General features: G+C 60.4%; 453 protein-coding genes, 5 tRNA genes, 4 pseudogenes and 2 riboswitches (2 of these 464 running past the window's edge). Of the genes and pseudogenes, 226 read left to right on the forward strand and 236 right to left on the reverse strand.

Going from position 1 to position 453,574, the window contains the following annotated elements:
- The 4 genes in view from C8N42_RS00600 to C8N42_RS00615 are tightly spaced (at most 31 nt apart) and all read left to right on the forward strand, a layout consistent with a single transcriptional unit that may run on beyond the window.
- Window positions 1-11, forward strand: the 3' end of a protein-coding gene (locus C8N42_RS00600) for a fumarylacetoacetate hydrolase family protein (protein ID WP_107814603.1). 688 nt of this gene lie to the left of the window's left edge; only the last 11 of its 699 coding nucleotides appear in the window; its start codon lies off the left edge, out of view; the stop codon is at window positions 9-11.
- A gap of 3 nt (window positions 12-14) precedes the next feature.
- A complete protein-coding gene (gene maiA / locus C8N42_RS00605) occupies window positions 15-662 on the forward strand; it encodes a maleylacetoacetate isomerase (RefSeq protein WP_107814604.1) in 648 nt (215 codons plus the stop codon).
- A 31-nt stretch (window positions 663-693) separates the two neighbouring features.
- Complete coding sequence (locus C8N42_RS00610) at window positions 694-1,800, forward strand: cupin domain-containing protein (protein ID WP_107814605.1); 1,107 nt, start codon at window positions 694-696, stop codon at window positions 1,798-1,800.
- Window positions 1,800-2,351: a maleylpyruvate isomerase N-terminal domain-containing protein gene (locus C8N42_RS00615; protein ID WP_107814606.1), complete on the forward strand. Its 552-nt coding sequence runs from the start codon at window positions 1,800-1,802 to the stop codon at window positions 2,349-2,351. The genes C8N42_RS00610 and C8N42_RS00615 overlap by 1 nt, the downstream gene beginning before the upstream one ends.
- Window positions 2,352-2,381: 30 nt before the next feature.
- Here C8N42_RS00615 and C8N42_RS00620 read toward each other — a convergent pair whose 3' ends face one another.
- Complete coding sequence (locus tag C8N42_RS00620) at window positions 2,382-3,518, reverse strand: cytochrome-c peroxidase (protein WP_107814607.1); 1,137 nt, start codon at window positions 3,516-3,518, stop codon at window positions 2,382-2,384.
- Window positions 3,519-3,709: 191 nt separating this feature from the next.
- Between C8N42_RS00620 and C8N42_RS00625 the strand changes: the two genes are divergently transcribed.
- Window positions 3,710-3,783 (forward strand) — tRNA-Gly (locus tag C8N42_RS00625).
- Between the two features lie 118 nt (window positions 3,784-3,901).
- Here C8N42_RS00625 and C8N42_RS00630 read toward each other — a convergent pair.
- From C8N42_RS00630 to C8N42_RS00660, 7 genes are all read right to left on the reverse strand, one after another.
- Window positions 3,902-4,108, reverse strand: coding sequence for a YgaP family membrane protein (locus C8N42_RS00630; protein ID WP_107814608.1), 207 nt, complete (start codon window positions 4,106-4,108; stop codon window positions 3,902-3,904).
- A gap of 79 nt (window positions 4,109-4,187) precedes the next feature.
- Entirely contained in the window at window positions 4,188-4,589 is a 402-nt protein-coding gene (locus C8N42_RS00635) for a PaaI family thioesterase (RefSeq protein ID WP_107814609.1), read from the reverse strand.
- Entirely contained in the window at window positions 4,586-5,251 is a 666-nt protein-coding gene (locus C8N42_RS00640; protein ID WP_107814610.1) for an SOS response-associated peptidase, read from the reverse strand. The genes C8N42_RS00635 and C8N42_RS00640 overlap by 4 nt, the downstream gene beginning before the upstream one ends.
- A gap of 108 nt (window positions 5,252-5,359) precedes the next feature.
- A complete protein-coding gene (locus tag C8N42_RS00645; protein ID WP_107814611.1) occupies window positions 5,360-5,665 on the reverse strand; it encodes a DnaJ family domain-containing protein in 306 nt (101 codons plus the stop codon).
- Window positions 5,666-6,127, reverse strand: coding sequence for a GFA family protein (locus C8N42_RS00650; RefSeq protein WP_107814612.1), 462 nt, complete (start codon window positions 6,125-6,127; stop codon window positions 5,666-5,668).
- Between the two features lie 75 nt (window positions 6,128-6,202).
- On the reverse strand, window positions 6,203-7,765 hold the full coding sequence (locus tag C8N42_RS00655; protein WP_107814613.1) for a bifunctional metallophosphatase/5'-nucleotidase: 1,563 nt from the start codon (window positions 7,763-7,765) through the stop codon (window positions 6,203-6,205).
- Between the two features lie 127 nt (window positions 7,766-7,892).
- Window positions 7,893-8,495 carry a TetR/AcrR family transcriptional regulator gene (locus C8N42_RS00660; protein WP_107814614.1) on the reverse strand — a complete coding sequence of 201 codons (603 nt, stop codon included), beginning with the start codon at window positions 8,493-8,495 and terminating at the stop codon, window positions 7,893-7,895.
- Between the two features lie 78 nt (window positions 8,496-8,573).
- Between C8N42_RS00660 and C8N42_RS00665 the strand changes: the two genes are divergently transcribed.
- The 3 genes from C8N42_RS00665 (at window position 8,574) to C8N42_RS00675 (ending at window position 10,306) form a co-directional block, all read left to right on the forward strand.
- Window positions 8,574-8,810: a putative antibiotic biosynthesis monooxygenase gene (locus C8N42_RS00665; RefSeq protein ID WP_245889927.1), complete on the forward strand. Its 237-nt coding sequence runs from the start codon at window positions 8,574-8,576 to the stop codon at window positions 8,808-8,810.
- A gap of 74 nt (window positions 8,811-8,884) precedes the next feature.
- On the forward strand, window positions 8,885-9,232 hold the full coding sequence (locus tag C8N42_RS00670; protein ID WP_107814615.1) for a DUF952 domain-containing protein: 348 nt from the start codon (window positions 8,885-8,887) through the stop codon (window positions 9,230-9,232).
- Entirely contained in the window at window positions 9,233-10,306 is a 1,074-nt protein-coding gene (locus tag C8N42_RS00675) for a quinone-dependent dihydroorotate dehydrogenase (protein ID WP_107814616.1), read from the forward strand.
- A 1-nt stretch (window position 10,307) separates the two neighbouring features.
- Here the strand turns inward: C8N42_RS00675 and C8N42_RS00680 are convergent, their stop codons facing one another.
- From C8N42_RS00680 to C8N42_RS00690, 3 genes are read right to left on the reverse strand one after another with little or no spacing between them, the layout of a single operon-like run.
- Window positions 10,308-11,624, reverse strand: coding sequence for an MATE family efflux transporter (locus C8N42_RS00680; protein ID WP_107814617.1), 1,317 nt, complete (start codon window positions 11,622-11,624; stop codon window positions 10,308-10,310).
- Window positions 11,621-12,112, reverse strand: coding sequence for a PaaI family thioesterase (locus tag C8N42_RS00685; protein WP_107814618.1), 492 nt, complete (start codon window positions 12,110-12,112; stop codon window positions 11,621-11,623). The genes C8N42_RS00680 and C8N42_RS00685 overlap by 4 nt, the downstream gene beginning before the upstream one ends.
- On the reverse strand, window positions 12,109-12,537 hold the full coding sequence (locus C8N42_RS00690; protein WP_107814619.1) for a PaaI family thioesterase: 429 nt from the start codon (window positions 12,535-12,537) through the stop codon (window positions 12,109-12,111). Before C8N42_RS00690 ends, C8N42_RS00685 begins: the two co-directional genes overlap by 4 nt.
- Window positions 12,538-12,816: 279 nt before the next feature.
- On the opposite strand from C8N42_RS00690, the gene C8N42_RS00695 reads away from it, so the two are divergent.
- From C8N42_RS00695 to C8N42_RS00725, 7 genes are all read left to right on the forward strand, one after another.
- Entirely contained in the window at window positions 12,817-13,200 is a 384-nt protein-coding gene (locus C8N42_RS00695; RefSeq protein WP_107814620.1) for a MerR family transcriptional regulator, read from the forward strand.
- Between the two features lie 420 nt (window positions 13,201-13,620).
- Window positions 13,621-13,995 (forward strand): MerR family transcriptional regulator, encoded by a 375-nt coding sequence (locus C8N42_RS00700; RefSeq protein WP_107815040.1) that lies wholly within the window; start codon window positions 13,621-13,623, stop codon window positions 13,993-13,995.
- Between the two features lie 36 nt (window positions 13,996-14,031).
- A complete protein-coding gene (locus tag C8N42_RS00705) occupies window positions 14,032-15,804 on the forward strand; it encodes an acyl-CoA dehydrogenase C-terminal domain-containing protein (protein WP_107814621.1) in 1,773 nt (590 codons plus the stop codon).
- Between the two features lie 95 nt (window positions 15,805-15,899).
- Window positions 15,900-16,112: a hypothetical protein gene (locus C8N42_RS00710; protein WP_107814622.1), complete on the forward strand. Its 213-nt coding sequence runs from the start codon at window positions 15,900-15,902 to the stop codon at window positions 16,110-16,112.
- A 47-nt stretch (window positions 16,113-16,159) separates the two neighbouring features.
- A complete protein-coding gene (locus tag C8N42_RS00715) occupies window positions 16,160-17,371 on the forward strand; it encodes an acetyl-CoA C-acetyltransferase (protein WP_107814623.1) in 1,212 nt (403 codons plus the stop codon).
- A gap of 14 nt (window positions 17,372-17,385) precedes the next feature.
- A complete protein-coding gene (locus C8N42_RS00720; protein ID WP_107814624.1) occupies window positions 17,386-19,593 on the forward strand; it encodes a 3-hydroxyacyl-CoA dehydrogenase NAD-binding domain-containing protein in 2,208 nt (735 codons plus the stop codon).
- 64 nt (window positions 19,594-19,657) lie between these two features.
- The gene (locus C8N42_RS00725; protein ID WP_107814625.1) at window positions 19,658-20,116 is read left to right on the forward strand and encodes a GNAT family N-acetyltransferase; all 459 of its coding nucleotides are present in this window, start codon (window positions 19,658-19,660) and stop codon (window positions 20,114-20,116) included.
- A 3-nt stretch (window positions 20,117-20,119) separates the two neighbouring features.
- Here C8N42_RS00725 and C8N42_RS00730 read toward each other — a convergent pair whose 3' ends face one another.
- Together C8N42_RS00730 and C8N42_RS00735 are read right to left on the reverse strand one after the other, a co-directional pair.
- On the reverse strand, window positions 20,120-20,308 hold the full coding sequence (locus tag C8N42_RS00730) for a hypothetical protein (protein ID WP_107814626.1): 189 nt from the start codon (window positions 20,306-20,308) through the stop codon (window positions 20,120-20,122).
- 208 nt (window positions 20,309-20,516) lie between these two features.
- On the reverse strand, window positions 20,517-21,164 hold the full coding sequence (locus tag C8N42_RS00735; RefSeq protein ID WP_107814627.1) for a sulfotransferase family 2 domain-containing protein: 648 nt from the start codon (window positions 21,162-21,164) through the stop codon (window positions 20,517-20,519).
- Between the two features lie 114 nt (window positions 21,165-21,278).
- Between C8N42_RS00735 and C8N42_RS00740 the strand changes: the two genes are divergently transcribed.
- Complete coding sequence (locus C8N42_RS00740; RefSeq protein WP_107814628.1) at window positions 21,279-22,304, forward strand: hypothetical protein; 1,026 nt, start codon at window positions 21,279-21,281, stop codon at window positions 22,302-22,304.
- Between the two features lie 105 nt (window positions 22,305-22,409).
- On the opposite strand, the gene C8N42_RS00745 is transcribed toward C8N42_RS00740, so the two are convergent.
- The 6 genes from C8N42_RS00745 to C8N42_RS00770 all read right to left on the reverse strand — a co-directional run bounded on the left by C8N42_RS00745 (window position 22,410) and on the right by C8N42_RS00770 (window position 28,556).
- Window positions 22,410-23,951 carry an SPOR domain-containing protein gene (locus C8N42_RS00745; protein WP_107814629.1) on the reverse strand — a complete coding sequence of 514 codons (1,542 nt, stop codon included), beginning with the start codon at window positions 23,949-23,951 and terminating at the stop codon, window positions 22,410-22,412.
- 71 nt (window positions 23,952-24,022) lie between these two features.
- On the reverse strand, window positions 24,023-24,655 hold the full coding sequence (gene upp, locus C8N42_RS00750; protein WP_107814630.1) for a uracil phosphoribosyltransferase: 633 nt from the start codon (window positions 24,653-24,655) through the stop codon (window positions 24,023-24,025).
- On the reverse strand, window positions 24,648-25,625 hold the full coding sequence (locus tag C8N42_RS00755; RefSeq protein WP_170109170.1) for an adenosine deaminase: 978 nt from the start codon (window positions 25,623-25,625) through the stop codon (window positions 24,648-24,650). The genes upp and C8N42_RS00755 overlap by 8 nt, the downstream gene beginning before the upstream one ends.
- A gap of 11 nt (window positions 25,626-25,636) precedes the next feature.
- Window positions 25,637-26,848 (reverse strand): phosphopentomutase, encoded by a 1,212-nt coding sequence (locus C8N42_RS00760; protein ID WP_107814632.1) that lies wholly within the window; start codon window positions 26,846-26,848, stop codon window positions 25,637-25,639.
- A 7-nt stretch (window positions 26,849-26,855) separates the two neighbouring features.
- Window positions 26,856-28,166 carry a thymidine phosphorylase gene (locus C8N42_RS00765; protein WP_107814633.1) on the reverse strand — a complete coding sequence of 437 codons (1,311 nt, stop codon included), beginning with the start codon at window positions 28,164-28,166 and terminating at the stop codon, window positions 26,856-26,858.
- A gap of 3 nt (window positions 28,167-28,169) precedes the next feature.
- Window positions 28,170-28,556 (reverse strand): cytidine deaminase, encoded by a 387-nt coding sequence (locus tag C8N42_RS00770; RefSeq protein ID WP_107814634.1) that lies wholly within the window; start codon window positions 28,554-28,556, stop codon window positions 28,170-28,172.
- Between the two features lie 306 nt (window positions 28,557-28,862).
- On the opposite strand from C8N42_RS00770, the gene C8N42_RS00775 reads away from it, so the two are divergent.
- The 4 genes from C8N42_RS00775 to C8N42_RS00790 all read left to right on the forward strand — a co-directional run bounded on the left by C8N42_RS00775 (window position 28,863) and on the right by C8N42_RS00790 (window position 36,436).
- Entirely contained in the window at window positions 28,863-31,145 is a 2,283-nt protein-coding gene (locus C8N42_RS00775) for an NADP-dependent malic enzyme (RefSeq protein ID WP_107814635.1), read from the forward strand.
- A gap of 275 nt (window positions 31,146-31,420) precedes the next feature.
- Window positions 31,421-33,313, forward strand: a complete 1,893-nt coding sequence (locus C8N42_RS00780) for a propionyl-CoA synthetase (protein WP_107814636.1) — start codon at window positions 31,421-31,423, stop codon at window positions 33,311-33,313.
- Between the two features lie 137 nt (window positions 33,314-33,450).
- Window positions 33,451-35,064, forward strand: a complete 1,614-nt coding sequence (locus C8N42_RS00785) for a hybrid sensor histidine kinase/response regulator (protein WP_170109150.1) — start codon at window positions 33,451-33,453, stop codon at window positions 35,062-35,064.
- The gene (locus C8N42_RS00790) at window positions 35,036-36,436 is read left to right on the forward strand and encodes a sigma-54-dependent transcriptional regulator (protein ID WP_107814638.1); all 1,401 of its coding nucleotides are present in this window, start codon (window positions 35,036-35,038) and stop codon (window positions 36,434-36,436) included. Before C8N42_RS00785 ends, C8N42_RS00790 begins: the two co-directional genes overlap by 29 nt.
- 17 nt (window positions 36,437-36,453) lie before the next feature.
- On the opposite strand, the gene C8N42_RS00795 is transcribed toward C8N42_RS00790, so the two are convergent.
- On the reverse strand, window positions 36,454-37,212 hold the full coding sequence (locus C8N42_RS00795) for an NAD kinase (protein WP_107814639.1): 759 nt from the start codon (window positions 37,210-37,212) through the stop codon (window positions 36,454-36,456).
- Window positions 37,213-37,514: 302 nt separating this feature from the next.
- On the opposite strand from C8N42_RS00795, the gene glyA reads away from it, so the two are divergent.
- Together glyA and C8N42_RS00805 are read left to right on the forward strand one after the other, a co-directional pair.
- Window positions 37,515-38,810 carry a serine hydroxymethyltransferase gene (gene glyA / locus C8N42_RS00800; RefSeq protein ID WP_107814640.1) on the forward strand — a complete coding sequence of 432 codons (1,296 nt, stop codon included), beginning with the start codon at window positions 37,515-37,517 and terminating at the stop codon, window positions 38,808-38,810.
- Between the two features lie 75 nt (window positions 38,811-38,885).
- Entirely contained in the window at window positions 38,886-39,734 is an 849-nt protein-coding gene (locus C8N42_RS00805) for a DUF817 domain-containing protein (protein WP_107814641.1), read from the forward strand.
- Here the strand turns inward: C8N42_RS00805 and C8N42_RS00810 are convergent.
- Window positions 39,709-40,068, reverse strand: a complete 360-nt coding sequence (locus C8N42_RS00810) for a hypothetical protein (protein ID WP_211309130.1) — start codon at window positions 40,066-40,068, stop codon at window positions 39,709-39,711. The two genes, C8N42_RS00805 and C8N42_RS00810, sit on opposite strands and share 26 nt — an antisense overlap.
- Window positions 40,069-40,132: 64 nt before the next feature.
- On the opposite strand from C8N42_RS00810, the gene C8N42_RS00815 reads away from it, so the two are divergent.
- Window positions 40,133-40,915: an alpha/beta fold hydrolase gene (locus C8N42_RS00815; RefSeq protein ID WP_107814643.1), complete on the forward strand. Its 783-nt coding sequence runs from the start codon at window positions 40,133-40,135 to the stop codon at window positions 40,913-40,915.
- Between the two features lie 18 nt (window positions 40,916-40,933).
- On the opposite strand, the gene C8N42_RS00820 is transcribed toward C8N42_RS00815, so the two are convergent.
- A complete protein-coding gene (locus tag C8N42_RS00820) occupies window positions 40,934-41,122 on the reverse strand; it encodes a CTP synthetase (RefSeq protein ID WP_107814644.1) in 189 nt (62 codons plus the stop codon).
- A gap of 205 nt (window positions 41,123-41,327) precedes the next feature.
- Between C8N42_RS00820 and C8N42_RS00825 the strand changes: the two genes are divergently transcribed.
- From C8N42_RS00825 to C8N42_RS00840, 4 genes are all read left to right on the forward strand, one after another.
- The gene (locus C8N42_RS00825; protein ID WP_107814645.1) at window positions 41,328-41,465 is read left to right on the forward strand and encodes an entericidin A/B family lipoprotein; all 138 of its coding nucleotides are present in this window, start codon (window positions 41,328-41,330) and stop codon (window positions 41,463-41,465) included.
- Between the two features lie 60 nt (window positions 41,466-41,525).
- Window positions 41,526-41,663 (forward strand): entericidin A/B family lipoprotein, encoded by a 138-nt coding sequence (locus C8N42_RS00830; protein ID WP_107814646.1) that lies wholly within the window; start codon window positions 41,526-41,528, stop codon window positions 41,661-41,663.
- Between the two features lie 151 nt (window positions 41,664-41,814).
- Entirely contained in the window at window positions 41,815-42,471 is a 657-nt protein-coding gene (locus C8N42_RS00835; RefSeq protein ID WP_107814647.1) for a hypothetical protein, read from the forward strand.
- Complete coding sequence (locus tag C8N42_RS00840; protein ID WP_107814648.1) at window positions 42,468-43,049, forward strand: hypothetical protein; 582 nt, start codon at window positions 42,468-42,470, stop codon at window positions 43,047-43,049. Before C8N42_RS00835 ends, C8N42_RS00840 begins: the two co-directional genes overlap by 4 nt.
- 30 nt (window positions 43,050-43,079) lie before the next feature.
- Here the strand turns inward: C8N42_RS00840 and lepA are convergent, their stop codons facing one another.
- A complete protein-coding gene (lepA, locus tag C8N42_RS00845; RefSeq protein WP_107814649.1) occupies window positions 43,080-44,879 on the reverse strand; it encodes a translation elongation factor 4 in 1,800 nt (599 codons plus the stop codon).
- A gap of 90 nt (window positions 44,880-44,969) precedes the next feature.
- Window positions 44,970-45,803: a DUF3800 domain-containing protein gene (locus C8N42_RS00850; RefSeq protein WP_107814650.1), complete on the reverse strand. Its 834-nt coding sequence runs from the start codon at window positions 45,801-45,803 to the stop codon at window positions 44,970-44,972.
- Window positions 45,804-46,018: 215 nt separating this feature from the next.
- Between C8N42_RS00850 and C8N42_RS00855 the strand changes: the two genes are divergently transcribed.
- Together C8N42_RS00855 and C8N42_RS00860 are read left to right on the forward strand one after the other, a co-directional pair.
- Window positions 46,019-46,336 carry a hypothetical protein gene (locus C8N42_RS00855; RefSeq protein WP_107814651.1) on the forward strand — a complete coding sequence of 106 codons (318 nt, stop codon included), beginning with the start codon at window positions 46,019-46,021 and terminating at the stop codon, window positions 46,334-46,336.
- The gene (locus C8N42_RS00860; protein ID WP_107814652.1) at window positions 46,333-47,064 is read left to right on the forward strand and encodes a DUF4336 domain-containing protein; all 732 of its coding nucleotides are present in this window, start codon (window positions 46,333-46,335) and stop codon (window positions 47,062-47,064) included. Before C8N42_RS00855 ends, C8N42_RS00860 begins: the two co-directional genes overlap by 4 nt.
- On the opposite strand, the gene C8N42_RS00865 is transcribed toward C8N42_RS00860, so the two are convergent.
- Window positions 47,054-47,506, reverse strand: a complete 453-nt coding sequence (locus C8N42_RS00865) for a low molecular weight protein-tyrosine-phosphatase (RefSeq protein ID WP_107814653.1) — start codon at window positions 47,504-47,506, stop codon at window positions 47,054-47,056. The two genes, C8N42_RS00860 and C8N42_RS00865, sit on opposite strands and share 11 nt — an antisense overlap.
- Window positions 47,507-47,583: 77 nt before the next feature.
- Here C8N42_RS00865 and C8N42_RS00870 point away from each other — a divergent pair, with 77 nt between their 5' ends.
- Window positions 47,584-48,273, forward strand: coding sequence for an NAD-dependent deacylase (locus tag C8N42_RS00870; RefSeq protein ID WP_107814654.1), 690 nt, complete (start codon window positions 47,584-47,586; stop codon window positions 48,271-48,273).
- 219 nt (window positions 48,274-48,492) lie between these two features.
- Here C8N42_RS00870 and C8N42_RS00875 read toward each other — a convergent pair whose 3' ends face one another.
- The 5 genes from C8N42_RS00875 to meaB all read right to left on the reverse strand — a co-directional run bounded on the left by C8N42_RS00875 (window position 48,493) and on the right by meaB (window position 51,706).
- Window positions 48,493-49,044: a prolyl hydroxylase family protein gene (locus C8N42_RS00875; protein WP_107814655.1), complete on the reverse strand. Its 552-nt coding sequence runs from the start codon at window positions 49,042-49,044 to the stop codon at window positions 48,493-48,495.
- 146 nt (window positions 49,045-49,190) lie between these two features.
- Window positions 49,191-49,679, reverse strand: coding sequence for a copper chaperone PCu(A)C (locus tag C8N42_RS00880; protein WP_107814656.1), 489 nt, complete (start codon window positions 49,677-49,679; stop codon window positions 49,191-49,193).
- Between the two features lie 41 nt (window positions 49,680-49,720).
- Entirely contained in the window at window positions 49,721-50,068 is a 348-nt protein-coding gene (locus C8N42_RS00885; RefSeq protein ID WP_107814657.1) for a hypothetical protein, read from the reverse strand.
- A gap of 122 nt (window positions 50,069-50,190) precedes the next feature.
- Window positions 50,191-50,478: a 50S ribosomal protein L28 gene (gene rpmB, locus C8N42_RS00890; protein WP_090062109.1), complete on the reverse strand. Its 288-nt coding sequence runs from the start codon at window positions 50,476-50,478 to the stop codon at window positions 50,191-50,193.
- A 250-nt stretch (window positions 50,479-50,728) separates the two neighbouring features.
- On the reverse strand, window positions 50,729-51,706 hold the full coding sequence (gene meaB, locus C8N42_RS00895; protein ID WP_107814658.1) for a methylmalonyl Co-A mutase-associated GTPase MeaB: 978 nt from the start codon (window positions 51,704-51,706) through the stop codon (window positions 50,729-50,731).
- Window positions 51,707-51,834: 128 nt separating this feature from the next.
- On the opposite strand from meaB, the gene hrpB reads away from it, so the two are divergent.
- The gene (hrpB, locus tag C8N42_RS00900) at window positions 51,835-54,249 is read left to right on the forward strand and encodes an ATP-dependent helicase HrpB (protein WP_107814659.1); all 2,415 of its coding nucleotides are present in this window, start codon (window positions 51,835-51,837) and stop codon (window positions 54,247-54,249) included.
- Window positions 54,250-54,454: 205 nt separating this feature from the next.
- Here hrpB and C8N42_RS00905 read toward each other — a convergent pair whose 3' ends face one another.
- Together C8N42_RS00905 and gndA are read right to left on the reverse strand one after the other, a co-directional pair.
- Window positions 54,455-55,882, reverse strand: a complete 1,428-nt coding sequence (locus tag C8N42_RS00905; RefSeq protein ID WP_107814660.1) for a TrkH family potassium uptake protein — start codon at window positions 55,880-55,882, stop codon at window positions 54,455-54,457.
- Window positions 55,883-55,969: 87 nt separating this feature from the next.
- Window positions 55,970-57,391 (reverse strand): NADP-dependent phosphogluconate dehydrogenase, encoded by a 1,422-nt coding sequence (gndA, locus tag C8N42_RS00910; protein WP_107814661.1) that lies wholly within the window; start codon window positions 57,389-57,391, stop codon window positions 55,970-55,972.
- A gap of 189 nt (window positions 57,392-57,580) precedes the next feature.
- On the opposite strand from gndA, the gene C8N42_RS00915 reads away from it, so the two are divergent.
- Both C8N42_RS00915 and C8N42_RS00920 read left to right on the forward strand, forming a co-directional pair.
- Window positions 57,581-58,039 carry an NUDIX hydrolase gene (locus tag C8N42_RS00915; protein ID WP_107814662.1) on the forward strand — a complete coding sequence of 153 codons (459 nt, stop codon included), beginning with the start codon at window positions 57,581-57,583 and terminating at the stop codon, window positions 58,037-58,039.
- 104 nt (window positions 58,040-58,143) lie between these two features.
- Entirely contained in the window at window positions 58,144-59,625 is a 1,482-nt protein-coding gene (locus tag C8N42_RS00920) for an inorganic phosphate transporter (RefSeq protein ID WP_107814663.1), read from the forward strand.
- Window positions 59,626-59,705: 80 nt separating this feature from the next.
- On the opposite strand, the gene argF is transcribed toward C8N42_RS00920, so the two are convergent.
- The 5 genes from argF to C8N42_RS00945 form a co-directional block, all read right to left on the reverse strand.
- On the reverse strand, window positions 59,706-60,629 hold the full coding sequence (gene argF, locus C8N42_RS00925; RefSeq protein WP_107814664.1) for an ornithine carbamoyltransferase: 924 nt from the start codon (window positions 60,627-60,629) through the stop codon (window positions 59,706-59,708).
- A 20-nt stretch (window positions 60,630-60,649) separates the two neighbouring features.
- Window positions 60,650-61,816 carry an aspartate aminotransferase family protein gene (locus C8N42_RS00930; RefSeq protein WP_107814665.1) on the reverse strand — a complete coding sequence of 389 codons (1,167 nt, stop codon included), beginning with the start codon at window positions 61,814-61,816 and terminating at the stop codon, window positions 60,650-60,652.
- Window positions 61,817-62,054: 238 nt separating this feature from the next.
- On the reverse strand, window positions 62,055-63,410 hold the full coding sequence (locus C8N42_RS00935) for a mechanosensitive ion channel family protein (protein ID WP_107814666.1): 1,356 nt from the start codon (window positions 63,408-63,410) through the stop codon (window positions 62,055-62,057).
- A 103-nt stretch (window positions 63,411-63,513) separates the two neighbouring features.
- Window positions 63,514-64,338, reverse strand: a complete 825-nt coding sequence (locus C8N42_RS00940) for a trypsin-like serine peptidase (protein WP_107814667.1) — start codon at window positions 64,336-64,338, stop codon at window positions 63,514-63,516.
- Window positions 64,339-64,420: 82 nt separating this feature from the next.
- Window positions 64,421-65,233, reverse strand: a complete 813-nt coding sequence (locus C8N42_RS00945; protein ID WP_107814668.1) for an ABC transporter permease — start codon at window positions 65,231-65,233, stop codon at window positions 64,421-64,423.
- Window positions 65,234-65,433: 200 nt separating this feature from the next.
- Here C8N42_RS00945 and C8N42_RS00950 point away from each other — a divergent pair, with 200 nt between their 5' ends.
- From C8N42_RS00950 to C8N42_RS00965, 4 genes are all read left to right on the forward strand, one after another.
- The gene (locus C8N42_RS00950) at window positions 65,434-66,018 is read left to right on the forward strand and encodes a GcrA family cell cycle regulator (protein WP_107814669.1); all 585 of its coding nucleotides are present in this window, start codon (window positions 65,434-65,436) and stop codon (window positions 66,016-66,018) included.
- Window positions 66,019-66,042: 24 nt separating this feature from the next.
- Window positions 66,043-66,450: a hypothetical protein gene (locus tag C8N42_RS00955; RefSeq protein ID WP_107814670.1), complete on the forward strand. Its 408-nt coding sequence runs from the start codon at window positions 66,043-66,045 to the stop codon at window positions 66,448-66,450.
- Window positions 66,451-66,573: 123 nt separating this feature from the next.
- Window positions 66,574-66,765, forward strand: coding sequence for a hypothetical protein (locus C8N42_RS00960; protein ID WP_107814671.1), 192 nt, complete (start codon window positions 66,574-66,576; stop codon window positions 66,763-66,765).
- Between the two features lie 362 nt (window positions 66,766-67,127).
- The gene (locus tag C8N42_RS00965; RefSeq protein ID WP_107814672.1) at window positions 67,128-67,700 is read left to right on the forward strand and encodes a YceI family protein; all 573 of its coding nucleotides are present in this window, start codon (window positions 67,128-67,130) and stop codon (window positions 67,698-67,700) included.
- A 75-nt stretch (window positions 67,701-67,775) separates the two neighbouring features.
- Here the strand turns inward: C8N42_RS00965 and C8N42_RS00970 are convergent, their stop codons facing one another.
- Window positions 67,776-68,966, reverse strand: coding sequence for a cytochrome b/b6 domain-containing protein (locus C8N42_RS00970; RefSeq protein ID WP_107815041.1), 1,191 nt, complete (start codon window positions 68,964-68,966; stop codon window positions 67,776-67,778).
- A gap of 128 nt (window positions 68,967-69,094) precedes the next feature.
- On the reverse strand, window positions 69,095-70,354 hold the full coding sequence (locus tag C8N42_RS00975; RefSeq protein ID WP_245889928.1) for an OmpP1/FadL family transporter: 1,260 nt from the start codon (window positions 70,352-70,354) through the stop codon (window positions 69,095-69,097).
- 255 nt (window positions 70,355-70,609) lie between these two features.
- Between C8N42_RS00975 and rimO the strand changes: the two genes are divergently transcribed.
- The 3 genes from rimO to C8N42_RS00990 all read left to right on the forward strand — a co-directional run bounded on the left by rimO (window position 70,610) and on the right by C8N42_RS00990 (window position 73,522).
- Window positions 70,610-72,013: a 30S ribosomal protein S12 methylthiotransferase RimO gene (gene rimO, locus C8N42_RS00980; protein ID WP_107814674.1), complete on the forward strand. Its 1,404-nt coding sequence runs from the start codon at window positions 70,610-70,612 to the stop codon at window positions 72,011-72,013.
- Window positions 72,014-72,106: 93 nt separating this feature from the next.
- Entirely contained in the window at window positions 72,107-72,976 is an 870-nt protein-coding gene (locus C8N42_RS00985) for a hypothetical protein (protein ID WP_107814675.1), read from the forward strand.
- Window positions 72,977-73,129: 153 nt separating this feature from the next.
- Window positions 73,130-73,522, forward strand: coding sequence for a rhodanese-like domain-containing protein (locus tag C8N42_RS00990; protein ID WP_107814676.1), 393 nt, complete (start codon window positions 73,130-73,132; stop codon window positions 73,520-73,522).
- On the opposite strand, the gene C8N42_RS00995 is transcribed toward C8N42_RS00990, so the two are convergent.
- A complete protein-coding gene (locus tag C8N42_RS00995; RefSeq protein ID WP_107814677.1) occupies window positions 73,519-73,869 on the reverse strand; it encodes a YigZ family protein in 351 nt (116 codons plus the stop codon). The genes C8N42_RS00990 and C8N42_RS00995 overlap by 4 nt on opposite strands.
- A 14-nt stretch (window positions 73,870-73,883) precedes the next feature.
- Window positions 73,884-74,246 (reverse strand): diacylglycerol kinase, encoded by a 363-nt coding sequence (locus tag C8N42_RS01000; protein ID WP_107814678.1) that lies wholly within the window; start codon window positions 74,244-74,246, stop codon window positions 73,884-73,886.
- Between the two features lie 113 nt (window positions 74,247-74,359).
- Between C8N42_RS01000 and C8N42_RS01005 the strand changes: the two genes are divergently transcribed.
- Window positions 74,360-74,896 (forward strand): DUF4405 domain-containing protein, encoded by a 537-nt coding sequence (locus tag C8N42_RS01005; RefSeq protein WP_170109151.1) that lies wholly within the window; start codon window positions 74,360-74,362, stop codon window positions 74,894-74,896.
- Window positions 74,897-74,956: 60 nt separating this feature from the next.
- On the opposite strand, the gene C8N42_RS01010 is transcribed toward C8N42_RS01005, so the two are convergent.
- From C8N42_RS01010 to C8N42_RS01025, 4 genes are all read right to left on the reverse strand, one after another.
- The gene (locus tag C8N42_RS01010) at window positions 74,957-75,241 is read right to left on the reverse strand and encodes a DUF6455 family protein (protein ID WP_146168229.1); all 285 of its coding nucleotides are present in this window, start codon (window positions 75,239-75,241) and stop codon (window positions 74,957-74,959) included.
- Between the two features lie 28 nt (window positions 75,242-75,269).
- Window positions 75,270-75,527: a DUF6455 family protein gene (locus tag C8N42_RS01015; RefSeq protein WP_107814681.1), complete on the reverse strand. Its 258-nt coding sequence runs from the start codon at window positions 75,525-75,527 to the stop codon at window positions 75,270-75,272.
- A gap of 300 nt (window positions 75,528-75,827) precedes the next feature.
- Window positions 75,828-76,538 (reverse strand): M48 family metallopeptidase, encoded by a 711-nt coding sequence (locus tag C8N42_RS01020; protein WP_107815042.1) that lies wholly within the window; start codon window positions 76,536-76,538, stop codon window positions 75,828-75,830.
- A 156-nt stretch (window positions 76,539-76,694) separates the two neighbouring features.
- Window positions 76,695-78,737 (reverse strand): TonB-dependent receptor domain-containing protein, encoded by a 2,043-nt coding sequence (locus C8N42_RS01025; RefSeq protein ID WP_107814682.1) that lies wholly within the window; start codon window positions 78,735-78,737, stop codon window positions 76,695-76,697.
- A gap of 366 nt (window positions 78,738-79,103) precedes the next feature.
- Between C8N42_RS01025 and C8N42_RS01030 the strand changes: the two genes are divergently transcribed.
- Window positions 79,104-79,343, forward strand: a complete 240-nt coding sequence (locus tag C8N42_RS01030; RefSeq protein ID WP_107815043.1) for a hypothetical protein — start codon at window positions 79,104-79,106, stop codon at window positions 79,341-79,343.
- 9 nt (window positions 79,344-79,352) lie between these two features.
- Here C8N42_RS01030 and C8N42_RS01035 read toward each other — a convergent pair whose 3' ends face one another.
- A complete protein-coding gene (locus C8N42_RS01035; RefSeq protein WP_107814683.1) occupies window positions 79,353-79,616 on the reverse strand; it encodes a DUF167 domain-containing protein in 264 nt (87 codons plus the stop codon).
- A gap of 147 nt (window positions 79,617-79,763) precedes the next feature.
- Here C8N42_RS01035 and C8N42_RS01040 point away from each other — a divergent pair, with 147 nt between their 5' ends.
- Both C8N42_RS01040 and C8N42_RS01045 read left to right on the forward strand, forming a co-directional pair.
- Complete coding sequence (locus C8N42_RS01040) at window positions 79,764-80,342, forward strand: nitroreductase family protein (RefSeq protein ID WP_107814684.1); 579 nt, start codon at window positions 79,764-79,766, stop codon at window positions 80,340-80,342.
- The gene (locus tag C8N42_RS01045) at window positions 80,342-81,055 is read left to right on the forward strand and encodes an EI24 domain-containing protein (protein WP_107814685.1); all 714 of its coding nucleotides are present in this window, start codon (window positions 80,342-80,344) and stop codon (window positions 81,053-81,055) included. The genes C8N42_RS01040 and C8N42_RS01045 overlap by 1 nt, the downstream gene beginning before the upstream one ends.
- Here C8N42_RS01045 and C8N42_RS01050 read toward each other — a convergent pair.
- Together C8N42_RS01050 and mce are read right to left on the reverse strand one after the other, a co-directional pair.
- Window positions 81,038-81,319 carry a DUF1467 family protein gene (locus tag C8N42_RS01050; RefSeq protein ID WP_107814686.1) on the reverse strand — a complete coding sequence of 94 codons (282 nt, stop codon included), beginning with the start codon at window positions 81,317-81,319 and terminating at the stop codon, window positions 81,038-81,040. The genes C8N42_RS01045 and C8N42_RS01050 overlap by 18 nt on opposite strands.
- Window positions 81,319-81,723 (reverse strand): methylmalonyl-CoA epimerase, encoded by a 405-nt coding sequence (gene mce, locus C8N42_RS01055; protein ID WP_107814687.1) that lies wholly within the window; start codon window positions 81,721-81,723, stop codon window positions 81,319-81,321. Before mce ends, C8N42_RS01050 begins: the two co-directional genes overlap by 1 nt.
- A 168-nt stretch (window positions 81,724-81,891) precedes the next feature.
- Between mce and C8N42_RS01060 the strand changes: the two genes are divergently transcribed.
- Window positions 81,892-82,611 carry a response regulator gene (locus C8N42_RS01060; protein WP_107814688.1) on the forward strand — a complete coding sequence of 240 codons (720 nt, stop codon included), beginning with the start codon at window positions 81,892-81,894 and terminating at the stop codon, window positions 82,609-82,611.
- A gap of 81 nt (window positions 82,612-82,692) precedes the next feature.
- On the opposite strand, the gene aspS is transcribed toward C8N42_RS01060, so the two are convergent.
- Window positions 82,693-84,486, reverse strand: a complete 1,794-nt coding sequence (gene aspS, locus C8N42_RS01065) for an aspartate--tRNA ligase (protein WP_107814689.1) — start codon at window positions 84,484-84,486, stop codon at window positions 82,693-82,695.
- Window positions 84,487-84,713: 227 nt separating this feature from the next.
- Here aspS and C8N42_RS01070 point away from each other — a divergent pair, with 227 nt between their 5' ends.
- The 3 genes from C8N42_RS01070 to C8N42_RS01080 all read left to right on the forward strand — a co-directional run bounded on the left by C8N42_RS01070 (window position 84,714) and on the right by C8N42_RS01080 (window position 91,152).
- On the forward strand, window positions 84,714-85,988 hold the full coding sequence (locus C8N42_RS01070; RefSeq protein ID WP_107814690.1) for a glycosyltransferase family 87 protein: 1,275 nt from the start codon (window positions 84,714-84,716) through the stop codon (window positions 85,986-85,988).
- Between the two features lie 151 nt (window positions 85,989-86,139).
- Window positions 86,140-89,499, forward strand: coding sequence for a carbamoyl-phosphate synthase large subunit (carB, locus tag C8N42_RS01075; protein ID WP_107814691.1), 3,360 nt, complete (start codon window positions 86,140-86,142; stop codon window positions 89,497-89,499).
- A gap of 345 nt (window positions 89,500-89,844) precedes the next feature.
- Window positions 89,845-91,152: a DEAD/DEAH box helicase gene (locus C8N42_RS01080; protein WP_107814692.1), complete on the forward strand. Its 1,308-nt coding sequence runs from the start codon at window positions 89,845-89,847 to the stop codon at window positions 91,150-91,152.
- Between the two features lie 68 nt (window positions 91,153-91,220).
- On the opposite strand, the gene C8N42_RS01085 is transcribed toward C8N42_RS01080, so the two are convergent.
- Window positions 91,221-91,679, reverse strand: coding sequence for a hypothetical protein (locus tag C8N42_RS01085; RefSeq protein WP_107814693.1), 459 nt, complete (start codon window positions 91,677-91,679; stop codon window positions 91,221-91,223).
- Window positions 91,680-92,065: 386 nt separating this feature from the next.
- Between C8N42_RS01085 and C8N42_RS01090 the strand changes: the two genes are divergently transcribed.
- Entirely contained in the window at window positions 92,066-92,647 is a 582-nt protein-coding gene (locus C8N42_RS01090) for a thymidine kinase (protein ID WP_107815044.1), read from the forward strand.
- Window positions 92,648-92,850: 203 nt separating this feature from the next.
- Here the strand turns inward: C8N42_RS01090 and C8N42_RS01095 are convergent, their stop codons facing one another.
- The 4 genes from C8N42_RS01095 to C8N42_RS01110 form a co-directional block, all read right to left on the reverse strand.
- Window positions 92,851-93,192, reverse strand: coding sequence for a tRNA-binding protein (locus C8N42_RS01095; RefSeq protein WP_107814694.1), 342 nt, complete (start codon window positions 93,190-93,192; stop codon window positions 92,851-92,853).
- Window positions 93,189-93,992, reverse strand: coding sequence for a pyrroline-5-carboxylate reductase (gene proC, locus C8N42_RS01100; RefSeq protein WP_107814695.1), 804 nt, complete (start codon window positions 93,990-93,992; stop codon window positions 93,189-93,191). The genes C8N42_RS01095 and proC overlap by 4 nt, the downstream gene beginning before the upstream one ends.
- Before the next feature lie 113 nt (window positions 93,993-94,105).
- Window positions 94,106-94,606, reverse strand: coding sequence for a type III secretion system chaperone family protein (locus tag C8N42_RS01105; protein WP_066710373.1), 501 nt, complete (start codon window positions 94,604-94,606; stop codon window positions 94,106-94,108).
- Between the two features lie 311 nt (window positions 94,607-94,917).
- Window positions 94,918-95,166 carry an accessory factor UbiK family protein gene (locus C8N42_RS01110; RefSeq protein ID WP_107814696.1) on the reverse strand — a complete coding sequence of 83 codons (249 nt, stop codon included), beginning with the start codon at window positions 95,164-95,166 and terminating at the stop codon, window positions 94,918-94,920.
- 105 nt (window positions 95,167-95,271) lie between these two features.
- Between C8N42_RS01110 and lgt the strand changes: the two genes are divergently transcribed.
- The 5 genes from lgt (at window position 95,272) to C8N42_RS01130 (ending at window position 99,483) form a co-directional block, all read left to right on the forward strand.
- Window positions 95,272-96,153, forward strand: coding sequence for a prolipoprotein diacylglyceryl transferase (gene lgt / locus C8N42_RS01115; protein WP_107815045.1), 882 nt, complete (start codon window positions 95,272-95,274; stop codon window positions 96,151-96,153).
- A complete protein-coding gene (locus C8N42_RS01120; RefSeq protein WP_107814697.1) occupies window positions 96,150-97,217 on the forward strand; it encodes a class I SAM-dependent methyltransferase in 1,068 nt (355 codons plus the stop codon). Before lgt ends, C8N42_RS01120 begins: the two co-directional genes overlap by 4 nt.
- Entirely contained in the window at window positions 97,214-97,972 is a 759-nt protein-coding gene (gene pgeF / locus C8N42_RS01125) for a peptidoglycan editing factor PgeF (RefSeq protein ID WP_107814698.1), read from the forward strand. The genes C8N42_RS01120 and pgeF overlap by 4 nt, the downstream gene beginning before the upstream one ends.
- A 286-nt stretch (window positions 97,973-98,258) precedes the next feature.
- Window positions 98,259-98,399, forward strand: coding sequence for a hypothetical protein (locus C8N42_RS21460; RefSeq protein ID WP_170109152.1), 141 nt, complete (start codon window positions 98,259-98,261; stop codon window positions 98,397-98,399).
- Window positions 98,400-98,610: 211 nt separating this feature from the next.
- Window positions 98,611-99,483, forward strand: coding sequence for a Hint domain-containing protein (locus tag C8N42_RS01130; RefSeq protein WP_107814699.1), 873 nt, complete (start codon window positions 98,611-98,613; stop codon window positions 99,481-99,483).
- A 93-nt stretch (window positions 99,484-99,576) separates the two neighbouring features.
- Here the strand turns inward: C8N42_RS01130 and C8N42_RS01135 are convergent, their stop codons facing one another.
- Window positions 99,577-100,077: an Lrp/AsnC family transcriptional regulator gene (locus tag C8N42_RS01135; RefSeq protein WP_066710359.1), complete on the reverse strand. Its 501-nt coding sequence runs from the start codon at window positions 100,075-100,077 to the stop codon at window positions 99,577-99,579.
- A 247-nt stretch (window positions 100,078-100,324) separates the two neighbouring features.
- On the opposite strand from C8N42_RS01135, the gene trxB reads away from it, so the two are divergent.
- Window positions 100,325-101,269, forward strand: a complete 945-nt coding sequence (gene trxB / locus C8N42_RS01145; protein ID WP_107814701.1) for a thioredoxin-disulfide reductase — start codon at window positions 100,325-100,327, stop codon at window positions 101,267-101,269.
- Between the two features lie 226 nt (window positions 101,270-101,495).
- Window positions 101,496-103,208, forward strand: coding sequence for a bifunctional sulfate adenylyltransferase/adenylylsulfate kinase (locus tag C8N42_RS01150; protein ID WP_107814702.1), 1,713 nt, complete (start codon window positions 101,496-101,498; stop codon window positions 103,206-103,208).
- 80 nt (window positions 103,209-103,288) lie between these two features.
- On the opposite strand, the gene C8N42_RS01155 is transcribed toward C8N42_RS01150, so the two are convergent.
- The 4 genes from C8N42_RS01155 to C8N42_RS01170 form a co-directional block, all read right to left on the reverse strand.
- A complete protein-coding gene (locus C8N42_RS01155) occupies window positions 103,289-103,771 on the reverse strand; it encodes a cytochrome b (protein WP_170109153.1) in 483 nt (160 codons plus the stop codon).
- A gap of 155 nt (window positions 103,772-103,926) precedes the next feature.
- The gene (locus C8N42_RS01160; protein WP_107814704.1) at window positions 103,927-104,799 is read right to left on the reverse strand and encodes a hypothetical protein; all 873 of its coding nucleotides are present in this window, start codon (window positions 104,797-104,799) and stop codon (window positions 103,927-103,929) included.
- Between the two features lie 89 nt (window positions 104,800-104,888).
- Complete coding sequence (locus C8N42_RS01165) at window positions 104,889-105,122, reverse strand: DUF1150 family protein (protein WP_107814705.1); 234 nt, start codon at window positions 105,120-105,122, stop codon at window positions 104,889-104,891.
- A gap of 3 nt (window positions 105,123-105,125) precedes the next feature.
- A complete protein-coding gene (locus C8N42_RS01170) occupies window positions 105,126-105,539 on the reverse strand; it encodes an Hsp20 family protein (protein WP_107814706.1) in 414 nt (137 codons plus the stop codon).
- Window positions 105,540-105,724: 185 nt separating this feature from the next.
- On the opposite strand from C8N42_RS01170, the gene C8N42_RS01175 reads away from it, so the two are divergent.
- From C8N42_RS01175 to C8N42_RS01195, 5 genes are all read left to right on the forward strand, one after another.
- Window positions 105,725-105,943, forward strand: a complete 219-nt coding sequence (locus tag C8N42_RS01175) for a YdcH family protein (protein WP_107814707.1) — start codon at window positions 105,725-105,727, stop codon at window positions 105,941-105,943.
- Between the two features lie 55 nt (window positions 105,944-105,998).
- Window positions 105,999-106,484 (forward strand): 5-(carboxyamino)imidazole ribonucleotide mutase, encoded by a 486-nt coding sequence (gene purE, locus C8N42_RS01180; RefSeq protein ID WP_107814708.1) that lies wholly within the window; start codon window positions 105,999-106,001, stop codon window positions 106,482-106,484.
- Window positions 106,477-107,556 carry a 5-(carboxyamino)imidazole ribonucleotide synthase gene (locus tag C8N42_RS01185; protein ID WP_107814709.1) on the forward strand — a complete coding sequence of 360 codons (1,080 nt, stop codon included), beginning with the start codon at window positions 106,477-106,479 and terminating at the stop codon, window positions 107,554-107,556. Before purE ends, C8N42_RS01185 begins: the two co-directional genes overlap by 8 nt.
- Window positions 107,557-107,663: 107 nt before the next feature.
- Window positions 107,664-108,908 carry a peptidase T gene (gene pepT / locus C8N42_RS01190; protein ID WP_107814710.1) on the forward strand — a complete coding sequence of 415 codons (1,245 nt, stop codon included), beginning with the start codon at window positions 107,664-107,666 and terminating at the stop codon, window positions 108,906-108,908.
- 178 nt (window positions 108,909-109,086) lie between these two features.
- Window positions 109,087-109,899 (forward strand): phosphodiesterase, encoded by an 813-nt coding sequence (locus tag C8N42_RS01195; protein ID WP_107814711.1) that lies wholly within the window; start codon window positions 109,087-109,089, stop codon window positions 109,897-109,899.
- On the opposite strand, the gene C8N42_RS01200 is transcribed toward C8N42_RS01195, so the two are convergent.
- Both C8N42_RS01200 and C8N42_RS01205 read right to left on the reverse strand, forming a co-directional pair.
- Window positions 109,890-110,897, reverse strand: coding sequence for a phosphate acyltransferase (locus C8N42_RS01200; protein ID WP_170109154.1), 1,008 nt, complete (start codon window positions 110,895-110,897; stop codon window positions 109,890-109,892). The genes C8N42_RS01195 and C8N42_RS01200 overlap by 10 nt on opposite strands.
- 138 nt (window positions 110,898-111,035) lie before the next feature.
- Window positions 111,036-111,110 (reverse strand) — tRNA-Thr (locus tag C8N42_RS01205).
- A 225-nt stretch (window positions 111,111-111,335) separates the two neighbouring features.
- Here C8N42_RS01205 and C8N42_RS21465 point away from each other — a divergent pair.
- From C8N42_RS21465 to C8N42_RS22145, 16 genes are all read left to right on the forward strand, one after another.
- Complete coding sequence (locus C8N42_RS21465) at window positions 111,336-111,494, forward strand: hypothetical protein (RefSeq protein ID WP_170109155.1); 159 nt, start codon at window positions 111,336-111,338, stop codon at window positions 111,492-111,494.
- Window positions 111,495-111,503: 9 nt separating this feature from the next.
- On the forward strand, window positions 111,504-112,769 hold the full coding sequence (murA, locus tag C8N42_RS01210; protein WP_107814713.1) for a UDP-N-acetylglucosamine 1-carboxyvinyltransferase: 1,266 nt from the start codon (window positions 111,504-111,506) through the stop codon (window positions 112,767-112,769).
- The gene (locus tag C8N42_RS01215) at window positions 112,769-113,248 is read left to right on the forward strand and encodes a DUF2948 family protein (protein WP_107814714.1); all 480 of its coding nucleotides are present in this window, start codon (window positions 112,769-112,771) and stop codon (window positions 113,246-113,248) included. Before murA ends, C8N42_RS01215 begins: the two co-directional genes overlap by 1 nt.
- A 63-nt stretch (window positions 113,249-113,311) precedes the next feature.
- Window positions 113,312-114,619, forward strand: coding sequence for a histidinol dehydrogenase (gene hisD / locus C8N42_RS01220; protein WP_107814715.1), 1,308 nt, complete (start codon window positions 113,312-113,314; stop codon window positions 114,617-114,619).
- A gap of 1 nt (window position 114,620) precedes the next feature.
- Window positions 114,621-115,295, forward strand: coding sequence for a DUF4272 domain-containing protein (locus C8N42_RS01225; protein WP_170109156.1), 675 nt, complete (start codon window positions 114,621-114,623; stop codon window positions 115,293-115,295).
- 71 nt (window positions 115,296-115,366) lie between these two features.
- Window positions 115,367-115,843, forward strand: coding sequence for a UPF0262 family protein (locus C8N42_RS01230; protein WP_107814717.1), 477 nt, complete (start codon window positions 115,367-115,369; stop codon window positions 115,841-115,843).
- A 4-nt stretch (window positions 115,844-115,847) separates the two neighbouring features.
- Window positions 115,848-116,303: an arsenate-mycothiol transferase ArsC gene (locus C8N42_RS01235; protein ID WP_107814718.1), complete on the forward strand. Its 456-nt coding sequence runs from the start codon at window positions 115,848-115,850 to the stop codon at window positions 116,301-116,303.
- A 33-nt stretch (window positions 116,304-116,336) separates the two neighbouring features.
- On the forward strand, window positions 116,337-116,750 hold the full coding sequence (locus tag C8N42_RS01240) for a ketosteroid isomerase-related protein (protein WP_107814719.1): 414 nt from the start codon (window positions 116,337-116,339) through the stop codon (window positions 116,748-116,750).
- Complete coding sequence (locus C8N42_RS01245) at window positions 116,747-117,334, forward strand: GNAT family N-acetyltransferase (protein WP_107814720.1); 588 nt, start codon at window positions 116,747-116,749, stop codon at window positions 117,332-117,334. Before C8N42_RS01240 ends, C8N42_RS01245 begins: the two co-directional genes overlap by 4 nt.
- Window positions 117,331-118,200 (forward strand): nitrilase-related carbon-nitrogen hydrolase, encoded by an 870-nt coding sequence (locus C8N42_RS01250; RefSeq protein ID WP_170109157.1) that lies wholly within the window; start codon window positions 117,331-117,333, stop codon window positions 118,198-118,200. Before C8N42_RS01245 ends, C8N42_RS01250 begins: the two co-directional genes overlap by 4 nt.
- Window positions 118,201-118,282: 82 nt before the next feature.
- Complete coding sequence (infA, locus tag C8N42_RS01255; RefSeq protein ID WP_009573923.1) at window positions 118,283-118,501, forward strand: translation initiation factor IF-1; 219 nt, start codon at window positions 118,283-118,285, stop codon at window positions 118,499-118,501.
- Window positions 118,502-118,518: 17 nt separating this feature from the next.
- Entirely contained in the window at window positions 118,519-119,097 is a 579-nt protein-coding gene (locus tag C8N42_RS01260) for a Maf family protein (RefSeq protein ID WP_107814722.1), read from the forward strand.
- Entirely contained in the window at window positions 119,094-120,134 is a 1,041-nt protein-coding gene (locus C8N42_RS01265) for a ribonuclease E/G (RefSeq protein WP_107814723.1), read from the forward strand. Before C8N42_RS01260 ends, C8N42_RS01265 begins: the two co-directional genes overlap by 4 nt.
- The gene (locus C8N42_RS01270; protein WP_107814724.1) at window positions 120,131-120,337 is read left to right on the forward strand and encodes a DNA gyrase inhibitor YacG; all 207 of its coding nucleotides are present in this window, start codon (window positions 120,131-120,133) and stop codon (window positions 120,335-120,337) included. The genes C8N42_RS01265 and C8N42_RS01270 overlap by 4 nt, the downstream gene beginning before the upstream one ends.
- 78 nt (window positions 120,338-120,415) lie before the next feature.
- A tRNA-Phe gene (locus tag C8N42_RS01275) sits at window positions 120,416-120,490 on the forward strand.
- A gap of 88 nt (window positions 120,491-120,578) precedes the next feature.
- Window positions 120,579-120,836, forward strand: a complete 258-nt coding sequence (locus C8N42_RS22145; protein ID WP_425430504.1) for a DUF6538 domain-containing protein — start codon at window positions 120,579-120,581, stop codon at window positions 120,834-120,836.
- A 276-nt stretch (window positions 120,837-121,112) separates the two neighbouring features.
- Here the strand turns inward: C8N42_RS22145 and C8N42_RS01280 are convergent, their stop codons facing one another.
- Window positions 121,113-121,940, reverse strand: coding sequence for a helix-turn-helix domain-containing protein (locus tag C8N42_RS01280; RefSeq protein ID WP_146168231.1), 828 nt, complete (start codon window positions 121,938-121,940; stop codon window positions 121,113-121,115).
- A 70-nt stretch (window positions 121,941-122,010) separates the two neighbouring features.
- A complete protein-coding gene (locus tag C8N42_RS01285; protein ID WP_107814726.1) occupies window positions 122,011-123,402 on the reverse strand; it encodes a M20/M25/M40 family metallo-hydrolase in 1,392 nt (463 codons plus the stop codon).
- A gap of 371 nt (window positions 123,403-123,773) precedes the next feature.
- Between C8N42_RS01285 and C8N42_RS01290 the strand changes: the two genes are divergently transcribed.
- The 8 genes from C8N42_RS01290 to C8N42_RS01325 all read left to right on the forward strand — a co-directional run bounded on the left by C8N42_RS01290 (window position 123,774) and on the right by C8N42_RS01325 (window position 135,277).
- Complete coding sequence (locus C8N42_RS01290) at window positions 123,774-125,402, forward strand: peptide ABC transporter substrate-binding protein (protein WP_245889929.1); 1,629 nt, start codon at window positions 123,774-123,776, stop codon at window positions 125,400-125,402.
- 74 nt (window positions 125,403-125,476) lie between these two features.
- Complete coding sequence (oppB, locus tag C8N42_RS01295; RefSeq protein WP_107815047.1) at window positions 125,477-126,400, forward strand: oligopeptide ABC transporter permease OppB; 924 nt, start codon at window positions 125,477-125,479, stop codon at window positions 126,398-126,400.
- A 64-nt stretch (window positions 126,401-126,464) separates the two neighbouring features.
- A complete protein-coding gene (locus C8N42_RS01300) occupies window positions 126,465-127,337 on the forward strand; it encodes an ABC transporter permease subunit (protein ID WP_107815048.1) in 873 nt (290 codons plus the stop codon).
- Between the two features lie 9 nt (window positions 127,338-127,346).
- Complete coding sequence (locus C8N42_RS01305) at window positions 127,347-128,315, forward strand: oligopeptide/dipeptide ABC transporter ATP-binding protein (RefSeq protein ID WP_107814727.1); 969 nt, start codon at window positions 127,347-127,349, stop codon at window positions 128,313-128,315.
- A 65-nt stretch (window positions 128,316-128,380) separates the two neighbouring features.
- Complete coding sequence (locus tag C8N42_RS01310) at window positions 128,381-129,331, forward strand: ABC transporter ATP-binding protein (RefSeq protein ID WP_245889930.1); 951 nt, start codon at window positions 128,381-128,383, stop codon at window positions 129,329-129,331.
- Between the two features lie 4 nt (window positions 129,332-129,335).
- Entirely contained in the window at window positions 129,336-131,156 is a 1,821-nt protein-coding gene (locus C8N42_RS01315; protein WP_170109158.1) for a S9 family peptidase, read from the forward strand.
- 367 nt (window positions 131,157-131,523) lie between these two features.
- Window positions 131,524-134,145 carry a TonB-dependent receptor gene (locus tag C8N42_RS01320; protein ID WP_107814730.1) on the forward strand — a complete coding sequence of 874 codons (2,622 nt, stop codon included), beginning with the start codon at window positions 131,524-131,526 and terminating at the stop codon, window positions 134,143-134,145.
- Between the two features lie 4 nt (window positions 134,146-134,149).
- On the forward strand, window positions 134,150-135,277 hold the full coding sequence (locus tag C8N42_RS01325; RefSeq protein ID WP_211309131.1) for a cytochrome-c peroxidase: 1,128 nt from the start codon (window positions 134,150-134,152) through the stop codon (window positions 135,275-135,277).
- Window positions 135,278-135,352: 75 nt separating this feature from the next.
- Here C8N42_RS01325 and katG read toward each other — a convergent pair whose 3' ends face one another.
- Window positions 135,353-137,530, reverse strand: a complete 2,178-nt coding sequence (gene katG, locus C8N42_RS01330) for a catalase/peroxidase HPI (protein ID WP_107814731.1) — start codon at window positions 137,528-137,530, stop codon at window positions 135,353-135,355.
- 173 nt (window positions 137,531-137,703) lie between these two features.
- On the reverse strand, window positions 137,704-139,509 hold the full coding sequence (locus C8N42_RS01335; RefSeq protein ID WP_107814732.1) for a tetratricopeptide repeat protein: 1,806 nt from the start codon (window positions 139,507-139,509) through the stop codon (window positions 137,704-137,706).
- Between the two features lie 425 nt (window positions 139,510-139,934).
- Here C8N42_RS01335 and C8N42_RS01340 point away from each other — a divergent pair, with 425 nt between their 5' ends.
- Window positions 139,935-140,282 carry a hypothetical protein gene (locus C8N42_RS01340; RefSeq protein WP_107814733.1) on the forward strand — a complete coding sequence of 116 codons (348 nt, stop codon included), beginning with the start codon at window positions 139,935-139,937 and terminating at the stop codon, window positions 140,280-140,282.
- Window positions 140,283-140,393: 111 nt separating this feature from the next.
- Here the strand turns inward: C8N42_RS01340 and C8N42_RS01345 are convergent, their stop codons facing one another.
- The gene (locus C8N42_RS01345) at window positions 140,394-141,446 is read right to left on the reverse strand and encodes a cytochrome-c peroxidase (RefSeq protein ID WP_107814734.1); all 1,053 of its coding nucleotides are present in this window, start codon (window positions 141,444-141,446) and stop codon (window positions 140,394-140,396) included.
- 214 nt (window positions 141,447-141,660) lie between these two features.
- Between C8N42_RS01345 and C8N42_RS01350 the strand changes: the two genes are divergently transcribed.
- The 7 genes from C8N42_RS01350 (at window position 141,661) to ptsP (ending at window position 150,168) form a co-directional block, all read left to right on the forward strand.
- Window positions 141,661-142,959 (forward strand): 3-deoxy-D-manno-octulosonic acid transferase, encoded by a 1,299-nt coding sequence (locus C8N42_RS01350; protein ID WP_107814735.1) that lies wholly within the window; start codon window positions 141,661-141,663, stop codon window positions 142,957-142,959.
- A gap of 136 nt (window positions 142,960-143,095) precedes the next feature.
- On the forward strand, window positions 143,096-143,575 hold the full coding sequence (locus tag C8N42_RS01355; RefSeq protein ID WP_107814736.1) for an NUDIX hydrolase: 480 nt from the start codon (window positions 143,096-143,098) through the stop codon (window positions 143,573-143,575).
- Between the two features lie 67 nt (window positions 143,576-143,642).
- Window positions 143,643-144,110, forward strand: coding sequence for a DUF1178 family protein (locus tag C8N42_RS01360; RefSeq protein WP_107814737.1), 468 nt, complete (start codon window positions 143,643-143,645; stop codon window positions 144,108-144,110).
- A gap of 71 nt (window positions 144,111-144,181) precedes the next feature.
- Window positions 144,182-144,829, forward strand: coding sequence for an SDR family NAD(P)-dependent oxidoreductase (locus C8N42_RS01365; RefSeq protein ID WP_107814738.1), 648 nt, complete (start codon window positions 144,182-144,184; stop codon window positions 144,827-144,829).
- Window positions 144,830-144,938: 109 nt separating this feature from the next.
- Window positions 144,939-146,174, forward strand: a complete 1,236-nt coding sequence (locus C8N42_RS01370; RefSeq protein WP_107814739.1) for an aspartate kinase — start codon at window positions 144,939-144,941, stop codon at window positions 146,172-146,174.
- 113 nt (window positions 146,175-146,287) lie between these two features.
- On the forward strand, window positions 146,288-147,622 hold the full coding sequence (locus C8N42_RS01375) for a hypothetical protein (RefSeq protein ID WP_107814740.1): 1,335 nt from the start codon (window positions 146,288-146,290) through the stop codon (window positions 147,620-147,622).
- 293 nt (window positions 147,623-147,915) lie between these two features.
- The gene (gene ptsP, locus C8N42_RS01380; RefSeq protein ID WP_107814741.1) at window positions 147,916-150,168 is read left to right on the forward strand and encodes a phosphoenolpyruvate--protein phosphotransferase; all 2,253 of its coding nucleotides are present in this window, start codon (window positions 147,916-147,918) and stop codon (window positions 150,166-150,168) included.
- 66 nt (window positions 150,169-150,234) lie between these two features.
- Here ptsP and C8N42_RS01385 read toward each other — a convergent pair whose 3' ends face one another.
- Window positions 150,235-151,005, reverse strand: coding sequence for an EcsC family protein (locus tag C8N42_RS01385; protein WP_107814742.1), 771 nt, complete (start codon window positions 151,003-151,005; stop codon window positions 150,235-150,237).
- Window positions 151,006-151,020: 15 nt separating this feature from the next.
- Window positions 151,021-151,512: a GNAT family N-acetyltransferase gene (locus C8N42_RS01390; RefSeq protein WP_107814743.1), complete on the reverse strand. Its 492-nt coding sequence runs from the start codon at window positions 151,510-151,512 to the stop codon at window positions 151,021-151,023.
- Window positions 151,513-151,619: 107 nt separating this feature from the next.
- On the opposite strand from C8N42_RS01390, the gene C8N42_RS01395 reads away from it, so the two are divergent.
- Window positions 151,620-152,204, forward strand: coding sequence for a flavin reductase family protein (locus tag C8N42_RS01395; protein ID WP_107814744.1), 585 nt, complete (start codon window positions 151,620-151,622; stop codon window positions 152,202-152,204).
- Window positions 152,205-152,278: 74 nt separating this feature from the next.
- On the opposite strand, the gene C8N42_RS01400 is transcribed toward C8N42_RS01395, so the two are convergent.
- Window positions 152,279-153,889 (reverse strand): SulP family inorganic anion transporter, encoded by a 1,611-nt coding sequence (locus C8N42_RS01400; protein ID WP_107814745.1) that lies wholly within the window; start codon window positions 153,887-153,889, stop codon window positions 152,279-152,281.
- A 174-nt stretch (window positions 153,890-154,063) separates the two neighbouring features.
- On the opposite strand from C8N42_RS01400, the gene C8N42_RS01405 reads away from it, so the two are divergent.
- The 3 genes from C8N42_RS01405 to C8N42_RS01415 are packed head-to-tail and all read left to right on the forward strand — an operon-like array spanning window position 154,064 to window position 156,125.
- Window positions 154,064-154,945, forward strand: coding sequence for an S-methyl-5'-thioadenosine phosphorylase (locus tag C8N42_RS01405; RefSeq protein WP_107814746.1), 882 nt, complete (start codon window positions 154,064-154,066; stop codon window positions 154,943-154,945).
- Window positions 154,946-154,948: 3 nt separating this feature from the next.
- Window positions 154,949-155,578, forward strand: a complete 630-nt coding sequence (locus tag C8N42_RS01410) for a LysE family translocator (RefSeq protein ID WP_107814747.1) — start codon at window positions 154,949-154,951, stop codon at window positions 155,576-155,578.
- Window positions 155,579-155,594: 16 nt separating this feature from the next.
- The gene (locus C8N42_RS01415; RefSeq protein WP_107814748.1) at window positions 155,595-156,125 is read left to right on the forward strand and encodes an adenine phosphoribosyltransferase; all 531 of its coding nucleotides are present in this window, start codon (window positions 155,595-155,597) and stop codon (window positions 156,123-156,125) included.
- A 98-nt stretch (window positions 156,126-156,223) separates the two neighbouring features.
- Here C8N42_RS01415 and C8N42_RS01420 read toward each other — a convergent pair whose 3' ends face one another.
- From C8N42_RS01420 to coxB, 11 genes are all read right to left on the reverse strand, one after another.
- Window positions 156,224-157,645 carry an FAD-binding oxidoreductase gene (locus C8N42_RS01420; protein ID WP_107814749.1) on the reverse strand — a complete coding sequence of 474 codons (1,422 nt, stop codon included), beginning with the start codon at window positions 157,643-157,645 and terminating at the stop codon, window positions 156,224-156,226.
- A gap of 45 nt (window positions 157,646-157,690) precedes the next feature.
- Window positions 157,691-158,524, reverse strand: a complete 834-nt coding sequence (locus C8N42_RS01425; protein WP_245889931.1) for an MBL fold metallo-hydrolase — start codon at window positions 158,522-158,524, stop codon at window positions 157,691-157,693.
- A 69-nt stretch (window positions 158,525-158,593) separates the two neighbouring features.
- Window positions 158,594-159,184 carry a GNAT family N-acetyltransferase gene (locus tag C8N42_RS01430; RefSeq protein WP_107814750.1) on the reverse strand — a complete coding sequence of 197 codons (591 nt, stop codon included), beginning with the start codon at window positions 159,182-159,184 and terminating at the stop codon, window positions 158,594-158,596.
- Window positions 159,184-160,443 carry a M16 family metallopeptidase gene (locus C8N42_RS01435; RefSeq protein WP_107814751.1) on the reverse strand — a complete coding sequence of 420 codons (1,260 nt, stop codon included), beginning with the start codon at window positions 160,441-160,443 and terminating at the stop codon, window positions 159,184-159,186. Before C8N42_RS01435 ends, C8N42_RS01430 begins: the two co-directional genes overlap by 1 nt.
- The gene (gene thrC, locus C8N42_RS01440) at window positions 160,440-161,822 is read right to left on the reverse strand and encodes a threonine synthase (protein ID WP_107814752.1); all 1,383 of its coding nucleotides are present in this window, start codon (window positions 161,820-161,822) and stop codon (window positions 160,440-160,442) included. The genes C8N42_RS01435 and thrC overlap by 4 nt, the downstream gene beginning before the upstream one ends.
- A gap of 12 nt (window positions 161,823-161,834) precedes the next feature.
- On the reverse strand, window positions 161,835-162,503 hold the full coding sequence (locus C8N42_RS01445; protein ID WP_107814753.1) for an SURF1 family protein: 669 nt from the start codon (window positions 162,501-162,503) through the stop codon (window positions 161,835-161,837).
- Between the two features lie 70 nt (window positions 162,504-162,573).
- Complete coding sequence (locus tag C8N42_RS01450; RefSeq protein WP_107814754.1) at window positions 162,574-163,377, reverse strand: cytochrome c oxidase subunit 3; 804 nt, start codon at window positions 163,375-163,377, stop codon at window positions 162,574-162,576.
- Window positions 163,378-163,434: 57 nt separating this feature from the next.
- Window positions 163,435-164,016 (reverse strand): cytochrome c oxidase assembly protein, encoded by a 582-nt coding sequence (locus tag C8N42_RS01455; RefSeq protein WP_107814755.1) that lies wholly within the window; start codon window positions 164,014-164,016, stop codon window positions 163,435-163,437.
- Window positions 164,016-164,177 (reverse strand): hypothetical protein, encoded by a 162-nt coding sequence (locus C8N42_RS21470; RefSeq protein ID WP_170109159.1) that lies wholly within the window; start codon window positions 164,175-164,177, stop codon window positions 164,016-164,018. Before C8N42_RS21470 ends, C8N42_RS01455 begins: the two co-directional genes overlap by 1 nt.
- Window position 164,178: 1 nt before the next feature.
- Entirely contained in the window at window positions 164,179-165,129 is a 951-nt protein-coding gene (gene cyoE, locus C8N42_RS01460; protein ID WP_107814756.1) for a heme o synthase, read from the reverse strand.
- Between the two features lie 100 nt (window positions 165,130-165,229).
- Entirely contained in the window at window positions 165,230-166,090 is an 861-nt protein-coding gene (gene coxB / locus C8N42_RS01465; protein WP_107814757.1) for a cytochrome c oxidase subunit II, read from the reverse strand.
- Window positions 166,091-166,262: 172 nt separating this feature from the next.
- On the opposite strand from coxB, the gene tldD reads away from it, so the two are divergent.
- Window positions 166,263-167,684 carry a metalloprotease TldD gene (tldD, locus tag C8N42_RS01470; RefSeq protein ID WP_107814758.1) on the forward strand — a complete coding sequence of 474 codons (1,422 nt, stop codon included), beginning with the start codon at window positions 166,263-166,265 and terminating at the stop codon, window positions 167,682-167,684.
- A gap of 219 nt (window positions 167,685-167,903) precedes the next feature.
- Window positions 167,904-169,052 (forward strand): DNA-processing protein DprA, encoded by a 1,149-nt coding sequence (gene dprA, locus C8N42_RS01475; RefSeq protein ID WP_107814759.1) that lies wholly within the window; start codon window positions 167,904-167,906, stop codon window positions 169,050-169,052.
- 30 nt (window positions 169,053-169,082) lie between these two features.
- Here dprA and C8N42_RS01480 read toward each other — a convergent pair whose 3' ends face one another.
- Window positions 169,083-169,544, reverse strand: a complete 462-nt coding sequence (locus tag C8N42_RS01480; RefSeq protein ID WP_107814760.1) for a hypothetical protein — start codon at window positions 169,542-169,544, stop codon at window positions 169,083-169,085.
- Between the two features lie 153 nt (window positions 169,545-169,697).
- On the opposite strand from C8N42_RS01480, the gene topA reads away from it, so the two are divergent.
- On the forward strand, window positions 169,698-172,334 hold the full coding sequence (gene topA / locus C8N42_RS01485; RefSeq protein WP_107814761.1) for a type I DNA topoisomerase: 2,637 nt from the start codon (window positions 169,698-169,700) through the stop codon (window positions 172,332-172,334).
- A gap of 112 nt (window positions 172,335-172,446) precedes the next feature.
- Here topA and C8N42_RS01490 read toward each other — a convergent pair whose 3' ends face one another.
- Both C8N42_RS01490 and C8N42_RS01495 read right to left on the reverse strand, forming a co-directional pair.
- Window positions 172,447-172,674 (reverse strand): hypothetical protein, encoded by a 228-nt coding sequence (locus tag C8N42_RS01490; protein WP_107814762.1) that lies wholly within the window; start codon window positions 172,672-172,674, stop codon window positions 172,447-172,449.
- Window positions 172,675-172,772: 98 nt separating this feature from the next.
- Window positions 172,773-173,672 (reverse strand): MBL fold metallo-hydrolase, encoded by a 900-nt coding sequence (locus C8N42_RS01495; protein ID WP_107814763.1) that lies wholly within the window; start codon window positions 173,670-173,672, stop codon window positions 172,773-172,775.
- Between the two features lie 221 nt (window positions 173,673-173,893).
- Between C8N42_RS01495 and C8N42_RS01500 the strand changes: the two genes are divergently transcribed.
- The 6 genes from C8N42_RS01500 to C8N42_RS01525 all read left to right on the forward strand — a co-directional run bounded on the left by C8N42_RS01500 (window position 173,894) and on the right by C8N42_RS01525 (window position 179,380).
- Window positions 173,894-174,598, forward strand: a complete 705-nt coding sequence (locus tag C8N42_RS01500; protein ID WP_107814764.1) for a CoA transferase subunit A — start codon at window positions 173,894-173,896, stop codon at window positions 174,596-174,598.
- A gap of 9 nt (window positions 174,599-174,607) precedes the next feature.
- A complete protein-coding gene (locus C8N42_RS01505; protein ID WP_107814765.1) occupies window positions 174,608-175,663 on the forward strand; it encodes a GSCFA domain-containing protein in 1,056 nt (351 codons plus the stop codon).
- Window positions 175,660-176,457, forward strand: a complete 798-nt coding sequence (locus C8N42_RS01510) for a hypothetical protein (protein ID WP_107814766.1) — start codon at window positions 175,660-175,662, stop codon at window positions 176,455-176,457. Before C8N42_RS01505 ends, C8N42_RS01510 begins: the two co-directional genes overlap by 4 nt.
- A gap of 20 nt (window positions 176,458-176,477) precedes the next feature.
- A complete protein-coding gene (locus C8N42_RS01515) occupies window positions 176,478-177,107 on the forward strand; it encodes a 3-oxoacid CoA-transferase subunit B (RefSeq protein WP_107814767.1) in 630 nt (209 codons plus the stop codon).
- 220 nt (window positions 177,108-177,327) lie between these two features.
- Window positions 177,328-178,641 carry an FAD-binding oxidoreductase gene (locus C8N42_RS01520; RefSeq protein WP_107814768.1) on the forward strand — a complete coding sequence of 438 codons (1,314 nt, stop codon included), beginning with the start codon at window positions 177,328-177,330 and terminating at the stop codon, window positions 178,639-178,641.
- 1 nt (window position 178,642) lies between these two features.
- Window positions 178,643-179,380 (forward strand): SDR family oxidoreductase, encoded by a 738-nt coding sequence (locus C8N42_RS01525; RefSeq protein WP_107814769.1) that lies wholly within the window; start codon window positions 178,643-178,645, stop codon window positions 179,378-179,380.
- Window positions 179,381-179,410: 30 nt separating this feature from the next.
- On the opposite strand, the gene C8N42_RS01530 is transcribed toward C8N42_RS01525, so the two are convergent.
- Window positions 179,411-180,253, reverse strand: a complete 843-nt coding sequence (locus C8N42_RS01530; protein ID WP_245889932.1) for a lytic transglycosylase domain-containing protein — start codon at window positions 180,251-180,253, stop codon at window positions 179,411-179,413.
- A 384-nt stretch (window positions 180,254-180,637) separates the two neighbouring features.
- Between C8N42_RS01530 and C8N42_RS01535 the strand changes: the two genes are divergently transcribed.
- From C8N42_RS01535 to C8N42_RS01590, 12 genes are all read left to right on the forward strand, one after another.
- Window positions 180,638-180,829, forward strand: coding sequence for a Flp family type IVb pilin (locus tag C8N42_RS01535; protein WP_107814771.1), 192 nt, complete (start codon window positions 180,638-180,640; stop codon window positions 180,827-180,829).
- A gap of 30 nt (window positions 180,830-180,859) precedes the next feature.
- Complete coding sequence (locus C8N42_RS01540) at window positions 180,860-181,051, forward strand: Flp family type IVb pilin (RefSeq protein WP_107814771.1); 192 nt, start codon at window positions 180,860-180,862, stop codon at window positions 181,049-181,051.
- A gap of 270 nt (window positions 181,052-181,321) precedes the next feature.
- Window positions 181,322-182,164 carry a Flp pilus assembly protein CpaB gene (gene cpaB, locus C8N42_RS01545; protein ID WP_107814772.1) on the forward strand — a complete coding sequence of 281 codons (843 nt, stop codon included), beginning with the start codon at window positions 181,322-181,324 and terminating at the stop codon, window positions 182,162-182,164.
- A 253-nt stretch (window positions 182,165-182,417) separates the two neighbouring features.
- Entirely contained in the window at window positions 182,418-183,827 is a 1,410-nt protein-coding gene (locus C8N42_RS01550; protein WP_107814773.1) for a type II and III secretion system protein family protein, read from the forward strand.
- A gap of 4 nt (window positions 183,828-183,831) precedes the next feature.
- Window positions 183,832-184,497, forward strand: a complete 666-nt coding sequence (locus tag C8N42_RS01555) for an OmpA family protein (protein WP_107814774.1) — start codon at window positions 183,832-183,834, stop codon at window positions 184,495-184,497.
- Between the two features lie 210 nt (window positions 184,498-184,707).
- Window positions 184,708-185,964, forward strand: a complete 1,257-nt coding sequence (locus C8N42_RS01560; protein WP_107814775.1) for a CpaE/TadZ family protein — start codon at window positions 184,708-184,710, stop codon at window positions 185,962-185,964.
- Window positions 185,965-186,010: 46 nt separating this feature from the next.
- Entirely contained in the window at window positions 186,011-187,477 is a 1,467-nt protein-coding gene (locus tag C8N42_RS01565; RefSeq protein WP_107814776.1) for a TadA family conjugal transfer-associated ATPase, read from the forward strand.
- Window positions 187,478-187,489: 12 nt separating this feature from the next.
- Window positions 187,490-188,461 carry a type II secretion system F family protein gene (locus tag C8N42_RS01570; protein ID WP_211309132.1) on the forward strand — a complete coding sequence of 324 codons (972 nt, stop codon included), beginning with the start codon at window positions 187,490-187,492 and terminating at the stop codon, window positions 188,459-188,461.
- A 12-nt stretch (window positions 188,462-188,473) separates the two neighbouring features.
- On the forward strand, window positions 188,474-189,451 hold the full coding sequence (locus C8N42_RS01575) for a type II secretion system F family protein (RefSeq protein ID WP_107814777.1): 978 nt from the start codon (window positions 188,474-188,476) through the stop codon (window positions 189,449-189,451).
- 43 nt (window positions 189,452-189,494) lie between these two features.
- Window positions 189,495-190,073: a tetratricopeptide repeat protein gene (locus C8N42_RS01580; RefSeq protein WP_107814778.1), complete on the forward strand. Its 579-nt coding sequence runs from the start codon at window positions 189,495-189,497 to the stop codon at window positions 190,071-190,073.
- Window positions 190,074-190,202: 129 nt separating this feature from the next.
- A complete protein-coding gene (locus C8N42_RS01585) occupies window positions 190,203-191,063 on the forward strand; it encodes a tetratricopeptide repeat protein (protein ID WP_107815052.1) in 861 nt (286 codons plus the stop codon).
- 8 nt (window positions 191,064-191,071) lie between these two features.
- A complete protein-coding gene (locus C8N42_RS01590) occupies window positions 191,072-191,563 on the forward strand; it encodes an A24 family peptidase (protein WP_107814779.1) in 492 nt (163 codons plus the stop codon).
- Between the two features lie 15 nt (window positions 191,564-191,578).
- Here C8N42_RS01590 and C8N42_RS01595 read toward each other — a convergent pair whose 3' ends face one another.
- Window positions 191,579-193,213 (reverse strand): hypothetical protein, encoded by a 1,635-nt coding sequence (locus tag C8N42_RS01595; protein ID WP_107814780.1) that lies wholly within the window; start codon window positions 193,211-193,213, stop codon window positions 191,579-191,581.
- Window positions 193,214-193,383: 170 nt separating this feature from the next.
- On the opposite strand from C8N42_RS01595, the gene C8N42_RS01600 reads away from it, so the two are divergent.
- Complete coding sequence (locus C8N42_RS01600; RefSeq protein ID WP_425430505.1) at window positions 193,384-194,694, forward strand: P-loop NTPase family protein; 1,311 nt, start codon at window positions 193,384-193,386, stop codon at window positions 194,692-194,694.
- A 92-nt stretch (window positions 194,695-194,786) separates the two neighbouring features.
- On the opposite strand, the gene folD (C8N42_RS01605) is transcribed toward C8N42_RS01600, so the two are convergent.
- The 12 genes from folD (C8N42_RS01605) to ybgC all read right to left on the reverse strand — a co-directional run bounded on the left by folD (C8N42_RS01605) (window position 194,787) and on the right by ybgC (window position 205,864).
- Complete coding sequence (gene folD / locus C8N42_RS01605) at window positions 194,787-195,689, reverse strand: bifunctional methylenetetrahydrofolate dehydrogenase/methenyltetrahydrofolate cyclohydrolase FolD (protein ID WP_107814782.1); 903 nt, start codon at window positions 195,687-195,689, stop codon at window positions 194,787-194,789.
- 10 nt (window positions 195,690-195,699) lie between these two features.
- Complete coding sequence (locus tag C8N42_RS01610) at window positions 195,700-196,005, reverse strand: chorismate mutase (RefSeq protein ID WP_107815053.1); 306 nt, start codon at window positions 196,003-196,005, stop codon at window positions 195,700-195,702.
- A 62-nt stretch (window positions 196,006-196,067) separates the two neighbouring features.
- On the reverse strand, window positions 196,068-196,841 hold the full coding sequence (locus C8N42_RS01615; RefSeq protein ID WP_107814783.1) for a methyltransferase domain-containing protein: 774 nt from the start codon (window positions 196,839-196,841) through the stop codon (window positions 196,068-196,070).
- 69 nt (window positions 196,842-196,910) lie between these two features.
- Window positions 196,911-198,821: an ATP-dependent zinc metalloprotease FtsH gene (ftsH, locus tag C8N42_RS01620; protein ID WP_107814784.1), complete on the reverse strand. Its 1,911-nt coding sequence runs from the start codon at window positions 198,819-198,821 to the stop codon at window positions 196,911-196,913.
- Between the two features lie 85 nt (window positions 198,822-198,906).
- Complete coding sequence (gene tilS / locus C8N42_RS01625; RefSeq protein ID WP_170109160.1) at window positions 198,907-200,166, reverse strand: tRNA lysidine(34) synthetase TilS; 1,260 nt, start codon at window positions 200,164-200,166, stop codon at window positions 198,907-198,909.
- 4 nt (window positions 200,167-200,170) lie between these two features.
- A complete protein-coding gene (gene ybgF, locus C8N42_RS01630) occupies window positions 200,171-201,013 on the reverse strand; it encodes a tol-pal system protein YbgF (RefSeq protein ID WP_107814786.1) in 843 nt (280 codons plus the stop codon).
- A gap of 19 nt (window positions 201,014-201,032) precedes the next feature.
- Entirely contained in the window at window positions 201,033-201,560 is a 528-nt protein-coding gene (gene pal / locus C8N42_RS01635; RefSeq protein ID WP_107814787.1) for a peptidoglycan-associated lipoprotein Pal, read from the reverse strand.
- Between the two features lie 87 nt (window positions 201,561-201,647).
- Window positions 201,648-202,997, reverse strand: coding sequence for a Tol-Pal system beta propeller repeat protein TolB (gene tolB / locus C8N42_RS01640; protein ID WP_107814788.1), 1,350 nt, complete (start codon window positions 202,995-202,997; stop codon window positions 201,648-201,650).
- Entirely contained in the window at window positions 202,994-204,160 is a 1,167-nt protein-coding gene (locus C8N42_RS01645) for an energy transducer TonB (protein WP_107814789.1), read from the reverse strand. The genes tolB and C8N42_RS01645 overlap by 4 nt, the downstream gene beginning before the upstream one ends.
- Before the next feature lie 12 nt (window positions 204,161-204,172).
- Window positions 204,173-204,640, reverse strand: a complete 468-nt coding sequence (gene tolR, locus C8N42_RS01650; RefSeq protein WP_107814790.1) for a protein TolR — start codon at window positions 204,638-204,640, stop codon at window positions 204,173-204,175.
- A gap of 1 nt (window position 204,641) precedes the next feature.
- Complete coding sequence (gene tolQ, locus C8N42_RS01655; protein WP_107814791.1) at window positions 204,642-205,337, reverse strand: protein TolQ; 696 nt, start codon at window positions 205,335-205,337, stop codon at window positions 204,642-204,644.
- 137 nt (window positions 205,338-205,474) lie between these two features.
- Window positions 205,475-205,864, reverse strand: a complete 390-nt coding sequence (ybgC, locus tag C8N42_RS01660; protein WP_107814792.1) for a tol-pal system-associated acyl-CoA thioesterase — start codon at window positions 205,862-205,864, stop codon at window positions 205,475-205,477.
- A gap of 67 nt (window positions 205,865-205,931) precedes the next feature.
- Between ybgC and C8N42_RS01665 the strand changes: the two genes are divergently transcribed.
- The gene (locus tag C8N42_RS01665; protein ID WP_146168232.1) at window positions 205,932-206,348 is read left to right on the forward strand and encodes a hypothetical protein; all 417 of its coding nucleotides are present in this window, start codon (window positions 205,932-205,934) and stop codon (window positions 206,346-206,348) included.
- Here the strand turns inward: C8N42_RS01665 and C8N42_RS01670 are convergent.
- Window positions 206,317-206,946 (reverse strand): hypothetical protein, encoded by a 630-nt coding sequence (locus C8N42_RS01670; protein WP_107814794.1) that lies wholly within the window; start codon window positions 206,944-206,946, stop codon window positions 206,317-206,319. The genes C8N42_RS01665 and C8N42_RS01670 overlap by 32 nt on opposite strands.
- Window positions 206,947-207,045: 99 nt before the next feature.
- Here C8N42_RS01670 and aroQ point away from each other — a divergent pair, with 99 nt between their 5' ends.
- Window positions 207,046-207,483: a type II 3-dehydroquinate dehydratase gene (aroQ, locus tag C8N42_RS01675; protein ID WP_107814795.1), complete on the forward strand. Its 438-nt coding sequence runs from the start codon at window positions 207,046-207,048 to the stop codon at window positions 207,481-207,483.
- Between the two features lie 27 nt (window positions 207,484-207,510).
- Here the strand turns inward: aroQ and ruvB are convergent, their stop codons facing one another.
- From ruvB to C8N42_RS01710, 7 genes are all read right to left on the reverse strand, one after another.
- Entirely contained in the window at window positions 207,511-208,539 is a 1,029-nt protein-coding gene (ruvB, locus tag C8N42_RS01680; RefSeq protein WP_107814796.1) for a Holliday junction branch migration DNA helicase RuvB, read from the reverse strand.
- 3 nt (window positions 208,540-208,542) lie between these two features.
- Entirely contained in the window at window positions 208,543-209,217 is a 675-nt protein-coding gene (gene ruvA / locus C8N42_RS01685; RefSeq protein WP_107814797.1) for a Holliday junction branch migration protein RuvA, read from the reverse strand.
- Window positions 209,214-209,723 carry a crossover junction endodeoxyribonuclease RuvC gene (gene ruvC, locus C8N42_RS01690; protein WP_107814798.1) on the reverse strand — a complete coding sequence of 170 codons (510 nt, stop codon included), beginning with the start codon at window positions 209,721-209,723 and terminating at the stop codon, window positions 209,214-209,216. Before ruvC ends, ruvA begins: the two co-directional genes overlap by 4 nt.
- Window positions 209,724-210,018: 295 nt before the next feature.
- The gene (locus C8N42_RS01695) at window positions 210,019-210,366 is read right to left on the reverse strand and encodes a hypothetical protein (protein WP_107814799.1); all 348 of its coding nucleotides are present in this window, start codon (window positions 210,364-210,366) and stop codon (window positions 210,019-210,021) included.
- A gap of 105 nt (window positions 210,367-210,471) precedes the next feature.
- Entirely contained in the window at window positions 210,472-211,344 is an 873-nt protein-coding gene (locus C8N42_RS01700; protein WP_107814800.1) for a 50S ribosomal protein L11 methyltransferase, read from the reverse strand.
- A gap of 103 nt (window positions 211,345-211,447) precedes the next feature.
- The gene (gene msrA, locus C8N42_RS01705; RefSeq protein ID WP_107814801.1) at window positions 211,448-212,149 is read right to left on the reverse strand and encodes a peptide-methionine (S)-S-oxide reductase MsrA; all 702 of its coding nucleotides are present in this window, start codon (window positions 212,147-212,149) and stop codon (window positions 211,448-211,450) included.
- A 70-nt stretch (window positions 212,150-212,219) separates the two neighbouring features.
- Complete coding sequence (locus C8N42_RS01710; protein ID WP_107814802.1) at window positions 212,220-213,461, reverse strand: MFS transporter; 1,242 nt, start codon at window positions 213,459-213,461, stop codon at window positions 212,220-212,222.
- Between the two features lie 207 nt (window positions 213,462-213,668).
- On the opposite strand from C8N42_RS01710, the gene C8N42_RS01715 reads away from it, so the two are divergent.
- Window positions 213,669-214,730 carry a YeeE/YedE family protein gene (locus C8N42_RS01715; protein WP_107814803.1) on the forward strand — a complete coding sequence of 354 codons (1,062 nt, stop codon included), beginning with the start codon at window positions 213,669-213,671 and terminating at the stop codon, window positions 214,728-214,730.
- An 82-nt stretch (window positions 214,731-214,812) separates the two neighbouring features.
- On the opposite strand, the gene C8N42_RS01720 is transcribed toward C8N42_RS01715, so the two are convergent.
- Window positions 214,813-217,005: a primosomal protein N' gene (locus tag C8N42_RS01720; protein ID WP_107814804.1), complete on the reverse strand. Its 2,193-nt coding sequence runs from the start codon at window positions 217,003-217,005 to the stop codon at window positions 214,813-214,815.
- A gap of 118 nt (window positions 217,006-217,123) precedes the next feature.
- On the opposite strand from C8N42_RS01720, the gene fsa reads away from it, so the two are divergent.
- The 4 genes from fsa to C8N42_RS01740 all read left to right on the forward strand — a co-directional run bounded on the left by fsa (window position 217,124) and on the right by C8N42_RS01740 (window position 219,867).
- A complete protein-coding gene (gene fsa / locus C8N42_RS01725) occupies window positions 217,124-217,777 on the forward strand; it encodes a fructose-6-phosphate aldolase (RefSeq protein WP_107814805.1) in 654 nt (217 codons plus the stop codon).
- Between the two features lie 179 nt (window positions 217,778-217,956).
- On the forward strand, window positions 217,957-218,673 hold the full coding sequence (locus C8N42_RS01730) for a DUF484 family protein (protein WP_107814806.1): 717 nt from the start codon (window positions 217,957-217,959) through the stop codon (window positions 218,671-218,673).
- The gene (locus C8N42_RS01735; RefSeq protein WP_107814807.1) at window positions 218,670-219,602 is read left to right on the forward strand and encodes a tyrosine recombinase XerC; all 933 of its coding nucleotides are present in this window, start codon (window positions 218,670-218,672) and stop codon (window positions 219,600-219,602) included. The genes C8N42_RS01730 and C8N42_RS01735 overlap by 4 nt, the downstream gene beginning before the upstream one ends.
- 70 nt (window positions 219,603-219,672) lie before the next feature.
- On the forward strand, window positions 219,673-219,867 hold the full coding sequence (locus C8N42_RS01740; RefSeq protein ID WP_107814808.1) for a hypothetical protein: 195 nt from the start codon (window positions 219,673-219,675) through the stop codon (window positions 219,865-219,867).
- A 73-nt stretch (window positions 219,868-219,940) separates the two neighbouring features.
- On the opposite strand, the gene ileS is transcribed toward C8N42_RS01740, so the two are convergent.
- Both ileS and C8N42_RS01750 read right to left on the reverse strand, forming a co-directional pair.
- Complete coding sequence (gene ileS / locus C8N42_RS01745) at window positions 219,941-222,913, reverse strand: isoleucine--tRNA ligase (RefSeq protein ID WP_107814809.1); 2,973 nt, start codon at window positions 222,911-222,913, stop codon at window positions 219,941-219,943.
- A gap of 329 nt (window positions 222,914-223,242) precedes the next feature.
- Window positions 223,243-223,422 (reverse strand): hypothetical protein, encoded by a 180-nt coding sequence (locus tag C8N42_RS01750; RefSeq protein ID WP_107814810.1) that lies wholly within the window; start codon window positions 223,420-223,422, stop codon window positions 223,243-223,245.
- A 292-nt stretch (window positions 223,423-223,714) separates the two neighbouring features.
- On the opposite strand from C8N42_RS01750, the gene C8N42_RS01755 reads away from it, so the two are divergent.
- The gene (locus C8N42_RS01755; RefSeq protein WP_107814811.1) at window positions 223,715-224,134 is read left to right on the forward strand and encodes a group III truncated hemoglobin; all 420 of its coding nucleotides are present in this window, start codon (window positions 223,715-223,717) and stop codon (window positions 224,132-224,134) included.
- A gap of 1 nt (window position 224,135) precedes the next feature.
- Here the strand turns inward: C8N42_RS01755 and C8N42_RS01760 are convergent, their stop codons facing one another.
- Window positions 224,136-225,152: a YcjF family protein gene (locus C8N42_RS01760; RefSeq protein ID WP_107814812.1), complete on the reverse strand. Its 1,017-nt coding sequence runs from the start codon at window positions 225,150-225,152 to the stop codon at window positions 224,136-224,138.
- Window positions 225,149-226,552: a YcjX family GTP-binding protein gene (locus C8N42_RS01765; protein ID WP_107814813.1), complete on the reverse strand. Its 1,404-nt coding sequence runs from the start codon at window positions 226,550-226,552 to the stop codon at window positions 225,149-225,151. Before C8N42_RS01765 ends, C8N42_RS01760 begins: the two co-directional genes overlap by 4 nt.
- A 108-nt stretch (window positions 226,553-226,660) precedes the next feature.
- Here C8N42_RS01765 and truA point away from each other — a divergent pair, with 108 nt between their 5' ends.
- The 4 genes from truA (at window position 226,661) to C8N42_RS01780 (ending at window position 230,403) form a co-directional block, all read left to right on the forward strand.
- Window positions 226,661-227,431, forward strand: coding sequence for a tRNA pseudouridine(38-40) synthase TruA (gene truA / locus C8N42_RS01770; RefSeq protein ID WP_107814814.1), 771 nt, complete (start codon window positions 226,661-226,663; stop codon window positions 227,429-227,431).
- Window positions 227,432-227,533: 102 nt separating this feature from the next.
- Entirely contained in the window at window positions 227,534-227,683 is a 150-nt protein-coding gene (locus C8N42_RS21475; protein WP_170109161.1) for a hypothetical protein, read from the forward strand.
- 209 nt (window positions 227,684-227,892) lie between these two features.
- Window positions 227,893-229,641, forward strand: a complete 1,749-nt coding sequence (locus C8N42_RS01775) for a sugar phosphorylase (protein WP_107814815.1) — start codon at window positions 227,893-227,895, stop codon at window positions 229,639-229,641.
- A 102-nt stretch (window positions 229,642-229,743) separates the two neighbouring features.
- Window positions 229,744-230,403: a TetR/AcrR family transcriptional regulator gene (locus C8N42_RS01780; protein WP_107814816.1), complete on the forward strand. Its 660-nt coding sequence runs from the start codon at window positions 229,744-229,746 to the stop codon at window positions 230,401-230,403.
- On the opposite strand, the gene C8N42_RS01785 is transcribed toward C8N42_RS01780, so the two are convergent.
- From C8N42_RS01785 to C8N42_RS01845, 14 genes are all read right to left on the reverse strand, one after another.
- Complete coding sequence (locus C8N42_RS01785; RefSeq protein ID WP_107814817.1) at window positions 230,400-230,714, reverse strand: DMT family transporter; 315 nt, start codon at window positions 230,712-230,714, stop codon at window positions 230,400-230,402. The genes C8N42_RS01780 and C8N42_RS01785 overlap by 4 nt on opposite strands.
- 15 nt (window positions 230,715-230,729) lie before the next feature.
- Window positions 230,730-231,770 (reverse strand): heme-dependent oxidative N-demethylase family protein, encoded by a 1,041-nt coding sequence (locus C8N42_RS01790; protein WP_107814818.1) that lies wholly within the window; start codon window positions 231,768-231,770, stop codon window positions 230,730-230,732.
- Between the two features lie 12 nt (window positions 231,771-231,782).
- Window positions 231,783-232,742 (reverse strand): PDR/VanB family oxidoreductase, encoded by a 960-nt coding sequence (locus C8N42_RS01795; protein ID WP_107814819.1) that lies wholly within the window; start codon window positions 232,740-232,742, stop codon window positions 231,783-231,785.
- A complete protein-coding gene (locus C8N42_RS01800) occupies window positions 232,739-233,341 on the reverse strand; it encodes a dimethylamine monooxygenase subunit DmmA family protein (RefSeq protein WP_107814820.1) in 603 nt (200 codons plus the stop codon). The genes C8N42_RS01795 and C8N42_RS01800 overlap by 4 nt, the downstream gene beginning before the upstream one ends.
- Before the next feature lie 86 nt (window positions 233,342-233,427).
- On the reverse strand, window positions 233,428-234,561 hold the full coding sequence (locus tag C8N42_RS01805; protein ID WP_107814821.1) for an aminomethyl transferase family protein: 1,134 nt from the start codon (window positions 234,559-234,561) through the stop codon (window positions 233,428-233,430).
- Between the two features lie 113 nt (window positions 234,562-234,674).
- Window positions 234,675-234,851, reverse strand: a complete 177-nt coding sequence (locus C8N42_RS21480) for a hypothetical protein (protein ID WP_170109162.1) — start codon at window positions 234,849-234,851, stop codon at window positions 234,675-234,677.
- Window positions 234,852-234,878: 27 nt separating this feature from the next.
- A complete protein-coding gene (locus tag C8N42_RS01810) occupies window positions 234,879-236,258 on the reverse strand; it encodes an ammonium transporter (RefSeq protein ID WP_107814822.1) in 1,380 nt (459 codons plus the stop codon).
- A gap of 435 nt (window positions 236,259-236,693) precedes the next feature.
- On the reverse strand, window positions 236,694-237,407 hold the full coding sequence (locus tag C8N42_RS01815; protein WP_107814823.1) for a FadR/GntR family transcriptional regulator: 714 nt from the start codon (window positions 237,405-237,407) through the stop codon (window positions 236,694-236,696).
- A 322-nt stretch (window positions 237,408-237,729) separates the two neighbouring features.
- Complete coding sequence (gene purU / locus C8N42_RS01820; protein WP_107815054.1) at window positions 237,730-238,614, reverse strand: formyltetrahydrofolate deformylase; 885 nt, start codon at window positions 238,612-238,614, stop codon at window positions 237,730-237,732.
- 77 nt (window positions 238,615-238,691) lie between these two features.
- Window positions 238,692-239,609, reverse strand: a complete 918-nt coding sequence (gene folD / locus C8N42_RS01825; RefSeq protein WP_107814824.1) for a bifunctional methylenetetrahydrofolate dehydrogenase/methenyltetrahydrofolate cyclohydrolase FolD — start codon at window positions 239,607-239,609, stop codon at window positions 238,692-238,694.
- Between the two features lie 54 nt (window positions 239,610-239,663).
- A complete protein-coding gene (locus tag C8N42_RS01830) occupies window positions 239,664-240,233 on the reverse strand; it encodes a sarcosine oxidase subunit gamma (RefSeq protein WP_245889933.1) in 570 nt (189 codons plus the stop codon).
- The gene (locus C8N42_RS01835) at window positions 240,226-243,171 is read right to left on the reverse strand and encodes a sarcosine oxidase subunit alpha family protein (protein ID WP_107814826.1); all 2,946 of its coding nucleotides are present in this window, start codon (window positions 243,169-243,171) and stop codon (window positions 240,226-240,228) included. The genes C8N42_RS01830 and C8N42_RS01835 overlap by 8 nt, the downstream gene beginning before the upstream one ends.
- Window positions 243,168-243,449 carry a sarcosine oxidase subunit delta gene (locus tag C8N42_RS01840; RefSeq protein ID WP_107814827.1) on the reverse strand — a complete coding sequence of 94 codons (282 nt, stop codon included), beginning with the start codon at window positions 243,447-243,449 and terminating at the stop codon, window positions 243,168-243,170. The genes C8N42_RS01835 and C8N42_RS01840 overlap by 4 nt, the downstream gene beginning before the upstream one ends.
- A gap of 9 nt (window positions 243,450-243,458) precedes the next feature.
- Window positions 243,459-244,709, reverse strand: a complete 1,251-nt coding sequence (locus tag C8N42_RS01845) for a sarcosine oxidase subunit beta family protein (protein ID WP_107814828.1) — start codon at window positions 244,707-244,709, stop codon at window positions 243,459-243,461.
- Window positions 244,710-244,829: 120 nt separating this feature from the next.
- Between C8N42_RS01845 and C8N42_RS01850 the strand changes: the two genes are divergently transcribed.
- Window positions 244,830-245,777, forward strand: a complete 948-nt coding sequence (locus C8N42_RS01850; RefSeq protein WP_107814829.1) for a GlxA family transcriptional regulator — start codon at window positions 244,830-244,832, stop codon at window positions 245,775-245,777.
- 71 nt (window positions 245,778-245,848) lie between these two features.
- Here the strand turns inward: C8N42_RS01850 and glnT are convergent, their stop codons facing one another.
- From glnT to C8N42_RS01880, 6 genes are all read right to left on the reverse strand, one after another.
- Window positions 245,849-247,165 (reverse strand): type III glutamate--ammonia ligase, encoded by a 1,317-nt coding sequence (glnT, locus tag C8N42_RS01855; RefSeq protein ID WP_107814830.1) that lies wholly within the window; start codon window positions 247,163-247,165, stop codon window positions 245,849-245,851.
- A gap of 59 nt (window positions 247,166-247,224) precedes the next feature.
- Window positions 247,225-248,550: an FMN-binding glutamate synthase family protein gene (locus C8N42_RS01860; protein WP_107814831.1), complete on the reverse strand. Its 1,326-nt coding sequence runs from the start codon at window positions 248,548-248,550 to the stop codon at window positions 247,225-247,227.
- A 10-nt stretch (window positions 248,551-248,560) separates the two neighbouring features.
- Entirely contained in the window at window positions 248,561-249,262 is a 702-nt protein-coding gene (locus C8N42_RS01865; RefSeq protein WP_107814832.1) for a GltB/FmdC/FwdC-like GXGXG domain-containing protein, read from the reverse strand.
- A gap of 4 nt (window positions 249,263-249,266) precedes the next feature.
- Window positions 249,267-250,157, reverse strand: coding sequence for a class II glutamine amidotransferase (locus C8N42_RS01870; protein ID WP_107814833.1), 891 nt, complete (start codon window positions 250,155-250,157; stop codon window positions 249,267-249,269).
- 204 nt (window positions 250,158-250,361) lie between these two features.
- On the reverse strand, window positions 250,362-250,997 hold the full coding sequence (locus tag C8N42_RS01875; RefSeq protein WP_107814834.1) for a helix-turn-helix domain-containing protein: 636 nt from the start codon (window positions 250,995-250,997) through the stop codon (window positions 250,362-250,364).
- A gap of 43 nt (window positions 250,998-251,040) precedes the next feature.
- Window positions 251,041-252,327, reverse strand: coding sequence for an ABC transporter substrate-binding protein (locus C8N42_RS01880; RefSeq protein ID WP_107814835.1), 1,287 nt, complete (start codon window positions 252,325-252,327; stop codon window positions 251,041-251,043).
- A gap of 180 nt (window positions 252,328-252,507) precedes the next feature.
- On the opposite strand from C8N42_RS01880, the gene C8N42_RS01885 reads away from it, so the two are divergent.
- Both C8N42_RS01885 and C8N42_RS01890 read left to right on the forward strand, forming a co-directional pair.
- Window positions 252,508-253,851 carry an NAD(P)-binding domain-containing protein gene (locus tag C8N42_RS01885; protein WP_107814836.1) on the forward strand — a complete coding sequence of 448 codons (1,344 nt, stop codon included), beginning with the start codon at window positions 252,508-252,510 and terminating at the stop codon, window positions 253,849-253,851.
- Window positions 253,852-253,955: 104 nt separating this feature from the next.
- Window positions 253,956-256,325, forward strand: a complete 2,370-nt coding sequence (locus C8N42_RS01890) for a trimethylamine N-oxide demethylase (RefSeq protein WP_425430509.1) — start codon at window positions 253,956-253,958, stop codon at window positions 256,323-256,325.
- A 60-nt stretch (window positions 256,326-256,385) separates the two neighbouring features.
- Here the strand turns inward: C8N42_RS01890 and C8N42_RS01895 are convergent, their stop codons facing one another.
- From C8N42_RS01895 to C8N42_RS01920, 6 genes are all read right to left on the reverse strand, one after another.
- Window positions 256,386-256,586: a formate dehydrogenase subunit delta gene (locus tag C8N42_RS01895; RefSeq protein ID WP_107814838.1), complete on the reverse strand. Its 201-nt coding sequence runs from the start codon at window positions 256,584-256,586 to the stop codon at window positions 256,386-256,388.
- A complete protein-coding gene (gene fdhD / locus C8N42_RS01900) occupies window positions 256,583-257,314 on the reverse strand; it encodes a formate dehydrogenase accessory sulfurtransferase FdhD (protein ID WP_245889934.1) in 732 nt (243 codons plus the stop codon). The genes C8N42_RS01895 and fdhD overlap by 4 nt, the downstream gene beginning before the upstream one ends.
- On the reverse strand, window positions 257,311-260,235 hold the full coding sequence (gene fdhF, locus C8N42_RS01905; protein WP_107814840.1) for a formate dehydrogenase subunit alpha: 2,925 nt from the start codon (window positions 260,233-260,235) through the stop codon (window positions 257,311-257,313). The genes fdhD and fdhF overlap by 4 nt, the downstream gene beginning before the upstream one ends.
- The gene (locus tag C8N42_RS01910; RefSeq protein WP_107814841.1) at window positions 260,232-261,758 is read right to left on the reverse strand and encodes a formate dehydrogenase beta subunit; all 1,527 of its coding nucleotides are present in this window, start codon (window positions 261,756-261,758) and stop codon (window positions 260,232-260,234) included. The genes fdhF and C8N42_RS01910 overlap by 4 nt, the downstream gene beginning before the upstream one ends.
- On the reverse strand, window positions 261,755-262,240 hold the full coding sequence (locus C8N42_RS01915) for a formate dehydrogenase subunit gamma (protein ID WP_107814842.1): 486 nt from the start codon (window positions 262,238-262,240) through the stop codon (window positions 261,755-261,757). Before C8N42_RS01915 ends, C8N42_RS01910 begins: the two co-directional genes overlap by 4 nt.
- Window positions 262,241-262,342: 102 nt before the next feature.
- Window positions 262,343-263,230, reverse strand: a complete 888-nt coding sequence (locus C8N42_RS01920; protein ID WP_107814843.1) for a LysR family transcriptional regulator — start codon at window positions 263,228-263,230, stop codon at window positions 262,343-262,345.
- 126 nt (window positions 263,231-263,356) lie between these two features.
- Here C8N42_RS01920 and C8N42_RS01925 point away from each other — a divergent pair, with 126 nt between their 5' ends.
- From C8N42_RS01925 to C8N42_RS01950, 6 genes are all read left to right on the forward strand, one after another.
- Window positions 263,357-265,699, forward strand: a complete 2,343-nt coding sequence (locus C8N42_RS01925) for a Tex family protein (protein WP_107814844.1) — start codon at window positions 263,357-263,359, stop codon at window positions 265,697-265,699.
- Between the two features lie 79 nt (window positions 265,700-265,778).
- A riboswitch (cobalamin riboswitch) is annotated at window positions 265,779-265,990 on the forward strand.
- A gap of 129 nt (window positions 265,991-266,119) precedes the next feature.
- Window positions 266,120-267,976, forward strand: a complete 1,857-nt coding sequence (locus C8N42_RS01930; RefSeq protein WP_107814845.1) for a TonB-dependent receptor plug domain-containing protein — start codon at window positions 266,120-266,122, stop codon at window positions 267,974-267,976.
- Window positions 267,977-268,816: an ABC transporter substrate-binding protein gene (locus C8N42_RS01935; protein ID WP_245889935.1), complete on the forward strand. Its 840-nt coding sequence runs from the start codon at window positions 267,977-267,979 to the stop codon at window positions 268,814-268,816.
- Window positions 268,813-269,799: a FecCD family ABC transporter permease gene (locus tag C8N42_RS01940; RefSeq protein ID WP_107814846.1), complete on the forward strand. Its 987-nt coding sequence runs from the start codon at window positions 268,813-268,815 to the stop codon at window positions 269,797-269,799. The genes C8N42_RS01935 and C8N42_RS01940 overlap by 4 nt, the downstream gene beginning before the upstream one ends.
- On the forward strand, window positions 269,796-270,545 hold the full coding sequence (locus C8N42_RS01945; RefSeq protein ID WP_107814847.1) for an ABC transporter ATP-binding protein: 750 nt from the start codon (window positions 269,796-269,798) through the stop codon (window positions 270,543-270,545). Before C8N42_RS01940 ends, C8N42_RS01945 begins: the two co-directional genes overlap by 4 nt.
- A complete protein-coding gene (locus C8N42_RS01950; RefSeq protein WP_107814848.1) occupies window positions 270,538-271,227 on the forward strand; it encodes an adenosylcobinamide amidohydrolase in 690 nt (229 codons plus the stop codon). The genes C8N42_RS01945 and C8N42_RS01950 overlap by 8 nt, the downstream gene beginning before the upstream one ends.
- A gap of 171 nt (window positions 271,228-271,398) precedes the next feature.
- Here the strand turns inward: C8N42_RS01950 and C8N42_RS01955 are convergent, their stop codons facing one another.
- From C8N42_RS01955 to C8N42_RS01965, 3 genes are read right to left on the reverse strand one after another with little or no spacing between them, the layout of a single operon-like run.
- Window positions 271,399-272,565, reverse strand: a complete 1,167-nt coding sequence (locus tag C8N42_RS01955; protein ID WP_107814849.1) for an SAM-dependent methyltransferase — start codon at window positions 272,563-272,565, stop codon at window positions 271,399-271,401.
- Complete coding sequence (locus C8N42_RS01960) at window positions 272,562-273,341, reverse strand: DUF1365 domain-containing protein (protein ID WP_170109163.1); 780 nt, start codon at window positions 273,339-273,341, stop codon at window positions 272,562-272,564. The genes C8N42_RS01955 and C8N42_RS01960 overlap by 4 nt, the downstream gene beginning before the upstream one ends.
- Window positions 273,338-274,618, reverse strand: a complete 1,281-nt coding sequence (locus C8N42_RS01965) for an NAD(P)/FAD-dependent oxidoreductase (RefSeq protein ID WP_107814850.1) — start codon at window positions 274,616-274,618, stop codon at window positions 273,338-273,340. The genes C8N42_RS01960 and C8N42_RS01965 overlap by 4 nt, the downstream gene beginning before the upstream one ends.
- Window positions 274,619-274,847: 229 nt before the next feature.
- On the opposite strand from C8N42_RS01965, the gene C8N42_RS01970 reads away from it, so the two are divergent.
- From C8N42_RS01970 to C8N42_RS01980, 3 genes are read left to right on the forward strand one after another with little or no spacing between them, the layout of a single operon-like run.
- Complete coding sequence (locus C8N42_RS01970) at window positions 274,848-275,408, forward strand: sigma-70 family RNA polymerase sigma factor (protein ID WP_245889936.1); 561 nt, start codon at window positions 274,848-274,850, stop codon at window positions 275,406-275,408.
- Complete coding sequence (locus C8N42_RS01975; RefSeq protein ID WP_107814851.1) at window positions 275,405-276,034, forward strand: ChrR family anti-sigma-E factor; 630 nt, start codon at window positions 275,405-275,407, stop codon at window positions 276,032-276,034. The genes C8N42_RS01970 and C8N42_RS01975 overlap by 4 nt, the downstream gene beginning before the upstream one ends.
- Before the next feature lie 3 nt (window positions 276,035-276,037).
- Complete coding sequence (locus C8N42_RS01980; protein WP_107814852.1) at window positions 276,038-276,772, forward strand: SDR family NAD(P)-dependent oxidoreductase; 735 nt, start codon at window positions 276,038-276,040, stop codon at window positions 276,770-276,772.
- A gap of 6 nt (window positions 276,773-276,778) precedes the next feature.
- Here C8N42_RS01980 and C8N42_RS01985 read toward each other — a convergent pair whose 3' ends face one another.
- Window positions 276,779-277,183 (reverse strand): DUF2177 family protein, encoded by a 405-nt coding sequence (locus C8N42_RS01985; protein ID WP_425430506.1) that lies wholly within the window; start codon window positions 277,181-277,183, stop codon window positions 276,779-276,781.
- 249 nt (window positions 277,184-277,432) lie between these two features.
- A pseudogene (locus C8N42_RS01990) lies at window positions 277,433-277,544 on the reverse strand (DDE-type integrase/transposase/recombinase); the annotation flags it as partial.
- Window positions 277,545-277,895: 351 nt separating this feature from the next.
- On the opposite strand from C8N42_RS01990, the gene C8N42_RS01995 reads away from it, so the two are divergent.
- On the forward strand, window positions 277,896-278,630 hold the full coding sequence (locus C8N42_RS01995; protein ID WP_107814853.1) for a histidine utilization transcriptional repressor HutC: 735 nt from the start codon (window positions 277,896-277,898) through the stop codon (window positions 278,628-278,630).
- 2 nt (window positions 278,631-278,632) lie between these two features.
- Here the strand turns inward: C8N42_RS01995 and C8N42_RS02000 are convergent, their stop codons facing one another.
- From C8N42_RS02000 to hutI, 5 genes are read right to left on the reverse strand one after another with little or no spacing between them, the layout of a single operon-like run.
- On the reverse strand, window positions 278,633-279,166 hold the full coding sequence (locus C8N42_RS02000) for a HutD/Ves family protein (protein WP_170109164.1): 534 nt from the start codon (window positions 279,164-279,166) through the stop codon (window positions 278,633-278,635).
- Window positions 279,163-280,860, reverse strand: coding sequence for a urocanate hydratase (gene hutU, locus C8N42_RS02005; protein WP_107814855.1), 1,698 nt, complete (start codon window positions 280,858-280,860; stop codon window positions 279,163-279,165). The genes C8N42_RS02000 and hutU overlap by 4 nt, the downstream gene beginning before the upstream one ends.
- A 13-nt stretch (window positions 280,861-280,873) precedes the next feature.
- Entirely contained in the window at window positions 280,874-281,683 is an 810-nt protein-coding gene (gene hutG, locus C8N42_RS02010; protein ID WP_107814856.1) for an N-formylglutamate deformylase, read from the reverse strand.
- The gene (gene hutH / locus C8N42_RS02015; protein ID WP_107814857.1) at window positions 281,683-283,212 is read right to left on the reverse strand and encodes a histidine ammonia-lyase; all 1,530 of its coding nucleotides are present in this window, start codon (window positions 283,210-283,212) and stop codon (window positions 281,683-281,685) included. The genes hutG and hutH overlap by 1 nt, the downstream gene beginning before the upstream one ends.
- Complete coding sequence (gene hutI, locus C8N42_RS02020; protein ID WP_107814858.1) at window positions 283,205-284,389, reverse strand: imidazolonepropionase; 1,185 nt, start codon at window positions 284,387-284,389, stop codon at window positions 283,205-283,207. Before hutI ends, hutH begins: the two co-directional genes overlap by 8 nt.
- A 150-nt stretch (window positions 284,390-284,539) precedes the next feature.
- Here hutI and C8N42_RS02025 point away from each other — a divergent pair, with 150 nt between their 5' ends.
- Entirely contained in the window at window positions 284,540-285,874 is a 1,335-nt protein-coding gene (locus C8N42_RS02025) for a formimidoylglutamate deiminase (protein ID WP_107814859.1), read from the forward strand.
- A 38-nt stretch (window positions 285,875-285,912) separates the two neighbouring features.
- Here the strand turns inward: C8N42_RS02025 and hisC are convergent, their stop codons facing one another.
- On the reverse strand, window positions 285,913-287,016 hold the full coding sequence (gene hisC, locus C8N42_RS02030) for a histidinol-phosphate transaminase (RefSeq protein WP_107814860.1): 1,104 nt from the start codon (window positions 287,014-287,016) through the stop codon (window positions 285,913-285,915).
- 75 nt (window positions 287,017-287,091) lie between these two features.
- On the opposite strand from hisC, the gene C8N42_RS02035 reads away from it, so the two are divergent.
- The 9 genes from C8N42_RS02035 to C8N42_RS02075 all read left to right on the forward strand — a co-directional run bounded on the left by C8N42_RS02035 (window position 287,092) and on the right by C8N42_RS02075 (window position 297,006).
- On the forward strand, window positions 287,092-287,868 hold the full coding sequence (locus C8N42_RS02035) for an SDR family NAD(P)-dependent oxidoreductase (RefSeq protein WP_107814861.1): 777 nt from the start codon (window positions 287,092-287,094) through the stop codon (window positions 287,866-287,868).
- A 107-nt stretch (window positions 287,869-287,975) separates the two neighbouring features.
- Window positions 287,976-289,103 (forward strand): ABC transporter ATP-binding protein, encoded by a 1,128-nt coding sequence (locus C8N42_RS02040; RefSeq protein WP_107814862.1) that lies wholly within the window; start codon window positions 287,976-287,978, stop codon window positions 289,101-289,103.
- Between the two features lie 41 nt (window positions 289,104-289,144).
- The gene (locus C8N42_RS02045; protein WP_107814863.1) at window positions 289,145-290,242 is read left to right on the forward strand and encodes an ABC transporter substrate-binding protein; all 1,098 of its coding nucleotides are present in this window, start codon (window positions 289,145-289,147) and stop codon (window positions 290,240-290,242) included.
- A 117-nt stretch (window positions 290,243-290,359) separates the two neighbouring features.
- Entirely contained in the window at window positions 290,360-291,325 is a 966-nt protein-coding gene (locus C8N42_RS02050; RefSeq protein ID WP_107814864.1) for an ABC transporter permease, read from the forward strand.
- Window positions 291,322-292,119, forward strand: a complete 798-nt coding sequence (locus C8N42_RS02055; RefSeq protein ID WP_107814865.1) for an ABC transporter permease — start codon at window positions 291,322-291,324, stop codon at window positions 292,117-292,119. The genes C8N42_RS02050 and C8N42_RS02055 overlap by 4 nt, the downstream gene beginning before the upstream one ends.
- Before the next feature lie 58 nt (window positions 292,120-292,177).
- Entirely contained in the window at window positions 292,178-293,506 is a 1,329-nt protein-coding gene (gene hisD, locus C8N42_RS02060) for a histidinol dehydrogenase (protein WP_107814866.1), read from the forward strand.
- Window positions 293,506-294,510 (forward strand): zinc-dependent alcohol dehydrogenase, encoded by a 1,005-nt coding sequence (locus C8N42_RS02065; protein WP_107814867.1) that lies wholly within the window; start codon window positions 293,506-293,508, stop codon window positions 294,508-294,510. The genes hisD (C8N42_RS02060) and C8N42_RS02065 overlap by 1 nt, the downstream gene beginning before the upstream one ends.
- Entirely contained in the window at window positions 294,503-295,804 is a 1,302-nt protein-coding gene (locus tag C8N42_RS02070) for a hypothetical protein (protein ID WP_107814868.1), read from the forward strand. The genes C8N42_RS02065 and C8N42_RS02070 overlap by 8 nt, the downstream gene beginning before the upstream one ends.
- On the forward strand, window positions 295,804-297,006 hold the full coding sequence (locus C8N42_RS02075) for an alpha-hydroxy acid oxidase (protein WP_107814869.1): 1,203 nt from the start codon (window positions 295,804-295,806) through the stop codon (window positions 297,004-297,006). Before C8N42_RS02070 ends, C8N42_RS02075 begins: the two co-directional genes overlap by 1 nt.
- Window positions 297,007-297,211: 205 nt before the next feature.
- Here the strand turns inward: C8N42_RS02075 and C8N42_RS02080 are convergent.
- Window positions 297,212-297,429 (reverse strand): annotated as a pseudogene (locus C8N42_RS02080) (ATP-binding protein); the annotation flags it as partial.
- A 359-nt stretch (window positions 297,430-297,788) separates the two neighbouring features.
- Here C8N42_RS02080 and C8N42_RS02085 point away from each other — a divergent pair.
- Window positions 297,789-297,878, forward strand: a tRNA-Ser gene (locus C8N42_RS02085).
- Between the two features lie 132 nt (window positions 297,879-298,010).
- On the opposite strand, the gene C8N42_RS21815 is transcribed toward C8N42_RS02085, so the two are convergent.
- The 8 genes from C8N42_RS21815 to C8N42_RS02130 all read right to left on the reverse strand — a co-directional run bounded on the left by C8N42_RS21815 (window position 298,011) and on the right by C8N42_RS02130 (window position 309,087).
- Window positions 298,011-298,379: a hypothetical protein gene (locus tag C8N42_RS21815; RefSeq protein ID WP_245889937.1), complete on the reverse strand. Its 369-nt coding sequence runs from the start codon at window positions 298,377-298,379 to the stop codon at window positions 298,011-298,013.
- A gap of 531 nt (window positions 298,380-298,910) precedes the next feature.
- Window positions 298,911-300,029, reverse strand: coding sequence for an ABC transporter permease (locus tag C8N42_RS02100; RefSeq protein ID WP_107814872.1), 1,119 nt, complete (start codon window positions 300,027-300,029; stop codon window positions 298,911-298,913).
- 1 nt (window position 300,030) lies between these two features.
- A complete protein-coding gene (gene rbbA / locus C8N42_RS02105; RefSeq protein WP_107814873.1) occupies window positions 300,031-302,748 on the reverse strand; it encodes a ribosome-associated ATPase/putative transporter RbbA in 2,718 nt (905 codons plus the stop codon).
- Window positions 302,749-302,754: 6 nt separating this feature from the next.
- Complete coding sequence (locus C8N42_RS02110; RefSeq protein ID WP_107814874.1) at window positions 302,755-303,771, reverse strand: HlyD family secretion protein; 1,017 nt, start codon at window positions 303,769-303,771, stop codon at window positions 302,755-302,757.
- A 190-nt stretch (window positions 303,772-303,961) separates the two neighbouring features.
- Entirely contained in the window at window positions 303,962-304,807 is an 846-nt protein-coding gene (locus tag C8N42_RS02115; protein WP_107814875.1) for a formate/nitrite transporter family protein, read from the reverse strand.
- A 50-nt stretch (window positions 304,808-304,857) separates the two neighbouring features.
- The gene (gene nirD / locus C8N42_RS02120) at window positions 304,858-305,178 is read right to left on the reverse strand and encodes a nitrite reductase small subunit NirD (protein WP_107814876.1); all 321 of its coding nucleotides are present in this window, start codon (window positions 305,176-305,178) and stop codon (window positions 304,858-304,860) included.
- Window positions 305,175-307,622 carry a nitrite reductase large subunit NirB gene (gene nirB / locus C8N42_RS02125; protein ID WP_107814877.1) on the reverse strand — a complete coding sequence of 816 codons (2,448 nt, stop codon included), beginning with the start codon at window positions 307,620-307,622 and terminating at the stop codon, window positions 305,175-305,177. The genes nirD and nirB overlap by 4 nt, the downstream gene beginning before the upstream one ends.
- A 322-nt stretch (window positions 307,623-307,944) precedes the next feature.
- The gene (locus tag C8N42_RS02130) at window positions 307,945-309,087 is read right to left on the reverse strand and encodes an alpha-D-ribose 1-methylphosphonate 5-triphosphate diphosphatase (protein WP_107814878.1); all 1,143 of its coding nucleotides are present in this window, start codon (window positions 309,085-309,087) and stop codon (window positions 307,945-307,947) included.
- Between the two features lie 79 nt (window positions 309,088-309,166).
- Between C8N42_RS02130 and C8N42_RS02135 the strand changes: the two genes are divergently transcribed.
- Window positions 309,167-309,850 carry a DUF1045 domain-containing protein gene (locus C8N42_RS02135; RefSeq protein WP_107814879.1) on the forward strand — a complete coding sequence of 228 codons (684 nt, stop codon included), beginning with the start codon at window positions 309,167-309,169 and terminating at the stop codon, window positions 309,848-309,850.
- Here the strand turns inward: C8N42_RS02135 and phnN are convergent.
- The 9 genes from phnN to phnG are packed head-to-tail and all read right to left on the reverse strand — an operon-like array spanning window position 309,832 to window position 316,153.
- Window positions 309,832-310,374 carry a phosphonate metabolism protein/1,5-bisphosphokinase (PRPP-forming) PhnN gene (phnN, locus tag C8N42_RS02140; RefSeq protein ID WP_107814880.1) on the reverse strand — a complete coding sequence of 181 codons (543 nt, stop codon included), beginning with the start codon at window positions 310,372-310,374 and terminating at the stop codon, window positions 309,832-309,834. The genes C8N42_RS02135 and phnN overlap by 19 nt on opposite strands.
- 3 nt (window positions 310,375-310,377) lie before the next feature.
- Window positions 310,378-311,082 (reverse strand): phosphonate C-P lyase system protein PhnL, encoded by a 705-nt coding sequence (phnL, locus tag C8N42_RS02145; protein ID WP_425430507.1) that lies wholly within the window; start codon window positions 311,080-311,082, stop codon window positions 310,378-310,380.
- 4 nt (window positions 311,083-311,086) lie between these two features.
- Window positions 311,087-312,046, reverse strand: a complete 960-nt coding sequence (locus tag C8N42_RS02150) for a CorA family divalent cation transporter (protein ID WP_107814881.1) — start codon at window positions 312,044-312,046, stop codon at window positions 311,087-311,089.
- Between the two features lie 3 nt (window positions 312,047-312,049).
- On the reverse strand, window positions 312,050-312,826 hold the full coding sequence (gene phnK, locus C8N42_RS02155; RefSeq protein ID WP_107814882.1) for a phosphonate C-P lyase system protein PhnK: 777 nt from the start codon (window positions 312,824-312,826) through the stop codon (window positions 312,050-312,052).
- Window positions 312,823-313,683, reverse strand: coding sequence for an alpha-D-ribose 1-methylphosphonate 5-phosphate C-P-lyase PhnJ (locus tag C8N42_RS02160; protein WP_107814883.1), 861 nt, complete (start codon window positions 313,681-313,683; stop codon window positions 312,823-312,825). The genes phnK and C8N42_RS02160 overlap by 4 nt, the downstream gene beginning before the upstream one ends.
- A complete protein-coding gene (locus C8N42_RS02165) occupies window positions 313,676-313,993 on the reverse strand; it encodes a hypothetical protein (RefSeq protein ID WP_107814884.1) in 318 nt (105 codons plus the stop codon). Before C8N42_RS02165 ends, C8N42_RS02160 begins: the two co-directional genes overlap by 8 nt.
- Complete coding sequence (locus tag C8N42_RS02170) at window positions 313,990-315,078, reverse strand: carbon-phosphorus lyase complex subunit (protein WP_107814885.1); 1,089 nt, start codon at window positions 315,076-315,078, stop codon at window positions 313,990-313,992. The genes C8N42_RS02165 and C8N42_RS02170 overlap by 4 nt, the downstream gene beginning before the upstream one ends.
- A complete protein-coding gene (gene phnH / locus C8N42_RS02175; RefSeq protein ID WP_107815060.1) occupies window positions 315,078-315,671 on the reverse strand; it encodes a phosphonate C-P lyase system protein PhnH in 594 nt (197 codons plus the stop codon). The genes C8N42_RS02170 and phnH overlap by 1 nt, the downstream gene beginning before the upstream one ends.
- A gap of 14 nt (window positions 315,672-315,685) precedes the next feature.
- On the reverse strand, window positions 315,686-316,153 hold the full coding sequence (gene phnG, locus C8N42_RS02180; RefSeq protein WP_107814886.1) for a phosphonate C-P lyase system protein PhnG: 468 nt from the start codon (window positions 316,151-316,153) through the stop codon (window positions 315,686-315,688).
- A 128-nt stretch (window positions 316,154-316,281) separates the two neighbouring features.
- Between phnG and phnF the strand changes: the two genes are divergently transcribed.
- Window positions 316,282-316,992 carry a phosphonate metabolism transcriptional regulator PhnF gene (gene phnF / locus C8N42_RS02185; protein WP_107814887.1) on the forward strand — a complete coding sequence of 237 codons (711 nt, stop codon included), beginning with the start codon at window positions 316,282-316,284 and terminating at the stop codon, window positions 316,990-316,992.
- Between the two features lie 102 nt (window positions 316,993-317,094).
- Window positions 317,095-318,273 (forward strand): alpha-D-ribose 1-methylphosphonate 5-triphosphate diphosphatase, encoded by a 1,179-nt coding sequence (locus C8N42_RS02190; protein WP_107814888.1) that lies wholly within the window; start codon window positions 317,095-317,097, stop codon window positions 318,271-318,273.
- Between the two features lies 1 nt (window position 318,274).
- Here the strand turns inward: C8N42_RS02190 and C8N42_RS02195 are convergent, their stop codons facing one another.
- The 5 genes from C8N42_RS02195 to phnC all read right to left on the reverse strand — a co-directional run bounded on the left by C8N42_RS02195 (window position 318,275) and on the right by phnC (window position 323,059).
- A complete protein-coding gene (locus C8N42_RS02195; RefSeq protein ID WP_107814889.1) occupies window positions 318,275-318,889 on the reverse strand; it encodes an LbetaH domain-containing protein in 615 nt (204 codons plus the stop codon).
- Between the two features lie 98 nt (window positions 318,890-318,987).
- Window positions 318,988-320,310 (reverse strand): phosphonate ABC transporter, permease protein PhnE, encoded by a 1,323-nt coding sequence (gene phnE, locus C8N42_RS02200; protein WP_107814890.1) that lies wholly within the window; start codon window positions 320,308-320,310, stop codon window positions 318,988-318,990.
- Window positions 320,307-321,209, reverse strand: coding sequence for a phosphonate ABC transporter, permease protein PhnE (phnE, locus tag C8N42_RS02205; RefSeq protein ID WP_107814891.1), 903 nt, complete (start codon window positions 321,207-321,209; stop codon window positions 320,307-320,309). Before phnE (C8N42_RS02205) ends, phnE (C8N42_RS02200) begins: the two co-directional genes overlap by 4 nt.
- Before the next feature lie 68 nt (window positions 321,210-321,277).
- Complete coding sequence (phnD, locus tag C8N42_RS02210; protein WP_107814892.1) at window positions 321,278-322,177, reverse strand: phosphonate ABC transporter substrate-binding protein; 900 nt, start codon at window positions 322,175-322,177, stop codon at window positions 321,278-321,280.
- Window positions 322,178-322,234: 57 nt separating this feature from the next.
- Complete coding sequence (phnC, locus tag C8N42_RS02215; protein ID WP_107814893.1) at window positions 322,235-323,059, reverse strand: phosphonate ABC transporter ATP-binding protein; 825 nt, start codon at window positions 323,057-323,059, stop codon at window positions 322,235-322,237.
- A gap of 247 nt (window positions 323,060-323,306) precedes the next feature.
- Here phnC and C8N42_RS02220 point away from each other — a divergent pair, with 247 nt between their 5' ends.
- The 3 genes from C8N42_RS02220 to C8N42_RS02230 all read left to right on the forward strand — a co-directional run bounded on the left by C8N42_RS02220 (window position 323,307) and on the right by C8N42_RS02230 (window position 326,414).
- Complete coding sequence (locus C8N42_RS02220; RefSeq protein ID WP_245889938.1) at window positions 323,307-324,365, forward strand: AbrB family transcriptional regulator; 1,059 nt, start codon at window positions 323,307-323,309, stop codon at window positions 324,363-324,365.
- A gap of 120 nt (window positions 324,366-324,485) precedes the next feature.
- Window positions 324,486-325,499, forward strand: a complete 1,014-nt coding sequence (locus C8N42_RS02225; protein ID WP_245889939.1) for a glycosyltransferase family 2 protein — start codon at window positions 324,486-324,488, stop codon at window positions 325,497-325,499.
- Window positions 325,500-325,508: 9 nt separating this feature from the next.
- Window positions 325,509-326,414 (forward strand): hypothetical protein, encoded by a 906-nt coding sequence (locus C8N42_RS02230; RefSeq protein ID WP_107814894.1) that lies wholly within the window; start codon window positions 325,509-325,511, stop codon window positions 326,412-326,414.
- 22 nt (window positions 326,415-326,436) lie between these two features.
- Here the strand turns inward: C8N42_RS02230 and rpe are convergent, their stop codons facing one another.
- Window positions 326,437-327,135 carry a ribulose-phosphate 3-epimerase gene (gene rpe / locus C8N42_RS02235; RefSeq protein WP_107814895.1) on the reverse strand — a complete coding sequence of 233 codons (699 nt, stop codon included), beginning with the start codon at window positions 327,133-327,135 and terminating at the stop codon, window positions 326,437-326,439.
- Window positions 327,136-327,310: 175 nt separating this feature from the next.
- On the opposite strand from rpe, the gene C8N42_RS02240 reads away from it, so the two are divergent.
- The 3 genes from C8N42_RS02240 to C8N42_RS02250 all read left to right on the forward strand — a co-directional run bounded on the left by C8N42_RS02240 (window position 327,311) and on the right by C8N42_RS02250 (window position 331,632).
- Window positions 327,311-328,153 (forward strand): helix-turn-helix domain-containing protein, encoded by an 843-nt coding sequence (locus C8N42_RS02240; protein WP_107814896.1) that lies wholly within the window; start codon window positions 327,311-327,313, stop codon window positions 328,151-328,153.
- A gap of 72 nt (window positions 328,154-328,225) precedes the next feature.
- Window positions 328,226-329,239, forward strand: coding sequence for a deoxyribose-phosphate aldolase (deoC, locus tag C8N42_RS02245; protein WP_107814897.1), 1,014 nt, complete (start codon window positions 328,226-328,228; stop codon window positions 329,237-329,239).
- A gap of 62 nt (window positions 329,240-329,301) precedes the next feature.
- Window positions 329,302-331,632 carry an aldehyde dehydrogenase family protein gene (locus C8N42_RS02250; protein WP_107814898.1) on the forward strand — a complete coding sequence of 777 codons (2,331 nt, stop codon included), beginning with the start codon at window positions 329,302-329,304 and terminating at the stop codon, window positions 331,630-331,632.
- Between the two features lie 39 nt (window positions 331,633-331,671).
- Here the strand turns inward: C8N42_RS02250 and C8N42_RS02255 are convergent, their stop codons facing one another.
- Window positions 331,672-332,304: a DUF1523 family protein gene (locus C8N42_RS02255; RefSeq protein WP_107814899.1), complete on the reverse strand. Its 633-nt coding sequence runs from the start codon at window positions 332,302-332,304 to the stop codon at window positions 331,672-331,674.
- Window positions 332,305-332,313: 9 nt separating this feature from the next.
- Complete coding sequence (locus C8N42_RS02260) at window positions 332,314-332,580, reverse strand: hypothetical protein (RefSeq protein WP_107814900.1); 267 nt, start codon at window positions 332,578-332,580, stop codon at window positions 332,314-332,316.
- Between the two features lie 176 nt (window positions 332,581-332,756).
- Here C8N42_RS02260 and C8N42_RS02265 point away from each other — a divergent pair, with 176 nt between their 5' ends.
- On the forward strand, window positions 332,757-333,323 hold the full coding sequence (locus tag C8N42_RS02265) for a valine--tRNA ligase (protein WP_107814901.1): 567 nt from the start codon (window positions 332,757-332,759) through the stop codon (window positions 333,321-333,323).
- A gap of 77 nt (window positions 333,324-333,400) precedes the next feature.
- Here the strand turns inward: C8N42_RS02265 and C8N42_RS02270 are convergent, their stop codons facing one another.
- On the reverse strand, window positions 333,401-334,645 hold the full coding sequence (locus C8N42_RS02270) for an aminotransferase-like domain-containing protein (protein WP_245889940.1): 1,245 nt from the start codon (window positions 334,643-334,645) through the stop codon (window positions 333,401-333,403).
- A gap of 156 nt (window positions 334,646-334,801) precedes the next feature.
- Here C8N42_RS02270 and C8N42_RS02275 point away from each other — a divergent pair, with 156 nt between their 5' ends.
- Window positions 334,802-336,967: an esterase-like activity of phytase family protein gene (locus C8N42_RS02275; protein ID WP_107814902.1), complete on the forward strand. Its 2,166-nt coding sequence runs from the start codon at window positions 334,802-334,804 to the stop codon at window positions 336,965-336,967.
- 77 nt (window positions 336,968-337,044) lie between these two features.
- Here C8N42_RS02275 and C8N42_RS02280 read toward each other — a convergent pair.
- Window positions 337,045-337,311: pseudogene (locus tag C8N42_RS02280) on the reverse strand (Hsp20 family protein); the annotation flags it as partial.
- A gap of 329 nt (window positions 337,312-337,640) precedes the next feature.
- Here C8N42_RS02280 and C8N42_RS02285 point away from each other — a divergent pair.
- Window positions 337,641-339,620, forward strand: coding sequence for a TonB-dependent receptor domain-containing protein (locus C8N42_RS02285; protein WP_107814903.1), 1,980 nt, complete (start codon window positions 337,641-337,643; stop codon window positions 339,618-339,620).
- Window positions 339,621-339,781: 161 nt separating this feature from the next.
- Here C8N42_RS02285 and C8N42_RS02290 read toward each other — a convergent pair whose 3' ends face one another.
- The 5 genes from C8N42_RS02290 to C8N42_RS02310 all read right to left on the reverse strand — a co-directional run bounded on the left by C8N42_RS02290 (window position 339,782) and on the right by C8N42_RS02310 (window position 345,081).
- The gene (locus C8N42_RS02290) at window positions 339,782-340,261 is read right to left on the reverse strand and encodes an Hsp20 family protein (RefSeq protein WP_107814904.1); all 480 of its coding nucleotides are present in this window, start codon (window positions 340,259-340,261) and stop codon (window positions 339,782-339,784) included.
- A 126-nt stretch (window positions 340,262-340,387) separates the two neighbouring features.
- A complete protein-coding gene (locus tag C8N42_RS02295; protein WP_107814905.1) occupies window positions 340,388-341,188 on the reverse strand; it encodes a trypsin-like serine peptidase in 801 nt (266 codons plus the stop codon).
- Window positions 341,189-341,243: 55 nt separating this feature from the next.
- Window positions 341,244-342,536: a glycolate oxidase subunit GlcF gene (gene glcF / locus C8N42_RS02300; RefSeq protein WP_107814906.1), complete on the reverse strand. Its 1,293-nt coding sequence runs from the start codon at window positions 342,534-342,536 to the stop codon at window positions 341,244-341,246.
- A complete protein-coding gene (locus C8N42_RS02305; RefSeq protein WP_107814907.1) occupies window positions 342,536-343,648 on the reverse strand; it encodes an FAD-binding protein in 1,113 nt (370 codons plus the stop codon). Before C8N42_RS02305 ends, glcF begins: the two co-directional genes overlap by 1 nt.
- Window positions 343,645-345,081, reverse strand: coding sequence for an FAD-linked oxidase C-terminal domain-containing protein (locus C8N42_RS02310; protein ID WP_107814908.1), 1,437 nt, complete (start codon window positions 345,079-345,081; stop codon window positions 343,645-343,647). Before C8N42_RS02310 ends, C8N42_RS02305 begins: the two co-directional genes overlap by 4 nt.
- An 83-nt stretch (window positions 345,082-345,164) precedes the next feature.
- Here C8N42_RS02310 and C8N42_RS02315 point away from each other — a divergent pair, with 83 nt between their 5' ends.
- Complete coding sequence (locus C8N42_RS02315) at window positions 345,165-345,860, forward strand: DUF599 domain-containing protein (RefSeq protein ID WP_170109165.1); 696 nt, start codon at window positions 345,165-345,167, stop codon at window positions 345,858-345,860.
- A 4-nt stretch (window positions 345,861-345,864) separates the two neighbouring features.
- Here C8N42_RS02315 and C8N42_RS02320 read toward each other — a convergent pair whose 3' ends face one another.
- Window positions 345,865-346,467, reverse strand: a complete 603-nt coding sequence (locus C8N42_RS02320; RefSeq protein WP_107814909.1) for a TetR/AcrR family transcriptional regulator — start codon at window positions 346,465-346,467, stop codon at window positions 345,865-345,867.
- A gap of 116 nt (window positions 346,468-346,583) precedes the next feature.
- On the opposite strand from C8N42_RS02320, the gene C8N42_RS02325 reads away from it, so the two are divergent.
- The gene (locus C8N42_RS02325; protein WP_107814910.1) at window positions 346,584-347,153 is read left to right on the forward strand and encodes a carboxymuconolactone decarboxylase family protein; all 570 of its coding nucleotides are present in this window, start codon (window positions 346,584-346,586) and stop codon (window positions 347,151-347,153) included.
- A 51-nt stretch (window positions 347,154-347,204) separates the two neighbouring features.
- Here C8N42_RS02325 and C8N42_RS02330 read toward each other — a convergent pair whose 3' ends face one another.
- From C8N42_RS02330 to C8N42_RS02345, 4 genes are read right to left on the reverse strand one after another with little or no spacing between them, the layout of a single operon-like run.
- Window positions 347,205-349,271: a hypothetical protein gene (locus C8N42_RS02330; protein WP_107814911.1), complete on the reverse strand. Its 2,067-nt coding sequence runs from the start codon at window positions 349,269-349,271 to the stop codon at window positions 347,205-347,207.
- Window positions 349,268-352,012, reverse strand: a complete 2,745-nt coding sequence (locus tag C8N42_RS02335; protein WP_107814912.1) for a DUF4159 domain-containing protein — start codon at window positions 352,010-352,012, stop codon at window positions 349,268-349,270. The genes C8N42_RS02330 and C8N42_RS02335 overlap by 4 nt, the downstream gene beginning before the upstream one ends.
- Entirely contained in the window at window positions 352,012-352,893 is an 882-nt protein-coding gene (locus C8N42_RS02340) for a DUF58 domain-containing protein (RefSeq protein ID WP_107814913.1), read from the reverse strand. The genes C8N42_RS02335 and C8N42_RS02340 overlap by 1 nt, the downstream gene beginning before the upstream one ends.
- Entirely contained in the window at window positions 352,890-353,894 is a 1,005-nt protein-coding gene (locus C8N42_RS02345) for an AAA family ATPase (RefSeq protein WP_107814914.1), read from the reverse strand. Before C8N42_RS02345 ends, C8N42_RS02340 begins: the two co-directional genes overlap by 4 nt.
- Before the next feature lie 106 nt (window positions 353,895-354,000).
- Here C8N42_RS02345 and C8N42_RS02350 point away from each other — a divergent pair, with 106 nt between their 5' ends.
- A complete protein-coding gene (locus C8N42_RS02350; RefSeq protein WP_107814915.1) occupies window positions 354,001-354,564 on the forward strand; it encodes a DUF1285 domain-containing protein in 564 nt (187 codons plus the stop codon).
- Entirely contained in the window at window positions 354,564-355,337 is a 774-nt protein-coding gene (locus C8N42_RS02355) for a hydroxypyruvate isomerase family protein (RefSeq protein ID WP_107814916.1), read from the forward strand. The genes C8N42_RS02350 and C8N42_RS02355 overlap by 1 nt, the downstream gene beginning before the upstream one ends.
- Here the strand turns inward: C8N42_RS02355 and C8N42_RS02360 are convergent.
- Window positions 355,322-356,248 (reverse strand): cation diffusion facilitator family transporter, encoded by a 927-nt coding sequence (locus tag C8N42_RS02360; RefSeq protein ID WP_107814917.1) that lies wholly within the window; start codon window positions 356,246-356,248, stop codon window positions 355,322-355,324. The genes C8N42_RS02355 and C8N42_RS02360 overlap by 16 nt on opposite strands.
- A gap of 359 nt (window positions 356,249-356,607) precedes the next feature.
- Here C8N42_RS02360 and C8N42_RS02365 point away from each other — a divergent pair, with 359 nt between their 5' ends.
- Entirely contained in the window at window positions 356,608-356,949 is a 342-nt protein-coding gene (locus C8N42_RS02365; protein ID WP_107814918.1) for a hypothetical protein, read from the forward strand.
- Window positions 356,950-357,070: 121 nt separating this feature from the next.
- On the opposite strand, the gene C8N42_RS02370 is transcribed toward C8N42_RS02365, so the two are convergent.
- Window positions 357,071-357,889 (reverse strand): sulfotransferase family protein, encoded by an 819-nt coding sequence (locus C8N42_RS02370; RefSeq protein ID WP_107814919.1) that lies wholly within the window; start codon window positions 357,887-357,889, stop codon window positions 357,071-357,073.
- A 134-nt stretch (window positions 357,890-358,023) separates the two neighbouring features.
- On the opposite strand from C8N42_RS02370, the gene C8N42_RS02375 reads away from it, so the two are divergent.
- Together C8N42_RS02375 and C8N42_RS02380 are read left to right on the forward strand one after the other, a co-directional pair.
- Window positions 358,024-359,601, forward strand: a complete 1,578-nt coding sequence (locus C8N42_RS02375) for a DUF5928 domain-containing protein (RefSeq protein WP_107815065.1) — start codon at window positions 358,024-358,026, stop codon at window positions 359,599-359,601.
- Between the two features lie 11 nt (window positions 359,602-359,612).
- Entirely contained in the window at window positions 359,613-359,990 is a 378-nt protein-coding gene (locus C8N42_RS02380) for an HIT domain-containing protein (RefSeq protein WP_107814920.1), read from the forward strand.
- Between the two features lie 78 nt (window positions 359,991-360,068).
- On the opposite strand, the gene C8N42_RS02385 is transcribed toward C8N42_RS02380, so the two are convergent.
- Window positions 360,069-361,001, reverse strand: a complete 933-nt coding sequence (locus C8N42_RS02385; protein WP_107814921.1) for an ABC transporter ATP-binding protein — start codon at window positions 360,999-361,001, stop codon at window positions 360,069-360,071.
- A 210-nt stretch (window positions 361,002-361,211) separates the two neighbouring features.
- On the opposite strand from C8N42_RS02385, the gene C8N42_RS02390 reads away from it, so the two are divergent.
- Both C8N42_RS02390 and polA read left to right on the forward strand, forming a co-directional pair.
- A complete protein-coding gene (locus C8N42_RS02390; protein WP_107814922.1) occupies window positions 361,212-361,394 on the forward strand; it encodes a zinc-finger domain-containing protein in 183 nt (60 codons plus the stop codon).
- Window positions 361,395-361,482: 88 nt separating this feature from the next.
- On the forward strand, window positions 361,483-364,293 hold the full coding sequence (polA, locus tag C8N42_RS02395; RefSeq protein ID WP_107814923.1) for a DNA polymerase I: 2,811 nt from the start codon (window positions 361,483-361,485) through the stop codon (window positions 364,291-364,293).
- 88 nt (window positions 364,294-364,381) lie between these two features.
- Here the strand turns inward: polA and C8N42_RS02400 are convergent, their stop codons facing one another.
- Together C8N42_RS02400 and nth are read right to left on the reverse strand one after the other, a co-directional pair.
- Window positions 364,382-365,368, reverse strand: a complete 987-nt coding sequence (locus C8N42_RS02400; RefSeq protein WP_107814924.1) for an adenosine kinase — start codon at window positions 365,366-365,368, stop codon at window positions 364,382-364,384.
- Window positions 365,361-366,008 carry an endonuclease III gene (nth, locus tag C8N42_RS02405; RefSeq protein ID WP_107814925.1) on the reverse strand — a complete coding sequence of 216 codons (648 nt, stop codon included), beginning with the start codon at window positions 366,006-366,008 and terminating at the stop codon, window positions 365,361-365,363. Before nth ends, C8N42_RS02400 begins: the two co-directional genes overlap by 8 nt.
- A 257-nt stretch (window positions 366,009-366,265) precedes the next feature.
- Here nth and C8N42_RS02410 point away from each other — a divergent pair, with 257 nt between their 5' ends.
- The 5 genes from C8N42_RS02410 to C8N42_RS02430 all read left to right on the forward strand — a co-directional run bounded on the left by C8N42_RS02410 (window position 366,266) and on the right by C8N42_RS02430 (window position 369,418).
- Window positions 366,266-367,150 (forward strand): methylated-DNA--[protein]-cysteine S-methyltransferase, encoded by an 885-nt coding sequence (locus C8N42_RS02410; protein ID WP_245889941.1) that lies wholly within the window; start codon window positions 366,266-366,268, stop codon window positions 367,148-367,150.
- A gap of 78 nt (window positions 367,151-367,228) precedes the next feature.
- Window positions 367,229-367,876 carry a YiaD family glycine zipper/OmpA-like lipoprotein gene (locus C8N42_RS02415; protein WP_107814926.1) on the forward strand — a complete coding sequence of 216 codons (648 nt, stop codon included), beginning with the start codon at window positions 367,229-367,231 and terminating at the stop codon, window positions 367,874-367,876.
- A 100-nt stretch (window positions 367,877-367,976) separates the two neighbouring features.
- Window positions 367,977-368,747 (forward strand): FadR/GntR family transcriptional regulator, encoded by a 771-nt coding sequence (locus tag C8N42_RS02420; RefSeq protein ID WP_107814927.1) that lies wholly within the window; start codon window positions 367,977-367,979, stop codon window positions 368,745-368,747.
- Between the two features lie 180 nt (window positions 368,748-368,927).
- Window positions 368,928-369,182: a response regulator transcription factor gene (locus C8N42_RS02425; RefSeq protein ID WP_107814928.1), complete on the forward strand. Its 255-nt coding sequence runs from the start codon at window positions 368,928-368,930 to the stop codon at window positions 369,180-369,182.
- 44 nt (window positions 369,183-369,226) lie between these two features.
- A complete protein-coding gene (locus C8N42_RS02430; protein ID WP_107814929.1) occupies window positions 369,227-369,418 on the forward strand; it encodes a hypothetical protein in 192 nt (63 codons plus the stop codon).
- A gap of 60 nt (window positions 369,419-369,478) precedes the next feature.
- Here the strand turns inward: C8N42_RS02430 and C8N42_RS02435 are convergent, their stop codons facing one another.
- The 5 genes from C8N42_RS02435 to C8N42_RS02455 form a co-directional block, all read right to left on the reverse strand.
- Window positions 369,479-370,051, reverse strand: coding sequence for a F0F1 ATP synthase subunit B (locus C8N42_RS02435; protein WP_107814930.1), 573 nt, complete (start codon window positions 370,049-370,051; stop codon window positions 369,479-369,481).
- 4 nt (window positions 370,052-370,055) lie between these two features.
- A complete protein-coding gene (locus tag C8N42_RS02440) occupies window positions 370,056-370,601 on the reverse strand; it encodes a F0F1 ATP synthase subunit B' (RefSeq protein WP_107814931.1) in 546 nt (181 codons plus the stop codon).
- Window positions 370,602-370,766: 165 nt separating this feature from the next.
- Window positions 370,767-371,003, reverse strand: a complete 237-nt coding sequence (locus tag C8N42_RS02445; protein WP_066608699.1) for a F0F1 ATP synthase subunit C — start codon at window positions 371,001-371,003, stop codon at window positions 370,767-370,769.
- A 57-nt stretch (window positions 371,004-371,060) separates the two neighbouring features.
- Window positions 371,061-371,816: a F0F1 ATP synthase subunit A gene (locus tag C8N42_RS02450; protein ID WP_170109166.1), complete on the reverse strand. Its 756-nt coding sequence runs from the start codon at window positions 371,814-371,816 to the stop codon at window positions 371,061-371,063.
- Window positions 371,817-371,818: 2 nt separating this feature from the next.
- A complete protein-coding gene (locus tag C8N42_RS02455; protein ID WP_107814932.1) occupies window positions 371,819-372,184 on the reverse strand; it encodes an AtpZ/AtpI family protein in 366 nt (121 codons plus the stop codon).
- A gap of 230 nt (window positions 372,185-372,414) precedes the next feature.
- Between C8N42_RS02455 and C8N42_RS02460 the strand changes: the two genes are divergently transcribed.
- Window positions 372,415-372,762 carry an ArsR/SmtB family transcription factor gene (locus tag C8N42_RS02460; RefSeq protein WP_107815068.1) on the forward strand — a complete coding sequence of 116 codons (348 nt, stop codon included), beginning with the start codon at window positions 372,415-372,417 and terminating at the stop codon, window positions 372,760-372,762.
- On the opposite strand, the gene C8N42_RS02465 is transcribed toward C8N42_RS02460, so the two are convergent.
- The 4 genes from C8N42_RS02465 to C8N42_RS02480 form a co-directional block, all read right to left on the reverse strand.
- Entirely contained in the window at window positions 372,759-373,844 is a 1,086-nt protein-coding gene (locus C8N42_RS02465) for a GNAT family N-acetyltransferase (protein ID WP_211309133.1), read from the reverse strand. The genes C8N42_RS02460 and C8N42_RS02465 overlap by 4 nt on opposite strands.
- A gap of 26 nt (window positions 373,845-373,870) precedes the next feature.
- Complete coding sequence (locus tag C8N42_RS02470) at window positions 373,871-374,722, reverse strand: DMT family transporter (RefSeq protein ID WP_107815070.1); 852 nt, start codon at window positions 374,720-374,722, stop codon at window positions 373,871-373,873.
- Between the two features lie 150 nt (window positions 374,723-374,872).
- On the reverse strand, window positions 374,873-375,775 hold the full coding sequence (locus tag C8N42_RS02475) for a LysR family transcriptional regulator (protein WP_107815071.1): 903 nt from the start codon (window positions 375,773-375,775) through the stop codon (window positions 374,873-374,875).
- Between the two features lie 67 nt (window positions 375,776-375,842).
- Window positions 375,843-376,661 (reverse strand): glycosyltransferase family protein, encoded by an 819-nt coding sequence (locus C8N42_RS02480; protein WP_107814933.1) that lies wholly within the window; start codon window positions 376,659-376,661, stop codon window positions 375,843-375,845.
- A gap of 330 nt (window positions 376,662-376,991) precedes the next feature.
- On the opposite strand from C8N42_RS02480, the gene ffh reads away from it, so the two are divergent.
- The 10 genes from ffh to rpmE all read left to right on the forward strand — a co-directional run bounded on the left by ffh (window position 376,992) and on the right by rpmE (window position 383,793).
- Entirely contained in the window at window positions 376,992-378,503 is a 1,512-nt protein-coding gene (gene ffh, locus C8N42_RS02485; protein WP_107814934.1) for a signal recognition particle protein, read from the forward strand.
- A 2-nt stretch (window positions 378,504-378,505) separates the two neighbouring features.
- Window positions 378,506-379,048: a GNAT family N-acetyltransferase gene (locus C8N42_RS02490; protein ID WP_107814935.1), complete on the forward strand. Its 543-nt coding sequence runs from the start codon at window positions 378,506-378,508 to the stop codon at window positions 379,046-379,048.
- Complete coding sequence (locus tag C8N42_RS02495) at window positions 379,045-379,341, forward strand: chorismate mutase (protein WP_066702063.1); 297 nt, start codon at window positions 379,045-379,047, stop codon at window positions 379,339-379,341. Before C8N42_RS02490 ends, C8N42_RS02495 begins: the two co-directional genes overlap by 4 nt.
- A gap of 46 nt (window positions 379,342-379,387) precedes the next feature.
- Window positions 379,388-379,792: a 30S ribosomal protein S16 gene (gene rpsP, locus C8N42_RS02500; RefSeq protein ID WP_107814936.1), complete on the forward strand. Its 405-nt coding sequence runs from the start codon at window positions 379,388-379,390 to the stop codon at window positions 379,790-379,792.
- A 196-nt stretch (window positions 379,793-379,988) separates the two neighbouring features.
- Window positions 379,989-380,636: a 5,6-dimethylbenzimidazole synthase gene (gene bluB, locus C8N42_RS02505; protein ID WP_107814937.1), complete on the forward strand. Its 648-nt coding sequence runs from the start codon at window positions 379,989-379,991 to the stop codon at window positions 380,634-380,636.
- A gap of 27 nt (window positions 380,637-380,663) precedes the next feature.
- Complete coding sequence (gene rimM, locus C8N42_RS02510; RefSeq protein ID WP_107814938.1) at window positions 380,664-381,170, forward strand: ribosome maturation factor RimM; 507 nt, start codon at window positions 380,664-380,666, stop codon at window positions 381,168-381,170.
- Window positions 381,167-381,961 carry a hypothetical protein gene (locus tag C8N42_RS02515; RefSeq protein ID WP_146168233.1) on the forward strand — a complete coding sequence of 265 codons (795 nt, stop codon included), beginning with the start codon at window positions 381,167-381,169 and terminating at the stop codon, window positions 381,959-381,961. The genes rimM and C8N42_RS02515 overlap by 4 nt, the downstream gene beginning before the upstream one ends.
- An 89-nt stretch (window positions 381,962-382,050) precedes the next feature.
- Window positions 382,051-382,920, forward strand: coding sequence for a tRNA (guanosine(37)-N1)-methyltransferase TrmD (gene trmD / locus C8N42_RS02520; protein ID WP_107814940.1), 870 nt, complete (start codon window positions 382,051-382,053; stop codon window positions 382,918-382,920).
- Between the two features lie 265 nt (window positions 382,921-383,185).
- Window positions 383,186-383,560 carry a 50S ribosomal protein L19 gene (rplS, locus tag C8N42_RS02525; protein WP_107814941.1) on the forward strand — a complete coding sequence of 125 codons (375 nt, stop codon included), beginning with the start codon at window positions 383,186-383,188 and terminating at the stop codon, window positions 383,558-383,560.
- A gap of 11 nt (window positions 383,561-383,571) precedes the next feature.
- A complete protein-coding gene (gene rpmE, locus C8N42_RS02530) occupies window positions 383,572-383,793 on the forward strand; it encodes a 50S ribosomal protein L31 (RefSeq protein WP_107814942.1) in 222 nt (73 codons plus the stop codon).
- A 77-nt stretch (window positions 383,794-383,870) separates the two neighbouring features.
- Here the strand turns inward: rpmE and C8N42_RS02535 are convergent, their stop codons facing one another.
- Window positions 383,871-385,763, reverse strand: a complete 1,893-nt coding sequence (locus C8N42_RS02535; RefSeq protein ID WP_245889942.1) for an OmpA family protein — start codon at window positions 385,761-385,763, stop codon at window positions 383,871-383,873.
- A 224-nt stretch (window positions 385,764-385,987) separates the two neighbouring features.
- Here C8N42_RS02535 and C8N42_RS02540 point away from each other — a divergent pair, with 224 nt between their 5' ends.
- Complete coding sequence (locus tag C8N42_RS02540) at window positions 385,988-386,800, forward strand: division plane positioning ATPase MipZ (RefSeq protein ID WP_107814943.1); 813 nt, start codon at window positions 385,988-385,990, stop codon at window positions 386,798-386,800.
- A gap of 79 nt (window positions 386,801-386,879) precedes the next feature.
- On the opposite strand, the gene C8N42_RS02545 is transcribed toward C8N42_RS02540, so the two are convergent.
- The 9 genes and pseudogenes from C8N42_RS02545 to C8N42_RS02585 form a co-directional block, all read right to left on the reverse strand.
- Complete coding sequence (locus tag C8N42_RS02545) at window positions 386,880-387,833, reverse strand: glycosyl transferase family protein (protein WP_107814944.1); 954 nt, start codon at window positions 387,831-387,833, stop codon at window positions 386,880-386,882.
- Window positions 387,834-387,852: 19 nt separating this feature from the next.
- On the reverse strand, window positions 387,853-390,486 hold the full coding sequence (locus C8N42_RS02550) for a nitrate reductase (RefSeq protein ID WP_107814945.1): 2,634 nt from the start codon (window positions 390,484-390,486) through the stop codon (window positions 387,853-387,855).
- Window positions 390,486-391,724, reverse strand: a pseudogene (locus C8N42_RS02555) (NAD(P)/FAD-dependent oxidoreductase); the annotation flags it as partial. The gene C8N42_RS02550 and the pseudogene C8N42_RS02555, both read right to left, overlap by 1 nt.
- 4 nt (window positions 391,725-391,728) lie before the next feature.
- Window positions 391,729-393,414 carry an ABC transporter ATP-binding protein gene (locus tag C8N42_RS02560; RefSeq protein WP_107815073.1) on the reverse strand — a complete coding sequence of 562 codons (1,686 nt, stop codon included), beginning with the start codon at window positions 393,412-393,414 and terminating at the stop codon, window positions 391,729-391,731.
- A gap of 5 nt (window positions 393,415-393,419) precedes the next feature.
- A complete protein-coding gene (locus C8N42_RS02565; protein ID WP_107814947.1) occupies window positions 393,420-394,514 on the reverse strand; it encodes an ABC transporter permease in 1,095 nt (364 codons plus the stop codon).
- A gap of 147 nt (window positions 394,515-394,661) precedes the next feature.
- On the reverse strand, window positions 394,662-396,029 hold the full coding sequence (locus tag C8N42_RS02570; RefSeq protein ID WP_107814948.1) for a CmpA/NrtA family ABC transporter substrate-binding protein: 1,368 nt from the start codon (window positions 396,027-396,029) through the stop codon (window positions 394,662-394,664).
- Between the two features lie 249 nt (window positions 396,030-396,278).
- Entirely contained in the window at window positions 396,279-397,454 is a 1,176-nt protein-coding gene (locus C8N42_RS02575; protein WP_107814949.1) for an ABC transporter substrate-binding protein, read from the reverse strand.
- On the reverse strand, window positions 397,451-398,035 hold the full coding sequence (locus C8N42_RS02580) for an ANTAR domain-containing response regulator (RefSeq protein WP_107814950.1): 585 nt from the start codon (window positions 398,033-398,035) through the stop codon (window positions 397,451-397,453). The genes C8N42_RS02575 and C8N42_RS02580 overlap by 4 nt, the downstream gene beginning before the upstream one ends.
- 124 nt (window positions 398,036-398,159) lie before the next feature.
- Complete coding sequence (locus C8N42_RS02585; RefSeq protein ID WP_107814951.1) at window positions 398,160-398,657, reverse strand: DUF2478 domain-containing protein; 498 nt, start codon at window positions 398,655-398,657, stop codon at window positions 398,160-398,162.
- 76 nt (window positions 398,658-398,733) lie between these two features.
- Here C8N42_RS02585 and mobA point away from each other — a divergent pair, with 76 nt between their 5' ends.
- Window positions 398,734-399,345, forward strand: a complete 612-nt coding sequence (gene mobA / locus C8N42_RS02590) for a molybdenum cofactor guanylyltransferase MobA (protein WP_107814952.1) — start codon at window positions 398,734-398,736, stop codon at window positions 399,343-399,345.
- Window positions 399,346-399,459: 114 nt separating this feature from the next.
- On the opposite strand, the gene C8N42_RS02595 is transcribed toward mobA, so the two are convergent.
- Together C8N42_RS02595 and C8N42_RS02600 are read right to left on the reverse strand one after the other, a co-directional pair.
- Window positions 399,460-399,705: a sulfurtransferase TusA family protein gene (locus tag C8N42_RS02595; protein WP_107814953.1), complete on the reverse strand. Its 246-nt coding sequence runs from the start codon at window positions 399,703-399,705 to the stop codon at window positions 399,460-399,462.
- A gap of 48 nt (window positions 399,706-399,753) precedes the next feature.
- A complete protein-coding gene (locus C8N42_RS02600) occupies window positions 399,754-400,707 on the reverse strand; it encodes an isopenicillin N synthase family dioxygenase (protein WP_107814954.1) in 954 nt (317 codons plus the stop codon).
- A gap of 473 nt (window positions 400,708-401,180) precedes the next feature.
- Between C8N42_RS02600 and C8N42_RS02605 the strand changes: the two genes are divergently transcribed.
- The 5 genes from C8N42_RS02605 to C8N42_RS02625 all read left to right on the forward strand — a co-directional run bounded on the left by C8N42_RS02605 (window position 401,181) and on the right by C8N42_RS02625 (window position 406,465).
- Complete coding sequence (locus C8N42_RS02605; protein WP_107815074.1) at window positions 401,181-402,488, forward strand: extracellular solute-binding protein; 1,308 nt, start codon at window positions 401,181-401,183, stop codon at window positions 402,486-402,488.
- 85 nt (window positions 402,489-402,573) lie between these two features.
- Complete coding sequence (locus C8N42_RS02610) at window positions 402,574-403,455, forward strand: ABC transporter permease subunit (RefSeq protein WP_107814955.1); 882 nt, start codon at window positions 402,574-402,576, stop codon at window positions 403,453-403,455.
- Window positions 403,456-403,464: 9 nt separating this feature from the next.
- Window positions 403,465-404,361: an ABC transporter permease subunit gene (locus C8N42_RS02615; RefSeq protein ID WP_107814956.1), complete on the forward strand. Its 897-nt coding sequence runs from the start codon at window positions 403,465-403,467 to the stop codon at window positions 404,359-404,361.
- 11 nt (window positions 404,362-404,372) lie between these two features.
- On the forward strand, window positions 404,373-405,473 hold the full coding sequence (locus tag C8N42_RS02620) for an ABC transporter ATP-binding protein (protein WP_107814957.1): 1,101 nt from the start codon (window positions 404,373-404,375) through the stop codon (window positions 405,471-405,473).
- Window positions 405,470-406,465, forward strand: a complete 996-nt coding sequence (locus C8N42_RS02625; protein WP_107814958.1) for an endonuclease/exonuclease/phosphatase family protein — start codon at window positions 405,470-405,472, stop codon at window positions 406,463-406,465. The genes C8N42_RS02620 and C8N42_RS02625 overlap by 4 nt, the downstream gene beginning before the upstream one ends.
- A gap of 3 nt (window positions 406,466-406,468) precedes the next feature.
- Here C8N42_RS02625 and C8N42_RS02630 read toward each other — a convergent pair whose 3' ends face one another.
- Window positions 406,469-407,071 carry a TetR/AcrR family transcriptional regulator gene (locus C8N42_RS02630; protein ID WP_146168234.1) on the reverse strand — a complete coding sequence of 201 codons (603 nt, stop codon included), beginning with the start codon at window positions 407,069-407,071 and terminating at the stop codon, window positions 406,469-406,471.
- A gap of 302 nt (window positions 407,072-407,373) precedes the next feature.
- Here C8N42_RS02630 and C8N42_RS02635 point away from each other — a divergent pair, with 302 nt between their 5' ends.
- From C8N42_RS02635 to C8N42_RS02650, 4 genes are all read left to right on the forward strand, one after another.
- Window positions 407,374-408,357: a TauD/TfdA family dioxygenase gene (locus tag C8N42_RS02635; RefSeq protein WP_107814960.1), complete on the forward strand. Its 984-nt coding sequence runs from the start codon at window positions 407,374-407,376 to the stop codon at window positions 408,355-408,357.
- Between the two features lie 444 nt (window positions 408,358-408,801).
- Window positions 408,802-409,812, forward strand: a complete 1,011-nt coding sequence (locus C8N42_RS02640; protein WP_107814961.1) for a TRAP transporter substrate-binding protein — start codon at window positions 408,802-408,804, stop codon at window positions 409,810-409,812.
- Between the two features lie 123 nt (window positions 409,813-409,935).
- Window positions 409,936-410,964: a ketopantoate reductase family protein gene (locus C8N42_RS02645; protein ID WP_170109167.1), complete on the forward strand. Its 1,029-nt coding sequence runs from the start codon at window positions 409,936-409,938 to the stop codon at window positions 410,962-410,964.
- A 3-nt stretch (window positions 410,965-410,967) separates the two neighbouring features.
- A complete protein-coding gene (locus C8N42_RS02650) occupies window positions 410,968-411,741 on the forward strand; it encodes a class II aldolase/adducin family protein (RefSeq protein WP_107814963.1) in 774 nt (257 codons plus the stop codon).
- A 24-nt stretch (window positions 411,742-411,765) separates the two neighbouring features.
- Here C8N42_RS02650 and ggpS read toward each other — a convergent pair whose 3' ends face one another.
- Genes ggpS through C8N42_RS02665 form a run of 3 tightly spaced genes read right to left on the reverse strand, consistent with a single transcriptional unit; the run spans window position 411,766 to window position 415,140 of the window.
- Window positions 411,766-413,268, reverse strand: a complete 1,503-nt coding sequence (gene ggpS, locus C8N42_RS02655; protein ID WP_107814964.1) for a glucosylglycerol-phosphate synthase — start codon at window positions 413,266-413,268, stop codon at window positions 411,766-411,768.
- 3 nt (window positions 413,269-413,271) lie between these two features.
- On the reverse strand, window positions 413,272-414,054 hold the full coding sequence (locus tag C8N42_RS02660; protein ID WP_107814965.1) for an HAD-IIB family hydrolase: 783 nt from the start codon (window positions 414,052-414,054) through the stop codon (window positions 413,272-413,274).
- Window positions 414,055-414,057: 3 nt separating this feature from the next.
- Entirely contained in the window at window positions 414,058-415,140 is a 1,083-nt protein-coding gene (locus tag C8N42_RS02665; RefSeq protein ID WP_281261409.1) for an NAD(P)H-dependent glycerol-3-phosphate dehydrogenase, read from the reverse strand.
- Window positions 415,141-415,565: 425 nt separating this feature from the next.
- Window positions 415,566-415,682, forward strand: a riboswitch (cobalamin riboswitch).
- Window positions 415,683-415,877: 195 nt separating this feature from the next.
- On the opposite strand from C8N42_RS02665, the gene C8N42_RS02670 reads away from it, so the two are divergent.
- The 14 genes from C8N42_RS02670 (at window position 415,878) to C8N42_RS02735 (ending at window position 427,514) form a co-directional block, all read left to right on the forward strand.
- Window positions 415,878-416,891, forward strand: a complete 1,014-nt coding sequence (locus C8N42_RS02670) for an ABC transporter substrate-binding protein (protein WP_107814967.1) — start codon at window positions 415,878-415,880, stop codon at window positions 416,889-416,891.
- A 5-nt stretch (window positions 416,892-416,896) separates the two neighbouring features.
- A complete protein-coding gene (locus C8N42_RS02675) occupies window positions 416,897-417,931 on the forward strand; it encodes a FecCD family ABC transporter permease (RefSeq protein WP_107814968.1) in 1,035 nt (344 codons plus the stop codon).
- Window positions 417,928-418,701 carry an ABC transporter ATP-binding protein gene (locus C8N42_RS02680; protein ID WP_107814969.1) on the forward strand — a complete coding sequence of 258 codons (774 nt, stop codon included), beginning with the start codon at window positions 417,928-417,930 and terminating at the stop codon, window positions 418,699-418,701. The genes C8N42_RS02675 and C8N42_RS02680 overlap by 4 nt, the downstream gene beginning before the upstream one ends.
- Window positions 418,698-419,120 carry a pseudoazurin gene (locus tag C8N42_RS02685; RefSeq protein ID WP_107814970.1) on the forward strand — a complete coding sequence of 141 codons (423 nt, stop codon included), beginning with the start codon at window positions 418,698-418,700 and terminating at the stop codon, window positions 419,118-419,120. Before C8N42_RS02680 ends, C8N42_RS02685 begins: the two co-directional genes overlap by 4 nt.
- Window positions 419,117-419,887 carry a class I SAM-dependent methyltransferase gene (locus C8N42_RS02690; protein WP_107814971.1) on the forward strand — a complete coding sequence of 257 codons (771 nt, stop codon included), beginning with the start codon at window positions 419,117-419,119 and terminating at the stop codon, window positions 419,885-419,887. Before C8N42_RS02685 ends, C8N42_RS02690 begins: the two co-directional genes overlap by 4 nt.
- 350 nt (window positions 419,888-420,237) lie before the next feature.
- The gene (locus C8N42_RS02695) at window positions 420,238-420,705 is read left to right on the forward strand and encodes an RrF2 family transcriptional regulator (RefSeq protein ID WP_107814972.1); all 468 of its coding nucleotides are present in this window, start codon (window positions 420,238-420,240) and stop codon (window positions 420,703-420,705) included.
- A 178-nt stretch (window positions 420,706-420,883) separates the two neighbouring features.
- Entirely contained in the window at window positions 420,884-422,080 is a 1,197-nt protein-coding gene (locus C8N42_RS02700) for a sulfate ABC transporter substrate-binding protein (protein ID WP_107814973.1), read from the forward strand.
- A gap of 3 nt (window positions 422,081-422,083) precedes the next feature.
- On the forward strand, window positions 422,084-422,923 hold the full coding sequence (cysT, locus tag C8N42_RS02705) for a sulfate ABC transporter permease subunit CysT (protein ID WP_107814974.1): 840 nt from the start codon (window positions 422,084-422,086) through the stop codon (window positions 422,921-422,923).
- Window positions 422,916-423,782, forward strand: coding sequence for a sulfate ABC transporter permease subunit CysW (gene cysW, locus C8N42_RS02710; RefSeq protein ID WP_107814975.1), 867 nt, complete (start codon window positions 422,916-422,918; stop codon window positions 423,780-423,782). The genes cysT and cysW overlap by 8 nt, the downstream gene beginning before the upstream one ends.
- Window positions 423,783-423,793: 11 nt before the next feature.
- The gene (locus tag C8N42_RS02715; RefSeq protein ID WP_107814976.1) at window positions 423,794-424,513 is read left to right on the forward strand and encodes a sulfate/molybdate ABC transporter ATP-binding protein; all 720 of its coding nucleotides are present in this window, start codon (window positions 423,794-423,796) and stop codon (window positions 424,511-424,513) included.
- A 153-nt stretch (window positions 424,514-424,666) separates the two neighbouring features.
- Window positions 424,667-425,146: an Lrp/AsnC family transcriptional regulator gene (locus C8N42_RS02720; RefSeq protein ID WP_107814977.1), complete on the forward strand. Its 480-nt coding sequence runs from the start codon at window positions 424,667-424,669 to the stop codon at window positions 425,144-425,146.
- 124 nt (window positions 425,147-425,270) lie between these two features.
- Window positions 425,271-425,636 (forward strand): hypothetical protein, encoded by a 366-nt coding sequence (locus C8N42_RS02725; protein WP_107814978.1) that lies wholly within the window; start codon window positions 425,271-425,273, stop codon window positions 425,634-425,636.
- A 50-nt stretch (window positions 425,637-425,686) separates the two neighbouring features.
- Window positions 425,687-426,127, forward strand: coding sequence for a c-type cytochrome (locus C8N42_RS02730; RefSeq protein ID WP_107814979.1), 441 nt, complete (start codon window positions 425,687-425,689; stop codon window positions 426,125-426,127).
- A 1-nt stretch (window position 426,128) separates the two neighbouring features.
- Entirely contained in the window at window positions 426,129-427,514 is a 1,386-nt protein-coding gene (locus C8N42_RS02735; protein ID WP_107814980.1) for a multicopper oxidase family protein, read from the forward strand.
- Between the two features lie 296 nt (window positions 427,515-427,810).
- Here C8N42_RS02735 and C8N42_RS02740 read toward each other — a convergent pair.
- From C8N42_RS02740 to C8N42_RS02755, 4 genes are all read right to left on the reverse strand, one after another.
- Window positions 427,811-427,887, reverse strand: a tRNA-Arg gene (locus tag C8N42_RS02740).
- Between the two features lie 90 nt (window positions 427,888-427,977).
- Complete coding sequence (locus C8N42_RS02745) at window positions 427,978-429,423, reverse strand: sensor histidine kinase (RefSeq protein WP_107814981.1); 1,446 nt, start codon at window positions 429,421-429,423, stop codon at window positions 427,978-427,980.
- 8 nt (window positions 429,424-429,431) lie between these two features.
- On the reverse strand, window positions 429,432-430,805 hold the full coding sequence (locus C8N42_RS02750) for a dihydrolipoyl dehydrogenase family protein (RefSeq protein WP_107814982.1): 1,374 nt from the start codon (window positions 430,803-430,805) through the stop codon (window positions 429,432-429,434).
- The gene (locus tag C8N42_RS02755; RefSeq protein WP_211309134.1) at window positions 430,802-431,536 is read right to left on the reverse strand and encodes a TVP38/TMEM64 family protein; all 735 of its coding nucleotides are present in this window, start codon (window positions 431,534-431,536) and stop codon (window positions 430,802-430,804) included. The genes C8N42_RS02750 and C8N42_RS02755 overlap by 4 nt, the downstream gene beginning before the upstream one ends.
- Window positions 431,537-431,832: 296 nt before the next feature.
- Between C8N42_RS02755 and rpmH the strand changes: the two genes are divergently transcribed.
- The 9 genes from rpmH (at window position 431,833) to C8N42_RS02800 (ending at window position 439,249) form a co-directional block, all read left to right on the forward strand.
- Window positions 431,833-431,967: a 50S ribosomal protein L34 gene (gene rpmH / locus C8N42_RS02760; protein ID WP_043868490.1), complete on the forward strand. Its 135-nt coding sequence runs from the start codon at window positions 431,833-431,835 to the stop codon at window positions 431,965-431,967.
- Window positions 431,968-432,003: 36 nt separating this feature from the next.
- The gene (rnpA, locus tag C8N42_RS02765; RefSeq protein ID WP_107814983.1) at window positions 432,004-432,444 is read left to right on the forward strand and encodes a ribonuclease P protein component; all 441 of its coding nucleotides are present in this window, start codon (window positions 432,004-432,006) and stop codon (window positions 432,442-432,444) included.
- Complete coding sequence (yidD, locus tag C8N42_RS02770) at window positions 432,441-432,704, forward strand: membrane protein insertion efficiency factor YidD (RefSeq protein WP_107814984.1); 264 nt, start codon at window positions 432,441-432,443, stop codon at window positions 432,702-432,704. The genes rnpA and yidD overlap by 4 nt, the downstream gene beginning before the upstream one ends.
- Complete coding sequence (gene ttcA / locus C8N42_RS02775) at window positions 432,697-433,578, forward strand: tRNA 2-thiocytidine(32) synthetase TtcA (protein WP_107814985.1); 882 nt, start codon at window positions 432,697-432,699, stop codon at window positions 433,576-433,578. Before yidD ends, ttcA begins: the two co-directional genes overlap by 8 nt.
- 100 nt (window positions 433,579-433,678) lie before the next feature.
- The gene (locus C8N42_RS02780; RefSeq protein WP_107814986.1) at window positions 433,679-435,214 is read left to right on the forward strand and encodes a putative bifunctional diguanylate cyclase/phosphodiesterase; all 1,536 of its coding nucleotides are present in this window, start codon (window positions 433,679-433,681) and stop codon (window positions 435,212-435,214) included.
- Window positions 435,215-435,318: 104 nt separating this feature from the next.
- Window positions 435,319-437,130, forward strand: coding sequence for a membrane protein insertase YidC (gene yidC / locus C8N42_RS02785; protein WP_107814987.1), 1,812 nt, complete (start codon window positions 435,319-435,321; stop codon window positions 437,128-437,130).
- Between the two features lie 14 nt (window positions 437,131-437,144).
- Complete coding sequence (gene yihA / locus C8N42_RS02790) at window positions 437,145-437,792, forward strand: ribosome biogenesis GTP-binding protein YihA/YsxC (protein WP_107814988.1); 648 nt, start codon at window positions 437,145-437,147, stop codon at window positions 437,790-437,792.
- A 63-nt stretch (window positions 437,793-437,855) separates the two neighbouring features.
- Window positions 437,856-438,746 (forward strand): acetylglutamate kinase, encoded by an 891-nt coding sequence (argB, locus tag C8N42_RS02795; RefSeq protein ID WP_211309135.1) that lies wholly within the window; start codon window positions 437,856-437,858, stop codon window positions 438,744-438,746.
- Window positions 438,743-439,249 (forward strand): SixA phosphatase family protein, encoded by a 507-nt coding sequence (locus C8N42_RS02800; protein ID WP_107814990.1) that lies wholly within the window; start codon window positions 438,743-438,745, stop codon window positions 439,247-439,249. Before argB ends, C8N42_RS02800 begins: the two co-directional genes overlap by 4 nt.
- Before the next feature lie 45 nt (window positions 439,250-439,294).
- On the opposite strand, the gene C8N42_RS02805 is transcribed toward C8N42_RS02800, so the two are convergent.
- The 17 genes from C8N42_RS02805 to secY all read right to left on the reverse strand — a co-directional run.
- Window positions 439,295-440,083: an amino acid ABC transporter ATP-binding protein gene (locus C8N42_RS02805; protein ID WP_107814991.1), complete on the reverse strand. Its 789-nt coding sequence runs from the start codon at window positions 440,081-440,083 to the stop codon at window positions 439,295-439,297.
- Between the two features lie 15 nt (window positions 440,084-440,098).
- Complete coding sequence (locus C8N42_RS02810) at window positions 440,099-441,412, reverse strand: amino acid ABC transporter permease (protein WP_107814992.1); 1,314 nt, start codon at window positions 441,410-441,412, stop codon at window positions 440,099-440,101.
- A gap of 1 nt (window position 441,413) precedes the next feature.
- The gene (locus C8N42_RS02815; RefSeq protein WP_107814993.1) at window positions 441,414-442,634 is read right to left on the reverse strand and encodes an amino acid ABC transporter permease; all 1,221 of its coding nucleotides are present in this window, start codon (window positions 442,632-442,634) and stop codon (window positions 441,414-441,416) included.
- A 252-nt stretch (window positions 442,635-442,886) separates the two neighbouring features.
- Window positions 442,887-443,912, reverse strand: a complete 1,026-nt coding sequence (locus C8N42_RS02820) for an amino acid ABC transporter substrate-binding protein (RefSeq protein ID WP_107814994.1) — start codon at window positions 443,910-443,912, stop codon at window positions 442,887-442,889.
- A gap of 228 nt (window positions 443,913-444,140) precedes the next feature.
- Complete coding sequence (locus C8N42_RS02825) at window positions 444,141-444,848, reverse strand: ATP12 family chaperone protein (protein WP_107814995.1); 708 nt, start codon at window positions 444,846-444,848, stop codon at window positions 444,141-444,143.
- Window positions 444,849-444,850: 2 nt separating this feature from the next.
- Entirely contained in the window at window positions 444,851-445,519 is a 669-nt protein-coding gene (locus tag C8N42_RS02830; RefSeq protein ID WP_107814996.1) for an HAD-IA family hydrolase, read from the reverse strand.
- Window positions 445,516-446,565, reverse strand: a complete 1,050-nt coding sequence (locus C8N42_RS02835; RefSeq protein ID WP_107814997.1) for an RluA family pseudouridine synthase — start codon at window positions 446,563-446,565, stop codon at window positions 445,516-445,518. The genes C8N42_RS02830 and C8N42_RS02835 overlap by 4 nt, the downstream gene beginning before the upstream one ends.
- On the reverse strand, window positions 446,562-446,936 hold the full coding sequence (crcB, locus tag C8N42_RS02840; protein ID WP_107814998.1) for a fluoride efflux transporter CrcB: 375 nt from the start codon (window positions 446,934-446,936) through the stop codon (window positions 446,562-446,564). Before crcB ends, C8N42_RS02835 begins: the two co-directional genes overlap by 4 nt.
- Window positions 446,937-446,984: 48 nt before the next feature.
- Window positions 446,985-448,310, reverse strand: a complete 1,326-nt coding sequence (locus tag C8N42_RS02845; RefSeq protein WP_107814999.1) for a replication-associated recombination protein A — start codon at window positions 448,308-448,310, stop codon at window positions 446,985-446,987.
- Window positions 448,311-448,399: 89 nt separating this feature from the next.
- Complete coding sequence (locus C8N42_RS02850; protein ID WP_107815000.1) at window positions 448,400-448,987, reverse strand: acyl-homoserine-lactone synthase; 588 nt, start codon at window positions 448,985-448,987, stop codon at window positions 448,400-448,402.
- A 54-nt stretch (window positions 448,988-449,041) separates the two neighbouring features.
- The gene (locus C8N42_RS02855) at window positions 449,042-449,653 is read right to left on the reverse strand and encodes an autoinducer binding domain-containing protein (protein ID WP_107815001.1); all 612 of its coding nucleotides are present in this window, start codon (window positions 449,651-449,653) and stop codon (window positions 449,042-449,044) included.
- A 213-nt stretch (window positions 449,654-449,866) separates the two neighbouring features.
- A complete protein-coding gene (rplQ, locus tag C8N42_RS02860; protein ID WP_107815002.1) occupies window positions 449,867-450,295 on the reverse strand; it encodes a 50S ribosomal protein L17 in 429 nt (142 codons plus the stop codon).
- Window positions 450,296-450,429: 134 nt separating this feature from the next.
- The gene (locus C8N42_RS02865) at window positions 450,430-451,446 is read right to left on the reverse strand and encodes a DNA-directed RNA polymerase subunit alpha (RefSeq protein WP_066707119.1); all 1,017 of its coding nucleotides are present in this window, start codon (window positions 451,444-451,446) and stop codon (window positions 450,430-450,432) included.
- Between the two features lie 122 nt (window positions 451,447-451,568).
- The gene (gene rpsK / locus C8N42_RS02870) at window positions 451,569-451,958 is read right to left on the reverse strand and encodes a 30S ribosomal protein S11 (RefSeq protein ID WP_066707113.1); all 390 of its coding nucleotides are present in this window, start codon (window positions 451,956-451,958) and stop codon (window positions 451,569-451,571) included.
- 15 nt (window positions 451,959-451,973) lie between these two features.
- Window positions 451,974-452,342 (reverse strand): 30S ribosomal protein S13, encoded by a 369-nt coding sequence (gene rpsM / locus C8N42_RS02875; RefSeq protein WP_107815003.1) that lies wholly within the window; start codon window positions 452,340-452,342, stop codon window positions 451,974-451,976.
- A gap of 225 nt (window positions 452,343-452,567) precedes the next feature.
- Window positions 452,568-453,143, reverse strand: coding sequence for an adenylate kinase (locus C8N42_RS02880; RefSeq protein WP_107815004.1), 576 nt, complete (start codon window positions 453,141-453,143; stop codon window positions 452,568-452,570).
- Window positions 453,140-453,574 carry the 3' portion of a preprotein translocase subunit SecY gene (secY, locus tag C8N42_RS02885; RefSeq protein ID WP_107815005.1) on the reverse strand. The gene runs 924 nt beyond the window's last position, so the window shows 435 of its 1,359 coding nt (coding positions 925-1,359); its start codon lies off the right edge, out of view; its stop codon occupies window positions 453,140-453,142. The genes C8N42_RS02880 and secY overlap by 4 nt, the downstream gene beginning before the upstream one ends.

The following is a 453,574-nucleotide window of genomic DNA, read 5'->3' on the forward strand; positions in this document are numbered from 1 at the left end:
GCGAGGCGTAAGCCATGACGTTGAAGTTGCACAACTTCTTCCGGTCCTCGACGTCAACGCGGCTGCGTGCCGCGTTGAACCTCAAGGGGCTGAACTATGACTATATTCCCTATGTGCTGCGCACCGGGGAAACGCGGACGCCGGAGTATCTGGCGAAGAACCCGCAGGGTCTGGTCCCCACCCTTGAGCGCGAGGACGGCACTTACCTGACGCAATCTCTCGCCATCATGGAATGGCTGGAGGAGACCCACCCGGAGCCCGCGCTTTTGCCCGCCGATGCCGACGGTCGCGCCCGTGTCCGCGCGCTGTCCTACATGATCGCGCTGGAGATCCACCCGCTGAACAATCTGCGTGTTCTGTTCCGGCTGCGCGATCAGTTCGGAGCCGACGAAGAGGCGCAAAAAGAGTGGTTCACCCATTGGGTCACGATCACCTTCGATGCGCTGGAAGCCGAGCTTTCGGCGTCGAAAGACACCGGCACCTATTGCCACGGCGATACGCCGACCATGGCCGATTGCTGTCTCTATGCACAGGTCTGGAACAACAAACGCTTTGGCGTTCCGTTGGAGTCCTGGCCGGTGATTTCGCGGATTTACACGGAACTCGACAAGCTCCCGGCGTTCACCAAAGCCGCGCCGCCCAATCAACCCGACGCGGCCTGACGCGTCATTCTTAACCCGGAGGAATTTCACGATGCTGACCGAAGATCGCAGCCACGATACTATCGAGCATGGCATGCAGCCGGAGGACACCCCGGAACTGCGCGCCCTGTACAAGAGCTTCGAGGAAGAGAGCCTGATCCCGCTCTGGACCCAGCTTGGCGACCTGATGCCAATGACCCCGAAATCCAAGGCCGTGCCGCATGTCTGGCGTTGGGCCGATCTTCTGCCGCTGGCGGAAAAATCCGGTGAGCTGGTGCCCGTGGGCCGTGGCGGCGAACGCCGCGCCATCGGCCTCGCCAATCCGGGTCTGGGCGGTCACGCCTATGTCACGCCGACGCTCTGGGCCGCGATCCAGTATCTCTGCCCCGGCGAGAATGCGCCCGAGCACCGGCACAGCCAGAACGCCTTCCGCTTCGTCGTTGAAGGCGAAGGCGTCTGGACCGTCGTCAACGGCGATCCGGTGCGCATGTCGCGGGGCGATTTGCTCCTGACGCCAGGCTGGAACTTCCACGGCCACCACAATATCGCGAATGAGCCGATGGCATGGATCGACGGGCTCGACATTCCGTTCAGCCAACAGATGGATGTGGGTTTCTTCGAGTTCGGTGCGGATCGTGTGACCGACAATGCAACGCCGGACTTCTCCCGTGGCGAGCGCCTCTGGTGCCATCCGGGCCTTCGTCCGCTGTCGCAATTGCAAAACACCGTCTCTTCGCCGATCGGCGCCTATCGCTGGGAATTCACCGACCGGGCGCTGACCGAACAGCTTTTGCTGGAAGACGAAGGCCAGCCCGCCACCGTCGAACAGGGCCACGCCGCGATCCGCTATGTCAACCCAACCACCGGCGGCGATGTGATGCCGACGATCCGCTGCGAATTCCACCGCCTGCGGGCCGGTACGGAAACCGCGACGCGCAACGAAGTCGGGTCCACCGTGTTCCAGGTCTTTGAGGGCAAAGGCGCCGTAGTGATGAACGGCGTGGAGCACAAGCTTGAGAAAGGCGACATGTTCGTCGTGCCATCCTGGGTGCCGTGGTCCTTGCAGGCCGAAACACAGTTCGATCTGTTCCGCTTCTCGGACGCGCCGATCATGGAACGCCTCGGCTTCATGCGTACCATGGTCGAAGGGCAGAAGTGATGTCTCTCACAGAGACGGACCTTGCCGCCCGCGAGGCTTTGAGGGCGCGTCTGGGCAAGGGGGCGCGGTTCGACGCCCCCAACGCACCGGCGGAAGACCTTCTGCTGGCTCGACGCGGTACGGCCTATTTTGCCCGCAAACTGATGGAATTGTCGGACGAGGCGCTTTTTGAGCCCTCTGCTGTCGAGGGATTGAGCCGCGCCCATGTGATCGTGCGCGTGAGCTATGAGGCCCGTTATCAAGCGCTGGCGCTCGAAGCATTGGACAAGGGCGAAGTGCTTGAAATCCCCGAGGACCTGCCCTCTCTCGATCTCGCCGCCACGCTTCCGGCCCGCGCGCTCCGCCACCTGTTCCAGCATTCCGAGGTGCATCTCAACGTCTGTTGGCGCGATCTCTCAGAGGCGCAGTGGGACATGGATCTCGTGCTGGCAGACGGCACGAAAATCACACCCCGCGCCCTGCCCATGATGCGCGCCAAAGGCGTCTGGCAAGGGGCGCTCGATCTCGGAAGCGGCGCACGGCTCAAGGACATCCCTGCAAGCCTGCGCTAAAGCCCTCCCCTGCCCCATCAGGGGCCGGGGTCATTCTGCAAGCAGATGCTCGTACCGCGCATCCGTAAGTGTCTTCATAAAGGCCACCAGCGCGTCGATTTCCCGATCCTCAAGCGCCGGACCGGTCTCCAACTCTTCCATCGAGATATTTTCCGCCACTTCGGGCGGGCCGAAACGCTCGCCGGTCTCCGGGTTGATCATCCGCGCCTCGGATTTGGTGTTGTAGGTGTTGTAGAACAGCACGACCGTGCGCAGGTCCTGAAACACCCCGTTGTGCATATAAGGCGCTGTCACGGCGATGTTTCGAAGCGTCGGCACCTTGATCTTGCCTTCGAGCCCTGCCGTCTCCGACAGCATGTCGTTTTGCGCCAGCCCGAGATCGGGATGCCCGCGCCCCACCCCGTTCATATCACGCAGCTCGCCATTCTCCGGCACGCCGATGTTGTGATATTCATAATTGGTGAAGGTCTCGCCTTCCGCCCCCGCCTGCGGCTTGAGCTGATGACAAAGATTGCAATTGGTGAACTGCTGCGAGAAAAACAGCGTCTCGCCCAGCAGTTCTTCCCGCGTCAGCTCCACTTCGCCGCGCAGATAGCGGTCGTATTTGCTGTCGAACGGCGAGAAGAGATCGGTCTCCTCAAAGGCGGCAATCGCCTTGGTCATCGCGGCATAAGCCGCGTCCTTGTCGGCAAAAATCTCATCACCGAAGAGATCCTTGAAAGCCACGACATAGGCCGGATTTTCCTCCAGCCGCGCCACCACGGACCCCGCGTCCGGCATCCCCATCTCGATCGGGTTCAAAGGCGGTCCGCCCGCCTGATCGGCAAGCGTTGCGGCGCGACCGTCATGAAACTGCCCACCCATGTAGACGCCTTCGTCGAGCTTCTGGAACATCGGCGCGAAATGCGCGTAGGAGGCGGTCGGCGCATTGCGGTCGCCCAGAGACACACCGTCGTCGCCGGGAGAGGCCATGCCGCGCGGATCGGCGAAACCATATTCGGGATCGTGACAAGTCGAACAGGATTGTGTTCGGTTCTTGGACAGATTTTCATCGAAGAATAGCGCTTCGCCGAGGGTTTCAAGCGTGTCGAAGTTCTCGGCCTGCAATGCCGCAGACGAAAGGAGCGTGGTGCAAAACAGGGTCAGTGCGAGGGGTCTGGCGATCATGAGCGCAGTGCTTTCCGAATGGCTTTGGGCGGATGGAACCGCCTTACCCGAGTTTTTCACTCGGAAATTTGACCGAAGTCAAGACTTGGCGAGAAAACGTGATTGCCCTGCGTCGGTATAGCCCGACGAAACCGGGTGCGGAAGGCCACTTGACGCCCCCAGCCCCATCGCCTAAACACGGGCGGCACTGCGCGGGCGTTGTGTAGTGGTAAGACCTTAGCCTTCCAAGCTAATGACGCGGGTTCGATTCCCGCCGCCCGCTCCAAACCTTCCCCACATCATTGAGTTCATCTGATCGCCGGTCCGTGGCTTTCTGATGGCTCAAATACTCAAAAGAAAACGGGGCCCCGAAGGACCCCGCTCTGACGTTTTTGCGCACGAGATCACTTCTCGAAGGCGCAACCGACCGGCAGGCCGAGTTTGGCAAAGATTTTTGCCGCCGGGCACCAGCCGGAGAAGGCCGACTGCAACATATTGGCCCCGATGAACACGGTAAACCAGACGAACAGCGGGTGGACGAATTGGGTCAGCAGCACGCTGACGAGAATCATGATGCCGGCAAAGGCGAAAACGGCGCGGTCGATGGACATGGGAGTCTCCGTAACAAGATGTCAGATTTGTGAAACGCTTTAGCAAATCCTGAAGTTAAATTCAATATTTCGCATATACTCATGCACCCGAGCGCACCCGGAAAGTACCCTGTCCCATCGCGATCAACTCGCCGGTCTCGTCCACGATGGTGCCTTCGGTGAAAAACGTCTTTGTACCGCCACCCATCCGCCGCCCCTCGGCAATCAGCCGCGTGCCTTTTGGGCGTGACAGGTAGTTGATGTTCAGCGACAGCGTCAGCGTCATACGCCGATCATCCGGATCGCCGGTATAGGCGCCGGCATAGCCCATGGCCGTGTCGAGCATGGTGGCATAGATCCCGCCATGGGGAATGCCAGAGCGATTCAGGTGAAACGGCGCGACCGTGGTTTCGAACCGCGCGACATCCTCGCCCCAGCCGGTCATTTCAATGCCCAGATGCGCCAACGCCGCCGACGGCCCCTCCAGAAGCGATACCTTCATGTGTCGATCTCCTCAATCAGCTCAGGCCCCGTGGCCCGGTTGGAATTTACCGCCTTGCCGACGCGATGAAACTGCAGGCTTTCGTCGGGCACGGGCCGCATCAGAAGCGCCGCACCATGGCCCTCTTCGCCCAGCCATTTACCCCAGTGCTCCGCTTGCAAAATCACGGGAATACGGTGATGAAGCGCGGCCATACGGCCCGTGGCTCCGGTCGTGACGATGGCGCAGGAGGACAGACGCTCGCCCCCCTGTTCCCAGTCCTGCCAGATACCGGCAAAAACCATCGGCCCCTCCTCTGCGGGCCGGATATACCACGGCAGTTTCTCGCCCCCTTCGGGTCGGAACCATTCGTAAAACCCGTCCGCCGGGATGAGACAGCGGCGTTGACGGCAGGCTTCACGGAACGCGGGTTTTTCCGCAATGGTCTCGGCCCGCGCATTGATCAGCAGCGGCCCGTCGGTGGGCGTCTTGTACCAGCGCGGAATAAAGCCCCATCGCATCGGCACGAGGTGGCGTTGATCGTTTTCGCGATAGATCACATGGATTTGGGTGGTCGGACAAATGTTGTAATTGGGGCTATCCGGTAAATCATTGGCAGGCACAGCTTCGAAAAGCTGCGCCAGAGCGTCACTGGTCTTGGAAAGAGCAAAACGTCCACACATGGGGGCAATTTAACGGTTTGGAAGGCGAGGGCCAGAACCGATTGTGCAGAAGGTGTTTTGAGTATTTGGGCCATCAGAAAGCCACATCGCAGCGGAAAGCTCCGCCCCTCAGCGATACGCCTTGCGCGCTACCTCGATTCTGGCGTCCATCATCGACATCTCTTTCATGATCTCGGTCCGACGGGTGCGGTCGGCGGTTTCACGGAGTTCGGCGCGTAGTTTCTCCAACTCGCGCGAGAGCGACACGAATTCCGGCATGCCACCGTTCTCCTTGATCAGCCGGTTGAGAAGTGCGTTCTCCGGATCGTCCTCGCGCGGCAAGGGCTTGCCCACCCCCGACAGGTTGTCGAAATCGCCCTTCGCCTCGGCCTCGGCGATTTTTTGATTGATCAGGTCGATCAGCGGGTGGTCCATCTAGGCCTCCCGTGCTGCCTTGAACCGGGCAAGGCTGGCCTCTGACCAGACCTCTTTCGGCTTGTAGAACGCATCGAACACCTGTGCGCCTTCCGGCAGTACGACCCAAGGAAGCTTTGTCGAAGTGAAGATATGCACATCCGGCACGATCTCCGCACGTTCCTCCAGCGTGCCGCAGCGCACGAAGGCAAAGGCATCGCTGGAGCCCGCGTAATGTGACCAGAGCGCCACCTTGCACAAGGGGCAGCGCGCGACGGTCTGGCCATGGCCCGAGTTGGAGGGAGTGACAACCATCTCGGGCATGCCCTTGGTAAGTTTCACTTCGGAGGTCTCGACATAGGCGTTGAGCGCGAAGGCCGAACCGGTTTCCCGCTGGCACCATGTGCAGTGACAGCAATGCACAATCATCGGCGCGGCTGTGACCTCGAATTCCACCTCTCCGCATGTGCAACGTCCGTGCATGCCATCCCTCCCGGCCCAAATGAAAATGCCCCCGCATGATCGCGAGGGCTTTCCCTTTTGTCCAGTTCGAACCGTTTATTTGACGGTGATGCGGCCATCCGTATAGGGCTCGTAGGGCGCATGTTCGATCATGTACTCGGCCAGAACATCGGCGAGATCGGGACCGAAGTCATAGGCGTTCTCGGCGCTCAGAAACATCTTGTAACCGTCGCCGCCGTTGCGCACGTAGTTGTTGGAGACCACGCCGTAGAGCTTGTCCATCTCGATCGGCGCGCCGCCGACCATCACGTCGGAAATGCGGGAGCCAACCTCGGCGGAGGGATCGACGGTAAAGGACATACCCGCCACCTGCGGGAAGCGACCAGCGCCATCGGCCATTTCGGAAACACCGTTTTCAAGCGCCTCAACCATGGTTGCGCCGGTCACCTGGAACGTCGACAGCGTGTTCTGGAACGGCAGAACCGTGAGAACGTCACCCATGGTCACCTGACCACCCGGAATGGAGGCGCGCAGACCACCGCCGTTCTGGATCGCAATCTCGATGCCCTGGTCCTTCACGCGCTCCAGCATGGCGTCGGCCACCAGATTGCCCATCGGGCATTCGACCGCCCGGCAGGTCTCGCGCGAGCCGTCGATATCGGCGGCGGCTTCGGCAACGACCTTGGCTTTCAACTCGTTGATCGGACCAGCCAGCTCGGCGATGCGGGATTTGATCGCTTCGTCCTCAGCCACGGAAGCGTCGAGCAGGATCGGCTCACCGGAAGCGGAGATCAGCTTGCCCTCGTCATCGAAGGTCAGGACAAGGTGGCCGAGATATTTCGAATAGGCATAGGCGGAAACCACCGGAACCTCGCCCACCATGATGGGGTAAGCCATCGCGCCTTCGATCTCGTTGGAGAAGAGCGTATGCGAGTGGCCGCCGACCACGGCGTCGACACCGGCGACCTCTTCGGCCAGCGACAGATCCTTGTTCACACCGACATGGGTGAGAGCGATGATCTTGTTCACACCTTCGGCCTCAAGTTCGGCCACATCGGCGGCCAGACTGTCGGCCTCGTCCTGGAAGATCACGTTCGGGCCGGGGCTGGAGGTTTCCGGCGTGTCCACGGCCAGCGCAGAGATGATACCGATCTTTTCTCCGCCCACTTCGAGCACGACATGGTTTTTCACCTTGTCGGCGAGCAGGTTGGACTGGCTCACATCGAGATTGCCGGAGATCACCGGGAAGCTCGCATGCTCGATCAGTTTGAGCGTGCCTTCCGGGCCGTCGTCGAATTCGTGGTTGCCCAGAGCCATCACATCATAGCCGATCTTGTCCATCATCTCGGCTTCGACATCGCCCTTGTAGGTCGTGTACATCAACGAGCCCTGATACTGGTCGCCCGCGTCGAGCAACAGAACATTCTCACCGTCAAGCTCCGCGCGCATCTCGGCGACCTTCGTGGCCAGACGGGCATAACCGCCAAAGCATTCACCCGCAGCATTGTCCTCTTCGGGACAGGTGTTGTCGTATTTCGTGATCGGTTCGATCCGGCTGTGCAGATCGTTGGTGTGCAGGATGTGCAGCGTGTAATCGGCATGCGCCGCACCTGCCATCAGTGCCATTGCGGCAGTGGTGGTGAGAACTTTTTTGAGCATATCTTGCCCCCTGTTGACCATAATGAATTCCAACCTGACCGGTCTTGACCATCGAGTCAAAGCCCGAAATCAGAAATTGGCTACATCCGCAACGTAACGGAATTGTAACGATGAAATGACGGGCAGATCATCGTTTTCCAACAATCCAGCCATCCAGCACCTCATGAGCGAGCCGCTCCGCATCGCTGTCGAGCCGCCCGGTCATAAGTCGCATCCAGGCTACCGCCATGATGGCTTCCGCCAGAGCCTCCGCCTGTACCCCCTCAATGAGTTCTCCACGCGCCAGAGACCAGCCCACCACCTCGGCCAGTGTCGCCAAACGCTCCTCCCGGTAGCGTTCCAGCGCCTCGGCCACATCCGCATCCGATTGCGCCTCGGCAATGATCAGCGCAAACACCTGCCCTTCCGGGGTTTTCCAGAAGTCGAATACATGATGGTAAAAGGCCGCGATCGTGTCGATCAGCGCCCCCTTGTCCTCATGCGCATAATCGCCTTTCGAGCGCTCATAGACCGCCACCAAAAGCGCGCCGCGCGTTGGCCACCATTTGTATAGTGTCGCCTTTCCGGCGCGGGCACGGCGCGCCACCGCCTCCATCGTCAGGCCTTTCACGCCCTTTTCACGCAGAAGCTCCTGCGCCGCAGTCAGAATCGCCTCTGCCGTCGCCGGGTTGCGTTTCGCCCCGATCGAGCGCCTTTGCGGTTCTGCACATTCAGCTGTGCGATCAGACACAAGTCCCCTCCTTTACATATCGGAACGCATCGTTCATATAAACATAACGAAACGCACCGTTCCCTTTGGAGATAGCACATGTCCATGTCCACCGCCATGCCCTCCGCCCCGAAACGACCGAATCGCATCCGGTTCAGCTTTTTCGTCTTTCTTGGCGTCTATCCTCTGGTCACTGCGCTGATCTATGCCCTCGCGCCACTCACCGCCGACTGGCAGGTCTGGCAACGCAACCTCGTGATGGTGCCAATGATCGTGCTTTCGATGGTTTTCGTGATCATTCCGCGCATTCACCGGCATTGTCATCGCTGGCTCTGAGCCGGCTTTGTGCAAACCCGCCAAAGACACAAAGTCTCATTGACCGGGACGCGCGGCGCTGGCATCTGAGAGCCATGCTGATTTACAAAATCTTCCGCGCCCCCGAATGGGCCATTCTGCAAACCAACGGCGAAACCTTCGGCGCGCCCGTCGATCTGGCCGATGGCTATGTCCATTTCTCCACCGGCGCGCAGGTCAGGGAGACCGCCGCCAAATGGTTCGCGGGCGAGGATAATCTTCGTCTGCTTGCCATTGAGAGCGATACGCTCGGCCCCCACCTGAAATGGGAACCTTCCCGGGGCGGGGCGCTTTTCCCGCACCTTTATCGCGCTCTGACGCTTGAGGATCTCCTCTGGGTCAAAGCTCTGCCCCTTGCGCCCGAGGGCGCAGGCGAGAGTCATCTCTTTCCGGAGGACCTCTGAATGTCGCTATTCGAACAGATCGGCATGGTCATGCTGCGCAGTCTGAATCCGGAGACATCCCATCGCTTCGCGCTTTCGGCCTTACGTGCGGGGCTTGCTCCCCTGCCCGGCCCGGTCACCTCGCCGCGCCTCAAAACCAAATTCGCCGGTATGGAGATGCCCAACCCGGTGGGCCTCGCCGCAGGGTTCGACAAGAATGCCGAGGCGATCCCGCAACTGTCGCGTGCGGGCTTCGGCTTTATTGAATTGGGTGCGGTGACACCCCGCCCACAGCCGGGCAACGCGAAACCGCGTCTCTTTCGCCTGACCGAGGATCAGGCGGTGATCAACCGCTTCGGGTTCAACAACGACGGGATGGAGGAAATCACCAACCGCCTTGCCCGCTGCCGTCATTCCAGTCACCGCACTGACATTCCCGTCGGTCTGAACCTCGGCGCCAACAAGGACAGCGAGGATCGCGCCGCCGATTTCGCCAGGGTGCTGGCGCATTGCGGCAATTTCATCGACTTCGCGACGGTAAACGTGTCGAGTCCGAACACCGAACGGCTGCGCGATCTGCAAGGGCCAGAGGCATTGGAGGCGCTGCTCGCCGGTGTCATGGATGCGCGCAAGGGACTGGATCACAATGTGCCGGTGCTGTTGAAAATCGCCCCCGATCTCGACAGCACGGAACTGATGGAAATCGCCGAAGTGGCGCGCAAGGCGGATCTTGACGGGGTCATCGCCACCAACACCACACTTTCGCGCGAAGGTTTGAAATCTGCACATAAAAGCGAGGCGGGCGGGCTTTCCGGGCGCCCATTGTTCGAAAAGTCCACGCGTGCTCTGGCGCAGCTCTCGCGCCATCTGGGCACGAATGTGCCGCTCATCGGCGTCGGAGGCATCGGCTCGGCGCTCGACGCTTATACGAAAATCCGTGCGGGCGCCTCTTTGGTGCAGGTCTATTCCGCAATGGTCTATCACGGTCTGTCGCTTGCCCCGCGCATCGCCCGTGGCCTTGATGAATTGCTGCAAAAAGACGGTTACGATTCGGTCACGGAAGCCGTTGGAACGGGACGCGGCGACTGGCTCTGATCTAAAGCACCACACGCTCCAGCGCCGGATATTTCCAGAACAGCGTTGCTCCACGCGCCACGTAGCTGATCATCAGCGCGGCCCAAAGCCCGTGATTGCCGAAAAGCGGGATCAGCGCGGCCACGGCCAAGAGGTAGATCACAAGCGACAACGCTGCCATGTTGCGCATATCCCGCGTGCGGGTCGCTCCGATGAAAATCCCGTCGAGCATCCACGATCCGAGCCCTACAACCGGCACGGCCACCATCCACGGCAGGTAGACACGTCCCTCCATGCGCACATCCGGCGCGGTGGTCATCACGTCGATGATCGTCCCACCGAAAATCGCGAACAGCGCACTGAGCAACACGGCGGCCAGCAAGCCCCAGAAAGACGCGAGCAATGCTCCGCGCCGCAGGGCATAGGCCGAACGCGCGCCAAGCGCCTGCCCGACGATGGCCTCGGCGGCAAAGGCGAACCCGTCGAGCGCATAGGCGGTGATTGAGACAAATTGCATGAGGATGTTGTTGGTCGCCAGCGTCACCGTATCAAAACCCGCCGAGAGGAACGTGAAGCTGACCATGATGGTCAGAAGCAGCACGGAACGGATCAGGATGTCGGTATTGACCCGCGCCATATGCGTGAGCCGCGCCCGGTCGAGCACCCGAGGCCAGTCGCGCCAGGCGGGCACCGCGAAAGCGTCGCGGCAGAGCCAGAGCCCCATCAGCGCGCCGCTGATCTCGGCGGCGAAGGTGGCATAGGCCACGCCCCGCACGCCCCAGCCGAGACCGAGTACGAACCAGAGGTCGAGGGCGATGTTCACCCCGTTCATCCAGAGTTGCAGCGCCAGAACGCCCCGCGTGCGCTCCTGCGCGATGAGCCAGCCGGTCAGCCCGTAGACCGCGATGGCGAAGGGGGCGGACCAGATGCGGATGGAGATATAGCTGCGGGCAAGCGCCTCGACTTCGGGTGTGGCGGGCGAAAGCTGAAAGGCGAACCAGAGGATCGGTACTTGCAGGAGGATGAGCACCAGCCCACCCGCGAAAGCGATCATCAGCGCGCGGGTCAGGAGCGCGGCGACTTCGCCCGTCTGCCCGGCCCCGCGCGCCTGGGACACAAGCCCCGTCGTTCCCATGCGCAGAAAGCCGAAAATCCAGTAGACCGAGGCGAGGATGATCGCGCCGATGCCCACCGCACCGATGGGCGCAGCCTCCCCCATCTGGCCTACGACACCGGTGTCGACCGCACCGAGGATCGGCACGGTGGCGTTCGAGAGCACGATGGGAATGGCGATCCTGAGGACGCGGCGGTGGCTCAACTCAGGATCGGAAGCGATCATGCCACCGGCTCGGGCATCAGGAAATGCCCCATCGCCTGTACGGTGGGGCGGGCGCGGTTGTCCTGCCATGCCTCGACACGGACGGAAGCATAACGACGCCCCGCACGCGTGATCTCGGCCCGTGCATAGGAATCGCGCGGCAGGCCGGAACGCAGGTAATCCACGGTCAGGTCGATGGTCTTCGGGAATTTCGGCAGGATATCTCCGGTATCGCCCGCCTCGATTCTGGGCCAGGCCATGGACCAGCTTAATGAAATCAGCGCAGTGACTTCGAGAAAGGCCGCCAGCGCGCCCCCGTGCAGCGCGGGCAGCATCGGATTGCCGATCAGATCGGGGCGATAAGGCATCACCCCGGTCAGTTCATCGCCACGGCGTTCGAATTCGAACCCCATGAAAGAGATATAAGGAACACGCGCCACGAGGTCCGCCAAAGCGGCATCGCGGCGTTCCTTGACGACCTGAACGGGTTCGGGTTTGGGTCTGCTCATGATTTGCCCCTTTCCACGGTGAACGCGCCGGTGGCCGCCGCGACGGGCACGTCGGAGGCTCCGTCGGTGGCGGAAACCCGGACAAAGGCCACGGCGCGGGTGACATGGTAACAGATGGCATGGGCGGTGATCGTCGCCCCCGGCTTCGCCGCGCGCATATAGTCAATGCGCAGGTCGAGCGTCGCGGTGGCGAATCCCGCTTTCGGATGGCTCATCACGGAAGCCCCCGCACAGGTATCCATCAGCGCAGAGATGGCCCCCCCATGGATCACACCGGTTTCAGGATCGCCGATCAGTTTTTCCGAGTAAGGCATGAGAATCTCTGCCTCTCCATCACCGATCTGTTCCAAAGTCATACCGAGCGCTGCGCAATGCGGCAGGCTCTCGATGAACTGGCGGGCCATTTGAGTGCGTGCGTCATCCATGACGAATTCGTGACCTTTTGGACAAGTTGGCCCCATAATGTGAGATGATCGGAGGGCTGCAAGGGCAAATTGAAACCCTTTTCGGCAATTTGACCGATGACGTGGCGACAGGCTTGCGCGTTTTGCCGCCTGCTGTCCGGCACAAGCGGTGGCTCCGCGAGCAACTCACCGTCGGGCCTTGATCCCGTGCCATGCGGTTTACTATGCTGAGGCGAGGTCGTGAATTGAGTTGCGAAACTAAACCCATCAGTTTAGATGCGGCGTGAGGAGAGAGAAGCCATGTCTGACCGACGTCTCACGTTCAAGGAAATGTGCGCGCAGTTCGATGTGACACCGCGCACATTACGCTATTACGAATATATCGAATTGCTGGCCCCCGAGAAGGAGGGCCGCTCCCGCTATTACACGCCCCGCGAAGTGGCGCGGATGACGCTTATTCTGCGTGGACGCAAATACGGGTTTTCGCTTGAAGAAATCCGTCAGTGGCTTTTGATTTACGAAGAAAAGGGCACACAGGCCCAGGCGCAGGCCTTTGTCGAACTGGCGGATCGTCAGCTTGTTGCCCTCGAAGAGCAAAAGCGTGAACTGGAAAAGGCCATCGGCGAGTTGAAGGAGCTGCGTGCCGAAACCGCGAAAGGTGCGGAAGCGGTCCGCCTGTCCTGAGGCGACCGCGACATAAATGCGACGTGGCGTTCTTTCGCTACGCTCCTGGCGCCCTCTCGGAAACAAGGGGGCTTTGCCTTCATCCAACCGGATGAAAAATACATATTTTCAGGAAAAATCCAAAGCGCTTTAGTTGCTATTTTTAAGGGAAATTCATAGAAATTTCGCAAAGCATACCAAACCGTTTGCATTGCGGAAATCGAATGCGTAATTTTACCGTAACGCAGGAAGGGCAGCGGCATGAGATGCGCCCGAAATGACGCCACGTTTCGAATGAAGCGATGTCGCAAATGCGATTAGGTTGGGGCCGAAGGCTGACCTTCGCGCCTCTGACGAGGAGCCGATCCGCTGGAATTTTCCCACGGAACGCGCCCCAAACGACGAGAACCGGAGTGGGCCGACGTGACGACCAAAGAGGTGATGACCATTCGCGAAATGTGCGATGCGTATGATGTGACGCCCCGCACGCTGCGCTTTTACGAAGCCAAGGAACTGCTGTTCCCGATCCGGGAGGGTCAGAAACGGCTGTTCACCAAACGGGACCGGGCGCGATTGACGCTGATCCTGCGCGGCAAGAAATTCGGCTTTTCCCTGGAGGAGATCCGGCAACTGCTCGATCTCTATACGGAGGAGGATAAAGGCAAGGCGCAGATGTGTGAGACGCTGACCGCGTATCACGAAAAGCTCGCGGGGATGGAAGCGCAGAAACAGGCGCTAACCACGGTGATGACCGATCTGGAGAATGAAATCGCGTTTGTCGAAGGGCAAATCGCAGGATTGACGCGCGGAGGGTGAGCGATCGCTCCCGCGCATATGCAAGGGAGAGACGCCATGCCGAGCTACACGGCTCCGACGAAAGACATTCAATACGTTCTGCACGATGTGCTGAACATTTCCGGCTCCGACATTCCGGGCTATTCCGATCTTGAGCCCGAGTTCACCGAGGCCATTCTGGACGCCGCGGGTCAGCTCGCCTCCGAGGTGATCGCACCGCTGAACGTGGTGGGCGACAAGGAGGGCTGCACATTTGAGAACGGCGTGATCACCACACCGACCGGTTTCAAGGAAGCGTTCGAGCAGGTGAAAGAAGGCGGCTGGCCGGGGCTCGATCTGCCCGAAGAGTTTGGCGGTCAGGGTCTTCCCTATCTGATGAGCACCGCCGTGGGCGAGATGTTCTCCGGCGCCAACCAGGCATTTACCATGTATCAGGGCCTGACCCATGGCGCGACCTCCGCGATCCTTGTGCATGGCACGGATCAGCAAAAGGCCACCTACCTGCCGAAGATGACCTCCTGCGAATGGACCGGCACGATGAACCTGACGGAACCGCATTGCGGCACCGATCTGGGCCTCATGCGCACCAAAGCCGAACCGCAGGCGGATGGCAGCTACAAAATCTCCGGCCAGAAGATTTTCATCTCGGCGGGCGATCACGACATGTCGTCGAACGTCATCCACCTCGTGCTCGCCAAGATTGTCGGCGGTCCTGAGGGGATCAAAGGCGTGTCTCTCTTCATCGTGCCGAAATTCGTCGTCGATGAGGACGGCAATCCGGGTGCGAAGAATGGCGTCTCCGTCGGTTCCATCGAAGAGAAAATGGGCATCCACGGCAACTCGACCTGTGTGATGAACTACGACGAGGCCACGGGCTACCTCTTGGGTGACATGCACAAAGGCATGCGCGCCATGTTCACCATGATGAACGAAGCGCGTCTCGGCGTCGGCATGCAAGGTCTGGCACAGGCCGAAGCCGCCTATCAGAACGCGGTGATCTACGCCAAGGATCGTCTTCAGGGCCGTGCCGTCACCGGCGTCGCGAACCCCGACGGTCCCGCCGATCCGCTGATCGTGCACCCGGACATTCGCCGCAACCTCATGGATCAGAAGAGCTTCATCGAGGGCGCACGGGCCTTCATGCTCTGGGGCGCGCAACTGATCGACCAGGCACATCGCTCCGAGGACAAAGACGCCGATGGGCTGATCTCGCTGATGACTCCGGTGCTCAAAGGCTTCCTGACCGACAAAGGCTATGAGGCGACCGTGAACGCGCAGCAGGTCTATGGCGGCCATGGCTATATCGAGGAATGGGGCATGTCCCAGTTCACCCGCGACGCCCGGATCGCCATGATCTACGAAGGGGCGAACGGGGTGCAGGCGCTCGATCTCGTGGGCCGCAAGCTTGCACAGGACGGCGGCAAGCACGTCATGGCCTTCTTCGAGATGGTGAAATCTTTCTGCAAGGAAAACGGTGCAGGCGATATGGCCGAGTTCGTGAACCCGCTGAAAGCGGCCTCCAAGGACCTTCAGGGCGCGGGCATGTTCTTCATGCAGAACGGCATGAAGAACCCGAACGCGGCGCTCTCCGGCTCCTACGACTTCATGCATCTCTTCGGCTATGTCTGCCTTGGCCTGATGTGGGCGCGGATGGCAAAGGTCTCTCTGACCGCGCTTGAAAATGGCACGGACGATCCGGAGTTCCACCAGAACAAGCTGACCACCGCGCGCTATTACATGGCCCGCCAGCTTCCGATGACCGGCACGCTGTTGAAACGCATCGAATCCGGTGCCGATCCGGTGATGACTCTCCCGGCGGACGCGTTCTAAACTGCGCCCGACCCGAAATTGAGGCCCCCGCCCCATCACGGGCGGGGGTCTTTTCTTTTGACACGCCAGAGGCGGCGAAATGACGGAGCGTAACCATGCCCAAACGGTTCAGAATGACGCGGCGTTTTCCTGTTTCGATGACCGAAGACGGGTATCGTCGGCTCAGACAGTTCGCGAGGGAGGCGGGCTTGGACGAGGGAGAGGTACTGTCTTTCCTGTTCGAGAACTTCAACTCCGTCATGGACGAGGAAAAGCTGACGCACCGCCTGCGCCTGTTCAATTCCGAACTGGCCGAGCGCAAACGCTGACGGACAAGATCGAGACTGACCAGCCGGTCAGACCTGAGGAGGATTGAATGACTGAAGCCTATATTTACGACGCCCTGCGCAGCCCGCGCGGCAAGGGGCGCAAGGACGGAAGCCTGCACGAGGTGACCTCGGCGGCGCTTTCCGCACAGATGCTGAACGCCGTGAAGGAACGCAACGGCCTTGAGGGTCATGCCGTCGAGGACGTGATCTGGGGCAACGTGACCCAGGTCGGCGAACAGGGCGGCTGTCTTGCGCGCACCGCCGTTCTGGCCTCCGATCTCGACCAGTCTATTCCGGGCCTCGCGATCAATCGCTTCTGCGCCTCGGGCATGGAGGCCGTCAACCTCGCCGCCAACCAGGTCAAGGGCGGCGCGGGCATGGCCTATATTGCCGGTGGCATCGAAATGATGGGCCGGGTCGCCATGGGCTCCGACGGGGCGGCGATTGCCGTGGACCCTGCGATTGCGATGAAGACCTATTTCGTACCGCAGGGCATTTCGGCGGACATCATCGCTACCGAATACGGGTTCACCCGCGAAGAGGCCGACGCGCTGGCGGTCGAGTCTCAGAACCGCGCCGAAGCCGCTTGGAAGGACAACCGCTTCGCGAAATCCATCGTGCCGGTGAAGGATATCAACGGTCTGACCATTCTCGATCACGACGAATACATGCGTCCGGGCACCACGGTCGAGGCGCTCGGCAATCTCAAGGCGTCGTTCAAGGACATGGGCGAGGTCATGCCCGGTTTCGACAAGATCGCGCTGATGAAATACCCGCATCTGGAGAGGATCAATCACATCCACCATGCCGGGAACTCTTCGGGCATCGTGGATGGCTCCGCCGCTGTTCTGATCGGCAACAAGGAATTCGGTGAGAAATACGGGCTGAAACCGCGCGCGCGCATCCGTGCGACGGCCAAGATCGGCACCGATCCGACCATCATGCTCACCGGCCCGGTTCCGGTGACGGAGAAAATCCTGAAAGACAGTGGCATGTCGATTTCCGACATCGACCTCTTCGAGGTGAACGAGGCCTTTGCCGCCGTGGTCATGCGCTTCATGCAGGCCTTCGACGTCGACAGCTCCAAGGTCAACGTCAACGGCGGTGCCATCGCCATGGGCCACCCGCTGGGCGCAACCGGGGCGATCATCATCGGCACACTTCTGGACGAATTGGAACGCACAGGCAAAGGCACCGGCCTTGCCACGCTCTGCATCGCATCCGGCATGGGTGCGGCCACGATCATCGAGCGCGTGTAAGGGAGGGAACGCACATGACCGATTTTCATTATTCCGTCGACGCGGACGGCGTCGCGATCATCACCTGGGACATCCCGAACAAGTCCATGAACGTGCTTTCGATGGAGGGCATTTCCGAGCTGGACGCCTGCATCGACAAGGCGCTTGCCGATGAGGCCGTCAAAGGCATCGTCGTGACCTCCGGCAAGGACACGTTCGCGGGCGGCATGGATCTCAATATCATCGCCAAGATGAAGGACGCCGCCGGAGACGATCCGGCCAAGGGCCTCTTTGAGGGGCTGATGAACATGCACGGCATCCTGCGCAAACTGGAGCGCGCCGGGATGGACCCGAAGACCAACAAAGGCGGCAAACCCGTTGCCGCCGCTCTGCCCGGCACGGCGCTTGGCATCGGCTTGGAGCTTCCGCTTTCCTGCCACCGCATTTTCGCCACCGACAACCCGAAGGCCAAGATCGGCCTGCCGGAGATCAAGGTCGGCATCTTCCCCGGCATGGGCGGCACCACCCGCGTCTCGCGCATGATCGGCGCGATGGCGGCGGCTCCGATCCTGCTCGAAGGCAAGATGCTCGACCCGATGAAAGCCAAGGGCGCAGGAATCATTCACGAGATCGTGGAGCCGAGTGAATTGCTGGCGAAAGCCAAAGAATGGGTGCTCTCCGCGAAGGACGCAGACATTGTAAAACCTTGGGACGCGAAGGGTTGGAAAATGCCCGGCGGCGCGCCTTATCACCCGGCGGGTTTCATGACCTTCGTCGGCGCCTCCGCCATGGTCAACGGCAACACGCAGGGCGTCTATCCGGCGGCGAAAGCTCTGCTCTCCGCCGTCTACGAAGGCGCGATGGTGCCGTTCGACACCGCGCTCAAGATCGAAGCGCGCTGGTTCACCCATGTGCTGATGAACCCATCGTCGTCGGCGATGATCCGGTCCTTGTTCATCAACAAGGAAGCGCTTGAGAAAGGCGCGAACCGTCCCGCCGTGGCCGATCAGACCGTGAAAAAAGTCGGCGTCCTGGGCGCGGGCATGATGGGCGCGGGTATTGCCTATGTGTCGGCCAATGCGGGCATCGAGGTCGTGCTGATCGACATGAAACAGGAGGCCGCGGACAAGGGCAAAGCCTATTCCAAGAGCATCCTCGACAAGGGCATTTCGCGCAAAAAAGTGACGCCGGAGAAGAAAGAGCAAGTGCTGTCGCGCATCACCGCGACCACCGATCTGGAGGCTTTGAAAGGCTGTGATCTGATCGTTGAGGCCGTATTCGAAGACATCGGCGTCAAGGCGGAGATGACGAAAAAGGTCGAGGCCATCGTCGGCGAAGACTGCATCTTTGCGTCGAACACCTCGACGCTCCCGATCACCGAACTGGCCAAGGCGTCCGTGCGCCCGGAACAGTTCATCGGCATTCACTTCTTCTCCCCCGTGGACAAGATGCTGCTTGTCGAGATCATCAAGGGCAAGGAAACCGGCGATGTGGCCGTGGCGAAAGCGCTCGATTATGTGCGTCAGATCCGCAAGACGCCGATCGTGGTCAATGACGCGCGGTTCTTCTACGCCAACCGCTGCATCATTCCCTACATCAACGAAGGCGTGCGCATGGCCGCCGAGGGGGTGGACCTGCCGCTCATCGAAAATGCCGCGAAGCTTCTGGGTTTCCCGCTCGGGCCGCTTCAGCTCATTGACGAGACCTCGATTGATCTGGGCGTGAAAATTGCCAAGGCGACGAAGGCCGCGATGGGCGATGCCTATCCGGACGAAGCCGTCGATGAGGTGGTGTTCTGGATGTACGATCAGGGGCGTCTTGGCAAAAAGGCCAACGCGGGCTTTTACGACTATGACGACAAGGGCAAGCGCGGCTTCCTCTGGGAAGGTTTCAACGCCGAGTTCCCGGTGGCCGACGCCCAGCCCGATCTCGACGAAGTGCAACACCGCCTGATGATGGCGCAGGTCTTGGAGGCCGTCCGCGCGCTCGAAGAAGGTGTGTTGGAAGACATCCGTGAGGGCGACGTCGGTGCGATCCTCGGTTGGGGCTTTGCGCCCTGGTCCGGCGGGCCGTTCTCCTGGCTCGACATCATCGGCGCGGGCAAAGCGGTCGAGATTTGCGACAATCTCACCGCCACCCATGGGCCGCGGTTCGAGACGCCGAAACTCCTGCGCGAGATGGCTTCGAGTGGCGAGACCTTCTATGGCCGCTTCGGCACCGGGGTGGACAGCAAGGCCGCCTGAGCCCAGAATAAACAAGAGCAAACCGCGCGCCATCCGGTGCGCGGTTTTTCTTTGGGAGTGAAGAATGCAGATCAGACAGGCGACACTTGAGGACGCCGAGGGCGTGGCCGGGGTTCTGATGGAACTGGTTGCCGCCGGGAAACGCCGCAAACCCGCAACAGCGGACTTTGCACTGGGGCATTATCTCACGCCTGACACCCGCCTTTCCGTCGCGGTGGCCGTTGAAGGCGACACGATCCTCGGGTTTCAGTCCCTCAAGCTGGCCGCCGAGGGCAATGTCTATGACGTCACCCCCGGCTGGGGCATCATCGGCACGCATATCCGTCCCTCGGCGGCCCGTCGTGGCATTGGGCGGCAACTCTTTGAAGCCACACAACAGGCGGCGAAAGCGGCAGGGATCACCGACATCGACGCCACAATCGGAGCCACGAATGACGAAGGGCTCGGCTATTATGAGGCGATGGGGTTTCGAACTTACGAACGGCTCGACGGAGCGGTGCGCAAACGCTTTCGGCTGCCCTGAAGCTCAGTTTTCCAGCGCCGCAAACATCTCCCGCCCCTGAAGTTGCGGTGCCATGGTGCACCAGCGATCTTCGAGCTGCACCCAATGGGCGTCAATTTCCTCGGCATGGACGATGATCCGCCCCGGCTCCGAGGTGATCGGTGCGACGATGAGATTGAGGAACAGCGCGAGCGCTTCGGCAGAGATACACATGATCGGGCTCCGTCTGGCAGATGTATCAACAGGCCTCGAGTCCTCCCGCACGAGGTCTAATTTCAGCCTAACCGCTTTCCCATGAGACGCCTTGAAGAAATGCTGCGATGCAGCATTTCAAGCACCCCTTGCCTATTCTTTGAGCAAACTTCCACGGCACCCGCTGATTTCTGACCAGCCGTCCCTCTCACCTCGCCACTCAGCCGGATCACTCGAAACGGTAGTCAAACCGGGCAATATCTGCGGCTGCAATCCGGGCGACGGTTTCCGCATCCGCACCGGAATAGAAAGACCGCACATCACGGCTGCGCGCAGAGGCATTCACCCGTTCAATCGGCGAGAGATCGAAACCCAGATGCGCCCAGAGCGGAGCAAGATCTTCCTCCAGCGCCTCAAGCCGCACGTAATGCGTCGCCCGCTCCACACCTGCTCCGTCGCACATATAGCTGCTGTAGGGGGCCGACAGGCTGCGCAGGGTTTCGGGCGCGTTCAGAAAGTCGGAGAACGTGCAGGCCTTGGCCAGACGCACCGCCGGATGATCCCATCCTTGCGCCCGCAGCCAGTGATAATAGGACACGATCCGGTCCCAGGGATTGCGCACCAGAGTGAAGATGAAATAGTCGCCAAAGGTCTCGCGCAGCACCAGCCCCTCGATGTCCGAGAGCCGGGAATGCTTCCAGAGCCGTCCCGCCGCCTCCAACTGCTTGACCCGCACGCGGCGTTTCACCGCTTTCGGCGTGTCCCCGATCAGGATGTCATCCGCCATGGCCCGCGTCTCCAGCGCCTGTGCCAGAGCGGTGCCGCCGGTCTTGGGGATATGCACGAAAATATAGTGACGTCCGGGAGAAATGATCATGTCCTGACCCTATATCAACACGCGGTCCGCGCCCAGATCAATTGTCCTGAGCGATTGTCGCCCCCGACGTTCCCGGCTAGAGTATCGGCAAACAGAGGAAAGAGCAGCCCGCGCATGATCGCGCTCACCGAATTCGAACGTCTTGAGGCCCCCGGTCTCTGGCTTCCCGACGGGGAAAGCCAACGCCGTCCCGTGATCGTTTCCGTGGGCGAGGCGACGTTGACACTCTCGGAGTCGCGCACCGACGGGCAGGCACTGACCCATTGGTCTCTGCCCGCCATCGAACGCATCACACCGGAGGGCGAAAGCCCCGTGCGCTATCGCCCCGCTCCCGACAGTTCCGAGGAGTTGGAGATCGAGGACGAGCTGATGAACGAGGCGATCGCCCGCATCCGTCACGCCATCGACCGGGCCCGCCCGCATCCCGGACGGCTGCGCGGGGTGTTGATCGGGCTCGGTGTCGCGGCGCTGATCGGGCTCGGGGTGTTCTGGCTGCCCGGTGCCCTCATCCGTCAGGCTGTCACCATCGTACCGACCGTCACTCGCGCCGAGATCGGTCAGGAATTGCTCGACCGCATCCGCCGCCTCTCCGGCGCACCCTGTGACACCGTGCATGGGGCACGCGCGCTCAACACATTGAAAAAGCGTCTCATGTCCGGCGGAAGTGGACAGATCGTCGTGCTGACCAGCGGCGTCGCCGTGTCACAGCACCTGCCCGGTGGGATCATCCTTCTGAACCGCGCCGTGGTCGAGGATCACGAGGACCCGGACGTGGTCGCGGGGTACGTGCTGGCCGAGATGGAGCGTGCGCGCGAAGAGGACCCGCTGGAGCGGCTGTTGCGCGAAACCGGGCTGATGACCTCCCTAAGGCTTCTAACCACCGGTCATATTCCGCCCGAGGCCCTCGACGCCCATGCCGAAAGCCTCCTGACCGCGCCCCTGAACGGTCCCGACAGGGACAAACTGATCGCCGCCTTCGCTGCGGCCCAGGTGCATAGCGCCCCTTATGCCTATGCGCTCGACATCACCGGCGAAACCGTCCTGCCCCTGATCGAGGCCGACGGGGTGCAGATCGAGACCACCCGCTCCGTCCTGTCCGACAGCGACTGGGTGGCGCTTCAAGGGGTCTGCGGCGGCTGATGTCACACGGTCTGATTTCACGGACCACAAATGGGCCCCCACAAAAGAAATCCCCCGCCAGATGCGGGGGTTTCTTTTTGTTGTTCTGCCTCTTTAACTCAACGCTTATTTGCGTGCGAATGCGTCCCCGTAGCCGGCTCCCCGAACCGACGCCAAAGCGGACAGGGTTTGTTCGGGCCGGGCGAAGGGGCCGGCCAGAACAATCTTCAGGGGCTGCCCGCCGCGATGCAGGGTCTGCGAGGAGACGGGATAGCCCATGGCCGAGAGACGCGCGATGGAACGCTCGGCGTTTTCAGGCACCCCGAAGGTGCCCACCTGAACATAGCGCAGAGCCTGCGCCGTCGGGGTGTACTGCGGTCGGGCCGCAGCGGTCGAAACCGTGGTCGGCACGCGCGCGGGCATCGCCGATTTGGTCGAAATCTGTAGCGGAGCAGACCCGGTCCCGGAGGCAGCCACGACCGTGTAACGCTTTTTCACCGGGGTGCCGAACAGCCACTCCCAGAAGGTTTTCTTGCGCGGCGCATAGAGATCGTAGGCGGGCGTCGTGTGGCTCCAGACCTGCGCCATCTGCAAATCGCCGCGCGAGGTCAGCGGGCCACGGTTCGGATTGAGCCGCCCGTCGGTCCAGGCGTGGACGTAGCCTCCGGGAAGGCTGCTCGCCACCGGAACCGGCAGCGCATAACTCGCCCCCCCCGCCGCACGTGCAACTTCGGTGCGGTTGGAATTATAGGTTGACAGACGGTTTTGTGTCCGGGCCTGCATATAGGCGGAAGGATGCTCCGCCTGGGGGCCGCAACGCACGGTATAGCGCCCATTCGTTGGCATGTATTGCGCATCGGCACCGAGAACGTCGGCACAGGCATTGACGGTCTGGGAAACGGCGGCTGGCGCGACCGAGGCCAGCATGACCGGCGGCTGCGACGGTGCAATGGGGGTTACCGGAGCACGTTTCACCGGCACACGGACCAGCGTCGGCTCCGTTGTGGTCATCCGCCCACCATCGGCGGTGCGCACGGTCACGCCCGCAGGCAGGCGTTTCAGGATGTAATCCACCTCACCTGTGGAACAGCCCATCTGCCCGCCCTGCTCCGTGGCAATACAGCCCCGCTCGCCCACCACCTTGCCCGCCAGCGCTTCGAGCGGAGGCAGGGCGGGTTGTTGGCGGATGGGTTGCTGAACCCGAACGGCAGGCGCGATCAGAGCCGAAGCCACGGTCGGCATCGGCGCTTCTGTCGACTTTGTCATCGCTGGCGCAGTCGATGTGGCGGCCCCGACCTGTACCATCGGCGCAGTCGCGGTTTTGGTGGGGGGCGCCTGAACTGGCGCGCTGGCCATTTGCGTCGGCGCGGGATCGGGGATCACCGGCAGATGATCTTCGACATTGGCGAAGGTGGGCTTGAAACCGCAAAGCACCTCACGGCTTCGGGTTACACGCGGCACCCAATGCACCGCAGCGCCATCGCCCGCGCGCACATAGACACAGCCGCGGCTGTCGACATATTGCGTGCCCTTGTAGGAAAGCGGCGGGTATTCCGCCGGTTGCTCAGAATTGGAAAGCGAGCGGGCATCGGATTGATGAACCCCGATGACCGCCATCCCCGTCGTTGCGAGCAAAACCGCAACGGAAACCGTTCTCAAAGCCTGCATTATGTGGCCCCACACATCTTATTGTGTACGAGCCTAACCCAGAACCGATTCGCTGTTAAGGGGGAAATCGCTTATTTTGTACCAAACATGCGGTCGCCCGCATCCCCTAGCCCTGGCACAATATATCCATGTTCATTGAGCTTTTCGTCTACAGCTGCTGTTACGATCGGCACGTCCGGATGAGCCTCTTCCATCCGCTTAATGCCTTCGGGTGCCGCCAGAAGGCAGAGAAAGCGGATGTTTTTCGCGCCCGCCTCTTTGAGCTTGTCAATGGCCGCGACAGACGAATTCCCGGTCGCGAGCATCGGGTCGACAGCAATCACCAGACGGTCCGACAGATCCTCGGGCACCTTGAAATAATATTCGACCGGCTCAAGCGTTTCCTCGTCACGATACAGCCCGACAAAGCCGACCCGCGCCGAGGGAATGAGTTCGAGAATGCCGTCGAGCAACCCGTTGCCCGCCCGCAGGATCGAGATCAGAGCAAGTTTCTTGCCGTCAAGCGTCGGGGCCTGCATGGTCCGCATCGGCGTCTCGATGGTCTTTTCGGTCATATCAAGCTCGCGCGTAACCTCATAGGCCAAGAGCAGGGAAATCTCACGCAAGAGTTGCCGGAACCCGGCCGTCGAGGTTTCCTTGTCGCGCATGATGGTGAGCTTGTGTTGCACAAGCGGGTGTTTCACAACGGTCAGGTGATCAAGCATCGGCAGGCTCCAGTTTCTTGGCGACCGCCGCACGGGTCGCCTCATCGCAAAAGGCCGCGTCGAGCGCGGTCTTGTTCAACTCCATGAAATCGTCTTCTTCCCAGCCGAAAGTCTCGGCAAGGCGGTCAAACTCGTAGCGCATGGTGGAATGGAAAAACGGCGGATCATCCGTGGAGACGGTGACTTTCACACCGCGTTTGCGCAGTTCGGCTATCGGGTGATCGGACCATTTGGGATAGACGCCAAGGGCGATATTCGAGCCCGGACAGACCTCAAGCACGATCCCCGCCTCGGCGATCTCATCGACCAGCGCAAGATCTTCGATGGCGCGCACGCCATGGCCGATGCGCTCGACTTTCAGGTCGCGGATGGCGTCTCGGACGCTCGAAGGCCCACCCCATTCGCCCGCATGGGTCGTCAGGCGCAGCCCCGCCTCCCGCGCCATATCGAAGGCATATTTGAAATCGCCCTGTTTGCCCATGGCCTCGTCGCCGCCCATGCCAAACCCGGTAACGAAATCGCCCACAGTTTCCTGCGCACAAAGCGCCGTTTTCTTTGCCTGATCCGGCCCGAAATGGCGCACGCAGGTCGGGATCGCGCGCATCACGATGCCCGCCTCCTGCTCCATCTCGTCGGCGGCCTGTTTGATCGCGGCAAGGTAATCCCTCCACGCCTTAACATCGCCGCCACCGCAGAAATCGGGGGCAAGGAAACTTTCGGTGTAGATCACATTCGACGCCACGCTTTCTTCCAACACGGCGCGGGTCAGGCGATAGTAATCCTGCGGCGTCTTGAGGACCGAAGTGGCGGCCTCATAGACCTTGAGAAAATCCCAGAAATCCCTGTATTTATACGCGCCTTTTTCGTCAAAAATCCCCGAGAGATCGACTTTTTTCTCCGCTGCCAGACCGCGGATGAACGCGGGCGGGGCGGCCCCTTCGAGATGCATGTGCAGCTCGATTTTCGGCATGTCGCTGATGCTCAAAGGAAGCTCCTTCCGGGCCCCTGCGCCTCGATCCCGAGATGTTCGGCAATTGAGGCCGCCACATCGGAAAAGGCCACGGGGCCAATGGGTTTGAGGCCAAGACCATAGCCCAGAACCGGCACCTGTTCGCGGGTGTGGTCCGTGCCCGTCCATGTCGGGTCATTGCCATGATCGGCAGTGAAAATCAAAAGATCGCCCTCTCGCGCGCGCTCAAAGAGGCGCGGCATCTGGGCATCGAACCATTCGAGATGGCGGGCATAGCCGGAGACATCACGCCTATGTCCGTAAAGACTGTCGAACTCGACGAAATTGGCGAAGGTGAACGAGCCCTCCGGCGCTTCCTCCATCACATCACACAGGTGATCGAAGAGCACATGATCATTGCCCTTGCGCACCTCATCCAAGCCCTGCATGGAGAAAATATCGCCAATCTTGCCAATGGCATAGGTCGCACGTCCTGCCGATTTCGACCAGTCGCAAATCGTTGGAGAGGGCGGCGCGATGGCGTAGTCGTGACGGTTGCCGGTGCGGGTAAAGCCCTCTTCGACCGTACCAACGAAAGGCCGGGCGATGACACGACCGATCCTCATCGCGTGCAGCGTGGGCGCGATGTCTTCGCAAAGCTTCAACAGCCGGTCGAGGCCAAAATGGTCCTCATGCGCGGCGATCTGAAACACGCTATCCGCAGAGGTGTAGCAAATCGGCCAGCCGGTCTCGATGTGCTCCGCGCCGAATTCTTTGATCACTTCGGTGCCGGAGGCATGGCAATTGGCAAGCGTCCCCCCTGCCCCACACAGCTCCGCCACCTTATCCATCAAATCCTGCGGAAAAGACGGCTGTTCGTCCGGGAAATAATGCCAATCCCAAGGCACAGGCACACCGGCCAATTCCCAATGCCCAGAAGGTGTGTCCTTGCCCGGAGAGATTTCGGCGGCGACGCCATAAAGCCCCTGCGGTTCGGCAGACAGCCCCGGCCCGGAATCGGAGGTCGCATGCGCCATGGCCGCCCCCAGCCCCAGAGCATCGAGGTTCGGCAGATACAAAGTCCCGGAGCGTCCCTCTTCGGCACGCCCCTCGGCACAGGCCTGCGCGATATGGGCGATGGTGTTCGCCCCGGTATCGGGCCGCGCGCCATTGAAAAACCGATCCGCGTCGGGCGCACCGCCCAAACCCACGGAATCCATCACGATCAGAAACGCGCGCGTCATGCCAAATTCATCCTGTCACCTTCTCATACACCAGCGGCGGCTCCACGGGAGCCTCATCCGTCAGACGGATCGCCGCCCGGATCGTCGCCTCCACACGATCCGCATCTTCGACAGAGCGGGCGTGGATCGTCGCAATCAGACTGTCTTCATCGAGATATTCCCCGATCATGCAGACATTGGAAAGCCCCACCGCCGGATCGAGCTTTTCGCCGCCCCTGAGCCGCCCGCCGCCCAGATGCACCACGGCCATGCCAAGCCCATGCCCGTCCATCTCGCCAGCATAACCCGGCGCTTCGGCCACGACATCGCGGACCACGGGGGCCGAGGGCAGGCGATCACGCCAGTGATCGACGAAATCCGCTGGCCCGCCCAGTTCGGTGATCATCCGCCCGAAGCGTTCGGCGGCGGAACCATCGGTCAGCGTGTCACGCACCGCCCAGGCCGCCTGATCCACATCATCAGCCAGCCCGCAAAGCACCATCAGCTCACCGCCCAGCGCACAGGTCGCATCGCAGAGGATATTGTCCACCTCGCCGGTGGTCAGCGCCTCCATCACCGTCATGACTTCAAGCGCATTGCCGAGAGACGGGCAAAGCGGCTGGTTCATATCGGTGATCAGCGCCGAGGTCTTGCAGCCCGCCCCGTTCGCCGTGGTCACAAGGCTCTGCGCCAGAGCACGGGCGTCCTCCAGTGTGGTCATGAAGGCCCCCGAGCCGCATTTGACGTCGAGCACCAGGGCCTCAAGCCCTGCCGCGAGTTTTTTGGACAGGATGGAGGCCGTAATCAGGTCGATGCTCTCCACCGTCCCCGTCACATCGCGGATCGCATAGAGCCGCTTGTCGGCAGGCGCGATGGACCCCGTGGCCGAAACGATGGCGCAGCCGACTTGCTCGATGATCTGGTGAAAACGCTCTTCTGTCACTTCGGTCTTCAGGCCGGGGATGGATTCGAGCTTGTCGAGCGTGCCTCCGGTATGACCAAGCCCACGCCCCGACACCATCGGGACATAAGCGCCAAGCGCGGCCAGAGCGGGCGCCAGCAGGAGAGAGACGCAATCCCCCACGCCGCCGGTCGAATGTTTGTCGATGGCGGGCGCGGGCAGATCCCACTGCATCACCTCGCCGCTGTCGCGCATGGCGAGCGTCCAGGCGACGCGCTCCGCATCGGACATACCATTCAGCAGCGCCGCCATGGCGAAGGCTCCGGCCTGCGCGTCCGTCACGGCGCCCGTGGCCAGCCCTTGCGCGAACAGCGTCAGCTCCGCCTCGTTCAGCGGCTGATGATCGCGCAGTTTCTCGATGATCTGACGGGCATCCATGAGTCAATCCATGTGATCCGGTGTAAACGCACCGGGCAGCAGTTCACCCACCGTCATGGTGAGGGTCTTGCCTGTGCGCGACATCATGGTGACCTTCACATCAGGCCCCGCGAATTCGCGAATTTTCTGACGACACCCTCCGCAGGGCGGCACCGGTTCGTCACTATCACCGATCACGGCCACTTCGGCGATTTCCGTCTCACCGCCAAGCACCATGGCCGCGATGGCCCCGGCTTCGGCACAGGTGCCCTCCGGATAGGCGGCATTCTCGACATTCACGCCGGTGTAGACCGCCCCCGAGGTGGTGCGGATCGCGGCACCCACCCGGAAATTCGAATAGGGAGCATATGCGTTCGGCTGCGCCTTTGCGGCCTCATCGAGAAGAGACATTGGGTCACCTCATTTTTGACGGTTTGGTCAAGACTGCGCCGGGGCGGGAGCGGATGCAAGCAAGATGCGCGAAGCGCCTCGACAATCCGCACTCACATCCCGGCTCCGTAGCGCGTTTGCGCACAGAACCGGCAAAGTTTTGCCCGCATATCCACAACCCTTGCGACATTCACCCCATTCTCCCCTTGCGTGATGCCCCTCCGGGGGCGTAGAGGCATGACAAACCGGGATGTGACGTCGGGTCGCAAATTTAGTTCAACACTAAACAACCTGCCGGATGCGCCCGCAAGCAACAGGGAGAGCCCCATGCCGACGGAAAGCCGCACGACCAACCTGAAGCAGGCCGCACTGGATTATCACGAATTCCCGAAGCCCGGGAAACTGGAGATCCGCGCCACGAAACCGATGGCCAACGGCCGCGACCTTGCCCGCGCCTACAGCCCCGGCGTGGCCGAGGCCTGCCTTGAAATCAAGGCCGATCCGACCACAGCCACACGCTATACCTCGCGTGGCAATCTCGTCGCGGTCGTCACCAACGGCACCGCCGTTCTCGGGCTCGGCAACATCGGCGCGGAAGCGGCCAAACCGGTGATGGAGGGCAAGGCCGTACTCTTCAAGAAATTCGCCAATATCGACTGTTTCGACATCGAGGTGAACGAAAACGACCCGGTGAAACTCGCCGAAATCGTCTGTGCGATGGAGCCGACCTTCGGGGCGATCAACCTTGAGGACATCAAGGCACCGGATTGCTTTATCGTTGAACAATTGTGCCGCGAGAAGATGAACATCCCAGTGTTCCACGACGACCAGCATGGCACGGCCATTGTCGCGGCGGCGGCAGCGACCAACGCCCTGCAAGTGACCGGCAAGACATTCGAGGACATCAAACTGGTGTCCACTGGCGGCGGCGCTGCGGGGATTGCCTGCCTCAACATGCTGCTGAAACTGGGTGTGAAACGTGAAAATGTCTGGCTCTGCGACATTCACGGGCTGGTCTACGAGGGCCGGGAAGAGGACATGACCCCGCAGAAAGCCGCCTTTGCTCAAAAAACCGATCTTCGGACACTCGACGAGGTGATCGAGGGGGCGGACATGTTCCTTGGCCTGTCCGGGCCCGGTGTGTTGAAACCCGAGATGGTCAAAAAGATGACGAAACAGCCGATCATCTTCGCGCTTGCCAATCCGACACCCGAAATCATGCCGGACCAGGTGAAAAAGGTCGCCCCCGATGCGATCATCGCCACGGGTCGTTCGGATTATCCGAACCAAGTCAACAACGTGCTCTGTTTCCCCTTCATCTTCCGCGGCGCGCTGGACGTGGGCGCAACCGAGATCAACGATGCGATGCAGCTCGGTTGTATCGAAGGGATCGCGGCACTGGCGCGCGCCACGACCAGCGCCGAAGCCGCCGCCGCCTATCAGGACGAGCGCATGGAATTCGGCGCGGAGTATCTGATTCCGAAACCTTTCGACCCGCGCCTGATGGGTGTCGTCGCCTCCGCTGTCGCCAAGGCCGCGATGGAAAGCGGGGTCGCAACCAAGCCCGTCGCTGATATGAAGGCCTACAAGGATGCGCTCGACGGGTCGGTGTTCAAATCCGCGCTGATCATGCGCCCGGTCTTTGCCGCCGCCTCCCATGCCGAACGCCGCATCGCCTTTGCCGAGGGAGAGGACGAGCGTGTGTTGCGCGCCGCCCAAGGCATGATCGAGGAAACCACCGACAAACCGATCCTTATCGGCCGCCCGGAGGTGATCGCTATGCGGGCCGAGCGCGCGGGCGTCAAAATCCGCCCCGGCATCGACTTCGAAGTTGTGAACCCGGAAAACGACAGCCGCTACAAGCAATACTGGCAGGCCTATTACAACATCATGGCGCGCCGTGGCGTCACCCCGGACCTCGCCAAGGCCATCATGCGCACCAACACCACGGCCATCGGTGCCATCATGGTGCATCAGGACCACGCCGACAGCATGATCTGCGGCACTTTCGGTCAGTACCTGTGGCATCTGAACTATGTGACCCAGATCCTCGGCACGAAAGAGCATCAACCCATCGGTGCGCTTTCACTGATGATCCTTGAGGACGGACCGCTTTTCATCGCCGACACTCATGTGCATACGGAACCGACCCCGCAACAGATCGCCGAGACGGTGATCGCCACAGCCCGCCATGTGCGCCGCTTCGGGATCGAACCGAACATCGCGCTCTGCTCGCATTCGGAATTCGGGAACCTGAACTGCATGACCGGGCGGCACATGCGCGAGGCGCTGGAGCTCCTCGACGCCGAACCACGCGATTTCGCCTATGAGGGCGAGATGCATATCGACAGCGCCCTGACGCCTGACCTGCGCAACCGCAACTTCCCGCACTCCCGCCTCGAAGGTCCGGCCAATGCGCTGGTCTTTGCCATCGCGGATGCGGCCTCGGGCGTGCGTAACATCCTCAAGACCAAGGGGGGCGGGCTCGAAGTCGGTCCACTTCTGATGGGCATGGCCAACCGCGCGCATATCGTCACCCCCTCGATCACCTCGCGCGGTTTGCTGAACATGTCCGCCATCGCTGGCACGCCTGTGGCGCATTACGGCTAAAGTCGCGCAACTGCCTGAATTCACTGCCCTCGCAGGTCACTGCGGGGGCAGTTTTTATTTGCAACACGACCTTTCGAGATTAAAGTTTGCAAACTACATTTTTGAAGTTGTTTGCGAAATTTATATAAACATTCGCAACCGTGTCTGATAACAACACTACCGAGCGGGCCAGCCCCCGCGCGTTTGACCCGGTGTCATTCCAAGGCAACTTAGCAAATTTGCAGGGAATCACGGGCCGAGCCATTTACGCCAGACCAGCGAGGAGGACGCAGCGAGTGGCATACAAAGACGTTTACGACGCCTGGAAAGCGGATCCGGAAAAATTCTGGATGGAGGCCGCCGAAGAGGTTCACTGGTACAAGAAGCCGTCGAAGGCGCTTTTCGACGAGAATGCCCCGATCTACGAGTGGTTCTCGGACGGTCTGACCAACACCTGCTACAATGCGGTCGACCGTCATGTGGAAGCCGGACGTGGTGACGAACTGGCAATCATGCATGAGAGCCCTATCACCCACTCGACCAAGGGCATCACCTACAAGGAATTGCAGACCCGCGTGTCCTCGCTCGCCGGCGCACTCAAGATGCGCGGCGTGGAAAAAGGTGACCGCGTCATCATCTACATGCCGATGATCCCCGAGGCGCTTGAGGCCATGCTGGCCTGTGCCCGGATCGGCGCGATCCATTCCGTCGTCTTCGGCGGCTTTGCCGCGCATGAGTTGGCTGTGCGGATCGACGACTGCACACCGAAAGCGATCATCGCCGCCTCCAGCGGCCTGGAGCCGAACCGTGTGGTGCATTACAAACCGCTTCTCGATCAGGCCATCGACATGGCCGAGCACAAGCCCGAGTTCTGCGTGATCTTCCAGCGCGAACAGGAGGTTGCCAGGCTGATCGAAGGGCGTGACTTCAACTGGCACGGCTTCCAGTACGGCGTGAAACCGGCAGAATGTGTGCCGGTCGAGGGCAACCATCCGGCCTATATCCTCTACACCTCCGGCACCACGGGCGCCCCGAAAGGCGTCGTGCGCGCCACCGGCGGGCATCTCGTCGCGCTGAACTGGACGATGAAGAACATCTACAACATCGAGGCAGGCGACCGCTTCTGGGCCGCCTCCGATGTGGGCTGGGTCGTGGGACACAGCTACATTTGCTACGCGCCCCTGATCAAGGGCGCGCAGACCATCGTGTTCGAGGGCAAACCCGTCGGGACGCCGCATGCTGGTGTGTTCTGGCGCATCATCCAGAACCAGCGGGTGAAGAGCTTCTTTACCGCGCCGACCGCTCTGCGCGCGATCAAGCGCGAGGATCCGACCGGCGAATGGATCAAGCGTTACAAGCTGCACGATCTTCAGGCGATCTTCCTCGCGGGCGAACGCGCCGATCCGGACACGATCAAATGGGCGCAGGAGAAATTCGGTGTTCCGGTGATCGACCATTGGTGGCAGACCGAAACCGGCTGGGCCATCGCCGCGAACCCGATAGGGATCGAAGAACTTCCGGTCAAGATCGGTTCGCCTTCCGTCGCCATGCCTGGCTACGAGATCGACATTCTCGACGAGGCGGGTCATCCGGTTGCGCCGGGCGAGCTGGGCGCCATCGCGATCAAGCTGCCGCTGCCGCCGGGCACGCTGCAAACGCTGTGGAATGCCGAGGATCGCTACAGAAAGAGCTACCTGACCACCTTCCCGGGCTACTACGAGACCGGGGACGCGGGGATTAAGGACGAAGACGGCTATGTCTACATCATGGCCCGCACCGATGATGTCATCAACGTCGCCGGTCACCGGCTCTCGACCGGCGCAATGGAGGAGGTGCTCTCCGCCCACCCCGATGTCGCCGAATGCGCCGTGATCGGTGTCTCCGACGAGTTGAAGGGGCAGATGCCGCTCGGCTTCCTCTGTCTGAACGCGGGTTGCACCCGTGATCATGCCGAGATCGTCAAGGAAGTCGTGCGCGATGTGCGCAATGAAATCGGCCCGGTTGCCGCCTTCAAGCTCGCCTGCGTCGTCGACCGTCTGCCCAAAACCCGCTCGGGCAAGATTCTGCGCGGCACAATGGTGAAAATCGCCGACGGCCAGCCGTTCAAAATGCCCGCAACAATCGACGATCCGGCCATTCTGGACGAGATCAAAGTGGCACTTCAGGGGCTCGGCTATGCAAAAGAGTAAATTTTAGACAAAAAGCTCTGTTCCCCGGCGTCAGGTTGGTTAAGAATTTGTAAACAACCGATCCACCGGGCATGAAACGCGGCCTGATCGGCCGCGTTTTTGTTACTTGTGCGTTGGTAGATGGTAAGGGCTTGAAATTGGAACAAGGTGATCCGCAAAGCTATTCTCTTCTCATAGAAGACGCAGGACGTCTTTCGCTGCTGGCCCATGATATTCGCGCAACCTATACCGAGTTACAGATCACCCTGAGCACGCTGCGCGACAGTTTTCCGGTCTCCCCCGCCCTTGGTCGGGAACTCAGCCGACTGTCTCATACAGGAGCTCACCTCGGACGGCTGCTCAATGAGATGTCCGGCGCGCTGTTTCAAAACCATCAAAACGGTCCTTATCCCGCGCTTTTCAGCACACCGCGCCGCACTCTCGCCGGTCTCGTGCAACGCTGGCGCGGCATCACCGAGCAACTCGGCTCGTATCTTCTGCTTCAAGGCGAAGAGAATATGCCGGAAACTGCGGCCTTCGACATGCTGGCTTTCGAACGTGTGCTCTCCAATCTTGTCTCCAACGCGTTGCACCATGCCGGTCCCGGACCGATTTCCATCGACATCTCCCGCTCAGATCAGAGCACGGGCGAAACGTTGCTAGTACGCATTCGAGACGCCGGACCGGGCTTTCCCTCAGAGGTGCTTACCCGCGCCGCCCCCGCACCTCTGCCAATCGGCTCGGGTGAGCCCGGCTCCGGTTTCGGCCTCAGGATCGCCTGTGAGGCCACACGTCAGCTCAATGGCCATCTTACGCTGCATAACCCGCCCGATGGCGGGGCCGAAGCCTGTCTCAGCGTGCCGCTCCCGGAACTGTCGCCGCCTTCCGATCCCGTGGCGGAGATGGTGCCCGCGTTGCCCACCGGTCTCACCGCGCTACTGGTCGAGGACAGCGCAGCACTTCGCCTGCAAATGCGGCAACATCTTGAGGCGCTGGGAATCAGGATTGTCGAAGCCTCGGACGGAGCAGCCGCACTCCACTTGCTGACGGCGTGCAGCCGCCAGTTCGACGTCGTTTTCCTCGACATCGAACTGCCGCTTCTGTCGGGCAATCAGGTGCTTTCCATCCTGCGCAGCCGCAACGTGCCGTTGCCGCCTGTAATTGCCATCACCTCGCATGTGTTCGAAAGCAACATCCGCGCCATTCAACTCAGCGGCGCCGATGCCGTGATCTGCAAACCGGTCATCGGGGGCAAGGACATTCTGGACAGCCTCGTCCGCGCCCTGCACATGCACCCCAACAGTCCCACACCTCTTTCGTCGGCAACCCACCCGCCGGTCGTCTCCTCATTCAGCCCTCAATCTAGGCAACCTGATGCAACCGCGAACCACACCGGAACCTGCCTGCGCCACATGGTACGTCATTTGCCCAAGGAAATGCGCCAGACACTTCTTCGGCAAGTGGCTATAGATCTGAATCACCATCTCGAAGCCGCCTTTTCCGCCGCCCGAGCGGTCCCCTCACCGCTGGCCCTCGCAGAGTTGACGCGCAGTGCCCATACCCTGTCCGGGCTTTTCGCCTCGGCCTGTCACGAGGAGGCGCGACAACTCGCCCTGTCGGTTTCGGAAAGGGTAATGAGGGACGAGCCGACGGAAATTATTGCGATCCTCGATCAACTCCGCCAAACTGCCGAAAATATTCAGTCCGAAATTCATTCCATTATAGATAGAGAAACGAACGGCCATGTCTCGAAACCCCATACTGATCGTTGACGATGTCGAGACCCACCTGACCCTGTTTTCCGCCACGCTCGAAGAGGCCGGTTACGACATCGTCGTCGCGCGCAATTGCGCCGAGGCCCGGGATGGCGCGCTTGCTCATCAGCCGGAGTTGGCACTGATCGACATCGTTCTGCCCGATGGCAACGGCATCGACCTGATCACAGAGCTGAAAACTCGGTTGCCCGCGCTCAAATCGATTGCCGTCACCGCCTTTGCCACCGTTGACCGCGCGGTCACCGCGATGCGCAGCGGCGCCATTGATTTTCTCGTGAAACCGCTGGACCCCGACCAGTTGCTCGCCGCCATCGCCAATGCCGAAAGCGGACGCAGCATCGGTCAGCAGGATCGGGGTAGCCGCGTCGACGGTGTCGGCTTCGATTGCCCTCTCGGGTCATCGGAGATCATGCGCGACGTATTCGACACGATCAACGCCGTCGCCGGCTCCGCAGCCCCCGTCTTCATCACCGGTGAAAGCGGCACAGGCAAGGTCCGGGCCGCCGAGACCATTCATGCCCGCTCCGGCTTTCGCGATGGAGGCCTCATCAAGCTCGACTGTTCCACCGCCGCACCTGAGCGGATCGAGGCGGAACTCATCGGCGAAAGTGCACACTGGGACGCAAGGACCGAAGGCAAGGGCATACCCGGTGCGGTCGAAAAGGCGCAGAACGGAACCTTACTGCTCGACGAGATCTGCGCCCTGTCCTTGCCGATGCAGGCGCGGCTTTTGGGCATCCTGCAAAGCGGCTCGGTCACGCCTCTGGGCGGTTTGTCACCCCGGCCGGTGAATTTTCGCCTGATCTGCACCTCCACCATTGATCCCCGCGCCGAAGTGAACGCCGGTCGTTTGCGTGCCGATCTGTTCTACCGGCTCAACGTGGTGCCTCTGCATCTGCCACCGCTGCGTGGGCGTGGCATGGATGTGGTGGAAATCGCCGAGACCGAACTGGACAAACTCTGTGCCCGCGAGGGGCGATCTTTCCGCACCCTCTCGACCGAGGTCAAGGCAATTTTTCTCGATCACAACTGGCCGGGAAATCTCCGCGAATTGATGAATGTCCTGTGGAATATCGCTATTCTGCATGACGGGCCGGTGGTCGAGGTCGCTGACCTGCCAGCCTATCTGCGCAATCCGCAGGCCTCGGAGGACGGCGTGCAAAACGCCGGCGCCTTCTCCCTCGTGTCATCCAATCCGTTCGACGGGCAGACCCTCGCCGAGATCGAGCGCCGCGCCATTGAGCATGCGATTCAGAAGGAGGGCGGTTCGATCCCGGCGGCGGCGCGCAGCCTCGGGGTCTCGCCCTCGACACTCTATCGCAAGCTCGACAGCTGGGGCAAACCGGTGCGCGGCAAACGGGACTTGTAACCGTCCCAGGCGATCTGTCAGACGAATTGTTCGCGCAAAAGCCGCTCTTCGAGCCCATGACCGGGATCGAACAGGATGCGGTGCCTGACCTTCGGCTCGGAGGCGATCTCGACCCAAAGCACATTGCCCGCATGGCGGCTGTCGGCATCGGCCATCACCGGGCGCTTGCTGGCCTCCAGCACATCGAAACGGACCTTTGCCGTACTCGGCAAAAGCGCGCCGCGCCAGCGCCGGGGCCGGAAGGCGGCCATGGCGGTGAGCGCCAAAACATCGGACCCAATGGGCAGGATCGGACCACGCGCAGAATAGTTGTAGGCGGTCGACCCGGCAGGCGTAGACACGAGCACCCCGTCACAGACCAGTTCCTCCATGCGGATCTTGCCATCTATGGAAACGCGCAGTTTGGCCGCCTGTGGCCCCGCGCGCAGAAGCGAGACCTCGTTGATCGCCAACGCCCGCCGTTCGCTCCCATCCTCGCTGCAAGCCACCATGGAAAGCGGATTGATCACCTCTTCCTCGGCCTCCGCGAGACGTTCGACCAGATCGTCCTCGCGAAACTCGTTCATCAGAAACCCGATGGTGCCGCAATTCATGCCGTAAACCGGCGTGTCGAGATGCATCGTGCCGTGCAGGGTCTGCAACATGAAGCCGTCGCCGCCGAGCGCCACGATCACATCCGCCTCTTCCATCGGCACCGACGGGTAGCGCGCCAGCAAGCGCGCCAGTGCGGATTGGGCGATTTGGGCATCGCTGGCGGCAAAGGCGATCTTGACCATCACAGGCCCTCTTGAAACGACATGTTTGCGCCCTCAGTAGCAAAGCCCGCCGGGGATTTCACCTGAATTCCTGAGGTGTTGCGTGCAAACCCCTGCACTTCTGGCCGCACATCCGACACGACTTACCGTCACGATGTCTCGCCACTCAGAGACGCCAAAGGAAGAGGATCGGAAACATTCGCCCCATTCTGGGACGCAAGCGCGCACCGATTCATGATGATTATGCACCGACAAAGGGTTTTCGAACTGTCACAGAATGGATAAGAAGCGCGCGACACTCCCATCCTGCCAAGGAGCATAGCATGACGGCCAATGTCCGCGATTCCGGTTTCTTCACCGAGGCACTCGCCTCCCGCGACCCAGAGCTGTTCGACAGCATCACCAAAGAACTTGGCCGTCAGCGCCACGAGATCGAACTGATTGCGTCCGAGAACATCGTGTCTGCCGCCGTGATGGAAGCCCAGGGCTCCGTCCTCACCAACAAATACGCCGAAGGCTATCCGGGCCGCCGTTACTATGGTGGCTGCGAATTTGTCGACATCACCGAGAACCTCGCCCGCGACCGCGCCAAGGAACTCTTCGACGTCAAATACGTCAATGTCCAGCCGAACTCCGGCTCTCAGGCGAACCAGGGCGTCTACAACGCGCTTCTGCAACCGGGCGACACCATCCTCGGCATGAACCTCGCCTCCGGTGGCCACCTGACCCACGGCGCCTCCGTCAACCAGTCCGGCAAATGGTTCAACGCCATTCAATACGGTGTGCGTCAACAGGACCAGCGCCTCGATTACGATCAGGTCCGCGAGTTGGCGCTTGAGCACAAGCCCAAGCTGATCGTCGCCGGTGGCTCCGCCATTCCGCGCCAGATCGACTTTGCGAAATTCCGTGAGATCGCCGATGAAGTCGGGGCGCTTCTCATGGTCGACATGGCCCATTTCGCCGGTCTCGTCGCCGGTGGCGCGCACCCGTCGCCCTTCCCCTATGCCGATGTGGCGACCACCACGACCCACAAGACGCTCCGTGGTCCGCGCGGCGGCATGATCCTGACGAACGACGTCGAGATCGCCAAGAAGGTGAACTCCGCCATCTTCCCCGGCATTCAGGGCGGGCCGCTGATGCATGTCATCGCCGCGAAAGCCGTGGCCTTTGGCGAGGCGCTGCGTCCCGAGTTCAAAACCTATGCCGAACAGGTGGTGAAGAACGCGCAGGCGCTCTCCGACCAGTTGATGAAAGGCGGACTCGACATCGTCACCGGCGGCACAGATACGCACGTTCTGCTCGTCGATCTGCGCCCCAAAGGCGTGAAGGGGAACGCGACCGAGAAGGCGCTTGAGCGCGCCCACATCACCTGCAACAAGAACGGCATCCCGTTCGATCCGGAACCGCCGATGGTCACCTCCGGTGTCCGTCTCGGCACTCCTGCGGGCACCACGCGCGGCTTTGGCGAGGCTGAATTCCGCCAGATCGCCGACTGGATTGTCGAGGTGGTAGACGGTCTTGCCGCCAATGGCGAAGAGCACAACGCGGAGGTTGAAGCCAAGGTGAAAGCCGAGGTCGAAGCCCTCTGCGAGAAATTCCCGCTTTACCCGAACCTGTAATTATCCGACATTCGAACCAATCAAAGGGGCCTCCGGGCCCCTTTTTCTTGCACGTTAACGATCATCACAGGCTCCATGTCCCAGCCCACCTCTCTCGAACGCCGTCTGGGCGACTGGCTCCGCGCCCGTCTACCCCATGCCATCACCGAACTGGTCATGTTCACCGTCAAGATGGGCTGGGCCGCGCTCTTTGGCGGGCTGCTGCTCATCGCCATGCTGGCGACTCACACCCTTTGGCAAGACAACTGGCCCATCGCGCGCTATGATGCGCTTCTGGCCTATGCATTGGCGCTTCAGATCCTGTTCCTGATCTTCCGGCTGGAAACCATCGGTGAGGCCAAGGTGATCCTGTTGTTTCACCTCACCGGCACCATCATGGAGATTTTCAAACTCCACATGGGCAGTTGGGGCTACCCCGGCGCGGGGGTGATCAAGATCGGCGGTGTGCCGCTGTTCTCGGGTTTCATGTATGCCTCCGTCGGCAGTTTCATGGCGCGCGCCATCCGTCTCTTCGACATGCGTTTCGCCCCCTATCCGCCCTATTGGACTTCGCTTCTGTTCGCCTCAGCCATCTATCTGAATTTCTTCACACATCACTTCGGCCCGGACATCCGCATCGGCCTGTTTGCCGCCTCGCTCATCCTCTATGCCCGCACCCGCGTCTGGTATCGGATCGGCATGTGGCACTGGATGCCCATGCCGCTGGCCGGGCTGCTCTCCGCCTTCTTCCTCTGGATTGCCGAAAACGTCGGAACGGCCACGCGGATATGGCTCTACAAGGGACAAAGTGCCGGCGAACTGGTCAGTTTTGCCAAAATGGGCTCATGGTATCTCTTGCTCTATGTGAGCTTCGTCACCGTCACGCTTGTACAGCGCGACGCCTTGCAGACCGACCGCTTCACACCAGACCGCGCCAGACCATAATGCCCAGCACCAGACCGAGGGTCACAAGGATCACAAAGGCAATACTCGCGATCAGATCGAGCAACCGGTTCTTGCGCCGGGTCTTCACATCCTGACGCTCCAGGAAATATTTCAACTCCTTGAACGCCTTATCGACCTTTTTCTGCTGAACCTGTTGGGCCAGTTTCGGATGCGCCTCAAGCGCAAGCGCCTCGACGATCACTGCGGATTTCCGGCGTGCCCAACGCGGCAAACGACGGCCTGCATGTTTCACCTTGGCCTCGAACCCTTCTCCCAGACGCACGCCAAGACGATCGCGCATCAGCGCGGCAAGCTCTTCGGATCTGTGCATCACGGAATGGTCCATGGTGATCTTTTAAGGGGTTTGCCACCGAGGGCCAAGGCGCTATCTCTGTGCCATGCTCAACACCGTCTTTACCGGTCAGCCGACCGACCGCGCCCCCCTTCTTATCGTCCACGGCCTGTTCGGCTCCGCCCGCAACTGGGGCGTGATCGCGAAACGGCTTTCCGATCAGCGGCTTGTCGTCTCCGTCGACCAGCGCAATCACGGGGAAAGCCCGCGTTTCCCGACCCAGAGCTATGAAGATATGGCCAGCGATCTCGCCGAGGTTCTGGAACCTCTCGTCACTGAGCACGGGCCGTTGCACGTTATGGGGCACTCCATGGGCGGCAAGGCGGTCATGGTGCTGGCGCTGACCCGACCCGAGTTGATCAAGTCCTTGATTGTCGCGGATATTTCGCCCGTCGCCTACAGCCATGACAACACACCGCTGATCGAGGCGATGCGCGGCATCGACCTGTCCACGGTGGAGAAACGCTCCGACGCGGACCGGCAACTGGCGCATGATGTTCTGGACGCCGGCGTGCGGGCGTTTTTGCTGCAAAGCCTCTTGGTTAAAGAGAAAAAATGGCTTCTGAACCTCGATGTTCTGGAAGCCGAGATGCCGAAGATCGTCGGTTTTCCGGAAATCTCCGGAACCTATAAGGGGCCGGTGTTTTTCCTCTCCGGCGGCGAAAGCACCTATGTGCAGCGCGATCATCGGGAACGTTCGAAAGCCTTGTTCCCCAACGCGAAATTCGCCTCCATACCCGGCACGGGCCATTGGCTCCATGCCGAGAAACCGCGCGAATTCGAGGCGGCGATGCGCGCCTGGATGGAAGCGGTGGATGCCAAAGCCTGAGCCCCGGCTCTTATGACTTCAGGAAAACTCTTCGGTGATCTTCTTGGCGATGTACAAGGTCACCGGGATCGCAGCGACAAACCCGATGGCAGCCGAGATGAGAATGGGTTGAAGCGTGTCTTTGCCCATGGTGAGGGCCACCACCACGGCAGTCCCCATCAGGGTCGTGGAAATGAGCGAAAAGAGGATGCCGGCTAATCTGTTCATGGGCTTGGTCCTTGATGGCGTTGCATTCATTCGCGCAGATGTGACGATAAGTTGATTCAACAATGCCGCTTTGATCGGGGTCAAATGCGATCGCGGCAAACCGCCTGACATCTGTGCCGCAGTTCCCCGGAAACAATTGAGCCCCCCGGAAAACCGCGCTACCACATCGGGGCCCCACAACGGGGACAGTGTGAGGGAGACAAAGATGAAACGTGTGATTTTGATCGGCATGACGCTTTTCGCGCTCGCCGCCTGCGAAACCGTCGAAGGCGCGGGCAAGGACATCTCGAAAGCCGGTCAGGCGATTTCGAGCGCCAGCCGCGACGTGCAATCGAGCATGTGAGCGGGAACCGGCAGGGCGCCGCGCGCGTTACCTCCTCGAATGCAATGCAAGGAGAGTGACATGAAACGCGTGATGATTTTGGGTGCCATGCTGTTGTCTTTGGCCGCCTGTGAAACCATTGAAGGGGCCGGTCAGGATATTTCCAAGGCGGGTTCTGCGATTTCTCAGGAAAGCCGTGAGGTGCAAAGCGAGATGTGAGTCTACCAGCATACACACTAAGACGCCCGCCAAATTGGTGGGCGTTTTTATTTGGCGTGACATAGCTGGCACCTAAACCCGAGCTTAGGTGCTTCAGCATCCTTGAGATACATGATCAAAGAGAATACGGGCTCCACTCAAGACAATTTTATTGCTTGATATAATTAAGCCGCTTATCGTTGCTGCGAAGATAGAAGGTGTGGCATTGGCGAAAAAATTTTTAGCCTCAGTATCAGTTGTACCGCTTTTATATCTGATAGGGTTGTACTTTATCAGCGGCTATTATGGCTTCTTCGGCGTCGAAACCTCCGAGATAAACATAAGCGTTGAAGAAATTATATCGTTCTCAATAAAAGCGATATTTGCTTTTTCTACAGAAGACGAATTTTTGTGTATCGTGATCGGGCTAGTTATTGGCACGGCAATTGTCTGGTTATTCCCATGGCTTTTAACAGCTGTAAGCGGTCGAAAGCAAATCCAAACGTTGAGCACACTGCCTACCTTAGTCATATTGGTATGCTTTGCATTTCTTACGGCAGTTTTGTTCAACGCTGCGCAGCTAGGCAGAAGCGCTGCAGGAGACAACATTGAAAATTTACCCTTTGTTATGATGCTAAAACTACCGAACGAACCGGATAAAATTCCCGGCGAAAGCAGAGTTTGGCATGATTGGAGTTCCCTACAGTTTCTAGTGATGACAAACAGTCACACGGTTTTGGTAGATTACGATGAAGATCAAAAGACGCTGCATACGGTACGGCTCCCAAAAGATGCAGACTTCGCAATATTATCGAGGGTTTACAAATGAACATCTGGAAGTTCTTCAGCATTATAGCCGTCTTTCTCGCTTGGACCGGAGTATGTGACGCCGACCAAATTGACGAGACACAGCCTCGCCTCACAGATGTCACTATTAAAGCGGTATTTGTCGAGTTAATGGGAGATTATGCCCGTTTCCCACCTCTGATAGCGCAAGTCATTCAAACAACTCAAACTGAAACTAGTTCTATACTCAAAGTTAGGGTTTGCGGAAACCTCGGCACAATAATAGACTTATCCGCTAAAGACTATCGCCCTACAAAAGCAAGTTGCAACAAGGGGACAGCGCCAATTGTGCTCCCAAGTAATCTTTTTACGAGCGCGGGAGCCCCTGCGAACTTCATGTTTCTTCATGGCGAGACATGGAACTCAATTCCGGTAGGCGACCTTTCTTTGAGCCCCGAGGGCGTTGCAGTATTAAATCTTGAGGGCAAAGAGCATGCACCGCAAATACCCGCGGATATTGTATGGGGCATCGTCCCTTCGAATAACGGTGAAGTGACAGTCTTCGTAAACCCGTATCTACCCCCCCCCCCCGATGCAGTTGGCTTGGCCCCATCAGATTAACGAAAAGCCCCGCTACAGCAGGGCTTTTCGTTAGTTATCCATTTTCAATGCGCTGATAAACGCTTCCTGCGGGATTTCCACTTTCCCGAACTGGCGCATCTTCTTCTTGCCCGCCTTCTGCTTTTCCAGAAGTTTCTTCTTCCGGGTGGCGTCGCCGCCGTAGCATTTCGCGGTCACGTCCTTGCGCAGCGCCGAGAGGGTTTCACGCGCGATCACCTTGCCGCCGATGGCCGCCTGGATCGGGATTTTGAACATGTGGCGGGGGATCAGCTCCTTGAGCTTTTCGCACATCGCCCGCCCCCGCTGTTCGGCGCGGTCGCGGTGGACCATCATCGAAAGCGCGTCCACCGGTTCGTCGTTCACGAGAATCTGCATCTTGACGAGGTTGTCCTCGCGATACTCGGTGAACTGATAATCGAAGGAGGCGTAACCTTTCGTTACCGATTTGAGCCTATCGTAGAAGTCGAACACAACTTCATTGAGAGGGAGATCGTAAACCACCATCGCGCGGGGGCCCGCATAGGTCAGGTCAAGCTGGATGCCACGGCGGTCCTGACAGAGTTTGAGCACGTCACCGAGGTATTCGTCGGGCACGAGGATCGTCGCCTTGATCCGCGGCTCCTCAATGTGATCGACATAGGTCAGATCGGGCATGTCGGCGGGGTTGTGCAGGTCCTCGACCGAACCGTCCTTCATGTGGACCTTATAGACCACGGAGGGGGCGGTGGTGATCAGGTCGAGATCGTATTCGCGCTCCAGACGGTCGCGGATCACTTCGAGGTGCAACAACCCGAGGAAGCCACAACGGAAACCAAAGCCGAGAGCGGCAGAGGTCTCCATTTCGGAGCTGAACGAGGCGTCGTTCAGTTGCAGTTTCTCGATGGCGTCGCGCAACGCCTCGAAATCGTTGGCATCGACCGGGAAGAGGCCGCAAAACACCACGGGGATCGAGGGTTTGAAGCCCGGAAGCGGCGCGGCGCAAGGTTTCTTGTCATGGGTGATCGTGTCGCCCACCTTGGTGTCGCGCACCTGCTTGATCGAAGCGGTAAAGACGCCGATCTCGCCGGGGCCGAGCGACGGAATATCGACCATCTGCGGCTTGAGCACCGAGAGCTTGTCGATCTTGTAGGTCGCGCCGGTCTGCATCATCTTGATCTGGTCGCCCTTTTTCACCGTGCCGTCGATAACACGGATCATGACGACAACGCCGAGATAGGGATCATACCAACTGTCGACCAGCATGGCCTTGAGAGGCGCGGTCACGTCACCCTTCGGTGCGGGCAGACGGTTGACGATGGCCTCCAGTACGTCGGGGATGCCGAGACCGGTCTTGGCGGAGATTTCCACCGCCTCGGAAGCGTCAATGCCGATGACATCCTCGATCTGCTCCTTGACGCGCTCCGGTTCAGCGGCGGGCAGGTCGATCTTGTTGAGCACCGGGACAATCTCGTGATCGGCGTCGATGGCCTGATAAACGTTGGCGAGCGTCTGCGCTTCCACCCCTTGCGTGGCATCGACGACCAGAAGCGAACCCTCGACCGCCTGCATCGACCGGCTGACCTCATAGGCAAAATCGACGTGACCGGGGGTGTCGATCAGGTTGAGAATATAGGTCTCTCCGTCTTTCGCCGGGTATTCGATCCGCACCGAGTTGGCCTTGATCGTGATGCCGCGCTCGCGCTCGATATCCATGGCGTCGAGCATCTGCTGCTTCATATCGCGCTCGGCCACGGTGCCGGTAAGCTGGATCAGCCGGTCGGCAAGGGTCGATTTCCCGTGGTCGATATGGGCCACGATGGAGAAATTGCGGATGTTTTTCAGCTCGGTCATGAGAGGCCTCAGCGCATGAAGGTTTGGCTGAGTTCTATGCGGGGAAAGGGGGGGAATGGCAAGGGGAAGCAACGAAAGCGTGGCTATGAGCTATCGTTTTTTGATCAGAGCTTCATTGGACTTGTAGAGTTTATTGACCATTTTACTGGTTTCTCCTTTGAGGCTCATATTCACTGGGCCTTTTATAAACTTCAAACCCCAGTTCGCGATCTGACCAGTGACAGGATCACACCAAAATTTTGGTTTTATTTCTCGAAAATAGCGTTGTTCAGGAATGCCAAAATTCGTTTTTGTTTCAGAAAGGCTTACGAAAAGTGCATGGGCGACCAAATCAGCCAAGCTGAGCAGCTCGTCGTCATTTTTCCCTACAGCTTCAATCAGCTGAGGATCTATATTCAAAAGAGTTTTTGAGTTTTCATATTTAGGGTGCGGATCGCTTCTGACCTTCGAAATAAAATTCCGTAATCGTTCGTAATTGTGTTTTCCCTTCTTCTCGAAAACGATACAGATATCTTTGGGTTTAATGGCATTGAGTTTAGCAAACTCAGCAACGCGCTCCAAAAGATACTGAGCACATTTATTGTAATAGCTTTCTGCCTGCTCAGCCCCGGCAATTTCGCTTCTATAGTTTCCAACGGTTTCTTTTTTAGACACGGCTCCAAAAGCGAGAAAATGCAGCCCCTTAGCTGAGCGAGCATAATATGATTTTTGCAAGTGGTTTAGTGCCGAACAGTGTAGCGTCCCCTTACCAATACGATCCTTTATCGCTTGCAGTTGCCCTTTGAGATTTTCATGTTCGGAAGCAACAACAAGCGCACCACCAACGATCAGAAATGGCTCTGAGCCCTTTGAAGAGATATCCGCGCGCACCCTTTCCAAATCTTGGTCGCCGCTCTCATCAACATAGAAAATATACTTTGCCATAGGAGCGCCCCCAACAATCACAGCGCAAGAATGCTATGTCATACAATTTCGGGCAACCCTTCGCTCACCTCCCCCTCCCCATAAAACTCCGTGATTGCCACAGCGCCAAGACTCAGGCATCCTGTCGCGCATAGTCACATCCACGCAGCCTGCGGCATTCAAGCCAGATCGCACCATGATCCCAGATGGGCGCGTATGTTGAGAGAGGCAGAGACATGAAGAGATCCCTTATGGCATTCGCCGTCGCCGCGACCACTGCGACCGCCGCCCTGTCGCCGATCCCGGCGAGTGCGGGTACGATCGAGCGGGCCTGCATGGCTTCGGATCGGGCCGCGAACAACCGCGCGCTTTGCGGCTGCATCCAACAGGTGGCCGATATGACGCTCTCCGGCAAGGACCAGCGTCAGGCCGCGAAGTTCTTCAAGGACCCGCAAAAGGCGCAGGACATTCGTCAGTCGGACAACCGGTCTCATGAGGAATTCTGGCTGCGTTACAAAGCTTTCGGCCAGGCCGCTGCGCAATATTGCGGATGAAGGATCGCGGACTCTACCCGCCCCTCAACACCCTCAAACCCGTCGCTCCCGAAATCTGGCTCGCAGACGGTCCGCCTGTACCATTTTACGGCATGAACTTCCCGACCCGGATGACCGTCATCCGGGTGGCAGGTAAGCTTTGGGTGCATTCGCCCATCGCGCTTGACGAAAGCCTGTTGGATGAGATGGCCGACCTCGGCCCCATCGGCTGGCTGATCGCGCCCAATCCGATCCATTACGTGTCGCTGAACGCTTGGGCGAAACGCTTCCCGAAGGCACAGGTCTTTGCCGCGCCGGGAGTGGCAAAACGGGCAAAGAAATTCAACGTGCCGGTGCCACCGCATGAGGTTCTGACCGATGTGGCCCCCGAAGGCTACGCATGTGACATCCGACAACGCGTCGTGAAAGGACACAAGTTCCTGCATGAGGTGGTGTTTTTCCATGAAAGTTCGAAAACACTCATTCTGACCGATCTCATCGAGAATTTCGAAGCGGAAAAGGTTGGAAAAGTGAAAGCTTTCCTGATGCGATTTGCTGGTATTCTCGACCCGGACGGCAAGGCCCCTGCGGATATGCGCGCCACCTTCCGCAACAAGGGAAAGGCCCGCGACGTGATCCGGGAGGTGATCTCATGGCAGCCTGAGCGTGTGATCCTGAGCCACGGGCGGTGGTATCGGGAGAACGGGACCGAAGAATTGAAACGCGCTTTTCGCTGGCTCAGGATCTGAGCGTAGCGAGAAGCCCGGTTGCCGCGGCTTCGATCAGGTCCAGCGCCTCATCGAAATCGCGGGTGTAATAGGGATCGGGCACGACCCGTTCGCCGGTTTGCGGTGCATAGGACATCATCAGAGTGACAGGTGTCTCGGAATCCGAGGGACGCAGGCGCTCGATATCGCGCAGGTTCGCCTCATCCATCGCGATAATTAGATCGAAACCCTCGAAATCCAAAACCGTGATCTGCCGTGCGCGCAGGGAGGACAGGTCATAGCCGCGTGCAGAAGCCGCCCGCTGCATCGGCCCATAGGGCGGCTCCCCCACATGCCAGTTGCCGGTCCCCGCACTGTCGACAATCACCGGAAGACGCGCGGCCTGCGCCTTGGCGGCAAACACCGCTTCAGCCGAGGGTGAGCGGCAGATATTACCGAGACAGACGAAGAGTATTTTCTGCATGGAGGCCCCTTTGCTCCTCAAAGCTACCCTTGCCGGGGCGGCAAGCGCAAGGCAGGGTGAGGAAAAAGGAGAGCGCGATGAAAGGCGGGATTTTCGTATTGTCCGGCGCGGGGCTTTCGGCGGAAAGCGGGCTGAAGACCTTCCGGGCCGAAGACGGGCTTTGGGAAGATCACCCGGTCGAGGACGTGGCAACACCCGAGGCTTTCGCACGCGATCCTGAATTGGTACAGCGATTTTACAACATGCGGCGGGAGCAGGCGGCAAAGGCCGAACCGAACCCGGCGCATCGGGCTTTGGCACGGCTGCAGGCGGAGCATGACGCCCCCGTATATCTGGTGACGCAGAACGTCGACGATCTGTTGGAACGCGGCGGCGCACGGGAGGTGATCCATATGCATGGTGCACTGAAAGACGCGCTTTGTGCCACTTGCGGACATCGCTGGGCGGCTCCGATGGTGATGGATATCAAAGACCCCTGCCCCACCTGCGGCACGCCTGCGACACGGCCCGATATCGTGTGGTTCGGGGAAATCCCCTATCACATGGATACCATTCAGGAGGCGCTGGAAGACAGCGATCTCTTTGTCTCCATTGGCACATCGGGCGTCGTCTACCCGGCGGCAGGGTTTAGCCAGATGGCGCGCAGCCTTGGCATCCGCACCATGGAGCTGAACCTCGCGGCCTCTGGCGGTCGGTTCGACGAGGTGCGTGAAGGGCTGGCGAGTGTCGTCGTGCCAGACTGGGTGGCAGAGATTTTGGGCGGCTGAGCGGGAATGAGTATTTCTGCCAAGAAGAAGCCACATCTCAACCTTGCATTAACCTTGAGCTGATTACGCTTGGCACGCGGTACAGGCGGGAGTGCCGATGACCGCCCAAGGAGAAGACGCGCCGGTTCGTGTGGCCAGAACCCTTCCGAAGGTCCGTCACAGAACGGAGGATCGGCAACCGGCGCGCACCCTTATGTGTTTTCTTCTTGGCAAAAATACTCAACGAAACGCCGGACCATGCACCCAGATCGAGAGCGAAAAGCGCTCACCCGAAGTAACGGGTGTCACCCGATGCAGCACGAAGGACGGAAAGAGCACGGCGGATCCCCTGACCCGGTTGGCCTCGCGAATATTGGCATCGGGCTGAAGCTCCAGAGCACCGCCGTCATACTCCGCCGGATCGGACAGTTGCACCACCATGGTCAGTTTGCGCCGCGACGCCAAAGCGCCCTCACCGATGTCGGAATGCCATGTGAAATGCCCCTGACGTTCGGCACCATAGCGGGCGACCTGCGGGCTTTCGCCGAACTCGGTGAGCGCGAAATCGAAATGCTCCCGATTGGCCTCCGCGACCAGACGCATGATCCGCTCCATGATCCACTCCCCGCCCGCGCGCTCATCGAGCCACGCGAGATCGGCACGACGTAGGTTGTGATCGGAACGGTTCTTCACAAGCCCCGCATCGGCAAGCTCTTCCTCACGCGCAAGCGTGACGATCGCATCACATTCGGCAGGCGAGAAAGCCTCCGGGAACGTATAAACGCTCAACATGATCTGTCTCTTCAACTGTCAAGAAAGGGGCGGGCCGGGCGGTAATGTCCCGTCTCGCTTACGAGTCATCTAATCCTTTTTGTGAGCCGCGCAAGAAAAAAGGCACGCGTCGAAACGCGTGCCTGTCATCACATATCTGGGTCGGATCAGTTGTTCATCTGGCCATGCTGCATACCAGTACCATCCATCGGCATGGCCGCCTCACCCCGTTCCAGGTCGACCGGAACCTCGACGGTGATGTCGCCAGCTTTCTCGAAGGTCAGGGTGACGGTCACTGTGTCGCCTTGGTTCATCGGCTGCAACAGCCCCATGAACATGACGTGATCGCCACCACGGGCCAGCGCATGGGTGCCATGGGCCGGGATTTCAAACCCTTCGGGCACATGCACCATTTTCATGATGCCGTCGCCCATGTCCTTATGGGTATGCAACTCGGTGATCTTGGAAATGTCGGATGTGGCGTCGATCAGGCGATCGGCCTCGTCACCGGTGTTCTCAATGATGAAAAAGGCTGCCCCCGCGCGGGCCATCATGCCCGAAGAACGGGCGAAGGGGTCGATGATGTTGATGTCGGCGAAAGCGGGCAGAGCGAAGGCACAGGCGGCAAGCCCGGCCAGAAGGGTGGTTTTGAACATGTGCAGTCCTTTGGTCGTAGGTCTTTAAAACGAAGGGAACATCAGACCAAAGGCGGAGCGCGGGCACAGGCGCGGGGCGGGAGCGTATCATGGCCCTCGGCGGCAAAACTCAGCGGGGTAAAACGCAGCACCTGCTGCGTCGGCGGTTGCAGGTCGAATGCATCCGCCAGCCCGGCGATCACGCTCAGAGCACAATCGGGACAAATGTGACTCGGGCCGATCGGCTGACCATCTGCATCCGTGAGCACGGTGATCGGTCCCGTGCCGGTACAGAGCACCACCGCACCGGAAGCATCGCGCATGGTGCCCCGCGCCACGGCCATGGACTGGGACGTGACGATGAGCAGGAACGCGACCAGAACGGCCTTTATCGTGCGGGTGATACGCATGGTGCAAGCACTTTAGCGATCCGCCCACGAAAGAAAAGGGGGCAAATTATGGGGCCGACACAACGAGAAAACCCCGCGAGGCCAACCTCACGGGGTTTCAAACTATGTCAAATCCGAAAGGATTACGCGGCAGCCTGAGCCTTCGCGATGTCTTTCTTGATTTTCAGCGCGTTGTCGGACAACTCGGCATCCTTGGCTTTCGCAAGGAAGGCGTCAAGACCACCACGGTGGTCGACGGAGCGCAGAGCAGCCGCGGAGATGCGCAGCTTGAAGGAGCGGCCGAGGGTTTCCGAAATCAGCGTCACATCGTTGAGGTTCGGAAGGAAACGGCGGCGGGTTCTGTTTTTGGCGTGGCTGACATTGTTGCCAGTCATCGGGCCTTTACCGGTCAGTTCGCAACGACGCGACATGGGTTCATCCTCGTTTCTACTTTCGAAAGCAAAGCTCTCGCAGTTTAAAAGACTCGTTTCCGTCTTATTCGGCCCTCTTTTACGCGCCCCCGCCCCGGACGCAAGTCCGAAAAGTGGCGGGAAACACGGGAAAAGACCGATTTTCAACAGAAAAGGACACAGCAATCAAGCCGCGCCCGAAATTCAGTTCGCGGTGCATAGGCGATCCGGGGAGAATCGTCAAGTCCAATCCAATGCCTAGAGACTCGACCTAGGCATCCTTGAGCGCCCTGAGCACATCCGCCGCCGCATGACCCGGCGTGATCTCCCCCTTGGACACCTTGCGCGCCAGCCCTGCGATCATCGACTTGAGGGGCTCTTTCTCAAGCTGCGACAACAGCCCGTGCCGAATATCCTGCGCGAACCAGTATTCCGCCTGCTCGGAGCGGCGTTTGTCAAAAAATCCGTTCTCCCGACGCCAGTCCGCCAGCGTGTTCATCTCGCCCCAGGCCTCTAGCAGGCCTTTTTCCTCGATGGCGGAGACGGTCATCGCCTTGGGGAAATCCTTCGGGTCTTGCGGGCGTTTGCGAATGAGCCGGAGCGCGCCCGCATAATCGGCACAGGTGCGTTGCGCCGCCGGTTTGAGATCGCCATCCGCCTTGTTCACAAGGATCAGGTCGGCCATTTCCATGATGCCGCGCTTGACGCCCTGCAACTCGTCGCCCCCCGCAGGCGCCAGGAGCAAAAGGAAGAGATCGGACATCTCGGAAACCACGGTCTCCGACTGCCCCACGCCCACGGTTTCAATCAGAATGAGATCATAGCCAGCGGCCTCACAGAGCGCCACCGCTTCGCGCGTGCGCCGCGCCACACCGCCCAACTCAGACTGCGAAGGCGAAGGCCGGATGAAGGCGTTCTTCTCCCGCGACAGCAATTCCATGCGTGTCTTGTCCCCAAGGATAGAGCCGCCCGAACGCGACGAAGACGGGTCCACGGCCAGCACCGCAACCTTAAGCCCCTGCCGGATCAGCATCATGCCGAAGCTCTCAATAAAGGTGGATTTGCCCACCCCCGGCGTCCCCGACAACCCGAGCCGAAGCGCCTGACGCCCGCTCTTGCCGACTTCTTCCATCAGTTCGATCGCCTGCGCCCGGTGATCGTCCCGCACGCTTTCGACCAGCGTGATGGCACGGGCCAGAGCGCGACGGTTCCCGGCGATGACCTGTTCGGCAAGTTGTTTGACATCCATGCTCTTCATCCTCCTCCGAACCACTTTCGGGCCCTCTGGCATGTTTTCCCGCAGGTGTCGCGCAATGTCCAGCCCAGCCCCCTTCATACCCCTTTTCGCGCCCTGAGCTTTCGCGCATAAGACATCGCATGTTCACACCGCGCCTGCCCATTGATGATGTTCTGGACGATCTGACTGCTGCGCTTCGTTCCGAAGGACGTGCCGTGCTCATGGCGCCCCCCGGCGCCGGGAAGACAACCCGTGTGCCTCTGGCGCTTTTGCCGGAAGTCGAAGGAAAGATCGTCATGCTGGAGCCGCGCCGTCTGGCGACGCGGTCGGCGGCGGAACACATGGCGGAAACGCTGGGCGAGCGCGCAGGCGAGACGGTGGGCTATCGTATCCGGGGCGAGGCGAAAGTGTCGAAGGCCACGCGGATTGAGGTGGTGACCGAAGGAATTCTGACACGAATGCTGCAATCCGATCCGGAACTGAGTGGGATCGGGGCCGTGATTTTTGACGAATTCCACGAACGCAGCCTGAACGCCGATCTCGGGCTGGCGCTGACATGGGAGGTGCGGCAGGCGCTGCGGGGCGACCTTGTGCTGATCGTCATGTCCGCCACGCTGGACGCCGACCCGGTGGCCGCGCTTCTGGACAATGCCCCGGTAGTCCGCTCCGAAGGTCGCGCCTTCCCGGTGGAAACCCGCTGGCTCGACGCCCCTCTGGCCAAGACCCAACGGCTTGAACAGTCCATCGCGGACCTGACGCTGCGCGCCATAAATGAAGCCCCCGGTTCCGCCCTCGTCTTTCTGCCCGGAGAGGGGGAAATTCGCCGCGTCCAGACGCTTCTGGAAGGGCGCGTCCCCGGCGATTGCGCGATCCGTCCTCTGTTCGGGGCGATGAAATTCGCGGATCAGCGCGCCGCCATCACCCCCGCCAAAGACGGGCGCAAAATCGTGCTCGCCACCTCGATCGCGGAAACCTCGCTGACCATCGAGGACGTGCGCATCGTGGTAGATGCCGGGCGGGCGCGCCGGGCACGGTTCGATCCGGGGTCCGGCATGTCGCGCCTTGTGACCGAACGGGTCTCGCGTGCCGAGGCCGAACAACGCCGGGGTCGCGCAGGTCGCGTCTCCGAAGGGGTGTGTTACCGGCTGTGGACCAAGGGGGAAGAAGGCGCCCTGCCCGCCTTTGCGCCCGCCGAAATCGAAACAGCGGATCTCACCGGGCTGGCACTGGAACTGGCGCTTTGGGGGGCTCAGGAGGGGGAACTGGCCTTTCTCACACCACCACCCACCGGACCTCTGGCGGAGGCGCGCGCGCTGCTGCACGGCCTTGGCGCGCTGGATACCGAGGGGAGGATCACGGCGCACGGCAAGGCTTTGGCGGCGAAACCTCTGCACCCAAGACTTGCACATATGCTGCAAATAGCAGGGCCACAGGCCGCTGATCTCGCCGCCTTGTTGAACGAACGCGATCCTCTGCGGGGGGCGGGCGTCGATCTGTCGCTGCGGATACGCGCGCTGACATCCCCCGACACTGCCGATCGCGGGGTGATCGAGCGTGTGAAACAGGAGGCCAGACGACTCCGGCAGGGACTGCCGCAGGCGGCTCCCATGAACCTTGGCGAAATGGCCGCGCTTGCTTACCCGGACCGGATCGGGCTGCGCCGCCCCGGCGATCAGCCGCGCTACCTGCTGTCCGGTGGCAAAGGCGCGGTGATTCCCGAGAGCGACGATCTAGCCTCCGCGCGGCTTATCGTGGTCACAGATACCGACGGGGCCGCGCGGGATGCAAAAATCCGGCAGGCTGCCCAGATCAGCGAAAGCGAGCTGCGCGGGCTGTATGGCGATCAGATCGGTTGGGTCGAAGTCTGTGACTGGGACAAGCGCGAGAGGCGCGTGGTGGCACGACGGCGCGAGATGTTCGGCGCGCTGATCCTCGATGACCGGCAATGGAAAGACGCCCCGCCGGAAGCCATCGCACACGGGGCGCTGGTTGGGCTGCGACAGATCGGCCTGCCATGGACAGATGCGGCAAAACGCTTTGCCGCCCGTGTGGCGCTGATGGCCGGGGACTATCCCGATATGTCGGAGGCGGCGCTGATGGAGCGCCTCGAAGATTGGCTCCTGCCCTATCTCAAAGGTGCGAAGACGGAGGCGCAGTTGCGTGCCCTCGACATCACGGACGCGTTGCGCGGGATGCTCGACTGGGACCAGATGCAGCGGCTCGACCGCGAAGTGCCCGGCGCGTTTAAAAGCCCCGTCGGGCGGAAATTGCCTATTGATTATTCGGGGGAACATCCGGAGGTCACCGGGCGGTTGCAGGAGTTTTTCGGCACAAAAGTGCACCCAACCGTGGGACCGAAACGCGTGCCCTTGAAAGTGGTTCTCACCTCTCCCGCCCATCGCCCGGTTCAGGTGACGATGGACCTGCCGAATTTCTGGAAAACCTCCTATGCGGATGTGCGCAAGGACATGCGCGGGCGCTATCCGAAACACCCATGGCCCGAGGACCCGACCGAGGCCGATCCGACGCTTCGCACCAAACCGCGGGGGACGTGAAAAGCTTTTATTAAAGCGCCCCACCTTTAACCTGAGCTATCAGATAAAGGCGGGGCGCGCGCAACACTCATATCTTGCACTGCGTTTCGCCAAAAGCTGTGTCTCAGGTTTTTGGCGGAACGCTTTAAAGACTGTGACAGCGTTCCGGGAGAAATGTGACAGCGTTTTAACCTTTGCAGCACGGTTTATGACAGCCTGTTAAGGATTAGCGCGAGATCACCAGCTCCCGCCAGAAGAGCGGCGCGAACAGCGCGTAGACCGTCGCCATCTCCAGTCGCCCGAGATACATACCGAAGGTCAACACCAGTTTCGAAGGCGTGTTGAGCGTCGCGAAGTTGCCCGCCGGCCCGATGACATCGCCCACGCCCGGCCCGACATTCGCGAGTGCCGTAAGCGCGCCCGAGAGAGCGGTGGACATATCGAGACCGAAAAAGCTCAAGAGCGAAGCGAGCACGCCGAAGGTGGCCGCGTAAAGCACGAAAAAGGCGATCACGCCGGAAAGCGCATCGGGAGCCACCGGACGGCCCTCGTATTTCACGAAAGTGACGCGGTGCGGGGCATAGCTTTGCCGGATCTGCGCCTTGAGCGCCCGAAATGCCACGAGCCAGCGCATCGCCTTGGCACCACCGGCAGTCGAGCCGGTGGACCCGCCCGCCGCCGTCAGGACAACGAAGGCCGCTACGGCAAAGGGTCCCCAAAGCGTGTAGTCTGTGGTCGCATAGCCGGTGGTTGTGACGACGGAAATCACATTAAAGGCCACCAGACGCAGCGCATCGAACACCCCCTCGCCCCGCGAGATCATCAGCCAGAGCGAGAGAACCGCGATGCTCAGGCTCAGCGAAATCAGCATCGCCGTCACCTGTTCGGATTTCCAGCGCCCATGCCGTACCCCCCGGATATACCAAGAAAACGGCAAGGCTCCGCAGAGCATAAACAGCGTGCAGGTCCATTGCAGAAAGGCACTGTTGAAATGACCGAAGGAGGCGTCATACCCCGAATAGCCACCCGTCGAGAGCGTGGTCATGGCATGGGTTACGGCGTCAAACGGTGACATGCCGCCCAGGAAGTAGAGCAGCCCGCAGATCGCGATCAGCGCGAAGTAAATCTGCAAGGTGGCGGAGGCGAACATGGTGGCGTTGCGCAATTCGCGCTCGCCGGTCTCGGAACTTTCCGACCGGAAAAGCTGCATGCCACCGACCTTGAGAATCGGCAAAAGTGCGATACCGGTGACAATGAAGCCAACGCCCCCCACCGCCTGAAGCATGGCGCGCCAGAGGATGATGCCACGGGGCGTGTCATCAAGGCCCGACATGACGGTGGAGCCGGTGGTGGTAATGCCGGACATGGCCTCGAAAAACGCATCGGTCAGCGACAGATCATAGGCGTAAAGCGGCAACGCGCCGCAAAGCGCGGCCACCATCCAGACCGAGGAGGTCAAAAGAAAGGTGTGCAGCGGACGCAGATCTTCCGTGCGCGGCGAAGAGGCAAGTGCAAGAACGCCGCCTATGAAGCCGGACAGAAGTGCGACCTCTTCGAAAATCATCGAGGTCTCGGGAAAGATCAGCGCGACGACCCCCATGAGGGCGGCGAAGAAGACCATGACCAGACCGTTGATGAAGATGACGAAACTCATGCGCGTCTCACATATGGCCCGAAGAGTCGGGCGTCATGAGATTGGAGAAACCACAAAACCCCGTCTCCATGCAAGGGCCGGGTCTCGTCAGCTATGCGCCACCGCGCCCGCCCACGGTCCGTGCCGGTCCGCACCGCCATCAATCCGCGCAAACCCGTGAGCACCGAAGAAATCACGCTGCGCCTGAATGAGATCGGCGGTACCACGGCTCTGACGCATCGTGTCGAAATAGGCGAGCGCGTTGGCGAAGGCCGGAACCGGAAGCCCTGCGGAAGCGGCATAGGAGACGGTATGGCGCAGCGCCCGCGCACCCTCGCGGATCAACCCGGCGAAACGCGGCGCAAAGATGAGCTGGCCCTGCGGCAACCCTTCGCGGATCGCAGCGGCCATATCGTCGAGCAGGGCCGAGCGAATGATGCAGCCCTCGCGCCAGACCTCTGCGGCGGAGGCAAGATCAAGGTTCCACTCATATTCCCCGGAGGCGGCGGAAAGGATTTTGAAACCCTGATCGTAGGCGATGATCTTTGCCGCCAGAAGCGCCTGTTCCAGTTCCCTGTCCGACGGGATCAGCAGTGGATCGGAGGCCAGATCGTCAAACAGCGCCGCGCCCTCCTCCCGCGTGGCTTTCTCCGACGACCAGGATCGCGCGGCAACGGCGGCCTCAATGGTGGAGGGCGACTGGCCCAGCCTGAGCGCCTCGATCACGGTCCAGCGACCGGTGCCCTTTTGCCCCGCCATATCGACGATCACATCGACAATGGGCTTGCCGGTTTGCGGATCGGGAGTGCCCAAGACGCGGCCGGAGATTTCCACCAGATAGGATTTGAGCGGCCCCTTGTTCCAGTCCGCAAACAACGCACCGATTTCGGCGGGCCTGCGCCCTGCCCCGTCGCGCAACAGACCATAGACCTCGGCGATCATCTGCATATCGGCATACTCGATCCCGTTGTGAACGGTCTTGACGAAATGCCCCGCACCGTCCGGTCCGAAATGCGCGGCACAGGGAGCACCTTCGTGTTTCGCAGCAATCGCCTCGATGATGTCGCGGATCACGGCATAGCTCTCCGGGTTGCCTCCGATCATGATCGACGGACCGTGGCGCGCGCCCTCTTCGCCACCCGACACGCCCATACCGATGAAATTGAGCCTCTTCTCGCGCAGCGCAGCCTCACGACGGCGGGTGTCGTGGAAATCGGCATTGCCCGCGTCGATGATCATATCGCCGGGTTCCATGAGCGGCGTGAGCGCGTCGATCACCGCATCGACCGCCCCACCTGCCTTGACCATAATGATTACCGCACGAGGTTTGGCGAGGGAGGCAATCAACGCCTCGTAGGTTTTTGCGGGTACGATCCGCGCACTCAGCGCGCCCGCAGAGGCGACAAAGGCATCGGTCACGGAGCCGGCGCGGTTGAACACGGCAACAGGAAAACCGTTTTCGGCAATATTGAGCGAAAGATTGGCGCCCATGACGCCGAGGCCGACAAGACCGATCCGTGCCTGAGACATGATCTTTCAACTCCTTCTTTTATCCAATGAAGCGCCACGCTCGCATGCGGGATAAGTGCGTTGTTTTTCATGCTCAAAGATATGGCAATCCGGCTTTGCGACAAGCTTTTCCCCAAGAAATCTTGCAATTCCCGAAAACTCGCCCTATGTATATACGCAATATAGACATAACAGGCACAAACCCACCTCATGGCAACCCTGCTCAAATCCGCTTGGACGGGCGTCTTCGACCCGCTGCTGCGCCGGCCCGACCGCGTGCAATCCGCAGCGCTGTGCTGGCGCAAGGGCAAGAAGGGCAAGGAAGTGCTCCTGATCACCTCACGCGATACTGGACGCTGGATCATCCCGAAAGGCTGGCCCATCGACGGGCTCGACGGGGCAGGCACGGCGGCACAGGAGGCCTGGGAAGAGGCGGGCGTGAAACCGGCACGGGTCAAACGCGAACCGGTGGGCCTCTATCACTACATCAAGAAGCTCGACAACGGCTTGCCCGCGCCGGTGGAGACCACAGTCTATCCGATCGAGGTCGATCATCTTGAGGGCGACTTCCCCGAGAAGGGCCAGCGCAAACGTAGCTGGATGAGCCCGAAACAGGCCGCCGCTCTGGTCGAGGAACCGGAACTCAAAGACCTGCTTCTCGGCTTCTGACCACCCACGTCTCCCCCGGAACCACTCCGAAAGGCTTGCAATGCAGGGCCGGGCACGGTAGCGCTGCGCCGCTTGTAACAGTTTTATGACAGAGCGGAGCGTCGATGTCGAAGACGGAAGATCACGGAAAACAGTGGAAAACACTGGACAAGGACCTGAACCGGATCACCCAGTTCGAGTCGGCCACGTTCCATATCGCCCGCCCCATGGTGGGCCTCGGTGTGGCGCTGGCCTTCATCATCGTCGCGGGTCTTCTTGCCGCCTTCCTGTTCGGCGGTCAACCCGGCTCGGCTCTGGTGATCGCCGCCGCCGCTCTCGGGGCCTATATGGCGATCAACATCGGCGCCAACGATGTCGCGAACAATATGGGACCCGCCGTGGGCGCGAACGCGTTGACCATGGGCGGGGCCATCGTTATCGCCGCCCTGTTCGAGAGCGCGGGCGCGCTTCTCGCGGGCGGGGATGTGGTATCGACCATTTCCAAGGGCATCATCGACCCCACCGCCATGGCCGACACACGGATTTTCATCTGGGCGATGATGGCGGCCCTTCTGTCCTCCGCGCTCTGGGTGAACCTTGCCACATGGATCGGCGCGCCCGTCTCCACCACCCATGCCGTTGTTGGCGGCGTGATGGGCGCCGGTATCGCGGCGGCGGGGTTCGGCACCGTCAACTGGGCCTCCATGGGCACGATCGCCGCAAGCTGGGTGATCTCGCCGCTTCTGGGCGGGGTGATCGCTGCGGGCTTTCTGTGGTTCATCAAGGCACGTATCATCTACCAACCGGACAAAATCGCCGCCGCCCGTGTCTGGGTTCCGGTGCTGATCGGCATCATGATGGGCACCTTTGCCACCTATCTCGCCGTCAAGGGCCTGAACAAGATCGTCCGCATTGACCTTTTGAGCGCGCTTCTGATCGGTCTCGCGGTGGGCGCTCTTTCCTATGTCGGCTCCGCCCCTCTGGTACGACGTCAGTCACAAGGGCTGGAAAACCGCAACAAATCGTTGAAGGCGCTGTTCGGCCTGCCGCTGGTGATCTCCGCCGCCCTTCTCTCCTTTGCCCATGGCGCCAATGACGTCGCCAACGCCGTCGGTCCGCTCGCCGCCATTGTACATGCCAATGCCGAGGGCGCTTTCTCCGGAAGCGTCAACATCCCGCATTGGGTGATGGTGATCGGCGCCCTGGGGATTTCATTTGGTCTCATCCTCTTCGGCCCGAAACTCATCCGCATGGTGGGCAGCCAGATCACCAAACTTAACCCGATGCGCGCCTATTGCGTGGCGCTTTCCGCCGCCATCACGGTGATCGTGGCAAGCTGGCTCGGTCTGCCCGTCTCCTCCACCCATATCGCGGTGGGCGGTGTGTTCGGCGTCGGCTTCTTCCGCGAATGGTATCACGAGAAACGGCTCGACGAGACCGCGCGCAAGAGCAGCATCAAACGGATCGCCGCCGAGGAACGCCGCCGCCGCAAGCTCGTGCGCCGTAGTCATTTCATGACAATCGTCGCGGCTTGGGTCATCACCGTGCCCGCCGCCGCCACGATGTCCGCCGTGGTGTTCTGGTTCCTGTCGCATCTGGCGGGCTGACCCGCCGCCCCTCTCCAAAACAAAAGGGCGCCAGATCGGGCGCCCTTCTTTTTCTGCAGATTCATTGCTGCGTCAAATACTCACTCGACACACCACCGCATGATCGCTTTCTGGGCGTGCAGCCGATTTTCCGCCTCGTCGAAAATCACCGATTGCGGCCCGTCCATCACCGAGTTCGTGACCTCGTCGCCCCGGTGCGCCGGAAGACAATGCATGAACAGTGCGTCCGGGTTCGCCATCGCCATCAGCCGACGATCCACCCGGTAGGGACGGAGTTGGTTGTGGCGGCGTTCGCGGGCAGAAGCCGGATCGTGCATCGAAACCCAAGTGTCGGTGACGATCAAATCGGCCCCCACGACCGCCTCTTCGGCATCGCGCACGATCTCGACAGACGAGCCTTTGGCGCGGGCCTCTTCGACAAAGCCCATTTCCGGGTCCAGAGGCTCGGGCCCCGCGAAAGTCATATCGAACTCGAACTGACCGGCCGCATGGATGAAAGAGGCACAGACATTGTTGCCGTCACCGAGCCACACCACTTTCTTCCCTTTGATCGGTCCGCGATGCTCCTCATAGGTCAGAATATCGGCCATGATCTGACAGGGATGCGTGCGGTTCGTGAGCCCGTTGATCACCGGCACGGAGGCATATTCCGCCATCTCCAGAAGCGTCTGCTCCTCGAAGGTCCGGATCATGATCATGTCCACGTAGCGCGACAGCACGCGGGCGGTATCGGCGATGGTCTCACCGTGGCCAAGCTGCATATCGGCACCCGAGAGCACCATGGTCTGACCGCCCATCTGACGCACGCCGACGTCGAAAGACACGCGCGTCCGGGTCGAGGGTTTCTCGAAGATCAGCGCCACCATCTTGTCCTTGAGCGGCAGTTCCGCGTCCAAAGCCGCCTTCGGTTTGTCGTGCCGCGCGTTCTTGGTAAGCTTAGCGGTCTCGATGATCCGGTGAAGGTCTTTGGCGTCTGTTTTGTGAATGTCGAGGAAGTGGTTCATAGGTCTGTTCTCTTCGTCTTTCAGAGTGCGCTCGCGGCAGCATCAATCCGCGACACGGCCTCCGCGATCTCTTCGTCGGAAATATTCAGCGCAGGCAGAAGCCGCACCACGTTGTCGGCGGCAGGCACGGTCAGCACGCCCTGCGCATAGCCCTTCGCCACCAGATCGGCGGGCCCAATCTTGCATTTGAGGCCAAGCATAAGACCCTCGCCCCGCACCTCTTCGAAGATGTCGGGATGCGCGGCGACCAGTTGTTCGAGCTTTTGCCGGAACAGCCCCGCCTTGCGGTTCAGCTCGGCGAGGAAAGCCGGATCGGAAACAATGGATAGCACCTTGAGCCCGATGGCGCAGCCCAGCGGGTTGCCACCATAGGTCGAGCCATGGGTCCCCGCCGTCATGCCCGACGCCGCGTCTTCGGTCGCGAGCACCGCACCAAGCGGGAAGCCCCCGCCGATGCCCTTGGCAATCATCATGATGTCCGGCGTCACTCCGGCATATTCATGGGCAAAAAGTTTCCCGGTGCGCGCGACCCCGCATTGCACCTCATCGAAGATCAACAGGCAGCCTTTCTCATCGGCAATCTGACGCAGAAGCCTGAGCGCCTCGTCGGGCACCACACGAATGCCGCCCTCGCCCTGCACCGGCTCGATCAGGATCGCGGCAGTTTTATCGGTCACATGCTCGGCCACGCTGTCCCACTCACCGAAGGGCAGATGCACGAAGCCCTCAAGCACCGGACCGAAGCCCTTGACCATCTTCTCTGAACCGGACGCGGCAATCGCCGCCGAGGAACGGCCATGAAAACAACCCGCGAAGGTGATGATCTCGATCTTTTCGGGCTGGCTCTTCTCGTACCAGTATTTCCGCGCCATCTTGATCGCGAGTTCCGCCGCTTCGGTGCCGGAGTTGGTAAAGAAACAGGTGTCGGCAAAGGTCAGCTCAGTGAGCTTGTCGGCAAGTTGTTCCTGCGCCGGGATCTTGTAGAGGTTCGACACATGCCAGAGCCTGTCCGCCTGATCCTTGAGCACCTGCGCCAGTTCCGGGTTGGCGTGGCCCAGCGTGTTCACCGCGATTCCCGCACCCAGATCGAGAAAGCGTCGACCGTCCGCCTCATAAAGCCAGGAGCCTTCGCCTTTGACGAAGGACAGCGGAGCCCGGTTATAGGTCGGCAGAACGGTAGAAATCATCGTTTGGTTCCTCTGGAAAAGAGAGGCCTCATGGGTGGCGAAAGCCAGCGGGCCTGTCAACGGTTGGGGGATGTATTTTAAAGGATTGCGCCGGTTTGGCGCGTTCTGTGCCTCGCGGATCACGCCTTGGGCACAGATGAACGGACGTCAGGGACGCATCAGCGTCGACGTCGGGCAATCAAGGCATATGATTGGGTCATGTTCATAAAAGCGCATGTACTCCAGAGCCTTCGCCCTGTCAAAGAGTTTCGGCCCCCTGCCCGGACAGTTTGAGGTCCGCGCCTTTGATCTCCACCACACGATGCGGATAGGGGATCTCGATCCCATTGTCTTTGAGCGCATTCCAGATCGCGAACAGCACCTTGGGGGTAAACTTGTTGCGGCCATCGTCGATGCCGTTGACCCAGAATTCGACACAGAAATCCACGCCACTGTCGCCAAACCCGCGCAGCTCGCAATCGGGGCCGTCCGGTTCGGACAGCACGAAATCGAGCTGTGCGACCGCCGCTTCGATGATCGAAGGCACCTTGTTGATGTCGGTGTCGTAAGAGACCGAAAACGGCGCCTCATAGCGATTGGCCGAGCCACTGTCGGAATAGTTCACCACCCGCGTGGTGATAAAATCCTCATTGGGCACCACGATCCATTTGCCATCATAAGTCTCAAGGATCGCCGCACGCGCGGTCATTTTGACGATGGTCCCGGCCTCGCCGCCATCGAGTTCGACATAATCACCCACGGTCGCCTGACCTTCGAGCAGGAGGATGATGCCGGAGATGAAATTCGACGCGATCTTCTGAAGGCCGAAGCCAAGCCCCACACCGATTGCACCACCCAAAACAGCCAGCGCCGACAGGTTGATCCCCATGATGTTCATCAGCAAGAGAAAGCCCACGCCGAAGATGAACACTTCGGAAGCTTTCACCGCCAGCTCACGGGTCGCCGGGCGCAGTTCTTCCTGCTTGCCGATATAACTGCGCGATCGTCCGGTGGACCAACGCCCAAACCAGAACAAAAGCACCCCCGCGATCAGCCCCCGCACAAGGGACATGAGAGAAAAGCGAATGTTCCCGGCCCCAACCTCGGTGACCGCCAGCCAGGTCTCGACCGGCCCCAGAAGTCCCAGGACATAAAGCCCCATGACCGGCAAAAGAACGTATTTCCCCAAGAGTTTGAGGAAAGGATCGCGGATGATGTCCTTGACCAGCGCCTGCGCCGCCAGAAGCAGAAAGACCCGCTTGCCCAACGCAATCACCGCACCGGAGCCAAAGATCGACCGCGTCACTGCCTCGCCGATCCCGGTGAAAAGATAAGCCAGAAGCGCCAGAGACAGCGGCAAAAACAGCGCAATGAAGCCCCGCGCCTCGGACAACAGCCCCGTCGCGCCCTCAGCCGGACGCAGCCAGACCTCAAGCCTCGGCACGAACCGTTTGCTTACGAAACGTGCCGCCAGATAGGCGAGGATCAAGAGCGCGAATTGCGACCAGGCCGCAGGGCTCAAAAGCCAACTCAGCGCCAGCTCCTTGCCTTGCGCGGCATAGTCGAGAGTCGTTTGGACAACGGGCGGCAAATCGGTCGGGTCGAAATCAAACATGGGCACTCATTTGCGGGATTGGCGCGCGATCGGGTTGCCCATCTCTATCAACTTGCCCGCCAAGGGAAAACCGGAGAAACGAAAACGCCGATAAAGTGCCGGATCAGGGTCGCAGGAATTTGGAATTGCCGGCTTTGGAGCTGCTTGCACTGTCCCCCACTCCGATACGCTTCACCACCACGGGTTTGGTCGCGACCTGAGGCGCTCCCAGAGCGATCTGGCGTTTGAGCGCGTCAATCCGGTCGAGAAGCGACATGCCGAACCCGACCTTGCGTCCCTCCCGCGTACCGCCCGCCGAGACCACAGAGACGATCGCGGGCCGCACCCCGTCATAGGCAAAGACCGGCGCGCCCGAGGAACCGAAGGTAATATCGCAATCGAAGGTGTATATATCGCTCGAATAGTCGAGCACATGGCACTCACGCTGGATCGACAGCACCGCATTACGCCCGCGCCCGTAAGAGGCGACCATCAGTTCGCCACGCGGTTTCGAGCCGCGATGCACCGCAAAAGGCCGCGCCAGGGCCGAGGGGATTGGCGAGGCGAGCTTGATCAGCGCCACATCACGTCGAATGCTAGTGTCCGTGATATCGCCACGCACGTCATAGCCGGGCGTCACCGCAACACTCAGTCCACGGGAGGCGGCGATGAATTCCCCGTTCCTGAGCCCGGCACGGAATAGAATGTTCTCCGGCTTGAGCGGACGGTTCGCATCGTCCACCACGCAATGCGCCGCCGTCAACACCAGATCGGCGGCGATCAGCGCCCCGGAGCAGGTGCCCTCTCCTGCCATATCGAGCCGTCCGACGCCCTCCCATCCGATCAGTTCGGCACGGCGGTCCGCGCTATCGAGTTCGGACGGCAGACTGTCGGCGGCATGAGACACCAACGGGACAAGGCACAGGGCGAGAAAGCACAGAAAACGCATCGAAAAACCACGGCAAGTATCACTTGCCGGGATTGATAACGTCCAAATCCGGCGAGAATGGGGCCGGTTTCGGGTTTTCGGCTCAGGATTTCAATTTCGTGCCACGTTTGAAGAACAACCAGTCGATGAACACCACCGCGGAGGTCACAACAATCATCACCGACAGCCCGATCCAGGGCGAGCTGTCCGAGGTGCCGATGATGCCATACCGCACCCCGTCGATCAGGTAGAACACCGGATTCAGGTGGGTCAGAACCTTGAACCACTGTGGCAGGGTCTCCACGGAATAGAAGGTGCCCGACAGGAAGGACAGCGGCGTGATGATGAAATTGGTGATCGCGGCCATATGGTCGAATTTCTGCGACACGATCCCCGCCAACACCCCTAGCCCACCAATAAACAGCGCCCCCAAAAGCACGAAAGCGATAGCGAAAAACGGATGGTGAAGCGGCAGACCCACGAAAACCGCCATCACCGCCCAGATCGCGACCGCCACGAACATGCCACGCGCCGCGCCGCCCGACAGATAGCCGATGACCAACTCGAACGGGGCAAGCGGCGGCATCAGCGTGTCGACAATATTGCCCTGTACCTTCGAAATCATGATCGAGGAGGAGGTATTGGCAAAGGCGTTCTGGATCACCGTCATGGTCAGGATGCCCGGCGCAAGGAAATGCACGAAGGGCACCCCCATCACATCGCCGCGCGACGGGCCAATGGCCAGCGTAAAGATGGTCAGGAACAGTCCCGCCGTCACCAGAGGCGCCAGAAGCGTCTGGGTCCAGACCGCCAGAAACCGTGAAATCTCGCGCCCCATGAGCGTGTAAAGTCCGAGCCAGTTGACCCGGCCAAAGCGCCGCACACCCATCTGTCCCTCATTTTGAGCCATTTCCATTGTCGCGCTCTCCTGCTATAGACCCCTGTCTGCGGTTTTCCCCGCGCGCCCGCTTGTAACCGCAAGCGTGGTGCTTAAAATAGGGGGCAGACAGAAATCTCAAGCGTCCTGCACTGCAAAAGCCCTGTGCAGGATCGTTTTTGTGGTGCGGGGCCGCGCCAAAGACAACCACAGGCCCGATGACAACCGAAGGAAGAACCATGTCCTGGACCGATGAGCGCGTCGAACTGTTAAAGAAAATGTGGGGCGAGGGTCAATCCGCCTCGCAGATCGCCAAGGAACTTGGCGGCGTGACGCGCAACGCCGTGATCGGCAAGGTGCATCGTCTCGGCCTGTCGAACCGGGCAGGCGCCGGCGCCACCCCGACCGCCAAACCCGCCGCCGCCCAACCGAAAGCCAAACCCGCCACCAAGCCGAAAGTGGAAACCAAACCGAAGCCTGCATCGCAGCCGACAGTTCAGGACAGTGGCACCGAGGCCGCCCCGAAACCTGCCGTGCCCGCCCGTCGCCAGATCATCCCGGCCGGTCAGCCCCTGCCGCCGCAGCCCTCGACCAACGAGATCCCCGCCGAAGCGTTGGCCAAGGTCAATGAGGTCGAAAAGAAAGCCAAGCGTCTCACCGTCATGGAACTCACCGAGAAGACCTGCAAATGGCCGATCGGCGACCCTGCAACCGACGATTTCTGGTTCTGCGGTCTTCCCTCCGTGCCGGGCAAACCCTATTGCGAGGCGCATGTGGGGGTGGCGTTCCAGCCGATGTCCTCGCGCCGCGACCGTCGTCGCTGATCCGCATCAGATCAGGAGAGCTTTATGATTTTCCTTCTTAAAGCTCTCTTTTTCCTGCACATTCTCTCGCTCATCGTCGGTGCGGGCGCCAATGTGATCATGGGGCTCGTGCTGGCACGCATGCCTGTGACCCCGGCGGCGCAGAAGCCCGCGCTCATGGGGCTCGCCAAGTCCATCGGCCAATATGGGCTCTGGGGACTGGGCGGTCTGGTCGCAACTGGGCTGATCATGGCCGGGATCGGCGGCGCAACCGGGCTGATTTATCTCCATTCCTGGTGGTTCGTGCTCAAGTTGGTCTTCGTGGCGCTTCTGGTGCTCTTGAACGTGCTGCGTTTCAACCTGTTGAAGAACATGGCGCCGAAGCGCTTCGTGCTGACCGCACGTTGGCTGATCGTCGCGATTCTGGTTTGTTCCATCGCCAGTTTTCACTGATTTTCGAGCACATAACATGAAACACGCGCGCATGGGTGCTCAAGGAGTTCTTTCCTGTTGACCCGAGAAATTCGGTGAAGACCTCTGGCCTCATGATCTTGCCAAGAGGTTTCCCAGAGCTTCATGCCCCATATTCTTCCCCTCACCGCCCTCGCCCTGATCCTCGCCACCCCGGCCCTTGCCGATTGCGAATGGTCGATCAACCACGGCATCGACAGTTACAACAAAGGCATCAATCAAAAGAACGAAGCTGGCAGCCGCCTCAACAAGGCGCGGCAGGCCGATCTCGGCGGAGATGTCTTCACCGCCTGTTAACCAGGTCGAAACCGCGCTGCGCCTGCTTGAGAGTGCGACTAACGATTTCTGGGTCACGCAAAGCCAGATGGAAGAAGCGCGGGGGGCATACCTGCCATGAAAACCATCTACAACACATATCACGGTGCGAAGGACAAGGTCTCGAAAGTCGATGAGTGGATGGACATTGCACAGACATTGATATCGCAAAGCTGTCATTGAACAGAGCATGTCGGACGATTTTCACACAATATTAGCACATTTTTGCAGATGCGTGTTTCTTTGCGCACAGACTCTGTTTGACGCTGCGGAATTTGACACGGGCACCGCAAACGATAGCCTTACGCCATCTTCAAACCCGCACTGTCCAAGAGAGCTTTGATATGAAACACCTGCTTCTGACCTCCGCACTGATCCTCGGCGCGACCGCTGCCACCGCTGAACCGGTGAAATACGTCCTCGACGCCTCGCACAGCCAGATCGTCTTCACCTACGAACACCTCGGTTACTCCACCACCACCGGCATGTTCTCCGGTTTCGACGGCACGATCATGTTCGATGAGGTCGACCCGGCAAACTCCTCCGTCGAAGTGTCCTTCCCGACCGACAGCCTCTACACGGGCTGGGCCGAGCGTACCGCACACTTCCTGACCGGCGACTTCTTCGGCGCGGAAGAAAACCCGACCATTTCCTTCAAATCCACCTCGATCACCGTCGAGGATGAAGACGAAGGCCTGATCACCGGCGATCTGACCATCAATGGCATCACCAAATCCGTCACCATCGAGGCCGAGATGACCCAGAAGGGCGATCATCCGATGATGAACAAGCCCTGGGTCGGTTTCGACGGAGAGTTGAGTGTGCTGCGCTCCGACTTCGACATGGGTATGTACGCCCCCTACATCTCCGACGAGGTGGAAATCGAGATCTCCATCGAAGCGATGCTGGCCGAATAATACCTCCGATGAGGGAGCCAAAGAGGCCGCCGGAGCGATCCGGCGGCCTTCTTTTTTTTCCACTAAAGCCTGGCCTTATTGTCGTGTGGCCGTCAATGCGGTTGCCACCCCCACCGCAAAGCCGACCGTGCCCTCATCCGCATAACCCGCGCCCATACCGAAATCGCGCCGGTCCAGAGTGGCCGTCCCGGTCATCGTCGCGGTGTCGCCTTCCACGATGAGATCGAAGACCAGCGTCACAGGCACCTCCTGCCCGACCAGCGTCAGCGCCCCCACGGCTTCATGCGATGTGCCGTCGAACCGGGAAATCTCTCCCGTGAAAACCGCCGTCGCATAGGTCTCGGTGTTGAAGAACTCCGGTCCCTTGGCCTGCTGCGTCACCGAACCGAGCGTGAGCGACGTGGTGTCGATGTTAACCGTCACCTCGCCGGTGCCGGTCTCTTCGTCATAAGCAATGGCAGCCGTCCAGTTGGCAAAGCTGCCCTCGACCGGTGTGCCCATCTGCGTAACCGTGATGGTCAGGCTACCCTGATCCACCGCCCAGACCGGCAAATCGGAACTGACCTGCGCCTGTTCCATCGGCGCGCCTATGCCTTCGGGACGCTCAGGCGCGGGCATAACAAAAGGAAAGGCCACAACCGCGATCCAGAGCACGGCGGCGAGTACGGGCGGCAGCACAGAGCCATGCGCCGCACCCGCAATCCCCGCCTCACGTCCGGTGAGCATCCGAGAAAGCACACCGTCACGCTCGATCAGCGCATGTTTCAAAGCCCCCGCGACATGCAGCGCCACCGCAGCATAGATCACCAGCGCGGACAACCCATGCACGGCCCCCGCCATATGCGCCACATCCTCGGATTTCGGCACAAAGGGCAGGTTTTGTCCGAAGGGCCAGAGAATCGGCGCGAAACCAGTCTCCGCCGAATGCATCACCCAGCCCGAAAGCGGCATGATCAGGATTGCACCGTAAAGCATCCAGTGGATCGTCTCCGCCAGAAGCGTCTCCGCCTTGCGCTCGGGGTGCACTGGCACGGGTTTCGGCTGCAAGATCGCCCACAGGATGCGCAGCACGGCAAGGCCGAGCACGGCCACGCCGATGGTTTTGTGTACCGAATAGAGCGTCTGGAGCCCGGCAGCGGTGTCGGCGCTACGCGGGGTGTTCTCTCCGATCAGCCCAAGCGCAATGTCGCTGAGGATCAGAAGAGCGATGGCCCAATGAAAAAAGCGCGCAAGTGCGCCGTAGCGGGTGGCTGTGTTGGTGAGCATGGCGCGACCTGTGTGACGGAAGGTTGCCACCATCCTACTCGATCTTGCTCCCCGACACATCCGAAGCCGTTGCACAAAGACTGTGCGAGCAGGCGGATAGCCCCCGAAGGGGCTTTCTCCGAGCGCGATCAGAAGCTGCGTGTCCAGCCGATGGAAGCCGAGAGTTGGTTCATCTCAAGCTCCGCCGTGCCGCCACCGTTGGCCACCGGGATCGGTCCGGAAACCGTATTTTCCGGCACATAGGAGATTGAAAAGTCGATCCGGTCGCGGGCGTTGATCTGGCGCGAGCCGCCGAAGGAGAAATGATCCTCCACCACACCCGGGGCGAGAATGCCGAAGGTCACGTCTTCGGAACCGATCGGGTTGGTCGCATGAGCATAGCCCACCCGCCAAGTCATCTCCGGCGAGGATTTCCACTCGGCGCCCAGACGGATCACCTCGACATCCTCCCAGCCAAAGCCCGCACCACCATCGGCTCCGAGTTGGCCCGCATCCGCGGCATTGCCCACGGCGGGCACGTCAGAATAGAAAATCTTCTGGTAATCGAACAGAAACACCAGATCGGCGCGCGGCTCATACGCCAGCCCGATGGTGACGGACGCCGGAATATCGAAATCCCCACCACCCTCGAAAAGCCCCGCGTAATCGTCGAATTCCGACATATCGAACTTCGTCTGTGCCGCGATGCCGAGTGTCAGTTGATCGCTCAGTTCATATTGCATCCCGAGTCTGAGCCCCAGCCCGTAGGAGAAATCCAGCCCGTTGTTGCTCAGCGCCGTGCTATCGACCGACATGGAAGAGAAGGCCACAAGCCCCTTGGCCTCGAACGCCTGCACCGCCAAGGTCGGCGCGATACCGTAAGAAAACCGCCCCATCTTCTGCGCATAAGTCACGGAGACGAAAAGCTGGGTCAGATCGACTCCCGCCTCGCCTCCGCAATAGACCCCTGTGCCGCCCATGCAAAAGGCTGTGGAATTGGTCACATCCGGATAGGAGGTGTTCATGCCTCCGTTGCCATAAGCGGCGAAGTTCACGACCGCGCCATTCGACAGCGGCAGGTTATAGGCCGCGTTCGGCACCGGGAAGAATTCCTTGCCCGAATTGACCTCGCCAGCCACGATGAACCCCGTCCCCGTGCCGGTATAGCCGCGCGAAGGAGAAAAGGTCTGAAAGCCAAAGCTCAACTCGCGCCCGACCGTAGCAACCGAGGCCGGGTTGATCGCCCCCGACATGGCGTCCTGAGAATAGGCTACGCCCGCGCCCGCGACGCCGCGCGCCGCCGGACTGTAGCCCAGTGCAAAATATCCTTCCGTGGCCGACGCCCCTTGCGGCAACATGCTGGCGGCAAGGCAAAAGACGACCGGTCCCGCAACGCGGGTGTGTTCCATCCTGAACATCTTTATCCTCCAAGGTTTTTTTCGGGAGATGCCGCGCCTCCTCCAACGCTGCGGTCGCGCCCGAACCCGCGCACCGCGGGTCTGTGCTAAAAATTATGGGATCACGCGTCTGTGATCTCCATCAACCTATGCGAATATTTTAAATCCGGCGACGACATTTTCCGCCGCGACGCAGCAAGTCCGGAGCAAACCGCCCCCTCTTCTGAGGGCTTTCCCGGTCCGGTCTTTCGGAGTATATCGCGGCCCATGAGCCAGAACCCGCCAAATCTCCGCCCCGACCTTGCCCCGAAGCCCGTCTTCGATGCCGCCCGCCGTGACGGCCAGCCGACCATTGGCATGGTCTCTCTGGGCTGTCCAAAAGCGCTTGTGGACAGCGAGCGCATCCTCACGCGGCTGCGCGCCGAGGGCTATCAGATCAGCGCGGATTATTCCGGCGCGGATGCGGTGATCGTCAACACCTGCGGCTTTCTCGACAGCGCCAAAGCCGAAAGCCTTGAGGCCATCGGCGAAGCGCTTCAGGAGAATGGCAAGGTCTTGGTCACGGGGTGCCTTGGCGCCGATCCCGAGTACATCACCGGCGTCCACCCCAAGGTTCTCGCCGTCACCGGACCGCATCAATACGAACAGGTGCTCGATGCCGTTCACGCCGCCGTGCCGCCCTCGCCCGATCCGTTCGTGGACCTGTTGCCCGCCACCGGCGTGAGCCTGACGCCCCGGCATTTCAGCTATCTGAAAATCTCGGAGGGCTGCAATCACGCCTGCAAATTCTGCATCATCCCCGACATGCGCGGCAAACTCCAGTCGCGCCCGGTCCATGCTGTGCTGCGCGAGGCGGAAAAGCTGGTAGAAGCGGGCGTCAAGGAGCTGCTGGTGATCTCGCAGGACACCTCCGCCTATGGTCTTGATCGTCGCTATGAGGCTTTCCCGTGGAAGGACCGTGAGGTGCGCTCGCACATCACCGATCTGGCGCGCGAACTGGGGCAATTGGGCTCCGCCGATGACCTCTGGGTCCGTCTGCATTACGTCTACCCCTACCCCCATGTCCGCGAGCTGATCCCGCTCATGGCCGACGCAGGCAACGCCGTCCTGCCCTATCTCGACATCCCGTTCCAACACGGCCACCCGGACGTCCTGAAACGCATGGCGCGCCCTGCCGCCTCCGCCAAGGTGCTCGACGAGATTGCCGCCTGGCGCTCCGTCTGCCCGGACATCACCCTGCGCTCCACCTTTATCGTTGGCTACCCCGGCGAGACGGAGGCGGAATTCCAATACCTCTTGGACTGGCTGGACGAAGCGCAGCTCGACCGTGTGGGATGTTTCCAATACGAAAACGTCGCGGGCGCGCGGTCGAACGCCTTGCCCGACCACGTTGCGCCCGAGTTGAAACAGGAACGCTGGGAGCGGTTCATGGAAAAAGCCCAAGTGATTTCGGAGGCAAAATTGCAAGCCAAGGTCGGCACCGTTCAGCAGGTCATTGTGGACGACATCGACGAAGACGGCATCGCGACGTGCCGGACGAAAGCGGATGCGCCGGAGATCGACGGGAATCTGTTTATTGATGAGGGGACTGAGGGGCTCAGCGTGGGGGATTTGGTGACTGTGGAGGTTGATGAGGCTGGGGAGTATGATTTGTGGGGCAAACGCGTCTGACAATCAGTCCGGGGGACTGATTGTCCGCGTTTGCGCGTGGAGCACTGGAAGTGCGGAGCGCTGGGTTTGGAAATGGAAACAGGGTGAGCAACTATGGCGGTTACGGTTAAGAGCGTGCAGGTAGACCTGTTTTGGGGACCGAACTGCCAAATGGATGCAGATGAAGCTATCTACGGAGAAATAAAGGAAACACTGGAAAAACTTCGCCAATTGTCCGAAGTGGATGAATTGTTCACCACCTTGATCCAGTGCTACTGGGAATTCGAGAGTGAGAGAAACAAGCTCCGAAATTTTTTGCATATGTTCGGGGCAAAAGAAAAGCAGATAGAAACTTTCCGAGACATGAACATAAAGCTCATGTCGGCCCTCACTTGGTCACGCTGTTTCTTTGACATTGGATCGACCTACTTCAGAGATCAGGGCTTCCCCAAAAGACATGCTCTTAAAAACAATAACTTTTCATTTTTATTGATCGAACACATAAGAAATAAATCACAGCACAACATGCTTCCTATTCACAGCGTTAACTACAGTTCAGATCCTCGGAAAAGCCCTCAAGAACAGAACGCCCCTGAGTATTCATTTTCAAAAGAACGCATCGCTCATTTGCCAATTCAGAACAACAACTCTTACGAAAAAACAGACAGGGACCAAATTTTGGCCCGCGCTGAGGCCGAATTTGACATATCATCGCACCTCTACGCCTACATTCAAACCATTCGGATTGAGTTCATAAAGTTTCGTAAAGAAATGGCAGAGTATCGCACCACTAGCTGCAAGAGGCTGCGTGATATACTGGGTAGTTTTTACGAACTAAATCATGACGGGGTCATCATCCTTGAAGATGAAGAGAGTGGTTCTGACTTGTTACTCTCCAAATATGAGATCGAAGAACTGGAAAAGGCTCAAAAAGATCTTTCCATGTACCTTGAGTATGCGATGAAATTTTCCCCCAGCGCCTGACCCGAGGGGTGGGCGTGTCAGCGCCCGCCCTGTGGGGGCGGGGCAGGCGCTGAGCGATGACGGCGTCATCGCTTGGTTCGAACGGAGAGCGCCCACGACATCTTGACCTCACTCCCACTGATCGGTTGAAGTCTCCCCCAAGAGGAGTCCCACATGCTCAAAAACTACAAAGACCTGCTCGCCGCAGCCCATGAGGTGATCGAGACGATCCCGACCGAGGTCGCCATCCGTCTCACGCGCGACGACACCGTCCAATTCGTCGATCTCCGCGACCGACGCGAGCTTGAGCGCGAAGGTCGTATTCCCGGCGCATTCCATTGCCCGCGCGGCATGCTGGAATTCTGGATCGACCCGGAGAGCCCCTATTACAAACCCAAGTTCGGCGAGGACAAGAAGTTCGTCTTCTACTGCGCCTCCGCCTGGCGCTCGGCTTTGGCCACACAGACCTGTATCGAGATGGGCTTCACCAATGTGGCCCATGTCGCGGGTGGATTTACCGCGTGGAAAATGCAGGGCGGGCCGGTCGAAGCGGTGGAAAAGCACTAAATCCGGTCGAGATAATAGCGCACCGCGTCCTGCACATGGCGAAACCGGTCGCCGCCGAGATGCTTGCCGCCGTACCAGCGCGTCACCACGACGATCTGGCCAGTGACGCCCTCCCGCTCCAGCATGCGCAGGATCACCATCCCCGCGCCGCTTTCGCCGTCGTCATTCTTCAAAGGCGGGCCATCGGGCAGGATCACGCCCCATGTGTTATGCGTCGCCTTCGCGAATTTCTTCTTGCGGCACAGTTCCTTGAGAAAGGCCTTCACCTCTTCCACGGTTCCACAAGCCCCGCCGGAGACTGCGTATTTCGAGCCACGGTCGGATATGATGCCGTCATAAATCTGCATGGCACCTTATAGGTTCATCCGATCAACACCGCCAGCCACGCTACCCCCGCTGCAATCGCCGTCACGGTCACGGCGGCAGAGCCCGTGTCCTTGGCGGTTTTCGCCAGAGGGTGCTCCTCGCCCGAGATGTAATCCACCGCATCTTCGATCGCCGTGTTCAAAAGCTCGGCCGCCAGGATCAGCAGGCCCAGCGCAATCACAAGTCCGCGCTCCCCGCCACTCAGATCAAAGACAAGCGCCGCGCAAAGCGATATGAGATTGGCCCAGACCCAGGTGCGGAACGAATGCTCCGAACGCCACGCATAGCGCAGCCCCTCCAGGCTCCAGACCGTACGCAGAACCAGTCGTTTCGCCGTGTAGATTGCTTTTTCTTTCATGCCCGTTTTCTCCTCCGTCGCGGGAGCATGGGCGAGGAAAAGCGCAGAGGCAAGCGACGGAACCGCGACACATGCCCGTAGAACAGGGCAAGACAAGAGCAAGAGAGGCCGCCATGTCCACGTTACGCAAATTCGCCACCCCGCTCACCATCGCCACGTTCACCATGGTCGGCGTCACGGGCGTGCTCTGGTATTTCCATTTCATCACCTCCGCCGGGCGCTGGATGCATGAGATCATCGGGCTTGCCATGATGGTGGTCGTGGCGCTGCACGTCATTCTGAACTGGCGCGCGTTCAAGACCTATTTCAAACGCCCGCTGGCCATCGCGATCATCGTTCTGGGCGTGGTGCTGACCGTCGGCGCCTATCTGGTGCCGGATCAGACCCAGGCCCGTGGCGGTCCGCCGAACTTCGCCGCCTTCTCGAAATTTTCCGATGAAACCCTGACCACACTCGGGCCGATTTTCGACACCACGGGCGAGATTCTCGTGACCCGGCTGGAAGATGCAGGCTACAGCGGCGCCACAGTCGCGAGTACCGTCGAGGACATTGCAGGCACCAACACCCGCGCCCAGATGCAGGCCTTTTCCGCCATGGCAGCGGACGGGTCCGGCACGGGCGGACTTGGCGTCGGCGCGGCCCGCGAATGAGCATGCCAGACACGAAAAAGGGGCCTACGCGGCCCCTTTTCTGATCTCTGATCCGATGTCTTACTCGGCGGCCAGCACCTGATTTTGCAGCGCCCGCACATAATAGAGCTTTTGCGCATTCAGGCAGTAATCCGGCGTTTGTTCCTGCCGCCCCTGATGTTCGAGCAGCCAGAGGATGCAGGCATCGTGCTGCGTACATTGCGCGCAGCTTGTTTCCATACGGGACAACTCTTCCGGGGCGATCTCCCCGGATGCGGCGGCGCGTACCACATCGGCACCAAGGCGTTCTGCCATGCCATGCATCAAGCAGGCCTCCCCCGGGCGCAGCAGCGTATCCGTCATCATCTCGTCCTCCATAGTTCCTTCCAACGGCTCACTCCGCAGCGAGGCGTTCCAGATCGTTCTTGTTACGGCAATAGGCCGGTGCAAATTCCGCCCCGTCCTCATGCCCGGCCAGAAAGACCTCGCAGGCCTCCGGCTCGGTACACCCCATGCAACGATGCACGCGGTTTTCCATCACCGCCTCGTCACATTGCCCGCGTTGCATCAACTCGTCGAAATCGACACCAAGCGTGCGCGCCATACGGTTCATCAGACGCTCATGCGCCTCGTAGCCTTTGGTTCCGGTCATGACAGCCTCCGATCCATGCGTTTCACATCCCGCAGGAAAGAGACCACGCAGGCCCCGAACCAACCTTGATCCTGATCAATTAGGGGTTTCCGAGCCGATTCTCCTCCGATTGGAGACTTTCATGGCGAAAATTAAGGCGCTGTTTACGCCTTTTTCGAAAGTCTCACACCGGACGTCCGAACAAGACAACCGCACTGCCCCGAATCTTGGGCAGCGTCCGTGCTTCTGGAGCAACCTGTTCCATTTTGCTCTGATCCATGCCCGGCTCCAAAGAAGAACCAGCGTTATCGCAGCGTAAAATCAGAGTGTCGCCATGGTCCGGCGTACGGTCTCGATCCGTTGGGCATTCGGCGGGTGCGACCCAAGAAACTTGTCTCCCGGATCGGGGATGCGGGTAAAATAGGCCGCGCCGCGCACCGGGTTGTAGCCCGCGTTATAGGCGATCACCGTGCCAAGCTGATCGGCTTCAAGCTCATAACTCTTCGAGTAGCTGCGCGCGCCCACGGTCGCGCCGATGTCCTGGGCACTGCTGATCGCACTGGCATCGCCCCCCATCGCGGCAATCAACACACCGCCCAGAAGCGCGCCGGTCAGCGCCTTCTCCTGACTGCGCGCGATATGGCCCGAAATGTGATGCGCCGCCTCATGCCCCATGACAAAGGCCAGTTCGTCGGCATTCTGCACCTCCGCGATCAACGCAACCGTGAAGGTCAGCACCGGCCTCCCCGATTTGTCCAGCGTCTGCCAGGCGTTGGCGGGCGCACTCGGGTCGTTTTCCACCACGATCCTGAAATCGCAATTGGCCCCGTTGGTACGGTTACGGCATTCCCGTTCGGCCACCGGCTCGACACGCGAAACAACCCGCGTGAAATCGGCGACCGTCATGGAGCGCGCACCTTGCGACACCTCCGTCGGCTCATAGGCAGGCGGGACAGACACCGGCGCAGAGGTAGTCTCCACACAACCCGCAAGCACCAGCGCCACCAGAACAGAAAGACCTGCACGATACATGTTCATCTCCCAGTCGTACCTCAGCCTGTATGTACTCCCACGCACACGCCCTGACCAGTCACGAGCCTGTGGGCCTCACATGAAACCGCATCAAAAAACCGGGGCGCGATTGTCCGCGCGCCCCGGCTGTTTTTGGTATTCGTCAGGCGGTGCGCCTCAGAACCGCGTGGTCAGACCCAGCTTGAACAACCGGCCATTCTCGCGATACGAGGTTTCGTCAGCCGGTTGCTCATCGAACAGGTTGTCGATCCCGACATTCAACCGCGTCGTGTCCGTCAGATCGTAAGCCATTGCCACATCGACAAGGAAATACGGATCCTTGTTCTGTCCGGCCGGCACCGCCCTGGCCTCCTCTGCGCTCAGTTCGTCTTCGGTAACATAGCCGATCTGCTTGCCGACATAGGTCACGTTGCCCGACAAGGTCAGACGATCATTCGCACTCCAGCTCGCCCCCGTGGTGATGTTCCATTTCGGAGTCGTCGCCATCGGGAAAGCGTGATCGAGGCTTTCGTATTTGAATTCCGATTTCGCCAGATAGGTGAACGAGCTGTTCCAGGTAAGGTTCTCACTCACGTCAAAGGTAAAACCACCTTCAATACCTGCGGTCTTCCCGCTTTCGATATTGGTCCGTTCGAAAATAGCGAACCCGCTATCAGCATCGGTCTCACCGGTTTTACGGGCCCCGATCATGTCCTGAATATCGTTGTAAAAGGCCGTCAGCTCCCAATTGAACGCCCCGCCCTGATAGTTCAGACCGATTTCGTAATTGTCCGAGGTCTCCGGTTCGATATCCGGGTTGCCATAGATGATGCACGGCCCCGGATACGGCTTACAGCCATTGCCCCGCGAGGCCATCCGGTAGTTCGGATTCAGGGCCCGCAGATCCGGAGCGACGAAGGCCTGCGCATATCCGGCCTTGAGCACCAGCCCGTTGCCAAAATCGTAGTTGGCATAGAGGCGCGGCGTGAAATGATCCCCGAAGTTCTCATGATTGTCATAGCGCAAACCAGCGGTCAGGGTCAGGGCATCGGTCACATCGAACCGGCCTTCGGCATAAAGCGCACCGGTCACCACGTCGCCTTCGATCAAAGCGCCATCGCGGTTCGTGGCGGGATCGCTCAACTCGTCTTTCGCAATGGTCCCACCGACGGTGTATCCGAAAGTCTTGCCGCCGAGCAGCGCCTCGGCACTGTAACGAGTCTCGAACGTGATGGTCTCATAGGTGATCGGATCGCCCCAGGACGGGTCGCTCCAGGAGGCGTTCGAACTGTCCTCATAGCGCAAGTAGCTGGACAGGGTGCCCGCCCCGAGATGCCATTCGTTCGTAATGGCATAGCTGTCACGGTCGATATTGTTGGTGGCGTGCCCGCCTTCGGAAGCGAGGTATTTCTCCTGCCCGGTGGTCGCCTCGAAACCCCATTCAAGCACCCCGTTCGGACGCCATGTCAGACGGGCGCCGATCTCGTTCGACGACGAGCCGTCCGATCCGTAAACGGAAGCCTCGGCGCCAGTATTGTCCAGATATGTAAAGGCATCCGGCGCATCGCGTTCGGACACCTTCCCCCAAAACTCCACATCGACCGTCTCACTCAGCGTACCGCTGACATAACCGGAAATCTGACGGTTGTCCCCGGTCGTGGAGGCTTCCCCGAAACCGAAATCCGTCGTGATCGAGCCAGACCAGTCCCCGGTGGGCTTCTTGGTGATGATATTGACGACACCGCCCATGGCATCGGAGCCATAAAGCGTGGACATCGGCCCGCGCACGACCTCGATCCGTTCAATGGCATCGAGAGGCACGACATTCAGGTCGCCCTGATAATGACGTGCAAAACTTTTTCCGGTGCTGATCCGTCTGCCATCCACCAAGATCAGCGTCCGGCTTGCTGAAATCCCCCGGAAAGACACTTGGGAAATGCCGTCATTGCCACGGGTCAGATTGAGACCCGGCACCTGACGCAGAAGATCGTTCACATCGCGCGCGCCTTCGGCAGCAATGGTCTCCTGGTCGATGACGGTCACGGAAGCGGGAGCATCCTGAACCGTGGTGGTGATGCCCGATGCGGTCGAAACGACAATCTCATCGAGTAGGATCGTATCTTCCTGCGCTGAGAGCGCGAAAGGCACGGTGGCGAAAGCGGCCGTACACAACAACAGCCTTCGGGACAGGGAGATGGTTTTAGGGGGGAGCAATAACATAAGCGTCTCCGGTAGATACGTTTGACAATGACAGACGACATCCGGGCGACCCGTTCGAGAACGCGTAAGTGTACCGCACATCCCCATCGCCGGAAGGAAACAGGCGATACAGAGCGGTACGGGAGCACAAACACAGGACAGAATTACGGACGCAACCACCTTCCGGTAGCTCTCTACCCGGATGTAAGCGGCTCGCGTTCAACTGGCTGTGCCAGCAGAAATCAGGCCCCTCACCGCAATGCAAGCCCCATTATCTGAGTTATTTTATCAACCATTCATCCGCCAAACGAAATGTGGCCGCAAAACCACAAAAGTCCTGTCGCCATCCCTCTTGCTTTTGTCCTGCGGCAGGTGCAGCATCGTGCCATGTTTACCATCGAACACGATTTCGACGCGACCATCGTCACCATTGTCGATGAGGGCGAAGCCCCTCTTCAGGAAGATGTCATCATCTCGGCCTTTGCGGAATGCGTGACCGTGGAACAGCACGATCCGCGCACCGACCGGGTGCATAAAGTGACGTTCTCGCTGCAACAGCTCCGGGATCTGGGGGCGGCCCTCGATCTTCCCGAGGGGGCGTATCGCCTCACACCCGTGGAGGAGTGAGACCTGCTCTCAGTCCACCCGGAACACCTTGTCCCGAGCGGTCTCGCCCCGCACCAGAACCAGCGCGCTTTTCGCCCGTCCCATGGCCTTCGCCAAGAGCTTGATCACGTCTTTCGTCGCCTTGCCGCCCTCCGGCACCGTGGTCACATAGACCCGCACCTGCCCCTCCTCGACCGTCACCGCATTGCGCGAGGCCTTCGGCGTCACACGCACCGCCAGATGCCCCTCCGTGACCGCCGCCTCAAGAGCCGTTTTCAATTCCGCTTTATCCATGCCTCCCTTTACCATGTGAGCGGTTGAATTCACCGGCAAAAATGACGACATGTTGGCTAAAGCGTTTTTATGTTCGGGGCCTTTTGCAACTTCTCCTTGCCGCAGAGGAATTGCAAAAGGCTTTGACCCGCAGATGAAAGGTCCCCCATGCCCGCTCCCAATCCCGCCGCGCTCGACTTCCTCCTCACCCGCCGCTCCCGCCCCGCCAAGACACTCACCGCCCCCGTGCCGGATCGCGAGGCGCTGATGCCAATCCTTACGGCGGCGGCGCGCACGCCGGATCATGGCAAACTCGAACCATGGCGTTTCATCGTGTTGGAGAAAGCGGCGCTCACACGCCTTTCCGAGATGATCAAACCTTTGGCGGAAAAGAACAAGATCGCCGAGGAGAAGATCGAAAAGACCTATCGTCAATATGCCGATGCCGATCTCGCCGTCGCCGTAGTTTTCTCCCCGAAAGAGAGCGACAAGGTGCCGGAAATCGAGCAACTCTATTCCGCAGGCGCAGTATGCCTTTCGCTCCTGAACGCCGCCCTCGCCGCCGGATGGGGCGCCAACTGGCTGTCGGGCTGGGCGTCGTTCGACCGGGAATTTTGCGAGAAGGGTCTCGGTCTCGCCTCACATGAGAGCATCGCGGGCCTCATTCACATCGGCAGCGAAACCATCGCCCCGCCGGAGCGCCCGCGCCCCGACCTTTCCACCATCGTCACATGGATGGATGCGTGATGCTCAGTGATTTCACAAAAGCCCTCGGCCAGCTTGGAGACAAGCGATTTCAATCGGTTCTGCTCAAGGGGATCGGCCTGACCGTCGCGCTTCTGGTGGCGATCTATCTGGTCTTCGTCTGGGTCATCGGCATGTTTGTCCCCGACACCTTCACCCTGCCGTTGGTCGGCGAAATCACATGGGTCGACAACGCGCTGTCCATTGGCTCGTTCTTTCTGATGATCGGACTGTCGGTCTTCCTGATGGTCCCCGTCGCCTCCGCCTTCACCGGTCTCTTCCTCGAAGAGGTCTCGGACGCGGTCGAGGATGTGCACTATCCCGGACTGCCCGAAGTGCCGCGCCAGTCGTTTTCCGACATGCTTCTGGATTCTCTGGGCTTTCTCGGCGTCATTTTCGCCGCCAACCTGATCGCTCTGGTGCTCTACCTGATCCTCAACATCGCCGCGCCCGTGATCTTCTGGGCGCTGAACGGCTTCCTGCTCGGACGCGAATATTTCCAGATGGTCGCCATGCGCAGGCTCGGGCGCGAAGGCGCGAAGGCCGCCCGCAAACGCCATATGCCGGAGATCTGGCTGGCGGGTGCGCTGATGGCGATCCCGCTGTCGATCCCGCTCGTGAACCTGCTCATTCCGGTGCTGGGCGCGGCCACCTTCACCCATATGTTCATGCGGCTGGAAGGCGGCGCGCTGCGCGGATCAACTGTCGGCCACTGAGGGCAGTTTTGCGGTCCAGTCGAGATCGTGCCAGCTCACCCAGCCCGACAGGATCACCACAACCAGCAGGGCCCAGATCACTGTGGCGACAATGGTCACCCAAAGCGCCTTGCGCTTCGGGTTGTAATTCGCGGGTGCCCCGTCATGGGTGCCCTCGACCTTCTCCCCCAGATCACCCTGTGTTTTCAACCCGATGGGAAGGGCGACGAGCATGGTCATGAACCATGTCACCGCATAAAGGACGATAGCCGAGGTGAGCGCCATCAGACCTGTTCCAGCTCGATCAGGCAGCCATTGAAATCTTTCGGATGCAGGAACAGCACCGGCTTGCCATGGGCGCCGATTTTCGGCTCCCCCGTCCCGAGAACGCGCGCGCCCTCTTCTTTCAACTTGTCGCGGGCGGCAAGGATGTCGTCCACCTCGTAACAGATGTGGTGAATACCCCCCGCCGGGTTCTTGTCGAGAAAGCCCTGGATCGGGGAGTTTTCGCCCAGCGGATAGAGCAATTCGATCTTGGTATTCGGCAGTTCGATGAACACAACGGTCACGCCATGGTCCGGCTCATCCTGCGGCGGGTTCACCTTCGCGCCGAGCGTGTTCGCATATTGCGCGGATGCGGCCTCAAGATCCGGCACGGCAATGGCGACGTGGTTGAGACGACCGATCATGTTTCTCTCCTCCAGATGGGTTGCTTGCCCGCTTATCGCCCGCACCGGGGGTTGCCGCAAGAGGGGCCGGCGCTGATTGCGCTCACATTGACGCAGGCGGCGCAGGGTTAACCGCTCATTCACCTCTTTCGCGCTTTAATCCGAGTCGCACTGGATGGAGCTCATGAAATGACCGACGATTTCGACAGCCTGATGGTCGCGCCGATGCCGACCGCCGCCCGCCCGCTTCTGGGCCTTACTGTGCTCGTGGTGGAGGACAGCCGTTTTGCCTCCGAGGCGATGCGCCTTCTGTGTCTGCGTTCGGGGGCACGCATCCGACGTGCCGACAGTCTGAGTGCCGCGCGCAAACATCTGCGGGTCTATCGCCCGAATGTGGTGATCGTCGACCTCGGCCTGCCGGACGGTTCCGGCGCGGACCTGATTGACGAGCTGTCCCATGCCCGTCCCCGTGTCGACGTTCTGCTCGGCATGTCCGGCGACAGCGGGGCCGAGGCGCTTTCGGTGGCCGCCGGTGCCGACGGGTTCATCGAGAAACCGATTTCCTCGCTCGGGACGTTTCAGGAATGCGTGCTCTCGTGCCTGCCCGGAGGGGTGCAGCCCGTTGGGCTTCATGCCGTCAGTTCTGACGAGATCACTCCAGATCCGATCGCGCTTCAGGACGATTTCGTGCATATTGCCGATCTTCTGACCACCAATGGCGGCGAAAACCTTTTGGATTACATCGCACAATTTCTGGGTGGCGTGGCGCGCACGGCGGGGGATACGGAGATGGAGATTGCGGCGAAGGCCCTCGCCTACCATCGTGAAAACGGCATGTCCTACGGCTCCGATGTTGCGCGCATTGCCGGACTGGTTCAGAGCCGGATCGAACCGCGCAAGGTGGTGTAATCCACCGAAACCCGAAGCTCCTCCCAACGAAAAAGGCGCGAAGATCGCTCTCCGCGCCTTTTGTTCTGTCCGTCCGAAGCGTTATTGCTCCGCCGGAATAACCCGCAGGTTCAGCTCACGGAGTTGTTCGTTGGTCGGCTCCGAGGGCGCGCCCATCATCAGGTCTTCGGCACGCTGGTTCATCGGGAAGAGCATCACTTCGCGGATGTTCTCCTGATCGGCAAGGATCATCACCGCGCGGTCGATGCCAAGCGCGCAACCGCCGTGCGGCGGGGCACCGTATTGAAAGGCGTTGACCATACCGCCAAAGCGTTTCTCGACCTCATCCTTGCCATAGCCCGCAAGCTCAAACGCCTTGAACATGATCTCCGGTTTATGGTTCCGGATCGCGCCGGACACAAGCTCGTAGCCGTTACAGGCCAAATCATACTGCCAGCCGAGCACCTTGAGCGGATCGCCTTCGAGAGCCTCCATCCCGCCCTGCGGCATGGAGAACGGGTTGTGCTCGAAGTCGATTTTTCCGGTCTCTTCGTCCTGCTCATAGATCGGAAAATCGACGATCCAGGCGAACATGAACTGATCACGCCAGTTTTCGTCCTCGGGCGCTTTCGGCGTCTCTTCCCAGATCACGGTCCGGGCCTTGCCAGCCACACGTTCGAAGGATTTGGGTTTCCCTCCCAGGAAGAAGGCCGCATCGCCCACTTCGAGACCCAGCTGCTGGCGGATCGCCTCCGTGCGCTCCGGGCCGATGTTTTTGGCGAGTGGCCCGGCGGCTTCCATCTGACCGTCGGTTTCGCGCCAGAAGATATACCCCATCCCCGGCAGGCCCTCTTGTTGGGCGAATTTGTTCATCCGGTCGCAGAATTTGCGCGAACCGCCTTTCGGAGCCGGAATGGCGCGGACCTCATTGCCCTCCTGCTCCAAGAGTTTCGCAAAGATCGCAAAACCGGAGCCGCGGAAATGCTCGGAAACGTCCTGCATCTTGATCGGGTTGCGAAGGTCCGGCTTGTCGGTGCCGTACCACAGCGCGGAATCGCGATAGGAGATCTGCGGCCAGTCGCGGTTCGCCTTGCGGCCCTTGCCGAAGCGGTCGAACATGTCGGCAATCACCGGCTCCATGACGTCGAAGATGTCCTGTTGCGTGACAAAGGACATTTCCATGTCGAGCTGATAGAAATCGGTCGGGCTACGGTCGGCGCGCGGGTCCTCATCGCGGAAGCACGGCGCGATCTGGAAATATTTGTCGAAACCCGACACCATCAGAAGCTGTTTGAACTGCTGCGGCGCCTGCGGCAGGGCGTAGAATTTACCCGGATGCAGACGGGACGGCACGAGAAAATCGCGCGCACCCTCGGGCGACGAGGCGGTGATAATCGGCGTCTGGAATTCGTTGAAACCTTTGGCCCACATGCGCTGGCGCAGATCGGCAACAACCTGAGAGCGCATCACCATGTTCTTCTGCATCTGCTCCCGGCGCAGGTCGAGGTAACGGTACTTGAGACGGGTCTCTTCCGGGTATTCCTGATCGCCGAACACCATCAACGGCAGCTCTTTTGCGGAACCCAACACTTCGAGATCGCGCACAAACACCTCGATCTCGCCCGTCGGGAGTTTCGGGTTCACCAGTTCCGGGTCACGCGCCTTCACCGTGCCGTCGATGCGGATACACCATTCGGAACGCACCTTTTCCAGCGCGGAAAACACCGGGCTGTCCGGGTCGCAAAGCACCTGCGTCATACCGTAATGGTCGCGCAGATCGACGAAGAGAATGCCGCCGTGATCCCGGATGCGATGCACCCAGCCGGACAGGCGCACGGTGTCGCCCACGTTGGATTGGTTCAGTTCGGCGCAGGTATGGCTGCGGTAGACGTGCATGATCAGGTCCCTTTGGTATCTTGGGCGGCATTTTGGGCGGTCGTAGTCGCTCGCGCTGATACACTCGCCTGAGAGCGGAAAGTCAAGCCTTGCTGGGGTAACGATCACTTCTGAGGGGGCAAGAAGACCCGCTTGCGCGACACGTTATAGTCGGGCAAGCTCGACATGAAGAGAAAAGGCTCTGAAAATCCATGCCTTTCCATGCAGTTACAAGTTAGGCCTTTTCCATGCATTTGAGCCCCGATCCTCAACGTGGTCTTGCCGAAGCCAATCACGACAAGATAGCGACGATTTTTGTGATTTTGATCGGATTTTTGTTCGTTTATTTTTTCGCAGCGATGTTCTGGAACCAATGGCAACCAGACCTTTCGGCACTCTACATGGCAGGCAAGAGCGTGGCCGCAGGCCATCCGGAAGCGATCTATGCCGCTCCTCCGAATTTTTTCACAGCGGGCACACCGACCGAATGGGTTCCATTGGCGAAACAAATTGGTCACGCGGATAAGGTGATCCTGCCCTACCTCTACCCACCAATCTGGGCGCATCTTATGGCGCCGCTGACAGAGGTGATGGCGCCCACGACGTTCTTCAACATTGTTCTTGTCCTTCAATTGGCGATGCTGGCGACAATGCCTTACCTCGGCTGGCAGATCGCTCGCCCCGAGGCGCCATCCCTGAGACAGTGGCCCCCTATCGGGACAATCATTTTGGCCGTGTCGGCCCCCGGCCTCGGGGCGATCATCCAAAACCAGCCCCAGATCACTGTGACTTTCCTCACCTTGCTGGGTGCTTTGGCCTCGCTCAGAGGGCGACCGGTCACCGCAGGATTGCTACTGGCCCTTGCCGCCGCGATCAAATTGCAACCCGCGCTTTTCGGACTGATCTTCCTGCTCAAGGGCAATTGGCGTGCGGCCATTGCAATGACCTTGGGCGGCATTCTCCTGCTGGCACTGTCACTTTTGATCAGCGGCCCCGAAGCACATTTCGCCATGCTCGCCCGCCTCAGCGAAATCAACGCCATGGTGGTATATACAAAGGTCAATTATTCGCTCGAAATCCTGCTCTACCAATTGCACCAACTGGCCACCGGAGGCGTGATCCCCGATGGTACCAATGTCGCAATTCCAATCCTCGACGCTCCGCAATGGATCGAACTTCTGCCAAAACTATGCCTGCTTGCAGGTGCGGGTTGGCTGGCACTCAAACGCCACGCGATGAGTGAACCTCAAATCTGGCTCGCTCTATCGCTCCTCATTGCAATGTTCGGCCCACTGTCCTGGGGGCATTACTTTGTTCTGGCATTGGCGCTTTTGCCTGTTCTATTCACACTGACGTCGCCGCCGGTGGCATGGTGTTGGGTTGCAGCCTTCGCCTTACTTTTCTCTTATCCGCTCTACTCCACGCTTCTGCCATACAACGTCCGTTTCATGGCAACGCTTCTGCCTCCGCTGGCCATGCTTTATCCTCTTACGCTTTTTGTTCTGCGCCCTTCACGCCCCTGAACATCTGCGTCTCCCTATCAAAACCGCATTTTCTTGGATCGAACCCGTATGGGGCTTGAACCTCGCGTTCGCATGACTATAACCCACGACAATTTGCGCGCGCCTTGCTAGACACGCGCCAAAGCTGCTCAACATATTGCCGGGGTCTGCCATGCCGAAGAGAACCGATATTTCCTCCATCATGATCATTGGTGCGGGGCCGATCATCATCGGGCAGGCCTGTGAGTTCGATTACTCCGGCGCTCAGGCCTGCAAGGCGCTGCGCGAAGAGGGCTACCGGGTCATCCTCGTCAACTCGAACCCGGCGACGATCATGACCGACCCGGATATGGCGGATGCGACCTATATAGAGCCGATCACGCCCGAGATTGTCGCCAAGATCATCGAGAAAGAACGCCCCGACGCGCTTTTGCCGACCATGGGCGGTCAGACTGGCCTCAATACCTCTCTGGCGCTTGCCGACATGGGCGTTCTAGATAAATTCAACGTCGAACTGATCGGCGCCAAGCGCGAGGCCATCGAGATGGCCGAGGACCGCAAACTGTTCCGCGAGGCGATGGATCGTCTCGGCATCGAGAACCCGAAGGCGGACATCGTTGCCGCCCCGAAACGCGAGAACGGCACCTATGATATTGCTGCGGGTATGAAAATCGCCATGGAGGCGCTGGAGCACATCGGTCTTCCGGCGATCATCCGTCCCGCCTTCACGCTCGGCGGCACCGGCGGTGGCGTGGCGTATAACCGCGACGACTATGAGAAAATCTGCCGCTCGGGTCTCGAAGCCTCCCCCGTCGCACAGATTCTCGTCGATGAAAGCCTTCTTGGGTGGAAGGAATTCGAGATGGAGGTGGTGCGCGACAAGGCGGACAACGCCATCATCGTTTGTTCCATCGAAAACGTGGACCCGATGGGTGTACACACCGGCGATTCCGTGACCGTCGCCCCGGCGCTGACGCTGACCGACAAAGAATACCAGATCATGCGGACCCACTCGATCAACGTGCTGCGCGAAATCGGCGTGGAAACCGGCGGCTCCAACGTGCAATGGGCGGTGAACCCTGCCGACGGGCGCATGGTCGTCATTGAAATGAACCCGCGCGTATCGCGCTCCTCGGCGCTGGCCTCCAAGGCGACGGGCTTTCCGATCGCCAAGATCGCCGCGAAACTCGCCGTGGGCTACACGCTCGATGAGCTGGACAATGACATCACCAAGGTGACACCCGCGTCCTTCGAGCCGACCATCGACTATGTCGTGACCAAGATCCCCCGCTTTGCCTTCGAGAAATTCCCCGGCGCAAAACCCGAACTCACCACCGCGATGAAATCCGTGGGCGAGGCGATGGCCATCGGCCGGACCTTCCACGAATCGATGCAGAAGGCTCTGGCCTCGATGGAGACGGGCCTCACGGGCTTTGACGAAATCGAACTTCCGGACATGCCGAAGCCCTCGCAGATCGTAGAGGCGGACGGAACTGAGGAGAGCCTGCCGCGCATTTTCCTTGGTGCCGACGCGGACGCCCAGCAGATGATCGACAAGAGTGTGACACGCGAACTGGCCAAGGCCACGCCGGATCGTCTTCGGGTGATCGCACAGGCCATGCGGTTCGGTTTCACCGACGAAGAGATCAACGAGATCAACAGCTTCGACCCGTGGTTCCTGGCCCGTATCCGCGAGATCATGGTTGCCGAATGCGAGATCAGGAAGGACGGCCTTCCGGTCACCGAAGAGGGCCTGCGCAAGCTCAAGATGATGGGCTTCTCGGACGCGCGTCTGGCCAAACTGACCGGCCGCGACGAGGCCAATGTGCGCCGTGCACGTCACAACCTTGGCGTCACCGCCGTGTTCAAACGCATCGACACCTGCGCCGCCGAATTCGAGGCGCAGACGCCCTATATGTACTCCACCTATGAAATGCCAATGATGGGCGAGGTGGAATGCGAGGCGCGCCCCTCCGAGCGCAAGAAAGTCGTCATCCTCGGCGGCGGTCCGAACCGGATCGGCCAAGGGATCGAGTTCGATTATTGCTGCTGTCACGCCTGTTTCTCGCTGACCGAACAGGGTTACGAGACGATCATGGTGAACTGCAACCCGGAGACCGTGTCCACCGACTACGACACCTCCGACCGTCTCTATTTCGAGCCGCTCACCTTCGAGCACGTCATGGAAATCCTGCGTGTCGAGCAGGAAAAAGGCACGCTGCATGGCGTGATCGTGCAGTTCGGCGGCCAGACCCCGCTGAAACTCGCCAATGCGCTGGAAGCCGAAGGCATTCCGATCCTCGGCACCACGCCGGATGCCATCGACCTTGCCGAGGACCGTGAACGCTTCCAGGACCTCGTCAACCGTCTCGACCTCAAGCAGCCGCACAACGGCATCGCACATTCCGACGACGAAGCCATTGAAATCGCATCCGACATCGGCTTCCCGCTGGTCATTCGCCCGTCCTACGTTCTGGGCGGTCGTGCGATGGAGATCGTGCGCGACATGGACGGCCTCAAGCGCTACATCCGCGACGCCGTTGTGGTGTCCGGCGACAGCCCGGTGCTTCTCGACAGCTACCTGTCGGGTGCGACCGAGGTGGACGTCGATGCGCTGTGCGATGGCGAGAAAGTCCATGTGGCCGGCATCATGCAGCACATCGAGGAAGCGGGCGTGCACTCCGGGGACAGCGCCTGTTCCCTGCCGCCCTACTCGCTCAAGCCCGAGATCATCGAAGAACTGAAACGCCAGACCGAGGCACTTGCCCTCGCCCTGAACGTCGTGGGCCTGATGAACGTGCAATATGCGGTGAAGGACGATGTGATCTACCTCATCGAGGTGAACCCACGCGCCTCCCGGACCGTGCCGTTCGTTGCGAAAGCGGTGAACAGCCCGATCGCCTCCATCGCCGCCCGTCTCATGGCCGGTGAAAAACTCGATCAGTTCGAACTGGTCGATCCGGCAAGCACCGGGCGCTATGCGGTCAAGGAAGCCGTGCTGCCCTTCGCCCGTTTCCCGGGTGTCGATACGATCCTCGGGCCGGAAATGCGCTCGACAGGTGAGGTCATGGGGGCCGACAAGAGCTTTGCCCGCGCCTTCCTCAAGTCGCAAATGGGCGCTGGCACCGATCTGCCGCGCTCGGGCAAGGTGTTCCTGTCGGTGAAAAACTACGACAAGAAACCGAAGATGGTCGAGGCGATGCAAACGCTTGTGGACCTCGGTTTCGAGATCGTCGCGACCCGTGGCACGGCCAAGTTCCTCAAGGAACAAGGCATTGCCAGCCAGGTCGTCAACAAGGTCTATGAGGGCCGCCCGAACATCGTCGACATGATGAAGGACGGCGAGATCGCGTTGGTACTGAACACGACGGAGGGCAATCAGGCGCTGGAAGACAGCCGCGAGATCCGCTCCGTCGCGCTCTACGACAAGATCCCGTACTTCACCACCGCCGCCGCCAGCCACGCCGCCGCCATGGCGATCAAGGCCCGGCTGGAAGGGGACATCGAAGTGCTGAGTTTGCAGGACGTTTGAAATCGCTCCGCACGACCGAACGAGACAGGCTCCGCTCACGCGGGGCCTCTATTCTTTTGCGAGTGCAGCAAATCTCTTGACTTCTCCCCCACTCTCCCTCATTTGGCATCCATCCGACACCCCATGCTGCCGCGTGAGCAGCCGCGCACAGACCGTTTCAGGCAGGCGCTTCAGGTGACGGATGACGGGCCGCATAGAGCGCCCACAGGTTCCCATATCACGCAGGGGTCCGGCGGAAAGACGGGGCGGGCATGTGGCCCTCTCCGGTGACCTTTTCCGCGACCAAACCGCGCCAGCCCGACGGGCGGCGTTTTCGCGTGTGGGTCTGCCCACCAAAGGACGTATATGACTGATTTTTCCATGCTCGGCCTCAAGCCGAAGCTGCTCGATGTCTTGAAAGAAATCAACATCGAGACCCCGACCCCCATTCAGGCCCGCGCCATTCCCGAAGTGATGAACGGGCGCGACGTAATGGGGCTGGCGCAGACCGGCACGGGCAAGACGCTCGCTTTCGGCCTGCCGCTTTTGCACATGGCGTTTTCCGACGGTTCGAAACCGTCGCCGAAGACTGTGCGGGCACTGATCCTCGCCCCTACCCGCGAGTTGGTGAACCAGATCGCCGACGGGCTCTTTCCTTTCATCAAGGGTTCGCACCTCAAGCTCAACCGCGTCGTCGGCGGTGTGTCGATCAACGCCCAGATCAACCGACTGGAGCGTGGCACCGACATTCTCGTCGCGACACCGGGTCGTCTCATCGACCTGATCGACCGCAAGGCCGTGCGGCTTGATGAAACCACCTTCCTCGTCTTGGACGAGGCCGACCAGATGCTCGACATGGGTTTCATCCATGCGCTCCGGAAACTGGTGCCGATGCTCGCGAAAGAGCGGCAGACCATGCTGTTCTCCGCCACGATGAACAAGGAAATGAACGAGATCGCCCAGAGCTATCTCACCTCCCCCGTGCGCATCGAGGTCTCGCCTCCGGGCAAGGCCGCCGACAAGATCGAGCAGGAGGTACATTTCATCCCGCAGCCGGAGAAATTCGAGCTGCTCAAGGAACTGCTCTGCGATCACTCCGACGAACTGGCATTGGTCTTTGCCCGAACCAAGCACGGGGCAGAGCGGCTGGCGAAAAACCTCGTCCGTGACGGGTTCGAGGCCGGGTCCATCCACGGCAACAAGTCGCAGGGCCAACGCGAACGCACGCTGGCGGCGGCGAAGAGCGGTCAGATCAAGGTGCTGGTCGCCACCGACGTGGCCGCACGCGGCATCGACATCCCGGCGGTGCGTCACGTCTACAACTTCGAATTGCCGAACGTGCCGGAAAACTTCGTCCACCGGATCGGGCGCACGGCGCGCGCGGGACGGGACGGCAAGGCGGTGGCTTTCTGTTCGCCGACCGAGCTGGACGAGTTTCGTGCCATCGAGAAGGTGATGAAGCTGCGCATTCCCGTAGCGACCAAGGCCTCTTGGGCCGCGGACGATCAGAAGGCGCAGCCGAAGCCCAAACCCCAAGGTCGCCGTGGCGGCGGGGCGCGTGGTGGCAAACCCGGTGGCACTTCTGGCGGTGGTCGCCCAAACAAACCCGGCGGGTCGAAAGGATCGGGGCGGCCCGCTGGCGGGCGCCCGCAGCGCCAAAGGTCGCGAGGATAACAGAAGATAAGGAAAGGCGGCCCCAAGAGCCGCCTTTTACGCTTTCTGGTCGCCGTCGATCCGGTGTCTCAGGTCGCTTCGTGCTCCAGATGCAGCTTCATGTTGATCAACACCTGTTGCAACTCAAGTGTTTCACGCAAAAGGCGTTTGGCCTCATTGATGGTGATGATCCCGTCCTCAATCGCATCGGAATATTCCGCCATCAACATGGCAAAACGCTGCGACAGGGCGACCACGTCGGCATTCACCCCACCCTGTTTCGGATTCTCATTACGGGCCGCATCGTAGGACAGCGCGATGCCTTTGAGCTCGGCCAGAGCTGAGGTGACATGCGGATAGCTCGCCGCAGCCTCAAGCTGGGCCACGGCATCGACGGGTATAAAGCGGTCTGAATGCTCCTCGGCAGTCGAATAATACCGCCCCAGCGTCGCCTTCGACTTACCCGTCAGCGCACAGGCGGCCTCCAATCCCACATCCTTGACCAAAGCCTCGGTGTGCTTTTTTAAATATGTTCCGGCTGCGTCCATAACCCGTGTCCCTAACCCTCAACGCCCCCAGATGGGGAATTCACTTTACCATTTCCCATTAAATTCCCGATTTTCGCATGACATACAAGAGCGTACCTGCCATCGCAGGAGCAGAACGAGTATCCGGTGCAACAGTACCGGGTCGGGTGGAAGTCGTTTCAGGGAAGAAAGTCTGGTTCTCAAGTGTACGTTTCCGGCTCCCTCATCCCCTAGCCCTTGCGGGCATCAGCCGGGTTCTTGTAATGAGTGTGCGCTTTTTTTCCGACTTCCACCCGTGCGCGTTTTCATGAACTGATGTCACGCTTGGCGTATTTTCCGACAGGTTTTCCTGAGCATAGCCGCAAGACCGCTTGATCCTCCCACCCCCGATCTGGCAGATGGTCGCCATGGCAAAGCTCTACTTTCAATATTCGACAATGAATGCGGGAAAATCCACGCTCCTGTTGCAAGCGTCCTACAACTATCGCGAACGTGGGATGGACACCTATCTCATCACCGCAAAGTTCGACAAACGTGCAGGAGAAGGTCGGATCGGCAGTCGGATCGGCATCGGAGCCGACGCGGACACGTTCGAAGAGGGTGAGGATCTTTTCTCCAAGATCGAGCGCCGTCTGGCCGAGGGCGACCTCGCCTGCATCTTCATCGACGAGGCCCAATTCCTCACCAAGGACCAGGTCTGGCAACTCGCCCGCGTGGTCGACGATCTGCGCGTGCCTGTCATGTGCTACGGGCTGCGGGTCGATTTTCAAGGCAATCTCTTCCCCGGTTCCGCAGCCCTTCTGGCACTGGCCGACGAGATGCGCGAGGTGCGCACGATCTGCCATTGCGGCAAAAAGGCCACGATGGTCGTGCGCATGTCGGAAAGCGGCATGGTGCTGACCGAGGGCGCGCAGGTCGAGATCGGCGGCAATGAGCGCTATGTGTCGCTTTGTCGCAAGCACTGGCGGGAGGCGGTCGGCGATTGCTGAGGTCCGTGTTTACCCCTTGGTAAAGACTGTGACAGAGATGAGCGTCAATTGTGACAGCGCGTTAAGCATTTGTCCGCGCTTTCTGACAGTCTCTTAAGCCCCCTGACCACGCATTAAGGTTAATCAGATTAAGGTTAATGCATAGTAGAGAGACCAGAGGCATAAAGCCTCCGCTCTGACATCGCCCCCCCCCTGCGAAAACCTCAGTGCAGCCGCCCGCCATTCGGCACCGCAAGGTCAGGACGCGCCAGAACCACGGCACCGCTCTCATCCGGGAAACCCAACACCAGCACCTCCGAGATGAAGCGCCCGATCTGACGCGGCGGAAAGTTCACCACCGTCATGACCTGTTGCCCAACGAGGGCCTCGGGACTGTAATGCACAGTGATCTGGGCGGAGGATTTCTTTTCACCGATCTCCGGGCCGAAGTCGATCCAGAGCTTGATCGCGGGCTTGCGCGCTTCCGGATAGGGTTCGGCGCGCAGGATGGTCCCCACGCGCACGTCCACTTTCAGGAAATCGTCGAAGCTGATTTCGTCACTCATGCCAGTTCCTCATCGCGTTTGATCGCCGCTTCCACCGCGCGCTCCATCAGTGCCGGGAAACCCGTCTCCTCATTCATGAGCACTTTCAGCGCCTCGGCGGTGACCCCGCCTGGAGAGGTCACATTGATGCGCAGTTGTGCCGGGGTTTCATCGGACATTTCCGCCAGTTGTCCGGCCCCGCCCACGGTCGCCCTGGCAAGCTGCATCGCCATCCCGGCGGGAAGCCCGGCCTTTTCTCCTGCAGCGGCCATCACCTCGATCAGGTGGAACACATAGGCCGGGCCACAGCCGGAAATCGCCGTCAGGGCGCGTATCTGAGCCTCATTTTCCAGACGCACCACCTGCCCGACGGCACGCAACAAGGTTTCAGCCAGATCGAGATCGGCATTCGATGCCTTGGCATTACCGATAATCCCGGTGATGCCCCGCCCGATGGCCGCCGGCGTGTTCGGCATGGCCCGAACGATGGGGGTCTCCGCCCCCAACATTCCCTCATAAGTGGCCAGCGTGATCCCCGCCGCCACCGACAGGAACAGCGTGGTGCCATTGCCCAGCGCCTGAAGCTTCGGCAGGGCATCGCCCATCATCTGCGGCTTGACCGCAACGAGAACGATGGCCGGGTTCTCCGGCAGATCGGTGTTGAGATGCACGCCGGTCGCTTGCAACCATTCCGACGGTTTTGGATCGAGCACGGTGACGGAACCGGGCGGCAATCCCCCGTCGAGCCAGCCTTTGAGCATGGCCGAGCCCATCTTGCCGCAGCCCAAAAGCACCAGTCCGCGCGCTTTCACATTCTCCATGATCCACTCCGTCATCATATCATATAAAAAGCCCCCTGAGGGCATCAGGGGGCACTCTATCAATCACCGGGCCAAGCGCAACGCGGGTGAGCCGTGCGTTTTCGCGCGGGCGCTTATGCGCGTCCGTAAGCCTCGCGGATCGCCACATCCATGGCATCCTCGGGCGAACGATCAGACCATGCGACCAGTTGGAAGGCCGGATAGAACCGCTCGGCGGCGCCCACAGCCGCACCGATCAGCCGGTCGACCTGTTCGGGGCTGGCGATCTGACCGCCCGAGAGGACGAGTCCGTAGCGATACACCATCAGGCGCTGCTCGTGCCAATAGGTGAAGGCCCCGGTCCAAATCTGGTCATTGGCCCGGTTCAGCACGTCGAAGATTTGCGGCAGCTTCTCTTCGGGCGGCTCCATCTCGAAGGTGCAAATGAGACGCAGGGTTTCGTCATATTCCGACCACGCGAGCGTGATGGAATAGGTGCGCCACTGCCCCTCGACCGCCATGGCGATCTGATCCTCGGCGACACGGTCGAATTCCCAGTCATTGTACTCACACAGGTGCTCGCACAAGTCGATCGGGTGAATTTCGGTGGAAAAGCTCTGCTCAATAAGCGACATTCACGGGCCTCTTCTGGTCTGCGTCCCGTGGCTGTGCGACATCCCCCCTACGCGACATCACAGTGGCGGCCACTAAGACTTGGTGCCTGCTCTAAGGGTCGATGGGATTTCACCCCCCCTTACCAGATATGGTGTGATGAAAGCGACGAATCTGTAAAGCGAAATATTTGTGTTATCCCCAGCATTCCGGGATCATCCACAAGTTGCTTAAATTTTCCCCAGCCCCACAAAGCCCCCTGTGGACAGAAAAAAGCCCCCCGGAAGGGAGGCTTACGCTGTCCACATTTCAGTTCGAAACGGCGAAGCCCGGATCAGGCTTTTTTCTTGCTCTCAAGCGCATCGAGGCGCTTTTTCAGTTCCTCGTTCTCTTCGCGGGCCTTCTGCGCCATGGCACGCACAGCGTCGAATTCCTCGCGGGTGACGAAATCGCGATCTGCCAACCAGCGGTCCATGACGCCCTTCAGAGCGGTCTCAGCCTCGTCTTTCGCACCCTGCGCCACGCCCATGGCATTGGTCATGAGTTGGGAAATATCGTCGAGAATCTTGTTGCGGGTCTGCATGTCTGGCTCCGTCCGGCACATTCGTGATGTCTTGTGACCTATATGGGGCGCGAGGGCGCAAATCACAAGGTTGACTTCCGCCTCCGCGTGGCGACAGTTGCGCTCATGTTGACACGTCTGCCTGCCGTTCTGAATTTCCCAGACCTCTCCCCCACCCTGTTCGAGATCGACCTCGGACCGGTGCATTTCGCTTTGCACTGGTATGCGCTGGCCTATATCGGCGGGTTCCTGATCGGTTGGATCCTCATCCTGCGCACACTCAAGGCCACACGCCTCTGGGCCAATGAGACGCCGCCGCTCAACAAGGCGGAGTTCGAGGATCTTCTGACATGGCTGATCCTTGGGGTCATTGTCGGCGGGCGGCTGGGCTATGTGCTGTTCTACAAACCCGGCTATTACCTGAGCCACCCGATTGAAATTCCGATGGTCTGGCAAGGCGGCATGGCCTTTCATGGCGGCTTTCTCGGCGTCATCATCGCCGCACTTCTCTGGGGCATGAAACACAAGAAACCGCTTCTGTCGCTTGGCGATCTTCTGGCCATGGCAACACCGCCGGGGCTTTTGCTGGGCCGGGTCGCGAATTTCGTGAACGCCGAGCTTTGGGGCAAGCCTTGGGATGGGCCATGGGCGGTGATCTTTCCGGGTGAGGCCGCACAGGCCTGCGCGAATGTCGGTCCCTTGTGTGCCCGCCACCCCTCGCAGCTTTACGAGGCGGGCATGGAGGGGCTGATTCTCGGCACCCTGATCCTCGCCCTCGTCTGGCTCGGCCACGCGTTCAAACGACCGGGCTTCATCATGGGGCTGTTCTTTGCGGGCTATGGCGTCTCTCGCTTCATTGTCGAATTCTTCCGCCAGCCCGACGCACAATTCGTCACCGCCGCCAATCCAAATGGCATGATCTTCCTCGGGATGCAGATGGGGCAGCTCCTGTCCCTGCCGATGATCCTGATCGGGCTCTTCTTCATGCTCCGCACCAAACGCTCATGACCGCGTTGAAAGACATCCTGACGCGCCGCATTGCCCAGACTGGGCCAATCTCGCTGGCCGACTATATGGCCGAATGCCTGCTCCATCCCGAGCATGGCTATTACACCACGCGCGATCCCTTGGGTACGGCGGGCGATTTCACCACCGCGCCGGAGATCAGCCAGATGTTCGGTGAGCTTCTGGGGTTGTGTCTTGCGCAAAGCTGGCTCGATCAGGGCGCGCCTTCGCCCTTTGCGCTTGCGGAACTCGGCCCGGGTCGCGGCACGCTGATGGCCGACATCCTGCGCGCGACCAAAGGCGTGCCGGGGATGCATGACGCCATGCGGCTTCATCTCGTCGAAGCCTCCCCCACCTTGCGCGCGGCACAGAAGGATCGGCTTGAAGGCTATGGGGTGACATGGTGCGATCAGGTCGCGGACCTGCCCGACGCCCCGTTCTGGCTGATCGCCAACGAGTTCTTCGACGCCCTGCCGATCCGGCAATTCACCCGCAAGGGCGACAGATGGGCGGAAACGCAGGTCGGACTTAAGAACGCCGCGCTGACCCTCGGCCTCTCTGCCCCCACGCCCTTTTCCGCCCTCGCGCATCGTCTCTCGGACACCAAGGAAGGCGACATTGTCGAGATTTGCCCCGCAGCCGCACCCATCGTGGCGGAGATCGCCTCGCGCCTTGCCCAAGGCGGGGCGGCGATCTTCATCGACTATGGCGATTGGCGCAGTCTCGGCGACACGTTCCAGGCGCTTGAAGCCCATGAGTCCGTCGATCCCCTCGCCCGCCCCGGTCTGGCCGACCTGACCGCCCATGTGGATTTCGAAGCCCTCGCCCTCGCCGCCGAAACCGCCGGGATCGCCGCCTCACAGATGATCCCGCAGGGCGCGCTCCTGGCCCGCCTCGGTATCGCCGCCCGCGCCGAGGCGCTTGCGCGAAATCTGAGCGGCACGGCCCGCGACATGCATATGACCGCATTTGAGCGGTTGACCTCGCCCTCAGAAATGGGAACCCTTTTCAAAGCGCTGGCCCTCGCGCCCGCCCCCGATTTGCTGCCTCCGGGATTCGACGCATGACACTGGACATCATCACCTCCGACGCGCTGACTGGCATCCGCCACGGGTTCTTCACCCGCAAAGGCGGTGCCTCTTCCGGCGTGTTCGAGGGGCTCAATTGCGGCCTCGGCTCGACCGATCAGGCCGATATCGTCAAGATCAACCGCGCAAGGGCGGTGCAAGCTCTGGGCCTCGGGCCAGAAGCGCTTTGTTCCGCCAATCAGGTGCATTCCGCCGATGTCGCCCGGATCGAGAGACCGCAGGACGGTCCGGCGCCAAAGGTCGACGCGCTTGTGACCGATCAGCCGGGACTGGCGCTGGTGATTCTGACCGCCGATTGTCAGCCGGTGCTGTTTGCCGACCGCGAGGCCGGGGTGATCGGTGCGGCCCATGCCGGCTGGAAAGGCGCGATTGCCGGCGTGCTCGAAGAAACGCTCGACGCGATGGAAGCACTTGGCGCCACGCGAAGCAATATTTCTGCGGTGATAGGCCCGACGATTTCCCAACGCGCCTATGAGGTCGGCCCGGAGTTCTTCGAGGATTTCCTCGCCGAGTCTCCCGAAAATGCCCGTTTTTTCGCGAATGGCGAGGGCGACCGCTACCTCTTCGACCTTCCGGCCTACGGGTTGCACCGTCTGCGGCAGGCCGGGATCGGACACGCTGAATGGACCCGGCATTGCACCTATTCCGACCCGGAACGTTTCTATTCCTACCGCCGTTCGGTTCATCGCAAGGAAGCCGATTACGGACGACTCATCTCACTGATCCGGCTCTGAGCAAGGCACCTTTCGTTTGAGGCAGGAATGGGGCTGCATCCCGCCCCATTTTCGCCCGAAACAATGCCATGAAACCTTCTTAATTGTTTCTCAAAAACCAGAATTAACATTAATTTTCTGATCGTTAGATAGCCTCACAGACCAGTAAGGCTGCGGTTCACTATTACCTCGGACTTTCTCTCGTTTTCTCCCCTGATCGCCCCATTTTCGTCGAAGCGATCCGACATATTGTTCGCGAGATCGAAACAGACATCGACGCCGGGCTGGCGTGACGAGAGAGGCAAATATGAAAAACCGTCGCTGGATGAAATCCATGATCGCCGAGGCCAAAAAGACCGAGGTCGAAATGCCCTGGACCCGAGGCGTCCGTCGCACCGCCTTCATCGAGAAGAAGGTTGGCAAACCGGCGTGGCGCGCCTCTGCCTGAGTCTGACGATGGAGGCGATTCGTCTCCCGAACGTGAAACGGCACGACGCCATAACACCATTGCCTGGAAACAGAGAAACAAAGCGATGGCAGACCGGGCGACTGGTTCCACCGTTAACTCTAATTGGCTAAAATTTTTGACAATCCTGGCGGAAATCTGAAATCGTGTCGGGGCTGTTATCGGTGGGGGCCGACACAGTAAGAGGTTTTCGATGTCGCAGCCCCTCCCCGGGCCCCTGACCGGATCGCGTTCCAGAGCCGAGCGCCCGCAGTTCTCCCATACTCGTTCCCTTGGCCATCTGCCCGCTTCCGACCCACCCACGACAGGCGTCACGCAACCGGTCAAGACCGCATGGACCGTACGTCGCACCCGCCCGGTGGAGCGTCCGGTAGAAGCCCTGCGACGCTACAACATTGCCTGGCGCGCGCCGAACGGCGATATTTGCGAAACGCCTCAAACGGCCCCCGCCCTTCCGGTGTTCGAGGCCGCCTTCAATGCATTTGCGCGCGGCGCATTGATCCCGACCGTCGCGGGGCCGGTGGCAATCGAAGACTTATTGCCCGGTGACGAGGTCGTGACCGTGGACAATGGCGTGCAACAGGTCGAGTGGATCGGCTCCATGGCGCTCGACACGCGCGGCATACGGTCTCCCGAAGCCCACGCCGAACGACTCTACCGCATCACCTCCGACACTTTCGGCCTCGGCCGGCCAACCCCGGACCTGATGTTGGGCTCGGGCGCGCGTTACCTTCTGAAGACCGATGGGCTGAAATCCTGGCTCGGCACAGCGCAGGCGATGGCCCCAATCACCGGGATGGTGGACGGGGTGTCGGTGATCGAGGTTACACCCATCTCCGCCGTGCGCAGCTATCATCTCGCGCTCGGGCGTCACAGTCTGATCCGGGTCAACGGCGTCGAACTTGAAAGCTACCATCCCGGCACCGCCGCCTCCGCCCAGTTGCAAGGCGACCTGCGCGCGCGCTTCATGGCCCTGTTCCCACATCTCGACAGCTTGGGCGATTTCGGCGCACTGGCCTATCCGCGGCTCACACCCGGCGATCTTTCGGAAATGATGTTTCGGTAAATCGCTCAGTTGCGGGTCATCCTTCGACCGACCTTATACGAAAACGGCCCGACCGGAAGGCGGGCCGTTTTTCATGCAGTCTGGAACGAGAAGTCAGGCGTTCTGAGCCAACCGCGCTTCGAGTACGTCGAAAGGCACACCCGGTTCGTCTTTCGCACAGCGGATGACGAGGGAGGTTTTGACCGAAGCAACATTCTCGGTCGAGAGCAGCTCTCCGGTCAAAAAGCTCTGGAAAGTCGAAAGGTCCGGCGCAACGCATTTGAGGATGAAGTCCACCTCTCCGTTGAGCATATGGCACTCGCGCACCAGCGGCCATTCGCGGCATTTCGCCTCGAATTTCGACAGATCGCTTTCCGCCTGGCTTTGCAGTCCGACCATGGCAAAGACCTGTACCTCGAAATTCAGCGCCCGCGTGTCGACCACGGCGTGATAGCCTCTGATGAACCCGCTTTCTTCGAGCGTGCGCACACGGCGCAGACAGGGCGGCGCGGAAATGCCCACCCGGCGCGCCAGCTCCACGTTGGTCATCCGCCCATCGGCTTGCAGTTCCGCAAGAATTTTCCGGTCGATCTCGTCGAGTTTATGTGAGGGCATCTGTCTTCCGCCTTGGCCCGAAAGGCCCTTAATTCCATAGATGTGCGCAAACAGGCGTCCACGCGCAACATTCTTTCTCATTATGGCAAGAAAGTTTCAAGAGGATTTCGCGCCAGAGATGTGCGGGAAAACGGCGTCTGCCCATTTTTTCACCGCGGCTGTGCGTCGCACAGGGTTTGCGTCACCGCAGCGCGGTGTCTATATCGAAGTCAACAGCAAAGACAACACGTAAAAATGAGGTCCCGACATGGCGGACACGAAACACACGAAAGTTCTGATCATCGGCTCCGGCCCGGCGGGTTACACGGCGGGCATCTATGCCGCACGCGCGATGCTCTCCCCGATCCTCGTGCAAGGGATGGAACCCGGTGGTCAGTTGACCACCACCACAGAGGTCGAGAACTTCCCCGGCTACAGCGAAGTGCAGGGACCGGAATTGATGGTGAAGATGCAGGAACATGCTGCGGCGATGGGCACGGAGATCATCTCCGACATCATCGTGGAGCTCGACACCGACAGCCGTCCTTTTGTGGCCAAGGGCGACAGCGGCATGGTGTATACGGCGGATGCGGTGATCCTCGCCACCGGCGCACGCGCCAAATGGCTTGGCCTGCCCTCGGAAGAAGCGTTCAAAGGCTATGGTGTCTCCGCCTGCGCCACCTGTGACGGGTTCTTCTATCGCAACATGGAGATCGTCGTGGTCGGCGGCGGCAACACGGCGGTTGAAGAAGCACTGTTCCTGACCAATTTTGCCTCGAAAGTGACGCTGATCCACCGCCGCGACAGCCTGCGGGCGGAGAAAATCCTGATCGACCGTTTGATGAAGAACGAGAAGATCGTGCCGCTCTGGGACAACGAACTGGTCGAAGTCTATGGCGACGAGGCCCCGATGAAGGGCGTGAACGGCGTGAAGGCGCGCAACGTCAAGACCGGCGAGATTACCGACATCCCCGCAAAAGGCGTGTTCATCGCCATCGGCCACGCCCCCGCCAACGAGTTGGTGAAAGACAAGCTCGACCTGCACAACGGCGGCTATGTCTCGGTGAAACCGGGCACGACGGAAACCTCCATCCCCGGCATCTTCGCCGCAGGCGATCTCACCGATCACAAATACCGTCAGGCGGTGACCTCGGCAGGCATGGGCTGCATGGCCGCGCTCGACGCCGAACACTGGCTTGCGGCACAGGAGTGAACCAATGCGCAGCCCTTGGGGATATTGATCTTCCAGCGGCAACATTGGGCGGACATTCGTCCCACAAAACATAGAAAAATGAGGCTTACAGGCCTCATTTTTCGTTTCTTCACCCGCGTCTATTGATTTGAAGACCCGCATGGGAGTATGGCCCCGTGGAGCTTGCGGCGTCATGTTTGTGCAAGCTCGTTTCGTTCGTACCGACCAGCGCAAGAAGGCCTCAATCATGCCGCAGAACCTCGCCCCGATCCCCGAGCTTTATGTCTCCTACGACAGCGCCCAAAAGCTCAAAGTCGAAGCCGCCGATCTTGTGAGCTGGGATCTGTCCCCGCGTCAGATTTGTGACCTCGAACTTCTGATGAACGGCGGGTTCAACCCGCTCAAGGGCTTTCTGTCCGAGGAAGATTACAACAGCGTCGTCGAGAATATGCGCCTCGCGAACGGCACACTCTGGCCGATGCCGATCACGCTCGATGTCTCCGAAGATTTCGCCGCCAAGATCGAACTCGGTCAGGACATTGCTTTGCGCGATCAGGAGGGCGTGATCCTCGGCACCATGACGGTCACCGACCGCTGGGTGCCGAACAAGGCGAAAGAGGCCGAAATGGTCTTTGGTGCCGACGATCTGGCCCACCCGGCCGTGAACTACCTGCACAACACGGCGGGCAAGGTGTATCTCGGCGGTCCCATCGTGGGCATCCAGCAGCCGGTGCATTACGATTTCCGCGCCCGTCGCGACACGCCCAACGAACTGCGCGCCTATTTCCGCAAGGTGGGCTGGCGTCGTGTCGTGGCGTTCCAGACCCGCAATCCGCTGCACCGCGCGCATCAGGAACTGACCTTCCGCGCCGCGAAAGAAGCTCAGGCCAACCTGCTGATCCATCCGGTTGTCGGCATGACCAAACCCGGCGACGTGGATCACTTCACCCGCGTGCGTTGCTATGAGGCTGTGCTCGACAAATACCCGCAATCGACCACGACGATGAGCCTGCTGCCGCTCGCCATGCGCATGGCAGGTCCGCGCGAGGCCGTGTGGCACGGTCTGATCCGCAAGAATTACGGCTGTACCCACCTGATCGTCGGTCGCGACCACGCCGGGCCGGGCAAGAACTCCGCCGGTGAGGATTTCTACGGACCCTACGATGCGCAGGAGCTTTTCGCGAAACACGCGGAAGAGATGGGTATCGAAATGGTCGACTTCAAACACATGGTCTATGTGCAGGAGCGCGCGCAGTACGAACCCGCCGACGAGATCGCGGACAAGGACAACGTCACCATCCTCAACATCTCCGGCACCGAGCTGCGCCGCCGTCTTCAGGAAGGTCTGGAAATCCCCGAGTGGTTCTCCTTCCCCGAAGTGGTGAACGAGCTGCGCAAAACCAAACCGCCGCGTTCGAAACAGGGCTTCACCGTATTCTTCACCGGTTTCTCCGGCTCCGGCAAATCCACCATCGCCAACGCGCTCATGGTGAAACTGATGGAGATGGGCGGGCGTCCGGTCACGCTTCTGGATGGCGACATCGTGCGCAAGAACCTGTCCTCCGAACTGGGCTTCTCGAAAGAGCACCGCGATCTCAACATCCGCCGCATCGGTTACGTGGCTTCCGAAATCACAAAGAACGGCGGTATCGCGATCTGTGCACCGATCGCGCCCTATGCCTCGACCCGCCGGGCCGTGCGGGAGGATGTCGAGAATTTCGGTGCCTTTGTCGAGGTCCACGTCGCCACCTCCATCGAGGAATGCGAACGTCGCGACCGCAAGGGGCTCTACAAGCTGGCTCGCGAAGGCAAGATCAAGGAATTCACCGGCATCTCCGACCCCTACGAAGTCCCGGAAAACCCGGAACTGCGTGTCGAGACCGAGGGCCATGATGTGGACAACTGTGCCCATCAGGTCATTCTCAAGCTCGAGTCCATGGGGCTGATCGCCGCTCACTGAGACCCTTGAGGACAGCAACGAAAAAAGCCCCGGCCAATCGGTCGGGGCTTTCTCGTATGGTATTCTTGCTATTCCGGCTTTCAGTGCGGCGCCATGCGTTTCAGAAGATTGTCCTTGAGAATGAACTGGTGATAGAGCGCTGCCGCGACATGGATAATGATCAGGATAAGCGTCAGGTTCACCAGCACCTCATGGGCCTCACCGGCCGCCCGGATACCGAGAAACCAAGCCGCTCCCCCGGCGGCAGGTGTCGCGATCATCGCCGCATAGAGCAAGAAATGCACCCCATGGGCAGCCTTTTCCAGCAGCGGATGCGGTGCAGGCGGCAGCGCGGGTGCCCCCTGGATCAGTCGCACCACAACCCGGATGATCATCAGAACCAGCGTCGTCACACCGACGATGACATGCAACTTCGCCGTGGTGTTGTCGTTCACACCGGTCTGGGTAAAGGTCCGGAGCGCCCGTCCCATCCCGTCCGAGACCACGTAGTTGAAAGCGAAGGTCAGCACCACCGCCCAGTGCAGGAGCTTCTGCAACCCGCTGTAGGATTGGGAAATCTTCATGTTCGCTCGCTTTCTGGCTTGCCTCACGGACACAATGCGTCGTTTGTGCATGACCGAAAGCTAAACCGGCACCTCCGCCAGAGCAAATGCGTTTCGCGTGGAGAAGACCGGTCTATAACCCGGGTTTAGCCAGAGCTGGCGCAAAATCCGGTAGGTCAGCCATTCCAGCGGCGAGGTTCCGTCAGATCGCGATTGAAACGGGTCGCGGGATCGTCACCGCCCCAGATGCCGTAATTGTCCCGGAAATACTCGATACAGAGCGTATCCGCCTCGGCCCGTCCATGGTCCTGACAAACGAAATCCGCCAGTGCCTCTGCCCCACGATTGTGCGCGAATCGAAAGGTATCGGCGGGACGCCAGATTCCGTGTCCGTTCTTGGTGAAATGCCCCGAAAGCCAAGGATCGTCGACCGTCCAGATGATCTCGGGGATGTCATACATATCGGGCGTGAAGAAAGACGGACGCGCCAGCACGCCGCCAAAACCTTCGGCAACGTCAATGTAGCCGGGTGTGCCCACGAAGGCGAATTTCTTGCGCAATCCGGTCCGCAGACGCCATAGCCGATAGCGCCAGCCCTTGCGTCGGCGTTTCGCGCGGGGCTGGAAGCTGCGCGGGAAATCGTAACAGGGATTGGCCAGCCGTTCGTTGAGGTTGTACCCCATATTGGAGATCACATCGTTCGGATGCGCCTCGGCAGCGGTACCAAGTTTGTAGAGCAGTTCCGGCTCGTATTGCTGGTCGTCATCGCAATAGAACAGGAACACATCCTCGCCCGCGTAATCCTTCGCGGCGGGCAGGATTTTCGTGGCGGGACCGTAATCGGTTTCGCAGATGCGCACACTGACCCAATCGGGCAAATCGGGCAAATCCGTCGCAAGATCAAAGGCAAAGCGGCGGTAGCGACGCGGCAGATCGAGACGAATTTCGCGGATGTTGACGTGTCTTTGCTCCCGCAAAGACAACAGTGTCGGCATGAGATCGTCGAACCGCGGAGGGATCGCGGTCAGCGAGACAACGAAATCTTTCATGGAAGATCTTTCCGAGAGACGAAGTGCGTTTCGTCTCTCGGTAGGTCAGTACCTTTAAGTTTGCAAGAAGAACCGTTGCAGACAGCTCCTTAGTGGACGTTCACCGGCGCAAAATCGTGCTCGCGCGCCAATACGAAAGCGAGCTGGCGATTGGCAACCAGAGCAAGGCGCGTACCGTCGGCCCCGTTCACGGAATAGATGTGGTCAAGCCCTCCAGCCTGTGCCTGCACCTCTTTAGGCAGGTCGGCCACGGCAACCGGGCGGACGTAGACGATTTTCTCTTCGCCCCCCTCAGAGGGCAGATGCGGATAGCGCGTGTTCATGGCTTACCCCTTCCTGATCTGAATGGTTTGAACGACTGTATCGGGCATGGCGCGGGTCAGGTCGATGTGCAGAAGCCCGTTTTCCATCGAAGCGCCGGTGACATCGACCCCGTCAGCCAGCACGAAAGAGCGCTGAAACTGTCGTCCGGCGATGCCACGGTGCAGGAACACCCGTCCCTCTTCGGGATCGGCCTGACGCCCGCGCACCACAAGCTGACGGTCTTCCAGCGTGATCGCGAGGTCTTCCTCGGCAAAGCCCGCGACAGCGAGCGTGATCCGGTAGGTGTTCTCTGAGGATTGTTCAATGTTGTAAGGAGGATAGCCCCCGGCATCGGACTTCGCCGTGCGTTCCACAAGGCGCTCCAACTGGTCAAAGCCCAACAGAAACGGATGGGCACCAAAGCCTACTTTCGTCATCACCACGTCCTCTCTCAGAAGCGACTGTGTTCACCTTCACGGGTCCCGGTTGCGGCAACCCCTCCCGAAAAATATGGGGCGTTGCACCTACAGCTTCAAGAGCCTCTCAGAACGCTTTGAGTTTCGCGCATTTGCGGCTAGAGTTGAATAACGCGACCGCCGAAACAACACATAGAGACAACGCGATGAACGTGTCCAACCGTATGGATCATCTGGAGGTGCTCAAGGTCAAACTCGAGATGCTCAAACGCGAGCACCGGGATCTTGATGCCGCGATCGACGCGATGCAGGAGACCGGTCATCTCGATGCCCTGCGCCTGCAACGGATGAAAAAGCAAAAACTCGCGCTCAAGGACCGGATCGCCCTTCTGGAAGACCAGATCACCCCGGACATCATTGCGTAAGCGCGCGCATCGGCTATAAGGCGGGAAAGCAACACTTTCCCGGGAGATGAGCCATATGAGCGTCGAGGTCGGCATCATCATGGGCAGCCAGTCCGACTGGCCCACCATGAAACGCGCAGCGGAAATTCTGGACGAATTGGGCGTACCGTACGAGGCCAAGATTGTTTCCGCTCACCGCACGCCGGACCGTCTCTGGAGCTACGGGAAAGAGGCGGCGGGGCGTGGCCTCAAGGTGATCATCGCAGGCGCGGGCGGGGCTGCGCATCTGCCCGGCATGATGGCGTCCAAGACCCGCGTGCCGGTGATCGGCGTTCCGGTTCAGACCCGTGCGCTCTCGGGCGTCGACAGCCTCTATTCCATCGTCCAGATGCCCAAGGGCTTCCCGGTTGCCACCATGGCCATTGGCGAGGCGGGCGCGGCAAATGCCGGGCTGATGGCGGCGGGCATTCTCGCAACCTCCGATCCTGCACTGGCCGAACGCCTCGATGCGTGGCGCGAAGCCCTTTCCGCCTCCATTCCCGATGAGCCTGCCGATGACTGATATCGAAACCCTGGCTCCGAATGCGACCATCGGCATTCTTGGCGGCGGTCAGCTTGGCCGGATGCTTTCCGTCGCGGCCTCCCGCCTCGGGTTCAAGACCCACATTTTCGAGCCCGGCACCAACCCGCCCGCCGGTCATGTCGCCGACAAAGTGACCACCGCGCCCTATGAGGATGAAACCGCGCTGCGGGCCTTTGCCGAAAGCGTCGATGTAGTGACCTACGAGTTCGAAAACGTGCCGACCTCCGCGCTCGATCTCATCGAATCCATCGTGCCGATCCGCCCGAACCGCAAGGCGCTTGCGGTCTCTCAGGACCGTCTCACCGAAAAGAGCTTCCTGTCCGAACTGGGTCTTCAGGTCGCGCCTTTCGCCGCCGTGGACGACGACGTCGATCTGGCCGAAGCCCTGCTTGAGATTGGCACACCGGCGATCCTGAAAACCCGCCGCTTCGGCTATGACGGCAAGGGGCAGGCCCGGATCATGGCCCCTGCCGAGGCCGATCAGGCCCTCAAGGACATGGCCGGCGCACCCGCAATTCTTGAGGGGTTTGTCAATTTCACCCATGAGGTCTCCGTCATTGCCGCACGTGGTCAGGCCGGGGATATCTCCTGTTTCGACCCCGGTGAAAACGTGCACAAATCCGGCATTCTGCATACGACCACCGTGCCCGCCCGTCTGACACCGGCGCAGCGCACCGATGCCGTGCTTCTGGCCGCCAAAATCCTGAATGCGCTCGGTTATGTCGGCGTGATGGGGGTCGAGCTTTTCGTCACGCCCGATGGTCTCGTGGTCAATGAGATCGCGCCCCGCGTGCACAATTCCGGCCATTGGACCCAGAACGGCTGTGTCATCGACCAGTTCGAACAACACATCCGCGCCGTGGTCGGCTGGCCTCTGGGCGATGGCAAACGGCATTCCAATGTCGAGATGCTGAACCTCATTGGCGACGATGTGAACCGCATTCCGGAGTTCGCGAAAGACGGTTCTGTCGCGATCCATCTCTATGGCAAGACGGATGTGAAGCCGGGCCGCAAGATGGGCCATGTGAACAGGATCACCGGCGCTGCATAATTCAGCGATGAGGCGGGACATCCGCCGCCTCACGTTTCCTTGTCCGCCCCGAACTTGACTCTTCGCCCTGCACGTTCCCTTCTCGGCACAACAGAGAAGGACATTTCATGACACACGCGTTCGACAAGGACCTTGAAAACCGTCTGGTCCGCTATGCCGCCATCGACACCCAGAGCGATGAAGACGCCCCCGGCGCACCAAGTACGGCGATCCAGCTCGACCTCTTGCGCATGTTGCAGGCGGAACTCACCGCGATGGGGGCCGCAGATGTGGAACTCACCGACTACGGCGTTGTGCTCGCCACCATTCCCGGCACCGCCGAAGGTCCGACCGTCGGCTTTCTCGCCCATGTCGACACCGCGCCGCAATTCAACGCCACCGGCGTGAAACCCCGCGTCGTGCGCGGCTACAACGGCGGCGAGATCACATTTCCGGACAATCCCGATCTTGTGCTCTCGCCCGAAGAGTTCCCCTATCTCGCCGAAAAACAGGGCCATGACATCGTAACCGCCTCCGGCACCACCCTTCTGGGCGCGGATGACAAGGCGGGCGTCGCGATCATCATGACCGCGGCACAGCACTTGCTCTCCCAGCCCGAAATCCCCCATGGCCCGATCCGCATCGCCTTTACCCCCGACGAGGAAATCGGACGCGGCGTGTCGCCCCGGCTCCCCAAGGATCTCGGTGCGGAGTTCGCCTATACGTTCGATGGCGGCAAGGTCGGCGAGATCGAATTCGAGACTTTCTCAGCCGATGCCGCAGACGTCACCGTCAAAGGCGTCTCGATCCATCCGGGCTTTGCCAAGGACAAGATGGTGAACGCGATCCATCTGGCCGCGAAGATCATCCAGACCCTGCCCCATGTCACCATGACGCCGGAAACCACCGACGGGGTGGACGGATTCATTCACGCCACCGACATGGTGGGCGGCTCCTCGGAAATGAAAATCCGCTTCATCCTGCGCGATTTCGAACGCGAAGGTCTGGCGGCGAAGGGGGCGCTTTTGCAGCAGATCTGTGAGGCTGTCGCCGCGACCGAACCGCGCGCCACGATCACCTGCGACATCCGCCCGCAATATCGCAACATGCGCTATTGGCTGGAAAAGGACATGACGCCGGTCGATCTGGCCACGGAGGCCTGTCGCAAGATCGGCCTTGATCCGGTCTCCGTCCCGATCCGGGGTGGCACCGATGGATCGCGCCTGACCGAGATGGGCGTGCCGACGCCGAACCTGTTCACCGGGATGCAGAACATCCACGGCCCGCTCGAATGGATTTCGGTGCAGGATATGGCGGTCGCGACCGAGCTTTGCCTGACACTGTCACAACTGGCTGCGAAACCCGACCGGTAATCGCCTTCAGCAAGACAGCGCCACCCCCCGAAATACACGATTTTCATGCGTGCCGACGTTATTTCTCCCGACAGCCAAGGCCCGTTGACGGCCCGCATCGAAAGCGTCACGTTCCTTGGGACGCAAACGCCTCGCCCCCTCCTGAACGCCTCATCATCCTGCCGAAAGTCCCGTCTGAATGCCCGCGTTTCTCCAGATCACCGACACCCATATCGTCGCCCCCGGCGCACTGGCCTGTGGTCGCTCCGACACCGCAGCCGCGCTCACCCGCGCGATTGAGACGATCAACGCCAAACTGCCGGTTCTGGGCGATGTCTCCTGTGCAATCGTCACCGGCGATCTGACCGATCACGGCACGCCGGAGGAATATGCGCATTTCAGCGCGCTGATGGCCCCGCTTGAATTGCCTTGGCTGGCCGTGCCGGGCAATCACGACCGACGCGCTGCGATGCGCTCGGCTTTCGCGGGCTCCGACTGGATGCCGGAGCGCGGCCCGATCCATTGGCACCGCGATTTCGGCCCCTTTTCCCTGATCGGTCTCGATACCCTGCTCGAAGGCGCGCATCACGGCGATCTCGCCAAGGAAGGCCTTGCGCTGGTTGATGAGGTTTTGAGCCGGATCGGAGCTCAACCCGTGGTCATTGCCACGCATCACCCGTGGATGCCCTCCGCGATCACCTCAATGGATGACGACAACCTGCGCAACGGCGCGGCGCTCATGGCGCGGCTCAATGCCCATCCCGGTCCGGTACGGATGATTTCCGGCCATGTCCATCGCGCGATGACCACGCAAATCGGCCGTATCACCTGCCAGATCGCGCCAGCGACCGGGCATGCGGTCGATGTCGATCTGCGCCCCGGCGTGGACAACCGTCTGACGTTCGAACCGGGGGCGGTGACGCTTTATACATGGCTCGATGCGCCCTTGCCCTGTCTGGTATCCGACGTGATCCCGACCGGCGATTACCCGTCCTACCCGTTTCAGGGCTGAGACAGGCGGTGGCGTTGCCCTTCGGCCCGCGCCAGCGCCATGAGCACGACGCCCAGAATGTCGTCATCGGTGGAACCACGCGACAGATCGCTGACGCTGTGGCGAAAACCCTGCAGGAAAGGCCCATAGGCATCGGCGCGGGCAAAGCGCTGCACCGCCTTGTAAGCAGTATTGCCCGCATCGAGGTCGGGAAAAATCAGGATATTGGCCCGCCCGGCAACCTCGGAAGGGCGGGTGAGCTTGCGCGCGGCGATTTCCGGCACGATGGCGGTGTCAAGCTGGAACTCCCCGTCGATTTTCAGCCCGGGCGCGCGGATTTGAGCCAGATGCACTGCCTTGCGCACGTGATCCACCCTGTCGTGCCGGGCACTGCCGTCGGTCGAAAACGACAGGAAGGCGACGCGTGGCTCCCATCCGAGGAGATCTACGGCGGTCTGCGCCGTCGTCAACGCGATCTGCGCCAGTGCCTCGCTGTCGGGGGCGGGTTGCACACCGCAATCCGCGAAAATCATCGCCTCGCCTTCGCTGCCCGCAAATCCCGGAATGCGCATGAGAAACAGGCTCGACGGCGCTTTCAGCCCATCCGTCAGGCCGAGATAGGTAAAGGCTGTGCGGATCACCTCTTCGGTCGGGACCGCAAGCCCCGCAACCATGGCCTCCGCCCCGCCCGCCCCCAGAATGATCGCCCCGGCATGCAGAGGTTTCGGGAAACCGCGGAGCAGGCGTTTCTCACCAACCCTCTGGTTTTGCGCTCTGAAACGCCCGGCCCATTCCTGCGCCAACTGCGGATCATCAACCGCCAGACATGTCACGCTCTCAGGCAAATCCCCGACCTGTTCCAAAGCTGCGCGGGTCTCGAACAGCAAAACGGGACGCGCCAGATCTTCGGTGCACAACGTCTCGATCACGGGTTTGAGCCGTACATCACCGCCTTCAGGAAACACGATGCGCAGACCTTTGCCACGAATCCGGTCTTTCAGCGTCTCGATAATCGACATGGTTCCTCCTGAAATTCCCTCTCTGTGACAGAGTTTTTCAAACCTGTCGCGGAGTTCAGCCAAATCGGGACGAATTGCCGCCAAGACACAGACAGATGCGGTAGCGCACCGAACAATGAGCATTTCATGAAGGAAGAATGGTGCTGCTGGAGAGAATTGAACTCTCGACCTCTCCCTTACCAAGGGAGTGCTCTACCTCTGAGCTACAGCAGCGCCGGGATGCGGTGGTGCGTGTATCACCGTCGCCGTGGGCGGCTAATTAGACGTGATCGCTGCGCGGTGCAAGCGCATTTTCGCGAAAAAATACCCGGTCGGTAAATTTCTTTGCCGCCCCATTCCCGCCTGCGTCGCGGCAGGTCGCGCACAATTGCGCGAAACGCCAGCCCCATAAGGTTCCAAGGCTGGACGGACCCGGCAGCATTGGCTACATGGAACGACATGGACACCAAGACCGATCCCAAGCGGAAAAGCGCGAAACCGGCTCCGAAAAGCCGGGACGAGCGCCTGAAAGCGGCGTTGAGGGCCAATCTTCAGCGACGCAAGGCACAGGCGCGCGCGCGCCACGCTTCCGATGAGAGCGACGGCAAGGACGAGTGAGACGAGCGGATGGATTCGATTCTGGTACGGGGCAACGGGCCTCTGAATGGCGATATCGAGATTGCGGGGGCGAAGAACGCCTGTCTCGCGCTGATGCCCGCCACACTTCTCTCCGAGGAGCCGCTGACGCTCACCAATGCGCCGCGCCTGTCGGACATCAAGACGATGACCGCGCTTCTGGCCTCTCTTGGCGCCGAGGTTTCGGCCCTTCAGGACGGCAAGGTACAGGCGATGTCCTCGCACGGGGAGATCAACCCGGTCGCGGATTATGACATCGTGCGCAAGATGCGTGCGTCGAATCTCGTGCTCGGGCCGCTCCTGGCCCGTCTCGGTCATGCGGTCGTGTCGCTTCCAGGGGGCTGTGCCATCGGCGCACGTCCGATGGATTTGCATACCACGGCTTTGGAAGCTCTCGGCGCGGAGATCGAGCTGAAAGACGGCTATCTGCATGCCACGGCCAAGGGGGGGCTCAAGGGGGCCGTGCATCACATGCGCTTCCCCTCCGTCGGCGCGACGGAGAATTTCGTCATGGCCGCCTCCCTCGCGAAAGGCACTTCCGTGCTTGAGAACGCTGCACGCGAGCCGGAGATCGTCGATCTCTGTGACTGCCTGATCAAGATGGGTGCGCAGGTCGAGGGCGCGGGCAGTTCGCGTATCGAAATTCAGGGCGTCGATCGCCTTCATGGCGCGACCCATCCGGTTGTGACCGACCGGATCGAGCTTGGCACCTTCATGCTCGCGCCCGCGATCTGCGGCGGGGAAGTGACCTGCCTTGGCGGCAAGCTGTCGCTCGTTGAGAGCTTTGTCGGGAAACTGGAACAGGCCGGGATTTCCGTCTCCGAGAACGCGCGCGGCCTGACCGTCAAGCGCAATGGCGAACGGGTCAAGGCGGTGGACGTGGTCACCGAACCCTTCCCCGGTTTTCCGACCGATTTACAAGCGCAGATGATGGCGCTTCTGTGCACAGCCGAGGGCACATCCGTCCTTGAGGAAACCATTTTCGAGAACCGTTTCATGCACGCCCCGGAACTCATCCGCATGGGGGCACAGATCGAGGTGCATGGCGGCCACGCGACCGTGCATGGCGTCGGGAAACTCAAGGGCGCTCCGGTGATGGCGACCGATCTGCGGGCCTCCGTGTCGCTCATCCTCGCAGGACTGGCCGCCGAGGGCGAAACCGTGGTCTCACGGGTCTATCACCTCGACCGCGGCTATGAGTTCATCGAGCAAAAGCTCTCCGGCCTCGGGGCACATATCGAGAGGATCAAAAGCTGATGGTGGAAGATGCCCGGTTCGAAGACGGTGGAGAGCGTCCGCTGGCGCTCAAGGCGATGGACACGGATGACCTGACGGTGATTTCGGCGCTGGTGCAGGACGCCGTGGTGCCGATGGGCGAGATTTCCTATGATGCGACGCATCGCCGCTTTGCCCTGCTAATCAACCGCTTTCGCTGGGAAGATGTCGAGGCCGCCGAAAAACGCAGACGTCCGGTCGAACGGGTACAGGCGGTTCTCATGTTTGAGGATGTGATGTCCGCGCGATCTTCGGGCGTGCCATCCGGGGACAAGGAAATGATCCTGTCCATTCTCACCGTCACGTTTGCCCCGGCCGAAGACGGCATGGGCACGGTCGAAATCACGCTCGCGGGCGACGGGGCGATTGCGCTCGATGTCGAGGCGCTCGACGTGACACTCAAGGATGTGACCCGGCCCTATGTGGCTCCTTCCCACAAGGTGCCGAAACACGACGACTGATATCCGCGCGTGCTTGTCCGGCGCCGTCGGGCGCTGTATGGCGATAGGCCAAAGGAGACCGACATGCCCCATTTCCTGTCCACCACGGATGCCGATTTCGAGACCCGCTTTGCCGCTCTTCTGACGATGAAGCGCGAGGACAGCCCGGATGTGGACGAAGCGGTGGCAGGGATCATCGCGGATGTGCGCACACGGGGCGATGCGGCGGTGCTGGACCTGACCGCGAAATTCGACCGGATGGAATTGACGGCGGAAGGGTTGCGGTTTTCCGAAGATGAAATTGACGCCCTCTGTGCGGAGGTTTCGAATGCGGAACGCGAGGCGCTTGAACTCGCGGCGCAACGCATCCGCGCCTACCACGTCCGCCAGATGCCCGACAACCAGATGTGGACCGATCCGGACGGGGCCACTTTGGGGTGGCGCTGGACGCCGGTGTCGGCGGCGGGACTTTACGTGCCGGGCGGGTTGGCATCCTATCCGTCGTCCGTCCTGATGAACGCGATCCCGGCGAAAGTCGCGGGGGTGGAACGTCTGGCGATCACCGTGCCGACGCCCGACGGCGTAGCCAACCCGCTGGTGCTTTTGGCCGCTCGTATCGCAGGTGTCGACGAAATTTACCGTATCGGCGGGGCACAGGCGATTGCGGCACTTGCCTATGGCACAGAAACCATCGCACCGGTCGACAAAATCACCGGGCCGGGCAACGCCTTTGTCGCCGCCGCCAAGCGCCGGGTGTTCGGCAAGGTCGGCATCGACATGATCGCCGGGCCGTCCGAAATTCTGGTGATCGCCGACAAACACAACGACCCGGACTGGATCGCCGTCGATCTGATGTCTCAAGCCGAACACGACGAGAGTGCGCAGTCGATCCTGATCACCGATGATGCGGAGTTCGGGCGTGCGGTGGCGAAAGCCGTGGAAAAGCGGCTTGAGACGCTGGAGCGCCGCACGATTGCGGGTAAATCCTGGGAAGATTTCGGTGTGGTGATCACCACCCGCGATCTCGATGAGGCGGCAGAGCTGTCGGATCGGTTTGCCCCCGAGCACCTTGAGCTTTGCGTCGAAGACCCGGATGCGCTCTCGGAAAAAATCCGCCACGCGGGGGCGATTTTCCTTGGCGCATGGACGCCTGAGGCCATCGGCGACTATGTCGGCGGGCCGAACCACGTTTTGCCCACAGCACGTTCGGCCCGGTTCTCCTCGGGTCTGTCGGTGATGGATTTCCTGAAACGCACCACACTGGCGAAAATGTCGCCCGAGGCGCTCAAGGCGATTGGCCCGGCGGCGGAACGTCTGGCAAACTCCGAGAGCCTCGAAGCGCACGGCCTGTCGGTGCGCGCCCGTCTCGACCGGCTGAATGAAGGCGCATGAGATGAAGCTCTTCGAGCGCGTGTTCGGATCGAAAAAAGACGCGGCAGAACTGCGCAAAGATCGCGTCATCGCCCGCCTGATCGACGAAGCCGTCCCAAGCAACGATTTCCTGCCACCGCATATAGCAGTGGGCGAGGACATCCGACGTAGCGAGGAAGAGATCGTGACCCGGCTTCTGGGTGCAATGATCTCTGCGGTGAAGGGCGAGACCCGCGACGACGAATTGATCGCCAAGGTGATCGCACAATACGGCGCGGAGGATTGTTTCACTCCCGAGGAGCGCGCCTTCATCGACACCCCGGAGCCCTCGGACGAGGCCTGTGTCAAATTCGCATGGCGCTACGAGGGGGTTTATGTGCTCATGTGGGCGCTCGGCTTCTTCGACACCCTGCCCTATCCGACCGACATCGTACATGTACCCGACATGGGCAAGCTGATGAGCCGTCTCGGGCGAGAGGGGTTGCTCGCCGAGGCGCGTCTGCGCCCGCAGGATGACATCCTGAACGCGGCAGAGTTGGCCTATCGCTACAACTGGGCCGCCACCAATGCACGAATGAACAACCGCCCTGCGCCATCCAACCTCGACGCAGGGGTTGTCTACGAACGACATTATGCGTTCAATTGGCTGGTCGGATATGGCAAGCAATCCTGGGACACGATTTCCACCGACACATAACCGCCATACCGAACGGCACAGCCATCATGGCGCAAGGTTTAAGACACGGGCATAAAACGGGCGAACACGCGATGAGCAAACTGATTTCCGTCAAGATCGACGAGGCGGGCCTTGCGCCGCCGACGCCCGAGATCGAGCAGGAGCGCAAGGTCGCGATTTTCGATCTTCTGGAGGACAATTCCTTCACCCTGCCCGCGCGCGACGACCGGCAGGTGCCGGAAGGACCATTCAAGCTTTTGCTCGCGATCCGCGAACGCCGTCTGGTCTTCGATCTCACCACGGAAGAGGGCGAAAAGGCGGCGGAGTTCCATCTCTCGCTCGGGCCGTTCCGACAGGTGGTGAAGGATTACTTCCAGATCTGCGAAAGCTATTTCGACGCGGTGAAGAAGATGCCGCCCTCACAGATCGAGGCCATCGACATGGCCCGGCGCGGCATTCACAACGAAGGCGCGCGGGTGTTGCAGGAGCGTCTAGAAGGCAAGGCGGAAGTCGACATAGATACGGCGCGGCGGCTGTTCACCCTGATCTGCGTGTTGCACTGGGGGTAAGGACGTGGCGGCAGATCTTCCCCATTCGGTTCTGTTCTGCTGCGACCACAACGCGGTGCGTTCGCCCATGGCCGAGGCATTGATGAAGAAATTCTTCCCCGGCGAGGTCTATGTCCAGTCGGCGGGCGTGCATTCCGATCTCGAAGTCGACGGGTTCGCTGTCGCCGTGTGCGAAGAAATGGGCGTCGAACTGCACCGCCATCAGGCGCGCTCCTTCGATGATCTCAAGGACTGGGGCGACGACATTTCTTCCTACGATCTGATTGTCGCGCTCTCCCCCGCCTCGCAACGGCAGGCGCTGGAACTGACGCGCTATTATCACCTCGACGTGGAATACTGGCCGATCATGGACCCCACGGGCATCGGCGAGACGCGCGAGGCGAAACTCGACGCCTACCGGCAGGCCCGCGACCAGATCATCACCCGGATGCAGGCCCGCTTCGGCCCGCAAAAGTCCTGATAGCTCACCCTTAATCGTTGCAAGGATTCCCCCATGACCCAACATCGCGCGGAAACACTGGCGCTTCTGACCCGCTATTACGAAGCCTTCGCCGCACACGATCATCAGGCCATGCTCGATTGTCTGACCGAGGACGTGGAGCACCGGATCAATCAGGGACCGGTGGAGCATGGCAAGGAGGCTTTTGCCGCCTTCATGGAGGCCATGGACACGGCCTATGAGGAGGTCCTGACCGATATGGTGCTTTTCGCCAATGACGCAGGCACACATGGGGCGGCGGAGTTCCGGGTGCTTGGCAAGTATCTCAAGACCGCCGAAGGCTACCCGGAGGCGAAGGGACAGCGCTACAACCTGCCCGCCGGGGCGTTTTTCGACATTCGCGACGGCAAGATCGCCCGTGTGTCGGTCTATTACAACGCCGAGGACTGGCTGGCGCAGGTCTCATGAGACTGACGTTTCGCACGTTGAAAGGTCCTGAGGTCGAAGCGGCGCTCGACGATCTGGCCCGGTTGCGCATCGCGGTGTTTCGCGAATGGCCCTATCTCTATGACGGCTCGCTGGACTATGAGCGCAACTATATGGCCAGCTATGTCGGCAATGAACGCGCCGTGTTGGTCGCGGCTTTTGATGACGACCGGATCGTCGGCGCGGCTACAGGCTCGCCGCTTGCGGAACATGCAGAGGATTTCGCCGCTGCCTTCGCCGATGTCGATCTGCCGATGGAGACCGTGTTTTACTGCGCCGAATCCGTACTTTTGCCCGCGTATCGCGGCCATGGCGCGGGGCATGCGTTTTTCGACGCGCGGGAGACGCACGCTCGAAGCCTTGGCCTGAGCTATTCGGCCTTTTGTTCGGTGATCCGGCCCGAGGATCATCCGCTCCGCCCCAAAGATGCGCGCGGTCACGATGCATTCTGGCGCAAACGTGGGTACGCACCGATGGAAGGCGTGATCGCCACCTTCCATTGGAAAGACGTGGACGAGGCCGAAAGCTCGGAGAAACCTCTACAATTCTGGGGGAAACGCCTGTGAGACTGATCGCGGCGACATGGCAACCGCTGTGGCACGACCGCCCGGAGGCGTGGCTGGACCGGTATCGGGACGCTCTGGCGGAGATCGCGGCGGATCGCGACACATTGGTGGTCTTCCCGGAATATGCGGCGATTGAGGCGGCGTTTTACGGCGAGGTTTCGCTCGATGCGCGGGGCTGGATGATCCGGGGCGCGGATCATTTCGAAACCTATTGCGATGGCATCCGTCAGTTGGTGCGCGAGAGCGGCGCGACGATCCTCGGTGGCTCCGGCTTTGCCCGCAAGGACGATAAGATCGTCAACCGTGCACTGTTTTGCAGCCCCGAAGGCGAGGAATGGCTCGAAAAACTCATGCCCACGCCCTATGAGCGCGCGCTCGATATGGCTCCCGGCGCGGGGATGCCGATCCTCGACACCCGCTTCGGCAAACTGGCTGCCGTGATCTGTTACGACAGCGAATTCCCCCTGATCGCACGGCGCTACGCCGAGGCCGGGGCGGAAATCCTTTTGGTCCCGTCCTGCACCGACACGGAACAGGGGGCGAGCCGGGTGGAGATCGGATGCCGGGCGCGGGCGCTCGAAGGTCAGATGATCGTCGCCATGGCGCCTTTGGTCGGAAAGGTGCCGGGCTGTGAGGTGATCGACGTCAACCTCGGTCAGGCGCGGATTTTCTGTCCCCCGGATGGGGCCTCCCCGGAGGACGGCACATTGGCGCGCGGACAGAAAAACGCGCCCGGCTTTGCCATTCTGAACACCCTTTCCGAGTCGCTTGCGCAGGCACGCAAAGGCACGGATGTGAGCGTTTTTGCCCACTGGCCGGAGAGTGAAACAGCGCAAAACCCGGTTTTGTTACGTAATTTCCATTAAAACCAGCTTGAAAACACGGCAGTAAAGGCGCATTTACCAGAGCGCCCGCAAACTGGCGGGCGAAATCAATCACGGAGTGACCATGGCCAAGGAAGAAATGCTCGAATTCCCCGGTGTCGTTAAGGAACTCCTGCCGAACGCGACATTCCTGGTCGAGCTGGAAAACGGCCATACGATCATCGCGCACACGGCAGGCAAAATGCGCAAGAACCGCATTCGCGTTCTGGCTGGCGACAAGGTGCAGGTCGAAATGACCCCCTACGATCTGACCAAGGGTCGGATCAACTATCGCTTCCGCTGAACAGCGCCCGCGATCCCATGAAACTGATCCTCGGTTCAGGCAGCCCGCGCCGGAAAGAGCTTCTGGCGCAGCTTGGGCTTGTGCCCGACGAGATCCGGTCTCCTGACATTGACGAAGATCCGCAGAAGGGCGAACTGCCCCGGCCCTATTGCGCGCGTATGGCGCGTGAAAAGGTTCTAGCGGTGCCGCGTGCGGCGGACGAGGTCGTGCTTTGCGCCGACACCACCGTCGCTTTGGGTCGTCGCATCATGGGCAAGCCCGTCGATGAAAAGGAATGCGCCGAGTTTCTTCTGGCGATGGCAGGCCGTCGTCATCGGGTGATCACCGCCGTCGCCGTTGCCCATGGTGACCGGGTCTGGGAAGCGGATGTGGTCACCACGGTGAAAATGAAGCGGCTTTCGGACATCGAACTCAACAGCTATCTCGCCTCGGGTGATTGGCGCGGCAAGGCGGGCGGTTATGGCATTCAGGGGCCTGCGGGGGCTTTTATTCCTTGGATTCAGGGTAGCTATTCCGCCGTCATGGGATTGCCCATCGCGGAGACCGCCAATCTGCTGATGGCGGCAGGCTATCCGGTTTACGGGAGAGACGCATGAAAGGGTCAGTCATCGCACTGGGCGAGGTTCAGGGCAAACGCGCCGCAGCGTGGATCGTCGACGGACGGCTCGAAGATTTCCTGATTGACGCGGGCGAGGACGCCCCCCCTGCCCCCGGCTCGATCTTTCGCGCCAGGGGCGGACGGAGCCTCAAGGGCATGGGCGGCGCGCTGCTCGATCTGCCCGATGGCGAGAAGGCCTATCTGCGCGGCAACAAGGGCCTGAAACCCGGCGCGCCGATGCTGGTGCAGGTCACCCATATCGCCGAGGAAGGCAAGGCCGTCCCTGTCACCACGCGGCTCCTGTTCAAATCGAAATACGCCATTGTGACACCCGATGCGCCGGGGCTGAACATTTCCCGGCAGATTACTGAGGATGAGCATCTGATGCGGCTCCACGATCTTGCCTCCGAGGGCATGGAGGGCGCGGACGAGGCCATGGGGCTGATCCTGCGTTCTGCCTGTGAGAGCGCAGCGTCCGAGGCTATCGCAGAAGACATCGCCGCCATGCGCGAGCTGGCCGAGGCGGTTCTGGCCGATGAAGCCGGAGAGCCGGAATTGCTGGTCGCGGGCGCCGATGCCTGGGAGGCCGCCTGGCGCGACTGGCCCGAAGCGGATGTCTTCGACGACAGCGAGGACGCCTTCGACAATCACGGCGTGCATGAGTTAATCGACGCGACGCTTGACGTGCGCGTGCCGTTCAAGGGCGCGGGCTATGCCTTTATCGAGCCGACCCGCGCCATGGTGGCGGTGGACGTGAACACCGGCGGCGATTTCTCCCCGGCGGCGGGGCTCAAGGCCAATATCGCCCTCGCGCGCGACCTGCCCCGTCAATTGCGCGTCCGGGGCCTCGCCGGACAGATCACCATCGAGCTGGCCCCTATGGCGAAAAAAGACCGTCGCCAGTTCGAACAGAGCCTCAAGGCCGCGTTTAAATCCGAAGGCAATGACACGGTGCTCGCCGGTTGGACGCCGCTCGGCAATTTCGAAATCCAGAAGAAACGTACCCGTATGCCGATTGCGGAGCTGATCTCATGAGCTGCCCGATCTGTGGTGCGGAAAGCGTTCAGAAATACCGTCCATTCTGTTCGAAACGCTGCGCCGACATCGACCTTGCGAAATGGATGAACGGCTCTTACGCTGTCCCGTCGATGCGCGAAGAGGACCCGGAGGAGATCGCCGAAGCACTGGAAGAGGCCCTGCGCGAGGAGTTCGGGAACGAGGCGAAAAAACCTCATTGAAGAGGCGATTTTCCTCTGGACACTCCCCGAACCGCCGACTAGAAACCCGCTACCCGAACGAGAGAGACGTTCACCCATGCCCGGGTAGCTCAGGGGTAGAGCAGTGGATTGAAAATCCTCGTGTCGGTGGTTCGATTCCGCCCCCGGGCACCATTTAACTTCGGTTAAAGCCTTATTATCCAGAGAATACATGACTTTAGGAAGTGCTCGTGGTACACAAGAAAGTACACGGGAACTACACATGGGCTTGGTATTGAAGTACGCTCAACGGACAAAGAAAGGGGCTTGGCGGTATAGAAGGCGAGTACCCGATGATTTGCGCCCGATACTTGGCAAAGCTGAAATCACTAAAGTTCTGGAAGATTCCGAAAAGGAAGCCCTGAAAGCCTACCCTTCTGTGCATCAGGCTTGGTATTCTTGTGGGGCAAGAGGACGCCATGAGCGCCGGACGCTGCAATCGCACCAAGATATTTGCACGTGCCGAAGATTCTTGGCCTGACGACCCGATCGGGCGCGGTTCGGTCAAGCCATGTGGTCAACATGCATACGTTGCCCTTATCAATGCTCGTGCTGCCACCCAGATCATATTCTGGATCAAACCAGATCGACAAAGACCCACGTTTAATATTCCACCACCGTGTGGACCGACTTGCCTTCGGACATTAAATTAAACCCATCGTCTGAAGCAGAGGCTAACTACCACGCAGCCCGAAGAAAGGAATGCTGTGCTGCGACCAGAAGCGGCAGCCTGATATGTTCACAACAGGCGCACACCTCAGATCGCAGGCAACAACGTTCCCGATGCATCGCTTATGGTATTGGCAGCCCGGCTCCAGATATCCACGCCGATCCCCTTGTGGTTCTCAGGATAAATTCCGCAGGTTTTCAGGGCAGGTTTCAAAGCTGTCGACCGGCCCAGATATTCAAACAGAATACGCGAGGCAAAGGGTTTGCGGTCGCCTGCCATGCTGACGCTCATCAAGAGCCCCGGAAGCAGGCTCAGCGCCCGGTGATCGGACGGATAGATCAACATGAAGGAATTGCTGCCGCCGACATGGCTGTCGCGCTCGACGGCATAAATACGCGACGCGTCAAGGAAAAGAAGACTCTCGACCTTGTGGATGCGGCGATTGGATCTGGGGCTGTCGATCCTGAACTGATGCTCGACTGTCTTGCCATAGGTCATCTCATGGTCCTGAAAGATCACGAAAAGCGATTTGATCAGCGCGTCCGGCCAGTCCGGCGACCGGTGATACATGAAATAATAACCGCAATAGCGCTGCAACTCACGCAATGATTGCGCCATTTCACCTCGATGCGCTCCAAAAAAACGCTGGACTGAGATTGGCACATGGTTGGTGTTGGGGCGGGCGAAGACATTGCGGGCGAACTGATCGTGGGGCAACAACAGTTCGGCTTCATCAACTCCGAAAAAATCGGCAATCCGGTGCAGGTTGTGCAGTGACGGGTTGGACTGGCCGCTGAGATACTTGTTGAATTGCTGCCGATTGATCTTCATCCGACGACAGATATCCGCAATGGAGGGATAGCGGTTGCACATGAGCCTGAGGTTTGCGGCCAAGGGCGTGTTTTGTCCGGTCAATGCGAATACTCCTGCACTGGTGGCAGAATGCTTCGCGATGTGACGCGCGTCAATTCAACTTTCCGTCCGCTCACGCCCGCAACGCGGCAAGAATGCGCACCCAGGACCTGATACCCTTGTGAAAGCTGGTCAGGTCGTATTTTTCGTTCGGACTATGGATGTTGTCATCCGCCAGAGCAAAACCGACAAAGAGCGTGTCGATCCCGAGGACAGATTTGAAATCGCCGCCAATCGGGATTGAGGTGCCATCCGGCATCAGCACGGCGGGCGTTTCCCATTCGTCCTCCAATGCCTGCCTGCATCGTGTCAGGGCATCTGAATCGATCGGCATCTCGATGGCTCTGGACGTATCGTAGCCAGTGAACTCAATCCGGCAGTCTTCGGGCATCAGCGTTGTCAGATAATCCCGGAAAGCCGCCCGGATGACATGCGGGTCCTGCCCCGGTACGAGCCGGAAGGACAATTTGGCCGAAGCCTGCGACGGGATCACGGTTTTTGCGCCCACCCCGGTGTAACCCCCCCAGATGCCGTTGACTTCGCAGGTGGGTCTGATCCAAATCTGTTCCTGTGCCGTGAACCCGACCTCACCCGCCGGACAGGACAGCCCAACCGCTGCCAGGACCTCTGCATCCGGCTGACGCAAGGCATCCCAGGACGCGAGCGTTGCAGGCGATGGCTCTGTCACCCCGTCGTAAAAGCCGGGGATCAGGATGCACCCGCTCTCATCCCTCAGCTTTGCCAGAAGATCGGAGATGACATGGATCGGGTTACGTGCCGGTCCGCCATAGGCCCCGGAATGCAGGTCACGATTGGCGGCGATCAGGGTGAATTCCTCGCCCAGATATCCCCGCAACATCGTGGTGATGGCCGGCGTCGTCCGGTTCCACATCTCTGTGTCGCAGATCAGCGCCAGATCGGCCCCCAGCTCGGCCTTGTGCGCTTCCAGAAACGGCAACATGCTTGGACCGCCGATTTCTTCCTCGCCTTCCAGCAGAATCGAAATACGCAGAGGCAGAGAACCCGCCGCATCCCGCCAGGCCCGGCAGGCTTCGAGAAAGGTCATGAACTGCCCCTTGTCGTCAGAGGCACCACGCCCGGAGATCTGGACCCGTCCATCAGGGGCCTCGATGACACATGGCTCGAACGGCGGATGTGTCCAGAGGTCCAGCGGCTCCGCCGGTTGCACATCGTAATGACCGTAAAACAGCACATGTGGCCCTGAATCCGATCCCGCACTCAAATCGTGCCCCAGAACGATCGGCTGTCCTTCCGTTTCACAGAGCCGCGCATCGAAGCCCAGCTCACGCAGCGTCTCAAGGCACCATTGTGCCGCACGATGGCAATCGGGGGCATACGCCGGATCGGTCGAGATACTGGGGATTCGCATGACCTGCATCAGCCGGTTGAGACCCGCGGCAACGTTGTCATCTGCCTGCGCAAGAATAGATGCAATTTCGGTCATATGCCTTCATCCCCAATGTGATACCTCACTTTCTAAGCCGGAATATTTCTCATTGGGATTGCGCCCGGTGACGCGAGTTGCAGCTCTGAACAACTCACTCACGTCACTCATGACGGGGTTTTCCCGCCGCCACTCTCAATCGAACCGTCTCAAACGAAATCTCCATCGCCATATTTATCGGATCAGCCATGGAAAATATGACGCGATGTGACGCGCATGAGATCCTAGTGGCGCAGGATTGGCACCGCTAGCGAAATTGCCAAAAGCCGTGAAGGGAAGTGAAGTTGACATAATGTCTGATGGACCAGAATCCGGGGGCAACACCCGACATCCATCCAGAACCATAACTTCTAGTTCACGGGGAATAAATAATGGGAAAATTCACGACCTATCTTGCCGTAGGGATCATCGGTCTCAGCATGACATCCACACTGGCGCTGGCGGCTGGCACCCACCCGGTTACGGGCGAGGCTCTGGCAGATGAGCAGGTCTTTACCTATCGTCTGTCCGACGAGCCCACCACATTCGATCCGGCACTGGCCGAAGACATCATCGCCTTCGAGGTCATGCGCGATCTGTTCGAGGGTCTGATGAACCAGGACAAGGACGGCAACCTGGTTCCCGGTGTCGCCACGCATTTCGACACCAATGCCGACAAGACCGTCTATACGTTCCACCTCCGCGACAACGCCAAGTGGTCCGATGGCAAACCCGTAACCGCAGGCGATTTCGTCTATGCGTGGCGCCGTGCGCTCGACCCGGCGACAGCCTCGCCCTATTCGTGGTTCATGGAACTGATGCAGCTCGAAAACGGCGCGGAGGTGATCGCCGGAGAAATGCCGCCCGAGTCTCTGGGGATCACGGCAATTGACGATCAGACTCTGGAAATCCGCCTCACGAGCAGCCTGCCCTACTTTCCGCAGATGACCATCACGCCGATCACCTTTCCGCTCCCGGAATGGACAATCACCCAATACGGGTCTGACTGGACGAAGCCGGGAAATATCGTCGGCAACGGGGCTTATGTGCTCACCGAACATGTCTTGCAGGAACGCTCCGTGCGTGAACGCAACCCGCTTTACTGGAACAACGATGCCACGATCCTCGATAAGGTCGTCGGTTTGGTCATCAATGACGAAAACTCGGGACTGATCCGGTTTCAGGCCGGTGAACTGAACTGGACCCAGATCCCCGCAGGGCAATTCACTCAGTTGCATGAGGAATACCCTGACACGGCCAAATCATTCCCGCGTCTGTGTTCGGAGTTCTACAGCTTCAACCTGTCAGACTCGGGGCCGGAAGCGTTCAAGGACGCCCGGGTTCGTCGGGCGCTGTCTCTGGCGGTCGACCGTTCGATCATCACGGACCGGATCATGCAGGGCGGCCAGACGCCCGCCTATACGTTCACGCCCGAAGCCACTGCGGATTTCGTCCTGCCTGAAGGTGGGATGCGGGCGATGAGTCAGGCCGAACGTGATACGCTGGCCGCGGATTTGATGCGTGAGGCAGGGTTCGGCACCGACAATCCTCTGACGTTCAAACTGCTTTACAACACCCGTGACGACATCAAGAAAACCGCCATCGCAATGACGCAGATGTGGCGGCAGAAGCTGGGTGTGCAGGTTGAACTGGTCAACATGGAATGGAAAACCTATCTGAACGCCATGGGGGAACAGGATTTCGAACTGGGACGCAATTCCTGGTGCGGCGACTACAATGACGCCTCGACATTTCTGGATCTCGTGACCACGCGGTCGGGATACAATGACGGGCGTTATGACAACCCGGAGGTCGACGCGTTGATGGCAAGTGCTGGCACGTCCGACAACAGCGCCGCGATTTACACCCAGGTCGAACAGATCATCGAAGCCGAAGCCCCGATCATTCCGGTCTTCCATTTCGCTGCGGCCTCGATGATGGACCCGGATCTGAAAAACTGGCCGGTCAACAATGTGATGATGACCTGGTATTCCAAGGACCTCTACATCGCTGCGGATTAAACCGTCGATCCACCTGCGCCGCCCCGGACAATCGTGGGCGGCGTTTTCATTCCTGACATCTACGGAGTGGCATGATGGCCTCTTTCGTCTTCAAGCGTCTGCTGATGGCGATTCCGACCCTGTTGGTCCTGATCGTTATATCGTTTGTGCTGATGTATGCCGCGCCCGGTGGTCCCTTCACGGCTGAACGGCAATTGCCGCCGCAGGTTCTTGCCAATATCGAGGCGCGATACGGTCTGAACGACCCGCTCTATGTGCAGATATGGCACTATATGACGGGTATTCTCACCAATTTCGATTTCGGCCCGTCCTTCAAATACAAGGATCAGACCGTCAATGATGTGATCGGTCAGGGATTCCCCGTGACACTGACCTATGGCAGCATCGCGTTCGTCTTTGCGGTGGTGATCGGCAGCACGCTGGGAATTATCGCAGCCATGCGGCAGAACAGTCTGGTCGACTATTTCGCCATCGGCCTGTCAATCGTGGCACAGGTGTTGCCCACCTTCGTACTCGCACCGATCCTTGTGCTGGTTTTCACGCTCTGGCTGCGCTGGTTGCCCGGCGGTGGCTGGAACGGCGGACAATGGCCCTATCTGGTGATGCCCGTGATTGCACTGGCGACAAGCCATCTGGCCTCGGTCGCCCGCATCATGCGCTCCTCCATGCTCGAAGTCATGCGAAGCCAGTTCATTCGGACGGCGCGAGCCAAGGGTCTGCCCGACCGTGTCATCATCTTTCAACACGCCCTGAAGCCCGCCCTGCTGCCGCTCCTGTCCTATCTCGGTCCGGCGTTCGTCGCGATGATTACGGGATCGGTCGTGATCGACCTTTATTTCGCGACCGGCGGAATTGGCCAGTCTTTCGTGCAGTCCGCCCTCAGCCGGGACTATTCCGTCATGATGGGGATCACCATTCTGATCGGAACGCTGACCGTGGCGTTCAATCTGATCGTGGACATCCTCTACACATGGATCGACCCCAAGATCAAATACTAGGAGCCATCCGGTGAACACCACATACGACGAGCGGGCAGAGCGTGCCGGGCGGATCACCGAACGGATGATCCAGAGCAGATCGCCATGGCAGGATGCACGCGCACGGTTCCTGAAAAACAAGGCCGCTCTGGTCAGTCTGATCCTGTTGATTCTGGTTGGCCTGTTCGCAGCCCTTGGTCCGTTTTTTGCCGTCTGGAGCAATCAGGATATCGACTGGGATATCCTCGGGCAGATCGCGGAGCAGGGCCAGCCCGCATTTGCGAACGGGCATTACTTCGGTGTCGACGAACTGGGACGGGATCTGTTTGCCCGCGTTGTGCAGGGCACGCAGATATCTCTGCTTGTCGGCGTTGTCGGGGCGTTCATCGCGGTGATCGTCGGGACGCTCTATGGCGCAACGGCCGGATATTTCGGCGGTCGTGTCGACAACATCATGATGCGGATCGTCGATATTCTGATGTCGGTGCCGTACATGTTCGTGCTAATCCTGCTGCTTGTGGTCTTTGGCCGGTCTGTCGGGATGCTTTTCGTGGGCATCGGCCTGATCTCCTGGCTGGAAATGGCGCGGATCGCGCGGGGCCAGACCCTGACCATCCGCAAGATGGAATATGTCGAGGCCGCCGTGGTCAATGGCCTGCCTGCGTTCTCGATCATTCTGCGCCATATCATCCCCAATTTGCTGGGTGTGGTCGTGGTTTATGCCACGCTTCTGGTGCCGCAGATGATCCTGACCGAAAGCTTCATTTCCTTCCTGGGTCTGGGGGTGCAGGAACCGAACACAAGCTGGGGCGCGCTGATTTCGGAAGGTGCCGGAACCATGCAATTCGGAACCCTGTGGCAAATCGGCTTTCCGATCTTTTTCTTCGTGGTCACGCTGTTCTGTTTCTTTTTCATCGGGGACGGGCTGCGCGATGCGCTCGACCCCAAAGACCGTTAGGAGCGCGGCATGACACTTTTACAAGTCCGCGATCTGCATGTCGGTTTCGATACCCCCGATGGGCAGGTGCGCGCGGTGAACGGGCTCAGTTTCGATCTTGCAGCCGGGGAAACCCTGGCCATCGTCGGGGAAAGCGGGTCCGGCAAAAGTCAGAGCGTTTTTGCCATGATGGGCATCTTGGCCGAGAACGGGTATGCCACAGGATCGGTCCGCCTGAACGGTCAGGAAATACTGAACGCGCCCAAAGCCGTGATCAACAAGGTCCGGGCGCGCGAAATGGCCATGATATTCCAGGACCCGATGAGTTCGCTCAATCCCTACAAAAGGGTGTCGGACCAGATGGCCGAAGTGCTGATCTATCAGAAGGGCATGAGCAAATCGGATGCGCTCGCCGCCTCTCTTCAGATGCTGGACGCGGTGAAAATCCCCGACGCGAAAAGCCGCATCACCATGTATCCGCATGCGTTTTCCGGTGGAATGCGGCAACGGGTGATGATTGCGATGTCCCTGCTTTGCCGCCCGGCCTTGTTGATCGCGGATGAACCGACAACTGCGCTTGACGTCACGGTGCAGGATCAGATCATGACCCTCTTGGGCGAGCTTCAGACCGAATTCGGAATGGCGATCATTCTGATCACGCATGATCTGGGGGTTGTCGCGGGGTTTTGTGAAAGAACACTGGTGCTTTATGGCGGCAGCATCATGGAAAGCGGCCCGACCCGCACGTTGTTCCGATCTCCCGGCCATCCCTATACCAAGGGTCTTCTGAAGGCGATCCCGCGTGTGGATACGGATGTCGAGCGGCTGACCACCATCCCCGGCGCACCGCCGGATATGAGCGCACCGCCCCCCGGCTGCCCGTTTGCCCCGCGCTGCACCTTTGCAATTGAGCCGTGCGACAGCCGAATGCCAGCGCTCCAATCCACCATGGATCAGCGCTTGCGCGCCTGCCACCTCTCCGAGGGGGATTTGAGATGACGATACAGAAACCACTGCTTTCAGTTCGCAATCTGCGGGTCTGGTATCCGATCCGGAAAGGCGGGATGTTTTCAGGACCGCCTGTCAATCTGACGGCGGTCGATGATATCAGCTTCGATTTGTATCCGGGCGAAACTCTGGGAATTGTGGGCGAAAGCGGCTGTGGCAAATCCACTTTGGCGCGGGCGATCATGCAGATGATGGGCAATGTGTCGGGTCAGGTCATGTGGCTGGGCAAAGATCTGGGAAAGCTGCATGGATCTGCACTGCGTGCGGAACGCAAGACATTTCAGATGATCTTTCAGGACCCGCTGGCCGCGCTGAACCCGCGCATGACCGTCGCCCAGATCATCAGCGAACCGCTGCGCTTTCATTTCCCGGAACTGAGCAAAGCCGAGATCACCGAACGCACGCAAAGGATGATGGGAAAAGTCGGGCTGCGCGCGGAGATGATCAACCGCTATCCGCATCAGTTCTCCGGGGGCCAGTGCCAAAGGATCGGCATCGCACGCGCCCTGATCCTCGAACCCCAATTGATCATCTGTGACGAACCCGTTTCGGCGCTGGATGTGTCCATTCAGGCGCAGGTGCTGAACCTGCTGAAGGATTTGCAGGAGGAAACGGGGGTTGCCCTGATCTTCATCGCCCACGATCTGAGTGTGATCCGACACATCAGTGACCGGATCATGGTGCTTTATCTGGGCAATGTGATGGAACAGGCGGAAAGTGCCGCTCTGTGCGACACGCCCTGTCATCCCTATACGCAAGCGCTGATATCCGCCGTTCCGATCGCAGACCCCGATATGTCTCAAAAAACAGGTTATGCGCGGATCGGCGACGGGGATCTGCCATCCCCTCTCGCCCCGCCACCGGGTTGCGTTTTTCACACCCGCTGTCCCCGCGCTCAGGTGCATTGCTCCGTCGAAAAACCTCCCTTGTCCACAGGCGACCAGAACCGGCGTATCGCCTGCCACTTTCCCGATACAGCACAATCGGCCAGTCATGTCAGAACCTGATCAAATGCATACGAATTCCAATCTTGCACGGATATGGGCCAGTTACCCGACGATCTGGACACCACAGGTCTCCGGTGACGGAAAATGGCTGGTCTGGGCTTGGGCCGGGATCACCGAGACGGCGAATATCTGGATCGTGCCCACCGATGGCAGCGCCTCACCACGGATGCTGACCGACGGAGCCGATCACTTCCGGGTGGCCCACATCAACCGGGACGGCTCCCGGCTGATCCTGCGCCAATCGCAAGGCAGCGATGAACATGAGCAATTGTTTATCCTTGATGTGAGCGATGGGGCGACACCAGAACCGCTGACACCGCCACAGACGGATCACTATGTCTTTGGGGCAAGCCTCCATCCAAAGGAAAATGCGCTCCTCTTCAATGCCAATTGTGATGAGACCGGACGGGGTACAGAGGGCTCATGGCTGCATGTGCTGGACCTGAACACCGGTGCGCGTCGCGTGTTGAGCCGCATGACGGCAGTGAATGAAAATGCGCCCGTCATTGGTATGAGGGGCACCCGCGTTCTGTATCATCGCAATGACGACCATCCCCGTGGCCGACAGATTTGTGCCGTGAACTGGGATGGCAGCGATGACCGCTGTCTTTATGATCCCGGCCCGCATCTGAAGGCCTCAGGCAGTTGGATCGGGGCGGAGGGCGATCTGCTGATCGTTGCGGAAACTGCAACCCACGACCGGCTCGGGCTGTTGTCTCGGGATGGGGTGCTGCGCTGGCTGATCGACGATCCGGCACGACACATCGAAGAGGCGTTTGCCTGCGTGGATACGCGCAAGGTCATGGTCATTGCCTATGAGGATGGGCGGCTGAGTCCGTTCATTCTTGATATCGCCACGGGAGCAGAAACCCGGTTTGGCATGGCAGACCACAGCACGCTTCCGCTCGATCAACTGGAGAACAGCGACTGGATCGCCCAGACCTATATGGCCTCAGGTCCTGACCGGCTGGTGCGCACCGATGCCACGGGACGGGTGCTGAACGAGTTGGCGGTTTGCGACGATCCGAACCAGCCCCGGACATTTGCCACGGCGCAATCGGTGAACTGGACATCTTCTGACGGAGAGCCCGTGCAAGGCTGGCTATACCAACCGGGCGGGACGAGCCGCGGACTGGTGGTCTGGGTTCATGGCGGACCGACCGCGATGAGCCAAGACCGGGTGCATTCGGCCATTCAATATCTGGTTGCTTCCGGTTTCACCGTGCTTGATCCCAATTACCGTGGCTCTACGGGTTTCGGTCTGCGCTTTCGCAATCTGATCCGTGCCGATGGTTGGGGCGGACGTGAACAGGACGACATCCGAAGCGGGATCGAGATGCTGATCGCTCAGGGGCTGGCACAACCGGGCCGGATCGGCGTGGCCGGACAATCCTATGGCGGCTATTCCGCCTGGTTCGCCATCACCCGGCAGCGCGATCTGGTCGATGCCGCCTGCACGATCTGCGGCATGAGCGATCTGTTCGTGGACTATGCCAACACCGCTATGCCGCATCTGCGCGATTATAGCGTCGAGATGCTGGGCGGGACGCCCAATGAGATGCCCAAGGCCTATGCGCACGGCACTTTGCGGGATGAGTTTCCGCATATCACCGGGCGGCTGATGATCGTGCACGGGTTACGCGACACCAATGTCTCCCCCGAAAACTCGCGGATCGCCAGCGGCGATCTGATGCGCTTGGGGATCGGGCATCATCTTCTGACATTCGCCGATGAAGGCCACGGGGTTACGAAAACCTCGAATCGGGCGGTTCTTTTCGCCAATATGGGCGCATTCTTTGATGGTGCTTTTGTTAAAGCGGAGTGAACCTTGCGGCACTCTGGTTTTAGCGCGGTTTTAGGCTTTGTCATGATCAAGATGAGCTGTCGGCTTGCGGCTTGTGGCATAAGTCTCCTGCTGTTTGCCGTGCGGCTCAAATGCTCGTGCTTGATGCCGCAGTGATCATGCTCGGCAGGCACCCGAAGACCAATCCGGCCCAGACAGTACAAAACAAGGCGTTTCCCCTTCGGATATGTTGCCTTTTCATCACCAGACGTCACGGCAGCGCACATATTCGACAAAAACAATAAGAATTGGACTTGTCGCCATGAAATGCAAATTTTAGAAGGCCCGAAAACCTCCGAAGCAAGCATCGCGCCAGCCCACGGACCCATGTACATTCAGGACGGGCCCCATGCGCTTCACATCTCTCTTTCTTCGTCGCCGCGCCGTGCTTTTGGGCACCAGCGCGCTTTTGCTCTCCGCCCCCGCTACACTCCTTGCGCAAGAGCCCACCGTGCTCGACCCGATCCTGATCGAAGGAGAGGAAGGGCAAACTCAGGCGCTTGAGGGCTCAGACGAGGGCGTCGGCGCCACCGCGCTCGATACCGATGCGATCATCATTCGCGGCGACGGCTCAGGCGATGCCAACACCGCGCTCACCACCCTGCCGCATGTGCAGAGTGACAAGGTCTCACGTAGCGACCCGGGCAGCAATGTGGACGATGTGCTCGACCTTCAACCTCAGGAACTGTCGATCTCCGGTGGATCACTCACGGAAAACACCATCTTGTTGAACGGGGTAAGTATCAACTCGGTCACCGGCACCACGAACCCTCTTGGCGCGGATGAGCTTAACCGGGAGACCAATAGTCCGAATTATATGGCCACTTTCGGTCTGCATTCGCAGACACAGTTCGTTCCCTCATCGCTTATCGACAGCGCCGAGGTACTCGACAACAACATCTCCGCTCAGTACGGCGGCTTTCAGGGTGGTGTGGTAAAATACGAACTGAAAAAGCCCTCCCCAGATCAGGCCGAAGGGTCTTTCACGCTCAATTACGGAACCTCCGACTGGGCCAACTATGAGATCGGCACCAAGGACGGGCAGAACCCCGACGACCAGCCGAAGCCGACATGGACCAAACTCGAATATGCTTATGATTTCAACCAGCCGGTGGGCGATCGTTCCGCTTTGCGGTTTGGTTTCTCGCGACGCTCAGCCGAGGGCACCAAAGCCAAGCTGCCGCAATATGTCGAAAACGAGGTGGAAAACGAAAGCCGCAGCGACTTCTACAGCCTATCTTACAGCCATGAATTCCTCAATGGCGACACCGTGACTCTCTCCGGGCAATATACGGATTACGATCAGGAATGGACCAGCAATTACATCGAAAACCTCGATGTCGATGTGATCGAGAAATCCCTGTCTCTGGATGCGAAATTCGAGAAGTCATGGGACCTTCTGTCTTTCGCAGGAATCGATTTGCGCGACACGAAACTGACCTTCCGCGCGATCCATCAGGACAATGAAACCTCCAATAACAGTAACAGCGACACGCTTTACTATTGGTATGGTTCCTACGCCCCAAATTCCTCCGGCTCCCGCCCGCCCTTTTACACCGACACGTTCGACGCATGGTGCAATGCCGATGACACCGGCGCAACCAGCGTTGCCTGCCGCATTGGCGGGCTTGGCGACAAAACCTATTCGGACAAACAAAACCAGATCGAAGCGCTTTTTGAAGGCGAGGTCTGGAACGGCAACTTCGCCCTCGGCGCCAATATCACAGAGGTCAAAGCCAACCGCACAGCCTCCGATTTCGTCTTTTATTCTGTCGCAAACCGCCTGACAGACACGTCCTCTTTCGATGCCTACACCTGTGCGGAGGACGACCCTTCCTGTTATGACGATATTTATATGAACCGGCGGCTGGTATATGATGCCTATGACGTCGATATCGACGCGTTTGCCGCCAGTGCCTTTGCCGAGTTGGAACAGACTTGGGGCACAGTCACCCTACGCGCGGGTCTGCGGGCGGATTACAACGATGTGCTGGACAATCTCGATCTCGCTCCCCGCCTGAGCGCGACATGGAAACCCTCGGATGATTTCAAACTCGCGGTCGGTGTAAACCGCTATTACAGCGACAGTTATCTCGCCTATGCGATCCACGATGGCATTCCGCGAGGCCAGGTTCAAACACGCACACATAACACCAGCACCGGCGAGGTCGGTGATTGGGTGGACAGTACAAACAACCGTCCCTATTCCTTCACTCAGAGCAATCTCGACACCCCCTATACCGACGAGTTCTCCCTGACCGCGCTATTCCGCGAAAACTGGACCGGCGGAACATGGCGCCTGACCGGCCTTTATCGCGAAGGTAAGGATCAGTTCGCAGCCTCAGAGGATAGCGGTTCTGTCGACCAGACGCTGTCGAACGATGGCTGGAGCAAATACAAATCCGTCTCTCTCGAATACGAGAACAACTGGGAGGTCAACCGTGGCGCGCTTGACAGTCTTGGCCTCTACCTGTCCGGTATCTGGGCTGACCGGCGCGTCTCTTCAGACACCTATTACGCCGAAGACGAGGGCAGCCTGTATTTCATCGCCTATAACGACGAAAGCTACAGCTCCGCCGAGTTTAACGAGATCACCGGCAATCTCGACATCCCGGTACGCGCCACCGTCGAACTGCGCAGCGCTTGGCAGAACGAACGGCTCAAACTCGGCCTCGGCGCAGATATCACCGCAGGCTATGACGGTGTACGAAATACGGACACCACCAAAACGCTGGTGAATGACACCTATGGCAGCCAGTCTCATGAAGTTTACGAAGATTACAAGTTCGACGCCGTGGTTGCGGCCTATCTCACCGCGACCTTGCGGCTGGCAGAACTGAACACCGGAGCTGTCGATCTCAATCTTAAAGTGTCGAACCTGTTCAACGATATCGGCAACACGACCGCCACGGACGACAACCCCTGGATCGAAGGCCGCAGTTTCTATATCGGCACCTCAGTGACATGGTGATCCTATGACCAAGACCTCCGCACTCCGCACCCATCTCTGGCACATGCCCGTCTGGGCCGCCGTGACCGTGGTGCTGGGTGTGGGGGTCTATGACCGGCTGGAGCTTACACCTTCCGAGGCCGAGCGGTTGCGTATGGTCTATTCCGGCCCGTCGGAGGACTGGCCTGCGCCTTGGGTGGATGCGGGTGTCGACTATATCGAACTGGCCCCCGCGCCTTTACCCGCCCTGCCCGAGGAAGGCAGTCGCAAGGCCTTGCAGATCGCCCTCGGAGAGCGGCTGTTCAACGATCCTGTTCTCTCCGAGTCCGGTCATATCGCCTGCCAGAGCTGTCACAACCGACGCGAGGGCTGGGGCGACGGCCTACCCCGTCCCTTCGGCCATGCCCGCGCGGAGGGCAGCCGCAATGCCCCCGCGCTCTTTGCCGCATGGGCAAGACCGGCGTTTTTCTGGGACGGGCGTGCTGCAAGTCTTGAAGATCAAATGATGGGGCCGCTCTCGGACCCGAAGGAAATGGCCAATCACGACCTGAGCGGGGTGACCCATCGTCTCAAATGGCTGAACGGCTATCCCGAAGACTTCGCCGCGGTCTATGGCGATCAGGAAATTACGCTGGACCGGGTGGCGAGCGCTCTGGCGGCGTTTCAGACCCATCTCGACACCCCCACGCGGCTGGATCGCTTTCTCTCCGGCGAAACCGCCATGCTCACCGATCAACAGGTGGAGGGCCTGCACCTCTTCCGCACCAAGGCCCGCTGCGTGAATTGTCACATGGGGCCTGCGCTGATGGACGGGGAGTTTCACAAGATCGGCCTGACCTATTACGAACGGACCTATCATGACATGGGTCGCTATGAGATCACCGGGGAGGCGGCGGATGCGGGCGCTTTCCTGACGCCCAGTCTGCGTCATGTCTCGAAAAGCGGACCTTACATGCACAACGGCCTCTTTCCAACGCTGCACGGCCTCGTGAATCTCTACAATGCCGGTGGCTCGCATCAGCCCGAGCAACCGGACCGCGCCGCCCGTGACCCGATGTTCCTGCCCGCAACCGAGGTCGATCCGCTGTTGCAACCTCTGGATCTGACGGCTGAGGAACGCGCGGCACTGGTCGCGTTTCTTGAAGCGATCTGATCCTTTCGACATGATGCCGCATGAAAAAGGGCGCCCCATCCGGGACGCCCTCCTTCGTTTCAGGGAAGGAAGCTTTTAAGCGGAAAGATCGAACCGGTCCGCGTTCATCACCTTGACCCAGGCCGCGACGAAATCACGCACGAATTTCTCCGCATTATCGTCCTGAGCATAGACCTCCGCATAGGCGCGCAGGACGGAGTTCGAGCCGAACACCAGATCCGTGCGCGTCGCGGTGTATTTCACCTCGCCCGTCTTACGGTCGGTGATCTCATAGATTCCGCCTTTCGCCGGCACCCATTTGTAGGCCATATCGGTCAGGGTCACGAAGAAATCCGGTGTCAGAGCGCCTTCGCGTTCGGTGAAGACACCGTGTTTCGTACCACCGTAATTGGTGCCCAGAACCCGCATACCACCGGTCAGAACCGTCATTTCCGGAGCGGTCAGCCCCATGAGCTGGGTGCGGTCGAGCATCAGTTCCTCGGGCGAAACCACATAGTCCTTCTTGAGCCAGTTGCGATAGCCATCGGCGATCGGTTCCAACACGTCGAAGCTTTCCGCATCGGTCATCTCGTCGGTCGCATCGCCACGACCCGGCGCAAAGGGCACTTCGATATCGAAACCTGCCGCTTTCGCCGCCAGTTCGATCCCGACACCACCAGCGAGCACGATCACATCGGCCAGCGACGCACCCGCCTCATCCGCAATCGGCTCGAGCACGGAGAGCACTTTGGCGAGACGTTCCGGCTCATTGCCTTCCCAGTCCTTTTGCGGTGCGAGACGGATGCGCGCGCCGTTGGCCCCGCCCCGCATGTCGGAGCCGCGGAAGGTCCGGGCACTGTCCCATGCGGTCGCAACCAGTTCACCGATCGTCAGTCCGGAGGCCGCGATCTTCTTTTTCACCGCAGCGATATTGTAGGAGGTCGAACCGGCGGGCACCGGATCCTGCCAGATCAGATCCTCGGAGGGCACATCCGGACCGATGTAACGGACCTTCGGCCCCATGTCGCGGTGGGTCAGTTTGAACCAGGCACGTGCGAACGTGTCGGCGAAATACTCGGGATCGGCCATGAATTTCTGGCAGATCGCGTTGTAGATCGGGTCCACTTTCATCGCCATGTCGGCGTCGGTCATCATCGGGTTGTGGCGCTTCGACGGGTCGGACGCGTCCAGCGGCTTGTCCTCTTCCTTGATGTCGACTGGCTCCCATTGCCACGCGCCCGCAGGCGATTTGCGCAGCTCCCATTCATGGCCGAAGAGCATTTCGAAAAAGCCCATGTCGAACTGCGTCGGATGGGTCGTCCACGCACCTTCGAGACCGGAGGTCACGGCATTCGCCGCCTTGCCATTCTGGTTCGGGTTGGCCCAGCCGAGGCCCTGCATCTCGGGACCCGCGGCTTCCGGGTCTGCGCCCAGCAAGGACGCATCGCCGTTGCCGTGGGTCTTGCCGACCGTGTGGCCGCCCGCGGTCAGAGCAACGGTTTCCTCGTCGTTCATCGCCATCCGGGCAAAGGTTTCGCGCACCTGCGCCGCCGTTTTCATCGGGTCCGGCTTGCCGTTCACGCCTTCGGGGTTCACGTAGATCAAGCCCATCTGCACGGCGGCCAGCGGGTTCTCCATCGTGTCAGGCCTGTCCACATCGGCGTAGCGTTCATCGGACGGCGCCAGCCATTCCTTTTCCGCGCCCCAATAGGTGTCTTTCTCCGGGTGCCAGATGTCGGCGCGACCGAAACCGAAGCCGAAGGTTTTCAGCCCCATGTTTTCATAGGCGATGGTCCCGGCCAGAACGATCAGGTCGGCCCAGCTCACCTTGTTGCCGTATTTCTTCTTGATCGGCCACAGCAGACGACGCGCCTTGTCGAGGCTCACGTTGTCCGGCCAGGAGTTCAGCGGCGCAAAGCGCTGGTTGCCGGTGCCGCCACCGCCGCGCCCGTCGGCCAGACGATAAGAGCCCGCCGCATGCCAGGACAACCGGATCATCAAGCCGCCGTAATGACCCCAGTCCGCTGGCCACCAATCCTGGCTTTCGGTCATCAGCGCATGCATGTCGGCCTTCAGCGCATCGAAATCGAGCCCTTTGACTGCCTCGCGATAATCGAAATCACCGCCCATCGGGTTGGTCTTGGTGTCATGCTGATGCAGGATGTCGAGGTTGAGCGCATTCGGCCACCAATCCATCACATTGCTGCCCATGGCGGTGTTGCCGCCGTGCATGACCGGGCATTTGCCCGCCGTTTTCATATCGTTGCCGTCCATCTGGTCCTCCGTTGACTGACGCCAAGATGACCGATTCCGCCCCGGCACAATCGCCATATCTGCGGTAAGCTGTCACCTTTCGCGCTCATAAGTAGCGAGCCTATTAAATAATAAGAAATTGTATTATTTTTGACATGTCATAAGAAAAACTAATTAATATCATTATCGCAGGATCAGGGCGGGCAGACCAGTTCGCGGTTGACATTGCCCGAGGCCGAAGACAGGCAGGGCGCATCGGGAACATTCACTCCGACGGCTTCAAGATAACGTTCCAAAGCGCCCTGCCCGATCTCGCCGCGCACGAAACCGCGCAGACCGGCCAGAGGGTCCTCCGGCGTGCCGATCATCGCTTTGAGCCGCGCCACTTCCGCCGTGTCACCGATCATCGCCGCCGCCGCCAGAAGCACCACATCGCGCGAAGGTTCCTGCTGCATTGCGTAATGCTGCCGCGCCATATCGACCAGCCGGGCATTCCGGTGCACCAGACCCGACATAAGAACCGGCAGATAAAGATAGGGCTGCGGCGCCGCACTGATACGGATGGCTTCCAACGCCGCATCGCGCGCCTCCTCATACAGGTCAGCGGCCATATAGGCGTAGGCCAGCACACCGTAAGAGGTCGGATTGGCCGGGTTCAGATCGACCGCATGACGCAACTCGTGGATCGCACGATCCGTATCGCCCGTCGCATTGTGCACCGCCCCGAGCAGAGTGAAAACGACATCCGAATTCGGATAGCGGTCGGCGAGCCGTTCGGCATAGCGTGTCACCTCCTCCGCGGTAACATACATCTCTTCTGGAAGGGCCGCGACATCCATAAAGGGGAACCCCGGCACGGCATGCAGCATCAACGTGCCATAAGAGGCCGCCGCGATCGGATCCTCCTGCAAATCCACAAGCAACGGCTGGAAACAGGTGTGGGCCACCTGAAAGCGCTCCGGCGACAGCCCGTCAAGAAAGTCATCCGTCAGTACGACACAGTGAAAGCGACCGGAAGGGGCAACTCCGTCGATCCCGCTCAGCACCCCGCCCTGCGCCGTCAGTGTTCCGCTCACCTGCTGTGAGACCGCCCGCAAGGCAGCATAGAAATCGCCCTGTTCCACGCTCTGCACAAAGCGCCGCTGCAACAACACCTCGCCACTCTGCGCATCCGTCAACTCGACGGTCAAATCAATTTCACGACCGACACTGAGGATCGAACCGCTCAGCACATAATCCACTTTCGTCAAAGCAGATTTGTCCGCGACAGAGGACAACACATCGACCTCCGCCCGCCCAAAGCGCCCGAAATCACCCGCAATCTGGTGCTGGACCGATTTGCCATATTCGTCATGGGTCTGATCCTCCGTGAAATTGGCAAAGGGCAGAATGGCGATCCTCGGGTATGCCGACACAACGGGCTGCGCGCTTTCCAGGGGCGGGGAGACGTCAGATACCTGCGCACCATAGAGGAACAAACAGGAAGCGAGCGCGAGCCCCAGCAGCACGATCACACCGAACCCCCGGCTGCGACGCACGGTCGCCGCGCGAACAGGGGCGGGTTTCGGGGAGGCATATTCCGTCACGGATGCCCCCGCATCCGGCGTGGTGTGCATGGTGGCTCTGGCGGACAAGGAAAGCACGGGCACGAGACCCGGAACATAGCTGCCGCGCGGGATTTCCAGCCGCATATCACGATCCGGGTGCTCATCGTAATAAGCGGCAATGCCCTCGCGCAAACGTCGCATTCGCACACGTACGATCGGATCGGTGGTGGGATCGAAATCATCATCCCGCCCGAGCAAATCCTGAGCGATGGCATATTCGGTGATCGCCTCCCCCCGCCCGGCCAGATATTCCTCGGCAAGATAATTGAGTAAAGCCCTGTTGGCCTTGGAACGAGCGAATGACGGGCTTTCCAGAAGCGCCGTTACCTCTTGTCGCACACGGGTAGCCTTCTGCCCGTCCTTGAGATCGTCCCTGGGTTCGTCCGGCAGCATCGGCGAACTCCTTCAGACCCGCTTCACGTCAACTCGCATTAAACGGGAAAGTAACATGTTTCATACACGAAAAAAGAGTAAAATGACCTAAAACACGGATTATCCGCGTCTCCTCATCGTACCGAAGGGCATGGTTACGAGCCGTTACACGATACGCACCGCCTGCGCGCACGGCCTCTATTGCAGGTGAAACATTCTGAAACTCATTGTTTCTGACACGGCGCCTTCTTTTCCCGCAGACTTGGTTCCCACTTGGCTCCAAAGGATAAAACCGTGCAAAACCGATCCCCGCTCCAGTCCCGGACCATTCGTTGCGCCCGTTCGCAGGCTGAGAGCTGTGCGGAGACATCAGCGCATGCGCGCGCGCCTTCCCAGCAGGGAACGAGAACCGGAAGAAACATCGCATTCATGCAAAGGAGCGCCCCATGAGCCTCCCGTCCCATGCCACCTCATATCGCATGGTCATTGCCTCTGCCCCGGGACACTTGCGCCTGTCGTTTCTGACCGGACACAATGGCAGCGCCGACAATCGCGCGTACCCGCCGCGCTTCGAAAGCCCGCAGATGCAGCCCGGCCTACCCCCTCGGGAAAGTGAAATGATCGAACGCCTTCTGGAGTTGTGCACCGAGTATCAGCATCAGGGGAAACATGACCTCGCCGCACTAATCGACCGGATCGGCATGCGCATGATGCAGATGTTTCTCGAACGGCTAGAACAGAACACCCCCGCCGAACCACAGGACAAGCCACAGGAATGGCCACAAAAGACATGAGGCCCCCGTCAGCGGGCCGGAGAAGGACAGGGACGCATCCGTTTCCCAACCCCGCGCGGGAGCCTCTTTGGTATGCGGCCCCGGAAATCTGTCCCGGAGCCGCAGGATCCGTCATTCCACGATGACTTCAGCCGTCGGACGCGGGGTCATCGCGGTCTCGGCCGGCAGAACAGGCGTGGTGATTGTCGGCACTTCGCCGGTCAACGAGCCGAGGAAGGCCACGATCTTACCGGCTTCCTCATCGCTGAGTTCTTCGCCAAGCTGGCTTTCGGCCATGATCTGCACGGCAACTTTCAGATCCCAGACCTTGCCGGAGTGGAAATAGGGCGCGGTCATCGCGATGTTGCGCAGCGGCCCGGCGCGGAAGACATATTCGTCGTCCACAGTGTCGGTCACGGCAAACCGGCCACGGTCACCTTCCGGCAGAATGTCGGAACCCGGTTTTTCGATCAGCCCGAAGGGATAGTAATCCTCGCCACCGATATTGACGCCAGCGTGGCAAGCGATGCAGCCTTTGTCCATGAACAGTTCAAGACCGGCAAGTTCTTCTTCACTGAGCGCGTTGTCATCGCCATTGAGCCAGGAATCAAACGGTGCAGGGGTCAGAAGAGTCGCCTCGAACGCCTCGATCGCCTTGGCCATGTTGTCGAAGGTGACGGGCTCCGCCTCATCCGGGAAGGAGGTTTCGAACCACTCGACATACTGGCCCATCGACGACAGAGTCGCGACCACGTTTTCCGGCGTGTTGGCCATTTCGACACCGGCCTGAATCGGCCCTTTGGCCTGCGCCTTCAAATCGTCGGCGCGGCCATCCCAGAACTGGGCCACATTGAACACGGCATTCAGCACGGTCGGCGAGTTGCGCGGCCCTTTTTGCCAGCCATGACCGACCGAGGTTTCCATGTTGTCATCGCCACCTGTCGTCAGGTTGTGGCAGGAATAGCAGGAGAAGACGCCAGATGCCGACAGGCGCGGATCGAAGAACAACGCCTTACCGAGATCAATCTTATCCTTGGTAATCGGGTTGTCAGCCACGGCGGGAACCGTCGAGGGCAGCGGCTTGAAGAATTCGAGTGCATAGTCCCTCAGCTCATTCGCCGAAGCGGCCGATGCGCCCAAAACAGCGGCACTGGTCAACAGGACAATACGCGGTGCAAGTTTCATTAATCTCTCCCTCGCATCATGAGATGCATTCAGTAAGAATGTCGCGCGTCTGGAATTGAAATTAGAATCCTTCCAAAATGAAACCATGACTTAGATCAATTCCAACTCCAGAAGAGGATTTGATGCCAACCTCCCCCACCCGAGAGAGCACTTGCCAAGAAAGCGGGCTCCGTCGTAAGCGGGAACCACCTGTTGTGTCACCCGAGGCGATGTCTTGCTGCTGTACCGTGTCTTTTTGTTGCTCCTGAGCCCGCTTTTTGCTCTCGCACTGCTGCGGCAATGGCTGCGGGGGCGCGAGAAATTTCGCGATCTGACGGAACGGTTCGGAGCGCGGCTTGCCCGACGTCCGCGCTCTCACGCCCCGCTGCTGTGGATACATGGCGCCTCCAACGGTGAACTGACCGCTGCGCGCAGCCTGATCGAGGAAGCCCTGAACCGCGCTCCGGGGCTGGAAATCCTCGTGACCGTCAACACAGTGAGTGCCCGGCGCATGGTCCGCAAATGGCACCTGCCACGGGTGCAGGTACGGCTTGCTCCCATGGATTTTCGGCCAGTCCTGCGGCATTTCATCAATGCGGTTCAGCCCGCAGCCCTCGTGTCACTGGAAAACGAAATCTGGCCCAACAGATTCACATTGCTAAAAAAACGCGGCATTCCGGTGATCGTCGCCGGCGCGCGCATGTCGGAGCGCACGGCGCGGCGCTGGTCGCAGATGCAATGGCTTTTCGGCCCGACCATGCGCGCGACCATCGGCGCGGTCACGCGACTGGCGGCTCAGGACACCGCTTCGGAACAGCGATTACTGCAACTCGGCCTACCCTCCGATCGCCTGCTGCCGCGCATGAACCTCAAGACCACCGTCGAAGTGCAAAGCGCATCCGAAGAGGCCCTTGCCCCCCTGCGACAACATTTCACACGCGACACAACGCTTTTGGCCGCTTCCACACATGAGGGGGAGGAGCGTGTGGTGTTCGAGGCGTTCGACCTCCTGCGCCAGACACATCCCGACGCCCGTCTGGTCCTCGCCCCCCGCCACCCCGGACGTGGCGATGCGGTTGCGCTTGAACTGGCCCGTGCGGGGCTCAGCTATACCCGCCGGTCCCGGGGCGATCTTCCCGACAGCGCCCCGGTTTATCTGGCCGACACGCTGGGAGAAATGGCACTCTGGTATCAACTCGCAGGGCTGTGTTTCATCGGCGGGTCCCTCACCCCGCGCGGCGGACACACGCCATTCGAACCGGCCCAGTTCGATTGCGCCCTCCTCCATGGTCCGCATGTCTCCAACCATATTGCCGCTTATCAGGCACTCGACAGAATCGGTGCTGCGATCGAGGTGCGCGATGCCTCCGCCCTCGCCCAAGCGGCTGCCCGGCTGATGAGCGATCCCGATGCGGCCGCGCGCATGGCAAAAGACGCCCATGAGGCGCTGGCCCCGCTGCGGGCGGCGCAATTGCGTCAGGAAGCGTTCTGGAACGTGCTGGCCGATCTGCCCAAATTGCAGGCGCTGGCCTGAACCCTACCAACCCTCGTCGCGCGAATTTTCTTTTCAGCCGTCATCCGACTTTGATAGTCCTGTGTCAGTCTGAGGCGACAGTACGGAAGGGGAGGAGACTCGCCATCTCGCATCAGACCCGGAGGGTCACGAGCAGGTGTCATTGATCAGAACAAGACAACACCCGGTCAAACTGGGGCGGGGCGGGAAAGGCGGGGTGCGTACGCAATTCGGCGCACTGATCTGGCGTCAGCGCAAGGACAGGTTGCAGGTGCTTCTGGTCAAATCCCGCCGCAGCAAACGCTGGATCATCCCGAAAGGCTGGCCGATGCATGGCGAAACCCCAGTACAGGCGGCGACAATCGAAGCCTGGGAAGAGGCCGGGGTCAAAGGCCGCCCCGCGCCTGTCTGTATCGGTCTCTATTCCTACCTGAAAACCCCGCGCGATGGCGATTTGCCGAAACCCTGCGTCGTCGCGGTCTTCCCGCTCAAGGCGCGCTGGGTCTTCGACAAATATCCGGAAGTGCACGAACGCAAACGCAAATGGGTGTCACAGAAAAAAGCCGCAAGCCTTGTCGCGGAACCGGAACTTGCGCAGATCATCCGGCATTTCGATCCCAAGACCTACCGCCTCTGAGCCCGGACAGATTGCCAACCGGGGCGCGGACGGGTAGTGTGAGGCTCTTGCAAACACGCGACATGCCATGATCCGTTACACGCTCAAATGTGCCGAAGGCCACCAGTTCGAAAGCTGGTTCCGTTCGGCGGACGCCTTCGAAACGCTACAGGCCAGCGGACAGGTAAGCTGTCCGATTTGTGGCTCAACCTCGGTTGACAAAGCGATCATGGCACCACGGGTCAGCACCTCACGCGACCGGACCGATGAGCCATCGCAAGACAACACCCCCACACAACCCGCCGCAGCCGCGATGACCACGCCGCCCACGCCGGAGCAGATCGAACAGGCGGTGGCAAAGCTGCGCGCCGAAGTCGAGGCCAATTCCGATTACGTGGGCGTCGAATTCGCCACGGAAGCGCGCAAGATTCACGAGGGCGAGGCCCCCGCCCGCGCGATCTACGGCGAGGCGAAACTCGATGACGCCAAGGCGCTGATCGAGGAGGGCGTGCCAGTTCTGCCCTTGCCCTTCACGCCGAAGCGGAAAATGAACTGACGCGGTTGCAACGCGCCCGCGCCGCCCTAAGTGTGGGCCGCACAGACCCCGTCATTTCAGGAAACAATACCATGCCCACCGCTTTGATCACCGGCGCCTCGCGCGGCATCGGCGCCGCCATGACCCACGAACTCACCACCCGTGGCTATGACGTCATCGGCACCTCTACGACCGGCGGCAACGGGCTTTACCCGCTCGATCTCACCGACCCGAAAGCCTCCGCCGCACTGGCGCAAACGCTCTCGGGGACGCCCATCGACCTTCTCGTGTGCAATGCCGGGCTCTACCTCGACAAAGGACAGAGCCTTGAGACCGGCTACCCCGCCGCAATGTGGGCCGAGGAATTCGCGGTCAATGTCACCGGCGTCTTTCTGACCGTTCAGGCCTTTCTTCCGGCCCTTCGCGCGACACAGGGCAAGATCGCGATCATATCGTCGCAAATGGCCTCGCATACCCGCGCGCCCGGCGGTTCCTATATCTACCGCGCCTCGAAAGCCGCCGTGCTCAATCTCGGGCGCAACCTTGCGAGCGATCTCAAGCCTCAAGGCATCGCCGTCGGCGTCTATCATCCCGGCTGGGTCAAAACCGACATGGGCGGAAGCGGTGCCGAGATTACGCCGGAGACCGCCGCCCATGGGCTTGCGGACCGCTTCAGGGCGCTCTCCGTCGAGACCACCGGCTGTTTCGAGACCTGGGACGGGCGCGTCCACGCCTATTGAGGCCGATTTGGCCTAAAAATAACGGCGTCACATCAGCGTCACCCTTGCGTATTGCCCGCAAGCCACTTAGAGAACCGTGACCAGTTTGAGACGGGGGAACCGGGCAAAAATGCCAATTCTCGTGATGAAATTCGGCGGCACGTCCGTCGCCACGCTCGACAAGATCAAACGCGCCGCGAAACGTGTGGGCCGCGAGGTCGCCAACGGCTATGACGTGATCGTCGTGGTCTCGGCCATGTCGGGCGAGACCAACAAGCTCGTGGGCTACGTGAACGACACCTCGCCGATGTATGACGCACGTGAATATGACGCCGTCGTGTCTTCGGGCGAAAACGTCACGGCGGGTCTCATGGCTCTGACGCTTCAGGAAATGGATGTGCCCGCGCGCAGCTGGCAGGGTTGGCAAGTGCCGCTCAAGACCAATTCCGCGCATTCTGCCGCCCGGATCGAGGAAATCCCGACCGACAACATCCTGGCGAAATTCGCCGAAGGCATGAAGGTCGCCGTCGTCGCGGGTTTCCAGGGCATCTCGCCCGAGGGCCGGATCACCACGCTGGGCCGTGGCGGTTCCGACACCACCGCCGTGGCCTTTGCCGCCGCTTTCGGGGCCGAGCGTTGCGACATCTACACCGATGTGGACGGGGTTTACACCACCGACCCGCGGGTCGAAAGCAAGGCCCGCAAGATGGAGAAAGTCGCCTTCGAGGAGATGCTGGAAATGGCATCTCTCGGCGCCAAAGTGCTCCAGACCCGCTCGGTCGAGCTTGCCATGCGCTACGGCGTGCGCCTGCGCGTGCTGTCGTCTTTCGAGGAATATAACCCCAATGCCGGCACGCTGATCTGTGCCGAGGAGGATATCGTGGAAAACAAACCTGTCTCCGGCATCGCCTCGTCGCGCGAAGAAGCCAAGATGACCCTCGTCTCCGTCGCCGACCGCCCCGGCATCGCCGCCGCCATTTTCGGCCCGCTGGCCGAGGCTGGTGTCAACGTCGACATGATCATCCAGAACATTTCCGAAGAGGGTCGCACCGACATGACCTTCTCCTGCCCGGTGGATCAGGTGAAACGCGCCGCCGCCGCCCTCGATGAGGCGAAGGCCAAGGGTGAGTTGAACTTTGGCGAGCTGATCTCCGACACCGATGTCGCGAAAATCTCCCTCGTCGGCATCGGCATGCGCTCGCAATCCGGTGTCGCCGCCAAGATGTTCAAGGTGCTGCGCGATGAAGGCATCAACATCAAGGTGATCGCCACCTCCGAGATCAAGATTTCCGTACTGATCGACCGCAAATACACCGAACTCGCGGTGCAGGCGCTGCACGACGCTTTCGAACTCGACAAGGCATAAGCCGCCTTTTCGGATCAGTGAAAACCCCCGCCGCACGTGGGGGTTTTTCTTTTAAATTTGACGCACTACCCGCATGACCCCTACCCTGAACGCATTTCAGGGAGGAGTTTCAAATGGCGGACAGACCGGATTTCTTACTTCGGGGCGACAGAGCGCGGTTGTTTCCAAGTCTTGCGGACACCAGCCGGGAGGGGCGGATTACCTCCATTTTTCTCGCCCTTCTGCCACAAATCCCACATCTCGCACAGGAAATCTTCGCTACGGCAGGCCTTAGAATCGGACAACGTGCGCATATCGACTGTTTTACGGAAATCGTTCTTCCCGGACAGGAGGATGGGCCACAGGATCGACCGGACGGCCTGATCCGTATTGCCACAGGCCGCACCGAATGGACCGCCCTCGTTGAGGCCAAGATCGGCAAAGCCAAAATCGACAGCGAACAGGTGCAGCGTTATGTCAGGCTCGCGCGACAAAACGGCATAGATGCCGTCATCACCATCTCCAACGAATTCGTAGCCCGCGCCGATCATTCCCCCGCCGCAGTACCGAAAACCCTGTTGCGCAAAACCGATCTTTTTCATTGGTCCTGGACCTGGATCGCGACCGAATGCGAAATCCTTGCCCTGCAAAAAGCGGTGGACGATCCCGAACAGGCCTTTTTGCTGCGGGAATTCCTCACCTTTCTGTCCCATCCGGGAACCGGTGTGGAACGGGTGACCCAAATGGGACCACACTGGAAAGATCTGATCCAGAAAGTCTCGCATCAGGGCAGCCTGACCCGTAGCCTGCCGGAGGTGGAAGAGGCCGTTGGGAGCTGGTTCGAGGAAATCCGCGATCTCACATTGCAACTGTCGCGCCATGTCGGGCAAAGCGTCGACACTGTGATAGAGCGCAAGCTCAAGGACGATCCTATCGCCCGCCTCAAAGCGGGGATCGCCGATCTGGCCGAAAGCCAATGCCTCACCGCCAGTTTCCGGATCCCCGACGCCGCCGCCAATCTCGATGTGACCGCCGATCTGGCCCGCAAGACCCTGAGCGCAGGCATGCGCCTCAAAGCGCCGGGGGATCGGAAATCCACCAAAGCGAGGGTCAACTGGCTATTGCGCATGATCCGAGAGGACGATCCACGCCTTTGGGTGCGGGCCCACTGGCCCGGTCGCACACCCCCAACCGCGCAGCAACTCACCCTGCTGCGCGCCCGCCCAGAAGCGCTTCAGCCCGACACCAGCGATGCGGCCCCGCATATGTTCGAGGTCATTCTACTGGAAGAGTGCGCCAAAAGGTTCGCGGGACGCCGGACCTTTATCGAAGACCTCGAACGCATCGTGCCGGAGTTCTACAATATCGTCGGACAAAACCTTCGCGACTGGCGCCCGGCACCGCCGAAACCCGTCGCGAAGCAGGAGGAGTTTCCAGAGGAGAGCACAGCCCCGGAACCAGAGACGTGAGGCTTTTTTGAATTTTTCAATAAGACGCGGATGCCATCAACACCAGGAGAACGAAAAGCGCGTTCTCTTCTGCAATCATACGTCCCGACCGGATCGGCAAAACCGGCGGGAAAACCACCCATGCGGCGGATTTTCTGCACCTGCACAGACAACTCCCGGATTTTTCTGCACTTTTTCCACGCAAATTCCGGCTCACTACGCCCGCAGAGGTTGATTTTCTCTGGGCAATCCCCACATCTGTGCTCTAAAGAAAACGACGCCCAAACAAGGCGCGCGAGAGGACCGGCGGGGACATGCCAAACAATATGGAGAGCGAAAGCCGGAAACTTCTGGGCCGGCTCAGGGATACTCTGGCAGAGGATAGTGCCGGGCAGGCACGCCTCGATCGTATCACCAATCTCATCGCCGACAGCATGCAGACAGAAGTCTGCTCGATCTACCTGTTCCGCGACAAGGACACGCTCGAACTTTGTGCCACCGAGGGCCTGAAAGCCGAAGCCGTGCACAAAACCCGGATGCGGATCGGCGAAGGGCTTGTGGGCCGCGTCGCCCGCACCCGCAACATGGTCAACACCGCCGATGCCCCTTCCGAGCCAGGCTTTCGCTATATGCCGGAGACCGGCGAAGAGATTTACTCAAGCTTCCTCGGCCTTCCGATTCAGCGATTGGGCGAGATCCTCGGCGTGCTCGTCGTGCAATCCAAAACCGCCCGCGCCTTCACCGGTGACGAGGTCTATGCCCTCGAAGTGGTCGCCATGGTGCTGGCCGAAATGACCGAGTTGGGCGCCTTTGTCGGCGATGAGGGCGGCATGGGCGCGCTGCACAAACATCCCGTCATGTTTCGCGGTGCGACGGGTCAGGAAGGCGTGACGGAAGGGCATGTCTATCTGCACGAACCGCGTGTGGTGGTCACCAACCCCGTCGCCGACGACCCGGAGGCCGAATCGCAGCGCCTGCGCGAAGCGGTGGACAAGCTGCGGATCTCCGTCGACGGCATGCTGGCCAATGTCGAACCCTCCGACAAGGATCAGCGCGAGGTGCTTGAGGCCTATCGCATGTTCGCCAATTCCCGTGGCTGGATGCGCCGCATGGAAGAGGACATCCAGCGCGGCCTCTCCGCCGAAGCCGCCGTGGAAAAGGAACAGAGTATCGCGCGCGCGCGTTTGGCGACCGTGCCCGATCCTTACATGCGCGAGCGTCTGCACGATCTCGACGACTTGTCGAACCGGCTTCTGCGCATCCTGACCGGTCAGGGCAAGGAAACCGGTGCCGAGATGCCGGAGAACCCCATTCTGGTGGCGCGCAACATCGGGCCGGGCGAGCTTCTGGACTATGGCAAGGACCTCAAGGGGATTGTACTGGAACAGGGCTCTGTCGGCTCGCATGCCGCCGTGGTGGCCCGCGCCTGGGCGATCCCGCTGGTCATTCATGCCGAGGGGATTACCACCAAGGCGCTCAACGGCGATGCGATCCTGGTCGATGGCGATCAGGGCGTGGTACATCTGCGGCCGGAAGACACCGTAGCCACCGCCTTCCGCGACAAGATCGCGATGCAGGCCGAAGCACAGAAACGCTACGCCGGGCTCGTGGGACTTCCGGCGCAAACTCTTTGCGGCAAGCATATTGCGCTGCACATGAACGCAGGCCTCATGGCCGACCTGCCGTCGCTCGCCACTTCGGGGGCCGAGGGGGTCGGACTGTTTCGCACCGAATTGCAGTTCCTGATCCGCAACAAGGTGCCCCGGCGCGGCGATCTCGCCTCGCTTTACGCCCGCGTGATGGATGCCGCGAAAGGCAAGCGCGTGGTGTTCCGCACGCTCGACATCGGTTCCGATAAAGTGCTTCCCTACATGAAGCCGCAGGAAGAACCCAACCCGGCGATGGGCTGGCGTGCGATCCGTGTGGGCCTCGACCGGGGCGGCGTGATGCGCATGCAGTTGCAGGCCCTCATCCGTGCCTCGGCGGGCCGTCCGCTGACCATCATGTTCCCCTTCGTCGCACAGTTCGACGAATTCCGCGACGCCAAGGCCATGCTCGACGCCGTGCTCGAAAGCGAAAGTCGGCTCGGTCATGTCCTGCCAGCCTCGCTTGAGGTCGGGGCGATGCTGGAAACCCCGTCACTGGCCTTTGCGCCCGACCGGTTCTTCGAGGAAACCGATTTTATCTCCATAGGCGGCAACGATCTCAAACAATTCTTTTTCGCCGCCGACCGGGAAAACGAGCGGGTGCGCAAGCGCTATGACACGCTGAACTATTCCTTCCTGAGCTTTATCCGCCAGATCGTCACCCGCTGCGATACGTTCCACACGCCGGTGTCCTTCTGCGGTGAAGATGCCGGGCGTCCTCTGGAGTCGGTGGCACTGGCTGCCATGGGCGTGCGCACCCTGTCGATGCGTCCGGCTTCGATCGGTCCGGTGAAGGCAATGCTGCGGCGGCTCGATCTCGACGAGGTGGCCGCAGTGATCGACAAAGCGGCGGCGGAAGGCGCGCAATCCGTGCGTCCGGCGCTTTCGGAGCATCTGGCGGAGCGTGGGTTCGTCACCTGAGGACGCGCAACTACGCGTTAAGGTTAACGCGTGAGAAAGCGACACAAGGCGGGCGCAGGACGCACCTCAGCGCTTCATCTCGACCCGTAGCATCTCTTTCAGTTCATCAAACGCCAGATCGCTGTCCTCGGCCATCCTCAGCATACCAAAGCTCACATGGGCCATGTCCTGATAATAAGCGGTATAGGCGTAATTCGTCGCCGCACCTGCCACGGCCCCCAGCACTGGCACCGTCTGGGCCGCGAGTTTCTGGCCCAGAACCACGGAGAAGCGCGGCGCGACACGGGCGATGATGCCGTTGAGCGTCGCCCCGGTCAGGGTCGTGCGTGCCGCAAGGAATCCGAGATCGGCACCATCATCCTTCTCCAGCGGTCCGGCGGCAGCAAAGACCTGGATACAGGCCTTGCGCACATCCTCGCGGTCGGGATCAAACCCGTGTTCTTCGGCCACGATCTGAATCGCATGGAGCAGCACGGTTGTGGTCACAGGGAGTTCCGCGAGAGCGGTCGGCAAACCCCCTGCTCCGCCCAGCGCGCCGAGACCCGAGGTCATGGCCCGCGACAGCCAAGTGTTCCCCCTGACATTGCGTCGCCCGCGCGAAGCCCCGTCGAAGGCCAGTTCCAGAGCCGACATCGTGGCGCTTTCCAACTGCCCACGCACCGGCCCCGGCAGCTTGTTGAACAATCCGTCGGCCGTACCGCCCACCATGTTCAAAAGCTGCATTCCCGGGTGATTGGCGCGCTTGAGACGGCGCGCAAGCGCACGGATCGCCTCCGGTGTGGGCGCTTGCAGCACCGCATGGGTGCCATCTGTGAGGGGCGGCAATTCTTTCATCATGCCTGTTATCTGGTGTCAGATGTCCTTATGGACAAGCCCCTCGACCCCATCCCATGCGCCGGGACGCAAGGCGATGCCCAGAACCCGGTCAGGGTTGGTCGGAGGCGGCATCTGCACATGGTCGAGCTTTTCAAACCCGAAACGGCTGTAATACGGCGCATCGCCTACCAGCATCACCCGGTCCCAGCCAAGCCGCACGGCCTCGGCCATCGCCTCGGTCATCAGCATCCCGCCAAGCCCCTCGCCCTGACGGGTCGGGTGGACGGCAATCGGCCCAAGCAAAAGCGCGCGGTGCTCCCCCGCTCCGATGCGGATCGGCCAGAATCGGATTGCGGCAGCGAGCACCCCCTCTTCGTCCCGTGCAATCAGGCAGAGATCCTGCACCTTGGGCACGCCATCGCGCAGACGATAGGAAGACAAAAGCTCGCGCCCCGGTGCAAAACAGGTGTCATAGAGGGCTTCGACCTCCCACCAATCCTCAGCCGTTTCCACGTCGAGCTTGTACACGTCCGCCTCATTTCACTCCGCATGCTGTACAGCACGCCGGTTTTGCTCGAAATCCTGCTAGCATGGCTCTAAATCAGGAGCAACGCGAAGAAGAGGACCACCCCACGATGTTCTACCGCCCCGAAGACGGCCATGGCCTGCCGCATAATCCGTTCAACGCCATCGTGTCGCCGCGCCCCATCGGCTGGATTTCGACGCGTTCCGCCTCCGGGCACGAAAACCTCGCGCCTTATTCGTTTTTCAACGCGGTCGCCTATGTGCCTCCTCAGGTGATGTTTGCTTCCATCGGCTCGAAAGACACGCTGCGCAATCTGCGTGAGACCGGCGAATTCTGTGTCAATCTGGTGGGCGCAAACCAGATCGCGGTGATGAACGCCTCTTCCGAGATGCTGGATTTCGAGGAAGACGAGTTCACCCATTCCGGCGCGCTCCGCGCCCCCTGCCGTGTGATCGGATGCTCCCGCGTCGAGGACGCCCCTGCCTCGCTTGAATGCAAGGTGACCCAGATCCTGCGGCTGGAAGGCAAGGACAACCACGCGGTGTTCGGCGAGGTCGTGGGCATCCATATCCGCGAGGATTGCGTTGTGGATGGGCGGTTCGACGTGGTGAAGGCGCGAATGCTCTCGCGTCTTGGCTATCGCGATTATGCCGAAGTCAAAGAGGTGTTCGAACTGACCCGTCCGAATGATTGAAACAGGCTGAGTATTTATCGCACAAAGGAAACAAAAGGGGCCCCGCAGGCCCCTTTTCTATATCACATTTCCCTTTAATGCCCCGCGCCCAGAACCCCGGTGCGCACCGAATAGTCGGTCGCAATCTCGTAATCCGGGTCATCATCGCTGTCGATCATCAGGTGGCCCGCATTCTTCAAAAGCCGGTGGCAGTCGCGTGACAGATGGCGGAGCTGAATCTCCTTGCCCTTCGCCTCGTATTTCGCCGCAAGGCTTTCGATGGCATTGAGCGCGGACTGATCGGCCACACGGCTGTCGCCAAAGTCCACGATCACCGTCGACGGGTCGGAGGCCGGGTCGAACATCTCAAGGAAACCTTCTACGGAGCCAAAGAACAGCGGGCCTTGGATTTGATAGACCTTCGCCCCTTCCGGCGTCTCGTAGGTTTTTGCGTGAATGCGCGAAGCATTCTGCCACGCGTAAGCCAGCGCGGAGACGATCACACCGACGACCACGGCCACGGCGAGGTCCTCAAACACGGTGACAACGGTCACCAGAACGATAACGAAAGCATCCACACGCGGCACCTTGCGCATCACGTTGAACGAGTTCCACGCAAACGTGCCGATGACGACCATGAACATGACGCCCACCAGAGCCGCAAGCGGGATCTGTTCGATCAGCGGCGAAGCCACAACGATGAACAAGAGCAGGAAAAGCGCCGCCGCGATACCGGCAAGACGCGTGCGCCCGCCAGATTTCACATTGATCATCGACTGGCCGATCATAGCACAGCCGCCCATGCCGCCGAAGAAACCGGTGACCACATTGGCCGTCCCCTGCGCGACGCATTCCTGCGACACGCCACCCCGCTCACCCTTGATCTCGCCCACAAGGTTGAGGGTCAGAAGGCTCTCGATCAGCCCCACGGCAGCGGCGATCAACGCGTAGGGGAAGATGATTTTGAGCGTGGCAAGAAAGCTGTCCATGCTCTCGAACATCGGCACGGCAGGGATATGGAACTGCGGCAACCCGCCCTTGATCGTCGCCATGTCGCCCACGCGCGGCACGTCGATGCCAAAGAAGATGACGACACCGGCGGTCACAAGGATGCCCGCCAGCGGTGCCGGGATGATATTGGTGACTTTCGGCAGAAAATACACCACCGCCATGGTCAGCCCCACAAGCCCCAGCATGATCACAAGCGGCAGACCGGACATGTAATGATCCGTCCCCGGTTCCTTGAATTGCGTGAGCTGGGCAAGGAAGATCACGATGGCCAACCCGTTCACAAACCCAAGCATCACAGGATGTGGCACGAGACGGATGAATTTACCGAGACGGAAAATCCCAGCGAGGATTTGCAGGATGCCCATGAGCACCACGGTCGCGAACAAATACTCGACCCCATGCTCGGCCACGAGACTCACCAGCACCACGGCAATCGCCCCGGTCGCCCCGGAAATCATTCCTGGACGACCGCCGATCAACGCTGTGATCAACCCCATAAGGAAAGCGGCATAAAGCCCGACAAGCGGGTTCACCCCGGCGACAAAAGCGAAAGCCACCGCCTCGGGCACCAGCGCCAGCGCGACGGTGAGACCGGAGAGCAGATCGGTTTTGATCTGCCTCGGCGTCAGCGGATAGGAGGGCGAGGAGGTAATGGAGAGGTTCTTCGCAAAACTTGCGAGCGCGGATTGGATCACGGGTGTCCCCCAGATGTCAGGAATTGTGCGGTTGTGGGGTCTATAACGGCTTTGCTGCGCTTGCGAAAGCCTGTGTCTCTCAGTCCGTTCCGGACTGTTGCGCATTGCCCCTTGCGCCCCTTGCCGCATCACCGCAAGGTTGAGCCGACCAGCAAGGCGACGAAGGAGACGGGCATGACGGAAAAACAGCGTGTAATCGGCGTGATGGGCGGTTCGGGCGTCTATGAGATCGACGGGCTGGAGGATGCCAGATGGCAGGCGGTCACGACCCCTTGGGGCGATCCCTCGGACGCCTTGCTCACCGGCACGCTTGATGGCGTCAAAATGGTCTTTCTGCCGCGTCACGGGCGCGGCCATGTCCATTCGCCCTCCACCGTCAATTACCGCGCCAATATCGACGCGATGAAACAGATGGGGGTTACGGATCTTTTCTCTGTCTCCGCCGTCGGATCTTTCCGCGAAGAGATGGCCCCCGGCGATTTCGTCATCGTCGATCAGTTCATCGACCGGACCTTCGCGCGCGAAAAGAGCTTCTTCGGCACCGGCTGCGTCGCGCATGTCTCTGTCGCCCATCCGGTCTGCGAACGCCTGTCGGGAATTGCCTATGAAGCGGCGCGCGCGACGGGCGTCACGGTCCATATGGGCGGCACCTATCTTGCCATGGAAGGCCCGCAGTTCTCCTCCATGGCCGAGAGCAAGATGTATCGGGATTGGGGTTGCGACGTGATCGGCATGACCAATATGCCGGAGGCGAAACTCGCCCGCGAGGCGGAGATTTGCTACGCTTCCATCGCCATGGTCACCGATTACGACAGCTGGCACCCGGATCACGGCGCGGTGCAGATCACCGACATTCTCGCAACGCTCAAGGCCAATACGGCCCATGCCAAATCCCTCGTCGCCGCCCTGCCCGGGCTATTGGGCAGCACTTTTGAACCCTGCCCCTTCGGCTGCGACCGGGCGCTTGAGTATGCGATCATGACCGCACCCGAGAAACGCGATCCGGCATTGGTCGAGAAACTCTCGACCGTCGCGGGTCGCGTTCTGAAAGGATAACATATGCCCTTCGAACTCTGGCTGGCCTTTGTCGCCGCCTCCACCGCCTTGCTGATGATCCCCGGCCCGACGATTCTCCTGGTCCTGTCCTACGCGCTGACCCAGGGTAAACGCGTCGCTGTCGCCACGGCATTCGGTGTTGCCTTGGGCGATTTCATCGCCATGACCGCCTCTCTTCTGGGCCTCGGCGCGCTTGTGATGACCTCAGCAACCGCTTTCACCGCCCTCAAATGGGTCGGTGCCGTCTATCTCTTCTACCTCGGCTTCAAAATGCTGAAATCCGCCCCCCACGCAGCACTCGGCACTGTCGAACAGATGGGCCATGTCAGCTCGAAACAGGTGTTCACGCACGCCGCCGCGGTCACGGCACTCAACCCGAAATCCATCGGCTTCTTCATCGCCTTCGTGCCGCAGTTCATCACGCCGGGCGCACCCATCGCCCCTCAGTTCACCGTGCTGATCGCGACCTTCGTCGGCCTTGCCACCCTCAATGCGCTGGCCTATGCGCTCCTCGCCAATCGTATGCGCCAACGCATCCAGCGTCCGCGCGTGCTGCGCAACATGACACGGGCAGGCGGTATCGCACTCATCGGCATGGGCGCTCTGACCGCAACGCTCCGCCGCGCCGCCTGACAGAAAGAGACAGACCATGAAAACCGTCAAGGATTACATCCGCACCATCGTCGATTTCCCGCATGAGGGCATTCTGTTTCGCGATGTCACCACCTTGTTCGCCGACCCGCGCGGCATGCGCCTTGCCATCGACCAGTTGCTCGACCCTTACGTGGGTCAGCGGATCGACAAGGTCGTGGGGCTGGAAGCCCGGGGGTTCATCATCGGGGGCGCAATCGCGCATCAGCTTTCCATTGGCTTCGTTCCGATCCGCAAAAAGGGAAAACTGCCCGGCGCAGTGATCTCTGAGGAATATAAACTCGAATATGGCGAGGCCGTGGTCGAGGTGCATGACGACGCGATCCAGCCCGGCGAGAAAATCCTTGTGGTGGATGACCTTTTGGCCACCGGCGGCACGGCGGAAGCCGGAAACAAACTCGTTGAGCGTCTGGGCGGCGAGATTGTCGGCTGTGCCTTCATCATCGACCTGCCGGATATCGGTGGACGTAAACGTCTGGAAGATCTGGGCTATGACATTCATGCCCTGTGCCAGTTCGAAGGCTTGTGAATGCTTTTAAGACCTCAGTCGTGAAGCTCTGTGCGTCCCCCCCGACGCTTTCCGTTCTGTCGCTCTTACCAACTCGGGCTTTCTGATGGTCTAAATACTCAGACCACATCACTTCGCAACACCGCACCCGGATTCATGATCCCCTTCGGGTCGAGCGCCGCCTTGATTGCCCGCATCGCCGAAAGTTTCGCCGGATCGCCATAGCGCTCCAGATCCCCGGTCTTGAGCCGCCCGACCCCATGTTCGGCGCTGAAAGACCCGTCGTATTCCGCGACCAGATCGTGCACCACGCGCTTCACCTCGGCACGGATGTTCTCATACTCCGACCGGTCCCGCCCCTTGGCCGGGAACACGTTGTAATGCAGGTTACCGTCGCCCAGATGGCCAAAGGCATTCACCCTCACATCCCCCAGCGTGGACAGCCGCACGATCCCCTCCGGGATGAACGCCGCGATGCGCGACAACGGGATGGAAATGTCATGCGATGAGATCGAACCGATCCGCTTGTTGCCCTCGGGAATGGTTTCCCGCAGGGTCCAGAATGCCTGCCGCTGCGCCTCGCTTTGGGCAATCACCCCATCGCTCACCAGCCCCGCCTCGAAGGCCCGCTCAAACAGCGTCGCCAGCATCTCATCCGGGTTTGAAGCGCCCGAGACACCCAAGTCGATCAACACGCACCACTCGGGACGCTCATCAAACGGCTGACGAATATCGGGGATGGTTTCCGAGAGGAAATCCAGCCCCATGCCAGAGATCAACTCAAAGGCCGAAATCCCCTCCCCGGCGATGCCCTGCGCCATGTTCAGAAGCTCCAGTGCCGCAGCGGGCGAGGGAACGACAAGAATGGCGGCGGCATTATGTTCGGGCCGGGGGAACAGCCGCAGCGCGGCGGCGGTGATCACGCCAAGCGTTCCCTCCGCCCCGATCAGCAGGTTGCGGATGTCATAGCCCGTGTTGTCCTTCCGGAGCCGTTTGAGGCCGTGAAAAATCTGCCCGTCCGGCAGCACCGCCTCTAGTCCAAGGCACAGATCACGGGCATTGCCATAGCGCAGCACATTCAATCCGCCCGCATTGGTCGAGAGGTTGCCGCCGATCCGGCAGGCCCCCTCCGCCCCCAAAGACAGCGGGAACAGCCGCCCCGCCTCTTCCGCCGCCGCCTGCACATCGGACAAAATCGCCCCCGCCTCGGCGACGATCATGTTCTCCTGCGGATAGACCGCGCGGATATTGTTCATCCGCTCCAGCGAGAGGATCACCGGTGCGGGTCCTTCGTAGGCAATCTGTCCAAGAACCAGTCCCGTGCCGCCCCCCAAGGGCACGATGCCCACGGAAGCCTCGTTGCACATCCGCACGATGGTAGAGACCTCTTCGACCAATCCCGGACAGGCAATCGTTGCCGCCTGCCCGTGATAACGCCCGCGCGGGTCTTCCAATTCGCCGGGGCGGCGTTCGCGCAACGTGTCAGGCGGAAGAACGGCTTCAAGACGAGCAAGGAAATCGGGCGTGGCGGGGTGGATCATGACAGGCTCCTTCCCGCAAGATGTAGCGCAGAGGTCCGACCTGTCTCAATCGGAAAGAAACTGCGGCTCCAGCACCATGATCGTCGGTCGTCTCGGCAGACGGCGCAGCGCGACGATCAATTCCGGCTTACCGGTTTCCTTCACCGCGAAATCCTCCTTCATCTCCGCAAGAAAAGCATCCAGCCCGTAACGCGAAAACCAGTGCATCGGAATGATGATGGAAGATCGGAACCGCTGCACGAGCGGCACCATCACCTCACGCGGCACCGCATAACCGCCGTCCACCGGGACCATGATCACATCGAGACGTCCGATGGCGGCATATTGTTCCTCGGTCGGCTCATGGTGCAGGTGTCCGAGATGACCGATACACAGACCACCCGCCTCGAAGATGAAGATCGAATTGCCCTCCTGTTCGTGATCATCCTCGGACGGTATGTCGATCAGGACATTGCGGATGCGCATCCCGCCGAGGTCCATGTCCTGTTCAATGCCCTGCCCAATCGGTCCCCAGCCTCCGAACACATAAGCAATGTCACGGGTGTTATTGGTAGAATGGCTGGTATGGGCTTCATTCATTGTGATTGCATCGGGGGTCCAGAGCGTGTCCCCGAGATAACCGTTGTAATCGGTAACGACAGAGGCTCCACCCGCCTCGATGGCAAACATGGCATTGTTGATAAAGTGAATGCGTACGGTGTTTTCAGCCAAAGGCGCGCCGACGCTGGCTTGCCAGATCCGCTCCGAACGCTCCGGGGCCACTGCTTCGTCCTGCGCACGACAATTGCTAGGGATACGCTCCGCCTCCTGAGCCATGGCACCGGTCGCGAGTGCGCCGAGCATTATCGTGGACAGGGTGAAAATAATTGTGCGGATCATGGTACACTCCGAAAAACTCACGGTCAGGATAGGCGAAATCCTGAGCACCATATCACAGAAAACGTGAATTCAGGCCAATCCGATATCCGTCGGCCCGCGCCGGTCATGGCGCAGCGAGGAATAAAGCACATGATTGCGCCAGCGCCCGTTGATCTGAAGATAGGCCTGCGCCACGCCCTCGTATTTGAAACCGGCCTTTTCCAGAGCCCCGCGCGAGGCCGCGTTTTCCGGCAGGCAGGCTGCCTCGATCCGGCTCAGGTCGAGCTTGGTGAAAGCATGATGCACCACCGCCGCGATGGCCTCTTTCATATAGCCCTGGCGCGCATGGCGCGCACCGATCCAATAACCGATGGTGCCCGCCTGCGCCGGTCCCCGCCGGATATTGTCCAGCGTCAGCGCGCCCAGCAAAGCCTGATCTTCACGACGAAACAGAAAGACCGGAAGGCCCGTATCGCCCTTATACGTCCGTTCGGCCCAGAACACCCGATTGGTAAAGGCCTTGCGCGTCAGATGATCCACCGACCATGTGGGTTCCCAAGGTTGCAGGAACTCCCGGCTTTCCGCCCTGAGAGCCGCCCAGGCGCGGTAATCGGCATGTTGCGGCAGGCGTAGAACCATGCGCTCCGTGTCGATCCTCACCTTGGGACGGCGTTTCAGCATCAGGCGGCGAACCTTTCGCGCAGATGCTCCAGCTCAGGCGCGGCCTTGACCGGACCGTAAAGCGCCATGGACGCCCGTCCCATACCGGTTTTCACAAGGAAATCCCGCACGTTTTCAAGCGTCACAGCGTCGATCCGTTCAACGGTCTCTTCCAGCGGCGGGATGCGGCCCCAGATGCCCATCATGCGGGCATTACGCTCAGCCCGCGAAGACGGGCTTTCAAGCCCCATGAGGAGCCCCGCCTTGATCTGCGCGCGCGCTCGGTCCACTTCGACCATGGTCATCTCGGCAGCCGCGCGTTTCATCTCGTCGACGGTGACTTCCGCCAGATCCTTGATCTGATCACCCGAGGTGCCAGCGTAGATCGTGGTCAGACCGGTGTCGGAATAGGCCCCGGATTGCGCATAGATCGTGTAGCACAGCCCGCGTTTTTCCCGCAGCTCCTGAAACAGGCGCGAAGACATACCGCCACCTAGCGCCGTGGTCGCGGTCTGGGCGATATAGATGTCCTCGTCGCGGTAGGCCGGACCCTCAAAAGCCAGCGTGAAATGCGCCTGTTCGAGTTTCTTGACCTTGCGGTATTCACCGCCCTGAAACACCGCCGGATCGGCGTGATCGCGCCCGTGCGGTTTGAGACCGCCGAAAATCTCTTCGGCCTCGGCGACGATCCGGTCGTGGTCGATATTCCCCGCCGCCGAAAGCACCATGCGCTCCGGCGAGTAATGTTCCTCGACAAAGCCCGCGAGATCGTCACGGGTAAAATGGCGCACCCGTTCCGCCGGTCCAAGGATCGTGCGGCCAAGCGCCTGTTTCGGATATGTTGCCTCCTGCAACCAGTCGAAAATCACATCGTCCGGCGTATCGAGTGCCTGACCGATTTCCGACAGGATCACACCCCGTTCAAGTTCCAGCTCATGCGGATCGAAAATCGGATTGAGCACGATATCCCCGATCACATCGAGCGCCAGAGAGACGTCGTCTTTCAGCACCCGCGCGTAATAGGCCGTGGTCTCCCGCGACGTGTAAGCATTGAGATACCCCCCCACGTTTTCAAGCACTTCGGCGATTTCCAGAGGCGTCCGGCGATGCGTGCCCTTGAACGCCATATGCTCAAGGAAATGCGCAATGCCGTTCTGTTCAAGCCGCTCGTGCCGCCCACCCGCCATGACCCAGACGCCGATGGAGGCCGATTGCATCGAGGGCTGCAACTCGGTGACGATGCGAAAGCCGTTGGGCAAAGTGTGAATGCGGGGGCTCACGCGAGGCGCTCCCGGATCAGGGTTTTCAGCCCTTCGAGATCGTTCGGCACCACGGTGAAGCGCTCGTCACGTTCGAACAGGTCCGCCATATGCGGCGGAAGCGCCGGATGCACGCCACAGGCGGCTTCGACTGCGGCGGGGAATTTCGCCGGATGGGCGGTGGAGAGCGAGATCATCGGCACTTCGGACAGGTTCTCTTCGCCGACCTTGACGGCCACGGCGGTGTGCGGGCAAAGCACTTCGCCGCTGCGGGCATACATATCGGTGATCGTCGCCATAGTTTCGTTCTCCGAGGCTCGACCCGAGGCAAACGTCTCGCGCAGACGATCCATCGCGCCTTGGGAAATCGCGAAGGAGCCGGATTTCAATTCATCCATAAGCTGCGTAATCGCGGCCCCTTCACGGTCGTAGACATCGAACAGGGCACGCTCGAAATTCGACGACACCTGAATGTCCATCGACGGCGAGATCGAGGGCGTCACGCCCTCTTTCGTGTAAGCGCCGGTCACCATGGTGCGGTGCAAAATGTCGTTCTGGTTCGTCGCGATCACCAGCTTGTCGATCGGCAGCCCCATGCGTTTCGCGATATAGCCCGCGAAAATATCCCCAAAATTACCGGTCGGCACGGTGAAAGAGACCTTACGATGCGGCGCGCCGAGAGAGACGGCGGAGGTGAAGTAATAGACCACCTGCGCCAGCACCCGCGCCCAGTTGATCGAGTTCACGGCGGCAAGCTTCACGCCCTCGCGGAAATCGTGATCTGCGAACATCTCCTTGAGCGCGGCCTGACAATCGTCGAAATCGCCCTCGACGGCCAGCGCATGGACGTTGGCCTCGGACGGCGTGGTCATCTGGCGACGCTGCACATCCGACACCCGGCCATGCGGGAAGAGAATGAACACATCGACGTTGGACAGGCCCTTGAACGCCTCGATGGCAGCAGAGCCGGTGTCGCCGGAGGTAGCCCCCACGATGGTCACACGCTTGCCCGAGCGCGAGAGCGCCGCCTGAAACAACTGGCCGATCAGTTGCATCGCAAAGTCCTTGAACGCCAGCGTCGGACCGTGGAACAGTTCCAGGAGGAAATGGTTCGGACCAAGCTGCACCAAAGGCGCACGGGCGTCGTGTTTGAAGCCCACATAGGCCTTGGCGATGATCTCTTTGAACTCCGCATCCGTGAACGTGTCGCCGATGAAGGGCTTCATCACGAGGAAGGCCGCCTCTTCATAGGACAGCCCCGCAAGACCGGCGATCTCCGCCTCGGACAGGGTCGGGATGGTCTCGGGCACGTAAAGCCCGCCGTCGGAGGCGAGGCCCGTCAGCATGGCCTCTTCGAAGTTCAGCACCGGCGCTTGGCCACGGGTGGAAATATAACGCATGAGTTCCGCTCGTCAGATTGTTCGCGCCCTGATACGCCACAGGAGGAAAAGAGTCATCCCCAACCAGACAAGGCAAAGCGAAAACCACGTGATCGCGTATTCGAGGTGATCGTTCGGGATGCCTTCCGTGCCCACCGGCATCGGTTCGATCCCGTCTCCTGTGCTTTCCCGCGCCACGATCAGCACAGGTTCCGTGTCCAAAGCCGCAGCCATCGCCGGAATATCGCGCCCGAACCAGATGTTGCGCCCCGGATCCGGCGCGGGCGTCGAGCTGTTCATATCGTCCGGCCAATGCAGGTTGCCGACCACAAGGGCGGGTCCGCCTCCGCGCGGCGCATCCTTCGCCTCGTCGGGCACAAAGCCGCGATCCAGAAGCACCCGCCGCCCGTCTGTCGTGGTGAACGGCGTAACGATCAGATAACCGGCCCCGACCTGTTTGCGCGACACGAGGACATGCAACTCCTCCACCCCGATCTCTCCCGAGGCCATGACCGGCAGGTATTTCATCGACGGATCGACCGTGGCGGGCAACGGCACGGGAGCGGCGGCGATCTCCGCCTCGATCTCCGCCAGAACGCCCTGTTTCCACTCCAGCCGCCGGAGCTGCCATGTGCCGAGCGCGATCAGGACCGCGCAGCCGACGATCCCGATCACCAGCGGAAAGATCATCCGTTTGAGCATGAAACCTCCAAACGAAAGGGCGCCAAAGCGCCCTCTCCTGTCTTCATTGCAGAGCAAATACTCAGTTGGCTTACTGCCCCCAGATATAGACCACGACAAAGAGGAAAAGCCACACCACATCCACGAAGTGCCAGTACCAGGCCGCGGCCTCGAACCCGACATGGTTCTCCGGTGTGAAATCGCCCCGCATCGCCCGCACCAGACAGACGGTCAGGAAAATCGTGCCGATAATGACGTGAAAACCGTGGAACCCGGTCGCCATGAAGAAGGAGCCATAGAAGAAATCGCCGCCGAAGGTGTAGCCTTCATGCACGAACAGCTCGTAATATTCATAGGCTTGGAAAATCGTGAAGGCTGCGCCCAGACCGATGCCGATGGCCAGCCCCGCGACGATATCCTTGCGGATATTGCCATGCACCAGAGCATGGTGCGCCCAGGTCACCGCCGCCCCGGAGCACAGAAGGATCAGCGTATTGAGAAGCGGCAGATGAAAGGCCTCGATGGGGATGATCTCCGGCTTCACATATTCCGTGCCGGAATAGGTGTACATCGGGTAGAGCGCATTCTTGAAGAAGGCCCAGAACCACGCAGCGAAGAACATCACCTCCGACATGATGAACAGGATGAAGCCGTAGCGCAGCCCGATCCGCACCACCGGCGTGTGATCGCCCACCGCGTTCTCGCGGATCGTATCGCCCCACCAGGACCACATGACGTAAAGCGTGCCGATCAGCCCGACGAAAAACAGCCAGGGCATGTCGTTGGCCATCCACATCACCGCCCCGAAGAGCATGATGAAGGCCGAGACCGCCGCCATCAGCGGCCATGGCGACGGCGGAAGGATGTGGTAATCGTGGTTCTTTTCATGCGCCATGTGCGTTCTCCGTGTGCATCCTCATGTGCGTCTTCTCCCTTGGTTGCCCGTTCGGGCTTAGTTCAGGCTTGTCTCCGGGGTCTCGCCGGTCGCAAGCGCGGCATAGTCCTCGGGCAAATCCGTTTCATGAAACGTGTAAGACAGGGTGATGCGATGAATGAATTTTGCATCCCTGTCGGTGGTGATCTCGGGATCGACATAGAAGGTCACCGGCATGAGCACCCGCTCGCCGGGCCGCAACACCTGTTCGGTGAAACAGAAACAGTCGATCTTGGTGAAAAACCCGCCCGCCTCGAAGGGGGCGACATTATAGGAGGCCGTGCCCGCGACCACACGGTCGGTCGGGTTGTAGGCCTCGTAAAACGCGAGCCCCGTCTCGCCGATGCGCAACTCCATCGTGTTGACGACCGGCTTGAATGCCCAGGGCATGTCCGGGTCGGTGTTGGCGTCAAACCGGATCTTGATCGTCTCATTGAGGATCACATCCGAACCGTTGTCCGCCACATCCGTGGTGCCACCGAAGCCCGTAACCGCACAGAACCAACTGTAGAACGGCACGGAGGCCCAGGCGAGCGTCCCCATGACGGTGACGACACCGACCAGCTTCAGCAAGGTTTTCTGCGGGGCCTTGAGGGTCATCAGCGGGACACCTCCTGAGCGGCGCGCGCCGGATCGAGCACAGTGACCTTGACCACGGTCAGCCCCATCAGCAGCGCGACGAACAGGCCGAGCACGAGGCCGAGCCCGACATTGCGGGAGCGGCGGCGGTCATGGATCTCGTGAAGTTTCGTGATCGCCATGTTAGAACGGCCCCCCGATGCCAAAAGAGAACAAAGCCTTGTCGACCATCAGCGCCATGAAATGCAGGAACGTGTAAGCGAGCGAGAGCTTGAAAAACGCCTTTTCGGCCTTGTAGCCATCGGCTTCCGCTTCGTCCTCGTCGCGTTTCCAGAGCGTGATCGCACCCCTGACAAAGAGCGCATTCATTACCACCGCGACCACCAGATAGGTCCAGCCCGCCAAAGGTGTGGCAAACATCGCCGCAGCAAAACCCGCAAGCAGGATGGTGTAGACGAGAATGTGATTGCGGGTCGCGCGCTTGCCATGGGTGACGGTCAGCATCGGCACCTTCGCCTTGTCGTAATCGGCATTCATGAAGAGCGCCAGCGACCAGAAATGCGGTGGCGTCCACATGAAGATCAGCATGAACATCAGCACGGAAGACAGCGTCACATCCCCAGTCACCGCCGCCCAGCCGATCATCGGCGGAAAGGCCCCGGCCGCACCGCCAATGACGATATTCTGCGGCGTCGCACGTTTCAGCCACATGGTGTAGACGACGACGTAAAAGAAGATGGTGAAGGCCAAAAGCCCCGCCGCGATCACGTTGGTCGCAAGCCAGAGCATGATCACCGCAAAAGCAGACAGCGTCAGACCGAGCCCAAGCGCCTCCTCGCGCGACACCCTCCCCGCCGGAATCGGACGCGACTGCGTGCGCCTCATCACCCGGTCGATGTCGCTGTCATACCACATGTTCAGCGCGCCGGAGGCCCCGCCGCCGATGGCGATGCAGAGGATCGCGAAGAACCCCAGAAACGGATGCAATCCGCCCGGCGCGACGATCAAACCGGCAAAGGCGGTGAAGACCACGAGCGACATGACGCGCGGCTTCAAAAGTGCGAAATAATCGCCAAATCCCGCCTCCCGGCTGTCTTGCCGACCGCCTTCCAGACTGATGGTCACATCCGTCATCGCGTGTTCTCCTCCCTGAGTGCGCTGCGGGCTTTGCCTCTGTCAGCGCTTTGTGCGTGGGTCTTGAATGGTGGGGCGGCGACCCGCCCGCACCTGCATCTTACTCGGCAGATGCCAGTCTGATCGTGGAGGGAGCGGTATCATTGGCCGCGAAAAGTTCTTTCGCTTCAACCAGCCAGTCGTCGTATTCCTCCTGCGTCACCACCTGCACGGTGATCGGCATGAAGGCATGATCCTTGCCGCAAAGCTCCGAACACTGGCCGAAGAAAGTGCCGGTCTTCTCCGCCTTGAACCAAAGCTCGGCGACGCGACCGGGCACAGCATCCTGTTTCACACCAAAGGCCGGAATGGTCCAGCTGTGGATCACATCGGCCCCGGTGACGCCCATGACAACGGTCTTGCCCACCGGCACCACCACCTTGTTGTCGGTCGCCAGAAGATAGAGGTCCTCGCTATAGCCGTTCGCCGCCAGTTCCTCGCGCGGCAACAGGAAGCTGTCGAAGGCAATGCCCTCATCGACATATTCATAGCCCCAGAACCATTGGTAGCCCGTCACCTTGATATAGATGTCGCCGTCCGGGATTTCCTGTTGCTTGAACAGAACCGGAAGGGAAAAGGCGCCGATCACCACGAGAATCACGATGGGGATCAGTGTCCAGGCCACCTCAACCGGTGTGTTGTGAGTGAACTTGGCCGGCGTCTTGTTGGTCCGGCTGTTGTAACGGACGATCACCCAGAGAATCAGGGCTGCGACAAAAAGGACGATTGCCGTGATGATCACGAGGATCATATGGTCCAATCCCTGAAGGTCGCGCGCCAGTTCGGTCGCCGCCGGCTGAAAGCCCATCTTGCCATCGACGGGCGCGCCGAGGAGTTCTCCCTCCTGGGCCAAAGCCGCTATCGGGGCGACTGTTGCGAGAAAAGTGGCCGCGAGAGCGGACCTGAGGGCGTGTATGCGCATTTTTCCTCCGTTATTGCAATCGGGGCTTCCCCGCTGCAGCCCCGGTATTCCGGGTGCATTTTCATTGAGTCTGCTTTAACAGAAACCATATTAAGCGCATTGGAACAAGAATTCCGTGCTTTGACATGCGTGGTTTTTTGATCTGCCGCACCTTCAACCAAGGAGAATATCCGTGACCTCGGGACGTTTCGACCCTTTCAACACCAGCCTCGACCTTGAGAACGCGCTGACAATTCTGCGCGGTGCCGTGGCGGGCGCGGACGACGGGGAGCTGTTTCTGGAACGCCGCACCTCCGAGGGTCTCGTGCTCGATGACGGTCGCATCCGCACCGCCTCCTTCGATGCCTCCGAAGGCTTCGGCCTGCGTGCCGTGCGGGGCGAAACGGCGGGCTACGCACATTCCACCGAAATTTCCGAAGCCGCGATCCGGCGTGCGTCCGAAACCGCACGTCTGGCCGTGGGCGACGGTGGTGGCACGTTGGCGGAGCCACCGCGTCCCACGAATGTCAAGCTTTACACCGACGAGAACCCGCTCGAAGGGGCGGCCTTCGAGGTAAAGATCGACACGCTGCGCGAGATCGACGCCTATCTGCGCGATCTCGATCCTCGCGTGGTGCAGGTCACCGCCTCGCTCGCAGCCTCGCATCAGGAGGTCTATATCCTGCGCCCCGAAGGCGGGCTGGTGTCCGACGTGCGCCCGATGGCGCGGCTGTCGATCTCCGTCATCGTCGAACAGGCCGGGCGGCGCGAAAGCGGCAATGCGGGCGGCGGCGGGCGGTTTGGCCTCACCGGTCTGATCGCACCCGATCACTGGAAAGGTGTGGCGCGTGAGGCGCTGCGCATCGCCGTGGTCAATCTTGGCGCCGTCCCCGCCCCCGCCGGTGTGATGGACGTGGCACTTGGACCGGGCTGGCCGGGGGTTTTGCTGCACGAAGCTGTGGGGCACGGGCTCGAAGGCGATTTCAACCGCAAGAAAACCTCCGCCTTCGCCGGGCTGATGGGACAACAAGTCGCCGCCAAAGGCGTCACTATTCTCGATGACGGCACCATCCCGGACCGACGCGGCTCGATCTCGGTCGATGACGAGGGCACCGCCTCGGAGAAAACCGTGCTGATTGAGGACGGTGTGCTCGTCGGCTATATGCAGGATCGTCAGAACGCCCGCCTCATGGGTGTCAAACCCACCGGCAACGGGCGGCGCGAAAGCTATGCCCACCCGCCGATGCCGCGCATGACCAACACCTATATGCTCGGCGGCGACATGGCCCCGGACGAGATTCTCTCCGGCATGGACGACGGCATCTATGCGGTCGGTTTCTCCGGCGGGCAGGTCGACATCACCAACGGCAAGTTCGTGTTCAACTGCACCGAGGCCTACCGCGTCGAAAAGGGCCGCGTCGGCGCGCCAGTAAAGGGCGCCACACTGATCGGCGACGGGGCGACCGCGATGAAACATGTGCGCGCCATCGGCAATGACATGGCGCTTGACCCCGGTGTCGGCAATTGCGGCAAGGCCGGGCAATGGGTGCCTGTGGGCGTGGGCCAGCCGACTCTGTTGATCGGCGGGCTGACCGTGGGTGGCTCGGGCACCTGATCCCCCTTTGCATTCCTGAAATGTGCATTCTTGAAATGACTGCGCGCTGTTCGGGCTTGGGAAAGCTGAACAGCACGCAGTTTTTTGCTGTCCCGTCAGGAGGCAGAGGTAAAAAATGCGGCCCGGCGGGTAAAATCGTGAAGTTTCGGGAATTTGGTAACCGCTCATTAACCATTTTGAGGGATTCTGTGAGGGCAAGAGACGGAGAGAGTTGGTTCCTTGGATTTCATCCCTTCCCACCACCCCCTCACCCCACCCCACACTGAGGAAGATCGGGCCGACTGGCTCCGGCTCTTGCGCTCTCGCCGCGTTGGCGTCAGCACGTTTTATCGGATGATGCGCGACTACGGCTCCGCCACGCAGGCGCTTGAGGCCCTTCCCCAAATTGCTCGCGACGCCGGTGTGTCCGAATATCAGATTTGCCCCAAAGGCGTGATCGAGGCCGAGCTGCGCGCCGGACGAAAACAGGGCGCACGCCTGATTCTGCGCACCGATGCCGATTACCCGCCCCTTCTCGCCCTGATCGAAGACGCCCCGCCCGCGCTTTGGGTGAAGGGTGATCTTTCCCTTTTGGAACGTCCCGCTCTGGCCGTGGTGGGCGCACGCAATGCTTCCTCGCTCGGCACCCGTTTTGCCCGCACCCTGTCGCGGGAACTCGGTGCCGAAGGATTCTCCATCGCCTCGGGTCTTGCTCGCGGCATCGACGCCAGCGCCCATGAAGCTGCGCTTGAGACCGGCACGATTGCCGTGCTGGCCGGAGGTCTCGACGAGATTTACCCGAGCGAGAACACCGCACTTTACCATAGCATTGCCGAGAAGGGCCTTTTGGTGTCCGAACAGCCCTTCGGCATGAAGCCCTTTGCCCGGCATTTCCCGATGCGCAACCGCATCGTTTCGGGGCTCGCGCACGCCACCATCGTGGTTGAGGCCGCCGCCCGCTCCGGCTCCCTCCTGACTGCGGGCAATGCGCTTGATCAGGGGCGGGAGGTCATGGCGGTGCCCGGTCATCCTTTCGATGCGCGCTCCGCCGGATGCAACCTCCTGCTGCGCGACGGGGCAACGCTCATTCGCAGCGCGCGAGATGTGATCGACACGCTGGCCGCCGCGTCCCCTCTGGCGCAGACCGCAATGGAAACGCCCGAAACGGCCATCCCCGTACCGGAGGCCCCCTTGGAGACCCGCAATCTCGCCGACCACGCCGCCCTGCACAGTGAAATCCTCGCCCGCCTCGCGGGCGCGCCGCTGCCGGAGGATGATCTGATTCGCGACATCGGCATTCCGGCGGACCGGGTCAGCTCGGAAATTCTCAACCTCGAACTGGAGGGCCGGATTTTCCGCAAACCCGGTGGGCTTCTGGCCTTGGGCTAGGATAACCCGAGTCGCGTGTTTGCCCTCCCGTCACTTCAACGGACAATATCCGTGCAAAACGTCCACGAAGACGCTGCAATAGGGTTCGCGCGCAAACCAGACATCGGTCGCGCCAATGCTGTGATCGACCACGGCCCATTGATCGCCCTCGCGGATCAGGAAGGCGATGACATCAATCCCACCGACTTCCTCGAAGAAATAGGCATCCTCGCCGAAATATCGCACCATGGGGGTCTCATTGATGTCTATCGCACCGCCGCCCGGACGCTGCGGCGAGAGGATGGCAAAGGCGTGATCGCCACTCGCGCGCAATTGCCGCACCACGAATTCCACCGGACGCCCCAGCCGCCATTCCACCACAGGCCGGATCGCGTTCATCAGTTGCGCCCGCTCGACCGTGCCACGCGCCGGTTCATGCCAGTTCTGTGCAAACCCGAGCTGTGGCAGGACCAACATCACCCCTGCCACGATCCATTGCCGAACGTATCTCATGACGCACTCTCCATGCTCGAAAACCTGCCCGATCCTCGCGCATTCAGCGCCGACGGGGAACAATAATCCTGCCAGCGCATTGACAATCCCACATCGCTCAGCCCATTTTCCGCCGCCATAAGACCCCCCGTTTCAGAATCCTGAGGACAGTCCATGCCCGTTGTTGTCGTCGAATCCCCGGCAAAGGCCAAAACGATCAACAAGTATCTCGGCAAGGATTACACCGTGCTCGCCTCCTACGGCCACGTCCGCGATCTTCCGGCCAAGGATGGCTCAGTCGATCCCGAACACGATTTCGACATGACCTGGGAGATCGGCGCGGACAGTCGCAAGCATGTCAAGGCCATCGCGGATGCGCTCAAGGACGACGACGCCCTGATCCTCGCCACCGACCCCGATCGCGAGGGGGAGGCGATTTCGTGGCACTTGCAGGAGGCGCTGACCAAACGCAAGGCGATCAAGAAGTCCACAGCCGTGTCACGTGTGACCTTCAACGCGATCACCAAGCCCGCCATTCTGGAAGCGATGAAACACCCGCGTCAGGTCGATGCGCCGCTGGTCGATGCCTATCTGGCGCGCCGCGCGCTCGACTACCTCGTGGGCTTCAACCTTTCGCCGGTTCTCTGGCGCAAACTGCCGGGCGCACGCTCGGCGGGTCGGGTGCAGTCCGTCTGCCTACGTCTCATTGTCGAACGCGAGATGGAGATCGAGGCTTTCAATCCCCAGGAATACTGGTCGGTGAAGGCGATGCTGGAGACCCCGCGCGGGCAGAGTTTCGAAGCCCGGCTGACACAACTTTCCGGCAAGAAGCTCGACAAGTTCGACCTCAAGGATCGGATGCGCGCGGAAATGGCCGTTCAGGCCGTGTCGTCCCGCGCGCTCAAGGTGATTTCGGTCGAGGCGAAACCCGCCTCCCGCAACCCTTCCGCTCCCTTCATGACCTCGACGCTTCAGCAAGAGGCCAGCCGCAAATTCGGCATGGGTGCGCGCCAGACGATGAACGCGGCACAGCGGCTCTATGAGGCAGGGCTGATCACCTATATGCGGACCGACGGTATCGACATGGCCCCCGAGGCCGTGGCGCAGGCACGCGATGCGATCGAATCGCGCTATGGCGACAAATACGTCCCCTCCTCCCCACGCATCTACAAGAACAAGGCGAAGAACGCGCAGGAGGCGCATGAATGTATCCGTCCGACGGATATGTTCGCCGCCCCCGACAAGGTGAAATTGACGGAGGCCGATCAGCGCAAGCTCTATGACCTGATCTGGAAACGCACGATTGCCTGCCAGATGGAGGGCGCAAAGCTTGAGCGCACCACGGTGGACATTGCCTCCGACGACCAAGAGGTCATGCTGCGCGCCACCGGTCAGGTTGTGGTGTTTGACGGGTTCATGGCGGTATACACTGAGGGCCGCGACGATGTGGAGGAGGACGACGAAGGCCGCCTGCCGCAGATCATGCAAGGCGAGCCTTTGAAGAAAGTCGCGGGCGCTCTCAAAGCCGAAGCGGCGGAAAAAGAGGCGGTTCTGGGCGCGGAAGGCGCCGTTCTGGGCCTGCAACACCACACCAACCCGCCGCCGCGTTACACCGAGGCCACTTTGGTGAAACGTATGGAAGAGTTGGGCATCGGGCGTCCGTCCACCTACGCCTCCGTGCTTTCGACCATCGTCGACCGCGAATATGTCCGCAAGGAACAGAACCGCCTGATCCCGGAGGACAAGGGGCGGATCGTCACGATCTTCCTGATGAATTTCTTCCGCAAATATGTTGGCTACGAATTCACCGCCAATCTCGAAGAGCAGCTCGACGAAATTTCGGCAGGCGATCTGGATTACAAAGAGGTGCTCGCACGGTTCTGGCGCGATTTCCATGCCGCCATCGAAGAGACCAGCGAGCTGCGGATTTCCGAAGTTCTCGACAAACTGGACGAGGCGCTCGCGCCCCAGCTTTACCCGCCGCGTGAAGACGGCTCCGATCCGCGCATCTGTCCGAAATGCGGCCAAGGGCAGTTGCATCTGAAAACCTCGCGCACCGGCGGGTTTGTCGGCTGTTCGAACTATCCCGAATGCACCTACACGCGTCCCATCGCGGGCGAAGGCGCCGAAGGCGACGAACGTCTTCTGGGCGAGGACAATGGCGACGAGATCTGGCTCAAGTCCGGGCGTTTCGGGCCTTATGTCCAACGCGGCGAGCCGACGCCGGAGAACAAGAAACCGCCCCGCGCCTCCCTGCCGAAAGGCTGGTCGAAGGACGATATGGACCTTGAGAAGGCACTGACGCTTCTGAACCTCCCGCGCGAAATCGGTCAGCACCCGGAGGGCGGCATGATCACCGCCAATTTCGGACGTTTCGGCCCCTATCTCATGCACCAACTGCCGGACGAGGCGAAGCCGGTTTACGCCAACCTCAAAGACCCGAACGACGTGTTCGAGATCGGCATGAACCGGGCGGTCGAACTGATCACCGAGAAGCGCAACAATCCGGGGCGCGGGCGGACAGCGTCGGCGGCGAAACCGCTCAAGGAACTGGGCGAGCATCCCGGAGAGGGCGGACCGGTTCAGGTGCTCGACGGACGGTACGGGCCCTATGTGAAATGGGGCAAGGTGAACGCGACCCTGCCGAAGGACGTGAAGCCCGAGGATCTGAGCATGGAGCAGGCGGTGGAGCTGATCACGGCGAAGGCCGCGAAAGGCGGCAAAAAGACTGCAAGGAAAGCTGCGCCGAAAACGACAGCGGCCAAGAAGCCAGCTGCGAAGAAGGCCACCGGGAAAAAGACGACCTCATAAAAGGAAGTCGCAGGATCGGATGCAAATCCGGCGGTCGATGGCTGAGGGCCTTTGCGACCGTGGCACGGTCAAAAAGAAAGGGCGCCCGCGAGCGCCCTTTTTCTTGTGGAGATCAGGTCGCGGGATGCAATCGCCCACCTTGGTTGTGGATACAGCCGCCGACCATCGCCTTGAGATAGAGCGCCGCGCCGGGTTTCACCACGACATTGCCGCCGACCATGCCCTTGAGGGTCAGTTCGACACCCTCCTCGATCACTGCGTCTTTTGCGATCATCCCCTCGAAGGTGCCGCTCTTCGAGAAGATATGGTTGCCGCGGATCATGGAATAAAGCTGGGACATGATATTCTCCTCCAAAGTTATGACTCCCAAGTTAAAGAGTTCGCCCGCTTTATTAACAAAACGTTAAAGGCGCCCCCGAGGGAGCGCCTTTCCGCCGATCAGTGTTTCGGCTCAAACCGGTTCAGCGGGATACGCAGCACCGCCCGACCCTTGTCGTCGGGCTCCGGCAGACGACCGCCACGAATGTTGATTTGCAGCGCATACAGCATCTGTTTCGGCAGCGGCAATGTCGCATCGCGGGCATCCCGCGTGGCGATGAATTCCTCTTTGCTGATGCCGTCTTTCACATGGATATTCGAGGCTTTATGTTCGGCCACCGTCGCCATGCAGGCCTCTTTCCGGCCCCCCTTGCGATAGTCGTGACCGACAAAAACGCGGGTGTCCCCCGGCATCGCCAGAATGGCCTGCAAACTGTCCCAAAGCTCCTCGGAAGAACCTCCCGGAAAGTCGGCGCGCGAGGTTCCGCTGTCGGGCACCATGAAGGTGTCATGGGCAAAAACCGCATCGCCGATCACATAGGAAACCGACGCCAGAGTGTGACCGGTTGAGAGAATCACCTTCGCGGTCAGACTGCCGATGCCGAATTCATCGCCCGGTTCGAACAGGCGGTCCCAGTAATCGTCGCGATTCTTGAGACTGTCGTCGGCATAGAGATCGGCCCAGATGTTCTGCACCTCAAGCACCTTGCGCCCGATCGCCTGCGGTGCGCCCAGCTTTTGCGCCAGATAGGGCGCGGCGGAGAAGTGGTCGGCATGAGGATGCGTGTCGAGCACCCAGACCACCTTCAGCCCCTGCTCTTTCACATAGGCGAGGATTTCATCGGCGCTGGCAGTCCAGGTTGCACCGGCTGCCGGATCGAAGTCGAGCACCGGGTCGATGATCGCGGCGGCCTTGGTTTTCGGGTCTGAGACCACATATTGCCAGGACCCTGTGACCTCCTCGTAAAAGGCGGCCACGTCGGGGCTGCCGGGGGTTTGAGACGCTGCGAAAAATTGCATGGGAATCTCCCTTGTCGTGCGTTGATTTCATATTCTGTTGATTGAATATGTTTTGTCTCGGTAGAATTTCAAGTCCGACAAAAACCGTAAGCCAATTTGTCGCAGAACACATCTGTTCACAGCACGGACCATCCTCGTTGCGGCGCAGCATGTGATTGACTTGCAGGGGCAGAACCCGGTTAATCGGCGCAATGGATTTCAGGATGTTCGGGAGGAGCAAGATGAAGAAAGTATACGGATCAGCGGCGGAGGCCCTCGACGGGCTGCTCGAAGACGGGATGTTGATCGCGGCGGGCGGGTTCGGTCTCTGCGGCATCCCCGAATTGCTGATCGACGCGCTGGTCGAAAGCGGGGTCAAGGACCTCACTGTCGCCTCGAACAACGCGGGCGTCGACGGGTTCGGCCTCGGCAAACTTCTGGAAACCCGGCAGATCAAGAAGATGATCTCGTCCTATGTGGGCGAAAACGCCGAATTCATGCGCCAGTATCTTTCCGGCGAGCTGGAGCTTGAATTCAATCCGCAGGGCACGCTGGCCGAACGTATGCGCGCGGCCGGCGCGGGCATTCCAGGGTTCTACACCAAGACCGGTGTGGGCACGGTGATCGCAGAGGGCAAGGAGCACAAGGAGTTTGGCGGCGAAACCTATATCCTTGAAGAGGGCATTTTCGCCGATATTTCCATCGTCAAAGCCTGGAAGGCCGACGAGACCGGCAATGCCGTGTTCCGCAAGACCGCGCGCAACTTCAACCCGCCAGCGGCGATGTGCGGCAAGGTCTGCATCATGGAGGTCGAGGAGATTGTGCCGGTCGGCTCGCTTGATCCCGATTGCATCCACCTGCCGGGCGTCTATGTGCATCGTCTGATCCAGGGCGAACACGAAAAGCGCATCGAGCAACGCACGACGCGCGCGCGTCCGGCGGCGTAAAGGCGCGTCTTGGGCTCCCCCTACGATCACCTGCCCGGCTCCGCCTTTTGGCGGAGCGGTGTGGCCGAGGCCGATCCGACGGCGATCGAGGGGCTTTGCGCGCCGAAATTCCGCATCTCTGCCACGGATAGGATCATGACGGCGGGGAGCTGTTTCGCCCAGCATGTGCATCGCAATCTCGTGGCGCGCGACTGGGCGGTGATCGACGTGGAAACACCGAATGGCCCCTTCCCGCGCGAGGTGCTCAACCGCTATGGCTACGCGCTCTACTCCGCGCGTTACGGTAATATCTACACCGTGCGCCAGATGGTGCAGTTGCTGCGCGAGGCGCAGGGGGAGTTCAAACCCGCCGAACCGGTCTGGGAGCGCGACGGGTGCTATGTCGATGCGCAACGGCCGAATGTCGAACCCGGCGGGCTGGCAACGCCCGAGCATGTGATGGAGGCCCGCACCGTACACCTGCGCCGCGTACTGCGCGCGGTGCGGCGTGCAGATGTGTTCGTCTTTACGCTGGGGCTCACCGAAGTCTGGTTTCACCGCGACACGGGCACGGTCTATCCGACCGCGCCGGGCACGCTGGCGGGTACTTATGACCCCGAAGTCTTCGCCTTTCACAACTTCAGCCTGCCGGAGGTGCGCGACGATCTCGAAGAATTGCGCACCCGTCTCATGACGCTGCGCCCGGACATCCGCATGCTTTTGACCGTCTCGCCCGTACCGCTGACCGCCACGGCGACCGGCGGACATGTGATGCCGGCCACGGCTTATTCCAAAGCGACGCTGCGCGCAGCAGCGGGTGAAGTGGCGGGCAAATACGACAATGTGGATTACTTCCCGTCCTATGAGCTTGTCACCAACCCGGCGGCGGGCGGGCGGTTTTACAAGGAAAACCTGCGTTCCGTGACTGAGGAAGGCGTCGCCGCCGCCATGCGCATGTTCTTCATGGCCCATGCCCCGGAGGCAGAAACTGCGCCACATGTGAGCCGGAAACAGCCGGAGGACGACGGGCTGGAAGAGGCCGATCTGGTCTGTGAAGAGGCGCTGATCGAGGCGAGCCGGTCATGAGCGCGACACAAAAGATCCTCATCATCGGCACCTCCCATACCGGCGCCTTCTACACCGCGCGGCAGCGGATCAAGACGGGCTTCCCGACGCTCGAAGTGAGCTATTTCGGCCTACCGGGGCGGATTTATAGCTCGGCCAGCTACAAGGACGGCATATTCCGCGCGCCCGAGGACGCCAGCCATCAACTGGGCTGGATGACACATAACGAAATCGACTTCGCCCCTTTCACCCGCATCCTGCATGTAGGGGAGCGCTACACCCTGAACCACGCCATGCGGCTCATGGTGTTTCACGACATCCTCGAAGAACCGGAACGCACGAAACGCGCCTTCCTGTCGCAGGCCGCACTGAACGATCTGTTGCGCGGGCTGGTACGCCAGCGCGCCGAAGGGCTCGTCGCCCGCTTCGGTCCGGAGCCGCTTCACTGTTTCCTGCCCGCCCCCTACCCGCTCGCGCGTTCGGTCGCGCCGGGGCCGGGACATGAATTTGCGCTCGCCTCGCTACGCAAACGCCCACATGGCGCGGACTGGATGCGGCGCTATGAGGCGATGATCGGGGAAGAAATGGCGCTGGTCGGCCTTGATGTGATGCTGCAACCGCAGGAGACACGCGCCGGACAGTTCATGACCGAAGATCGCTACGCCCGCCCAAAGACGGAGACAGAGACGGAACCGGGCAGCGAAAGCGTCGATCATCGTCACATGAATGCAGATTATGGATGGCAGGTGTTCTGCGCCTTCGCGCAGAGCCGCCTTGGACTAACCCCGGAGGACACACATGCCCTCGCGGAGTGAAGGATAACGGAGGAGTTAACATGGCTTGGGATCGCAATCAGATGGCGGCACGCGCCGCGCAAGAACTACAGGACGGCACATATGTGAACCTCGGGATCGGTATCCCGACGCTGGTGCCGAATTTCATCCCGGAGGGCGTCACCGTGACGCTGCAATCGGAGAATGGCATGTTGGGCATGGGACCGTTCCCCTACGAGGGCGATGAGGACCCGGACCTGATCAATGCGGGCAAACAGACCATCACGGAACTGCCCAACACGGCCTATTTCGACAGTTCGTTTTCCTTCGGCATGATCCGTGGTGGCAAGATCGCCATGGCAATCCTCGGCGCGATGGAGGTCGATGAAAAGGGCGATCTGGCGAACTGGATGATCCCCGGCAAGCTTGTGAAGGGCATGGGCGGCGCGATGGATCTGGTCGCGGGGGTCGGTCGCGTCGTGGTGGTGATGGACCACACCAACAAACATGGCGAGAGCAAGCTCTTGCACGAATGCACCCTGCCGCTGACCGGTCAGGGTGTGGTGGATCGGGTGATCACCAACCTCGGCGTTCTGGATGTGGTCGAGGGCGGTCTGAAGATTGTCGAACTGGCCGATGGGGTATCGGAAGAAGAACTGCGCGTCGCCACTGAGGCGACCATCGTCAATTAAAGGTCGAACGCTTTAAGGACGTGTCCTGAGTACTTTACCTGCAATGAAGACAGGACGCGGCTCCCGGATTGGGCCGCGTCTTCTGCTCTCTCCATTGTTCAAAAACTCGAAACAGCATCATATTCTCGCCCCAATTGTTTTTTAAACCATGGGCAAATCAGACAGAGTCATAAGACCATGATCACAGAGCAGCCCCTCCCTTTCTCACAGGACCTGAACAATGGTCTGGAATAAACTCACCTATACCGGTTGGGGCCGGGCGCGGTCCGCCAGTGGCGAGGTTGCACGTCCCGAACGTCAATCCACGCTCGCCCGCGCGGTGGCCGAGACCCTCGCCCCCGCTTTCGGGATGCGCCGCTCTTATGGCGACGTGGCGCTCAACGACGGGGGCAAGGCCTATGACATAACCCGACTCGACCGGGTGCTGTCCTTTGACGCGGAGACAGGGATTGTCGAAGTGGAGGCCGGAATGCCGATCGGCGATCTGGGCCGGGCCTATGCCTCAAAGGGCTGGATTCCGCCGGTGATGCCGGGGACGGGGTTTGCCACGGTCGGCGGCTGTATCGCCAATGACGTGCATGGCAAGAACCACCATGTAAAAGGTTCCTTCGGTCAGCATGTGACTGAGATCACCTTGGTGCAGAGCACCAAGACCCGCGTGATCACGCCCAGAAGCGGCAAACTTTGGAAAGCAACCGTGGGCGGGCTGGGTCAGACCGGGGTGATCGCCAAGGCGAAAATTCAGCTCATGCCCTGCAAGGGTGACATGATGGTTTTGACCGAACGCCGGATCAGTGATCTCGACGACTTCCTCATGGCCTTCGATGAGAGCAAAACCGATTACACCGTCGGCTGGATCGACGCGACGGCAACGGGCAAGCACCTCGGGCGCGGTATCCTTGAAGAAGGCGAGATCACGTCGGGTATCAACAAAAAGGGTGACGGCGCTCTGGAAGTGCCGTTCAACGCGCCGGGCTGGGCGCTCTCGGGCCCGGTGGTGCGCGTGTTCAACGAACTGTATTTCCGGCGAGTGCCCACCAGGGGCCGCACCTCTGTCAAACCGATCACCGATCCGTTCTTTCCGCTCGATGCGATCCACAACTGGAACCGGCTTTATGGCAAGCGCGGGTTCAATCAGTTCCAATGCGTTGTGCCCCCCGAGCGCGTGGATGTGTTGCGCAAGATGCTGGAAAAAATCGGTGCCTCCCACCTCGCCTCACCTCTCGCGGTGCTGAAAAAGATGGGACCGGGGCGCGGCGGTTACATGTCCTTCCCGATGGAAGGCTATACGCTGGCCGTGGATTTCCCGAACCGCGAGGGTTCACAGGAGTTGATCTCCGAACTGACCGATATGGCGCAGGACGCGGGCGGGCGGATTTATTTCGCCAAAGACGGCGTGGCCGAAGCGGCACAGGTCGCGGGCATGTACCCGGATCAGGGCCTCTGGGCCGAAACCGTCAACGAAGCCGACCCGTCGCACGCACTGGAAACCGATCTCGTGCGACGGCTGAACCTGCGTGGAAAAGGAGCCTGAGATGCACCAAACCTGGATCATTCTGGGCGCCACCTCCTCCATGGCCCGCGCCATGGCCCGCCGCCTCGCGAAAGACGGCGCAACGCTCCTCCTGTGCGGTCGCGACATGGACGACCTTTCGGCTACGGCCAGTGACTGCCTTGCGCGCGGAGCGACAAAAACCGAAGCCCTGCGCTTCGATGCTCGCGACCGCGCCAGTTTCGCACCGATCATCGAACGTGCAACCAAGGAAGAAGGTACGATCAACTGCGCCGTCTTCGTCGGCTCCATGCCGGAACAATCCTCGATCGACGCTGACCCTGCGTTGATCGACGGCGTGGTGCAGGACAGCCATATCGGCCCGGCCACCTTCCTCTCACTGCTCGCCCCGCATCTCGAAGAGCGCGGGCAAGGCACCGTGGTGGGCGTCACGTCCGTCGCGGGCGACCGTGGACGGATCGGCAATTACGTTTACGGCTCCGCCAAGGCGGGCTTTGCCATCTACCTCTCGGGCTTGCGCAACCGGCTGACGCGGGCAGGCGGCCATGTGGTCACCGTGAAACCCGGCTTCGTCGACACGGCGATGACCTGGGGCATCGAGGGCATGTTCCTCGTCGCCACGCCGGACGCGGTGGCAAAAGACATCCTCAAAGCGGTGCGCAAGAAAAAGAACGTGATCTACACGCCGTTCTTCTGGCGTTACATCATGCTGATCATCCGGCACATCCCGGAATTCATCTTCAAGAAAATGTCGATCTGACACCGAAGAGGGGCCTTTCGAGGCCCCGTTTCAGTTCTGCGCCCGCACCGCATTGGTCGCAAAGACACAGCCATCCGAATAGAGATCGGGCGGCGTCAGACACAAGCCCCTTGCCACCTGCCAAGCGGCCAGAACCTTGGGCACATAGGCACGGGTTTCGGCATAGGGCGGCGGGCCATTCGAGGCCTTCACCGCATTTTCCCCGGCATTATATCCCGCAAGCGCCAATGCCAGATCGCCGTTGAATTCCGTAAGCAGCCAGTCGAGATAGGCAATCCCGCCTTTGATGTTCTGGTCCGGGTCTTTGGGATCGACCCCGAAACGATCTGCCGTCGCCGGGATGAGCTGCATCAACCCCTGCGCGCCCTTCCCGCTCAATGCCGTCTCATCGCCCGAAGATTCGACCGCCATCACCGCAAGCGCCAGCGCCGGACTGACTTTGGTGCCGACCGAGTTGAGCAACAGCGCGGAACCGTAGCGATTGGCCAGATCGGTCACCTGCTGAAAACTCGGCCGGGGAATGGATTTTCCCGGATCGAGATCGAGCGCAGCCAAAGCCGCGCCGAACCGCTCTGGCCCCGCCCCCGCCAGATCGTGTGGCACCGCACGCCAGTACCAGTCGAGAAGCTCGGCGGGCACGGGCGCGACCGGATCAGCCACGGCGGGCGGCACCTTTACCGTCTTCATACCGGGCCTGATCTGCACGTCGATCAGATGCCCGGCACCGCCCGAGGGCACACCGATCCGCTTCGGGCGCACGTCCGGCCAAGGCGGCGGGGCGCTGGCCTCTTCGGCCATCGAGACAACGGGTGCGGCACAGCTCAATGCCGTCGACAAAGCGAGCCACACAACTCGGCGCGAGGAAAAAGTCATGATCATACTGCTCTTATGGGGCAGCCGGTTCCGAACGTCCGACCGCTTTTGCCGCCAGTTTCGCAAAAATCTTGCCCAAGAACCAGAATTTTAGCCGATTCTCCCATCAACCTTATGCCGTGGCTAATCTCAAAAGCGGATAAAAGCATTTTCAGGCAATCCGGTTAAAAAATTTTATCATTAAAAATCAATGTATTAAGTGAAATTGACGATCAATATGCGCCGTTACCAAAAACGTACCAATGCTGCCCAACTCTCGCCCCAGTTGGAGGGCCATATAAGCCCATCGAAAGCGGGAAAGAGCAATTAGGCAAGGGAAACGCCTCGCTCCGGATCGCTCAAGACGTGGAAACTGAGCTGACAATATCCTCGGAGGGATACCAAATGAAATTCTTCAAACTCGCCAACAAATTCTCCCGTGACGAAGACGGCGCCGTGACCGTTGACTGGGTCGTGCTGACCTCTGCCGTCGTGGGCCTCGCCATCGCCGTTCTCGCCACCGTGCAAAGCGGCACCAAATCGCTGGGCGATAACATCTCCAAAGACCTCGCTTCCCGCACCGTGATCACCTACTGATCCGGGCTACTCTGATACGGAGACTGAACCATGAAATTCTTCAAACTCGCCAACAAATTCTCCCGTGACGAAGACGGCGCCGTGACCGTTGACTGGGTCGTGCTGACCTCTGCCGTCGTGGGCCTCGCCATCGCCGTTCTCGCTACCGTGCAAAGCGGCACCAAATCGCTGGGCGATAACATCTCCAAAGACCTCGCTTCCCGCACCGTGATCACCTACTGATCCGGGGTCGGCCAAGCGCCGGAGAGGCAACATGTAAAACCGCGCTCCGGGACAAGAGCGCGGTTTTCCTTTTGGTGCCCCAGACTGGCGCATGGCGACATCTGGAAAACAGCCAGAAGGAATCTCCCGCTTTGTTCATAAATGAGCAAAAATTCACGCGAGCGCCGTGGCAAAACCACCAAATTGCCGCAATTCGATGAAACTTTGAAACGGTGTTCGCAGAGGGGTGGACCGTAAAGCGGCCTCACGCCCGCAAGCAAAGGGAAAGTTATGCGTATCATTTTCGGATTGGTGCTCGTGATCGGTGTCGCCCTGGCAGGCTTTGCCGTTCATATGACCCGCGGTTATCTGTCGACCTATCAGGCCGAACTGGACCGCGAAAAAGCCATGCGTGCCAACATGATCCAGACGGAAGAAATTTTCGTCGTGACCGCACCGCTGGCCTATGGCGACCCAATCGTGCCGGAATTGGTGAAAAAGGTCCGCTGGCCACTCGAAGCCATGCCTGAGGGTGCGTTCCGCACCGAAGAGGAACTGTTTCCGGAAGGTCCGGAAGTGACCCGCCTCGCATTGCGCGCCATTGAACCGATGGAACCCCTGCTCAGCGTCAAGGTCACCGCCCCGGGGGAAGATGCCGGAGTGGCCTCGCGTCTGTCGAAAGGCATGCGCGCTTTCGCGATCAAGGTGGACGTCTCCAGCGGCGTTTCGGGCCTGTTGCGCCCCGGTGACCGTGTGGATGTCTATTGGACCGGTCGCGCCCCCGGATCCGGAGAAGAGATCACGAAACTCATCGAATCGTCGATCCCTTTGGTGGCCGTCGACCAGACATCGAACAGCGAACGCCAGTCCACCACCATCGCCCGTACTGTAACCGTGGAAGCCACGCCCACCCAGGTCGCGGCGCTGGCAACGGCGCAAAGTTCGGGGCATCTCTCACTGGCACTGGTCGGTCGCAATGACGACACGATTGTGAGCGGCGTTGAGATCGACAAGAACACGCTTCTCGGCATCGAGGAGAAACAGGTCATCGCAGTTCAGAAAGAGCGCGTCTGCACGATCCGCACCCGCAAGGGCAGCGAAATCGTCGAAACACCGATTCCCTGCACCGACTGACACCTCGACCGGCTCGGACAGACAGCAAAATCAGAACCGGATGGCACGCATGAGCGCCGTCCGGTTTTTTGTGATTTGATCAAAGGCTTGCCGAACCAGACACCGCAAACGCTTCTGGCTTGTGACTTATCCACATCACAAATGGCATCCAAGAGATTGATTCTTGCAAAAAAAGTTAAATTAACGCATGGTCTGGCCAAATGGGTCGAAAAGAACCCGATGGTTGAGGCGTGGTCGACAGAGGCAGGATCACATGAAAAAGTTGAATTTGGTCAAGGCGGCCCTCATTGGGTTTGCCATACTCGGCGCTAGCCCGCATGGGGCTTTTGCTGAAAAACTTCGTGTGATGACGGGCTCCCCCTCGGGCGTGCTGAATGTTCCGATGAACCGGGCCGTGGTTGTCGAAAGCGACGAACCTTTCGCCGAAATCTCGGTAGCCAATGCGGAAATTGCCGATATCTCAACCCTTTCAGATCGTTCCATCTATGTGCTGGGCCGAACGCCGGGCCTGACCACCATGACGCTTCTGGCCCCGAACGGGACGCTGATCACCAACGTGCAAGTTCAGGTGACCCCGGATGTTACCGAGTTCAAGGAACGCCTTCGCCAGATCATGCCGAACGAAGCGATCGAAGTGCGCACGGCCAATGACGGCATCGTACTCTCGGGGGTGATTTCCTCGGTGACCATGATGGAACGTGCGGTGGAACTGGCGGAACGCTATGCGCCGGGCCGGGTGTCCAACCTGCTCAATATCGGCGGCACGCAACAGGTCATGCTGAAAGTGCGCTTTGCCGAAATGACCCGCTCTGTCTCGAAGAACCTCTCCTCCTCCATCGGCTTGTCCAACACGGATATGACGAGCTCCACCGGCACCTGGCTGAGCAGCGACAACAGTGCCACCTCGATTGCCGACAATGGCGGCGTCACCGTGAAGGAAGGAACCCTCGGCGCAATCAATATCGGCGGTTCGATCGGCAATACGGAACTTTCTATCCTGCTTGAGGCGATGGAAGAAAAAGGTCTGGTGCGAACTCTCGCCGAACCGAACCTGACCGCGCTTTCCGGCCAGCAAGCGAAATTCCTCGCCGGTGGCGAATATCCGATCCCGGTCTCCGACGAAGATGGCATCTATATCGACTACAAACCCTTTGGTGTCGAACTTGAGTTTGTGCCACGCGTGATCAATGGCGACCAGATCAACCTCGAAATGCGTGCCGCCGTGTCTGGCATCGATTCGACCGTGAACTATTCGGTGAACGGCTTTACGCTGAACTCCTTCAAACGCCGCGAAACCTCGACCACCGTTGAGCTGCGCGACGGTCAGAGCTTTGCCATCGCAGGTCTGTTGCAGGACGATTTCGAAGATCTCATCGGTCAGGTGCCGTGGCTCGGCGACATTCCGGTGCTCGGCGCCCTGTTCCGCTCGACCGATTATTCCCGCCGCCAGTCGGAGCTTGTGATCATCGTCACCCCGCATCTGGTCAGCCCGACCAACGGTCTCGCGCTCAGCTTGCCGACCGACCGGGTCAAGGTTCCGACCGAAAGTGAGCTGTTCCTCTTCGGCAAGACCTTTGGTGGCACCTCTGCCCCGAAATCCGGAGCGGCGGCCGAAGTGGCGAAACAGGATTTCTCCGGCTCCTATGGCTATGTGATGGAGTAAGGACATGCGGGACACTCTGAAACTTTCTCTTGTGGCCTCGGCCCTTCTCGCCCTAGGCGCCTGCTCCGATCAGAACGCTTTAAACTACTTCAATCAGGAAGCTGGTGGCTATCTGGACAATGGCACTTTCGGCAACGCGACGATGAACAACACACTGGTTCAGAGCGGTCAGCTCGATTACGTGATCGACCTGAACGAACGCTTTGCAGCCCAGGTTCCGACCACGGTCAATTTTGAATTCAATTCCGCCGTGCTCGATGGCGTGGCGCGCGATGCGATCCGCAAACAGGCGCATTTCATGGCGCAATTCCCCGAAGTACGTTTCCGCGTCTACGGTCACACCGATCTCGTGGGCTCCAACGCCTACAACAAATCGCTCGGTCTGCGCCGCGCGAAAGCAGTGGTCGCGGAACTTGCCCGCAACGGCATCTCCCGCTCGCGCCTCGAAGCGATGGTCTCCTATGGCGAGACCCAACCGCTGATCGTGACCCAGAATCCGGAGCGCAAGAACCGCCGTACCGTTACCGAAGTGTCCGGTTTTGTGGAAAATTCGAAGCTCGTGATGGACAGCCGCTATGCGGAGATCATTCATCGCGAATACATCGAAAGTGCGACGGCTCCCTCGGACCTCGTCGACTTTGGAAGCCGCGAAATCAATCCGGGACAATAAAGCCCGGATAACATCGTATCGAATTAGCGAATTATTACGCGATTTCGGCCCTATTGTTGCCCCAATACCCCGGCACCTTATCCCCAATGGGAGCAGTATGTCCGACAACCGAGTCGGACAGACGCGCCAGGGGATCAGGGCCGGGCGTTCCGTTTGAAACAGTCTGAGCCATCGAGAGCCTGGCGTTCGAGATAAAGGACGCTTTGAGCAATGACGAGTGAAGCTCTATTGCAAAACGACCCGGCCCCGCTTGTGGCCTGTACGATCAGCCGGGACGTGCAGAACTTCGATCTTCTGATCGAAGATATGGAGACCGAACTGGGCGAAGCCTGGGGCGATCTCTCTTTCGAGGATGCTCGGCAGTTCTTTCGCCAACCGGAAAGCGGCGGGCTGAAATTCGTCGCCATGGCGCTCGATCATGAAGACGAGAGCCTGCTGGCAATGATCGCGGACCTGATCAAGTCGGCCAAGGCACAGAATATCAAGGTGATTCTGATCGCCGATGAAATCTCGCCCTTGATCCTGCATCAGCTCCTGCAACTCGGAGCCGAAGATTTCATCCCCTACCCGCTGCCGGAAAACGCCCTTCATGACGCGATCGAACGTCTGGATGCACCCCGCAAGGTGCCCGCCATCGACTTCGTCGAGACGCACATGTCGACGCAGGTCGTCTCAGGTGGCAACGCGCATGGCATCGTTCTGCCGGTGCAATCCATATCGGGTGGCGCGGGCGCCACGACCATCGCGGTCAACCTCGCCTGGGAACTGGCCAATATCGAGAAGAAAGGCCCGCAACCCCGCGTGCTGTTGATAGATTTCAACCTGCAATACGGTTCCGTGTCCACCTATCTCGACCTGCCTCGCCGCAATGCGGTCTATGAGCTTCTGTCCTCGACCGAATTGATGGATGACGATGCGTTCAAAGGCGCATTGATGAATTTCAACGACAAGCTTTCCGTGCTGACCGCACCGCCGGAAATCCTGCCGCTCGATTTCATCGAAGCCACCGATGTGGAGCGACTGCTCGACATGGGCCGCAAACATTTCGACTATATCATTATCGACATGCCCACGACCCTCGTAAGCTGGACCGAGACGGCGCTCAATGCGGCCGAATTCTATTTCGCACCAATCGAACTCGACCTGCGCTCCGCCCAGAATATCTTGCGTCTGCGCAATGCGCTCAAAGCGGAAGAACTGCCGTTCGAGAAGATGCGCTTTCTGTTGAACCGGGCGCCGAAGGCGATGGATCTGGCTGCGAAAGCACGTCTGAAACGCATGGCGGAAAATCTCGAAATCGACATCGACGTGCAATTCCCCGATGGCGGGCGACCGGTGCGCGATGCCTGCGATCAGGGCATGCCGCTCGGAATCGAAGCGGCGAAAAACCCGCTGCGCAAGGAAATTCACAAGCTCGCTGCCTCGCTGCACGCACGACAGTCCGGGCAACTCGAAGCGGCACAATAATCCGCCGCAAAAACTGCCCCGGAGCATGAGGTGAGAGAACAAGACGATGTTTTCGCGATACAAAAAATCCGATGGCCATAAAGCAGAAGCCGTCAAAACCCCAACCAAGAGCGCGCCCACAGCCGCCCCGGTGAAAGCTGCCGCACCTGCCGAAGCACCCGCCCCGGCCGCAATCAAGGTTCAGCGCCGCGAGTCCACGCGCGCAGCCCAGGTCGCCCCGCAGGACAAGGAACGCCGGCGCAAGGAACGACTTGGCGACATCAAGGTGGAGATGCACAAGCGTCTTCTCGAAGACCTGAACCTCGCGGCTCTTGAAACCGCACAGGAAAAGGATCTGAAATCCGAGATTTCCGATATCACGGCGGAATTTCTCGCCGATCAGGGTCTGGTCCTGAACCGCGATGAACGCATCCTGCTCAATCAGGAGCTGTACGATGAAGTGCGCGGCCTCGGGCCGCTGGAACCGCTTTTGAAAGACGAGAGCGTCAACGATATTCTGGTCAACGGACCGCATCAGATCTTCATCGAACGGGCGGGCAAGCTCGAACTCTCGGACATCACCTTCAAGGATGAAAAGCACCTTCTGCGGATCATCGACAAGATCGTTTCCGCCGTGGGCCGCCGCGTCGATGAATCGAACCCCTATGTCGACGCCCGTCTCAAAGACGGTTCGCGTTTCAACGCCATGGTGCCGCCGGTCGCGGTGGACGGCTCGCTCGTCTCCATCCGGAAATTCAAAAAGGACAAGCTCGGGATCGACGATCTCGTGCGGTTCGGTGCTTTCTCCGAGGAAATGGCCGCCTATCTTCAAGCCGCCGTCTCCACCCGCCTCAATGTCATCGTGTCGGGCGGGACGGGCTCCGGTAAGACCACCACGCTCAATGCGCTGTCTTCATTCATCGACAACGACGAACGCATTCTCACCATCGAGGACACCGCGGAACTTCAACTCCAGCAGACCCATGTCGGTCGGATGGAAAGCCGTCCCGCCAACGTCGAGGGCAAGGGCGCGGTGACCCAACGGGATTGTTTGCGCAACGCGCTCAGGATGCGCCCGGACCGGATCATCGTGGGGGAGACCCGCGGTGAAGAGGTGATCGACATGCTTCAGGCCATGAATACCGGTCACGACGGCTCGATGACCACGATCCACGCCAACTCCGCGCGCGACGGTGTGTCGCGTCTTGAGAACATGATCGCCATGGCCGGGATCGAAATGCCGCTCAAGGCGGTGCGCTCACAGATCGCTTCGGCTGTGAACCTGATCGTGCAGGCCTCGCGTCTCCAAGACGGCTCGCGCCGCATGGTCTCGATCACCGAGATCACCGGCATGGAAGGCGACGTGATCTCGATGCAGGAGGTGTTCCGCTTCCAGCGCACCGGCCTGACCCCCGACAACAAGATCATCGGCCATTTCACGGCGACCGGTGTCCGCAGCCACTTCTCGGAACGCTTCCGCATGTGGGGCTACGACCTGCCGCACGCGATTTTCGAACCGACCAACCCGCGTTAAGGAGCCTGTCACATGATCATTTCTCTGGAACCGATCATTTACGGCGTCGTCTTCGTCGCCGTGCTGCTTCTGGTCGAGGGCATCTATCTGACTGTGTTCGGCAAGTCTATCTCGCTGAACTCCAGGGTCAATCGCCGCTACGAACTGCTCGAAAAGGGCACGGGCGACCGCGAAGAGGTGCTCAATCAACTGCGTAAGGAGATGAGCCAGCACCTCAAGTCGCGTCAGGTGCCGCTTTACTCCGTTCTGGCCGAAAAGGCGCAAAAGGCCAACATCGCCTTCTCGCCCACTCAGCTCTTCATGGTCATGGGGCTTCTGGGCATGGTCGCCTTCGTCGGCCTGTCGATCGGCACCGCCGCCTCCCTCCCGATCCGGATCATGGTCTCCGTCGTGATGGGCGTCGGTGCGGTTTATGTCTGGGTTCAGGCCAAGGCCAAGAAGCGTCTCGGCCTCATCGAGGAACAACTGCCCGATGCGGTTGAACTCATGGTGCGCTCTCTGCGCGTCGGACACCCGTTTTCCAATGCGCTGACCATCGTCTCCAAGGAAGTCCCCGATCCGCTTGGTACGGAAATGGGCGTGATCGCGGATGAATCCGCCTATGGTCGCGACGTGGGCGAGGCCTTGAAAGACATGGCCGAACGGCTCGACATGCAAGATTTGCGCTTCCTCGCCGTTGCCGTGTCGATCCAGCAGCAATCCGGCGGCAACCTCGCCGAAGTGCTCGACGGTCTGGCGAAGGTGATCCGCTCGCGTTTCAAACTGTTCCGCCGGGTGAAAGCGATCACCGCCGAGGCGCAATGGTCCGGCAAGTTCCTCTCGGGCTTCCCGCTTCTGGCGCTTCTGATGATCTCGCTGATGAAACCCGAATATTACGACACGGTGAAAAACACGCCCGCCTTCATTCCCGCATGTCTGACCGTGGCCGGGTTTCTCACCGCGAATATCTTCGTCATGAAATCGCTCGTGAACATCAAGGTCTGAGGAAGTTCCGCCATGCAAGAGATATTCACCTCCCTCCTCGGCGATCAACTCGGTCCCTTTGGCCCTCTCATTCTCATGGGATCTTTGGGCGCGGTGCTGATCCTCTTCGCCCTGCCCGCGCTTTTGAACAAGAAACGCGATCCGATGGACCGGCTCAAGGAGCAGGCCCAGAACGGCAATACGGCGAACAAACAGGCCAAGCTGCGCTACGAGGACAAGAAGGGGGCGAAGCTCGAAAAATACTCCGCCTTTCTTGAGCCCCAAAACGAAGAGGAATATTCCGCCGCGCAATTAAAGATGATTCAGGCGGGCTATCGCGGCAAGAACGCCGTGCGCATGTTCCACTTCGCGCAATTCTCAATGGGGCTCGGCGCGCTGGCCTTCGGCCTGCTGTTCGCCCTGCTCAAATCCTCGCAACAGGAAATGACACCGAAATCCCTGGTGCTGACGGTGCTCCTTCCGGCCTGTATCGGGTACATGCTGCCGAAATATTGGGTTACGCGCCGCGTCGAAGCCCGCAAGGAGGAAATCACCAACGGTTTCCCGGATGCGCTCGATCTCATGCTGGTCTGCGTCGAGGCCGGTCAGTCGCTCGATCAGGCGATCATCCGTGTGGCCAAGGAAATCCGCTCGGGCTTCCCGGCGCTGGCCGACGAGTTCGAGATCGTTTCTTACGAGATCAAGGCCGGCAAGGACAAAACCATCGTTTTGCGCGACATGGCCGAACGCTGTGGCGTGCCCGATGTGGCCTCTTTCGTGACCGTGCTGATCCAGTCGCAGCAATTCGGGACCTCGATTGCCGATGCACTACGGATTTATGCCGCTGAAATGCGTGACAAACGCGTGATGCGCGCCGAAGAGGCCGCAAACAAGTTGCCTACCAAGATGACCCTTGCCACAATGATGCTGACCGTGCCGCCGCTCCTGATTATCCTGGTCGGCCCCTCGGTCTATGACATCTACATTATGCTGTCGGAAGCCAGCTTCTAAGCCGGAACAGGTTTCGCGACAGCTCCAAAACGCAAGGGACAGCATGTCTCGACATTTCTCGCGCCGCCCCCTCGGGGCTGCGCTTTTCCTCTCTCTCCTGACCGCCTGCGGCACCGGTGACGGGCTCAAGCCGCTCAAGAACGCCGGAGCATATGCGCCGCCGGGCGTCGATGTGGGAGAGGCCTCCGTCGACGGGCTGATCGTCGGACACCGGCTGATGGCAGCCGGAGAATACGAACTGGCGCTCAAGGCCTATTACCGCGCCGCCGGGCACCAGGGCATGACCGTCGACACCCTCTCCGCCATCGGTTCCGCCAAGCTCCGCCTCGGGCGTCTCGGTCAGGCCGAAACCGATCTCAGGAAAGCCATAGAACTCGACGACAGTTTTGTCCCGGCCTGGAACAACCTCGGCGTGGTTCTGATGGAACAGGGGGAATACGGCGAGGCCGAACGCGTGTTCCGCACCGCCTTCGCGCTCGACAGTGGCCAATCTGCCGACATTCGCGAAAACCTGCGCTTGGCGCTCGCAAAACTCGAAAATCCCACGTATAGTGAGGAAAATGAGAGCAATTTCACACTGGTGCGGCGCGGAACGAGCGAATATCTGATCCTTGCACACTGAGGTGTTTCGAGATCCGAAAACGGACCGGGCACCGGAACAGGGTTGAAACGAAGAACAAAGTATCGAGGCAAACAGGGTCATCAAGAGACACAACGTCCGGACCCGAGCAGACAGAGGATGGCAGGCATCATGCGCAACCTTTATGTGATCACGCTCGCACTGGCGGGCTCTGTGGCCCTGACGGCCTGTCAAAAGCCTTTTGGTGGCGATGTGCGCCGCGCCGACACCTCCGTGAACGCCATCGACGGCACCGGACTTTCCGACATCATGCTCAACGCCGCCGACCCGACCGAAGCCGTGTCCTATTTTTCCCGTTCCGTGGCGGAAAACCCGGACCGCATCGACCTGCAACGCGGACTCGCGAAATCCCTTGTGCGCGCGGGCGAGAACCATGCTGCTGTCACCGCCTGGAAGAACGTCGTCGCCCATAAGGAGGCGACGATGGACGACCGGGTTGATTACGCCGATGCGCTGATCCGGACCGGCGAGTGGAAAGAGGCCGAGGCCCAGCTCGATGCCGTGCCGCCCACCCATGAGACCTACAAACGCTACCGCCTTGAGGCGATGGTCGCCGACAGCAATCAGGAATGGAAAAAGGCCGACAGTTTCTACCAGACCGCCGTGGGGCTGACGACCCGCCCGGGCGGGGTGCTGAATAACTGGGGCTATTCGAAACTGACCCGTGGCGATTACAAAGAGGCCGAAAAGCTCTTCGCGCAGGCCATCACCTACGATCCCTCGCTCTTCACCGCCAAGAACAATCTCGTTCTGGCCCGTGGCGCGCAGGGCAAATACGACCTGCCGGTGATGGAGATGACCCAGACCGAACGCGCGCAATTGCTCTACACGCTGGGGCTCGCCGCCGTAAAGGCCGGTGATGTGACCATCGGCAAGGGGCTTATCAAGGACGCCATCGACACCCACCCGCAGCATTTCGAAGCCGCCGTGCGCTCGCTGCGTGCGCTGGAAGCAAACGTCTCGAACGGTTGATCCGTCTCATGATAACCCTGCCCTCTCAGGCCGCGCTCTGGTTTCTTCTGCCGGTTGCACTCGTGTGTTTCCTCGCCGCCTTCAACGATCTGAAACGAATGAAACTGCCCAATACGGTCGTTCTGGCACTCGGCGCGATCTATGTGGTCATGGGACCGTTTCTCTTGCCGATTGACCAGTATCTCTGGGGCTTTGCCCATGCGCTCGTGATGTATCCCATCGCTCTCTTTGCCTACGCCTATCTGGGCGTTGGCGCCGGGGACGGCAAATTCGCCGTCGCCATGTCGATGTTCATTCCACTTGCCGATCTGGGCCCCGTGCTCACTCTGTTCGCGGCTTTTCTGCTCGGCGCTTTCGGCGCACACCGTCTGCTGCGTGCCTTGCCTGCGATGCGGCGCGCCACGCCGGACTGGGTCTCTTGGGAGCATCGTAAATTCCCCATGGGACTGGCACTCACCGGCACGATGGTTAGCTATCTGGCACTCGCGTCCTACGCCTGAACCTCTACGCTACGTTCATTCCTTCGCGATCAGATAAACCAGCATCATCGGATCGCGCAACGGCGGGCGCAGTTTCAGCCCCGCCGCCTCGACCGCAGCGAGCGCATGGCGCTCCACGCTCGGATCGAGCGGACAGAGCGGAACAATTATGGCATCGGCATTCTCTACCCCCGGCGCACCGGAATAATACCAGGGCGCACCGCCTTTGAGCGGCGCGAAATCTCCGAGAATCCAGATTGCCGAAACAATATCGGCGACGAAGAACTGGCTCTCCGGCGGAAAATTGAACGGCGCGGCCTTCAGCCGATCCGCCATATAACCATTCAGGACCAGATCGCCCCCCTGCAAAGCACAGCGCGGCAGGGTCTCACCCAGAAAACTCACCGGTGCGAACTCCTCGTCTTCGCTGGCGTAAGGCGCAAGTTCCGGATAGCGATCTACAAGGTTCTCTCGGGCCAGCACCATTCGGGTTCGCCGGGGCGTTACAAACAGGTCGTCAAGCTCTGCACGGCCTTCGAATTGCGGCACATGGTCCTCCGTCTTTGCCACGAGATTGCGGAAAGGGCTTGTGGCGATGTTCTGCATCGACGGCGCGATCAGGGCGAATGCCATCAACGCCAGCGCCGAAGTGGCGTTGCGCGCATCGGAGTTGAACAAGACGCGACGCCCGCGCTCCGGTCGCTCCGCCAGAAGCAGCACGCACAACAGAATGAGCCATTGGGGATCATTGCCGAAATTCTGGTAGGTGACATAGACAAAACCCGGCGCCAGCAACAGAAGCAAGAGGCCGACGCGGTCCCGCCCAGCCTGGCGCAACACGATGACCGAGAGGAACAGGGTGACGGTTCCGATCAGAAAACGCGGCGCGTTCAACACTTCGACAAAGGACACGCCGGGCGCCGCACGGCTCTCCGAACGGGTGACCGACAGGAGATCGGCAACATAGGCCGGAAAGAACTCCGTACCGTAAAACGCGACCATGGCCAGTGCGACCGACAGTCCGGTCACGAGCCCCGCGAGCAAGCTGCGCCAAGCCCCGCGAAGCATAAAGCCAAGCGCCACGGGCAACACAAACCCCACGAAATAGGTCGGCTTGATCAGCGCCATAAACGCCAGCATCGCCCCCGCGATCACCCCATCGAGCAGCGGAGCCTTACTCTCGCTCCGCTCCGGCAGCACCGCCAACAGAATTGCGATGAAGGCCGCCACCCAAGCCCAGCGGTTGTAATACATCGAGACGGAAATCGCGGTCGCGTTCTCGCCATGGACCAGACCGAGGACCATCACCATCGCCACCGCGCCAAATCCCCAGGCGGCAAGCCCGGACAGCCGCGAAAGCGCCACGCGTGCGACCGGCGGAGCAAACAGCACGGCGATCAGAATTTGCGCCGCGATGAAGGCCTGTCCGATGCCCAACCCCATGTTCATCATCCACCGGATCGGCAGAAAGGCGAAAATGCCGATCGGGGTCGAAAAATCCAGATGCGGCACCAGCCCCAACCCCATGCGCAACAAAATATCGACCATATGCGCGGCATCGCCCTCATGCATGTCGAGATAAAGCCCACCTTCCGCAAGCCCCACCCCGCCCAGGACAAGGATCAAAACCGCGAGAAATACGGTGTATTTTGCCGGAGAAATTCGGCCCATCTGCACTGCCTCGTTCATTTTTGCGAAAGGTTATGGCCAAACACTCCACATTGCAAAGCTGTGTGCGCACAACGGCGTGAAAATCTTGGCTTTGTCCGTCAGTCTCCGTACACTCCCGGCAAAAGTACAAGCCGTCGAACAGGCAGAACAGAGGGCCAGCAGTTATGACCATGATGGATCCGACACCGAACGTGATCGCACCCGTCGCACCGAAACGCGCCGAGGAAACCGGTTTGTCTCCTGTGATGATGCGCGACATCGTGTTGAAAACCATGTTCCGCACCAATCTCGAACAGGTCTCGCGCCTGTCCGCCGCGCTCTGCCTGCCGGTGTCGATCACCCAGGATCTGGTGGACCGCGCCCGCGAACAGGGGCTTATCGAAGCGACCGGCACGATGCATGCAGGTGCGGGCTCCGAAATGGGCTTTCGCCTCTCCGACGGTGGCAAGGCACGCGCCCTCGATGCGCTCAGCCAGTCGGAATATTACGGTGCCATGCCAGTCCCGCTGGAAATCTATGCCGAACAGGTGCAACGCCAGTCGGTGCGCAACATGAAAGTGACGCGCGAGGCGCTTTTGGCGGCCATGGGGCATCTGATCCTGCCGCCCAACCTTCTCGACCAGCTTGGACCGGCGGTCGGTGCAGGGCGCTCGATCCTGATGTACGGGCCGCCGGGGAACGGCAAATCCTCGATCTCCAACGGCATTCGCGACGCGCTCGGCGATCTGATCTATGTGCCGCGCGCGATCGAATACAACGGATCGGTGATCACGGTTTACGACCCGCTGATGCATGTCAAACGCGAGGATGCCGAGGACGATCCCAATGCACTCAGAAAGACCGCGAACCGGTTCGACCGGCGCTATGTGCGGTGCGAACGGCCCTCTGTGGTCACCGGCGGTGAACTGTCGCTCTCCATGCTCGATCTGGTGTACAACCCGACCGCGCGGACCTATCAGGCCCCCTTGCAGCTCAAATCCACCGGCGGGATTTTCATCGTCGACGACCTTGGCCGTCAGGAAGAACCGCCGCAAAAACTCGTCAACCGCTGGATCGTGCCGCTTGAGGAAAGCAAGGATATTCTGGCACTCCAGTCGGGTGAGAAATTCGAAGTGCCTTTTGACACGCTGGTGATTTTCTCGACCAACTTCCACCCGAACAAGATCTTCGACACCGCCGCGCTGCGCCGGATTTTCTACAAGATCAAAATCGACGGGCCGGATCAGGCGGGCTTCCTCAAAATCTTCGCCATGGTCGCGCGCAAGAAGAAAATACCGCTGAACGAAGAGGCACTGGTCTATCTCCTCAAGGAAAAATATCCGACCATCGACAATGTCTACGCCAACTATCAACCGGTCTTCCTGATCGACCAGATGATTTCGATCTGCGAATTCGAAGGCATCCCCTATCAAATGACGCCGGAACTGGTGGAACGGGCTTGGGCGAACATGTTCGTCGAGGAGAGCGAATTCGCGCACTAGAATTTTTGAGTATTTGAGCCATCAGAAAACCCTCAGCACAGCAAAAGAGGCCCCGCAGGGCCTCCGAGCACGTCACAGGATGGGGGCTTTGCTCAGGCCGTCAGCCCCTCCGGCTCGGCCAGTCCGTGTTTGCGGCAACAGGCCGTGAGCGTATTGGCCAAGAGGCAAGCGATGGTCATCGGGCCGACACCGCCCGGCACCGGGGTAATCGCGCCAGCAACCTCTTTTGCCACCGCGAAATCCACGTCGCCCACAAGGCGGGTCTTGCCCTCGCCTTTCTCCGGCGCCGGAATGCGGTTGATGCCCACGTCGATTACTGTCGCACCGGGCTTGATCCAGTCACCCTGCACGAAATTCGGGCGGCCCACAGCGGCCACGACGATATCGGCGCGTTTCACCACTTCCGGCAGGTCCTTCGTCCGACTGTGCGCGATGGTCACGGTGCAGCTGTCGCCCAGGAGAAGCTGTGCCATCGGTTTGCCGACGATATTGGACCGACCGATCACCACCGCGTCCTTGCCCGACAGATCGCCCAGATGGTCCCGCAGCATCATGAGACACCCAAGCGGCGTACAGGGCACCATGCTCTTCTGCCCGGTGCCCAGCAGCCCGACATTCGAGATATGGAAGCCATCCACATCCTTTTCCGGATCAATCGCGTTGATCACAAGGCTTTCGTTGAGATGCTTCGGCAGCGGCAATTGCACGAGGATGCCATGCACATCCTTGTCGGCATTCAGTTGTTCGATAAGTGCAAGAAGATCGGCCTCAGACGTGTCCGCAGGCAATTTATGCTCGTAGGAGTGCATGCCGACCTCAACCGTCTGCTTACCCTTGGAGCGCACATAGACCTCAGAGGCCGGATCGTCGCCGACCAGCACCACGGCAAGACCGGGGGTCACGCCCTGCGCTTCCTTGATCCGTGCCACATGGGTCGCGACTTTCTCTCGCACGCTGGCCGCAAAGGCCTTCCCGTCGATCAGATGTGCTGTCATGTCCTGCTCCTTACCTGTCCCGCCCGAGTACGCGCTCTTCGCGGGCAATCATGTCTTCGATCATCAGCGCCCACATCTGGCGCGCGAGCACCGGATCGAAACCGCTTTGACGCGCCCGTGTTTCCACTTTGTCGAGCACATCGTGCACCCGCGTCTCGATCCGCGCCGGAAGTCCCTCGCCCGGTTTGATCTCGGCCGCCCGGTCGATATGCGCCTGACGCACCGCCAGAAGGTCGACAAGCTCACGGTCGAGCCTATCGATCTGATCGCGCAACTCGGCCATCGTGTCGATGTCTTTCGGTGATTTCAGCGTCATGACCATCCCTTCTGGCGGGCCTTTTTCGAACGCTGTAACACGCCCGCACGCGCGGGGAAAGATCAGGCCTTATGCAGCGTCACGAAGAGCCGTTTGAACGGGAACCACGCACGGCCCTGACGGTCGATCGGATAGGCCGCGTTCAGCTCCGTGTCATAGGCGTCGAGATAGGCCTCCAACCGCCCCGCCGCCTCGAAATGTTCGAGATAGGGGCGCAGGTAAGTGGCCTGGGTGAAATGGCGGACGGGATGACCGAAGGGGGCTTTGACCTCCTGCATATATTCGGTCATCCAGACCCGGACCTCGCCAAAAGGTTCCAGAATACTGACATAGCTGCGCGGCGGCAGGACATTGGAGTTGGCATCCGTATCGGGGAAAGCCTGCCGATCCAGACGGCTCGCCACCTCACGGGCGAGCACATGGGAGGGTGCATCGTGCTGGCTCGGCACCTGCATGGCGAACCAGCCGCCGGGGGCCAGAAATTGCATCAGATGCGGCAGGACCGTGCGGTGATCCGGCACCCAGTTGAGCGCCGCGTTGGTGAAGATCAGCGCCAAATCGAGGCCGAGATCATGGGTTGCAATGTCGCCGCTGTGCACTTCGGTATAAACGCCCGTAGCCTCCGCCGCTTCGCGCATCGCCTGCGATTGTTCCAGCCCGTAAAGCGCATGATCCGGGAAGCGGTCCGCCAAAAGCCCACCGACACCACCCGAACCGCAGCCCAGATCCATGACGGCCCCATCGGGAATCTCACCGACGGCGGCAAGCAGATCACGGGCAGGCAGCAATCGCAGATCATAATACTGCGCGTATTTCGTGGGGCTCCAGTCGCTCATACGCTCCTCCTCAAGCAAAAACCGCGCCCTGAGAGAGGCGCGGTTTTCTTCCTAACAGGCTTTCAGGCCTCAGGCCATGGGTTCGGGTTCCATGCCGCTATCGGACTTCGGCTTTTTCTTGGTCTTCGGGATGGCCGTCACCGAAGCCTCACCGGAACCGCCAGAGCCGCCCTCGTCCTCGCCCGCCTGCGGCGGCAGACCGGCGATCACACGTTTGATCTCTTCACCGGTGAGGGTTTCGTATTCCAGCAGCCCTTGCGCCAGACGCTCCCACTCTTCCTCGTATTCCGAGATAATGCGGTACGCCTCGGCATAGCCCTCGTCGATGAAGCGTTTCACCTCTTCCTCGATCAGTTCCTTGGTATGGGCCGACACGGAAAGACCCGTGGTGTTGCCCTGATAGCCCTCGGCGGCCTCGGCGTAGTCAATGTTGCCGACCTTGTCGGACATGCCGTAGCGCATCACCATGGCACGCGCGAGTTGGCTCGCCTGCTGGATATCGCCTACGGGGCCGGAGGACACTTCTTCCTCGCCGTATTTGAAGACTTCGGCTGCCTTGCCGGCCATGGTCATGGCGATCCGCTGACGCGCCTCGTCCTTGAACATCTGGAGCTTGTCCATCTCCGGCAGGCTCATCACCATCCCAAGCGCACCACCGCGCGGGATGATCGTAGCTTTGTAGACCGGATCGCATTTCGGCAGTTTCAGACCGACGATGGCGTGACCGGCTTCGTGATAAGCGGTCTTTTCCTTTTGCTCGTCGGTCAGAACCATGGAGCGGCGCTCCGCGCCCATCATCACCTTGTCCTTGGCCTGTTCGAAATCTTCCATCGTCACCTGACGACGTCCGACACGGGCGGCCATGAGCGCAGCCTCGTTCACGAGGTTGGCGAGATCGGCACCGGAGAAACCGGGCGTGCCGCGCGCGATGATGCGCAGGTCCACATCGGGGCCGAGCGGCACTTTGCGGGCGTGGACGTTGAGGATCTTCTCGCGGCCCTTGATATCCGGGTTCGGCACGGTGATCTGGCGGTCGAAACGACCGGGACGCAACAGCGCCGGGTCGAGCACATCACGACGGTTGGTCGCGGCGATGATGATCACGCCTTCGTTCGATTCAAACCCGTCCATCTCGACAAGCAACTGGTTGAGCGTTTGTTCGCGCTCGTCGTTGCCGCCGCCATAACCCGCGCCACGATGGCGACCCACGGCGTCGATCTCGTCGATGAAAACGATACAGGGCGCGTTCTTTTTCGCCTGCTCGAACATGTCACGCACACGGCTCGCGCCGACACCCACGAACATCTCGACAAAGTCGGAGCCGGAAATGGTGAAGAACGGCACGCCCGCCTCGCCCGCAATGGCCCGCGCCAGAAGCGTCTTACCGGTGCCCGGAGGACCGACCAGAAGCGCGCCTTTCGGAATCTTGCCACCAAGGGCCGAGAATTTCTGCGGATTGCGCAGGAATTCGACGATCTCTTCAAGCTCTTCCTTGGCCTCGTCAATGCCCGCGACATCGTCAAAGGTCACGCGACCCTGTTTTTCGGTCAAAAGTTTCGCCCGCGATTTGCCAAAGCCCATCGCACCGCCTTTACCGCCACCCTGCATCCGGTTCATGAAATAGATCCACACCCCGATGATCAGGAAGATCGGCAGGAAGGACAGGATGAACGGCATGATACCGCTTTCTTCCTGCGGCTTACCTTCGACCGTCACATCCTTGGCCAGAAGCTCGGACACGAGATTCTCGTCACCCGGGTTGATCGTATATTTGCGCCGGTTGTCCGCCCCGGTGAAATAAACCTTCTCGCCGTCGATATCGACAGAGGTCACGGTGCCATCGTCCACTTTCGACATGAATTCGGAATAGGGGACGACTTCCGACGACATGCTCGACTGATTGCCGCCCAGCACCTGAAACAGGGCCAGAACCAGCATCAAGAGCACGAGCCAGAAGGCAAGATTGCGTGCATTGCCCAAAGGGGATCTCCTTGAATGATCTTAAACGCACGATCAAAGACGCGCGCGCGGGTTTCTCCTTAAAATAGGCATGAACGGCTCAAGTTCAATGCGATAAAAGCGCGGTGTGAAAACCGCCTTTCGGATGAATGAGCCGTGCGGTCGCCGGTCCGTGACCTGCCAGAGGCGCGGAGATCAGCGTATTGCCCTCGAACAGGGCCGGAGAGGCGATGAGACTTTCACGCGGAGGCGCATCTTCCGGACGTTCGCCCAGTTGCAACAACCCGTCTTCCCCCAGTGCGCGCACGACATAGTCTTGGTTTTCAATACCTTCCACGACCCAACGCCCGTCCCATAGCGCCCCCGGCAAAGCCACAGTCCCGGCCACGGCGGCATGTTCACGGGTCAGTCGAAAGCTCCCCTTACCTCCCAGAAGCCGCACACCGTGCAACGTTGCGTCGCGTCCGCGCATCATGGCGGAGAGAAACTCCTGCAACTTCATGCCGCGTGGGCCGTAATCCGCCGAGGAAATCCAGCGCAGCGCCGCATCCACCAGACGCCGGTTCACCTCCGGTGCGCCCTCGGCAAAACGGCGACGGTCGATGATCAGATCGCCACGGTCCTCCCGGACGCAATCGAGCGCATGGTCATGAGTCGCGAAATCGAGCGCCGAGCGCACCTGCGACAAGTGATCCATCACCCGGCCGACAACATGCGCGTCGATACCAAGTTTCGTGAGTTCTTCCATGGCGCGCCGCGCCTTTACCCGCTCATAGGCTTCATCGTCATTCGACGGATCATCCACCCAAGGCTCATGCAGCTCCCGAAGATATTGTCTGAGCTCGAACCGTTCCTGCATCAGCAAAGGCCGCACCCAGGTAATCCCGTCCGACACCCGCCGCCGCTGCATCCCCGTCAGCCCGTCGATGCCGGAGGCGCGCGCGAGCCGCATGAAGAACGTCTCCGCCTGATCATCGGCGGTATGCGCAAGCGCGATGGTGGAAATCCCCTGCCCCTTCGCCCAGTCCGCCATAAGGCGATAACGGGCACGCCGCGCGGCGTCCTGAATATTGCCGGTGGCGTTTTGCCCGGCCCAGTTCAGCGTGGTGTGTTTGATGCGGAGCCGTTCGGAGACCTCCGCCACGAACCGCGCTTCTGCGGCGGCTTCCGGACGCAGCCCGTGGTTTACCGTGACCGCCTGAAGACGCACCTTTTCCTCGCGCGCCCACTCCGCCAGAAGATGCAGCAAAGCCATGCTGTCGCCGCCGCCGGAGACCGCGACAGCCAGATGATCGGGTTTCTCGAAGGCAAAGGCGGTGGCCACGAAATGGCGCAACATCGCCCGGTTCGTCTCCACCCCGGTCATGCCCTTACGGACACCCGAACCCGCGCGCCTCGGTCTGGGCCTGAGAGGCTGCCGTAGAGCCAGGGAAACGGGTCCCGACCTCGCCATACATGACACAGGCCTTGTCGGTCTGACCAAGCTTGCCCAAAGCACCCGCCAGTTTCAAAAGCGCATCGGGGGCGCGTTCGCCCTCCGGGTTACCGGAGAAACTGTCGAGATAGGCCCGCGCGGCATTGGCCGTATCGCCCGCCGCCGTCAATGCCTCGCCCCGCATGTAATGCGCCTCGGCGGTCAGGTAACCGCCAGTGTAGGTCTGGGCAAAAGTGGCGAAGGCGTCGGCCGAAGCCTGATACTGGCCCTCGTCATAAAGCGCCTTTGCCGCATCGAAATCGCTCTGTTCGGTCATGGCGAACTCGCCGCCTCCCTCCATCGGCGGCTCGGTCCCCGGCCCCGCGACGATCATATCGGAGGCTCCCGTCGTGGCCGCTTCTCCGCCCAAAGGCGTCAGCGGCGGCAGGTTGCCGACATCGCAACCGCTCTCAAGCTCGCAAAGCCGAAAATTCAGGTCATCGAGCTGGTTCGTACCGTCCTTGACCACACGGTCGATACGAAATTCGAGCGCTTCGAGCTTGGCCGTGAGATTGGCCAGAGCGGCCTCCATCAAATCGACCCGCTGGAGCGTATCGGCGCCCGCGAACTGGGTGTTCGGCGCGCCAGTCGTGGAGAGCTCCCGTTTGAGCTTGTTGATCTCGACGGACAGAACTGCGGCTTCCTGACGGATATCCGCCAGCGTCTGCGCATCCTGCGCCCAGAGCGCCCCTCCGACACAGGACAGAGCCAGCGCCGCGCCAAAGATCGTCGCTTTCATCGCAAACTCTCCTTTTCGCTTACATGCCTGCGCCAGCGGCGAGCACGGTCACGGCCCGGCGGTTCTGGCTGTAGCAGCTTTCATCCGAACAGATGGCGAGCGGGCGCTCCTTGCCATAGGGGATGGTTTTCAGACGCGACGGGTTCACGCCCTGACTGATCAGGTAATCCTGCACGGAGGCGGCGCGACGTGCGGAAAGCGCAAAGTTGTATTCGCGGGTGCCCTGTTCGTCAGCGTGGCCTTCGATGATCGCCGTATAGGCCGGATTGTCGAGCAGCCAGCGGGACTGACCGGCGAGAATAGTGCGCGCCTCATCCGAGAGCGTCGACTGATCGACGGCGAAGAGCACGCGGTCGCCCACGGTCTGGTTGAAATAGGCGATCGAGGTCGGATCGGAAGCCGAGCCCGGGATCATGCCGTTGGCACCGGCCCCGCCGGCCCCATTGGCGTTGTTGCCAAAACGACCGGGATTGGTACAGGCTGAAAGGCCAAGGGCCGCGACCAGAAGAAGTGCGCGGGAGGCTTTGGAGGTCAGAAACTGGGACATGGAAGATCCTTTGGGATGTTCGTAACTGCTCTGGGTTTGTTGGGACTATAGCAGCCTCCCCGGGGCTTGGGGAGGTGCCGGATTTCACTATTTCAACAGCGGCGACCAGGCCGGATCGGATGCGCTGGCCGTAGTTGGCACCCGTTTCAGGTTCCGCCCGGAAATGTCGACGGTGTAAAGCGCGCTTTCGCCGCCCGCCCCCTGGCTTTCACGGGTGAACATGATCACCCGGCCATTGGGCGCCCAGCTCGGACCTTCGTCGAGGAAGGAGGCAGTCAGAAGCCGCTCTTCGGAACCGTCCGTGCGCATCACCCCGATGTGGAAACGGCCCTGGTTCTGTTTGGTGAAAGCGATGAGATCCCCGCGCGGCGACCACACCGGCGTGCCATAACGTCCGATGCCCGAGGAAATCCGCCGCGCCTCACCACCGCCCGCGGGCATGATATAAAGCTGCTGCGTGCCGGAACGGTCGGACTCGAACACGATCTGCGAACCGTCGGGCGAAAAACTCGGCGCGGTCTCGATGGCGGGCGTATTGGTGAGACGGGTGATCTGCGAGGTCGCGATGTCCATGCGGTAGAGATCGGTGTTCGAGCCCGTGGACATGGAATAAACGATGGACCGGCCATCGGGAGAGAACCGCGGCGCGAAGGTCACGGATTCGGCGGGCACCGGCAGGCGCGTGCGTGTCACCGTACCGACATCGAGCATCATGATCTGCGGCGTGCCGGTTTCATAGGAGGTGTAGAGCACCCGGTCGCCGGAGGGCGAGAAGCGCGGCGCAAAAACGATGTAATGATCGTCGGTCAGGTACTGAAGCCCCGCCCCATCGTAATCCATCACAGCAAGGCGTTTCTTGCGGTCGTTTTTCGGCCCGGTTTGCGAGACAAAGACAACGCGGCTGTCGAAATATCCCCCCTCGCCTGTGATCCGCGAATAGACCACATCGGCGACCTTGTGCGCGATCCGCCGCCAGCTTGCGGTGGTGCCGCCGAGTTGCAGGCCCGACCCCAGCGGTGCTTCGGCATAGACGTCAAAGACGCGGAACTTGACCGACAGGTTGCCCGCGCTGTCGATGCCCACGGCGCCAGTCACCAGACCCTGCGCGTTGATCGCCTTCCAGTCGGCATATTGCACGGCAGCGCCGAAATTCGTCACCTGCGAAATATAGGCTGAAGACGGGATTTCCCGGAACAGCCCCGTGCCCACGAGATCGGCGGCGATCACGTCGGAGATTTGCTTGGCGTATTCGGCGGCCTGCGGTGTCTCGGCGATAAAATCCGGCAGGGCGAGCGGCAGGGGTTCGATCACCCCGCGCGTGATGTCGAGTCTCAGCGGCCCCGGATCCTGCGCCACGGCGGGCGCGGCCCCCCCGAGGGAAAGCGCTGCGGCAAAAGCACAGGCCAGAACAGGGGCAAAGGCAGTCAGGCGTTTCATTTGAACCTCATCTGTTCGGGATCGAACGTCATTTCGATATTGCGCCAATGGGCATATTTTTCCACCGGCAAGGGGAAACCGCGCGCACCGCAGCGGATAATCGCGCGTCGGGCAACCTCGAAGGCGCTCTGCGCCCCCGCTTCCGTGCCGCCCGTATGAGACAGGAGTTTAATGGAGCCGGCCTGCGGCGTGCCATCTTCGTTCATCGCAACGCCAACCGTGATCACCGTGCGCATCGCGTCGGTCGACATCGCGCCGACGTTCCAGCATTGCGACACCGCAACCCGCATGCCCTCGCGCTCGCCCGCGGTCAGAGGCGGGCCGACCGGGCGTTCAGGGGCGGCGGGGCTGCCCACGCTTTCGGCGGCCAAAGCCGCAGCGGCCGCAGCAGCCGCATCAGCGACGGCGTCCGACGTGTCTTCTTTCGGTTCGGCTGCGGGCGTAGCGGGTTTCGGTGTCTCCTGCGCCTGTTGCGCCGCCTGTACCTGCGCCGCGAGATTGGCCGGGCGCGATTTCGGGCGCGGCGAAGTGGACATGCCCGAAGGTTTCTCCGCCTCGGTCACGATCTCCGTGGCGGTTTCCTGCGGGGCCGACTCTTCGACCTTTTCCTCAACCACCTCGGGGCTTTCGCTTTCCTCGTTGGCGGCCTCAACCGGTGTGTCGGAAATCTCCGGCTGCGGCTCGGGCGCGGTCACGTTCCGGTCGGCGATGCGCGGCACCGGGCGCGGCGTCGGCTTGCGGTCAGGACGATCCGGGAGGCCCGCACCGGGGTCTTCGAGCGAAATCTCCGGATCGGCCTGCGGGCTGGGCGGCGTCGGCTGCACTTCGACCGGCGGGGTCACGGTTTGCGGCGGTTCGGGCTTTGGCTCCGGCGCTGTCGGCGGCGGCGTTTCGGGCGCGCTTTGCTCCGGCTTGCTCTCCTCGGGTTGGCTCACCTCCGGGGCGCTTTCCGTCTCGGGGGCACGCATCTCGGGGGCAATCTCGTAGGTGTCGGGTGCGGTGCTTTGCGCCACCATGGCGGCGAACTCGCTTTCCGAAATCAGTGCCACCTCCTGCACGGACACGTCCGCAGGCTCCTCGGGATGCAGGAACAGCCCCCCGAAAAGCACATAGGCAATCAGGCCCAGATGGCCCGCGCCGGAGATATATTGGCCCGCGTTCACGCGTGATATCCCTTAATTCGACCCGTCGAGACGCGGCCCGCCCTGTTCGGTCACCAGACCGATGGAGCGAAACCCGCCCGCGTTCAATGCGCCCATCACCTGAGCCACACGTTCGTAGGGCACCGATCCGTCGGCGCGCAGGAAAATCTTGTCGTCCTGACGCTCGGCGGCGATGGCTTTGAGCTTGGTCACGAGATCCTGTTCCGGCGTCTCATTGGACATGAGCAGAACCTGCCCGTCGGCGGTGAGCGTGATGGTCAGCGGCTCCTGTTCCTCCTGCGGCAACGCAGTCGCCGCCGTTTCCGGCAGTTCCACCGGCACTCCCACGGTCATCATCGGGGCGGCCACCATGAAGATGATCAGAAGCACCAGCATGACGTCGACGAAAGGCGTGACGTTGATCTCGCTCATCGCGGCGGGACGACGGCGACGCCCACGGCGACCGCCTCCCCCCGATTTCTGAATGACACCCGCGCCCATCTTAACTGTCCAGCTCGCGGGACAGGATGGTGGCGAACTCGTCGGCAAAGGCCTCGTAGCCACCAAGGATGCGTTCGCTGTCGGCGTTCAGCTTGTTGTAGAAGATCACGGCGGGAATGGCGGCAAGAAGGCCGAGCGCTGTGGCCAGAAGCGCCTCCGCGATGCCCGGAGCCACGACGGCAAGGTTGGTCGACTGCGCCATGGCGATGTCCTCGAACGCCGTCTTGATCCCCCAGACCGTCCCGAAAAGACCGACGAAGGGTCCGGTGGACCCGACGGTCGCAAGGAACGAAAGCCCCTTGGTCATTTCCTCGCTCTCTTTCGCGATGGCCACATCCATCGAACGGTCGATGCGCGACTGTGCCCCCGCGATCAACCCGCCATCGGCGCGATGCGAGCGTCGCCACTCGGTCATGCCCGCGGCAAACACCCGCTCCGGCGCGCTCATCGGCCCATCGGAAATCTGGTCATACAGCTCATCGAGCGGCTCGCCCGACCAGAAGGCCTGATCGAAAGCGGCCGCCTCGGCGCGGGCCTTTTTATAGGAAATGAATTTCTGGATGATGATCGACCATGACCAGAAAGAGGCCACGATCAGCATCAGCATCACAATTTTCACGGTGAAGGTGGCGCGCATGAAAAGCGCGAGCAAGGAGAAGTCTATCTCCTGCGCCATCGCAAGGGTTTGTTGGTCCATGAACCTGCTCTTTAATCGCCTTTGGTGGGCCGCATTTGCACGGCTCTCATCTTTACGCGTGATTCTAGCTCATCGGCAGGGGAAGCGCCAACACGAACGTGTGAGGCGCAGCACAAATTCGCAGATTTTCGGCGGTTTCAGTGCAGGTTTCGGCGGAGATTTGCCGGAAGTCGCGCCGGATAACCGGTTGCGGTCAGCGCGACGATGGTCACCTGTGCCGAAAACAGCACATCCTCGCCACGTTTCACCACCTGGTTCATCACGATCCGTGCCCCCGTCATGGCCTCCAAAGCGGTTTCCACGGTGAGATCGTCATCGAATTTCGCAGGAACAAGGTAATCTGCCTCGACCCGCCGCACCGCAAAAACGATGCCGTCTTCTTCCTTGAGCCTGACCTGATCAATGCCCAGATCGCGCACCCATTCGGTCCGCGCGCGCTCGATGAACTTCAGGTAATTGGCGTAATAGACGATGCCCGCAAGATCGGTGTCCTCGTAATAGACATGGACAGGGAATATGTGGGTCATCTCAATTTCCCTTCCTTTTCACGGATCAGCCTGCAATCGTAACAGGCAACTGCATACGAGGTACAATTTGAAAAACCTATTGTCAAAACTGCATCATATCCGCTGGAAATCCGAGCTCTACATCCTGCGGTTTTCGCGCAAATTGTGGCTGCTTGCCCCTATGCCGATTTTTCTGATGATCTTTTTCTGGGTCTTTGTATATGCGCTCCCGATCCTGCCCTTGAGCATTTTCACCATCGTGATCATGGAAAACGATCCGCAACCGGCCCTCTGGGTCATCTTCGCAAACGCAACAATTCAATTGCTCATAGGACTTCCTGCGACGATCATTGGCTTCGTCTACTCAGTGAAATGGTATATTGTCGCAGCCAGCCTGATGTTCGGGAAAACCCAAATAGCCGACAGGAAAGAGGCTTTCCTGCGCGAAAAGTTGAGCCTTATCCCGACCACCGCTATCCCGCAATCACCCGCGCATAGAGCCTGAGCGCATGGGAAGCATCCCGCGCCGCGTCCGGCAGCATCGGGTCGTAAGCCGCACGCAGCACATTCGCCACATCCGGGCGCACCACCGTGCCTTCGGGAGCAACGGCAAGCGGGCTGTCTTGGGTAAACTCAACATCCGACCACAGGAGCATGGCTTGTACCGCCTGGCTCATCGCGATCACTTCGGCAGGCACCTCATCCATCGCACCGCCCATGCACACAAAGGTAAAGCACGCCTTGATCGCCCCCTGATCGTCGAATCGAAACGCCCGGTACTGATGTGCGCCACGCGCCTGCAAGGTCGCCACCCGCGTTTCCAGATCGGGAATGAGATCGCCCATATGCGGCACGTCGAGCAACTCCGCCCAGTCAGAGAGGAAAAACACCATGAGGTTCGTGCCCAGTTCCGGGTCCATTTCCTCGATCCGGTGACCGGCGATGGCGACACAGGCCTCGATTGCGGATTTCACCGTCACCAGCGTCTCGTCCTCCACGCCAAACACCACCGGCGCGATGGGCCGCCCCCAGCGCGCAAAAACATAATCGCCGTTCGAGCGGGTGAAAAATTCTTCGATGCGTTCCGGTGTGATCTCGCTCATGTGGCCCTCTCGCGTCTTGCGCCGTTCTTTTGCAACAGGGTGGCTTGCGCGGCAACCCCTGCCCCGCGTAGCTTGGCGCAAAGAACCACGAGGCGCATCATGAGCAAGACGATCTACATCCTGAACGGCCCCAACCTGAACCTTCTAGGCAAGCGGGAGCCGGAGATTTACGGTTCCGACACGCTTGAGGATGTCGAAGCGCTCTGTGCAACCGAGGCCGCTCTGCACGATCTCGACGTGGTTTTCGCGCAATCGAACCATGAGGGGGAGATCATCGACCTGATCCATGAGGCGCGCGAAAAAGCCGCCGGCATCGTCATCAACCCGGCAGCCTATACGCACACCTCGGTGGCCATTCTCGATGCTCTGAACACCTTCGAAGGCCCGGTGATCGAGGTGCATATCTCTCAGGTGCACAAACGCGAGGCCTTCCGCCATCATTCCTATGTCTCGATGCGCGCAGACGCGGTCATGGCGGGCTTCGGCGTCAATGGCTACCGGCTCGCGGTGGCGCAGATGGGGCATCTGTTGGGCTAAAACCCTGCTTTTCGGTGGCTCAAATACTCACTTACCGAACAAATCGGTCTGATCCGGCCCTTTCGGGGCCTCAAGCCCCAGATGTTTCCAGGATTTCTGCGTCAGCATCCGGCCGCGCGGGGTGCGCTGGATGAGGCCCTGCTGCAAAAGATAGGGCTCGATCACATCCTCGATCGCATCCCGGCTTTCCGACAAAGCCGCCGCCAAGGTCTCAACCCCCACCGGCCCGCCGCCGTAATTCTCCGCGATCATGCCGAGATAGCGCCGGTCTGCCCCATCGAGGCCGATCAGATCGACGCCCAAACGTGTGAGCGCCCCGTCGGCCAAAGATTTCGTGATCCGCCCGTCGCCCTCGACCACGGCGAAATCCACCACGCGGCGCAAAAGCCGCCCGGCGATCCGCGGCGTGCCACGCGCACGTTTGGCGATCTCATGCGCGCCTGCCGGATCGGTGGGCACATTCAGAAGACGCGCGCCACGGGTGACGATCTCGTGCAGTTCTTCGGTGGTGTAGAACTGAAGCCGTGTCGGGATGCCGAAGCGGTCGCGCAAGGGCGTAGTCAAAAGCCCGAGCCGCGTGGTCGCGCCCACCAGGGTGAAGGGCTGCAACTCGATCCGCACGGTGCGCGCGGCGGGGCCTTCGCCGATCACCAGATCGAGCTCGAAATCCTCCATCGCCGGGTAGAGCACCTCTTCGACCACCGGGTTCATCCGGTGAATCTCGTCGATGAAGAGCACATCGCGGGCTTCGAGATTGGTCAGGATCGCCGCAAGATCACCCGCCTTTGCGAGAACCGGCCCGGAAGTCATCTTGAAATTCACGCCCAGTTCGCGCGCCATGATCTGCGCCAGCGTGGTCTTGCCAAGCCCCGGCGGGCCATGAAACAGAACATGGTCCATCGCCTCTTCGCGGCGACGCGCAGACTCGATGAACACCCGCAGGTTGGCGCGCGCCTCTTGCTGACCGATGAACTCTTCAAGCGCCTGCGGGCGCAGGGCACGATCGGCGTCCTGCGGTTGCCGCTCCGGGCGCAACGTGGGATCGGGGCTTTCCATCTCTTACCCTTTCGGCGCGAGCAGGCGCAGCGCCGCTTTGATCAGACCCGACGTATCCGCCTCGGGCGCATCCTGCGCGGCCTGCGCCACGGCCTGCGCGGCGTCAGAAGGAGCATAACCGAGGTTTTGCAGCGCTGAAAGCGCCTCGGCCTCGGCGGAGGCATTGGCTTTTGGGGGCGTGGGTTTCGGTTTGGCCACAGGTGCTGCGCCCTCGATGACCTCAACAACTTCCGGTGCCGCAAGCGCCTCCGACAGCTTGCCGCCCATCGACATCACCGTCGGCGCCTTGTCCTTCAACTCATTGACCACGCGCTGCGCAATCTTCGGGCCGACGCCAGGTGCTGCCTTGATCGCCGTCCAGTCGCCCAGTGCAATCGCGCGCCCCGTCGCCTCCGGCCCCAGAGTGCCGAGGATCGCCATGGCGGCTTTCGAGCCGATGCCTTGAACGGAAATCAAGAGGCGATACCATTCCTTTTCCAAAAGGGACGTGAAGCCGAACAACTGCATCAGATCCTCGCGCACCAGCATATCGGTGTAGAGCGACACCGGCGCGCCCTGCCCCGGCAGGGACATGCGCGTGCGCTCGGAAATATGCACGATATAGCCGACGCCCCGCACATCGATCATCACATGATCCGTGCCGATATAGTCGATGACACCCGTCAGCTTACCGATCATGACGCCGCCTTTCTCAGCGCATCCGCCAACCGTGAAGAGGACTGCGCGTGATAAGAATGGGTGATCGCGATGGCCAGCGCATCGACCGCATCCGGCCCTTCGAGCCGGATACCGGGGAGTTGCAGTTTGATCATATGCTCGACCTGTTGCTTGGCGGCATGGCCGACGCCGACGACCGTCTTTTTCACCGCGTTCGGGGCGTATTCGCCGATGGGGATGCCTGCGCGGGCCGGAACCAGAAGGGCGACGGAACGCGCCTGCCCCAGCTTCAGTGTGGCGACAGCGTCCTTGTTGACGAAAGTCTGCTCGACGGCGGCGCTGTCAGGGCGGTAGGTCTCGACAATGGCGGTGAGTTGATCGAAGAGCGACAAAAGCCGCGTGGCGAGATCGTCGGAAGAGGCCGAGCGGCAGATGCCGTTGGCGACATGGCTGATGCGCGGACCCGCGACATCAATAATGCCCCAGCCCATGTTGCGCAGCCCGGGGTCGATGCCCATCACACGCATGATCTCACCTGCTCGTTTTATTCGTTGAGAATGAGTTAGCACGAAACGAGAACATTTGCCAAGCGCAGGTTTGCCAACAGACGTGATCAGCCCTTAGAACAGCGCGCGGCGACGCAACCAAAGCCTGCGAGCCACCCGACTGCGGGACCGGGGGGCATGCCCACCCTCTGCGGAGGCGGCGCCGTGAGCAGATATAAAGTGAAAACCCGCACCGAAGGCCGGTGCGGTTTCTGACGTGACAGGGATTGACTGGCATGGAGGGAAACAGCCATCCGACCCCCGGTAACATTATTTCTCAACTCAGCAGCATCTTGCCCTGAAGCGCCAGCCAGACGGTAACCTGATCGGCATGCATGACCCAAGCCGCGGCACGTTCAATCGCGGTCCCCTGAGACAACTCGTCCACCCGTGTCGCATAGGACACGGCCCCGAGACTCGCATAGAGCATCGCTTTGAAGGCAATCACCCCGGCGAGGGCAAAAAACACAAGATAGAGCGGTCGCCGCATCCCCCGGCGCCGCGGGCGCGCGATAATAAGACCATCCTGATTAACCGAATAGACGGCACCGTGCCTGAGCGCGCGTCGACGCGCCTCAATACGGGTGAGCCGTTTTTCCAATTGCTGCGAACCGGCGTAAGCCATGGCAGCCTCCTCGTAACATCGGCCCCCACCGACTAAGACATTCTTGCGGCAAAATGTGGCGAAATTGGGGCAAACGCGGCGAGAAAGAGATTTTTCCCTTTAAATTTAATGAGTTCTCAGCATCGTTAGCGTCGTCCAGTCAACAATCTCTTGGCGTTCCACAAGATTGAAGCCGGAGCGGGTATAAACGTCGACGACCTCATCGGCTTGCGGGTTGAGGATACCCGAGAGAATCACATGCCCGCCCGGCATAACATTGGCCGCCATATCCGGGGCAAGCGCCACCAGCGGACCTTTGAGAATATTCGCGAAGACCAGATCGAAGGGAGCCTTCTCGGCCAGCACCGGATGATTGAAACCGGCGGCTTCCAGACAGACCACCTGCCCCGCGAGATCGTTGGCGCGCACATTGCTTTCGGCGACCTCGACCGCGACCTCGTCAATGTCGGAGGCATAGACCGTCTTGTCGGAAATCTTTGCCGCCGCCATGGCCAGCACGGCGGTGCCACAGCCAATGTCCGCGACATTGTCGAACGTCTTACCCTCGGCCATCAGATGATCGAGCGCCTTGAGGCAGCCGAGCGTCGTACCGTGATGGCCGGTGCCAAAGGCCATGGCTGCCTCAATCAGCAAGCCGATCTTGTCCGCAGGGAGCCTGTCGGCGTCATGTGCCCCGTAGACAAAGAACCGCCCGGCCTCAACCGGCGCCAGATCACGGCGCACCTTGGCAACCCAATCCGTTTCCGGCAGCTCGGAAATCACGAAATCCGGGGCATCGTTGGCCTTGGCCAAAAGTGCGAGCGCGATCTCGTCGGGCGCTTCGGTGAAATAGGCCCCGACTTCCCAGAGCCCCGAGCCGTCCTCGATCTCGAACACGCCGACGCCCGTCGGTTCCGGATCGAGAAATTCGAGCGCGTCGCCGATGGCTTCGGCGGGGGCTTTGCCCTTGGTCTTGGTGAAGGCGGTGAAAGTTGGCATGGCGACACTCCGGCTTGGGTTTCCCCTAGGTGGTTTCCCCTGCCTTAGCCGTCCGGCAGGATTTTCACAACCCGCCCCTGATGCCCTCCCGGCTCCGGCTGAATTACGCGGGACTGTCGGGTCGCTCCATCTCATCGCTCCATTGCACAGAGCGTTCCATGCGCAGCCCCACGGGACAGCTCACCCCGGTGCCCCCGATACCGCAATATCCGTTCGGGTTCTTCGCCAGATATTGCTGGTGATACTCCTCGGCGAAATAGAACTCACCCGCAGGCAGGATCTCGGTCGTGATCGCGCCAAAGCCCTTGTCCTGCAAAAGCACGTTATAGCCCGCAAGGCTCGCCTCGGCGGCCCTCCGCTGCGCCTCATTCGTGACATAGATGCCGGAACGATATTGCGTGCCCCGGTCATTGCCCTGACGCATGCCCTGCGTCGGATCGTGGTTTTCCCAAAACACCTTGAGCAACTCGGCATAACTCACTTTGGCAGGATCGAACACCACGCGCACCACCTCGTTATGCCCGGTCTTGCCGGTGCAAACTTCCTCATAGGTCGGATGGGGCGTATAGCCCGCCGTATAGCCCGCTGCGGTGTTCACGACACCCGGCACCTGCCAGAAGATGCGCTCGACGCCCCAGAAGCAGCCCATGCCGAAAATCGCCTCCTCGCAGCCCTCCGGTACCGGGGCCTCAAGCCGCACGTGAAGCACGAAATGCTCCGCCGCTGTGGGGATCGGATCGGGACGCCCCGGCAGCGCCTCGTCGGGCGTGGGCATGGTAAGTTTCTTGGTCAGAGCGGCAAACATGGCAAGCCTCCGTTGTGCGGGTTGTCATGCAATATAGCCTGCAATTGAGATTGCGCCAATCTCCGGCACATCACTCGGCCGGGGCCACCTCGCGCACGCGCGGGATAAGTCGCCATTCGTTGCCCTTTTCCGGGTGACGCGGGATCAGGGCGGAGAGCCCCACCGAACCCATCGCCAGCGCCGCCGCCAGACCGAAGACCGCCCCCGGAGAGACCACCCAGAGATAGCCCAGCAACGCCGGCAAAAACACCGCCGCAATGTGGTTGATCGTAAAAGCCACCGCCGCCGTGGGCGCGATGTCTTCGGGATCGGCGATCTTTTGGAAATAGGTTTTGAGCGCAAAAGCGAGGCCGAACAGCATGTGGTCGATCACATAGAGCGCCGCCCCCACGATCACGCCCCAACCCAGCCAATAAATCCCGCCATAGGCCATGAACACCAGAGTCAGCCCGATATATTCGAGCATGAGAACAAACCTCTCGCCCTTGATGAAGACGATTTTCCCCATCATCGGCGCGATGACCATATTGGCCAGATAGTTGATCAGGAACAGACCGGTGATCTCTTCCACCCCGAGCCCGAATTTCTCGACCATCATGAAGGCGGCGAAGACAACGAAAATCTGCCGCCGCGCGCCCGCCATGAACTGAAGCGCGTAATAGAGCCCGTAACGGCGTTTCAGGATCAGCTTCTTGGCCTGCGGGTTGGGTGCCTCGAATTGCGGATAGGCCAGTAGCGCGAAGATCGCGACCAGAGCCGTAAAGCCCCCCGAGAGCAGGTAGACGATATTGTAGGACAGATCGAAGGTCTTCCATGTCAGAACCAGAAGCCCGTAAGCCACGAGAGAGGCCGCCGAACCCGCCGCCAGCAAGCGGCCGAGCACGATGGGCGCGCGGTCCTTCGGCAGCCATTGCAATTGCAGCGACTGGTTCACCGTCTCGAAATAGTGAAACCCGATCGAGGACAGCATGGTGATAGTCAGAATACCGCCCAAAGAGGGAAACCATGCGGTCACCGCCGTTGCAGCCCCCAGAAGCAAGAGCGACACCACGCCCAGCACCTGTTCACGCACGATCATGATAAGCGCAATCACCCCAATGGCCAGAAAGCCCGGAATTTCCCGCACCGTATGAAGCCAGCCGATCTGCACCCCGGTAAAACCCGCCACTTCGATGACGAAGTTGTTCAACAGCGCGTTCCATGTGGCAAAGGCCACGGGCATGGCGAAGGCCATCAAGAACAACAGGGACTCCGGCCGCCGCCAACGCGGCAGGTGAGACACATCGGAGAGGGATACGGGTGTTTTGCTCATGATCCGCCTGTAGTGAAGGAATGCTATTCTGAATAGCCGAAATTCCCGCACACCCCCTGCGCGGGTGGCTTGACGCAGGAGGGTGCACACCCCGATCATGTGACACAGATCAAGGCCTTGGGCGCACGAAACCCTAAAATCTGGAAAATTTTGCGCACAGGGTTTGCCACGGATCAAAGGGGCAAAGATCGCGGGAGGAGAAAAACCATGGATATTCTAACCCTTGTCGAGGGCATCGGAGAAAGCCCGACAGCAGCGATCTTCGGTCTGTTGACCGGGCTTATTTTCGGCATCTCGGCGCAGCGTTCGCAATTCTGCCTACGCGCAGCCACGGTCGAATTTGCCCGAGGTCGCCTCGGGCCCAAAGTGGCCGTCTGGTTTCTCACGCTCTCGACCGCCATCGTCTGGGTGCAGGGCGCGCAGCTTCTGGGCCTGTTTCGCGAGGCCGATGCCCGCGTCATGGCGGTGCCCGGATCATGGTCGGGCGCGATAATCGGCGGACTGATGTTCGGCGCGGGCATGGTGATGTCGCGTGGCTGTTCCGGGCGGTTGCTCGTCCTCGCCTCGACCGGCAACCTGCGTTCGGTCGTCTCGGGACTGATCTTTGCCGTCACCGCGCAAATGAGCCTGCATGGCATCCTCTCACCCTACCGCGACCGACTTGCCTCCCTGTCGATCACCGGGAGCGAAAACATCAATCTCCTGAATGCGCTTCACCTGCCGAACGGTACGGGACTGGCCCTCGGCATCGCCTTTGCCGCCTTGGCGCTTTTCCTCGCCGCAAAGAACCAGATCGGCCCGAAAATCTGGATCTTCGCCTCGGGTGTGGGCTTTGCCGTAGCCATCGGCTGGTATCTGACATGGCAACTGGCGCAGGTCGCCTTCGATCCGGTGCCAGTCTCCTCCGTCACCTTCTCCGGTCCCTCGGCCAACACGCTGATGTTCTTTCTCGACCGCAACGCCGTACTTGAATTCGACGTCGGACTGGTGCCGGGCGTGGTCATCGGTGCGTTCCTCTCGTCGCTCATCGCGGGCGAGTTCCGCTGGCAGAGCTTCGACTCCGTCCCGGTCATGCGTCGCTCGATGATCGGTGCCGCGCTCATGGGTTTCGGCGCGATGTTGGCGGGCGGCTGCGCCATCGGCAACGGCGTCACCAACAGCTCGGTTTTCGCCGCCACCGCCTGGCTTGCTTTGTTCTGCATGTGGGTAGGAGCTATTGCCACAACCCTCCTCATCGACCGTCAAGCCGATCCCGCGCTGGCGTGTTAACCCTTCTTCTGTCTGAAAATATCCCGGGGTGAGCTTGGCGCGGGACACCCGCGCCAAGTGAGGGGCAGCGCCCCTCCCCCCCTCACCAGAAGGATTGCGGGTCGATGTCGATCTGCAACCGCACATTCGCGGGCAGCTTCACCTGCCCGATCCACGCGGCAATCGCCACCTGGATCGGCGCGCTCTTGTCAGCCTTGACCAGAAGCCGGATGCGATGCCGCCCCCGCACGCGGGCAATCGGCGCAGGTGCGGGACCGAAAAGCTGCGCGCCCACCCGCTGCAACGGCCCGGCGATGCGCGCCAGATGATTCGCCACATCGGAAACCACCGCAAGATCCGGCCCGGACAGGATGATCCCCGCCATCCGTCCATAAGGCGGCACACCCGCCATCTTGCGCTCAGCCGCCTCGGTCTGCCAAAACCCTTCCTCATCGCCGGCCAGAATGGCCCGGATCACCGGATGCTCCGGCTGGTAGGTCTGCAAAAGCGCGACACCCTTTTTCTCCGACCGCCCGGCGCGCCCTGCCACCTGACGCATGAGCTGAAACGTCCGCTCCGCGGCGCGTAGATCGGAACCCTGAAGCCCGAGATCGGCGTCGATCACGCCCACAAGCGTCAGGTTCGGGAAGTTATGCCCTTTCGCCACGAGTTGCGTACCGATGATGATGTCCGTGTCGCCCTCGGCAATCAGGCGGATTTGCTCCTTCAGTGCCCGCGCCGAGGCAAAGAGATCAGATGAGAGCACCGCGCATTTCGCCTCCGGGAAGCGTTCCGCGACCTCTTCGGCCAGACGTTCGACACCGGGGCCAACGGGGGCCAGACGCCCCTCGACACCACAGGAGGGACAGGCCTCCGGCATCGGTTTCGTTTCGCCACATTGGTGGCACACGAGGCGTTTGAGGAACCGGTGCTCGACCATCCGCGCATCGCAATGATCGCATTGGATCTGATAGCCACAGGCCCGGCAGATCGTCACCGGCGCATAGCCGCGACGGTTCAGAAACAGCAGCGATTGTTCGCCCTTCTCCATGCGCTTGCGCACCGCCCCCACAAGCGCATCCGATATGAACCGTGTCGCCGGAAGTTTCTCCCCTCGCATGTCGATAGCAAACATATCGGGCATCACGGCGGGGCCATAGCGGCTTTCGAGATCGAGCCGCTTATACTTCCCGGCCTCGACATTGGCCCAGGTTTCGAGCGAGGGCGTGGCGGAGGCCAGAACCACCGCGGCGGAGCACAGGGACGCGCGCAAAACCGCCATGTCGCGGGCGTTGTAATGCACCCCGTCCTCCTGTTTGTAGGATCCGTCATGTTCCTCATCGACCACGATCAGCCCGAGGTTCCGAAACGGCAGATAAAGCGCGGAGCGTGCGCCGATCACCACCTGCGCGCCGCCTTGGCCGACCATTTTCCAAACCCGGCGACGTTCGGTCATGGTGACGCCCGAATGCCATTCGGCAGGGCGCGCGCCAAAACGTTCCTCAAAGCGAGTGAGAAAGGCAGAGGTCAGTGCGATCTCCGGCAAAAGCACAAGCGCCTGACGGCCATGGCGCAGGCATTCGGCGACGGCTTCGAGATAGACCTCCGTCTTGCCGGACCCAGTGACGCCCTTCAAAAGCGTGGTGGAATAGCGCTCAGTGGCCACCGAGTCTCGCAGCGCTTTTGCCGCCGCCGCCTGCGCCTCGGTCAGTTCCTTGCCCGGTGCGTCTGCGTCGAGCCGCCGATAGGGCAGATCGCGCGGCGTGTCCTCCTCGATGATCGCCCCCGTGGGCAACAGCCCCTTGATCACCGAGGGCGTCACCCCCGCCGTGTCGGCCAGTTCCTTGAGCGTGAAAGCCAGCCCACCGTAGTCTTCCAAAGTGTCCAGCACCCGCCTGCGCGCATCGGTTTCCCGTGGCGGGCGCCCCTCGCCCCGACGATACACCTTGCGCATCGAGGGCGGGTTCATCAGCCCCGGCGCACGGGTCGCAAGCCGCAGCATGGCGGGCATCGGGGTCAGGGTGTAAGCGGCAACTTTCTCAAGAAACAGCCGCATCTCCTCGCGCATCGGCGCCACGTCGAGCACGGAAGAGACGGAACGTGCCTTCGACAGATCGAACCCACCGGCCCCCGCACCCCAGACACAACCCAGAACCTTGCGCGGCCCCAAAGGCACCGCGACATAGGCACCAAGCTCCACCCCGCCTTCAGGCGCTTTGTAATCCAGCGTCCGGTCCAGCGGTTCGGTGGTGAGCACAGCGACAAGCGCGCCTTCGGGGAAGAAATCGTCATCCATGGTTCAGAGATAGGGGGTTTGTCCGGGGCAAGCCAGCCCCCCTTTCCCAGACCCCCTTTCTCTGTCAGCCACATTGGATTATGTAGGCGCTAACAGTCAGGCGAAAGGAGAAGCGCCCATGAAATTCTTTGTCGATACCGCCGATGTCGATGCGATCCGCGAGCTCAACGATCTGGGTTTTGTCGATGGCGTCACCACCAACCCCTCCCTGATCAAGAAATCCGGTCGCGACATTCTCGAAGTCACCAAGGAAATCTGTGACATGGTGGACGGCCCCGTCTCCGCCGAGGTGGTCGCTCTCGATTACGACAGCATGATCAAGGAAGGCCGCAAACTGGCGACCATCGCCGACAACGTGGTGATCAAACTGCCGCTGACGCTCGACGGTCTCAAGGCCTGCAAGACGCTCTCCGGCGAAGGGCACAAGATCAACGTGACGCTCTGTTTCTCGGTCAATCAGGCGATTCTGGCCGCGAAAGCCGGGGCGAGCTTCATCTCTCCCTTCATCGGGCGACTCGATGATATCAACCTCGATGGCGTCGACCTGATCGAAGACATCCGCACGGTTTACGACAATTATGGCTTCGAGACCGAAATCCTCGCCGCCTCGATCCGCACCGTGAACCATATTTCCGAATGCGCGAAAATCGGTGCCGACGTGATCACCGCACCGCCCGCCGTGATCAAGGCCATGGCGAACCATGTGCTGACCGACAAGGGGCTGGCGCAATTCGTCAAGGACGCCGAAGAGGCCGGAATTAAAATCGTGTGATCAAGATCGTCTGATCCGATCTCCCGGAGATTTCAAAGAGTCCCCCGCGCCACAGGTCCGGGGGATTTTTTGTGCCTGCCGCACGGGAGCGTACAAATATTTGCACCCGCCCCCGGTTTTCGGGCATAGTCAGAACAACGACCGGAAAACCGGCGGATCGAGACAGTAGATGAGGCACCATGAGTACCCAGCTTCCCCGGGCGGTCACGCCTTTGGCCGATGAATTGCGCGAAAAGATCATTTCCGACCCGGATATGGTGCTTGAGGATCTGGACGTGATGCGCGCCCTGATCGCCGCCAACGAGCGCGGCACCGGAGCCAATGTCGTCGATCTGCGCGGTCTCGCCATGGAGCGCCTCGAAGAACGTCTCGAACGCCTCGAAGACACCCATCGTGGCGTCATCGCCGCCGCCTACGAGAATCTCGCGGGCACCAACCAGATCCACCGCGCCGTGTTGCAGCTCTTGCAGCCGACGCAGTTCACCGAATTCCTCAACGCACTCTCGGGCGAGGTGGCCCAGACCCTGCGGCTCGACAGTGTGAAACTGCTGCTCGAAACCAAGGTCACCGAAGAAGAACCCGCCATTCGCAAGCTCGGCAAGGTGCTGATCACCGCCGAGCCCGGGTTTATCGAGAACTATATCACCTATGGGCGCAACGTGCCGGTGCGACCGGTCACCCTGCGTCAGGTCTCGCCCGAGACGGATGTGATCCATGGCGATAGTTTCGTGCATTCCGAAGCCCTCATGACGCTCGATCTCGGCCTAGGGCGTCTGCCCGGTCTGTTGATTTTCGGCGCCGAGGACCCGCATATGTTCCGCCCGACGCAAGGCACCGACCTTCTGACCTTCTTCGCGGGCGTGTTCGAGCGGATGATGCGCCGTTACCTCGGATGAGCCTCGCGATTTCAGAGGCGCTGCGCGACCGGCTTGCGAGTTGGCTCGATCATGAACGCGCGCTGAAATCCGCCTCAGAGCACACGATCATCGCCTATTGCCGGGATGTTTCGGGCTGGCTGTCGTTTCTTGCCGAACATGAGGGCGGCACCTTTGGTGTGGCGCAGATCGCGCGTCTCAGGATCACCGACATGCGCGCCTGGATGGCGCATGAACGTTCCCGTGGCGTCGCGCCACGCTCGCTCGCGCGGTCGCTTTCGGCGGTCAAGACCTTCACCCGCTGGCTGGCCGAACGCGAGACGTTCGATCCGACCGCCATCCTCTCCACCCGCTCGCCGAAGTTTCAGAAAAAACTCCCCCGTCCACTTTCCCCCGATGCCGCGCGCGACATGCTTGCGACCGTCGATCTGCAACATGACGAGCCGTGGATTGCCGCGCGGGACGTGGCGGTGGTGACGCTGCTTTACGGCTGCGGCCTGCGGATATCCGAGGCCCTGTCACTGACCGGCGCGGCCTTGCCCTTGGGCGAGGTGATCCGCATCGTCGGCAAGGGCGACAAGGAGCGCATCGTGCCCGTCCTGCCCGCCGCCCGGCGTGCGGTGGCCGAATACGCGCGGCTTTGCCCCCATGATTTGACGGCTGACGCCCCGCTGTTTCGGGGCAAACGCGGCGGCGCGCTCAACCCACGGCTCATCGCCAAGGTGACAGAGACCGCACGGATGCAACTTGGCCTTCCCTCTTCCGTGACACCACACGCCATGCGCCACTCCTTTGCCACGCATCTTTTGAATGCGGGTGGCGATCTTCGGGCGATTCAGGAACTTCTGGGCCATGCGTCGCTGTCGACAACACAGGCCTATACGGCGGTCGATGGAGCGCGCCTGCTCGAAGTTTACCAAGCCGCCCATCCGCGAGCGAAAAAGGCCTGATCCTCCTCACCATTTGTTCACCTCTCTGGGCCTATGCTGAGGCGAGATCAGGGGAAAATGGGGATTTGAAATGTCGGAGATCGGCACAGGATCAGAGGAAAAGCACCCGAAACTGCAAGAGGTCGCGACCATCACGCGCATTACGCAAGAGGATTTTCTCGCGCAACTGTCACAGCTTCTGGCGTTTTACGACCGGGACGGCGACGGCATTTTGACCGATGAGGAATGGAAATGGGTGGAAGATGCGTTCCGCGATGCCAGATAAACAATATGGGTAAGTGATATGAAAAACGGGGCCAATGGCCCCGTTTGATCGTGTCGGACAAAAGGCCCGCGTATCAGCCCAAAGCTTCGTCACAGCGCCCGCAAACGCCCGCGTGGCTGTGGGTCCCCACATCCGGCAGGATTTTCCAGCAGCGCTGACATTTCTGCCCTTCGGCCTTCTCGAAGACGACACCGATGCCTTCGACCTCACCTTCGAGGCGGAAAGCCTCGGAGGGCGCGGGATCGCCGCTCAGCGTGATCGCGGAGGTGATGCAGAGATCGTCGAAATCGACGGATTTCAGCGCCGCAAGCAAGCTCGCATCCTCGACATGCACCGTGGGTGCAGCCTCCAGAGACGCGCCAATCACCTTGTCGCGACGCTGCACTTCGAGGGCTGCGGTCACAACCCGGCGCGCCTTGCGGATGCCCGCCCATTTCGCCGCCAGATCGCCATCAAGCCAACCCGGCGTAGCCTCCGGGAAATCCACCAGATGCACGGAGCTTTCCTCGCCCGGGAAGCGTTCGAGCCAGACCTCTTCCATGGTGAACACGAGGATCGGGGCGAGCCAAGTGGTCAGGCGATGGAACAGGATGTCGAGAACGGTGAGCGCCGCGCGGCGACGATCCGTGTCGCCATCGCAATAGAGCACGTCCTTGCGGATGTCGAAATAGAAGGACGACAGATCGACGGTCGCAAAATTGAACACCGCCTGCCAGACGCCGGAGAAATCGAAGGTCTCGTAGCCCTCACGCACCGTGGTGTCGAGTTCCGCAAGACGATGCAAAACCCATCGCTCCAACTCCGGCATGTCGCGGCAATGCATCCGGTCGGCCTCATTGAAATCGCCCAGCGAGCCGAGGATGAAGCGCATCGTGTTGCGCAGACGACGATAGCTGTCGGCGGTGCCTTTGAGGATTTCCGGCCCGATCCGCTGATCGGCGGTGTAATCCGTCTGCGCCACCCAGAGCCGCAGAATATCGGCGCCGTATTGCTTGACGATCTGCTCCGGCACGATGGTGTTGCCCAGAGACTTGGACATTTTCATGCCCTTCTCATCAAGGGTAAACCCATGCGTCACAACGTTTTTATAAGGCGCACGCCCTTTCGTGCCGCAGGCCTGCAACAAAGACGAATGGAACCAGCCGCGGTGCTGGTCCGTACCTTCCAGATAGACGTCGGCGATGCCATCGGGCGTGCCGTCTTCGCGGTCACGCAGCACGAAAGCGTGAGTCGAGCCAGAATCGAACCACACGTCGAGCACGTCGAACACCTGTTCGTATTCGTCGGGGTTCACGACATTGCCAAGCACGCGTTCCTTGAAACCCTCTTCGTACCAGACATCTGCGCCGTTTTCCTCGAACGCGGCGGAGATGCGTTTGTTCACCTCCTCATTGCGCAAGAGGAAACCTTCGTCGGTCGGCAAAAGACCCTTCTTCGTGAAGCAGGTCAGCGGCACACCCCAGGCGCGTTGACGCGAGAGCACCCAATCCGGGCGGTTCTCGATCATCGAATAAAGCCGGTTGCGCCCGGTTTGCGGCGTCCATTTGACGAGCTTGTCGATGGAGGTCAGCGCGCGGGTCCGGATCGTATCGCCATAGGTGCCCATGCCATCGTCGAGTTTCTTGTCGACGGAAACAAACCATTGCGGTGTGTTGCGGAAGATCACCGGCGCTTTCGAGCGCCAGGAATGCGGGTAGGAGTGGGTCACACGACCGCGCGCGATGATGCCGCCGACCTCGACGAGCTTGTTGATCACCGCCGTATTGGCCTTGCCCTCTTTGCCCTTCTGATCGAACACCCGAAGAGCATTTCCTTTGCCGGCAATCGGATTGATTTCCGGGCCAAAGAACGGCACATGCGGCAGGAATTCGGATTCCTCGCCAACGTTATGGGTCATCCGGTCGAGCCAGTTGCGCTTGACGAAACACTCATAGTCGTCGGCACCATGGCTGGGCGCGGTGTGCACAAAGCCGGTCCCGGCATCGTCGGTGACGTGATCGCCGTCGATCATCGGCACGTCGTAGTCCCAGAAGCCATTGGCGCCTTCGATGCCGTTAAATGGATGATCGAGTGTCAGTCCGGAGAGTTCCTCGGAGGTCACGTCCCGCACGCGGGTAAACTCGGTCACACGGGATTTGCCCAGAGCGTCCCCGGCGAGCGCATCGGCAAAGACATAGAGATCACCCGGCTTGGTCCAGCTTTCCTCTTCGGTCGCCTCGACCTTGTAAAGACCGTAAGAGATCATCGGATTATATGCGACAGCCTTGTTCGACGGGATCGTCCAGGGCGTGGTGGTCCAGATCACGACACGGGCTTCGAGCAGGTCCGTGCTCGTCAACTTTGCACCGTCTCCAGAGACGATACGCACCTTAAACGGCACCCAGATCGTATGCGACTTGTGATCGTGATATTCGATCTCCGCCTCGGCCAGCGCGGTTTTCTCCACCGGCGACCACATCACAGGCTTCGACCCCTGATACAAAGTCCCGTTCATCAGGAACTTCATGAACTCTTCGGCGATTACCGCCTCGGCATGGAAATTCATCGTCAGATACGGATCGTCCCATTTGCCATAAACGCCGAGACGTTTGAATTCCTCGCGCTGGATGTTCACCCATTCATCGGCAAAGGCGCGGCATTCCTGACGGAAGTCCACCACGGGAACCTCGTCCTTGTTCTTACCCTTCTTGCGGTATTGCTCCTCGATCTTCCATTCGATCGGCAGACCGTGACAATCCCAACCCGGCACGTACCGCGCGTCAAAGCCCATCATCTGATGCGAGCGTGTGATGATGTCCTTGATCGTCTTGTTCAGAGCGTGACCGATGTGCAGATGCCCGTTGGCATAGGGAGGGCCATCATGCAGAACAAAAGACGGACGCCCGTCCGCCTTGCCCTTGGCGCGCAGTTTTTCGTAGACGTCAATCTTTTCCCAACGCTCCAGCCAAGCGGGTTCGCGGTTCGGAAGCCCCGCGCGCATCGGGAAATCGGTTTTCGGCAGATTGAGCGTGTCTTTATACTCGGGTGTGGTCGTCTCGGAACACATGGTCGTCGTCCTTGGGAGGTGTGGGGATGTTCGAAGTCGGCGCGGGTCTCCATACGCCTTGTCCCGGCGGCTCGTGTCTTCAGAGCGCCGGGCTGATAATTCGAATAATGATCGCCACAAAAGTCATGCGCGCCTTATAGGACGCCGGTGCCGGGCGGTAAACCCGTCTTGACAGGACCCCAATATGAAAAAGGGACGCCGCAGAAACATCTCTGTGGCATCCCTTTCTCATGTGCTCTCTGGCGGGCTGGAGGGCGGCGTCGCTGGCTGGGTTTTCCCGAGCTTGCTGCGTCACTGTCTGGCCGGCTGGATCGCGTATCCCGTAAGGCTCAGGCGGCGTCTTGTTCGAAATGGCCACACCAGTCGTCGGATTGCACCACCGGCCACATGCCTTTGTGCTCTTCCTCGGTCAGGAAGACCGGCGGGTTGAAGCGGCATTCGCCCTTGGCATCGGTTTTGGCGGCTTTGATTTCAAAAAAGGCGCAGGTTTTGCAGGCGGTCTCGGACATGGTGATACTCCCCAATTCGGGCTCGTAAACTTTGGCGTTTTGGCTGAAGTGGCTGGGAGAATGGCTGCCTGTGTGGGTGGCTTTTCATCCTTGCTGGGTTTGATATAGGCCCTTCGCACAGAAACTTCAAGAAAATTATTTAATAAAATCAAATAGTTGATAAATTTACTCAACAACAAAAACACTCAGGAATGAAAAGTGAAACTGTCGGAATATGCGCGACATTTAGTCCTTGGCCGACTCTGGCCGAAAAAACTCATTCGGAATATAGCTTTGGCAAAAGGAGTCCCCGATGTCCGAGACCCGTTCCGCCCTGCCACCCAAATTCGAGATAAGCCACGCCGACATGGACCGTGTGCTCAAACGCTTCTACGCCGGTGTGCGCAAACACCCGGAGCTTGCCCCGGTCTTCGCCGCCCATGTCGGGGACTGGCCCGCACATGAGGAAAAGATCGGGCGATTCTGGCGCAATGCGATTCTGCATGAACGCAATTACGACGGCTTCCCGCAGCGTGTGCATCTCATGGCACCGGAGGTGAAGGAACATCACTTCGCGATGTGGCTCGGACTGTTCGACGAGACCCTGAACGCGGAACTGGATGCGGAAACGGCGGCAAAATGGTCGGAGATCGCCCACCGGATCGGCCGCGCCTTCCGCATGGGGATCGCACAGCGCGATCAGCCGAAGGACGCGCCGCCCAAGCTGTTCTGATCTACTCGGAGCTTCTGTCGAAAAGCCCGGTCAGCGCGCGTTTCACCGTGCCCGATACCGAAGGTTTTTTCGCTTTCAGAAACGGCAACGGACGACAAACCTCGATCGCGGCGACACCGACCCGCGCGGTCAGCGCGCCGTTGACGACACCCTCGCCGAACCGCCGCGAAACCTTCGCCATCACGCCGCCCCCGGCCATGGTGCCGATGAGATCATCCCCCACGGCGACGGCCCCGGTCGCGACCAGATGGGTGAGCACGGATTTCGTCACCCGCCAGGAGCCGAGCGTGCCTGAGCGCCCGCCATAAATTTCGGCAATCCGCCGGATCATCCGCAGGTTGGCGGTCAGCGCCGTGAACACATCCGCCAAGGCTAGCGGAACAAGTGCCGTCACGGTGGCGACCTGACGCGCGGCGGCTTCGACTTCGCGCCGGGCGGCAGCATCCAGAGGCACAAGAAGTTCCGTCTCAGCCAAGGTCAAGATCCCGTCAGCATCGAACACCTCCGCCTCGCGCTCGCGGAACCGCTCCTTGCCCCAGTTCAACTCCGAGCGATGCGCATAGACCGACAGGAGCTTGTCGGCGACAGATTTCGCGGCTTTCAGGTCAGAGGCCACAATCGCCTCCCCCGCCGCCCTTTGCAGCGTGTCGATGCGCTTAAGCCGCGCAAAAGCCGACAATTCCCGCAAGGCAATCGCGGCCAGAACGATCAGGAACGCGCCCGTCAGCCCCAAAGCGACATAGCCCAACACGGGATGCGCCGCGATCAGGCCCATGATCGCGTCATAGGTGACAATAGAGACCGTGAAGGCAAAAAGCGCCGCGAACAGCCGCCAGAACCAGCGCGCCAGAGCGGAGGGCTTGCGCGCCGCCAGAATCGCCACCCTCTCCATCGCCGCAGGACGCGCGAGCGGGGCAAGATCGGGCACGGGATCGGCGGTGGAAGGGTTCACCGTCGCGTCCTCTTCCAATTCGATCAGAATGGGGCCGCGTTTCTCACCGGGATGTGTCTCACTCATAGCTTGTCTCCGATCAGGAACTCGGCGGCGCGGTCGAGCCGGATATGCGGCGGGCCTTCGCCGGGGCGCAGGGTCAGACGCGCGGGGCGAAACTTCATGATCTCGTATTGCGCGTCCAACCAGCGCTCCGCGCCCTTGCGCGCAGGCGACAGGATATGCGACGGGTCTTCGGGCAGTTCCCCCGGGTAAAACGCCGCCTGCTTGCCGCTTTCCGTCATGCCGCGCACCACATCGAGGCTTTGGCCCTCATGCTGCATCGTCTCCTCGACCGTGGCCCGCAGCGCCGCCAGAGACATTGCCTGCGTCGAAGCACCGGCAAAATCGGCGCGGTCCCGGGCATCGCGCAGCATCGCCTCCATGATCGCGGTCAGACGCGGATGTTGATTGTGATGGATGTGATCGGCCTTGGTGGCCGCGAACAGGATTTTCTCCACCTTGTGCTGACCCAAGAGCGACATGATCCGCCCCACCCGACCGGGGCGGAAAGCCGACAGGATATCCGCCATGGTACGGCGCAGATCCTCGACCGCTTTCGGGCCGGAATGGATCGCGCCCAACGCATCGACAAGGACAATCTGCCGGTCGATGCGGGAGAAATGATCCCGAAAGAAGGGCTTGACCACCTCGCGTTTATAAGCCTCGAAACGACGCTCGAACTCGCGGTGGAGCGAGCCGCGCGGAGCCGCGCCTTCGGGGAGAGGTGCGAAGGTCAAAACCGGGGAGCCATCCAACTCGCCCGGCAAAAGGAACCGCCCCGGCGTACAATCCGAATAGCCTGCTGCACGGGCCGATTGCAGATAGGCGGTGAAGCTTTGGGCCAGCGCCTTGGCCGTCGGCTCATCGTGTTTCGCGGTTGGATCAGAGACCTCCAGCGCAGACACGAAATCCGCCCCTTCCGCGCGATCCCGTGCGGCGTTCAACGCCTCGGCGGACCACTCGGCATAGGATTTCTCCATCAGGCCAAGGTCCAGAAGCCACTCACCGGGATAATCCACGATGTCGAGATGCACGGTTTTTTGCCCAGTCAAACCACCGAGGAGCCCCGCAGGCCGCACTTTGAATGACAGGCGCAATTCAGAAACCGCGCGGGTGCTCTCGGGCCAATGCGGCTCGGGCGAGGTGAGCGCGGAGAGATGCGCTTCGTAGTCGAAACGTGGCACGGTGTCGTCCGGCTGCGGTTGCAGATAGGCGGCGGTGATCGCGGTCGCCGGTCCGAATTGCGGCATCCGGCCCCGATCCAGAAGGTTGGCGACCAGAGAGGTGATGAACACCGTTTTGCCGGAGCGCGACAGCCCGGTGACGCCCAAGCGGATCACCGGTTCGAACAGCACCTCATGCACGCCGTCCTGTACCGTTTCGACGCCGCGCAAAATCCGGTCTGCAATGGTGTTGAGGATCAAATCCGTCGCCTCTTTTCCGATGTTTACCCGCTCAACATAGGCATTCGAAGACGCGGTTGTAAGGGAGAAACACTGGACGCGCCCTCCCCGCCGCGCTATGGCCCGCATATGCCCAGATACGCCCTTCTGATCGAATATCACGGCGCGCCGTTTGCCGGTTGGCAGCGCCAGAAAGAGCACCCCTCCGTGCAGGCGGCGGTGGAGGAAGCCCTGCGCAAACTCGAACCCGATTGTCCGGGGATTGGCGCGGCGGGGCGCACGGATGCCGGGGTGCACGCGACCGGACAGGTGGCGCATTGCGACATGGCAAAGGACTGGGATCCGTTCCGCCTTTCCGAAGCGCTTAACCATCACTTGAAACCCAACCCGGTGGCGATCCTCAAAGCGGCAAGGGTCGATGACGACTGGCACGCGCGGTTCTCGGCGATGGAGCGGCGCTATATGTTCCGGCTGATTTCTCGGCGGGCGCCTTTGGTGCATGACGCAGGGCTGGCGTGGCGGGTCAATCACGATCTCGACCGTGATGCGATGCAAGCGGGGGCCGACCGGCTGATCGGATTGCACGATTTCACCACTTTCCGCTCGACCATGTGTCAGGCGGACAGCCCGGTGAAAACGCTCGACGAGGCCCGCGTCGAGGTCATGGACATCCCTTACGGGCAGGAATTCCGGTTCCATTTCCGGGCACGCTCATTCCTCCATAATCAGGTCCGCTCTTTCGTCGGCACCTTGGAGCGCGTCGGCTCCGGGGCATGGACACCGGAGGATGTAAGCGCGGCGCTGGCGGCAAAGGATCGCGCGGCCTGCGGGCCGGTCTGTCCGCCGGAGGGGCTTTATCTCGTGGGCGTGGGCTACCCGGACGATCCGTTCAAAGGTTGACATCAAATGATACAGCAGCACCCCAAAGCCGCCACCTGACGGCCACATTTCGGCCCACTTTCCCTGTCAGCGTCAAAATTGCGTTCTTCAAGGAGTGTTGCCATGACCCTGTCCGCCATCACCTTTGACCAGTTGGCTCTGGCCATCATGACCACCATCGCAATCCGCGAAGTTATGATCGTGGCGCTCCCCGATCGGGTCGCGGGCCCCGGTGGCTGGCTGATCGACACATCTCTGAGAGATCACGTCTGATCCCCGCACCTGAGTCTCCCGACATCGCACACAGACCGGCATTTTGCCCGAAACCGTTTCGACCGCCTGATTTTTGAGCGGTTTTGAAACGGCGACCCCGCTTCCTTTAGATTTTGCACAGGAATGCCGGAAATTCCCCGGCCCCTCCATTGAACCTGTGCAAGCGGTTTGATTTACCCAAGACAAAGAGCAACAGAAGGGGACGCCCGATGGCAAAACCGTCTTCGCAATTCAGCACGCGTCTACGCGCGCTGATTGGCCAGATTTATCCGGAACAGAACAGCAAGCGCCTTGCCGAAGAGATCGTCTCGGCTTTCTGGCCCGAGGGCACCCAGCCGCGCACACGGGCACGGACACCGGGCAACAGTCTCTGGAACGAGACCGACACGCTGGTCATCACCTATGGCAATTCTCTGATCGACGGCCAGCACAAGCCGCTCGACCTGCTCTACGATTTCCTGAACCGCTATCTCAAGGGCACGGTGCACGGGGTGCATATCCTGCCCTTCTTTCCTTTCACTTCCGACGACGGGTTTGCGGTCACCGATTATCGTCAGGTCAACAGTCAGCTTGGCGACTGGGCCGACATTCAACGCATAGGCAGTGAATTCCGCCTGATGTCCGATCTGGTTCTCAACCATGTGTCCTCGATGTCCACATGGTTCACCGAATACCGTCAGGGTCATGAGCCCTATGACAAGTTCTTCGTCGAGGCCTCTCCCGAAGACGATCTGTCCATGGTCACCCGCCCGCGCACCTCTCCTCTGCTGCGCGAGGTGTCGACAGTCAACGGGCCGAAACATGTCTGGTGCACTTTCTCGCACGATCAGATCGACGTGGACTTCAAGAATCCCGAGGTGCTTCTGGAATTCCTGCGGATCATGCGTCTGCATGTCGATAACGGCGTGCGCATCGTCCGTCTCGATGCCGTGGCCTTCATCTGGAAAGAGCTGGGCACGACCTGCATTCACCTGCCGCAAACCCATGCCATCGTGCGTCTGATGCGTCTTCTGTGCGATTACGCCGAGGAACGCGTGGTTTTGCTGACCGAGACCAACGTGCCCAATGCCGAAAACCTGAGCTATTTCGGCAACCGCAACGAAGCGCATATGATCTACAACTTCTCGCTGCCGCCCCTGCTGCTGCACGCGCTCCTGTCGGGAAGCTCGCTTTATCTCAACCAATGGCTGATGCGGATGCCACCGGCGCAGTTGGGATGTGCCTATCTCAACTTCTCCGCCTCCCATGACGGCATCGGCGTGCGCGGAGCCGAAGGGCTTCTGGCACCCGAGGAACTCGGTCAGGTGATCCAGCGCGTGCGCGATTCCGGCGGGCTGGTGTCGATGCGCTCCCTGCCCGACGGCTCGGAGAAACCCTATGAGCTCAACATCACCTATTTCGATGCGCTCAAGGGGACCATCGAGAAGGGCGAGGACGGCAAACAGGTGGAGCGCTTTCTCTGCTCGCAAACCATCGTCATGGCGCTCGAAGGGGTGCCAGCCTTCTACATCCATTCGCTGATCGCCACCCACAACGATCACGCAGGCGTCGAGAAGACCGGCGTCAAACGTGCGATCAACCGACATCGCTGGAATTACCCGGAACTGCGCGCCCTGCTCGACGATCCGCAAAGCCAAAACGCACAGGTTCTGGCCGAGATGAAACGTCGGATCGGCATTCGTATCGCGCAAAAGGCGTTCCATCCCAATGCCACCCAGTTCACCATGCATCTGGGCGAAGATCTGTTCGGCATCTGGCGGCAGTCCCCCGCCCGCGACCAGTCGATTTTCGCTCTGCACAATGTCACCGACCGCATGGTCGAGGTGCCGCAGATCTCGATCAACCTGATCGACGGAGAGGCGTGGTATGACCTGTTGACCGGCGAGAAAATCGACCTGAGCAAACCGAACATCACCTTCGCGCCCTATCAGTGCCGCTGGATTTCCAACCGTCTATGAGAAAGCTTGCGCGACGGAACCTTCTGCAAAGCAATTGACCTCCTCCCCGGCGGCGGATAGGGGCATGGGCATTCCACCGTCTCAGGATCAGAGCCGTTTGACATGTCCCTTTCTCTTGACGAAACGCTGGCGCATCTGAGCTCCGGCCACACACCCAACGAGCTTTACGGTGTGGCCGCGCCCTCCGCCAAAAGCCGGGCGACCGTCGAAAAGGTGCTGGAGGAAGCGGAAACGATTCTGGCCGAAGAAGGCGTCGCCGGGCTGACCTTTCGGGCGCTCGCGCGGCGCTGCGATATGCGGCTGAGCAATCTGCAATATTACTTCGCCACTCAGGAAGATTTGCTGACCGCCGTTACCCGTTACGTTCTCGCCCGGCGTCTGTCGGAGTTGAAGGCACGCGGAACTCTGCGTCTCACGGATGTGGCGCAGCGCTTCACCGCCTATCTCGAATTTCGCATGGACCGCGCCGCCGATCCGCGCGCGCGTGCCATCACCACCGGCCTCAAGGATCTGGCGCTGCGCCAGGACGGCCCGGCACAGCACTTCGCGCAGACCTGCCGCTTTCACACCGGCGTGCTCGAACACATGATCTCCGCGCTTGCACCAGATATCCCGGCGCAGGATGTGAGCCGCAAAGCCGTGATGATCGCGGCGCTCGTGGAGGCGGTCGGACCGGTCTGTGGCCGACATTTTGAACCGCCAGAGGGATTGCGCCGCGCAATCCTTTTGCAAGCCCGCTCCATAACCGGCCTCCCGGCTTAAGCCGAAAGCTTCATCAGCCCCATTCCCGCCACGATCAGCGCGGCAGCAGCGACGCGCGTGAGGCTCAACGCTTCGCCATGCAGCACGATCCCGGCAATGAAGGCCCCGAGCGCACCGATGCCGACCCAGACCATGTAGGACGGCCCCAAGGGCAGGGTCTTCATCGCAACCGACAACATGACGAAAGAGACGAGCATGGTAAGCACTGTCGCCACACTCGGCCAGAACAGCGTGAACCCGTTCGAATATTTCATCGTCGTCGCCCAGATCGCTTCAAGCAGACCGGCCACAATCACCAGAAACCACGCCACATCTTTCCCTTTCGTTTAGTCCGGGAAAATCCCCGGAGAGGTTTCGGCACCATCATCGAACTGCGACAGATAGTTGACGATGGTCTCCTGATTGACCGCAAACCCCTTATATTCCGCAAGCGCTGGGTCGATGTCGCGCAGCACGCGGTGCAACCGGCGGCCCCATTTCGGCTGGGTGGCGATGTCTGCGAGGTTCATCAGGTAGCAGCGGATCGGAAACGCCAGCGCATTGGAGCGCGGCAGGCGGAAAAATGTCTGAAGCTCGACGCGCAGGAATTGCTTCTGGCCGACGTTCTCCGGCGTGATCGTGCGCTTTTCCGGGCCCCATTTGTGGTAATTCTCAGGCGAGGTATCCAAACGCGGGTTCACGGTCATGGTCCAGTTCAACCGACGGTAATGCTGCCCCTGCTCCACGGCCAGAAGGAACTTGAGCGCCTTGTCGAACACACCCATCTTGCGGGCTTTCGGCACCGGCGCATGCCATTCGAAAAAGTTCATGCCCACGTCGAAATCCAGCGACCAATCGGCTTGGGACGTCACCATGCCCGCGTCCATCCACAGGTTGCCGTCGCGCTCGTGCAGCAGAGCAAAATCGCCTTGGGTCTGACGCGTGATGTATTCCATCGGCCCGCAAGGCAACGTGGTCGGATCGAGGAAGGTGAATTTCTTTTCGATCCCCAAGGGCTTGTTAATCCAGTGCCACGCGTTGCCATCCCGGTTGAGGGTAAAAAGCTCGGGATAATCCTTGGCCTTCGCGACCATGATGAGTTCGAGCAAATCCCAACCCGCAAGCTCCATATGCGGCAGAGACTGACACCGCAGCGGATCTTCCGCGAGGGTGATCTCCCGGTCCTTCATTTCGGACACGTAATGCTCATCCACGTCGAACTTGAACTCAAACGGGGACCCTTTCGGCCCGCCCGGATGCTGTTCGATATTCACCGAATACATGTATGTGTCCTGATCGAACGGAAAGGGAAAGCGGCGGATCGCCTCCGGCGAGTTGTGATAGGTATAATCGCCCCGGAAGGTCTCGTCATTGAAGTGCATGGTCATGGGAAAGTCTCCTCACAGGTCCAGTTCAAGCCGCGCGCCTTTGAATCGCGACATGCAGGGCATGATGTCTTTTTGCGCGGCGCGCTCGTCTTCCGACAGCCAGTGATCGTTGTGCAGGATGCGCCCGTCACAGGCGATCACCTTGGTCTGACAGCGCCCGCAGGCCCCGCCGCGGCAGGAATAATCCACCTCAACCCTGGCAGCTTCCAAAGCCTCCAACAGGCTCTGATCGGCTTTCACATGCACGGTTTGACCGGTGGAGGCGATCACCACGTCGAAGGGCTCGCCCGGTGGCGGGGCAGTGAAGGCCTCGGAATGAACCGCAGCTTTTGGCCAACCGAGGCGCGCCGTCTGATCGGCCACCGCCGTGATCAGTCCCTCAGGACCACAGGTATAGACATGGGTGCCAAGCGGCTGACCGTCGAGAATGGCACCAAGGTCCATGCGCGAGCCCTCTTCCGAGATATGCACATGAATATGCGCCGCCTGCGGCAAAAGCTTCACGCCAGCAGCTTCCTCACGCGAACGCGCGGCGTAGTGCAGCTCATAGGGTTTTTGCTCCATGTCGAGTTGTTTGAGCTGCGACAGAAACGGCGTGATGCCGATACCGCCGCCAATTAGGACGTGCTTTCTCGCGCGCAAATCGAGTTGAAACAGGTTCGAGGGCACGGAGACGGTGATGTCATCCCCTTCGGACACGCATCTGTGCATATAAAGCGAGCCGCCCCGCCCCTTGTCCTCGCGACGCACGGCGATCTCATAGCCGCTGCCATCGTAAGGATCGGAGATCAGCGAATAGGAGTTGCGGCGGATCGTATCGCCTGCTTCAGTCTTTTCTGGCATCTCAACCGTGATATGCGCGCCGCCGGAAAACACCGGCAGGGAAGCGCCCGTCGGATCCTCGAACCGGAAGCGTTTTACCAGCGGGGAGAGCTGTTCGATCTCGGTGACTTTCAAAGCAAGCTTTCTCATGCTCGGATCTCCACGGTCTCTGGCACAATGCCCGGCGTTTCCGCATCGACACAGACGCCCTGAAAAACGCCGAGACGGCGGGAAAAATGATCCCGCACAAACAGCGTCAGCCCGCAATGGGAGCAGGTGAACGGATCGGTCATCACCTCCTCGGTGATGCCCTTGCAATGCACACATTGAATGCGGCGTGCGATGGAACCGCGATGCTCTGTCTGAATTTCGTCCATCGGCAATCCGGCGGCAAAGGCCATGGCGGACACATGTCCGATCAGCCCCTCGGATCCCGCCAGATAAAGCTGCGTACCCATGCGCGCCTCGCCCAGAAGCTTGTCCACAAGCGGGGTGGCGGCGTCGAAATCCGGGGCAATGTGGACGGCAACGGGTTTCAGGCTTTTGAGCCGTTCCGCCACGCCCGCAGATTTCGCGACAAGCACAATATGGGCATGATCCATGACAGAGGCATCTGTGGCGGCAAGATCGACAAGTGCTGCGGCACCGGCCTCATCGGCGACCATGATTGCCGGGGTAGCGCCTTGCGAAACCAGTCCGGCATAGGTCGGACGGCTGTCGATTGACGGGGAAAATTCAGTATTGGGCATTCGATTACGCAGGTCCTGTTGGTCTCAGGAGGCGGGCACGGGATTGCCCCCGCCTCGTAAGTCTTTGTGCGATTTAGATTTGTGGTTTAGCCCTTGGCCGTGCGACGCTTCTTGTCGACGTCGTAGAAGGGCATCGGGTGGGCGATGGCGCTCACCTCCTTGTCGGCGAATTTGACGGTCAGCGGCGCCCCTTCGACGGCGCAGTCGACCGGCATGCGGGCGATGCCCACGTTGTGCTCATTCAAGGGCGAGTACATGCCGATGGTCACAACGCCAACCTGTTTGCCATCCTTCAGAAGCGGCGCACCTTCGGGCGCAGGTTCGGTGCCGGTCAGTTTCACACCGTAAATCTTGAAGCGCTCCTTACCCTTGAGGCGGTAGTGCTCTTCGGCCCCACGGAAGCCGGTTTTACCCGGAGACACGGTAAATTCGAGACCCAGCTCCCAAAGCGTATCGCCATTGGCCTCGTCCTCGAACGGGTACATTTCCGAGTTGTCATAGGGAAAGAACAAAAGGTAGCTCTCGGCACGCAGCCAGTCGAGCGTGGTGAAGCGCGTCGGGATGATCCCCATCGCCGCGCCTTCCGCCACAATCGTGTCCCAGATTTCCACGGCGTCCTGACGGCGGCAGAAAATCTCATAACCGCGCTCGCCGGTGTAGCCCGTGCGGGAAATCATCACCGGTTTGCCGAAAAGCGTGGTCTGGATATGGCTGAAGTAAACCACATCGCGGATGCCCGGCACGTGTTTTTCGAGATAATCGACGGCCATCGGTCCTTGCAGAGAAATGTCATGCAGATCGTCGTCGAAGATCACCGCGACATTGCGCCCGGCAGCATATTTGGTCAGTTGCTCATGCCCCGCACCGGAGCCATGCACAACCATAAAGTTCTGCGGCCCAAGACGGTAGATCACACAGTCGTCGATGAACTTGCCGCCGTCATTGAGCATGGTGGCATAGGTCGAACGACCGGGTTTCAGTTTCTCGATGTTGCGTGTCGTGGCCTTGTCGATCACATATTGTGCGTGCGGTCCGACGACATAGACCTTTTTCAGCCCCGAGACATCCATAACGCCCGCCTTGGTGCGGATCGCCAGATATTCCTCTGTCTGATCTTTGTCATAGCTCCAGGCGGTGCCCATGCCGCTCCAGTCTTCGAGATCGGAGCCAAGGGCGCGGTGCCGGTCCGCCAGTGCGGAAACTCTCCATGATGCGATCATTGTTTTTGTCCTTAGGGTCGTATTTTGAATTCTTGGTTTGTCGGGGAACCGGCGACGGGTCACGCCGCCGGTTCAGGGGAAGGGTGTGGAACCCTTTCTCGCTCAGGCTGCGTTCAGCCTTTCTTTTTCGTCGCCTTGTAGGCGTGTTCCTCGTGGCGCCAGCCGAACACGATCGCGATCACGACCATGGCGAGGCAGGCCAGCAGCCAGAGACCTTCGACGGAGCCATAACCCGCGTAGATCGCGCCGGTGATGCCGTCCCAGGAGGTTGCGTCAAAAGGTGCTTCCATTTCGATAGTCCTTTCCTTGTCCAGAGATCACTCAGCCGGGCTGACCGACGGGTGAAGTGCTTCGGGGTAGGCGGAGGCCGGGACCTTGACCGCGTCGAGACCGAGGATTTCCGCCTCTTCCGGCACACGGAGTTGGCCGGTCACCTTCAGGATGAAGGAGACGACATAGCCCGGCAGGAAGCCCAGAAGACCCATGGTGACAATGCCAACCAACTGACCGAGGAAGGAGGTTTCGATCACGTCTTCGCCGAACATGGCCGGGTAGCCTTGGGCCGCGATACCGACCGCAAGCAGACCCCACATGCCGAGGAACCCGTGCACCGCAAAGGCGCCAACCGCATCGTCGATGCCGCGTTTCTCGATGAAGGAGGCCACGAAGGGCATCATGCAGGCACCGAGGAAACCGATCGCGAAGGCCATCGGCGGATACCAGAGATCGAGACCGGCAGCCGCGGAGATGATCCCTCCCAGAGCGCCGGACATCATCCAGAACGGATCGCGGGTGATCATCCAGGCCCCGATAATGCCACCGGCAAATCCCATCAGCGTGTTGAAGGTCATGCCGGAGATGGTCATCGGCGTGCCGTAGATCGTAGCCTCAATCGTGCTGCCCCAGGACCATGCTTCGCCCGGAACGATGACACAGCCCATGAGAAAGCCCCAGAAGCCCGCGATGATCAGCATCAGGCCGATCAGCGTCATCGGCATGGAGTGCCCGGGGATATGGTTGGCGGAACCGTCGGCATTGAACTTGCCGATCCGCGGCCCGAGGTTGATCAGAACACCGAGCGAGAAGAAGCCCGCGATCATGTGCACGACACCCGCAGCGCCGAAGTCATGATAGCCGAACTTCGTGACCAGCCAGCCATCCGCATGCCAGCCCCAGGCGGCGGCAAGAATCCAGACAAACGCACCAAGCACGATTGCCAGAACGACAAAGCCCGTGAGCTTGATGCGCTCAATCACGCCGCCCGAAAGGATCGACGCGGTGGTGGCAGCAAAGAGCACGAAAGCCCCCCAGAACACGCCCGAAGAGCGGTCATCGAGGTTCGGCCCCATGTATTGGCTCCACGGTAGAGCGATGTCATTGGCATAGGCCAGACCGGAGATGCCCATGGCACCTTCGGACAGTGTCAGGCCCGTCGGGAAGGCCCAATAGATCCACCAGCCGATGAAGTAGAAGAACGGCACAATCATCGCGAAAGCGAGGATGTTCTTGATGCCCGAGGCCAGCGCGTTTTTCGACCGCGATGCGCCCATTTCATATGCGAGGAACCCGGCGTGGATGAGAACCATCAGCGGGATCGTCAGAAAGTAGAAAGTCTCGGAAAATGTGCCGTTTGTCGCGGCATGGTTTCCCTGTAGCTCCGCAACCGCGGCAGCCAAGGATGCAAGATCCTGTTCCAAGTCGTTCTCCCTGTCCTGTTGAACTTGATTGGAATAACAAGCCAGCCTGGCCCGGTTTTGGTTTGGACCAATTGTGCGAACTGGCTTACTCAGTGACCTCATGAAAAGGGACATGATCACCAAGGGTCAAAGTTTTTTCCTCTGAGGAATTTATTTTGACACGAGTCGCGCCGCTTTTTAGGTCAAACGACCACCCTTATGGGCGCGAGTGATGAATTTCTGTGCGCAGATAGAATGCCGCCACGCCTGACCGGGAAAGCCTCAAGGAATGCAGTCCTGTAAAATGGTCAAAAACGGTTGCGCCTCATGGCCAATTTCAAAGGGAGATTCGCGCGATTTTCTGGGTCAAAGAGACAAAAACGCCGTATCCGTCCACAAAAGAACCGAGGGCAGATTGGTAGGGCCAATCCCGACGCATGTCGCGCAAACCCCGCTTCAGTCTTCCTGAAGCAACAGCCGTTGGTCTTCGATCAGCGCGAGTTTCATGAATTCGCTGGCCTCTTCGATGTCCCGCGCAGCGATGGCGTTGAACAGGCCGTTGTAACCCTGCTGATAGATCGCGATCCGCGTCGGCGTCAGGTAGCGACGGTACATCGCAGTGCGGAACGACTGCCGCCGGGCGTCGAGCACGAGATTATAACACGCAATCAAAAGCGGGTTGCCCGTACCCTCGGCAAGCAGCCGGTGGAACTCTTCTTCGAGCCGTACGAAAGCCGCTGCATCGGTCTGCACCGCTTCCATTTTTGACAGCACGACGGAAAGCGCTTCGATCTGTTTCGGCGACATGTTGACGATGGCAAGCCGCACCATGTCCGGTTCGAGAATGCCCCGCACCACCTGCAATTGCAGCGGCCCGGTCTCGGAGGCCACAGGCGAAAGCGCTTCGCCCTGCCCGTCCGGGTCGTAGGTCACAAAAGACCCCGACCCAGCCCGCCTGCGGATCATGCCGCGCGCTTCAAGCTGGTCCAGCGCCTCGCGCACCGTGTTGCGCGCCACACCCAGTTCCTGCGCCAGTTGGCGCTCGGACGGCAGCCGCTCCTCGGTCGCGTATTCCTGCGTTACGATCCGCGTCGACAACGTCTCGATCACATATTTCACCGTCGCGCCGGGAAGCGAGGTCGTGGCGGGAGGCAGGGTGGAATTGGGCACGCGGTCGGTCCTTTGCGGTTTCCGACTATTAGACCAATTTTTCGCAACTGGTCCAGAGCAAGCGTGCTGGTTCAATCGGTCACAATACGAAAGAGGCGCGGGAAAACCGCGCCTCTTGTGGGTTTTGCTATAGGTGGCAAGCGTTTGCCCAACGCCCGAAAGCGTTCGGGCGCATTCGAATCTTGAAAGGCTCCACTGGAGCCTTTCATCGCGACATGTCGCGACCGGTCCTCTTGCCCTGCGCCCGCAGATTTGCGGGCGCGTTCGGCGCTTCCATCGCTCCACTGGAGCGATGGATCGGCCCCACAAGGCCGACCGCGCCTCACCCCATCCGCTCAGACGAATACGATCCCGGCGACGCCTGAAACACCACGGTCTTGTTGCCGTTCAGGAACACCCGATGGTTCGCATGCGCATGGATCGCGCGAGCCAGAACCTGGCTTTCCACATCGCGCCCCAGAGACACGAAATCCTCCGGGCTTTGCGCATGGGTGATGCGTACCACGTCCTGTTCGATGATCGGACCTTCATCGAGATCGGCGGTCACATAGTGAGAGGTCGCCCCGATCAGTTTTACGCCACGCGCATAGGCCTGTTTGTACGGGTTCGCACCCTTGAAAGAGGGCAGGAAAGAGTGGTGAATGTTGATGATCCGACCCGACATCACCTTGCACATCTGATCCGACAGGATCTGCATATACCGCGCCAGAACGATCAGCTCGGCCCCCGAATCCTCGACCACTTTCATGATCGCGGCTTCGGCCTCCGGCTTGTTCTCCTTGGTCACACGGATGTAGTGGAACGGAATGTCGTTGTTCACGACAACCTTTTGATAATCCATGTGATTCGAGATCACGGCCACGATTTCCACAGGCAGCGCACCGATACGCACACGGTACAGAAGATCGTTCAGACAGTGACCGAACCGGCTCACCATGATCACGACTTTCATCTTCACGCTTTCGTCGTGGAAGGCAAAGGTCATGGCGAAGTCTTCGGCGATCTTGGCGAAGTCCTTTTCAAGCGCCGCCTGATCCGCGCCCTCCTCAGAAGCAAAGCTCACGCGCATGAAGAACTGACCGGTTTCGGTGTCGTCGAATTGCGAGCTGTCGGTGATGTTGCAGCCATGCTCCGCGAGGAAGGTGGCGATGGCGGCGACGATCCCGCGCGTCGTCGCGCAGGTCACGGTGAGACAGAATTTCGTCATCTTTTTCTCCAGATGCAAGGCGCTCCCCTGACACGCGCCCTCGATGTTGGTTCGTTGTTTTTGTTATGTTTTATTTTTTAGGCAGTGAGCCCTTCGGGCTCGGGAAGATCGTTGGCGCGGCAGGCGGCCGTCACCGTATTGGCCAGCAGGCAAGCGATGGTCATCGGACCGACCCCGCCCGGCACCGGCGTGATCGCACCGGCGACCTCGGCGGCCGTGTCGAATTCGACATCGCCGACGAGCTTGGTCTTGACCGTACCGTCTTCGCGCAGGCCTTTTTCCGGCGCGTCGACCCGGTTGATGCCCACGTCGATCACGGTGGCACCGGGTTTCACCCAGCTCCCCTTGATCATCTCCGGACGCCCGACGGCAGCCACGAGAATATCGGCGCGGCGGCAGACCTCTTCGATGTCCTTCGTCCGTGAATGCGCGATGGTCACCGTGCAACTGTCGCGCAACAAAAGCTGCGCCATCGGCTTTCCGACGATGTTGGAGCGCCCGACGACCACGGCATTCAGCCCCGAAAGGCTGCCGAGCTGATCGCGCAGCATCATGAGACAGCCCAGCGGCGTGCAAGGCACCATGGATTTTTGGCCGGTGCCCAAAAGGCCCACATTGGAAATATGAAACCCGTCGACGTCCTTAGTCGGATCAATCGCGTTGATCACCAGATCGCTGTCGAGATGATCTGGCAGCGGCAATTGCACAAGAATGCCATGCACCGCCGGATCGGCATTGAGCTGTTCGATGAGCGCCAGAAGATCGGCCTCCGACGTGTCCGCCGACAGTTTGTGCTCGTAAGAATTCATCCCGCATTCCACGGTCTGCTTGCCCTTGTTGCGCACGTAAACCTGGCTTGCGGGATCTTCGCCCACCAGCACCACGGCCAGACCCGGCGTGATGCCGTGAACCTCTTTCAAACGCGCCACATGGGCGGCCACTTTCTCGCGCACGGTCTCGGCAAAGGCCTTCCCGTCGATGATCTGTGCAGTCATGTCTCTCTCCAATATCTCTCCGAAAACCTCGGTCCGAACCCTTAGGCCGAAACGTCAGTCCTCAAGGCGGCGGGCGGCCACGGCCAGTGCGTGCCAGAGCGACCCCGCCAAAGTCCGCATCCCGATCACCGCCAGCCGGTCTTCGGCACGGCGGATCAGGAAAACAGTCATATGTTCAAGCCCCGTGCGCGTCGCCTGCCCCGGCCCGAAGGTTTTCGCGTCGATGTTCACAAGCTTGTTCATCAGCGCCTCGATCGGCCCCGCACCCTGCGACGAGGCAATCTCGAACGCGGTGAAACCGTCGGTCTGCTCGGTCACGGAACACTCGGGCACCTCGGCTTTCAGCATGGCTGCGAAATCCATCTCGGCTTTGCCGGTCGCTTCGATCATCCATTGCCCACGTCCGGTCCAGAAGGCGGCATAATTCCCCATGGACACGGCCTTCGCCACATCCGGCAACGCCAGACCGAAGGGCGCAGGAGTGTCCTGCCCGGCCCGCAGGCTCAGAGAGGCCAGCCCGAGACCGGTGTTTTCCGAGATGGTCAGCGCACCGCACACTTCGGTCCGTGCCACCGTACCGCCGAGAGCGGTGATGGGGGTCAGATCAGTCACAGTATTAGTCACGGAGACGTCCTCCTTCGGGGTCGACGAAATGGGCTGAGACCACTTCGACCTTCATTTCCTGTCCTTCCAGCGGGTTGGCCGCGATCAGCACCTCGCCCATCCGTTCCGCGCCGTTCTCAAGGAACCCGAGCGCGATATAGCTTTCGAGATGCGGCGAATAGCAGGACGAGGTAATCCAGCCCTGATCGCTGGTCATCGTCTGCGCCTCACCTTGGGTGAAAAGATGCGACCCGGCCATAACCTGCGTTTGAGCTTCAAGCGGCTTGAAGCCCACGAGCCGACGTTTCTCCGCCGCCATCCCTTCGCGCCGCGACATCACAGCTCCGATACTGTCTTTCTTCGCAGAAACCATTTTGCCCAAACCAAGCATCTGCGCCGTGGTCTGACCATTGAGTTCAGCCCCTGCCGCGTGACCTTTCTCGATCCGGAGCACGGCAAGCGCTTCGGTCCCATAAGGTGTCACGCCAAGGTCCGCACCCTGCTCCATCAGCCGCTCCATGAGCGCCTGACCGTAGCGGGCGGGCACGGCAACTTCATAAGCCAGTTCGCCAGAGAAGGAGATGCGGAACAGACGCGCCCGCAGCCCCTTGCAAATCGTCAGCTCGGCGCAGGCCATGAAGGGAAACGCCTCATTCGAGAGATCGAACCCGTCGACGATCCGCCTGAGCAATTCCCGCGATTTCGGCCCCGCCACGGCGATCTGCGCCCAGGCGTCGGTGGTCGAAATCAATTGCACATCCAGCTCCGGCCAGACGCATTGGTGGAAGAATTCCATCTGGCGATACACGAGGCCCGCATTGGCGGTCGTCGTCGTGACCACATAGTGGTCCTCCGCCAAGCGTGCACAGGTGCCATCGTCATAGGCATGACCATCCTCGCGCAGCATGAGACCGTACCGAACCATGCCGACTTTCAGCGTGCCCATCATGTTCGAGTACATGCGGTTGAGGAATTCGCCCGCATCCGTCCCCTGCACATCGACCTTGCCGAGCGTCGTCACATCGCAAAGACCCACACCCGATCGCACCGCGAGAACCTCGCGATCCACGGTCTGCCGCCAAGTGGTTTCGCCCTTCTGCGGGAAATATTGCGCCCGCATCCATTGGCCGACCTCGACGAACTCGGCACCTTGCGCCTCCGCCCAATGATGCGTCGGCGTCAGGCGGCGTGGCCGGAACAGCGGCCCGGTGTCGCCGCCGCCCAGCACGGCAAGCGAGACGCCGGTATAGGGCGGGCGGAAAATCGTCGTGCCGGTCTCGGGAATCGACTTGCCGGTCAGTTCGGCCATCACAGCAAGCGCGGAGATGTTCGAGGTCTTGCCCTGATCAGTGGCCATGCCCAGCGTGGTCCAGCGTTTCAAGTGCTCGACCGGCTTCATATTTTCCTTATGCGCCAAGGCAATATCCTTAACCGTCACGTCATTCTGGAAATCGACCCATGCCCGTTTCTTGCCCGGCACATGCCAGAAGGCGGCTTGCTCCGACGGCATATTTTCCGCCTTAGGCAGGGAAATCTCAGCGGCATTGATCCCGATCTCCGAGAGCGCCGTGATCGCGGCATTCATCCCATCGGCCAACGCCTCTTCGGTGCCACCTTTGCCCGCAGCCGCCCCTGCCGGGATCAGACCTTTCGGACCATCCGGGCTCGGAACGAAGGCCAAAAGATCGTCATTCCAGACCGGTCGCCCGCGATGATGCGACGCGAGATGCACGTTGGGGTTCCAGCCCCCCGCCACACCAAGAGCGCCGACGTCATGCCACTCGGAGCGCCCGCCCCGGGTGATCTCGATTGCGCTCAGACCCAGACGGCCTTTCGTCCCGGTCACGGTCGATCCCGCGAAGACCTCGTAATCGCCAAAGCGCGGCGCGGCCTCACGCGCGTCAATGACGCCAAGGACCTTCGCGCCTTTCGCGATCAGGTCCATCGCCGTGCGATGCCCGTCGTCGCCATTGGTGAAAATCGCAATCGCATCCGCGTCGCGTTTCACCGGGCTCACCGCCCAGCGGTTGGCATAGGCGCGCATGGCGCCCGCCAGCATCACACCCGGACGGTCGTTGTCTGCGAACGGGATATGCCGCTCCGTCGCGCCCGCCGCCAGAACGGTGCGTTTCGCGGTGATCCGCCAAAGCGTCTGGCGCACCTTGTCGCCCGGAACGGCCAAGTGATCGGACACCCGCTCCACCGCGCCGAAAATGCCGTGATCGTAAATCCCGAACACTGTGGTGCGGGTCATGATCCGAACATTCGGCAGGCTCTCAAGCTCGGCTTTTGCCGCCGCGACCCAGTCCATGGCAGCAGCACTGTCCAGCGCATCGCTCTCCGCCATGAGACGCCCGCCCAAAACGAAATCCTCATCCGCGAGGATCACTTTCACGCCCACACGCCCGGCAGTCAGTGCGGCGGCAAGCCCCGCCGCTCCCGCCCCCACGATCAAAAGATCGCAATGCAGGAAGCCTTTGTCGTAATCGTCGGGGTCCGGCTGCATCGAGAGCGAACCAAGCCCCGCCGCCTTGCGGATCATGGGCTCATAAAGCTTTTCCCAGAACGCTTTCGGCCACATGAACGTCTTGTAATAGAACCCCGCAGCAAAAAAGGGCGACAAAAGGTCGTTCACCGCCAGAAAGTCGCGATGCAGCGGCCCCATGTGGTTTTGCGAGCGCGCCGTCAGCCCGTCGAACAGTTCGGCCACCGTGGCGCGCGTATTCGGTTCCTGCCTTGCGCCGGTGCGCAACTCGACCATGGCGTTGGGTTCCTCAGACCCCGCCGCTACGACACCGCGCGGGCGGTGATATTTGAAGCTCCGGCCCATGAGCTGCACGCCATTGGCAAGCAACGCGGAGGCCAGTGTGTCGCCCTGAAAGCCTTTGTACGCCTTGCCGTTGAAAGTGAAGTTCAGTGGCGCGTTGCGATCGATCAGACCACCGGTCAGACGGGTCATTCTGCCGCTCCCAGTTTGACGTTCGAGGCCAGTTCCGCCCCGAGGATTTCATGCGTGGTGGTGTCGCGCGTGACGACAAGCCAGCTCCGGTCGCCCTGTTCGTGGAACCAAAGCTCGCGGTGAACGCCCGCCGGGTTGTCACGCTGGAACACATAGTCGCAGAACGCCGCTTCAGCATTCTCCGCCGCCGCATCGGGCCGGAACATCAGGTTGGCATCGCCCAGATAAGTGAATTCCTGACTGTCGCGCAGGCCGAGAAGGGGATGAGGGATCAGCATCTTTTCACCTCAATGCAGGTTGGGTTGGGCGCCAACGCCCTTTTCGTCGATGACATAACCACGCTCGAACCGGTCGAGACGATAGGCGGTCGCGGTCTCATGCGGACGCCCGGTCGCGAGTAAATGCGCAAAGGCATAGCCGGAGGCGGGCGTCGCCTTGAACCCGCCGTAACACCAGCCGGCGTTGAGATAGAGCCCGTCGATATGGGTCCGGTCAATGATCGGCGAGCCGTCCATGGACATATCCATAATGCCGCCCCAACTGCGCAAAAGCCGTGCGCGCCCGATCATCGGCATGAGCGCCATGCCGCCTTCGAGCACATCCTCGACCACCGGTAGGTTGCCGCGCTGCGCATAGGAATTGTAGCCGTCGATGTCGCCCCCAAACACAAGCCCGCCCTTGTCGGACTGGCTGACATAGAAATGCCCCGCGCCAAAGGTGATGACGCCCGGAATGGTCGGCTTGAGTCCTTCTGACACAAAGGCCTGCAACACATGGCTTTCGATCGGCAGGCGCATGCCCGCCTTTTCCATCACGCGCCCGGAAGAACCCGCCACGGCCACACCGACCTTCTTCGCCCCGATAAAGCCGCGTGAGGTGTCGACACCCAAAACCTTGCCGTTCTCGATCTTGAAGCCGGTGACTTCGCAATTCTGGATGATGTCGACGCCGCGCTGATCTGCGCCACGGGCATAGCCCCAGACCACACCATCGTGGCGCGCCGTACCCGCCCGTTCCTGCATCAGCCCGCCCTTGATCGGGAAGCGCGCATTGTCGAAATTCAGGAAGGGCACCATCTCCTTGACCTCGTCACGCGACAAAAGCCGCGCGCCCGCACCGGCCAGCATCATCGCATTGCCGCGACGGCGATAAGCATCGCGCTGCCCATCCGTGTGGATCAGGTTGATGATCCCGCGTTGCGACACCATCGAGTTGAAATTGGTTTCCTGCTCTAGATTTTCCCAGAGCTTCATCGAGAATTCATAGAACGGCTCGTTGCCCGGCAGCAGGTAGTTGGAACGAATGATCGTCGTGTTCCGCCCGATATTGCCGGAGCCGAGCCAGCCCTTTTCCAGCACTGCAACCTTCAGCTCGCCAAAGGTTTTCGCCAGATAAAAGGCCGTCGCAAGCCCATGCCCGCCGCCGCCGACGATCACGATGTCATAGGAGGGTTTCGGGTCCGGGTTACGCCACAGCGGCGTCCAGCCCTTGTGCCCGGTCAGGGCCTCTTTCACGACTTTGAAACCAGAGAATTTCATGCGAGTGCGCTCCTTCGTCTGATCCCTTTCTAGCGGCGATTTTCACTCTGTACCTCCATAATCAGGTCGTATATTTTCAAAATCAGGACGCTATTTCATGTTTTTCGGGAAGGCGCAAAAATGAAGAGAATCGCCTTTCTGCTGGTCGATGGTTTCGCCCTTTTGTCGACCGCTTCAGCGCTCGAACCGCTGCGCGCTGCGAACCTGTTTTCGCCCACGCTGCGCTATGAGGTAACGCTGCTCTCAAACTCTGGCGACATGGTGAAATCCTCCGTTGGCGGGGCGTTCGAGACCCGCTCTTTCCGCGATCTTTTCCCCCGCTTCGATCTGGTTTTCGTGGTCGCGGGCGGCGATCCGGCGCGGGTCAATGACCCTGCCCTTTTCGCCTGGCTCAGGCAGGCGGATCGCTCCGGCGTGGCGCTCGGCGGCATCTCCGGCGGCGCGGTTATTCTTGCGAAAGCGGGGCTTCTGGAGAACCGGCGTTTCACTGTCCACTGGCACCATTATGGCGACTTCGACAGGATGCCCGGAGACTGGCTTTTGGAGCGGCGTTTGTTCGTCATCGACCGCGACCGCTACACCTGCGCGGGCGGCTCCGCGCCCCTCGACATGATGCATGCAATCATCGCACGCGACCATGGAACGAGCTTTGCCCAAAGGATTTCAGACTGGTTCATCCAGACCGAAGTGCGCGGCGCCGACGCGCCACAGCGAAGCTCCATCACCGGGCGCTATGGCGCTCTTCCGATCCCGGTCGAGGCCGCTTTGGAACTGATGGAAAGCCATATCGCCGACCCTCTGGACCAAGACCAGATCGCAGCCCTCGCGGGCCTTTCGACCCGGCAATTGCAGCGCCAGTTTCGCGAGGTGACCGGACGCTCGATCATGGAAGAATATCGCCGCATCCGTTTGAAAACAAGTAAAGAATTGATTTCCTCGACGCACATCCCACTGACCGAGATTGCCCAGATGACCGGGTTTTCCTCTCAGGCACATTTCTCCGACGCCTTCCGTAAACTCTTCGGCACGCCCCCCTCAACCCTGCGCAAAAAACAAGGCCCGGCGTGAACCGGGCCTTGGGGACGATGGCGGGTCTGGAGCCGCCATCCAGGGACTTTGGATCAGGGGGGGACTTTCGATCAGATGTCCAGCGTGTTGTCTTTTTCCCAACGCGAGAAATGCGACACGAAGGAATTCCATTCCTGATGTTTCATCTTGATGTAAGAGGCGGAAAAATCACTGCCCAGCATGGTCTTGAGTTCCGGATCGGCGTCATAGGCGCGGATCGCATCCAGCATGTTGAGCGGAAGTTTCGGCGCACCTTCGATCTTGTGACCTTCGGCATACATGTCGATGTCGTAACGCGGGCCGGGATCGGCTTTGGAGCGGATACCCGACAGACCGGCGGCGATGATCACGGCTTGCAGCAGATAGGGGTTCACCGCCCCATCCGGCAGGCGCAGTTCAAAACGGCCCGGCCCCGGCACGCGGACCATGTGGGTACGGTTATTGCCAGTCCATGTGACCGTGTTCGGCGCCCAGGTTGCGCCCGACATGGTGCGCGGTGCGTTGATCCGCTTGTAGGAGTTCACCGTCGGGTTGGTGATCGCGGCCAGCGCTTCGGCGTGTTTCATGATGCCGCCAAGGAAGTAACCGCCCTGCTCAGACAGCCCCACTTCGCCCACCTGACCCGCCGCTTTGCCCGCAAACGCGTTGGTCTCGCCGTCGAGGTCCCAAACCGAGATATGCGCGTGACAGCCGTTGCCGGTCAAACCTTGGATCGGTTTCGGCATGAAGGTGGCGCGCAACCCGTGTTTCTCGGCCACGGATTTCACCATGAACTTGAAAAAGCTGTGACGATCGGCGGTGATCAGCGCGTCATCGAAATCCCAGTTCATTTCAAACTGGCCGTTGGCGTCCTCGTGGTCGTTCTGATACGGGCCCCAGCCCAGTTCCAGCATGTAATCGCAAATCTCGGCGATCACGTCATAGCGGCGCATCACGGCCTGTTGGTCGTAACAGGGCTTTTCCGCCGTATCGAACGGATCGGAGATCTTGTCGCCCTCGGGGGTGAGGATGAAGAATTCGGCTTCGATCCCGGTCTTGACGCGCAGACCTTCGTCGGCGGCCTCCTTGATCAGTTTTTTCAACACGTTGCGCGGGGCCTGTTCAACCGCCTCGCCTTCCATGATGCAATCCGCGGCCACCCAGGCGACCTCCGGCTTCCACGGCAACTGAATGACGGCATCCGGGTCCGGCACCGCAAGCATATCGGGGTGCGCGGGCGTCATGTCGAACCAGGTCGCAAAGCCCGCAAAGCCCGCACCGTCTTCCTCCATATCCGCAATCGCCGAGGCCGGAACCAGTTTGGCGCGCTGCCCCCCGAACAAATCGGTGTAGGAGATCATGAAATATTTCACGCCTTTTTCTTCGGCGAATTTGGCAAGTTTGCTCATTTGTCTTTCCCTATTCCCTGTCGGTGAAAGAGGGGCGCGAAGGCCCCTCTTCTTGGGCCTCAGAAGCCCGATTTTCCCGGGTACCAGTTGGTCCCCGCCAGCGGCACCTGCGCCATGGCAGCCGCCTCCATGGTCAGCGCGCAAAGGTCCTCGGGTTCGAGGTTGTGAACGTGGTTGTGCCCACAGGCGCGTGCGATGGTCTGGCATTCCAGCGTCATCACATTGAGGTAGTTGCGCAGCTTGCGGCCCGCCGCTTCCGGATCAAGGCGTTTCATCAACTCCGGGTCCTGCGTGGTGATCCCCGCCGGATCGCGCCCCTCATGCCAGTCGTCGTAAGCGCCGGCGGTGGTGCCCAGTTTGTTGTATTCGGCCTCCCATTTGGGATCGTTGTCGCCCAGCGCCACCAGAGCCGCCGTGCCGATGGCCACCGCATCCGCGCCAAGCGCCAGAGCCTTCGCCACGTCCGCGCCGGTACGGATGCCGCCGGAAACGACGAGTTGCACTTCGCGGTGCAGGCCGAGGTCCTGCAACGCCTGAACGGCCGGACGAATGCAGGCCAGAGTGGGCTGACCGACGTGCTCGATGAACACGTCCTGCGTGGCTGCCGTGCCGCCCTGCATGCCGTCGAGGACCACGACATCCGCACCCGCCTTACAGGCCAGCGCCACGTCATAATAGGGGCGTGCGCCACCGACCTTGATGTAGATCGGCTTTTCCCAGTTGGTGATTTCGCGGATTTCGAGGATCTTGATCTCCAAGTCATCCGGTCCGGTCCAGTCGGGATGACGACAGGCGGAGCGCTGGTCGATGCCGACAGGAAGGTCGCGCATTCCAGCCACGCGCTCGGTGATCTTCTGACCCAGCAACATCCCACCGCCACCCGGTTTCGCACCCTGCCCCACCACGATCTCAATGGCGTCCGCGCGACGCAGATCGTCCGGGTTCATGCCGTAGCGCGAGGGCAGATATTGGTAGACGAGCTTCTCAGAGTGACCCCGCTCTTCCTCGGTCATGCCCCCATCACCGGTGGTCGTAGACGTCCCCGCCATGGTCGCGCCACGGCCCAGAGCCTCTTTCGCGTGACCGGACAGTGCGCCGAAGGACATGCCCGCGATGGTGATCGGGATTTTCAACTCAATCGGCTTTTTCGCGAACCGCGTGCCGAGCGTGACGGAGGTGTCGCATTTCTCGCGGTAACCTTCGAGCGGATAGCGCGACATCGAGGCACCAAGAAACAGTAGATCGTCGAAATGTGGCACACGGCGTTTCGCGCCACCACCACGAATGTCGTAGATGCCGGAGGCAGCCGCACGACGGATTTCCGAGTTGATCGAGTTGGAGAAGGTCCAGCTCTGACGCGGTTCGGTTTGAGGTGTCTTGTCCATATCGCGCTCCTCAGTATTCGTCGGCGTGGTCGATGTTGAAATTGTAGAGTTTGCGCGCTGAGCCGTAGCGTTTGAACTCTTCCGGCCTGGCGTCGGCACCGGCTTTTTCGAGAAGTTCCTTGAGGATCTCGATATGCTCCGGGCGCATCTCTTTCTCGATGCAGTCGGCGCCCAGAGATTTCACCGTGCCGCGCACGAAGAGGCGGGCCTCATAGAGCGAGTCTCCCAGCGCATCACCGGCATTGCCCAGCACCACGAGGTTGCCTTTCTGCGCCATGAAGGCGGACATATGGCCGATGTTGCCATGCACCACGATGTCGATGCCCTTCATCGAGATACCGCAGCGCGAGGAGGCATTGCCCTTGATGTTCAGAAGACCGCCGTGGCCGGTGGCGCCCGCATATTGCGAGGCATCACCTTCGATGGTCACGGTGCCGGACATCATGTTTTCGGCGACACCGGGTCCGGCGGAACCTTCGACGGTGACGGTGGCTTCCTTGTTCATCCCGGCACAGTAGTAACCGGTGGAGCCCTTGATCGTCACGTTGATCGGACCGTCGAGACCCACGGCCATGGCGTGAGAGCCGCGCGGATTGGTGATGACGAAAGCTTCATTGGCCTTGGCTTTGGCTGCGGCCTGAAGCGTGGTGTTGACCTCCCGGAGTTCCATTTCGGTCATGTCGAGCACTGTCTTATCAAGCGTCGTGGTCATTGGTTCAGCGCTCCCAGAAGTAAACAGTTGCGGGTTCCGGCTCCCAGACGCGGGCTGCGTCGATGCCCGGCAGGTCTGCAAAGGCACGATACTCTGAGGCGAAGGCGACGTAATCGTCGGTTTCGGCCATCACGGCGGGTTTGCAGGCGATCGGGTCGCGCACGACGCCGAAGCCATTCTTGGTCCCGGTCACGAAGGTGAAGAACCCGTCGAGGTCCTCAATCGTACCCTCCAGAGCCTCACCGAGCGTCGCCCCCTCGGCGATACGCGAAGAAATATAGGCAGCGCCCACTTCGGTGTCGTTCTCGGAGCGGGTGAACACGCCTTTCTTGGCGAGTTTACGGCGCATCTGGTTGTGGTTCGACAGCGAACCGTTGTGCACGAGGCACTGATCGTCAGCTGTGGAAAAAGGGTGCGCACCCATCGTGGTCACGGCAGACTCGGTCGCCATGCGGGTGTGGCCAATACCGTGGGAACCGCCCATCTCGCGCAGGCCGAAACGGGCCGCAACGTCTTTCGGAAGGCCGACTTCCTTGTAAATCTCCATGGATGCGCCGGACCCCATGATCCGCAGGCCCTTCTCTTCAAGGAAGGCAATGGCCGCTTTCTCGGCAGCTTCCGGCAGGGTCAGAACCGCATGGGTGTCGACCACCTTGATTGTCACCGGCGCGTCAATCACGGCACAGACCGCAGCGTCGAGATCGGCAAAGGCCTCGTCCGGCGTGTCCGACTGGACCGTGATTTTCACCATACCGTCCGTCTCGTCGCCATAGATCGCGATCCCGGCGCTGTCCGGGCCGCGGTCGGTCATGGTGATGAGCATATCGGTCAGCATATCGCCCAGTTGCGGGCGCAGTTCATCCTTTTTCAGGAAGAGGCCAACAATGCCACACATAGGTTCCTCCGTAGTGGGTGAGTCTTCGGCGTCTCGCGCCGTCACAATCTCACTAAAGAGAAAACTATTTTCCTTTCAAGAAACTTGATCTCCTATTTGGAAAAAATACTTACCGACAGGAAAATCGCCCCTTTTTTACGCAAACAGGCGACCGATCCGCATCAGCCGCCCGAGAATTGTGCAGCACGGAAATCCAGAACCTCGTCAGCGCGCCTGCGGATAGGTGATGATCGACAAGTATTTTGCCGGAAGCTCAACGATCTCCTCCGGCCCATGCGGCGCATCCGAATCGAACAAAAGCGAGTCCCCAGGCTCCAGATCGTAAATCTGATCGCCATGCCGGTAGTTCACCCGCCCCTCCAGCATATAAAGCATTTCGATACCCTCATGCTGGAACGCCGGAAAACGGTCGGACGCGCTGTCCAGTGTAATCAGATAGGGTTCGACCACGACACCCGAGTTGTTCGAACCGATATGCCCCAGAAGATTATACTGATGCCCGGCCCGCGTCCCCGCACGTTCAATCTCGACCCCTTCGCCAGCTTTCACATGCATACAGCCACGCTCTTCCTCATAGCCCGAGAACAACTGAACCAACGGCACGCGCAAGGCATGGGCCAGCGCCGAAATCGTGTTGAGCGAGGGCGAAATCACACCATTCTCGATCTTCGAGAGCATTCCCACGGAAAGCCCCGTCTGCGCAGCCAGATCCGCCCCCGTCATCCGCGCTCGCTTGCGCAACTCGCGCACCTGACGCCCGATTGCCACTTCGAGGTTTTTTTCCCGTTGCTCTTTCACCGCATGCGGGTTTTGCCGCAAAATTGTCTGCTCCGTCTTCAAACTCGTCTCCTGTCGATCTGTCTCTTAATATCTCTCTATCATATCAACTCTCGGCCAGCGCCCCGGCCAGATCCGGTTTGCCCCGCTGGTGCCAGAGCTGGCCCACCGCACCCAGTTCCGCCATCAGTTCCTCGCCATGGCTCTCAAGCCAGTTCAGCACCGAACCGAATTCCTGAATGCGTGCGCGCCCGTCACGGATCGCGACCACCGGCCAGTCTCCGACCAGCGCATTGTCGATGCCGTAGACCTCCGTCCCCCACCAGTTCGCAAGCCCGAAAACATGTGGCATTCGCCGTCCGCGCTTGAGCGCGGCCAGAACCGAAGCACTGTTGAGGCTGTCCGCCGTCTCCACCGCCTCGTGCCAGAGATCAAGGATCGACGCATATTCCCAGCTCACCGCCGTCCATTCCTCCGGAAAGCGCTCGTTATACGAGTCGAAGAAGACTTTCGGGCGATGAAAGAAAAACGTCGTGTCGGCGAGTGCCGGATCATCGAAATCCGGGAACTGGAAAGTGAAGCGCTCCATGAACGCCGGCGATGTCCGCGCGATCAGGTTCTGATAATTGTCGCAGGTACAGGCGAGGATTTCGCCTTGAAACCCGGCCTCGAAAGCCGCGACGGTCAGCGCCTCGATCATCGGCGGCGCAGACGAGCACCAGCACAACACATCCGGGTTTTCCGCCAGCATCTCCGTCACGATCTCCCGCGCATCGCCCGTCTCCGCATCGTAAAGCACTTCGCTCACGATCTCCCGTCCGGCGACATCGAAGGCCGCGCGGTAGGTCGCAAGTGACGGCAGGCCCATGAGATCGGTCTGGGAACACAGCGCCACGCGTTTCGCCTCCGGGCGGGTACGCGCCAGCCAGTCGACCCCGGTCACGTTAAAGAAGGGATGCACCTCGGCGGGCGCGATGAGATAGGGGTGATCCGGCGACAAATCCGACGGCAAAAGCGTCGCGGTCAGCACCCGGCGATCCATCAGATACGCGAGCGCCAACCCAAGATCGCCGCCGCCCAGCGTCAGGACAAGCCGCACCCGCTGTGCTTCTACCATCTGCCGCGCCGCCTCAAGCGTCGCCGTCGCACCCGACGCACTGTCATGCACGATCAACTCCACCAGATGCCGCCGCCCACCGACCATCATACCTCCATGGGCATTGATCCAATCGACCCAGAGCCGACAACCATCGACACCCGGTCGACCCCAGCGCTCCTCTGACCCTGACATCGGCACCAGCGCGCCGACCCGGATCGGTGCCCGGTCCTGCACGCTCAATCGTGGCAAAGACCCCGCCACAACCAGCCTCTGCGCTAGAGAAGTGGTGCTCATTTTTTCACCTCACGCTCAAAAATAGGCCAAATGACCCATTCATTCTCTGAATTCCATATTCCTCTAAAGAAAATTCATTGACCATCAGAAAATTTTTGGACCAAACCGGAGTAAATCCAAAAGAACCAATTAATGATATTGGTCCATACCAGCACACTAACCCAACGGGAGTTATTGAACATGACCAAACGAGTCGCCGTCATCGGCGCGGGCCCCTCCGGCCTCGCTCAACTGCGCGCTTTCCAGTCCGCCGCCCAGCAAGGCGCGGAAATCCCGGAAGTCGTCTGTTTTGAGAAGCAATCGAACTGGGGCGGGCTGTGGAACTACACCTGGCGCACCGGCGTCGATGAGAACGGCGAGCCCGTTCATTGCTCCATGTATCGCTACCTCTGGTCGAACGGCCCGAAAGAAGGGTTGGAGTTCGCCGACTATTCCTTCGAGGAACATTTCGGCAAGCAGATCGCCTCCTACCCACCGCGCGCCGTGTTGTTCGACTATATCGAAGGCCGCGTGATCAAGGCCGACGTGCGCAAATGGATCCGCTTCTCCTCCGTCATCCGCTGGGTCGAATACGATGAGGAAAAAGGCGATTTCGTCGTCACCGTACACGACATGGTCGAGGACCGCGTCTACAAAGAGCGTTTCGACAATGTGATCGTCGCCTCAGGCCACTTCTCCTCGCCGAACGTGCCCGAATACCCCGGTTTCGAACAGTTCAACGGCCGCATCGTTCACGCCCACGACTTCCGCGACGCCCGCGAATTCGAGGGCAAAGACGTGCTTCTCGTGGGCGCCTCCTACTCCGCCGAAGACATCGGCTCGCAATGCTGGAAATACGGCGCGAACTCGATCACGACCTGCTACCGCTCCGCGCCGATGGGCTTCAAATGGCCGGACAACTGGGAAGAAAAACCCGCTCTGCAAAAAGTCGAAGGCAAGACCGTCTTCTTCGCCGATGGCACCACCAAGGATGTCGATGCGATCATCCTCTGCACCGGCTACAAACACTATTTCCCCTTCCTGCCCGACGATCTGCGCCTCAAAACCAAAAACCGTCTGGCAACCGCCGATCTCTACAAGGGCGTCGTCTATGTCCACAATCCAAAGCTCTTCTATCTCGGCATGCAGGACCAGTGGTTCACCTTCAACATGTTCGATGCGCAGGCCTGGTACGTGCGGGATATCATCCTCGGTCGCATCGAAGTGCCCGCCGACAAGGCCATCTTGGAAGCCGACGTCAAGGAACGCGTGGAGCGTGAAGACGCCGATGACGATGTGAAATATGCGATCAAGTATCAGGCGGATTACGTCAAGGAACTGGTCGCCGATACCGACTACCCATCCTTCGACATCGACGGCGCTTGCGAGGCCTTCTTCGAGTGGAAGAAACACAAGGCGAAGGACATCATGGCCTTCCGTGACAACTGCTATAAATCCGTGATCACCGGCACCATGGCCCCCGTCCACCACACACCGTGGAAAGACGCGCTGGACGACAGCATGGAAGCCTATTTGCAGAACTGACCTTCTTGCGCCCGTTTTACAGGCACATCTCTCTCCCCTGATCCGGGGGTCGCGCCCCCTGCACCCCCGGATTTTTTTTATTCAGACCGATGGAGGTCCCGTTGATCCTCAATCCTTCCGGCCTTCCCTTTCGTCCGGGGGCGCCCAAGGGGTCCATTCCCCGCCGCGCCTCGGCCTTTACGCTCGCCTCGAACGAGGAACGTCACACCGTCCAAGGCGGTGGTGCAACGCTTTTGGAGCTGAAGCCCGGCGACCGGATCACCATCATCAACACCGAGGGCGGGCAGCGTTGCGAATTGCTGGCCGCCCACCCCAACGGGCGTATCGACCCCGGTGTTCTCGGCTGGTCCGCCGATGCCTCGGGCGAGGCACTCCGCGCGACAGTAAATAGCCCCCTGCCCGGCATGGCCCGCCTCCGTCTGGGCCTTTCCAAGCGTCAGATCGACCTGACCGGCGCCAAGACCATCGGCCTGTTCTCCGGCAGCAGTGCGGCGGGCGAAGGCGTAAGTTTCACCACACAGAACGCGGGCTGGTTACTGATCACCGCCCCCGCGTTTGAGCCGGATTTCGAGGCGCAAAACACCGCCACACCGCTCACGGTGACGATCATCCGCGCCGAGCCCCGTCAGGCGGGCTCTTTCGCCCTCCCCGACCCGCTTGCCGACACGCTACAAGACATCCGCATCGCCTCGGCCACGGCGCAGGCCTATACCGTCAAAAAGGGCGAATTCATCCAGATCATGGATGTCGACGGCCGCCAATGCACCGATTTCCAGTGCTTCGACGCGCGCAAGGTCGACAAGGCCATTTTCCACCCGCTCGACGTCACCACCACCCGCACGATCCAGGGCCACGCCTATCCGATGCCTGGTCTGCATTCGAAATATTTCGACCATGATCTGACACCGCTTGTCGAAGTTGTGCAAGACACCTGTGGTCGTCATGACGCCTTTGGTCTTGCGTGCAATGCCAAATATTACGACGACATCGGCTACCCCGGACACACCAACTGTTCCGACAATTTCAACGCGGTCTTGGACCCTTACGGCATTCCCGCCCGTCCCGGCTGGATGGCGGCGAATTTCTTCTTCAACACTGCGATCGACGAACACGGTGTGATGCTAGCGGATGAGCCGTGGTCCCGCCCCGGCGATTACGTATTGCTGCGCGCTCTGACCGATCTCGTGTGTGTGTCGTCGTCCTGCCCCGATGACACCTCCGCCGCCAATGGCTGGCATCTCACCGACATCCATGTGCGCACCTACACCGCCGAAGAACGCTTTTCCCGCGCCACCGCTTGGCGCCCGACCCCTGACGAGGATCCGATCATGACGCGTGAAAGCGCCTTTTATGACTCCTTCGCCGCGATGACCCGCGATTTTACCGACTACAACGGGTTCTGGCTGCCGAACACGTTCCCCGAATGCGACGTGATCGAGAGCTATTGGGCCTGCCGCGAAGGCGTGGTGGTCATGGACCTTTCCGCGCTGCGCAAATTCGAAGTCACCGGCCCCGATGCCGAGGCCCTGATGAACTGGGTCCTCACCCGCAATGTCGAAAAACTCGCCGTGGGTCAGGTGGTCTATTCCGCCATGTGCTATCCGCACGGAGGCATGATCGACGACGGCACTTTGTTCCGTCTGGGCGAGCATAATTTCCGCTGGATCGGTGGCTCGGACGAGGGCGGCGTCTGGATGCGCGAAGAGGCCAAGCGTCTTGGCCTCAACGTCATGATCCGCTCCTCCACCGACCAAATGCACAACCTCGCCGTCCAAGGGCCGAAATCGCGTGATTTGATCAATGAACTGTTCTGGACCGCCCCACATCATCCTGATTTGACGGAGATGGGCTGGTTCCGCTTCACCCCCGCCCGTCTTGGCGACCACGAAGGCCTCCCCGTGGTGATCTCGCGGACCGGCTACACTGGCGAGCTGGGCTATGAGATTTTCTGCCATCCGAAGCACGGCGCGGAGATTTTCAAAGCCGTCTGGGAGGCCGGTCAAAAGGTCGGCATGAAGCCGATGGGCCTTGCTGCTCTGGACCTCGTGCGCATCGAGGCCGGGCTGGTCTTCGCGGGCTATGACTTCTCCGATCAGACAGATCCCTTCGAGGCCGGTGTCGGTTTCACCGTTCCTTTGAAATCCAAGAGTGCCGATTTCGTCGGGCGTGACGCCCTGCTACGGCGCAAGGAAACCCCGTCGCGCAAATTCGTGGGGCTGGAAATCGACGGTCAGAACGCCGTGGCCCATGGCGATTGCATCCGCATCGGTCGCGCCCAGGTGGGCGAGATCTGCTCCGCAATGCGCAGCCCCCGCACAGGCCAATGGATTGCGCTCGCCCGCATCGACGTAGCGCATGCCGAAGAGGGCACGCAGGTCGAAGTCGGCCAGCTTGACGGGCATATGAAACGCTACTCCGCCCGTGTCGCCCCCTTCCCGCATTACGATCCGAAAAAGGAACGTCCGCGGTCCTAATTTTTCAAAACAACAAAACCCCGCCATAGTGCGGGGTTTTTCAATGTTATTTTGATTCCCTCAAAGCGCCTGACCGGCCTCGACCACCAACGCATGAAGCCCCTCACCGCCCTGTCCCAGATAGGTCTTGAGCTGCGAAATCATCCGGGGCTCCCAGAAATCCTTGAGATGTACCGCTACACCCGCCACCTGATCGCCTGGCTGGGTTTCAAAAAAGCTTGCGATCTGATTGGCCATCAGCACCATTTTCGCATCGGTCATGCGCAATTCTCCGTCTCGTCCGTGTAGGCCACCACTGCCTCCCGGCGCAGCACCATCAATGTCAGCCCCGTCTCCCGAGCCAGTTCCACCGCCGCCCGCGTCGGCGAGGACAGCGCAAACAGCCCAGAAATCCCGGCGCGCACGCATTTCTGGACCAGATCGACGGAGAGCCGCGAGGTGATGATCACCGCGCCTTGTCTCACATCCGTTCCACCCAGCGCCCCGATCAGTTTATCGAGCGCATTGTGCCGCCCCACGTCTTCGCGCAGCATCACCAATCCGTCTGCTGTAAAGAACCCCGCGGCATGCATCGCGCCCACCTGATCGCGGCGTTTCTGCCCGGCGTTCAGCGCCTCCAAAGCCGCGCGTGCATGGGTCTCCAGCCCCGCCGCCATCGGCGTCACAGTTCCCGGAAAGACCGTCGCCTCATCGAGGCTTTCGATCCCGCACAACCCACATCCCATCGGTCCCACTGACGCCCGCCGCCGCGCATCCATCGCCGCAGAACAGTCCTCCGGAATACGCCCGCGTACCTCATAGCCGTGGGCATGTTTGATCGCCGAAATCTCGGTGACTTCAGAGGCCTCGGACACAATGCCTTCCGACACAGCAAACCCCGTCAAAAACTCCGAAAGATCAAATGGAGACGCCATCATCACCGCCGCCGTCGAGCCATTATAGACCAGCGCAACGGGCGCTTCTTCCGGCAGGGCGTCGACCATGCTCATTCGGCAGCCTCGATACGCCGCGACTGCTCGGCTTGCGCGATGTAGCGTTCCTGCCATTCGCTTGGCCCGTTGGAAGGCGAAACCTGCACCGCCGTCACCTTGTATTCCGGGCAGTTCGTCGCCCAGTCGGAGTAATCCGTGGTGATGACATTGGCCTGCGTGTCCGGGTGGTGGAAGGTCGTGTAAACCACGCCCGGGCTGACCCGGTCGGTGATCTTCGCGCGTAGCGAGGTTTCCCCCGAGCGCGACGCCAGACGCACCCAATCGCCATCCCGGAGACCCCGATTTTCGGCGTCATGAGGGTGGATTTCCAACACGTCCTGATCGTGCCAGACCACGTTTTCCGTCCGCCGCGTCTGCGCGCCGACGTTGTACTGGCTGAGAATGCGTCCCGTGGTGAGCAAGAGCGGGAAACGCGGCCCGGACTTCTCATCTGTCGCAATATATTCAGTGACGATGAACCGCCCCTTGCCGCGCACAAACCCGTCGACATGCATCAAAGGCGTGCCATCCGGGTGGTCTTCGTTACAGGGCCACTGCACCGACCCTTTCTCTTCGAGCAGCGCATAATCGACGCCCGCAAAAGACGGTGTGGTCGCGGCGATCTCCGCCATGATTTCCGCCGGATGTGTGTAATTCCACGGCTTGCCACCCGTCTCTTTCAAAACGGCATTGGCGAGCATCTGCGTCACCTGCCAATCCTCATAGCCGTTCTTCGGCGCCATCACCTTGCGCACCCGGTTGATCCGGCGCTCGGCATTGGTGAATGTACCGTCTTTTTCCAAAAAGCTCGATCCAGGCAAGAAAACATGAGCGTAATTTGCGGTCTCATTCAAAAAGAGATCATGCACGATGACGCATTCCATGGCGGCGAGCCCGGCGGCCACATGTTTGGTGTCCGGGTCGGATTGCAGGATGTCTTCGCCCTGACAATAGAGCCCTTTGAAGGTCCCGTCGACCGCCGCGTCGAGCATGTTCGGGATGCGCAGGCCGGGTTCCGGGTCAAGCGCCACACCCCAGGTGTCTTCGAAAATCCTGCGCACTTCCGGTAATTTCACATGGCGATACCCCGGCAGTTCGTGCGGGAAAGAGCCCATATCGCAAGAGCCCTGCACATTGTTCTGCCCGCGCAGCGGGTTCACCCCCACGCCTTCGCGCCCGATGTTGCTGGTCATCATCGCAAGGTTGGCGATGGCCATCACGGTCGTCGAGCCCTGCGAATGCTCGGTGACGCCGAGGCCATAATAGATCGCGCCATTACCCCCTTGGGCAAAAGCGCGCGCTGCCTCGCGGAGTGTCAAAGCGGGTACGCCGGTCAGCGCTTCGGTTGCCTCAGGCGCATGGCGCTCGTCCGAGATGAACGCCTTGTAATCTTCCCAGGCGTCGAGATCGCAGCGCTCCGCGATGAACGTTGGATCGTAAAGCCCTTCGGTCACAATGACATGGGCAATGGCCGAGACCACGGCCACATTCGTTCCGGGCCGCAGCGCAAGGTGATGCGCCTCACCCAGATGTGGCGTCTCCAAGAGATCAATCCGACGCGGGTCCACCACGATCAGCTTGGCCCCCTGCCGCAACCGTTTGCGCAGGCGCGAGGCAAAGACCGGATGCCCGTCCGTGGGGTTCGCGCCGATCACCATCACCACGTCGGATTTCTCGACCGAGTCGAAATCCTGCGTCCCCGCCGAGGTGCCAAAGGTCTGACCAAGCCCGTAGCCGGTCGGAGAGTGGCACACCCGCGCGCAGGTGTCGGTGTTGTTGTTGCCGAAGACAGCGCGGGTGAGTTTCTGGACGAGGTAGGTTTCCTCGTTGGTGCAGCGGCTTGACGTGATTACGCCGATGCTCTTCTGACCGTATTTTTCCTGAAGGCCGACGAGCTTCTTGGCGGCGAAAGACAGCGCTTCGTCCCAGGAGACTTCGCGCCACGGCAGGTCAATGCTGTCGCGGATCATCGGATGCAAAATACGATCCTTATGGGTGGCATATCCATAGGCAAATCTGCCTTTGACACAGGAATGCCCCCGGTTCGCCTTGCCGTGCTTATAGGGCACCATACGCACCAGTTGATCGCCCTGCATTTCGGCCTTGAAGCTACAGCCCACACCGCAATAGGCGCAGGTGGTCACCACGGAGCGATCCGGCGTGCCCATCTCGATCACGGATTTTTCTTGCAGTGTCGCGGTCGGGCAGGCCTGCACACAGGCGCCACAGGACACACAATCGGAGGCAAGGAAATTCTCCGCCCCCACGGCCACACGGCTATCGAACCCGCGCCCTTCGATGGTCAGCGCAAACGTCCCCTGCACCTCTTCGCAGGCCCGCACACAGCGGTTGCAGACGATGCATTTGCTTGGATCATAGGTGAAATACGGGTTGCTGTCGTCCTTCGGCAGCCATTCGGGATTGGCTTCGCCGGATGTGTTGCGCGCCTCGAAATGGTTCGCCAGAACGCCCGACTTCGGTGCCTCATAACGCACATCGCGCAGACCGACCGCCCCCGCCATATCCTGCAACTCGCAATCGCCATTGGCCGCGCAGGTCAGGCAATCGAGCGGGTGATCGGAGATGTACAGCTCCATCACTCCCTTGCGTAATTTGCGCAACTTCTCGGTCTGGGTATGAACCTTCATCCCGGCATGCACCGGTGTCGTACAGGAGGTAGGCGTGCCGCGCCGACCCTCGATTTCCACCGCACAGAGACGACAGGAGCCGAAAGCCTCCAGACTGTCGGTGGCACACAGCTTCGGCACCTGAATGCCCAACTCAGACGCCGCACGCATCACAGAGGTACCTTCCGGCACGGTGATCTCCATCCCGTCGATGGTCAGCGTCACCGGCTTACCGGTCTTGGCAGGCGTCCCACGATCCACATCGTCATACACACCCGTGCCGGTTTCCCAGGGAATGATAAAGTCTTTCATTCTGCAGCCTCCTTGCGGGCACTCTTGGGAGCGAAATCTTCCGGGAAATGGCGCAGCGCCGACATCACCGGATAGGGCGTAAACCCGCCCAGCGCACAGAGCGATCCATCGACCATCACTTCGCACAGGTCTGTCAAAAGCGGGATGGCGTTCACGTCGCCCTCCGCGATCCGGTCGAGCGTCTCGACGCCACGCACCGCACCGATCCGGCAGGGCGTGCATTTGCCACAGCTCTCCACCGCGCAGAATTCCATCGCAAACCGCGCCATCGAAAGCATATCCGCGCTGTCATCGAACACCACGATCCCGGCATGCCCGATCAGCGCCTTTTGCCCGTCGAACTCCTCATAACCAAAGGGCGTATCGAACTGGTCCGGGTGCAAATAGGCGCCCAGAGGCCCACCGACCTGCACCGCCTTGATCGGACGCCCGGTGGCAGTGCCGCCCGCAATCTCGTTCACCAACGTGCCAAGCGGCATGCCGAAGGCGGTTTCGAACAAGCCGCCTTGCTTGACGTTCCCCGCGATCTGGATCGGCATCGTACCTTTCGAGCGGCCCAACCCGAAATTTGCGTAATGCGCAGCACCTTTCGCGAAAATCACAGGCACGGTTGCCAGAGAAATCACGTTGTTCACAACCGTCGGACGGCCAAGGAAGCCCTCAAGCGCTGGAAGCGGCGGCTTGGCGCGCACCGTGCCGCGTTTGCCTTCGAGCGAGTTGAGAAGCGAGGTCTCCTCGCCGCAGACATAAGCCCCCGCACCGACGCGAACTTCCATATCGAATGTTTTACCCGAGCCGAGCACATTCGCCCCCAAGACCCCGGCGCCCCGCGCGATCTCGATCGCCCGCCGCATCACGGCCACGGCATCGGGATACTCTGAACGCGTGTAAACATAGCCTTTGGTCGCACCACAGCCCAAGCCCGCAATCGCCATGCCTTCGATCAGAGTAAAGGGATCGCCCTCCATGATCATCCGGTCGGCAAAGGTGCCGCTGTCGCCCTCATCGGCGTTGCACACGATGTATTTCTGCGGCGCATGCGCAAGTCGCACCGTGTCCCATTTGATCCCCGTCGGGAAACCCGCACCGCCACGACCGCGCAGGCCCGACAGCTTCACCTCGTCGATGATCGCATCCTGCGACATGCCGGTGGCACGCTTGAGACCTTCGAGCCCCCCATGGGTCTCGTAATCTCTCAAAGACAGCGGATCGGTCAGACCACAGCGCGCGAAGGTCAGACGGGTCTGGCGGGCAAAGAATGGAATATCTTCGACCTTGCCGAGCGTCTCGATCCTGCCGTCCAGAAGTGCCGCGACATCCCCTTCGGAGATCGGCCCATAGGCCAGACGTTCCCCGTCTTTCTCAATCTCCACCAGCGGCTCCAGCCAGATCATCCCGCGCGTGCCGTTGCGAACAATCTCCGCTTCGATCCCGCGTGCGGCGATCTCCTGCGCCAGCTTTGCAGCCACCTCATCGGCGCCCAGCGCCTTGGCCGCGCTGTCCATCGGAACATAAATCTTCATGCCGAAACCTCCGACAGAGCCTTCTCCACCTGCGCTTCGTCGGCACGAGCGATCAGCCTGTCATCCACCATCGCGGCGGGTGCGCAGGCGCAGAGGCCAAGGCAATAGACCGGCTCCACCGTCAGTTTCCCGTCTGGCGTGGTGCCGTGCCAATCGAGGCCGAGCTTGGCAAGCAAAGCTTCGGCAAATCCGACCCCACCCATGGCCTGACAGGCCTCCGCCCGGCAAATCTTCAACACATGCTTGCCCGCCGGTTTCTCGCGAAAATCATGGTAAAAGGAGACCACGCCCTTCAATTCGGCGGCGGTGATCGACAGCGCCTTGCAAATCGGATCATGCGCCGTCGCCGGGATTACCCCGAACGCATCCTGCAAGGCGTGCAGCATGGGCAAAAGCGGACCTTCGAGATGAGCGTGGGCAGAGATGATCTCCGCAATCGTCCCGTCATCTGCGGACCCGTGCGGGTTCGGGGCTGGCGTCATGGCTGACCTCTTCGAATACGAACGTATACATTTCAGTCATGAGACCATGTGCAGCATCGCGAAATCAATATCGTTAAATCGTCAAACAATAGCAAAATCCTATCAGATCAGCTCGGACAACCGTCCTGCCTCGACCAATAGAGCGGCCAGAACCGGCGTGTTCGGATCGCGATGCGGCGCAATCAGCCCGACACGATGCCCAACCTCCCCACCCGACAGCGGAATGCGATCCAGCGCCTTACCCTCTGTCAGGAAACGCGCGATGCCTTCGGGTAGAACAGTGATCCACCCGCCGCTCTCTACATGGGCGATCAACACCACGGTCGAGTTCGATTCGACCCCCACTTCCGGCATCACACCGAAAGCACTCAGGTTCCGATCAATGATCCGCCGGTTCTGCATCTCCGGAGACAAGAGGCACATCGGAACCCCGTCGAGATCGCTCCAATCGACGCTTTTGCGCCCCGCGAAAACACCGCCTTGCGAACTCACAACCATATACCGTTCCTCATAAAGCGGCACAGCACTGACCCGGCCCAGCGGCTCGTTGTCGAGGTATGTCAGCCCCGCATCGACATCGAGATCGTCCAGCATCGTCAGGATTTGCGATGAGGGGCGCGACAGGATCGAGAGCCGTACATTGGGATGCGCCTGCATGAACACGGTCGAAATCCGCGCCGCCCAGGTCAGCGCCGTCGGAATCGCCGCGAGTCTGAGTTGCCCTGAAAGCCCGTGTTTCGTCGCCCGCATTTCATCGCGCAACTGCCGACTGTCGGCGACAATCTTGCGTGCCCAGACGAGCGCCCTTTGCCCCTCCGGCGTCAATCCGCCGAAGCGTGACCCACGGAAAATGAGCTGCACACCGAGTTGATCCTCAAGCTGCTTGATCCCCGCCGAAAGGCTTGGCTGGGTGATCCCGAGCGAGAGCGCCGCACGGCCGAAGTGCCCTTCCTTGGCGACGGCGATGAACATTTCGAGTTTGCTCAGCATGACGAAAATCCGATCAAGAATAAAGATTCCGATAGAAATATCATATCGACCGTCGACAAGCCATCTCCCCTCTTGGCGCCCCTGCCCGCGCGGGCTAAGACAGATCTCCCGACAGGAGGACAAGATTTGAGCACGCCCACCGATCCGCAGACCGCCGCCCGTATCGCCCGCACCATCGCCACCGACATTGCCGCCTCGCAGACACAAGTCACAGCAGCCATCGGGCTTTTGGACGAGGGCGCGACCGTACCGTTTATCGCGCGGTATCGTAAGGAGGTCACGGGCGGGCTTGATGACACGCAATTGCGTCTGCTGAACGACCGCCTGTCGTATTTGCGTGAATTGGAAGCGCGCCGGGTGACGATCCTCAAATCCATCGAAGATCAGGGCAAGCTGACCGACGATCTGAAACGCACCATTGCAGGCGCCGAAAGCAAATCGACCCTTGAAGACATCTACCTGCCTTACAAACCCAAACGCCGGACCAAGGCGATGATCGCCCGCGAAAACGGGTTGGAGCCACTGTTGTCCGCGATCAAGGCGGATCGCTCTGTCGATCCCGAAAAGCTGGCCGAAGCCTACATCACCGAAACCGTACCCACGGTCAAAGACGCCCTGAACGGTGCGCGCGACATCGCGACCGAAGAGCTGTCGGAAAGCGCCGAACTCTTGGGCAAGCTGCGTGATTTCATGCGGCGCGAGGCACTTGTGACCGCCAAAGTCATCGCGGGCAAGGAACAGGAAGGCGCGAAATTCTCCGACTATTTCGACCATTCTGAGAAATGGTCCGACATCGCGTCTCACCGCGCGCTCGCCATCCTGCGCGCCGCCAAGGAAGAGATCGTCACCATGGAGATCGCACCCGAACCGGAAACCGGAGCCGACCGCGCCATCGCCATGGTCGCCTCTTATCTCGGCACCTCGTCCGATCAGCCGGGCGATCTTTGGCTCCGTACCGTCGCACGCTGGGCCTGGCGGGTGAAATTCGCGATTTCGCTGCACATCGACCTGTTGGGCGAGTTGCGCCAGCGCGCCCATGAGGACGCGATCACCGTCTTCTCACGCAACCTCAAGGACCTTCTTCTGGCCGCCCCGGCTGGTGCCAAGGCAACGCTCGGCCTCGATCCGGGCATTCGCACCGGCGTCAAAGCCGCTGTGGTCGACGCCACCGGCAAGCTCTTGGAAACCGCGACGCTCTACCCGTTCCAGCCGAAAATGGATATGCGCGGGGCGGAGGCGAAAATCATTGATCTGGTAACGCGGCACGGCGTTGAACTCATTGCCATCGGCAACGGCACCGCCAGCCGCGAGACCGAAAAGCTCGTGGGCGAAACGCTCAGGCTGCTGCCGCCGTCTCTCAAAGCCCCGACCAAGGTCGTGGTCTCTGAGGCGGGGGCCTCGGTCTATTCCGCCTCGGAACTGGCCGCACAGGAATTCCCCGATCTCGACGTGTCCTTGCGCGGCGCTGTGTCAATTGCCCGCCGCCTTCAAGACCCGCTGGCGGAACTCGTGAAGATCACGCCTGAAAGCATCGGTGTCGGCCAGTATCAGCACGATGTCGATCAACGCCGCCTGTCTCAGGCGCTCGTAGCCGTGGTCGAGGACGCCGTGAACGCCGTTGGGGTTGATCTGAACATGGCCTCCGCGCCGCTTTTGGCGCAGGTCGCCGGTCTCGGCCCATCGTTAGCCCAAAGCATCGTCATTCACCGAGACATCCATGGCGCCTTCCCGTCGCGCAAATCGCTCCTGAAAGTCTCCGGTCTCGGTCCGAAAGCCTTCGAGCAATGCGCGGGCTTCCTGCGCATCCGTGATGGCGAAGAACCCCTCGACGCCTCCTCCGTGCACCCCGAAGCCTACGATGTCGCCCGCGAAATCGTCAAAGCCTGTGGCCGCGACATGCGCGACATCATGGGCAGGCCAGAGGCGCTCAAGGGGCTGCGTGCCGAGCAGTTCGTCACCACGGATTTCGGCCTGCCCACCGTGCGCGATATTTTCACGGAGTTGGAAAAACCCGGCCGCGACCCACGCCCCGAGTTCAAAACCGCCACCTTCACCGACGGGGTCGAGGACATCAAAGACCTCAAACCCGGGATGCGACTTGAGGGTACGGTGACAAACGTCGCGGCCTTCGGCGCGTTTGTCGACATTGGCGTGCATCAGGACGGGCTGGTCCACGTCAGCCAATTGGCCGACCGCTTCGTCAAGGACCCGCATGAGGTGGTGAAAGCCGGGGACATCGTCTCTGTCCGTGTGACCGAAGTCGACATCCCCCGCAAACGCATCGGGCTTTCGATGCGCAAGGACGGTGGGGCATCTTCCGAGCGGACCGCTCAACAGCCGCGCAACGGCGCACCGAACCAGAACAAAGGCGGCAGACCCCGCGGCCCGAACACGCCCAAACCTCGTACCCCTGAAAGTCAGGGCGCATTCGGCGCGGCCCTCTTGGACGCGATGAAGAAAAAACGCTGACCCGCCTTCCGCGACGTGACGCGACAACAAGACTGGCCGGAAAACGGGCCTGAGAATCTTGACTTCTCCGGCCATTTCGCTTTTCTGCACCCATTCAAGTTCCGGCGACCATCCGGATGAAAAGGGAACACGGAACGGTCCTTTGCGCGCTTGCCAAGGACCGAAGCCGTGGCTGCCCCCGCAACTGTGAGCGGTGAGCGAGGCCAACCATAGCCACTGGGACCTCCCCGGGAAGGCTGGCTGTCGCCGAGATCCGTGAGCCAGGAGACCTGCTTGGATGATCACCCTTTCCCGGGCGCGGGGCGCGTCACGGAAGCGGCACATCCGCAGCGGTGACGCTCTCACTGTCTGCGGAGATATCCTCCGGCAGATGCGTTTCAACCGACGAGGCCCCCGGCCCCGTTCCACGAGGATTGACATATGCCTGTCAAACACAGCCTGCGCGTGTCGCTTCTGACCACCGCCGCACTTATCCTGCCCTTCGCCGCTCAGGCCCAGAGCTTCGAAGACACTCCCTACTTGCTCGATGAGATTATCATCTCCGGCAGCCTCACCCCCGTCCCCGCCAGCAAAACCGGCGCAACGGTGGAAAAACTCGACGCCGCAGCCATCGCGGACGCCGCAGTGCCGACACTTACCCTGCTCGATAGGTTGCCCGGTCTCTCTTACTCCAGCAACGGTGGCATCGGGTCTACGTCCTCCCTGCGCATTCGCGGCCTGCCCGCCGCCTATGTTGCCACCCGCATCAACGGCATTGATGTCACCGACATGACCGGCAACAAGATCGCCTACGACTTCAACGGGCTGGTCGGCTTCGGCATCTCCTCCATCGAGGTGCTCAAAGGCTCGCAATCCGCGCTTTACGGCTCCGAGGCCGTCGCGGGCCTCATCGACATCCGCACCGACAATGCCGTCGCACCGGGCTATAACACCACGGTCGAACTCACTGCGGGCAGCGACAACACATATGCCGCGGGCCTTTCCACAAAAATGGAAAGCGACAGCGGCATGCTCTATTTCAACCTGTCGCATATGAAGACCGACGGGTTCACCAACCGCCCGGGCAATGACGAGAAGGACGGGTTCGAGGGCACCAATCTCACATTTGGCTTGGAACAGGACTTGAGCGATGTCGTGACCGTGGGTCTGACGGGTCTCTACATGACCTCTGAGTCGGATTTTGACCGCTCCGCAACGGATCCCAGCGGATACGCCACCTACGACAGCAAGGGACTGCGCGCCTACACCCGTTTCGACACCGGAGCGGTTCAGCACGAAATCGGCGTCTCCCTGTTCGACATCGACCGCTCCGACCCGCTCGCCCCGGCCTATTACACCCGTGACTTCTCCGGCAAACGGCGCTCCGTCGATTATCTCGGCAGTGCCGAGCTGTCCGCTGCCTCCACCCTGTCCTTCGGCCTCGAATACACCGAAGAGGACTTCACACTGAACGATCTGCAAAGCGACGGCTCGCTCACGGAAACCAAGGGGGGGGACGACACCTTCTCCGCCAAGGCTGAATGGCTCTTTGCGCCGATCGACACGCTCGATCTCTCCGCCGCACTGCGCTACGATGATCATTCCGATTTCGGCAACCACATCTCCGGCCGGCTCGCAGCCGCTTGGGAAATCGCCCCCGACTGGACCGTCCGCGCGGTTCTGGGCACCGGCTTTCGCGCCCCCTCGCTCTATGAACGTTACAGTTCCTACGGCAAAGAAGACCTGAAAGAGGAAACCAGCCGAAGCGCCGAACTGGGGCTCGAACGCCGGTTCAGTGACACGGACTTCCTCAAGGGTACGCTGTTCTACACCGAAATCGACGACCGCATCGACTATGACTTTGCCACCTCGACCTACAATCAGGTCAAGGGCACCACGACCTCCAAGGGCATCGAACTCTCCGGTCAGTACGCCCTTTCCGAGCGCGTGTCCCTCTTCGGCAACTATACCTACACCGATGCGGAAACCGCTGGTGCCCGCGCCGAACGCATTCCGCGTCACGATCTGGTCGTCGGCCTCGACGCCATTTTGAACGACCGCATCAGCGGCCAGTTCACGGTGCAGCATGTCGCCGATACCGTCCCGAGCGCCTATGCGCCCGCGGATCACAAGGTGGGTGACTACACGCTGGTCAACGCCAGTCTGTCCTACAAGCTCAACGACGCGACCGCACTATCGCTGCGGATCGAAAACCTCACCGATGAGGATTACGAAACCGCCGGCGGCTACAACACCCCGGGCCGTTCGGCCTATCTCGGTCTCAAAGCGTCCTTCTGAGTGCGCTTCCCAGATCTCATAACACTCACCGTCGCCCTTGCTCTCGCGGGGGCGGCGGTTTTTGCCGAAGAGGCAGATGCGATCCCCGAACGTGTCGTCTCGGTCAACCTGTGCACCGATCAGCTTGCCATGATGATTGCCGCCCCCGGCCAGCTCGTCTCTATCACCGAATATGCCCGCGACCCGGAGGCCTCCGTGATGGTCGAAGAGGCGCAAGCCTACCCGGTGAACCATGGGCAGGCCGAAGAGATCTATCTCATGGACCCCGATCTCGTCGTCGCCGGTCAATACACGGCGCGGGCCACGGTCTCGATGCTGCGGCGGCTTGGCATTGAGGTTATCGAGTTCGCCCCCGCCAACAGTCTCGCCGACGTGTCCGCGAACATGCTCAAGATGGGAGAAGCGCTTGGCCGACAAGATGTGGCGCAAGCCATGGCCGAGGATTTTGTCCGACGCCTTGCCGAGATAAGTCCGACGCAGATCCGACGCCCCACGGCGGCCACCTATGCCGCCAATGGCTATAGCACTGGGGCAGAAAGCCTCTCCGGCGAGATCATCGAAGCTGCCGGGTTTCACACGCTGGCCACCGAGCTTGGCCTTCCCTATGGCGGTTTCCTTCCGCTTGAAGCGCTGATCATGGCCGATCCCGATCTGGTGATCTTTGGCCGGGACCAACCGGGGCAGGCCCGCGCGGAGGAGGTTCTCTCCCATCCTGCCTTGACCCGTCTGACCGGCGGTCATATGGCGTTGCAGGACCGGGACTGGATTTGCGGGTTGCCCGCCGTGATCCGCGCGGTCGAAAGGCTGCGGGTTGAGCGCGAGAGGCTGGACAACCGATGAAATACCCCGCACTGATATTCCTTCTCAGCCTTTTGGTCGCTGTGCTTTTCGCGCTGTCACTGGTGATCGGCGTGATCGAGGTCGGTCCGATCGAAAGCCTTGTGGCGCTGTTTCGCGACAGCGAAGGTCCACTCAGCATAGTGATGCGCGAGATCCGTCTGCCGCGCGCGCTCCTTGGCGTCATGGTGGGCGTGAGCCTTGGCCTGTCCGGCGCGGCGATGCAGGGCTATCTGCGCAATCCGCTGGCCGAACCGGGGGTGATCGGCATTTCCGCCTCCGCCGCACTCGGCGCCGTGATCGCCCTGCAAAGCGGCTTTTCCGCCCTCTTCGCCCTGGCCCTGCCGCTCTCCGCCCTGACCGGCGCAGCCACCTGTGTGATCCTCATCCTACTCCTTGCCGGGCGCGGTGGTGGCACGCTGTCGCTGATCCTCGCAGGTATCGCCATTTCCGCGCTGGCCTCCGCGCTGACCGCGCTGGTGCTCAACCTCTCGCCCAACCCGTTCGCCGCCAATGAAATTGTCTTCTGGATGATGGGATCTCTGGCGGATCGCTCTTTCCTGCATGTCTGGACCGCCTTGCCGGTGATGGCCCTGGGCTGGCTGCTGCTGTCGCTCACCGGGCGCGGGCTCGACCGTTTAACTCTGGGTGAAGAAGCCGCCGCCTCAATGGGTGTCGATCTCAAACGACTGCGGCTGATCCTTGTGGCCGGCGTGGCCGCATGTGTCGGCGCCGCCACCGCCGTGGCCGGTGCCGTGGGCTTTGTCGGCCTCGTCATCCCCCATATCCTGCGTCCCTTGGTCGGAGCCCGCCCGGCCCGGCTCCTGCTGGCCTCCGCTCTGGGCGGGGCCGCGCTCGTGCTGATCGCCGATGTCGCCGTGCGGCTGATCCTTCCCGGGCGCGATCTCAAGCTTGGCGTGCTGTTGGCGCTCGTCGGAGCACCGGTATTCTTTCACCTGATCTGGCGCATGCGGGGACAGCCATGAGCCTGCTGTCCGTCCAGAACCTCAGCGTCCGGCGCGGGGCCCGTCTCACGCTTGATCGGGCGTCCTTCTCAGTAGAGCCGGGCGAGTTCGTCGGCCTCATCGGCCCCAACGGTGCGGGAAAATCCACTCTGTTGCGCGCCGCTCTCGGGCTGATCCCGGCGGAGGGCGACAGCTCCCTTGCCCGCCTTTCCCCCGCCGCCCGCGCCAAGGCCGCCGCCTGGTTGCCGCAAGCGCGAGAGATTGCCTGGCCGGTAAGTGTCGTACATCTGGTGTCCTTGGCACAGAATGAACGTCAGGACGCGACCGAGGTGATCGCAGCCCTCACCCGCATGGACCTCATGACCTATGCCGAACGCCCCGCAACCAGGCTATCCGGCGGCGAACAGGCCCGCGTGTTGATCGCCCGCGCATTGGCGCAGGACACACCGCTTCTGCTGGCCGACGAACCCACCGCCGGTCTCGATCCGGCACATCAGATCGGCACGATGCAGACCTTTGCCGCCCTCGCCGCCGAAGGCCGTGGCGTCATCACCTCTCTGCACGATCTCGGCCTCGCCGCGCGTCATTGCACCCGGCTGATCGTCATGTCCGAGGGCCGGATCGTTGCCGATGGCGCGCCGCGCGCGGTGCTGACCGAGGCGCTTCTGGCCGAGGTCTTCGCGATCCGCTGTCACCTGTCGGAAACCCCCGAGGGGCTTGTCGTGCAACCGCTGGCCCAGATCGTACCGGGCGCACAGCATGGGTGACATCTTTCTGAGGCCGCATCTGGAGCGCCCCTGGCTGATCGCCGATCTGGGAGCCCCGATGCGGGTGCTGAGTTTCGCGCCCTATCGTCCCGGTTTCGTCACCGCCCGTCACATCGTCTGGCGCGAGCTGAAGAATGCCGATCTGCCGGTCGGGCTTGAGGTCGACGACTGGATCGGCCCGGAAATGGCGCGCGCCGGTCATGTCGATGCCGTAGGCCTTCTGACCTCGCGGAACATCACCAAATTCAAACGCAGCGAGGCGACGGTGGAGGACGCGCGCGTCGCGGCCCTTGCCACCGTGGGCCTGGGCAATGCCGAACGCATCGGCGCGCGCACGCCGCGCGACTGGGCGGTGGAAACCTATGGCACGATCAATATCGCCGTCCAGACCGACACACCGCTGATCGAAGCTGCCCAGATCGAAGCCCTCACCATCGCGGCACAGGCCCGCACAGCGGCGGTCATGGAAGCGGGCCTGCGCTTTACCGGAGGGCCCGTAACCGGTACCGGCACGGATTGCATCGCGCTCGCCGCCCCGGCAGGTTCGGGGGCTTATGCCGGGTTGCACACGGCGCTCGGCGAAGCCATCGGACGAGCGGTGTACAACGCCGTGGCGGAAGGCGCCGCCGAATGGGTGCGGGAAAATCCCGTGATGATGCGCAAGGTCTTCGGCGGCGCGTGACCGGAACGGGCTGTGTCGGGCTTATTTGCCAGTCGAGCGCTTCACCGTGAGCCAAGAGAGGATCGGCCATTCCCGCTTAATGTCGCCAGCGCCACCACGACGCGCAGAAACTTTTCCGGGAAAGCAAATACAGTAACTGCGGGACCTTTTCGGCCACATTCGCCCACAGCTTCAGTCTGTTTCTCCGACATGGGCGAACTCGATTTGCACCACATCGCAGCGCCCGGTCTCAAAAGCGGCGGCGCAGCCCTCAAGATAGAATTGCCAGCACCGCAGGAAGCTCTCATCATAACCGAGGCGACGAATTCGCTTCTGTTCCGCCATCATCCGTTTTGACCAGAGGCGACAGGTGCGGGCGTAATCCTTGCCAAAAGCGAAGCTGTTGCGCACCGTCAGCCCGGCGCGGGAGGCCTCTGCGACCATGCGGGCGTTACAGGGCAGCATACCGCCCGGAAAGACATGTTGGCGCATGAAATCCGAGCGGGCGCGATAGACCGAGAACTCGACATCGGGCACGGTGATCGCCTGCACCATCGCCCGTCCACCCGGCGCGAGCCGCGCCTTGAGCGTCGCGAAATAGTCAGGCCAATAGCGTTCGCCCACCGCCTCGATCATCTCGATGGACACGATATTGTCGAATTGCCCGGTAACCTCGCGGTAATCCTGCAACCGGATTTCGGCGCGCCCATCGAGCCGTGCATCGGCATAGCCCTTTTGCGAAGGCGACAGTGTGATCCCCGTCACACGATGACCGCGTTCGGCAGCCGCCTCGGCGAAACCGCCCCAGCCGCAGCCGATCTCCAAAAGACTCTCGCCTTTTGAGAGGCGTGACAGGATACGGGCGTTCTTGCGCGCCTGTGCGCGCTCAAGATCGTCACCTTCGGCAAAGAACCCGGAGGAATAGGTCATGCCGGGATCGAGCCAGAGCTGGTAAAACTCGTTTCCAACATCGTAATGCGCACGAATGTTGCGTGCAGAGCCACGCAGGCTGTTGAGCCGCACGATCCTGTCCACAAGCCGCATCCCCGCGCCTTGAAGCCGCCCCGGCTCTCCCCAACGCGACAACCCCCCGAGGTTTTTCAGCGCGATTTTCAGCACGTCTTCCAACCGTGTGCTGTGCCAGTCTCCGGCGATCCACCCTTCGCCAAGCCCGACATCGCCGCGCAACGCCAGACGCTGCAACATGCGCCAGTCACGAATGTGCAAATCGGCTTCCGGCCCTTCGGTCCCGAAGCGATGGCGCACACCTTCGGGCGTGATCAGGGTCAGACGGCCATGGTCAATGCCTTCAAGGGCGCTGAGGAAACGGGTCTTAAGTGTATGGGGCGCGAGGGTCATGAGGAAATCTCCGCATCGGGTGGGGACGGGCGTTTGCGATAGACCGCACCTTTCAGTTTCAGCCGCAGCGCCTGCCAGTAAATCTGTGCAATCACGCGCAGCGCACCGCCCGGACGGCGCAGAACGCTCAGGAGAATTGCACGGTTCGTCAGGGGCCGGAGAGGGCCGGTCATGGCGGTGTCGATCCCGCTCTCACCGTCGATCTGACTGATGCGGATGGCGATCCGCTCCGGCTGAACAGCGAAGTTGAAGCAATACTCTCCGGCGATGTCCTGAAACGGCGAGACGTGAAACACCTTTGTCGCGCAGAGCGGCGTTGTCTCGGTGATCGGCGCGTGATCGGGGTGGGACAACAGATAGCTGTGGCGCTCCCCGAATGTGTTGTTCACCTCGGCGATGACCGCGATGAGACTGTTCCCGTCAATCGCCAGCCAGAAACTGACCGGGTTAAACCAGTAGCCCAGAAACCGTGGCTGCGTCAGAAGCGCGAGCACCAGCCCGTCGTGCGGCGTGATGCCGATCTTCGCCAACTGCTGCCAGGCCCAGACGCTGCCGGTGCCGTGACCGCGCGGTCCGCCGTGGTCGATATCGTGAAACGCGATGAGGTTGAACCGGTTGCGTCCCATGAAACGCGGCGTCCAACAAAAATCCGGCGACAGCAGTACGAAGTCGGCGCGCGCCCGAAACGTATGGCGTAAGGCCCCACGGCGAGCATGCATCAGCGTGGCGGGCATCGCCAGAATCTCGCCGGAGTGCAGTCGCGATGCCAGCGTCATAATATCACCTGTGCCGGAGTCAGGTGACGTGCCACACGCATCGCGGTGGCAAAACCGTCCTCGTGGAACCCGTTGCGCAGCCATGCCCCGGCAAACCAGGTGTTGCGATGGCCCTGACGGGCAGCGATCCGCTCCTGCGCCACAATTGCGGCCTGATCGAACAGAGGATGATCGAAGGTCTTCTCGTCATAAATCAGTCGCTCGTCGATCTCTTGGCCCGGGTTCAGCGAGACGAAAAGCGGATCGTCTTCGGGAATGTTTTGCAGCTTGTTCATCCAATAGCTCACGCCCACGCCGCTGCCTGTCTGATTGTGACTGACCCATGAACTCCAACAGGTCCGGCGCCGCGGCATCACCCGCGTGTCGGCATGCAACACCGCCCGGTTGGGTTGGAAACGAATGGCGGAGAGGTTCGCACGCTCTTCCGTATCGGCATCGCTGAGCATCATCAGGGCCTGATCGGAATGGCAGGCGAAGATCACATGGTCGAAACTCTCGTCCTGCCCGCCATATGGGCGCACCGTGATACTGCCCTCCTGCCGCGAGACCGCCTTGACCGGAGCACCGGGGCGCAGATCGACATTGAGACGCACAAGAGCCTCGGTCAGTCTGGAGACATAGGAAATCGAACCGCCCTCGACGGTCCACCATTGATAATGCCCCTTGTGCGACATCAGCCCGTGATTGCGCATGAACCGAATGAGCGGACGGGCCGGAAACGCGCCAATGTCGCTTTCTGGCGTGGACCAGATCGCCGCACAGAACGGGAAAAGATAATGGTCCCGAAAGCGCGCACCGAGCCCCATGATCATCAGCAGTTCGGCGATGCTCGCACTCGGTGCATAACCAAGCACACGCTCTGCCTCCGCGTTAAACCGAAGAATGTCTCGGATCATGCTGTAGAACCCGGAAACGACCAGATTGCGACGCTGGCCGAACAGAGAATTGAGAGAGCGCAAGGCATATTCCACTCGACCGTTGTCCAGTGAGACGCCGAAACTCATGTCGCTCTTCACGATGGGCACGTCGAGATCGCGAAACAGCCCCGTCAGATACGGATAAGTGACATGGTTGAACACGATGAATCCGGTATCGACCGGTTGATCCCCATTGCGTCCGGCCATGACGGTACGCGCATGCCCGCCCAGTCGCGGCTCAGCCTCGAACAGGGTGACCTGATGGTGAGGGGCCAGAAGCCAGGCCGCGGACAGGCCGGAAATCCCGCCGCCGATGACGGCGATACGCTGCGGCGCTCCTTTGGTGACATCGAAAGGCATGTGCGTCCTCATTTGCTTTCAAAGGTCTACGGCACAGCCCCGCCAACGGATCAATTACGTGGAAAATATTTGCGGAAAAATATTTCGAGTGATCCAGCAGCGGCGCGAGCGCGTAGTCCCCGGCATGACAACTCTGGATACATACTCCGGTCGGGATGAACGTCCCGCGCTCTTGACGCCACAGCCTGCGGTGCCAGAGTGCTGTGTGAAAGAGCGAAAGGTAGGTCCCGTGGCGAAGCCGAAGGATGATATGTCCGAGATGACGCGCGATCTGATCGCGGTGCGCGACGGGCGCGACCGGGAGGCTTTCGGACGGCTGTATGATTACTTCGCGCCGCGCCTCAAAGGCATAATGATCCGATCCGGCCTGCGCGACGGAAGCGCCGAAGATGCGGTTCAGGACGTGATGCTTTCGGTCTGGCACAAGGCCGCGCAATTCGACCCGCACCGTGCCGAAGCCGCCGGCTGGATTTACGGCATCGCCCGCAACCGGCGCATTGATCTCGCACGTCGTCGGCCGCTCTCGCTTCCCGAGGAACTACCGGAGCCCGAAAGCCTTGAGCCGGATCAGGCACAGGTGATCGCTCTCCAACAAGAGGCCCGCCATCTGGCCGAGGCGCTCGACCGCCTTGCGCCCGAACAGGCCGAAGTTCTGCGGGCGGCTTATTTCGACGACATTTCCCACAGCCGGATCAGCGACGCAAAGGGGCTGCCGCTCGGCACGATCAAATCGCGCATCCGGCTTGGACTGGAACGCCTCAGGCACGAACTGAGGGATATTGCACCATGACCGACATCCGACACCATATTCCCGATGATGTTCTCGACGCCTACCGCGCGGGAACCCTGCCACATGCCTTTGCCGTGGTTGTCGCCGCACATATCTCGATTTGCGATGCGTGCCGCGCGCAGCTTGAAGCGAGCGACATGGTCGGTGGCGCATTGCTTGCAGGTGAGCCGAAAGCGCAGATGCGCCCGGAGGCACGCGCACGTCTTATGGACCTGCTCGACACGCCGCCCCCACCCGCGCCGCGCGGTTCGGGTGTGTTTCCCGCACCTGTGATGTCCGAGTTGAACGGGCAACCGCCGCGCTGGCGCATGCTGGGCGGCGGTATCCGGCAACAAATCCTCTTTGCGGATCGCTCCGGCTCACTGCGCCTCCTTTATATTCCGCCGGGCAAAGCCGTACCCGAACATGGCCATCGCGGGCTGGAACTCACCCTCGTGCTACAGGGCAGTTTCTCCGACAGCGAAGGCGAATTTGTCCGCGGCGATGTGGAGGCGGCCCATGACGAGATCGACCACCAGCCGGTCGCAGGCCCCGGCGCGCCCTGTATCTGTCTGGCGGCCACAGATGCCCCCTTGCGCTTTCACGCCATGGTGCCGCGGCTCTTGCAGCCGCTGTTCCGGATTTGAGCCATGTCATTCGCCGGGCAACGTATCTGGATCATCGGTGCCAGTGCCGGCATCGGTGCGGCGCTGGCGCGGGCATTGGCGCATGAAGGCGCAGATCTCGTTTTGTCCGCGCGCGATGCCACGGCGCTTGAAACGCTCGCGAAGGACTGCGGCGGGGCACAGATCGAACCGCTCGATCTGGCAAAGCGCGACACTCTTAAAGCCGTGAGCCAAAAGCTTGCGGGCACAGCGCCGTTTGATGCCATAATCTGCACCGCAGCCCTCTACGATCCCGCCCGCGTGGCCGATCTCGACCCGGAGCGCGCGGAGGCGATGGTGCACGTCAATCTTCTGGGCACGCTCGACGTGGCGCGCCTCTGCCCACCGCTCATTCGCGATGGCGGGCAGCTCGTGCTGTTCGGCTCGGTCGCCGGATATTTCGGCCTGCCGGGCGGTCAGCCCTATTCCGCGACCAAAGCCGCGATCAACAATCTGGCAGAAAGTCTTGCTGTGGAACTGGCTGCGCGCGTCCGGGTGCGTCTGGTCTGCCCCGGCTTCGTGCGCACACGTCTGACAGAAAAGAACGCATTCCATATGCCCGCTGCGATTTCACCCGAAGAGGCCGCCGCAGCGGTGCTGCGCGGCATGGGCAAGCGCGGGTTCGAGATTCATTTCCCGCGCCGCTTTACCCTAACGATCAAGCTGTTGCGAGCCCTGCCCTATGCGCTCTCGCTGCGGCTGACCCGGCGGCTCGGATAAGCCCTTTTAAGCCAATCGCCCGCTCAGCGCCGCAACCCCCGCCCAGGCGGAAAACCCGGTCAGAGCCATGCCCCAAAGGCTGTCGATCACAACCTGTTTCCATGACCAATCCGCAAGCGTCGCGTAATTCGTCATTTCATAGGTGCCATAGCACATCAGTCCCAGAACGATCCCGCCCACGAATGCCTGCACAGGCGTCCCGGATTTCAACGCCGGGAGCGACACGAACCACAAAATTCCCGCCACATAGGCCAGATAGAACAGCGCCGCCGGCCCGAGGCGCAACGGTTCGACCAGAAGGTGTCCTATGTGGCGCTCGAACACCGGCCGGATCAGGAAACGGATGCCTATGACATCAAGCCCCAGAAAGACCACGGCGGTCACGATATAAAGCAGAGCGGTTTGCATCATCGGTTTCGGGCTCCTGTTGGCGGCAGTTCTGTGAAATACGTCGCGCCAACCTCACCGGATCACTTTCCCTGCCATCCGAAGCGTCTTGTCTTGAACGCTTCTTCCTCGCCAAGCTTGTGAACCCGATGTTATGCGCCCTGCAAAATCCGCCCGCATGTAACCAGCCGTGATGTCAAAGCAATCAGAACTGCCATGCTTTATCATTGTTTTCCTTAGAAACTTTAGCACTACCTTCTCATCGCGGGTTTAGGTTACAAAGCTTTCCAACACCTCTCCCCTCATGATCGACGACGCGCCAAAGGTAATGCCGTTCGCCATTGATCTTCACAAACATCTCGTCCAGATGCCAGCGCCATGGGCTCGACTGCATGTTTGCGGTCCGGCGTTTGTTCATTGAAGTAAACTACGAAACCGTCCTTCCCGCCTCAAGCCATGGTCTTCTGACAAGGCCATTTAAGTATATGCTTTTGGAGACAAAAGCGCGATATCAAGCACAAGATATACGACGATATGAAGACTTATCATTGTCAGAAACGAAACAGCGTCAATGGTGTAGAATGCATCGAACGGGACCCGGATTGTGGGGAAACCACAGAGTTCGCTGCGCGAGGTATATACTTGTGAGGCAGCATCACGCTATCAGGGTTACAAAGCCGCTTTCCTTGACTATGACGGAACGGGAACGGCAGCGCGAGGGGCGACGAGTAAAAGAATGGCGATAGAAAAATCAGATACGCTGCACGGTCGGATCCTCGAAGAATTCTCGAGCAATATCGTCGATGGCACATGGCCGCCGGGATATCTTTTGCCGAAAGAGACCGAGTTGGCGGAGCAATACGGCGTTTCGCGGATGACGATGAACAAGGTGTTGACCCGCCTTGCCTCCGAGGGATTCGTGATCCGTCGCAAGCGCAGCGGTACCGTTGTCGCGCAGCCGCGCGCGGAATCTGCGGTGTTCGCGATCAACAATATCGGCGAAGAGGTGGCAGCACTCGGGCGGCGGTACAAATGGTCGCTCCTGTCGAGCGATAGCCGCGCGGGCAATGCGCAGGATCGCCGACTTTTGGGCCTGAACGAAGACGAGGCAAAGGACAATTCCCTGTTCTTGCAGGGGTTGCACTTTTCGAACGACGAACCCTTTTGTCTCGAGACGCGGGTGATCAACACAAAAATGGTGCCCGATGCCTTGGGCGTGGATTTCGAAAAAGATGTGCCCGGGTCGTGGCTATTGACCACCATGCCCTGGACCAAGGCGCGCCATCATGTGCGGGCAATCAATGTCTCCGGGCGCGATGCGACGCTCTTGGAATTGCCCGTTGGGGCGGCCTGTCTCGAAGTGCTGCGCCGAACGCAGATCGACGCCCATTGGGTGACCTGCGCGCGATTGCTCTATCCAGGAGAAGCGCATCAGCTGATCGCCGAATTCGACGGCAAAATCGGGGGCTGATCTCAGAGCTGACAGCGGACGGTCAAAACGAGCGTACCCTCGGGGACAATGGTCTTTCTCAGGAGTAGCTCTTGGAGGTCGTGGCGTTTCAACCCAAGCGCGCAATGATCCTTCAAGGCAAAAAGATAGGCGGCAAGGAGGCCTTCGACCGCAACCTCATCGCCGCCTTGATAGACCGCGCCTTTGAGCGGCGCACGCACCATGAGGTTGAGATCGAGAAGCGCTTCATCCAGAAGTTCGGCGACACAGGGCACCTCCCCCGAAAAGGCATGCGGCACCCCATCGGGATGGCAGGTGATCCTCTCCCCGGTCTCAAATCTCAGACGCATCGCGCCGCCTTCAATCACGGTCAGAACACGGTCGATGCCGGGAAACACGGAAAACGGACCGGACTGGCAGACCTTCGCGGTGCTGATCCGCCAGTCGAAATCATCAAAGCCCGCGCCCTCGGGATGACAAAGGATTTCCGCGGTCTCGCCACCACCATTTTTCCAGGAGGCGAAGTGACGCTCCATCCCCGGGTAAATCCGGCTCATACGCCGAGAATCCGTGGCAAGCGCAGGCCATGCGCTTTCGCGCATTCGATGGCCTCAGGATAGCCCGCATCAGCGTGACGCCAGACGCCGGAGGCCGGGTCGTTCCAGAGCACGCGCTCAAGACGTTTCGCGGCTTCGGGGGTGCCATCCGCACAGATCACTACGCCCGCGTGTTGCGAAAAGCCCATGCCAACGCCGCCGCCATGGTGGATCGACACCCAGGTCGCGCCCGAGGCGGTGTTGGTCAGCGCATTGAGAAGCGGCCAGTCAGACACAGCATCCGAGCCGTCCCTCATCGCTTCGGTCTCACGGTTCGGCGAGGCAACAGACCCGCTGTCGAGGTGGTCGCGCCCGATCACCACCGGGGCTTTCAACTCGCCATTGGCAACCATCTCATTGAACTTGAGCCCCGCGCGGTGCCGGTCGCCCAGACCGATCCAGCAAATCCGCGCCGGAAGGCCTTGGAAGGCGATGCGCTCCTGCGCCATATCGAGCCAACGATGCAGGCCCTCATTCTCCGGGAACAGCTCTTTCATCGCCTGATCGGTCTTGTAGATATCCTCCGGATCGCCCGACAGCGCCGCCCAGCGGAACGGCCCGATGCCTTTGCAGAACAGCGGCCGGATATAGGCGGGCACAAAGCCGGGGAAAGCAAACGCGTTTTCCAACCCCTCTTCCTGCGCCATCTGGCGGATGTTGTTGCCATAATCGAGCGTCGGTACGCCCGCGTCCCAGAACCCGACCATGGCCGCGACGTGATCTTTCATAGAGGCGCGCGCGGCGCGGTTCACCGCCTCCGAATCGCTCTCCTGTTTGGCGCGCCATTCGGCGACGCTCCAGCCCTTCGGCAGATAGCCGTGGAAGGGATCATGGGCCGAGGTCTGATCGGTGACGATATCGGGGCGACCGTTGGGCAGGGCCTCACCCGCCTGCATCCGACGCAGAATTTCGGGGAAAATCTCGGCAGCATTGCCGATGAGCGCCACGGATTTCGCCTCACCCGCCTTGGTCCATGCCTCGATTATCGCCAGAGCTTCGTCGAGATCATGGGTCTTCTCGTCGCAATAGCGGGTACGGATACGGAAGTCGGCGCGGGTTTCGTCGCATTCCACGGCGAGACAGCAGGCACCCGCCATCACGGCGGCCAGAGGTTGAGCCCCGCCCATGCCCCCGAGTCCCCCGGTAAGGATCCATTTGCCGGTCAAATTGCCATCATAATGCTGACGTCCCGCTTCGGCGAAGGTCTCGTAGGTGCCCTGCACAATGCCCTGCGCGCCGATGTAAATCCAGGACCCGGCGGTCATCTGGCCGTACATCATCAGGCCTTTCTTATCGAGTTCGTTGAAATGTTCCCAATTGGCCCAGTTCGGCACGAGGTTCGAGTTGGCGATCAGAACGCGCGGCGCGTCCGTATGGGTGCGCACGATGGCAATCGGTTTGCCCGATTGCACCAACAGCGTCTCGTCGGCCTCCAAATCCTTGAGCGCGGCAACAATCGCATCGAAATCGTCCCATGTCCGCGCCGCACGCCCGATGCCACCGTAGACCACCAACTCATGCGGGTTCTCGGCCACATCCGGGTGCAGGTTGTTCATCAGCATCCTGAGTGGCGCCTCGGTGAGCCAGCTTTTGGCATTCAGCTTAGGGCCGGTGGGCGGGAAGATGTCGCGTTGATTATGACGGGGATTGGTCATCGGTTCAGGCCTTTCAATGCTGTGGCGCACGTCCTGCGGCTTTGGCGGCGCACAGGATACGTGTCAGAATGTCGGTGAGTTGCGGGCGCAGGATCGCGCATTTCGCGTCGCTCAAGGCGAAGGGGGGCGCTTCGGTGTCGAGATGCGAGGCTTGCGCCAGTTCCATCTGGATCGCGTGGATACCCGTGTCGGGTTGACCATAATGACGGGTGGTCCAGCCTCCACGGAAGCGACCGTTAAGGACCTCTGTCCGGCCCATCGCCTGAGTGCCCGCATGGGCTGCGGCCTCAATCAGTGGGTCGCAACTGCGCCCCATGTCGGTACCGATGTTAAAATCGGGCAAAGTACCCTCGAAGAGCCACGGGATGACCGAGCGGATCGAATGGCAATCATAAAGTACCGCATAGCCATGGAGTGCTTTCACCCGCGCAAGTTCGGCAGCGAGGGCCGCGTGATAAGGCGCGTGGAACAGGGCGGTGCGGCGTGTGATCTCATCCGCGTCAGGCTCTTCGCCTTCGCGCCAGATCGGCACATTGTCAAAAGTCGTCTCTGGCACAAGCCCCGTCGTCGTCTGACCGGGATAAAGCGATTGTCCGGAAGGATCGCGGTTCGCGTCGATGACATAACGATGGAAGGTCGCCTGAACCATCGTTGCCCCTTCGATAAGGCCATCATAGAGCTTTTCTATATGCCAGTCGGTGTCGCGCAAAAGCTGCCCTTCGTCGTTCAGCTTGGCATGGATGTCGTCGGGCACATGGGTGCCGGTATGGGGAAAGCCCAGAACGAGCGGGCTGTTGCCGCGTGTGATCAGGACCGGTTCCATCAGAAGACCTCGGGCAGCAAATCATAGACCGGGCGCGCGAGATTTCCGGAATGGACAAGCTCCGCCGCCGCCTCAAGATCGGGTGCCATGAAGCGGTCATCAACGATGGCGGCAACGTCTTCGCGCAGGCGCGAGATTGCGGCGGTGAGCGGGGCGGAGGTGGTCAGCGGCCCGCGCAGCTCGACGCCTTGCGCGCCGGTCAGCGCCTCGATCCCGATGATATGAAACAGGTTCTGCGTCATTTGAAGCAGGCGGCGCGCGCCATGACAGGCCATAGACACATGGTCTTCCTGATTGGCCGAGGTGGGGGTCGAGTCGACCGAGGCCGGATGCGAAAGCTGTTTGTTCTCACTCATCAGCGCGGCAGAGGTCACTTCGGCAATCATAAGCCCGGAGTTGAGGCCGGGTTTCGGCGACAGGAAAGCTGGCAGGCCAAAGCTCAGCGCCGGATCGACCAGCATGGCGATCCGGCGTTGCGAGATTGCGCCGATTTCGGCCACAGCGAGAGCGATCATATCGGCGGCAAAAGCAACCGGTTCGGCATGGAAGTTCCCGCCCGACACGACCTCGCCATCCGAGAGGACAAGCGGGTTGTCGGTGGCGGCATTGGCTTCGATTTCCAGCGTGTTTGCGGCCTGGCGCAGAAGATCGAGACAGGCGCCCGAGACCTGCGGATGGCAGCGCAGGCAATAGGGGTCCTGGACACGCTCGTCATTCTCGGCATGGCTGGCGCGGATTTGCGACTGGTCCAAAAGATCGCGCAGGGTCTTTGCCACTTCGATCTGGCCACGATGGCCGCGCAGGGTGTGAATCTCCTCAGCAAAAGGTGCGGTCGATCCCATCGCGGCATCGGTCGACAAAGCGCCGGTCACGATCGAGCCTTGCAACGCGCGTTCGGCACGGAACAGGCCAGCAAGTGCCAGCGCGGTCGAGACCTGTGTCCCGTTGATCAGCGCAAGGCCTTCCTTGGCCGAGAGCGTGACTGGCGACAGACCGGCGCGCGACAAGGCCTCCCGCGCGGCGAGGCGCTCACCTTGGTAAAAGGCCTCGCCTTCGCCGATCATGGCAGAGGTCATATGCGACAACGGTGCGAGATCGCCGGAGGCGCCCACGGAACCTTTCTCTGGAATAACCGGAATGACGCCCGCAGAGAGCATGGCCTGCATCAGATTGACGATGTCACGACGAACGCCCGAGGCACCGCGGCCCAGCGACATGAGTTTCAGCACCATGATCAGGCGCACAATCTCCGGCGCGAGCGGAGCACCGACGCCGCAGCAATGGCTGAGGATCAGGTTGCGCTGGAGCGTCGCCACATCGGCACTGTCGATGCGGATCGAGGCGAGTTTCCCGAAGCCAGTGTTGACGCCATAGACTGGTGCATTGCCTGCGGCCACTTCCGCGATGCGCGCGGCGGCACGGTCGATGCCCGGATAGGCCGTCTCCGAGAGCGCCACATCGGTCGCGTTCCAGTAAATATCGGCAAGGGTGCGCAGGGCCACCTGCCCGGGGATGAGCGTTTCAACCATGAGTGACGGCTCCTTTGAAAATGCGTTTGTGCAGGGGGTGATGGCCAAGGCGGCCAACAAGCTGGGCGGGACGTTCGACGTCCCAGACCGCGAGGTCTGCGGCTGCGCCGGGTTTCAGAACGCCGATCTCGCCCGCGCGGCCAAGCGCCTGTGCGGCATGAACGGTGACGGCATCGAGACATTCGCGGACGGTCAGCCCGAACAGCACCGCACCCATATTCATCGTAGTCAAAAGCGACGAAAGCGGCGAGGTGCCCGGATTGCAATCGGTCGCCAATGCCATCGGAACGCCAGCTTTGCGCAGCACGGCAACGGGCGGCTTTTGGGTTTCGCCCAGCATGTAATAGGCGCCGGGCAAGAGCACAGCGACCGTACCCGATGCGGCAATCGCTGCAACTTCCGCCTCACCCGCATATTCGAAGTGATCGACGGAGAGCGCGCCGAATTCGGCGGCAAGCGCTGTGCCTCCCGAGCGCGTGAGCTGTTCGGTGTGCAGCTTGACCGGCAGGCCAAGCTCTTGTGCCACCTCGAACAAAGGGCGGATGTCTTCGGCGGAGAAGGCGATGGATTCACAGAACGCGTCAACGGCATCCACGAGCCCCTCGGCATGTGCCGCGCGCAGCCCGACGATGGCGACGTCGTGAATATAGTCGGTTTTGCTGCCATCAAAATCCTTGGGCATGGCATGCGCCGCCAACCATGTGGTGACGACACGCACGGGGCGAAGGGCCTCGACGCGGCGGGCGGCGCGCAGCATGTTGAGCTCAGACTCGATGGACAGGCCGTAGCCGGATTTGATCTCAAGCGTCGTCACACCTTCGCACAGCAACGCATCAATGCGGGAGAGCGACGCCGCGACCAGTGCCTCGGGATCAAGCGCACGGGTGGCCGCAACGGAAGAGACGATCCCGCCGCCTGCCCGTGCGATGTCTTGGTAAGTCGCGCCTTCGAGCCGCATTTCGAATTCGCCGCTCCGGTCGCCGCCATGAATTATATGCGTGTGACAGTCGATCAGCCCCGGCGTTACAAGCCGCCCTTCGCAATCGAGGATTTCGTGGCCGTCCTGCGCAAGCCCTGTGCCGATGGCAGTGATGCCCCCCCCTCGCATGGAGATGTCGACAAGATCGGCGACGTCAAAGGCGAGGCGGGCGTTTTTCAGGAGGATCGGATCGGACATGGGTTCCCTGCTTGCGTCTTAGTGGCGGGTATTTTTAGAGCTTTGCGCCTACTTTTAATAAGTATATACATATAAAAATTACTTGGAAAGACGATTCTTTGTCTTTTCACTCTTCGGCAGGGAAGTGCCGGAACAAAGGAGCAGCGAAACATGATCTTTGCGGACAAGGCCCTCTTGCCATCCGGCTGGGAAAACAACGTTCGGATCGAGGTAATGGACGGGAAAATCGGATCGGTCAGGGTCGGCACTCCAGCCCAGCCGGGTGATACGCGAGTGAGTGCGGTGGTCGCCGGCATGCCCAATGTGCACAGCCACGCGTTCCAGCGCGGCCATTCCGGTTTGACAGAGATTCGCGGCGCCGGGCGCGAAAGTTTCTGGACCTGGCGGGAGATGATGTATCGTTTCGCGCTCTCCGTGACCCCCGAGGATGTCGGGATTTTAGCTGAAATGGCCTATGTGGAGATGCTTGAAGCCGGTTATACACGCGTTGGCGAGTTCCACTATCTCCATCACGGTGCGGCTGGCACACCCTATGAAAACCCCGCTGAATTGTCGGAACGAATTTTCGCGGCAGCGGAGCACACGGGGATCGCCCTGACCCATTTGCCAGTCTTCTACGCTCATGCAGGATTTGGCCCACAGGCACCGAATGCGGGTCAGCGACGGTTCATCCATTCGCTCGATGCTTTCGTCGATCTCGTTGCCCACTGCGAGGCCCGTCGAACCCGCCCACAGGACCGCGTCGGCTTTGCCCCGCATTCCCTGCGCGCGACAAGTGCAGAGGAACTGGACGCGCTTTGCACCGCACTTCCGGGGCGAAAAATACATATACATATTGCGGAGCAGGTGAAGGAGGTTGAGGACTGCCTGGCCTTTTACGGCCAGCGTCCGGTCGAATGGCTGTTCGATCATGCCGAGGTGAATGCCGACTGGTGTCTGATCCATGCCACGCATCTGACCGCAGACGAGACCATGAAAATCGCAGCCTCTAAGGCGGTTGCAGGCCTCTGCCCCGTCACCGAGGCCAATCTCGGCGACGGTCTGTTCCCGGCACCGGAGTTTCTCGCGGCAGGCGGGCGCTTTGCCATCGGGACGGATTCCAACGTCCGGATTGATGTAGCCGAAGAGCTGCGCATTCTCGAATATGGTCAACGTCTCACCGCCCGCGCGCGCAACGTGCTTGCCCGCGAAGGCGGATCGACAGGGCGTCACCTGTTTGACGCGGCATCCACGGGCGGGGCGCAGGCGCTCGATGCCCCAGCGCCGCAGATCGCCAGTGGTGCGCCTGCCGATCTGGTGGCGCTGGCCGATCCTCTGGGTCTGGGACAGGGGGATGCTTTGCTGGATCGCTGGATCTTCGGTCGTGATGTGGCCCCGAGCGATGTCTGGGCTGCGGGCGTTCATGTCGTGCAATCGGGGCGGCATATTCACCGGGATACAGTGCAGGCGAGGTTCGCCGAGGTACTGCGGCGCGTGCTAAACTGAGCCGCGCCGTGCGAGATTTGAAACGCTAAGGTCCGGCTCTAAAGGATCCGGGCCATGGCCTCCAGAAACTGGTCATTTTCCCAGCCGAGACCGACCGAAACCCGCAGGAAGCTCTCAAACCCCTCTTGCTTCCACGGTTTGACGATGACGCCGTGATCAATGAGGCGATCCGCAACCTCGGCAGAGGGTTGCCCACAATCGACAAACAGGAAATTGCCCCTGGACGGCAGAACGCGCAAGCCGAGCGCGGTCAGCCCCTCAGCCATCCGTACCCGCTCGCGCAGGGTATCGGCGATGGCCTCCGCCATTTCATCGGTGTGGGTTAGGGCCGCGAGCGCTGCCGCCTGCGCCACCGCATTGGTGTTGAACGGTGTGCGGACGAGGTGCATGGCGCGGATCACGTCGTCGCTGTTGGAGATGCCATAGCCAATCCGCAGACCCGCCAGACCATAGGCTTTCGAGAAAGTGCGCAGGATCAGGAGCGGCTTGCCATGTGTGGCGAGGCGTTCGACCGCCGAGGCATAATCCGGCCCCGCCGCATATTCGACATAGGCCTCATCGAGACAGAGAAGGCTCTCGGGATGTTGCGCCGCAAGCAGCGCGTCGAGCTCGTCGGGACCGAGCCAGAGCCCCGCCGGGTTCATCGGGTTGGCCAGAAGAGTCAGCCGCACCGGGCGCGAGGCGGCCGCGAGCAGAGCGTCGATGTCGATCTCATAGGACGGGGTCAGGCCGATGCGGGTCACCGTGGCGCCCATCATGGTCGCGTAATCTTCGTGGAGTGGAAAGGACGGGAAGAGCGTCACCACCTCGTCGCCTGCATTGAGTACGGCGCGCGCCAACACATTGAGCAGATCTTCCGATCCGTCACCGAGGATCACACGGGATTTTTCGACACCGGTCTGACGCGCGATTTCATCGGCCAGAGCACGGGCAGACGGATCGGGATAGATGAAGGGGCGTGCAATCGCATCGCGCATCGCGGCCTGAACCGCGTCGTTCGGACCGTGCGGGTTTTCGTTCGAGGCGAGCTTGGCGATGCGATGCCCTTTGGCGCGGGCAGCGATATCGTCAACCGTCAGCCCTGAGTTATATAGTTTGAGACTGCCGAGTTCTGGTCTCGCGGAAAACTTGGGAGGTGTCATGGGGAAACTCCGTTGACTCAATTGGGGCGATCGGCTAAATTATGTATAGACATATAATTATGGAAAGCAGGGCGGATGCAAGTTGAAAATGATGACAATGACGATCTGACGTTCAATTTTTCGGGGAAAACCGTCTGCGTGACCGGCGCGAGCCGAGGCATCGGGCGTGAAATTGCATTGGCTTTTGCAAGGGATGGAGCGCATCTCATCCTGACGGCGAGAAATGCGGAGGCACTGGAACCCGTGGCCGCAGAAATCCGTGCGCTTGGCGGCGATGCAACCTGTCTCTCTGTTGATCAACGCAGCGTGGAGACGATCCGCAGCCAGATCGCGCCGCTTGGCCGCATCGACGTTCTGGTGAACAATGCTGGCGTCGAAGAGGTGTGCGATACGCTCGATATCGACGAAGCGCTTTGGGACAAAATCGTCGATACGAATCTCAAAGGTGCCTTCTTTGTTGCACAGGCCGCCGCAGCCAAGATGGCTGGCTTTGGGGGCGGTTCGATCATCAATCTGGCGTCCCTGACCTCTTTTGTCGGCGTCCCTGGAGCGGTACCTTACAGTGCCTCGAAAAGTGGGGTTTTGGGGATGACGCGCGCCTTGGCTGCCGAATGGGCGCCCAAGGGCATTCGCGTCAACGCCATCGCGCCCGGATATTTCGAAACCGACATGACCAGCGTGTTTTATGAGAACAGGGAGTGGGTCGCTCAGATGGTGGCAAACATCCCTGTCGGGCGTTTGGGTCAGCTTTCCGACCTGACGGCTGCCGTCGAATTCCTCGCCTCAAGCGGCGCGAAATATGTCTGTGGCCACTGTATCGTCATTGATGGCGGATATCTGGCTAAGATTTAGGCAGATCGCGGAGCGGTGATCGGTTTCCGGCGTTTCGCAAAAATAAGTATATACTTTTGAAGTCGAAAGTGCTCTCGTCATCATAACAACAGAATCCGGGGATCAAAATGACAAACCAAATCGCCGCACAAAACAGCGCGACGCAATCTCCCCGTGAGGTTGCGGTGCGCGCAAGCCATGTGACGATGGATTTCGGCGGCGTTCTGGCGGTGAATGACGCGAGCTTCGAACTGGAAAAGGGGCGGTTTCTGACGATCCTCGGACCGTCGGGCTCGGGCAAGACCACACTTCTGCGTATGATTGCCGGGTTTCAGAAACAGACGGCAGGCGAGATTACCATCAATGGCAAGCCGGTGGATGCGGCTCCGCCACATCGTCGCTCAATCGGTATGGTATTTCAAAAGCTCGCGCTGTTTCCGCATATGACCGCAGCGGAAAACGTGGCCTTCCCGCTCAAGATGCGCCGGTTCAATCCGCGCCAGATTGCAGGACGCGTGGATCAGTTCCTCGATCTCGTGAAGCTCGGCGGCTACGGTAATCGGCGGATCAACGAACTTTCCGGCGGTCAGCAGCAGCGTGTCGCCATCGCGCGTGCTCTGGTTTTCGAGCCGGATCTCCTTTTGCTCGACGAACCGCTCGCGGCCCTTGATGTCAAGCTGCGCGAGGAAATGCAGCTCGAATTCCGCCGCATACAGCATGAATTGGGCGTTACCACGATCAATGTGACCCATGATCAGCGCGAGGCGCTCGTCGTCTCCGACAATATTATCGTGATGGACGGCGGTCGCATTCAACAACAGGCAGAGCCGGTCGAACTTTACCGCGCGCCTGAAAATCCCTTTGTCGCCGGATTCCTTGGACTGTCCTCTTTTGTCGAAGGCACGGCCACCGCAGACGGCAATATGCAGGTTGGCGATCTTGTCGTTCAAGGAGAACCCGCAGATGATTTTGCGGCTGGCACAAAGGTGCTGGCGGCGATCCGCGCCGAACAGATCCGCCTTGCAGGAACGCGTGAAGCACTCGGCAATTGCGATATGAAGCTTGAGGGCCGTGTGTCCGACACCATCTTTGAAGGCGAACGACAGATGTATGTGGTTGAGGTCGGGGCGCTCTCTGGCGCGACCTTCCGTGTCTATCACCATGATCCCGACAGTTTCGGACTGTTCCATGTGGGCGACACAGTCGCGCTCGGCTGGAATCGTCGTGACCTCAAGATCTTCAGCCCCGCGGCATAAAGAAAAAATTCAGCCGCTTCCCAACAGAGGAGACTACCCGAATGTCTAAGAAATATTCCCGCCGGAGCGTTCTTCGTGCCGGTTTGGCGACCAGCGGAGCAGCCTTGCTCACCTCGATGCCCGCGAGCCGACTGCTGGCGCAAGAGCCCGAAAAACCGTCCGAAATCATCGTCCGCGCTTGGGGTGGCGAATGGGTTGAATCGCTGAAGAAAGGTGTATCCGACCGTTTTACCGAGATGACCGGCATTGCTGTGCGTCACGACCTGACCGAAGACAACGAGATCCAGCCGAAAGTCTGGGCCGCCGTCGCGCAAGGCCGCGTGCCTCCGATCCACATCAACTGGGACACCACCACGAACGCCACCAAATCGGCGCTGCGCGGTGTGACCGAGGATATTTCCGATCTTCCCAACCTTGCCAACACCACCGATCTGGCAAAACCCGTCGGCCTCGAAGGCTATCCGCTCGTCAACACGTACGGCTATGTCTATGTGCTGGCCTACCGCCCGGAAGCCTTCCCGGATGGCGCCCCGAAATCCTGGCGCGACCTGCTCGATCCGAAGTTCAAGGGCCGTATCGCGCTCTACAACGACGGGATTGGGTTCCACTTCCCGGCGCAGGTCGCAGGTGGCGGTTCGCTTGATGACATTCCGGACAATATGGATGCCTGCTGGAGCTTTGTCCGTGAGATGAAAGAGCAGAATCCGCTCTTGGGCGAGGATCCTGATTTCACCACGTGGTTCCAGAACGGCGAAATCGACGCGGCCTGCACCATTTCGACCAACGCGCTGGCGGCCAAGAAAAACGGTGTCGAGCTGGCGTGGACCGTACCGGAAGAGGGCTGCAAATTCGATACCGACTGTCTCTGGATTCCGAAGGGGCTGCCGGAGAATGAGCTTTACTGGGCCAAGCAGTATATCAACCTCGCCCTGTCGCAAGAGAGCCAGCAGATTTGGCTCGACGGCCTCGGGCTTCCAGGAGTTATTCCGGGTCTCACTCCGCCCGAAGGGCTTGCTGGCGATCCCTCCTATCCGACCGAGCCCGCGGATTTCGAACATCTGATCCGCATCTCTTCCGCGGTGCAGGTGCAGAACGAAAGCGACTGGTTCGCCAAGTTCAAGGAAATCATGCAGGGCTAAGACCCGAAGCCCCTCAGGATCGGGCTCCCCTGCCGATCCTGTTCAAGGCCGCGCAACGCCGCTTCTTCCTGGGCGATGCGCGGCCATACGATCCCACCGAGACACCGGAACGCCGCAATGCCCGAGATCCCGTCCAAGGATGATCCCCGCACCACATTCAGATATCCGCTGCGCTGGCGGATCATGGATGCATTGAACAATGGCCTGGACCGCTTCTGGCCCGCCCGCATGTCACCCTACACCGGTTGGGCGCTGATCATGCCTGCGCTTTTGCTGGTCGGGCTTCTGGTGCTCGGCCTGTTCGAAATGGCGGAGAGTTCGCTACATACGCTTGATCGTGCGACCTTCCTGCCGTCCGAGGCCTATACGCTTGAGAACTATCAGACGGTGATCGAAAGCGCGACTTACGGGCGGGTGGTTACGCGCTCTGTGTTCGCCGCCGGGCTGACCGTCTTCTTCACCCTGCTTCTGGCGCTGCCCTATGCCTATATCATGGTACGGACGACGAGTTCGGTGGTACGCAAGACGCTTCTCGTGGTGCTTTTCCTGCCGTTCTTCATTGGTCAGGTGGTGCGCGCTTACGGGCTTTTGATCATTCTGGGGACGACCGGCGTTGCCAACAACGCACTTGGCCTGGTGGGCATCGAACCGATCCGACTTTTGTTCAACTTTCCCGCCGTGGTCTTTGGTCTGGTGCAATATATGTTGCCCTTTGCGGTGCTGATGCTGGCGCCCGCTCTGACCGCGATCCCGCGTGAAACCGAAACCGCAGCCTCCTCTCTCGGGGCGAACTGGCTGCAAAGTTTCCGCCATGTGGTCATTCCGATGGCCAAGCCGGGCCTGATCGGCGCCGGGCTTGTCGTCGGCACGCTGGCGCTCACCGATTTCGCCATGCCCGCCATGCTGGGCGGCGGTTCGCAGGATTTCATCGCGAATGCCATCTACGACCAGTTCTTCCGCACGGCGGATCAGGGTCTCGGTGCAGCACTCGCGCTGCTGCTCGTGGTGCTTGGCTCTGTCATCGTCGGGGTCGTCATCTCGATCTTTGGCGCAGGCACACTCGGAATGGGAGGCAAAAAATGACCGCAAGATCGCAGCGCATCCTGTTCTGGGCGCTTGTCTGGTTCTGTATCCTCATCCTCTCTGTGCCCACGATCATTGTTGTCGGCGCGTCCTTCACCACCGCCAATATGATCTCCTTCCCACCCGAAGGTTTCACTCTCAAATGGTATGAGAAGATCGCCCTTGCCCGCGACCTCCAACAGGCGTTCATCCGCTCGTTGATCGTCTCGACCGTCTGTCTCATCGTCTCTGTGCCTGTCGGCACGCTTGCCGGGCTTGCCCTGTCACGGTTCAAACTGCGCTTTGCGAATGCGATCCAGATTTATCTGCTCCTGCCGTTCACCGTGCCGCTGATCGGTTCCGGCATCGGCATGATGCTCATCTTCGGAGAATGGCGCGTTCTGGGCAGCCTCTGGCCCGTCGGCGTGGCGCTTGCGGTGATCAACCTGCCGTTCATCATCTGGTCGGTGTCGTCTTCGGCCGGAGCGCTTGATGGCGATCTGGAACTGGCGGCCTCAAGCTGTGGGGCAGGACGGTTCGAGACCTTCTGGTTCGTGACTGTTCCTGGCGTCATGCCGGGGATCATTACCGGGGGCCTTCTGATGTTCGTGCTGGCGATGAGCGAGTTCCTTGTCTCGTTGCTTTTGACCGATGCGCGGACGGTGACCCTGCCTGTCCAGATCTACAACAATATCCGTTCGATCATCACGCCGGACCTGGCCGCGGTTTCGTCCGTCTTCGTTGTAATCGCGTTGCTCGCGGTGTGGTTGCTCGACCGCCTCGTAGGGCTTGAAATCTTTTTGAAATCAAAATGACGGTTGTCCGGCCCTCGCGGTCACGGCCTCTCCAACGATCTTAATGAAAGGATCTGTCATGTCTGACGTCAACGTTCAAAAACTCGCGGGCCTCGGCAAAGCCGAACGCGCCGCGCTTATCCGCAGGTCCGAAGCCGATCTTTCCTTCTTTCTCGAAAAGGTGCAGCCGATCATCGAAGCGGTGAAAACCGAAGGCGACGCCGCCCTCGTTCGTTTTGGCCAACAGTTTGACGGTGCCGAAGGCCTGACCGCCGCGACACTTCAGGTGTCAGAGGCCGAGTTCGATGCCGCTTTCGATCTGGTCGACGACAAGGTGATCGAGGCGATCCGCTTTGGCATAAGCAACATCCGCAGCTTCCACGAAGAACAGGCCCCGGAACCCATGTGGTTGAAAGAGGTCCGTCCTGGTGCCTTTGCGGGCGATCGCTACCTGCCGATCAATTCAGTTGCCCTTTACGTGCCGCGCGGCAAGGGGTCGTTCCCCTCCGTCACCATGATGACCGCCGTACCGGGTGTGGTCGCCAAAGTGCCGAATCTGGCGATCTTCACCCCTCCGGGCAAGGATGGCACAGTCGATGCGGCGACGCTGGTCGCGGCGCGCATCGCGGGTGTGGAAACCATCTACAAATGCGGCGGGGCACAAGCTGTGGCGGCGGCGGCCTTTGGCACCGAAACGGTCAAAAAGGCACAAAAGATCGTCGGCCCCGGCAGCCCATGGGTGGTTGCGGCCAAGCGCCTGTTGGCCGGGATGATCGACCCGGGTCTGCCCGCTGGCCCCTCCGAAGGCATGATCCTGGCCGATGACACCGTGTCGGGTCGGTTGGCGGCGCTGGATCTGCTGATCGAGGCTGAACACGGCCCCGACAGCTCTGCATGGCTGGTCACGCCCTCCAAGCGCGTTCTGGACGAGGCGCTGGCCACCCTGCCCGAACTTTGGGCCAAGATGACACCGCAACGGGTCGAGTTCTCGCAGACCGTGCTGTCGGGGAAATCCGGTGGCCTGATCCTGGCCGAGTCGATGGAAGACGCAATCGCCTTTGTGAACGAATATGCCCCGGAACATCTGGAGATTATGTCGACCAAGCCCTTCGACTATCTGGGCGAGATCACCGAAGCCTCCGAAATCCTGATGGGCACGCACACCCCGGTTTCCATCGGCAACTTTGCCCTCGGTCCGAACGCCGTGCTGCCGACCTCCAAGGGGGCGAACACCTATGGCCCACTGTCGGTGACCGATTTCATTCGCCGCAGTTCGGTCGGCTACGTCACCGCCAAGGGCTATCCCGAAATGGCGGCGGCTGCGAAAACCCTCGCGGAATACGAAGGCTTCTCTTCGCATGCCAATGCGGTCAGCGAGTTACGTCTCGAATACCTGAAGGACATTTGATGAAAGCGATCCGTCTCCACGGTGTCGGGGATTTGCGCTTTGAGCAGGTTCCCGCCCCCCTCCCGCCGAAAGACAAAGAAGTCACGCTTTCGGTTTCGGTCGCGGGCATCTGTGGTTCCGACCTGCACAACTACAAGACCGGTGCATGGATCACCCGCGCGCCCTCTGTTGCGGGTCATGAATTCACCGGTACGGTGACGGCCATAGGCACGGGCGTCGATCATGTCGCCCCTGGGGATCGTGTCGTGGTCGACAGTCGTCATATCTGCGGCACCTGCGAGGCCTGTCTCGACGGTGTGGGGCAGGTTTGCCCCTCGCTTGGGTTCCTTGGGGAAGTCATTGACGGCGGTTTTGCCGAAGCCGTGACAATTCCGGCCCGCAATGTGATCAAAGCCCCGGAGGGCGTTGCGGACCGCTTCCTCGCCATGGCCGAGCCGCTCGCTGTCGCCCTGCATGCGTTGAACCTTGTGTCCGTGCCGGATGGGGCGGAAATCGTCGTAACCGGCTGTGGTCCCATCGGCGGTCTTGTGACCCTGTTGGCGACCCGGAAGGGGCACCCGGTGCGGATCATCGACCAGAATGCCGGGCGCACCGCTTTGGTCGCCGAGGCCACCGGCGCATCCGTGACGACCCTTGAGGACCTGCAAGGCCACCGCTTTCGCTTCGCCATCGACACGACCGGCAACGCATATGTCATTCGCACGCTTCTTCACAGGATTGCCGGAGCGAGCCGCCTCGGATTGGTTGGCATCGGCAAGGCTGCGGAGATCATCGACCCTGTGCACCTCGTCGAACGTGAGATCGCGCTGATCGGATGTCACGCCTTTGGGGACGAGTTGACGGAGATCGCCGCAATGCTTCCCGAGCTGAAGGATCACCTAGATCCCTTCATCGCCGAGATAATCGAACCGGAAGCCGTCCCAGCGACCTATGAGGCGCTCATTGCCGGTGATGCGGCGGGCATCAAGACCCTTATTCGTCTGGGAGGAGCTGGTGATGAATGAACGGGAAAGCCTTTCGCGCACGGCCGAAATCCGCGCTATTGCGCGTCAGGATACGGCCAGAGCGGCGACCATGCTGGAAAGCTTCATCGCCGGTCTATTCGACATTCCAGTGTCGGACTTGAAGATCAATATCGACCAGTATTCGCTGAACTCTCTCAACGGGTTCTTCCGGTCCGGGACGCAAGATTTCTTCTTCAAATTCCACCAGGAGGAAGGAGAAGAGGAGATGACCGGCGAATATTACCGCGCCGATATTTTGTCAAAAGCGGGCCTGCCCGTCGACCAGCCTGTCCATATGTCGACCCTGCCGGGAGAACAGTTGCTGGTCTACAAACGTCGCGCCGACCCGCGGTTTTCCGATGTTCTGTTCGAGTTGGACCAGAGGTCCGACGACGAGGCCATTGTCCGGGCCACAGAGGCCGAAGCCGAGTTGAACCGACGCATCCTCGAAATCGCGCGGGCCTCCCTCGTGCCGATCACACCCGAAGAGGCGGCGATGGAGCCGATCCATCGGCTGTTCTACGAGCGTCTCATTGATCTGCCCGAGGGCACCTATCCGGGCGGGCGGTTCAAGAAGTTCTACCACGGCAAGCGTTTCGACTTCCCGAACGGGATTTCTCTGCAATGGGACGAAATCGCCGATGCACCGGTGGTCATCAACGGGCTGACCTACTCCCGCACGTTGCAGGAGGCGTTCGATTTCGCCCACAACCGATATAAACCGACAAACACAGCAGACGCCGGCGGCATTGTCGCCCATGGCGACGCGCATAACGCCAACGTCTGGTACGAACGTGGGGCAGCACGTGACCACCTGGCTTTCTTCGATCCCGCCTTCGCGGGCAACAAGGTGCCGTCGTTGCTGGCCGAGGTGAAATCCACGTTCCACAATGTCTTTGCCCATCCCTTCTGGCTCTACAATCCCGAGATGGCCGAACAGGTCTTTACCGCCAGCGTTCGGTTGGACGGCGGCACCCTGCACTTCGACACAGACTGGCGCCCCAGCCCGGTCCGCGCCTCCCTGCTCGATGCCAAAGCGCGCGAATTCTGGGCGCCGTGGTTGCGAACCCTGAAAGACAAAGACCTGCTTCCCGACGACTGGGAAGACGTGATCCGCACTGGATTTTTCCTTTCTCCGACACTGGTCATGAATCTCAATGCAGGAAAAACGCGGGATCGGCACAACCCGGTGTCCTCGGCCATCGGTCTCTCAGTTGCACTTTCTGCGGCCTCCCGACCGGTCGGCGGTTCGGACATGTTCACCGAATTCTTTGATAAGGTCAGACCCTCCTGATGTCCCTCGAACGCAAATACCAGAACGTTGATGACTTCGCTGCGGCGGCCCGAAAACGACTTCCCAGGATCTTCGCCGACTACATCGACGGTGGCGCCTTTTCTGAAACGACCCTTCGTCGGAACAGGGAAGATTTCGACCTTTTTGCTCTGCGGCAAAGGTGTCTCACCCCACTGGAACCCACACCGAACCTGACGGTTACGGTGGCGGATCGCGTATCCAAACTGCCGTTCGGTCCGGGCCCGGTGGGCTTTCTGGGTCTTTACCGGCGCAATGGCGATATCGCCGTCGCTCAGGCCGCTGCCGAGGCAGGTATTCCGTTCGTTCTGTCGACTTTTTCCATCAACGGTTTAGGCACCGTTCGTCAGGCGACAGGCGTTGCTCCGGACTTTCAGCTTTATCTCGATGAAGACCCCGAAGTAAACGCGGCCTATCTCGAGTCCTGCAAAGCGAACGGAGTCGAGCGCATCTTTCTGACAGTCGACACGGCCATTACGTCTGTCCGCGAGCGCGACGTGAAGAATGGATTCCGCAGCGTCGACCGGTTGACCCCAGGCCTTTTGTGGCAGTTCATGCAGCGACCATTGTGGTCCCTGGATTTGTTGATCGGCGGTTTTCCGGAAGTTGAACTTGTCAAAGGGCGCGCAGAATTCGGGCGTGGCGCCATGGCACAGGCGGGAAATTTGTCTCGCCGGCTCGACAAGAATTTAACATGGGATACAGTCGCGCGCCTGCGCAAAGAGTGGTCCGGGCAACTATTCATCAAGGGAATTTCCGATCCGGAAGACGCGCAGCGCGCGCGTGCTGCGGATGTGGACGGGATCGTGCTCTCCAATCACGGGGGCAGACAACTGGATCACGGACGATCGACCGTGGCGCTGATCCCCGAAGTCCGTCAGGCTTTAGGTCCGTCACTCGCGCTGTTCGTTGACAGCGGGTTCCGGCGCGGAAGCGATATCGTCAAAGCCTTGGCGCTTGGGGCGGATTTTGTATTGATGGGTCGCCCGTTCGCATGGGCCGTTGCGGCAAATGGAAAAGTTGGCGCCGCCCATCTGATCTCCCTGCTGGAGAAAGAGATTGAAATCACGCTGAACCTGATGGGGTTGTCGTCAATTGATGAGCTGCGACGCGAAGGGCGCAAAGCGTGCTTCCAGATTAATTCGAACTCGTCTCTGCATGGACAACAGTATCACGACCTTTAATTCCGCGCAGAGAGCACGCCACTCGGCGAGAACAGCGTCGCGGTTCAACTTGAAAATGTCCCGGCTATAGAGTGTCAATCGGCATTGAAGCTTGCCCCTTTATCGGCGCGCACCATTGCCCCCCCTTTGTGTTGAGCAGGCCCGGCGCCGCTGCGTTAAACGAAAACGACACGGCTCCGGGCCTGTGGGTTTAGAGGGGAGCGGTTCAGTTCTTGAAGCGCCAGCTTTCGTTTCCGGTTTCGACGATCGGAGCAAGCCGCCGGCGCGGTGCGTAAGCCGGTCGAGCAACGCGGTTGTCATTTTGCATCACCAAACACGCTGGGCCATTCGCCGAATGGCCAGATTGGTTGTGACGATGATCGACCTGCGCTCGTAGAGCTTGCCGATCAGGTGGAGCAGCAGCTGTTCACCGGTCTGGGCGAAGGCAGATATGGTATGTCGGGTATACCATGGTCGGCGCTCTGCCTTTTTGTTACGGTGTTGGAGGGCTGGCTCGGCGGGTTGCGAGGTGCCTGTGGGCGCTACTGTCGCGCTCGGGTTCATGGAGCCAACAACTGGATGGTTGAAGGTTTTGAGTTCGGTTACGAGCCGCCGGTTACATTTATATGCGAAATCAATGTTGCATTTTGGACATCTCGAAAATGCCGATTTCTCGCACCACAACTCAGTTGAAACCTACCGATTTATGCTAAAATCGCACGTTGTGTGTCACTGTCAGAAATTTGTTGGTACAATAGATTTTCACCTTGTTTCCGCGCCTTTCCGCCATTACACGGGTCGACGGAGACGTGGCCGAGTGGTCGAAGGCGCTCCCCTGCTAAGGGAGTAGGCGGGAAACCGTCTCGAGGGTTCGAATCCCTTCGTCTCCGCCATCATCTAAATCATTGACATTAATTACTATATGCCTCGCGCATTGTGGCGTGGCTTCCGCAACTTGGACGGGGTGTTGGCCAATAGAGACTTGAATTTACAGGAAAAATAAAGCGTTTCCAGTTTATGTAGAATTATATCCGGCCTTGCAAAAATAGTTCCAGCATTCTTGCGGGGTCTAGAGATCGCAGATTTCGCTGAGGGCTTCGAACAGACCTGTGAATGATCGCGCTCCAATACGCCTCAGGTGGGCCTTGAGTTTCGAGAACGCCATCTCGATCGGATTCAGGTCCGGGCTGTAGGGTGGCAGGAGTTTGAGGGAAAAGGAAAGCGTCCAGTGGACGGTTTCCCCGAAAAACGACCCGGCAACCGTGTTCGCGCAGGATCGCTTCGGCCTCCTTGTTACGATGGGTGGCGAGGTTGTCGAGGATCACGGCCGTGCCGGGTTCGATCTCGGGGATCAGTACATCGCGGATGTAGGCGACAAAGGCGGGACCGCCCATCGCCTCTTTGATGACCTAGGGTGCGATCAGATCGGAGGGTGCCAGCCCCGCGATCAAGGTCCGGGTTTGCCATGACCCAAACGGCGCAGATGCCGTTAGTCTCAAGCGTTTTCTTTTTATCTGAGGCAGGGAGAAAGAAAAACGCAGTGCAACATATAAACGTTGTGAGCGCTTCATACTAAATCTGTGATTCAGATTAATGCGAAACGCTTTCATCCCGTGCAGGGATCGCCCCCGGAGGCGTGTCAGGCTCGTTTTGACAGCGGTTTCGTCAAGAAAGACAACACGTTCAGGCATCGCGATGAGCGAACCAATCGGTCCTTGCGCGTCTCACCTTTGCGCGCTTGCGCTCATCCGCAGTCCGAAGGACGCTCTTTTTTTGTACGTGTATCCCAGCCGCTTGAGCGCCTGATCAATACCGGAGACGGATACGGTCACCTCATGAAACTGAGGCCGTTACTGGTTGGCCGGTCCGTCGGGTGTTGCTACCTCAAAGCGCCCTGAGCGACGCCTTGGTCACGTCCTGCGAGATTAGCTCAATATCTTGCGGAACCGTGCCAGCACCAGCGTCAAAGCGATCAGCGACATGGCGACCATGGCCGCGAGTTGCCCGAGAACAAGGTCGAGCCCTGCGCCCCGGTACAGAACGGATTGCGCGAAGGACACGAAATGCGGCGCGGGGCTGATCGTGCGCATGACGATCTGGAGCCAACCGGGCATAGATTCGAGTGGCGTGATGCCGCCGGACAGCAGGATCATGATCACGATCACCGGAATGGTCAAAAGCCCGAACTGCCCCATGTTATGGGTGAAGCTTGCCAGCATCAGCCCGATGGATCCCATCGAGATCACATAGATTGCAGCCCCCAGTACATAAAGCGTGAGCGAGCCCGCGATCGGCACGCCCATGGCACCCTGCACCACGATCACGAGGCTGAGCACCGAGGCCATCAGGATCACCCCGCCGGTCGCAAAGATTTTCGACAGGACGATCTCATGCGGACGCACCGGCATCACCAGTACGTGCTCGATCGTGCCGCGCTCCCGTTCGCGGATCAGGGAAGCCCCCGACAGGATCAGCATCAGCATCGTCACGTTGTTCATCAACTGCATCACGGAGGTGAACCAACGCGTCGTCATGTTCGGGTTGAACCGGCTGCGGAACACCACGTTCACAAGATCGTCGCTCTCCACGCCCGGCGCGAGATAATCCGATACGGTTTCGGCCAGAAGCTGGGTCATGAAGGATGAGCCATTGCCTGCGAAAGCGACGGCGGTGGCATCGGCGAGGATCTGGATCTCGGCTTCATCGCCACGCCGCAGATCGCGTTCAAGATGGGGCGGCAGGGACACCACCAGAACATATTCGCCATCGGTCTGCGCCTGCGCCGCCGCCTCCGGGCTCAAAAGCACCGGGGTTTCGAACAGGGGCGCTCGAATTTCGTCGATGATCCGGGCGGACAGCGGGCTGTGGTCTTCGTCCACCACGGCGACCGAGAGATCCTTGACCTCCGTCGAGCCCGCATCAGACACCAGCCAGACTGCCGCGCTGAAGACATAGAGGATCAGCGCCACCATCACCAGATCGCCGCGGATCGCCCGCAATTCCTTGAACGTCAGGCGGAGGATATTGGAGAGGCTTTTCAACATGTCAGGCCTCCTGCTTGCGCAGGGCAAGTACAGCAAGGGTGAGATAGATCAGGCCGAAGCCGGCGATCACGAGAATGTTCTGCGCCACGTCGCCGAGGCCAAATCCCTTGAGAAACGTACCGATGGAGATCGGTTGAAACCATGCGCCGGGAAAAGACAGACCGAGCATCCGGCCCATCGGTGCCAGCGTCGAGACCGGCGTGACGAGGCCTGAGAAGTTCACTGTCGGGATGATGGAGAGCACCGCCGTGGCGAAGACCGCCGAGACCTGCGTGCGGGTGAAGCTCGACATCAGTTGGCCGAAACCCGTGGTTGCGATGACATAAAACAGGGCCGCGAGCCCAAGCGCAGGCAAGCTGCCATACAAAGGCACGCCGAAAACCCAAAGCCCCAGCCCCGCGAGCACCCAGAAATTGAACCAGGCGATGACGATATAAGGCAGTTGCTTGCCAACCAGAAACTCCACCTTGCGCACCGGGGTCGCGCGGAAATTGGCAATCGTGCCCGTTTCCTTTTCGCGCACCACGGAGATCGTCGACATGATTGCCGGGATCAGCATCAGGATCAACATGAGCATCGAAGGCACCATGGCATGAGCGCTCTTGAAAGCCTGATTGTAGAGATAGCGGGTCGAAATCGATAGGCTGTCGGAGCTTTCCGTCCCGGTCTCGGTGGCGAGATCGGAGGCGAATTGCGTCAAAAGTCCCAGCGCATATCCTTCGGCGGTTTCGCCACGAAACGGCATGGAACCGTCGATCCAGAGCGAAATTTCCGGCACCTCCTGCCCCTGATGGAGCGCCTTGCCGAAACCGTCGGGGATCTCCATCGCCAGCGTCATATCCCCCCGTTCCATCCGTCGGTCCAGCGCATCGAGCGACGTGAAATCCTCCTGCTGGTCGAATTGCGGAATGGCGGTAAAGGCCTCGATCAAACGGCGACTTTCCGGCGTGTGATCCATGTCGTTGACCGCAAAACTCAACTTGTCGACGTCGAAAGAAATCCCGAAGCCCATGGTGATCAACAGGATGATCGGGCCGGCCAACGCAAAGAACAATCGGATCGGATCGCGCATCAGTTCCAGCGTCTCACGCGCCGTATAGGCCCAGAGCCGTGTCGCGGCCCGGTGCAGCGCTCCGGGAGGTTCAATCGCAACATCGGTGGTCAGATCGGCGGTTTCGGAGGGGGCGTCATCGGCCTCCGCCTCGCCCTCAAGGGCCGCGATAAAAGCCTGTTCCAGCGTCTGCGCCCCACGCCGCTCGGTCAGCTCTTGCGGCGCTCCGACATCGAGCACACGGCCCGCATGCATGAGCGAAATCCGATCGCAACGCTCTGCCTCGTTCATGAAATGGGTGGAAATGAAAATCGTCACGCCCTTGTCCCGCGAGAGCGAAATCAACTTGCGCCAGAATGCATCCCGCGCCAACGGGTCCACCCCGGATGTCGGCTCGTCGAGAATGAGAATGCGCGGCTCGTGAATGGTCGCCACCGCAAGCTGCAACCTCTGCCGGATGCCCAAAGGCAGCCCGTCGGGCATGGCCTTCGCAACCTCGGTCAAATCGAATTCGTCCAGAACCTCCTGCACCCGTGTGGCCCGGCGCTCAGGCGGTATGTGGTAGAGTTTCGCGTGCAGATCAAGGTTCTGGCGCACCGTCAGCTCGGCATAGAGCGAGAAGGCCTGCGACATATACCCGATGTTTTGCCGCGCGGCCATGTCGCCGTTTTCCAACTCCTCGCCGAAGAGTTTCGAACGTCCCTCGCTGGGTTGCAACAGGCCGGTGAGCATCTTCATCGTCGTCGATTTGCCGCAGCCGTTGGAACCGAGAAACCCGAAAATCTCACCTTCGGGGATGGTGAAGCTGACGTGATCGACGGCCGTGAAATCGCCGAAGCGTTTTACCAGATCGAAGGCCTCGATTGCGGGTATCGCCCCATCCTTCTCGGACCGGGGGCGCAGGGTCACACCGACCTCTTCGCCCTCCTCTTTCGGCAGCATCTCGATGAACGCTTCTTCCAGCGTGGCCTTGTTCGCCGCCGCACGAATCTCTTCCGGACTGCCCTTGGCGATCACCTTGCCGTCGTTCATCGCGGCCAGCCAGTCGAAGCGTTCCGCCTCCTCCATATAGGCGGTCGCCACCAACACGCTCATGCCGGTAAGCTTGGCGCGAATCCGGTCGATGAGTTCCCAGAACTGCCGCCGCGACAGCGGATCCACCCCGGTCGTCGGCTCGTCGAGGATCAGCAAGTCCGGGTCATGGATCAGCGCCGCACAAAGCCCGAGTTTCTGTTTCATCCCGCCCGACAGCTTGCCCGCCGGGCGGTCGAGAAAGGGCGCCAGCCCGGTGGCCTCGGTCAGCATGGCAATGCGCTCACGACGCTCGGCATGCTTTTGACCGAATAAACGCCCGAAGAAATCGAGGTTCTCGCGCACGCTCAAAGAGGGATAGAGGTTGCGCCCCAGCCCTTGCGGCATGTAGGCGATCCGCGCGCCCAGAGCACTGCGGGCTCGGGCGTCGCGCATGTCCCGATCAAGGACGGTGATCTCGCCTGCCTGCCCCCGGCGCACACCCGCGATCAGCCCCAGAAGCGTGGATTTCCCCACCCCGTCCGGACCGATCAAACCGACCACCTTTCCCGCAGGGATATCGAGCGTCACATCGTCGAGCGCAAAGACCGCCTTGTAACGATGCGACACGGCGTTCAGGCGTGCCACATACTCCATGACGGATTACTCCGGCACGTTGACGGTGAGATGCTCCGGCCAGTCCACATCGGGCCGGGTGCGCACGAAGCCGATGCCCCGCACCCCGCTCTTGATCAGGCTCTCGTATTTCGCCAGAAGCGCGCGCGGCACCGACAACTTCACCCGGAACACAAGTTCTTCGCGCTGTTCCTGAGTCTCAACATTCTTCGGCGTGAATTGCGATTGCGGCGAGATGAAGGTGATCGTCGCGGGCACCACGTATTCGGAAATCGGATCTAGGATCAGCCGTGCCTCATCACCCACCGCAAGCGTGCCGATCACCGTCGCGGGCAGGTAGATGTTCATGTAGACATTGCTCAGATCGAGCATGGTGACCACCGGATAGCCCGCGTCGATCACTTCACCCGGCTCGTGCAACCGGTAAAGCACCCGGCCCCGGATCGGCGCTTTGATAGTCAGGTCGTCGAGTGCAAGCTGCACCTGCTCCTGATCGGCCTCGGCGGCGGCGATGGAGGCCTTGGCGTCCTCGATCTGCGCCTTGGCCATTTCGACCGTGGCCTTGGCACTGTTGAGCGCATTGGTCGCATCGTCGAGCGAGCTTTGCGGCGCGGTGCCGCTGTCATGCAGCTTCACCACCCGGTCATAAGTCGTCTGCGCCACGGAAAGCGCGCTCTCGGCCTGCATCAGCGTCGCCTGCGCCACAGTCAACCCGGCATTGGCACGCAGCACGGCGGCCTTGGCGGCGTTGAGCTGGGCTTTGGCATCCGCCGTGCCCAGCTGTGCGATCACATCGCCCGCCGCCAGAAGATCACCCTCTTCCGCCGTTACGCTTTCGATCCGGCCCGCGTATTTCGTTGCCACATCGACGGTCTGGGCCTCGATCCGACCATTGGAACTATAGATGCCCTCCTCACCGTTCGATTTGCCGAATTTTTCAAGCAGCGTGTCGAACCGGCTTTGCGCCATGACGGGAGAGGTCGCCGCGAAGGTCGACAGCAGAAGCGGTAGAAACAGAGGACGAAGACGAAGCATGAAAGGCATGGGAGGACTTTCTCGAAACTGGAGGTGCCACAACTGTAGCGAGTACGCGTCTGATTACCATGCAATTTTCGTAACAGAAATCAGAAATGACATGATCGTCATTTCGTGAGCGTCACAACGTAGGAAAACCGTTCTGAAACGTAGAAGCCCCGCCCGAAGGCGAGGCTCATAAGCGCATCTGTCCCAAGGATCACTCGGCCGGGGCACCCATTGGCGCAGCGCTATTGGCGACAGAGCGTTTGGGGGAGGTCTTGTAATGGGTCGAGTAGATCATCGCACCGACAAAAGTCAGCCCCCCTACAAGGTTGCCCAGAACCACAGGAATCTCGTTGTAGATGAAATAATCTGCCCAAGTGAACTGACCACCTAGCATGATGCCCGAAGGAAAGAGGAACATGTTCACGATGGAATGTTCGAAGCCCATGTAGAAGAACACCAGGATCGGCATCCACATCGCCATGATCTTGCCGGAAACGGAGTTGGACATCATCGCGGCGACCACACCGGTGGAAACCATCCAGTTGCACATCACGGCACGGATGAAGACGGTCAGAAGCCCAGCGCCACCCGCGGCGGCATAGCCCAATGTGCGCGCCTCGCCAATGTGGCCGATTTTCTGACCGATGGCATTGGGTTCCTGCGAAAAGCCCATGGTGAAGATGATCGCCATGAAAACCGCGGTGGTCATCGCCCCCGCGAAATTGCCGATGAACACGAGGCCCCAGTTGCGCAGCACCCCGCCCCAGGTCATGCCCGGACGCTTTGCGATCAGCGCGAGCGGGGCAAGCGTGAACACGCCGGTCAGAAGATCGAAACCCAGAAGATAGAGGAGACAGAAGCCGACCGGAAAAAGCAGCGCGCCGACCAGCGGCTCACCGGTGTTGACGGTGATGGTCACGGCGAAAGCAGCCGCAAGCGCAAGGATCGCGCCCGCCATATAGGCGCGGATCAGAGTGTCCTTCGTGGACATGAGAATTTTGGATTCGCCGGCATCCACCATCTTGGCAGCAAACTCGGCAGGTTGAACATAAGCCATTGTTTTACAGTCCCTGTTGGAGTTGTCGTCTTTGGTATTCCGTTGTGCCTTCAGAGACCGAGAAGCACGGTCCCGCCGTCCAGTTTGACCGGATAGGTCGTGGTCATCCCCTCATCGGCACCTTGCGCGGCGCCGGTTTCGAGGGAAATGACCCAGTTGTGGAGCGGGCATGTGACACAACCGTCGTGCACGATGCCATTGCTCAGTGGCCCGTTCTTGTGCGGGCATTTGTCTTCGAGGGCGAAAAGGCGATCGTCCATGGTGCGGAAGATGGCGATGGTCATCTCGCCGTTCTTCACACAACGCGCACCTTGCCGCGGAATGTCGCTAAGGGTGCCGACCTCGACCCAGGTTTTTGTCTGCATGTTCATTCTGCTGCCTCCAGATTGAGGGTCGCCATAGGTTTGAACTCATGCGCGTCTGTGCCTGCGACACGTTCGGCCCAAGGGTCGATTTGCGCGAATATCTGCGAGAAGGCGAAGCGTTCGGCATACTCTTTGCGCGCCTCGACATTGTCGTAGATCACTTCGCGGATATGATCGTAACCGATCCGGTCCGCCCATTTGTAAATCCGTTCAAGGTAGAAGCCCGTCTCGCGATAGTATTGCGTCAGCGCACAAACCACCTCCATGACCTCTTCCTCTGTCGCGACCTTGCCCAAGGGCGAAGTGCCCTGAATATGCAGCCCCGCAGCTCCGCCATAGACGATCTCATAACCGCTATCGACACAGATCACGCCGATGTCCTTGCAGGTCGCCTCGGCGCAATTGCGCGGACACCCAGTCACGGCGAGCTTGAGTTTGGCCGGAGACCAGGACCCCCAAAGCGCCTTTTCGAGCTTGATGCCAAGACCGGTGCTGTCCTGTGTCCCGAACCGGCACCAATCCGTGCCGACACAGGTTTTCACCGTCCGCAAGCCCTTCGCATAGGCCGCGCCGGACACCATGCCCGCGTCGTTCAGGTCCTTCCAGACCGGGATCAGGTCTTCTTTCCTGACGCCCAGAAGGTCGATGCGCTGACCGCCCGTAACCTTTACGGTCGGAATGTCGTATTTGTCCGCCACATCCGCGATGGCACGCAGTTCATCGGGCGTGGTGATCCCCCCGAACATCCGCGGCACGACGGAATAGGTGCCGTCTTTCTGGATGTTGGCGTGGACACGTTCGTTAATGAAACGCGACTGCTGGTCATCCTTGTATTCACCCGGCCAGTCGGCCACGAGATAGTAGTTCAGCGCCGGACGGCATTTGGCACAGCCTTCGGGCGTGGACCATTCCAGCTCCTGCATGACGGCGGGGATGCTCTTTAGCTCTTTGGCTTTGATCATCCGGCGCACGAAGCCATGGCCATGGGTGGTGCAGCCGCACATGCCCTGCGCTTCGGGGATTTTGAAATCGTCGCCCAAGGTCACGCCCATGACGCCCTCGACCAGCCCCGTACAGGTGCCGCAAGAGGCGGAGGCCTTGGTGTGCGCACGCACATCAGCGAGCGAGGTCAGCCCCTTATCCTTGATCGCGGCGACGATCATGCCCTTGGTGATGCCGTTACAGCCGCAAATTTCCGCATCATCCGGCAGCGCCGCCACAGCGGCCAGAGGGTCGACCGCGCCGCCGCCCTGATAGGCCTGTCCGAAAATCAGCGTCTCGCGCATCTCAGACACGTCTTCGCCAGAAGTCAGCAACTGGTTGTACCAGGCCCCGTCCGCGACATCGCCGTAAAGCACCGCGCCGATTACCTTGTTGTCCTTGAGAATGACGCGTTTGTAAGTGCCGCGCATCGCGTCGCGCAGCACGATGTCCTCACGCCCCTCACCTTCGGCAAAATCACCGACCGAGTAGAGATCGCAGCCGGTGACCTTGAGCTTCGTCGGCGTCTCGGCGTGGGCAAAGGTCGCGTCCGAGGGAGCGGCAAGATGCTCGGCGGCCACTTTCGCCATCCGGTAGAGCGGCGCAACGAGGCCATAAACCATGCCGCCTACTTCCACACATTCGCCGACGGAATAGATATTCGGATCGGAGGTCTTCATCGTCGCATCGGTGACGATGCCCCGGTTGACGTCAAGACCGGCCTCTTTCGCCAGCGCAACGTTGGGACGGATGCCGACGGCCATGACCACGAGGGAGGCGTCAATCACACGCCCGTCGGCAAGTTCCACCCCCTCGACCCTATCCGTGCCGAGGATTTGTTTGGTGTTGGCCTCGCAGAGCACTTCGATGCCGCGGTTCTCCAACTCTTTCTGCAAAAGATAGCCTGCCGCCGTGTCGAGTTGACGCTCCATCAGCGTCGGCATCAGGTGAATAACAGTCACCTCCATACCACGCAGCTTGAGCCCTGCTGCGGCCTCAAGCCCCAAAAGCCCGCCACCGATCACCACGGCACGCCCCCCCTTCTCGGCGGCTTTGATCATACCGTCCGTGTCATCGAGATCGCGATAGGCCAGAACGCCCGGCAGGTCCGAGCCCGGCACCGGGATGATGAACGGGTTCGACCCGGTGGCGATGACCAGCTTGTCATAGGGCGCCACGATGCCCTTCTCTGAAATCACCTTGCGCTCGTGACGGCGGATTTCGGTGATCTTGTCGCCCTGATGCAGGGTGATGCCATGCTCGGCATACCAGCCTTCGCCATGGATGATGATATCGGCATAGGATTTCTCGCCCGACAGAACCGGCGACAGCATGATGCGGTCATAGTTCACACGCGGCTCGGCGTTGAAGATGGTCACTTCATATTGGTCGGTCGCCTCGAACAGATGCTCAAGCATCCGGCCCGGGGCCATCCCATTTCCAACGATGACGAGTTTTTGCTTGGTCATAACGGCACTTCCTCTCAGAACGCGGTTCGTTCCTGACGAACTCAAGGGTCTTTGGGTGAGAATGCAGCGCCGTTGCTGCGGCCCCCGCGAGGGGGCTATGTCGGTCATATCGCGCCCTTGCGACATGCGAGCACTTGGCTCGTTGGGATAGAGCTTCTAGGACATTGCCCCCCTGTAACAAGATGGTTTCATGCAAAGCGGCCCGGTTTTCTTCGCAGCCGCAGAAATGTTTGCTTAATTTCTACGCAACCAGACAGGGGTTCATCACAAAAAAGGCAGGGTGAAAACGCCCCGCCTTTCCCAAACCTCGCCCGGAGTAATCTCAGCCGACCTGACGCCCATGCGACCAGACACCGCGAATCACCGGCATGCCCTCGATTCGCGCAATGCGCACCAGATCGGCGTGCAGCCCCGGTACAATCCGCCCGCGATCGTTGAGCCCCACCGCCTCCGCCGGATTGGCCGTCACCGTCGCGATGGCGCGCGGCAGATCGTCCCAGAGATCGGCCAGCAGCATTGCAGAGGACATCAGCGCAGAAGGCACATAGTCCGAGGACACGATGTCCAGAAGCCCACGCTCCGCCAACTCATGCGCGGCCACATTGCCGGAATGCGAACCGCCACGGATCAGGTTCGGCGCCCCCATCATCGCAGCGATACCGTGAAGTTTACAGGCCTGCGCCGCCTCCACCGTGGTCGGGAATTCCGCGACACGCACACCATGCTGACGCGACACCTCGACATGCTCCGCCGTGGTGTCGTCGTGCGAGGCCAGAACCGCGCCGTAACGCCTGGCCTCGGCCACAGCCACCGCTTCATGCCGCACCGCATAGGTGTCGCGCAGCTCATAGAGATGGTTCACATGATCGTCGAACTCCGCATTCGACATGCCGCGCTTTTTCTGCACGTAATCACGCAGCTTCTCGATGTCGCGAAACTGACGTTGCCCCGGCGTGTGATCCATGAGCGACACAAGACCCACGCGATCCTCCGACCCGAATTCCGCCATTTCGGCTTCGAGCGTCTCGGAACAGATCTCCGCACGAAGGTGCAGGAAGTGGCTGATCTTCAAGGCCCCGAGATCGCGCAGGTGCATCACCTCCCGCGACAGGTTGCGTGCGTATTTGCCATAGCCCGCATCACCGCGCGTATGAATGGACCCCACCCGCATCGCGTCGAACACGGTGGTGATGCCCACCGAGGCCAGTTCCGCATCATGAGCGAGGATCGCCGCCTGATGCGGCCAGTCGACCTTGGGGCGCGGCTCGATATGGCGTTCAAGATTGTCGGTGTGCAACTCAATGAGGCCGGGGATCACCATATCCCCACCCGCATCAATCGCACCCGGAATGGCCGTGCCGCCCGTGCTTACATCGGCGATCCTGCCATTCTCGATCCGCAGGCTGCCTTGGATCACCTCGGTCGGCAAAACGATCCTGGCATTGGTCAAAGTAAAGTCGGTCATCACATCGTCCTTGTCAGAGGCGCATCCCTGCCCGATCAATGTCACACGGATGTGACAGGGAGCGGATAGGACCAACGCCATGGATGAATTCAAAAGATACGCGGTCTATTACGCTCCCGCGCCGGGGCCATTCGCCGAATTTTGCGCCCATTGGCTGGGCTGGGATGCATTCGAAGGCATCGAATTGCCGCATCCGGTAATCGAGGGCCTGCCCGCGCCGGTCGCACAGATTACTGAAGCGCCCCGAAAATACGGATTTCATGGCACGCTGAAACCGCCGTTTCGCCTGACCGGTGCGCGCGAAGAGCTTATGGCCGATCTCGCGGCGTTTGCCGCCATGCATAAGCCCGTCGAGATGGAGGGGCTGGCACTCAGCCGGATCGGTGGTTTTCTGGCGCTCACGCCCGTGGGCGATCTGACGCCCTTGGAGTTTCTCGCCGGAGAGATCGTCGCCACGCTCGATCCGCATCGCGCGCAGCCCCCGGAGACCGAACTGGCACGGCGTCGTTCGGCTGGGCTTTCGGAACGGCAGAACGCGCTTCTGACCCAGTGGGGTTACCCCTATGTGATGGAGGAATTCAAATTCCACCTCACGCTGACCGGCAAGCTTTCGGTCGAGGATGCCGAAACAGTCAAAGCCGCCCTCGCCCCGGTGCTCGCGCCGCTCCTGCCACGGCCCTTCCGCATTGAGGACCTGTGCCTGTTCGGCGAGGCGGAGGACGGGCGGTTTCATCTTTTGCACCGTTACACGCTTTCCGGCTGAAGCGCGGCGAGGAAGGCGTCTACCGCCTCCTCCAACGCCCCGTCATTGTTGATCCGCCGCACCGGCAGCCCCGGTGCAATGTCATAACCCGCACGCGCCAGACGTTTTTCAATCTCCGCCCGGCTCTCGCGCCCGCGCGCCGCGAGCCGTGTGACCAAAACCTCCGGCGAAGCCGTGATCAGAAGCACGCCCATATTGGGATAGAGCGCATAAGCCTCCGGCAGGATCGCGCGCGAGCCGTTGAACAACACGTCGCGCCCTTCGTTCAGCGCCCGGTCGATGGAAGTCGGCACACCGTATTTCAGCCCATGCGCCTCCCAATGAAGCGCGAATTCCCCGGCCTCCAGACGCCGGTCGAATTCCTCGACCGTGACACCTTCGAAATCCTCGCCCCCCGCCTCGGTCGGGCGGGTGATCACGCGTTTTGCCACGGCGAGGTCCCGACGCCGCTCCAGCGCCGCCGCGATCAGCGTGTCCTTGCCCACCCCCGAGGGCCCGACCACGGCGTAAAGCCGCCCGACCATCGCTCAGGCCGCCTTTGCAGGGGTGAAGGCGGAAACGTCAATCTCCCGATCCGCCACTCGCTCCCGCGCGAGCGCATCGTGGAAGATGCCGATGATCGCCGCCCCGCGCGCCTTGGCTTCCTCAATGAGAGAAAGGACGGTTTCGCGGTTGGTGGCGTCCAAGGAGGCCGTGGGTTCATCCAAAAGCATCGCCGGATACTCATGCGCAAAACCGCGTGCGATGTTCACACGTTGTTGCTCCCCGCCCGAAAACGTTGTCGGCGACAGGCCCCAGAGCGTTTCGGGGATATTCAGCCGGGACAAAAGATCGCGCGCCTTGGCGAAGGCCGTCTCCCTATCGACGCCAACGGTCAGGAGAGGCTCCGCCACCACCTCGATCGTCGGCACACGCGGCACAACGCGCAGGAATTGCGAGACATAGCCCAAAGTGGCGCGACGCAGCGCGATGATCTCGCGCGGCTCCGCATTGGCGACATCTGTATCCCCGACCCAGATATGCCCCGACTCTGAGAGGTAATTGCCATAAATCATCCGCATCAGCGTCGATTTCCCGGCACCGGAATTGCCGGTGAGCGCCACACATTCGCCGGGCATGACATCAAACGTCGCCCCCTGCATGACGGGGATCACTGCGCTGCCCTGATTGTGCAGGGTGAAGGATTTCGAAACGTCTTCAATACGGATCACAGGGGGCAGCGTTTGGGTCATGGGATTACAGCCAGTTTTTCCATTTCGAGAGAAGATAAGTGCCAAGCGCCGATCCGAGCATCAGTGCGGTGGCGATCAGATAACCATGCGGCCGGTCGAGGCCGGGGATGAAGGGAAAGTTCATACCATAAACCGACGCCACCAACGTGGGCGGCAGGAACAACACCGCCACGACCGACAGGACGCGGCTGGTGTCGCTTTGTTCGAGATTGATGAGACCCAGCGTCACATCGGTAAGCTGCGCGATCCGGCCCGAGAGGAAATCGCCATGCACCGTGAGCGCCTGACAATCTTTGACCTGCGCCTTTAGGATGCCGTTCAGCACCTTGTCCTTGTCCTTGTCATCGACCAGACCGAGCCCGAAGCTCGACAAAGCACGTTCGACGGTCAGAAGCGCATGACGGTATTTCGCCACCTGCTCGCTTTGCTTTCCCAGCGCGCGCAAAGCATCGGCCAACTCGTCGCCGCGCGGTTCCGGGTCGCGAAAGGCGATATGCGACTGCTGATCGAGCGCCACGCCCACGCCCTCCAACAGGTCGGCGATGCGAGCAATGATCTCTTCGATCAGGCTCAGAAACACCCTGCGGCGCCCGGCATAGCCCGCGCTCGACTGCGCCGCATGCGCGGCAAAAGTCTCGAACGGGCGCGGCGTGTGATAACGCACGGAGAACAGCCGCTCCGGCGTGATCAGGAAAGCAACGGGACCGAAGGACGGCTCTTTGTTGCGGTCGAGCCCCGGCAAGACGGTGGTCAACACCTCGGTGTCGCCATCGCGATAAAGCCGGTTCGAGACCTCAATCTCCTGCATATCCGCGAGCGTCGGCACGGAAATGCCAAGCGCCTCGACCGCTTCGACCTGCGCGGGTTGCGGGCTGAGCAAATCAATCCACAACGCCTCGGAAAGGTCGCCGTCCACGGGCAATCTCTCAAGACCTGTCTCAGTGGGCCGATAGGCGAAAATCATGTCTCAGACCTGCAAAACAGAGGAGACAAGAAGCTGGGTATAGGCATGTTGCGGATCATCGAGCACCTGATCGGTAAGGCCATGTTCGACGACGTGGCCTGATTTCATCACCATCAGACGATCCGCCAAAAGCCGCACCACGGCAAGGTCATGGGTGACGATGATCGCCGACAATCCCATTTCCCGCACCAACCCGCGCAACAGGTCCAGAAGCCGCGCCTGCACCGACACGTCCAGCCCGCCCGTCGGTTCGTCCATGAAGACAAGCCGCGGCCCGGTCACGAGGTTCCGCGCAATTTGCAGGCGTTGCTGCATCCCGCCCGAGAAGGCCGAGGGTTTGTCATCCACCCGATCCTCGTTGATCTCGACCCTGCCCAGCCAGTCAATCGCCTGACTGCGGATATTGCCGTAATGCCGCGCGCCAACCGCCATCAAACGCTCGCCCACGTTGCCACCTGCCGAAACGCCCATGCGCAGCCCGTCGCGGGCATGTTGGTGGACAAAGGCCCAATCCGTGCGCGACAGCATCCGGCGTTCGGGTTCGGACATGGTGAGAGTGTCGACCATGCCACGATCGCGTGTGTCGAAGAGAACCTGCCCACTGTCGGGCGGCAAATGCCCCGCCATGCAATTCAACAGTGTCGATTTTCCGGAACCGGATTCGCCCACGATGCCCATCACCTCACCGGGGTAGAGATCGAAACTCACATCGGTGCAGCCGATCCGCCCGCCGTAGGTTTTGCGGATGTCTTTAACGGAAAGAAGCGGTTGAGTGGTCATTCTGCGGCCTCTGGAGATAGTCGCCCGCGATGGCCCATGGCCTGCCGCTCGGCGCAATAATCGGTGTCGGAACAGACGAACATCCGCCCGCCCTCGTCGTCGATGATCACCTCATCGAGATAGGTGTGCTCCGCCCCGCACAGATCGCAGGGATGGTTGGCCTTCGAGGCCTCGAACGGGTGATCTTCGAAATCGAGACTCACGACCTTGGTATAGGGCGGCACGGCGTAAATCCGTTGCTCGCGCCCTGCGCCAAAGAGTTGGATCGCCGCCATTTCCATCTTTGGATTGTCGAATTTCGGAATCGGCGACGGGTCCATGACATAGCGCCCCTCGACCTTGACCGGATAGGCGTAAGACGTGGCGATATGGCCGTGTTTCGCGATGTCCTCGTAAAGCTTCACATGCATCAGCCCGTATTCTTCGAGCGCGTGCATCTTGCGCGTCTCGGTTTCGCGTGGTTCCAGAAAACGCAGCGGTTCGGGAATGGGCACCTGATAGACGAGTATTTGCCCTTCGGTCAGCGGCTCCTCGGGGATGCGGTGGCGGGTCTGAATGACCGTCGCCTCGCGCGTTTTCTCGGTCACGGCAATATCTGCCGTCTTCTCGAAAAACTTGCGGATCGAGACGGCATTGGTCGTATCATCCGCACCTTGGTCGATCACCTTGAGCACATCCTCCGGCATGAGACAGGCCGCCGAGACCTGAACCCCGCCAGTCCCCCAGCCATAAGGCATCGGCATTTCGCGCGAGGCAAACGGGACCTGATAGCCCGGCACGGCAATGCCTTTGAGGATCGCGCGGCGGATCATCCGTTTGGTTTGCTCGTCGAGATAGGCGAAGTTATAGTCAGACATAGGCGCCCCCCAAACGCGAAGCCGCGCACTGCATGTAGTTCTGTTTACGGTGTATTTTATGAACGACCTTCCAGACCCACTTGTCTGTCAGGACACTAAAATTCTCAGTCAGTTCATGTGCGAGCAAATTTACGCGCATCCGAACCTTTTCGTACTGTTGACGGGGTTGGTCTTTGGCATCATCGGGCTGATCTTTCATAATGCCAGCCACATACCCAAGTCCCATAACTCGATGTCCGGAGATTCCGGCAGCCACAGCAGTACAGGCTTTGATGGGTTTGATGGTGGAGGCGGTTTGGACTGAAATCATTCTGCCGCCTCCTGCACACTTTCCGCCGCGATTTCCGCGCGCATTTTGCGAACCAGTTCCATCTCGGACTGAAAATCCACATAGTGTGGCAATTTGATATGTTCTAGGAAACCGGTCGCCTGAATGTTGTCACAATGATACAGGACGAATTCCTCGTCATGTGCGGGGGAGTTCGAGACCTCGACGCCCAATTCCTTGCTGCGCAGCGAACGATCCACCAAAGCCATGGAAATCGCCTTGCGCTCGGTCTGCCCGAAGGTCAGCCCATAGCCCCGCGTGAACTGTGGTGGCTCCACTTTCGAGCCCGCGAATTTGTTCACCGTCTCGCATTCGGTCAGTTCGACCTCGCCGACCTCGATGGCAAAACCCAGCTCGGGAATGTCCATCTCGACCGCCACCTTGCCGATGCGCAACTCGCCCACAAAGGCATGGCTGTTGCCGTAACCACGTTGCGTCGAGTAGGCCATGGAGAGGATGAAACCTTCATCACCCCGCGTCAGCGCCTGCAAACGTAGCGCCCGGTTGGCCGGTAACTCCAGAGGTTCGCGGGTCAAATCCGGCGGTGTCTCGTCGCCCTCCACCTCGGTCTGGATCAGGCCTTCTTTGTTGAGGAAGGAGGTCACATGCGGGGTCGGTTCGATACGCGGATCGGCCTCGGCGGCTTCCGGCACCTCGCCCTCCGCCATGAGTTTGAAGTCCAGCAAACGGTGCGTGTAATCGAAAGTCGGCCCCAAAACCTGCCCGCCCGGCACGTCCTTGAACGTCGCGGACACACGCCGGTCACAAGCCATCTTGTCGGTCTCGACCGGATGCGAATGGCCGATGCGCGGCAGGGTCGTGCGATACGCCCGCATCAGGAAAATCGCCTCGATCAGATCGCCACGCGCTTGCTTGATCGCCAAAGCCGCCAGATCGGGATCGTACAAGGACCCTTCGGTCATCACCCGATTGACCGCCAGCGCCAACTGTTCGCGAATTTGTGCCACGGTAAGCTCCGCGACCGATGTGTCGCCCCTGCGTTCTTCGGCCAGCCAGGCATGGGCATTGTCGATGGCGCGTTCTCCGCCTTTGACAGCAACATACATCAGTCGGCCTCCATCTCTGCGCCCGTTTCGGGCGACACTGTTGTCGAACGCGGCAAGCCAGCAATCTGCGTGCCCGAGGTAAAATAGAAATCAAGCCCCAGCGGAAAAAGCGCGGCGTTCATCTGAAACGGTTCCAACGCGGGCAAGGTCAGGCTCGCTGTGGTTTCGATCCCCGGCCCCGTGAGTCGCATTCCGTCCTGACTGAGCCGCTCCATCTCAACGATCAGCGTCGTCGAGCGGTCGGGATATTCTGCCGTGCCAATCGGGAAAGCCGTCACCGGCTGCAACGCCGCCCAAGTGCCAAGCGCGAACATCGCCTTGGCCGGCCCGACGATGGGCGCACCGATTTGAAAAGCGATCCAGTCGCGGATTGCAGGTGTGTCATGCGCCCCCATCAGACAGAGTGGCGTTTCCGGATCGCAGAGCGTCAGCAGCAGACTTGCCGCCGCCTCGGAGACCGGTGCAGGCGCTTTGCCACCCTTGATCTCGTGGATCGAGCCGGGGCGCGCAAGCGCTTCCAGAGCCGCCCGAAACGCGCGGGCGGCATCTTGCGGCGGGGCCTCGAAAGCGCCGATCAGGCTTTGTTCACTCATCTGTCTTTCCGGCATCAGTCTTCCCCTCTCACCATGGTGAAGAAATCGACTTTCGTCGCTGCGGCTTTCGCGGCGCGGGCGGTGCGCAGCGCAACCTGAGCCTCTTCCAACGGCACCAGAACCGCGTCACGCAACTCATCGGCGCGTGGCCCCTGCATCAGCGCATCGACCAGCGCGGCCTGCTCTGCCTGCTGCTTGTCGCGCCCCTGCACATAACCGTGCCCGACTTCACCCGTCTCAAGGCGCAGCGAACAGCGCGCGACCGTCATCTCGCCGAGATTGAACGGCGCGCCCGTCCCGCCCATGCGCCCTCGCACCATGACACCGCCCACTTCGGGACGACGCAGCCAGTCGAAGGACGGAAGGGCCGGCACCGCACCAAGGCACTCAGCCAGATGTGCGGCATCGGATTTGGCCAAAAGCCCCATCCATGCCCTGCGCGCCTCTTGTTCGGGGGAGAGTGCCGCCTCAGCTTTGCCCATCGCCGCCACCTTTCTTGATCTAGACAGCTTGCGGAGTTGTCTAAACTCCTATACAACTAGACAAATCATGGCCGATCCGTTGCTGTTCGGCAAGGGTAAAATCGTGAAACTTTGGTGACGAAACGCTCATGTCCCGCACACCGGTCTGGAAATCCATCGCCGAAACCCTCTCCGAGGAGATCGCCAAGGGGCATTATCGCTCCGGCGACAAACTTCCGACGGAGGCCGAGCTTTCGGCACGTTTCGGCGTCAACCGCCATACGGTGCGTCATGCGCTGTCCGATCTCACCGAGCGCGGCATCACGCGGTCGCGACGCGGCGCAGGCGTGTTCGTCCAGAGCGCGCCGGTGGATTATCCCATCGGCAAACGTGTGCGCTTTCACCAAAACATCCGCGCCACGGGACGTTTGCCGCAGAAGAAAGTGCTGCGCATCGAGACCCGTGCCTGCGACGAGAAAGAAGCCGCGGCCCTCACTCTCACACCCGGCGAGGAGGTTCTAGTCTACGAGGGTCTCTCGTTGTCCGGCGACGCCCCTGTCGCGCATTTCATCTCCATCTTTCCCGCTGCGCGCCTGCCCGGACTGGCAGCAGCCCTGGAGGAAATCAGCTCTGTCACATCCGCACTCACCTCCATCGGCGTCGAGGATTATCTGCGCGCGGAAACACGCGTCAGCGCCGAACGCGCGACGGCGACGCAGGCGCTGCATCTGGGATTGCGTGAGGGCGATCCCCTGCTGCGCACCGTCAGCCTCAACATCACGCCGGACGGCAGGCCTATCGAGCGCGGCATCACTTGGTTTGCGGGGGACCGCGTCACGCTCACTGTCACGCCAGACTGAGTGTCATCCCGGACGGGCCGAAACGTCATCTGCGCGATACAAAACACAGGTATTTCAACCTGAAATGGCAAAACACCGCTTTTCGTATCGCAGGTAATTCCGATGTCCGTGCTTCCTCCGCTGAGCTTTTCCGGCGCCTCCGTCCTGATCGACGGGACGTTCCGGAACATACCTTTCTCGATTGCCGAGGGACTTATTTCCGATGAGACCTTTCCCGAAATCGACCTGAGCGGCTATCTGATCCTGCCCGGCATCGTCGATCTGCATGGCGACGCGTTCGAGCGCCATATCGCGCCACGTCCACGCGCCCCCTTCCCGATCCGCGCGGGCCTCGCCTCCGCCGCCCGCGATGCCGCCGCCCATGGGGTGACGACGGCATGGTTCGCGCAGTGTTGGTCTTGGGAAGGTGGGCTGCGCGGCCCCGATTATGCCGAAGAACTGCTGGCCGAAATGCAGGCGTTCGAAGCCCATACCCCCATCGACATCCGGCTGCAAATCCGCTGCGAAACCCATATGATCGACAGCCGCGAGCGGCTTCTGGCGGCGATCCGGCGGTTTGGCGTGGATTATGTGGTGTTCAACAATCACCTGCCAGAGGCCATCGAGATCGCCAAGAAGGAACCGCTGGAATTCGCCGCATGGGCGAAACGCGGTGGGCGCACGCCGGAGCAGTTCATCAAGGTTCTGCGCGAGGCGAAGGATCGCAAGAACGAGGTGCCGCGTCACCTCTGTGCTTTGGCCGAGGCGTTCGATACGCTCGGTGTGATCTACGGCAGCCATGACGACCCGGACGCGGAAACCCGCGAGGAATTTCGGGCTCTGGGCGCGCATATCGCGGAATTCCCGATCTCCGAGAAAGCCGCCGCGGCCGCCAAAGCGATGGGCGATCCGGTCCTCATGGGCGCGCCGAACGTGGCGCGAGGCGGCTCGCAGGCCGGCAATATCTCGGCGCAAAAACTGATCGAGCGCGGGCTCTGCGATGCGCTGGTGTCCGATTATCATTACCCAACACTTGCCGCCGCAGCATGGACGCTTGTCGACAAAGGCGTGAAGGATCTGGCGCAAGCCTGGGCGATGATCTCGACCAACCCCGCCCGGATAATGCAACTGAGCGATCGGGGCACACTGACGCCCGGCAAACGCGCGGATTTCGTGGTAATCAATGCCGAGACGCGAGAGATCGAAGTCACCGTCTCCGGCGGGCGCATCGCCTATCTGGCGGGGCGCGCCGGACAACGGCTCGCGGCCAGTGGCGCTCCGATGCGACTCGCGGCAGAGTAAATCACTCGTATTTTTCGAGGAAGGCTTCGGCCTCCAGCGCTCGAAAATCCACAAGCGCCGCACGCAACCGAGCATGATCCCAATCCCACCACGCCAGTGCCTGCATCCGCTCGGCAATCCCGTCGGGGTAGCGTGGCCGCATCGGGACGGAGGGCACACCGGCCACAATCGTATAGGGCGGCACATCCTTGGTCACGACCGCGCCAGAGGCCACGATGGCCCCATCGCCAATTGTCACCTCGGGCTTGATGATCACCCCGTGGCCGATCCATGTATCATGACCGATCACCGTGCGCCGCGCGGCGCGTGCTTCGAAAAACGCGGCATCGTCTTCGGCATCGTCCCAATAGTAGGACGAGCGATAGAGAAAGTGATGCAGCGAAGCATTACGATAGGGATGATCCGTCGGACCGATGCGGGTAAAGGCGGCAATGTTCGAAAACTTGCCAATCGTCGTGTTGGCGATATCGGAATATTGTTCGCAATAGGAATAATCACCCATCTCGGAGTTGAGCACCCGCGCGCCCTTTCCGACCTCGCAATAGGACCCGAAGGTGGAATTCTGAACCTCCGCCTCCTCATGCAGGAAAGGTTCGGTCGCACTCAGTTTCGGCATGTGTCACCTGTTTGAAATCCCGGATTGCCTCCGGCAGGAGTATTTCGAGCACAAAGGAAACCCGGATACAAATCCTGTTTCCTTTGTGCCGCAAATACTCAGTCGCCCTTGATCAGCCTGCGCCGCAACCAGCCGGAAAAGCTGTCCATTGCCATCACCAGAAGCACCACGAGGACGATGTAATAGGACACCTCTTCCCAATCCTTCTGGGTGATCATCGCCTGCGTCAGCAAAAGCCCGATGCCGCCCCCGGTGATCGCGCCGATGATCGTGGCGGAGCGGGTGTTGGATTCGAGGAAATAGAGCACTTGCGACAGGAGTACCGGCACGATCTGCGGGATCACACCGAAGCGGTAGCGCTGCAAAGGCTTCGCCCCGGTAGAGGCCACCCCTTCGATCTGTTTCTCGTCGACGTTTTCCAGCGCCTCGGAGAAGAGTTTCCCGAAAGAGCCGGTATCCGTGAACAGGATCGCCAGCGCACCGGTCAGGGGACCGGGACCGAAAGCGCGCGACAGAAGGATGGTCCAGATCAGCCCGTCAACGCCCCGCAGGAAGTCGAAGAGACGCCGCGCAGCCATGCGGATCGCCACAAGGGGCGCGAAATTGCGGGCGGCGAGGAAGGCGAGCGGCAGGGCGATGATCGCCGCCCCGAAAGTTCCGAGGAAAGCCATGAGAACCGTCTCGAATAGCGCCCAGACGGTATCGCCATGCCGCCAAATCGCGTTGTTCCAGAAATCCTGCCACGCCCCCATGAGATTGGACCGCTCCGGGTCGATGCGTTCCCCGAAAAGGATACCTGAGAGGCCATGCCCGTAATACGGGCTTTCCAGCGTGAACCAGAACAGCTCCCAACCGAATTCGTAGACAAAGACCTCGCTACGAGCCTTGGTCAGCGACAGCCGCGCAGCTTTGGTCGTCACCGTAAGACGAGTTTTCGAATAGGAAATCCAGTCGGGTAGTGTGGCCGGATCGAGATTGATCGTCACGCCCCCGGTTCGGCTTTGCGTGGCTTCGATGACACCGAACCCCGGCACATCATAGCGCACCATGTCGTCCGCGATCTCGATGGTGCCGTCATCGTCAAGCGTGATCACGGCAGCATCCTCTCCCACCTTGACCCAGGCGGGATAGTTGGTCGCATTATAAGTGCCCTTGCGCTCCCCCTCGACCGCCACCTTAATCTCGCCAGTGCGGTTGTTGCGCTCGACATGGGTCTTGTAGCTGTAGGTGTCGGACACGAGCGTCACCGCATTGTCCCACCGCATCCGACCCGCCAGCCCGGCAATATCGAAGGCGAAGAAGATGTAGACGAAATAGGCCAGAACTATGAGCGGCAGGGCAAAGGCGAGCATGCGTTTGCGGGCGATCAGCGCCTTGGCGCGGGCGTGCATGTCGACGGAGGGGTTGGCAGCAAGGCTCATTGCGCGGCTCCTTTCAACGGGTCCGACTTCATCGAGCCATGGGTCAGGCGGTTGCGCACCACGGAGGACATCTGATCGAAGACAACGATGGTCAGAAAAAGCAGGATGAACACGGCGGCGGCCTCATCGAACTTGCCCTGTCCCCAGGAGATTGCGTTTTTCAATTCATAGCCGATGCCACCCGCGCCCACGAAACCGAGGATGGCGGAGGCACGGATGTTGATCTCGAAGCGCAAGAGCGCGTAGGAGAACCAGTTCGGCGCAACCTGCGGCACGAGGCCCAGCATCATCCGTTGCGGCCATGTAGCGCCGACGGAGGCGAGCCCTTCGAGCGGCTTCTGATCGGCATTTTCGTTCACCTCAGAAAACAGCTTGCCCAGCGCGCCGACGGTATGAAAGGCAATGGCAATGGCCGCCGGCACCGGCCCACTGCCCAAAACGAAAATCAGCACGAGCGCGATCACGATCTCAGGCAGGGCACGCATCAAATCCATGATCCGACGAAACACAGGGATCAGGCGCGGCCATGGGGCGAGACCATTGGTCGAGAGCAACGAGAGGATGATCGCTCCGAACGCTCCCGTGATCGTCGCAACGGCGGCGATGTTGATGGTCTCGATGAGCGCCGGAAGAGCTTTCAGAAGATGACCGGGCAAGTTCGCGCGTTTCGCCCAGGCTTCGGACACCACATCGGCAGGGAAATCAAAAATATGCGGCAGACCGGGCAGAAAGCCCCCGGCATTGCGGTCATTGGCGATGCCAAAGCCACTCGCCAGAAGAAGGACAAAGACCAAAAGCATGATGCCGCCATAGAGGCGACGCTGACGGGTGAGCGCCATGTAATGGGCGCGGGTCGCATCCAGCGAAGCGCCCGTGGAAACAGCTGTGAGATCGGCCATGTCGGGGGTCCTTGGTCAAAAGAGAAACCCCGCGCAAAAGAGGGCGCGGGGTTTCATGTCACATGCGCTTAGTTGGATTGCGCCAGACGTGCGGCAACGATGGACGCATAGGTCTCGTGATCGACCGGGATGAAGTCTTTCGCTTCACCGTGGGCCACACCGTAGGCACAATCGGCATCTTCTTCCCAGAGGTTCGCGGTCAGCTCAGTGACCTTGTCCTTGACGTCCTGCGGCAGCGCTTTGCGGATCACGAAAGGGCCTTCCGGGATGATGTTGGACTGCCAAATCTGCACCATGTCATTCATGTCGACAAGGCCCGCATCCACGGCTTTGCGCAGAGCGCCGTTGTTATAGCCATCTTCCCATGCACCGAGACCGTCGGCCCAGGTCACGCCCGCATCCACGTCACCGTTGTTTACGGCGACAATGGTCTGCTCGTGGCCACCGGTGAAAACGACGTCACCAAAGAAATCGCCCGGCTGCATGGGGTAACCGGCAGCGGCGATCTCGATGGAGGGGATCAGATAACCGGAGGTGGAGTTCGGGTCACCGAAACCGAATTTCTTGCCCTTCAGATCTTCGAGCGAAGTCACACCGCTGTCCTTGCGGGCAAAGCCGATGGAATAATAACCGATGGAACCATCGACATTCTGTTTCACCAGAACCGGTTCGACCGCTTCCGGGTCGGCGATGAAGGTGCCAGCATAGCTGGACGCGCCCATCCAAGCGGCGTCAATGGTGCCACCCAGCAGGCCCTGCATCACACCATTGTAATCAGCCGGGGTGAAAACCTTCACTTCCACACCGAGCGCTTCGGCGATTTTGTCGGCGAAACACTGGTTGGACGCAACGCGGTCCTGAGCGTTTTCACCACCGAGGATGCCAAGGCGGAATTCGGTAATGTCCTGAGCCTGAGCGGCACCGACAAGGGCAGTGGTCGCAAGAACGGCAGCAAGCAGTTTTTTCATCATTCTCTCCAGTTGATACGCCCGCGTGAGTTTGGTTAATACGGGCCGATGAAAGGGTCAGACCGTAAGCTTGGCGAGACGGCGTTCCACCGCCTCGACAGCCTCGTGATCACGGATTTCGGTCGAGGTGGCGGCCTCCGAAAAATCGGCCCCCGCCCCGTAAATGTCGCGGGCAACGCCCGTGGTGAGCTGGGCGGGCGTGCCGTCGAACACCACGCGCCCGTCGCGCATGCCGATGATGCGGTCGCAATAGCGCCGCGCGGTGTCGAGCGTATGAAGGTTCGCGATCACCATGCGTCCGTCCTCGTCATGGATGCGACGCAGCGCCTCCATCACGGTCTGGGCGTTCATGGGATCGAGCGAGGCGATGGGTTCGTCCGCCAAAATGACTTTCGGATCCTGCATCAGGGCGCGGGCGATGGCGACGCGCTGTTGCTGACCACCCGAAAGCGCTTCGGCGCGTTTCTCGGCATGCTCGGAAATGCCAAGGCGACCGAGAATGTCGATCGCCTTGTGAATGTCCTCTTCGGGATAGAGGTTGAACATGGTCGTAAGGGTAGAGCGACGACCAAGCGTGCCATGCAGCACGTTGGAAACCACATCCATACGCGGCACAAGGTTGAATTGCTGAAAGATCATCGCGCAATCGGATTGCCACTGACGCTTCTCGGCGCCCTTGAGGGAAAGCACATTGCGCCCCTCGAACAGCAATTCGCCCTCGGAGGCATCGGTCAGCCGGTTCATCATACGCAGGAAGGTCGATTTCCCCGCCCCGGAGCGCCCGATGATACCGATCATCATCGGACGGTCGATGTGGAAGCTGACCTTGTCCACGGCCGCTTTGGTGCCGAACCGTTTTGTCAGGCTCTTCACTTCGAGCATATCTGCCCCCTCTTTTGCGTTGGCGGCGATAAAGCACAGGGAGTGCATCCCTTCTGTGACGGACAGGAAAAAGATTTGTGACAGGGCACAGGATAAGGCACAGGGACGTGTCTTTTCTCCCGTCCCCGCGCGTCGCTCGCGCAAGGCCTGTGCACAATTCCCAAGGGCCTGTGGCTTGCTCCATGCCAAAGGCCTTGTATGGTGGCGCGACAAAACGCCTCTAAAACGCCTCTCAGGACCAGCCCCTTTGCCCGATCTACCCGCCCCGAAACGCCTGTTTCTCATCCTGCTCACGCTGATGATCGGCGCGGCGGCAGGCTCCGGCTTCTATTTCGCGCATATGCCGTTGCCATGGATGCTCGGGCCAATGCTGATGATTTTCGTCTTCGTGATGCTGGGTGCGCCTCTGGAGGCCCCAAACCAGTTGCGTCCCATCGTCATCCCGGTGATCGGCGTCATGCTGGGGTCGAGCTTCGACACGGAAACGTTTCAGAACCTGAGCCGCTGGGGGCTCTCTCTTGCCGGGCTCTCCGTCTATATTGCACTGGCCGCAGCCCTTGTCGTGCCCTTCTATATCAAGGTCGGTCGCCTCGATCCGATCACCGCCTTCTTCTCCGCCATGCCCGGCGGGCTCAACGAGATGACCGTGATCGGCGGCGCTCTGGGTGGCGACGAAAAGCGGATCATTCTGGCCCATGCCGGGCGGATCGTGGTGACAATCTCGATCATTGCGCTCTATTTCCGGGTCTTTCTGGGCTATGAGGTCACGGGGATCACGCTTAAAAGCGACGGACCCGCGATCACCCTCCTCAGTGCCGCGATCCTTCTGGCCTGTGCCGTGATCGGGGCATGGGGCGGCAGAAAGCTGCGCCTGCCCGCCCCCGAACTTCTGGGACCGATGCTGCTGTCGGGAGCGGTGCATATGACCGGGCTGACCCATTCCTCGCCCCCGGCCCTTCTGGTGGTTGCCGCACAGGTGATCCTTGGCACTTCCATGGGCTGTCGCTTTCGTGGTGCCAAACCGGCGCTGGTGTTCAACACGCTGGCACTGACCTTTGGCGGCACGCTGATCACCATGGCGCTGTCGCTTGGTTTTGCGGTGGGGTTGCATCATCTCTTCGGCCAGACCACGGAGCAGGTGCTGCTCGCCTATGCCCCCGGAGGTCTCACGGAAATGTCGCTCGTCGCCCTCGCGATGCATGCCGAAGTGGCCTATATTTCGCTCCACCATCTTGTAAGGATCGTGATCCTCGTGGCGATTGCGCCAACGCTCCTGTCACGCATCGCGGGGCGTCTGGGGTACTGACCCTGCCTGCCCCCGCGCTTGACTCACCATGATCGGTGTGAGACCAACACAGAACTGTAAAAGCCGGGCGCGGCCTTGCAAAACCACGCCAATCACTGGCACGCGACAGGCAGGTTGGGTTTGAACACACTCGCAATCACATGCATCCGGGATGAGGGGCCATGGCTTCTCGACTGGATCGCCCATCACAGGGCTGCGGGATTTTCCCATTTCCTCATCGCCTCCCATGACCTCTCGGACGGCTCCGATGCTCTGCTGGATGCGCTGTCCGATGCGGATATCATAACCCATATGCCGTTTCAGCCCGAGGGTGAGAAATCCGTGCAATGGCAGGCGATGAAATTCCTGTCGAAACATCCTCTTTATAAAAGTGCCGATCTCGCACTGTTCTTCGATGTGGACGAATATCTCGTACTGGACGAGGGGCTGACGCTTGATGCACTTCTGCCGCAGGGGTTCGATGCCGTGCCGCTGCGCTGGCATCTCTTCGGCAACAGTGGCATCGGGTCCTGGGACGACCGCCCCGTCACCGAACGTTTCACCATGGCCGCCCCCGACGAGATCGCCCTGCCGCTGGCGCATTTCTTCAAGACGCTGCATCGCCCCTCTGCTTTCAAAGCACTGGGCATACACCGCCCGAAACCGTTGAAAGACCGCCCCGCGCGCTGGATCGGTGCCAACGGCAAACCGATGCCGGACGCCTTCGCGGAGCAGAGCACACGGATCAACCTCTTCGGCCTGCCGCAGGAAGGGGCGCGCGCCTGGCTCAACCATTATTCCGTGCGCTCCGTCGAGGAATTCGTGCTGAAATCCGTGCGCGGCCTGCCCAACCATATGCTCAAACCTATCGGCCACGGCTATTGGGCGGAGCGCAATTTCAACACCCTTGAGGACCGCCGCATCAGATGGATGCGCTCCGGGGCAGATGCCGCACGCGCCGAGCTTGCAGCGTTCGAGCCGCTGCATGCCACCACCGTGGCCCAGCATCGCGCGCGGCTCAAGGCATTAACCGCTCAGCGCCCGGTGATCGAAATGATGTGGCATCTGACGCTGATGGCTGGCTCGACCCCACCGGGAGCGACGCAACTGGCGGCCCATCTCGCCCGTCTCAAGGCCCTCGCACAGGACAACTGAGGTTCATCCATGGATCATCCGACACAGGTCACATTCCACATCGGGGTGCAATTCAGCACCGGTCGCGATCTGCTCCTGAGCGCCAAGGCAAATGCGAAGATCTTGCGTGATCAGGGCATTTCCATGCCGCCCATCCGCAAAGCGCGCAAGACGATCAGTGACATGCTCAGCAACCTCGATGGGCTACCGCCGACCCCGGAAGAACAGAACGATGTGATCGCACAACTGTCCGGCCCCGACAAAGTGCGGCATCTGCTGCTGGACGACGATCTACGTGGGGGCTCCCTGCGCGAGCTTTTCACCGGACCGGAGCTTTACAACGGCATCGAGACCCGTCTCGCCCCTGTTGCCGAACTCTTCTCGAACACAGAGTTCCGGCTTTCCCTGTCGCTGATCAATCCAGCGGTGTTTTTGCATCGCGCGCTCTCCTCGGGCACGGCCGCACGCACGCTCCAGAGCTTCACTGAGTCCACCGATCCCACGCGTCTGCGTTGGCGAGACATGGTACTGCGTCTGCGTCGGGCCATACCGGATGTGCCCTTAATCATCTGGTGCAACGAAGATGCGCCACTGATCTGGCCGCAGATATTGCGCAATCTCTTCGACCTGCCTCAGGATGTCACGCCCGAAGCCGGCCTTTTGCCACTCAAGCCGCTGCTAGAAGACGAAGGACTGGCACGGCTAAGCGCCTATCTGACGAAGTTCCCGCCGGAAACCGACGCCCAGTATGAGCGCGTCATCCTGTTGTTTCTCGACAAATACGGGATCGAAGAGGCGCTGTCGCCGCACTGTGACATTCCCGGATGGGACGCAGGCACGATCGAAACCGTCACCGCGCAGTACGAAGAAGATATCGAACTGCTCGCCGAAGACGAGGGCATCACCCTGCTGTTGCCAAGCACGCCACTCGCCTGATCTGGCTCCAATCCGTCGGGCCTCAGCGCGCGGCTTCGGCGGCGGCGCGGATCGCGCGGATGTTTTCTCCGTAAGGCACAGGATTGATTACGGAACCGCCCTTGAATACGGCAGAGCCCACAACCAGCGCATCGGCGCCGGCCGCCGCCATCAGCGGCGCGGTGGTCGGGTCGATGCCACCGTCGATCTCGATATGGATCGGGCGATCACCGATCATCTCACGCAACTGTTTCACCTTGTCGATCTGGGAATGAATGAATTTCTGACCGCCGAAACCGGGGTTCACGGTCATCACACAGATCAGATCGACCATATCCAGAAGATATTCCACGCTCTCGGTCGGCGTCCCCGGATTGAGCGCGACACCGGCCTTGACGCCCGCGCCCCGGATTGCCTGAAGCGTACGGTGAATGTGCGGCCCGGCCTCGACGTGGGCGGTGAGAATATCGGCCCCCGCATCGGCGAAGGCCTCGATGTAGGGATCGACGGGGGAGATCATCAGATGCACGTCCATCACCGTCTTGATATGCGGACGGATCGCCTTGCACATCGCCGGGCCGAACGTCAGGTTCGGTACGAAATGCCCATCCATGACATCGACATGGATCCAGTCCGCACCATGGGCCTCGACGGCCTGAATTTCCCGACCGAAATCGGCGAAATCGGCGGCCAGAATGGAGGGAGCGATCTTGATGGAACGGTCAAAGCTCGGAGCGGTCATCGGGCGAATCCTTGGTCTTTGCGGCAGTTGACGGTGCTCTACCCGATGTGCCTGCCCCTGTCACGCCGTAGTGATTGCTCGCGAATGTGGCAAAGCCCGCCCAATGTGGCGTTTTTCTATACCTATCCTACATAAAATGTGAGAATTGGACGTTTTCCTATGGTAAGCTGTGCACATGCTGACGACCTCACTGCGACAGGCTGACATTCTATCCAAAGGGGAAGACTACCACTTTTCCCGCAGCGTCCTGTCCCGGACGCGACCGAAAGCTTTACACGACCAAGATTATTACGAGTTGTTCTGGCTCCACAACGGACGGGCGCGTCTGGTAACAAATGGCATGCGCATGCCCCTGTCGGAGGGCGACCTGGTATTTCTCTCTCCCGACCTGCCTCATGCGCTTCAGGGTCAGGGCGAAGAAAGCCATGTCGTCAACGTGATCCTGCGGCGCAAACGGGTCAAGGATCTGATCGACCGCTTTCCCGAAGTGAACCAGTATTTCCCGGCCCCCGGTTCGGTGCCGGTTCGGGTGCATCGCGACATTCGCCAGATGTCCCAACTCTCCACTGCCGCCAAAGCGCTCGAAGCCGCCCCGCGCACCACGCTCTTTCTCGAAGCTTTCCTCTTGCCGCTAATCGCCGGGCTGGCGTTTGAAGCGCGCGAAAAGACCGAAACCATGCCGCACTGGCTCTCTGAGGCACTGGTACGGGTCGAGGACCCGGTCATATTCCGCGACGGAGCAGCGGGACTTGTGGCCCAATGTGGCAAGGCCCATGCCCATGTCGCTCGCACGATGCAGAACTGCCTCGGCCAGACCCCCTCTGATTACGTCAACCGCTTGCGCATGGAATATGCTGCACGCCGTCTCAAAGGCACGCCCGACAGCCTGTCAGAGATCGCAAGTGACATTGGTCTTCAGAATATGAGCCATTTTCACCGGTTGTTCCGATCCCGTTTCGGAATGACGCCACGGCAATACCGCGTCAAATATCAAAAAGGCGTGGTGCAGCCTATTTGACCGAATGGTCAATGATTGCCAAAGCGCTCCGTCCATGCGAGCTTGTGGCCCAAGTGAAAACGGAGCTTTTCGATGAGCACGACCGATATATCCGCCACCACCGCCGGTGCGGACACCACAACGGCGCATCTGCCGCAGATTCATGAACCGCGCAATCCGGGGATGGAACTCGACCTCGACATTATCGAACGCCAGCGCGTCAACACCTCCGCCGTAGAACGGCGTTGTGCCACCCTGCCCGGACGGCGCTCGGTGAAGAAAGACCATCAGGCCGCGTGGCTCCTGAAAGCGATCACCATGATCGACCTGACCACTTTGGCGGGCGACGATACGGCCGGGCGCGTGCGCCGGCTCTGCGCCAAGGCTGCGCATCCGGTGCGCGCCGATCTTCTGAACGCAATGGGTATGGGCCCGATTACCACCGGCGCAGTTTGCGTGTATCACGACATGGTGGAAACCGCGGTCGAGGCGCTCGATGGCACCGGCATTCCCGTGGCCGCCGTCTCCACCGGATTTCCGGCAGGGCTTTCACCTTATCACCTGCGGGTCAAAGAGATCGAGGAAAGCGTCAAGGCGGGGGCAAAGGAGATCGACATCGTGATCTCGCGGCGTCACGTTTTGACCAGCAACTGGCAGGCGCTCTACGACGAGATGCGCGAGTTCCGCGAAACCTGTGGCGAAGCGCATGTGAAAGCCATTCTGGCCACGGGAGAGCTGGGAAGTCTGCGCAATGTCGCCAAGGCCTCTCAAGTCTGCATGATGGCGGGCGCGGATTTCATCAAGACCTCGACCGGCAAGGAAAGTATCAACGCCACCCTACCTGTCAGCCTCGTGATGATCCGGGCGGTGCGTGACTATTATGCCCGCACCGGCTACCGCATCGGTTACAAACCGGCGGGCGGGATTTCCAAGGCGAAAGACGCTTTGGTCTACCTGTCGTTGATCAAGGAAGAACTGGGCAATCACTGGCTCTCACCGCATCTGTTCCGTTTTGGTGCATCGTCTCTTCTGGGCGACATCGAGCGGCAATTGGAGCATCATGTTACGGGTCAGTATTCCGCCTCCTGGCGGCACGCGATCGGGTGAGCGCCTGACATGAGTATTTTTGCCATCAGAAAACCCGCAACGGGCAAGACGGGAGCAGCGCAATGAGCGTGAAAGAGATTTTCGAGACCATGGACTATGGCGATGCGCCCGAGAGCGCAGCGGAGGCGCTGCGCTGGCTGGTGGATGGCGGCGACCGGTTCGGGCTTTTCATCGGGGGCAAGATGACGGAGCCGGGTGCGGTCTTCGAGGCGAAAAACCCGGCCACTGGCGAGGTTCTGGCACATTTGACGCAAGCAACCAAAGCCGATGTGGACGCCGCCGTCACCGCCGCACGCAAGGCCCAGAGCAAATGGGCGAAGGACGGCAAGGCCCGTGCGAAAGTGCTCTATGCGCTCGCTCGTCTGGTCCAGAAACACGCGCGTCTGTTCGCCGTGCTGGAAACGCTCGACAACGGCAAGCCGATCCGCGAAAGCCGTGACATCGACGTGGCTCTGGTGGCGCGGCATTTCTATTACCATGCGGGCATGGCACAGCTCATGGAGGCGGAACTGCCGGGGCGTGAGGCGCTTGGGGTTTGCGGCCAGATCATCCCGTGGAACTTCCCGCTTCTGATGCTGGCGTGGAAAGTCGCGCCCGCGATTGCCATGGGCAACACTGTGGTGCTGAAACCCGCCGAATATACCTCCCTGACCGCGCTTCTGTTTGCTCAGATCTGTCAGGAAGCGGGCGTTCCGAAAGGCGTCGTCAACATCGTGACCGGCGACGGCGCGGTGGGCGAGATGATCGTGACCCATCCGGGCGTGGACAAGATCGCCTTTACCGGCTCGACCGCCGTGGGCCGCCGCATTCGCGAGGCGACCGCCGGATCGGGCAAGTCTCTGACGCTCGAACTGGGCGGCAAGTCGCCTTACATCGTCTTTGAAGACGCCGACATCGACAGCGCCATCGAGGGTCTGGTCGATGCGATTTTCTTCAATCAGGGGCAGGTCTGCTGCGCCGGATCGCGACTTTTGGTGCAGGAAGGCATCGCGGATGATTTCCATAAACGCCTCGTCGCGCGTATGGCGAAGCTGCGCATCGGCAATCCTCTGGACAAATGCATCGACGTGGGTGCCATCGTCGATCCGGTGCAACTTGAGCGGATTGAAACCCTTGTCGCCAAAGGCAGTGGGGAGGGCACGGTGCATCAGCCGGTGAGCGCGCCGGAAGGCTGTTTCTATCCACCCACTTTGGTGTCCGGTCTGGAGCCCGCGTCCCTGCTGATGCAGGAGGAAATCTTCGGCCCCGTACTGGTTTCCACCACGTTCCGCACACCCGCCGAGGCGGTGGAAGTGGCGAACAACACGCGCTATGGGCTGGCGGCGTCTGTCTGGACCGAAAACGTCAATCTGGCGCTCGATATTGCACCGAAACTGGTCGCGGGCGTCGTCTGGGTGAACGGCGCGAACATGTTCGACGCCGCCGCAGGATTTGGCGGTGTCCGCGAGAGCGGGTTCGGGCGTGAAGGCGGTTGGGAGGGCCTCATGGCCTACACCAAGCCCAAAGGCAAAGCCACGCCAGTGAAGCCCGCAAAGGCGCATGTGAAACCCGACGATATCGAAGTTCTGGGGCTGGATCGCACCGCGAAACTCTATATCGGCGGAAAACAGGCGCGGCCCGATGGTGGCTATTCGCAGGCGATCTATTCCCCGAAAGGTAAGCTTTTGGGCCATAGCTCCATCGCCTCCCGCAAGGACATTCGCAACGCCGTCGAAGCCGCGCAGAACGCGAAAGGCTGGGCCAAGGCCACGGCGCACAATCGCGCGCAGGTGCTGTATTTCATTGGCGAAAACCTGTCAGCGCGCGCGGATGAATTCGCCAGCCGCATCCGCGATCTGACCGGCACGACCGAGGCGAAAGCGCAGGCGGAAGTGACGGAGGCGATCGACACACTCTTCACCTACGCCGCCTGGTGCGACAAGCTCGACGGGGCGGTGAAACCGGTGCCGATGCGCGGGGTTGCCTTGGCAATGAACGAACCCGTGGGGGTGATCGGCGCATTTTGCGATGACCGACCTCTCGCAGGGCTGATCGAAGTGGTCGCCCCCGCGATTGCCATGGGCAACCGGGTGATCGCCGTGGCCTCCGAGGCCTATCCTTTGGCCGCCACCGATTTCTATCAGGTGCTCGACACTTCCGACGTGCCCGCCGGTGTGGTGAACATTCTGACCGGACCGCATACGGAGTTGGCCAAGACCATGGCCGGGCATATGGATGTGGAGGCGGTGTGGAGTTTCTCCTCCACCGACATCTCCGGGGTGATCGAGAAGGAAAGCACCGGGAACCTGAAACGCACCTGGGTGAACAATGGCATGAGCCGGAGCTACCCGGCGCGGGACTGGCTGGCACAGGCCACCGAGGTCAAGACGATCTGGGTGCCTTACGGGGAATAAAGCTCGGACTAAAAAAGGGGCCTGCGAGGCCCCTTTCCTTTACCGTTTGAACCAGCGCTTTACCTTATCGACCGCGCTGTCTTTTTTCTCGTCGGCCAGTTCCAGCACATCCTCCACATCCTCGACCAGCGGCTCAATGGTACGTTCGCGGAATTGCTGCCAGATGCGGTAGAGCGTCACGACGAAAAGGAACAAAAACGTCAGGATGATGATATTCACCCAAGGGATGATCGTCACATCCGGACCTTCGACCTGTTTGATCCCGACAGCATTGGGAAAGATCGACAGGAGCTGCGAGCGCCAGCCGTAATGCGTGACGGAAACCCACTCGGGTGTGGCCTTGGTCGAGATCGCGTCATTGGCCTCGGTGTACAGATTGGCCGTGTCGAATTTGAAATAGGGCGGCCAGCCCCAACCTGTGTCCTCGTTGCGGTAGACGATGGACTTGCCGTTCGGGCGCACCGCCTGAATGAACTGCACATCCCGGTTCTGTGTCGTCGCCGTGCCATTGTCCGGCCCTTGCCAGAAGATCGAAGTCCAGCCGGAAATATCCTGACGTTCCTCATAGGTGTTCACGATCCGCACAATGTCGTGCTGCGGAAGGGTATAGTGAAAGAACCCTCCGACAAAGAGCAGGATCAGGGCGATCAGGGTCCATTTCACATAGCGCATCGCGGGGCCTCACATAAAATTCGTCACGTAGAAGATCGCGGCAAAGACGATCAGGGGCAGGATATAGACCAGAACCAAAAGCTTCGGTCGAAAGGAGCGTTCATACTCCTGCATCCCCTGCTCCACATAAGTATCGCGGTCGCCAATGGAACCCTCTTTCTCCCACTCGTCTTCGAGACGTTCGCGGGTAAGCGAACGCAGGTAGATGCCCAAAAGCAGGTACAGCCCCGTCAGAAGGACGAGGCCGATCACGAGAAAACGCAGGAATCCCAACATGGTTTGGCCTCAAGAGTGCGACACGAAGCGCATTCTAGCCGCATCGCGGCGAAAGCGCGAGGTGGATTGATGCCTCGGGTACGCACCCTTTTCTGCAATCCCGCGTTCATTCTTCCCCTTGCCTGCCAGCCGATGAACGGCTTTGCTAAGAGCATATTATTCATCGGAGGGGTCCAATGACATTTAACACAAAACTTTTGACGGGCGTGGGATTCGCCCTGAGCCTCGGCACAGCCGCCATGGCCGACGAGGTCACCGACACGCTGAACAGCGCGCTCAAGGCCTATGAAGAGGGCGACGTTACCTATGCGCTCGAAGAGCTCGATTACGCCAAGCAGTTGATGCAGGAAATGCAGACCGGGGAGCTGTCGGCCTTCCTGCCCGCAGCCCCCGAGGGCTGGACCGCTGAAGACGATGCCGACACCACGGCGGGCTTTGCGATGCTCGGCGGCGGCACGGCGGCGGCAAAACGCTATTCCAACGACGCGGGCGACGAATTCACCATCACCATCGTGGTCGACAGCCCGATGATCGCCATGATGGGCGGCATGATCCAGAATGCCGGTGCCATGGGAATGAAGACCATCCGCGTCGGACGAGAGAAATTCCTCGAAAACGAGGGCGATCTGTCGGCTCTGATCGAAGGCCGCGTACTCGTGCAAGCCTCAGGCGAGCCGCGGGACGTCGTGGTCCCGCTTCTGGAACAGATCGACTATCGCGCTCTGGGTCGCTTCGGCTACTGAGACCGCTTTGCCCGAAATAACCGGAATAAAAAGAGGGGCGCTTTGGCCCCTCTTTTTTCATTTTTGTTTACGTGAGGTCACATCTGCGCGCGGATGACATCACCAAGACGGGCAATGCCCTCTTCAATCTTCGCCGCAGGCGACATCGAGAAATTGAGCCTGAGCGTGTTGGTGTGCGAGCCATCGGCATAGAACGCGCCCCCCGGCACGAAAGCGACCTTCGCCTCCAGCGCCTTGACCAGAAGCTCCGCGCCCCCCATGCCCTTGGGCAGGGTGACCCAGACGAACATGCCACCTTCGGGCCGTGTCCATTCCACGCCCTCGGGCATGTGGCGTTCGAGCGCCGCCAGCATCGCATTCAGCCGCGCACCATAGACCTCGCGCAGGGTCGCGACATGCTCGTTGAACACGCCGCGCGCCACTTCGTTCACCGCGATCTGATTGATCGTGGCGGTCTGGAGATCGGCAGCCTGTTTGGTCAGAACCATCTGCTGAATGACTGGCTTCGCGGCCACGGCCCAGCCGACCCGCAATCCCGGCGCGAGGGTTTTCGAGAACGACCCGAGATAGATCGTGCGGCACTCTTCGATGCTGCCCTTCTGCTCGATTTCGAGCGCCAGCATCGGTTTGACCTCTTCACCCTGATAGCGCAGCTCCTGATAGGCGGCGTCCTCAATCACAGCACAACCAAGCGCTTCGGCCCGTTTCAACACCGTCAAGCGCTGATCTTCAGTAAGTGTTACACCCGTCGGATTGGCAAAATCGGACGAGAGGTAGACGAATTTCACACGTCCTCCCGCAGCTTCGGCATCGGCCGTGATATCCTCTATCGGACGGTTGGCCTGCGGATCGAAGCGATCATAGCGCGGCTCATAGGCATTGAACGCGCCGAGCGCCCCCATATAGGTCGGCCAAGCCACCAGGGCGGTGTCGTTCGGGTCGAGAAACAGCTTGCCGAGGTAATCGAGCGCCTGCTGCGATCCGGCGGTGATCAGGATGTTGTCGCGGGTGCAGCTCACGCCATGACGGCCCATGTAATCGACGATCCAGTCGCGCAGGGGCGTGTAGCCTTCGGAGGTCGAGTATTGCAGCGCCACACCTGCCGCCTGTTCGCTCGTCGCCTTGAGCATCGCCTGTTCGAAAGCCACGCGCGGAAAATAGGCCGGATCGGGGATACCCCCCGCGAAGGAAATAATATCCGGCTGGTCCAGAAGCTTGAGAAGCTCGCGGATTTCGGAGGCCTTCATCTTCTGGGTGCGTTTGGCAAAAAGCGTGTTCAGGCGCGCGGGCGAATTCTGCGACAGACTCATTTTCTTCTCCATTCAGGGCTCCCGTCTCGCGCTTTTCGGCGATTAAGTCAACAAAGCTGACGTGACACTCCAAGCACAGCCCCCTTTACAAAAATGATACAAAACCATCACTCAGACGACATTTCCTTTCGTCACACCGCGCGCGTGTGCAATGACGAGGGACACATCATGAAAAAGCATCTGCTGCTGGCCGCCTCTGCGCTCGCGATCACCGCGACCGGGGCCTCCGCCGAACTGAACTTCAACCGCATCGCCTCTTTCGCCACCCCGGACAACATGGCCGTGGGCGAAGACAAGGCGCGGACCACCTCTGCCGAGATCATCGGCGCCTCCGGGGACGGCATGACACTGGTCTACACCGACAGCCCCTTGGGCGTGATCGGTCTGATCGACATCACCGATCCGAAAAATCCCTTGCCAAAAGGCAATGTGGAGATGGGCGGCGAGCCGACCTCCGTCACCGTCATCGGCAACACCGCCTTTGTCGCGGTGAATACGTCTGAGAGCTATGTCGAACCCTCGGGCAAGCTGCTGTCCGTCGATCTGGCCACCGGTGAGATCACCGGCACCTGCGATCTCGGCGGTCAGCCGGATTCCACCGCGCATAATGACGAAGGCACCATGGTCGCCATCGCGATCGAGAACGAGCGCGACGAAGACGCGGGCGACGGTCGTGTCGGCCAGATGCCGGCCGGTTACATGGTCACCATCGGCGTGAAAGACGAAGCGCTTGCCTGCGACAGCCTCAAGAAAATCGACGTCACCGGTCTTGCGGAAATCGCCCCGGAAGATCCCGAACCCGAATTCGTGGACATCAACGCTCTGGGCGAGATGGCCGTGACGATGCAGGAAAACAACCACATCGTGGTGATGGACAAAGACGGCAATGTGACCGCGCATTTCTCCGCAGGCTCCGTCGATCTCGCCAACATCGACGCCACAGACGAACGCGCGGCCCTTCTGTTCACTGAGAGCCAGCCGGGGCGTCTGCGTGAGCCCGACGGGCTTCAGTGGATCGACGACGATCACATCATGATTGCCAACGAGGGCGACATGGACGGCGGATCGCGCTCCATCACCGTGTTCAACAAGGATGGCACGCTGGTCTGGGAATCGGGCGCCGCGTTCGAACATCCGATCATTCAAGCCGGTCACTATCCGGACAAACGCTCCGACGCCAAGGGCGTGGAACCCGAAGGGATGGAAGTCGCCAGTTTCGGCGACACCACCTATGCTTTCATCCTCTCCGAGCGCTCCTCCACGGTGTCCGTCTATGACGTGACCGATGCGGAGCACCCGGTGTTCAAGCAACTCCTGCCCTCCGGCATTTCGCCCGAAGGCGCGATTGCGATCCCCGAGCGCGGGCTTCTCGCGACAGCGAACGAGTTGGACCTCGTGGAAGACGGCGGCGTGCGTGCCCATGTCATGCTTTACGAACTGCAAGACGCCCCCGCCGCCTACCCGACAATCTCCTCCGAGAGCATGGATGAACTCACCGGCTGGGGAGCGAACTCCGGCATGGTCGCGGATGAGGACGGCATGATCTGGGCCGTAAACGACAGCTTCTACGGTTATCAGCCCACCATCTTCAAAATCGACCCGACACAGACACCGGCGAAGATCGTCGAAGCGATCCGCGTCGTGCGTGCCAATGGCGATGCCGCGCAGAAGCTCGACATGGAAGGCATCACGCTCGATGGCGAAGGTGGCTTCTGGGTCGCCTCCGAAGGGCGCACCGACCGTGTGACCCCGCATGCGCTTTACCATGTGAACGCCAAGGGCGTGATCAAGGAAGAGATCGGCCTGCCCGCCGAGCTTTTGAACAACGAGACACGGTTCGGGTTCGAAGGCATCACCAAGGTGGGTGACACGCTCTGGATGGCGGTTCAGCGCGAATGGGGCGATGATCCGAAACACACGGTGAAACTCGTCGCCTACAACACCGAGACCGGTGAATGGGGCGCCGTGCGTTACGAAAAAGCCGCGCCGGATACCGGCTGGGTTGGCCTCTCGGAAATCGTTGCCCATGGCGACTGGTTCTATGTCATCGAGCGCGACAACCAGATCGGTGCCGCCGCGAAGATCAAGAAAATCTACCGCATCCCGGCCTCCGACATGGTTCCGGCTCCTCTGGGCAGCGATCTGCCGGTCGTGTCAAAGGAAGAGGTTCGCGACCTGATCCCGGATCTGAAATCCTGGAACGGTTACGTGGTCGACAAGGTCGAAGGCCTCGCAATCACCAGAGACGGCGAGATGTTCGTTTCCACCGACAACGACGGCGTGGACGACAGCTCGGGCGAGACCTTCTTCTGGACCATCGGCAAGGTCGAGTAAAAGACACCTCCCGAAAACGGAAACGCCCGCCGGTTTGGCGGGCGTTTTTCATTTGAGTATTTTCACCAGAAAGAAGATCAGACTTCGGTCGTCCGTTCGCCCTCGATCACTTTCGTCTCGACCGTGTTCGGTCCGGCGATCTCGATCCGGCGCGGCTTGAGCGCTTCGGGCACTTCGCGTTTCAGGTCGATGTGCAGCATGCCGTTTTCATGGCTCGCGCCCACCACCTTCACATGCTCGGCAAGCGTAAAGCGACGCTCGAACGCACGGGTGGCGATGCCGCGATGGAGATAGGTCTTGCCCTTCTCTTCCTCGCTGTCGGTTTGGCGAGCTGAAATCACCAAGTGTTCAGGCCCGGTTCATTCGGCATCAGTTTTTCGGCATCACCGGCGTGATTTCAGGCCTCTTGTGTTGCGCACAGAGCACGATGTCACAGAAGGCTCGATAAATCCGACAAAAACAGTTGATCTTTCTCGTGCATCGCGATTTCTACCAGACTCGCGAGCAACTGTTAATGTCTTCACCGAAGGCTAATGTTTTTAGCAAGCCGACACAGGTCCGGGCTTTCCAAACCTAAGACGATATTTGGCAGTGGTCGGCTTTGCTTGCAGGCGACAACCAATCCACGCAACCCGCGCCTTTTCCACGACAGAACATAACCAAGGATTGGGATATGAACACTCGCATGAAACTTACGGGGACAAGTGCCCTTGCACTTTGTCTCTCCCTTGCGACACTGCCCGTCTTCGCACAAAGCGATGACGAAGTGATCCAACTCGACCAGATCATCATTGCATACCGCGCGGACGGAACCCCGGTCTATGCCGGTGACGACACCACGCGGGTCGACTCAGAGGAAGTCGAATCCGCCGGCGCCTCTGGTAAAGTCGATGACGTCCTGCGCGCACAGCCTTCGACCTTTACGCGCTACAATGCGCAGCAAACCGGCGTTGCCGTCAACATTCGCGGTTTTGAAGGCAATGGTCGTGTTGCTATGGCAATCGACGGCGTACCACAGAACTTCCGCTTTACCGGACACGAAGCCATGGGCTTCGCTTATATCGATCCGTTGCTGCTGTCGTCGATCGACATCACCCGTGGCGCCAACACCACGGCAGGCGGGACCGGCCTCGCGGGCTCTGTGAACTTCCGCACCATTGATCCTGTCGATCTCGTAGAAGAAGGCGAAGGCTTCGGGAGCCAGGTGAAGCTGAGCTACGGCGACAATGGCAACAACCGTGCCGGAATGCTCGCCACAGCTTACAGCGGCACCGATTTCGACGTCATGTTCGCGGCGACAAATCGTCAGTCCGACAATTTCGAAGACGGTGCTGGCAATGAGGTCAGCGATACGGGGCAGGACACGACGTCCTACCTCGGCAAAGTGATCTATCGCATTGATGATAATCAAAGCCTCAAATTCTCTGCTATGCATTATGAAAGCGAATTTGGTGCGAACAGCTACTATCAGGAGATGACCAACGACACCGTCAGCCTTGGCTACAACCTGATCGGTGCCTCACCTCTCGTGAATCTCAGCGTCAATGCCTATTATGCTGAAAACTCGATGCTCTACACCGAATCCATCAGCGGCACGGGCAGCTATGCCGGACGTAACCTGATCACCAAGACCCTCGGGGCCAACGTCACCAACACGTCGGAATTCGCCTTCGGAAATTGGCTGGCAACCAGTGTGAATGGCCTGGAGTACTCCCGTGATGACCTCGGCGGCACAACCGGCAACGTCAACCCTGTGGACGGAGAAACGGCCCGTTTCTCGCTGTTCAGCCAAAACACCTTTGACAATGGGCCTTGGGAAGTGACGGCGGCCTTCCGCGCGAACAGCTACACGACAAAAGGTGTAAACGTTAACGAAGTGGCGACGGATATCGACAAGAAATCTTTCGACCCGAAACTCACCATCGGCTATCAGCTCACGGATTGGCTCCAACCCTATGTCAGCGTGTCGCGCACCACGCGAATCCCGACACTGTCGGAAACCCTTCTGGGCGGCAACCACGGTGACAGCAACCCCTCCTTCTTCGTGCCGAACCCGGACCTCAAACCTGAGGTATCCACGGGCTTCGACATCGGTTTCAACATCGACAAAGCGGACCTCTTCGTTTCAGGCGACCGCTTGACCGGCCGCGTGAACTACTACGAAATGGACGTTGAAGATTACATCGTGAGCGGTGCTGTCTCATCAGGTGGTTTTGGCTACGGGTTCTATAACGTCGACGGTACCTCCAAGACCAAAGGCGTTGAAGTCGGTCTGGACTACATGAACGATCTCTATGAGATCGGTTTCGCCTACACACATACCGACAGCGACCTTCCGCCGACGACCGACGGACTTGGTGCAAGCCAATATCTGCCGGACGACACCGCGAGCCTGCGCACCGCCGTGCACCTTCTCGACAACAAGCTGACGGTTGGCGGGATCGGCACCTACGTGTCCACCGGGCCGGATGCAGGCTCGTCCAATGAGGACTATGCGCTTATGGACCTCTTCGCCAGCTATGAGCTGAGCGAGGCCGTGACGCTTGATGCGAAGCTCACCAACGCCTTCGACAAAGACTATACGCCCTGGCTCACCACCAACGGCAAAGGCCGCGGTCGCACCATCTATGTCGGGATGAACCTGAATTTCTGAGCGTTATGTGGCCTCAGCTTTGCTGAACTGCTCCCGTCAGCAGCCTGCAAAAAGTTGCCGACAACTGGGGCTGGGACTTCCCTTATCAATGCACATTCGTTTCGAAACGCCCGCCGGTTTGGCGGGCGTTTTTCATTTGAGTATTTTCACCAGGAAGAAGATCAGACTTCGGTCGTCCGTTCGCCCTCAATCACTTTCGTCTCGACCGTGTTCGGTCCAGCGATCTCGATCCGGCGCGGCTTGAGCGCTTCGGGCACTTCGCGTTTCAGGTCGATGTGCAGCATACCGTTTTCATGGCTCGCGCCCACCACCTTTACATGCTCGGCCAAGGTAAAGCGGCGCTCAAAGGCGCGGGTGGCGATGCCACGATGGAGATAGGTCTTGCCCTTCTCTTCCTCGCTGTCGGATTTGCGGGCGGAAACCACCAGAGCGTGCTCGCGCTGCTCGATGGCGATGTCTTCGGTCGAGAACCCGGCGACGGCGAGCGAAATGCGCCAAGCGTCTTCCGCGGTTTTCTCGATGTTATAGGGCGGGTAGCTGGGCTGGCTGACGTCCTGAGTCAGGACCCGGTCCATCAAGTCGGCGATCTGGTCGAAACCGACGGTGGCACGGTAGAGCGGAGCAAGGTCAAAGTTGCGCATGGGTATCCTCCATTGAGCGATTCCAGATGTAATGCCTTCCGGTGTGCGGACAGGCAGAATGCCGGACCCTGTTCAGGCATCCGACATCTGGAATCTGGGAATAAAGAGAGGCCGTTTCAAGAGGGCTTACTGCCCGAGCAAGCCCAGCGCGAATTTTGTGTCGGTCAGGGCAGGCATAGGACCCGCGTCCACCTTCTTGAATCGGCTTTGACCGGTGGCTGCCATCTGCAGGAGATCGGCCAGAGCACCATCGAGAGAGGTGCCGACGGACACTCGTTCGCCCCGGAAATTCGCCTTGGCCGAAACCACGGAAACGATGCGTGGCACGGCCCCGGTCATGTCGAAAATAGGTGCGCCCGAGGACCCGAAATCGACCTCACAGGAGGTCACAAGCACGCCGCCCTGACGCGCCATGACATGACAGACTTCCTGCAAGGAGGGGCTTTCGGCGCGATCATGCGCATAGGAGACAACTCCCACCGCCTGACCTTTCTCGGGTCGTACGGAAGTCGGGAAGGGCCGCACGGACGTGTTGCGCACCGGCAGCGACAACTCGACCAGCGCCACGTCATTGACCAACCGATCATGAAGATTGTCGCTCGCCAGAGAGAACCCCGGATGGACATAGATCGCCTTGGCCGTGCGATAGGCCTGAGCCTGACCGTTGCGCCACCCCGCTCTGAACGTGACATCGTTTGGCTGATGCGCCTGCTTGCTGTAAATGTCGAACATGCAATGGGCGGCGGTCAACACGAGACGCTCAGTGATCAGTGTGCCGGTGCAGAAACTGCGCCCTGCAAAATCCAGTCGTCCGACCGCTTCCCATCCCCGGCTATCATCGCCTGTGCGAAAGCTCTTGAGCGCGCTGTCTGCCTGTGCCGCGCCCGCCGCAAGTATCAGGGAAAAGATGATCAGCAATTTTTTCATGTCAGTCCTCAAACCCTGTTCGCCCCTCCAGCGCTAAAGAGACATCTGGGCGGGATTATGGCCGATTCGAGAACAATTTGGGCGGTTTTGGGCCACCTGTTGCCCAATCCAGTAATTCGACGGTATGGACCACAGGCACATCCATGCCGGACCCGATCTGCATGATGCAGCCGATATTGCCCGCAGCCACCACATCTGGTGTCTTGTCCGAGAGGGATCTGATCTTGCGGACCTTGAGATTTTTCGAAATGTCCGGCTGCAAAAGGTTGTAGGTTCCGGCAGAACCACAGCACAGATGGCTGTCGCGGGGCTCAACCACCTCAAAGCCGACCTTTTTCAAAAGCGTTTTTGGATGGGTTTTGATCTGTTGCCCGTGTTGCAGGGAACAAGCAGCGTGATAGGCGACTTTCAGGTCCTGTTTGCCCTCGGGCAGGTCGAGTTGCATCAGCACTTCGGAAACGTCCTTCGCCAAAGCCGCCACCTTCGCCGCCTCTTCCGCCAACTCAGAGGTGCGGAACATATGGCCGTAATCCTTCACCGTCGTGCCGCAGCCGGAGGTGTTGATCACGATGGCCTCCAGCCCCTCGCCTTCGATCTCGCGCATCCAGGCGCGGATGTTGCGCGCCGCCGATCCATGCGCCTCGGCCTCCTTGCCCATGTGATGCGTGAGCGCGCCGCAACATCCCGCCCCTTTCGCCACCACGACCTCGCAGCCCAGCCGGGTCAGAAGGCGGATCGTCGCATCGTTGATGTCGGTGTCGAGCGCCTTCTGCGCACAGCCGGTCATCAAAGCGACTCGCATCTTGCGCTCCCCCTTGGCAGGGAACACCTGCGCATCGTCATTGCGTGACACCGGCGGAATACGCGCGGGCGCCATCTCCAGCATGGTTTTCAAACGCGGATCGGGCAACAGATGCCGGAACGGTTTCGCCAGTTTCGCCCCAAGCAACGCCACCCGGAACCGCGATGGGTACGGCAGGATTTTCGACAGGCCCCATCGCAGCAGCCGATCCGTCAAAGGCCGTTTGTAGGTCTTTTCCACATGAGCGCGGGCATGGTCGATCAGATGCATGTAGTGCACCCCCGACGGGCAGGTGGTCATACAGGCGAGACAGGACAGGCATCGATCCAGATGCTTGACGATCTTCTCATCAGCGGGGCGATCATTCTCCAGCATGTCCTTGATCAGGTAAATCCGCCCGCGCGGACTGTCCAGTTCATCGCCCAGCACCGCGTAGGTCGGACAGGTCGCGGTGCAGAACCCGCAATGCACACAGGCCCGTAGAATCTCGTTCGCCCGCGCGATGCCGGGATCGGCGAGTTGCGCCTCAGAAAAATGCGTCTGCATCAGCCCATCATCCCACGGTTGAACTTACCTTCGGGGTCGAATTTCCGGCGCAACCCCGCACTGATCCGCTCAAGTGCAGCATTTTGAGGATGAAACACGCTGAGACGCCGTTTGGTCTCATTGGAGGCCCGGACAAGTGTCGCATGACCTATGGGCATTTTTACCCGCACATCCGTTCCTTCCGCCACCAATAGCCAGAAGCGATTGCCACCCCAATCAAAGATCACATCTGCGGGTGCGACCGCATGCACCACGTCTGCCGCGTCCGAGGGCTTCACGGACATCCGCCAGACATCCCCTGGCACGTCCTGAAACGGTGCGACATCCCGAATTCCACGCCAGATCGGATCGCAAATCTCCGTCCCCCAATGCTCCACAACATCGCGACGGAGCCGCGCACGCATCAGCCCGATCCGGTAGCGCAGCGAGGTCTCGAAGCCTTCGAGACGAAACATAACCCTGCCACCCTGCCAGGCCGCACCGGTCAGATCGTAAGGCTGGCCGAGCATATCCGACATGATCGCCACCGCCTCGACCGCGTCGCCTCCCGGCACACCAAGCGTCACCACCGTTTCCGGCAGGGGCTGCACCTTGAGGCTCACCTCCGTCATCACCCCCAACGTCCCGTGGCTCCCCGCCATCAGCTTCACGAGATCGAGCCCGGTGACATTCTTCATCACCCGCCCACCGTTCTTCACCACCTGCCCGCGCCCGTCGACGAAACGCACACCGAGACAGAAATCGCGACAGGCCCCGACCGCCACACGTCGCGGCCCGGAGGCATTGGCGGCCACCACGCCGCCGATGGTGCTTTCGCCCGCACGCCCAAGCAATCCGCGCAGGTCCGGCGGCTCGAAGGCCAGCCTCTGATTTTCCGCCGCCAAAAGCGCGTCGATTTCGCTCACCGGCGTTCCCGCCTGCGCCACAAGCGTCAGGGTGCCCGGCTCATAAAGCGTCACACCGCTGAGGCCCCGCGTCGAAAGCACCTCGCCCTCGGCCAAACCGATCCGCCGCGAGCCACCACCTTCGATCACGAAAGGTCCACCCTCTCGGATCGCTTCGACCAGATCGGCTTCGCTTTCCACCGCCTTCTTCTTGGCCAAAATACTCATCTCCCCGCCCTCCGGCCCGCACTCACCGCAAGGGGGAAGACCTTCGCCGGGTTCAACAGCCATTCGGGATCGAACACATCCTTCACCGTCATCTGCATCTCCAGATCGACAGGTGCAAACTGATGCGTCATCAGTTCGCGTTTCTCGACGCCCACACCATGCTCCCCGGTCAGGCAGCCTCCCACATCGACGCAAAGCTTCAAAATCTCCGCCCCAAGCCGCTCGGCACTTTCCAACTGCCCCGGCTCATTGGCGTTATACAGGATCAGCGGATGCATGTTGCCGTCGCCTGCGTGGAACACATTTCCGACCATGTGGCCATGCGTCTCACCCAACTCCGCGATACGCTTCAACACGGCAGGCAGTTCGCCCACCGGGATCGTCCCATCGAGACAGATGTAATCGCCCATCTGCCCCATCGCGCCAAAGGCAGATTTGCGCCCGAGCCAGATGCGCGTGCTTTCTTCCGCACTGGCGCTTTCCCGGATCGCCACCGGGTCATGACGTTTTGCGATGCCAATGATCCGTGCCAGTTGGTCCGCGATCTCCTGTTCCGAGCCTTCGACCTCGACAATCAGAAGCGCCTCGCAATCCGGATATCCCGCCTCCGCGAAGTCTTCGGTGGCGCGGATGATCGGCCGGTCCATGAACTCGATCGCCACCGGGATCAGGCCGGAGCGGATGATGTCTGCGACACAGGCCCCGGCCACCTCGCTGCTATCAAAGCCGAACAACACGGGCCGCGCGCCTTCGGGTTTCGGCAGGATGCGCAGGGTGGCTTCGGTCACGATTCCGAGTTGTCCCTCCGAACCGCAGATCAGCCCCAAAAGATCGAGCCCCGGCGCGTCCATTACCGCGCCGCCGATCTCGACCACCTCACCATCGGCCATGACCATGGTCACACCCAGAAGGTTGTTCGTCGTCACCCCGTATTTCAGGCAATGCGCCCCGCCCGAGTTCATCGCGATATTGCCCGCGATGGCACAGGCGAGCTGGCTTGACGGGTCGGGAGCGTAGAAAAAACCTTCATCCTCGACAGCGGCAGTGACGGAGAGATTGGTCATGCCGCTTTGGACCCGAATGTAACGGTCAGAGGTGTTGATCTCCAGAACCTCCCGCAGCCGCGCAACGCCGAGGATCACCGCATCCGCCGTGGGCAAGGCACCACCCGCAAGCGAGGTCCCCGCCCCGCGCGGCACCACAGGCACGCCCATCTCGTGACAGATATTCATCACTTTCGCGACCTGCTCCGTCGTCTCCGGCAAAACCGCCAGAAGCGGCGGGCAGCGATAGGCGGAGAGCGCATCGCATTCATAGGCCTTCAACTCTTCAGGAGCCTCAATTACCGCATCGGAGGGAAGCACCGCGCAGAGGCGGGAGGCCAGCTCCGGCTTGCTGGCGAGCCTCCCCGATTTGGGGGCTGGCATTTCCATGGCTTTCTCCTCCCTGATTGGTAAGATTTTAAAACCAATTTTAGGATGTGACAAGCGTACCGCTCTTGCGTAATGCTGCGCGCATGGAACTCATTGACCAGCTTCGACATTTCAGCCTGCTCGACGCCATCGCCGTGATCTATCTGGTCGGGGCCTGGGGGATTTTGGGCTATATCATCGAGAATCCGCCCCGAAAGCGGATTTCCACCTCGGTTCTGGTCGCCGACTATCGGCGCGAGTGGATGGTCCACATGATCACCCGCAAACCGCGGATTTTCGACGCGACGGTGCTTTCGACCCTGCGCGAAGGCACGAGCTTTCTCGCCTCCGCCTGTCTCATCGCCATCGGTGGCGGGCTGGCGGCAATCTCGAATGCCGAGCGGCTGAGCGGTGTGGCCCGCGATCTGGCACTTGATGCGCCACAGATCATCTGGGAGGTCAAAATCCTTCTGGCGCTGTTCTTCGTCACCAACGCGTTTTTGAAATTCATCTGGTCGAACCGGCTGTTCGGCTATTGCGGCGTGGTCATGGCCTCGGTCAGCAATGACGAAACCGACCCGCAAGCCCTGCCTCGTGCAAAGAAGGCGGGCGATCTGAACATCACCGCCGCGCGGGCCTTCAATGCTGGCATTCGCGGAATTTACTTTGCCCTTGGCGCGCTGTCCTGGCTGGTCGGTCCGGTCGGGCTACTGATCGGTGGCACGCTGGTGATTTTCGTCATGCTGCGTCGGGAATTCGCCTCCACTTCCCGGGCAATCCTGCTCCGCGACGAACCGTAAACCGTCAGGCCGTGCGTACAGACAGCGCTTCGATTCCTTGCGCAATGTCTTCGGCGACCTGCGCAACCCGCTCCTCCGCATTGATCCTCTGCGCATAAGCGCGCAATCCGATCAGTTCCGCCTGCAATCGCCCTGCCAATCGTGCGGGATCGGCATCGGCGGGCAATTCCCCCTCCAATTGAGCCATACGCAAGGCCCGCTCCAAAGCCGTTTCCATACGATCGATCAGTTCCTCGGCCAATCCGCGCAGCTTTGGATCGTCATCGGGCATTTCCAGAATGGTTTTCACCAGCATGCAGGCGCGCGAAGGCACCTCTGTACGGTTTTGCCCCCCGAGGCGCCGCACATAATTCGCAAGCGCTTCAAGATACGGACCATTTCCGGACAGCATATCGGCCAGACCCGCCTGAGTTTTCCCGGAATAGAGGCGCAGCGCTTCGGCAAAAAGACCCTCCTTGGAACCGAATGCGGCATAGATCGACCCCGGTCGCATATCGAGCACATGTTCCAGATCCTTGAGAGAGGTTGCATGAAATCCCTTGGCCCAGAACAGGTCCATCGCGGATTTCAACACCTTGTCCCGGTCATATGTTGCCTGTCTCGCCATCTTCGTCTCTTCAAGTTTGAGTGATCGCTCAAAATATATATTGAGTGACCGCTCAAGTAAACTAAAGTCAGGTCACTCTTATTTGAGCAAGCGCTCAATAATTAAAAGGACACAACATGATCAACTTCACCGCTCATACGATTGACACCGCCCCCGAAGAAAGCCGCGCCACGATAGAGGATGTGAAATCCACCTTCGGTCGCGTCTCCGGCCTGATCGCCGTCATGGCCGAAGCCCCCGCCCTGGCAAAGGCCTATTGGCAATTGCACCACATCTTTCAATCCGAAACCACTTTCGACAAGGACGAGCTGACCGTCATCTGGCAGACAATCAATGTCGAACACGAATGCCATTATTGCGTCCCCGCACATACCGGCATCGCGAAAAAGATGAAGGTGGACGACGCCATTTCCAACGCGCTGCGGGACGAAACCCCTTTGCCGAACGCCCATCTCGAAGCCCTGCGCAGTTTCACGCTTCAGGTCGTGCGTCAGCGCGGCAATGTCACCGAAGCGCAGATGCAAAGCTTCCTCGACGCAGGATTCACCAAACGGCAGATCCTCGAACTTCTCGTCGGCGTCTCGCAAAAGGTGCTGTCGAACTACACGAACCATATCGCGCAAACGCCGGTCGACCCAGTAATGCAGCCTTTTGCTTGGGAAAAGAAACAATCCACAGCCGTCTGAACACGACAAGACACCAGAGGAACGGGGCGCGGCGGCAAGGCAGCGCCCCTTTTAGCGACGTCCCTCTCGCAGCCACGCACCCACCGACAACCCGGCCAGAAGTACCAACCAGACCCAGCCCGGCAGCACGGGCACCAGACGGGTCGATTGTGTGACATAGGCCTCGCGCGGGGTGATCCCCATCCAACCACGGCCCGCTGCAACGCGGCCTTCGGGGACGGTCCGGATCGTGGGCAGGCCATCCGAAAGCGCGAACACACCGCCGCCGGAAGCCTTGATCACCGGGGCGAGTTTGTCGCCCGTGGCGATGGTTTCCTCGAACTCGCGCGGGGCCGCCGGGCCAAGGACCATGACGGCACTCTGGTCGCCCTCGCGCAACCGGTAAAGCCCCATCTCGCCATCGGTCATCTCCGCCACAAACCGTCCGGGACTGGTCTCCTCCATCGGGATCTCGGTCACGGTGCCGTCAGGGGCCTCGACGGTGACGGAACGTGCGCCTTCCGAGAGGCTGCGACGGGTGATGATCAGAGTGTTACCCTCAGCGGTGGCGGTCAGGGCCTCTTCCTCAAGATCGGGTTCCTTCATCATCCAATGCGCAAGGCGGCGCAGCAGTTCAAGCTGCGGCCCGCCACCTTCGACACCACGGGTCCAGAGCCAGGCATGATCGGAACCAAGCACCGCAACACGTCCCTCACCCACCCGATCAAGCACCAGCAAAGACCGCCCATCGACGCCGGACATCACCGTTTCGCCGGTCTCGCCGGGGTCCAACTCGACCTGCCGGAACCAGCGCCCCCATGTGGGATCGTCCTCGGCGGAGTGAAGCCCTCCAAACCCTTCGGTCACCGGATGGCGCGCCCCGAGATCGGTGAGACGCGGCAGGAAGGGTTCCGCGGTCACCCGGCCCGTGGGCGCGGCGGGAATGACGCGGGCGAGCGGGGAACGATAGAGGCTGTCGGCACTGGCGAAATCGGGACCGGCAGCGAAAAGCACAGCCCCACCGTCTTCGACATAGCGGGCAATGTTGTCGAGATAGGATGCGGGCAGAATGCCGCGCAGCTTGTAGCGGTCGAAAATGATCAGGTCGAAATCGTCGACCTTCTCCATGAACAGCTCCCGTGTCGGAAAGGCGATCAGCGACAGTTCGGTTACCGGCACACCGTCCTGTTTCGAGGGCGGGCGCAGGATGGTGAAATGCACCAAATCGACGGACGGATCAGATTTCAAAAGGTTGCGCCAGGTACGCTCGCCATTGTGCGGCTCGCCGGAAACCAGAAGGACACGCAACCGGTCACGCACGCCATTGATCTGAACCATGGCACTATTGTTGCGGGTGGTCAGCTCGCCGGGGGCTTCGGGCAGGGTGAACTGGATGACGTTCATGCCCCCATGCGCCAGCTTGAGCGGCACGTCGAGGGGGCGACCGATGGGAACGGTAAAGCGCTCCGGCGCCTCACCGTCGATGGAAATCATGAGATCGGTCAGCTCTGGCAGTCCAGTGGGCCGGTTGCCCTGATCCTCGACACGAAGTTTGAGCGTGACCGCCTCGTCGAGAATGGCGAAGGAAGGCGCGCTTTCAATCACCAGACGACGGTCCCAATCTTCGGGCTCACCGGTGAGCAGGAGATGCACCGGAGCGGGAAAATCGGGAACGATATCGACATCGTGGAGCTGACCGTCGGAGAGGAGGAAAGCACCGGCCAAACGCCCATGCGGCTCATCGGCCATGGCGTCAGAAAGCGCGGTCATCAAAAGCGTACCGCGATTGTCGGGCGCATCGCCCAGTGTGATCACCCGAAGCTCGGTGTTGGGAAGGACGGACAGGCGCGCCTCAAGCGTGGCTCGTGCTTCGGCTAGTTGGTTTGGGCGGCTGGAAAGATTCTGCGAGGCACTTTCATCGACCACAAGGAAGACGATGTCGGAGAGCGGATCACGCTGTTCTTCTCGCAGCGACGGGCCGGAAAGGAAGGCGAGGATCCCCAGAGCGGCCAAAGCCCGGAAGGCCCAGCCGGAGAGACCCCGGTACGCAGCAAAAGCGATCAGAACCACCGCAAATGCGGCCAGAACCGCCAGCACGGACCAGGGGATGAGCGGGAAGAAAGCGAGATCGCGGATCATTGGCCCAACCTGTCGAGAAGTGCGGGAACATGGACCTGATCGGATTTGTAATTGCCGGTCAGCACATAGATCACGAGGTTGATGCCAAAACGATAGGCCATTTCCCGTTGCCGTTCACCCGCGAAACCACGCCCCACGGGCAGCATCGGAAAGCCGGTGTCATCCACCGCCCAAGCCGCCGCCCAATCGCCACCGCCAATGATCACGGGCGTCACATTGTCGTTGAGATTGCGAAAGGGCATACCCTCAGCCTGTTCTGTGTCGGGCGAGGCCTCGACCCAAAGCGTGCCCTCGGCGTGACGGCCCGGAAAATCCCGCAACAGGTAGAAAGCACGCGTGAGCACATGATCCTCCGGGATCGGCTCCAGCGGCGGAATGTCGAGCGAGCTGGCCAGCGCCTGAAGCCGTGTGCCAGTGGGCGTGGCGGTGCCGAAAGCGGCGACATCGGCATCGCGCGTGTCGAACACGATGACGCCCCCGGTGCGCAGATAGGCGTTGAGTTTCGTGTAAGCTGCGGCGGAGGGCATCGGCTGATCGGCGGTGACCGGCCAGTAGAGCAGCGGAAAGAACCCGAGCGGATCGGTTTCGAGATCAATGCCCATGGGCGCCGCAGGCTCGACGGAGGTACGCGCGGTGAGCATGTCGGACAGGCCCTGCAACCCGGCCTCGGAGGTTCGGTCGAGCGTGGCGTCACCGGTTTTCACATAGGCGAGCGTCAACTCAGATGAGGCGAGAAGGGCGAAATCGTCGGGGCTTTGCGCACGCAGGTCCTGCGGGCTCAGCGCCAGCGCCAGAAGCAGCATCGGCACGGCACGCGCCCCGAACAGCCGCCCCGAAAGCCAGAGCGAAGCCAGTAGATCGGCACCGAGAAGCGCCAGCGCGGCAAGCAGAAGCGGGGGAGAGAGCGGGTGTTCACGGGCCGCCGTCACACTGCTCAAGGGCACATCGGAGGGCCATTGTGCGGCGGTCAGCGCCTCGCCTTCCGCCATCACGTTGAGCGCCCGAAGCGCATCGCGGCCCTGATAGAGCCCCGGCGGCGTGGCGCGGGAAGCATGGGCCGTGGCAAAAACCTCTCCCGTGACGGGCGGTAAGGTGCCCGCATCGGTTAGCGTACCGAATCCGTCCATCAACTGCTGCGGCTGGAGGCTCTGACCGGTGAGGTCATCGGCCCCCAGAAGCGCCGATTGCGATGTGACGGAGAGCCGATCTAGCATCGACACGAACAGCCCCGACAAAGGCAGAGTGGACCATTCCGCATTGGCGGTAACGTGGAACAATACGACCTGTCCCTGCCCCACGGTTTTGCGGGTCACGAGCGGCGTACCATCTTCGAGCGTGGCGATGGTACGGGCGGCCAGTTCGGGATCGGGCTGGGCCATGACTTGGGCGTTCACCTCGACATCTTCGGGCACAGGCAGGCCGTAAAACGGCGAGATCTCGGCGAAGGGGCGCAGGCGTTTCGGCTCGCCCCAACTCATCGCCCCGCCAAGCGTCCGCCCGCCCGCGCGCAGACGCACCGGCATAAGCGGATCTTCGTCGTCGCGCGCCACATCGGAGGCGGCCAGTTGCGGTCCGGCGAAGCGCAGAAGCAAACCGCCCTCGTTGACCCAATCGAGCAGATCCGCCGACTCACCTCCCGACAGTTGCGCCACATCGGCAAGAACGATCACATCCGGATTGGCCATGATCAGATCGGGCAGCGCGCCCTCGACCACATCGGCCTTATCGAAAAGCGCGGCGCGCAGGTAATGCAACTGCGACAAAAGTTGCAGCCCCTCGCCGCCTTCGCGCACGGACAAAAGCCCGACCTCACGGCGCCTGAGGCTGTCGTCGGTGAGGCGTTTGGCGCCTGCGGAACGCACGCCTTCGATCTCGAAGCGGCTCACACGGGCGCGCAGTTCGGGGGGGAGATCGAAGATCACCTGTGTCGTGGGACCACCAAGCGAGACCGCCTGCCGCGCCAGTTCGCGCGCCACACCCGCCGGATCGGTGCCATGGGCGATGACCGTAACGTCCTGCGGTTCGTTCCCGGCGCGCAGCACCGGCAAGCTCACGCCCTCATCAATGAGCGCCAAAGGTCCGAGCGCCAGAGGGGTCCGCCCGGTTTCAAACACGGAAACGAGGCCATGGGATTGCAGAAGCGACAGGATACGATCCCGCCCGGCGCGCGCCAGACCGTCGGAAAGCCAGAGCGTCTCCACACCGTCCGGAAGCGTGGCAAGCGCACCGCTCAGTGCGTCCATATCGGGCGCGAAACCGGCGGGTTTGATCCCGGCCAAACGCGGGCGCCAGTCTGCGGCGGAGAGAAAAGCACAGCCCTCGGCGGGAATGTCGCTTGCGGACAGGATGCAGACAGTGCGCCCGTCGACCTCCGCCTCATCCAACGCCTGCCCCACACGCCCCATGCGCAGGGTCCAGTCAGGGGCAGATGCCCAACTCGCGTCCATCAGAACCAGAAGCGGCCCGGAACCGCCGCGTTCGACACGCGGGTTCAGGACAGGGCCAGCGAAAGCGATAATGAGGGCCGCTACGGCCAGCATCCGCAGGAGCAGGAGCCACCAGGGCGTGCGGTCGGCCTCCACCTCTTCGTCCTTGAGCCCCAGAAGCAGCGCGACACCGGGAAAGCGGCGCCTGATCGGCGCGGGCGGCACGGCGCGGAGCAGAATCCAGAGGATCGGCAGCAGCGTAAGCGCGAGCAACACCCAGGGCGCAGTGAAACCGATGGGGCCGAGAATCCACATCAGCGCGGGCCCTCCAAAGCCTCGTAAAGCCACAAAAGCGCAGGCAGATCGGCCCCGTTCGTGTGATGCGTGGCAAACCGCCAACCCGCATGATGCGCGATACGGCTCAGGTGATCCTTGCGCTCGGCGAGGCGTTCCAGATAGCGGCCCCGCAAATCGCCCGCCCGCAGGGTTTCATGCCGCAGCACACCGCCCATGGAGGTAAACACAGTGCGGCCCTGATAGGGAAAGGCCTCTTCGACGGGATCGAGAATTTGATAGAGCACGCCGGAAATGCCGCGATCAGACGCCATGCCAACCGCTTCCTCGATAGCTTCGATGGGACCGAGGAAATCCGACAGGAACAGCGCGCGGGAATGCGGCAGGAACAGGCGCGCATCCGGCGCACCATAATCGGCATCGCCCGACTGAGACAGGCCCTCTGCGATCCGGCGCAGTTGCAACGCGCCGATGCGGGGCGGCGTGCCGAGGGACGCAAGCGCCACCCGCTCACCGCCTTTCATTAGCAGGATCGACAGCGCCATGGCCAAGAGAGCCGCACGGTCGGATTTCGGCGGGATCGCCTTGCCGGAAGTGAACCCCATGGAGGCCGAGAGATCGACCCAGAGATGCACGGATTGCGCCGCCTGCCATTCCTTTTCGCGCACATAATGCCCGTCGGAGCGACCGGAACGCCGCCAATCAATCGCCCGCCCCGGATCACCCGCTTGCGCCGGGCGATATTGCCAGAACTCGTCACCCATGCCGGATTGTCGCCGCCCATGCCCACCCATCAAAAGCGCACGGGCAAGCTGTTCGGCCCGCGCCTGCAAAGGCGGCAAGGCGGTGGCAAGCGTCTCAGCGCGGGCGCGCAGGGCGGCGGGGGCGGGGTGATCGCTCACGCGGCAGACCGGGCGTCCATGGCGGAGGCGGCGACGGAGGCAATGATGGCTCCGAGATCGTCGCCACGCGCACGGGCGGCAAAGGTCAGCGCCATGCGGTGGATCAGGACCGGGCGCGCCATAGCAAGCACGTCTTCGGTGCTGGGCGCGAGGCGACCATCGAGCAAAGCGCGGGCGCGGGTCGTCAGCATCAGCGCCTGCGCCGCGCGCGGCCCCGGCCCCCAGGCGACGGAGGCGTTCACCATCTCGGGCGCCTCAGATTCATTCGGGCGACAGGCACGCACCAGATCGAGGATCATTTCGACCACCTGCTCGCCCACCGGCATCTTGCGCAGGAGCGCCTGAGCGCGGATCAACTCTTCGGCGGTGAAGACCTGATGCGCCTCACCCTCGTCCGCGCCGGTGGTGGCGATCAGAATGTCGCGTTCGGTGTCACGGTCGGGATATTCGACGTCGACCTGAACAAGGAAGCGGTCGAGCTGAGCCTCGGGCAGCGGATAGGTGCCCTCCTGTTCCAGCGGGTTTTGCGTGGCGAGGACATGGAAGGGCGCTTCGAGATCGTGCGGTTGACCGGCGATGGTGACGGATTTCTCCTGCATCGCCTGCAAGAGCGCGGATTGCGTCCGGGGCGAGGCGCGGTTGATCTCGTCGGCCAGAAGGAGCTGACAGAACACCGGACCTTCGATGAAACGGAAAGCGCGGGACCCGTCGGGGGCGGTTTCCAGAACCTCGGAGCCGAGAATGTCGGCGGGCATCAGATCGGGAGTGAACTGCACCCGCGCACCCTTGAGTCCCATGACGGTCGAAAGCGTATCGACAAGCCGGGTCTTTCCAAGCCCCGGCAGCCCCAGAAGCAAAGCGTGACCGCCGCAAAGCATGGAGGACAGAACCAGATCGACCACGGTTTCCTGACCGATGAAGCGGCGAGTGATCGAGGCTTTCGCCTTGGCAAGTTTCGCGCCCAGTGCGTCGATCTCTGCGGCTAGGTCAGTTTCGGTCATGTCGGTTTCAGTCACGGCTTCACCTCCGATGTCATTCCATGACACTATTAAGGACGCCCCAAGGCAAAAGCACAAATGACAAAAGGGTTAAGAGGAGGAATTTCCGATGACTGTTTCCGCAGAGAGCATTGCAGCGGCGATCAGGTCGGCGGAAGGCCGCGGATTACCCCCCGTGGAGCGCTGGAATCCGCCGTTTTGCGGCGATCTCGACATGCGGATTGCCCGCGACGGAACGTGGTATTATCTCGGCGCGCCCATCGGACGCGCGCCTTTGGTCCGGCTGTTCTCGACCGTGCTGAAACGCGAGGGGGAGCGTTATTTCCTTGTCACGCCGGTGGAAAAGGTTGGAATCACCGTAGACGATGTACCGTTTCTCGCGGTCGATTTCGACGTGGAGGGTGAAGGCGAGGCGCAGGCCCTCACCTTTCTGACCTCTGTCGGCGACAAGGTTACAGCAGATGCGGCACACCCGATCCGGGTGGAGACCCGTGATGGCGAACCCGCCCCTTATGTCGAGGTGCGCGCAGGGCTTGAGGCACTGATCGACCGCAAGAGCTTCTTTCGCCTCGTTGACCATGCCACCACGCGGGAGATTGACGGCGAGGCGGTTTTCGGCGTCTGGTCAAGCGGTACGTTTTTCGAAATTGCGAAAGCCACCGATCTCGACTGATGCCCAAATTCGCCGCCAACCTGTCCTTTCTGTTCAAGGAATACCCGCTTCTGGACCGCTTCGCCGAGGCGAAAATGGCCGGATTTAAGGCGGTCGAAGTGCTTTTCCCCTATGCCGAACCGGCCTCGGAGATTGCGAAACGCATGGCCGATCTCGACCTCAAAATGGTGCTGATCAACGTGCCGCCGCCGAATTATACCGGCGGCGAGCGGGGTTTTGCGGCAGTTCCGGGACTCGAGGAGCGCTTCAAACGCGACTTCAAACGCGCGCTCCGCTATGCGGATTTCCTCAGGGCCGACCACATGCATATCATGGCGGGCAAGGCCAAGGGCACGATGGCGCTTGAAACCTACAAGCGCAATCTGGCCTGGGCGGCGCAGGAAGCCCCGCACAAGAGCCTGACCATCGAACCGATCAATACCGGGGATATGCCGGGTTATTTCCTCGACGATTTCGATCTTGCGGTGGAGGTGCTCGACGCAGTGGCGGAGTCGAACCTCGGGCTGCAATTCGACGCCTACCATGCGCAGACCATCACTGGCGATGCGATGGCGGCCTGGGAGCGCTATGCCCCCTATGTGCAGCACATCCAAATCGCGGGCGCGCCGGAGCGGCATGAGCCGGTGAAAGGGTTGATCGACTACCCGGCGTTTTTCAGGGCGGTGGACGAGAGCGGCTATTCCGGTTGGGTCTCCGCCGAATACATGCCGAAGAAACGCACCGAAGAGGGGCTTGAATGGTTCCGCAAGGCCAATACTCAGGCCAAAGGCTGAAACCCCGGCGCCTCTCCGGCGCATCCCGCACCCGGAGCCTCGACCTCAAGCGTGGAATGGGCGATGCCAAACCGCTCGCGCAGGAGCAGTTTCACATTCCCCAGCACATCCGAGGGCTCACCCGCGATCACCACATGAGCCTCGACCGAGGTGCGGTGTTCGTCGATCTGCCACAGGTGGACATGATGCACATCCTCGCCCCCGGCCACCCCGGCCATGGCATTGGCCACCTCGCCCGCGCGCGTTCCGTCGGGCGCGCCGAGCATCAGGATGCGGATCACCGGACGGACCTCGGAGAGCGCGTGCCAGAGAATGTAGAGCGAGATCAGGATGGTCAGAATCGGGTCGATCAACCGCCAGTCCCACAAAAGGATGACCACACCGCCGACGATCACCGCCACCGATGTCGCCGCATCCGCGAGATTGTGCAGGAAAGCGGCCCGGATATTGAGACTGTCCTTTGAGAGCGCCCATGTGAGCGCCGCCGTGACCAGATCGACGATCAGAGCGATGCCCGCAATGATCACCACGGTCCAGCCCGCGATCTCAGGCGGATTGAACAGACGCGAGACACCTTCGGCAAAGAGATAGACTGAAATCACCACGAGCGTGGTGTAATTGACCATCGCCGCCACGACCTCCGCCCGCCCGTAGCCAAAGGTCATCGCACCGTCACGCGGTCTGCGCGCGATCTTGCGTGCGCCAAAAGCGATGACGAGGGATATGGCATCCGACAGGTTGTGGATCGCATCGGCGATCAGCGCCATGGAGCCGGAAACCACACCGCCGACGATCTGCGCCAGCGTCAGAAACAGGTTGACTGCGATAGCGATCGCGACGCGCGCATCGCCCGCATCCGGGTCGATGTGATGATGATGGTGGTGCGCATGGGAATGATGATCGTGAGGCATGAAGCTATCCATGCCCGAACCGGCATGAAAAGCCAGAGGAAATTCCGACGCAGTGGAAACGAAATACCTGACCAGGTGGTGCGGGCGCTATTGTTACCGGCCAGACGCTCAAAATGCTTCACTTATGTGTGATATTGCACATTGCCTTAATTTTCACATCAATAAAAAGAATTTACAGATTTCCAGTCGAAATCTCGAATATTTGATCAAGTTTTTTGCACATATATAGGTTAATTTTTCAATATTAGTTCTTATTTACACAATCAACACAAATCCCTAAATCTATTTTCATCGAACGGCGCAAAAACACACAGTCAGCGCCAAACTTACACAACCAAACTTATAAAAGGACCAAAACAATGACCTTCTCTCTGAAAACTCTCTCCGCCGCCGCTGTTATCGCCGTTGCCGGTTCCGCCGCTTTCGCTGGCCCGAACTACATCATCCCCGGCAGCCAGAGCGGTCTGCAATCCGTGGCCACCGTCGACCTCGTTCGCGCTGATGAGAACGCCACGCTCCAGGTTTACGATTTCCACACCGGCGAACGTGGCGTCCTGCTTGGCTCGACCAAGGTGCATGCCGGTGCCAACACCGACGTGAAAGTGCGCCTGTCGCAGAAACCGCTCTCCGACGTGGAATTCGTGCTCGTTGGCAACAACAACGCACCGCTCGCGATCAAAACCGCTGACACCTACCAATAATCCGAGGATATGAGCGCCTTCGGGCGCTCCCTCCCCCACGACACAGACAGCAAAACGCCGTCGGGAAACCGACGGCGTTTTTTAATCTCTGCACGACTTCAGCACACGGGCAGCGTAAGGTTCAATCCCCGAGTTTCGCGTGAACCTCATCGAGATCGACCTCCCCCATGGGCATCTTGTTCCCCGGATTTTCAAAATCGTATTTGAAAAGCTGGAAATCCTTTTTGTAGATTTCCCACATCAGATGCATTGAGAGATCGTCGAAATAGTCCTCGACCGGATGCAACCGTTTCGGCCCATGCCCTTCGGATTCGTTGAAGCGTGGGATTTTCGCGAGATCGACCTTGTGCGGCGTCTCGATGTGATCGAGCACATCCTGCATGCCCTCGTTGAATTTCTCGGTGAAGAAAATCCTGTCGTATGTTCCGCCGTTCACGATGAAAGTCGAAACATGCCCCGCCATGGAGGACCAGTGAATATCCGGGTCCATCGGGCGCCGCCAACGGATCGTATCACGCACGAACAGAAGAAAGCGGCGAAAGCTGGCAATCTGGTCGAACTCCTGCTTGCCGTCCTCACCGCCAACCTCGATGCCGTATTTCTGGATGAGCTGCGGGACGAGATTGCCGCGATAGCGTCGCCCGTTGCGCTGAATGCCACAAATCTTGTCGAAAAACGACGACAGAACACGGGTATAAGGGTTGCGCACACAGGTAAAAGCATAGGATTTATGCGCGCGGACATTGGCCTCGATCAACTCCTGACTGCCGTCCTGGGCCCATTTGTGCATGCGGTCCTTGCTGTCGTGGATGTCACCATTGAAAAACTCGCCATGATCGGAATAAAACATGATCTGACCGATGGTCGAACAGGCACATTTGGGGACGACACGATAGACCACACTCTCGCTCTCGGTCATCCAGGTTCCGGGAAAGCCCATATTTACCACAACTCCATTTATGCCGTGCCACTCGACAGCCTTTTCGCTTTAAAAGCAAATTACCCTTGATTATTCAATGATTGGTTACGCTTATATGCGAACAATGCGTCAAAAATGAGGTTATGGTTTCCAATATGGCACGAATTGCCTTCATCCTGTTGTGCCATAAGGACCCGGAGGCGATCATAGATCAAGCCCGGCAGTTGACCCGTGCCGGCGATTATATCGCCATCCATTTCGACGCGCGCGGCGGCAAGGAGGCGTTCGAGGCGATCCGCGCGGGGCTCAAGGACAACCCCAATGTCGCCTATGCCACGAAACGTATCAAATGTGGGTGGGGGGAATGGAGCCTTGTTGAGGCGACACTTTACGCCATCGAAGCTGCCGAAGCGGCCTTTCCCCGGGCAACGCATTTCTACATGCTGTCGGGCGATTGCATGCCAATCAAGAGTGCCGAATACATCCATGATTATCTCGACCGTGAGGATGTGGATGTCATCGAGAGCTTCGACTTTTTCGAAAGCGACTGGATCAAGACCGGAATCAAGGAAGAGCGGCTGATCTATCGCCACTGGTTCAACGAACGCACACACAAGTGGCTGTTTTACCAAAGCTTCTGGATGCAGCGCCGACTTGGCCTTAAACGCGAGATTCCCGAGGATCTGCAAATCATGATCGGCTCGCAATGGTGGTGTCTGCGGCGTCGCACGATCGAGTGGATTCTCGACTTCACCCGGAGCCGCAAGGATGTGATGAAGTTCTTTCGCACCACATGGATTCCCGACGAGACGTTTTTCCAGACCCTCGTGCGCCATCTGGTGCCGGAAAACGAGATTCGAGCCCGCACGCTCACCTTCCTGATGTTCACCGATTACGGCATGCCCGTGGTGTTCTACAACGACCACTACGATCTTTTGCTATCGCAGGATTATCTCTTTGCCCGGAAAATCTCCCCCGATGCCAAGGAGTTGAAAAAACGCTTGGGCGATCTGTTCGCCGCCACCGGGATGGAATTCCAGATCTCCAACGAAGGGCGCTCGCTCTTCACCTTCCTCACCGGGCGCGGACGCGACGGGCGGCGCTTTGCCCAAAGATTCTGGGAAACCGAGAGCACACTGGGACGGGATCGCGAACTTCTGATGATTGTCTGCAAGAAATGGCACGTCGCCAAGCGGCTGGTCTCGCAGATCAAGGAACACTGCGACATTCCCTGCCTCGAATACCTGTTCAACGAACAGAACACCTACCTGCCCGATCTCGGCGGCATCGAGAAAAGCCTTGAAAAACGCACGCGCCACCGGCGGGCCTGGGTACGCATGCTGTTCGACTATTTCGATGCCGACAGGATGGTGGTTTGTCTCGACCCGCAGGGCATCGACCTAATCCGTGACTTTTATGCCGACCGCTCCGGCACCCGCATTCTCGAAATCGACTGCGAGTTCACCGACGACTATCTGAGCGGTCATGCGAAACGCACCGGGCTTGCGGGCGATCAGACCCCGGAGGAGGCGCTCAGGCGCCTGTTGCCGACGATCCGCGCCGACATCAACCATGAAAGCGATCGCATCCGCGATGCCGAATTCGACAATTACGAGCGCATCTCGCAATCCAGAACGCCAGAGGAAAACGCACGCCCCCTTGCACGCTTCCTCGGGATTTCCGAAGATGCGGCGCTCGAGATCGTCTCGATGCACTACCTGTTTTCCGACTAATCGAGGACGCCATGCCCTACGCCTATGACGACCAGAATATCTTTGCGAAAATCCTGCGCGGCGAAATTCCCGCGAAACCGGTTTTCGAAAGCGAACATACGCTGGCCTTCCCCGACATTTCCCCCAAGAAGAAAGCCCATGTTCTGGTGATCCCCAAAGGGCCCTACCGCTGTTACGACCATTTCGTGCAGGCGGCCTCCGATGCCGAACAACTCGATTTCTTCAAATCCGTCGCCAAGGTGGCCGAGCTTATGGGCGTCGCCGAATCCGCAGGCGGTGAGGGCTTTCGTCTGATCACCAACTCGGGGGCGCATTCGCATCAGGAAGTGCCGCATTTTCATGTGCATCTTCTGGGCGGAGAACCCTGCGGGCCTCTGGTCTGCGATTGAAAATGACACCTAGAATGAGAAAACCCCGCCACAGGCGGGGTTTTTTATCGAGTATTTTGACCATCAGAAAGCCAGAGATTATTTCCCGGAAGTAAGGGTGACGAACACGTCTTCCAGATCCGGTTCCATCGTCCGCACATCACCGATGGTGATCCCAGCCGCCTGCACTGCGTCAATGATCGCCCCCACCGAGGTCTGACGCCGGGAAAAGTCGAAGGACAGCGTGCCGTCGCGGCGGCGCTCCATCTTCACGCCCTCGGGCAGACCCGTGATGTCCGGCGCATCCTCTTCAGGTTCGATGACCAGGGTTTTGGCATCCATAAGCCCGAGCAGGTTCTTCGTCGTGTCGCGTTTGATCAGTTCCCCATGGTTGATGATGGCGATCTCGTCGCACATTTCCTGCGCTTCTTCGAGATAATGCGTCGTGAGGATGATCGTCATCCCGCGCTCTTCGTTGAGCTTGCGCACGTTGTTCCAGAGCATCTGCCGCAATTCGATATCGACCCCTGCGGTGGGCTCATCGAGCACAAGAATCTGCGGATTGTGCACCAATGCCTTGCCCAGCAAAAGCCTCCGCCGCATCCCTCCCGAAAGCGTCCGCGCATAGGCATCGGCCTTGTCGGAAAGCCCGATGAGCTCAAGGATTTCATCGGTACGCCGGTCACGTTTCGGCACACCGTAAAGCCCGGCCTGCACTTCAAGTGCGCCGCGCGGGGTGAAGAACGGGTCGAGGTTCAACTCCTGCGGCATCACCCCGATGGCGGCACGCGACTGACGCGGGTTCACATCCTGATCGAAGCCCCAGATTTTCGCCTTGCCGGAGGTCTTGATCACCAGTCCCGCAAGAATGTTGATCATCGTCGATTTACCCGCGCCATTGGGCCCGAGCAGACCGAAGATCGAGCCTTGCGGAATAGTCAGATCCACCCCCTTGAGCGCTTCCCTCGGCGCCTGCCCCTTACCGCCCGCATAGGTCTTGCGCAGGGCCTCGATCTCTATCGCGTTTCTCATGGTTTTCCTCCCCCGACCAGATGCCCTTCGTGGCACTCGGGCCGGTTTGCCTCTTGTCCGCACCACACGGATGGCTATCATGCAGGCCTGATCTAGGCGGTCTCTGGGCTCTCGGCAACCGCACTGGCCACACAGGCCCCCTTGCAAAGACCCACACGCTCCGCCAAAGACCGTGCTGACCGCACGTTCACAGCAAAAGGAACGAGAGAGATGACGATTGAAGCGCCGGAAACCGAAGTGGTCTCCACCTGGAAAGTGGCCTGCGATGGGGGCGAAGGCGCGCTTGGACATCCCCGCGTCTGGCTCGTGATTCCGCATGACACGGGCTATGTCGAATGCCCCTATTGCGACAAGAAATACATCCACGAAAGCGCCCGTCTTAGCGACGCCTGAACCAGCCCGGTTTTCAGATACCTGCTTGCAGCCGGTCCGGCCTTCCGTGTTATCAAGACACGAGTGAAATCTGTTTGGGACAGCGCGCATGACATTCGGCAAGGGCAGCCACCTGCATCTGATCGACGGATCGGCCTTTATTTTTCGGGCCTACCATGCCCTGCCACCGCTGACGCGCAAATCCGACGGCTTGCCGGTCGGAGCGGTCTCCGGCTTTTGCAACATGTTGTTCAAATATATCGAGGACAGCACCGGCAATGACGCGCCAACCCACGCGGCGGTGATTTTCGACCACTCTGGCAAGACCTTTCGCAACGATCTCTATCCGGCCTACAAGGCGAACCGCCCACCCGCGCCCGAAGACCTCGTGCCACAATTCCCCCTGACGCGCGAAGCGACGCGGGCGTTCAACGTCGCCTGTATCGAGATCGAAGGGTTCGAGGCAGACGATATCATCGGGACGCTCGCCCATCAGGCGCGTGACGCTGGCGGGCGCGTGACGATCATCTCCTCTGACAAGGACCTGATGCAGCTCGTCGGCAACGGGGTTGAGATGCTCGACCCGATGAAGAACAAGCGCATCGACCGCGAGGGCGTCGAAGAGAAATTCGGCGTCGGCCCGGAGCGGGTCGTGGATGTTCAAGCACTGGCGGGCGATTCGGTCGACAACGTGCCGGGGGCGCCGGGGATCGGCCTCAAAACCGCAGCACTTCTGATCAACGAATTCGGCGATCTCGACACGCTTCTGGCGCGCGCCGAAGAGATCAAACAGCCGAAACGTCGCGAGACTCTGATCGAAAAGGCGGAACAGATTCTCATCTCACGCCAACTCGTGAAACTCGATTGCGATATGGAACTGGATTTCACCCTCGACAGTCTTGAGGTGCAGGAGCCGGATGCCGAGACGTTGCTGGGATTTCTTGCGAAAATGGAATTCCGCACCATCGTCAAACGGGTTTCCGAAAAGCTCGGTGCTGAACCTCCCGCAATCCCGGATGCCCCGCAGCCTTCCGCCACCACATCCCCCGACGCCCCCGCGACACCGGCGGCAAAACCTTTCGACACCTCAGCCTATGAAAAAGTTTCGACCCTAGGCGCGCTGGAGCGCTGGATCGACGCGATCTATGCCCGCGGCTATGTCGCCGTGGACACGGAAACCACCGGGCTCGACGAAATGGTGGCCGATCTCGTGGGTGTATCGCTCTGCGTCGAGCCGGGAGAGGCCTGTTACATTCCGGTCGGGCACACGATGGGCGAGGACGATCTTTTCGGCGGCTCAAACCTTGTCGATGGGCAGCTCGCCAAATCCATGGTTCTGGATGCGCTCAAACCCGTGCTTGAAGACCCGAGCATCCTCAAAATCGGCCAGAACATGAAATACGACGCGAAGATTTTCGCGCGCAACGGTATTCAGGTCGCCCCCTGTGACGACACCATGCTCATGTCCTATGCGCTGCATGCCGGGCTCAACACCCACGGCATGGATGCCCTGTCCGAACGCTACCTGAACCACACGCCGATCCCGACGAAAGAGCTTTTGGGCACCGGCAAATCCGCGATCACCTTCGACAAGGTGGATGTGACAAAGGCAGTCGAATACGCCGCCGAAGATGCCGATATTACACTCCGGCTTTGGCAAACGTTCAAACCGCAGCTTCACGCCGAGCGCGTCACCACGGTTTACGAAACGCTGGAGCGCCCGCTTTCGCCGGTGCTGGCCAAAATGGAAATGGCGGGCGTACTGGTAGACCGCGATGTGCTCTCGCGCATGTCCAACGCCTTTGCCCAGAAGATGGCCGGGCTTGAGGCGGAGATTCACGAGCTGGCCGGAGAGACGTTCAACGTCGGCTCGCCCAAACAACTTGGTGAAATCCTTTTTGATAAAATGTCCCTCCCCGGCGGGAAAAAGGGCAAGACCGGTGCCTATGCCACCGGGGCCGACATTCTCGAAGACCTCGCCGCCGAGGGGCACGACCTACCCGCGCGCGTGCTCGACTGGCGCCAGCTCTCCAAACTGAAATCGACCTACACAGACGCGCTTCAGACCTTCATCAACAAGGAAACCGGTCGGGTCCATACCTCTTACCTCCAGACTGGCGCGGTCACGGGCCGTCTGTCCTCGTCTGATCCGAACCTGCAAAACATCCCGGTACGCACCGAGGAAGGCCGCCGCATTCGCGAGGCCTTCATCGCCCCGAAAGGGCGCAAACTCATCTCGCTCGATTACAGCCAGATCGAGCTGCGCATCCTCGCCCATGTCGCCGGCATCGACAGCCTGAAACAGGCTTTCCGCGACGGGCTCGACATTCACGCCATGACCGCCTCCGAAATGTTCGGCGTCCCCATAGAGGGTATGGACCCGATGGTGCGGCGTCAGGCCAAGGCGATCAACTTCGGCGTGATCTACGGCATCTCCGGCTTCGGCCTCGCCCGGAACCTGCGCATCCCGCGCGCCGAGGCACAGGGCTTCATCGATCGCTATTTCGAACGTTTCCCCGGCATCAAGCAATACATGGACGACACCATCGAATTCGCGAAGGAACACAAATACGTCCAGACCCTGTTCGGTCGCAAAATCCATACGCCGGAAATCGGTGCCAAAGGTCCGCAGGCCGGTTTTGCCAAGCGTCAGGCGATCAACGCCCCGATCCAAGGCTCTGCCGCCGATATCATCCGCCGCGCCATGATCCGCATGCCCGAGGCGATCAGGGATCTGCCCGCCACAATGCTGTTGCAGGTGCATGACGAATTGATTTTCGAAGTGGACGAAGACGCCTGCGATCCGGTGATTAAGGTGGTGAAAGACGTGATGGAGGCTGCGGCCGAACCCGCCGTCAAACTCGATGTGCCGATCGAAGTGGACGCGGGCATCGGCGACACCTGGGCCGAGGCGCACTAGGCGTTTCCTTTGCTGCTGAAAATACTCAAACGGCGCGCAGGTCTCCCACGCGCCGTTTTTGAGTATTTAAACCATCAGAAAGCCGAAATCAGATCAGCCCGTGTTTCTGAAACAGAAGCTTCATATCCGTCTCGGGACGCGGCCCGATGTGGGAGATTACCTCGGCCGCGGCAACACAGCCCATGCGTCCGCTGATCGCGAGGCTCTGTCCGGTCGCCAATCCATAGAGGAACCCGGCGGCGAACTGATCGCCCGCGCCGGTGGTGTCCACGGGTTGCACGCGATGCACCGGCACAACGGCCTCCTCGTCGCCGCGCACCAGCACCACGTCCGAACCGGAACGGGTACAAACCACCAGTCCGGATTCATTTGCCGCAGTTTCCAGCGCGGTGGAGAGGTCTGTCTGGTAGAGGCTTTCCCATTCGTGTTCGTTGCCGATCACGAAATCCATCTCACGCACGAACTTGCGGAAATCGTCGCGGTGACGGTCAACGCAGAACGGGTCAGACAGCGAAATTCCGACCATGCCACCCGCTTTATGGGTCAATTCGGCAGCGCGGTTGAACGCCTCTTTCCCCTTTGGTTTATCGTAGAGATAACCTTCGAGGAACATGATCTCCGTGTCGGAGGCCACAGTTTCCGGCACGTCCTGCGACGAGATTTCGGACGAAATCCCGAGATAGGTGTTCATCGAGCGCTCGCCATCCGGCGACACGAAAATCATCGAGCGCGAGGTCGGAAGCTCACCGCCCGGCACCGGTGCGTTGACGAAAGCGGTGCCATCGGCCTCCATTTCGGCAGCGTAAAAGCGCCCCAGAGCGTCGTCATGCACCCGGCCGATAAAGCCGGTCTTCAGCCCCAAAGACCCCAACCCCGCCAGCGTGTTGGCCACCGAGCCGCCCGGCGTCTGCACCCGGTTGGTCATCGCGCCATAGAGCATCTCGCCCCGGTTGCGTTCCACCAGTTGCATGATGCCCTTTTCGATCCCCATGAGTTCGAGGAACGTGTCATCGGCCTGGGTGATCACATCGACGATGGCATTGCCGATGCCGACAACCTGATAGGTTTTAGTCAAGATTCTTCTCCTCGAAGTCACAGAGGTCGCGGATGAGACAGGCGCTGCATTTCGGCTTGCGCGCAACGCAGGTATAGCGCCCATGCAGGATCATCCAGTGATGTGCATGTTGTTGGAATTCCGCCGGAATATGGTCCTCGATGGCACGTTCGACGGCGACGACATCCTTGCCCACCGCGACGCCCGAGCGATTGCCGAAGCGGAAGATATGCGTGTCCACCGCCTGCGTCGGCACATGCCACCACATGTTCAATACGACATTGGCGGTTTTGCGCCCGACCCCCGGAAGGCTTTCGAGCGCAGCGCGCGACGAGGGCACTTCGCCGTCATACTCCTCGACAAGGATTTTCGACAGCTTGATGACATTCTTTGCCTTGTTACGGTAAAGCCCGATGGTCCTGATATATTCGATCAGCCCCTCTTCACCGAGAGCGAGCATCTTTTGCGGTGTGTCGGCGATTTTGAACAACTCTTTCGTCGCCTTGTTCACGCCCTTGTCGGTCGCCTGCGCCGACAGCGCAACGGCCACTACAAGCGTATAGGCGTTGGTGTGATCAAGCTCCCCCTTCGGCTCCGGCTCAGCGGCACGGAAACGGGTGAAAATCTCTTTGATCGTATGATAATCGAGCTGTTTGGTCATAGCGGTCTAATGCCTTGTCCGGCCCGGGTGGGCAAGCTGTTCCTTTGTCGCGAAAAGTTTTCGTAAAATGCGATGCAAACAAGGCATGATATGGCACCGACGTGATGATCGGAACAAACCAGGGAGCGCAGGTCCGCTGTTCGTCATCGTAGCGACACGGATGGCCGCCTGTAGACCGCATCGGTTTACACAAGTTTCGGGTCGGCACACCGACCTAAACCGGCTAGACTCCGTACACATCATCCCGGAGCACCATCTTGTCCACCGCCCCCCTGCCCCTCGAAGATCGTTATCATTACAATGTCATCCGGCGCGCGATCGACCTGATCGACGCCGCCGCCCTGCCTCTGCCGCTTGACGCGCTGGCCTCTGAGCTGGGTATGAATCCGCATCATTTACAAAAACTGTTCACTCAATGGGCGGGCGTCTCCCCTAAACGGTTTCAGCAATATCTCACGCTCAACCATGCCAAGGCGCTGATCGAAACCCGTCACACGATGCTCGACACGGCAGAGGCCACCGGCCTCTCCGGCACCGGGCGGCTACATGATCTCTTCCTGCGCTGGGAAGCCATGACCCCCGGCGATTTCGCCCGTAAGGGCGAGGGTCTCACCATCGCCTATGGGTTCTTCGATACACCTTTCGGCGAAGCACTGGCCATGGCGACGGAGCGCGGGCTCTGTGCTCTGGCTTTCACCTCGGAAACCACACGCGAGGCGGCCTTCGCCGACCTCAGCGCACGGTGGCCCGCCGCGCGCTATCTTGAAGCACCCGAGACCGTCCGGCCACTGATCGACACGGCACTCGGCGGCGGGAACATGCCCCTTCATCTCATCGGAGCACCATTCCAGATCAAGGTCTGGGAGGCATTGCTGTCGATCCCCTCGGGTCATGTGACCACCTATTCCGACATTGCACGCGCCATCGGTGCGCCTAAGGCCGTGCGCGCGGTCGGCACCGCAGTCGGACGTAATCCGGTGAGCTGGCTGATCCCCTGCCACCGGGTGCTGCGCAAAACCGGCGCCTTGGGTGGCTATCACTGGGGACTGCCGGTCAAACGTGCCATATTGGCCTATGAAACCGCGCGAACCGACGCGATGCACAGCGATACCCCTGAGCGAAAACCCGCCACAATTTCGTGATCGGATAAAATCCGCCGTGCCAGAGCCAGAGGAGAAGGCTAGAAACAGCGTCAAGAGCAGTTTTCAGGAGGATCAAAGATGAAATCCCCGCTTTACGTCGCCATCCCGCTGGTCGCCACCCTCGGCCTGACCGCCTGTATGAATACCTACGACCCGAACACCAAAGCCACGCAAGGCGCCGTTATGGGCGCCGCTCTGGGCGGGATTGCCGCAGCCGCGACCTCGTCCGACAACGACAAGCTCGCCAAGACCGCCGTCGGTGCGATGATCGGTGGCGCCATCGGTGGTGCCATTGGCCAGCGTCTCGACCAACAGGCCGCAGACCTGCGTCAGGACCTCGGCAACGGCGATGTGAAAATCGTCAACACCGGATCTCAGCTTATCGTGACCATGCCGCAGGACATCCTGTTCGCCACCGACAGCGCGGTGGTCGTGCCTTCGTTGCAGGACGACCTGCGCGCCCTGGCCTACAACCTTCAGGATTACCCGAACACCACGGTGCAGATCATCGGTCACACCGACAACACCGGATCTGCAACCTACAATCAGGAACTGTCGACCCGCCGCGCCTCCGCCGTTGCGACCATCCTGCGCGCCAATGGTGTCGCCTCCGGGCGCATTCAGGCCTTTGGTCGGGGCGAGGACGCACCGATCGCGACCAACCTGACCCCCGATGGCCGGGCGCAGAACCGCCGTGTGGAGATCGTCATCACGCCGATGACCTGACCTGCCCATCAGAACCGAAGATAGGCCGGGGATTTACCCGGCCTTTTTTCATGGCTCCCTCCCCATCGCGGTCATATAATCTGACCAAAAGGAGCCTCCCATGCCGTTTCAGAAAGTCCATGCCGAAAAGCTCAGCGCCTCTGTCGTGCGGCAGATCGAACTTCTGATTCTGCGCGGCATCCTGCGCCCCGGCGAGCGCCTTCCGGCGGAGCGCGATCTGGCCGAACGGCTCGGCGTCTCCCGCCCCTCTCTGCGTGAAGCCATCGCGGAACTCTCCACCAAGGGGCTGGTCGAGACGCGAGCCAATGCCGGGGTATTCGTGGCAGATGTGCTCGGCTCCGCCTTCTCTCCTGCGTTGGTGAACCTGTTTGCGACCCATGACGAGGCGGTGTTCGATTACGTCGCTTTCCGCCGCGACATGGAGGGGCTCGCCGCCGAACGGGCCGCCAAGATGGCCTCCGACACCGATCTCAAGGTGATCGACACGATCTTTCGCAAGATGGAAGCGACCCACCCGAAACGCAATCCCTCCGAAGAGGCCCGCCTCGACGCCGAGTTTCACCTCGCCATCATCGAAGCCTCGCATAACGTGATCATGCTACACATGATGCGTTCGATGTTCGACCTGCTGCGCGAAGGCGTGTTCTACAACCGCTCCGTGATGTTCAAGCAACGCACCAACCGCGCCCAGCTTCTCGACCAGCACCGTGCGATCAACGACGCACTACAGGCGCGCGACTCCGAGGCCGCCCGTGTCGCTGTAACCCGGCACCTCAACTATGTCGAAGCGGCGCTTAAGGATCAGCAGAAGTTCGAGCATAACGAAGAGGTGGCCCGGCTGCGATATGCGCATGAGGCAGCCCGGAGTTAGAGTGGCAACGCGTCACCTCAGAATGGCGTTCAGAACTGGACAAGCAGGGTAAAATACTCCGCAAACAAGTCCTAGAATATATAAATTTCTCTATATTGTTGTTTTGAAAGAGATTTCATAGGCCAGAAAGGAGTTTGAAGCACCACTGCATCCAGTTGACATCCCATTGGAGCCATATTGATGAAACCTCTTGGAGAAATTCCTAGTCCGCTTTCTCCGCGTCAGACACAGATTCTGTCCCTTTTGGCCCAAGGTTACCGATTGGGTGAAATTGCACAAAGATTGGGTATCAGCGATTCCGCCGTCAATCTCTATCTCTCCAATACAAAACAAAAACTCGGCCTGAAAACGAAAGAACACTGCCTTGCTTTGGCCGTCCGCAATGGTTGGCTAAGCAAAAATGGCGCCACTCTCAAGTCCGACCAGCCTCACTGAGCCGTGGGTTACTCGACCAACCCGAAGAGAGGCAGCAGCATCCAATGATACTCGTTCTTGGTTATTTTTCCCTGATGGCGGCCATTTTTGGTGCTCTGTTGAGCTACGCGTATTTCTTTTATGCGAAAAACGCCCTGCTCAATCGCTTGCAACTTGGCACCCTCGCTTTCTTGGCGGCTTTGTTTATCGCTTTGAGTTTATACTTTGGAAAGTTGATGCTTACGGTATCTCAGTAAATAAAAAGCCCCGCCTGAAGCGGAGCTTTGTAATCAGGGTCGGTCCGGTCAGGAAACCGATCAATGCAGTTTCGCGGTCACTTCGTCGATTGACGCGTCGATCAGGGCGTTGGCCTCAGTGGCACCCATGTTTTTCGCGATGACATCAGAAGCAGCGGCCACGGCAACCGAGATTGCGGTATCGCGCACTTCGCGCACGGCAGCGGCTTCAGCGGCGTCGATCTGCTCCTCAGCCGCAGCAAGACGACGAGCGATGGAAGCTTTCAGGTCCTCTTTCGCTTTTTCGGCGGCGGCTTCGGCATCTTTCCTGGCCTGAGCGACGATAGCATCGGCCTGCTCCTGCACTTCGCGCTGTTTGCGCTCGTAGGAGGCAAGGATCGACTGGGCCTCTTCGCGCAGCGCGCGGGCTTCATCGAGCTCGGATTTGATACCTGCGGCGCGCTGATCGAGCATCCCGCCGATCATCGACGGAACTTTTTTCCAGACCAGAATTCCGACAAACACGAGAAAGCCCAGAAGGACGATCAGGTTGGTGTTCGAAAGCGTCCAGAAATGGCCCGAGAACGGGTTGGAGCTTGCAGCAAGCGCCGGGGTGGCGGCGGTGAGGGCAATGAGGAGAGAAAGTTTTTTCATGTCCTTAGCCTTTCATCCGCGCGGTGACAGCCGCAGTGACAGAGCGCGCGTCGGCGGTGGTGCCAAGCGCAGCCACGAGTTCCTTGGCGGTCTCTTTGGCGACTTCTTTCACGCTGTCCATCGCACCGGCACGGATCTCGTCAATCGCTTTCGCCGACTCGGCGGCCTTGGCGGAGATTTCCGCATCGGCTTTCGCGGTGGCGGCGTCGAGATCGGCCTGAATGGCGGCGCGGGTCTCGTTCGCGATCTGTTGTGCCTGGGCTTTCGCCTCAGCGAGCGCGGCGTTGTAGGCTTCTTCGGCCTCTTTCGCCTTGAGCTTGAGCTCTTCGGCGGCGGCAATGTCGTTCATGATCGTGCCGGAGCGTTCTGCCAGCACCGCGGAGATGCGCGGCAGGGCGATCTTGGACAGCACGAAATAGATCACGACGAGCGTGACCAGAAGCCAGAAAATCTGGTTGGGGAAGGTTGCGAAGTCGAGCTGCGGCATGCCTGCCTCAGCAGCGCCATGTGCGGCGTCTACGACCTCTGCCCCATGCGTCTGAGTTGCCATCTTATTCTCCTGATTCTGACCTGTTCTCCCGGTGCCGGGAGAGACCCCTGATATTACGCGAGGGTGGGTCTGCCTTCAGTGCTCGCAATGCCCGAGTCGAAAATCATTCGATTTTCTAAGCATTGCTCACGCAGACCCACCCTGCCGTAAGGATGGAGCGTCGGATCAGACGGCGAACATCAGCAGAAGTGCGACGAGGAACGAGAAGATCCCCAGAGCTTCCGCGAAGGCCATGCCGATGAAGAGGGTCGCGGTTTGCGACGCAGCGGCGGACGGGTTGCGCAGAGCGCCGGAGAGGTAGTTGCCGGCAACGTTACCCACACCCATGGCGGCGCCGCCCATACCGATGGCGGTCAGACCAACACCGATGTATTTGCCGAGTTCTGCGATATTGCCTTCCATTGTGATATCTCCTTACGTTGGAATTGGCTGGATAGAGTTCGGACCATGCCCGCAGTCTTAGTGGACCGGGTGCAGCGCGTCTTTCAGATAGACGCAGGTCAGAATGGTGAACACGTAGGCCTGAATGAAGGCCACGAGGATTTCGAGACCATACATGGCGGTGATCGCCAGGATGGAAACCGGGGAGATCGCGGCGATGGCGGCAAAGCCTGCGAAAACCTTAATCACGGCGTGACCGGCCATCATGTTCCCCGCAAGACGGATGGAGTGGCTGACGGGACGCACGAAGTAGGAGATCAGCTCGATCACAGCGAGAAGCGGGCGCACGGCCATCGGCGCGGAGCTGACCCAGAAGAGGGCGAGAAATTTGGAGCCGTTCTTCACGAACCCGAGCACGGTCACGAAGAGGAACACCAGAACCGCGAGCACACCGGTGACAGCGATGTGCGAGGTGGTGGTGAAGGACAGCGGCAGAAGGCCCAACATGTTCGAGAAGACGATAAAGATGAACAGCGTCATCACATAGGGGAAGTATTTCACGGCATCCTTGCCGGTCACTTCCTCAAGCATCTTGTAGACGAAACCGTAGGTCAGTTCGGCGATAGACTGCCCTTTGGAGGGCACGACCGCACGGCCACGGGAGCCGACGACCAGAAGCAGGATCACACCGACGACGGCAATCGCCATCCACAGCGTCACGTTGGTGATCGTGTACCAATGCACCGGACCATCGCCGAAAAGCGGCGTGACCTTGAACTGGTCCATCGGGTGGAAAACAAGGCTGCTCTCGGAACCATGCGCTTCAGTCGCCACGTTCAATCCCTCTCATCACGTGCGGGCGTCCCCGCGTTGTCGTCTTCGGTCGCGCCGTTTGCGGCTTTGACCTGTTCTTTCTCGATCTCTTTCGCCGTCCGCATCATCGTCTTGACGCCGGCCGCGAGACCAAATCCGATAAACAGCATGAGGAAGATCGGGGATGTCCCCAAGAGCCTGTCCAGGCCGAACCCCATGCCGAAGCCAATCAACAGACCAGCCACAAGTTCCGTCACCATCCGCCAAGCCATGTTGGCCTGAGAAAAGTGCTCTTCGCCGCGGGAGGTTTTCGGCTTTTGCGCCTCTTTCGCCTTCGCAAGCCGCTCTTCCAAAGCGCGCAGACGCTCAGGATCATGCGGGTCGGTCATGGCGAAAGCCCCCCTCGGTCACTTGCGGGCAAGCTATGCGGGGGGGGATTGAGAGTCAACGCGGAATTGGCCCTTTCAAAAGCGGAATAAAGTCATGATTTTATTGAGTATTTAAACCAAGAAGAAAACACGAACGAAGCACAAATAGCGCCGTTAGCGCAAAAGGCTCGCGTTTTCGTTATTCAACCAAATGGTTGACCAAAGCGGCGCGCGCGCCTATCGGCAAAGACATGACACATGATCTCGATCTCATCTTCGCAGCGCTCGGCGACCCGACCCGTCGGGCCATCCTGTCGATGCTGTTGGAGGATGACATGGCGGTCACCGATGTGGCCGATCCTTTCGAGATGTCCTTGGCGGCGGTGTCCAAGCACCTGACCATCCTGACCCGTGCGGGCCTCATCGCGCAGGAGAAACGCGGGCGGGTGAAATGGTGCAAGCTCGAACCCGACGCGATGCGTGCGGCCTCGGTCTGGATGCAGAGCTTCGGACAGTTCGACGAGATCGACCTCGACGGCTTGGAACGGTTTCTGGAACGCGAATTGTCCGACACAGATGAACCGCTTGCGACCTCTTAACCAGAAACCGCCTTTTCTCCAGCCTTTTCGAGAATTTTATCAAACCGGCTGTCCATGCAGACGCTCAGGTCTGTTGTGACGAAACGGTCGTCTACAAACAGGCTGAAAATCGTTGCGGGCGTCGGCGCAGTCCGCGCCTTCTCAAGACTATCCAGTTTGACAATCCTCGGCGTCAATCCGCGTTTCTCACATGTCTGCATAAGTGAGCTGTGGATGTGGAACTCCGTGAAAGGACAGCGGTTCGAATAAAAGACCGTCATCCCCTTCGTGTCGGGAGAAAGCCCTGCCTTCGCACTATCGGCAAACAGCGGAGCTGCGACCGTCCTGCCGCCCCCAACTTCCAGCGCCAAAAGGCTGAACCCGTTCTCCAATTCATCGACTTCACGAAACCCCTGCTTCAAAAGCCATTTTCCATCGCTCTGAAAATGCATTTTCTTCTTGCCGACCACCGCGACCATACCGGCCAGCCCCTGTTGTCGGGCATCCTCAAGCCCGGCCTGCAAAAGGGCTTTGCCGTACCCCTGTTGCTTGAACTTTCCGGAGACCCAGAAACACCCCATGACCATCCATTCGGGGGCCAGAACGGGCTGCCAGCATTCTGCGCCCGGACCGTATTCGAGAAAGACCTTGCCGCGCTCATCCAGCCGCGTGAAGCGATATCCTCGCTCATATTCCTGTGCCAGCCACTGTTTCTTGGCCGCGTAACCTTCCACGCATTTCTTGTCAGAAATCGCACAGCAGATATGTTCGTTCGGTAGGGTCTCGGGCGTGAGTGTGACAAGGGGCATGTCCGGCTCCGTCGACATGGAATGCGACCAAGGGTACAGCACATTGTCGGCACAAGCAGCCATGACCCCGATCAAAGCGGATTGCTTCATCTCACCCCACAAGACAAACTCCGAAAAAGAAAACACGCGAAGCCTTGACGGCCCGCGCGCTTTACTCTGTGTCGGCATCAGGGTCGGCTGCACCGCTCCGTTCAGAAAACAAAGCTCAGAATGGCACCGACAACGACGACAAGACCGACGAGATAGATGATGGAATGCATTGTTTCTCTCCCATGTTTTGCGTTGAAAAGACAACGCGCAAAACCCGGGAAAGGTTCCGTTCAGGTTTCGTGCTTGAGCAGAAGATAGAGCGCCAGAATGGTCAGGCCGATGCCGCCAAATACCAGAACAGGCGGGGTGCCGTGCCCCAGAGCGATCTCCCAGACGATCACCCAGGATGGCACGAGATAGGTGTAAGCCATAACCTTGGCCGCCGCGAGCCGCACGGAGGCATAGGCCAGAAGCGTCGCCGTCGTGGTGGTGGCGAAGACCGTGATATAGCCCAGCGCAATCCAGACGATGGCTGGAAGATGTGCCCAGTCGGTCGCCAGTACGTCTTTCCAGCCGACGAGCAGAATGACGAGAGAGGCAGAGGACAGCACAAAGAAGGTGAAGACCAGCGTGCGCTCGCCCCGGTGCAGGCGCGGCACCAGCGGGGTATAGATCGCATGCGCCACGACACCGATGAAATAAAGCGCCTCACCACGCCCGACATGGAAGGCCAGAAGCGCATGGATGTCGGCGCGGAAGATCACCCAAAGCGCGCCCGCCGCCCCAATCGCAAGTGCGATGGCGATGCGGCGTGTGGTGATCTGGCGCATGATCAGATAGCCGAACCCTGCCGCCAGAAGCGGAGTAAGGGTGAAAACGGCGGAGGCCGACACCGGCTCCGCGGTTTTCAGGCCAACGAACATCATCACGAAGTAAAGCGCAAAGATGCCGCCGAGCACGAGATACCGCCAGGGCTGACGCGCCGCCTCGCGCGGAATGCCTCCCGTGGCCATGGCCATGATGCCGACAAAGATCGCGGCAGCCACGAAGCGTACCCCATTCAGCGCCAGCGGCGTGATCTCATTGGCCGCCATGGAACCCAGAGAAAACGACCCGGCCACCAGACAGGAAAAGGTGAGCATGGCCAGATGGCCATTGCGGCGGTCATTGGCGGTTGCGTTATGCGGCACGGGAAAACTCTTTTGAAAACGCTGTGGATCAGGCTCCCATAACGCCCGGCATGGCGAAGGTCCATTGCGAGCATCCGCACAGGACAAAATCGTTTTCGCGGCTTACCCCACGCGTGAACAGGGCCATTCCTTAGCCCGTGCCTTGAGGAAGGTCAGAAACGCCTGCACCTTCGGCGTACGGTGCAGGTCGACATGGGTGACGATCCAGTTCTGACTGTCCCAGTCCGGGCTGGTGGGCAGCACCTCCACCAGATCGTCGCGCTGCTGGGCTTGCCAGGTCGGCAGGAAGCCCGCACCGGCCCCGGCATAGATCGCCTCGGTCATCACCTCGATATCGGAGGTGCGGAAGGCGAGCCGGTCGGCGGGCACATGTTCGTTGATCCAGACCATAAAAGGTGCGCGGGAGTTCGGATCGTCGAGCGAGACAAAGCGCAACTCCTGCGCCAGAGCCTCTCCCGTCGCCTGCGGCAAGCCGTAGCGTTCGACATAGGCCTTGTGGACGTAAAGCGCATAGGCCTGACGGTGGAAAGGCTGCACCACATTGTCGGGTTCCTGCGGCGGGCGCCCGGCACGGATCGCCACATGGGCTTCGCCATATTCGAGCCGGAACAGCCGCTCGCCAGTCAGATAGCGCACGTTGAGGCCGGGATGTTCGAGCTGGAACTCGGAGAGCACCGGCACCAGAAGCGCCCCCATCCCCGGAAGGGAGGTCACGACTAGCTCGCCTGCCACCTCCTCACCCCGGCCTTTGATCCGGGAGACGAGTTGGGAGAGCTGATCATCGGTGGTCTGCGCGACCTTGAGAAGGTCCATCCCCGCCTCGGTCGGCGTATAGCCGCGGGCATGGCGCTGAAACAGTTTGACGCCAAGGCGCTGCTCCAGACTGTCGATATGGCGGATCACCGTGGCATGGTGCACACCGAGTTCCTGCGCGGCTCCGGATACGGTGCCCATTTTCGCGACCTGAAAGGCGGTGCGGAATTCATCCCAGTTTTCAACGGACATCTCTGGCCTCATGTGCGGAGAGGAACGGTTCTCCGCAATCATCCAGATGTCTGTTCAGAATTACAAGCTATTTTGCCGGGAGCCGGTTTCTTAATTCCGACCAGACCTGCGCGGCCTCGGGCAAATCTCCCTGCCATTCCTCTGTCAAAGCCTGCCGTTCGGCCTTGAGCAGGGCCTCCAGCGTGGCAATCCGCGCACCCCGTCCGCGCATGTGATCCTGAAAGCGGTGCGAATGCAGGATGGTCGGAATGGCATCCAGCGGTTCCCAGGCATCCAGCAGCGTCACCCGGCGCAGGTTGAACTCCGGTGGAAGCACATAATAACGCAGATCGCTTTCCCAAAGCATGTCCTTGAGGATCACCTGATCCCGTTCGATTCCGTCATCGGCAAAGAAACGCTCCGCCCAGTCGTGCAGAAACCCGAACATAGCCTCGGAACGCCGATAGAGAAACACGCCCGAATTGTGCTGTGGAAAGGCATAGGGGGTCCGGTGATCGCGCCCTTGCCGGATCAGCGCCCAGTCGCGCCGCACATCATGGGTCAGCGCACATTCGAACCGGTCGAGAATGGCGAAAAGATCGCCAAGAGGCGCAAGGAACAATGTATCGCTGTCCACATAGAGCGTCCGCGAAAAACGGGTTTTCGGCATCGCACGCAGCTTTTCGCGCGGATGCATGTCGTAAACGGCGCTCACCCGGTCGAACAGCCCTGTTGGCAGGTTCTCCGGCAAATCCGTCACCAGGTCGATGGCTATACCGGGCTCTTGCTCGCGCAGAGAGCGGGCCGACTGAATTGCGAGATCGACATATTCAGCCCCTCCGGCAACATAGAGCACGCCACATTCCGGGGCCTCCGGTTCAAAATCTTCGCTCTTGGCGGTCTGCATTCTCTTTCCCCCGGTTCTGACACGGCTGACACGCTCGAACGAGTCTAGAGCAAATCGGCACCCCGTCTACCCCGCTGTCCATGCGCACACTTGACTCACCCTACGCACGCGCGTAGAGAGCGGATCAAATTTCCCGGAAGTGTGCATCTTCCGGTCCTCAGGCCACAGGCCAGGATCGCCCCCCGTCAGCGCGTTGCGCCCACGGGGGCCAAGTTGCATTGGCCGTTTGCTCTTGCGGGAGCACGCGGTCAGACCGAGGTTTTAAATTCGCCGCTTCGTCCCCAGATGGAGCATATCGTCAACGGCCCCCTAACCTAAGGAGAATGGCCCATGTTTGAAAATCTGTCCGAACGCCTGTCCGGCGTCTTCGACAAGCTCACCAAACAAGGTGCCCTGTCCGAAGACGATGTGAAAACCGCGCTACGCGAAGTGCGCGTCGCCCTGCTCGAAGCCGACGTGTCCCTCCCGGTCGCACGCGATTTCGTCAAGGCGGTGGGCGACAAAGCCACTGGGCAAGCGGTCACCAAATCCGTCACCCCCGGCCAGCAGGTCGTCAAGATTGTCCATGACGAACTGGTCCACGTCCTTGCGGGCGACGAGGGCGAGATCGGCACGCTCAAGGTCGACAACGCCCCCGCCCCGATCCTCATGGTCGGTCTGCAAGGTGGCGGTAAGACCACGACCACCGCGAAACTCGCCAAACGCCTGAAAGAGAAACAGGGCAAGCGCGTCCTCATGGCCTCGCTCGACGTCTACCGCCCGGCGGCCATGGACCAGCTCAAGGTGCTGGGCGAACAGATCGGCGTCGACACGCTGCCGATCGTTCCGGGCCAGAAACCCGCCGACATTGCCCGCCGCGCCAGGCAACAGGCGACGATGGGCGGCTATGACGTCTATATGCTCGACACCGCCGGGCGTCTGTCCATCGACGACGCGCTGATGGCCGAGGTCGAGGAAGTCAAGGCGATCACCACGCCGCGCGAGACGCTACTGGTGGTCGACGGCCTCACCGGTCAGGACGCCGTGCACACCGCCGAGAACTTCGACGGGCGCATCGGCATCACCGGCGTCGTTCTGACCCGGATGGACGGTGACGGGCGCGGTGGGGCGGCGCTCTCCATGCGCGCGGTCACCGGCAAGCCGATCAAATTCGTCGGTCTCGGCGAGAAAATGGACGCGCTCGAAGAGTTCCACCCGGAGCGGATCGCGGGCCGTATCCTTGGCATGGGCGACATTGTGGCCCTCGTCGAGAAGGCGCAGGAAACCATCGAGGCTGAACAGGCCCAGCGCATGATCAAGCGCTTCCAGAAAGGTCAGTTCAACATGAACGACCTGAAGATGCAGCTTGAGCAGATGCAAAAGATGGGCGGCATGGAAAGCATCATGGGCATGATGCCGGGCATGGGCAAAATGGCCAAGCAAGTTCAGGACGCCGGTTTCGACGACAGCATCATCAAACGCCAGATCGCCCTTGTGAACTCCATGACCAAGAAAGAGCGCGCCAACCCCGCGCTGTTGCAAGCCTCGCGCAAAAAACGCATCGCGGCGGGTGCCGGTCTTGAGGTTTCCGAGCTGAACAAGCTTCTGAAAATGCACCGTCAGATGGCGGACATGATGAAGAAGATGGGCAAAATGGGTAAAGGCGGCATGCTGAAACAGGCTGTGAAAGGCATGTTCGGCAAGGGCGGCCCGCAGGGTCTCGAAGATATGGACCCGGCGAAAATGGCCGAAGCCACCAAGGCGCTGCAAGGCGCGATGCCGAAGGGCATGGGCGGCCTTCCCGGCCTCGGTGGTGGCATGGGCCTGCCATCGAACCTCTCGGGTCTTGGGAAAAAGAAATAACCATGACCCTCGCCCCCACCATAGAAACCCAGCGCCTGAGGTTGCGCGCGCATATCGAAGCGGATTTCGATCCCTTTGCCGATATGTTCGCCTCCGAGCGCTCGCGTTTCATGCATGGCCCGCTCACCCGGCGTCAGGCGTGGTTCGCCTTCTGTGGGGATGTGGCGCAATGGCAGTTGTTCGGCCATGGCGCATGGGGCGTGGAACGTCTGGAGGATGGCGCGTTCGTCGGTCAGGTCGCACTCAACAAACCACCTCATTTCCCGGAGCTGGAACTCGGCTGGTTCGTCATGGACGGGTTCGAGGGCAAAGGCTATGCGCTGGAGGCCGCCACAGTCGCCCGCGATTACGCCTATGTCGAAATGGGGCGTGACACGCTGGTGTCCTACATTGACGCGGCGAACACGCGTTCGATCGCTCTGGCCGAACGGATGGGCGCGGAATTGGACGAGATGGCTCAAACGCCCGATGGCGAGGCCTGCCTCGTCTACCGTCACCCGACACCCGAAGCGCTGCAAGACGGCGGCATGGAGGCTTACGCATGAACGAGACCCAGAAACGCGCTGCGGAAATCCTCAAGGAGCACCGCGAAAGCATCGACCGGCTCGACGCGATCCTCGTCTACACCTTGGGCGAGCGCTTCAAACACACTCAGGCCGTGGGCAAGCTCAAGGCCGAAAACGATCTTCCGCCGTCGGACCCGGCGCGCGAAGAGAAACAGATTGCCCGGCTCGAAGAACTTGCCATTGCGGCGGACCTCGATCCGGAATTCGCAAAAGCCTTCCTGAAATTTATCATTCGGGAAGTCATCCACCACCACGAAAAACATCAGGAATGACAGAGAGTTAATCTCTGACAAATAGCTAATCTCAGGAGAAACAACCATGGCTATGAAAATTCGTCTCGCCCGCGGCGGTTCCAAGAAACGTCCGTTCTACCGCATCGTCGCCACCGACTCCCGCATGCCGCGCGACGGTCGCTTCATCGAGAAACTGGGCACCTACAATCCGCTCCTGCCGAAAGACAGCGAACAGCGCGTCCAGATGGACATCGACGCCGTGAAAGCATGGCTCGACAAAGGCGCCCAGCCGACCGACCGCGTCGCTCGCATGCTCGAAGCGGCTGGCGTGCTTGAGAAAAAAGAGCGCAGCAACCCGAAGAAAGCCGTCCCGGGCAAGAAAGCTCAGGACCGCGCCGAAGAGAAAGCCGCGAAAGTTGCCGAGGCGGCCGCCGCTGCTGAAGAAGCCGCTGCTGCTCCGACCGAAGAAGAAGCTGCCGCAGAAGAGTAAGCGCACCGGGCCTTTGCCCCGAACGATTCCGTCTTCCGGGCGCGGGCAATTTGCCTGCGCCCTTTTCCAATCCTGCTTTGGTGGTGAGCAATAAAAACATGGGATTTCCACATCCTGCCGTTTGCCCACACTCAAAGTTCACCTCAGCTTAACCCGCTATCGTGCCTGTATATCTGAGCACAAACAGGGGAAAAACATGACCAAGACTGCTGCAGTCGGACAGTTTTCTGCCGCTTTTCGGAACGATTTTGCCGAGCTTCTGCGCTGGCGTCGGGATGTGCGCCGCTTTCAGACCGACCCGGTCGACGAAGCCGTGCTTGCGCGCTGTCTTGAAACCTTCACTCTCGCACCCTCCGTCGGACTGTCACAGCCATGGCGGATCATCCGGGTCACCAGCGACACGGCACGTCAGGCCGTGTTGGAGAATTTCACGACTGCAAACCAAAAGGCCCTTGCCGGATACGAGGGCGAAACCGCCAAAGCCTATGCAAATCTCAAACTGGCCGGTTTGCAGGAGGCCCCTGTGCAGCTGGCCGTATTCTGCGACACCGCGACCGAACAAGGCAAAGGCCTTGGGGTCCAGACCATGCCGGAGATGCTCCGATATTCCGTGGTCAGCGCAATCATGCAGTTCTGGCTGACATTGCGCGCGGAAGGCATCGGACTGGGCTGGGTCTCCATTCTCGACCCGCAAGCTCTCTGCGCCAGTCTTGAAGCGACGCAGAACTGGTCTTTGGTCGGCTATCTCTGTATCGGTTACCCCGAAGAGATCACGCGTGAGCCTGAACTCGAACGCGCGGGCTGGGAGCAACGCAACGCTTGCCCCGAGATCATCGAGCGGTAATCTGAGCCCCCGAGGGCGGAGGACAACATGAGTGACACGCGGATCATCGTCGGAGCTATTGCGGGCGCCTTTGGCGTTCATGGCGAGGTGCGGATCAAAAGCTTCTGCGCCGAACCGGAGGCCATAGGGGACTATTCCCCGCTGACCTCCGAGGGTGGCACGGAATACGTCCTGACCCTGACCCGCGCGATCAAGAACGGCTTTGCCGCCGAAATCGAGGGGGTCGAGACCAAGGAAGAGGCCGACGCGCTGCGCGGCGTGACGCTTTATGCCGACCGTGACCAGCTTCCGTCTCTGCCCGACGACGAGTTCTACCATGCCGATCTGATCGGCCTCACCGTGCTCGACACCGGCGGCACCATTCTGGGTACCGTGCGCAATGTGCTCAATCATGGCGCGGGCGATCTTCTGGAAGTGCAGGGAGCAGACCTCAAGACACCGGTACTGCTGCCGTTCACGATGAAAAATGTGCCGACGGTCGATCTTGCCTCGGGCCGGATCATCGCCGATCCGCCGGAAGGTCTGTTCGAATGAGACCCAAAGGAACCAGGCGGGTGATTATCCACGCCGGGTTCCACAAAACCGGCACTACGACCTTGCAGAAAACCTTCGAGCTCAACCGCGCGGCGCTCGATGAGCATGTGGAACTCTATCTGCGTTACGACTTTCGCACCCGCTTGCTGGCGCGTCCGGTCCGAAGATTTGCCGCGGCGCGCAACAAGAGCGCAAAAGACGCCATTCTGGATGAAGCGCTTCTGTTCTTTGCCGGGCTTGACGACAACGACCCCCGCCCCGTCTTCATCAGCCACGAAAATCTTTCCGGCACGTTCATCGGTAAGGACCGCGTGGCGAACTATGCGGCGGCCCCTATTGCGATCGGCCTCATTCAGGAGGCCTGGCGCCGGGTGACCGGCGGCACAGAAGGGTTAGAGCTGTTGTATTCCACCCGCAAAACGGGCTGGATCGCCTCCTGTCACTGGCAGAGGGTACGACAGGACCGCGAAACCCGCGATCTCGCCACCTACGAACGGCAGTATGCCGAAGCCGCCGATCTCGATCATGCCGTCGATCAGATCCGCGATGCGGTCGCACCCAGTCCGGTGCATCGTTTTGCAATCGAAGAGGTTGCACATCCCGCGCTTGCCGCACTCGACCTGCTTGGCCTCTCGGAGCTCTGGCCCATGCTCGACATTCCCGACAACCAGAACACCACGTTGGGAGAAGACGTGCGCGCCCGGCTTCTCGCCCTCAACCGCTCGTCTTTGCAGGGGGCCGAGTTTCATACGCGACGGCGCGCGCTTCTCGGTTTGTCACAGCCGGATTAACGTGTTGTGCGCCTTGCGTCACTGACACAACAGGATCATTTTCCCATCCGCTGATTTCCAAGACCTGCCGGTCAGGTCTATATGAACCCATGAGTGACGATTCGACCCCGCCCCTGCCCAAAGGCACAGAACAGAACACCACTGGCAAAGCCAGATCGCACGGTCGTTTGGCCGTGCGTCCGACATTGCAACCGCGTGAACTGATGACCAACACGCCGGACATCGCGGGCGTGTGGAAAGCCAAGGTGATCACCCTTTTCCCCGACGCCTTTCCCGGTGTGCTGGGCGAGAGTCTGACCGGCAAGGCGCTTCAGGACGGGCTTTGGCAGTTGGAAAAAATCCACCTGCGCGAATTCGGTGTGGGGAAACACAAGAACGTGGATGATACCCCTGCTGGCGGCGGGGCTGGCATGGTGATCCGGCCCGATGTGATGGGCAATGCGATTGATTTCGCGATGAACGGCACACCGCCGGATCGCAGGGACTGGCCGTTGGTCTATCTCTCGCCCCGCGGCAAACGCTTTGATCAGGCCACGGCAAAACGCTGGTCGAAAGCGCACGGCATCACGATGATCTGCGGGCGGTTCGAGGGGGTCGATGACCGGGTGCTGTTTCACTACGGCATCGAGGAAGTATCTCTGGGCGATTTCGTCCTCACCGGCGGCGAGATCGCGGCGCAGGCCATGATCGACGCAACCGTGCGGCTTCTGCCCGGAGTTCTCGGAAATGCGGAAAGCGTCGAAGAAGAGAGCCACTCGAACGGCCTTCTCGAACATCCGCAATTCACTCGCCCCGCCGAGTGGCGCGGCCTGCCGATCCCGGAGGTTCTGATGTCCGGTCACCACGGCAAGATCGCCGAATGGCGCTTGAGGATGGCGGAGAAGATCACGCGGGATCGCAGGCCGGATATGTGGGAGGCCTATGAGGCGCGCCAAACCAGTCGAAAAACCAAGGAATAAAGGGCATTCCCCTCTTGATCGGAACAAAAACCGGGCCTATACACCGCGCGTCCGGGACCGGAATCGGTGCGCGGGCCTTTTTGCTATTTGCGGAACGGCTTCTTCTCCGTCCACCACAGCATGGCAGAATGACCAAAGCAAAGACGACCTGAACCCTCCGGCGGGCATCCTCCTTACAGGACAGTGATGGACCCGATCGAAGACGCGGAGCTCTGAGGCGAATGAAACCTTCGTGGCATACCACGAGCAAATTGGAGTGTAAGCGATGGATCTGATCGCACAGCTTGAAGCCGAGCAAATCGAAGCTCTCGGCAAAACCATCCCGGATTTCAAGGCCGGTGACACCGTCCGCGTCGGTTACAAAGTGACCGAGGGTTCGCGCACCCGTGTGCAGAACTATGAAGGTGTCTGCATTTCCCGTAAGAACGGCAAAGGCATTGCCGGTTCCTTCACGGTTCGCAAAATTTCCTTCGGTGAAGGCGTTGAGCGTGTGTTCCCGCTCTTCTCCACCAACATCGAATACATCGAGGTGGTACGTCGCGGCCGTGTGCGTCGTTCGAAACTGTACTACCTCCGCTCCCGCCGCGGCAAATCTGCCCGTATCGCGGAAGTCACCAACTACAAGCCGCTCGAAGCCTGAGGATCGTCACGATGAAAACCGATATCCATCCCGACTACCACTTCATCGACGTCAAAATGACCGATGGCACCGTCGTGAAAATGCGTTCCACCTGGGGTTCCGAAGGCGACACCCTGTCGCTCGACATCGACCCCTCGGTGCACCCGGCCTGGACCGGCGGCAACTCCCGCCTGCTGGACGCCGGTGGTCGCGTTTCCAAATTCAAAAACAAATACGCTGGCCTCGGCTTCTAAGCCTCCGCCCGTATCTGACATGCAAAGGCCCGCCGATTGGCGGGCCTTTTCGTTTGGGGTTCGTATGAGGGCGGGCCTCATTGCGCCGCAGCTTCGGCCAATAGCGGCGTGATCACCCGAACCGCTGCCCGACGATTGGCCCGTTCGGCCTCGACGGTCGGCACTTTCAAGTAGCGCTCACCATAGCCTTGCACGACCATGTTCTCCGGCGGCACGTCGAAATATTCCGTCAGCGCCAGAGCGAGGCTCTCCGCACGACGGTCCGACAGGGCGAGGTTCATCGTCGCAGCCCCCACGGCATCGGTATGTCCCTCGACCAGGAACACCTCACGCGGGTTCGCGGCAATCGCATCGCGCATCGCCCGACCCAGAGCCGCGAGTTCTTCGGCCTCGGTGGGAGAGATCGCCGCAGAGCCGGTCGCGAAATTCACATTGGTGAGTTCGATCTCCGGAGCGAGTTCGCGCACAGCCCGGATCGAGCGGATCTGGCTCAGGGAAAAGCGCCGGTTCAGCACCTCAGTCTCGGCCTGGCTCGCCGCCAGAGCCGCGCGCAATGCGTCTTCGTCCTGTGTATAGGTCACCGTCTTCTGCGTGGGCGCAGGAAGAGCGGAGACATCGACTGCCTCGATGGTTTGCGTATCATCGAAAAGCACCACGCGCCTGCCATCGGCAAGCACCCGTTCGCGGCGCAAAACCCGACCGTCCGCCGAACGGATCGTCACAACCTCCGTACCGTCTTCACGGTTGAGCGTGGTGCGCGTCGACCCATCCGTGAAAGTCTCTGTGGTCACCTGAGAACCGGGCTGGCGCAACAGGGCGTCGTCGTTCTTTAGCACCCGCAACTGTCCATCGCGTTCGACGATCACCCGGTCGCCGGTGTTGGCCACCACCTGATCGTCATCGGACAGCACATTGCCAATCACCGCGGCACCCACGGCTCCGATCAGGAATTTTTCGAGGTTGGAAAGACCATCCTCATCCTTCTCAGGTTGCACCGTGGTCTGTTTGCTGAATTCTTCATCCGAGGAGCGTGCGGTCTCTGCGGTCACGGTTTCGGTCTGAACCTCGACCTCCTGCCCGGTCTCGGCGCTGGCAGCCGCAGCGGCGGTCGTGTTTGCGTCCTCCTGTGCGGCGATCTCAGCCTCTGCCTCGGCCTCCGCCTTGAGCGCCTCTTCGGTCATCTCCACGGCCCGCGCCTCACCCGCCGTCGTCGGCACAAACCCCTCGACCTCTTCGGGCAGTTGCGGTTTGACCTCCGCGTCGGTCATCTCTCCGGCAACGGGGTTTTCCGTCATCGGATCGGCCTGGTTTATATCATCGCTGGCAGCCTCAGCGGCCTCCTCGACAGGGGCAACCGTCACATCGGTCTGCAGCTCTTCCACAGCCTCCTGCGCCTCAACCGCTTCTTCCCGAGCTGAAGACGACTCCTCCTCTTCGGTCATCACCGCATCGGACGCGGGCGGCACATCCGCGCTTTCCTCATTCAGAGGTTCAGCGGTGACATCCGTATCGCTCTCCTGCGTCACTGTCGCATCCGGAGCGACCTCGTCGGTTTCTTCGATCTGGTTTGTCGTGCCCTCAGCCGGGCTTTCTTCGGCAGCCATGTCCTCGGCCAGTTGATCGGCCAGAATGTCTTCCTCGACGACCTCCTGATGCTCGATATCCGCCACGGCTTCCTCTCCGGCGGTGGTGGGCTCGGTCTCAGGCGAGGTGTCCGCCCCGGTTTCGACCTCCTCCCGCGGCGCGGCAATGCCAAGCGCTTCATAGGCCTCAACCGCACTCACGATACGACCGTCCTTCAACAGGACTGTCCCCTCCTCTGTCATGCAGGGCGGCTGAATGTCACTGCAAGCCTCCAGGGTCAGTTCCTCGCTCACCTCCGGCGCATCCTGCGCCAGCGCGGGGGTGCTCAGCCCAAGGCCGATCAGCCCCAAACCGGTGGCAGCCGTGCTCAAAATCATGCGCTTCATGTGTCTTCTCCCATTGCGGTGCGGCACTCAGCGCGCCACACGTGATTTTCATGACAACGCGCGAGGCGACAAAACGTTTCCTCAGCCCAATCGCAACACTCGCGAACGGATCACCAAAACCGGGCGAAACGCTCTTGCACGGCGTCCAAAAACAACGTCATACAAGGGCCAAAGAGACAACACGCGCAGCGCAAAAGCGCGCGGACAGAACGGGACGACAAGACGTGGCGCATATCATCATCGTCGGGAACGAGAAGGGCGGAGCGGGCAAATCGACCGTCTCCATGCATGTGGCGACCGCGCTGGCGCGGCTTGGCCATCGGGTGGGCGCACTGGATCTGGACCTGCGACAAAAGACCTTTGCCCGTTATCTCGAAAACCGTCTGAGCTATTGCCTGCGCGATGGGATCGAACTGCCGACGCCCGAATATCGCGATCTGCCGCAGGTGGACGCCGCCGATCTGGCCGAGGGCGAGAATATCTATGACCAACGTCTGTCGATGGCCGTCGCTGGGCTGGAAGAGACTTGCGATTTCATCCTGATCGACTGCCCCGGCTCGCACACCCGTCTGTCGCAGGTGGCGCATACGCTGGCCGATACGCTGATCACGCCGATGAACGATAGTTTCATCGACTTCGATCTTCTGGCCCGCGTCGACCCCGACAGCAACAAGATCCTCGGCCCCTCAGTCTATTCGGAAATGGTCTGGAACGCGCGGCAATTGCGGGCGCAGGCCGGGCTCAAACCCATCGACTGGGTGGTGCTGCGCAACCGTCTCGGTGCGCAGGCGATGCACAATAAAAAGAAAATCGGCGATGCACTCGGCGAGCTGTCGAAACGCATCGGCTTTCGCGTCGCGCCCGGTTTTTCCGAACGGGTGATTTTCCGCGAACTGTTCCCCCGCGGGTTGACGTTGCTCGACCTCAAGGACGTCGGTGTCAAATCCGCGATGAACATTTCGAACGTCGCCGCCCGCCAGGAATTGCGCGATCTGATGAAAGAGTTGAACCTGCCCGGTGTCGAGGTTGATTTCTGATCGGCGCACGCACGATTTTTGATGCTCAGCTCAGAGCTGCCGCAGATCGTATTTGTCGGGGAGTTCATCTGGAGAGGGCTCATCGCGCCCGCTCCCGCCAAAGCGTCGCAGCCCGCTCCTCCGCCGCCGGCTCACCCAGAGTGTCGAGCGCCAGAGCGGCTGTGGCTAACACGATAGCCTCCGCAAACGGATCGTCGAGCGTTCCGTCCCAAAGTGCGCTCAGGCGCGACAGATCGGTTTCGCCATCGTTGAGCCTGCGCGTATCCTCATGAGCCGGGGGCACAAACCCGTCCCAGCGCGCGCCCGCACGCAGGCCAAAGACCTGAATGTCTTTCGACGGATTACGCTCGAACTCGCCGCCGCCCCCCTTGATCACCGAAAGGGATTTCAGCCCGAGAAGCGCGGAGGCATCGGCCTGCAACTCGCGGTAGGGCGGATGAAACACCCCCTGCACGGAAGCCTCCGCCCCACCCGGATTGAGCATCCGCGCGACCGTGTTGAGACAGGAGCGCAGCCCGAAAACCGCGCGCAGTTGCAAGAGGTGCAGAAGCTCCGGCGAGACATTTTCAAGCGGCAGATAGGCGATGCCCTCTGTCGCCATCACCTCGCGGGCATGATCCGGCCCGTCACAAGACATGATCCCGGCATAGGACAGCCCCTCACGCACCAGATGGCCGCTTTCGCCCAACCCGTTCCAGCCATGCATCAGGACCTTATATCCACCCTGCGCCACAAGACGCGCGGACAGGAGAAACCACGGTAGCCCACGCGTGCGCCCGGCGGCATAGGACGGCCAGTCGAGATCGGGCGTCGGCACGGTTACCAGCGTATCGCGCAGGGCACGGGTGAAGCCCGCGATCTCCTCGGGCACTTCGCCCTTCATCCGCATCAGCATCAGCATGGCACCGGTGCTTTCGGGCGCGGCCTCACCGCGCAGCACACGGGCCATGGCCTCATGCGCCTCGTCATATGTCAGGGATCGCGACCGGCCCGGGCCACGGCCCAGAATCCGGACAAATTCGGCAATGCTCATCAGGTGCTCACTCAGCTACTTACTCTGCGGCTTCCTGGGCCTGCACACGTTCGATCAGAGCGGCGATTTCCGGACGGCAGGAACCACAATTCGTACCCGCCTGCAACGCTTCGCCAATCGCCTCGACCGTCATCAACCCACGCGTCTCAATCGCGGACAGAATAGTGTTCACACCGACATTGAAGCAAGAGCAGAGCACCGGCCCCGGATCGGGTTGATCGGCGGGGGATTTGCCGGAAAGCACCATCGGTGCCTCCTGCCCCGGCAGGTGCGTGAGATAATCGCGCATCACGGCGACGGGTTGACGCGAGACGAAAAGCGCCGCTTGCAGCGCACCGTCCTTGTGAAAGGCGATGCGGGCCGTGCCCTTGGCCGGGTCGAGCATGGTCTGGACATCGGCGGCGGGCAGATCGAAGAGGCCGCGCGCCTCGGCAACCCAATCCTCGGGCGCCTCGCGTCCAGCCAGCTCCATCCGGTAGCCCGCATGGGTCTTCGCCAAGGCCCAATACTCCGTGTTGGCTTTCACCGGGGTCTGCGAGATCGCGAAGCCGTACCAGGCCGCCGCGAAAGGTGCGATCCCGGCGACGGAAGCCTTGCTCTCAGGTTGGCCGGAGACCGGATCAATGACCGGTGCAACCAGCGCGTCGATGCGGGCGGCGGGGGCGTTTTCCCCGGTCCAGTGCATCGGTGCGAAAATCTCTCCCGGTGCGATCCGATCCGTGATCATGGCGCGCAGGATCGCTTTGCCATGCGGCGACGTGATCTCGACAAGCGCGGTCGGGCCGATCCCCTTGGCGGCGGCATCGTCCGGGTGAATTTCAATGAAAGGCTCGCCCAGATGCGCATTGAGACGCGGCGCACGGGCGGTGCGGGTCATGGTGTGCCACTGATCGCGCACGCGACCGGTGTTGAGGCGGAAGGGATAACGCGGCTCAAGTTTAGCCACCGGCGGCTTCCACGACACGGGCAGCATCCGGCCCTTGCCATCGGGGGTAAAGAACCGCCCGTCGGCAAAGAAACGCCCGCCCTGTTTGCCATCGGAGACCGGCCAGCGGGTCGGCTCCAGCGCGTCATATTCGGCATCCGTCAGGTCCTTGAGACCGGAGATGTCGAAATCCTTGCCAAAGCCGCCGGCAATTCCGGAAAGGGCCGCATATTCGCGGAAAATCTCGGCGGGGCTCTCATAATCGAAAGCCGCGCCATAGCCCATCAGACGCCCGACCTCGGCCAATTGCCACCAGTCGGGGCGCGCCTCGCCCGGCGCGGGCAGGACGATGCGTTGCCGCGAAATGATCCGGTCGGAATTGGTCACCGTACCGCTTTTCTCGCCCCAGCCGGTGGCGGGCAAAAGCACATGGGCAAGGCGCGCCGTATCGGTCGCCCCGGTGATGTCGGAGACCACGACGAACTCGCAGCCCGCAATGGCCTCGCGCACCTTGTCGGCGTCCGGCATGGAGACGGCGGGGTTGGTGTGGAGCACCCAGAGCGCCTTGATCCGTCCCTCGCCCACGGCGCGAAACATGTCGACGGCCTTGAGCCCCGCTTGCTCCGGCATCACGGGGGCGGACCAGAAATCGCCCACCGCTTTGCGGTGATCCACGTTCTCAATGTCGAGGTGGCAGGCCAGCATATTGGCCAGACCGCCGACCTCGCGCCCGCCCATGGCGTTGGGCTGGCCGGTAACGGAAAACGGCCCGAGACCCGGACGCCCGATGCGACCCGTAGCGAGGTGGCAATTGGTGATGGCATTGACCTTGTCCGTGCCCGATGAGGACTGATTCACGCCTTGAGAGAAGATCGTCACGACCTTCTCGGTGGTACACCAGAGGTCGTAGAATTCGGACAGCGTGTCATCCGACAGGCCGGTGACGGAAAGATCGTCAGCTCTGGCTGAGGCAATCGCCTCCTCAAGACCGGAAACATTCGTGGCAAACGTGGCGTCGATCAACCCGCGTCTGGCGATCTCCGCCAGAAGCCCGTTGAACAGCGCCACGTCGGAGCCGGGTTTCACCGGCAGGTGCAGGTCCGCCAGATCGCAGGATGCGGTGCGGCGCGGGTCGATGACGACGAGCTTCTGTTCCGGGCGTTTCTTGCGGGTCGCAAGAATGCGCTGATAGAGCACCGGGTGACACCAAGCGAGGTTCGAGCCGGTGAGCACGATGAGATCGGCTTCGTCGAGATCCTCATAGGTGCCGGGCACGGTGTCGGTGCCGAAAGCGCGTTTGTGCCCCGCGACGGTGGAGGCCATGCAGAGCCGTGAGTTGGTGTCGATATTGGCCGATCCGATGAAACCCTTCATCAGCTTGTTGGCGACATAGTAATCCTCGGTCAGGAGCTGACCGGAAACGTAGAAGGCCACGCTGTCGGGACCGTGTGCGGCGATGGTCTCCGAAAACCTGCGTGCGACGAGATCGAGCGCACTGTCCCAATCGGTCTCCTCGCCATGCACGCGCGGTGCCAGAAGCCGCCCGTCGAGAGAAACAGTCTCGCCCAGAGCGGTGCCCTTGGAACAAAGTCGCCCGAAGTTCGCCGGGTGGCTTTTGTCGCCACGCACATCAAGGCCACCCTCCCTGTCAGGGCTCAGGAGAACACCGCAACCGACGCCGCAATAGGGGCAGGTCGAGCGGATCGCACAGGATTGCGGTGCTTTCATGCCATCACCTCCAGAGCCGGGGCCTCCGGCGCGTCCTGATAGGCCGGGCCGAAAATCAATGTGTCGCGCATGGCGGAAATATCGGCACCGTCCCGGATCAGGTTGAAGAACCAGCCGCCGTCATCCGTGTCGCCATACATCACCGCACCAACCAGTCGCCCCCCCTCGATCACGAGGCGTTTGTAGATCGCAGCCTGCGGGTCGGAATAGGTGATGCACTCGCGTCCTTCGGCCTCGCGGAAATCACCGGCAGAAAACAGATCGCAACCGGTGACCTTGAGCTTTGTGGAGACATCCTTGTTGACGAAGGTGGCGGGCAGATCGCGCAGGGTCTGTGCCAGCACCCTGGCCTGATCGAAAAGCGGTGCGACGAGGCCGAAAACCGCCCCGTCATGCTCGACACATTCGCCAAGCGCGAAAACCCCCGGTGCGGTGGTCCGCATCCGATCATCCACAAGAATGCCCCGCCCGGTCTCGATCCCGCACTCCCGGGCCAGCGCGATGGAGGGGCGTATACCTACGGCCATCACCAGAAGGTCACAGTAAAGCATACGCCCGTCTTCGAGCAGAAGAGCCCGCACACGTCCATCGTCTCCGGCGATAATTTCTTTCGAATTGGCCCCACAGATTACCTCGATCCCCCGCGCCTCAAGCGCCTCTTGCAGGAGGGCCGCAGCGGGGCCGTCGAGTTGCCGGTCCATCAGATGATCGTTGAGATGGACAACGGTGACATGGGTGCCACGCGCCGCCATGCCTGCCGCCGCCTCAAGCCCCAAAAGCCCGCCACCAATGATGACGGCCCGGCCCTGCGGCTTTGCCGCGAGGCGGATCATCTCCTCGGTGTCTTCCAGATCGCGATAGGCGATGACGCCGGGCAAGTCATGGCCCGGCAACGGCAGGATGAACGGGCTCGATCCGGTGGCGATGACCAGCTTGTCATAGGGCACCTCGCCCTGCTCCCCGAACACCACCCGGCGCGCGGGGTCGATCCGGGCCACGCGTTCGCCGAACCGACAGATCACTCCATGGCGGGTGTACCAGCCGGCATCGTGGGTGATGATCTCATCATAACTCAACTCCCCCGCCAGCACGGGCGACAACATGAGGCGATTATATGTGCCCCGCGGCTCCGCGTTGAAGAGCGTGATGTCGAACGCGCCGGGGCATTCCGCGACCAGATGGTCAAGCAACCGCCCCGTCGCCATTCCCGCACCGATGATGACAAGCCGTTCCGCCATATCTTCACTCCGCCGCGATGGCCTTCGGTTCAGACTTTTTTGGTTTTGCGCCGTGTTCGTATTCTTCGAGGAAATCGAGCACTTCCTGCCGATAGGCATAGTAATCCGGGTGCTCCAGAAGCGCCTTGCGCGTGCGCGGACGCGGTAGTTTGACCTCGGTGATCTTGCCGATGGTGGCCTGCGGCCCGTTGGTCATCATCACCACGCGGTCGGCAAGAAGGATCGCTTCGTCCACGTCGTGGGTCACACAGATCGCGGTGACTTTCGTGCGCTCCCAGACCTCCATGAGCACCTCCTGCAACTCCCAGCGCGTCAGGCTGTCGAGCATGCCGAAGGGTTCATCGAGGAGGAGAAGTTTCGGCGAGAGGGCAAAGGCGCGGGCGATGCCCACCCGTTGCCTCATGCCGTTCGACATTTCCGAGGCGGGCTTGTCCATAGCATCAGCGAGACCGACCCTCTCAAGGTAATACTCAATGACGTCCTGCCGCTCGGGCTGCGACGCGCCGGGATAGACCTTGTCGACACCAATGGCGACATTCTCCTTCGCGGTGAGCCAGGGAAACAGGTTCGGCGACTGAAACACCACGGCCCGCTCGGGATCGGCACCACGCACCTCGAAGCCGTCGAGCTTGATCGCGCCTTTCGAGATGTCATTGAGACCGGCGGCCATGGTCAGAACCGTGGATTTGCCACAACCCGAGTGCCCGATCAGCGAAATGAACTCACCGCGGTTCAATTTCAGATTGAAGTCTTCCACGACCGTGAGCGGCCCCTTGGGCGTCGGATAGACCTTGTGCAGCCCTTCGAACGTCAGGAACCGCTGGTCGATCAGACCTTCCTGCGCCTTGGCGACGGCGGCGGGCACCGGCTGATTGTGGATCGCGGTGACGTTGGGCAATTGCTTGCTGCCTTCGGCCTTGGCCTCGATGCCCACATCCATCAGGTAATTGGTGACCTGCGCGCGCAGATGATGGAAGGTTTCGTCGTGGTTCATCTCGCCCCGGTCGCGCGGACGCGGGATGGTGACCTTGAACTCTTCGCCAAGCGTGCCGTCGGGATTGAGCGCGATGATCCGGTCGGCCAGAAGAATCGCCTCGTCCACATCGTTGGTGATCAGCACGCAGGTTTTCTTGTCGGCTTCCCAGATGTGTTCGATCTCATCGGCAAGGTTCGCACGCGTCAGCGCATCGAGCGCTGAAAGCGGCTCGTCCAGCAGCAAAACCTCCGGGTTCATCGCCAGAGCGCGCGCCACGTTCACCCGTTGCCGCATCCCGCCCGAAAGCTCCGCCGGACGGCGTGTCTTGGCGTGGCTGAGACCCACCATCTTGACGTAGTGATCGACCTTTTGTTGTTGCTCCGCCTTCGAGAGGCTCGGGAAAATCGCCTCCACCGCCAGAGACACGTTCTGATCGACCGTGAGCCAGGGCATCAGCGAATAGTTCTGAAAGATCACGCCGCGCTCGGGGCCGGGGCCGGTCACCGGCTGGCCTTTGAAGCTCACGGACCCGGTCGAGGGCGTATCGAGCCCGGCCATCAGGTTGATCAGCGTCGTCTTGCCGGAGCCGGAGAACCCGAGGAGCACAAGGAATTCACCCTCCTCGACCGACAGGTTGATGTTCTTGAGGACTTCCGTGCGGTGCAGACCCTCACCATAGCCCTTGGACACGTTGTCGAATGTCAGGAAACCCATGGCGATCACCGATTGTTCGTGAAGGTGAAGAGGGATTGCAGCGCATACATCACACGATCCAGCAGGAAACCGATGATGCCGATGGTGAGCACGGCGACGATGATCTTGGCGAGCGATTGCGAGGACCCGTTCTGGAATTCGTCCCAGACGAATTTACCGAGACCGGGGTTCTGTGCCAGCATTTCAGCGGCGATCAGCACCATCCAACCCACACCGAGCGACAGACGCAGACCGGTGAAAATCAGTGGCAGGGCGGAGGGCAGCACCAGCTTGGTGATCTTCTGCCAGGTGCCCATTTTCAGAACTTTGGACACGGAAACGAGGTCCTTGTCGATGGAGGCCACCCCCAGCGAGGTGTTGATCAGCGTCGGCCAAAGCGAACAGAGCGTCACGGTGATGGCGGAGACGAGGAAGGACTTGGCGAACAGCCCGTCATTCGTCGTGTAAAGCGCCGAGACGACCATGGTCACAATCGGCAGCCACGCCAGCGGCGAGACCGGTTTGAAGATTTGCACCAGCGGGTTGATCGCGGCATTCGCATAGGGCGACAGACCGGCAAGGATGCCCAAAGGAATGGCAATCGCGGAGCCGATCAGGAAGCCAAAGAATACGGTTTTGATCGAGGTCCAGATTTGTTCGTAATAGGAAGGAGAGCCGGTGTAGGGGATGTCCTTGACCTTATCCAACTCGCCCGCCGCGATATAACGCTCGTTTCGCGCCTCGACGCGCTCAAGGAAGGCGGCCTTTTTCTCACCCTTGGCGATGGCGTCATGATGCAGGTTCACGGCTTCCTGCCACACGGCCGAGGGCCCTGGGATCGCGCCCAAAGAGGTTTGAACCTTCGGAGCCAGTGTGCCCCAGAGCATCAGGAACCCGACGATGGCCAGAACCGGCACACCAAGGAGTTTCCAAATCTCTCTGGCCTGAGCTTTCGGATTATCTCCGGCGAGCGCCTTCAGGATCGGCGTCATCCAGGAGAGGCCCAGAACCTGAAACCAGGCATCGGCCTTGTTGATCCGGGTGAAGAGCTTTGCGCGACGATCCTCGCGGGCCTTACGGGTGGCCTCGGCGTCGAGCGCTTGGGGGTCGATGGCGGTCATTGCGGAATCCTCGCGTGAGAAATCTGTTTGCAGGGGCCGGGGCGCAGGAAGGGGAGCGCCCCGGCGTCTTGGGTATGAGGGTGGGCGCGATGGGCTCCGCCCGTTCGGCGCTGAAATCGCTCCGGTGGAGTGATTTCCGGGCGCGCCTCACCCTTTGACTTCGGTTCCCACGACGACCTGCTCGCCTTTCAGGCCGATCGGCAGGCTGTCGAGATAGGCGTTCGGCGCTTTGCCGTCATAGGGAATACCGTCAATAATGTCGGCGGCGGGCGTCGGGTCCTTGTAACCGTCGCTGTCCCACGGGAAGTCGGTCTCATTGGCCAGCCCTTCATCCACGAGAAGACGCGCGGCTTCGAGGTAGATCTCCGGCTTGTAGACCGATTTCGCGACCTCATCGTACCAGTTGTCGGGCTTGGCCTCCGCGATCTGACCCCAGCGACGCATCTGGGTCAGGTACCACACGGCGTCGGAATAGAAGGGATAGGTCGCGTTATAGCGGAAGAACACGTTGAAGTCGGGAACCTCGCGCTTGTCGCCTTTTTCATACTCGAACGTGCCGGTCATGGAGGCCGCGATCACCTCCTGATCGGCGCCCACATAATCCGGGCGGGAGAGGATTTCGACGGCTTCTTCGCGGTTGGCGTTGTCGTTCTCATCAAGCCACATGGCGGCACGGATCAGCGCTTTGACGACAGCAAGCGTCGTGTTCGGATACTGTTCGGCAAACTCGGCAGTGATCCCGAACACCTTCTCCGGGTTGTTCTTCCAGAGCTCGTAATCGGTGATCACCGGCACGCCGATCCCCTTGAACACGGCCTGCTGGTTCCACGGTTCACCCACGCAATAGCCATAGATCGTGCCGGCTTCCAGAGTGGCGGGCATTTGCGGAGGGGGCGTCACGGAGAGGAACACATCGGCCCCGATCTGGCCGGTGATGTTCTCCGGCGAATAGTAGCCCGGATGCAGACCACCGGCCGCCAGCCAGTAGCGCAATTCGTAGTTGTGGGTCGAGACCGGGAAGACCATACCCATGTTGAAAGGCTTGCCCTCGGCTTTGTATTTCTCGACGACCGGGGCGAGCGCCTCGGCGGAAATCGGGTGAACCGGCTTGCCATCGTCCCCTGTCGGGATGTTCGGTTTCATCTCTTCCCAGACCTCGTTCGACACGGTGATGCCGTTGCCGTTCAGGTCCATGGAGAAGGGTGTGATGATATGCGCCTCGGTACCGAAACCGATGGTCGCAGCCAGCGGTTGACCCGCCAGCATATGCGCGCCGTCCAGAGTGCCGTCGATCACACCGTCCAGAAGAACCTTCCAGTTGGCCTGTGCTTCGAGCGTCACGAAGAGACCTTCATCGTCAAAGAAACCCTGCTCATAGGCGACCGCGAGCGGCGCCATGTCGGTCAGCTTGATGAAACCGAAGGTCAGTTCGTCCTTTTCCAGATCGAGCATCTCGGCCCAACCCGGGGCAGCGAGTGCCGTGGTGGCCGCGAGGCCGAGAAGAAGCTTTTTCATCCGTTCGTCCCTGTTCTTTCGAAGATGAAAATACAAAAAAAGCCGCCGATGGACCGCCTGGGAGGAGAAGGGGCGATCTATCGAGCGGCTTTGCTCTGTGTCCCGATCACCGGGACTTGTTCCGTATCGCGGCATCGTTGCCTTGCGATAATTTTCATATGCCGGGAATCGCGCTGCGCATGCAAAGAGACTTGCGATGGCACAGGGCAAAAATGCTGCATATGCACCAGAATGCGGAAATTTTGTGCATCAATCCGCAGAAGGGTCAAAAACACGCCCGTCGAAAAACCGATTTCGTTCCAGAATCAGATGTCCCGCCTCGGAGGCGACCGGAGTAGGCGTATTCAAAGCGCCCTCAAGTTTCGAGGAAGCCCCCGGCAAATCGGCGGAAGTCTGCGCCAGCGCCTGCCGGTGGAGGTCGGAGCGGAATACATTATGCGCTACGGTCCGCGCCTGCGCCCGGTCGAGGCCAGTGCGCGCGGCAAGCTGGGTGCCGATCCATTCCGCCTGCGAGCGCCAGGGAAATGTCGCGGCACCGTTGAAGAACTCAAGAAATCCATCGACCGACCGGGTTTCACCGGTCGGCGCAATGACGATCTGGCCAGAAAGCGCGCGTTCGAGCATTTCGGAAGGCAGATCGAGATACTCCGGTCGGCTCAGAAGCTCGGAGGCCAACGTGCGGCTGTCGGGCGAACCGAGCCAGCGGCCCGCACGCCAGACCGCCCGGATAAGCCGCCCCATCAGCGCGCTTTCTTGTTCGGCCCAGTCGGTGCGCACCGCCAAAACCTTTTCCGGCGCGGCAGACCAGATCGCGGAGGTCGGCAGCAACAACTCTCCCACCCCATTGTCCACCGCTTTCGAGCCCCAAGGCTCGCCGACACAAAAGGCGTCGATCTCGCCGGTCGCCAAGGCATCGGCCATCAGCGGCGGGGGCACGGTGCGGATGTCCACCGATTGCGGCGCCGGAAGACCCAGCGCGGAGAGCCAGTAATACAGAAGTTCGGCATGCATCGAGAAGGGGAAGGGCACACCGATCCGGAGCCGTCCCTTCACCGCCGCGATCAGCGCCTTGCCCGCCGCCTGCGCGTCATTGAAGGCGAAGTCATGCCCCTCCTCGCGCAGCCGCGCGGCGAGATCGTTCGACACGCCGATGACATTGCCGTTCATCGACAGGACGGAGACAGCCGACAGTTTCGCGCCGGCTCCGCCAAGCCCCAGAGCGGTTGCCACCGGCACCGGGGAGAGCATATGCGCCGCCTCCACCTGGCCGAAACTCAGCATATCACGTACCGAGGACCAGGACGGCGCGCGTCTGAGATCGAGCGCAATCCCCTCTTCTGCGGCAAAACCCATCTCCTGCGCCACGATCAGCGGCGCGGCATCGACCAGCGGGATAAACCCGACCGAGAGCAGCGTGCCCCTCATGCCAGAAGCCCCGCTGCCGTGACCAGCGCCTGTGCCACATCGGCGACACGCTTGCCCTGATCCATCGCCGCCTTGCGCAGCATGGCATAGGCCTCATCCTCGCCGATCCCCTTGGCGCGCATCAGCATGCCCTTGGCCCGGTCGATCACCTTGCGCTCTTCCAGCGCCTTCTTGGTCTCGGCAAGTTCCGTGCGCATACGCTGGAACATGCGAAACCGCACGATGGCGGCGTCCATGATCGGTTTGACGCGTTGCGACTGCAACCCGTCCACGACATAGGCCGACACCCCCGCCTCGATCGCCGCCGTCGAAAGCGCCTCATCGGTGCTGTCGACGAACATGGCAACGGGACGGTCGAGCGGACCTGAAGCCAAGGCCAGTTCCTCCATCGTGTCGCGCGACGGGTTTTCGATGTCGATCAGCACCACGTCCGGGTTGCGCGCCTGAATCTGACGCGCGAGCCCGTTCGGATCGTTGATGACGGAAATGTCGAATTCCCCAGCGGCACGCAGGCTGTCCACGATCAGCTGCGCGCGGGTGCGGTCGGTTTCGACAACGATGACGGAAAGGGGTGCACTCATGGGGTCAGATCGCGTGAAGCGCGGAGCAAAGTAAACGATTCCTGCACAAGAAGGTGCTACATGCCTCAGAGACAGATCATTATCTGCCTATTTTTTAAGGCATGACGCTGCATTCGTGGGCAGTTCACATTTTGCCAAGACACCAGTCCCGCATCGCCGTCAGGTTCGGCTCCACGGGTTCGGCAAAGTCTCCGGCATAGACCTCAAACGCTTCGAAATTCTTGGTGTTGATGCCGAGCAGAACGGGAATGCCCTCGGAGAGCGCCGCGGCGATGAGATCGCGAAATCCCCGGCCCTCGATCTCCTGCTTGCCGAACTTGTTGATCAGCACAAGCTCCGCCCCGGCTTCAAGCGCCTTCTCCGCATGATGCACGGCGCGTTCCAACCCGTCCGGATCGAGACGACAGCCTTGTGCCAGTGCGCCGAGGCTCTGGGAAATCGTGATCTTCTCACCGGACGGCAGCAGGCGCAGTTCCATCCGGCATTTGATCTGATCGGGGAGTTCGGTGTTGATCTGCACCGCCCCCGCAAGCCGCCGCCCTTCCGCTTCGAAGCCGTCCGCGAGCTGCGCCAGCAGGCGATCCGTGGCACCTCGGTCTTCCGTCATCACATAGCCGAGCATGGCCTGCCTCTTGATTTGCCCTGCCCCGGACATACAGAATGGATCCCAAGAGCAAAAGCCCTATGGAGCGGACCCCATGCGCAGCTATCCCGGCGTTATCCTTGCAGGCGGCGAAGGCACCCGCCTGGGCACGGTCGACAAGGCCCTCGTGGAACTTGGCGGGAAGCGGCTGATCGCACGGGTGATCGACCGACTTGCCCCGCAATGCGCCACATTGGCGATCAGCGCCAATGGCGATCCGAAACGTTATGCCGAATTCGGCTATCCGATCATTCCCGACGGCGCGGCAGAGATGCAGGGGCCTTTGGCCGGTGTGCTCGCCGGGCTCGACTGGGCCGCAACGAAGGGCTTCAAGGCAATTGTGACCGTTGCTACTGATACGCCATTCTTTCCGACAAATCTGGTAGAGCGCCTGTCGCAGGTGGCCCGGCCCGAAGAGTTCGGTATTGCGGTCACAGAGGAGAAAGGCGAAACGCGCTGGCATCCGACCTTCGGACTTTGGCCCGTGAGCCTGCGCGACGATCTGCGCGTCGCTCTGGCTCGGCATCAACGACGCATGGTGCAATTCACCGAAAGCAAGGGCGCGGTGCCCGTGGTGTTCGAGGGGCCGGTGCCGGACGCGCTGTTCTTCAACATCAACACCGCCGAGGATCTGGCACAGGCAGAGGAAATGCTGGCGCGGGTGTAATCTAAAGCGTTTTGCTTTTTATCTGAGACAGGGAAAAAGCAAAACGCTGAGCAATATATAAGCGTTGTAAGCGTTTCACGCTAAATTTGTGATTCAGATTTAATGCGAAACGCTTTAGCCTCTGCGGATCAGGTAGGTCTGGTGCGCACCAAGGTCTTTCATACCGAGATAGCTGTGCCCGGCCTCGTTGCAGTAATGCGGTACGTCGATCACCGCCGCCGGATCGGAAGCGAGAAGCCGGAGCACCTGTCCCGGCGCCATGGTCAAGAGCCGCTTGCGGGCTTTCAGCACCGGCAAAGGGCAAATCAGCCCGATCGCGTCAAGCTCTTCGTCCCAGTCTGGCGTGTCATAGGAAATCATGGCCGAGGCTTAAGATGCCCCGGCCATTCTGTCCAGTCTCCCGTTACCTCATCCTCGCAGGCCCCGCGTCTGTCGAAACGGCAGATCGGGTGGAAGATAGGTCTCATCAAGTCGCGCTTTGAGATACTCAGCCGCCTGAACCGGCGGGTAATGCGCAACGCCCGTCCCCGGCAAGGGAGCAATGATGCTGTCGGGGTTCGGATCGAGATAGAAGGCAGCGAGCGTCCGGGGACGTGTCGGCGGCAACAAGCGATGCGGAACGGAACGGTACTGGTCATTGGTCCACCGCATCAGGCCGTCACCCACCAACACCAGCAGAGCACCGGGAATTTCAGGCACATCGCGCCATTGGCCGGTACGGGAGCGAATTTGCACCCCGCCACTGCCATCGGTAAGCACGAGTGTCAGCCCGCCGTAATCGAATTGCGGCTGATCGCTGGGCGGCGCCATGATCCGCGACCCGACCGGGTAATACGACAGGCGCAGCGTCGCCATCGGATCGGTGAAATGCGGCTGAAAGAACCCCTGTGGCAACTCAAGATCGCGCTCGACCCCGCGCATCAGGGCACGGCCGAGGCCGAGCATCTCCTTGTAATAGTCGCGCATGACATCACGGAACATATCATCCTCGGGCCAGAGGTTCGGCCCCCGAAACGGCTCGCCCGCCTGCACACGCGGATCGCTCTCGGACAGGTCGAGGCCCAGGCTGAAACTCTCCTTGATCAGAGGCGTGCCCGACACCCCGCCGAGCAGTTCGACACCGGAGGGTGCCCAGCCCCGATTGATCGGCGAATGACGGATGTCGAGCGGCGCTTTCTCCGCCTCAGACAGAGCAAAGAACGCCTCCGCAGCACTCAGGACATCACGCAGAAGGCCGCGCGGGATGCCATGTTCGGACAAAAGAAACACGCCCTCGTCACGACAGGCTTGTCCCATCTGTTGCGCAAAACCCTGTGGGTCCTTGCCCGAGGCCTGAAGTCGAAAATCCAGTAAAGGTATCATTTGAAAATCTTTCGAATGGTCGCCTGCGTCTCCTCCTCCCAAATGATCCGCAGACTGATCATCGGGTACAGGCAGGTTACAGGAGGGAGGCCTGCACCGAGAGCACAACCCAAGGGCGAACGCCGGAAAATCGCAAAAATGGTCAAAGGACGGGCTTTTTTTCGTCCATAAGATCAAATCCGGTGCAATTCCCGTGCAATGTCTTCGCACGAAATGCCCTCTTTCGGGCAGATGCATTGGCCTCTGCCAGACAAGATTTGTCAGAACGGTAAAAAATCCTTCACAGAACCATCACATTCCCCCGGCATGTGGACGCCTGTGCAAGACCGAACCCGGAGGTCACTTCCGGCACCTGACGTTTTGCGCCTCCTCAGAAGAGGAAGCACCGAGCGCCGCAAACCGACAGGGGGCGCCTCACCGACATGACAGGCCCCCAAGAGTGGGTCCAAACCGGAGACAGTGTGATGAACACGATGAAAAACACGGCGAAATTCACGGCAGCCGCTGCCGCTTTCGCCCTCGCGGGCACCGCCGCTTTTGCTCAAACCGAGATCACCTGGTGGCACGCCATGGGTGGCAACCTCGGCGAGACCGTCAACAAGATCGCCGAGGGCTTCAACGCCTCGCAGGACGAGTACAAGATCACCCCGGTGTTCAAGGGCTCCTACGAAGAGACCCTGACCTCCGGCATCGCCGCCTTCCGTGCGGGCGAGCAGCCGAACATCATGCAGGTGTTCGATGCCGGTTCCGCCACCGTGATCGGCGCCAAGGGCGCGACCGTGCCGGTGCAGGACTTGCTGGCCGAGAACGGTGTCGATTTCGACATCAACGACTACATCCCGGGTGTGCGCTATTTCTATGCCGACAGTGACGGCAAGATGATCGGCATGCCGTTCAACTCCTCTTCGCCGGTGATGTATTACAACGCCGATGCGCTGGCCGCCGCTGGTGTCGAAGTTCCGGCGACCTACGAGGAATTCGAAGAGATCGCGCCGAAGCTCAAGGAAGCCGGGTACATCCCGCTGGTGCAGACGCACCTGCCGTGGGAATTCGTCGAAAATTTCCATTCGCGTCACAACCTGCCGTTTGCGACCAACGCGAACGGTTATGAAGGCGCCGAAGGCACCCAGATCCTGATCAATTCCGACGAGATGAAAATGCACTTCACCAAGGTGAAGGAATGGCTCGCCGAAGGTTACTTCGGTTTCTTCGGCACCGGCTGGGACGACAACCAGTCGCAGTTCGAAGCGGGCAAAGCCGCCATGTATATCGGCTCCTCGGGCGACTTCGGCGGCCTGACCACGAAAGGCATGCCGTTCGAGTGGGGTTCCGCCTATCTGCCCTACTGGGCCTCGATCACCGAAGAAGGTTACCAGACCTTCATCGGCGGCGCGTCTCTCTTCGCCATGGCTGGCAAATCCGCCGAGGAAAACAAGGCGACCGCCGAGTTCTTCCGCTACCTGACCTCCCCGGAAGTGCAATACATGTGGCACCGTGAAACCGGTTATGTTCCGGTCACCACCGCCGCTTACGAACTGGCGAAAGCCGATGGTCACTACGACCGTTTCCCGGCTGCTGAAACCGGCCCGAAACAACTGATGCTGCAATCCGGTGAAAACACCCGCGGCTACCGCATGGGCTTCTACGTCCAGATCCGCGACGTGGAAAACCGCGAGCTGTCCCGTGTGCTTTCCGGTGAGACCACCGTCGAGGACGCTCTGGCCACCATCGAGAAAGAGGGCAACGAGCTTCTCGCCCGTTTCGCCAAGACCCAAGGGTAACCCCGGTCAGACCGACATCTCTGACGGCCGCGCCTTTGCGGCCGTCAGGCTTTTGCGAAAGGTCCTCCCCCGTGAAAGGTCTCACATGAAACGCGCAGGCTTTGCCTCCCGCTGGCTGCCGATCCTCCTTCTGGTGCCTCAGCTCTCGATCATTCTCGTCTTCTTCTACTGGCCCGCCGCCTATGCGGTGAAATCCTCGTTTTATCTGCAAGACCCGTTCGGGTTCGGGCAAACCTTTGTGGGGCTGGAGAATTACAGCGCGCTGGCCGGCTCCGCCGAATATCTCAAGGTGGCCAATTTCACCATGATCTTCACCGTTCTGGTGACGTTCTTCTCGCTGGCGCTGGCGCTTTTGCTGGCGGTCAAGGCGGATAAGGTGATCCGCGGCGCAAAGACCTATCGCACGCTTCTGATGTGGGTCTATGCGGTCGCACCGCCTGTGGCGGGGTTCATGGGGCTGATCCTGTTCAACCAGCGCTGGGGACCGCTGACGGAGTTTTTCGGCGCGCTGGGCTGGGACTTCAACCTGCGGGCGGATTATGTCGACACGGCCTTTGCCATGGTCGTTGTCTCCGTCTGGAAACAGGTGCCGGTGAATTTCATCTTCTTCCTCTCCGGGCTGCAAAGCATTCCGAAATCCGTGCGCGAGGCGGCCCTGATCGACAACCGCTCGGACTCCGGGCGATTCTGGGACGTGACATTCCCTCTGCTTGCACCGACCGGGTTCTTTTTGCTCATCATCAACATCACCTACGCGCTCTTCGACACCTTCGGCATCATCGACACGCTGGTACAGGGCGAGCCGGGCAACAACCCGATGACGCTGGTCTACAAGGTCTATGTCGACGGGTTCCGGGGCAACGATCTTGGCGGCTCTTCGGCGCAATCCGTGGTCCTGATGATCCTCGTCCTCGCATTGACCGTGTTCCAGTTCCGCATGGTCGAGCGTCGCATTCACTATACCTGAGGCAGGACAATGGCTGATATCTCCCTTTCCACGGCCACACCGGTCGTCCCCCGCCGTCGCTTTCGCTGGTCCACGCTTGTGGATCATGCCGTGCTCATCGCGGGCTCGTTGGTCATGATCCTGCCTTTGCTGGTCATGCTGCAAACCGCTTCGACCCCCGATGTCGAAACCATGAAATACGGCCCAGGCCTCTATTTCGGCGATCAGCTCGACGACAATTTCCGCAAGGCAATGTTCGAAGCCTCAGGCTTTTCCGGCGAAAACACTGGCTTCGCGATGTTCAAGAACTCGCTGATCCTCGGTCTCGGGTTCGCGATTGGCAAGATCGTCATCGGCATGATGGCCGCCTATGCCATCGTCTATTTCCGCCTGCGGTTTGCCACTCTGGCCTTCTGGCTGATCTTCACCACGCTTCTCTTGCCGCTCGAAGTGCGCATCCTGCCCTCCTACGAGATCACGCAAAAGCTTGGGCTTCTGAACACCTATACCGGCCTCATCGTGCCATTGATCGCCTCCGCCACGGCGACGTTCTTTTTCCGGCAATTCTTCCGCTCCGTTCCCGAGGAACTGGTCGAAGCTGCGCGGATCGACGGGGCCGGGCCGGTCAAGTTCTTCATCGACATCCTCGTGCCGCTCTCGCAGACGATGATCGCGGCAATGTTCATCATCATGTTCGTCTACGGCTGGAACCAATACCTCTGGCCCACGATGATCACGACCGAGGAGGGCATGTATACCCTCGTGCGCGGGATCAAACGCATCGTTCAGGTGCTGCAAGGCGGCAATGAAATCCCCGAATACGGACGTGCGAACGTGCTGGCGATCATCGCCGTCCTGCCGCCCGTCGCCATCGTCATTTTCTTCCAGAGCTGGTTCGTCAAGGGCCTCACGGAATCCGACAAATAAGGACACTCGCAATGGCTCAGGTCACTTTGGACTCCGTCCGCAAAATCTACCCCAACGGCGTCGAGGCCGTCACCCCCGCCAGCTTCGCGATCAAGGACGGTGAGTTCGTCGTCCTCGTGGGCCCCTCGGGCTGTGGCAAGTCTACGCTCCTGCGCATGATCGCGGGGCTGGAGGACATCACCGAGGGCGCACTCACCATCGGCGAACGCGTGGTCAACACGCTCGATCCGGCGGATCGCGACATTGCCATGGTGTTTCAGAACTACGCACTCTACCCGCATATGACCGTGCGCAAAAACATCGCCTATGGTCTCAAGAACCGCAAAACGCCGAAGGACGAGATCGCGCGCAAGGTCGATGAGGCGGCGAAGATGCTCAACCTCACCGAATATCTCGACCGCAAACCGGCGCAATTGTCTGGCGGGCAGCGTCAGCGCGTTGCCATGGGCCGCGCCATCGTGCGCGATCCGGCGCTGTTCCTGTTCGATGAACCTCTGTCGAACCTCGACGCCAAGCTGCGCAACCAGATGCGGATCGAGATCAAGGCGCTGCAACGTCGCCTTGGCGTCACCTCGATCTACGTCACTCACGATCAGGTCGAGGCCATGACCATGGCGGATCGGATCATCGTGCTGAACGGCGGCAGGATCGAACAGATCGGCACACCGTCGGAGATTTATCACAACCCGGCCTCGACCTTTGTCGCCTCCTTCATGGGCGCGCCACCGATGAACCTCGTAGGTGCCGAGATGCAGGATGGCACTCTGAGCTTTGCCGGGCTGGAGCTGCCGGTGTCCTCCACACTGCGCGGGCCGGTCACATTGGGACTACGCCCGGAGGACCTGATCATCGACCCGCATGGTCCGCTGGCCATGGAGGTCGAGTTGATCGAAGAGTTAGGCGCGCATCGTCTGTTGCATGGGCAGGTCGACGGCCAGCGTCTCACCGTGCATCTCGCGAAGGAAGAGCAGGTTGCGCTCGGGCCCCTGCGCCTGTCCTGCCGGGAGCAGAATCTCTGCCTGTTCCATCCCGAGAGCGGCAAGCGCATGGAGACCTCATTCTCCCTGAATTTGACGGAACACAGTCCTGACGCCGCAGAGGCGCGGGCATGATCTCCCTGCTCGACACCCTGCCGCCCGTCACTGACGACCAGCGTACCACTCTTCTGAATGCACCACGCACCGAAGAGGCGCATCGGGCGATGATGGCGGAGGTTCTGGCAATGAATGCGGTGCAGATCGGCGGCACGGCGACACAAAAGGTTCTGCCACGGGACATCACCATCGCCGCATGGAATGTCGAACGCTGCCTGTTCCCCAAAGACACCGCCGCGCATCTCATGTCGCTTGCGCCCGACGTGGTGCTACTCTCCGAACTCGATCACGGCATGGCTCGCACGGGCCAACGCCACACAACGGCAGAGATAGCTACGGAGCTGGGCATGGGCTATGCTTTCGGCGTTGAGTTTTTCGAAATGGGGCTGGGTGGACCGACGGAGCGGCACTTCTGCACCGACGATGTCAACGCGCTTGGCTGGCACGGCAATGCGGTGCTTTCCAAAGTGCCATTCGATAAGGTCACGCTGATCCGGCTCGACGATCACGGACACTGGTTTTCCGAAGCCAGCGGTGCCGACCCGGAGCAACCGCGTCTTGGTGGGCGTATGGCGATTGCCGCCGTTCTGCCCACTGCCGAAGGCGAGTTCTGCGTCGTTTCCACCCATCTTGAAAGCAATGCTGGCCCTCAACAGCGGCACGCTCAATTCGAGATTCTGCTCGACGCCATCGAAGACTTCGCACCCGGTGTTCCGGTGCTGATCGGCGGCGATCTGAATACCGGCAATCACATCCCGCCGAATTTCGACCACCGCGACGAAACCCTGTTTGATCTGGGCGAAAAACGAGGTTTTGAATGGAGCTTCACCGCCGAGGGCATGACCACCCGGCCCTCGCTGATCACACCGCACCCCGAGCGGGTGATGAAACTCGACTGGATTGCGGCCCGTGACATGCGTTGTCTGGATAAGGGCATCCTGTCTTCGCTCGACGCCTCCGGTCGCCCTCTGGCCGATCACGATTGCGTCTGGGCGCGGGTCGCTCTCTGAACCTCAGGGGCGAGCAAGCAGAAGGCCGAGGCTCGCCCGAATCCGTTGTTCCAGCGCCTCGTGGGTTTCGCCCGTGAACATGTAGCCGCAGCTCAGTGTCACGGAATATATGGAAATCGCCCGCATCCGGGCTTCTTCCGGCGTGAACCCGATGGCGGCGAACTGTCGGGCGAAAAAATTCAACCGTTCCGCGTCGACCTCCGTCAATCCGGCGCGCACAGCCTCCTCGCTTTGGCTCCATTGCCGCATCGCGACTTCAGAGGCGATGTCGTAATCGCCCAGCGTAACAAACTCGACCACATGCCAGATGCGATCCTCTGGCCGTGCGTAGCGCTCTTCGACATGGCGGATCAGGCCGGTGGTTTCCCGCCCGCGCCAATAGGCAAAGAGGTTGTCGAGAAAATCCTGGCGGTCCTGAAAGTGCCAATAGAAGCTGCCCTTGGTGACATTCATCGCCTTGCAAACCTGGTCGATCCGAAGGCCACCGGGGCCGGTCTGACCGAGAATGACGAGGCCGGCATCGCACCAATCCTCTTTGCTCAGACGATCTTCTTTCAATCGTCCCGAATGGGAGCCGTTCTTTCGTACCATACCTGTTTTCACCACTTTACTATTCCCTGTTGCGATCTGCGAAGAAATTCCGCGACGCTTTGTGCCTGTTTTAACGGCAATTTTCCGTATCTGACAATCGCAAGGTTATTATTTTAAATTTCAATACTAAAAAGTATTGACTGAAATTCCCGTCACACGAATGTCTATACTATAAAGTATGGAGATTCGACATCATGCATCGCAGACATGAAGCCACAAAGTCCTGCGGCGCTTGCGCCGTTTGCACCTGTTACGGCGAAAGCGTCGTCTCCGCACCGGAACACCACGCACACGCACAGGCTGGAAAGGACCAGAGCATGAGCATCATTCTGACAGACAAGATCACCAGTCCCGCGGCCTGGGTCGCCCGCGATTTCGACCGGGACGACAGTTGGATTCATCCGCTGAGCACCGCGCATATCGACGCCATCGACGCCGCGCTCGCCGGGTTGAAGACCAAGGGTCTGAGCTTTCCGAATTTCACCCGCGCGGATTTCCCGCTCGGCGATCTGGAAGCGGAACTGGCACGCTGTGCTGATGAACTGGAAAACGGGCGCGGGTTTCTCGTACTGCGTGGTTTGCCGGTCGAGAAATACACCGACGCGGAGATCGACACGCTCTATTTCGGCATCGGCCTGCACCTTGGCGAGCCGGTCGGACAAAATCCGCGCGGCGATCTGATCGGCAAGGTCATGGCCGTGGGCGACGCCGGAAAAAAGGACACCCGCGTTTACGAAACCAACCTCTACCTGCCGTATCACTCCGACCCCTCCGACGTGGTCGGCCTCCTGTCCGTGCGCAAGGCGCGCGAGGGCGGGCTCAGTAGCCTGATCAGCGTCGCCTCGATCTACAATGTGATCCAGGAAGAGCACCGCGAATTCCTCGGGCTCTACTATCGCCCGTGGTATTTCTCGCATCTCTGCGAAGATACCCCGTCACTGTCGCCGATCTTCAGCTTTTACGAGGGCAAATTGAGTTGCCGCTATCTGCGGCAATATCTCGAACTGGGCCATGAAATCATGAAACAGCCACTCTCCAAGGTGGAGGTCGAGGCGCTGGACCTGTTCGATGCGATCATCGGCACAGATGCGCTGCGGCTCGACATGATGCTGGAGCCCGGCGATCTGCAATTCGCCAACAATTACGCGGTGCTGCATTCGCGCAACGCCTTCCTCGACCATGACGAGCCGGAGAAGATGCGCAAGCTGCTGCGGCTTTGGCTGAAGATGCCGAACGCCCGGCAACTGGCCCCGGAGTTCCCCGGACGTAACGGTTTTCCACTGCCTGAAAAGGCCGCGTAAACGGATCTCTCCCGCATGAATCAAGGCCGTGCCTCGCTCTTCGAGCGGGGCATATATAAGGGAAATATACCGTTATTGCAGCGCAGAATGATGGAGATGAACGCGGGAAACCTTGGGACACGGTCCGAAAAACCATCCTCCTGCCCTCCCGGCTCAAATTTTGTGCAAACAGGTCAACCCGACGTATCCACATGAATAATCATAAAAATTCAGAATCACAGACGCGCTCATCACAAGCGCAATCAGGAATTCACAACGGCAACCGACATCCTCGCTTCCCCGGACGGCAATCTGTCGTAATATTCACTTAATTCCGAACAAGAACATCGGGAATCGCACAAACAGACACACAGGATCGGACAGCGGGGCACCTGAACGTCCCGGACCTGTCCCCAAAACAAACCCCGCGCTCGACGGGGTGTCGACAACCATCAGGGAAACCACATGAAACATCTTTTGCCCGCAACCGCACTCTCGCTTCTGCTCGCAGGCCCGTCTTTCGCCGAAACCGTCCTGACGGTCGCGAACTGGCTGCCGCCGTCGCACCCGCTCGTCTCCGAGGTGATCGTGCCGATGACCGAAGAAATCGCCGAGGCCACCGCCGGCGAGGTGGTCGCCAATATCCTGCCTGCACCGCTCGGAGCGCCGGGCGCGCATTTCGACTTCGCAGTGAACGGCGTGGCCGACATCACCTTCGCCGTGCAAGGCTATAGCCCGGGCCGGTTCAAGACCACCAACGTCGCCGAAATTCCCTTCTTGGGAGACAGCGCCGAAGTGACCTCTGTCGCTTACTGGCGCACTTGGGACGCCATGCTGAAAGACGCGGGCGAATACGATCAGGTCAAGGTACTCGCGGTCTTCACCCACGGTCCCGGCGAGATTTTCCTGAAAGACACCGATCCGACGTCGATCAATCTCATGGAAGGCCAGAAAATCCGCGTCGGCGGTGGCATCGTGCATGAAATCGCAACCAAGCTCGGCGCGGTGCCGGTCGAAGGCCCCTCCTCGAAAGCCTATGAACTTTTGTCGCAAGGCGTCGCGGACGGCATCCTGTTTCCCTATGAATCGGTGAGCTTCTTCGGCCTGATCCCGCAGCTCGACATCGGCGTGTCCGTGCCGGGTGGGCTTTACAACACCTCCTTCTACATCGTGATGAACAAGGCGAAATACGACAGCCTGACGCCTGAGCAACAGGCCGCCATCGACAGCGTGACCGGAGAACATCTCGCCCGTATGGCCGGGCAGATGTGGGATCGCGCCGATGCCGCCGGCCTCGAAGCGATGGAGGGTAAGATTGCCGTAACGCCCGCGACCGAGGAACAGCTTGCGGCGTGGAAGGAAAGCCTTCAGCCGATCATCGACGCGAAGCTCGCGCAAGTGTCGGAAACCGGCGTGGACGGCCCGGCGGCCTATGAAATGATGCTCTCCGAGATCGCCAAGCTCTCGGCGGAATAATCCCACACGGGGCCCGGTGCGCCCGGGCCCTTTCCTCAACAGCGGAACACCCTTGCGAACGCCCTTTCGGGCGCATGGATGAGCTTTGTCCGCGCAACCGAACAAAAGACACCCACAAGAACCATGACCACCCGACCTCTCGACATCGCCGTGATCGGCGCGGGCAATATAGGAACCGCTATGGCGGCTTTGCTGTCGCACGCCGGTGCGCATGTACATCTTGTCGCCCGTGGCGTGCGGCTCTCCGAGGTGCGCGAGAAGGGCGTGACGCTGGATGATCGGGGGAATGTGATCCATGCCCGGCCCGAAGCCTGTGATGCGCTGACCCGTCCGATGGATGCGGTGTTTCTCTGCGTGAAATCGCAAAGCCTTGCAGCGGCGGTCCGCGCCAATGCGGCGGGGATCGGGCCGGATACTTTGGTGATTCCAATGGTCAATGGCATGCCCTTCTGGTTTTTTGCCACGCCCGAGGGAATGGACGATATTCCCTATCTCGACCCACAGGGCGATCTGGCCGAACGGCTCTTCCCCCACCAAATTCTTGGGGCCGTATTGCTGATGACCGTGCGGATGGAGGGCAACCGGGCGCTGTCCTCCAACACGCCGACACTGAGCATCGGGCCGATCATCGAAGGCGCGGACCGCCCTCGGATCGCCGCCTTGATCGAAGTGCTCGAAGCGGGCGGCGTGCGTGTCGATCTGACCGAGGACATTCACCAGAAGGTGCTTGTGAAACTGCTCGCCAACCTCGCCACCAACCCGCTTACCGCCCTGAGCGGCGCGACGCTCGAAGAGGTCGGCCAAAGGCCCGTGCTACGCGAGATCGCCACCCGACTTGCCACCGAGTTTCGCGACTGGGCAACCATGCAGGGGTTTACGCTGCCCGATAATGACTGGCTGGTCGATCTCATGATCGACGCCGGCCCCTTCCCGACCTCGATGCTTCAGGATGCCCGTGCGGGGCGTGCACTCGAACTCGATGCGATCTGCCGCGCGCCTCTGGCACTGTCCCGGCGTGATGGGACAGACATGCCGCTTCTGGCGCGGCTGATCGCGGAACTCGAAACCCAATCCGCTCTTCCCTTATCCGAGACCGCTCTCCCCGCGGTGCTTGGCAGACTTTTCCCTGACACCGCTTTTTCGAAAGGATAAGCCATGAACACCACGACAACCGCAATCAAGGATGCAACGCCCATGGCAGGCATGACCGAAGAGGAATTGCGTGTCCAACTGGCCGATTTCTACCATCTCGTGAGCTACCTCGGCTGGACCGAGCTGATCTTCAACCACATTTCCGTCCGTCTTCCCGGTGAGGACCATGCCTATCTGGTGAACCCGATGGGGCTGCACTACGACGAGGTGACGCCGGAGAACCTTCTGGTCGTGGGCGTCGATGGCAAGCTCAAGCGTGAAAGCCCCTACAGACCGAACCCGGCGGGCTTTGCCCTTCACGGTGTGATCCACGAACACCGCCCGGATGTGGGCTGTATCGCCCATACGCACACCACGCCGATCTCCGCCATCGTGATGAAAGAGGCTGCAATCGACCATAACAATTTCAACGGCGCGCAGCTTTACGGTCGCGTTGCCTATCACGATTTCGAAGGCATCACGATCTATAGCGATGAGCGTGACCGGATGCTCAAAAGCCTTGGCGACAAGCACGTTCTGGTGCTGCGCAACCATGGGATCGCGGTATGCGAGGCGGATATTCCTCTGACTTTCTTCCTGCTCTGGACCGTGCAGCGCGCGGCCGAGATCCAATGCGCCGCCGCTGCGATCCCCGGACCGAATGTGCAATTGCCTGAGGCGACAAAACGGAAATGCGCTGAGGACGCCCAACGTCTCAAGGACAACGCCGCTTTCGCGACGCTGCTCTTCGATGCGATGGTCCGCAAGATGAAACGCGAGCGCCCCGAGTTTGCGTAAATGCAGAGGGGCGAAAAGCGCCCCTTACGCCGCAGGAGACACCAGCGCGGGCAGGACACCTGCCCCGAAGGCCTGCATCTGATCCTCCGCCCAGAACCGGATATCCTGTTTGACGACCATGGCACGGTTGGCCTTCATTCGCCCCTTACGATCCTCGGCCTCCATGTCGAGCGCGAACTGGATCGCCCCGTCCATCGACTTGTGAGAGAACGGGTTGGTCGGCACGGCAGCGGCCAGTTCTACCGCAGCACCGGCGAACTCGGAAAGCACCAGAACCCCGTCCAGATCAGTGCGGGCGGCACAGAATTCCTTGCACACAAGGTTCATCCCATCGGCCAAAGGCGTGATCCAGGCCACATCGGCAGCCCGGTAATAAGCGACGAGGTCGGTGAACTTCACAGGCCGGGAAATCAGCGCCACGGGTTGCCATTCGAACGAGCCATACCGCCCATTGATCCGCCCGGCGAGTTGTTCCAGCGTCTGCTGGATTTCCTCATAGGCGGTCATGTTGGAATTGGCCGCGACAGAAACATGCATCAACCGCACCTTGCCACGTAGGTCGGGTCGTGCCTCAAGAAGCCTCTCGAAACTTTCGAGCTGTTCGATCCCACCCTTGGTATAATCGGTGCGTCCGACGGACAGCAGGAGCTTTGCCTCGCCCAGTTCCGACTTGATCGCCTCGACCTTGCGCGTGGTTTCTTCGCGGGCGGCGACCTCTTCGATATAGGACACATCGACGCCCACCGGGCTGGCCTGAAGCCGGATCGTGCGATCTTCATAGCCGATCTCGGTGACCACGGATTGCTCAGACAGAGCGGAGCTTTCCGCCGCCAGTTCCGGTTTGACCTTCTCACGCTTCAGGGTGTCCACCTCCAGAAGCGAGCGCGCGGCAGAGACAAAGTTGTTCACGTAGCGCGGAATGTGGAAGCCCACGACATCGCAGGCCAGCAGGCTTTCGAGAATTTCCTTGCGCCACGGCAGCACGTTGAAAATATCTGCGCTCGGAAACGGCGTATGGTGGAAAAAGCTGATCTTCACATCCGGGCGCAGTTTGCGCAGATAGCCGGGCACCAGCCACAGGTTGTAATCGTGAATCCACACCACCGCGCCGGAGGCGGCCTCGGCGGCGGCGGCCTCAGCAAAGGCCCAGTTCACCTCGCGAAAAGTCGGCCAGTCCACGGGGTCGTAATTATAGCGTTCTTTAAAACCGTGCAGGATCGGCCAGAAGGCCTCTTTCGAAGAGACATGGTAGAAACTCGTCACCTGCTCCGGCGTCAGCGGAAGACGCGACACGGTGTATTTGCCATAGGCATCGTCAATTTCGATGACTCGCTCGAACTCGGGATTGGCCGGGTCCTCGGCATGTTTCCACGCGATCCACGCACCCTTGTCGAACCGGCCGAAGAAACTCTTGAGCGTCGGCACGATGCCATTGGGACTTTTGTTTTCGCGATATTCGATTTTGCCATTCACCTCGACTTCTTCGTAGGGCTGGCGGTGGTAGACGATCACCAGATCGGATGGCATGGATCAGGCTCCTTTCGGTGTGTCATGCAGGTCAAGCGCGGCGATGGCTTCGAGGATACCGGCGGCGCCATGTGCAGAGGCATGGTAGACGGCGCCCTGGCCTTCGAGCCGCGTCTTGAGCGCAGTTTCGGAATTGCCCACTGCGACGGCAGGCAGACCGCTGGCGAGCATGGAAAAGTCATTGAGCGTATCCCCCGCGCAAAGAACCCGTGCCTCGGGAATGCCCAGATGGGCGATCAGCCGCTTGATCGACGGGCCTTTGGAAACGCCTTTCGGCAACACGTCGAAATAGCGGTTGTCGGAGATCAACCAGTCGAGCCCCATCTCCTCCACCTGCGCTTCGGCGGTTGTGTCATATGCGGTGGGTGTCAGGTCGTAGCTGACGCGATAGCGAAAGGCGGTCGGCTGAAGCTCCAGCCCCGGATGACCGTCGAGTGCTTCGCGTACCCGATCGCCGGAGTCGTTCCAGCGCGCGGCGATGTCCTCCTCAAGCAAGGGGATCGGTTCGACATGACCATCGTCGCGGACATGGGCAATCGTGGTGCCGACATCGCCGACGACATATTCGGGCCATGGCAGCCCGCGTTCGCGACACATCTCCATGATGAACTCCGGATCGCGCCCGGTCACAAAGATTAGGCCCACCGTGTCACGGTTCTCCTCGATCCAGTCATAAAGCGTGGCGCGCTCGGCCTCGGCACCACCGAGAAAGGTGCCGTCGAGATCGGTCGCAAGGGTGAAACGGCGCGCGGCAATCGCCGGGCGCGGGGAAAGATGAACATTCATCGGTCAACTCACTCCGAATTGCAGCGGAAGGTCGGGGGCAGGATGGGCAAGCGAGAGATCGAGCGCATAGGGCTCCGCCTCGATCGGGCGTGCCCAAAGCGCGGTGAAGGCTTCTTGCAGATCGGCGCCCTTGTGCAGCACCGCATTCACCGTTTCGCAAATCGGCATCGGCACCCCGATACGATGCGCCAGATCGGTGACGGACACAGCGTTCACCTCGCCCTCGACCACCACAGGCCGTCCCTCGAAACAGGAAGGCCGCGAGATGCCTTGACCGAGTTGATAGCCCAGCGACATGTTGCGCGAGGTGGTGGAGCTACAGGTCAGCGTCAGATCGCCCGCGCCGGAAAGACCTGTGACGGTCTCGCGTTTGCCACCCAGCGCCTGCGCCAGAAGCTTCATCTCGTCGATACCACGGGTAATCAGAGCCGCGCGGGTGTTTTCGGCAAAGCCCGCACCCGACATCATGCCACAGGCGATGGCGATCACGTTCTTGACCGCGCCACCCACCTCGACTCCGACAAGATCGTCGGAAACATAAGGCCGAAAGCCGCCACCCGAAAGCGACAGGGCGAGACGCGCCGCTGGGCTGGCCTCGGGTGTCAGGCGATCTTGATAGGAAAACGGGAAGGCCACGGTGGCCGCCGTCGGATGATCCAGCGCGGTTTCGCGGGCGAAGGTTGGTCCCGAAACCGCCCCGACCGGATGGCCCGGCAGTTCCTCGGATACGACTTCGGACAAGAGATAACCGCTGCGCCGCTCGACACCCTTGCAGGCGAGCGCAATCGGCACACCTTCGGGCAGATGCGGCTTGATCGCCTGGCACATGACGCGCAGTGTCGCCGAAGGAGTGACCATCAGAACGGCTTCGGTCCCAGTCAGCGCCTCGTCAAGGTCAGAGGTCGCCGTCAGGCCGCTCGGAAGGTCAACACCGGGAAGGTAATCGGCATTCTCGAAAGTTGCATTGATCCGTTCGGCCAGATCGGGACGGCGCGCCCAGAGGCGCACATCGTGACCGTTGCGGGCCAGAACGGAGGCGAGCGCAGTCCCCCAGCTGCCGGCACCGAGAACGGTGAGGCGGCGCAGGGGCTGCGGCGGGATATGGGGCAGTGAATCCTTGATGGGGAGCTCCTTTTGGGTGCTCTTGCTCAGGTCGTCTCTTCAGATGTATGCGCGCCCCACCTGCCCGTCACGGGCTGCGCGGCAAGGAGCAAAGACAAGCCGGAGACAGGCATAAACCCGAAATCAAATCCGGCGTCGCGCGGTGCGGGTCGGCCTCAGCCATCCTTCTAGAGATCACCAAAACCGAACAGGTCCGCCGCGTGGACCCTGACACATCATTTACACGGAAGCGTGAAAATTTCAACCGGGAGAAAGCTGCATTGCAGCAAATTACTGTTTTTAATTGAAAATTTTTCAATAAAAATCGACACGGTGCAGAAAAGGCGGCAGAGATGCACCCTGCCGTCTCATCTGCTACACCAGCCCTTCCTCCTTTTCACCACCGGTTCGCCGGTGAACCGGAACTGCCCCCGCAACTGTAGACGGCGAGCGCTGATCTGAAAATGCCACTGTGGCTCAAGTGCCATGGGAAGGCGGTCAGGCGCCATGACCCGTCAGTCAGGAGACCTGCCGACACGCAACAGCAACGCGGCCCGGGCGGGGTGTCCGGGGAGGTGTCGAATGATGATTTCCCAAGAGTGGCCGCATGCGGTCACGACAGCGAGAATGGTTGTATCCGCCGTTTCGGCCGATGCTCCGGTCAGCGATTGGGTCGGCAAATCCCCCTTGTCCCCGGTCGCATTACACACCGGAGACTTCCCATGTTCCTCAAATTGTTGACCACCGCCGCCGTTGGCGCGGCATCGCTTGCCCTGCCTGCGCTGGCCGAAACATCCTACCCGCTGACGTTGACCAACTGCGGCGCGGAAACCACCATCGCGGCACAGCCCGAAGGCACCGTGTCTATTGGTCAGGCCGCGACCGAGATCCTCTATTCGCTGGGCTTGGGCGACAAGGTGTTAGGCACCTCCGTGTGGTTCACCGACGTCCTGCCCGAATATGCCGAGCTCAACGCCGGTATCGAGCGGCTGGCAGACAACGACCCGAGCTTTGAAAGCGTTGTAGCCAAGCGCCCCGATCTCGTGACCGTTCAGTACGAATGGCATGTCGGCCCGCAGGGCATCGTGGCCACGCGCGAGCAGTTCGGTGACGTGGGCATTCCGGTCTACACCCTGCCTGCCGATTGCGTTGGCAAAGACAACTCCACTGGCATGGATGGCACTCGTCTTGAGCTTTACAAGATGGACAGCGTCTACAAGGGGATCTCCGAACTGGCGCAGATTTTCAATGTCGCTGAACGTGGAGAAACTCTGGTCGCAGATCTGAAAGCCCGTGAAGCGGCGGCCATTGAGCTGGCTGCGGGTCTTGATCTTCCCGAGGGCACTTCGGCGGTCTTCTGGTTCTCCTCCGCAGAGATGGACATGGACCCCTATGTCGCCGGTCAGGGCGGCGCACCCGCCTACATGATGAACGTGTTAGGTCTTGAGAACGTGGTCCAAAGCAACGAGGAATGGCCCACTGTCAGTTGGGAAACAATCGCCCGCGCCAACCCGACCGTGATCGTTGCCGCGCGCATGGAGCGCCGCCGCTTCCCCGCCGATGATATCGAGAAAAAGCTGGAGTTCCTGCGGACCGACCCGGTCGCCAGCCAGATGGACGCGGTCAGGAACAACCGTATCGTTATCCTCGACGCGCACGGAATGGACCCATCCATTCGCAACATCGGCTCCCTTGAAACGCTGGCCGAAGCGTTGACCGGGTTCGACCTGAAGTGAGTGACATGACCGCTCTCGCCGCCTCATACCTGCGGCCTGTCACGCTCTGGGGCGTGGCGGGGGCGGTCACCCTGACGCTGGCGATCCTTGGCGGTGTCGCTATTGGCGAGACACCTTTGCCCTTCGACACCGTGCTGAAAGTGCTTGCCAATCATCTATGGGGCGCGGGCCACGATGTGGATGCCATCGACGCAGGCATTCTCTGGAGCTACCGCCTGCCGCGGACCCTTGTCGCTGCGGCTTGTGGCGCGGGACTGGCACTTTCCGGCGTCGTCCTGCAATCTCTGGTACGTAATGCACTTGCCGATCCCTACCTGTTAGGTGTTTCCGCCGGGGCGGGCACCGGAGCCGTCGCCGTCACCGTTCTGGGGCTCGGCGGGGGCATGATCGGCATGTCAGCCGGAGCCTTTGCGGGCGCATCGCTGTCCTTTGCCATCGTGGTGCTGCTGGCGCGCGCGGCAGGTGGCGGCTCGGCACAGTTGGTGCTGGCGGGCATAGCCGGATCTCAGCTCTTCAACGCACTGACCTCCTTCCTGATCACCAAGTCGGCGAATGCCGAGCAGGCGCGTGGCATCATGTATTGGCTGCTGGGCAATCTGTCCGGCGTGCGCTGGCCGGATGTAACCCTGGCAATCCCAGTCACGTTGAGCGGGCTGGTCGTCTGCGTCTGGTTGGCCCGCGCCATGGATGCTTTCGCCTTCGGAGCGGCATCGGCGGCATCGCTTGGCATCGCAGTACGCCGGGTGCAGATTGCGCTGATCGGAGCGACAACGGTGATGACGGCAACGATGGTGAGCCTCGTCGGGTCCATCGGCTTTGTCGGGCTGGTGATCCCTCATGCGATGCGCTTTGTCGTCGGAGCGCGCCACGGGCGGTTGGTGCCCGCCTCGGCGCTGGCGGGAGCCGTATTCCTGATTGTCGCCGATGTGACCTCGCGCATCCTGATCCCCGGTCAGGTCGTACCTATCGGCGTCGTCACCGCTCTCGTGGGCGCACCGGGATTTGCCGCGATCCTCATCCGCAACCGGAGGCGGGCATGAAACTGCATGCACACAATCTCGGCTGGACAACACGCGGGAAAACAATCGTCGACGACGTCACGCTGGACATCCTGCCGGGCGAGACCTTTGGCCTCGTGGGACCGAACGGCTCCGGAAAATCCACATTGCTGCGCCTTCTGACAGGCCTCCTCCCGCGTCCCGCAGGCCGGGTTCATCTGGAGGGCGTACCGCTTGAGAGCATGTCTCGTCGCGACATCGCTCAACGCATCGCCTTCGTTGAACAAATGGCCGATACATCCGAGGCTTTGCGTGTCCGGGATGCCGTAGAGCTGGGCCGAACGCCCTGGCTTTCGGCACTGACGCCGCTCGGCCCCGAGGACAGGCGGATCGTGACCGAAGCGCTTGAAGCCACAGGCCTTGCGCATATGGCCGGACACAGTTGGTCCACCCTGTCAGGCGGCGAGCGTCAGCGGGTCCACATCGCCCGCGCTCTTGCGCAACGGCCTCGCCTGTTGGTACTGGACGAGCCGACCAACCACCTGGACATCCATCACCAGCTTTCTCTGCTGCGCCTCGTCAGCATGCTGTCCGTCACCGTGGTGATGGCCTTGCACGATCTCAATCAGGCCATGGGCTGCGACCGCGTCGGCGTGATGGAGAACGGTCGCCTTATTGCCTGTGGCCCACCCGCAGAAGTGCTGACCCCCGCTCGCATCGCCGCGATCTTCCGCGTGCATGTCACGCCGCTGCGCGACCCCGACGACAACGCCACCCTGTTTCGTTTTCATTGCCTGGAGGACCATTCATGAAATCCCTCGCGTCATCTTTGATCGTCGGCCTGCTTGCCACACCGCTGTTTGCCGAAACCTACGAGATCGGCATGTACACCCGAAACGACAACGGACCGATGATCTACGAGCCGCAGTTCCTCAGCATCGCGCCGGGCGATACGGTGGTCTTTGTCTCCAAACAGCCGGGTCACAACGCCGCGACCATTGACGGGATGATCCCTGAGGGCGCCCAGCCGTTCAAAAGCAGGTTGGGAGAGGACTTCACAGTCACCCTGACCGAGCCCGGTCTATACGGCATCAAGTGCAGCCCGCATTATGCCATGGGCATGGTCATGCTGATCGAGGTGGGCGAACAGACGGATCGCAGCCTGCCAGAAGGCCTGCCGAACCGCGCGCGTCAGCGCTTCGAATCCATTCTTGAGGCTGCCGCAAAGTGAATACCAACTACGATCTGACTGAGGACATCCGGAACTACTGGTCGCGCAGGTCCAAGACCTTTGACTTTGCTTTCGGCCATCGCATTGCCGCAGGCCGGGAGGCCGAGGCCTGGGCGCAGCCGATGCGCGATCATCTGGGCGAACCGCCATGCCGGGTTCTAGAACTGGCCTGCGGCACAGGCGAGGTGACGCGGCTCGTTCACGATCTCGGCCACGACGTTACAGCCCTCGATTTTTCGGAAGACATGCTGGCGATCGCGCGAGCCAAACACGCAGGCAAACCACGCCTGCGCTTTCTGATGGCGGATGCCGGGCGGACGATGGAACCGGATGAAAGCTACGACGCCATTCTGTGCCGCCACCTTGTCTGGACGCTGGTCGAGCCAGAAGCCGCATTCGCCGACTGGTTCCGCATCATGCGTCCGGGTGGGCGATTGCTGATCTTTGACGGCAACTGGGCAAAGCCATCCCCCTCGGGTCGCTGGGCAGCTCATCTTCTGGCTCTCTGGGACCGGTTATCACCCGATCCCCATTACGACGGCGCAATGAGCGATGCCCATGGTACGATCATGGAGCGCCTGCCCTTCGGCAAAGGTCTGACGTTCGATATGCTTGCCCCGATGCTCGCGGATGCCGGTTTCAACATGATCGAACGGCTGTCACACGACCCTATCGCCAAGGCCCAGCGCCGAACCAACGGGTTGCGCAACGGCTTGCGTACCCGTGTTTATGATCGGTTCATTCTCACGGCACGGAAACCCGGGTGAGCTGTTTTATGGAGTGCAAGCCATAAGGCTGTTACGCACAGACACATGGGCTTCGAAACCTGAAAACGCACGACACCGCAAGCTTTTCTCGATTACCTGTGCAGCCCAAAACATGCCCAACCGAAATGCCCATGACGCCCCGTATCGTTCACCAAGAAAAGCAATTGAGGCATGAACACGACGCAACGTGAGGCTCGATTGCCCCATTCGATGTTGGTTCGCATTATCCTGTAGTCGTTAAGCCTTTGAATTCCATAAGAACAGGATAGAAATACGCGTATCTCTCGCAATTTTACTGAAGCCTGATAAAATCGACCATCTTGATCGAGCTTTAGCCCTGTCGGACCCAAATGATCACCCAGAAGACCAAATACGCCCTTAAATCCCTCATGGTGCTGGCCGACGAAAAGGCCGGTGACGGCTCATCTCTGCGCATCGAGGAGATCGCAGAGCGCTCCGGGGCCCCCAAGCGGTTTCTGGAGCACATCCTGCTCGATCTCAAACGCGCCGGTTTGATTGGCAGTCGACGTGGCCGGAACGGCGGGTACGAACTGATCAAGGATCCGGCACGTGTGTCACTGGCCGAAATCCTGCGCCTGATCGACGGTCCCATGGCACCTTTGCCCTGCCTGTCCCGCAATGCCTATCAACCCTGCGACGACTGCAAGGATGAAGTGAGCTGCCGGGTGCGTGCTGTCTTCGGCGGTTTCTACTCCGCCTATATTCTGATGATCGAATCTCTCACGCTCGCCGATCTGATGGAGGATGCGCGTCCGTTGGAGCGATTTGCGCTGCCCGAAAGTGCCGCCGGAGAATAATCTTCTATAATCACGATTAAAATAGACGTGATTTTTCCTTTGCTAAATACGACTAACTCTGTCGTCATTATCGTGTCAGGAGGTGCGATGGTCGCACCCGCTTTCGGTTCATTGCCCGGGGCCGCGCCGACCTGCCGCCTGACACAAGGTTCGCCTTGTCCAGCAGAGGAGATTAAGAATGATACATACCATCCGCATCGGCGCACATGTGCTCGCCCAAGGCCAATTCGCCCGAAATCTCGGCGATGGTCGCATCGAGATCGACACGGGCAATCGCAGACTTGCCGGGAAGCCTGTCACGCAGCATGGCTTGCACACCGCCAAGGTTTCACCGCTGCTTCACCTGCTTTCGGCGAACCACTGGCGCAGCGGTCTGCTTGCCGCAGTGGGGGCAATGACGCTGGCCTTCGGCCCGACCTCTGCGGCGAAGGCAGAAGATACTGTCGAAATCCTGAACGTCTCCTACGATCCGACGCGCGAATTCTATCGGCAATATAACGCGCTGTTCAATGAATGGTGGGAAAGCCAGGGCCATGAGCCGGTGACCCTGCGCCAGTCGCATGGCGGCTCGGGCGGGCAGGCCCGGGCCGTGATCGACGGGCTTGAGGCCACGGTCGTCACCCTCGCGCTCTCCGCCGATATCTCGGCCATCGCAGAGCGCAGCGGTAAAATCCCCGCAGACTGGCAATTGCGCCTGCCCCACAATTCCTCGCCCTACACATCCACGATTGTTTTTCTGGTCCGGGACGGCAATCCAAAGGGCATCGCCGACTGGGACGATCTCATCCGCGACGATGTGCAGGTCATCACGCCGAACCCCAAAACCTCCGGCGGGGCACGTTGGAATTTCATGGCGGGCTGGGCTTGGGCTCTGAATGAATATGGCGGCAACGAAGATCAGGCCCGCGCCTATATGAGTGATCTCTTCAAGAACGTCCCCGTACTCGATACCGGTGCGCGCGGTGCAACCAACACCTTTACCCAGCGCGGCATCGGCGATGTGCTTCTGGCCTGGGAGAACGAGGCTTTTCTGGCGTTGGCCGAACAGGGAGAAGACGCCTTCGACATCGTCGTGCCGTCCGTCTCCATGCTGGCGGAGCCGCCAGTGGCGCTGGTGGACGGCAATATCACCTCGCAGGCGGAGCGCGCCGTCGCCGAAGCCTATCTGGAGCATCTTTACAGTCCTGAGGCGCAGGCGCTTGCGCTCAGGAACTTCTACCGGGCTTGGGACACGTCCGCGGCGTCTGATGAAGACATCGCCCGCTTCCCTGAAATCACGCGCCTGTCCATCGACGATTTTGGAGGATGGGTCGAGGTGCAGCCCGTCTTTTTCGGGGATGGCGGTGTGTTCGACCAGATTTATGAGGAGCAATAAACCATGAGGGCGGGTGTTCTCCGCGCGCCCTCCCCTCTGCCGGGGTTTGGGCTGAGTTTCGGGATCATGATGGCGGTGCTGTCCGTCGTCGTCCTTCTGCCGATCATGGCGCTCCTCGGGCGGGGTGTGGTGATCGGACCGGCGGAACTTTGGGAGATGGTCGGCACAAAACGCATTCGCGCGGCGCTGTCCCTCTCTTTTCGCGCCGCTCTGATCGCGTCGGTCTTCAATCTGGTCTTCGGATTGTTGCTGGCATGGGTGCTGGTGCGCTACCGCTTCTGGGGGCGCCGTCTGATCGACGCCGCTATTGATCTGCCCTTCGCCCTGCCGACAGCCGTGGCAGGCATTGCTTTGACAGCGCTTTATGCCCCCAACGGCGCTTTCGGAGCTCTGCTCGCGCCATTCGGAATAAAGGTGGCCTATACCCAGATCGGCATCTGGCTGGCACTTATCTTCATCGGTCTTCCCTTCGTCGTGCGCACTGTGCAGCCCGTCATCGAGGAACTCGACCGCGAGGTCGAGGAAGCCAGTGCCACGCTGGGCGCAAGTCGCGCATATACGCTGCGCCGCGTGGTTCTGCCAACGCTGACACCCGCACTCTTGACCGGGTTCGCCCTCGCTCTGGCGCGCTCTGTCGGGGAATACGGCTCGGTGATCTTCATCGCAGGCAACCTGCCGTTCCAAACCGAGATCGCGCCCCTGCTGATCGTGATCCGGCTTGAGGAATACAATTACGACGCTGCCACCGCGATCGGTCTGGCCATGCTGCTAATCTCTTTCGCCATGCTGCTGGCCATCAACATCATTCAAATCTGGAGCAGACGGAGGATCGGAGATGTCTGAGGTTTCCTCAATCGCCCGCACGCCCTCGGTCACGACCGAGCCACGCCTCATCCGCACCCTTTTGATCGGCACGGTTGTGGTGCTGATCTCGGTCTTGTTGTTCGCCCCCCTGATCGCCGTTTTTTCCGAGGCTTTGCGACAAGGCTGGGTCGCCGCGCTCGAAAGCCTGACCTCGCCCGACGCGCGTGCTGCGATCGGCCTGACCCTCATTATTTCGGCCATTGTCGTACCATTCAACGCGGTCTTCGGTGTCGCCGCAGCATGGGCGATCACCAAGTTCGATTTTCGGGGCAAGGCGTTTCTGATCACGCTGATCGACCTGCCGTTTTCGGTCTCTCCGGTGGTTGCCGGTCTGGCACTGGTCCTGCTGTTCGGGGCCAATTCCTGGCTCGGGGCATGGCTGATCGCGCATGATCTGAAGATCGTCTTTGCCTTCCCTAGCATCGTACTCGCCACACTGTTCGTGACCTTCCCCTTCGTGGCCCGCGAATTGATCCCGGTCATGATCGAGCAGGGCCGCGCCGAGGAGGAAGCCGCTCTGACCCTCGGAGCGTCCGGCTGGCGGATATTCTTTACCGTCACCCTGCCGAACATCCGTTGGGCGTTGCTCTACGGTGTGTTGCTCTGCAATGCGCGGGCCATGGGGGAGTTCGGTGCCGTGGCCGTGATCTCCGGCAAGATCCGGGGCGAGACAACCACCATGCCGATCATGATCGAGATGCTCTACAACGAATATCTTTCGGTCGCCGCCTTCACGCTCGCCGCCGCGCTCGCCCTTCTGGCGCTGGTTACGCTTGTGCTGAAATCCCTGCTCGAATGGCGCTACGCGGATTTGCTCGCCGCCACGCGCCGCCATTGAAAGGATATTCCATGTTTATCGAAATCGAAGAGATCGCCAAGGAATTCGGGAGCGAGCGTGCGCTTCATCCTGTCTCGCTTTCCATTCCCTCGGGCGCGCTGATTGCACTTCTCGGGCCCTCCGGGTCCGGCAAGACGACACTCCTGCGCATTCTTGCCGGGCTGGAGTTCCCGACCTCGGGTCGCGTGATGTTCGACGCTGTCGATGCGACGGGCCTTAGCGTGCAGGCGCGACGGGCTGGCTTCGTGTTCCAACATTATGCGCTGTTCCGACACATGACCGTGTTCGAGAACATCGCCTACGGGCTACGCGCGCGCAAACGGCGGGAGCGCCCGAATGAGGCGGAGATCGGTCGGCGTGTGAACCGGCTTCTGGATCTGATCCAGCTTCCCGATATCAGTAGCCGCTACCCCAGCCAGCTTTCGGGTGGTCAGCGTCAACGTGTGGCTCTTGCACGTGCACTGGCAATCGAGCCACACATGCTGCTGCTCGACGAACCCTTCGGCGCGCTTGACGCGAAAGTGCGCAAGGAGCTGCGGCAAGGGCTGCGCGAAATTCATGACACCACCGGGCTGACGACCGTTTTCGTGACTCATGACCAGGAAGAGGCGATGGAACTGGCCGACCTCGTCGTCGTCATGTCGATGGGCCGGATCGAACAGATCGGCAAACCGTCGGACATCCGCACGCATCCCGCCAGCGAGTTCGTGCGTACGTTTACGGCAGCTTAGGAAGGTACTGTTGCCCTCCTCGCCACAAGACGTCTCGTGTGGGCACGGTGCAGTTCTTGTGCCCATACAAATGGAATGGGGCGAAACGATGAGGCTCACGCAACCACCCGGTATGTGTCCACTTGGATCAGGTCCAAAGATAAGGAGATGCAGATGAACGATGTGACGCTCGACAGGATTGACCGGAAAATTCTGGACCAGTTGATGCGCGATACGACCCTACCCGTCGCGCAACTCGCGGAGCGGGTCGGCCTGTCTCAGACGCCCTGCTGGAAACGCATTCAGAAACTGGAAGCCGCCGGGGTGATCACGCGCCGCGTGGCGCTTGTCGATCCCGTGAAAATCGGCCTGGGGCTCACGGTGTTCGTGGAGGTCGAGGCACTGGACCACACACCGGAATGGCGGGCCGCGTTCCGTGCGCTCATCCCCCGCTTCCCCGCCATTGTCGAGGTGCACCGGCTGGCCGGAACAGTCGATTATCTGCTCAAGGTCGTCGTCCCGGACATGCGGGCGTTCGATGAGTTCTATCTTCAGTTGACCCGTGCGCTTCCCTGCCGGAACATCACCTCGAAATTCTCGACGGAAGCCATCCTTGTCTCCACCGTCTGGCCGATTGATGTCGAGACGGTTTGAAAGACAGAGCACGCTTCTGCGAGGATATGCAGCAAATAAAATTGAACAAGACAGGGACAACGCCGCGTTGACCTGATACCTGTGCCCCGCCATAATCCGGATACAAAGGCACAGGAGAACCTGTTTGTCCCGCATCGTGACCATCCTGCTCATCGGGGTTCTTACCCTCTTCTCTGCGCCCCGCGCAGGGATGGCGCATGAGATGTCCGGGGCTGAGATGACGGGAGCAACACAAACGGTCGCGAACACCGTGCATCATCATGAAATGTGCCCCGATTGCGCCAATAGCACCTCCGGTTCGACCTCCATGGATATTCCCTGTCCGCATGGCGCGATCTGCGTCCTGTTCACACCCGGTCACGGTCTTGATCATCGGGTGAGCAGGACGTTGCAGCCAGTTGGCTTTCCTCCCCCAGCTTCAGCGAAGATCATCGCGCGGAGCCCCGGCCTGGACCTTCCGCCTCCCCGTATCCGGTTCAACATCGCCTGAACCCTTTCTTGTGACGCTCCACCGCGTCACGATCCGATACGGAAACACCCATGAACAAATTCATCCTGCCCTTGGCCGGTGCCGCTGCACTGGCGCTTGGGGCCTATCTTATCTTCAAACCCGAACCCGAAACGACTCCGCTCGCGTCCTCTTCGCGACCGGCCCAAGGAGACCCTATTGTATCGGTCGCGCTACCGGATGCTCTCTCCCCCAATGCGCAGATCGGAAAACGTGCTTTCGACAGTGTCTGTGCCGCCTGCCATGGCGAGAATGCCGCTGGCAAAGAAGGGTTCGGACCGCCCTTGGTCCATAAAATCTACGAGCCTTCCCACCATGGCGATATGTCCTTCCTGTTGGCTGCGCAGCGCGGCGTTCAGGCGCATCATTGGCGCTTTGGAGACATGCCTCCGCAAGAGGATGTCACGCAGGGCGATGTCAAAGCGATCATCGCCTATGTCCGGGAATTGCAGCGCGCCAATGGGATCAACTGACATGACAGACTTCTTTATTTCGCGCCGTCATTTCCTTGCAGGTTCCGGCGCGATGGTCATGATGCCGGGCACAACCTTCGCGGCGCCCCCGGAGGTTTTGGTCGCAAAGATCGCACAAGCCCAGATCGCGCCCGACAGCTATCCCCCGACAAGCATCTATAGCTATAATGGCCAATTCCCCGGCCCTATGATCCGCGCCAAACAAGGCGAACGGATCACCCGGGAATTGGTCAACGACCTGCCTGTGCCGACCTCGATCCACTGGCACGGCATCCGCATCGACAATACCATGGACGGGGTTGCAGGGCTCACGCAGGAGGCCGTACCTCCGGGAGAGCGGTTCAGCTATGATTTCGTGGTGCCGGACGCGGGCACCTATTGGTATCACGCGCATACGAACTCGATGGAACAAGTGGCGCGCGGCCTCTACGGTCCGTTGATCGTCGAAGAAACCGAGGCACCGGATGTCGATCGTGATGAAGTGCTGATGCTTGGTGACTGGCGCCTCGATCCCGAAACCGCACAGATCGACCCGAACTTCGATCACCCGATGGATCGCAGCCACGCCGGGCGCTATGGCAATCTGATCGGCACCAACGGGCGCTACGGCTATCGTCTGGTGGCGCGCCAAGGCGAACGGCTGCGCCTGCGTCTGATCAACGCGGCAAATGCGCGAATTTTCAGGCTCAGGCTCAAAGGGTTGATCGGGTGGACCGTGGCACTCGATGGCATGCCGCTTGAGACACCAGTGCCGGTTGAAGGCGAAATCGTTCTCCTCCCGGCGCAGCGTGCCGATCTGATTGTCGATGTAACAGCCGATGACGGGGGCGAAACCATGATCCTGCGGTTCGATGACGATGGGCAATGGCGCGAACAGGTCGGGTTCGATCTCTCCGGTTCCATCGCTCTGCGCAGCACACCTCCCGCACCTTTGTCGCCCAATCCAGGCATGTCTCCGATTGATCTTGAGCGTGCCACCCGACTTGAGATGCGCATGGAGGGCGGTGCCATGGGCAATATGCCGATGGGCCGGATGAACGGGCAGATGATGACCTTTCGCGAGATGGTGGCATCCGGCATGTACTGGACGCTCGCGGGTGTTGCCGGAATGGCGGATAACCCGTTCGCGCGTCTTGCGCGGAGGGAGCATGTCCGATTGAAACTCATCAACGACACGGCGTTCCCGCACGCCATGCACTTGCATGGACATCATTTCCGCGAAATCACGGAAGGACAACAAGGTCCGATGCGTGACACGATTCTGAGCCTGCCGGGGGACACCATCGAGATCGCGTTTGTCGCGGACAATCCAGGGAAATGGCTATTTCATTGTCACATGCTCGGTCATGCCGCATCCGGAATGACAACCTGGATCGAGGTTCTCTAAGTAGGAAGTCGATCTGCCTAAAGCGTTTTGCTTTTTATCTGAAACAGGGAAAAAGCAAAACGCAGTGCCTCGTATAGGCGTTGCGAGCGCTTCACATTAAATCTGCGATCCTCGAAAGCACTCGGCAACGCAGGCCGCGAAGCCGCTCACGATACGGGAATAAAGAAAAGCGCTCATGGCCAGCGCAAAGCCGGTGCTGTGATGGGTCAGAACAAGAACGGAATAGTATGGAAAGCGCCGCCCAAGGTGTAGAAATCGAAATATTTTCGCTTAAAATCAACACGTTAGGAGATTAGTGGCGCGCTGGGGAGGATTCGAACCCCCGACCCCTTGATTCGTAGTCAAGTACTCTATCCAACTGAGCTACCAGCGCGCGGGGTAGGGGCGATTTACAGAGAGTCGTCGGGGGGCGCAAGAGGCCATTGTGATTTTTTTGAAAAACTTGTCGCAACCAATGCGGTTGTCATTCGGCGGCTTCTGCCGAGGCCTTCTTCTCCGCGCGTTGCGGAACCGAAATCGTGAAACCTTTCGGCAGATGGATTTCGAACGCCGTGCCGGTTTCGTCGCTGCGTTTGAGCAGCAGCCGCCCGCCATGCCCGCGGACCAGTTCGGCGGAAATCGCAAGACCGAGGCCAAAGCCGCCCTTGCGCGCGCCCCCCTGAAATGGCTGGAACAAATATTCGCGCGCTTTCGGCGGCAGGCCTGGCCCCGTGTCAGTCACGGAGAGCACCCATTCCTCCTCATCCTCGCGCCCGGCGACGGAAATCTCACCGCATTTGCCGGTCGCCATAATCGCCTGACGCGCGTTACGCACGAGATTGGAGAGCACGCGGTGCATCTGTTCGTGATCCGCGCGCACGACCATGGTGGCGGGAATATCCTCGGCAAAGGACAGGTCGAAATCCCCGATGGCGAGGCGCTCGCCCTCGATCACCTCGGCCACAAGCTCGGCAAGCCGCACGCCGGTGAGCGTCGGCGCGGGTTCCTCGGCCTTACCGAACGCCAGCGTGGTTTCACATAGATTCACCGCACGTTGGATCGAATTCACCAGTTTCGGCGCGGAGCGGGTCACGGCGGGGTCCTGAGACATTTCGAGCCGGTCGGTAAAGAGCTGTGCCGTGGTGAGAATGTTGCGCAGATCGTGCGAGACTTTCGCCACCGCACCTCCCAATTGCGCCAGTCGTTCCTTTTGCCGCAGGGATGCGGTCAGTTCCGTTTCCATCGCCTTGAGCGCGGCCTCGGCCTCGCGCAGTTCGGCGACTTTTGCGGACGGTTCGATGATCCGTCGGGTGTCCTCAGGCGCTTGGGCATAGGAGGTCATTGCATTCACGACCCGCTTGATCGGTCGCACCAGCAATGCCCGCACGGCGAGAAACAACAGACCAGCAGTCAGGAAGGAGATCACGGCGGACAGGAGCAGGATGCGCAGACCATAGTCGATCATCGCCACACGCAGAGGTGCGGTCGGCAGCGTCACCTCGATCAACAGCCCCGCCTGTTTCACCGGATCGCCGATGACGCGGATCACGCGTTCTTCGGGATCGAACAGCGTCACCATGGCATCGCGGATCAACTCGAAAGCGGTGGCATCTCGCAGATCGTAGGTGGCATGAATCTGTTCCGGGATCGGGGAGGACAGCACAAGCTGGCGAATCTCGTTGCGGCGCAGCACGACGTTGTAGACGCCCGCGTTTGCCAGAAGCTCGTCTTCGAGATCCATGTCGAGGCTGTCGTTGGCGAGAAGCGCAAGAGAAGCGATCTGGGCCCGTTCCAGTCGTGACAGCAGGAAATCCTCGCGGAACCGCGCCACCGAAGGGACAAAAATCATGATCTCGGCGGCCATCACGAAAATGACCGTCAACATCAGGAACCGTCCCGTCAGCGTATTGAGGAACCGCGGCAGTTTCATCGCATCCCTTATGGCACCAGCCTCTGAATCGCTTGCACGACCCGCTTGAGCTTTCGATTATCGAAAAGCCTCGGGGTAAAATAGGCACTCGTCACACGTTTGTTAAGCTCGGCCAACGTCGGATAGGGCGCGATCATGCCCGCGATCCGGCTCATCTTGAGCTTTGTCGAGATCGCAAGCGACCACAGCGCAATCAATTCGCCCGCCTCGGGGCCGACAATCGTCGCCCCGACAGGGCGCGATTTGACCACCATGAGCTTGATGAACCCCGGCCCCGCACGCCCCGTCGCAATGGCCCGGTCATTGCCGGAAAACTCCGTACGCACCACTTCGAGCTTGTCGCCATGGACCTGCCGCGCCTCAGCCTCGGTCAGCCCGACCTGCGCCAGTTCCGGATCGGTATAGGTCGCGTGCGGGATATGATCCTCGCGCAGCCTGGCGGACAGGCCGAACAGAAGACCCCGAATGGCCACCCCCGCCTGATAACCTGCCACATGGGTGAAGCGCGGATGATCGGCCAGCACATCGCCCAGCGCATAGATACGCCGATTGGACGTCCGCAGGTTAGCCCCGGTGCGAATGCCATCTCTGGTGCAGTCGACATCGGCATGCTCCAGCCCAAGCTCCTCGGCATTCGCCCGCCGCCCGGTCGCAACCAGAAGATGCGAACCGGAGATGCGCTGCCCGTTCGAAAGGGTGAGCGTGAGCGCCCCGCCCTGCCCCACGACTTGCGTTACCTCTGCCCGTTCAAGAAAACGGACACCTTCAGAGATCAGCGCCTGTTTCACCACCGCCGCGGCCTCTTCGTCCTCTCGCGCCAGAACACAACCTGCCTCGATTACCGTCACCTCAGCCCCAAAACGAACGAAGGCCTGCGCCATTTCCATACCGATGGGGCCACCGCCGAGAACCAACAGGTGCGAAGGACACTCGCTCAGGTCCCAAAGCGTCTCGTTGGTAAGGTAAGGCACATCCGACAACCCCGGAATGGGCGGAACAAAAGGGCGCGATCCCGTGGCAATCACGAAGCGCCGCGCTTTGATGCTGTGATCTCCGGCCACAACCGATTTGGGCGAGGTAAACCGTGCCGCCTCCCGGATCACCGTGCACCCCAGGCCTTCGAACCTCTCCTGACTGTCGTGCGGGGCAATGGCGGAGATGGTCTGGCGCACATGGGTCATAGCCTCGGGAAAGGACATCCCCGACGCCGCCCCGTGCAGCAGCGCTTTCGAAGGCACGCAGCCGGAGTTGAGGCAATCGCCCCCCATCTCGCCCTTCTCAATGAGCACGACCCGCGCGCCCATCTGCACCGCCCCCGCAGCCACGGACAATCCGCCGGAACCCGACCCGATGACACAGATATCGGTCTTGATGGTTTTCATGCACGCTCCTCTGCCGTCTCTTTGCGCCAAGCCTTCCACAGAATCGGGGCAAGCGCGAGCAGGCAGAGACCCAGAAGCGGCAAAAGAATAAATGGCTCGAAAATCACCCCGAGATCGGGCGCCTCTCCGCGCTCGAACACCTCTCCCAACCCGGCACCGACGGAGGTATAGACCAGCGCCCCCGGCACGATGCCCAACGCGGTCGAGATCACAAAGCGGTAGAACGGCACCCCGAACAGCGCGGGCAGGAGATTGGCGACGAAAAACGGCACGACGGGAAGAAAGCGCAGTAAGAACAGCATGGACCACTGATTGTCGTCGATACCCTGCTTGATGCGGTGGATACGTCCTTCGGAAGCGTCGATCCGGGCCGCAAGCCAGTCGCCCAGCCCCCAGCGCGCCGCAAGAAACAAAAGCGAGGCCCCGAGCACCGCCCCCGTCATGTTGAAAAACACACCGGGGAAAAGCCCGAACAGGAACCCGCCGGTCAGGGTCGAGACTGTCGCACCGGGCAGCGACAGCGCAACGATCACGGTATAAATCGCGACAAAGACGAGAACCGAAAGCGCCCTGTGGCTTTCCGCAAAGGATACGAGACGCGCGCGGTTCTCCGACAGCGCCGCGAAACTCAGATGCTCGCGCAACAGCACGGCCAGCGTCAGAGCGCAGAGCGCAAAGAGGGCCAGAGCCCAGAGGTGTCGTTTGCCGCGTTGATCCGTGTCGTTTTGCACAAGTCTGCCTTTCCATCACAAGGGTTGCAGCAGCATGCGCAATCCGCCATGCGTGCGCCAGTGTTTCGCTATCCCTCTCACGCGCCGGTGATCTTCCGTCAGAGGTTTGTGGCCGCTCCGCCGCAACCGGAGCCATTTTGTTACAGATTTCCGGCGCATGAGAATTGACAACCGCCCGAGAGCCTCCTATTGGCAGGGCTTCGAACGATTACTCGCCTTCGAATCCCTTTGTCATGTCGCCACATCGGCAGTGACGATCGGGTTTGGGCCCCAACGCAACCGATGGAGATGGCGCGATGAAACGCACCTATCAACCGAGCAACCTCGTCCGCAAGCGCCGCCACGGCTTCCGTGCCCGTATGGCCACCAAAGCCGGTCGCAAGGTTCTGAACGCGCGCCGCGCTCGTGGCCGCAAGTCCCTCTCCGCGTAATCCGCGCTTTCGGGACCGCCTGAACAGGCAAAGCTGATGACACCGCCGAACGCACCCGAGGATCAGGCATGTGCCGACGCCGAAGGGTCGCAGTCGGCGGTTTTGTCGTGCGCGCATGGTGTCTCAGTCGAAATTCTGACGCTGACAAAGCGCAGCGACTTCCTGAAAGCCGCCCGCGCACGGCGTCAGGGCACCGCAAGCTTCCTTCTGCAAGGCCGCAAGCGCGGGTCCGAAGAACCTGCCACGGGTATTCGGGTAGGCTATACCTGCTCCAAGAAGGTCGGCAATGCCGTCGCCCGCAACCATGCCAAGCGGCGCCTGCGCGAAGCGGCACGTCTGGTGCTTCCGGAGCTTGGGCGGGATGGCTGGGATTACGTGCTGATCGGCAAGAAGGGCGACACAAGCGCGCGGCCCTTTGATTTGCTCCTGAAAGATCTCAGATACGCTCTGAAGAAGGTTCATGGAGAGAGCAAATGACCCCGCTCGCTTTCGTCATTTCCCTGCCGGTGCGTGCCTATCGCAAGGTGTTTTCACCCTTCGTCGGGCACAATTGCCGTTATCAGCCGACCTGTTCGGCCTATGCGATGGAAGCGCTGGAAAAACACGGCGCGATCAAGGGCACATGGCTGGCGATTCGCCGCATCGGGCGCTGTCACCCGTTGGGCGGCATGGGCTATGACCCGGTGCCCGAGCCGAAATCTGCGCCGCAAAAAACCGAGGAAAAGCCCGATGCTTGATGATCTCGACGATATCCATCCGCTGTTCCACGGCGCGCCCTCCACCACGGAGTTCAAGAAGCTGCGCAAGCGGATCATCCGCAATGTGCGCGAGGCCATTGAGCAATACGGCATGGTGGAACGCGGTGCGAAATGGCTCGTGTGTCTGTCGGGCGGCAAGGACAGCTATACCCTGCTCGCCGCCCTCTATGAACTGAAATGGCGAGGCATGTTGCCAGTCGAGCTTGTCGCGTGCAATCTCGATCAGGGGCAACCGGGGTTCCCCGCGACCGTACTTCCCGAGTTCCTTGAGAAGATGCAGGTGCCGCACCGCATCGAGTATCAGGACACCTATTCGATCGTCATGGACAAGGTGCCGCAAGGACGGACCTATTGCGCGCTTTGTTCGCGTCTGCGTCGCGGCAATCTCTACCGGATCGCGCGTGAAGAGGGTTGTACCGCCGTGGTGCTCGGCCATCATCGCGACGACATTCTGGAAACCTTTTTCATGAATCTCTTCCATGGCGGGCGGCTGGCCACCATGCCTCCGAAACTGGTGAACGAGGAGGGCGATCTCTTCGTCTATCGCCCTCTCGCGCATGTTGCCGAGGAGGATTGCGAGAAATTCGCTCGTGCGATGAATTATCCGATCATCCCCTGCGATCTCTGCGGCTCGCAGGACGGGCTGCAACGCCAGCAGGTCAAACAGATTCTCGACGGTTGGGAGAAAAACAGTCCCGGTCGCCGTCAGGTGATGTTCAAGGCGCTGACCAACATCCGACCGTCGCATATGATGGACCCGAAACTCTTCGACTTCCTTGGTCTTTCGTTAACGGAACGCCCAGAAACGAACGAAAATGAAGAAAATTCTATGGAAATCCCAAGGTTGCGTTAACCGACCAGCCACTTTCTTGCGCCATGCTCCGGAAAGACAAAGGCCATTTAAAGCATTTCGCGAAACGCTTTAGGTCGACGAACAGACCGGGACAAGAACCATGCCGAACGACATCGCTGCCAAGCTTCACCGCCTGCGCGATGCCCTGACGGGGCCACAGACACTCGCCTTTCTGCCTGCGCTTTGCCTCGGTGCCTTCTGGTTCGGTGGAGAAAGCCTGCTCATCGCCTGCGCCCTTCTGGTCCCCGCCCTTGCCACCCTTCTGAGCATGTCCGACGCCACACGACACCATCGCCCCATTGCCCGTGATGGGCTCACGGGGCTGCCTCTGCGCCGGACCGTCACAGACATTCTGGATCAAATACTGGATGCCCGGGACACCACCGGGCGCACCACGGCCTGCCTCGTCATAGAAATCGACGATTTCCACGCGTTGAGTTCAGGCTTCGGGGCCACCGCAAGCGATGACATCCTGATCAGTGCCGCGCAGCGTCTTCGGGATGCTTTGCGAGATCATGACACGCTCGCCCGACTTGAAGGCGCCCGTTTTGCCATTGTGTTCGCTCCGGTGCGCCGTGCCGATCTTGAATCGCTCATCCAACTCGCCTCTCGCCTTCAGGCTGCCCTTTCCGAACCCTTCTCGATCAATGCCAGCAAGATTTTCGCCACCGCATCCATCGGTTTCTGCCTGCCGAACCGCGCACCGGCCGCCTCCGGTCAGGCCTTTCTCGACGCAGCCGAAATCGCTCTGGCCGATGCACATCGCAATGGTCCCGGCTCAATCCGCGCCTATTCTCCGGCGATCGCCGCACGTATTCTGGAACGCAGCAGCCTCAACGCCGACGTGGGCGATGCTCTGGAGAACGGGCAAATCCTGCCCTGGTTCCAGCCACAGATTTCCACCGACACCGGCACGGTCTCCGGCATGGAGGCCCTCGCCCGGTGGGTCCACCCGGAGCAGGGTGCGCTCCCCCCCGCTGAGTTCATGCCCGATATCGAGGAACTTGGCCTGCAGGAACGTCTCAGTGAGGTGATGTTGTATCATGCCCTGATGGCGATCAAGGAATGGGATCGCGCCGGTTTCCATATCCCGTCCGTCGCGGTCAATTTCTCACCGACCGATCTCGCCAATCCGAGGATCGTGGACAAGATACGCTGGGAACTGGATCGGTTCGAACTGAAACCGGAGCGTCTGAGCGTAGAAGTCCTCGAAAGCGTGATTTCCTCCTCCGACAACGACACGATCACACGCAACATCTGGGCCCTCAATGAAATGGGCTGCGGCATTGATCTGGACGATTACGGTACTGGTCATGCCTCCATCGCCAACATCCGACGTTTCGCCGTGAAACGCATCAAGATCGACCGCTCTTATGTGTCGCGCTGCGATCTGGACCGCGATCAGCAAAGCATGCTGGCTGCCATTCTAACCATGGCCGAACGGCTCGATCTTGAAACCCTTGCCGAGGGTGTGGAAACCGTCGGCGAGCATGCGATGCTTTCCCAACTGGGCTGCAATCATGTGCAGGGGTATTCGATCTCCCGCCCGATGGCGTTCGAGCAGACCCACGAATGGATGGAAACCCACAATCGCAAACTGACGCATCCCCCGCAGATCGGACGACGCGCGAGTTGATCACTTTCCCGCATTTTCCGCAAGAAATAGCCAAAACCGCTTGACCTCAGGGCTTCTGGAAGGTTGAACCTCCCGGGACTGAATTCCAAAATCGGGCGGCCTAGATGGACGATCAAAACAAGAACCTGATTCTTGCAGTGGTGCTGAGCGGCATCGTATTGCTTGGGTGGACAATCTTTTTCCCTGCTCCGGAGACGGCGACCGATCCGAACGCCCCGGTGGCTACCGTCACGGACGGAACGACACCAACCACGGCAGTGGCGCCTCCTGCGGCAACATCCGGTTCCGGCACCGCCACGTCGGGGCTTGAGACCGCGACCCAGACGCCCGACGCCCCGCGCATCGAGATCGAGACCCCCCGCGTTGTCGGTTCCATCTCGCTGATCGGTGGTCGCATCGACGATCTGGCCCTAAAAGACTACAAGGTCGAGATCGACGGCGACGAGATCGTCACCCTGCTCGAACCGGTCGGCTCCGAAGCGCCCTATTATGCCACCTATGGCTGGGCCCCCGGTGGCGCTCTGACCGTCGATGACGTACCTGGCGCAAACACCCTGTGGAATGTCGAGAGTGGCGAAACGCTGACCCCGGAAACTCCGGTCCGCCTGTCGTGGGACAATGGCAAGGGTCTGATTTTCCACCGCGAAATTTCGATTGACGCGCACTATCTTTTCACCGTCACACAATCCGTCGAAAACACGTCCGAGACCACCGCCCGCCTGTTCTCTTACGGGGTCGTGGCCCGTCACGGCACCCCCGAGACCTCGAAATATTTCGTTTTGCACGAAGGTCTGGTGCGCCTGTCCGACAAGGAACTCGACGAAGAGAAATACAAGGACATCGCGGATTTCGACCTCGATCCGCGTGAAGGCGGCCATACCTCCGTCATTCCGGTCGCGGAAAACGGCTGGACCGGTTTCACCGACAAATACTGGATGACCTCTCTCGTGCCGCAACCCGGCCAGAGCTTTACCTCGGTGGCGAAATACGTCGAAAGTGGTAATATCTATCAGGTCGAAACCCGGATGCCGACGGTCGAGGTCGCACCCGGCAGCCGCACTGAAACCACCTCCTACCTCTTTGCCGGCGCAAAGGAATGGGAAACGATCAGGCAGTATCAGGATGACAACGGTTTCTACCGCTTTGTCGATTCGATTGACTGGGGCTGGTTCTGGTATTTCACCAAACCGATCTTCCGCATCCTGCACGCGCTTCATGGGCTGATCGGCAACATGGGCTGGTCGATCATGATCCTGACCCTGATCATCAAGGGGGTCATGCTGCCGCTGGCCTATAAATCCTATGTTTCCATGGCCCGGATGAAAGAGCTTCAGCCGGAAATGGAAAAGCTCAAGGAACAGGCGGGCGACGACCGTGAGAAGCTTCAGCGCGGTATGATGGAGCTTTACAAAACGAACAAGGTGAACCCGGCTTCCGGCTGTCTGCCGATCCTGCTGCAAATCCCCGTGTTCTTCTCGCTCTACAAGGTGATTTTCGTCACGATCGAACTGCGGCACGCGCCGTGGATCGGCTGGATTCGCGACCTCTCGGCCCCGGACCCGAGCTCGATTCTGAACCTGTTCGGCCTCCTGCCCTACGCGCCGCCGGAACCCGGCTCGGCCCTTGCCTTCCTGTCGCTCGGTATCCTGCCGATCCTGCTCGGGATTTCCATGTGGCTGCAACAGAAACTGAACCCGGCGCCGACTGATGCGTCGCAGGCGATGATCATGGCCTGGATGCCCTGGGTATTCATGTTCATGCTCGGCAATTTTGCCTCGGGTCTGGTGCTCTACTGGATTTGCAACAACACGATCACCTTCACCCAGCAGTACCTGATCATGCGCAGCCACGGGCACAAACCCGATGTGTTCGGCAATATCCTGCGCTCGCTGAGGCTCAAGAAAAAGGACGCCTGAGGGCGTGAGTAACGATGGATCTACAGTTTCCCATCGCTGAACCAGATGCGGCGGCCCTCGAGAAGGGCCGTTTGCTGTTTGCAGGCGAGACAAATTTCCTCAAAGGCGTCGTCGCGATGGATGGCATGCCTCCGGACGACCGGCTTGAGGTCTGTTTCGCAGGTCGCTCCAACGTGGGTAAATCCACGCTGATCAATGCGCTGACGGGGCGCAAGGCGCTGGCGCGCGCCTCGAACACTCCCGGACGCACACAGGAGATCAACTTTTTCACCTGTTCCGACAGCCATTACCTCGTCGACCTGCCCGGCTATGGTTTTGCCAAGGCCCCGGTGAAAACCGTCGAGAAATGGCAACGCCTGCTGAAAGCCTACCTGTCGGGCCGGGCCACGCTGCGTCGGGCTTTCGTGCTCATCGACAGCCGCCACGGGGTGAAAGAGGTGGACGAGGAGATCATGACACTTCTCGACAAATCCGCCGTAACCTTTCAGGCCGTGCTGACAAAGGCCGATAAGGTCAAGGAGGCCGAACGCCAAAAAGTCATTGATCAGGTGCGTCAAAAAATCTCCAAACACCCCGCGGCTTACCCGGAGCTGATCGTTACCTCCTCGGAAAAGGGCTGGGGCGTGGATGTGTTGCGTGCGGTGATCGCGACCCTCGTCTGACGCGCTTGGCCTCTGGTCGGCAAGCCTGTATTGAGGGACAAACCCTCATCTGGATTCCCGAACATGAAGAAGCAAGACATGAACAGAGACTGGATCGCGACCGCCCGCACTCTTTCCCAAGCGCTGCCCTATTTGCAGCGATACGAGGGCGCGACCGTCGTAATCAAACTCGGCGGTCATGCCATGGGGTCGGATGAGGCGATGGAAAGCTTTGCCCGCGACGTGGTGCTGATGCAGCAGGTGGGCGTCAAACCCGTAGTCGTCCATGGCGGCGGGCCGATGATCAACAAGCTTCTGGCCGATCTCAACATCAAATCCGACTTCGTGAACGGCAAACGGGTGACCGACAAGGCCACGGTTGAAGTCGTCGAAATGGTGCTCTCGGGCCTCGTCAACAAGCGCATCGTTCAGGCGATCAACGGTCAGGGCGGTCGCGCGGTCGGGATTTCCGGCAAGGATGCCAACCTGATGATTTGCGAACAGACCCATCCGGATCTGGGCTTTGTCGGAACGCCGGTGGAGATGAACCCCGCCATCGTCAAGGAACTCGGCGACGAGAACCTGATCCCGGTCATCGCGCCGGTGGGCGCGGGGCGCAATGGCGAGACGTTCAACGTCAATGGCGACACCGCCGCGGGCGCCATCGCAGGGGCGCTCAAGGCCGACCGCCTGTTGCTTCTGACCGATGTGTCCGGTGTGAAAGGCGCGGACGGAGAGGTGCTGACCTCGCTTAACTCCGCGCAGATCAAGCAACTGACCGAAGAGGGGATCATCGCAGGCGGTATGATCCCGAAAACCGAGACCGCACTCGATGCGCTCAAAGAGGGCGTGCGGGCCGTGGTCATCCTTGACGGCCGCGCCCCGAATGCCTGCCTTCTCGAACTTTACACCGAACACGGGGCCGGATCGCTGATCCGTGACAGCGAGCCCCGGATCAAGCCGCTTGAGCCATGACGCGCCGCCTGATCCTGATGCGCCACGCGAAATCGAGCTGGGACGATCCCCGGCTCGACGACATCGACCGCTCCCTCAATGCACGCGGACAACGCAATGCCAAAGCGATGGGAACATGGCTCAGGACGCGAGGATATTTCCCGGATCAGGCGCTCGTGTCGGTCGCGGCCCGCACGCAACAGACCTTTGATCTGGTCACACAGGGACTGGGGATGCAGCCAGAGCTGCGCGTGATCGACGGCCTTTATCTGGCCTCGGAGTTACGCATCCTGCAGGAACTTAAGAAGGCAACCGGCCAGACCGTCCTGCTCATCGCGCATAATCCCGGCATCGGTGAATTTGCCGCTCGGTTCGCACAGAACCCACAGGGCCACGGCGATTTCCTCCGCTACCCGACCTGTGCGACGACCGTTTACGAGATTGGTGCAGCGACCTGGCCCGAGGTGCGTTTTGGCGACAACCCGGTTCTGGAGTTCGCCATCCCCCGCGAGATCGACATATGAAAAAGGCGCCCCGAGAGGCGCCTTTCCTTTTCGAAGCCAAAGCCCTCAGTGGCCCAAAATCTGCGACAGGAAAAGCTTCGTGCGCTCCGATTTCGGATTGTTGAAGAACTCTTCCGGCTCGTTCTGTTCCACGATCTGGCCCTGGTCCATGAAGATCACGCGGTTCGCCACCTGACGGGCAAAGCCCATCTCGTGCGTCACGCAGAGCATGGTCATGCCCTCTTCGGCCAGCTCGATCATGGTATCGAGCACCTCTTTGATCATCTCCGGGTCGAGCGCCGAGGTCGGTTCGTCGAACAACATGATCCGCGGCTTCATGCAGAGCGAACGCGCGATGGCCACACGCTGTTGCTGACCACCCGAAAGCATGCCGGGATACTTGTGCGCCTGATCCGGGATTTTCACCTTTTCGAGGAAATGCATCGCAATCTCTTCGGCTTCGCGCTTCGGCGTCTTGCGGACCCACATCGGCGCCAGAGTGCAGTTCTCAAGGATCGTCAGATGCGGGAAAAGGTTGAAGTGCTGAAAGCACATGCCCACTTCCGAACGAATCTTGTCGATGTTCTTGAGATCCGAGGTCAGTTCGGTCCCATCGACGATAATCTTGCCCTGCTGATGCTCTTCGAGACGGTTGATGCAGCGGATCATCGTGGATTTCCCGGAGCCCGAGGGCCCCGCGATGACGATCCGCTCGCCCCGGTTCACGGTCAGGTTGATGTCACGGAGAACGTGAAATTCGCCGTACCATTTGTTCATATTCGTGATCTGAATGGCCACCTCATCGGAGACGGTCAATTTAGAACGGTCAATAGCGCGGTCTTCTGCGAGAGACATATCAGGTCTCCTTTCTTAACGATGATCGGTGCGGAGCTTGCGCTCCAGCCACTGAGAATAACGGGACATGGCGAAACAGCAGATCCAGAAGACCAGACCGATGAAGATGAACAGCTCCCAATAGATGCCGTTCCACGCCGCGTTGGCACGAATGGCATTGGAGAGGCCCAGCATGTCATAGATGCCGATAAACATCACAAGAGTGGTGTCCTTGAACAGGCCGATGAAGGTGTTCACGATGCCCGGGATGGAGATTTTCAGAGCCTGCGGCATGATGATCAGGCGCTGCGACTTCCAGTAATCGAGACCGAGCGCATCGGCCGCCTCATACTGGCCTTTGGGAAGGGCCGCGAGACCGCCACGGATCACCTCGGCCATATAGGCCGACGAGAACAGCGTCACCATGATGATCACCCGCAACGTCAAGTCAAACGTCGTCCCCGGCGGCAGGAAGTAGTTCAGCAGCAGCGAGGCGGTAAACAGAAGGGTGATCAGCGGCACGCCCCGGATGAACTCGATGAACCCCACGCAGATGGTTTTCACGATGAACAGGTCCGACTGACGACCAAGCGCCAGAACGATGCCAATTGGCAGGGACAGTGCAATGCCGGAAATACCGATGATCACACAGATCATAAAGCCCCCGAGATCGCGGCTCTGAACCTCTTGCAGATGACCCAGAGGAGCGACAGAGTTCAGCCCGTCGACGACGGACGGGCCAATGAACAGCCACCAGACAACAGCCACCACGACAGCGGCAATGGCGGACAGCGCCATGGAGCCGAAACGATCAACGATCTTGAACGCCACACCAGCGAGTACAAAGCCAACAGCAACGGACAGAACGCCCCAGATCGTGCCGCCCCAAACCAGCCAGACGAGCAGGAAGGGGAAGGCCATGGTGAGGTACAGCATCTTGCGCGGCAGCTTATCGAACAACACCGGCGCCAAAGAGGCCAGCATCAGGACGAAAGCAAGGTTGGCGCGCCAGTATTGGCTTTCCGGATAGAACCCGTAGAGCAGCTGGTTCCAGCGTTCACGGATCACCGCCCAACAGGCGTAATGGGTGTCGCCATAGCGCTCGTTGAGAATGGTCCGGCACTGATCCAGAGACTCGGCGTTCCAGACACCGCCGAACACCCAGGGCAGGGTGGCGGCGAGCATCTTGTAGATCACGAAGAGCGAAACCAGCGTCAGCAGCGTGTTGAACCAGCCGGAGAACAGGTTCTCACGCGCCCAGCGGGTAAAGCCCACTTGCGAACGCGGCGCGGGTTGCTGCTCGATCATTTCCTTTCGCACATAAGCGAGAGATTGGGTCGAATGGCTCATCTCAACGCTCCTTCAGCTTTACGGATTTATTGTAGATATTCATGCCCGACGAGATGATCAGACTGACGATCAGATAGATCAGCATCATCAACAGCATGCATTCCAACTCGCGCCCCGTGGTGTTGAGCGTGGTCCCGCCAAGCGTCGAACGAAGATCCATGTAACCCACGGCGAGTGCGAGCGAGGAGTTTTTCGTCAGGTTCAGGTACTGCGAAATCAGCGGCGGAATGATCACCCGCAAGGCCTGCGGCAGGATCACGAGGTTCATGGTCCAGGACGGGCGCAGGCCAAGCGCAAAGGCGGCTTCGGTCTGGCCCTTGGAAATCGCGAGAATCCCCGAACGGACGATCTCCGCGATGAAGGATCCGGTATAGAAACTCAACGCCAGCCACAGCGCCAACATCGAGTTGCGCATGTGCAGGCCACCGGAGAAGTTGAACCCCTTGAGCTCCGGATAGGAGAGGGTGATCGGACGGCCCATCACGAAATAGACCAGAACGGTGGGCACAATAAGGATGCCCAGTTTGATCCAGAAATTCGGCAGGTGCTGCCCGGTTTCCTCGAAATGACGATTCGACCATTTGCCAAAGGCCCAAATGCCCAGAAGCGACAACAGGAAAGCGATGATGACCACGCTCGAACCGCTGCCCCAGACCGGAGAGGGAACATAAGTACCGCGATTTGTCACCGCGACGCTGTCCCAGAACCACATGGAGGCCGTCGCATCTTCGCCCCGGAAGGCGCGCGGCGCGGGCAGGGATTCGGAGAGGACCGCCATGAAGGCGAGAATCCACAGGAGCACCGGAATATTACGGAAGCTTTCGACATAGACCGTCATGATCTTGGCCGTCAGCCAGTTCTTCGACAGGCGCAGAACGCCCGCGATCACTCCGATCACCGTAGCCAGTATACAGCCCAGAATGGCGATCAGAAGCGTATTCAGCAGCCCCACGAGTGCCGCCCGCCAATGCGGGTCGTTGGATGTGTAGGGAATGATCTGCTGGTTGATGTCATAAGCCGCCCGACTGGACAGGAAGCTGAAATTGATGTCCTTGCCCAGTGCCGAGAGGTTGATGATCGTGTTACGAATGAGAAAAGCCGCGATCAGCATGAACACGATCATCGCGATCACCTGGATGGTGATCGAGCGGTAACGCGTGTCATAGATCAGCTGACTGAGCCGAAACCCCTGGTCTTGCGGCGGATCTGATAGTGTCGTCATGAGAGACGGTCCCCTGTTTAAAGCGTCCTGCCTTTAGACCTGAGACATCAGACAAAGGCAGGGCGCGTGCAACGTTCCGTTGTTGCGCCGCGTTCAACCAAAATCTGAGTTTCAGTTTTTGGCTGAACACTTTCGATATAGCCCTACCCTCGCCCGGGCGCTCCCCGTTCGTGGAAATGGTCTTCTTGAAGTGAGCAGAGCTGAAAGGCGAAGGGCGCGGATCACTCCGCGCCCTTCCCTTAATCAATGGTCTTAACGGAAGGGCGGCGAGTAGATCAGGCCGCCTTCGGTCCACTGAGCATTCAGGCCACGAGCCAGACCCACCGGAGTGTTTTCACCGATGTTTTTCTCGAAGCTTTCGCCATAGTTGCCAACCTGGGTGATGATGTTCAGAGCCCAAGCGTTGTCGAGGCCAAGCATCGCGCCCAGTTCACCCTCGACACCCAGAAGACGGTTGATCTCCGGGTTGTCGGTGCCATTGGCCATTTCCGCTGCATTCGCAGAGGTCACGCCGTATTCTTCGGCAGCGATCATCGCGTTCAAAGACCAGCGAACGATGTCGCCCCAGTTGTCGTCGCCATGACGCACGAGCGGACCGAGCGGCTCTTTGGAGATGATCTCCGGCAGAACCACGTAACCTTCCGGGTTCTCGAAGGACGCACGCGATGCAGCCAGAGCGGAGGCGTCGGTGGTGTAGACGTCACAGGCACCGGCGAGGAACTGCGTCTGAGCTTCGGTGAAGCTTTCCACCGGAACCGGTTCGTATTCCATGTTGTTCACACGGAAATAATCAGCCAGGTTGAGCTCGGTCGTGGTCCCGGTTTCGATACACACGGTCGCGCCGCCCAGTTCTTTCGCGGAGGACACGCCGAGGTCTTTGGGGACCATGAAGCCCTGACCGTCATAGTAGTTCACGCCGACGAAGGTGTTTTTCAGGTCCACGTCGCGCGAGAAGGTCCAGGTGGTGTTGCGGGCCAGCATGTCCACTTCGCCGGAGGCCAGAGCGGTGAAACGCACAGCCGACGTCAGCGGGGTGTATTCGACGGCTTCGGAATCGCCGAGCACGGCAGCGGCCACAGCACGGCACACGTCGACATCGAAACCCACGAATTTGCCGCTTGCATCCGGCGCAGCAAAGCCCGGAGTGCCCGGGTTCACACCACATTTCAGCATACCGCGCTCTTTCACGGCGGCCAGAGTGGAGGAATCCTGAGCCATCGCCGTCCCGGCAGCCAGACCTGCCAGCGTCAGCGCGCCAAGAAATACGGATTTTTTCATATTTACCTCTTCCTGATGTTGCGCCTTTGAATGGCGCTTTTTCCGATCCTCCCTGTGGACCGGGGGCGATATCGAAATGGGCAATTGCCCTTTCAATGAGCTTAGTTTGGGAGGATTCATTCAGGAACGTCAAGGCCACGATCACAAATATGCATGACCTCTGCGCATTTGATCAAATTGATGGCAGATGTGCGCGGCGATTGAGCTTTGCAGACAGACAAGCGCCGCTTAATTGACCACGCGGTAAAACAGCGCTGCCTGCAGGAAGCTCTGTCGCTTAATCTCGGCGGCCTCTGTGGCCTCTTCATCCTCGCCCCATTGCTCGATCTGGAACTGTTCATCGAGCCGCGACAGCGCCCAGGCTTCCTCAGGCGAAAGACGCCCTTCGATCACCGCAAAACCAAGAATCAGCGATCCCGAAAGCGCCACCAAATCGTGAAACGCAGCCAACTCAAAAGCGGTCAACGCATGCGTTCTGCTACGCAATGTTTCGAGCGCTTCCGGGGATTGCGGGGTGTGCATCACCCCAGCGCGCGGCTCCAGCCTGGCCGCAAGAACCTCCGCCGCCCAGTCGAGCAGTGGGTCCCAGCCCGTCGCCTGCCGCTCCACCAATTCGCGCGGGTGCTCGGCCCGGTAACACAGAAGATCGCTGTCGCCGTAGTCCGAAAGCATATCGGCCACCTCGGCATGCTGAACGCTCACCTTGTCGAGCGCGGCATTGGCGCCACGGGTCGCGGGCATGGTGTTCGGGTCGATAGCACCTTCCTGCGCCTCCCATTCGGCAGCAATCAGATCGGCCAACGCCCGTGTCGGCACGATCAGCGGCATCTTCGCAGGCGTTCGCACCGGACGGCCGTCGAGATGCACGGTGAAACCACCGTCAGCTTCCGCCACGGTGGTGTCTTTCCAAAACCGTTTCGCTGCCCATTCCGCCATGTTCAGTCCTTCCAGATCGTCTTGAGCGCACCTTCGAGTTGCCCGAAATCGTCAAGCACTGTCGCAGCCCCCGCCCCGATCAGCGCCTCGCGCCCGTGATAACCCCAACTCACGCCAATCCCATGGCAGCGCGCGGCCCGGGCCATTTCCATATCGTATGTCGTATCCCCGATGACAACCGCCTCTGTCGCAGTGACCCCCGTGTCCATGAGACAGGTCATCACCATGGACGGATGCGGTTTCGACGGATGATCGTCGGCGCTTTGCGTAGTCACGAAGAGATCGGCAAACTCCCAACCGTCAAGCAACGCGGTCAGCCCACGCCGGCTCTTGCCCGTTGCAATCGCAAGATAGAGATCGTCGCGCGCGCCAAGTCTGCGCACCGCCTCTTCCGCACCGGGATAAAGCGGCGAGGCCGCCGCCCCTTGCGCCAGACGGTGTGTGTAAAACGCATCCTTATAGGCCTCAACCATGCGGACCAGAGTGGTCTCATCCACCGCACGGGCCAGTTCCCGCATCGCCAGAGGCAAGGACAGTCCGACAATGGACAGGATCGTATTTCGATCCGGCACCGGCAGGTCCACTGCCTCGAACGCCGCCGCCATGGACAGGACGATGTGGGCCTGACTGTCGACCAGCGTGCCGTCCACGTCGAAAATGACGAGTTTCATCCGCGCAGGTCCTCGAACGGGTCTTCGGCAGCGAGGTCTTCGGTCCAACCGAACGTGTCCCAGCTATGCTTCATATGATCCGGCAAGGGCGCGGTCACGGTCATGACTTTCTTTGTCACCGGGTGCTCAAACCGCAGCATCCGCGCGTGCAGGTGCAGCTTCTTCGAGATGATCCCGCCAAGCTGCGCGCCCCAGCCATCGCCGAGGTTTTCCTGACCCGAGCCGCCGTATTTACCATCGCCGATGATCGGATGACCGATCTCCGCCATATGCGCGCGGAGTTGGTGGGTGCGACCGGTGATCGGCTCCATCGCAACCCAGCTTGCCCGCGACCCGACACGGTAGAGCGTGGCATAAAGCGTCTGCGCCCGTTTCGCGCCGGGCGTCGCATCGACATCGCGTGGGTGCACCGCGAGCATCTTTTCCCCCTCGCCCGACTTGCCGCGACCGGGCGCTTTGACCAGCCCGTATTTGATTTCGCCAAGGTAGGGCGTCGGCACACCCGCCACCAAGGCCCAGTAAATCTTGCGCGTATTCTTGTGGCGGAAGGCTTCGGTCAGTTTCGAGGCAATCGCAGGCGTGCGCGCCAGTGCCAGCACTCCGGACGTGTCCTTGTCGAGCCGGTGCACAAGACGTGGTTTCTCAGGAAAATCACCCTGCAACGCCACCGATAACCCGTCGACATGGCGGGTCTGTTTAGACCCGCCTTGGGTCGGCAATCCCGCCGGTTTATTGATCACGATGAGATATTCGTCCTCATAAAGCACCGCATCGCGCATCATCTGCGCATCGGCCTTCGAGACCTTCGCCTCGCTGCGCTCCGGTTTCGGCGCACTCTCATCGGGCAGCGGCGGCACACGGATCGCCATCCCCGGCCCGACCCGCGTGTTCGATTTCGCCCGCGCGCCATCGACGCGAATCTCACCCTTGCGGCACATCTTCTCGATATTGCCCTGCGTCACCTGCGGGAACATCTTGCGGAACCAACGGTCGAGCCGCTGCTCGGGCTGATCGTCGCCAATGGTGATCGTCTGAACTGCGCTCATGCGTAGAAACTCCTTGCGGCGAAGAGGCCGAGAGCGATCCCACCCAGTGCCAACACCAGCGTGCCAAAGACATAGGCTGCGGCCAAACCGTAATCGCCCCGCTCAAAAATGGTCATCGCATCCAATGAGAAGGCCGAATACGTGGTGAATCCGCCCAACATCCCGGTCATCAATAGCGGCGCGAACCGGTTGCCGTTCTCATGCGCCAGCATCACCACCACGACCCCCATCAGGAAAGAGCCGAGGAAATTCACGAACATCGTGTTCCATGGAAAGCTCTTGCCCACGAGATGGGTCATGGCGAGGCCGGACAGATAGCGTGCCGATGCGCCAATCGCGCCGCCCAATGCGACCTGGATCAATGGTGCCATGTCATCCTCTTCAGTTGCCCGTGTTCCTGTGGGGGACAGCCCGGAATGTCAACCGCCCCGTTGTTTGCGCAGCTTGTCGAAATAGGCCACGCGCTTGACTAGATCACGCTCAAAGCCGCGCTCGACGGGCTTGTAGAACTGCGTGCGCGGGAGGGTGTCGGGAAAGTAATTCTGTCCGGAGAAGGCATCCTCGACGTCGTGATCGTAGGCGTAACCCTCGCCATAGCCTTGTTCCGACATGAGTTTCGTCGGCGCGTTCAGGATGTGTTTCGGTGGCGGTTCCGACCCGGTCTTGCGCGCCGCCGCGCGGGCCGCTTTGAACGCGGTATAGACCGCATTCGATTTCGGTGCGAGCGCGAGATAAACGATGCATTGTGCCAGTGCGAGCTCGCCCTCGGGAGAGCCCAATCGCTCATAGGTTTCCCAGGCATGAAGCGCAACCGCCTGGGCCTGTGGATCGGCGAGCTGAATGTCTTCAATCGCCATACGCAGCATCCGGCGTGCCAGATAGCGTGGATCTTCGCCACCCTCCAGCATCCGACCAAGCCAATAAAGCGCCGCATCCGGGTCCGAGCCCCGCACGGATTTGTGCAGCGCCGAAATCAGGTTGTAATGCTCGTCGCCCCTCTTGTCGTATTTCGAGGCTCGCCGCATCAGGCGCTTGCCAAGTTGTTCAGGATCGAGCGGGGCATCCACTTTCCACGCGGCGATCTGCTCGATCAGGTTCAGAAGGCTGCGCCCATCCCCGTCGGCCATCTCGTAAAGCGCGAAACGCGCCATTTCCGTCAGCGGCAGGGTCTTGCCCAACTCCCGCTCCGCCCGCTCGGTCAGTTGCGCGAGGTCTTCATGCGTCAGCCGCGTCAACACCATGACCTGCGCCCGCGACAGAACCGCGGCGTTCAGTTCGAATGACGGATTCTCCGTTGTCGCGCCTACAAGGAGAATCGTGCCATCCTCCATATGCGGGAGGAAACTGTCCTGCTGCGCCTTGTTGAACCGGTGAATCTCGTCGACGAAAAGAAGCGTCCCCTGCCCGTTCGCACGCCTGAGTTTCGCCGCCTCGAACACTTTGCGCAGTTCCGGGACGCCGGAAAAAATCGCGGAAATCTGAACGAAATGCAGGTCGGTCTCATCCGCCAGAAGCCGCGCAATGGTGGTCTTGCCCACCCCCGGCGGCCCCCAGAAGATGATTGACGACAAGGCCCCCGAGGCAAGCATCACACCCAGTGGAGCTTCGGGGCCGAGTACCTGTTGCTGTCCGATCACCTCCGACAGTTTCTGCGGACGCAAACGATCCGCGAGCGGTCGCGGAGCGGTCCCGTGCGGCGCGGGATGTGTCGGGGTGGTTTCATCGGAAGAGAACAGGTCGGCCATGGCATAAGGTTACGCCGCCTGCGCGGATCGCGAAAGAGGGGATCGGGGCCAAAAAGCAGCGTTCTGGCCCCGTTTTCAGGCACATGAGTTCAGTGCAGTTTGTTGATCAGGTTGATGCGCATGCAGGCATTGCGCGCGCCCCCGATATCCATCACCGGACCGATCACATCAATGTCGAGCCCCACCCGGCGACCCCAGCGGTTACCGTTTTCCGGGATCAGGCATATCACCGAAGTGGCCCCAAGTTCCCGTGCGGAATTGGTCATCTCCCCGATCAGGCTTATCTGAACTTTGAGACGGTTTTTCGCAGGCACCCGCGGCGAGACGAAAATCCGGCTCGATTCCCAGACATGCTCCGCCACGGGCGCCTCTTCGAACAGCAAATCCGACGGAATGCTGTCGAGAAGGCCGCGTTGGGCGTCCCGGATCATGTAGGAATAGATGCCACAGCGTGTGGTTGTGGGGGTCAGGCGGATACCCGCCAACACGTCGCCAAACTCGTGAACCGCAATCCAACGGGACGCGGGCGTGTCGTATTGATCGTATTCCATACCATCTGCCTGCGGCAGATCCCACTTCGCGTGCTGAATGAAAGTTTCATGCCGCGCGCGAAGCATATTGGCAAAAAGATCGCCATGATTGTGCAGATTGGCAAAAGAAAGCGTAGTCGTTTGCATGGTACGTCTCCGGAGTTGGTTGATTTCTTCAACGCAACGCGGGAGCGAGCACCGTCACAACAGTTTGATCTCCTTAGCTTTTTGGATGGCTTCCGAGGTCGTCCGGGCCATAAGACGTTCCCGGGCTGAAACAAGACGCGCCTTCAGCGCACTCTCCGAAATCCCGAGCTTGGCCGCGGCTGCTGCGTGACGATCACCGCCCGCGATGCACCGGAGGGCCTGAATTTGGGCCTGTGTCAAATCTGTTTGCGGCTCAGAGATTTCATGCAGGGTGCGCACGATCGTCGCGATTTTCGAGATCTCCTGATCCGTGAATTCGCGATCGGCCCTTGCGCAGCCGACAATGGTTCGGGACTGAACCGGCCCACAGGACACGGCAACACCGTAGTTCAGACCGAATTCAGCGGCCTGCCTCCAAATTTGGAATGGATCGGGGAGTTCTATTTCGCTCCACCTTGTAGCCCCTTCGCAACTCAACCCCCAGGCGATCATCGGGTCTCTCAACGCATAGGCGTTCGCCGCATAATGTTCGAGCCATTTCGGATCGTAAGTCGATTCCGCGACCAGAGGCGAGGCGAAACGGATATGCAGACCAGCGGAATATCCGTCGGCAGATGCAGAACGAAGCTGGGCAAACAGGCGATTGAGTTCGGTTGTGTCACGCATGGGAAAATCATTTTGGTTACGAAAGGAATGACAACCATAAGGAGATCATCCTAAGGATGAGTAAACCAACAAAACTGACTTTGAAAGCCAAAATGCGGTTCTATGATGAATAGTCGCAGGACGACTGCAAAACTGCACAATTTCGAGGCCTTCCCCCATCAATAAAAAAGCCCCGCCGAAGCGGAGCTTTTGAAATCACAGGGGAAACTGAGATCAGTCCTCGTCGGTCATCGCGGCTTCTTCGGCCTCAAGACGCGCCTTGTCAGCGGCACCTTTGGCAGCCGGGTCACGATCGACCAGTTCGATGATCGCCATCGGAGCCATATCGCCGTAGCGGAAGCCGGCTTTCAGAACGCGGGTGTAACCACCGTTGCGCTCCGCGTAACGCGGACCGAGCACTTCGAAGAGTTTCGCGACATCTTTGTCTTGTTTCAGCTGAGCCGCAGCCTGACGACGGGCGTGCAGATCGCCACGTTTGCCGAGGGTGATCAGCTTGTCCATGATGCGCTTGAGCTCTTTGGCTTTCGGCAGCGTGGTTTTGATCTGTTCGTGCTCAATGAGCGAGCCAGCCATGTTGGAGAACATCGCTTTGCGGTGTTCGTGGGTCCGGTTGAGGCGGCGGTAACCTTTAGCGTGACGCATTTTCTATCTCCTTAGCGTGTTTTGCTTTGTCTGGCAGCCGATGCGTGTCAGCCGCTCTCCTTGGGGCATTTGCCCGGATATTCCCCGCACGAAGCGGGCATTGGTGAGGGAGACCGAAGCCTCCCTCAGATTGCTTAGAACTGGTCTTCGAATTTCTTCGCCAGTTCTTCGATGTTTTCCGGCGGCCACTCTTCGACATCCATACCAAGGTGCAGGCCCATGCCGGACAGAACCTCTTTGATCTCGTTGAGCGACTTGCGTCCGAAGTTCGGGGTGCGGAGCATCTCGGCTTCGGTTTTCTGGATAAGATCGCCGATGTAGACGATGTTATCGTTTTTCAGGCAGTTCGCCGAACGGACAGACAGTTCCAGCTCATCCACTTTCTTGAGAAGAAGCGGGTTGAACTCGAGACCGTCGTCTTCTTCCTGGCGACCAGCCGATTCCGGCTCGTCGAAGTTCACGAAGATGCCCAACTGATCCTGAAGGATGCGCGCAGCGAAAGCCACGGCGTCTTCCGGGGTCACGGAACCGTCGGTTTCGATCTTCATCGTCAGCTTGTCATAGTCGAGCACCTGACCTTCACGGGTCGGCTGCACGTCATAGGACACTTTCTTGACCGGCGAATAGATCGCATCGACCGGGATCAGGCCGATCGGCGCATCTTCCGGTTTGTTCTTGTCGGCAGAGACGTAACCTTTGCCGGTGTTGACGGTCAGTTCCATGAACAGATCGGCGCCATCGTCGAGGTGGCAGATCACGTGATCCTTGTTCAGGACCTCGATGCCAGCCGATTCGGAAATGTCACCGGCGGTCACGACCATCGGACCTTTGGCGGAGATCGAGAGACGTTTCGGCCCTTCGACTTCCATACGCAGCGACACGCCTTTCAGGTTCAGGATGACGTCGGTGACATCTTCACGCACGCCCGCGACCGAGGAGAACTCGTGCAGGACGTTGTCGATCTGAACGGAGGTGATGGCCGCGCCTTGCAGCGACGACATCAGAACGCGACGCAGCGCGTTGCCCAGCGTCAGACCGAAACCGCGCTCAAGCGGTTCGGCAACGATGGTTGCCTGACGTGCCGGTTCATTACCCGGTTTCACTTCAAGCTGTTGCGGTTTAATGAGCTCGGCCCAATTCTTGTGGATCATGCTTGTGCCTCCATTCTTGTCCTCCCGCCCATGTCCTTAAACGGGGGGACGCCCGAGGGGTCTCAAAACGCAAAACAGACCGCGGGCAAACATGGCCCGCGATCCTGAAATCGTAACTTCGATTACACGCGACGGCGTTTCGGCGGGCGGCAGCCGTTGTGCGCAATCGGGGTCACGTCACGGATCGACGTGATGTTGAAGCCGATGGCAGCGAGCGCGCGCAGCGCGGACTCACGACCCGACCCCGGGCCCTGCACTTCGACTTCGAGGGTTTTCACACCGTGGTCCTGAGCTTTGCGGCCCGCATCCTCGGCTGCCATCTGAGCGGCATACGGGGTGGATTTACGGGAGCCTTTGAAGCCCATGGTGCCAGCGGACGACCAGGAGATCGCGTTGCCTTGCACGTCGGAAATCAGGATCTTGGTGTTGTTGAAGGTGGAGTTCACATGAGCAACGCCAGCGGCGATGTTCTTGGAAACCTTACGCTTCGTGCGACGGGTATCACGTGCCATGTCTGAATACTCCCCTTACTTCTTCTTGCCGGCGATCGGCTTCGCCGGGCCCTTGCGGGTGCGGGCGTTGGTGTGGGTGCGCTGACCGCGAACCGGGAGGTTACGGCGGTGACGCAGGCCGCGATAGCAGCCGAGGTCCATGAGACGCTTGATGTTCATCTGCACTTCACGACGAAGGTCACCTTCGACGGTATAGTTGGCGTCGATGTGCTCACGGATAGCGAGGACTTCGGCGTCGGACAGCTCGTTCACACGACGGGTCAGGTCGATGCCAACGGCTTCGCAGATGGCTTTGGCGGAGGTGTTGCCAATGCCGGTGATATAGGTGAGCGCGATCGGAACGCGCTTGGCGGTCGGGATGTTGACGCCGGCGATACGTGCCACGTTGACTTTCCTTTCGTTGCGGTTCCGTAATCCCGGAACCTTTTTTCACAACGGAAGCTCGCGGGGTTGTCCCAGCGAGCCACAGCTGAATTCAGGTGATGATTGCGCCCCGGCCCTCATAAACATGATTGAAACGGCCCGTTTGCGAATCCTTTACCCCAGAGGGATGGGTTGCCATAGAGGGGAATCGCCGGAGGGTCAAGGCCTTCCGGCGACTGTCTTTAATCAGGCCAGTACTTTCTCGATGTCCGCGGCAACCTGATCCATGCTTTGCAGACCGTCAACCGTCTTCAGATTGCCTTTGGCATAGTAGTAGCCGATGAGCGGAGACGTCTTCTTGTAATATTCCATCAAGCGGATTTTGACGCTTTCCTCATTGTCGTCCGCACGCACCGGCTTGCCAGCGGCGGCGGCTTCGGCAGCGCGGTTGACAATGCGCTTGACCAGCGTGTCGTCATCGACTTCGAGCAAGATCACCGCCCCGAGCTCGGCCCCGTTGCGGGACAGCAACTCGTTCAGCGCATCCGCCTGGCCAAGAGTACGCGGGAAGCCGTCGAAGATGAAACCGCCAGCGGAACCATGCTGAATTTTCTCTTCGATCAGGCCGATCACGATCTCGTCGGTCACAAGCTGACCTGCGTCCATGATGGCCGCGACCTTGTTGCCCATTTCGGTGCCGGAGGTGCGTGCTTCACGCAGCATATCCCCGGTCGAAAGCTGCACCATGCCCCGCTCCTCCACGAGACGTTGTGCCTGTGTGCCCTTGCCCGCGCCCGGCGGTCCAAGCAGAATAATGTTCATCGTCTTGCTGTCCCTCTTTTGCTGCGCTTCCTCCCACGCAGCTGAGATTTTTCGATCAGCCCCTCATACTGGTGTGCCAGCAGGTGAGACTGGATTTGCTGAATCGTGTCCATCGTCACCGATACCACAATCAACACGGAAGTGCCGCCAAAATAGAAGGGAATGGCGAACTGGCTGCGCAGAATTTCCGGCAACAGACAAACTGCCGCAAGATAGGCGGAGCCGATCACGAGGATACGGGCCACGATGTAATCGAGGTGTTCCTCGGTCTTCTTCCCCGGACGGATGCCGGGAATGAATCCGTTCTGGTTCTTCAGGTTCTTGGCCACGTCTTCCGATTTGAAGGCGACGTTGGCGGTGTAGAAATAGGCGAAGAAAACGATCATCACCGTGAAGAACAGAAGGTAAAGCGGTTGACCCGGCCCGAAATA

It is taken from the genome of Celeribacter persicus, assembly GCF_003050785.1.
Lineage (GTDB): Bacteria > Pseudomonadota > Alphaproteobacteria > Rhodobacterales > Rhodobacteraceae > Celeribacter > Celeribacter persicus.

Coding starts and splice junctions, on each gene's coding strand:
- C8N42_RS01980 (WP_107814852.1), top strand. CDS start 276,038: ATGTCATTCGCCGGGCAACGTATCTGGATCATCGGTGCCAGTGCCGGC.
- C8N42_RS02550 (WP_107814945.1), bottom strand. CDS start 390,486: ATGAAAGCACCGCAATCCTGTGCGATCCGCTCGACCTGCCCCTATTGC.
- C8N42_RS00620 (WP_107814607.1), bottom strand. CDS start 3,518: ATGATCGCCAGACCCCTCGCACTGACCCTGTTTTGCACCACGCTCCTT.
- C8N42_RS02570 (WP_107814948.1), bottom strand. CDS start 396,029: ATGAAAAAGCTTCTTCTCGGCCTCGCGGCCACCACGGCACTCGCTGCC.
- C8N42_RS01305 (WP_107814727.1), top strand. CDS start 127,347: ATGACACTTTTACAAGTCCGCGATCTGCATGTCGGTTTCGATACCCCC.
- C8N42_RS01840 (WP_107814827.1), bottom strand. CDS start 243,449: ATGCTGATCCCTCATCCCCTTCTCGGCCTGCGCGACAGTCAGGAATTC.
- C8N42_RS01360 (WP_107814737.1), top strand. CDS start 143,643: ATGATCCGTTACACGCTCAAATGTGCCGAAGGCCACCAGTTCGAAAGC.
- C8N42_RS02780 (WP_107814986.1), top strand. CDS start 433,679: ATGCCGAACGACATCGCTGCCAAGCTTCACCGCCTGCGCGATGCCCTG.
- cpaB (WP_107814772.1), top strand. CDS start 181,322: ATGCGTATCATTTTCGGATTGGTGCTCGTGATCGGTGTCGCCCTGGCA.
- C8N42_RS01610 (WP_107815053.1), bottom strand. CDS start 196,005: ATGACGCTGAAATCACCGAAAGACATCGACACGATGGCCGAGTTGCGC.
- C8N42_RS02035 (WP_107814861.1), top strand. CDS start 287,092: ATGCAAGTTGAAAATGATGACAATGACGATCTGACGTTCAATTTTTCG.
- nirD (WP_107814876.1), bottom strand. CDS start 305,178: ATGAACATGCAGACAAAAACCTGGGTCGAGGTCGGCACCCTTAGCGAC.
- ffh (WP_107814934.1), top strand. CDS start 376,992: ATGTTTGAAAATCTGTCCGAACGCCTGTCCGGCGTCTTCGACAAGCTC.
- C8N42_RS00700 (WP_107815040.1), top strand. CDS start 13,621: ATGACCATTCGCGAAATGTGCGATGCGTATGATGTGACGCCCCGCACG.
- C8N42_RS02475 (WP_107815071.1), bottom strand. CDS start 375,775: ATGTCCGTTGAAAACTGGGATGAATTCCGCACCGCCTTTCAGGTCGCG.
- C8N42_RS02310 (WP_107814908.1), bottom strand. CDS start 345,081: ATGGAAATGCCAGCCCCCAAATCGGGGAGGCTCGCCAGCAAGCCGGAG.
- C8N42_RS00690 (WP_107814619.1), bottom strand. CDS start 12,537: ATGGATGACGCACGCACTCAAATGGCCCGCCAGTTCATCGAGAGCCTG.
- hutG (WP_107814856.1), bottom strand. CDS start 281,683: ATGGAACCGGTCCTGATCACACGCGGCAACAGCCCGCTCGTTCTGGGC.
- rnpA (WP_107814983.1), top strand. CDS start 432,004: ATGACACCGCCGAACGCACCCGAGGATCAGGCATGTGCCGACGCCGAA.
- upp (WP_107814630.1), bottom strand. CDS start 24,655: ATGCTTGATCACCTGACCGTTGTGAAACACCCGCTTGTGCAACACAAG.
- C8N42_RS02720 (WP_107814977.1), top strand. CDS start 424,667: ATGAACGATGTGACGCTCGACAGGATTGACCGGAAAATTCTGGACCAG.
- hrpB (WP_107814659.1), top strand. CDS start 51,835: ATGTTCACACCGCGCCTGCCCATTGATGATGTTCTGGACGATCTGACT.
- argB (WP_211309135.1), top strand. CDS start 437,856: ATGAAGAAGCAAGACATGAACAGAGACTGGATCGCGACCGCCCGCACT.
- cysW (WP_107814975.1), top strand. CDS start 422,916: ATGTCTGAGGTTTCCTCAATCGCCCGCACGCCCTCGGTCACGACCGAG.
- C8N42_RS00795 (WP_107814639.1), bottom strand. CDS start 37,212: ATGGTCAAGATCGCCTTTGCCGCCAGCGATGCCCAAATCGCCCAATCC.
- C8N42_RS02565 (WP_107814947.1), bottom strand. CDS start 394,514: ATGACCGCCATCGACCCCCAAGCGCTCGACGCCGAGGCCACCCGTAAG.
- C8N42_RS21480 (WP_170109162.1), bottom strand. CDS start 234,851: ATGGAAGCACCTTTTGACGCAACCTCCTGGGACGGCATCACCGGCGCG.
- C8N42_RS00775 (WP_107814635.1), top strand. CDS start 28,863: ATGCCGACGGAAAGCCGCACGACCAACCTGAAGCAGGCCGCACTGGAT.
- C8N42_RS01070 (WP_107814690.1), top strand. CDS start 84,714: ATGCATTTGAGCCCCGATCCTCAACGTGGTCTTGCCGAAGCCAATCAC.
- C8N42_RS02000 (WP_170109164.1), bottom strand. CDS start 279,166: ATGAGCCGGATTTACCCGGGGATGGAGCGTCACTTCGCCTCCTGGAAA.
- C8N42_RS00940 (WP_107814667.1), bottom strand. CDS start 64,338: ATGCGTTTTCTGTGCTTTCTCGCCCTGTGCCTTGTCCCGTTGGTGTCT.
- hutI (WP_107814858.1), bottom strand. CDS start 284,389: ATGTCCGATCCGATCCTCCTGAAAAACGCCCGCCTCGCCTTTGACGTC.
- C8N42_RS00990 (WP_107814676.1), top strand. CDS start 73,130: ATGCTCAAAAACTACAAAGACCTGCTCGCCGCAGCCCATGAGGTGATC.
- C8N42_RS02195 (WP_107814889.1), bottom strand. CDS start 318,889: ATGCCGAAACTGAGTGCGACCGAACCTTTCCTGCATGAGGAGGCGGAG.
- C8N42_RS21465 (WP_170109155.1), top strand. CDS start 111,336: ATGGACACCAAGACCGATCCCAAGCGGAAAAGCGCGAAACCGGCTCCG.
- C8N42_RS00680 (WP_107814617.1), bottom strand. CDS start 11,624: ATGATCGCTTCCGATCCTGAGTTGAGCCACCGCCGCGTCCTCAGGATC.
- C8N42_RS02250 (WP_107814898.1), top strand. CDS start 329,302: ATGAGCGTGAAAGAGATTTTCGAGACCATGGACTATGGCGATGCGCCC.
- ruvB (WP_107814796.1), bottom strand. CDS start 208,539: ATGGAAAGCCCCGATCCCACGTTGCGCCCGGAGCGGCAACCGCAGGAC.
- C8N42_RS02750 (WP_107814982.1), bottom strand. CDS start 430,805: ATGAAAACCATCAAGACCGATATCTGTGTCATCGGGTCGGGTTCCGGC.
- C8N42_RS01285 (WP_107814726.1), bottom strand. CDS start 123,402: ATGACCGAAATTGCATCTATTCTTGCGCAGGCAGATGACAACGTTGCC.
- C8N42_RS02745 (WP_107814981.1), bottom strand. CDS start 429,423: ATGAAACTGCCGCGGTTCCTCAATACGCTGACGGGACGGTTCCTGATG.
- C8N42_RS02055 (WP_107814865.1), top strand. CDS start 291,322: ATGACCGCAAGATCGCAGCGCATCCTGTTCTGGGCGCTTGTCTGGTTC.
- C8N42_RS00915 (WP_107814662.1), top strand. CDS start 57,581: ATGGCAACCCTGCTCAAATCCGCTTGGACGGGCGTCTTCGACCCGCTG.
- C8N42_RS00615 (WP_107814606.1), top strand. CDS start 1,800: ATGTCTCTCACAGAGACGGACCTTGCCGCCCGCGAGGCTTTGAGGGCG.
- C8N42_RS01795 (WP_107814819.1), bottom strand. CDS start 232,742: ATGAGAAAGCTTGCTTTGAAAGTCACCGAGATCGAACAGCTCTCCCCG.
- C8N42_RS02275 (WP_107814902.1), top strand. CDS start 334,802: ATGAAAAAGCATCTGCTGCTGGCCGCCTCTGCGCTCGCGATCACCGCG.
- C8N42_RS02495 (WP_066702063.1), top strand. CDS start 379,045: ATGAACGAGACCCAGAAACGCGCTGCGGAAATCCTCAAGGAGCACCGC.
- C8N42_RS02380 (WP_107814920.1), top strand. CDS start 359,613: ATGCCCTACGCCTATGACGACCAGAATATCTTTGCGAAAATCCTGCGC.
- C8N42_RS01995 (WP_107814853.1), top strand. CDS start 277,896: ATGGCGATAGAAAAATCAGATACGCTGCACGGTCGGATCCTCGAAGAA.
- C8N42_RS00860 (WP_107814652.1), top strand. CDS start 46,333: ATGAAGGATCGCGGACTCTACCCGCCCCTCAACACCCTCAAACCCGTC.
- C8N42_RS01105 (WP_066710373.1), bottom strand. CDS start 94,606: ATGTCGCTTATTGAGCAGAGCTTTTCCACCGAAATTCACCCGATCGAC.
- pgeF (WP_107814698.1), top strand. CDS start 97,214: ATGACACTGGACATCATCACCTCCGACGCGCTGACTGGCATCCGCCAC.
- C8N42_RS02610 (WP_107814955.1), top strand. CDS start 402,574: ATGAAACGCGCAGGCTTTGCCTCCCGCTGGCTGCCGATCCTCCTTCTG.
- C8N42_RS02480 (WP_107814933.1), bottom strand. CDS start 376,661: ATGCAGACCGCCAAGAGCGAAGATTTTGAACCGGAGGCCCCGGAATGT.
- C8N42_RS00610 (WP_107814605.1), top strand. CDS start 694: ATGCTGACCGAAGATCGCAGCCACGATACTATCGAGCATGGCATGCAG.
- C8N42_RS00805 (WP_107814641.1), top strand. CDS start 38,886: ATGTCCCAGCCCACCTCTCTCGAACGCCGTCTGGGCGACTGGCTCCGC.
- C8N42_RS02420 (WP_107814927.1), top strand. CDS start 367,977: ATGCCGTTTCAGAAAGTCCATGCCGAAAAGCTCAGCGCCTCTGTCGTG.
- C8N42_RS02800 (WP_107814990.1), top strand. CDS start 438,743: ATGACGCGCCGCCTGATCCTGATGCGCCACGCGAAATCGAGCTGGGAC.
- C8N42_RS01005 (WP_170109151.1), top strand. CDS start 74,360: ATGTCCACGTTACGCAAATTCGCCACCCCGCTCACCATCGCCACGTTC.
- C8N42_RS01245 (WP_107814720.1), top strand. CDS start 116,747: ATGAGACTGACGTTTCGCACGTTGAAAGGTCCTGAGGTCGAAGCGGCG.
- C8N42_RS00685 (WP_107814618.1), bottom strand. CDS start 12,112: ATGAGCAGACCCAAACCCGAACCCGTTCAGGTCGTCAAGGAACGCCGC.
- C8N42_RS02615 (WP_107814956.1), top strand. CDS start 403,465: ATGGCTGATATCTCCCTTTCCACGGCCACACCGGTCGTCCCCCGCCGT.
- C8N42_RS02370 (WP_107814919.1), bottom strand. CDS start 357,889: ATGGGCTTTCCCGGAACCTGGATGACCGAGAGCGAGAGTGTGGTCTAT.
- C8N42_RS02415 (WP_107814926.1), top strand. CDS start 367,229: ATGAAATCCCCGCTTTACGTCGCCATCCCGCTGGTCGCCACCCTCGGC.
- C8N42_RS01225 (WP_170109156.1), top strand. CDS start 114,621: ATGAAGCTCTTCGAGCGCGTGTTCGGATCGAAAAAAGACGCGGCAGAA.
- C8N42_RS01940 (WP_107814846.1), top strand. CDS start 268,813: ATGAAATACCCCGCACTGATATTCCTTCTCAGCCTTTTGGTCGCTGTG.
- C8N42_RS21475 (WP_170109161.1), top strand. CDS start 227,534: ATGACCCTGTCCGCCATCACCTTTGACCAGTTGGCTCTGGCCATCATG.
- glyA (WP_107814640.1), top strand. CDS start 37,515: ATGACGGCCAATGTCCGCGATTCCGGTTTCTTCACCGAGGCACTCGCC.
- C8N42_RS02045 (WP_107814863.1), top strand. CDS start 289,145: ATGTCTAAGAAATATTCCCGCCGGAGCGTTCTTCGTGCCGGTTTGGCG.
- C8N42_RS02680 (WP_107814969.1), top strand. CDS start 417,928: ATGAAACTGCATGCACACAATCTCGGCTGGACAACACGCGGGAAAACA.
- C8N42_RS01175 (WP_107814707.1), top strand. CDS start 105,725: ATGAACGTGTCCAACCGTATGGATCATCTGGAGGTGCTCAAGGTCAAA.
- C8N42_RS01880 (WP_107814835.1), bottom strand. CDS start 252,327: ATGAGCACCACTTCTCTAGCGCAGAGGCTGGTTGTGGCGGGGTCTTTG.
- cyoE (WP_107814756.1), bottom strand. CDS start 165,129: ATGACGGATGTGACCATCAGTCTGGAAGGCGGTCGGCAAGACAGCCGG.
- C8N42_RS01575 (WP_107814777.1), top strand. CDS start 188,474: ATGCAAGAGATATTCACCTCCCTCCTCGGCGATCAACTCGGTCCCTTT.
- C8N42_RS01885 (WP_107814836.1), top strand. CDS start 252,508: ATGACCAAACGAGTCGCCGTCATCGGCGCGGGCCCCTCCGGCCTCGCT.
- C8N42_RS00725 (WP_107814625.1), top strand. CDS start 19,658: ATGCAGATCAGACAGGCGACACTTGAGGACGCCGAGGGCGTGGCCGGG.
- C8N42_RS00930 (WP_107814665.1), bottom strand. CDS start 61,816: ATGATTTCTACCGTTCTGCCGACCTATAACCGGGCTCCGCTGTCCTTC.
- C8N42_RS01340 (WP_107814733.1), top strand. CDS start 139,935: ATGAGCCTCCCGTCCCATGCCACCTCATATCGCATGGTCATTGCCTCT.
- mobA (WP_107814952.1), top strand. CDS start 398,734: ATGCGCAGCTATCCCGGCGTTATCCTTGCAGGCGGCGAAGGCACCCGC.
- C8N42_RS02330 (WP_107814911.1), bottom strand. CDS start 349,271: ATGATCCGCGATCTCGCTTTCTTCCCGCTCATCCCCTGGTCCGTGCTG.
- C8N42_RS01095 (WP_107814694.1), bottom strand. CDS start 93,192: ATGAGTGACGAAATCAGCTTCGACGATTTCCTGAAAGTGGACGTGCGC.
- phnG (WP_107814886.1), bottom strand. CDS start 316,153: ATGGGCAAAGCTGAGGCGGCACTCTCCCCCGAACAAGAGGCGCGCAGG.
- C8N42_RS02335 (WP_107814912.1), bottom strand. CDS start 352,012: ATGTGGATTCTCGGCCCCATCGGTTTCACTGCGCCCTGGGTGTTGCTC.
- polA (WP_107814923.1), top strand. CDS start 361,483: ATGACATTCGGCAAGGGCAGCCACCTGCATCTGATCGACGGATCGGCC.
- C8N42_RS02700 (WP_107814973.1), top strand. CDS start 420,884: ATGATACATACCATCCGCATCGGCGCACATGTGCTCGCCCAAGGCCAA.
- trxB (WP_107814701.1), top strand. CDS start 100,325: ATGGCGGACACGAAACACACGAAAGTTCTGATCATCGGCTCCGGCCCG.
- C8N42_RS00655 (WP_107814613.1), bottom strand. CDS start 7,765: ATGCTCAAAAAAGTTCTCACCACCACTGCCGCAATGGCACTGATGGCA.
- ileS (WP_107814809.1), bottom strand. CDS start 222,913: ATGTGTTCCGAGACGACCACACCCGAGTATAAAGACACGCTCAATCTG.
- C8N42_RS01315 (WP_170109158.1), top strand. CDS start 129,336: ATGCATACGAATTCCAATCTTGCACGGATATGGGCCAGTTACCCGACG.
- C8N42_RS02240 (WP_107814896.1), top strand. CDS start 327,311: ATGCTGACGACCTCACTGCGACAGGCTGACATTCTATCCAAAGGGGAA.
- C8N42_RS00820 (WP_107814644.1), bottom strand. CDS start 41,122: ATGAACAGATTAGCCGGCATCCTCTTTTCGCTCATTTCCACGACCCTG.
- C8N42_RS01195 (WP_107814711.1), top strand. CDS start 109,087: ATGCCCGCGTTTCTCCAGATCACCGACACCCATATCGTCGCCCCCGGC.
- C8N42_RS02365 (WP_107814918.1), top strand. CDS start 356,608: ATGACCTTCTCTCTGAAAACTCTCTCCGCCGCCGCTGTTATCGCCGTT.
- C8N42_RS00885 (WP_107814657.1), bottom strand. CDS start 50,068: ATGCGTATCACCCGCACGATAAAGGCCGTTCTGGTCGCGTTCCTGCTC.
- rimO (WP_107814674.1), top strand. CDS start 70,610: ATGAGCCAGAACCCGCCAAATCTCCGCCCCGACCTTGCCCCGAAGCCC.
- C8N42_RS02685 (WP_107814970.1), top strand. CDS start 418,698: ATGAAATCCCTCGCGTCATCTTTGATCGTCGGCCTGCTTGCCACACCG.
- C8N42_RS02445 (WP_066608699.1), bottom strand. CDS start 371,003: ATGGAAGGCAATATCGCAGAACTCGGCAAATACATCGGTGTTGGTCTG.
- C8N42_RS01320 (WP_107814730.1), top strand. CDS start 131,524: ATGCGCTTCACATCTCTCTTTCTTCGTCGCCGCGCCGTGCTTTTGGGC.
- C8N42_RS01710 (WP_107814802.1), bottom strand. CDS start 213,461: ATGAGCAAAACACCCGTATCCCTCTCCGATGTGTCTCACCTGCCGCGT.
- C8N42_RS01595 (WP_107814780.1), bottom strand. CDS start 193,213: ATGGGCCGAATTTCTCCGGCAAAATACACCGTATTTCTCGCGGTTTTG.
- C8N42_RS02820 (WP_107814994.1), bottom strand. CDS start 443,912: ATGAAAAAATCCGTATTTCTTGGCGCGCTGACGCTGGCAGGTCTGGCT.
- C8N42_RS02325 (WP_107814910.1), top strand. CDS start 346,584: ATGATCAACTTCACCGCTCATACGATTGACACCGCCCCCGAAGAAAGC.
- C8N42_RS00955 (WP_107814670.1), top strand. CDS start 66,043: ATGATTTTCCTTCTTAAAGCTCTCTTTTTCCTGCACATTCTCTCGCTC.
- C8N42_RS01025 (WP_107814682.1), bottom strand. CDS start 78,737: ATGTTATTGCTCCCCCCTAAAACCATCTCCCTGTCCCGAAGGCTGTTG.
- folD (WP_107814824.1), bottom strand. CDS start 239,609: ATGACTGCACAGATCATCGACGGGAAGGCCTTTGCCGAGACCGTGCGC.
- C8N42_RS01945 (WP_107814847.1), top strand. CDS start 269,796: ATGAGCCTGCTGTCCGTCCAGAACCTCAGCGTCCGGCGCGGGGCCCGT.
- C8N42_RS00670 (WP_107814615.1), top strand. CDS start 8,885: ATGCTGATTTACAAAATCTTCCGCGCCCCCGAATGGGCCATTCTGCAA.
- phnN (WP_107814880.1), bottom strand. CDS start 310,374: ATGGTCGGGCGGCTTTACGCCGTGGTCGGGCCCTCGGGGGTGGGCAAG.
- C8N42_RS00715 (WP_107814623.1), top strand. CDS start 16,160: ATGACTGAAGCCTATATTTACGACGCCCTGCGCAGCCCGCGCGGCAAG.
- rpmH (WP_043868490.1), top strand. CDS start 431,833: ATGAAACGCACCTATCAACCGAGCAACCTCGTCCGCAAGCGCCGCCAC.
- C8N42_RS01310 (WP_245889930.1), top strand. CDS start 128,381: ATGTTTTCAGGACCGCCTGTCAATCTGACGGCGGTCGATGATATCAGC.
- ttcA (WP_107814985.1), top strand. CDS start 432,697: ATGCTTGATGATCTCGACGATATCCATCCGCTGTTCCACGGCGCGCCC.
- C8N42_RS02675 (WP_107814968.1), top strand. CDS start 416,897: ATGACCGCTCTCGCCGCCTCATACCTGCGGCCTGTCACGCTCTGGGGC.
- topA (WP_107814761.1), top strand. CDS start 169,698: ATGCCCGTTGTTGTCGTCGAATCCCCGGCAAAGGCCAAAACGATCAAC.
- C8N42_RS00815 (WP_107814643.1), top strand. CDS start 40,133: ATGCTCAACACCGTCTTTACCGGTCAGCCGACCGACCGCGCCCCCCTT.
- C8N42_RS01010 (WP_146168229.1), bottom strand. CDS start 75,241: ATGATGACGGATACGCTGCTGCGCCCGGGGGAGGCCTGCTTGATGCAT.
- C8N42_RS02230 (WP_107814894.1), top strand. CDS start 325,509: ATGGATCATCCGACACAGGTCACATTCCACATCGGGGTGCAATTCAGC.
- C8N42_RS00825 (WP_107814645.1), top strand. CDS start 41,328: ATGAAACGTGTGATTTTGATCGGCATGACGCTTTTCGCGCTCGCCGCC.
- rplS (WP_107814941.1), top strand. CDS start 383,186: ATGGATCTGATCGCACAGCTTGAAGCCGAGCAAATCGAAGCTCTCGGC.
- C8N42_RS01520 (WP_107814768.1), top strand. CDS start 177,328: ATGGTCTGGAATAAACTCACCTATACCGGTTGGGGCCGGGCGCGGTCC.
- ybgF (WP_107814786.1), bottom strand. CDS start 201,013: ATGAAAGCGACGATCTTTGGCGCGGCGCTGGCTCTGTCCTGTGTCGGA.
- C8N42_RS00970 (WP_107815041.1), bottom strand. CDS start 68,966: ATGCTCACCAACACAGCCACCCGCTACGGCGCACTTGCGCGCTTTTTT.
- C8N42_RS01450 (WP_107814754.1), bottom strand. CDS start 163,377: ATGGCGCATGAAAAGAACCACGATTACCACATCCTTCCGCCGTCGCCA.
- C8N42_RS01085 (WP_107814693.1), bottom strand. CDS start 91,679: ATGGACGCAGCCGGAACATATTTAAAAAAGCACACCGAGGCTTTGGTC.
- C8N42_RS01170 (WP_107814706.1), bottom strand. CDS start 105,539: ATGACGAAAGTAGGCTTTGGTGCCCATCCGTTTCTGTTGGGCTTTGAC.
- C8N42_RS02535 (WP_245889942.1), bottom strand. CDS start 385,763: ATGAAGCGCATGATTTTGAGCACGGCTGCCACCGGTTTGGGGCTGATC.
- hutH (WP_107814857.1), bottom strand. CDS start 283,212: ATGGTTGAAACGCTCATCCCCGGGCAGGTGGCCCTGCGCACCCTTGCC.
- C8N42_RS01525 (WP_107814769.1), top strand. CDS start 178,643: ATGCACCAAACCTGGATCATTCTGGGCGCCACCTCCTCCATGGCCCGC.
- C8N42_RS01730 (WP_107814806.1), top strand. CDS start 217,957: ATGAGTACCCAGCTTCCCCGGGCGGTCACGCCTTTGGCCGATGAATTG.
- C8N42_RS01420 (WP_107814749.1), bottom strand. CDS start 157,645: ATGATCCACCCCGCCACGCCCGATTTCCTTGCTCGTCTTGAAGCCGTT.
- thrC (WP_107814752.1), bottom strand. CDS start 161,822: ATGCGTTATATTTCCACCCGTGGCCAAGCGCCGGTGCTGAACTTCGAA.
- trmD (WP_107814940.1), top strand. CDS start 382,051: ATGAGTGACGATTCGACCCCGCCCCTGCCCAAAGGCACAGAACAGAAC.
- C8N42_RS02425 (WP_107814928.1), top strand. CDS start 368,928: ATGAAACCTCTTGGAGAAATTCCTAGTCCGCTTTCTCCGCGTCAGACA.
- C8N42_RS02650 (WP_107814963.1), top strand. CDS start 410,968: ATGAACACCACGACAACCGCAATCAAGGATGCAACGCCCATGGCAGGC.
- pepT (WP_107814710.1), top strand. CDS start 107,664: ATGACACACGCGTTCGACAAGGACCTTGAAAACCGTCTGGTCCGCTAT.
- fdhD (WP_245889934.1), bottom strand. CDS start 257,314: ATGAGCATGGTCGACGCCCTGCCGGAAGAAGCGCCCGTTGCGCTGGTC.
- C8N42_RS02805 (WP_107814991.1), bottom strand. CDS start 440,083: ATGTCTCTCGCAGAAGACCGCGCTATTGACCGTTCTAAATTGACCGTC.
- C8N42_RS01715 (WP_107814803.1), top strand. CDS start 213,669: ATGGATATTCTAACCCTTGTCGAGGGCATCGGAGAAAGCCCGACAGCA.
- C8N42_RS01260 (WP_107814722.1), top strand. CDS start 118,519: ATGAAACTGATCCTCGGTTCAGGCAGCCCGCGCCGGAAAGAGCTTCTG.
- deoC (WP_107814897.1), top strand. CDS start 328,226: ATGAGCACGACCGATATATCCGCCACCACCGCCGGTGCGGACACCACA.
- C8N42_RS00755 (WP_170109170.1), bottom strand. CDS start 25,625: ATGCCGAAAATCGAGCTGCACATGCATCTCGAAGGGGCCGCCCCGCCC.
- maiA (WP_107814604.1), top strand. CDS start 15: ATGACGTTGAAGTTGCACAACTTCTTCCGGTCCTCGACGTCAACGCGG.
- C8N42_RS01395 (WP_107814744.1), top strand. CDS start 151,620: ATGTTCTACCGCCCCGAAGACGGCCATGGCCTGCCGCATAATCCGTTC.
- C8N42_RS02390 (WP_107814922.1), top strand. CDS start 361,212: ATGACGATTGAAGCGCCGGAAACCGAAGTGGTCTCCACCTGGAAAGTG.
- C8N42_RS02605 (WP_107815074.1), top strand. CDS start 401,181: ATGAAAAACACGGCGAAATTCACGGCAGCCGCTGCCGCTTTCGCCCTC.
- tolR (WP_107814790.1), bottom strand. CDS start 204,640: ATGGGCGCGGGTGTCATTCAGAAATCGGGGGGAGGCGGTCGCCGTGGG.
- C8N42_RS00735 (WP_107814627.1), bottom strand. CDS start 21,164: ATGATCATTTCTCCCGGACGTCACTATATTTTCGTGCATATCCCCAAG.
- C8N42_RS00710 (WP_107814622.1), top strand. CDS start 15,900: ATGCCCAAACGGTTCAGAATGACGCGGCGTTTTCCTGTTTCGATGACC.
- pal (WP_107814787.1), bottom strand. CDS start 201,560: ATGTCCCAGTTTCTGACCTCCAAAGCCTCCCGCGCACTTCTTCTGGTC.
- phnL (WP_425430507.1), bottom strand. CDS start 311,082: ATGACCCAAACGCTGCCCCCTGTGATCCGTATTGAAGACGTTTCGAAA.
- C8N42_RS02110 (WP_107814874.1), bottom strand. CDS start 303,771: ATGCCTTTCATGCTTCGTCTTCGTCCTCTGTTTCTACCGCTTCTGCTG.
- lepA (WP_107814649.1), bottom strand. CDS start 44,879: ATGACCGAGCTGAAAAACATCCGCAATTTCTCCATCGTGGCCCATATC.
- phnE (WP_107814890.1), bottom strand. CDS start 320,310: ATGAGCCTTGCTGCCAACCCCTCCGTCGACATGCACGCCCGCGCCAAG.
- bluB (WP_107814937.1), top strand. CDS start 379,989: ATGACCAAGACTGCTGCAGTCGGACAGTTTTCTGCCGCTTTTCGGAAC.
- ptsP (WP_107814741.1), top strand. CDS start 147,916: ATGCCAAACAATATGGAGAGCGAAAGCCGGAAACTTCTGGGCCGGCTC.
- C8N42_RS00975 (WP_245889928.1), bottom strand. CDS start 70,354: ATGGAACACACCCGCGTTGCGGGACCGGTCGTCTTTTGCCTTGCCGCC.
- hisD (WP_107814866.1), top strand. CDS start 292,178: ATGTCTGACGTCAACGTTCAAAAACTCGCGGGCCTCGGCAAAGCCGAA.
- C8N42_RS02385 (WP_107814921.1), bottom strand. CDS start 361,001: ATGAGAAACGCGATAGAGATCGAGGCCCTGCGCAAGACCTATGCGGGC.
- C8N42_RS01555 (WP_107814774.1), top strand. CDS start 183,832: ATGCGGGACACTCTGAAACTTTCTCTTGTGGCCTCGGCCCTTCTCGCC.
- C8N42_RS00840 (WP_107814648.1), top strand. CDS start 42,468: ATGAACATCTGGAAGTTCTTCAGCATTATAGCCGTCTTTCTCGCTTGG.
- C8N42_RS02270 (WP_245889940.1), bottom strand. CDS start 334,645: ATGGAGAAGAAAATGAGTCTGTCGCAGAATTCGCCCGCGCGCCTGAAC.
- crcB (WP_107814998.1), bottom strand. CDS start 446,936: ATGGCACCATTGATCCAGGTCGCATTGGGCGGCGCGATTGGCGCATCG.
- C8N42_RS02265 (WP_107814901.1), top strand. CDS start 332,757: ATGACATTTAACACAAAACTTTTGACGGGCGTGGGATTCGCCCTGAGC.
- C8N42_RS02190 (WP_107814888.1), top strand. CDS start 317,095: ATGTCCGTGCTTCCTCCGCTGAGCTTTTCCGGCGCCTCCGTCCTGATC.
- C8N42_RS01695 (WP_107814799.1), bottom strand. CDS start 210,366: ATGGCTTACGCCGGTTCGCAGCAATTGGAAAAACGGCTCACCCGTATT.
- C8N42_RS01405 (WP_107814746.1), top strand. CDS start 154,064: ATGACGGAAAAACAGCGTGTAATCGGCGTGATGGGCGGTTCGGGCGTC.
- C8N42_RS01410 (WP_107814747.1), top strand. CDS start 154,949: ATGCCCTTCGAACTCTGGCTGGCCTTTGTCGCCGCCTCCACCGCCTTG.
- C8N42_RS00865 (WP_107814653.1), bottom strand. CDS start 47,506: ATGCAGAAAATACTCTTCGTCTGTCTCGGTAATATCTGCCGCTCACCC.
- phnK (WP_107814882.1), bottom strand. CDS start 312,826: ATGACCACTCAACCGCTTCTTTCCGTTAAAGACATCCGCAAAACCTAC.
- ruvC (WP_107814798.1), bottom strand. CDS start 209,723: ATGCGTGTGATGGGCATCGACCCCGGGCTGCGCAACATGGGCTGGGGC.
- C8N42_RS01585 (WP_107815052.1), top strand. CDS start 190,203: ATGCGCAACCTTTATGTGATCACGCTCGCACTGGCGGGCTCTGTGGCC.
- murA (WP_107814713.1), top strand. CDS start 111,504: ATGGATTCGATTCTGGTACGGGGCAACGGGCCTCTGAATGGCGATATC.
- C8N42_RS01755 (WP_107814811.1), top strand. CDS start 223,715: ATGTCCGAGACCCGTTCCGCCCTGCCACCCAAATTCGAGATAAGCCAC.
- truA (WP_107814814.1), top strand. CDS start 226,661: ATGCCCAGATACGCCCTTCTGATCGAATATCACGGCGCGCCGTTTGCC.
- C8N42_RS00855 (WP_107814651.1), top strand. CDS start 46,019: ATGAAGAGATCCCTTATGGCATTCGCCGTCGCCGCGACCACTGCGACC.
- C8N42_RS01515 (WP_107814767.1), top strand. CDS start 176,478: ATGGCTTGGGATCGCAATCAGATGGCGGCACGCGCCGCGCAAGAACTA.
- C8N42_RS02130 (WP_107814878.1), bottom strand. CDS start 309,087: ATGACCGACTTTACTTTGACCAATGCCAGGATCGTTTTGCCGACCGAG.
- C8N42_RS01495 (WP_107814763.1), bottom strand. CDS start 173,672: ATGCAATTTTTCGCAGCGTCTCAAACCCCCGGCAGCCCCGACGTGGCC.
- glnT (WP_107814830.1), bottom strand. CDS start 247,165: ATGAGCAAACTTGCCAAATTCGCCGAAGAAAAAGGCGTGAAATATTTC.
- C8N42_RS02345 (WP_107814914.1), bottom strand. CDS start 353,894: ATGACCGAAACTGACCTAGCCGCAGAGATCGACGCACTGGGCGCGAAA.
- C8N42_RS01955 (WP_107814849.1), bottom strand. CDS start 272,565: ATGACCCTCGCGCCCCATACACTTAAGACCCGTTTCCTCAGCGCCCTT.
- C8N42_RS00705 (WP_107814621.1), top strand. CDS start 14,032: ATGCCGAGCTACACGGCTCCGACGAAAGACATTCAATACGTTCTGCAC.
- C8N42_RS01030 (WP_107815043.1), top strand. CDS start 79,104: ATGTTTACCATCGAACACGATTTCGACGCGACCATCGTCACCATTGTC.
- C8N42_RS02295 (WP_107814905.1), bottom strand. CDS start 341,188: ATGAAAAAATTGCTGATCATCTTTTCCCTGATACTTGCGGCGGGCGCG.
- meaB (WP_107814658.1), bottom strand. CDS start 51,706: ATGGATGTCAAACAACTTGCCGAACAGGTCATCGCCGGGAACCGTCGC.
- C8N42_RS02575 (WP_107814949.1), bottom strand. CDS start 397,454: ATGAGGGGCACGCTGCTCTCGGTCGGGTTTATCCCGCTGGTCGATGCC.
- C8N42_RS02430 (WP_107814929.1), top strand. CDS start 369,227: ATGATACTCGTTCTTGGTTATTTTTCCCTGATGGCGGCCATTTTTGGT.
- C8N42_RS02075 (WP_107814869.1), top strand. CDS start 295,804: ATGTCCCTCGAACGCAAATACCAGAACGTTGATGACTTCGCTGCGGCG.
- purU (WP_107815054.1), bottom strand. CDS start 238,614: ATGACGAAATTCTGTCTCACCGTGACCTGCGCGACGACGCGCGGGATC.
- C8N42_RS01040 (WP_107814684.1), top strand. CDS start 79,764: ATGCCCGCTCCCAATCCCGCCGCGCTCGACTTCCTCCTCACCCGCCGC.
- C8N42_RS02040 (WP_107814862.1), top strand. CDS start 287,976: ATGACAAACCAAATCGCCGCACAAAACAGCGCGACGCAATCTCCCCGT.
- fdhF (WP_107814840.1), bottom strand. CDS start 260,235: ATGAAAGACTTTATCATTCCCTGGGAAACCGGCACGGGTGTGTATGAC.
- C8N42_RS21470 (WP_170109159.1), bottom strand. CDS start 164,177: ATGGCGATCACGAAACTTCACGAGATCCATGACCGCCGCCGCTCCCGC.
- C8N42_RS02490 (WP_107814935.1), top strand. CDS start 378,506: ATGACCCTCGCCCCCACCATAGAAACCCAGCGCCTGAGGTTGCGCGCG.
- C8N42_RS01735 (WP_107814807.1), top strand. CDS start 218,670: ATGAGCCTCGCGATTTCAGAGGCGCTGCGCGACCGGCTTGCGAGTTGG.
- C8N42_RS02025 (WP_107814859.1), top strand. CDS start 284,540: ATGATCTTTGCGGACAAGGCCCTCTTGCCATCCGGCTGGGAAAACAAC.
- C8N42_RS01565 (WP_107814776.1), top strand. CDS start 186,011: ATGTTTTCGCGATACAAAAAATCCGATGGCCATAAAGCAGAAGCCGTC.
- C8N42_RS02600 (WP_107814954.1), bottom strand. CDS start 400,707: ATGATACCTTTACTGGATTTTCGACTTCAGGCCTCGGGCAAGGACCCA.
- ggpS (WP_107814964.1), bottom strand. CDS start 413,268: ATGCCATCCGATCTGGTGATCGTCTACCACCGCCAGCCCTACGAAGAA.
- C8N42_RS02625 (WP_107814958.1), top strand. CDS start 405,470: ATGATCTCCCTGCTCGACACCCTGCCGCCCGTCACTGACGACCAGCGT.
- C8N42_RS01750 (WP_107814810.1), bottom strand. CDS start 223,422: ATGTCCGAGACCGCCTGCAAAACCTGCGCCTTTTTTGAAATCAAAGCC.
- C8N42_RS01265 (WP_107814723.1), top strand. CDS start 119,094: ATGAAAGGGTCAGTCATCGCACTGGGCGAGGTTCAGGGCAAACGCGCC.
- C8N42_RS02100 (WP_107814872.1), bottom strand. CDS start 300,029: ATGTTGAAAAGCCTCTCCAATATCCTCCGCCTGACGTTCAAGGAATTG.
- C8N42_RS02170 (WP_107814885.1), bottom strand. CDS start 315,078: ATGTATGTTGCTGTCAAAGGCGGAGAACGCGCCATCGACAATGCCCAT.
- C8N42_RS01950 (WP_107814848.1), top strand. CDS start 270,538: ATGGGTGACATCTTTCTGAGGCCGCATCTGGAGCGCCCCTGGCTGATC.
- C8N42_RS02375 (WP_107815065.1), top strand. CDS start 358,024: ATGGCACGAATTGCCTTCATCCTGTTGTGCCATAAGGACCCGGAGGCG.
- C8N42_RS01535 (WP_107814771.1), top strand. CDS start 180,638: ATGAAATTCTTCAAACTCGCCAACAAATTCTCCCGTGACGAAGACGGC.
- ruvA (WP_107814797.1), bottom strand. CDS start 209,217: ATGATCGGTAAGCTGACGGGTGTCATCGACTATATCGGCACGGATCAT.
- C8N42_RS01850 (WP_107814829.1), top strand. CDS start 244,830: ATGAAGAGAATCGCCTTTCTGCTGGTCGATGGTTTCGCCCTTTTGTCG.
- C8N42_RS00640 (WP_107814610.1), bottom strand. CDS start 5,251: ATGTGTGGACGTTTTGCTCTTTCCAAGACCAGTGACGCTCTGGCGCAG.
- C8N42_RS01045 (WP_107814685.1), top strand. CDS start 80,342: ATGCTCAGTGATTTCACAAAAGCCCTCGGCCAGCTTGGAGACAAGCGA.
- C8N42_RS00960 (WP_107814671.1), top strand. CDS start 66,574: ATGCCCCATATTCTTCCCCTCACCGCCCTCGCCCTGATCCTCGCCACC.
- infA (WP_009573923.1), top strand. CDS start 118,283: ATGGCCAAGGAAGAAATGCTCGAATTCCCCGGTGTCGTTAAGGAACTC.
- C8N42_RS01510 (WP_107814766.1), top strand. CDS start 175,660: ATGAGCGCGACACAAAAGATCCTCATCATCGGCACCTCCCATACCGGC.
- cysT (WP_107814974.1), top strand. CDS start 422,084: ATGAGGGCGGGTGTTCTCCGCGCGCCCTCCCCTCTGCCGGGGTTTGGG.
- tolQ (WP_107814791.1), bottom strand. CDS start 205,337: ATGGACCAACAAACCCTTGCGATGGCGCAGGAGATAGACTTCTCCTTG.
- C8N42_RS02640 (WP_107814961.1), top strand. CDS start 408,802: ATGAAACATCTTTTGCCCGCAACCGCACTCTCGCTTCTGCTCGCAGGC.
- rimM (WP_107814938.1), top strand. CDS start 380,664: ATGAGTGACACGCGGATCATCGTCGGAGCTATTGCGGGCGCCTTTGGC.
- C8N42_RS02645 (WP_170109167.1), top strand. CDS start 409,936: ATGACCACCCGACCTCTCGACATCGCCGTGATCGGCGCGGGCAATATA.
- folD (WP_107814782.1), bottom strand. CDS start 195,689: ATGACAGCACATCTGATCGACGGGAAGGCCTTTGCGGCCAGCGTGCGA.
- C8N42_RS01425 (WP_245889931.1), bottom strand. CDS start 158,524: ATGATCCGCACAATTATTTTCACCCTGTCCACGATAATGCTCGGCGCA.
- lgt (WP_107815045.1), top strand. CDS start 95,272: ATGTTGACACGTCTGCCTGCCGTTCTGAATTTCCCAGACCTCTCCCCC.
- C8N42_RS01160 (WP_107814704.1), bottom strand. CDS start 104,799: ATGAAAGATTTCGTTGTCTCGCTGACCGCGATCCCTCCGCGGTTCGAC.
- C8N42_RS00880 (WP_107814656.1), bottom strand. CDS start 49,679: ATGTTCAAAACCACCCTTCTGGCCGGGCTTGCCGCCTGTGCCTTCGCT.
- C8N42_RS02065 (WP_107814867.1), top strand. CDS start 293,506: ATGAAAGCGATCCGTCTCCACGGTGTCGGGGATTTGCGCTTTGAGCAG.
- aspS (WP_107814689.1), bottom strand. CDS start 84,486: ATGCACGTCTACCGCAGCCATACCTGCGCCGAACTGAACCAATCCAAC.
- C8N42_RS01930 (WP_107814845.1), top strand. CDS start 266,120: ATGCCTGTCAAACACAGCCTGCGCGTGTCGCTTCTGACCACCGCCGCA.
- C8N42_RS00850 (WP_107814650.1), bottom strand. CDS start 45,803: ATGGCAAAGTATATTTTCTATGTTGATGAGAGCGGCGACCAAGATTTG.
- C8N42_RS01270 (WP_107814724.1), top strand. CDS start 120,131: ATGAGCTGCCCGATCTGTGGTGCGGAAAGCGTTCAGAAATACCGTCCA.
- C8N42_RS00745 (WP_107814629.1), bottom strand. CDS start 23,951: ATGCAGGCTTTGAGAACGGTTTCCGTTGCGGTTTTGCTCGCAACGACG.
- C8N42_RS00645 (WP_107814611.1), bottom strand. CDS start 5,665: ATGGACCACCCGCTGATCGACCTGATCAATCAAAAAATCGCCGAGGCC.
- C8N42_RS02660 (WP_107814965.1), bottom strand. CDS start 414,054: ATGAATGTTCATCTTTCCCCGCGCCCGGCGATTGCCGCGCGCCGTTTC.
- C8N42_RS01865 (WP_107814832.1), bottom strand. CDS start 249,262: ATGACCACGACGCTTGATAAGACAGTGCTCGACATGACCGAAATGGAA.
- C8N42_RS01700 (WP_107814800.1), bottom strand. CDS start 211,344: ATGCCAACTTTCACCGCCTTCACCAAGACCAAGGGCAAAGCCCCCGCC.
- C8N42_RS21460 (WP_170109152.1), top strand. CDS start 98,259: ATGAAAAACCGTCGCTGGATGAAATCCATGATCGCCGAGGCCAAAAAG.
- phnC (WP_107814893.1), bottom strand. CDS start 323,059: ATGCTCGAAGTGAAGAGCCTGACAAAACGGTTCGGCACCAAAGCGGCC.
- C8N42_RS02135 (WP_107814879.1), top strand. CDS start 309,167: ATGGATGAATTCAAAAGATACGCGGTCTATTACGCTCCCGCGCCGGGG.
- yidD (WP_107814984.1), top strand. CDS start 432,441: ATGACCCCGCTCGCTTTCGTCATTTCCCTGCCGGTGCGTGCCTATCGC.
- C8N42_RS00935 (WP_107814666.1), bottom strand. CDS start 63,410: ATGTTTGATTTCGACCCGACCGATTTGCCGCCCGTTGTCCAAACGACT.
- phnH (WP_107815060.1), bottom strand. CDS start 315,671: ATGAGTGAACAAAGCCTGATCGGCGCTTTCGAGGCCCCGCCGCAAGAT.
- purE (WP_107814708.1), top strand. CDS start 105,999: ATGAGCGTCGAGGTCGGCATCATCATGGGCAGCCAGTCCGACTGGCCC.
- C8N42_RS01570 (WP_211309132.1), top strand. CDS start 187,490: ATGATCATTTCTCTGGAACCGATCATTTACGGCGTCGTCTTCGTCGCC.
- C8N42_RS01985 (WP_425430506.1), bottom strand. CDS start 277,183: ATGATGCAAACCGCTCTGCTTTATATCGTGACCGCCGTGGTCTTTCTG.
- C8N42_RS02595 (WP_107814953.1), bottom strand. CDS start 399,705: ATGATTTCCTATGACACGCCAGACTGGGACGAAGAGCTTGACGCGATC.
- proC (WP_107814695.1), bottom strand. CDS start 93,992: ATGGAGAATGTGAAAGCGCGCGGACTGGTGCTTTTGGGCTGCGGCAAG.
- C8N42_RS01490 (WP_107814762.1), bottom strand. CDS start 172,674: ATGTCCCAGCTTTATTCCATGATCCGCGGCAACCATATCTTCTCGAAG.
- C8N42_RS01615 (WP_107814783.1), bottom strand. CDS start 196,841: ATGAGCGACTGGAGCCCCACGAAATACGCGCAGTATTATGATCTGCGA.
- C8N42_RS00720 (WP_107814624.1), top strand. CDS start 17,386: ATGACCGATTTTCATTATTCCGTCGACGCGGACGGCGTCGCGATCATC.
- C8N42_RS01215 (WP_107814714.1), top strand. CDS start 112,769: ATGGTGGAAGATGCCCGGTTCGAAGACGGTGGAGAGCGTCCGCTGGCG.
- C8N42_RS02160 (WP_107814883.1), bottom strand. CDS start 313,683: ATGTCTGACTATAACTTCGCCTATCTCGACGAGCAAACCAAACGGATG.
- C8N42_RS01835 (WP_107814826.1), bottom strand. CDS start 243,171: ATGACCCGTCTGACCGGTGGTCTGATCGATCGCAACGCGCCACTGAAC.
- coxB (WP_107814757.1), bottom strand. CDS start 166,090: ATGCGCATACACGCCCTCAGGTCCGCTCTCGCGGCCACTTTTCTCGCA.
- rpmB (WP_090062109.1), bottom strand. CDS start 50,478: ATGTCGCGTCGTTGCGAACTGACCGGTAAAGGCCCGATGACTGGCAAC.
- C8N42_RS02320 (WP_107814909.1), bottom strand. CDS start 346,467: ATGGCGAGACAGGCAACATATGACCGGGACAAGGTGTTGAAATCCGCG.
- C8N42_RS01130 (WP_107814699.1), top strand. CDS start 98,611: ATGTCGCAGCCCCTCCCCGGGCCCCTGACCGGATCGCGTTCCAGAGCC.
- C8N42_RS02585 (WP_107814951.1), bottom strand. CDS start 398,657: ATGCTCGGCTATGTGATGACGGAAGACCGAGGTGCCACGGATCGCCTG.
- rpmE (WP_107814942.1), top strand. CDS start 383,572: ATGAAAACCGATATCCATCCCGACTACCACTTCATCGACGTCAAAATG.
- mce (WP_107814687.1), bottom strand. CDS start 81,723: ATGATCGGTCGTCTCAACCACGTCGCCATTGCCGTGCCGGATCTTGAG.
- ybgC (WP_107814792.1), bottom strand. CDS start 205,864: ATGACCCACATATTCCCTGTCCATGTCTATTACGAGGACACCGATCTT.
- carB (WP_107814691.1), top strand. CDS start 86,140: ATGCCGAAGAGAACCGATATTTCCTCCATCATGATCATTGGTGCGGGG.
- phnD (WP_107814892.1), bottom strand. CDS start 322,177: ATGAAAAAACTGCTTGCTGCCGTTCTTGCGACCACTGCCCTTGTCGGT.
- C8N42_RS00665 (WP_245889927.1), top strand. CDS start 8,574: ATGTCCATGTCCACCGCCATGCCCTCCGCCCCGAAACGACCGAATCGC.
- C8N42_RS02350 (WP_107814915.1), top strand. CDS start 354,001: ATGACTGTTTCCGCAGAGAGCATTGCAGCGGCGATCAGGTCGGCGGAA.
- nirB (WP_107814877.1), bottom strand. CDS start 307,622: ATGACCAAGCAAAAACTCGTCATCGTTGGAAATGGGATGGCCCCGGGC.
- C8N42_RS00950 (WP_107814669.1), top strand. CDS start 65,434: ATGTCCTGGACCGATGAGCGCGTCGAACTGTTAAAGAAAATGTGGGGC.
- C8N42_RS00875 (WP_107814655.1), bottom strand. CDS start 49,044: ATGTTGAGCGTTTATACGTTCCCGGAGGCTTTCTCGCCTGCCGAATGT.
- C8N42_RS01120 (WP_107814697.1), top strand. CDS start 96,150: ATGACCGCGTTGAAAGACATCCTGACGCGCCGCATTGCCCAGACTGGG.
- C8N42_RS01600 (WP_425430505.1), top strand. CDS start 193,384: ATGATGGATCCGACACCGAACGTGATCGCACCCGTCGCACCGAAACGC.
- C8N42_RS02830 (WP_107814996.1), bottom strand. CDS start 445,519: ATGAAACTCGTCATTTTCGACGTGGACGGCACGCTGGTCGACAGTCAG.
- phnF (WP_107814887.1), top strand. CDS start 316,282: ATGTCCCGCACACCGGTCTGGAAATCCATCGCCGAAACCCTCTCCGAG.
- C8N42_RS01015 (WP_107814681.1), bottom strand. CDS start 75,527: ATGACCGGAACCAAAGGCTACGAGGCGCATGAGCGTCTGATGAACCGT.
- C8N42_RS01775 (WP_107814815.1), top strand. CDS start 227,893: ATGGCAAAACCGTCTTCGCAATTCAGCACGCGTCTACGCGCGCTGATT.
- C8N42_RS01455 (WP_107814755.1), bottom strand. CDS start 164,016: ATGACCCTCAAGGCCCCGCAGAAAACCTTGCTGAAGCTGGTCGGTGTC.
- hisD (WP_107814715.1), top strand. CDS start 113,312: ATGCCCCATTTCCTGTCCACCACGGATGCCGATTTCGAGACCCGCTTT.
- C8N42_RS01345 (WP_107814734.1), bottom strand. CDS start 141,446: ATGAAACTTGCACCGCGTATTGTCCTGTTGACCAGTGCCGCTGTTTTG.
- C8N42_RS00765 (WP_107814633.1), bottom strand. CDS start 28,166: ATGGATGCCCGTCAGATCATCGAGAAACTGCGCGATCATCAGCCGCTG.
- C8N42_RS01050 (WP_107814686.1), bottom strand. CDS start 81,319: ATGGCGCTCACCTCGGCTATCGTCCTTTATGCGGTGACATGGTTCATG.
- C8N42_RS02835 (WP_107814997.1), bottom strand. CDS start 446,565: ATGAGCGCAGTTCAGACGATCACCATTGGCGACGATCAGCCCGAGCAG.
- C8N42_RS01335 (WP_107814732.1), bottom strand. CDS start 139,509: ATGCTGCCGGACGAACCCAGGGACGATCTCAAGGACGGGCAGAAGGCT.
- C8N42_RS00695 (WP_107814620.1), top strand. CDS start 12,817: ATGTCTGACCGACGTCTCACGTTCAAGGAAATGTGCGCGCAGTTCGAT.
- C8N42_RS02360 (WP_107814917.1), bottom strand. CDS start 356,248: ATGCCTCACGATCATCATTCCCATGCGCACCACCATCATCATCACATC.
- rpsK (WP_066707113.1), bottom strand. CDS start 451,958: ATGGCACGTGATACCCGTCGCACGAAGCGTAAGGTTTCCAAGAACATC.
- C8N42_RS02815 (WP_107814993.1), bottom strand. CDS start 442,634: ATGACGACACTATCAGATCCGCCGCAAGACCAGGGGTTTCGGCTCAGT.
- rbbA (WP_107814873.1), bottom strand. CDS start 302,748: ATGGAGTATGTGGCACGCCTGAACGCCGTGTCGCATCGTTACAAGGCG.
- C8N42_RS21815 (WP_245889937.1), bottom strand. CDS start 298,379: ATGGGCGGTCCCGCCTTTGTCGCCTACATCCGCGATGTACTGATCCCC.
- C8N42_RS02545 (WP_107814944.1), bottom strand. CDS start 387,833: ATGAGCATTGCCGAATTTGTCCGGATTCTGGGCCGTGGCCCGGGCCGG.
- rplQ (WP_107815002.1), bottom strand. CDS start 450,295: ATGCGTCACGCTAAAGGTTACCGCCGCCTCAACCGGACCCACGAACAC.
- C8N42_RS01375 (WP_107814740.1), top strand. CDS start 146,288: ATGGCGGACAGACCGGATTTCTTACTTCGGGGCGACAGAGCGCGGTTG.
- C8N42_RS02455 (WP_107814932.1), bottom strand. CDS start 372,184: ATGACCGACCCGCATGATCCTGAGCGTCTGCGCGCTTTGGAAGAGCGG.
- C8N42_RS01480 (WP_107814760.1), bottom strand. CDS start 169,544: ATGAGATACGTTCGGCAATGGATCGTGGCAGGGGTGATGTTGGTCCTG.
- glcF (WP_107814906.1), bottom strand. CDS start 342,536: ATGCAGACGCATTTTTCTGAGGCGCAACTCGCCGATCCCGGCATCGCG.
- C8N42_RS01975 (WP_107814851.1), top strand. CDS start 275,405: ATGACCGACATCCGACACCATATTCCCGATGATGTTCTCGACGCCTAC.
- C8N42_RS02855 (WP_107815001.1), bottom strand. CDS start 449,653: ATGCGTGACACAACCGAACTCAATCGCCTGTTTGCCCAGCTTCGTTCT.
- C8N42_RS01580 (WP_107814778.1), top strand. CDS start 189,495: ATGTCTCGACATTTCTCGCGCCGCCCCCTCGGGGCTGCGCTTTTCCTC.
- C8N42_RS01155 (WP_170109153.1), bottom strand. CDS start 103,771: ATGAAGATTTCCCAATCCTACAGCGGGTTGCAGAAGCTCCTGCACTGG.
- C8N42_RS01370 (WP_107814739.1), top strand. CDS start 144,939: ATGCCAATTCTCGTGATGAAATTCGGCGGCACGTCCGTCGCCACGCTC.
- C8N42_RS02695 (WP_107814972.1), top strand. CDS start 420,238: ATGATCACCCAGAAGACCAAATACGCCCTTAAATCCCTCATGGTGCTG.
- C8N42_RS01325 (WP_211309131.1), top strand. CDS start 134,150: ATGACCAAGACCTCCGCACTCCGCACCCATCTCTGGCACATGCCCGTC.
- C8N42_RS02285 (WP_107814903.1), top strand. CDS start 337,641: ATGAACACTCGCATGAAACTTACGGGGACAAGTGCCCTTGCACTTTGT.
- katG (WP_107814731.1), bottom strand. CDS start 137,530: ATGGACGGCAACGATATGAAAACGGCGGGCAAATGCCCGGTCATGCAC.
- C8N42_RS02460 (WP_107815068.1), top strand. CDS start 372,415: ATGACACATGATCTCGATCTCATCTTCGCAGCGCTCGGCGACCCGACC.
- C8N42_RS02670 (WP_107814967.1), top strand. CDS start 415,878: ATGTTCCTCAAATTGTTGACCACCGCCGCCGTTGGCGCGGCATCGCTT.
- rpsP (WP_107814936.1), top strand. CDS start 379,388: ATGGCTATGAAAATTCGTCTCGCCCGCGGCGGTTCCAAGAAACGTCCG.
- msrA (WP_107814801.1), bottom strand. CDS start 212,149: ATGTTTGCCGCTCTGACCAAGAAACTTACCATGCCCACGCCCGACGAG.
- C8N42_RS00630 (WP_107814608.1), bottom strand. CDS start 4,108: ATGTCCATCGACCGCGCCGTTTTCGCCTTTGCCGGCATCATGATTCTC.
- oppB (WP_107815047.1), top strand. CDS start 125,477: ATGGCCTCTTTCGTCTTCAAGCGTCTGCTGATGGCGATTCCGACCCTG.
- gndA (WP_107814661.1), bottom strand. CDS start 57,391: ATGTCTCAGGCACGGATCGGTCTTGTCGGCCTCGGCGTCATGGGCGCC.
- nth (WP_107814925.1), bottom strand. CDS start 366,008: ATGACCAAACAGCTCGATTATCATACGATCAAAGAGATTTTCACCCGT.
- C8N42_RS01860 (WP_107814831.1), bottom strand. CDS start 248,550: ATGGACAAGACACCTCAAACCGAACCGCGTCAGAGCTGGACCTTCTCC.
- C8N42_RS01230 (WP_107814717.1), top strand. CDS start 115,367: ATGAGCAAACTGATTTCCGTCAAGATCGACGAGGCGGGCCTTGCGCCG.
- C8N42_RS02305 (WP_107814907.1), bottom strand. CDS start 343,648: ATGAGTATTTTGGCCAAGAAGAAGGCGGTGGAAAGCGAAGCCGATCTG.
- C8N42_RS01720 (WP_107814804.1), bottom strand. CDS start 217,005: ATGGATGACGATTTCTTCCCCGAAGGCGCGCTTGTCGCTGTGCTCACC.
- C8N42_RS00995 (WP_107814677.1), bottom strand. CDS start 73,869: ATGCAGATTTATGACGGCATCATATCCGACCGTGGCTCGAAATACGCA.
- C8N42_RS02165 (WP_107814884.1), bottom strand. CDS start 313,993: ATGATTTCAGTCCAAACCGCCTCCACCATCAAACCCATCAAAGCCTGT.
- C8N42_RS01920 (WP_107814843.1), bottom strand. CDS start 263,230: ATGCTGAGCAAACTCGAAATGTTCATCGCCGTCGCCAAGGAAGGGCAC.
- C8N42_RS01035 (WP_107814683.1), bottom strand. CDS start 79,616: ATGGATAAAGCGGAATTGAAAACGGCTCTTGAGGCGGCGGTCACGGAG.
- C8N42_RS00985 (WP_107814675.1), top strand. CDS start 72,107: ATGGCGGTTACGGTTAAGAGCGTGCAGGTAGACCTGTTTTGGGGACCG.
- C8N42_RS00730 (WP_107814626.1), bottom strand. CDS start 20,308: ATGTGTATCTCTGCCGAAGCGCTCGCGCTGTTCCTCAATCTCATCGTC.
- C8N42_RS02070 (WP_107814868.1), top strand. CDS start 294,503: ATGAATGAACGGGAAAGCCTTTCGCGCACGGCCGAAATCCGCGCTATT.
- C8N42_RS02580 (WP_107814950.1), bottom strand. CDS start 398,035: ATGAGTGCACCCCTTTCCGTCATCGTTGTCGAAACCGACCGCACCCGC.
- C8N42_RS01540 (WP_107814771.1), top strand. CDS start 180,860: ATGAAATTCTTCAAACTCGCCAACAAATTCTCCCGTGACGAAGACGGC.
- C8N42_RS01165 (WP_107814705.1), bottom strand. CDS start 105,122: ATGAACACGCGCTATCCGCATCTGCCCTCTGAGGGGGGCGAAGAGAAA.
- C8N42_RS02825 (WP_107814995.1), bottom strand. CDS start 444,848: ATGGCGGAATGGGCAGCGAAACGGTTTTGGAAAGACACCACCGTGGCG.
- C8N42_RS00870 (WP_107814654.1), top strand. CDS start 47,584: ATGAAAGGCGGGATTTTCGTATTGTCCGGCGCGGGGCTTTCGGCGGAA.
- hisC (WP_107814860.1), bottom strand. CDS start 287,016: ATGACACCTCCCAAGTTTTCCGCGAGACCAGAACTCGGCAGTCTCAAA.
- C8N42_RS02620 (WP_107814957.1), top strand. CDS start 404,373: ATGGCTCAGGTCACTTTGGACTCCGTCCGCAAAATCTACCCCAACGGC.
- C8N42_RS01800 (WP_107814820.1), bottom strand. CDS start 233,341: ATGCCCAATACTGAATTTTCCCCGTCAATCGACAGCCGTCCGACCTAT.
- phnE (WP_107814891.1), bottom strand. CDS start 321,209: ATGGCCGATCTCACAGCTGTTTCCACGGGCGCTTCGCTGGATGCGACC.
- C8N42_RS00650 (WP_107814612.1), bottom strand. CDS start 6,127: ATGCACGGACGTTGCACATGCGGAGAGGTGGAATTCGAGGTCACAGCC.
- C8N42_RS00790 (WP_107814638.1), top strand. CDS start 35,036: ATGTCTCGAAACCCCATACTGATCGTTGACGATGTCGAGACCCACCTG.
- C8N42_RS01385 (WP_107814742.1), bottom strand. CDS start 151,005: ATGATGAAAGAATTGCCGCCCCTCACAGATGGCACCCATGCGGTGCTG.
- C8N42_RS01530 (WP_245889932.1), bottom strand. CDS start 180,253: ATGACTTTTTCCTCGCGCCGAGTTGTGTGGCTCGCTTTGTCGACGGCA.
- C8N42_RS01090 (WP_107815044.1), top strand. CDS start 92,066: ATGGCAAAGCTCTACTTTCAATATTCGACAATGAATGCGGGAAAATCC.
- C8N42_RS02115 (WP_107814875.1), bottom strand. CDS start 304,807: ATGGCTTATGTTCAACCTGCCGAGTTTGCTGCCAAGATGGTGGATGCC.
- C8N42_RS00675 (WP_107814616.1), top strand. CDS start 9,233: ATGTCGCTATTCGAACAGATCGGCATGGTCATGCTGCGCAGTCTGAAT.
- C8N42_RS02850 (WP_107815000.1), bottom strand. CDS start 448,987: ATGCAAACGACTACGCTTTCTTTTGCCAATCTGCACAATCATGGCGAT.
- C8N42_RS01415 (WP_107814748.1), top strand. CDS start 155,595: ATGAAAACCGTCAAGGATTACATCCGCACCATCGTCGATTTCCCGCAT.
- C8N42_RS02355 (WP_107814916.1), top strand. CDS start 354,564: ATGCCCAAATTCGCCGCCAACCTGTCCTTTCTGTTCAAGGAATACCCG.
- yihA (WP_107814988.1), top strand. CDS start 437,145: ATGGATCTACAGTTTCCCATCGCTGAACCAGATGCGGCGGCCCTCGAG.
- C8N42_RS01000 (WP_107814678.1), bottom strand. CDS start 74,246: ATGAAAGAAAAAGCAATCTACACGGCGAAACGACTGGTTCTGCGTACG.
- C8N42_RS02255 (WP_107814899.1), bottom strand. CDS start 332,304: ATGCGCTATGTGAAATGGACCCTGATCGCCCTGATCCTGCTCTTTGTC.
- yidC (WP_107814987.1), top strand. CDS start 435,319: ATGGACGATCAAAACAAGAACCTGATTCTTGCAGTGGTGCTGAGCGGC.
- hutU (WP_107814855.1), bottom strand. CDS start 280,860: ATGACCAATCCCCGTCATAATCAACGCGACATCTTCCCGCCCACCGGC.
- C8N42_RS01670 (WP_107814794.1), bottom strand. CDS start 206,946: ATGAGCGAGATCACACCGGAACGCATCGAAGAATTTTTCACCCGCTCG.
- C8N42_RS01780 (WP_107814816.1), top strand. CDS start 229,744: ATGTCCCTTTCTCTTGACGAAACGCTGGCGCATCTGAGCTCCGGCCAC.
- C8N42_RS01365 (WP_107814738.1), top strand. CDS start 144,182: ATGCCCACCGCTTTGATCACCGGCGCCTCGCGCGGCATCGGCGCCGCC.
- C8N42_RS01135 (WP_066710359.1), bottom strand. CDS start 100,077: ATGCCCTCACATAAACTCGACGAGATCGACCGGAAAATTCTTGCGGAA.
- fsa (WP_107814805.1), top strand. CDS start 217,124: ATGAAATTCTTTGTCGATACCGCCGATGTCGATGCGATCCGCGAGCTC.
- C8N42_RS02560 (WP_107815073.1), bottom strand. CDS start 393,414: ATGGGTTTCCTGACATTCGACAACGTGTCCAAGGGCTATGGTGAGGGT.
- C8N42_RS02735 (WP_107814980.1), top strand. CDS start 426,129: ATGACAGACTTCTTTATTTCGCGCCGTCATTTCCTTGCAGGTTCCGGC.
- C8N42_RS01500 (WP_107814764.1), top strand. CDS start 173,894: ATGAAGAAAGTATACGGATCAGCGGCGGAGGCCCTCGACGGGCTGCTC.
- C8N42_RS01845 (WP_107814828.1), bottom strand. CDS start 244,709: ATGAAATTCTCTGGTTTCAAAGTCGTGAAAGAGGCCCTGACCGGGCAC.
- C8N42_RS01080 (WP_107814692.1), top strand. CDS start 89,845: ATGACTGATTTTTCCATGCTCGGCCTCAAGCCGAAGCTGCTCGATGTC.
- C8N42_RS01020 (WP_107815042.1), bottom strand. CDS start 76,538: ATGTATCGTGCAGGTCTTTCTGTTCTGGTGGCGCTGGTGCTTGCGGGT.
- C8N42_RS02635 (WP_107814960.1), top strand. CDS start 407,374: ATGAGCATCATTCTGACAGACAAGATCACCAGTCCCGCGGCCTGGGTC.
- C8N42_RS00635 (WP_107814609.1), bottom strand. CDS start 4,589: ATGAAGGTATCGCTTCTGGAGGGGCCGTCGGCGGCGTTGGCGCATCTG.
- C8N42_RS01910 (WP_107814841.1), bottom strand. CDS start 261,758: ATGAAGATTTATGTTCCGATGGACAGCGCGGCCAAGGCGCTGGGCGCC.
- C8N42_RS22145 (WP_425430504.1), top strand. CDS start 120,579: ATGGGCTTGGTATTGAAGTACGCTCAACGGACAAAGAAAGGGGCTTGG.
- C8N42_RS02515 (WP_146168233.1), top strand. CDS start 381,167: ATGAGACCCAAAGGAACCAGGCGGGTGATTATCCACGCCGGGTTCCAC.
- C8N42_RS01200 (WP_170109154.1), bottom strand. CDS start 110,897: ATGTCGATTATCGAGACGCTGAAAGACCGGATTCGTGGCAAAGGTCTG.
- C8N42_RS01965 (WP_107814850.1), bottom strand. CDS start 274,618: ATGCCTTTCGATGTCACCAAAGGAGCGCCGCAGCGTATCGCCGTCATC.
- C8N42_RS02150 (WP_107814881.1), bottom strand. CDS start 312,046: ATGATTTTCGCCTATCGGCCCACTGAGACAGGTCTTGAGAGATTGCCC.
- C8N42_RS01290 (WP_245889929.1), top strand. CDS start 123,774: ATGGGAAAATTCACGACCTATCTTGCCGTAGGGATCATCGGTCTCAGC.
- tolB (WP_107814788.1), bottom strand. CDS start 202,997: ATGAAACGCCTGACTGCCTTTGCCCCTGTTCTGGCCTGTGCTTTTGCC.
- C8N42_RS00830 (WP_107814646.1), top strand. CDS start 41,526: ATGAAACGCGTGATGATTTTGGGTGCCATGCTGTTGTCTTTGGCCGCC.
- C8N42_RS02865 (WP_066707119.1), bottom strand. CDS start 451,446: ATGATCCACAAGAATTGGGCCGAGCTCATTAAACCGCAACAGCTTGAA.
- C8N42_RS01740 (WP_107814808.1), top strand. CDS start 219,673: ATGTCGGAGATCGGCACAGGATCAGAGGAAAAGCACCCGAAACTGCAA.
- C8N42_RS02880 (WP_107815004.1), bottom strand. CDS start 453,143: ATGAACATTATTCTGCTTGGACCGCCGGGCGCGGGCAAGGGCACACAG.
- C8N42_RS01895 (WP_107814838.1), bottom strand. CDS start 256,586: ATGACCGATGCGAAAATGGTGCTGATGGCCAATCAGATCGCAAGCTTT.
- C8N42_RS00770 (WP_107814634.1), bottom strand. CDS start 28,556: ATGTCTCTTCTCGATGAGGCCGCAAAGGCGCAGCCGAACGCATATGCT.
- C8N42_RS00740 (WP_107814628.1), top strand. CDS start 21,279: ATGATCGCGCTCACCGAATTCGAACGTCTTGAGGCCCCCGGTCTCTGG.
- rpe (WP_107814895.1), bottom strand. CDS start 327,135: ATGACCGCTCCGAGCTTTGACCGTTCCATCAAGATCGCTCCCTCCATT.
- C8N42_RS01590 (WP_107814779.1), top strand. CDS start 191,072: ATGATAACCCTGCCCTCTCAGGCCGCGCTCTGGTTTCTTCTGCCGGTT.
- C8N42_RS02260 (WP_107814900.1), bottom strand. CDS start 332,580: ATGTTGGGATTCCTGCGTTTTCTCGTGATCGGCCTCGTCCTTCTGACG.
- C8N42_RS01915 (WP_107814842.1), bottom strand. CDS start 262,240: ATGACGCCAGCCCCGAACCCGCACGGGTCCGCAGATGACGGGACGATT.
- C8N42_RS01870 (WP_107814833.1), bottom strand. CDS start 250,157: ATGTGTGGCATTGTTGGCCTCTTCCTGAAAAAGGATGAACTGCGCCCG.
- C8N42_RS02810 (WP_107814992.1), bottom strand. CDS start 441,412: ATGAGCCATTCGACCCAATCTCTCGCTTATGTGCGAAAGGAAATGATC.
- C8N42_RS02730 (WP_107814979.1), top strand. CDS start 425,687: ATGAACAAATTCATCCTGCCCTTGGCCGGTGCCGCTGCACTGGCGCTT.
- C8N42_RS02470 (WP_107815070.1), bottom strand. CDS start 374,722: ATGCTCACCTTTTCCTGTCTGGTGGCCGGGTCGTTTTCTCTGGGTTCC.
- C8N42_RS00965 (WP_107814672.1), top strand. CDS start 67,128: ATGAAACACCTGCTTCTGACCTCCGCACTGATCCTCGGCGCGACCGCT.
- C8N42_RS01185 (WP_107814709.1), top strand. CDS start 106,477: ATGACTGATATCGAAACCCTGGCTCCGAATGCGACCATCGGCATTCTT.
- C8N42_RS00760 (WP_107814632.1), bottom strand. CDS start 26,848: ATGACGCGCGCGTTTCTGATCGTGATGGATTCCGTGGGTTTGGGCGGT.
- C8N42_RS01560 (WP_107814775.1), top strand. CDS start 184,708: ATGACGAGTGAAGCTCTATTGCAAAACGACCCGGCCCCGCTTGTGGCC.
- C8N42_RS01150 (WP_107814702.1), top strand. CDS start 101,496: ATGCCGCAGAACCTCGCCCCGATCCCCGAGCTTTATGTCTCCTACGAC.
- C8N42_RS01760 (WP_107814812.1), bottom strand. CDS start 225,152: ATGAGTGAGACACATCCCGGTGAGAAACGCGGCCCCATTCTGATCGAA.
- C8N42_RS02435 (WP_107814930.1), bottom strand. CDS start 370,051: ATGAAAAAACTTTCTCTCCTCATTGCCCTCACCGCCGCCACCCCGGCG.
- aroQ (WP_107814795.1), top strand. CDS start 207,046: ATGAGCAAGACGATCTACATCCTGAACGGCCCCAACCTGAACCTTCTA.
- C8N42_RS01430 (WP_107814750.1), bottom strand. CDS start 159,184: ATGCTGAAACGCCGTCCCAAGGTGAGGATCGACACGGAGCGCATGGTT.
- C8N42_RS01060 (WP_107814688.1), top strand. CDS start 81,892: ATGACCGACGATTTCGACAGCCTGATGGTCGCGCCGATGCCGACCGCC.
- tilS (WP_170109160.1), bottom strand. CDS start 200,166: ATGACCGGGGTGGAGACGAACCGGGCGATGTTGCGCCATTTCGTGGCC.
- C8N42_RS01960 (WP_170109163.1), bottom strand. CDS start 273,341: ATGACGCTGGCATCGCGACTGCACTCCGGCGAGATTCTGGCGATGCCC.
- C8N42_RS00905 (WP_107814660.1), bottom strand. CDS start 55,882: ATGAGTTTCGTCATCTTCATCAACGGTCTGGTCATGGTCTTCTTCGCC.
- C8N42_RS01110 (WP_107814696.1), bottom strand. CDS start 95,166: ATGCAGACCCGCAACAAGATTCTCGACGATATTTCCCAACTCATGACC.
- C8N42_RS02845 (WP_107814999.1), bottom strand. CDS start 448,310: ATGGCCGACCTGTTCTCTTCCGATGAAACCACCCCGACACATCCCGCG.
- C8N42_RS01240 (WP_107814719.1), top strand. CDS start 116,337: ATGACCCAACATCGCGCGGAAACACTGGCGCTTCTGACCCGCTATTAC.
- C8N42_RS02715 (WP_107814976.1), top strand. CDS start 423,794: ATGTTTATCGAAATCGAAGAGATCGCCAAGGAATTCGGGAGCGAGCGT.
- argF (WP_107814664.1), bottom strand. CDS start 60,629: ATGAACCACTTCCTCGACATTCACAAAACAGACGCCAAAGACCTTCAC.
- C8N42_RS01790 (WP_107814818.1), bottom strand. CDS start 231,770: ATGACCATGCACTTCAATGACGAGACCTTCCGGGGCGATTATACCTAT.
- C8N42_RS00920 (WP_107814663.1), top strand. CDS start 58,144: ATGTCGAAGACGGAAGATCACGGAAAACAGTGGAAAACACTGGACAAG.
- C8N42_RS01805 (WP_107814821.1), bottom strand. CDS start 234,561: ATGATCGCATCATGGAGAGTTTCCGCACTGGCGGACCGGCACCGCGCC.
- C8N42_RS02290 (WP_107814904.1), bottom strand. CDS start 340,261: ATGCGCAACTTTGACCTTGCTCCGCTCTACCGTGCCACCGTCGGTTTC.
- C8N42_RS01300 (WP_107815048.1), top strand. CDS start 126,465: ATGATCCAGAGCAGATCGCCATGGCAGGATGCACGCGCACGGTTCCTG.
- C8N42_RS00945 (WP_107814668.1), bottom strand. CDS start 65,233: ATGGAAATGGCTCAAAATGAGGGACAGATGGGTGTGCGGCGCTTTGGC.
- C8N42_RS02050 (WP_107814864.1), top strand. CDS start 290,360: ATGCCCGAGATCCCGTCCAAGGATGATCCCCGCACCACATTCAGATAT.
- C8N42_RS01445 (WP_107814753.1), bottom strand. CDS start 162,503: ATGCTCAAACGGATGATCTTTCCGCTGGTGATCGGGATCGTCGGCTGC.
- C8N42_RS01550 (WP_107814773.1), top strand. CDS start 182,418: ATGAAAAAGTTGAATTTGGTCAAGGCGGCCCTCATTGGGTTTGCCATA.
- C8N42_RS02315 (WP_170109165.1), top strand. CDS start 345,165: ATGGAACTCATTGACCAGCTTCGACATTTCAGCCTGCTCGACGCCATC.
- C8N42_RS02440 (WP_107814931.1), bottom strand. CDS start 370,601: ATGGCAACTCAGACGCATGGGGCAGAGGTCGTAGACGCCGCACATGGC.